Raw genomic sequence first — 427,815 nt, 5'->3', positions numbered from 1 at the left:
CGTTTTGCACCATTTTCTAAAATAATATTTGAGAAATACTTTATCATTTACCATAAAAAATGAAGTTTTTGGAATTGAGCTTGTATTATCTAAAATAGTATTGAATCGAATAGCGGTTATATTGCCCATAAAAATGAATATGGAAAAACTGCTTTTCAGTTTGTTTGGTTGAGGGTTAAATTTTAATAATAGAAAGAAAATAAATTTATATTAGCAAAACCAAAATCAACCTAAAAGTAAACCTTGTACTAAATAGATTTAAAACTTGACTTAAAAATTGCCTTAAAATATTCATTATTTTCTTTTGTTGTATTTCATTATTGATCCCATTCATCTTCATTTTACTTTAGCAGATACGTACGATCCCAAACCTGGAACTGTTTTTATGTTTACTATTTGTATCGTTATTTTTTTATGGAGTAATTATTATGGGTTAATTAGAATATATAAAAAAATTGAAGAAGAAAACAGTTATTATTCTAAACTTGCACTCGGAACGGCGTTATTGCCTACTGTTTTTTATGGTAAAATAAGTTTTAATAAAAATAAGAACTGTCTCAAATCCAATTTAAAATTTTCAGTTATAATTTAAACTACTATTATGATATTAGCTTTTGATACGTATTATTTTGATGGGAAGGCAAAAACTGTCTGCCTTGAATTTATAGAATGGAACCAAAGTAAAAACTTTAAAATTCACACCGAAATAATCGATAATGTCGAAGAGTATATTCCGGGAGAATTCTATAAAAGAGAGTTGCCTTGTATTATCAGTTTGCTAAATCAATTCGATTTAAAGAATATCGAAGCTATTATTGTAGATGGTTTTGTGTATTTAGATGATGAAAAGAGATATGGATTGGGCGGACATTTATATGAGAAGTTAAACAAGGAAATTCCGATAATTGGGGTGGCTAAAACAAATTTTGCTTCAATTGAAAAAGATAAAAAAAGTTTGTTTAGAGGCGAAAGTGTAAAACCTTTGTATGTTACAGCAATTGGAATTGAATTAGAAAATGCTTTTCAGAAAATAGAAAGTATGGCGGGCGAATTTAGAATTCCAACGTTGCTGAAAGAAATGGATCGTTTGACGAAGGAAATATAATTAAGGATATAGTGATTTTAATCTCAAATAAAATTATTATTTATTATATTTATTCAACTAAAAAACTAAAATTATGGAAGAACCAAAAAATCAAACAAACAATTCAAATCCGCCTGTTGAGCCAAAAGTAACAGGAATTGGAGGTGTTTTCTTTTTTTCAGATAATTTACAAGAAACAAAAAACTGGTATGCTAAAAATTTAGGATTTGAAATTAGTGACTGGGGTTCGTCGAGTTTTGAATCAAGAAATATTGACAGACCCGAAGAAATAAATTCTCTTCAGTGGTGTCCTTTCAAAAAAGGAGATGAATATTTTTCTCCGTCTAAAAAAGATTTTATGATTAATTACCGAGTTCAAAATATGGAAGGACTTTTAATCAAACTCAAAGAAAACGGAGTAACCATATTAGACGACATTGCAACTTATGACTATGGAAAATTTGTTCATATTATGGATGCAGAAGGTAATAAAATTGAACTTTGGGAGCCTAAATAAAAAAGAATGATATTTTGTCTTAAATTGTTGCAACTTAATAACAGGTAAATTGTAATTAAGCCCAGCTCAGAATAAGTTAAAAAGAACAAGTGAAAAAAGTGCACAAGAAAGAAAACTGGACTATTTGTTTAGAATGTAATGGACGCGGAAAAAAAAGCAGAGGACTTAGCGATAAAACGCGACGTGAATATCAGAAAGCACTTGATCAATTTGAAAAAATAAAAGGTGGAGGTACAGCTCCAATTCGTCCTAAAGGTCATCAATATACTTGTTTAAACTGTAGCGGATCTGGACTAATTCATTCAGCAATTTCTCCCTTGGCGGACACAGAAAACTATCCAAATGTTGCCATTATTGGTGGTGGAATAGGAGGAGTGGCCTTGGCTGTGGCTTGTCTGCACCGTAAAATCCCGTTTACTCTTTATGAGCGCGATATTAATTTCGAAGCTCGTTCTCAAGGTTATGGGCTTACCTTACAGCAAGCAAGTAAAGCGATTGAGGGATTGGGTATTTTCTCGTTAGAAGAAGGAGTAGTTTCAACAAGGCATATAGTTCACACTATAGAAGGAAAAGTGATTGGTGAATGGGGAATTAGAAAGTGGCTGGAGTCTGATGGAAAAACTTCCCAGAAACGTACAAATATTCATATTGCACGACAATCTCTGCGATTAGCATTGCTTGAACAACTGGGCGGGCAGGATGCTTTAAAGTGGGGACATCAGTTATTGGATTTTAAAGAAAGTGAAGAAGGAAGTCTTGATCTGAATTTTCAGGTGGGCAATGAGATTAAAACCTTTAAAGCAGATCTTGTTGTTGGCGCGGACGGTATTCGAAGTTCGGTTCGAAGATTCATTATTGGTGAAGATATTACTCCTTTGCGTTATCTAGATTGTATTGTAATTTTAGGTATTTGTCCTTTGAGTGATTTTGAAAGTCTTAATAATTCGTTATTAGACTCTGCTACGGTATTTCAAACTGCAAATGGCAATGAGCGTATCTATATGATGCCTTATACTTCAGACTCCATAATGTGGCAACTTAGCTTTCCTATGAGAGAAGATGAGGCTAAAGAATTAAGCGCTAAAGGTTCTAACGCACTTAAAGAAGAAGCATGTCGCAGAACTCAGTGGCACGATCCTATTCCGCAAATTATAGAGGCAACTCAAGCAGCTCAAATTTCTGGTTATCCCGTTTATGATAGAGAATTACTTCGTTCAGAATTATTGCAGAAAGCTGGACAAGTAACTCTAATCGGAGATGCTGCTCATCCCATGAGTCCATTTAAGGGGCAAGGAGCAAATCAGGCATTGCTGGATGCACTCATGCTGGCTAGAGGAATCTTAAAAGGATGCAGACCTTCATCTCAATGGAGAAAAATTGGATTAAGAGAAAGTGTTTTAAATGAGTTTGAATCGGAAATGTTAGAAAGAAGTGCTGTAAAAGTGAAAGATTCTGCCGATGCAGCTGCGTTTTTGCATTCTGAAATCGTACTTCATGAAGGTGATGAGCCAAGAGGAAGGTGTTTAAAGAAAAAAGGATATTAAATATTTTTAAATAAAGCTCTATTATTTCTAATAGAGCTTTATTTATTTTCAGAAACTCTGGGTAATGTTTTATATAATTATCTAACGAAATTTAAAATGAGAGAAAATTTGCCAATGAAATTTATGAAACATTCTTGAAAAGTTACGAAACCAGATAAAATACTCCTTAAGAAATAAGGAGTTGTTGAGATTATTCTATATTGCAAAAAATATTGTATAAATCACAAGCATGACAAAAAAGGAAGAATCTATTAAAGAGTATTACTTTAGGATCAATAAAAGTATAGATTACATTAAAGAAAATCTTAACGAAGAGCTATCTTTAGAAAAACTGGCTTCTCTTTCTAATTTTTCAAAATTTCATTTTCATCGTATTTTTAAGTCGGTTACAGGAACTACAATTAATGATTTTATTAAAAATGCAAAAATAGAAAGATCTCTTTTTTTCCTAATGAACAATCCTTCAAAAACGATTAATGAAATTGCTTCTGATTCTGGATTTTTGAGCATTTCATCTTTTTCAAGAAGTTTTCGCGAAGCTAAAGATATAACACCAAGCGAATGGCGCAAGCTTTACAAAAATAGCAAGATTGGTATAATAGATAGCAATATCGGACAAATGCAGTCCAGAATTGAAGGTTACCTTGCGCTCAAATTAGATAATTTAAAAAAGAATCAAATGAGTGAAATAGTAAATCTTGATTTTAAAATCAAAAAACTTGAAGAATTTAATGTCGTTTACATTAGAAATCTAAATATTCACAATCATGATAGTGAAACATTTAGTAAGATGTTTGAACAGCTGTTTAGTTGGGCTACTCCAAGAAATTTAGTTAATTTTCCTGAAACCAAAGCATTGACTGTTTATCGAAGCAATCCAAATTTATCAGGAATGGTTCAAGCTGATGTTTGTTTGTCTGTACCAGATAAAATTGTTGGAGAAGGATTAATAGGCAACACCATAATAAGTGGCGGATTATATGCTGTTTTTCATAAAGAAGCGCCAATGTCTGAATGCTTTAAAACTTGGAATTACATTTATGATGTATGGTTTGAAGAAAATGGTTATCAGCCCGATAATCGAAATTTCTTTTTAAGTCATTTAAATGATCCTAAAACGCATCCTGAAAACCTTCATATAATAGATATTTATATACCTATAAAATTACTTTGATAATATATTTCATCAATAAAAAAAACAACTAAATTCCAATTTAATGAAATTATCATTTTTGATCTTATTTTCTTTGACAGCTAAAGGATTGCTGTTTAATTTTCGAATTAAATATTCTTAGAAAATTCAAAAGCAAAAAAAAACTCCTTAATTTTTTAAGGAGTTTTTTGTGGGCGATGAGGGGTTCGAACCCCCGACCCCCTCGGTGTAAACGAGGTGCTCTGAACCAGCTGAGCTAATCGCCCTATTTTTACTAGGTTGCTATCATTTTGTGATTGCGAGTGCAAATATACGCTAGTTTTCGAGTTCTGCAAAGAAAATCTTCGAAATATTTTAACTTTTTTTAAGAACTGATATATCTTGCTGGCATTGAATTTATTATAAAATCAATTTTTTGAACTTTTTTGTGCAAATGCACTTTTAGTTATTACAAAGGTAATTCTGCAACAACAAAAGTGCTTCCGCCAATGTAAATAAAATCATTTTCTTTGGCGTTTTTCTTCGCAGCAGAGAATGCACTTTCGACCGAATTGTATTTTTCTCCTGTCAAATCATATTTTTTTGCAGTTTCTTTTAGTATTTCGGTTTCTAAGCCTCTGGCAGAATTTGGCCTGCAAAAATAATATTGTGCTTTTTTAGGAAAGAGCGGTAAAATCGAATCCAAGTCTTTATCATTTACGACTCCTAGAACAATATGCAGATTTTCAAAAGTTTCTTTCTGAATCTGATTCATAACAACTGCCAGTCCATGTTTGTTGTGTGCAGTGTCACAAATAATCTTAGGGTTTTCACCAAGTTGTTGCCATCTTCCCTGCAAACCGGTATTTTTTACCACTTTTAACAAACCCGTTTTTAGATTTTTATCAGAGACTTTAAATTCAGTTTTTGCATTCAAAACTGCAATCGTTTGCTGCACTGTTTTTTTATTATGAAATTGATAATCTCCAATTAGATCTGATGGGTAAACTTCTGAAATTAAATCCGAAGCAAAATAGATAGGAGCTTTGTTTTCCTCGGCTTTAGCCAAAAAAACAGGCTGTGTTTCAGTTGTATATTCGCCAATAACAACTGGAACATTAGGTTTAATAATTCCGGCTTTTTCGCCTGCAATTGCTGTGGGCGTATTTCCTAAAAACTGCGTATGATCCAAATCGATGTTTGTAATAACAGAAACCAAAGGAGTAATAATATTGGTAGCATCTAATCTTCCCCCTAAACCTACTTCAATAATGGCGATGTCTACTTTTTCTGAAACAAAATAATCAAAAGCCAAACCCACAGACATTTCGAAGAAACTCATATCATTTGCTTCAAAAAAACTTTTGTGTTTTGCTACAAATTCAATAACAAAATCTTCTGAAATTTCTTCTCCGTTAATTTTAATTCGTTCTCTAAAATCTTTTAAATGTGGAGAAGTGTACAAGCCAACTTTATATCCTGATTCCTGCAAAACCGAAGCCAGCATATGCGAAGTAGAACCCTTTCCGTTTGTGCCCGCGACGTGTATGCATTTTAGCTTATTTTGCGGATTATCAAGATGTGCCGCCAATATTTTAATATTGGTTAAATCTTCTTTGTAAGCAGAGGCTCCTTGAAGCTGATACATTGGAAGTTGATTAAACATCCAATTTGTAGTTTCTTGATAGTTCATTTATTTTGGATAAAATAGTTGTAGATTGAAATAATTTCCGATTTTTTTAGTTTTATATTACAGCGAAAATTATCTTTATTGCAAATTTCAAATATTTTTTAGAATTAATTATTAAAAACCAGAATTAATATATGTTTAGTTTTATTCAATTACAAACAGACACCATCGCAAAGGCTGCATCTAACGTAGTTATCGAAAAAATTGCACCAAATACTGAAATCTCAGTTTTAGATTTTATCTTAAAGGGAGGTTTTTTTCTTATCCCAATCGCACTTTTGCTCTTTTATACTATTTATGTAATTTTTGAACGTTATTTATATATTAAAACTGCTTCGAAAATTGATCCTAGATTGATAAAAGATGTTGGAGATAAATTAAATTCTGGAAATATAGAATTGGCAAGAACAATTGTAGAAAGAAGTGATACTGCAGCTGGAAATATTTTGAAAGAAGGGGTTTTGGTAATTGGAAGACCAATTGCAGAAATTGAATCAAACATGGACCGCGCAGCTGATATTGAAATTGGCGAAATGGAAAGACGCTTAGGTCATCTCGGACTTATTGCAGGTATTGCACCAACTTTAGGTTTCATCGGAACTATTTCTGGGGTTATTAAGATTTTTTACAGCATTTCGGTTACCGAGAATATTAGTATCGGAAATATTTCGGGAGGTTTGTATGAAAAAATGATCAGTTCCGGTTCTGGACTTATTGTAGGTATTATTGCTTATAGTGCGTACCACTTATTAAACGGAAAAATAGATGATTTTGCTTTAAAAATTCAGAAACAAATATTAGAATTTGTTAATATAATTCAAAGATCTTAAGGTATGTCTATCAAGAGAAAAAGAAGGTTTCATGCCGAAGTAGCGACTTCATCGTTAAGTGATATTATGTTTTTCTTGCTGTTGTTTTTCCTTATTATTTCAACGCTTGCAAATCCTAATGTTATAAAAATGACTTTGCCGAAAGCGAAATCAAATGAAAAAACAAACAAACAGCTGATCAGTTTATCAGTTACCGAAGATAAAAAATTCTATATCGACAAAGAGCCAGTTGAGTTCGAAAATTTAGAAACTAGCTTGATGGCTAAAATAGGGGCAGACAAAGAACAAACCGTTGTAGTTCGAATTCCGTTTAATTTGCAAGTACAAGATTTAGTCGATGTACTGCAAATAGGAGTAAAGAACAACCTGAAATTTGTAATTGCCACGAGCCCGAAGTAAACGATCATTAGGGCGTGACCACAATAAAAAAATGGGCCAATCAGCATAACGTTGATTCGCCCATTTTTTTATTTCGGTCGGGCTATCCGCGCTACTTCGGTAGCCAGCTCCTATCCCTCACGCATATAACACGATCTTACTCAATCATTGCAAAACGAAGCAAATCTCACAACAAAAAGCAAACTATGCTTGAAATAGTAGGTAATCTTGCCATTTCGACCGAAGAGAGAAATCACACCAAAGACTCACAAACAAAAGTTAATCCTCTATTGCTTCTCTAGTGTGATTTCTCTCTTCGGTCGAAATGACAAACTAAACGAAATAAAATAAAAAAAAGGCTTTCTAATATATTTCAAAAAGCCTTTTTTTAATTTGTGAAAATCTGTGAAATTCGTGTTTTTAATCCAAACTAAAATTATAAATAATTTTCCCCACTTGTTTGGCAGCAGCATTTGCATCTGCCGACCATTTTGTATTTAATGCGGCAATTTTGGCTTGTTCTAATAAACAACTTGCAGTATTGGTTGTTCCTTTTACACCAGCAGTAGCGCTTATAGTTTTTCCGTTTTGGTCAACGGTTACTTCAACAACTACTTTTCCTTCTTCGTTGCAGGTATATTTTGGTGCAGGTTTAGATAATGCTTTTCTGTTTCCTAATAAATATCCTGATCCACCGCCAGAACTGCCACCGCTTCCGGCGCCGTAACCGCTTCCTGTACCAATGCCATTTCCGGTTCCGTTTCCTCCGCTTGTTCCACCACCAGAACCACCACTGCCGTAATAGCCATTTGATCCTAAACTTCCGTTCGCTTTTCCTTTATTTCCTGCCGCTTTATCATCTCCGTCTCCGCCTTTGTTAGATCCTTTTAAAATGCTCGATAAAGCGTCATTTGTAGAATTCGAAACTTTTGGTTTTTGAGGAACTGGTTTTGCTTCCGGTTTTACAACTGGAGTTGTTTTTTTAGGTTTTTCTTTTACAGGAATAATTACATCTTCTTCAGTAGGTGTCGAATTTTCTTGTGTAATTGTAGCTTCTTCTGGAGTTGCTTTTGCAGGAGCTTGCTTAGTTTCGTTTTTTATTTCTAAAACTTCACTTTTGTAATTGGCTCCAGAACCTAAGTCGCTGTCTCCAAAATTTACTGTTACACCGCCGCCACCGCCGCCACCGTCAGCAAGAGCAACATTGTTTTCTGGATTGTATGGTGGCCAAAAACGGATGAAAAACATTAATAAAATTAGTAAGCCACAAATAATGGTCGACATTATAAGAGATTTCTTTTTGTCAGAAAGCGAAGAATTTAATATAGGGGCAAAAAGCAATCCGAAAAAAAGAAGTATAAGACGACTATTGTTTTTTAATGGCGAACTCATTATTGTATAAATTTATTATATGATTTAAACGTTTAAAAGTAGTAAAAATTGTTTAGAATGAAAGAGAGAATTTAATCGCAAAGTTCGAAGGTTTAAACAAGTTACGCTAAATTATTTCTTGCAAAGTAGCAGAGCCACAAAATTTTTCTTTATAACGCGATTTGCAGTTCGAAAGGAACATATTATAATGCGGGACTTTAGTCCAACTTACTTGTAGCGATCTTAAAGCTATAGGAAATTTTACATAAACCTTTGTTAACTTTTAAGGTTAAATGAAAAAAGCGAGCTAAAAATTAGCCCGCTTAGAAATGAAAGTATAAAAAAAATTATACTAATTGTTTCAATGCAATTTCAAATGCAGTTGCACTGATATTTGTTTTTGATGGATTTAAAGCGTGAGCCTTAACAATCGCATTTTTTATAATTTCTGAAGTATCATTAAAAATAGCCTCATCTGTCATTTGAACTTTTTTCTCCATGAAATAAGCAAAAACTCTTGCCATTCCGCAGTTCGAAATAAAATCAGGAATCAAACTTACTTTATGATCTATTTCTTCCATAATTGGACCGAAGAAAATTGCAGCATCAGCAAAAGGAACATTCGCTCCGCATGAAATTACTTCTAATCCATTTGAAATTAAACTGTCAATTTGATTTTTAGTTACCAGTCTTGAAGCCGCGCAAGGTGTAAATATTTCAGCACCAATTGTCCAAATTTTAGAATTGATTTCCTCAAACGGAATCATATTATCGGCAACTAATTTGTTTCCGTCTTTGTTTAAAAACAAGGTTCTGATTTCTTCAAAAGAAAAACCTTCTTCCTTTATTAGTCCTCCGTCACGATCAATAATTCCGATTATTTTTGCACCCATTTCAGCTAAATAAAAAGCTGCTGCAGATCCTACATTTCCAAAACCTTGAACGATTGCTTTTTTACCTTTTATGTCGCCGCCATAAGTTGCATAAAAATGACGAACAGCTTCTGCAACGCCATAACCAGTAATCATGTCGGCAACAGTATATTTTCTGGTTACATCTGGTGAAAATTTTGGGTTTTCGATAACTTTAATTACACCTTGACGTAATTGACCAATTCTGTTGATTTTATCCGCTTCAGTTGGTTTAAAGTGTCCGTTGAAAACTCCTTCTTGCGGATGCCAAACACCACATTCTTCTGTCATCGGAATAACTTCATGAATTTCATCAACATTTAAATCACCGCCAGTTCCATAGTAACTTTTTAATAAAGGCGAAACGGCTTTGTACCAACGCTGTAAAACTCCTTTTTTACGAGGATCGTTTGGGTCAAAGTTAATTCCAGATTTAGCACCTCCAATAGCAGGACCAGAAACTGAAAATTTTACTTCCATTGTTTTTGCCAGAGATAAAACTTCGTTCATGTCTAAGCCTTTTCTCATTCGGGTTCCACCTCCTGCAGCTCCTCCGCGAAGTGAATTAATCACTGTCCATCCTTCAGCTTCAGTTTCAGAATCTTTCCAGTTAAAAACAATTTCAGGTTCTTTATTTTCAAATTGCTGTAATAAATCTTTCATTTTGTTGAGATATGTTTAGTTTGTGTAAAAGTATAAAATAGAATAATGCGAATAATGTATTTTGTATCAATTTTATTAAAGAAAAAAAGAAAGCCGAAAACTTTACGCTTTCGGCTTTGCTATATATGATTTATTTGAAGAAATTATATTCCTAATAAATGTTTTTTCAAAGTTTCATCAACTGGTTTGTCAGAAAGCCAGATTCCAAATAATGCTTGTTTGAAATCAAATCCAGGGATTTTTCCTTTTACAACATCATTTTTAATAACGTTTACAGTTTGGTCAAATGGATTATACCATAAAATAAATACATCTTTCTCTGTAATTACATCGCTTAGTAAATTTTTAAACTGCTCAATTCTTGGTCTTAATTGCTCAAGATTGCTTCCTGCAGATTTTTCAAAACCAGCATTCATTGCTTTCGTTAATTTGTTCGAAGAAACCATAGAAGAGGTAATTTCAATTCTAATAGCCATTTCAGTATCACTGTCAATAATAAATTTTGGATCTTGGCTTAATTGCGATAAATATAATGCCTGAACGTAAACTTCTAACCACATTTTAGATCTTCCGCCAGCACCATTAAGTTGCATTGTTTTATTTTGAACTTCAATTTTTCTTGGCACAGTTACACCGTTTACCTCTAGTTGTGCTTGTGCAGAAACTGTCGAAAATTGCAGACTAAAAAGGAATGTAAGTAATAGTAAAATCTTTTTCATATTCTATCGATATTATAATTTTTGAGCAAAAATAATGTTAATTTCTTAATTTTAAGTTGTTATTGGCGATGTTTTTTTCTTCGCTTTTGTGATTTTTTTTTATTGTATTCGTTTCATAATCAAATTAGTAGGAGTTATTTTACGTAGTTTTACGTGTTTTAAACTCTAATTCTCTTTTTTTATACCATAATTTACTAAAACTTTTTAGTAATTGCCCTTTTTATGCTTAGCTATATTCTTAAATTTTAAAGAAATCATTGCAGGATTGATGTCTGTTAGTCTAAATTTCAGAATTATAACGAAAACGTTATCGTAATCTTTGCTGATCTATTAATTTTATATGCATGCATTGTTAATTTAAGTTTTAAAAATTATCTTTGAAAGCCGTTTAAAAGAACAAAAACAATAAAAAAATATAAAACCATCTCTATTAACGAAGTTTTTTGGATTTTGGTTTTTAAGAAAACAATAAAACTAAACAAGACTATGGATTTCAATCTTACCGAAGAGCATTTAATGATTCAACAAGCCGCTAGAGATTTTGCTCAAAACGAATTGTTAGCAGGAGTTATTGAACGCGACGAAAAACAAATTTTTCCGACAGAGCAAGTAAAAAAAATGGGACAATTAGGATTCATGGGAATGATGGTTGATCCTAAATATGGAGGAAGTGGCCTAGATACCATTTCATACGTAATTGCAATGGAGGAAATTTCTAAAGTAGATGCTTCGGCTTCTGTAGTAATGTCAGTTAACAATTCGTTAGTTTGCTGGGGTTTGCAGGAATTTGGAACTGAAGAACAAAAACAAAAATATTTACCAGGCTTAGCTTCAGGTGAAATTCATGGAGCATTTTGTTTAAGCGAACCAGAAGCAGGAAGTGATGCCACTTCTCAAAAAACAACTGCGGTTGATATGGGGGACCATTATATTGTAAACGGAACTAAAAACTGGATTACAAATGGAAATACAGCTTCTGTTTATTTGGTAATTGCTCAAACACACCCGGAGAAAAAGCATAAAGGAATCAATGCTTTGATCATGACGAAAGACATGCCAGGTTTTTCTGTTGGCCCAAAAGAACAAAAAATGGGAATACGTGGTTCTGATACGCACTCTTTAATGTTTAGTGATGTAAAAGTTCCAAAAGAAAATAGAATTGGCGAGGATGGTTTCGGGTTTAAATTTGCCATGAAAACACTTGCTGGAGGCCGTATCGGAATCGCGTCTCAAGCATTAGGAATTGCATCTGGAGCTTATGAACTAGCTTTGAAATATTCTAAAGAACGAAAAGCTTTTGGAACAGAAATCTGCAATCACCAAGCCATTGCTTTTAAATTAGCAGATATGGCTGTTAATATCGAAGCAGCACGTCATTTGTGTATGAAAGCAGCTTGGGACAAAGACCAGCATAAAAATTATGATGTAAGCGGTGCAATGGCAAAATTATTTGCTTCGCAAGTAGCTATGGATACTGCTGTAGAAGCCGTTCAAATTCATGGTGGAAACGGTTATGTAAAAGAATATCACGTAGAACGTTTTATGCGCGATGCTAAAATTACTCAGATTTATGAAGGAACATCTGAAATTCAGAAAATTGTAATTTCAAGATCTGTTATTGCAGGATAATTCGATTTCAATTAATATCAAAAACCCTTTCAGCCATTTTAGGTGCGAAAGGGTTTTTTTATGGAATATTTTTTTTACTTTTCAGAAGTATTGCCTTAAATCAGTTACTTAATTCTTCAAAATATAAATTCAATCCTATTATTATGAAAAAACTTTACTTTCTTCTTTTGCCACTAATAGTAGTAAGCTGTAAATCAAACCCATCGGCAGTTACTGAAAAAACTTCGAGCTCAAGTTCGAAATCTGTAGAGATAGCTTATAAAGTAAAAGAATCTGAGGTTTCAGATTTCTTAAAATATCTTTCTTCAGATGAGCTGGAAGGACGCGAAACTGGCACAAAGGGAATTGAAAAAGCAGCTGTTTTTTTAGAAGATTTTTTTAAAAAGAACAATATAAAGCCTTATTTCTCCTCATATCGTGACACACTTACTAATTTTAAATCGCCTGCTTTTAATATCGTTGGAGTTTTAGAAGGAACTGATCCTGAATTGAAAAAAGAATTTGTGGTTTTAAGTGCGCATTACGATCATATTGGCGTAGAGAAAAATAAACAAGGAGATGTAATTAATAACGGAGCCAATGATGATGCTTCAGGACTAACGGCGGTTGCTCAAATGGCAAAATATTTTGCTGAAACAAAATCGAATAAACGCAGTATTGTTTTTGTGTTTTTTGCTGGAGAAGAAAAAGGTTTATTAGGATCTAAAAGTTTGGTTCAGAAATTGAAAAAGAAAGATTTCAATCTCTACACCCAGTTGAATATCGAAATGATCGGAGTGCCAATGAAACGCGATTATCTGGCTTATATTACAGGTTTTGACAAATCAAATATGGCCGAAAAGATAAATGAATATACAGGAAAAAAGACTATTGGTTTTTTACCGAAAGAAGCAGAATATAAATTGTTTTATAGATCAGATAATTATTCTTTTTTTGAAGCTTTCGGTAAGCCTTGCCAATCCTTAAGTACTTTTGATTTTGAGAATTTTGAATTTTATCATCATGTTTCAGATGAATTTAAAGTGATGGATATTGCACATATGACTTCTTTTATTCAAGAATTATTGCCTGCTGTAACTCAAATAAGTGTTTCGCCAACAGAAGAAATTACCATGAATAAATAAACCTTCTTTTTATTGGATTTGCTTATTTTTGCTTCATGAAAAATATTATTGTTACCGGAACGAGCAGAGGAATTGGTTACGAATTGGCATTGCAGTTTGCAAATGCAGGCCATCAGGTTTTAGCCATTTCTAGAAAAACACCTCAAACACTTTTAGAACATCAAAATGTAACTTGTCTTTCAGTTGATTTGGCGGATGAAACGGCTTTGCAGGAAGTAGACCGTTTTCTTTCTTCGACTTGGAAAAAAGTAGATGCAGTAGTTCATAACGCTGGAGCTTTGTTATTAAAACCTTTTGCAGAAACCACTCAAGCTGATTTTGAAAGTATTTATAAAGTGAATGTTTTTGCAGTAGCAAATCTTACCAGAATTTGTTTACCGTATTTAGAAATTGGCAGTCACGTTGTTACAATAAGTTCAATTGGAGGCGTGAGAGGAAGTCTTAAGTTTGCCGGATTAGCAGCGTACAGTTCTAGCAAAGGTGCTGTTATTACGTTGACTGAATTATTAGCTGAGGAATATAAAGAACGTGGTATCTCCTTTAATGTTCTAGCTTTGGGTTCTGTGCAGACTGAAATGTTACAAGAAGCTTTTCCAGGTTATCAGGCGCCAATTTCTGCTGAAGGAATGGCAACTTATATTTATGATTTTACACTTAATGGGAATAAATATTTTAACGGAAAGGTTTTGGAGGTTTCGTCGACAAATCCGTAGATTAAATTCCAAAAAATAAATTCCAAATTCCAATTTTAAACTTTTTACTTTTAACAAATAACATTTCACTTAAAAATTGAACGAAACTCTAGCAAGATATATACCCGAACATGCTGTAAAGCCTGTTTTTGAATTGATTGTTGCCAATCAGGTTCATCTTAAAATCGTAAATGAACGCCAAACGCGTCATGGGGATTATAGAAGAGGACCAAGTGGTAAACATGAAATTACGGTAAATGCGAGTTTAAATAAATACCGTTTTTTGATTACGCTGATTCATGAAATCTCCCATTTAGTAGCCTTTGAAAAGTTTGGACGGAATATAAAACCTCATGGGAGTGAATGGAAATATACATTTCAGAGAATGATGGTTCCTTTTATTCGCCCGGAGATTTTTCCCGGAAATATATTGCCTTTATTGGCGCGCCATTTTAAAAATCCTTCTGCCAGCAGTGATACAGACACAACTTTGTCTTTAGCATTAAAACAATATGACGCAGGCAATGATAAAAATTATGTTTTTGAAATTCCGTACGGAAGTGTTTTCAGAATCAAAAACGGTAAAATATTCAAGAAATTAGCCGTCAGGACAAAACGTTTTGAATGTATTGAAATAAGTTCAGGTAAAACATACCTCTTCAATCCAAATGCGGAAGTTGAGTTGATAAATATTCAATAAATAAATCCCAAATCCCAATTTATTAAAATGGAATTTGGGATTTTCTTTGTTTATAATTTACCTAAATATAACATGCGATTTGTCTTATATTTATAAAATACTAGGATCTTTATAAATAAGTTAATAAATGATTATGATAAAAAATCTACTTAGAATTTTGCTCGTTTTACTTTTTTCAAACTCTATACAGGCTCAAGAAGTTGAAGATTCCGCGGTAAAAGAAAAATCAAATCCAATTGTATATGCTGAAGCATTTGGAGGATTTGCTGTTGTTCATACTACTGGTGTTGCAGGCGGTGCAGAATTAAATTATCAAGCAGGAAAAAATCTTTTTAGTTTTAGATATACAAATGCAGTTGGTTACACAAAAAAAGAAGAAACCTATATTATTCCAGCATTTGACAAAACAGAAGATAACAATGAATTTGCTTTATTGTTTGGCAGAAGATGGTTAAAAGAAAGTCATTCTTATAGTATTTCGGCGGGAATAAATTATAATAGCTTCGAGCTTATAAAAAGAGATGAGGAAGGCAATCGATATTCTAGGAATAAATATTTTTACGGTGTTCCTTTTGAAGCAAATTATAAGTGGTTTTACTCAAAAAGAAGATCAAATTTAGTATTTAATACAATGATTCCAAGTGTCGGAATTAAGCTCTTTGGTTCAATAGCTAAAAATACTTTTGTTGGAGTAGGGATAACGTTGGGATTTGGACTTCATAAAGAATATAAATAGTGAATAAAAAAATCCAAATCCCAATTTTTATAGATTGGAATTTGGATTTTTTATTTGGAATTTGAAAAAGATTCTAACCTTTTAAATACGCTTCACGTACTTTTTTGAATAAGTTCGAAGAATAAACAAATTTCACAATGTCTTTATTGTCAGTTCTAAAGATTTCTTCTTTAGTTCCTTGCCAAGCTTTTATTCCTTTTTTTAAGAATACGATATTTTCGCCAATTTCCATTACCGAGTTCATATCGTGCGTATTAATTACGGTTGTGATATTGTATTCTTTAGTGATTTCCTGGATCAAATTATCAATCAAAGTCGAAGTATTTGGATCTAGACCAGAGTTTGGTTCATCACAAAATAAGTACTTTGGGTTGTTTACAATCGCACGGGCAATTGCAACACGTTTCTGCATACCTCCAGAAATCTCTGATGGCAATTTTTTATGTGCCTCAACTAGGTTAACTCTTTCTAAAACAAAATCAACACGTTCTTTAATTTTAGCCTTGTTGTCATTTGTAAACATTTTTAAAGGGAAAGCAACATTTTCTGCAACAGTCATTGAGTCAAACAAAGCACTTCCTTGAAAAACCATTCCGATTTCAGTTCTCAGTTCTCTTTTTTCATCCGGATTTAGTTCAGAATAAACTCTACCGTCAAATTCTATTGTTCCTGATTCAGGTGTATGAATTCCTAATAAACTTTTTAATAAAACAGTTTTTCCAGATCCACTTTGTCCAATAATCAAATTGGTTTTTCCAGTTTCAAAAACGGTCGAAACGCCTTTTAAAACCTTGCTGTCACCAAATGATTTTTCTACATTTTTTACTTCTATCATGATCCTAGTAACAATTGTGTTAGTATATAATTAAACAGAATGATCGAAACAGCTGTCCAAACAAACGCGACTGTACTTGCTTTACCAACTTCTAAAGCCCCGCCTTTCATATAATAACCGTGAAATGATGGTATTGTTGCCAATAACATTGCGAAAATTAAGGTTTTGATGAAAGCGTATACGATGTGAAACGGAATAAAATCCATTTGTGCACCATCTATAAAAGCGGCACTGGTTGTAAATCCTCCATAAACACCTGCAAGCCATCCTCCAAAAATCCCTAAAAACATACTGATTCCAATAACAAAAGGATACAATAGCAAAGCAATTATTTTAGGAAATACCAAATAGTTAAGTGAATTAACTCCCATAACTTCTAATGCATCTATTTGCTCTGTTACACGCATTGTACCAATACTAGAGGTAATAAAGGATCCCATTTTTCCGGCCATAATAACTGAAATAAAAGTAGGAGCAAACTCCAGAATTACAGATTGGCGCGTTGCAAAACCAATTAAATATTTTGGAATTAAAGGGTTTGTTAAATTTAAGGCTGTCTGAATAGCAACAACACCTCCAACGAAGAAAGAAATGAAGCAAACGATGCCAAGTGAGTCGATAATTAAATCGTCGATTTCTTTGAAAATTAAATTTCTCATAACAGGCCATTTCGTCTGTTTATTGAAAATTTCTTTCAGCATTAAAAAATATCTTCCGATTTGAGATAAATAACGAATAAGCATCATAGTTTTACAAATATTGGCTAAGGTAAAAAGAAGTTATGAGTTTTGGGTTATGAGTTCAAGTTTTTCGGTTGTTTAACCAATCAAATTAACTTTTGTTTCATTTTTTGAAAACGATAATTTCTAATAAATTTAGCTTGTTCAGGGGTAACTAATAAAGGAGTTTTGGCTTTTTTAGCTTTCCAAAATCCTCTAATATAATCAAAAAAGAGAAAAGGCTTTTTTTTCATTATTGCCAACTTTGCAGATGCAATTGCTGTAATCCAGAAACCGTATCCCAAAGTAAAAAAGGCTTCTCCTTGTTTATAACGTGCTGTTTTATTGTAGTTTGCGCCAGTTGGCTTTAGGTGTTTTACATGTAAAGAAGAATCTGTAACGATCTTCCAGTCGTAATATTTACAAAGCAATTCATCTACAGTGTCCCAGCCCATAGCCGGTTTTAAACCTCCAATCTGCTGAAAAGTTTCCTTTCTGTATGCTTTCAGTGCGCCGCGAATATGATCCTTATCGGTTAGATTTTCTAAAACCCATTCGCCGTTTTTATCAATATAACAAAATCCGCCCGCCATTCCAATTTTCGAATCAGATTCAAAATGTTTGATTATGGTTTCGAAATAATTGGGAGGAAAAATTAAATCTCCGTCTATTTTAACAATAATATCGTAATCAGAATCTAAAGTTTCAAAACCTTTTTGAAAAGCCTGAATTACTTTGCTTCCCGGCATATGAATCGCATCTGAAGTCTTGTTTACAACAGAAATAAACGGATTTTCTTTTGCAAATCCCAATACAATTTCTTCTGTTTTATCAGTAGAATTGTCATTTACAACTACAACTTTTGAAGGCAAAACAGTTTGCGAGACCAGAGATTGCAAAGTCAAGCCAATTAAATCTTGCTCGTTGTGCGCGGGAATGACGATGTAATATTTCATTTGAAAAATTTTAGATTTTAGATTTTAAATTTTAGATTGTTTTACATGATCTAAAATCTAAAATCTAAAATCATTAATCTAAAATTAAATTTTCTCAGCGTAAACAATATAGTATCTATTAGTAAAACTGCGTAAAAATGGTCTTAAACCAAATTTCTTTACTGGATTTGTCCACTTTTGCCTGTCGACGATTTTCCAGCCGGTTTTTTCTAAAAGCCAGTCTAACTGCCAATCTTCAAATTCATGGTAATGTCTGTCCCACATATCTGTTTTAGAACGATATGCCGGAGAAAACCATAAACGCATCGGAATTGAAATTAATAGTTTGTCTGATTTAATTTCGCTTAAAATTGTAAACGGATTTAATAAATGCTCGAAAATTTCGAATGCAGTTACAACATTTTGAGTGTCATTTTTGAAAACACTTTGGTCTAAATCTAAATCTTCGCCAGTTGTATTTTTTACTGAATATCCAGCTTCTTTCATGATTTTTGAAAACGGATTTTCAACTCCTAAATCAAGAATAGTTTCAGACGTTTTGATATGTTTTTGTAAAAATTCTAAAGTAAGTTTGAATCTTTTATTGGGAAACGTTTTTTCGTACATTTTATAGTTTTTAACGGCAAAGGCGCAAATATACTAAAAAGTCCGCATTTTAAGATGCGGACTTTTTTAAGTTTTTAGTTTACAGTCGCAGTTTACAGTTTGTCGAACTGATTGCTGCGACTGTAAACTGTGACTGATTACTAGTATCTATATACAAAAGCATTAACGTTCATTCCCGCTCCAACCGAAGCAAAAATTACAACATCGCCTTTGTTGATTTCATGATTTTCGATTTTACCCTGAATCAATAAATCGTACAAAGTTGGTACGGTTGCAACACTGCTGTTTCCTAAGTCATGAATGCTCATTGGCATAATATCTTTAGGTGCAGTTTTATCATATAATTTATAGAAACGATCAATAATTGCTTCGTCCATTTTTTCATTAGCTTGATGAATCAAGATTTTTTTCACTTCGTCAATACCAATACCGCTTTTGTCAAGACAGTTTTTCATGGCACATGGAACTTGGCTTAAAGCAAATTCGTAAATTTTTCGCCCGTACATTTTGATGTATTTAATATCTGGATCTAAATCTTGATTGTATGATTTTCCGAAGTATAAAAAGTTGGCTTCATCATTAGCAAAAGTAGCACTTTCGTAAGCTAATAAACCAGCTTCATCTTCTGAGGCTTCTAAGATAGAAGCTCCCGCACCATCAGAATAAATCATCGAATCACGGTCGTGATCGTCAACAACTCTTGACAACGTTTCTGCTCCAATTACTAAAACACGCTTTGCCATTCCAGACTTAATAAATGCGTTCGCTTGCAAAACGCCCTCAATCCAGCCCGGACACCCAAAAAGAATATCATAAGCTACACATTTTGGATTTTTAATTGCCAATTTGTTTTTAACACGAGTTGCCAAACTTGGCAAAATATCCGTTTGATGCGTTCCAGATTTTACATCGCCAAAGTTATGAGCGAAAATAATGTAGTCTAGAGTTTCAGCATCAATTCCTGCGTTTGCAATTGCTCTTTCAGCTGCAAAAAAGGCTAAATCAGATGCGTTATGTTGAGTTTCGGCATAACGGCGATTTTCAATTCCGGTAATACCTTTAAATTTTTTAATTACCACTTCGTTTGGGTAGCCAAAAGGAGTTCCGTCTTCATTTAAAAAAACATGCTTGTCAAAGTCAGTGTTGCTTACTTCTTTATTAGGAATATAACTTCCTATACCTATTATTTTTATTTTCATTATTCCTCGATTATCCGGTAAATTTATTGCTAAAGTATAAATAAAATCATGATAACTATCATAAAAAATACTATGCATGCATATAATTATCAAATAACAATTTTTTATTGAATTTATTGTTTATTTTTTAATGATTTTTTAATTTTTTCGAGATTTCAAACGTTTGAAATAAAGATGGAGTTTGAAAAAAAGTTTCAGGTTTCAAGTTTCAAGTTACCCAGAACCTGAAACCTTGAAACCTGAACAAAAAAACAAAACCCGACAAGTTATAAAAATTGTCGGGTTTTGATATTTATAAGAAACTATTTTTTTAGTTTTCCATGTAAGCTTCAATAGGAGCACAGCTGCAAACTAAATTTCTGTCACCGTATGCATCATCCACACGACGAACAGATGGCCAGAATTTATTTTCAGCAATATATTCTAATGGGTACGCTGCTTTTTCTCTAGTATAAGGGAAACTCCAAGTATCTGTAGTTAACATTGCCAATGTATGAGGTGCATTTTTCAATACGTTATTTTTATCATCAGCTGTTGCGGCTTCAATCTCTTTTCTGATTGAAATAAGAGCGTCACAAAAACGATCTAACTCTGCTAAATCTTCAGATTCAGTAGGTTCGATCATTAAAGTTCCTGCTACAGGGAAAGAAACCGTAGGAGCGTGGAAACCGTAATCCATTAAACGTTTCGCGATATCACCAACTTCAATTCCGTTTTCTTTAAATGAACGACAATCCAAAATCATTTCGTGAGCCGCTCTTCCACATTCTCCAGTATAAAGAATTGGGTAATGACCTTCAAAACGAGCTTTCATATAGTTAGCATTCAAAATCGCATGCTCTGTAGCACTTTTTAATCCTTCAGCACCCATCATTGTTATGTAACCGTAAGAAATTAAACAAACTAAAGCAGATCCGTAAGGTGCAGATGAAATAGCTGTAATAGCTTGATCACCGCCTACTTTTAAGATAGGATTTGTTGGTAAAAATGGAACCAGTTTTTCGTTTACACAAATTGGTCCAACTCCAGGTCCACCGCCACCGTGAGGAATAGCGAATGTTTTGTGTAAGTTTAAGTGACAAACGTCAGCGCCAATTGTAGCAGGATTTGTTAATCCAACTTGAGCATTCATATTAGCACCATCCATATATACTAATCCGCCATTGTCGTGGATTAATTTTGTGATTTCAATAATTGAAGATTCGAAAACTCCATGAGTAGAAGGATACGTTACCATTAAACAAGATAAATCATCTTTATGCTCAATTGCTTTTTCTCTTAAATCTTCTACATCAATATTTCCTTCTGGAGTCGTTTTAGTCACAATGATTTTCATTCCGGCCATTGCTGCAGAAGCAGGATTGGTTCCGTGCGCAGATGATGGAATTAAACATACATTACGGTGACCTTCGTTTCTTGATAAATGGTAAGCACGAATCGCCATTAAACCTGCATATTCTCCTTGAGCTCCAGAGTTAGGCTGTAAAGTTGTTCCAGCAAATCCAGTAATTACATTTAATTGCTCTTCTAATTTTTTAAGCATCGTAATATAACCTTCAGCTTGCTCAACTGGTGCAAACGGGTGAATGCTGTTCCAATTTGGCATTGATAAAGGCAACATTTCAGAAGCTGCGTTTAATTTCATCGTACAAGAACCTAATGAAATCATCGAATGATTCAATGATAAATCTTTACGTTCTAATTTTTTGATGTAACGCATGATCTGACTTTCTGAATGATGATTGTTGAAAACATCATGCGTTAAGAAAGAAGATGTTCTTTCTAATGAAGCAGGTAATTGACTTGCAGTCGCTAATTCAGAAACTGTAAAAGCTTCTTTTACTAAAGCTTCAGCAAAAATGGCAATAATTTGGTTAATGTCTGCAATTGAAGTCGTTTCGTTTAATGAAATCGAAATAGTATCAGCATCAACATAAAAGAAGTTTACTTCGTTTTTCTCCGCAACAACTTTTACTTTTTGAGCATCAGCTTTTACCAAAATAGTATCAAAGAAAGCTGTGTTCGTTTGGAAAACGCCTAATTTATTTAAAGCTTCAGCAGTAGTAACCGCCGATGCGTGAACTTTGTTTGCAATATATTGTAATCCTTTTGGTCCGTGGTAAACCGCATACATTCCAGCCATAACCGCTAATAAAACCTGAGCGGTACATATATTTGAAGTTGCTTTTTCACGTTTAATGTGCTGCTCACGAGTTCCTAAAGCCATACGTAAAGCACGGTTCCCGTTTACATCAATAGAAACTCCAATGATACGGCCTGGCATAGATCTTTTGTACTCATCTTTCGTTGCAAAAAAAGCAGCGTGAGGACCACCGTAACCCATTGGGACACCAAAACGCTGTGAAGTTCCAACAACTACTGCAGCTCCCATTTCTCCCGGAGAAGTTAAAGCGGCCAATGATAAAATATCAGCAGCAAAAGCTACTTTAATTTCGTTTTCTTTTGCTTTAGCAACAAAAGCGCTGTAATCGTTTACCTGACCATATTTTCCCGGGTATTGTAAAATAGCTCCAAAATACTCATTTGAAAAATCAAAAGTTTCGTGGTTTCCAACTACTAATTCAATTCCAATTGGAGTTGAGCGTGTTTGCAGTACTGATAAAGTCTGTGGTAAAATTTCTTCAGAAACGAAGAATTTATTGGTATTATTTTTCTTTTGATCACGGGTACGAACATCAAATAACAAAGCCATCGCTTCTGCAGCAGCAGTACCTTCATCTAATAAAGATGCATTGGCAATTTCCATTCCAGTTAACTCAATAACAGTAGTTTGGAAATTTAAAATTGCTTCTAAACGACCTTGAGCAATTTCTGCCTGATAAGGTGTGTAAGCAGTGTACCATCCTGGATTTTCGAAGATATTTCTCTGAATTGGAGCAGGAACAATAGTTGGATGATAACCCAAACCAATGTACGATTTGAATACTTTATTTTTCTTTCCTAATTCCTGAATATGATTTGCGAATTCGTATTCCGTCATCGCTGGCTCTAAATTTAAAGGTGCTTTTAAACGAATGTCATCTGGAAGGGTTTCGTAAACAAGTTGTTCGATCGATTCAACTCCAATTGTCTGTAACATGTGTTGAAGATCTGTTTCTCTTGGACCAATGTGTCTTAAAGCAAAAGCATCTGTTTTCATATAGTTGTAATAGTGTTGTTTTTTTGTCGCGCAAAATTAAGTATTATTAATAATTTAACGGCCATTTTTAACTTCAATTTTTATGAAATTTACAACTAAAGAGTTGATTTGTTAATAATTGATTAGATTTGAGTAATGAAACTTTTAAAGCAGATATTAGATTTTTACCTGAATAGCAGTATTCATGTGGCTTTATCGTGTTACGCGTTGGTGCGTATTACTTTTTATTTCTTTCATCTTCAATATGATGAGTCAATGGCGTTGTTTGTTTTTTTCGGAACAATTGTGGGGTATAATTTTGTTAAATATGATGCTTTGGTTCGATTAAAGAAAAAACCAATCGGAAATCAGTTAAAAATTATTGCTGCTTTGAGTTTTATTTCGCTGCTTTTAGTCGGCTATTATTTTTTTCATTTAAAACGGATTACTCAAATCGTTTCGGTTGGAATTTTTGCGATAACCGCACTTTATACTCTGCCATTTTTTCCAAATCGAAAAAATGCCAGAAATTGGGCTGGAGTAAAAATTTATATTGTAGCACTTTGCTGGGTAGGAGCAACTTTGGTGTTGCCTTATATAAATGCCGAAATTCCGTTTACAGCTAACTTTTTTATCAAATGTATTCAACGTTTTGTGTTGGTTTTTGTACTGATTCTGGTTTTTGAAATTTTAGATTTAGCCAATGACGATCCGCATTTAAAAACCGTTCCGCAGACAATAGGCGTAAAGCGAACTAAGATTTTAGGATTTTCACTTTTAGTTCCGTTTTGGGTTTTAGGAATCTTAACTTTTACGCTTCACGATCTTATTATCAATCTAATAATGGTTGTCACTTTAATGTTGTTTATTCTGTTCGCCAATACAAACCGCTCCAAATATTACACTTCCTTTTGGGTCGAAAGTGTACCCATTTTTTGGTGGCTTATGATTGCTTTTTTATAAATAATGGTATTTGCGTCTTTAATTTGGGCGTGCCCCTCCGGGTCGGGCTATCCGCTCCAAGTCCTCGCACTTCCTTCGTCAGGCTGTGGGCTATCCGCTTCTATCCCTCACGCAAACCGAAAAACAAGAAAATTCAATTCCAAAAGAAAACAATTAAAACCATTGAATAAGTTTAACTTTTGAATTGCCTCCAGCTTTAGCTGTAGGTTAAAGTGTCTCTAAATCTGGCTTTAGCCCAATGAAAAGTTTGGCTAAAGCCAGCAGTATTCAACCTTATTTCTCCTCCAGCTAAAGCTGGAGGCAAGTCACTAGATTCAAAAATCTGCTAAATCTGCCAAATCTACGTGAAAAATAACCCTTGCTAATGTTTTAAATCCAACTAATCCATTTTATTTTTGCTCAGCAAAAGCTTTATTTTTAATTCTGTTTTTCAGAGCTTTGTTTCAGAATTTTATTTCTTTCTAAAAGAAAATTCGTTAAGTGCTTTTTCAGAAATAAAACATCAAATAATTTCCCGAAAATGCCAAACGGAGTTTCATATTGCATTTTATCTTTCATGATCGTAATTCCATTTTCTTCTTCAAAAAAATGTTCATGTTTGAAAGATTTGAATTTGCCTTGCTCCATTTCATCCACAAAATAATCATAAAAATTCATTGCAGTAATTCTGCTTTTATGAGTCAAGTAAAATCCGAAATGTTTGCCACGCCACGTTACCGTTTCATTTAAATTGATCAAACCAGAAGTCACGCCGGCAATTGCTTTTTCGTTTGTAGGACTAGCAGATTGTTGATGAATATCGATATTTCTTGAGGCATCAAAAACGATTTGTTTGGGTGCGTTTATTTTGGTAATTAAGTTTATAGTTGTCATATTGATTAATTTTGTTTTATGGCAATCTTGTCATTTCGATCCCGAGGCTTCGGGAGAGAAATCACAAGAGTAATTCCTCAAAGAGAATCGCCAATCTTTGTCGAGTTCCTAGTGTGATTTCTCTCCCGAAGCCTCGGGATCGAAATGACAAATAGTGCTTAAATTAAATCTTTAAAAGCTTCATCAACATCTCCAAACTTAAACTGAAACCCATTTTCCAAAAGTCGTTTCGGAATCACATTTCTACTTTTCAAAACCAATTCAGTTTCCGTTCGAATAAAGAAAGAGCCAATTTCCAGAAAAAATTTACTCGTCGGAATTCCGAAAGGAAAACCAACTGCTTTTCTAAGTCTCTGCATAAAATCAGCATTTCTAATTGGCTTTGGTGAAACGATATTGATGATTCCGCCAAGTTCTTTTTCCATAATAAAATCAATTGCATTGGCAAAATCATCTTCATGAATCCAGCTTATAAATTGATTTCCTTTTCCCTGTTTTCCTCCAAAACCAATTTTTGCCAAAGTCTTTAACGGAATAAAAGCACCGCCATCTTTCCCTAAAACAATTGAAGTTCGCAAAGCCGTTTTTACGGTTTTTGGAGTTTCGATTTTAAAGAAAGCTTTTTCCCAAGAAAGTGCCACATTTATAGAAAAATCATTTCCAATTTCGCCGTCAATTTCATCCATTTGTTTGTCTAATGAAAAACGATAAATAGTTGCCGTTGATGAATTCAGCCAATGTTTCGGCGGATTTTGGCAATTTAAAATAGCTTTGTTTAAAATTTTGGTACTTTCAATTCGAGATAAAAGAATCTCTTTTTTATTTTCTTTAGTATAACGACAATCAACAGATTTTCCGGCAAGATTTATTAAAACCGTTGCGTTCTCCAATTCCTTTTCCCAGCCCGAAAAAGTTCTGGCATTCCAGTTTACATATTTAATTCCGTCAATTATCTGCGATTTTCCACGGGTCAGAATTACAATTTCTTCAAATTTATTTTTGAAATGATGGATTAAAACTTGTCCTAAAAATCCAGTTCCGGCGGCAATGATAAGTTTACTCATTTTGATAGTTTTTCAGGTTAAACCTAACAGGTTTTAAAAACCTGTTAGGTTTCTGTAGAAATTAATTTAAAATAAAAAGCAAAGCAAGAATTCGATATAAAATCCAGGTGTAAGATAAATAAAAGGGAAGTTTTAAAACTTTTACCCTTCTAAAATGTTCTGCACACATAATGAAAACCGTAATTCCAACCCAGCCTAAAATAAACATTTCTGGAAGATTAATAAACTGATTCAGAATCAAAATCGGAACTAAAATCAAAGATCCCATTAAAGAAACGGTCATTAAATTTCCTGCATAATTGATTATGGTTTTTTTATCGAATTTTAAAAGAAACAGACTTTGAAAAACAATTTGTCCAAAAGCCAAAATAATTTCTCTCGTAATATTTGATTTTGGTAAAATCAGAATCAGATTAGAATATCCAAATAAAACCAAACTCGTAATAGTTAAAGCAAATCCAATAAAAAGGAATCTGTATTTGTAATTGAAATCAGGCGTGCATTCTAATTTGTTTTCTTCTTTTACAGTTCCCGGAATGATTACTTTTCGGTTATAAGAAACAAAAGAATACATTTTTTTCAAGATAAAATGAATCGGTTTTAGAGTTGCGATTTTTTCAATTATTGGAAAAGAAAATCCAATCACTTTTATCAAACTGTCAACTCCGTACGTGACAGTTTTTGTTTTATTATTAATCAACGCAATTTCATTTGGCGCTCGTTTTAAGTCTACAAAACTTTGTTCTTCATCAGAAAGTTGACAATAAGATTTTCTTCCGTTTTCGTCAAGCATGCCGCTTTTTACAAAGCCGGTTGTGTATAAACTGCAAAGCGGACAATCTTCGTCATAAAGTAAGGTTTGGTTTTCGAGCGTTTTCATGATTTTTGGTTTTTAAGGTTAATAATTTGATCAATACATTTCTTCTAAAACAGGAATTGATTGCAGTTTTCTTTTATTCTTAACTGTAATTTTTGAACCTTTTGCTAAGAAAACTGAAGTTGGTTTTGCATCTTGAAGAAATCTAAAATCGTTTCCATAAATTTTTTCGAAATCAATTTCAATATTGTGATTTAAAACTTCCAATTGTTCCCATCTCGGATGTTGAACTTCATATTCAAAAGTAGTCTCTTCATCGATTTTGGTATATCCAAAATAATGTTCCGTAATGAATTCAGCTTCAGAATCGACTTCAATTTCTTTTAAAACATTTGTAGTTTCCAGTTGAATAGTATTCCACTTTTTATCATTTTTCCATTGGTAAATAAAAGTATTAGTGTTTTTATTCTCAATGATTTCATGTCTCATTTTCTGAGTTTCATAATGTTCCTGATACAAAGTATTCGCAATAAATGTGATCGCTTTTTTAGGGACAATTTCTTTAATGAAAACTACACCGCGTTTCCATTCGCCATTTTCAAAACGTTTTACGTAGAATCTCAAATTGACTTCTTCAAAATCGACATGAAATGGCACTTTCAATCCTAAGACTTTGGTGTTTTTAAACATAAAACCAACTAAGCTTACGTAACATTTGTTGTTCCAAATGTCAATTTCGGTTCCTGCGGGAAGATATTTTTCTAAGATTTCAGCATCAACTTCATAATTGAAAAGTGCTAAGTTTTTCCATTCTGCTTTTAAGAAGTTCATAAGAGTTGTTTTTTAAATTTTTAAACTTTCAGAAAAAAATGAAAGTTTTGATCAAATTTTTTTATTTCATTATTTTTAAAACCAGCTTACCAAGCCAGTTTTCGTTGAATTCGGTCATTTTGTCCAACATATTATCTGCTTTTAAAACGAAATCATACAATTTGGTAGTTTGATCTACAAAGTGTTTTTCTTCTGCAGAATCTTTTGCTTCGATAGTAGAAACTTCTTTTAAGATTTTAAGCGCAGGTTTGATTTCTCTTTTGCTTCGTTCCCTTGAAATTTTTACAGCTAATTCGTCTAAATCTTTTTCGGCAGTAAAAAATTCTCTTCTTTCTCCAGCTTTATATTCTTTATAGACAATTCCCCAATCCATTAAAGCTCTTAGGTTCATGCTGGCGTTTCCGCGGGAAATTTGTAATTCTTCCATAATATCTTCCATAGAAACAGCATCGTTTGAGACCATTAATAAAGCGTGGATCTGTGCCATCGTTTTATTAATTCCCCATTGAGAACCTAATGCTCCCCAGGTTTGTACAAACTTATTTTTTGCTTCTTTGAATTCCATAAACCAAATGTAAGTAAAAGTTTTTAAACTTTCAAAAATAAATGAAAGTTTATTTTTTGAAGCTTTTAGTTTGATTTTAAAGAACTGTATAATTAAAAGATAACTTTTGCTTTGTAAGTTTTGGTAGATTTTTTACAACAAATAGATTAAGAAAAATCTTATGACTTATTTAATCGCTTTCATGCCATCTTATATTGATCTTGTGACATTTTCTTACATTAAAAAGAATGGTTCGTCTAGCTTTGATTAGGTAAAGATATAAACCATGATCTAGTATGCTGACCCCAAACAGTATTAAACATCCTTTTTGAGATTAATTCGATGCTAATTTTAGCAGCTTCCAAATGTTTTTCTGTTTTGCATTTCTCTTTCTGAGTCCGTCTTTATTTAATGTAATAAAATATTATTTAAAGATTTTAAACAATGAAGGAAAAAAGAACTTTTGATTTAAACGAATATTATTCTGACTCAAAATTTTTAAAGGAAGTTGATGCTATTATGCAAGAAAAAAAACAGATTCTTCTTTTGGAGTTTCACAGCTGGCTGATCAATTAAAAATCAGCAAAGCACAGCTTAATCGTAAAATGCAAAATCAAATGAGTTTTTCACCAGGAAAACTCATTTTGTATTATAAGATGGAGCTGGCAAAGCATATTTTGAATTTAAATAAATACTCTATTGAAGAAACTGCTGTTTATTGTGGCTTTAGCGGAGTGGCCAATTTCAGTCGTAAATTCAAACAAGAGTTTGGTCTTTCTCCTTCAGCATATCGTGAAAATGGTTTGATTACTGGGTTTAAGCCAGAAGATTGGAAAATTCCCTTAAGCAATGAATGCTTTAATAAGCTCATTCAATTAATAAGTGAATATAAATGGCTGGCAAAACTGCTGGTCATCATTATTGATAATCTTGACAACGAAGCTTTCTCTATTGAGATTTTGTCAAATAAACTTTTTATGAGCCCATCAAATCTTAATCGAAAGGCAAAAGCTTTATTTGGTTTTCCTGCGATTCGATTATTGCGGGATATAAGACTTCAATACGCTGCAGAACTCTTGATGTTAGAAAAGAAATCAATTACTGAAGCAGCCTCACTTGCAGGTTTTTTTGATATTTCTCATCTCTCGCGTGTTTTCAAACAAAATTTTAACTGTTCTCCAAGTAAATACAAGGATTACAACAACGTATTCCCGTTTGTTGATTTATTAAGAAAAGAGCTATGATTCAAATTGATAAAAAGCAGCTCATTCTATACAAATTAAAGAAAGAATAAACTGATAATTTTGACTTGTTAGAATTTACGATTGCGCAATTAAATATCTAAAAAAATAATTATTAACCCTATTAAATAAAAAATTATGAGTGTACAAGTTACAAATAAAGACGTCGTTCTTTTAGGTCACGGCAGTTATTCAGGCGGAGTAAATAATACAACACTTCCTGCAAATATTGATTTATATCTTTTACCGCCGGTTGGGTATATTTTAATGACTGATTTAGCGGCGGCTTTAATTAGCCAAACAAAAATTGACAAAATCAAGTTAAATCATGATGGCGGAAGCCCAGAGATTGTAGATGCTCCTTTCGCTATATATCGAGGAGGAGGAGCTGCTCCCAATCTTACATTATATAATTTGGGAGATCTAGCCCCATGGGGAGAAAAAACCATTGGTGATAAAAAGAATGTTGTTACTGTGAGTAAAACTACTTTACTGTCGGAATTAATTCAATCTGACCCTAAAATCTTAGCGGCTTTAAAAATCTTACCAAAAGGTGAAAAACTAAAATTATTCTGGTCGGCATGCGCTAGCCAAGTAGATGGTAATACAGCTAGTCTTATATAGATAAAGATTAGAAATAAGTAAAAAATCATGAACTGATACTGCAGATTAGAAACATGAGAAAAGCCATGAGTATTTTAAAACACAATTCAACGCAACACTGTAAATGAGATTTTTATCTCAACTAAAACTAAAAGTACATTTTGATTGATAATGAATTGCAGGATAAACTATTTAAGGCAAATTAAAAATGAAAATCATTTTAGTGGAAGATTTTAACCACTTCAAAAACAAACTGTTCGCATTCAGGAAATAATGTGAGGCGGAACCTGAAAAGCTTATGAGTAGGGAAAAATAACCAAAATATATAAATTATGGCAACTTTTAAAACAACAATCAATATTAGCCCAGACGATGTAGCAAAATTAAAAAGTCTAGGATACTCTTTATACGGATTTAAATCAGTAGCAGCTTCTGCAGGTGGTTCGCCAACCGTTTGGTTTCATTTGCCAAAGGAAAAATTATTAGGACAAACTGAAATTACTTGGGAAGAAGAGTTTCAAGCATACAATTCAACTACTACAATTGCTCCTAAAGTTACAATTAAAGCAAGTAATACAATAGAAACTGATTTAGGGGAATTAGTAACTATAGAAAAAGATTCAGGTAATATAGGCTCTACGACAGGTGGTGTTGATGGTGCTGTATCTTTTCTTAATCAAGATACGCAGGGATTTACAGTTGGAATTAATCAAGTAGTAAATGGAAAATCAAACATTTTGTGTGCATTTCCAATTTTGGGAGCCGGGTCTTCAAGAGTTATTACGCCAATTACTAAAATAGCATTGATTTTTTCTACAGATGAAATCCAAACTGCAACTGTTATTACTAAAGCAATGTCTGCGGGTGCATTTATTGACCTTACTTCCGTAAGTTCACGAGAAGTTAATTATGATACAAACACTGGCTGGAGCGCAGATAAGGGGACATGGTTGAAAAACTTTGATGCTTTTGCAGATTTACAGGCAATGTTGATTGAAAGTACAAGTACAGAAGAAAAAGCGCTTACTGAAAAACATGCATAATAAAATTATGTAGTTTGAATTACTCTTCATTAATTTTTTGATGAAGAGTAATTCTTTATTAATAGATGGAATTCTGAAATTCATATTAGTCAATATGCAGTCAATTAAAAAATAAACGAATGAAGAATTCAGTAATAATTAACTTTTCTCCAGAGACTGTAGAAGTATTAAATAAAGGAAATTATAGCTTATGTTGTTTTCTTTCCTCTAAAACTGATAATGCTTCGCTATTTACACCTTTATGCTGGAGTGTAATAAAAGGATTTTTGCAATCTGTTTTGATCGAATGGGAAGATAACCTTTGCGCCTATTTGTCTACAAGTGATATAATAGAAAATCAAGTCATATATATTCCTCAAGCTGTTTCTGCACAAAATCAGGCTGCATCCAAAAAAGCCAAAACAGGCTCAAGTTATAAAATCGATTTAAACGAAAGAATGTTAATAGAGAATTATGGCAAAGTGACCATTGATGGTAATAATGACCTTAATAATGTACTAATTCAAAATAATTCAAATAATCCATATTCAACGGGACTTTGTATTTATAATACCACTGATGAGCAATATTACGGTAATTGTGTTTTTAATACTTATGGCGGGAATACTATTAAAGTTAGTCCCGTTAATAAAGCATTTTTAATGTTTAGCAGTAAAGATATTGAAAACAACACGGTAATTCTTAATGCTGAAAATTCAGGAATACTGGTTGATTTAACTGCAAGTGAAGATAATTCTAGAACAGTTTCCTATGATATAAATAACGGATGGAGCTCAGATAAACAGGTTTGGGGAAAACAATATCCAGCGGGTACAGATTTAAAAGCTTTGTTGCTTACTTAATATTTTAGAAGCTGCAAAATAATTTTACTTCAAATTTTTCTTTTATCGTTTATCTTCTTTCGAATAGTTAGAACGACCATTTATATTAATTTCATTTCCTAAAAAACGTGGTTCCCGATTTCGTAAGACATCAAAAAAGGATTTAAAGATGGAACCATACTCTCTAAAAGTGACATATTGATAACTTAAATATTCTCCTGAGTTCGCAGAATATCCAACCGATTTAATTCCGAGTTTTTGCCCTATATAAATTGCCCGGTTCAAGTGATATTCTTGAGAGATTAATGTTGCTTTTTTAATTTTGAAAATATGCTTTGCGCGATACATTGTCGAGTACGTATCGAAGCCAGCGTAGTCGATAAATATTTTAGTAGTGTCAACTCCGTGATTAAAGCAATAATTTTTCATTACTGTTAATTCATCATATTCTTCACGTCCGTTATCTCCAGAAAGTAAAATTTTGTTAATGCGTTTCGCTTTCCATAAAAAAATCCCAGCATCCAGACGGTCTTTTAAATATTTACTTGGCTGATTTCCTTTGATTCCAGCACCAAAAATAATTCCAACATCATTTTTAGGGAATCTTTTAAGTGAATAATGAATGTATTTCTTGGTCGAAGATTTTACGTAATAATTTACAGAAACAATTGCAACTAATCCAATAATGGCAAGATAAAGGAGGATTTTAAAATATTTTTTCAAAATTATTTTTTGTAAGATTAGATTTAATCTACGAATATAGCCAATTTTATTTTCAGACAAAATCAAACAAAAAAACCGAAACAGAAATGCTTCGGTTTTGTCTAATATTCTAAGAAGTCTAAAAATCTAAGAAAGTCTACAAAAGACCCGCTCTCTTCAATAAAGCTTCTGGTTTCGGTTCTTGCCCTCTAAAACGTTTGTACAAAGTCATTGGATGTTCAGTTCCTCCTTTTGAAAGCACATTGTCCTTGAATTTTGTCGCTACTTCATGATCGAAAATACCTTTTTCCTGAAAATATTCAAAAGCATCAGCATCTAGAACCTCAGCCCATTTGTAACTGTAATATCCAGAAGAATAACCGCCTTGGAAGATATGCGAAAAAGCCGTACTCATTGCATTTTCTTTTACGTCTGGATACAATTGTGTGTTGGCAAATTGTTCGATTTCGAAAGCTTTTAAATCCGTAATGTTTGTTGGATCTTGTCCGTGCCAAGCCATATCTAAAAGTCCAAAACTTAACTGGCGCAATGTTGCCAAACCTTCTTGAAAACTTGCACTTTCTTTAATTTTCTGTACATATTCAATCGGAATAATTTCTCCCGTTTCATAATGATTTGCAAACAAAGCCAAAGCTTCTGGCTCGTAACACCAGTTTTCCATAATCTGACTCGGTAATTCTACAAAATCCCAATAAACGGAAGTTCCAGATAAACTTGGATAAACTGTATTCGCCAGCATTCCGTGTAGACCATGTCCAAATTCATGGAATAAAGTCGTTACTTCATTAAAAGTCAATAATGATGGTTTTGTTTCCGTTGGTTTTGTAAAATTGCAGACATTTGAAATGTGTGGTCTTTCGTTTACACCGTCTTTTTTATATTGATGTTTGAATGAAGTCATCCAAGCGCCATTTCTTTTTCCTTTTCTTGGGAAGAAATCGGCGTAGAAAATAGCCACTAAATTGTTCTCAGAATCCGTTACTTCGTAAGTGGTAACTTCTTCATGATATTTATCGATATCAAAAACTTTAGTAAAAGTTAATCCGTATAATTTTTTCGCAACTGTAAATGCGCCATCTAAAACTTTTTCCAATTGAAAATAAGGTTTTAGTTTTTCGTCGTCTAAATTAAAAAGCTGTTGTTTTAATTTCTCAGAATAATAAGCGCCGTCCCATTTTTCTAATTGTTCAATTCCGTCTAGTTCTTTCGCGAAAGCAGTTAATTCAGCAAATTCTTTTTGAGCTGCCGGTTTTGCTTTTGCAAGCAAATCATTCAAGAAAGAGAAAACTTTATCTGGACTTTGTGCCATTCTTTCTTCTAAAACAAAATGTGCATGTGTTTTGTAGCCCAATAAATTTGCTCTTTCAAAACGAAGTTTAGCAATTTTCAACACATTTTCCTGATTGTCGAATTCGTTATTCTGAAACGATCTTGCTCCAAAAGCAATTGCCATTTTTTTTCTTAATTCGCGATTGTCAGCATAAGTTAAAAACGGAACATAACTTGGATGATCTAAAGTAAAAATCCAGCCTTCTTTTTCTTGGTTTTTCGCCAATAATCTTGCAGCTTCAATTGTTCCTTCCGGTAATCCTGATAAATCCTTTTCGTCAGTTAAATGCAATTCGAAGGCATTTGTTTCTGCTAAAATATTTTCTTCAAATTGTAATTTTAATTTAGATAATTCTTTGTCGATTTCACGTAGTTTATCTTTTTTGTCTTCTGGCAAATTGGCTCCATTTCTAGAAAAACTTTTGTATTTTTTGTCTAAAAGCGTTGTTTGCTCCAGATTCAGATTTAATGTATCTTTTTGATCGTAAACCGTTTTTATTTTCTCAAACAAAGCGGCATTTAATGTAATGTCATTTCCAAATTCTGAAAGTAAAGGCGAAACTTCCTGAGCGATTTTTTGCATTTCGTCATTGGTTTCAGCCGAATTTAAATTGAAGAAAATACTCGAAAGACGATCTAAAATATCTCCTGAAAAATCCATTGCTACAACCGTATTTTCAAAAGTTGGAGCTTCTGTATTGTTTACGATTGTATCGATTTCAGCTTTTGCCAAAGCAATTCCTTCCTTAAAAGCAGGAATATAATCTTCGATCTTGATTTGAGAAAAAGGTGCTGTATTATGTTTAGTTATAAATTTTGAAAGTAAGACACTCATTATGATATAAATTTTTTTATTAATTGAAGTCGAAATTATTGAATTCCAAAGATAGCAATTTATAAAAATTTAATCATCTAAACAAAATCGATTCTCAGCATAAAATCCTCTTAAATTGTGTTATAGATATGTTATTTATTACTGAGGGCAATTTTAAAAGCGTAAATTGAGAAAATAGAATTTAGCAATATAAAATGCTGATCATAATTATAAAATAAAAAAGATGAATTATAAAGTTGTAATAAAGAATATAGATACGATAAATGAATTAGAAGGATATTGGTCTGATGAAGATTTTGTTCAGTTATTAGGGAAATTCAATTATCCGGATGGAGCAACAGCAGAGAAAAGCAGTTTGCCGGAATTATTAGAAATGGCTATTTCTGATTACGAGCCTAACGAAGCAGCTCAGATCGTTTTAGGATATAAACTAGGAGATCAATTGAGTGAAGGTCAGATTGAACAAATATCGAACAATATGTTGATTGATAAAGTGTGTGAAGAATACCCAGAAATACACATGCAAGGGACTTTATTTCATGTCAATCAATTGCTTTTTAAAGCCTACAATGGGAAATTTCCAAATGCAAAAGCGTCAGTTGTTCATTTTTCGATGACGCCAACTGATATTGAACCGCAAAAGCTGACTGCCGAAAATGTCCTTAAATTATTGAACAACGGTTTGTCTGATAGAAACCTTATTAAGAGATTATTCGAAAATCAAATATCTCAAAATATCCCTTTTCCTGAAGCCGAAGGTATTATTTGGGAATTGACAACAGAAGATAACGTAAATTACAATTTGGTTACTTCGGAAAATTGGATCAATAAAGATGATATAGAGGAATCTGAATTTGAATCTGTTTTGGAGGAAGTTGAAGATGTAGCATAATTTAAGTTATTAGTCGCGGTTTTCAGTCACAGTTTATACTGAAAACTGTGACTGAAAACTGCAAACTATTTCAGACCTTCAGCCGCTTTATTAACAGCTGCTTTCAATTCTTCTTTATAAGAAATAATGGTATCAAGTACTTTTTTATCATGACTTCCGATGATTTGTGCTGCTAAGATTCCGGCATTTTTTGCTCCGTTCAAAGCAACTGTTGCAACCGGAACGCCGCCCGGCATTTGAAGAATCGATAATACCGAATCCCATCCATCAATAGAATTACTAGATTTTACAGGAACTCCAATTACAGGAAGCGGTGACATTGAAGCTACCATTCCAGGTAAATGTGCAGCGCCTCCAGCTCCGGCAATAATTACCGAAATTCCGCGTGTATGTGCATTTTTACTGAAATCGAATAATTTCTCCGGCGTTCTGTGTGCCGAAACGATATCAACCTCAACTTCGATATTGAATTGTTTTAGTATGTCGATGGCATCCTGCATGACTGGCATGTCTGAGATGCTTCCCATTATAATGGCTACTTTGCTCATTTGTGTTTTTGTTTTGTTATATTTTGTTTCAGGTTTCAGGTTTCAGGTTTCAAGTTTCAAGTTTCAAGTTTCGAAAACTGAAAACTGTGACTGCAACTGAAAACTATTGAGAAATCACTTTAATAGTATTCTTAACCTGCTCCGCGATTCGTCTGGCTTCCTGCATATTTTCGTTTACAATCGTAACGTGACCCATTTTTCTGAAAGGACGGGTTTGTTTTTTACCGTAAATATGAGGTGTAACGCCATCCCATCCTAAAATAGTTTCGATGTTTTCGTAAACTACATCTCCAGAAAAACCTTCGGCGCCCACTAAATTTACCATAACTCCGGCAACTTTACTTTCGGTATTTCCTAACGGAAGATCTAAAATAGCGCGCAAATGATTTTCGAATTGAGAAGTAAAACTGGCTTCAATAGAATAATGTCCAGAATTATGCGGGCGAGGAGCAACCTCATTTACCAAAATTTCATCTTCTTGGGTTTGGAACATTTCAACAGCCAAAAGTCCAACGTGATTGAATTTTTCAGAAACATTCAAAGCAATTGCTCTGGCTTTTTCGGCTACTTTTTCGTCGATTCTTGCAGGGCAGATTACGTATTCTACTTGATTGGCTTCTGGATGAAATTCCATTTCTACAACCGGATAGGTTTTTATTTCTCCAGATGGATTTCTTACCACTATTACAGCCAATTCATTTTTGAAGGGAACCATCGTTTCTGCAATGCATTCAACATGTGGCAAATCTTCCATATCAGAAATTTGGCGAATAACTTTTACGCCATTTCCGTCATAGCCAAATTCAGTGCATTTCCATACAAACGGAATTGTGATTTCATTATTTCCAACTGATTTTTGCAAATGCAGCGGACTTTCAAATCGTAAATATGCAGCGGTCGGAATATTGCTTTCCGTATAAAAATCTTTTTGAGTTCCTTTATTCTGAATTCCTTTTAAGGTTTTTGGAGATGGGTACACTTTTACGCCTTCATTTTCTAATTGCGTCAAAGCTTCAAGATTTACCAATTCGATTTCAAAAGTCAAAACATCGACTTGTTTTCCAAAATTGTAAACCGTTTCATAATCCATCAAATCGCCCTGAAAGAATTTATTGCAGGCAATTTTGCTCGGAGCTTTATCACTCGGATCTAAAACATAAGTTTGTATGTCAAATTTTCTGGTGTCAGACAAAAGCATTTTACCCAATTGTCCGCCGCCTAATATTCCTAATTTAAAATCAGAAGAAAAATAATTCATTTTGTGTTGTGTTTTTGCAAAGATACTTGATAAAATAGAAATGCCAATTTATTGTGTATTGAATTGCTTTTATTTCTGAATTTTCAATTATTTGAAACTATAAGTTAAATGTTAAATTATTGGTTATTAAATTTTGATTGATAGCCGCAAAATGTGTAGGTTTGATACTTGATTTTCAACTATTACAGAATTTGTAAGTACATGACCACAAACAATTGGGCCAACCATATTCAGAAATATCTTTTTCTTTTAAAAGATGATTTTTTCGAACTTCCTTATCTATCAAATTCGCCTCAGGTCATGCTAGACAGCTTGATTAAACTGCCTATTGCGAAACATAATCCGGTAAAGCAAATCATTATTACAGATAATGCTTTTTGGAGGGGAACGATGCGTTACAGAACTATTGAAGATGGTTTTTGGATTTTGGAAAGCAATTTGGAAGTTAATGAAAATATTCTTGCCAAAGCCACTTATACACAAGATCATAGCAAGGATTATTATATTTTGTCGTTTTCAGTTTTTGAGTATCGATTTCCTGTAAAAGATTCTGAGGATATAGTCCTGCTGAGTACATGTTGGACATTTTATAAACCCGATACTGAAGTTGCAACTTATTTTTATAAAGGAACAAAAGGTAAGTTTTTTAATATTGCCATGAATAAAGAGTGGGTAGAGAAAAATATTAAATCGGATAAATTTTGTAAAAAAAGCGTTTTAGAGAATTTTTTTAATTCACAAAAAGGATTTTATACTTGGCTGGACATCGCTCCAAAGGCGCATGTCTTGTCTAAAAAAATATCAAAGATTTTAGAGTCTGATGATCAAATCGAACTTACAACGCCAGAATTAAGGAAAAACTGCCTGAAATTAATTGCAGCTTTTTTTGATAATTCTTTTGAAGACAGCCGTATTGAAGATAACATCTCACTGACTAATTTAGATTATGCAAATGTCGCCAAAGCAGAGAAAATGATTCTCCATAATTTACATGTTTCTTTTTTAGGTATTGATAAAATAGCCGATGCAGTAAATACTTCTGCTACGAAATTAAAAAATAACTTTAAAACTGTTTTTGGATTTTCGATGCTGCAATATCATAAAGAAAAAAATATGCTTTTGGCCAAACAATTGATTCAAAATTCCGAAATCGAAATTCAAATTATTGCTGCAATTACTGGTTTTGAAAGTGCAAGCAAGTTTACTGCTGCATTTAAAAAGAGATTTGGAGCATTGCCTTCGGTTTTTAGAGAGAATTAAATTTGATACTAGTATATGCACGTAGGAAAATGGGTTAAATTCATAAAAGAGAATATCAATTTTTATAGAGACGGCTTTTTTGAATTGCCATATTTATCTAATTCTCCGCAAGTTATTGTTAAAAGTATTGTAAATTCTCCTTCAGTAAATCATGTTGAAGAAGAACAGGCAGTTTACAGAAATAATCCCTTTTCTAAAGGCGTGATGCGCTATCGCGAAATCGAAGAAGGCTTCTGGATTATTGTTACGAGTATTACTTTTAAGAAAAATGTAATGCTAAAAGCAGTTTATGATGAAGATTTTCCGAGCGATTATTATACCCTTACCTTTTCGGTTTTTGAAAGCGAAGTGAAACTGCAAAATACATTTGCAGATAAAACACCTTTTTCAAGTAAATATTGGGGTTTTAAAAAGCCAGGAACACCAGTTGGTGCTTACTTTTATAAAGAATCGATTTGCGAATTTTACTTGTTTGCTTTTAGCAAAGATTGGGCAGAACGCAACTTTTCTTTCGAAACGCTTCCAGCAGATAATCATATTAAGAAATTCCTAAATTCAGATAACGGATTTATTACGTATCAGAATATTGTGCCGAATGCTGCAGAATTATCAAAAGAAATCTTGACCAATTTAGAAAACAATAAGCATGATTTTTTTAGTAAATCAATTTTAAAGACGAATGCCTTTCAGTTGGTTTCTACTTTTTTTAAAAATGCGTTTCTAGCGCAGCGCGAAGGAAATTATCTGCCAATTGATACTCCAGATTATCGCAAAATTGCAAAAGCTGAGAAACTGCTTCTCGATACCATAACAGATTCTTTTTTAGGAATAGAATTTATTGCGCAAAAGGTTGATATGTCGCCAACAAAACTCAAATTAACTTTCAAATCTGTTCATGGTGTTTCGATGATGCAATACCATAAAGAAAAGAAATTGCTTTTGGCTATGCACATGATTCAAAATACAGATCTGCAGATAAAAAATATTGCCTTAGCGACCGGTTATAAAAGTTCTAGCAAGTTTACAGCAAATTTTAAAAAGCGTTTTGGAAAAATGCCTTCAGAAATACGGCTTTAATCGCTGTAAAATTCTTTCTTTTCTTGATTTTTTCAATCCTAAATCACATTTTTTTTGGTGACTTTATAAACACCGTATTTATACCTGTTTTTGTTTTTAAGTTGTTGTTTTTTAATGGTTTAGTTATGTGTTTTAACAAGTTTTGCACAGCCTTTTTTATATCGTGAATATTGTTGGTCGTTTCGGGCTATCGATGTGTCCGAATGGGCTATTCGAGGTTTGGATTTCGATATAATTTTGTTCGGTAATCTTAAACCAACCAATATGATAATAAAACTACTTTACTTCGCGAATGTATTTCGCAACTTTCAAAAAACTCCTTATTCGAATTTGCATATTAGATAGTGCAAAAAGATATTTCCAGCAGTTTTTAATTTTCCTTCCAGTTAAAAAAAATTGTCGAAAGACGATTAAATGTCCATTGTTACTGACAAATTGGACAGGATTTTTATTGCTGTTTATCAACAGCTAGGGATAAGGTAATACTAATTAATAACCAAACAATTAATGAAAAAAAAGACAAATTATTGGTCAAAGATTTCTATAGAAAATTTGCCAATAAAAAAATATATGATACTTGCGATGTTAGCGTTGCTATTTCCGTTAGTATCTTTTTCGCAAACAGTTTATACATTTACAAGTGCTGGAGCAACCGGACGTTTTGGTCCAACACAGTCTCAAGTTACTACTGCTTATACAGCAACGACACTTGCCGGAGCAGTTACTGTTAACACTCAGGGGTATCAAGAATGGGTTGTACCTGTTACTGGAAAGTACTCCATTCAAGCAGTTGGTGCTTCTGGAGGACAACAGAGCACTAATGAGTTTGGTACAGGAGCAGATATATACGGTGAGTTTTCATTGACGGCAGGCACAGTCTTGAAAATTGCTGTAGGACAATACGGATTAAATGGAACCGATTGGGAAGGGTCTGGAGGAGGAGGAGGTTCATTTGTAGTTCTCCTTACGGGGAATAGTCCTTTGTTAGTTGCTGCAGGTGGAGCAGGAAGTGACGGAGCTGGAAACTATAATGTGAGATTACACCCTGGGGGAACATCAATATTTGGTGACCCTTCAATTCAAGGAACTACTACAGCAAATGGAGCTATAGCAAGCAGTGCTGGCGGTGGATTTAATCTAAATGGCGAGGATGGGAATGTTAGCACTGGTGGGCAGTCTTTTTTAAATGGAGCTATTGGAGGTGATTGCAGGTATGGCCAGTTATTGTCACACGGTGGATTTGGCGGCGGTGGCGCAGGAGATTATTACACATGTGGTGGCGCAGGAGGTGGTTATCAAGGCGGTAATACTTTTGGTTCGTATGATGCATCGACAGGGCCACAAGCGGCGTATAGTTACAATTCTGGTTCTAATCAGATAAATAATTCAGGAATTGATGGAGCCACTGACACTGCTTTGAAAATGAATGGTCAAGTAATAATAACATCTCTTTACTCAGCATCCATATCTCAAACTGCAAATGTTTTATGTAGTGGTGATTTAACAGGAGCACTTTCTGTTGCTGTAGATGGAAGTACTGGGCCTTATACATATGCGTGGTCACCAAATGTTAGTACGACTGATACTGCTTCAAATCTTGGAGTTGGAACATACAATGTAACAATAACGGATGCAAATAGTATTCCTACAACAGCTTCGTTTACAATTATTGCTACTGATAATGTAAAACCAACTGCAATTGCAAAAAATATAACAGTTCAATTAGATGTTAATGGAAGTGTAACCGTAAACGCAACTCAACTAAATAATGGAAGTACAGACAATTGCGGAATTAGCAGTTATGCAATTGCTTCTGGATCTGTAGGAACAGTTTGCGATATGGTTAACGAAGGAAGCGATTTAACGCTTACAGCAGCATCATCTAGTGTTTTTACTAAGGTTGATTTTGCCAGTTATGGAACGCCATCAGGAAGCTGTGGTAATTACGCTTTGGGTTTTTGTAACTCTTTCTACAGTGTACCTAACGCTGAAAGTTTTTTGTTAGGACAATCTAGTGCTACTATTACCGCAGATAATCTTACTTTTCTAGATCCTTGTGGTGGAACTCCAAAAAGATTGGCTATTCAAGCTAGTTATGGACCGGTATCCGGATCTGAAACAAGTTCTATAACCTATTCTTGTACTGATTTAGGTACGCATAATGTTGTTTTATTTGTTACGGATAATAACGGAAATGTATCGACTGTAAATGCAACAATAACAGTTGAAGATATCGAAATTCCTGTAATTGCTTCAAACGGAGATCAAAATGTAAATGTTGATGCCAATTCTTGCGGAGCAACTGTAGTTGTTTCAGCATCTGCTACAGATAATTGTACAGTTGGAACGCCAACAGGAGCAAGAAACGATGCAAAATTGCTTACAGATGTTTATCCAGTTGGTACTACAACAATCACTTGGGATGTAACAGATGCTAATGGAAATGCAGCAGCTCCAGTAACTCAAATCATAACGGTAACAGATAATGAAATTCCAGTAATTGCTTCAAACGGAGATCAAAATGTAAATGTTGATGCCAATTCTTGCGGAGCAACTGTAGTTGTTTCAGCATCTGCTACAGATAATTGTACAGTTGGAACTCCAACAGGAGCAAGAAATGATGCAAAATTGCTTACAGATGTTTATCCAGTTGGTACTACAACAATCACTTGGGATGTAACAGATGCTAATGGAAATGCAGCAGCTCCAGTAACTCAAACCATAACGGTAACAGATAATGAAATTCCGGTAATTGCTTCAAACGGAGATCAAACAGTAAATACTGATTCAGGCAACTGCGGTGCAATGGTTTCAGTTTCTGCAACAGCGACTGATAATTGTACAGTTGCAACGCCAACAGGAGCAAGAAACGATGCAAAATTGCTTACAGATGTTTATCCAGTTGGTACTACAACAATCACTTGGGATGTAACAGATGCTAATGGAAATGCAGCAGTTCCAGTAACTCAAACCATAACGGTAACAGATAATGAAATTCCAGTAATTGCTTCAAACGGAGATCAAACAGTAAATACTGATGCAGGAAACTGTGGTGCAATGGTTTCAGTTTCTGCAACAGCGACTGATAATTGTACAGTTGCAACGCCCACAGGAGCAAGAAACGATGCAAAATTGCTTACAGATGTTTATCCAGTTGGTACTACAACAATCACTTGGGATGTAACAGATGCTAATGGAAATGCAGCAGTTCCAGTAACACAAACCATAACGGTAACAGATAATGAAATTCCAGTAATTGCTTCAAACGGAGATCAAAATGTAAATGTTGATGCCAATTCTTGCGGAGCAACTGTAGTTGTTTCAGCAACAGCAACAGATAATTGTACAGTTGGAACACCAAGCGGAGTAAGAAACGATGCAAAATTACTTACAGATGTTTATCCAGTTGGTACTACAACAATCACTTGGGATGTTACAGATGCTAATGGAAATGCAGCAGCTCAAGTAACGCAAACTATAACGGTAACAGATAATGAAGTTCCAGTAATTGTTTCAAACGGAGATCAAAGTGTAAATATTGATGCCAATTCTTGCGGAGCAACTGTAGTTGTTTCAGCATCTGCTACAGATAATTGTACAGTTGGAACTCCAGCAGGAGCAAGAAACGATGCAAAATTGCTTACAGATGTTTATCCAGTTGGTACTACAACAATCACTTGGGATGTTACAGATGCTAATGGAAATGCAGCAGCTCCAGTAACGCAAACCATAACGGTAATAGATAATGAAATTCCAGTAATTGCTTCAAACGGAGATCAAACTGTAAATTCTGATGCAGGTATCTGCGGTGCAGTGGTTTCAGTTTCTGCAACAGCTACAGATAATTGTACAGTTGGAAATCCAACAGGAGCAAGAAACGATGCAAAATTACTTACAGATGTTTATCCTCTAGGAACTACGACTATTACTTGGAATGTAACTGATGCTAACGGAAATGCAGCAGCTCCAGTAACGCAAACAGTAACTGTGACAGATAATGTGTTGCCAACCGTAATAGCAAAAGATTTTACAGCGCAGCTTGATACAACAGGAAATGCAACAATTTTGGTTTCAAATATTGATAATGGTTCAACAGACAATTGTGGAATTAATACAATTGAATTAGATAAAACTTCATTTACTTGTGCCAATGTTGGAGCCAATACAGTTACTTTAAAAGTGACAGATATTCATGGAAATGTTGCTTCAGCGCAAGCTACAGTAACTGTTGAAGATAAGATTGCGCCAGCAGTTTTAACAAAAGACATTATAGTGCAGCTTAATGCATCTGGAAATGTTTCAATTTTAGCTTCTGATGTAAATAACAATTCATCTGATAATTGTGCAATAACAACTTTAACTGTTTCTCCAAATACTTTCACTTGTGCAAACATTGGAAATAATACAGTGACTTTAACAGCTACAGATGCTAGTGGAAACACTTCATCTGCAACAGCAATAGTAAATGTTGAAAACAAAATTGCACCGACAGTTTTAGTAAAAAATGCTTCAGTGCAGCTTAATGCTTCAGGAAGCGTAACCATTACAGCTTCTGATGTTGACAATAGTTCTACAGCTTCTTGCGGTACTTTAACTTTATCGGTTTCTCCATCAACATTTACTTGTGCGAATGTTGGAGCTAATACAGTTACCCTAACGGCTACAGATGCAAACGGAAATACTTCTTCTCGTACATCAACAGTAACGGTTCAGGATAAAGTTTTACCAACTGTTTTAACTAAAAATCTAACAGTTCAGCTTGATGCAGCAGGAAATGTTTCCATCACTGCCGCTCAAATTAACAACGGAAGTTCAGATAATTGCGGAATTGCAACTGTAACAGTTATTCCAAGCACTTTTAGCTGTAACAATGTAGGAGCAAATCAGGTTACTCTTAGAGTTACAGATGTTAACGGAAATATAGCTACTGGAACTGCAACAGTAACAGTTCAAGATATTATTCTTCCGACAGTTAAAACAAACAACATTAGCGTTGAGCTGGATGATGCAGGAAATGCTTCTATCACAGCGAACCAAATTAACAATGGAAGTTCTGATAACTGTGGTATTGCAACGGTTACTCTTAGTAAGCTTTCTTTTAATTGTACAAATACTGGAGTTAATACAGTGGTTTTAACCGTTACAGATAAAAACGGTAATAAAGCAACTGCTAGCGCAACAGTAACGGTTAAAAATAGTTTCGGTGATAATGATAATGACGGAATTTTAGACAATTGTGATGTTGATGATGACAATGACGGAATTTTAGATACTTCTGATAACTGTCCAATTACTGCAAATCCTTATCAAGAAGATCGTAATAATAATGGTCTTGGAGATGCTTGTGATAAAGATCAAATGAATATTTCTGAAGCCTTTACTCCAAATGGAGATGGTATTAATGATACTTGGGTTATTTCTAATATCGAAAATTATCCTAGTTCTGTAGTCCGTGTTTTCAACCGTTGGGGAGCTGAGGTATTTACTGCCAGAAATTACCAAAATGATTGGGATGGACATTCAAAAGGAAGTAATAGTACTTTACCTGCAGCAAGTTCATATTTCTATCAAATTGATTTAGATGGAAATGGATCGATCGACAAACAAGGTTGGATATACATTAACAGGTAATTGTAAAAAATAAAATTTTAGAAATGAAAATAATTAAAAATATATTGGCTGGAGCATTACTACTTTTTAGTAGTATGCTTTTTGCCCAGCAAGAAACGATGCTTACAACATACCGATACCAAATGAATGTTGTAAATCCAGCTTATGCAGGTGTAGATGGCGAAACACTTTTGTCAACTACTTTCCGCAAGCAATGGACAGGAATTGAAAATGCTCCAGAAACGCAAGCTGTGTCTTTCGGAACATCTGTAGGAAGTAATTTAGGATTAGGTGTTTCTATGGTTTACGATAAAACTTTTATCGAAAAACAAACGCAAGTAGGAATTGATCTTTCATACAAACTACAAGTAGGAGCACTTACTAATTTGTATTTAGGTATAAAAGCTGGCGGAAATTTTTACAACGTAAATACTTCTGGTTTGCAGACTTATGTGCCACAGTCGGATCCTGCTTTGGCAAATATCAATCAATTTAATCCAAACGTAGGAGTTGGAGCTTTATTGAAAAATGATAAATATTTTGTATCCCTTTCTGTCCCAAGAATATTAAATACAGAACGTGCAAAAAACAAAGACGGTTACGCAGCGGTTGCAACAGACAGACCTCACGTTTATTTAAGCAGTGGTTACGATTTCGATTTTGAAACAACAACACCGTTAGTTTTAAAACCATCATTTATGATGAGATACGTGAATGGCGCGCCACTTTCTGTAGATCTGAATGTGATGCTTCAAATTGATGAATTTTTTGAAATTGGAGGAAGTTACAGAATCGACAATGCTTATGCAGGAATCGCAGGTTTAACAATCAGCAAGCATTTAACTTTTGGATATGCTTATGAAGCCAATACTGGTAAAGTATTAGCAAGCTCCAAAAACTCGAACGAATTTTTTCTTCGCTTCAAATTTTAATAACCCCCATTATAAGAATTTAAGTGAAGCTTAGTTTTATTTTTTGAGTAGTGAAAAGAGGACATCTGCCTACAGATGTCCTTTTTTGATTTTATAACTATTCTATTTTCTTCAAAACTTCTTTTGCAACTGCTTTGTACGCGGCTGAATGATGTGCATAATCTTTGTTTAAAATAACTTGCAGTTCTGGATGAATCCAATCGAAATGATTTCCTAAAATATATAAAGTTCTGATTGAATAGGCTTTTGTAGCCACTTTTACATCGTTTATCAGCCAGTCAAAAGAGGCTTCAATACAATCTTGAAGGTTTTTTTCAGATAGTAAAATACTGTTTTCGTCTTTTCTATAGTGTGATTTTACTAAAAGCTGTATCACTTTTGCAATGGGTCTTATGGCACTTTCATCTTTCAAAATTTTTAAATTAGAACAGAAAAAATCAAGATGAGGTTGGAACCAAGAAAGCTCTTCATAGGATATAAATTCTAAAATCCAACACGCTCTATGATGGTTTTTATTCGACGGAGAAAAAGAAATTAATACTAATTCATTAAATAGAGACGAATCGTCTAAAACATCTTCTGCTGCCTTTAGCCGGCTTTCTCTACAAGCATTAACGTAATCCAATTTTTTGTCCAATTCCGAAAGCATTTTTTTTGAATTTAATTTAATTACGAATCTAAAATAAGTAATTTAATGAAACGCTTCCGTAATAATTTATAGGAAGTCCAGGATAGTAATATCTAGGAGATACATTTCCAACCGCAACGGCATTGGGTAAAATTAAAGAAGCATATTTTTCATCTGTAACATTGTTAATGCCGAAAGCAAATTGAGAGTTTAGATTTGGCATAATTTCAAAACGATAACCTGTTTTAAGATTTAAGATTTTATAAGAATCTGAAAATGCTGTATTTGCATCGTTCATCGGAATTTTATCTACAAACTGAAAATCGGCAGAAAAATAAAGTCCTAAAGTTGTATTTAAAATCAAACCTGCATTGACTTTGTTTGCAGGAACACCAGTTAATTTATTTCCAGAATAATCATTTCCGCTATCAACAAATTCTTTAAATTCATATTTTCCTAGAGAAGTTGCGATGTAAGAGCTTAATGAAAGAATTCTATTAATGAACCAATTGTGTTTTAAAGTTATTTCAATTCCTTCATGAAAAGTTGTACCGGCATTTACACCTTCGTATTGATCGTCGCCAATTCTTTTCGCCACCAATAAATCTTTAATTTCCATTCTGTAAACTGCAGCTTCAGCATATACGTTTTTGTTGAAAAAATAGAATTTTCCGCCAAGTTCAAAATTATAACCGTTTTCAGGTTTTATATCTGGATTGATGGTTCCGTTGCTGGTTAAAGTTTCTTCTGTTGCAGGCAATGAAAATCCTCTGCTTGCCGAAAAGTAAATCGTCTGTTCTTGATTTGGTTTAAAAAGCAAAGAAAGCTGTGGCGAAAAAATACCGTCATAACTGTATTTTTCAGTAGTCGTAATTGAATTCGGAAGAAAATTGGTCAGTTCAAAAGAAGTCTCATTATAATTCAATCCGGCTTGAAACTCAAATTGTTTCGAAATAGAAGTTCTCAGCTGCGCAAAGACATTATAGAAATGTCTTTTTTGATCCGTTTCTGTAAGCTGATTTCCTTGAAGGCTTCCTTGGCCGTTGTTTTGTTTGTATAAATTCTCAAAAGTATTTCCGTTATAATTGTCTCTGAAATATTCAACTCCAGCAACAAATTGATTTGCCATTTTCCCGATTTTAAAATTTCCCGAAAATTGCGTTCTAGCTCCAGCTGCAAAAGTATATTGTCGCAGAATATCAAAAGGACGTGGTTCATTACTGTCTTTATAATTAATAAAAACCGAAGTTGAATTGCTTAAATTATCATTGATTTTAAAATCATAAGCTAATCCAGCTAAAGTCGATTTATATTCTTTATATCCTTTTGATGCTACCCATGTCGGCGCGCCAGCTTTCGGATTGTTATCATATACTTCTTTGCTGATCGAACTCGGAATAAAAGCATTTAAATACGTATAGTTCGAAAAATAAGTCAGTTTGCTTTTTTCTCTTCTAAATAATTCTCCTGCAAGCGTAATTCCTTCACGTTTATAAGCGCTGTTTTCTCGCCAGCCATCCGTTTCAAGTTTATGGTAACTTAAATTCAGGCTAGCGCTTTTTTCATTCAAACTGTAATTTAAAGTATTTTTTAATAATCCATACGAACCAAAAACCGTACTTATTCCTGCATTTTGTCCTTGTGTTTTTGAAAGTTGAGGTGAAATTAAAATCGCACCGCCCAAACCCGCGCCATAAACACTCGAAAGCGGTCCTTTGATAATTTCAATTTGGTTGAGGTTTTCCAAATCAATATCGTCAATAACCGTTTCACTGTTTCCAGAAGTCAATGGGATACTGCCGTAAAAAGCACGTATTTTATTGGTTCCATAAGGTGTTCTTGCTCCAATACCACGAATCGAAATTCGGGTTGTAGTCAAGTTAGAAGATTGCATAAAAACGCCGGGAATTGTATTAATTAAAGTAGTGATATCCGTCGCGTTATTTTGCTGTAAATCTTTTTTTGATAAAAGACCTATAGAAGCTGGGGCATTTTGCAAACTGTCGTTAATATGAAAGGAGCTGATAACAACTTCCTCTAATTTTTCTGGTTTGACAGGATCAATAGATTTGCCTTTTTGTTCTTGTGCTAAAATGTTTTGAGAAATAAAAAGCACAAAAAGAAAAAGGCAATATTTTTTTAGAGCCATAAATAAGTTGCGTTAAAAGTGCCATTTTTTAAACACATAGGAACATAGATTTAAATACTGAAAAAAGGCGTTTCACTATACATCAATTCACATAGCTATGTGTTTTTAGACAAGTGAAACGCCTTTTCAACACAAAGTCACTATGTTCCTATGTGTTTAAAAATATGCGTATAGTTGAAATTTGGAATTTAAAAAATTTGAATTTATTTAGCAGTAACCTTCCAAACTGTATTCCCGCTGTCGTCATTTACCAAAAGCGATCCGTCATTCATAACGGTAACCGCAACTGGACGTCCGTAAACTTCAGCTTTATTTTCATCAGAAATAAATCCGGTTAAAAAATCTTCTGGTTTTCCTGAAGGTTTTCCGTTTGCAAAAGGAACAAAAACTACTTTATAGCCAGATATGTTTGCGCGGTTCCATGATCCGTGCTGACCAACAAAAGCGCCATTTTTGTATTTTGCAGGAAAAGCACCTTTTGTGTAAAATGCTAATCCTAACGATGCCGTATGAGCACCAACTGAAACATCTGGAACAATTGCTTTTGCTGCCAAATCTTTGCGTTCACCTTTCATTCTCGGATCTAAGATGTTTCCATAATAAGAATAAGGCCATCCGTAAAATCCATCTTTTTTCACACTTGTAATATAATCAGGAACTAAATCGTCTCCTAATTCGTCACGCTCGTTTACCGCTGTCCAAAGCTCTTTGTTTACAGGATTCCAATCCATTCCAACCGGATTTCTAAGTCCAGATGCATAGATTTTTTCGCCAGTTCCGTCAGGATTAATTTCTAAAATTGCCGCTCGGCGAATTTCTTTGTCCATTCCGTTTTCACCAACATTACTTCCAGAACCAACAGAAACATAAATTTTAGTTCCATCAGCATTTGCAATTAAATTTCTAGTCCAATGATTGTTGTAGCCTCCAGCCGGAAGTTCAAGAATTTTTACACCTTTGGTTTCTAGTTTCAAAGGATTATTTTTATACGGATATTTATAAAGCCCATCTGTATTGGCAATGTAAAAAAAGTCTTTTAGAACCAGCATTCCAAAAGGTTTGTTTAAACCTTTTATGAATACTTCACGGGTTTCAAATTTTCCATCTTTGTCTTTATCACGCAAAACTGTAATCTGATTTTTACTCGTTCTTGTACCGCTTTCAACAACAAAAATATCGTTGTTTGGCGCAATATAAGTCCAGCGCGGGTTTTCAAATCCGTCAGCAAATTTTGTTACTGTAAAACCTTCTGGCGCTTTTGGCGTTTTTCCTTCCGGCCATCCAATTACTTTACTGTTATTGGTTTTCGATTCTGTTGCATAAGGCGGAGGTAAAGTAATATCTCCAACTGCAGTTTTTACAATAGTGCTGGGTTGTTTTGCTAAAGCTTCTTTTTCTTCTTTTTTTACTTGCCCGTTGCAGGCTGTCATTAAAGTCAGTAAGGATATAGAAAGTAACTGTATCGTTGTTCTCATTTTTTTTGGATTAAATATTTATCAAACAACAATTTAATGAAATTAAAAATATCATTAAGAAATGATTTGTAGAAATTAACTGATATTTAACATTAACAAAAAAATGGAAAACCTCGCTATATTTTGATACTTGCATTTGGTTGTAATTCTGTATCTTTGCCCATTATTTTAAATTTAAAAAATAATGATACAACTTCACGATAAACAATTTGTTCCGTTTATTTCGGCTAAAGAAATTGATTTTGCTTTAACTAAAATAGTGGCTCAGGTAGAAGATGATTTTGGAGATGATACGCCAATTTTCATTGGAGTTTTGAATGGCGCATTTATGGTTGTTGCCGATTTCTTGAAAAAATATAAAAGTCCTTGCGAAGTTTCATTTATAAAAATGGCTTCTTATGAAGGAACTGAAAGTACAAATACCGTTAAGGAATTAATTGGAATTAATCAGGATTTGTCTGGCAGAACCGTAATTATTATTGAAGATATTATCGATACAGGAAACACGATCGAAGAACTAAAACATATGCTTAAACAGCAAAACGTAAAGCATTTTAAAATTGCGACTTTGTTTTTTAAACCAGATGCATATAAAAAAGATATAAAAATAGATTATATCGGAATCAGAATTCCGAATAAATTTATTGTAGGTTACGGATTAGACTATGACGGTTTAGGAAGAAACCTTGAAGAAGTCTATAAATTAGCAGAATAGATTTAAGCATTTTAAGATTAAAAATTAAAAAATAACATAACTACATTAACAACACGATTAGAGAAATTTAAATATTTAAGATTGTCTAAATCTTGCATTTTTAAATCTTTCAATCATTAAATTACTTTTATGATTAACATTGTTTTATTTGGAAAGCCAGGAGCAGGAAAAGGAACTCAGGCAGAATTTTTAAAAGAAAAATACAAATTAACGCATCTTTCAACAGGAGATATTTTTCGTTTTAATTTAAAAAATGACACAGATTTAGGTAAAAAAGCAAGAGTTTTTATGGACAATGGAGAATTGGTTCCTTGCGAAGTTACAACTGCAATGTTAATAGATGAAGTAAATAAACACCCTGACACTGAAGGTTTCTTGTTCGACGGATATCCAAGAACTTTAGATCAAGCAGTAGCCTTAGATAAATTTTTGCCAACAATTGGTTCAAGTGTTACGGCAACAATCGCCTTAGAAGCTGATGATGAAATTTTGGTAGCGCGTTTGCTTGAAAGAGGGAAAACAAGCGGGAGAGTAGATGATCAAGACGAAGAAAAAATTCGTGTAAGATATCAGGAATATAATGAGAAAACAGCTCCACTTATTGGGTATTATAAAGAACAAGGTAAGTTTCATGCCGTAAACGGAATTGGAACTATAGAAGAAATTACAGAGCGATTAACGTCAGTTATAGATAATTTGTAGAAGCATTTCCGGCTGTACGAAAAATCCAGATAACTCTGGGCTTTTCTCTTTAATGTGGGCTAAAAAACAATAATCAGGAATACAATAAAAACGAACCAAACAAATAACGAATCTACTAAACATTGGAAATACTAATAATATTTTTTCTAATACTATTAAACGGAGTTTTCTCGATGTCAGAGATTGCATTGATTTCGGCTAGAAAAAACAGACTGGAAACAGCAGCAAAAAAAGGAAATAAGAGCGCCAAGATTGCACTTGATTTGGCTAATTCTCCAAACAAGTTTTTATCTACCGTACAAATCGGAATTACGCTAATCGGAATTTTAACTGGTATTTATAGTGGAGACAAAATCACAATGGATGTTGAGATTTTTGTCAGCGGATTTGCAGTTTTAAAACCTTATGCACATTCAGTTGCAGTTGGAATTGTGGTGGTAGTTTTAACGTTTTTCTCTTTAGTTTTAGGAGAGTTATTGCCAAAACGAATCGGATTGAATTATCCAGAATCAATAGCAAAAATGGTGGCTCTGCCAATGAAAATTGTTTCAATAGTAACAGCGCCGTTTATTTGGTTATTAACATCTTCAACAGATTTCTTGTTGAATGTGCTGCAGATTAAACCTTCTGCAGACGGAAAAGTTACCGAAGAAGAAATTAAAGCCATTATAAAAGAAGGAACCGAAGGCGGAGAAGTTCAAGAAATCGAACAAGATATCGTAGAACGCGTTTTTCATATTGGCGACAGAAAAGTTAATTCGTTAATGACGCACAGAAAATCCGTAGATATGTTGCCTTTTAATGCGGATAAATCTAAAATAAAAGAATTGGTTTTGCAGGATCTGCATACTGTATATCCAGTTTATAGAGACAATTACGATGATATTGTCGGAATTGTAACTTTGAAAAATATATTTGCCAACATCGAAAGTGATCATTTTGATTTGGCAGCAATAATGACAGATCCTCCTTATTTAATGGAACAGACTACAGCTTATAAAGCTCTAGAAAATTTCAAAAAAACAGGAGTTCATTATGCCTTAGTTTCTGATGAATACGGTGTTTTTCAAGGAATTATAACTTTAAACGACATTCTGGAAGCTTTAGTTGGAGATGCATCTGATTTTTATAAAGATGAATTTCAACTGATCGAAAGGGAAGATGGTTCATGGCTGGTTGACGGGCATTATTCATTGCACGATTTTCTAACGTATTTTGAGTTGGATGAATTGACAAATGACTATGAAGTAAATACAGTAAGCGGTATGATTATGACCGAGCTTTCTCATATTCCAAAAGAAGGAGAGAAATTAGTTTGGCAAAAATTTGTGCTAGAAGTCATCGATATGGATGGCGTAAAGATTGATAAAGTACTTGTAAAAGCGCTTAAAGAGTAAAGAGAATTTGTTTCAAGTTTTATTTTGTTTCAGGTTTCAAGTTAAGTGCGATGCGCCAACTTGAAACCTGAAACTTTAAACTTTAAACTATACATAAACAAAAAGAAAATGACAGAAGGAAATTTTGTAGATTACGTTAAGATATATGTTTCTTCCGGAAAAGGAGGAAAAGGATCTACGCATTTACATAGAGAGAAATTTATTGAAAAAGGAGGCCCGGACGGTGGTGATGGTGGTCGCGGTGGACACGTATATTTAGTTGGAAATAAAGGTTTATGGACATTATTTCATTTAAAATTCGCTCGTCATATTAAAGCTGGTCATGGTGGAGACGGTGGAGGAGATAGAAGTACTGGTGCAGACGGAGAAGATAAGTTTATTGAAGTGCCACTAGGAACAGTTGTAAAAGACAAAGAAACAGGCGAAACGTTATTTGAAATTACCGAAGACGGTGAAAAACAAATTCTTTCAAGAGGAGGAAAAGGTGGTTTAGGAAACTGGCATTTTAGAAGTTCAACTAACCAAACGCCTCGTTACGCACAGCCAGGTTTGCCAGGCGTAGAGATGGATGTGATTTTAGAACTTAAAGTTTTGGCTGATGTTGGTTTGGTAGGCTTTCCTAATGCTGGAAAATCAACGTTACTTTCTGTATTGACTTCTGCAAAACCAAAAATTGCTGATTATCCTTTTACGACTTTAAAACCAAACCTTGGAATTGTAGCATATCGAGATTATCAATCTTTTGTAATAGCAGATATTCCTGGAATTATTGAAGGTGCTGCTGAAGGTAAAGGATTGGGCCATTATTTCTTGCGTCATATTGAACGTAACTCAACTTTGTTATTTTTAGTTCCGGTTGATACGCCTGATATTAAAGCAGAATATGATATTTTGGTAAATGAATTAACCAAATACAATCCGGAAATGCTAGACAAAGAGCGTCTTCTTGTAATTTCAAAATGCGATATGCTGGATGACGAACTTAAAGCAGAATTGAAAGTAGAATTAGATGTAGCTTTCAAAGATATTCCGTATATGTTTATTTCATCTGTTGCCCAACAGGGTTTGACGGATTTGAAAGATAAGCTTTGGAAAATGCTGAACGATTAATTTATAGTATTAAAAAATCCAGCAAATTAAAATCTGCTGGATTAGTACTAATTAAAATATTTTATAGAAGAGACTTATTATGAGTCTCTTTTTTTATAACTGAAAGTTTTTAGAAATTCCGATTTTTACAGTTTTTCCGAAATCAAAACCAAAACGCTCTTGTTTTGGATAATCTGTACCTTCAAGATTATCATAGTTAATTCCTCCAATAGAAAAATTTAAACCAAAACCTCTTTTCATATTAATAAATAGTGCTGGAGTAAGATTTGCATAAATTCCATTTATATTATTTGATGAAGCACTTTGTGAGCCAACACCTAAATCTGTATAGAATGAAAATAAGTCTGACAACGGAGCTGTGTAACGCATAAAACCTCCGATTTTATATTTTTGAGTATTGCCAGAAATTTTGATATCGTTTTGTATCATATCATAATCACTGCTAATAATAGAAGCTTCAGCTCCAATTGTCCATCTTTCGGCAAATTGATAACCAACTTTTGGAGAAAATTCAAAATTGGTTGTTTTAGAGTCATCAATTTTTTCTGAAGAAAACCCAATGTTTCCACCAACTAGTAATGAGTTTTTTTGTGCATGCGATATTGTTGCAACAAATAGCGCAACTCCTAATAATAATTTTTTCATCTTGTTTAATAAATTAATTTTGGCAAATTTACACATCAATATTTTGTAAGAAATAATTTATGATGTTAATTTTTTTATGAAAGTAAATTTTTACAATTATATTAAAATATTAAATTTTTTAATTGTGATTATTTTAAATTTTAAGTACTTATTAAAAATAAATTCGAAGAAATTAAAAGATCATTCTTTATAATTAAATTATGAATTTCATAAAATAGATAGTTATGTCATTTGTTATATTTTGTTTTTCCCATTATATGAATGATATAATAGGAAAAGTGAGTTATATTCGCATTACTTAAACAAAATAACATGAAAAAAATAGTTTTATTCTTAACCATGTGCCTTATGGCTTTTCCTGCAAAAGCCGATGAAGGAATGTGGTTTTTGATGTTTATCGAAAGATTGAACCATAGAGATATGGAAAAATTGGGCTTGCAATTAACAGCCGAAGAAATTTACAGTATTAACCACCACAGTTTAAAAGATGCTATTGTACAATTTAACGGAGGCTGTACTGCAGAAATTGTTTCTAAAGACGGGTTAGTTTTAACGAATCACCATTGTGGCTACAATGCGATTGCTGAACTTTCTACAGCAGAACAAAACTATTTGAAAGATGGTTTTTGGGCAAAAGAAAGAAGTGCTGAAATGAAACCAAAATCATTGTACGTTCGTTTCTTTGTTCGTATGGATGATGTTTCAAAAAGGATTTTATCGAAAGTAAATGATACAATGACCGAAACAGAAAGAAATAAAATCATTCAGCAAGAAATTTCTTTAATTGAAAAAGAAAACAATGAAGGTGGAAAATATACCGTTTCTGTTCGTCCTTTCTTTCAAGGAAATGAATATTACTATTTCGTTTATCAAGATTATACAGACGTTCGTTTAGTTGGAACTCCACCAGAAAGTGTTGGTAAATTTGGAGGTGATACAGACAACTGGGAGTGGCCTCGCCAAACAGGAGATTTCTCTATGTTTAGAGTTTATGCTGATAAAGCTGGAAATCCTGCCGCGTATTCTAAAGACAATGTGCCTTTACAGCCAAAACATTATTTGCCCGTAAGTATCAAAGGTGTAAAAGAAAATGATTTTGCGATGATTTTAGGATATCCTGGAAGAACAAACCGCTGGATGCCAGCTGGAGGAATAGAGCAAAATATAAAATTTGCTTATCCTGCTTGGGTTGAAGGTGCAAAAACCGGAATGGATGTCATGAAAAAGTATATGGATAAAGATGCAACAGTTCGCTTGCAATATGCGTCTAAATATGCTTCGACAGCAAATTACTGGAAAAACCGTCAAGGTATGATCGATGCTTTAACAAAAGCAGGAACTGTTGACGTTAAAACGTTGCAAGAAGATAAGTTTTATGAGTGGGCAACTAAGCCAGCTAATAAGGAAAAGTACGAAAATGTAATTCCGACTATCAACGATTATTACAGAGAAACAAACTTAAAAGCGCGTCACGATAATTATTTATCACAGCTTTTACGTACGTCAAGTTATGCAGGCGGACCTGCAAATTTAGGAAATGCATTGATTGCTTACTATAAAGAAAATGATGCTAAAAAAGCTGAAATGCTGCCAAAAATCAACGCAATGGTTGAAAGCATTTATGGTGAATTTTACGCTCCATTAGAAAAAGATGTTTTAACAGCGCAATTAAATTTATACGCTTCTAAGGCTGCTGAATACGGACTTGCTCCAGAAGTTGCAAAAATGAAAACTGCAAATAATGGTGATTTTACTGCAGATGTAGCAAAAGCCACAGAAATCAGTTATTTTACAACTAAGGAAAAAGTACTGGCATTTTTAGCTGATCCAAAACCATTGGCAATTGTACACGATCCTTTGTATATTATTTCTAATGATTTATTGACGAAATACCGTTCTAAAACAGATGATCAAGCAAAAGCGGATGATGGTTTTGCAACTGCCTACCGCGAATTAGTTGAAGGTTTGAGAGAATCAAAATTAAATACAATTCAATATCCTGATGCAAACTCTACATTAAGATTGACTTACGGAAAAGTTCGTGCTTTGCCGGCAGATCCAAGAAACGATGCTGTTATCAACAATTATACAACCATGGAAAGTATGGTGAAAAAGTATAAAGCAGGAGATCAGGAATTTGATTTGCCAAAACGTTTATTAGAATTAAACAAAGCAAAAGATTACGGACAATATGCTGATAAAGCAGGATATATGCCAATAAATTTCTTGACTGATAACGATATTACAGGAGGAAATTCTGGTTCGCCAGTTCTTAATGGAAAAGGAGAATTAATCGGAATTGCTTTTGATGGAAACATCGAAGCGATGGCTGGAGATGTAATCTTTGATCCAAAATTACAAAGAACTATAAACGTTGATATTCGTTACGTACTTTGGATTATTGACAAATACGCTGGTGCAAAAAACATTATTGACGAATTGACGATTGTGAAATAATCTGATTTTTATTATAAAATAAAACCCGATAAGTCTCAGAGAAACTTATCGGGTTTTTTGTTGTTTTTATTTTGGAAAATGTGTGAGGCTGAGATTTTGAATTTGGAATTTTCATATTATAATTTTGAGAAGTGTTGTTAATCAACTTTCACTCGAATTCCTTTTGTATGACTTGCAAATTCTGGCGCGTACATACTTTCAATTGTTGTAATTCCGTTTGAGAATTCGCCACTGTTGTTTACTTGAATATCATATTCTAAAACATACGTTCCTTTGTTGATTTGATCAAAGAAGAAATGCGTTGCAGCATCTTTTGTACTCATATAATATCCTAATCGATCTTTGTATTGATATTCTGAAAGTACATTTACAGGTTCAAAACAAGAAGCTCTCATATCTTTTAAATGAACATATTCGGTGTCTTCTTTAGATGTTATAATCAATCGTACTGTAACTAAATTGCCGATTTTTAAAGGATTTTTAGATGTTATTTTTTCTAATTCATCACCTTTAACAGAACTCTTTTTTAAATATAATTCTTTTGAAACTGATAATATCGCTTCAGAATTGTTTTTAATTTTATCCAAATCTTCAAAATACTGCCAATAAATACCACCAAAGCCTGGAACTTTAGATTTGTTTTCAATTTTTATAGTGGCCATTTCTTTTTTTACTTCATCAGATTTCCAGTTTAGTTTGATGTAACCGGTTTCTGCTTCTTTTTCATTTTCTGATAATTTCTTGGTCGTGATTTTTTCATCTCCAAGTTTAATGACTGTGTTGTCTTTTACAGAAAGCCAATCACTTCCTTGCATTAATAAAGCATAAATTGCTTCTGTAGTTGCTTTTGTAGTTGGCCAGTTTTTCGTCTGTTTGTTTTTTAATAACCAGACTTTCATAGCATCTACCGATTTGGTGTCGTGAGTTACTTCGGCGAAAGCCTCAATCAATAAAGCCTGAGTTTCTATCGGCGCTTGGTACCAATACCAGCCAGCTTTATTGGCTATCCAATACATTCCCCAATCTTCATTGTTGGAAGAAGTTTCTTTTAGGCTTTCTATAATTTTTTTAGCACTTTCTTTTTCTCCAAAACGATTTAAAGTTAAAGAAGCTAATCCTTTTTCATAAAGTGAATACGACAACCAATCTTTTTTAATGGCCTCTATATACAATTTTGTCGCTTTTTTTAAAGTGTCAGATAATTTGTAATCGTCTAAATAAAAACTTCTAGTATAGAGATAATGCAAATCAGAATTTGGATTGATCCAAATTAATTTGTCGTTTGTTTTTAAATTTTTGGTTCTGATTTTATACGATTCTAAAAATTTGGTGTCTAAAAACGAAATGCCACTTTTGGCAATTGCTTCAATTTTATCTTCATTATCGCCACTTTTATTCAATTTAGATAAATGGCCTAAACCTGCCAGGATATGTCTTGTAATGTATTCGTTTTCATAGCCACCTTCAAACCAAGAAAATCCTCCAGACGAATGTTGTTTTTGTTTTAATTTTTCAAAAGTTGCTTCTTGAGAAGTTTTCATTTTCTCCAAATCAAATAAAAGGGCTAGATTTTTTTTCTTTTCATCTTCGCTTCGAGCGTCATTTAGCCAAGGTGTTTCGGCTAGAATAATCGATTTTAATTCGTCGTTTTCTTCTAATTTCACATTCAGTTTTCCGTTTTTTCTCCAGTTTTCAAAAACAGTTGCAATTTTAGTATTGCTTGCAATGATTTCTGAAGCCAAAGAATTGGCATAAAAACGAGCAAAAGTCTGTTCAGCACATTCGTGTTCATATTCCATTAAATACGGTAGAGCCTGAATCGCGATCCACGACGGATTTGAGGTATATTCTAATGTAAATTGATGATTTCTTAAAGTCGTTGAATTGTTGTTTTTTAAGTTCTCAAACGTATATTCTTTTTTAGAATTTTCGCGAACCCAAATCGGCATACTTTCTGTCACCAGCATATTGTTAGTCAAAACCGGAAGTATGTTTTCTTCACCATCAGAAAAATTCTCTGCTTTGGCTAAAATCTTATACTGAACACCTTGTAAACCTTCCGGAATTGAAACTGTCCAAGTTGCGGTTGTATTTCCAAAAGCGCTAACATTAAAATTGCGAATGTTTTTTACGTTCATCATTTTAGCATCAATTGGCTGCATTGTTGTCGCATTAAAAAACTGCAGGATTGCGATTCCGCTTTTAGCTTTATCTGTGACATTCGAAATTTTAGCAGAAATAACAATGGTGTCTTTTTCTCTAAAGAATCGAGGGAAATTTGGTAAAATCATTAATTCTTTTTGCGTGATTACACTTTTTTCTAAATAGCCAGAAACAGCATCTTTGTTATGTGCCAATAAACGAAGTTTCCAAGCGGTTAAAGCTTCAGGAGAAGTAAAATTGAAACTCACTTTTCCGTTCGAATCAGTTTTTAAATTGGGCAAAAAGAAAGCGGTTTCAGATAAATTTTTTCTGGCTTTTACTTGTGTTAAAGCTTCGAGCGCTTTTTTAGTTGTAATGATTATTACGCCGTTTGCGGCTTTGGTTCCGTAAAGGGATGTTGCTTCATTTCCTTTTAAAACATTTATAGAAACAACATCTGATGAATTCAAATTTTTAACATCCTCTGCGCTGGAAATTTTTCCATCTATAACATATAAAGGATTCGAAGCATCATTAATAGATACATCGCTGCGAATAACTAATTTAGCCGACGGAATTTGCATAACTGCTACGCCAGCTACTTTTCCTGATAACACGCTGTCAGTTTCATAGACGTTATTGTCTTCCTCAACTTGTACACCATTTCTAACAGCTTTCATTTTTGTTATTGATCCGGTTAAGTTCTTTTTTTTGGAAATTCCATAACCAACAATAACAACTTCTTCTAATTGGTTAGTGTTTTCGGCTAAAACTAAATCAATTGATTTATTATTTGCTACAATACTAGATTGGTCTTTAAAACCAATATAAGAAAAAACGATTTCTTCATTAGCCGTCGCTTCAATTTCATAATAACCATCAAAATCAGTTTGAGTTCTTCGTTGAGTTCCTTTAATGAGAACAGAAACACCGGGTAGAGGCAGTCCTGAACTATCAGTAACAATTCCCGAAATTAGTTTAGCATCTAATGGTTTTTTAATTTTTTTGCTTAGTTGTCTCTGGTATTCTCTTTGCAGATAAAGTGTATTATTGCTATTGTTAAAATCGAAACCAAACCAAATTAATTTTGTGCTTTCATTTTTTAATTCGATTCGTTTTGATGGTATGTTTAAGTTAGGAATTGAAACATACATTTTCTCAAATCCTAAAAGAGATTTCGTATTGCCACCAGTAGTGTATTGAACAAAATTTAAACTATTCCATTCTTTAATGGTAAATTGATCTAATGAACTGTCATACATTGATGCCAAAACCTCTGCTTCTTTTTTTGTTGCAATTCCATTTAATTTAAAAGACCAGTTTTCAGTACTTCCGGGTTGTATTTTGTTTCTAAATGTTTCTACATTAAATTTTAATTCTGGATTTACAGTTTTTAAAAATACATAAGTGCTGTAATTGAATCTTTCATTTTCAAATATGCTTTCAAAACTTATATTTACGGCGCCATGAAATTCTTTGTTTAATGGAATTTTAATCAAAGTTTCGTTGTTTTGAAGATGGTATGTTTCCTCATGAAAAGCAACACTATCATAGTTTCCGGTTGCTGTAATGTAAAGCTCAGGAATAACAGATGAAAGTTTTAACAATACAAAGCCATCTTTTTTTGCATCAGAATTCATTTGCTGTACCGAGAATAAGCGGCTGGCGTCTAATTTGTCTTTGCTTTGTGTAAGTTTAAAATTTGAAATAGTTTCAATTTTATTTTCAAAACGGTCTTTTGCTGTAAAAACTATTTTATAATTTCCAGATTTGTAATTAGAAATGAAATCTAACGGAATAACTTTGTCTTTTTGAGTGTCAATATTTTGCGAAAAAACTAAAGTTTCATCTGTTTTTGGAGTTTGGTTGATTTCGTACGGAAATAATTTTCCAAAATCTTCACTAGAAATATTTTCAATATCTGGCTGAGGAAAAACTCTTTGTTTAAATTTCCTTGAGAATGGGCTTATTAAATAAATTTTAATTTCACCTTTAACAGCTAAAAATTCATCGTTTAAGTTTGTGCTTGTAAGTTTGATTTCATTTTTATTTTTCGTTTCAATTTCATTAGGAATTGCAGTTTGTAAAACCAAATCATGATATCCAACTTTTACAATCGTTGTTGCTTCGTGCGTTTCGCCGTTTATATCTGTTACAGCAACTTTTATACTATAATTAAAAATTGGTAATTCTTCTTTTTTACTATTTTTCGGTGGCAAAGCAACAAATTCAATATTAAATTTTCCAGAAGCATCAGTTTTAGTTTCTCCCGTTGCTAAATTTTCGTTTTGTTGCTGCGAATAATAATCTCTAAAATAACTTGTATAGCGACTGACAGTGTAAGTTACTTTTGCATCAGAAATAGTACTTCCCGCAAAAGCTTTTGCATTTCCTTTTACTTTGATCGATTGATTAATTTGAAAGCTTTCTTTTTTAGGTTCGAAGGTCACTTCAAATTTTGGGCGTTTATATTCTTCAACGCTAAATTCTGTTTCAGAATTTTCAAAATGAACTTTTTCCCAAAATGGGTGTTCGCTTTCTTTTTTGTCGTATACAATATCATTCTCATAAGTTGTTGGTTCTCCGGCTGTAATTTTAAAAGAACCTGTAAGACCTGTTTTCGGAATAATAAATTCACCAGAAAAAGATCCAAACTCGTTTGTTGTTACGTCAAAATCTTTAAAATCGTTGCTGTCAGGATCTTCAACGACAATGTTAAATGTTGTGAAAGGAACTACTGAAGTTTTATCTCCTGATTTTTGAACAGCAATTCCTTTGTAATACACAGTTTGCCCTGGACGGTAAATGGCGCGATCTAAGTAAAATTCAACTTTACCTTGTAAAGCTTCTTTCTCATTTTCGGTGTATACGCTATTGTAATACAAATAATTTTTTTGAATAGAAATAGTGTCATTTGCTGTGTATAAATTTAAAACTCCATAATTTGAATTCTGGTTTGTTTTATTAAAAACTGCAATGCCGTTTTTATTTGTTTTTAAGGTGAAATCGCTTGATTTTAAAGTCACATTTTCTAATGGTTTTCCTGTTTTTCGGTCTAAAACCTGATAGCTTTCGGAGTTATAGTTTTGAGAAGCCAAAACTGTAAGGTTTGAAATTGTAATGGTTTCAAAAGCAAAAGCTTTTTTGTCTTTTGAATCTGATTCGCTTTCAAAATATATTAAATATGTACCTGTCTTTAATTGCGGAAGAAGTACTTCTGTAGAATATTCGAGATAATCTTTTTTATTTTTGAGTGAATAAGATTTGACCACAACGGGCTGTGTTTTATGAATAATAAAATCTCGAATACTATCCTTTGTAATGTAAAATTGTTTTAATTGAACAGCTTGAACCTGATTAATTTTAAAGAATGAGATTTTTAAATTCTCAACATTTTTGTATTGGATAAATGCTCGAGTATTCTCATCACTATAATTGTATTTTTGAAGCTGGGCACTTAAAGTTTTGTAACCTATATTTTCTTTTTTTTCAAGTGCCAATTTATAGGCATTTGATCTATTATTTACACTTAGTATACTATCTAATATAGAAACTGCCCTAATGTTATAATCTGGGTGCGTTTCTTTTGATGCCTTTTCTGAAAAATAAGAAGCTTTTTCTAATTGAATTTTTTGAATTAGAAATACATCCTTTGTGTTTTTTTGAAGATAAATTAGTGCCTCAAAATAATCCTCATCAGAATCTATTAAATACTGTTTGCAAAACTGAATTCGTTCCCATAAATTTTCCGTGTTTGGATTGTTAGTTTCTTGCTTTTGGTATAGCTCTAAAGCCAATTTCAAATTTTCATTTGTTACGAAATCGAAATTGATTTTTAAAAAATCACTCGATTTTCCTAACAAATCTTTTTTATAAAATGCAAAGTCACTTTTTTCGAATCCCCATCGATGCATTTTCTTTGTGTAAAGTTCAATGTTTTCGGATATTACATAATCTAATACATGGAGCGTTTTGAATTTTTCTACAGTTGAATAGTCGAAAATAGGTTCATATTTTATTAAAGATGTTTCCTTTAAAATAGATTCGTTATCCAAAGATTTTTTTTGAGCCAGATTGATTTGATCCGTAAAAATATTTGTGGTCCAAGTTAAAAAATCCTCACTCAAGGAATCGGTATTGGTTCTTCTTCTAATGCTATAATCATTTCGTGTATAATAATCATTCAAACACCTCGCATAAACCAAATTTAAAATGGCCTTTGATGGAATAGAAACGCGGTTTATATCTGTCTTTAAATTATTTAAAATTTTGGTTTTTGCATTTTCATCAACCACCTGTAAATATTTAGACTGATAAAAAAAGCATTTTATCATTTGTACTTCATCTTTTTCAGCAATTGATTTTTTATAGATTTTTTCAACTATTTCATTCGCTGATTTTATTTTGCCTTCGTTTTCTAAGTCAATTATTTTATTCCATTTTTTATCTGTTTGTTGTGCAAATAAGGTTGTAGAAATCAATAAGAAAGCAAATAATATATTTTTCATACTTCTGTTTTAGTATATAGAGAGCGATTTTTAAAGAAAGGTTGGGGCCAACTTTAAAATAATTTCGTACAAATTACTAATTTATCTCTAAAAGCAAATTATCGATGCGATATTTCGTTATTTTTGAGATATGAAAAAACTACTACTCTTTTTTTTATTTGTGCCCATATGTATTTGGTCGCAATCTAATTTTGAAAAAGCAGAAAAGTTATTTCATGCCAAAAAGTATGACGAAGCACAATTGCTGTTCGAAGGAATTTTAAAAACGAAACCTTCTGACATAAAAACAATTGAGTATTTAGGCGATATCGAAGCGTATAAAAAATCATGGGTTGACGCTGGAAAATATTTCAAGAAACTAACAGAGTTAAAACCAAACGAAGCGAATTATTTTTTTAAGTATGGCGGCGCCTTAGCCATGCGTGCGATGGAAGTAAATAAATTTAAAGCTTTAGGAATGGTCGATGATATGAAATCGGCGTTTGAAAAAGCAATTGCTCTAAATCCAAAACATATTCAGGCAAGATGGGCATTAATAGAATTGTATTTGCAATTGCCTGGGATTGTTGGCGGAAGCGAGTCGAAAGCACTAGCGTATTCGAATGAATTAGCACAATTTTCGCCCGTTGATGGTTATATGTCGAGAGGAAGAATTGATGAATATTTTAAAAGATATGCATCAGCAGAAAAAAATTATATCAAAGCAAATGAAATTGGTAAATCAAAAATTACATTTCAAAAATTATATAATTTATATTTGAACAAATTAAAAGACCCAAAAAAAGCACAAGAATTGAAACGAAAATTTGACGCTTAAAGGTCGATTCAAAGATAAATTTCAATTGAAAGATTGGAATTTAGAACTTAAAAATTAGAATTTTAATGAAAACACATTTCATCGCCATCGGCGGAAGTGCCATGCACAATTTAGCATTAGCATTGCATAATAAAGGGTATCAGGTTACAGGTAGTGATGATGCTATTTTTGAACCATCAAAATCAAGATTAGAGAAAAAGGGAATTTTGCCAGCTGAATTAGGTTGGTTTCCGGAAAAAATAACATCAGATATTGAAGCTGTAATTTTAGGAATGCACGCAAAAGCAGATAATCCTGAACTGCTGAAAGCACAAGAATTAGGTTTGAAAATCTATTCTTATCCAGAATTTTTATACGAGCAATCTAAAAATAAAACTCGCGTTGTAATTGGAGGTTCTCACGGAAAAACGACTATTACTTCGATGATTTTGCACGTAATGCATTATCATAATATTGAAGTTGATTATATGGTTGGAGCGCAGTTAGAAGGTTTTGATACCATGGTGCATCTTACTGAAGAAAATGATTTTATGGTTCTGGAAGGTGATGAATATTTGTCTTCGCCGATTGACAGACGTCCTAAATTTCACTTATATCAGCCTAATATTGCTTTAATTTCCGGAATCGCCTGGGATCATATCAATGTTTTTCCAACATATGAAAATTATGTAGAGCAGTTCGAAATTTTTATTAGTAAAATCACAAACGGAGGAATTTTAGTTTACAACGAAAATGATCCAGAAGTAAAACGCGTTGCAGAAGCTGCGACAAACCCAATTCGCAAACTAGCTTATTCTACACCAAAATATACTGTTAGCGATGGCGTAACTTTATTAGAAACTCCAGAAGGCGATATGCCAATTGAAGTTTTTGGCGCGCACAACTTAAATAATTTGGCGGGAGCAAAATGGATTTGCCAAAACATGGGCGTTGACGAAGCTGATTTTTACGAAGCAATCGCCAGTTTTAAAGGAGCTTCTAAAAGATTAGAAAAAATTGCCGAAGGAAAAGGTAAAGTAGCGTATAAAGATTTTGCGCATTCGCCAAGTAAAGTAGCTGCAACAACTAAAGCAGTAAAAGAGCAATATCCAAACAGAACTTTAGTAGCTTGTTTAGAACTGCATACGTATAGCAGTTTAAATGCTGAATTTTTGAAAGAATACGAAGGCGCACTTGAATATGCAGATGTTGCCGTTGTTTTCTATTCTCCAGATGCTGTAAAAATTAAGCAGTTAGAAGAAGTTACCTATGAGCAGATTGCGTCTTCATTTAATCGTGAAGATTTAATTATTTACACCAATCCGGCTGAATTCAAAGAATATTTATTCAATTTAAATCTTGAAAATTCTGCACTTTTATTAATGAGTTCAGGAAATTACGGAGGCTTGAATTTTGATGAAGTAAAAGAATTGATTAATTAAAATAATTCGCCATTTGAAAATTAGATAATATGCCAATCGTAGACTCGATTGGCATTTTTGTTTTACTTTTTATGAATGATTTTTCTTATTTTTCAATATATTCGCCATTTAAGATATTACAAGATGAACCAAAATATAAAAGTTGTAAAAACAACAAGCGAGAATCCTGATTTTATTTCTTTGATCGAAACATTCGATACTTTTTTGTGGGAACGTTATCCAGAATTAAAAAAGGATTATTGGGGAAATAATTTAATCGAATTTAACCCGAATGTAATTGTTGTTTATTTAGATAAAAAACCAGTTGGCTGTGGCTGTTTTAAAAAATATAATAAAAATACCGCAGAGTTAAAAAGAATGTTTGTTTCGCCAGAAGCTCGAGGTTTGGGTTTGGCACAATTAATAATTTTAGAATTAGAAAAAGAGGCAAGAAACAATGGTTTTGAAATTTTTATTTTAGAAACTTTATACAAACAGGTCGAAGCAATTAGTCTTTACCAAAAAGTAGGATTTAAGATTGTTGACAATTATGAGCCATATGTTGGCTTAGCTAATAGTGTTTGCATGAGTAAAACCATTAATTAAATTAATATGGAAGCAACTCATTTTCCTATTACTAATTGGTCAGAAGATGATAGGCCACGTGAAAAATTAATGCTTAAAGGTAAAAGTGTTTTAAGCGATGCCGAATTAATTGCGATTTTAATTGGTTCAGGAAGCCGTAACGAGTCGGCTGTAGATTTAAGCAAAAGAATTTTGGCAAGTGCAGATAATCTTAACGTTTTAGGCAAGATGTCTATTTCGCAATTAATGAATTTTAAAGGAATAGGAGAGGCAAAGGCCATCACAATTATTGCGGCGCTAGAACTTGGCCGACGCCGAAGAGCCGAAGATGCAGTCGAACTTATAAAAATTACTTCAAGCAAATTGGTATTCGAAATTATGCAGCCTATAATAGGAGAACTGCCACATGAAGAATTTTGGGTGCTTTTTCTTAATAATTCAAACAAAGTAATTTCGAAATCACAATTGAGCAAAGGTGGTATTGCGGGCACGATTGTCGATGTTCGGCTGGTTTTTAAATTGGCCTTAGAAAATGGAGCTACGGGCTTGATTTTGTGTCACAATCATCCTTCGGGAAATTTACAGCCAAGCGATGCCGACAAACAAATTACAAAAAGATTGAGGCAGGCAGGAGATAGTCTAGATGTTAAAGTTTTAGACCATTTGATTATTACTGAAACAAAATATTATAGTTTTGTAGATGAAGGAATTTTTTAGATTATGAACACCAATATTACCGACGTTTTTTTCGATTTAGATCATACCCTTTGGGATTTTGATAAAAATTCTGAAATGGCTTTTGATCGCATTTTTAAGAGTAAATATCCCGAAATTAAAACTCAGGATTTTATCGAAAAATATGCTCCAATTAATCAGGCTTGCTGGAAGTTATATCAGAATGATGAAATAACGCATGTAGAACTGCGTTACAATAGATTAAAGTTTTCTTTTGATGCTTTAAATCTCGAAATTTCAGATGAAACCATTAACGAAATTGCAAATGATTATATTGAGTTTTTAACAGATAATAATTATCTTTTTGAAGGAGCAATTGAAGTTCTTGAATATTTAAAACCAAAGTATAGATTGCATATTATAACGAATGGTTTTGCAACTGTTCAGGAAAAAAAAATAAAGAATGCATTGCTTGCCGGGTATTTTAATACGATTACAAATTCAGAATTAGCAGGTGTAAAAAAACCAAATAGTATTATCTTTGATTATGCTGTCAATTTGGCTCAAGCCTCAAAAGAAAACAGTATTATGATTGGCGATTGTCTTGATGCAGATGTTAATGGGGCATTAAATGCAGGTTTAGATGCTATTTTTTTTAATGAAAAAAGAGTTGATGTTCCTCAAAATATTAAACAAATAAACAATTTATTAGAACTTAAAAAATATTTATAATGATGAGAATTAAATTTTTATTGGTTGCACTTGTTATTTCCGCTATTGGATTTGCACAATCTGTTAATGATTACAAAGCAGTTATTGTGCCTTTGAAGTACGATTTTCTTAAAACTGAAAATCAATATAGAATGGCTACTACTAGCAAAGCAAATTTAATAAAGGCAGGTTTTCAGGCTTTTTATGCAAATGAAGAACTTTCTCCTGAATTTGCAGATCGTTGTCAGCTTTTATACATGGATGTGAAAAAAGACAACGGATTCTTAATTACAAAACTTTTCGTGGAGTTTAAAGATTGTTACGGAAAAGTAATCTACACTTCAGAAATAGGTAAAAGTAAGGAGAAAGATTATGAAGCAGCATATAGAGAAAGTCTTAATTTAGCTTTTATGTCTATAAATGATTTACATTATAAATATAGCGGCAAAACTATAAGTGCAAATACCAGAGCAGTGGTAACAGCGGCACCAGTTACGGTTGCAGCAACTGTTACACCAGCAACTTCTGTGGCAGCTCCTGTGGCAGATGTTTCGGATCCAAATTTACTTTACGCACAGCCAACAGAAAACGGATATCAATTGATTGATAAAACGCCAAAAGTGGTTATGAAATTATTGAAAACATCTCGTCCAGATTCATTCATTGCAATAAAAGACGGTATTCAAGGCTCATTAAATGCAAAAGACAATCAATGGTTTTTTGAATATTATCAAAATGATAAATTGATTTCTGAAAAAGTTTCAGTTAAATTTTAAATATAAAATTTGGTTCTAGTAACCATATTTATCTTTCCAGCGGTTCTTTAAAAATTCGCGGTTACTGTTCTCTCGAGAATTGTTTCCCGGATTGTAAAGAACCGTTTGTTTTATAGCATCTGGTAAAAATTCCTGCTCGGCAAAATTATTGGCATAATCATGAGCATATTTATAATCGTCGCCATACCCCAATTCTTTCATAAGTTTGGTTGGAGCATTTCGTAAGTGAATAGGAACGGGCAAATCACCTGTTTGTTTTACTAATTGCTGTGCAGTTCCAATTGCCATATAAGAGGCGTTGCTTTTAGGTGATGTTGCTAAATAAATGGCGCATTGGCTTAAAATAATGCGGCTTTCAGGATATCCAATAGTTGCTACTGCCTGAAAAGTATTGTTTGCCATAATAAAAGCAGTAGGATTTGCATTTCCAATATCTTCGCTTGATAATATAAGCATTCGTCTGGCAATGAATTTTACATCTTCTCCGCCTTCAATCATTCTGGCCAGCCAATAAACAGCTCCATTAGGATCGCTCCCGCGAATCGATTTAATAAAAGCCGAAACAATATCGTAATGCTGTTCACCGCTTTTGTCATACAAAACTGTATTTTGCTGTACCAATTCGAAAACACGATCGTTAGTGATCAAAACTTCATCATTTGCGGAAGCGTTTACAACTAATTCAAAAATGTTTAATAATTTTCGGCCATCTCCGCCAGAAAGTCTTAATAAAGCTTCGGTTTCTTTTAAAGTAATCTTTTTTGAAGCCATTTCCTTGTCTATTTTCATGGCGCGATGCAATAAAGCTTCTAAATCAGCTTTTGTAAATGCGTTTAATATATAAACCTGACAGCGAGACAATAATGCGGGAATCACTTCAAAACTCGGGTTTTCTGTAGTGGCACCAATAAGAGTTATCCAGCCTTTTTCAACCGCGGCCAAAAGCGAATCTTGTTGCGATTTACTGAACCGGTGAATCTCATCAATAAATAAAATTGGATTTTTAGCTGTAAATAAACCACCGCTTTGTTTTGCTTTTTCGATAACATCGCGAATATCTTTAACTCCAGAATTTATGGCGCTCAATATATAAAACGGACGTTTTGATTCCTGCGCAATAATTTGTGCTAAAGTAGTTTTACCAGTTCCAGGAGGCCCCCAAAATATTAAAGACGGAATAATTCCTTTCGAAATTTGTTGCGTCAAAGAACCATTAGGTCCAACTAAATGACTTTGACTGATGTAATCTTCTAATTTCTGTGGGCGAATACGCTCTGCTAAAGGTGCTTCCATTTTGTAAAATTACTATTTTCAATTTTAATTTTAGAATTTTCAACTGCTATTAACGTCTTAAATTCGTTAGCTGACAAATTATCAGGTAATTTTATTTGGATAGTTTTTTGATGTTAACAATAACAGATTTCTAAAAATATGAATGATAATCACTTTAAATTTTCGAATGCTGTAATTGGGCTACCATTATTTTTTGTCCTTTTTTTATGGATTGTATATTGGTTTCAAATTCGCTTTGATTTTGATTTTTATCAAAACGGAATTTATCCTCGAGATTTTTCAGGTCTGCAAGGGGTTTTGTTTAGCCCTTTTATTCATGAAAATCTTGGGCATTTGTATAATAATTCAATTCCGCTTTTGGTTTTATTGGCAGCTTTGCAATTTTTTTATCCAAAACAAACAATTCCAGTTATTGCGTATGGGATTTTATTTTCAGGTTTAATAACTTGGGTTATTGGCAGAGAAAATTATCATATTGGTGCCAGCGGTTTAATTTATGTTTTAGTAAGTTTTATTTTTTTCAAAGGAATTCAAACGAGATATTATCGCTTAGTTGCGCTTTCTCTTTCAGTAATCTTATTATATGGGGGAATGATTTGGTATGTTTTTCCAGATGTTGATGCGACAATTTCTTGGGAAGGGCATTTGGCTGGTTTTATTACAGGTTTTGTTTTATCACTATTTTACAAAACACCAGAATATGCAAAACCTATTGTTTATGATTGGCAAAAACCTGATTTTAATCCGGAGGATGATGCTTTTATGAAACACTTTGATGAAAACGGAAATTTTGTCAACACTGAAATTCCTGAAGAAGAATCAGAATCTATATCTACTTATTTTAATTCTGATGTTTCTGTTTTTTATACCGTAACGAAATCAGAATCAGATGATAAAATCTAAATGCTGAGAATTTTTGCTCTAAAAAGCGTATTTTTGTTAGAGACATTCTAATTTCATTTATTTATTATGAAAAAGATCAGCTTTGTTGTTTTACTTTTATTCGTTTTATTCACCTCAAAAGTGCTTGCTCAATGTGATATAAAAAATAAAGTTATGGCTGATGGTACCATGATGTATTATTTTGACCCCGCGGTTTTTTATACAACAAAGTCAAAATCGTTAAAAATTAATATTGTAACAGATAAAGAGCATTATTTTATCTCCTTGCAGCCTACGCCTTTTCCTCCTAGAAAAGAAGGCAAAAAAATTAAAGATGATTTGCTTTTACATTTAGCAGATCATAATGTATATAAATTAACACACTACGATACTCAATACAGGCAAAACGACTCAATTATGCAGGTTTTGTATTTGATAGATGCTAAAGATCTTGAGTCTTTTTCTAAGTTTGAAGCTCTTGTTGCTGAAATTAGAATGGAGGGAACTGAATTTGTTCGCGATTATAATTTTAAATTGCATAAAGATGCAATTGTAAAACAGTTAGCCTGTTTTTTGAATAAGGAGGAGGAGTGAAAGCTACTCATCATTTGAGGTTTCATTTTTGTGCAATATCTTTTCATTTAGGTTTTTAAAAAGATTATTGAATGTAATGGTCAACGATGCTGCATTTACAATTTGATTGCCGCTATTTCTTGGGAGATATTCATTTGCATAAGTTAGTTCAATCTGAATATCATCTGTAAACAGGTAACCTGCTCCAATATTAAATCTGTTTCGGTCAAAAAAACTCTCTCCAGTAACCTTAGCTCCAGTTTTGATGTATAATTCATCTGATGTTACGGCATAAACAACACCTTCTCTAAGAACTTTGCTGTTAATAGGTTTTAAATATTTTATTTGTTGGCGATATCTAAGTACATTTTCCCAGCTTTCATCCTGATTTCTCATATGTCTGAGTTCAATTCTCATTCTAGTGCTTAAGGTATAGCCAGTTTTATGAAAATAATAAATTCCTTGTGTAGCAAATCTCCATTCAGGTGATTTAAATTGCCCAATTTCTGGCACATCTTTATTGTAATTGTAAGCTAAAAAGGCAGAAAGTTTCCAACGAGGAGATAAATAATAATGTCCCCAGCCTCTTATTGAGCGCTGCGTATTTTCTTCAAAAATATTAGGTGAAGATTCTGTACTGCTATATACTGCTCCAAGATTTAATTCAGCAGACCATTTTTCATTGATAGTCCTGTTAAATTGAAATTCATTCCAAAATTGATTGTAAGTCGTAGTTTGAGCATAACCAATACTTGTAATCAAAATAACTACAAGTATTGAAATGTTTTTTTTGAGTAATATGTTAGGAGCATTTTTTGAAGACATTAATTTGATATTTAGTTGTCATCTTAACTCTCTCAATATTATTTAGTTTCTTTGACGTACAGCTTCATATAAAAATGCACCACAGGCAACAGAAACGTTTAGTGACCCAATGGATCCAAACATTGGCAGTTTTGCTTTTTCATCAACAATTTTAAGCACAGATGGATTGATTCCTCTGTCTTCAGATCCCATAATAATGGCTACAGGTTCATTCAATGCTATATCATAAATATTTTGATCTGTTTTTTCAGTTGCAGCAACAGTTTTAATTCCTGATCCTTGAAGATAAAAAATGGCATCTTTAATGTGCTCAACTTTACAGATTGGAACATTAAATACCGCTCCAGCAGAAGTTTTTACAGTATCTCCATTAACAGGGGCAGAACCTGCTTTTTGAACTATAATTCCGTTTACTCCAGTGCATTCTGCAGTTCTGATAATGGCTCCAAAATTTCTTGCATCAGAAATCTGATCTAATATTAAAAATAAAGGTTTCGATCCAGATTCTATAGTAGATTCGACTAAATGTTCTAATTCAATAAAACCAATCGGTGATATTGTTGCAACTGCACCTTGGTGATTATTTGGTGTTAATCGATTAAGTTTTTCTACAGGAACATACGAGAAATTGATGTTAGCGCGTTTCATCACTTTCATTAAATCTTTCATTAATTCTCCAGAAATTTCCTTTTGTATAAATACTTTGTCAACTTCTTTTCCTGCTTGAATTGCTTCTATAATGGCTCTAATTCCAAATATTTGATGTTCTTTTTCCATAGGACAAATATAGGTATAATGTTTATATAAAAAAAAGCCACTCTGAATGAACAGAGTGGCTTTGGTATTAATTTTGGTCTAAAATTATAATTTATCCCAGAAAATTTTATTTGCAAGTTTATCACCACCTATAGCAGTAGAAGCAGCAGTCCAATTTGCATTGTTAACTGTTTGCTCGTTGATAGGGTATGTTAATCTTTTTGGAACTACTCCCTCAGCAGCGGCACTAGCAGTAGCAGGTGCAACTAAAACAGGGTAATCTAACCTTCTGTAAGTAGTCCAAGATTCAAATCCTCTATTGAATAAACCGATCCATGCTTGACGTCCGATTTTTTCTTTGAAAGTCCCAGGAGCCGTAGCATAAGCTACACCTGGTGTAAGAAGATAAGCATCAACACCAGCAACACCCCAATTTTCAAATGAAGCTCTAATTGCATTATTATAGTAAGTTTCTACAGTTCCGCCAACAGATAATCCTCTAGCAGCTGCTTCAGCTAAGTAGAAGTTTACCTCAGTAGCTTCAAATAATAGAGCTGGGAAATCAGCTGCTGCAATTTTAGCACTAATGTGTGAGAAGTTAGCATATGCATTTGCTGTTCCGTACACACCACCTTTGTAAACACCGTTGTATAATGTGAAATATGCGTCTCTACGTGGATCAGCCAATGTATTCATAGCATCAATAATGTTACTAGTAGGAACAAAATCATTACGTCCAGATGCAACTAAGTTTGCATAAAGTGTACTGTAATTTGGAGCAGCAGTAGTATACTTAAATGAAGCATTATTAGCATTTGTAGTAATAACTCCAGCAGTATAAGCGCTTTCAATAGTAGATTTTGCCAATGCAGGATTAGCGTCTACCAAATTAATTCCTATTTTAACCTTCAAAGAGTTAGCAAAAAGTTTCCATTTTGCCATATTACCTGAGTAAATAACATCACCAGCAGAAAAAGATGATGTAGAAGCATCAATTGATGCGATTGTTGCATCAAGCTTAGTAATTAACGACGAATATACAGTTGCAGCATCATCATATTTTGGTAAAACAATACCAGTTGTTACAGCTTCACTATATGGAATATTTCCAAAAGTATCTACTAATACTTGAAAAGTATACAATTGCAGAATGTCAGCAATAGCTGTTTTGTTTTTTTGTATTCTATCAAAATCAGCTTGAGATTGAGAAGAAGGTTTAACTTCTTTTGCAATAGCATCCTTTGTAGACTGAAGGTTACCAATTACACTAGCATATAGAACTCTCCAATGAACATCTGATACTTTTCTAGTAATGAAAAAATATCTTGATTCATCAGTATATTGAGTTGCTGCCCATGTTTGAGATAAATATCTGAATGGCCCACTGTTAACACTTGGTGTAGTCATTTGATCAGCTAATGCTTTTTCAGCATTAGTTAATAAAGTCTGACTAGGAACGTCATAAGGCTTGTCTTTGTTGTCATTAAAATCAGCCTCATCATTTACGCAACCTGTCATGAATAGGGACAGAATTGCTACTGAAAATATTATCTTTTTCATCTTAGAATTTTAATTTTACATTGAATGAATACATTTTTACAGATGGCATTACACCTGATTGATAACCTTGAACGTTACCTGCAGATGTTCCAGCTTCAGGATCTGCATATGGAAGGTTTTTGTGAAGAATCCATACGTTGTTTCCAAGTAAACTAAAAGTAAGGTCTTTAATATTCTTGTTTAAGAATTTTGATGGTAAAGTATATGAGAATCCTACCTCTCTTAATTTAATATAAGAAGCATCATAAACAAATGCTTTTGCAGGATTAGCAGAAATACCATAACCTAGACCTGCATATTCACTTGAATTCTCAGCATCAACTCTTGTTGTATTTGCTACATATCCACCGTTACCGTCTGACATTACTCCAGGATTGATATATCCACCTCCATTAGCTAAAGAATTTCTAACAGGATTTCCTAAGTCATTAGTTCCTGCAGTTTCTGGATAAAGACCTGTGTCTTGTCCGTAAGCTTGGTCAAGAGAGAAAACATCACCACCTTTTTTCCAGTCAAGCAAGAAATTAAACGATACGTTTTTGTAAGTAAATCTGTTTGAAAGACCACCAACCCAGTCAGCTTGAACGTTACCAATAACTTTATCAGCTGTTGTTAAATAGTTACCGTCATCTCCAACGATTCTATTTCCATTGGCATCGTAATCGTAATCAGTTCCTCTAAATGTTCCGTAAGGCTGACCAGCTGTTGCGTTTAATGATACACCACTTTGGAAAGCTGCCAATTGAAGATTATCTCTTCCTTGGTTTAATGAAATTACATCATTTTTGTTTTTAGACCAGTTAACCCCAACTTGCCATTGGAAGTTTTCAGTTTTAACAGGAGATCCTGTTAAAGCAACCTCGATACCTTTGTTTTGAATTTCTCCAGCATTAATTTGTGCGAAGCTATATCCAGTAGAAGGAGATTGTGGAACGCTAAAAATTTGATCTACAGTGTTCGTTTTGTATACAGAAACGTCAAAACTTAATCTGTTTTTAAACATTGCAGCCTCTAAACCAAACTCAACACTTTTTTGTCTTTCTGGTTTTAGATTGCTGAAATCAACAGCTACTGAGCTGTTTGAAAACATTGGGTTTCCGCTAAGGATACCATTATTTACTCTTGCTCCCAGTGTACCTGCAGCTGGGTCATTACCAACTTCAGCGTAGTTAGCTCTTAATTTTCCTAATGACAACCAATCAGCTTTAATTAATTCAGAAAAGATAAAACTTGTTCCGATTGAGTAGTAGTCGTAAGCATTGTTATTTGTTGGCAATGCAGTTGATTGATCACGTCTGTAAGATCCCTCTAAATATACAAGTTTGTTGTAATCCAAAGAAGCTTGTGCGTACACACCTGATTTTTCGTAGTGAATTTCACTTTCAATTGGAGCTACAAAACTTTTTGAATTAGCAATTGTGTAGAATCCAGGAATAACTAAACCACCTGTTGTAGATGCTTCATATTCGTCAGCATCAGATTTGATTAATGTAGCACCACCTAATACTTTAGCGCTAATTGCATCACCTAATTTGAAGTCATAAGTAGCAATGAAGTCGTAAGTTTGTTGCAAGAAAGCTCTTGTATATAAATCATATCCTGAACCTTCTGTAATTTGGCTAACACCAAATTCTTCTGGGTGACTTCCAACAGCCATTCTAGTTTCTTGTCTGTCGTTTGAGTTATCAATTGTAACACGTCCTAAAAGGTTGAAGTTTTTAGTTACATCATAGCTAATGTTAGCACCAGCAAGAATTCTTCTTCTTCCGTCATTTTCGTAATTTTGATAACGGTCAAAGTAAGGGTTGTTCCAGTAAGCAGGACTAATATCTCCACCTAATGGGTTGTTCATGTTCCAAGTAACGTTGTTATGATCTCTTTGGTATTCTCTCTCTAACTCTTTTACATCAACGTTAGTTTGCCACCATTGTCTGAAACCTCCAATAAAGTTGTTTCCGTATCCAACACTATTTCTACCTATAACGTTTTGATCACTAAATGTGAAAAAAGCACCAACTGTTAGGTTGTCTAAGACTGCTCTTGAGAAATTACCACTGATGATATTTCTTTTTAATGAACTGTTTGGTAAAACACCTTTTTCATCGTTGTTAGTGTAGCTGAAGCTAAATGTGTTTTTGTCATCACCACCAGTAATGTTGATGTTGTTTACAGTATTTAATGCTTTTTCAAAAAATTCAGATGGATCATTTACTGCAGCTGACCAAGGTGTAGCTTTTCCAAAGTTAGGATTACCTGGAGCAAATGCGTTCCATTGGTAAGCAGGTTGACCGTCAAATTTATTACCATAAGATATATCATATCCTGTGTTAACTAATCTGTCTTGAACGCCGTCACCATTTACATCTGTATAGACGAAGTCATCTTGTCCGCCATAACCACCACCACCATATTGTTTTTGGTATCTTGCAAATGTTGATCTGTCAATAGTACCAACAGAAACTGTACTGCTGAAAGAAACTCCTAAAGCTTGGTTTTTCTTTCCTTTTTTAGTTGTAATCATGATCGCTCCATTCGCAGCTTGACTACCGTATAATGCTGTTGCAGCAGCACCTTTCAAAACGTTGATAGATTCGATATTGTTTGGATCGATGTCTGAAGCAGAGTTTCCAAAGTCAAATCCATCTCTTGCATTAGCTGCATCTGCCTTGTTAAGGTTAGCATTCGCCATTGGTACACCATCAACAACCATTAAAGCTTGGTTGTTTCCTGTCATACTCTTAGTTCCTCTAAGTACAATGTTAGTAGAACCGCCAAAGTTAGAGTTTGATTTTACTTCTAAACCGGCAACTTTACCAGCTAAGTTGTTTAAGAAGTTGTTGGTTGGTTGAGAGTTAACTACTGCGCCATCTAATTTTTGAGAAGAGTAGTTAAGTGATTTTTTCTCTCTTTTAATACCTAAAGCTGTTGTTACCACAACTGCTTCAAGTTCGTTTGCATCTGCATTTAATTTAACATTAAGTACAGAAGAACTTGCAGCTATTTCTTGAGATTTCATCCCAATGTAGCTAAAAACCAAGACTTGGCTCGGCGATGCTTTGATAGAAAATTTACCATCAAAATCAGTTTGCGTTCCAGATTTTGTTCCTTTAATTAATACACTCACACCTGGTAATGGCATTCCTGTATTATCGGAAACAGTCCCTGAAACAGATCTTTCTTGCGCAAAAGTTAGTTGCGCCACTAGTACTAATAAAAGCACTAAGAATCCATTGAACTTTAGTTTCATTTTTAAATATTTTGAATTAGTATCGCAAAACTCTTAATAATTTGTTAACTATCCTAATATTAATTTAAACTTTTTTCAGTTACCGCTAAAATTTAACATTATAACATAAGTTTATGATAGTGTTATATAATTGTAATTCTTGTGTAGTAGCACCTCCATTTGTCAGAGTAATCTTTAATAATCCGTTTGGTGTTTGTATCACAGATCCAATTCCGACTCCTATTAAATTTTTTATTTTATTTGGATTTATAGATGATGTTAAGTCTTGATATAGACCAAAATCGGCTATTGTGTTTATGTAAATATTTTGCGAAAATTTATATCTGTATTCTGTAAGAATTAAAGTGTTGAAATTAGATTGAAGGCTGTTCTCTAAAAAGCCTCTTATGGAGTTAATTCCGCCAAATCGAAATAATTCATTAAAAATGTAATTTTTACTGTTAAGATAAAAATTTTGTGAATTTATGTTAATGTAATTTTTCTCGTTAAGTTCAAAATTATAGGATACATTTAGGTTCGCGTAAAATTGTTGACTAGGTTTTGCTGTTGAAGAATCGTTATTGGTGTTTCTTTTTCCGTATCCGATAATCCAGTTTAACCACGCTTTTTTGGGAATAAGACTATTAGCATAATCTATCTTTTTGAATTCGTAAGTTGAAGTAATATATGAATTTTTAAAATCGCTGATTGTTGTATTATTTGTGTTTTGGATATCGCTTGATTCTGTTGATTGATATCCTAAATATATTTTTGAATTGTAATTGATATAATAGCCTAAGTCGATTGCTGTTTTGGTATTTTGAAATGTACTGTCTTGCTTAAAAATATTTAGTTGTGCTTTTAGTCCTAAAGAAGATTTGAATATATATGGAATTTCTAGTTTAGTATTGAAAGTTTTTTGTTGATTGCCGTCACTTTTCCAATATAGTGCAAATTGCTCTCCTGCACGAAGTATGTTTAATAGTGTTATATCTAAATATCCATTTAGGTTTAATTTTTCCTTTTCGTCGTTTGAAAATCCAACATATCCATCAAAAGTATTGGCTTTTCTTTTTTCAATATAAGCGTAAATTTTTGTTGAATCCTTGGTGAATAATATTTCGGGATATTTTGTTTGATTGATGAATTCAAAACTGTTTATATCATCGTAAAGTTGCTTTACAATTTCTTGATTAAATGTCTTGTTTAAATATTTTTTATTAAGTTGTTTTAAGTGCCCCTTTGGAAAAAAGTCGTTGCTCTTGGAATTTGTGTAATTTAGAATAATGGAATTTATACTGCGTTTTTTTTCGGATTTAAAATTTAAGTCGGCATAAATTATTAAATTCTTTTTTCGAATGTTTTCTAATTTAATTTTGCTGAGGGCAAATCCCAGTTTTTCGGCATCAATTATTTTTTGATTTAGATATGTTTCTAGTTCGCTGTAGGGAATAATTATGGTGTCGTTTTTTGATTCTTCAGATTTAAAGAAAGAATTATTTATACCTATATATATATGTATGTTTTTTATTTTTTCTTTTAGTGTGATAATAGAAGTGTAAGTGCTGTCATTTATTGTTTTGGTTTCTAAGATTTTGTTGTTTAGATAACCAATTTTTGAAAGTCTTTGAGAAGTGATTTTTACTTCGTCAAACAGTGATTTTACGTTAGTATGCTTTGTAGAATAATTTATTGAATCTATAGTTTTATTTTCGATTTCATTTGTTCCGTTTATTTTTAAATAAAAATTTTGCGCATAACAAGAAATGCTCATGAAGCAAAAAAGAGATAGTGATAATAACTGTTTCAAAAGCAATTGTTTCATATATTAAATGTATTGCAAATATCTATTGTTTGTTTGTAAAATCATAAGCTTAAATAATGTTATTGAAAATTAATGGATTAACGTTTGTATAGTGAAAAATATTTTATACATTTGCAACCCCGTAAAAAGCGGGAATTTAATATACATAATAAATTTTTAGTATTAATTATGCCAACAATTCAACAATTAGTAAGAACAGGAAGAACTCAGATAACTAAGAAGAGTAAATCGGTTGCTTTAGATTCTTGTCCTCAAAGAAGAGGGGTTTGTACGCGTGTTTACACTACTACACCAAAAAAACCAAACTCTGCAATGCGTAAAGTTGCGCGTGTACGTTTGACAAATGGTAATGAAGTAAATGCTTACATCCCTGGAGAAGGACACAATTTACAAGAGCACTCGATAGTATTAGTTAGAGGCGGAAGGGTAAAAGATTTACCAGGTGTTAGATATCATATCGTTCGTGGAGCGCTTGACACGTCAGGAGTTGCAGGAAGAACGCAAAGAAGATCTAAGTACGGTGCTAAACGCCCAAAAGAAGCAAAAAAGTAATTTAAAACTTTTAAGAAAAAGACATGAGAAAAAGAGCGGCAAAGAAAAGACCACTTTTACCAGATCCGAGGTTTAACGACCAATTGGTAACGCGTTTTGTAAACAACTTAATGTGGGACGGTAAGAAATCTACAGCTTTCAAAGTATTTTATGATGCAATTGACATCATTGAATCTAAAAAGCAAGATTCAGAAAAATCTTCATTAGAAATTTGGAAAGATGCTTTAACAAACGTTATGCCTCACGTAGAAGTACGTAGTCGTAGAGTTGGTGGAGCTACATTTCAAATTCCAATGCAAATTAGACCAGACAGAAAAATTTCTATGGCAATGAAGTGGTTAATACTTTATTCTAGAAGAAGAAATGAAAAATCTATGGCACAACGTTTAGCGTCAGAATGTTTAGCTGCTGCTAAAGAAGAAGGTGCTGCGGTTAAGAAAAGAATGGATACTCACAAGATGGCAGAAGCTAATAAAGCTTTCTCTCACTTTAGATTTTAATTCGTAAGAAATGGCTAGAGATTTAAAATATACAAGAAATATCGGAATTGCTGCTCATATTGATGCTGGTAAAACAACGACAACTGAGCGTATCCTTTTTTATACTGGAAAATCACACAAAATTGGTGAAGTGCACGATGGTGCTGCAACAATGGACTGGATGGCTCAGGAGCAAGAAAGAGGTATTACAATTACTTCAGCTGCAACAACTTGTGAGTGGAATTTTCCAACTGAGCAAGGTAAAATTTTGCCTGAATCTTTGCCATACCACTTTAATATTATTGATACTCCAGGACACGTTGACTTTACTGTAGAGGTAAACCGTTCTTTACGTGTGCTTGATGGTTTGGTTTTCTTGTTTAGTGCTGTTGATGGTGTTGAGCCTCAATCAGAAACTAACTGGAGACTTGCAGATCAATATAGAGTTCCTCGTATGGGATTCGTTAATAAAATGGACCGTCAAGGATCTAACTTTTTGGCAGTTTGTCAACAAGTTCGCGATATGTTAAAATCAAATGCTGTTGCGATCACTTTGCCAATCGGTGAAGAAAATGATTTCAAAGGTGTTGTAGATTTAGTAAAAAACCAAGCTATCATTTGGCACGATGCTACTCAAGGGGCGACTTTTGATATAGTTGAAATTCCTGCTGATATGGTTGCAGAGGTTAAAGAGTACAGATCTATTCTTATTGAAGCAGTTGCTGATTACGATGAAAATCTTTTAGAGAAATTCATGGAAGATGAAAACTCTATTACAGAGGAAGAAATCAACAACGCTTTAAGGGCTGCTACTATGGATATGGCTATCATCCCGATGATTGCTGGTTCTTCTTTCAAAAATAAAGGAGTTCAGTTCATGTTAGATGCGGTTTGTAAATATTTACCTTCTCCAATGGACAAGGAAGGTATTGAAGGGATTCACCCTGATGACGCTGAATTGTTAGAAGAAGATCAAACTAAAATCTTGCGTAAGCCAGATGTAAAAGAGCCGTTCGCTGCTCTAGCATTTAAAATTGCTACTGACCCATTCGTAGGTCGTTTAGCTTTCTTCCGTGCTTACTCTGGACGTCTTGATGCTGGTTCTTATGTTTTGAACACTCGTTCAGGAAGTAAAGAAAGAATTTCTCGTATCTACCAAATGCATGCTAATAAACAAAATCCAATCGAATATATTGAGGCTGGAGATATTGGAGCTGCTGTTGGATTTAAAGATATCAAAACTGGAGATACATTGTGTGATGAAAAACACCCAATCATTCTTGAGTCTATGAAATTCCCTGCACCGGTAATTGGTATTGCAATTGAGCCTAAAACTAAAGCTGACGTTGATAAAATGGGTATGGCTTTGGCAAAATTAGCTGAAGAAGATCCAACATTTACTGTTAGAACTGATGAGGCTTCAGGGCAAACTATTATTTCAGGTATGGGTGAGCTTCACTTAGATATCTTGGTAGATCGTATGAAACGTGAATTTAAAGTTGAAGTAAACCAAGGTGAGCCTCAAGTTGAATATAAAGAAGCGTTTACAAGAACTGCAACACATAGAGAGACTTACAAGAAACAATCAGGGGGTCGTGGTAAATTCGGTGATATCGTATTTACACTTGAACCGGCTGACGAAGTTGATGGTAAAGTTCCTGTAGGATTACAGTTTATTAATGCAGTAAAAGGTGGTAACGTTCCTAAGGAATATATTCCATCTGTAGAAAAAGGTTTCCGTGAAGCTATGAAAACTGGTCCTTTGGCTGGTTATCAAGTGGATAGTTTGAAAGTAACTTTGACAGACGGATCTTTCCATCCTGTCGATTCTGATGCACTTTCTTTTGAATTAGCAGCTAGAATGGGTTATAGAGAAGTAGCTAAAGCTGCTGGAGCAATTATTCTTGAGCCAATCATGAAAATGGAAGTTATTACACCGGAAGAAAACATGGGGGATATCGTAGGTGATATTAACCGTCGTAGAGGTCAGGTTAATGACATGGGTGATAGAAATGGTGCTAAAACTATTAAAGCTGATGTTCCTTTGTCAGAGATGTTTGGTTATGTAACAACATTAAGAACATTGTCTTCTGGTAGAGCTACTTCAACAATGGAGTTTTCACATTATGCAGAAACACCTTCTAATATTTCAGAAGCTGTAATTAAAAAAGCAAAAGGTAACGCTTAATTCTTAAGAAAATGAGTCAAAAAATCAGAATAAAACTAAAATCTTACGATCACATGTTAGTGGATAAATCTGCTGAAAAGATCGTAAAAACAGTAAAAACTACTGGAGCAGTGGTAACAGGTCCAATTCCGTTGCCAACTCACAAAAAACTTTTCACTGTGTTGCGTTCTCCGCACGTTAACAAAAAAGCGAGAGAGCAATTTGAAGTAATGTCATACAAGAGATTGATTGATATTTATTCATCTTCATCTAAAACTATTGATGCTTTAATGAAACTTGAATTGCCAAGTGGAGTTGAAGTAGAGATAAAAGTATAATTTTTATTATATTTTATATTATAAAAGCGAGACAGAAATGTCTCGCTTTTTTTTGTTGTTTAGATTTGGCTTGATGTTTTTTTTATATATAAGTTTTTTTATTTGATGAGAGACTTAAATGTGAAATGTCTTTTATTTAGGCTGTTGCCAAGGTTTTTTCTTTGATTGATTAAGTAATTGTTAACGATAGTGTCATTATAGGTTAAGCTTTGAAAATTTATTTTTTTTGAATTAGTGAATGTTGTGGTGGGTGTGTTTGGTGCTTGGATTTTGATTATGAGCAATTTAATTTTTGTAACTGTTTGGTATATTCGATTTTAATGTATACTTTTGCACTCCCTGTTTGGAAATTTCTGTTATTTTCAAATTGAAGGGAATTTTAGTAATTAATAATTAATATTTATGTCTGGGTTAATTGGTAAAAAAATCGGCATGACTAGCATTTTTGATGAAAACGGGAAAAACATTCCTTGTACAGTAATCGAGGCTGGGCCGTGTGTTGTTACCCAAGTCAGAACCAAAGGTGTTGACGGGTACGAAGCGTTGCAACTTGGTTTCGATGACAAAAACGAGAAACATTCCACTAAAGCGGCTGTAGGTCACTTTAAGAAAGCTGGAACTGTTGCTAAGAAAAAAGTCGTTGAATTTCAAGATTTTGCAACTGAACAAAAATTAGGAGATCTTATTGATGTTTCTATTTTTGCTGAAGGAGAATTTGTAGATGTACAAGGTGTATCTAAAGGTAAAGGTTTTCAAGGGGTTGTTAAACGTCACGGATTTGGTGGTGTTGGACAAGCAACTCACGGTCAACACAACCGTTTAAGAGCGCCAGGTTCTGTAGGAGCTTCTTCATATCCATCTAGAGTATTCAAAGGAATGCGTATGGCTGGAAGAATGGGAGGAGATAATGTAAAAGTTCAAAACCTTAGAGTTTTAAAAGTAGTAGCTGAAAAGAACCTACTTGTTATTAAAGGATGTGTTCCTGGACATAAAAACTCTTATGTAATCATTCAGAAGTAATGGAAGTAAAAGTATTAGATTTCAACGGAAAAGATACTGGAAGAAAAGTTCAACTTTCTGATTCAGTATTCGCAATTGAACCAAACAATCACGCTGTATACCTTGATGTTAAGCAATATCTTGCTAATCAAAGACAAGGAACTCACAAAGCTAAAGAAAGAGCTGAAGTGACAGGAAGTACACGTAAGATTAAAAAACAAAAAGGAACTGGTACTGCTCGTGCGGGAAGTATTAAGAATCCATTGTTTAAAGGTGGTGGAACAGTTTTCGGACCAAGACCAAGAAGTTATTCATTCAAATTGAATAAAAGCTTGAAAAGATTGGCTAGAAAATCAGCTTTCTCAATCAAAGCAAAAGAGTCGAATATCATCGTTCTTGAAGACTTTAATTTTGAAGCGCCAAACACTAAAAATTTCATTAACGTTTTGAAAGCTTTAGGGTTAGAAAATAAAAAATCTCTATTTGTGTTGGGAGAGTCAAATAAAAATGTATATTTGTCGTCACGCAATTTAAAGGCTTCTAATGTCGTAACTAGCTCAGAATTAAGCACTTACGCTATTTTAAACACTAATAATTTAGTGCTTTTAGAAGGTTCTTTGGAGTTAATCGAAGAAAATTTAAGCAAATAATAGGAATATGAGTATCATAATTAGACCTATAGTAACAGAAAAAGTAACCAAAGAAAGTGAAGTTTTAAACCGCTTCGGATTCGTTGTTGACAAAAAAGCAAACAAAGTTCAAATTAAGAAAGCTGTTGAAGCTGCTTATGGAGTGACTATCGTTTCAGTTAACACGATGAACGTAAGACCGGATAGAACTACAAAATACACTAAAAGTGGTTTGATCAGTGGAAAGACAAATGCAATTAAGAAAGCGATTGTTCAAGTACAAGAAGGAGAAACAATTGATTTTTACAACAATATCTAAGATAGAAAAATGTCAGTAAGAAAATTAAAACCTATTACCCCAGGTCAGCGATTTAGAGTTGTGAATGGTTATGACGCCATTACAACTGATAAGCCGGAACGCTCTTTGATAGCGCCGATAAAAAACTCTGGAGGTAGAAATAGTCAAGGAAAGATGACCATGCGTTATACGGGTGGTGGTCACAAGCAGAGATATCGTATTATTGATTTCAAAAGAACTAAAGACGGAATTCCGGCTACAGTGAAATCAATCGAATATGATCCAAATCGTACTGCATTTATCGCTTTATTAGCTTATGCTGATGGAGAGAAAACATACGTTATTGCTCAAAACGGATTGAAAGTTGGTCAGAAATTAGTTTCTGGTCCAGAATCTCAACCTGAAATTGGTAATACATTGCCTTTAAGCAGAATTCCTTTAGGAACTGTAATCTCTTGTATTGAGTTACGTCCAGGTCAGGGAGCGGTTATCGCTCGTTCAGCTGGAACATTTGCTCAGTTAATGGCAAGAGATGGAAAATATGCTACAATTAAAATGCCATCTGGTGAAACAAGATTAATCTTGTTAACTTGTTCGGCTACAATTGGAGCTGTTTCTAATTCAGACCACCAATTAGTTGTATCTGGTAAAGCAGGTAGAACAAGATGGTTAGGAAGAAGACCTAGAACAAGACCTGTTGCAATGAACCCTGTTGATCACCCAATGGGTGGTGGAGAAGGACGTTCTTCTGGTGGACATCCACGTTCAAGAAATGGAATACCAGCAAAAGGTTATAGAACTCGTTCTAAGAAAAACCCGAGTAACAAGTATATCGTAGAACGTAGAAAGAAATAATAAGATATGGCACGTTCATTAAAAAAAGGACCTTTCGTTCATTATAAGTTAGACAAGAAAGTTCAGGAAAACGTAGAAAGTGGTAAAAATAGTGTAGTTAAGACTTGGTCTAGAGCTTCTATGATTACTCCAGATTTCGTTGGACAAACAATCGCAGTTCATAACGGTCGTCAATTTGTACCAGTTTACGTAACAGAAAACATGGTAGGTCACAAATTAGGAGAGTTTTCACCAACTAGATCTTTTAGAGGTCATGCTGGAGCAAAAAATAAAGGTAAAAAATAAGAAGCAATGGGAGTTCGTAAAAGAGAAACAGCAGATGCGAGAAAAGAGGCTAATAAGTCTATTGCTTTCGCAAAATTGAATAACTGCCCTACTTCACCTAGAAAAATGCGCTTAGTAGCGGACTTGGTAAGAGGTCAGAAGGTAGAAAGAGCACTTAACATCTTAAGATTCAGTTCTAAAGAGGCTTCAAGAAAATTAGAGAAACTATTATTATCTGCAATCAACAACTGGGAGCAAAAAAATAGTGAAGGTAATTTAGAAGAAGCTGGATTATTTGTTAAAGAGATCAGAGTAGATGGTGGAATGATGTTGAAAAGACTTCGTCCAGCTCCACAAGGTCGTGCACACAGAATAAGAAAACGTTCTAATCACGTAACAATCGTGCTTGGAGCTATCAATAACACACAAAGCAATTCTTAAGCAGCATGGGACAAAAGACAAATCCAATTGGAAATAGACTTGGTATCATCAGAGGGTGGGACTCAAACTGGTATGGTGGAAATGATTACGGTGATAAACTTGCCGAAGATCATAAAATCAGAAAGTATATCCACGCTCGTTTATCAAAAGCTAGTGTATCAAAAGTAATCATCGAGAGAACTTTGAAACTTGTAACCGTTACTATCACTACTGCTAGACCTGGTATCATTATCGGAAAAGGTGGGCAAGAGGTAGACAAGTTAAAAGAAGAACTTAAGAAAGTTACTGACAAAGAGGTTCAAATCAACATCTTTGAAATTAAAAGACCTGAGTTAGATGCTTATCTTGTGGCGACAAGTATCGCTCGTCAAATCGAAAGCCGTATTTCTTACAGACGTGCAATCAAAATGGCTATTGCTGCTTCTATGCGTATGAACGCTGAAGGTATCAAAGTTTTGATTTCTGGTCGTTTGAATGGTGCTGAGATGGCGCGTTCAGAAGGTTTCAAAGAAGGTAGAATTCCTCTATCAACTTTCAGAGCTGACATTGATTATGCTTTGGCTGAAGCTCATACTACTTATGGTAGAATGGGTATCAAAGTATGGATCATGAAAGGTGAAGTTTATGGAAAGAGAGATCTTTCTCCACTTGCAGGAATGGATAAAAAACAATCTGGAACTGGTGGTGGTAAAGGTGGAGATTCTCCGAGAGGAGACAGAAAACCTTTTAATAAAGGTGGAAAACCAGACGCTCGCAAAAGAAAGTAAATTTTTAAACTAAAGAAAAATGTTACAGCCTAAAAGAACAAAATACCGTAAGGTACAGAAAGGTAAAATGAAAGGTAACTCTCAAAGAGGGCATGAACTTTCTAATGGAATGTTTGGTATTAAATCTGTACATGAAGATGGAATGTTCTTAACGTCTCGTCAAATCGAAGCTGCGCGTATTGCTGCAACTCGTTTCATGAAGAGAGAAGGACAATTATGGATCAAAATATTTCCAGACAAACCAATTACTAAGAAACCTCTTGAGGTACGTATGGGTAAAGGTAAAGGTGCCGTTGAATATTGGGCTGCCGTTGTTAAACCCGGAAGAATTATGTTTGAAGTTGGAGGAGTTCCTTTATCAGTTGCAAAAGAGGCTTTACGTCTTGCAGCTCAAAAGCTTCCAGTAAAAACTAAGTTCGTCGTTGCTAGAGATTTCGAAGCATAATTTATATTATATTATGAAACAATCAGAAATAAAAGATCTTTCTGCAGCGGAGTTGCAAGAAAAACTTAGTCAAACTAAGAAGATATATGCTGACCTAAAAATGGCCCACGCTATTTCTCCAATTGAGAATCCACTTCAAATTAGAAGTGTAAGAAGAACAGTTGCAAGATTGGCTACAGAGCTAACTAAAAGAGAGTTACAATAATTGTATTCTGCTGAAAGATGGAAGAAAAAAGAAATTTAAGAAAAGAAAGAATAGGTGTTGTTACTTCAAATAAAATGGATAAATCTATTGTTATTGCTGAAGTAAGAAAAGTAAAACACCCATTATACGGTAAGTTCGTGTTGAAAACAAAGAAATACGTTGCACACGACGAAACAAACGACTGTAACATTGGAGATACTGTAAGAATTAGCGAAACGCGTCCTTTGAGTAAAACAAAATGTTGGAGATTAGTTGAAATCTTAGAAAGAGCTAAATAATTATGGTACAACAGGAATCAAGACTAAAAGTAGCAGATAATACGGGAGCAAAAGAAGTTTTAACTATCCGTGTTTTAGGAGGTACCAAAAGAAGGTATGCCTCTGTTGGTGACAAGATTGTAGTATCTATTAAAGATGCAACTCCTAACGGTAACGTTAAAAAAGGAGCTGTTTCAACTGCAGTTGTTGTACGTACCAAAAAAGAAGTGAGAAGAGCTGATGGTTCTTATATCCGTTTCGATGACAATGCATGTGTTCTTTTGAACGCAGCGGGGGAAATGAGAGGAACTCGTGTTTTTGGTCCGGTAGCAAGAGAACTTCGTGAAAAACAATTCATGAAAATTGTATCATTAGCACCAGAAGTGCTTTAATTCGTTTTAAGATGATAAAGCTAAAAATAAAATCAGGAGATATCGTAAGAGTTATTGCTGGAGACCATAAAGGTGCTGAAGGTAAAGTTTTACGTGTTTACCGTGAGAAAAATAAAGCGATAGTTGAAGGTGTAAACATGGTTTCGAAACATACAAAACCAAGTGCTAAAAACCCTCAAGGTGGTATCGTTAAGAAAGAAGCTTCTATACAAATATCTAACATTTCACTAATTGATCCTAAAACTAAGGAAACAACTAGAGTTGGTATTAGAGTAGAAGGAGATAAGAAAGTAAGATTTTCAAAAAAATCTAATCAAGTACTATAGTAATGGCATATACACCTAGACTAAAAGAAGAATATAAGAGTAGAGTAATCTCTGCTCTTAAAGAGGAATTCGGATATACAAACGTAATGCAAGTTCCAAAACTTGAAAAAATCGTTTTGAGCCGTGGAGTTGGTGCAGCTGTATCTGATAAAAAACTTATTGACTATGCAGTTGATGAGTTGACAAAGATCACTGGACAAAAAGCAGTATCTACAATTTCAAAGAAAGACGTTGCGTCATTCAAATTGAGAAAAGGGATGCCTATTGGAGCAAAAGTTACTTTACGTGGTGAAAGAATGTATGAGTTTTTAGATAGACTTATTACTTCTGCTTTACCACGCGTTAGAGATTTTAGTGGTATCAAAGCTACTGGTTTTGACGGAAGAGGTAATTACAACCTTGGAGTTTTAGAGCAAATCATTTTCCCAGAAATTGATATTGACAAAGTAAACAAAATTTCAGGAATGGATATTACATTTGTTACTACTGCAAAAACAGACAAGGAAGCAAAGTCATTATTGGCTGAATTAGGATTACCTTTTAAAAAGAATTAAGACATGGCTAAAGAATCAATGAAAGCCCGTGAGGTGAAAAGAGAGAAAACGGTAGCTAAGTATGCTGAGAAAAGAAAAGCTTTGAAAGAAGCTGGAGATTTTGAAGGATTACAAAAATTACCTAAAAATGCTTCACCAGTTCGTTTACACAATCGTTGTAAATTAACAGGTAGACCAAGAGGTTATATCCGTCAATTTGGTATTTCGCGTGTAACTTTCCGTGAGATGGCTAATAATGGATTAATTCCTGGAGTTAAAAAGGCATCTTGGTAATCTGGCAATAAGTTATTACTTTTGCAAACCAAAAAATAATTTTAATTGATTAAAGGTTCGGGAGATGAGTATCTCCCGAAAACCATAATCGCAATCAAATACATATGTATACAGATCCTATTGCAGATTATTTGACTAGAGTTCGTAACGCTGTGGCTGCAAACCATAAAGTTGTTGAAATTCCAGCTTCTAATCTTAAAAAAGAAATAACTAAGATCTTATTTGATCAAGGTTATATCTTAAGTTACAAATTTGAAACGAATACCGTTCAAGGTTCGATCAAAATCGCTTTAAAGTATGATAAAGATACTAAAGAGCCTGTAATTAAAGATATCCAAAGAATTAGTAAACCTGGTTTACGTAAATACGCAGGTGCTGCCAAATTACCAAGAATCCTTAACGGATTAGGAATTGCTATTGTTTCTACATCAAAAGGTTTGATGACTGGAAAACAAGCTAAGCAATTAAATGTAGGTGGTGAAGTAATTTGTTACGTATACTAATTTTAAAGACTAAATAAGATGTCAAGAATAGGTAAAAGCCCAGTTGTAGTCCCTGCCGGTGTAACTATAGAAGTTAAAGACGGTATCATTACAGTAAAAGGAAAAAAAGGTCAACTAACTCAGGAGTTCTCGGACATTACTGTAAAAGTTGAAGGCGATCAAGTTCTATTAGAGAGATCGTCTGATCATAAAGACCAAAGAGCAAAACACGGATTATACAGATCATTAATCAATAATATGATCATTGGTGTATCTGAAGGTTTTACAAAAGAACTTGAATTAGTTGGAGTTGGTTATAGAGCTTCAAACCAAGGTCAAAAATTAGATTTAGCTCTTGGATATTCTCACAATATTGTTTTAGAAATTGCTCCAGAAGTAGCTTTAGAAACAATATCTGAAAAAGGTAAAAACCCAATCGTAAAATTAACATCATTTGATAAACAACTTTTAGGTCAAGTTGCTGCGAAAATCAGAGGTTTCCGTAAGCCTGAGCCATACAAAGGAAAAGGTGTTAAATTTGTGGGTGAAGTATTAAGAAGAAAAGCAGGTAAATCAGCTTAAAAAATAAGATTATGTCATTAACAAAATCTGATAGAAGACAGAGAATTAGATTCAGAATTAGAAAATCGATTAGTGGTACTGCTGCTAACCCAAGACTATCTGTATTTAGAAGTAACAAAGAAATTTACGCTCAACTTATTGATGATGTAAATGGAGTTACTATATTAGCTGCATCTTCAAGAGAAAAAGAAATAGGAAAAGGTACTAACGTTGAAATTGCTACTGCTGTTGGAAAACTAGTTGCAGAGAAAGCGTTAAAAGCTGGGATTGATACCATCACTTTCGATAGAGGAGGTTATTTATATCACGGTCGTATTAAATCATTAGCAGAAGGCGCAAGAGCGGCTGGACTTAAATTCTAATATATTATGTCTAAATACAAAAATGTAGAATTGGTAAAACCAAGTGGTCTTGAACTTAAAGACCGTCTGGTAAGTGTTAATCGTGTTACTAAAGTTACAAAAGGTGGTAGAGCTTTCGGTTTTTCTGCTATTGTAGTTGTAGGTGATGAAAATGGAGTAGTTGGTCACGGATTAGGAAAATCTAAAGACGTTTCTGAAGCAATTGCGAAAGCAGTAGAAGATGCTAAGAAAAATTTAGTGAAAATTCCTTTGAACGGACAATCTGTTCCTCACGAACAAAAAGGTAAATTTGGTGGTGCACGTGTATTCTTAATTCCTGCTTCTCATGGTACAGGAGTTATTGCTGGTGGAGCTGTTCGTTCAGTTCTTGAATCAGTAGGTATTCACGATGTATTATCTAAATCTCAAGGATCATCAAATCCTCATAACGTAGTAAAAGCAACTTTTGATGCTTTATTGCAAATGAGAAGCGCTCATACTGTTGCAAAACAAAGAGGTGTTTCTTTAGAAAAAGTTTTTAAAGGTTAATTCAAGGAAATTATGGCTAAATTATTAGTAAAACAAGTAAGAAGCAAAATCAACTGTCCTCTTTCTCAAAAGAGAGGTTTAGAAGCTTTGGGTCTACGTAAAATGGGACAAGTTGTAGAGCATGATTCAAACCCTGCTATCCTTGGGATGATAAACAAAGTTAAACACTTAGTTTCTGTCGAAGAAGCTAAATAACAAATACTGTTATGAATTTAAGTAACTTACAACCAGCTGAAGGGTCAACACACAATCAAAACAAAAGATTAGGTAGAGGAGAAGGTTCTGGAAAAGGTGGCACTGCTGCAAGAGGTCACAAAGGAGCAAAATCTCGTTCTGGTTATTCTAAAAAGATTGGTTTTGAAGGAGGGCAAATGCCACTTCAAAGACGTGTACCTAAGTTTGGTTTCACAAACATCAACCGTAAAGAATACGAAGGTGTTAATTTAGATACGCTTCAATTATTAGTAGACAATGGTGTGATTACTGATTCTGTTTCAATGACAGATTTCGTAGCAAATCGTCTAGCTACCAAAAATGAAATCGTTAAGATTTTAGGTAGAGGAGAATTGAAAGCAAAATTAAAAGTAACTGCTCACAAATTTACTGCTACTGCAAAAGCTGCTATTGAAGCTGCTGGTGGAGAGGCTGTAACAATATAATTTTTCTATTGTATGAAGAAATTTATTGAATCAATAAGCAATGTTTGGAAAATCGAAGAACTGAAAAATAGAATCCTAATTACTTTAGGATTACTTTTAGTATATCGTTTTGGAGCACACGTTACGCTTCCTGGAATTGACGCAACTCAATTGATGGGGTTAGCAGGACAAACTAAAAATGGTCTAGGATCTATTCTAGACATGTTCACCGGAGGTGCTTTCTCTAAAGCTTCAGTTTTTGCTTTAGGAATTATGCCTTATATTTCTGCATCTATTGTGGTTCAGTTAATGGGAATTGCTATTCCTTATTTACAAAAACTTCAAAATGATGGAGAAAGTGGTAGAAAAAAGATTAATCAAATTACACGTTGGTTAACTATTGCTATTACATTGGTTCAAGGTCCAACTTATATCTACAATTTATACAGAACGTTACCTGGAAGTGCATTCTTACTAGGCTTTAATTCTCCGGAGTTCTTGTTTTCGTCTGTTATTATCTTAGTTACGGGTACAATTTTTGCTATGTGGCTTGGAGAAAAGATTACTGATAAAGGTATTGGAAATGGAATTTCATTATTGATTATGGTCGGTATTTTAGCTCGTTTACCACAAGCTTTTATGCAAGAATTTAAGTCTGTTGTTACTAATAATACTGGAGGCTTAATGTTAATGGCTATTGAAATTATTGTATGGTTATTAGTAATTATTTCTTGTGTATTGCTTACAATGGCAGTACGTAGGATTCCAGTTCAGTATGCTCGTCGTACAACAACTGGTGACTATGAGCAAGATTTGGCAGGTGGTAATAGACAATGGATTCCTCTTAAGCTTAATGCTTCTGGGGTTATGCCAATCATTTTTGCTCAGGCAATTATGTTTATACCTGCAGCTGTAGCTGGATTGTCTAAATCAGATACATCACAATCTATTGTTGGCGCTTTTAGTAATATGTTTGGTTTTTGGTATAACTTTGTATTTGCAACTTTAATTATTGTATTTACATTTTTCTATACTGCGATCACTGTACCTACTAACAAAATGGCTGATGATTTAAAAAGAAGTGGTGGTTTTATCCCTGGCGTTCGTCCAGGTGCTGAAACTTCAGATTTCTTAGATAAAGTGATGTCTTTAATAACTTTCCCAGGATCTTTATTCCTTGCTTTGATTGCTGTGTTCCCAGCTATTGTTGTAAGTATTATGGATGTACAACAATCTTGGGCGATGTTTTTTGGAGGTACCTCATTAATAATTATGGTTGGAGTTGCGATAGATACTATCCAGCAAATCAATTCATACTTATTAAACAAACATTATGATGGTTTAATGAAGACTGGTAAAAATAGAAAAGCAGTAGCTTAATATATTTATGGCAAAACAATCAGCAATAGAACAAGACGGATCAATCATTGAAGCATTGTCAAATGCGATGTTCCGTGTAGAGTTAGAAAATGGACATATTGTAATTGCTCATATTTCTGGTAAAATGCGTATGCATTACATCAAATTATTACCTGGTGATAAAGTGAAACTAGAAATGAGTCCTTATGATTTGTCAAAAGCAAGAATTACTTATCGATATTAAAGGATATTCACTATGAAAGTTAGAGCATCAGTAAAAAAGAGAAGTCCCGAGTGCATCATTGTGCGTAGAAAAGGGAGATTGTACGTAATAAACAAAAAGAATCCTAGATTTAAACAAAGACAAGGATAATTATGGCAAGAATAGCAGGGGTAGATATCCCAAAAAATAAGAGAGGTGTTATAGCACTTACCTATATCTTCGGATTAGGAAGAAGTAGAGCTATTGAGATTTTAGAGAAAGCTCAAGTTAGCCAAGATAAAAAAGTTCAAGATTGGAATGATGATGAGATCGGAGCGATTCGTGATGCAGTTTCATTTTACAAAATTGAAGGTGAATTACGTTCTGAAGTTTCTTTAAACATCAAACGTTTAATGGATATTGGTTGTTACAGAGGTATCCGTCATAGATCTGGTCTTCCGTTAAGAGGACAAAGAACTAAAAACAACTCTAGAACAAGAAAAGGTAAAAGAAAAACTGTTGCTAACAAGAAAAAAGCAACTAAATAATAAGTAATATGGCTAAAGCAACTGCAAAAAAACGTAAAGTTATCGTTGAATCAACGGGTGAAGCTCATATTTCTGCCACTTTCAACAACATTATCATTTCTTTGACTAATAAGAAAGGTGAAGTTATTTCTTGGTCTTCAGCTGGTAAAATGGGTTTCAGAGGTTCTAAAAAGAATACTCCGTACGCAGCTCAAATGGCAGCAGAAGATTGTAGTAAAGTAGCTCTTGAGGCGGGACTTAAAAAAGTTAAAGTTTATGTAAAAGGACCAGGAAACGGGCGTGAGTCTGCTATCCGTTCTATTCATAACGGTGGAATTGAAGTTACTGAGATTATCGATGTTACTCCAATGCCTCACAACGGATGTCGTCCTCCAAAAAGACGTAGAGTTTAATACTCAAAATTTATAGTATAACCTAGATTGAAAATAGATTATCGAAGGATAAGACCTGAATTCATAATCTCAATCTTAAACAATTTAAAATGGCAAGATATACTGGTCCTAGTACAAGAATCGCTCGTAAATTTGGCGAAGCAATCTTCGGAGATGATAAATCTTTCGAGAAAAGAAATTACCCACCTGGACAACACGGGATGGCTAAAAAAAGAGGAAAAAAATCTGAGTATGCTGTTCAGTTAATGGAAAAGCAAAAAGCTAAATATTCTTATGGAATTTTAGAAAAACAATTCAGAAATTTATTCGAAAAAGCATCAGCAACTAAAGGAGTAACTGGTGAGGTTTTATTACAATTATGTGAAGCAAGATTAGATAATGTTGTTTTTAGAATGGGGATTGCTCCATCTAGAAGAGGTGCTCGTCAAATAGTATCTCACAGACACATTACTGTAAATGGAGAAGTTGTAAATATTCCTTCTTACCACCTTAAGCCTGGTGATAAAGTTGCAGTTCGTGAAAAATCTAAATCTTTAGAAGCTATCGAACGTTCTTTATCAAATTCAAGTCATGTTTATGAATGGATTACTTGGAACAATGATCTTAAAGAAGGAACTTTCGTTTCTGTACCTGCAAGACTTCAAATTCCAGAAAACATTAAAGAACAATTAATCGTAGAGTTGTACAACAAATAATAATTGACTTAGTCGAAATTTATGGCAATATTTAATTTTCAAAAGCCCGATAAAGTTATCATGATCGATTCAACCGATTTTGAAGGTAAATTCGAATTTAGACCTTTAGAACCTGGTTATGGATTGACAGTTGGTAATGCACTTAGAAGAGTTTTGCTTTCAGCATTAGAAGGTTATGCAATTACATCTGTTCGTATCGAAGGTGTAGATCATGAGTTTTCTACTATTTCAGGTGTTGTTGAAGATGTTACCGAAATTATCCTTAATCTAAAACAAGTACGTTTCAAACGTCAAATTGAAGATATCGATAATGAAGCAGTTACTATTTCTGTTTCTGGAAAAGATCAATTAACAGCAGGTGATTTTCAAAAATTTATATCAGGTTTCCAGGTTCTGAATCCAGACCTTGTTATCTGTAATTTAGATTCAAAAATCAAATTGAACTTCGATTTAACAATCGAAAAAGGTAGAGGATACGTTCCTGCTGAGGAGAACAAAAAACAGAATGCTGCAATTGGAACAATTTTTACAGACTCTATTTTTACTCCGGTAAAAAATGTAAAATATGCAATTGAAAACTTCCGTGTAGAACAAAAAACAGATTATGAAAAATTAGTTTTTGAAATTAAAACTGATGGTTCTATTAATCCAAAAGATGCTCTTACTGAGGCTGCTAAAGTTTTAATTCACCATTTCATGTTGTTTTCTGACGAAAGAATTACACTTGAGGCTGACGAAATTGCACAAACAGAATCGTATGATGAAGAGTCATTGCATATGAGACAATTGCTTAAAACTAAGCTTGTTGATATGGATTTATCTGTGAGAGCATTAAATTGCTTGAAAGCGGCTGAAGTTGATACACTTGGTGATTTAGTATCGTTCAATAAAAATGACCTAATGAAATTCCGTAATTTTGGTAAAAAATCTTTAACTGAACTTGATGAACTTGTTGCAGTTAAAAATTTAACTTTCGGAATGGACTTAGCTAAATACAAACTAGATAAAGAATAATTCAATCCCGCTTGCGGGGTTAAATTTAAAATAGCAATGAGACACGGAAAAAAATTCAATCACTTAAGCAGACAGACTGGACATAGAAAAGCTATGTTAGCTAATATGGCTTGTTCTCTTATTGAGCACAAACGTATTAACACTACTGTTGCTAAAGCTAAAGCGCTTAAACAATTCGTTGAGCCTTTAATCACAAAATCAAAAGAAGATACGACTCACAACCGTCGTATTGTTTTTGCTTACTTACGTAGCAAATATGCTGTAACTGACTTGTTCAGAGACGTAGCTGCTAAAGTTGGAGACCGTCCAGGTGGATACACTCGTATCATTAAAGTTGGAAATCGTTTGGGAGATAATGCTGATATGGCAATGATCGAACTTGTAGATTTCAATGAACTTTACAATGGTGGTAAAAAAGAAGTTAAAAAAGCAAAAAGCCGTCGTGGTGGTAAAGCTAAAAAAGCTGAGGAGACTACTCCAGAAGCTCCTGCTGCTGAATCAGAATCGACTACTGAAGCTTCTGAATAATTATGAAAGTAATGATTCTATAGAAATCAAGGATAAACTAATTTTTAGTTTATCCTTTTTTTTTGATTTTTTTTGAAAAAGAAAATTAAAATTTAACTTATTTGAATGTGTAGGTTTTATTTTTATCAATGAAATTTTTAAAAAATCTTGGAAGCACTCTTTTAAAGAAGTAAATTTGCACAATATCTAATTACAATTGAAACGGGCTTTGCCAGTTTTGAATGACGATCAAAAACAATACAATTAAATAATGAAATACACGACACGACAAAGCGCCATTTTATTACTAAGTGATGGAACTATCTTTCACGGAAAATCTATCGGAATTAGCGGTAAAACTTTCGGTGAAGTTTGTTTTAATACTGGAATGACCGGATACCAAGAGATTTTTACAGACCCTTCTTATTTCGGACAAATTATGGTTACTACTAATCCCCATATTGGTAATTATGGTGTAAATGATTTAGAAATTGAATCAGAAAGCGTTAAAATTGCTGGTTTGGTTTGTAAAAACTTTAGTTTTAATTATTCTAGAGAAGATGCTTCTGGAAGCTTAGAAGATTATTTCAAGAAACAAAACCTTATTTGTATTTCAGATGTTGATACAAGAGCACTTGTTAGCTACATTCGTGATAACGGGGCTATGAATGCTGTGATCTGTACAGATGGCACTTCAGTTGAAGATTTAAAGAAAGAACTGGCTAATGTGCCAAATATGGAAGGTTTAGAGTTGGCTTCAAAAGTCTCAACTACTGAGCCTTATTTTTTTGGTAGCGAAAATGCTGCTTATAAAATATCAGCTTTAGATCTTGGAATAAAGAAAAACATCTTAAGAAATCTTGCTAAGAGAGATTGCTATATTAAGGTTTTTCCATATGATTCTACTTATGAAGATTTGGAAGCTTTTAATCCTGACGGCTACTTCTTGTCAAATGGTCCTGGAGATCCAGACCCTCTTTACGGAGCGATAGAAGTTGCGAAAAGAATTATTGCAGATGACAGACCGTTATTTGGAATTTGTTTAGGACATCAAATTATTGCTTTGGCAAATGGGGTTCCAACCTACAAAATGTTTGGTGGGCACAGAGGAATTAATCATCCTGTAAAAAATCTTATAACAGGTAAAGGTGAAATTACTTCTCAAAATCATGGTTTTGCTGTGAAAAGAGAATCTTTAGAAGGACATCCGGAATTAGAGCTTACGCACATACATTTGAATGATGATACTGTTGCAGGTATGCGAATGAAGAATAAGAATTGTTTTTCAGTACAATACCATCCTGAAGCTAGTCCTGGACCTCACGATTCTTCTTATTTATTCGATCAATTTGTTGAGAACATTAAACTAGCTACTGCTAAAACGATATAGTTAATAAATAAAGGCGTTTAATAGCAAGAATGCATTTTTACTATTAAATATTTTTATAATTTCGAAAAAAAATATAATTTATTAATAAAAAACAAAAATAATGAGTATTATAATTAAAGTTCACGCAAGACAAATTCTTGATTCTAGAGGTAATCCTACTATTGAAGTTGATGTAGTAACTGAAAATGGAGTTTTAGGTAGAGCAGCTGTTCCATCTGGAGCATCAACTGGAGAGCACGAAGCTGTTGAATTACGTGATGGAGGTAAAGCTTATCTTGGAAAAGGAGTTTTGAACGCAGTGAATAATGTAAATACTGTTATTGCTGAAGAGTTAGTTGGAACTTCTGTTTTCGAACAAAACACTATCGATCAGTTAATGATTGATTTAGACGGAACTCCAAATAAATCTAAATTAGGAGCTAATGCAATTTTAGGAGTTTCTTTGGCTGCTGCAAAAGCTGCTGCTAATGAACTTGGATTGCCATTGTACAGATATGTTGGTGGAGTTTCTGCTAACACATTGCCTGTTCCGATGATGAATATCATCAATGGTGGTTCTCATTCTGATGCGCCTATTGCATTTCAAGAATTTATGATTTTCCCTGTAAAAGCGACTTCATTTACACACGCTATGCAAATGGGAACTGAAATTTTCCATAGTTTGAAAAAAGTATTACATGACAGAGGTTTAAGTACTGCAGTTGGTGATGAAGGAGGTTTTGCTCCAAACTTAGCTGGAGGTACTGAAGATGCTTTAGATACTATCAAATTAGCAGTTGAAAAAGCTGGATATACTTTCGGTGACGAAATTATGATTGCTCTTGACTGCGCTGCTTCTGAGTTTTATGTAAACGGTAAATACGATTATACTAAATTTGAAGGTGAAACTGGTAAAATCAGAACTTCTGAAGAGCAAGCTGATTATTTAGCTGAACTTGCTGCTAAATATCCAATTATTTCTATCGAAGACGGTATGTACGAAAATGACTGGGATGGATGGAAATACTTAACAGATAAAATTGGTGATAAAGTACAATTAGTAGGTGATGATTTATTTGTTACTAACGTTGAGCGTTTGTCTACTGGGATCGAAAAAGGAATTGCAAATTCAATTTTAGTTAAAGTAAACCAAATTGGAACTTTAACTGAAACTATTGCTGCTGTAAACATGGCTAAAAATGCTGGTTATACTTCAGTAATGTCTCACCGTTCTGGAGAAACTGAAGATACTACAATTGCTGATTTAGCTGTTGCTTTGAACTGTGGTCAAATTAAAACAGGTTCAGCTTCTCGTTCTGATCGTATGGCAAAATACAATCAATTATTAAGAATTGAAGAAGAATTAGGGAGTACTGCTTATTTCCCAGGATTAAACGCTTTCAAAATCAAATAATTGTAAGAGTTATATATTAAATTTAAACCATTCGTTTTTGCGGATGGTTTTTTTTTGGAGTTTTAACAAATTCATAGCAGGATTCTTTTTTTAATTAGTCTTAAATTCCTTAGATTTGATAAATTATTATTTTAAAGATTTATTTCCGATATATTATGTCAAAAATAGCTACATTAGAAGTAGATGGTCAAAAAATTGAACTTCCGGTTATTACGGGGAGCGAAAATGAATCAGCTATCGATATCAACAAATTACGTGATTTAACTGGGATTATTACAATTGATCCAGGATACAAAAATTCTGGTTCTTGCAAAAGTGAAATCACTTTCTTAGACGGAGAATTAGGAATTTTGCGTTACAGAGGGTACTCAATTGAAGATTTAGCTGAAAAAGCTAATTTTTTAGAAGTATCTTATCTTTTAATTTTTGGTGAATTACCAACAGCTCAAGAATTAGAGCAGTTTGAAAATGGTATTAAAAAACATACTTTGGTAAACGAAGAGATGAAAAATATCATTGACGGATTCCCAAAAACAGCACATCCAATGGGCGTTTTATCTGCTTTAACTAGTGCTTTAACAGCATTTAATCCTAAAGCAGTAAATGTTGATAATGAAAAAGAAATGTATGAAGCCATTTGCAAAACAATGGGTAAATTTCTTGTAATTGCAACTTGGACTTATAGAAAATCTATGGGTTATCCATTAAATTACTACGATAACACAACAGGTTACGTTGATAATTTTATGCAATTAATGTTTAAATTGCCTACAGGACCTTACGCAGCAAATCCTGTTGTTGTTGCAGCATTGGATAAATTATTTATTCTTCATGCAGATCACGAGCAAAACTGTTCTACTTCAACTGTAAGAATGGTGGGTTCATCTCATGCTGGTTTATTTGCTTCTATTTCTGCTGGAGTTTCTGCACTTTGGGGACCTCTTCATGGAGGCGCAAATCAGGCAGTACTTGAAATGTTGGAAGAAATCAATAAAGATGGTGGAGACACTGATAAATTTTTAGCGAAAGCAAAAGACAAAAATGATCCTTTCCGTTTAATGGGATTTGGTCATAGAGTTTATAAAAACTTTGATCCAAGAGCAAAGATCATCAAAAAAGCAGCTAAAGAGGTTTTAGAAACTTTAGGTGTTGAAGATCCAATTTTAGAAATTGCTAAAAAATTAGAAGCAGCAGCTCTTGAAGATGATTACTTCAAATCTAGAAACTTATATCCAAACGTTGACTTTTACTCTGGAATTATATACAGAGCTTTGGGAATTCCAACTGATATGTTTACAGTTATGTTTGCTATTGGTAGATTGCCAGGTTGGATTGCGCAATGGAAAGAAATGCGTGAAAACAAAGAGCCAATTGGCAGACCAAGACAAATTTACACTGGTCATCCGCTGAGAGAGTTTAAGTCTAACAAATAAAATAACTTTAAAAGCTTCACTTAACTGTGAAGCTTTTTTTATATTTGCCCAAAATATAATAAAGTTATGTTGCAATTAAATGTTAAGAACGAAACATCAAGATTACGTGCTGTAGTTTTGGGTTCTGCTGTTCATAATGGGCCAACACCATCTTTGGATGAAGCCTATGATCCTAAATCATTGGAACATATAAAAGCAGGAACTTATCCTCTTGAAAAAGACATGGTTCTTGAAATGGATGCTTTTAATGCTGTTTTTCAAAAATATGATGTAAAAGTTTATCGTCCGGAAATGATTGAAAATTACAATCAGATTTTTGCTAGAGATATTGGTTTTGTAATTGATGATGTATTTGTAAAATCTAATATACTGCCAGATAGAGAACGAGAATTGGATGCAATTCAATACGTAATAGATCAAATAAATCCGCTGAAAGTAGTTCGTCCTCCAGAAGAAGTTCATATAGAAGGCGGCGATGTTATGCTTTGGAATGATCATATTTTTATTGGAACTTATAAAGGAAGTGATTATAAAGATTATATCACTGCAAGAACCAATATGCAGGGCGTTAATTATATTAAGGAATTATTTCCGAATAAAATTGTCAAAGAATTTGATTTAGTAAAATCTAAATTAGAAGCACGCGACAATGCACTTCACTTAGATTGTTGTTTTCAGCCAGTTGGCAAAAACAAAGGAATTATTTACAAAAGGGGTTTTCGCGAAGAAGCTGATTATTTGTATTTAGTAAATCTTTTTGGGAAAGAAAATTTATTTCATATCGAAAGAAACGAAATGTATCATATGTTTTCGAATGTATTTTCGATTGATGAAAATGTAGTAGTTTCAGAAAAGAACTTTACAAGATTAAATAACTGGCTTCGTTCAAATGGATTTATTGTTGAAGAAATTCCATACGCTGAAATCGCAAAACAAGAAGGGTTACTAAGATGTTCAACCTTACCGTTAATTAGAGATTAAATATTGTTTCAAGTTTAAGGTTTCAAGTCTTTTGCAACGTGAAGCCTGACCTGAAACTTGGAACAAATAAAACATAAAAAATGAAACAAACAACAAATGCAATCGTAATGATTCGGCCAGTTGCATTCAGAATGAATGAACAAACTGCCGTAAATAATTATTACCAAAAAGTATTAGACGGACTTTTACCAAGTACAGTAAATGCTAAAGCACAGCAAGAATTTGATGTTTTTGTTGAAAAACTAAGAGCGGTAGGAGTTGATGTTACAGTTATAGAGGATACGTTAGAAACGGATACTCCAGATAGTATTTTTCCAAATAATTGGGTTTCATTTCATGAAAATGGAGATGTAGCATTGTATCCAATGTTTGCTGAAAATCGTCGTCAAGAACGTCGTGAAGATATTTTAGATACCCTTGAAGAAAAAGGTTTTGAGATTTCTAATATCATGGATTACACATCGGCAGAAGAAGATGGTTTTTTTCTGGAAGGTACAGGAAGTCTGCTTTTAGACAGAGCAAATGCAAAAGCTTACTGTGCTTTGTCACCTCGCGCTGATGAAGAATTATTTATTGAGTTTTGTGAAGATTTTGATTATGCTCCCGTAATTTTTGAAGCTTTTCAAACTGTAGATGGAGAACGTAAGTTGATCTATCATACGAACGTAATGATGTGCTTAGGCGAAACATTTGCTGTTATTTGTGCTGATTGTATTGATGATAAAAAAGAGCGTAAAATGGTTCTTGAAAATCTAAAAGCCGACAAAAAAGAAATTATTTTGATTACTGAAGCGCAGGTAAATAATTTTGCAGGTAATATGTTAGAAGTTAGAGGCACAAATGATAAAAAATATATTGTTATGAGCGCTTCTGCTCATCAGAGCTTAACTCCAAAACAAATTGCTCAATTAGAAAATCATGCTGAAATTTTGAGTTCAAGCCTAGATACAATCGAAGCTTGTGGAGGCGGAAGCGCCAGATGCATGATGGCTGAAGTGTTTTTGCCGAGAAACTAAAGGTATTTTTAAATATAAAAAGAGGGATAGAACAAGATGTTTTATCCCTCTTTTTGGTTTTAAAAGAAAGCAATCTACATTAAATTTCCTTTTATAATATTAATGATAGAACTCACTATGTATTGAATTCCGATAGAAATTACGATAAAACCGACAATTCTAGAGATGGCAACAATTCCTGAAGCACCAAGTATTCTTGCTAAGTAATGTGCGCTTTTTAGAATAGCAAAAATAGCAACTGCAATGGCTAAAATAGCTAATGTCGAAATGATGATTTCTTCCATTCCGTGATGCTCTTGGTAAAAAGCGATTAATAGCGAAATTGATCCAGGACCAGCTAACATTGGAATTGCTAATGGAGTTAGTGCGATATCATTTCGTTGTTGTGCTTCATTTTCAATCTTTTTATTGATTCCTCTTGTTTTGTTGAACTTTCCAGAAAGTAATGAAAAACCAGAATTTACAATTACGATTCCGCCAGCAATTCGCAGAGCATCAATACTAATTCCGAAAAAAGTTAAAACATACTGTCCAATAAAATAAGAAACAATCAAAATAATAAAAACGTTTATGGCAGTCCACAATGAAATTCTAGAACGTTCTTTTTGAGAATCATGTTGTGTTAGTCCAACAAAAATAGGAACGGTTCCGATTGGATTTAAAACTGAAAAAAGAGCAGCAAATAGGTAAACGAATAAATCCATATAATTGGGGTTAGTAAAGTAAAAATAGTCAATTTTTAATATTTCAAAGCAAATTCGTGTTAGGATATTGTTTTTATTACTGTTAATTCTAAATAAATTACCTTAATTAAGCTCATTCTTTTTGATTACTTTTGCATTATATTTTAAAATGATGAAAAATAAAAAAACTTTAGTTCTTGGTGCTACTACAAAACCAGAACGTTATGCTTTTAGAGCAATAAATATGTTGGTAGATAAAGGGCACTCTGTTTTGGCAATTGGTCAAAAAGCGGGTGAAGTGGCAGGTGTAAAAATTCACACTAAAGCCATTCCTGTTAAGAATATAGATACTGTTACTTTATATTTGAATCCTACTCGTCAGCGTGATTACTATAATTACATTATAGAAGCACAGCCCAAAAGAGTCGTTTTTAATCCAGGAACTGAAAATCCAGAATTATACCAATTGTTAGAATTGAATAATATTAAGGCTGAAGTTGCTTGTACATTGGTTTTATTGGCTACTAATCAATATTGATTTTAGTGGCTTCAAAGCCTTGTAAATCATTAAAAGTATTACTTTTGTCCCATGGAATTTTCATCAAAATTAATAGAAAAAGCAGTCAACGAAATGTCTCAATTGCCTGGAATTGGCAAAAGAACAGCTTTGCGATTGGTTCTCCATTTATTAAAACAGCCTAAAGAACAGACCGGTTTTTTATCGCAGGCATTATTAAATATGCGTGAGGATATTAAATTTTGCGAAAGCTGTAATAATATTTCAGATACAAAGGTTTGTGAAATTTGTGCAAATCAGGCAAGAAATCATCAGACTATTTGTGTAGTTGAGGATATTAGAGATGTAATGGCAATTGAAAATACAGGTCAATATAAAGGAATTTATCATGTTCTTGGAGGTAAAATTTCTCCAATTGAAGGTGTAGGTCCTAGTCAGTTAAATATTTCAAGTTTAGTTGAGAAAGTTAAATCTGGAAAAGTTATAGAGATTATTTTTGCGCTCAGTTCAACTATGGAGGGTGATACCACAAATTTCTATATTTACAAGCAAATTGCAGAAGCGGAAATTGTGATTTCTACCATAGCAAGAGGAATTTCTGTAGGAGATGAGTTGGAATATGCAGATGAAATTACACTCGGAAGAAGTATTTTGCATCGTGTTCCGTTTGAAAAAACTTTCAAAAACAATTAAATAAACCTAAATAAAGCATAGATTTTCTGAAGATTAAAGGAAAAACTATATTTGCGATAAATTTTCAATAATGACAAAAAAGAGCTTTTATTTATTACTATTGATCAGTACATTTTTTACATCTTGCATTCCAATAAAAGACTTGGTGTATTTGCAGGATAAAAATACTTCTGGAGAACAAAATACAATTGCTGCAGTTGAATCTAAGCCTTATAGATTGCAGGTAAATGATGTATTAAGTGTTTCTATAAAAGCGATTGATCCCAAATTAGTGTCTATTTTTAGCACTACTGGAGGAGGAGCTCCTCAATCAGAATCTGGTTTGTATTTTGATGGTTTTACAGTCGATGATCATGGTAACATCCGTATGCCAATTCTAGGAGAAATTAACGTTATAGGTTTTACCTTGGAAGAGGTAAGAATTAAAATTGAGAAAAAATTACTTGATGAATATTTTAAGAGCGAAGCCAATGTTTTTGTTACAGTTAAATTGGCTGGTTTTAGATATACTATAAATGGAGAGGTTGGAAGCACTGGAACAAAAACATTGTTTCAAGAGCATGTAAACATCATGGAAGCCATTGCAAATTCTGGTGATATTACAACTGTAGGAAATAGAAAAGCTGTAATGGTAATTCGCCAGACTCCTACAGGTGTACAAATGAATGAAATTGATCTTACAGATGTTAATGTAATGAAATCACCATATTATTATTTACAGCCAAACGACTATATTTACGTAAAACCATTGAGACAGAAAACGTGGGGAACGGGACAAACAGGTATACAATCTATAGGCACCATTATTACGCTATTATCATTGGCAACGACTGTTTATCTGATTATCAAAAATTAAAACTAAATTCAAAAGATGTTAGATATAAAAGATTTTTCGATTTTTGAAAATCATTCAAATTTTGATTTTAAAGGGTTTTTATTAAAAATTCTCAGTTACTGGAAATTATTCTTAATTAGTTTAATAATAGCTTTTTCGATAGCATATCACGTAAATATTCGTAAAGAAAAAATTTATGGAATGCAGACGATGGTTTCTATTAAAGAAGAAAGAAATCCTTTTTTTACATCAAACACTAGTTTAGTTTTTAATTGGGCCGGAATTTCAGATCAAGTAAATGGAATTTCTACAGTATTACAATCTAGATCTCACAATGAGTTGGTTGTAAGTAAATTACAGTTCTATATTGATTATCTTACACAAGGAGAATATAATTTGGTGGACTCCTACGGAGCAGTGCCTTTTTATGTAGATATTGATAAATCAAAAGGCCAGCTTGCAAATACATTAATTCGTATCAAATTTTTAAGTGCAAACGAGTATGAAATTCGTATTCCATTTGAAAGTCCTTCGGTTTCATTAATTACTTATTCTAATAATACTTATTCTAACACTGCTGTTCAGCCTGTCGAATTTGTGAAAAGATTTAAAGTTGGCGAACAGGTTTCTTTGCCCTTTTTAAATTTGAAATTGCAAATAAATGACAATCCAGGTTTGTATACAGGAAATGAGTATTTTATAAGGTTTAATGATTTTGACGGTACTGTGGCTAGCTATAGAGGAATAAGCGTTAACTCTGATGATAAGGGAGGTTCGATATTAACGTTAGGTCTTCAGGGTGCCAATAAAGCCAGAATGGTAGAATATTTGAATGCAACTGTAAAAATGTTGATCAAAATTCAGCTTGACGGTAAAAACCAATTTGCAACAAATACAATTGCATTTATTGACAGTACGCTTGTTGCAATGGAATCAGAATTAAAACAGACCGGCAATGAGCTGAAATCTTTTACAAAAAATAAAAACATATACGAAATTGAAGGCGGAGGAGCTAAGGTTTCTGATAAAATAATGGACTTTGATCTGGAAAAAGATCAGGTTTCTAGAAAAATTGCTTATTATAATTCTCTAAAAGCCTATTTAAATAATAGTGTAGACTATTCACGATTGCCGGCTCCATCTGTTGCAGGAATTGAAGATCCAAATATAATTGCAAGTATTTCGAAACTTATTGCTCTTTCTACTCAAAGATCAGAAATGGCATATGCTGTAAAAAGTGATAAGATTTTTAAAGATTTTGATAATCAAATTCAGGCTGTCAAAAATGTTTTACAAGAAAATATTGCTTCGGCCAAAGCTTCATTGCTGTATGATTTGTCCATGGTAAACGCTAAGATTGGCCAGGCAGAAAGTACTGTTAAAAGACTTCCCGAAGAACAGCAGGAATTATTAAAAATTAAAAGAAAATACGACTTAAACGATAATATTTATACTGAATTTTTGCAAAAAAGAAATGAAGCTGAGATTGTAAAAGCTTCTAACTTGTCAGATATTCATTTTATTGATCCCGCAAAAGATATTGGAGGAGGGCTTATTGGACCTAAGACTTCTGTAAATTATATATTGGCTTTGTTTCTTGGTTTTTTGATTCCATTATTATTTGTTTTTGGAATTTTCTTCATCAATAATTCAATTCAAAATGCAGATGATATCAGTAAGTTGACTCAAATACCTTTAATTGGCGTAATTGGGGTTAATAAAGGCGGGGTTAATTTAGCTGTTTTTGATAAGCCAAAGTCCGCGCTCTCTGAAGCTTTCAGAACCATTCGTTCTTCATTACAGTTTTTATATAAAAAACAGCAGGTCAGCGGTTCGAAAACTTTAATGATAACTTCTTCAATTAGTGGAGAAGGAAAAACATTTTGTTCTATAAATATTGCGACGGTTTTTGCATTAAGTGAAAAGAAGACAGTAATTATTGGGTTAGATCTTAGAAAACCAAGATTGGCAGATGAATTTAATCTTATAAATCATAAAGGCGTTGTAAATTATTTAATTAAGCAAAATACTTTAGCTGAAATTACAAATTCAACACCAATTCCAAATCTTGATGTTATACTTTCTGGGCCAATACCTCCAAATCCATCTGAATTGATTTTAAGTGATGCAATGAAAGAATTAATAGATGAGTTAAAAGAGAAGTATGATTATATTATTTTAGATACACCTCCGGTTGGTCTAGTTTCTGATGCTTTAGAATTAGCACAATATGCAGATGTAACGCTCTATATTGTCAGACAGAATTATACTAAAAAAGAAATGATAACGTTGCTGAATACAAGAATTAAGCGAGGTGAACTAAGCAATGCGAGTATTGTCTTAAATGGTTACGAGAACAAGGCTAAATACGGATCTGCTTACGGATACGGATATGGTTATGGAGCATATGCAAACGGATATCATGAAGAAGATAAGAAAACAGGATTTTTAGAATCTATTCTTAATAAATTCAATAGAAAATAATTGAAGTAATGAAAACATCAACTCAAAAAACAGTTTTAGTTACAGGTGGAGCTGGTTTTATTGGATCTAATTTATGTGAGTATTTTTTAAAAGCTGACTATAAAGTTATTTGCCTCGATAATTTTTCAACAGGTCATCGCCATAATTTGAAAGATTTTATAGAGAATATTAATTTTAAATTAATCGAAGGAGATATCCGAAATATTGCCGATTGTGTTTCAGCAGTTCAAGGAGTTGATTATGTTTTGCATCAAGCCGCTTTAGGATCTGTTCCAAGGTCTATAAATGATCCAATTACGACAAACGATGTTAATGTTTCTGGATTTTTAAACATGCTTACAGCTTCCCGTGATGCAAAAGTAAAACGTTTTATTTATGCGGCTAGTTCTTCAACTTATGGAGATTCAGTAGGATTGCCAAAAGTTGAAGATGTGATTGGAAAGCCATTATCACCATATGCCATTACAAAATATGTAAACGAATTATATGCTGAAATTTTCAGTAAAACATATGGTTTAGAAACTATTGGATTGCGTTATTTTAATGTTTTTGGAAGAAAACAAGATCCAAAAGGAGCGTATGCGGCCGTAATTCCGAAGTTTGTTATGCAATTGATGAATCATGAAAGTCCAGTTATAAATGGAGACGGAAATTATTCTCGCGATTTTACATATATTGATAATGTAATTCAAATGAATGAATTAGCAATGACAAGTCAAAATACAGAGGCGGTAAATACAGTTTACAATACAGCATTTGGCGATCGAAATACACTCAATGATTTGCTTGGATATTTAAAAAAATATTTATCTGAATTTGATTCGGAAATTGCTAATGTGAAGATCATTTATGGCGAAAATCGTGCAGGTGATATTCCGCATTCATTGGCAAGTATTGACAAAGCGAAAACAATGTTGGGTTATAATCCTAAATATTCATTACAGGAAGGTTTGAAAGAAGCAGTAAGTTGGTATTGGGAAAATTTGAAATAAGTCGAAGATTAAGATAATAGTAAATTAAATGAAAATTACAAAAATTTGTTGCATTGGCGCAGGTTATGTTGGAGGTCCAACAATGGCAGTAATTGCACAAAAATGTCCACATATTCAAGTCACTGTTGTCGATTTGAACGAACAAAGAATTAAAGATTGGAATGATCCCAATACAGATAACATTCCGATTTACGAACCGGGTTTATCAGAGATCGTAGCAGAGGCAAGAGATAGAAATCTTTTCTTTTCAACAGAAGTTGAGAAAGCAATTGATGAAGCTCAAGTAATTTTTATATCAGTAAATACCCCAACTAAAACCTATGGAAAAGGAAAAGGTATGGCGGCTGATTTAAAATATATCGAATTATGTGCAAGGCAAATTGCAAAAGTTGCGAAGCAAAATAAAATAGTTGTTGAAAAATCAACTTTGCCAGTTCGAACTGCTGAAGCAATAAAAAGTATTTTAGATAATACAGGAAATGGAGTTCAGTTTCAAATTTTATCAAATCCTGAATTTTTAGCAGAAGGAACAGCGGTTACAGATTTACTGAATCCGGACCGAATTTTAATTGGTGGAGATACAACTCCTGAAGGGCAAAATGCAATTAATGCGTTGGTCGATGTTTATGCAAACTGGGTCGAAAAAGATAAAATTTTAACTACGAATGTTTGGTCGTCAGAATTGTCTAAGCTTACGGCTAATGCATTTTTGGCACAGCGTATTTCTTCTATAAATGCAATGTCAGAATTGTGTGAAAAAACCGGTGCAGATGTAACTGAAGTAGCAAGAGCAATCGGTATGGATAGCAGAATTGGTTCTAAGTTTCTTAAAGCTTCTGTTGGTTTTGGAGGTTCTTGTTTTCAGAAAGATATTTTAAACTTAGTCTATATTGCAAAATCATATGGATTAAATGAAGTTGCAGATTATTGGGAGCAAGTAATCATAATGAATGATCATCAAAAAAGAAGATTTTCTAATAAAATTGTTCAGACTTTATATAATACAGTTGCAGATAAGAAAATAACATTTTTAGGTTGGGCTTTCAAAAAAGACACAAACGACACACGTGAGTCTGCGGCTATTTATGTTGCAGATGATTTAATAAACGAACAGGCTAAAATCTCAGTTTACGATCCTAAGGTTTCAAGAAATAAAATGTTGAGTGATTTGGATTATTTGCATACAAGATCAAATGAAGATAATAGCAATTCATTAGCAATATTCGACAATGCTTATGAAGCTTGCAAAGGATCGCACGCTATTGCTGTTTTAACAGAATGGGATGAGTTTGCAACTTACGATTGGAAAAAAATCTATGATTCGATGCACAAGCCAGCATTTCTTTTTGACGGCCGAAATATTTTGAATGCAAAAGAAGTTGAAGCAATTGGATTTATTTATAAAGGAATAGGTTCTTAGTTGAAGATAATATTGAAATAAATAATATGAAATGAATAGGGAAGAAGTTTAGAAATTTATTTCAATAAAGAGAAAAATTATGACTTGGTATGTTTTGTATACAAAGCCTAAATGGGAGAAAAAAGTTGCGGAGAAGCTTACGCAAAATGGGATTGAGTGCTACTGTCCATTAATAACTCAAGTGAAACAATGGTCAGATAGAAAGAAAAAGATTGAAGTGCCGCTTTTCAATTCTTATGTTTTTGTACAATTATCAGATTCAGAACGAAATTCAGTATTTACGGTTCCGGGTGTTGTTCGATATTTATTTTGGCTTGGAAAGCCAGCCATTGTAAGAGATGAGGAAATAAATGTTATCAAAACAAGTCTGAAGAGTTTAAATATTAGTGATATATCAGTAAGATCAATTCAGGTTGGCGATAGAATAAAATTGGATTCAGGAGCATTCAATAACCAAGATGCAATTGTTCAGGAAATTTCTAATACACAGTATATTTTAGTACTGGAATCTTTAGGGTGTGTGTTAAAAATAAAATATAAGTAAAATTTAACTTTAAATTTTTAACTTATTTTTAAATGAAAAGAAGATAAAATCTCTCTGATTTGAGGTTTTATCTTCTTTTTTTTTAGCTATTCTACTTTTTATATGCTGATAGATAGTAGTTTGATTATTTTTTGTTTTTTTTAACCAGTAGATTTTTGATGTTTACGGGAAACCGTATTGAATAAATTGACTTAATATGTTATATTTGCCGCAAATGATTTTAGAATACCTGTGTCAATTTTTTGTGACTCAGGATGGCGAAGCCGTGAATTGTAATGAGTGAATTGAATAAAAAAGACTACAAAATTGAATCAAAATATTAAAATAGCTGTTATAGGTTTAGGTTATGTTGGTCTTCCTTTGGCTAGGCTATTTGGTACAAAATATTCTGTTGTAGGTTTTGATATAAACGAATTAAGAGTGGCTTCTTTAAAATCAGGAACAGATTCTACACTAGAAGTTGATGATGTAACCTTGCAGAAGGTACTAATTAATAGTCCAAATGATGAAAAAGGATTGTATTGTACCACTTCTTTAAATGATATAGCAGATTGTAACTATTTTATAATAACAGTTCCAACCCCTGTTGATAAAAATAATCGTCCAGATTTAACTCCTTTATATAAATCGAGCGAATCAGTCGGAAAAGTTTTAAAAAAGGGTGATATCGTAATTTATGAATCTACCGTTTATCCAGGAGTTACAGAAGAACAATGTGTGCCTGTTTTAGAAAAAATTTCAGGACTTAAATTTAATCAAGATTTTTTTGCAGGATATTCTCCAGAACGAATTAATCCAGGTGATAAAGAGCATACTGTAGAGAAGATTTTGAAAGTAACTTCAGGTTCAACTCCTGAAATAGGATTAAAAGTTGATAAATTATATAAATCCGTTATTACAGCGGGAACTCATTTAGCTCCTTCGATAAAAGTTGCAGAAGCGGCAAAGGTTATAGAGAATTCTCAAAGAGATATTAATATTGCTTTTGTAAATGAATTGGCTAAAATATTCAATTTAATGAATATTGATACTCAGGAAGTATTAGCAGCTGCATCTACAAAATGGAATTTCCTTCCTTTTAAACCAGGTTTAGTGGGAGGACATTGTATAGGAGTTGATCCCTATTATTTAGCACAAAGAGCACAAGAATTTGGCTACCATCCTGAAATAATTTTAGCAGGACGACGTTTAAATGACAGTATGGGTGAATACATTGCGTCTCAAGTTGTTAAGTTGATGATAAAAAAAGGTATTTCTGTTAATGGAGCAGAGCTATTAATGCTTGGAATTACTTTTAAAGAAAATTGCCCAGACGTTAGAAATACTAAAATTGTTGATGTAGTAAAAGCATTAACAGAATACGGAATCTCGGTCACCATATATGATCCGCTAGCTAATGCAAATGATGTAAAAAAAGAGTATAATTTAGTAACAATTAACTCTGTTCCGAATAATAAATTTGACGCAATTGTTCTAGGAGTTGCTCATGCAGAATTTTTAGAATTAAATTTTAATGAATTGCAAAAAACAAATAGTTTATTATACGATGTAAAAGGAGTTTTAGGAGCTATAGCTGATAACAGATTATAGTAACTATAAACCCTTTTTTTATTTACAGAAAAAAATGGAGAAAAATAATTCAATTATACATGTAATTTTAACGGGAGGCGTAGGTAGCAGGTTATGGCCTCTTTCTCGTAAAAGTCAACCCAAACAATATTTGGAAATATTTGAAGGTAAGTCATTGTTTGAAATGACAGTAGATCGTAATAGCAGTCTTGCTGATAATGTAATGGTTGTTGGTAACGTTGATAATCATCACTTAAGTGAAAAAGTGATGAATAAGTCTAAGACATCATATGTAAATATTGTTGAATCTACACCTAGAAATACGGCGGCGGCTATCGCTTTCGCCGCATTTGCATCTAACCCAGAAGACATATTAATTGTAACACCTTCAGATCATATTATTGATAAGATCGAAGATTACAATACTTCAATAAATGAGGCCATTTTAAAAGCTCAGGAAGGGTTTATTGTTACTTTTGGGATTATTCCGACTAAACCAGAAACTGGTTATGGCTATATTGAATCAAAAGGAGACAAAGTTATTTCTTTTCGAGAAAAACCTAATAAAACAACTGCTAAAGAATTTATTTCTCGAGGTAATTTTTTATGGAATAGTGGAATGTTTTGTTTTAAAGCGGGTGTTCTTTTAGAAGAACTTAAACAATTTCAGCCTGATATTTATGAAAAATCGAAGTCAGTATGGGAATCTTCTAAAGATGGTTTTTTAGATTTAGACTTATCACTTGAGATACCTTCTTTAAGTATAGATTATGCTGTAATGGAGCGCAGTAAAAAAATTAAAGTAGTTCCTGCCTCTTTTTCTTGGTCAGATTTAGGATCATTTGAATCAGTTTATGACTATTTAGTTTCTAAAGGACATACAGTTGATAAAAATGGGAATATGGTTATAGGAAGTGAAAAACATACTGTGTTTTTAGGATTAAAAAATACTATTTTTGTGTATACAGATACAGCTAACTTAATTTTACAAAAGGAAAATTCACAGGATGTAAAGGATATTTATAGTGAATTGGAAAAGCTGAATTCAGATTTATTAAATTAATTTTAAAATTTTAAATGAAAAAAATTCTTATAACAGGAGGTGCTGGTTTTATTGGATCACACGTAGTAAGACGATTTGTAAATAAATATCCAGACTATCAAATATTCAATTTGGATGCCTTGACATATGCTGGAAATTTAGAGAATATTAAAGATATTGAAAATCAGTCTAATTATCATTTTGTAAAAGGAGATATAGTCAATGAAGCTTTTATTAATGAACTTTTTTTAACATATAATTTTGATGGTATACTGCACCTAGCTGCAGAATCTCATGTTGACCGCTCAATTGAAGATCCTTTAGCTTTTGTAAAAACAAATGTTATCGGCACTATGAATTTGCTTAATGCAGCAAAAAATCAATGGAAAGATAATTTTGAAGGCAAAAGATTTTACCATATTAGCACTGATGAAGTATATGGTTCACTAGGAACAGAAGGGCTTTTTACAGAAACAACTCCTTATGACCCAAATTCACCATATTCAGCTTCTAAAGCAAGTTCGGATCATTTTGTTAGAGCTTACGGTGAAACATATGGATTGCCTTATGTGTTAACTAATTGTTCTAATAATTATGGTTCATACCATTTTCCTGAAAAATTAATTCCACTTTTTATAAATAATATTATTAATAATAAGCCACTTCCTGTTTATGGAGATGGTAATTATACTCGCGATTGGCTGTTTGTGGAAGATCATGCGATTGCTATAGATTTAGTTTTTCATGAGGGAAAAAACCATGATACTTATAATATTGGCGGTTTCAATGAATGGAAAAATATTGATTTGGTTAAATTATTGTGCCAAATTATGGATCAAAAATTAGGAAGAAGCGAGGGGACTTCTGAAAAGTTAATTACTTATGTAAAAGATAGACCAGGACATGATTTACGTTATGCGATAGATGCTTCAAAAATTAATAAAGAGCTTGGATGGAAGCCTTCTGTCACTTTTGAAGAAGGATTAGAGAAAACTATAAATTGGTATTTGAATAATGAAGAGTGGCTGCAAAATGTAACATCAGGTTCATATAAAGATTATTACCAAAAACAATATTCGTAAAAAAAACAATTTAAATTAAGACTTTATTTAACGGTTAAAGTTATAAATCGACATGAAAAAAATCACGTACGTTCTTACCCTATTTTTAATTTTATTGTTGTCTTATAATGCAAATGCACAAGATATACTTAAATCTAAAGATTTAAGTACTGTAAAAGTAGATTATTTATCAGATGATGACTTAGCTAAAATTAGTGCACAATTAAAAAGCAATAATACAACTATAGATCAAGTTGAACCTTTAGTACTCTCTAAGGGAATGAGTCAAGTAGAATTTGATAAATTAAGAATCAAACTAAATGAGTTCTCTAAAAAGAACGCTAGAGGGAATGATCAAAAACTAAAAGTTCAGGAAGGTCAAAATGGATCAGGAAGAAAACAAGAGGTAATCATTAATGAAAAAGTAAAAGACTCAACCAATGCATTAATTTTTGGTTCAGAATTATTTGACAACCCTACATTGAACTTTGAACCAGACTTAAAGCTGGCTACTCCAATGAATTATATTTTAGGGCCAGGTGATGAACTACAGGTTAGTGTTTATGGAGTTCAAGAATATAATGCAAGTATACCAGTTAGTGTTGAAGGTAAAATAACGATTGATTACGTAGGGCAAATTTCTGTTTCAGGGATGTCCATAGAAGCAGCAACTCAAAAAATAAAGGCATCGATTGCAAGGGTATACAGTACAGTCAACTCTGGGCAATCTCAAGTAAGTGTAAGCTTAAGTCGAATTCGTACAATTAAAGTTACTATTGTAGGAGGTAAGCAGCCGGGTAATTATTCAATTTCGTCTTTGGCAACAGTTTACAATGCCCTGCATTTAGCAGGTGGCCCCGGTAAAAATGGAAGTTATAGAAATATTGAATTAATCAGGAATAACAAAGTTTATAGAAATGTTGATATCTATAAGTTTTTAGTTAAAGGAGATCAATCAGATAATGTTAGCTTAAAAGATAATGATGTAATTAGAATTCCAGCATATAGTCAAAGAGTAACAGTTGAAGGAGAAGTGAAACGTCCAGGAATTTTTGAAATGAAAAAAGGAGAAACATTCACCGATTTATTAAATTTTGCATCAGGCTTCAATGAATTTGCGTATACAGCATCTGTTAATGTAGTGCAAAAAACAGGTAAAGAATTTAAAGTTCACGATATTAATGAGAGTGAATACAATTCTTATTCGCCACAATCGGGAGATGTTTTTAGGGTTACTAAAATTTTAAATCGATTTGAAAATCGAATTAAAATTGAAGGAGCAGTTTTTCGTCCGGATTATTATTCATACAGTGAAGGAATGCGAATCTCTGATCTTGTCACAAGAGCTGAAGGGCTTAAAGAAGATGCTTACACTAAAAGAGCAAGGATAATTCGATTAAAAACAGATTTAACTACAGAAATAGTAAATATAGATTTAAGCGCAGCTTTATCAGGAGATTTAAATGCTGATATTGAATTAAGAAGAGAGGATATTGTAACTGTTTATTCTATATTAGATTTTAGAGAAGAATATAAAGTAACAATTGATGGTGAAGTTAAAAATCCAGGAGAATATGAATACTTTGAAAATTTAACTTTAAATGATTTAGTAGTACAAGTAGGAGGTTTAACTGGTTCGGCATCAAAGAGAGTTGAGATTGCCCGAATGGTCAAATCTGATATAATAGACGATGCAGATCCTAAAAGAGTTGAATTAATTGAGCTTGAAATAACAGCTGATAATAATGAGCAAATTAAAAATTTCGTTCTAAAACCTTTTGATGTTATTAATATACGAAGGATTGCTGTATATGAAAAACCGCAAATGGTTACTGTTGCTGGAGCTGTTGGATATCCAGGCAAATATGTGCTAGCAAATAAAAAAGAAACAGTCTATAATATTGTGATGAGAGCTGGGGGATTAACTTCTATAGCAAATTTAGAAGGAATGAAAATTAAAAGACCAATTAAGCAAGAACAGATTGATAAAATAGAAAGTGTTGACTTAAATTTGTCGAAAAATGATACATTAAAAGACAAATTAACGAAAAAACTTAAGGAAGAATTAAAATATGCTACTATTCCAGTTAATTGGGAAAAAATTGTAAAAGACAAAAACCACTATTCTAATGTTACATTATTTCCTGGGGACGAAATTGAAGTAGCAGTTTATAATGAAGGTGTAAAAGTTACTGGTAACGTCTTATTGACTTCTGAAATTCCATTTAGAAGCGGAAAAGGATTTAAATATTACATTAATGCCGTTGGAGGTGTAGATAGTAAGGGATGGAAGAGAAAAGCATATATCATTTATCCTAATGGAAAGGCCTCTGTAACATCATCATTTCTGTTTTTTAGGTCTTATCCAAAAGTTGAACCAGATTCACAAATTGTAGTGCCAGAAAAACCAGAAACAAAGAAAATGACAGCGGGAGAATGGGTAAGTATAGGTAGTATTCTGACTACTTTAGCGGTATTAATAGTTACAACTTTTAAATAATTTTTAATGCAAAATGAAACTATTGAAAGCGATGAAATATCGCTAAAAGAATTAATTAAAAAAGCAAGAGAATGGTCTAGCTATTTATATGCAAAGTGGAAAATTATTTTATTAGCAGTAATTATTGGAGCATGTTTAGGACTATCTTACTCTTTGATTAAAAAACCTATATATACTGCTAGTTTGTCATTTGCTTTAGAAGATGAAAGAGGAGGATCTGGTGGTATAGGTGGAGCTTTAGGATTAGCCAGTTCGTTTGGATTAGATATAGGAGGAAGCGGAGGTGGAATTTTTAGTAGTTCTAATTTGGTAGAATTATTTAAATCAAGAACAATGGTTGAAAAAACATTATTATCTCCGGTAAACATAAATGGTAAAATATTTTCTTTAGCTGAAATGTATATCCAGAATAATAAATGGAGAGATAAATGGGATAAAAATCCAAAACTTGCCTCTGTAAAATTTTTACCAAATAGCGACAGAACTTTGTTTACTAGGATACAAGATAGTATCATAGGAGTAATGTATCAGAATTTATCGAAGAAGGGCTTGTTAGTTGGGCAAAAAGATAAAAAAGTGTCAATAATAAATATTGATGTTTCCTCTACAAATGAATTGTTTTCCAAATATTTTTGTGAAGCTTTAGCTAAGCAGGTAGGGACATTTTATGTTGAAACAAAAAGCAAAAAAGCGAGATTGAATATGGCTATTTTAGAACGCCAAGTTGATTCTATTCGTGGAGAACTTAATGGCGCAATTACTGGAGTAGCAGTAGCGAATGATAATACTTTTAATTTAAATCCAGCTCTAAATGTTCGACGAGCTCCCTCAGCCAGAAGACAAGTTGATGTTCAGGCCAATACAGCTATACTTACAGAATTAGTTAAGCAAGCGGAGCTAGCTAAAGTTACTCTACGAAAAGAAACACCTTTAATTCAGGTTATCGACAGGCCAATTTTGCCTTTGCCTAAAGAACGTTTTGGAGAAGTAAAAGGATTGATTTTAGGAGGTTTTTTAGCAGGATTTATTGCTGTTATCTTTTTAATTTTTAAAAGGCTATTTACATATTTGTCGTAAATAATTTACTTGATTAAAATGAAAAATTATACTTTAAAAGTTCAAGAAGTTAGAAAGGAAACTGACGATACTGTTACTATCTGTTTTAAACAGCCAGGATTAAAGAAAATAAAATATTTCGCGGGTCAGTATTTAACTCTTCAATTTAGAATAAACGGAAGAAGGTATATTCGGCCTTATTCTTTTTCATCTTCTCCTTTAATTGATTCATCACTGAATGTTACAATAAAGAGAGTTCCAAGAGGTATTGTCTCTAATTATATTAATGACCATATAAAAGTTGATGATGTAATTGAGGTGCAAGAGCCACTAGGTGATTTTATATTTCATGATGATAATGATTTATTAAAATCAGTAATGTTTTGGGGTGTAGGTAGTGGAATTACACCTCTTTTTTCAATGATAAAAGAGCTATTAATTGTTCATGCAACAATTAATATTTTTTTGGTTTATGGAAATAAATCAAAAAAATCAGTAATTTTTTACAATGAGCTAGAAAAACTTAGATTAACTTACTCAGATCGTTTTAAAATATATTATTTCTACTCAAAAGAAGAATTTTTTGATGACGAATCACACAATTTTAGAGGACGAATTAATTCTAATTTTGTTAGTGATTTAGTCAAAAAAAATATTGAACCAACTAGACACTATGTATGTGGGCCAATTGGATTAAAAAACATAATTAAAGAATCATTATTAAATCTATCAGGAAATTTAGATAATTTATTTAGTGAAGACTTTGAAATTATTAAAAACCCAGAAGATTTCAAGGCAATACTTGATCAAGAAATTACATTAAGTTTTCAAGGGAATCAAAATAAAATTGTAATAAATAAAGGTAATTCGATATTAGAGGAAGCATTAGAAGCGGGCCTTGAACTACCCTATTCATGTCAAACAGGAAATTGCAGTACATGTAAAGCGACTCTTAAATCAGGAGAGTTGAAAATGATTGGATTGAGCAAGCCTAGAACAGATTTGAATGAAAATGAATATTTATTATGTTGTAGTTATCCTGTGACTAACAATGTTTGTGTTGAAATATAATAACCATAAATAACAATATATAATAATGAAAGTAGTAATTTTTGCAGGTGGTTTTGGAACACGCCTTATGGAAGAAACCGAAGCCAGACCAAAACCGATGGTAGAGATTGGTGGGAAACCTATTTTATGGCATATTTTAAAAATGTACGAGCAACATGGTTATAATGAGTTCGTCATCTGTTTAGGATATAAGGCAACTTTTATTAAGGAATATTTCTATAATTATTATTTGCACAATTCTGACGTAACAATTGAATTAGCCAATAATAATATAAATGTTCACTATTCAGAAACCGAATCTTTCAAGGTAACATTGATAGATACAGGTTTAAATACCAATACTGCAGGAAGATTAAAACGGATTCAAAAATATGTAAAGGATGAAACTTTTATGCTTACTTATGGAGATGGTGTAGCAGATGTTAATTTGTCTGAATTACTTAAGTTTCATAAGTCACATGGGAGATTAGCTACGCTGACAAGTGTACAGGTTCCAGGTCGATTTGGTAATTTAGAAATCGGTACTGAAGGGGAGGTTGATAGTTTTATAGAAAAACCAGCTGGTGATGGAATGTGGATTAATGGTGGTTTTTTTGTTTTAGAACCTGGTATATTTAAATATCTTGAAGATGATGTTGAAGATATACAATGGGAAAAAGAACCACTGGGAGCTATTGCTAAAGATCAGCAATTGGCTGCTTACAAGCACGATGGTTTTTGGAAATGTATGGATGCATTAAGAGATAGGGTAGAACTTGAAGCGATGTGGAGTTCCGGAAATGCAAAATGGAAAACATGGTAAATTCATTATTTGAAACATTAAGAGAATCTTATAATGGAAAAAAGGTTTTTTTAACAGGACATACCGGTTTTAAAGGGGCTTGGATGTTAAAGACATTATCTTTATTAGGAGCTGAAGTAAAAGGTTATGCTTTAGAACCTCAAACTAAAGATGATTTATTTAATCTTATTGAAGGTGAAAATATATGCGATTCAATAATCGCAGACTTGAGAGATAAAATAAGGTTAGAGAAAGAATTAGTTGATTTTCAACCGGATTTTGTTTTCCATTTAGCAGCGCAACCGTTAGTTCGTCTATCTTATGAAATACCAGCAGAAACTTTTGAAGTAAATGTTATAGGTACAGCTAATGTTTTAGATGCAGTTAGGGTTTTAGAAAAAAAATGTGGTGTAATATTAATAACTACTGATAAAGTTTACCATAATAATGAATGGCTTTATCCTTATCGTGAGAATGATAGACTAGGAGGATACGATCCATACAGTGCAAGTAAAGCTTGTGCTGAATTAGTAATAGACTCCTACAGAAGTTCGTTTTTTAATAGCAAAACATACAATCTGCACCAAAAAGCGATTGCTGTAGCAAGAGCTGGTAACGTCATTGGTGGGGGAGATTGGTCAAAGGATCGCTTGATACCGGATATTGCAAAAGCTTTTGCAACTGACAAACCGGTTATTATTAGAAACCCTAAATCAGTAAGGCCTTGGCAACATGTATTGGAGCCCATAATTGGTTACTTATTATTAGGAGCTAAATTATACTCAGAACCGTTGCAATTTAATCAGGCTTATAATTTTGGACCTCATGTATCTGATGCACTTCCGGTAGAAGACATGCTTAAATTAGCAATTAAAAGTTGGGGAAAAGGAGAGTTTATAGTAGAAATAAATGAAAATCACCCTCACGAGGCAGGATTGTTGAAACTTGATATTAGCAAAGCTTTAAATGAATTAAATTGGGAACCAAAATTAAATGCAGCTAAGGCTGTTAATATGACTATGGATTGGTATAATCAATTTTCGGAAAAAAAAGAGGAAATTAATTTATTTACAGAATCTCAAATTAAAGTATTTCTAAATGCGTAATGTTTTAATTACTGGAATTACTGGTTTTTTAGGTTCTCATATAGCTGAAAATTTAATTTCTAATAATATTAATGTAGTTGGTTTAAAGCGTGAAAATTCTGACTTATGGAGGTGTGACGAAATTAAAGATAAAGTTGTTTGGGTAGATATTCCCAAGAACGGATCTTTAAAATCGCTAACGAATTATTCTTTTGATACAATTATTCATGCTGCTTGGATTGGTGTTGAATCAAATGATAGGGATAACTGGATTGAGCAAAGTAAAAACGTTACCTTTTTTGTAGAGTTGTTAGAGATTGCTAAAGTTTTACAAGTAAAAAAAATAATATTTTTAGGTTCACAAGCTGAATACGGTATTATAAATAGTAAAATATATGAAGATTTTGAAACAAATGCTTTAAACGCATATGCTGCTACTAAATTGGCCTGTTTGGAAATTTTAAAAAGTTTTTCGTCAATAAATAATATAAATTGGATTTGGCTTAGGTTATTTTCGGTATTTGGTGAAAAAGAAAATTCAAATTGGTTAATCCCATCTTTGGTAAATTCAATGCTAAATAAAAATGAGATGGATTTTACTTTAGGAGAGCAGAAATACGCTTACTTATATGTCAAGGATTTTGCTGAGATAATCAATCGAATCGTAGTAAAAGACATTGAGTCTGGAGTATATAATATTTCTTCTAGTGAAACTAGAACTATAAGGTCTTTAATTGAAGATATAAAAAACCTTATTAATCCAGAGTTTGTTTTAAATTTTGGAGTTTTAAATTATAGATCCGGGCAATCAATGCATATGGAAGGTAATATGCAGAAATTGAGCGCCCAAATTGGAAAAATTCAATTTTCTAATTATAATATTGCTTTACAAAATACTTTAAATTATTATTTAAAAAAATAAAATTATGAAAGCATCTGACTTTATTGCAGAGTTTTTAGAAAAAAAAGGAATTAAAAGTGTTTTCGAATTATCAGGCGGAATGATAACTCATATTCTAGACTCTTTAAATCAAAAAACAAGTATTAATATTATTACAATGCATCACGAACAAGCTGCTGCATTTGCTGCTGAAGGTTATGCCCGAATTACCGGCTTACCGGGTGTAGCCCTTGCTACGTCCGGACCAGGTGCAACTAATTTATTAACTGGTATTGGAAGTTGTTTCTTTGATTCAACGCCTGCAATTTTTATAACTGGTCAGGTAAACAGACATGAATTAAAAGGAAATAGAGAGATTAGACAATTGGGTTTTCAAGAAACTGATATTGTTTCTATGGCTAAGCCTATCACAAAAGCCTGCTTTCATGTTAATGAACCTAATGATATTCCAAATATTTTTGAAAATGCTTTTAAAATTGCATTAGAAGGAAGACCAGGTCCAGTTCTTATTGATATTCCAATGGATGTTCAGCGAGTTCAAATCGATGATAATTTTATTGGTTCTGATTCTTTAGAAATTTCAAAAATTGGTTTTAATATTTTAAATAGCTTAATTGAGGATATAAAAAAGGCAAAAAAACCACTTATACTATCAGGAAGAGGGATTAAGGCAAGTAAAAGCCAGGAATTATTTGATGAGTTTATTTTAAAAACTCAACTACCTGTAATTACGACTCTTTTAGGGTTTGATACAATAAAATATGATAATTCTCAACGTGCTGGATTTATTGGAAGTTATGGTAATAGATGGGCTAATATAGCTTTCGGAGAATGTGACTTACTAATCGTTTTAGGAAGTCGCCTAGATATTAGACAAACTGGCGCTGATACTAAATTTATTGAAAATCGAAAAATCTATCATGTTGATTGTGAAAAAGGTGAGATTAACAATCGCGTAAAAGGTTGTGAATCTATTGTAGCAGATTTAAAATCATTTTTTAATGAATTTGAAAAAAACACAATTGATTATTCTTTTGGTATTAAACAGGATTGGTTTAATCAAATCAATGATTTGAAGAAAACTTGGCCAGATACAAAAGAGTTAGATCCAAATGGTATAAATCCAAATGTTTTTATGCATTTACTTTCTAATAAATCTAAAAAAGCAAAAGCTTATTTAGCAGATGTAGGAAGCCATCAAATGTGGGCAGCACAATCTTTGGAGCTTTACAACGATCAACACTTTTTGACTTCAGGCGGTATGGGTGCAATGGGTTTTTCTCTACCAGCAGGCATAGGAGCGAGTATTGGACTTAATAAAGAACCAGTTGTTGTTTTAATAGGAGATGGATGTATGCAGATTAATATTCAGGAACTGCAAACAATTGTTAGAAATAAACTTCCTGTGAAAATTGTTGTTTTAAATAACAAAACATTAGGCATGATTAGACAATTTCAAGATAGTTATTTTGATTCTCGCTATCAGTCTACTTATTGGGGATATGATGCTCCTGATTTTGCTAAGGTTGCAATTGCTTATGGGATAGAAGCAAAAACAATTGAAAATTCAAATGAAATAGAAAACGCAGTAGATTGGCTTTGGAATAATGAAAATGAAGATAAGCCACAATTATTGCAAGTAATGATTGATCCTCATACCAATACTTATCCAAAAATTGCTTTTGGCAGACCAATAACAGAAATGGAACCATTTGCAAAACCAATAGCTATGGAAGCTACATAAATTATTAAAAATTACTGTTAAAGATAAACTTATATGTTACAAAATTTAAAAGAAGAGTCTCTATTAAATAGTTTAAGAGAAATTGCAAAAAAGAAATCAACGCAAGTTATTATTGCTGGAGAAAACTATATTCCTGTTACAGGAAAGGTACTAGACGAAGAAGATATTTTAATGGGAGTTGATGCAGCTCTTGATGGTTGGTTAACAGCTGGTCGTTTTGCAAATAAATTTGAAGCAGATTTTGCAGCTTATTTTGGAGCTCATAGATCACTTTTGGTAAATTCTGGTTCTTCTGCAAACTTAGTGGCATTTTATGCATTAACTTCTCCAAAATTAGGAGAACGAGCGATCAAGCCTGGCGACGAGGTTATTACTGTAGCCGCAGGTTTTCCAACAACTATTAATCCAATTATACAATTTGGAGCTATTCCCGTTTTTATTGATGTAGATATTGCTACACACAATGTGAAAGCAGATATGATTGAGGCAGCTGTGAGTCCAAAAACAAAAGCAATCATGATTGCCCATTCTCTAGGTAATCCTTTTGATTTAGACGAGGTAATGCGTGTTGCGAAAAAGTATAACCTTTGGGTAGTAGAAGATGATTGTGATTCCTTAGGAGCTACTTATAATGGGAAGAAAACAGGGACATTTGGAGATATTTCTACTTTTTCATTTTATCCAGCACATCATATTACAATGGGTGAAGGTGGAGCTGTTTTAATCAATAATCCAATTTTATCAAAATTAGCGGAAAGTTTCCGTGACTGGGGGCGCGATTGCTATTGCGAACCGGGTAAAGACGATACTTGTGGATGTCGTTTTGGTCAACAATTAGGAACATTACCTTATGGTTATGATCATAAATATACTTATTCTCATATTGGTTTTAACTTAAAAGTTACTGATATGCAGGCTGCATTTGGGGTTTCACAAATCAAGAAAATAGATCAGTTTGTACAACGTCGTAAGGAAAATTATGCTGCTTTGTATGAACGTATGAAAGAATTTGAAGAAGTTTTTATTCTTCCAGAACCAACACCTAATTCTGAACCATCTTGGTTTGGGTTTTTGCTGACATTAAGAGAAGGAGATGCAAATGACCGCCATATGTTAGTACAGCATTTAGAAAAAAATAAAATTGGGACACGTTTGCTATTTGGAGGCAATTTATTAAGACAGCCTGCATATGCTGATATTGAGCATAGAGTTGTAGGTGATTTGTCTAATACTGATATAATTATGAATCAATCGTTTTGGCTCGGAGTGTGGCCTGGTTTAAATGAATCACATTACGATTATATAGCTGATGTTATTAGAGATTATTTGAATTCATAATGCTTAAATTTATAAAAAAAAATTCTGATAGGATAGGAATTGATGGTGCGATAGCTTATACCGTTTTGTCAAGAATTATTCAGGCTGGCGGAGGAGTAATTACTTTATTATTTGTAGCTAGATGCCTATCGAAAGTGGAACAAGGATATTATTACACTTTTGGGAGTATTTTAGCAATCCAGATTTTTTTTGAATTAGGACTGTCTAATATTATAACACAATTTGTTGCACATGAAAATGCGAGTCTGGTATGGAACAATAAAATTAGTTTTTCTGGCCCACAAGAAGCAATTTCGAGGATATCTTCCCTCCTTAGATTCACAATAAAATGGTTTGGTATAATTGCAATTTTATTATTTTTTGGATTACTTATTGCAGGACACTTTTTTTTTAGTGAGTATGGTAAAAGTAATGTAATTGTTGAGTGGAAGATTCCTTGGTTAATTCTTTCCGTTACAACATCACTTTCTTTGATGTTATCTCCTATTTTAGCATTTTTAGAAGGATTAGGGCGAATTAAAGAGGTTGCTAAAGTAAGATTTATGCAACAGATTGTGCAACTGCTATTTGTTTTAATTTTCTTTTCATTAGGATTTAAACTTTTTTCTAGTCCTTTAGCAGCAATACTTTCATTTGGGATTGTGCCTTTATGGATTTTCTTTAGCGAAAAAAAAAAATTGCTAAATTTTATATGGAAAAAAATAGATGTATATACAGTAAATTACAGACGGGAAATATTTCCATTTCAATGGAAGATAGCTTTAAGTTGGATCAGTGGCTATTTTATTTTTCAGCTATTTAATCCCGTTCTTTTTGCTACAGAAGGACCAGTTGTCGCAGGACAAATGGGAATGACATTGGCTATTTTAAATGCAATTTTAATGTTTAGCTTAAGCTGGGTTACTACAAAAATACCTATCTTTTCAGATTTAATTGCTAAAAAGAAATATAAGGAATTAGATGTGTTGTTCAATAAAACTTTAATCCAATCTTCTGCTTTAAATGCATTTGCTTTAACTTTATTTTATCTTTTAATTTTTCTATTAAGATATTTTGAAATTAAGATTAGCGGTAAAGTTCTTGGGAATCGTTTGTTACCACCTTTACCAATGTTATTTATGATGATTCCAGTTTTATTGAATCATGTTATTGCTGCATTAGCAACCTATTTGCGATGTCATAAAAAAGAGCCTATGCTTGTGCAGAGTGTTGTAATGGGGGTTTTTTGTTGTGTTTCAACAATTATTTTAGGTAATTATTTTGGTGTAATAGGAATGACGTGTGGATATATGATTTTGATTTTTATAAGTAGCATATGGACTTATTTGATATTTAGAAACAAAAAGCAAGAATGGCATAAATGAGAATAGAAGATAAATTAGAAATAGTCATAATTACATATAACAGATGTAAATTACTAGATAATACTTTGGTTCAATTTTTAGGATCTCCTTTTGTGAATTGCAAAATAACTATTCTTGATAATTGTTCTACTGATGATACTGTTGCAGTATGTAGTAATTATTTAAAAAAATTTTCAAATTTTCACATTATTTCTAATAAGTTTAACATTGGAGCTAATGCAAATATTTTGCGGGCAGTGGAAACCGTTAATTCAGATTTTATATGGATTGTTTGTGATGATGATAATTATGACTTTTCTTATTGTGATGATGTGATTGATTGTATTTTAAATAATAAAGTTAATATAATAAATTTAGGAGCTCATCCTCAAGATGAATGGAGATTTGGTGGCCAGTTAAAAAATGCTAAAGATTTGCTGGATGACGGTTATCCTTTTTTTAAAGCGGCTTCTTTCGTTCCTAATAATCTTTTTAGAGTAAGTGAATTTTTGCCATACAACATTTCAGGCTACAATAATATTATAAATATGTATCCGCATATGCCCTATCTATTATCCAATTTTTCACAAAATAATTCGGTTTATATTTCAAAAAACAGGATAGTAACTGCGGGTATTGGAGAGCAGATTTATAATTCTAAAGATTGGATAGAAGGTTGGATGAATACCTCATATCTATTGAATAAAAAAAGAGATATAAAGAAATGCTTCTATAGTCAACTAAACATTGGTTTTTTTAATGAAATAAAATCCTGTCTCATAATATTGTTTGGGGCTATTAACGGGACTATGTATTATAAAACTGTATTTAGAGCTTTTTCTCTGCTTTCATTTTTTCAAAAAATAATTTTCATCATGCTCGTGATTCCATATATTTTTTATAGATTTTTTAATAAAATCCTTAAATAAATATTGGTAATTAGAGTATTTCTTTGCTGTAGTACAATTAAACTTGGAATAAGTTTATAATTTATAGCAAAAACAAGCTTCTTTGGCTGAGAGTTTTTTATTAAAAAAATTAGAAATATTGAAATAAATTTATGACCGCAGATAAAAATAAAGTAAGTGTTGTATTGTGTACTTATAACGGAAGTTCATATTTGAAAAAACAATTAAATTCAATACTTGAACAAACGTATGATATAGATGAAATTGTTATAGTTGATGATTGTTCAACAGATTCTACTAGAGATATTTTAAGAGAATATCAAAAGGATAATAATAAGATCAAACTTTTCTTTAATGAAAAAAATTTAGGATCCAACAGTTCATTTAGATATGCAATTTCTCTTGCAAGCAATAATTATTTAGCATTGTGTGATCAAGATGATATTTGGTATAAGAATAAAATTGAAATTCAAATGAATTCTGTTTTTTCCTCCGGTTTTGAACATGATAATAAACCATTACTTGTTTTTCATGATTTATGTCTGATTGATCAAAACGATAATATAACAAATAAATCATTTTGGAAATTGCGTAAGTTTATTCCTGAAACGTTTACATTTAAAAGGCTTCTTTTTTTAAATATTGTTACTGGTTGTACGTGTTTGATAAATAATAGTTTGAAAGAAGAGATGCTTAAGTCTGATATGCAAGATATCATTATGCATGATTATTTAATAGCCTTGATTGGTTATGGTTTTGGTAATGCAATTTATATAAATGAACCATTAATGTATTACCGAAGCCATCAAGGTACAGTTACAGAAAAAGAAAATATTACATTTACTAATAGAATTAAAATTTTCATTTCCAGTATTAAAGAAAAGAGTTATTTAAAACCGAATATTTTACAGATTCAACAATTTAATTTTCTATACGGTGATAAACTTGATCTACCAAATAAGAAACTTGTTCAATATTTTGAATCGTTAAAGAATAAAAGTATAGTTAGAAGAATTATTTATAAGTGGCTCATTAATTAGCATTTAATAATTGTTGTTTTTATCTAAAGAGACCAGATCAATATTAAAGTAAAAAATAATGGATTTTCGAGGAAAAAAGATTTTATTTATAGGTCCTAAATTTCATAATTATGAAAATATGATTAAAGCTCAGCTTGAGCAACAAGGAGCATCAGTAGATTTTTTTGCTGAAAGATCATATGACTTTGATTTTAATATTGTTAATAATTTTTTTGAATCTTACATGAGTAATTTTCAAAGGAAACATTATAATAAAATTTCTAAATCTGTAAAAAGTAATAGATATGACTTTCTTTTTGTTATTAGGGGGTATATGATGCCTACTTCTTTTTTGAAGACATTTAAAAAAAATAACCCAGAAAGTAAAACCATAATGTATCAATGGGATTCAGAGAGGACAAACCCATTTAGTCATCTCATAAGTTTGTTTGATGCTGTTAAAAGTTTTGATTTTCAAGATTGTGAAGATTTTAATATAAAGTACATTCCTTTGTTTTACACAAATGATGTTGAGCATTATCGTGTACAACCTAAAGTTTATGAATATGACTTCTTTTTTATGGGTTTTTTCTTTGAAGAAAGATATGAAGCTGTACTTAAATTTAAGAAATATTGCCTTGAGAAAGGTTTCAAATTAAAACCTTTTTTATACATGCCTTTTACAACAAGAGTTAAATACTATTTTAAAAGAAAAACTCTTGACCGATCAATTGTGTCATTTAAACATATGGACAGAACACAGTATTTAGATATACTTTCTAAAAGTCATATAATGGTAGATGTAAGTAATCCAAGACAAACGGGTTTGGCTATGAGGGTTATTGAATCACTGGCATGTAATACCAAAGTGGCCACAAATAATGTTTTTTTTAAAAAAGATGATATTGTTAAAAATTCTGGTATGGTTGCCTTATTTGATTTGAATAACATTTATATTGATAATGACTTTTTAAAACTAGAATTTAATAAGGACGAAAAATTAGCACTACCTTTAGAAAAATGGTTAAAGTGTATTTTCTCTGATAATAATTAAAGAATGAAGCATAAAATCCTATATCTTCCTTCTTTTGTTTATGCAGTTTCTTTTGCATCAATCTTATTGCTATACAAAATAGGATGGTCAGATTTATACCCAGAGTTGAATGGGTTTCTAATGTATTTTTTAATTGGTACAATTATTTTATCATTTGTTTTATCATTAATTCAAAAGCGCATAATGCAAGTTAAAATTAATGATATTGAACTCAAATCTTCATTTATAAAAAGATCAATGTATTTTATTATAATTGGCTATTCTTTAGAATTTTTATATGAATCTAGTATACCAATTGTAAGTACAGTATTGAATCCATCTTACGGTTATGATGATTTTAACGGAATACCCACTTTTCACGTAATATTAGGAACTTTTAATATTTTTTTTTCAATCTTAATGTTTACTTATTATCTGACAGATAAAAAAAGAAAAAAGCTATTTCATTTCATTATAACATTAGTTCCATATATACTAATTTTAAATCGTGGTGCCTTTATGATTGTTTTTTCAGCAATGATTTTTTTATTTTTAATGAGAATGAAATCGATCAATCTAAAAACAATTCTCTTACCTATAGTTACACTTTTAATTGTCTTATATTTCTTTGGTGTTATTGGGAACATAAGACAAGAGCAAACTAAAGATGACAAGGAGTATCTATTGAGAGTAGCTGGCGCTACTGATTCTTTTATAAATAGTGACGTTCCAAGCGAGTTTTATTGGAGTTATATCTATCTCATTTCTCCCTTAGGTAATCTTCAGAATTTAACCGACGAAAAAGAGGATGAATTCAATATAAATAATGTAGGAATATTTGCTTCAACTCAGTTATTTCCTGATTTTATGAGTAAAAGACTGGTCTCTATTTTTGGATATGATGAAATTAGTTTAAGGGCCAATTTTTCTTATTATTTTGTAACTCCATTATTAAATGCACCTACTGTTTTTTTTGTAGCATATTTTTTATTAGGATCTACAGGTATGTTAATCATGTACGTAATGATGATGTTAAGTGCCTTCATTTATCCATATTTAGTAAAGAGAAACAGTAATTATTATTTAGCAGCAATAGCATCATTGAATTCAATTTTGTTATTAAGTACTTTTAATAATATGTGGTATGCAACAGGAACAGTCCTTTTATGGCCAATTATTTTTTGCCAAATAGAGAGAATAAAATTTAGATAAAATATGAGCAAAGAGATTTGTCAGATAAGTATTATTGTGCCATTTTATAATGTTGAACTTTATTTTAGGCAATTTTTAGACAGTTTATTGCCTTTAGGTAAAAATTGCGAAATTATATTAGTTGATGATGGATCTAGAGATTTGTCACTTATAATTGCTACAGAATTTGTTGAGCGCTTTGATAATGTAAAATTATTGATTAAAGAAAATGGGGGATTAAGTTCAGCTAGAAATTATGGATTTCAATTTGCAAAAGGGGATTACGTTATCTTTTTTGATAGTGATGATTACATTGAGGACAAAACTGTAATTATTAAAATGTTCGAAGAAGGAATTAAAAACAATTCGGATATTGTAGTGGCTCCCTATTACGAATTTATTTATTTAGATAAAAAAAAACTTAGGTTAGATAGAAGCAATTTTCACTTAGATCTGATCTCATTAGAAGATAAAATGGATAAATTATTGGAAAATGATATATCTTTTGCTGTCTGGAATAAAATGTTTAAGGTTGATTTTTTAAAAGAGAATGATTTAAAATTTAAAGAAGGCATTTGGTTTGAAGATTTAGATTTCATTTTTAAAGCCTTTTTTTATTCTAATAAAATCTCAAAGATTGATGATATTTTAATTGGTTATAGACAGAGAGAAGGATCAATTATGAAAACCATATCGACAAAAATTTTGGATAAAATTTACGTCTTAGATGATTTATATATTTTTCTTAAAAATAATAAGCAACTAGATCTCTTTTATGAAAAATTTAAAATACTATACATTAGAATGGTTTTTTCAGTCTTACACAGCGTTATAACTAATAAAGGTGAAAAGAAAATAAAGCAAAATATATTTAATGAAATTTTTAGTTTTAATTTTTTTAATAAAATTTTTAAAGAGGATATGTTATTTAAAAATAAATTATCTAAATCGGAGAAAGTTTTATTTTATTTAATTAAAAATAAAATTTTAAACAAAAGAAATATAATCTACACCAGTTACTTTAATCAATTTAGAAAGTTTTGAGAAATTATAGTTTTCTTGGGTTATTAAAAATGTTCGTGTTTTTAATAAGAACGAAGCTTGTCTTTCGTAACGCAAGGCTTATTCGATTTCCAATAGATATTAGGGGAAGGCAGTTTATTCAAGTTAAAAAAGGATTTACAACAGGTTATGGATGTAGGTTAGAGGCGTATCCGATAAATAAAAGTAAAGTTTTAATTATCGGGGAAAATTTTCAAATGAACGATTATGTCCATATTACTGCCATGGAAAGTGTTAAAATCGGTAATAACGTCCTTTTGGCCAGTAAAATTTATATATCAGATTGCTCGCATGGAAGTTACTCGGGGAATGCATTAGATAGTCATCCTGATTCAATACCAAAAGAAAGAAAAATGTTTTCTAAACCTGTAATGATAGAGGATAATGTTTGGCTTGGTGAATTTGTTTCAGTGTTACCAGGCGTTACAATTGGGAAAGGTACTATTGTTGGTGCAAATTCTGTTGTTTCAAAAAGTTTACCACCATATATAATAGCTGTTGGTATACCGGCAAAACCAATAAAAAAATTCAATTTTGAAACTCAAAAATGGGAATTAATATAAATTTAAATAAAGTGTTAAATATACTAATACAAGAAGTAATGTGTTAGTTTACTTCAGTTACAATGATAGAATTTATAAATTGGATAAAAGTTTTACAGATGATAGCAGGGTAAAAATTTTAGTTATAGGAAATAGTTTTGCAAGAGATTGGGCTAACATTTTATTAGAATCTAAATACAGAAATGAAATAGAAATATCTTATGTTTTTGATATCTATAAATGTGAGGATATTAAATCAAGGTTAAATAAGGCTAGCTATATTTATCTGGCAGAATCAAACGAAGTTCCTTCTAATATAAATTTAAGAGAAGTAATAACTCACTTTAATATAGATATGAAAAGAACATGGATTATCGGAACAAAAAATTTTGGTAGAAATAATGGCGTTATTTATAATAGCAAGCATATACCAAACTATTGTGAGCAAAGAATATATATGCGAGAAGGCTATCTTGAAGAGAATTATAAAATGAAAGAAAAGTGGAAAGATAGATATATTGATCTTATTGATTTAATAATTGATAAAAATGGTAAGATTCCTGTTTTTACTCCCGATTGTAAATTTATAAGTCAAGATTGTGCACATTTAACTCATGCAGGTGCTAAATATTTTGCAAAATTAACTGAGAACAAATTAAAATTTGATTAGTATCTAAGTATGGCAGTTATACTCACATTTAGAATGTGAATTTTAGATGTAATTGAAACTAAAAATGAATTTTAGTAGAATCAAAAAAACAATGCAATATTTGAATTTTATTGATTCTTCAAACGATAAAGAAAAAATCAAGAATTAAAAGATTAAAATAATTTCAAAAATGAAAAACATATTAATTACTGGAGGAGCAGGATTTATAGGAAGTAACCTTGCATTAAAACTTATAGAAAAGGGGCATAAAATTACAGTTTTGGACAATCTTTCAAAACAAATACATGGTGAAAATCCTGAAATTACATCTCCATTATTCAAAAGCATTAAAGATAAAGTTACATTTATAAACGGAACAGTTACATCAAGAGAAGACTGGACTAATGCGATCAAAAATCAAAATGTTATAGTTCATTTTGCTGCCGAAACAGGGACTGGACAATCAATGTATTGTATTGAAAAGTATACTGAAGTAAATATTCAAGGTACTGCAATTATGCTAGATATTTTAGCTAATAATGAGCATTGTGTAGAAAAAATTGTAATAGCTTCTTCTAGATCTATTTATGGTGAAGGAAAATATAAACACCCCGAATTAGGAATAGTTTATCCATCGCATCGAAACGAAGAAAATATGTTAGCCGGAAAATTTGAGTTGACATATAAAGATGGTCAGATTTTGGAGCTATTGGCAACGGATGAAGAATCTAAAATTCATCCTTCTTCTGTTTATGGCATTACAAAACAGAATCAGGAACAGATGATTATGACAGTATGTCCAACTTTAGGAATTGCCCCTGTCGGTTTTAGATATCAAAATGTGTATGGTCCAGGACAGTCATTATCAAATCCATATACAGGAATTTTGTCTATTTTTTCCACTCAAATTAGAAACAATAATCCAATTCAAATTTTTGAAGACGGTAAAGAAACCAGAGATTTTGTTTTCATTGATGATGTAGTAGCTGCAACAATTCTTGGAATTGAAAAAGAAGAGGCAAATGGACATGTCTTTAATGTAGGGACAGGTGTAGCGACAGACGTTCTTGAAGTTGCAAACTCTTTAATTAGAGCTTATGAAATTAATGTTCCAGTTACAGTAACAGGTAAATTTAGACTAGGAGATATAAGACATAATTATGCTGACTTGACTAAAATTAAAACGAGTTTAGGATTTGAGCCAAAAGTTTTTTTTAAGGAAGGGATTGAAAAATTTTCTGCATGGGTATTACAACAGGAAATACAAGAAGACAAGTTAAGTAAATCTTTAGAAGAAATGAAAAAGAAAGGTCTTTTGAAGTAATGGAAAGTAAAAGTTTTCGAGATAAGAAAATACTTTTCCTTTCGGTCAAATTATTTAATTATGAAAATATTATAGCTGACAAATTGCGGTCATTAGGTGCTGTAGTAGATTATTATGATGAAAGGCCAAGTAATTCGATCTTTACAAAAGGAATAATTCGATTAAAGAGAAGTCTTTACAACATTAAAATATCAAATTATTATAATGATATTTTAAAAAATATTGAAAATGAAAAATATGATTACTTTTTTCTAATTAAGGGAGAAGTTGTTCCTCAATATTTTATAGATAAAGTTAAAAGCCTGAGTCCGAACATTGTTTTGTTATATTATACTTTTGATTCATTTGAGAATAATCCAAATGGAATCAATATTTTAAAAAATTTTGATCGAAAATACACTTTTGATCCTAAGGATTCAAAAGTGTATGATCTAAGTTTTAGACCCTTGTTTTTTTCAGATGATTATTATATGTTGGGTAAAGAAAGTAAGGCGAAATATGATTTACTTTTTATAGGCACTGCGCACTCGGATAGATATATTATTAGTGAAACAGCTAGTAAATGGTGCGAAGAAAATAAGCTTAAAAATTTTGCATTTTATTATTCCCCTAGTCGAATTGTTTTTTTGTTTTTCAAATTATTTGATTCGTCTTTTAAAAAATTTAAATACAGCAAGATTTCTTTCTTTAGCTTGAAACATGAACAGATTATTGAATTGTATAAGCAATCAAGAGTTATTTTGGATATAAATCATCCAAATCAGCGAGGATTGACAATGCGCGTTTTTGAAGCTTTGGGAAGTGGTAAAAAATTAATAACTACAAATGTTGATATAAAAAGATATCCTTTTTATAATGAAAACAATATTTACATCATTGATAGAAATAATATTAACTTAAATCATACGTTTTTTGATTTGCCTTTCATTGAGATAAATGAAAAGTTATATCATAAAATGTCTATTTCAGGATGGCTTGAAGAATTATTTTTTGACCATCAATCATTTGATTGGTTAAAGGAGTATGATAATATTTAAATATTAAAATTTTGATGAATATACTTTTGACGGGTTCAAATGGTTTTTTAGGTTCAATTATCAAAAAAGAATTATCTAATGGCAATAATCTTACGACTTTGTCAAGAAGTAATTCCGATTATATAATTTCACTAGAAAAAGAAGTACCTCTTTTTAAAGAAAGTTTTGACCTAGTAATTCATGCTGCAGGTAAAGCACATAGTTTGCCAAAAACAGAAAGTGAAAAAAAGCAATTTTACGAAGTAAATTTTTTAGGAACAGAAAATCTCTTAAAAGGATTAGAGAAATCTTTCTTGCCAAAAGAATTTGTTTTTATAAGTTCAGTTTCAGTTTATGGCTTGGAAACTGGAGTTAATATTAATGAAGATCATACCTTATTAGCCCAAGATCCGTACGGACTTAGTAAGTTAAATGCAGAAAAACTAATTATTAATTGGTGTAAAGAAAACAAAGTTGTTTGTACCATTTTGCGTTTGCCGCTGTTAGTAGGGAAAAATCCGCCTGGTAACTTAGGGGCCATGGTTAATGCTATTAGCAAAGGTTATTATTTTAATATTGGCAAAGGCCAGGCTAGAAAAAGTATGGTTTTAGGTATTGACGTAGCTTCACTAATTCCTTCTGTTTGCTCTATTGGAGGCATTTATAATCTTACCGATGGATTTCATCCTAGTTTTTATGAATTGAGTTTGGCTATTTCTAAAAACAAAAAAAGATATTTTAATCTTCCAGTTTTTTGGGCAAAAAATCTTGGTAAAATTGGAGATTTGTTGGGAGAAAATTCTCCAATAAATTCATTAAAAGTAAAAAAGATGACTTCAGATTTAATTTTTGATGATTCAAAGGCAAGAAAAATTCTAAATTGGAATCCTGAGATAGTTTTAGAATATCTCAAAAGAGAGACATTAGACTAACTTTTATAATCACAAGTCAATAAATTATATAATGCAATACACAATTTTAGGAATTCTCTTGATGATTTTAATGCTACTTTATTTTAGAGTTGCAGATCGTTTTAATATTATCGATAAACCAAACCAAAGAAGTTCGCATACTGAAATAACATTGAGAGGCGGTGGAATCATTTTTTGGTTTTCAGCCTTAATTTATTTTTTGCAACATATAGACAATAATTATTTTTTCTTTATTGGAATTACTTTAGTAAGTCTGGTTAGTTTTTGGGATGATATTCAAAGTCTTTCAAATAAAATCCGAATTTCAGTTCACTTTTTATCTATTTCTTTGATATTTTACGATTTAGGATTGTTTAATTTGGTTCCAATTTGGGGAATATTAATCGCTTATATTTTAGCAATAGGATTAATTAATGCCTACAATTTCATGGATGGCATAAACGGTATAACTGGTCTTTACACTTTAGTCGTTCTTGGTGCATTGCTATACATAAACACCAAGTTGCAATTATTTACTGATGGCAATTTTATCAAATACGGAATGATTGCCAGCCTTGTTTTTTTATTTTTTAATTATAGAAAAAAGGCTAAATGTTTTGCCGGAGATGTTGGAAGTATAGCTATTGCATTTTGGATAATTTATTTGGTTTTAAAACTTATTTTAGTAACTAATTCTGTTATCTGGTTATTATTTCTAGCTATTTATGGTATCGATGCGGTTTGTACTATTATTCATCGACTTTACTTAAAAGAGAATATTTTTGAAGCACATCGTCTGCATTTATATCAAGTTTTAAGTAATGAATATAAAATACAACACCGTTTGGTGTCTTTATATTATGCAATTGCTCAAGCTGGAGTATCAGCCATAGTTATATTTTTATATGAAAAGGTTAATGATATAATACTATTTGTAATTGTGTTAACACCTTTACTTTTATTATATAGCTTAAAGTTTTATTTGTTGAATAAAATCAATTTAAAATTAAAGGCATGATTCCAAAAATAATTCAAGGAGGTAATTTCTCAGATCACCGCGGAACGATTTCTTACGTAAATGACTTTTCATTTAAAGACATAGAAAGATTTTACATCATCAGCAATTCTGATGAAAATCCAATTCGTGCCTGGCAAGGTCATAAATTAGATGCTAAAAATTTTTATTGTTTAAGTGGATCTTTTAAAATTCATTTTGTAAAAGTTGATAATTGGGAAAATCCTTCAAAAGATTTAATTGTTGAAACTGTTTTGGTATCTCATACAGATAGCAAAATGGTTCATATTCCAGCAGGATATGCAAATGCAATAGAATCATTGGAAAGTAATTCAAAATTAATTTCATTTTCAACATTGCCTTTGTCAAATGTGAGCGAAGATGATGTTCGATATGAGTCTGGTTATTGGAGATTAAATGAGTAGTAAAAGAATTTTTCTTTCTTTATCACAGCAAAGTGGTTTTGAACAAGAGTTTGTTCAGAAAGCTTTAGATACAAATTGGATAACTTCTGGCGGTCCTAATGTGGATGAGTTTGAGAATTCTTTGCAAAATTATTTTGCAGATCAATCATTTGTTACTGCTTTAAATTCTGGAACTTCGGCAATTCATTTAGCATTAATTTTGTTGGGGATAAAAGAGAATGATGAAGTTATTTGCCAAAGCATGACTTTTTCAGCATCAGCGAACCCTATTTTATATCAGGGAGCAACTCCTATTTTTGTAGATAGCGAAGAAGATACTTGGAATATTTGTCCAGATTTTCTTGAAATTGCTATCCAGGATAGAATCAAAAAAGGAAAAAAGCCTAAAGCAATTATTACGGTTCATTTGTATGGCAATCCATACAAAGTTGATGAAATTCACGCCATTGCTGACCGTTATGACATTCCAATAATTGAAGATAGCGCAGAGGCTTTAGGAAGTTCTTATAAAGGTAAAAAATGTGGTACTTTCGGAACTTTTGGAGTTTTATCATTTAATGGCAATAAAATTATCACAACCTCTAGTGGAGGCGCATTACTTACAAACTCCAAAAAAGTAAAAGAAAAAGCTATTTTTTACGCTACTCAATCTAAAGATAATGCAATTCATTATCAACATAGTGAAATTGGCTATAATTATAGAATGAGCAATATATGCGCTGGAGTTGGTTTAGGACAAATAAAAATTTTAGATCAAAATGTGAAAAGCAGACGAGAGAATCATAAATTTTATAAGGAGATTTTCAGTAACATCGATGGTGTTGAGATTTTTGAAGTTGTAAATGAAGATCATTTTTCAAATTATTGGTTAAGTACTATTTTAATTGAAACAAATATTCAGAAAAATAAAGACGATCTAAGACTTGCGCTTGAGGAAGCGAATATCGAAAGTAGGCCTCTTTGGAAACCAATGCATTTACAGCCAGTTTTTGAGAAATATCCATATTATGGAAATAAGGTAGCAGAAAAATTATTTGAAAAAGGATTGTGTTTGCCATCTGGTTCCAATATTACAGAAAAAGATAAAAATAGAATAAAAGAAGTCATTGTGGATTTTTTTAAACTTAAGAATTAAATTATAAATATGAAAATTGAAAAGACATTTATAGAAGATTTAGTAGTAGTAGAGCCAACTGTTTTTGGTGACGATAGAGGTTATTTTTTTGAGTCATACAGTAAAACTAAATTTGAAGATTTAGGTATTAATATAGAATTTGTTCAAGATAATCAATCCTTTTCAAAAAAAGGAACTTTAAGAGGTTTGCATTATCAAAACCCACCATTTGCACAAACTAAATTGGTTCGTGTTTTAGAAGGTGAAATTATTGATGTTGCAGTAGACTTAAGAAAAGATTCGCCTACTTATGGAAGAACTTTTAGCGTTCTATTATCAGCAGATAATAAAAAACAACTTTTGGTACCACAAGGTTTTGCCCATGGTTTTTCTGTTATAAGTGAGACGGCATCAGTGATGTATAAATGTGATCAGTTTTATAATAAAGCTTCTGAGGGAGGTATAAGATATGATGATCCGTCACTTAATATTGATTGGGGAATGAGTTTAGAAGAAGCAATTGTTTCAGAAAAAGATCAAATTCTTCCTTTTATTGACAATTGTAATAGTTTATTTTAATGGAAAGAATTCTTGTAACGGGGGCAAACGGTCAATTAGGATCTGAGTTAAGTGTAATTGCTGAAAAAGACTCACATTACGAGTGGGTTTTTGCTGATAGAACTAAAATTACTTTGGATGATTTGAATTTGCTTCAAACTCAATTAGAAGAAATCAAGCCAAATATAATTTTTAATTGTGGAGCTTACACTGCTGTTGATAAAGCCGAAACAGAAAATGAGATTGCTTTTAAAGTAAATCATTTGGCTGTTGAATTAATTGCAAAATATGCCTCAAAGAATAATATTAAATTAATTCATATATCTACGGATTATGTTTTTGATGGATCATCTTCTATTGCATTGAATGAAGAAGCAATAACAAATCCTATCAATGTTTATGGTGAAAGTAAAAGAGCTGGAGAAATTTCATGTTTAAAAGAAAATCCAAATTCAATAATTATAAGAACCTCTTGGGTATATAGCAAATTTGGAAATAATTTTGTTAAAACCATGCAGCGCCTAATGCAGGAAAGAGATGCAATTAATGTTGTAAATGATCAAATTGGTTCACCAACTTATGCAACTGACCTAGCGCAGGCAATGGTCGATATTTTAGAATCTGAAAATTGGATTCCAGGTATTTACAATTATTCTAATGAAGGAGAAATAAGTTGGTATGAATTTGCGTTGAGTATAAAAGATTTGGGAGGTTATAATTGCAAAGTAGGAGGAATTCCATCGGAATCTTATCCAACTCCTGCAAAACGTCCAGAATTTTCATTATTAGATAAAAAAAAAATAAAGTCTATTTATAATTTAAGTATACCAAATTATAAAGAAAGTTTAAAAAATATGTTTATATAAAAATCTGAAGATTTGATTTTAAATTTCATTTATAGAAATCCAAAATCTAAAAATCTAAAAATCTAAAAACAAGATTTATGAAAGGAATTATTTTAGCAGGAGGTTCTGGCACACGTTTACACCCTTTAACACTTGCAATGAGCAAGCAAATGATGCCTGTTTATGACAAGCCAATGATTTATTATCCATTGTCTACTCTTATGATGGCTGGAATCAATGAAATATTAATTATTTCAACACCTCATGACTTGCCAAATTTCAAAAAATTATTGGGAGACGGTTCTTCTTTAGGCTGTAAATTTAGTTATGCTGAACAAGCGATTCCAAATGGTTTGGCTCAGGCTTTTGTAATAGGAGAAGAATTTATAGGTAACGATGATGTAGCATTAATCTTGGGAGATAATATTTTTTTTGGATCTAACATGCAAGAACTTTTAAAATCAAATACAAAGCCAGAAGGTGGGGTTGTTTTTGCATATCACGTTTCAGATCCAGAGCGATATGGCGTTGTTGAATTTGATGAAAATTTAAAAGCAATTTCGATAGAAGAAAAACCTATAGAACCAAAATCTAGTTTTGCAGTTCCAGGATTATATTTTTATGATAATTCAGTTGTTGAAATTGCAAAAAATATTAAACCAAGTCCTCGTGGTGAATATGAGATTACAGACGTAAATAAAGTTTATTTAGAAAGAGAAGCTCTAAAAGTTGGTATTTTAAGTAGAGGAACGGCTTGGCTTGATACAGGAACTTTTAATAGTTTAATGCAGGCAGGTCAGTTCGTTCAAGTTCTTGAAGAAAGACAAGGTTTAAAAGTAGGATGTATTGAAGAGATTGCTTGGAGACAGGGATTTATAAATGATTTGCAGCTTGAAGAATTGGCATTACCTTTGGTAAAGTCAGGTTATGGAGCTTATTTAATTGAATTCCTTAAGCAGAAGAAAAAAGGTGTTAAAATTTAATTTATCTTCATAAATAATTTTTTAAAACCATTAATTTGTATTTTTGTAATCCATACAAAGCTTGCAGAATTAAACTAAACAAAATTGAACACAGATAAACAAACCAAATTAGCCTCACTATTGCTTAATTCTTTTTCTCCTAGAAACCTAAGGGCACACATCAACAACCTTAGTTATTTGCCTAGGTGGATAATTGTTTCAATAGATGTAATGGTGCTAGTGTTTTCATTTACGTTCACTTACATGTTATTTGAAGGAACAGCATTAGGTTATATTATCACGTCCCATCACTTTTATTTTGTTGGAAGTTTATTATTGGTAAACGTATTTTTCTTTTGGTTGTTTAGAACATACTCTGGTATTATTAGACACTCTTCTTACATTGATGCTATAAAGCTGTTGTTTTCGCAAATGTCAGTTCTGGTGTTTTTCTTATTTTTTAATTTGGTTTTTGAATTATATGCAGGACACAAAGCTTTTCTAAATACAGCACTTTTTATCAATTTAGTTTTATCTTTTTGCGGGCTTTTTTTATATCGAGTAATAGTAAAGCAAACTTTTGAATTATATTTTTCAGAAAAAACTAATTCAAAACTTATTAGAACCGTAATTTATGGAACAGATGCAAATGCTATTTCCGTAGCAAATGCATTGAAATTTGAAACGCCTTCTCGATTTAAAATTGTTGGTTTTGTAGATAAGAATAATCAAAATGCATCTAAGCGAATGTTAGATTTGCCTATTTTGATTTTAAGAAAAAAATTACCAGCCTTAATGCGTTCTGTAGCTGCAGAAGGCGTAATTATTGCAGATAAAAGTTTGTCTAAAGAAGAACAATTGATTATTGTAGATCAGTGCTTAGAATTTAACTACAGAGTTTATACAGTTCCATTAATTTCAGATTGGGAAAATCAAAAAGAGATTTCTCAGAAAGTAAAGAATATTCAAATTGAAGATTTATTAGAAAGAAAACCTATTGTTTTAGACAGTAAGTCAATTTCTAAACAGTTAAAGGAAAAAACAATTCTGATTACAGGTGCTGCCGGATCTATCGGAAGTGAGATAGTTAGACAAGTTTTAGGATTTAATCCAAAAATGGTCATTATTTTAGACCATGCAGAAACACCACTTCATAATTTATGCTTAGAAACTTTAGCAATGAATTCTGGAACAAAAATAGTGGCAGTAATTGCAGATGTTAGAAGTAAAAAAGCATTAGAAAAAGTATTTAAAAGTTACAATCCACACGTTGTTTTTCATGCAGCAGCATATAAGCATGTTCCTTTGATGGAAGAAAATCCTTCGCAAGCGATTTTAACCAATATTAAAGGAACTAAAAATTTAGCTGACCTTTCGTGCAAATACCATGTTAGAAAATTTGTAATGGTTTCTACAGATAAAGCTGTTAATCCTAGTAACGTGATGGGAGCCAGCAAGCGTATAGCAGAGAAATATGTTCAGTCTTTGTTCCTAAAAAATCAAAAAGAAAATGTTGAAGGAGTAACAAAATTTATTACCACCCGTTTTGGAAATGTTTTAGGTTCAAACGGATCGGTTGTTCCTTTATTTACAAAACAAATTGCCGAAGGAGGTCCTGTAACAATAACACATCAAGACATTATTCGTTATTTTATGACCATTCCAGAAGCTTGTCAGCTTGTCCTAGAAGCCGGAGCCATGGGTAATGGAGGAGAGATTTATATTTTTGATATGGGCAAACCAGTCAAAATAATTGATTTGGCAAAAAAAATGATTAAGTTGGCAGGTTTTATTCCAGATAAAGAAATCAAAATAAAAATTGTTGGATTAAGACCGGGTGAAAAGCTATATGAAGAATTATTAAATGATACTTCTAAAACGTTGCCAACATATCATAATAAAATCATGATTGCACAGGAAATTCAAGATGAATATGAAAATCTTCATATAGAAATTGATGAACTGATTGGAATTGCAGATTTTTATGACAATGATGATATTGTTACTAAGATGAAAAAAATTGTTCCTGAATTTAAAAGTATGAATTCTGCTTTTGAAGTTTTAGATAAATAAACTTATAAACAGAACGATTTTAATTCAAATAATTAAATTATAAAAGGTGTTTTTTTTAAAACGCCTTTTTGCTTTTTATATGATTTATTAGCGACTAAAAATCTTGTTAATTCAATAAAATAATGCTGTCAGTAAAATTATGAGTACAAAAGCAAAAAAAACATCTCTTTAATTATAAATATATTATTACAATTCAATTTGTAAGCAATTATGAACACAACAAATAATTCAAATGATTGGCTGTTTGAAATAACACCCAAAAATAAATTCTTCTCATTAAACCTCAAAGAAGTTTGGCAATATCGTGATTTGCTTTTTCTCTTTGTTAAAAGAGATGTTATTACGGTTTATAAACAGACTGTTTTAGGTCCGCTATGGTATTTAATTCAGCCTTTATTTACTTCAATAACTTTTACCATAATATTTAACAATGTAGCCGGTATCAGTACTGGTAATGTTCCTCCATTCCTGTTTAATTTAGCTGGGATAACAGTTTGGAATTACTTTACATCTTGCTTAAATGGAACTTCAGATACCTTTAAAGGTAATGCAGGAGTTTTTGGTAAAGTTTACTTTCCTAGGATTATTACACCTTTATCTGTTGTTATTTCTAATTTGATAAAATTCGGAATACAATTTTTTATATTTATAGCTTTTTATTGCTTTTATTATATACAAGGCCGTGAGCTAACTTTAAATAGCTTAGTTGTATTTTTTCCTGTTTTGATCGTTATTATGGGAATTCTTGGATTAGGTTTAGGAATGTTAATTTCATCAATGGTTACCAAATACCGTGATTTTAGTAATTTGATTGGATTTGGTATACAGCTTTTAATGTATCTTTCCGCAGTAATGTATCCTATGGAATTAATTAAGGAAAAAATACCAGAATATGGTTGGCTTGTTGATTACAATCCTTTGGCATACATTATACAAACTTCGCGCTATATGCTATTAAATGTTGGTCAGATTTCGTTTTTAGGATTGGGTTATACGTTACTATTTACAATAGTTGTATTTTTTATTGGACTTTTAGTTTTTAATAAAACTGAAAAAAGTTTTATTGATACAGTTTAAATATTTGAGATGCTAAAAAAATTAAAATATTCATAATATTTAAGATTCAAATTGAAAAAAGATATAATATTAAAAGCAGAAAATATTTCTAAACAATATCGTTTAGGACAGGTGGGAACAGGTACTTTAACCCATGATATAAATCGTTGGTGGCATGAAATAAGAGGTAAGGAAAACCCGTATATAAAATTGGGAGACATCAATGACCGCTCGACTAAAGCAACTTCAGATTATGTTTGGGCTTTGCAGGATATTAATTTTGAAGTAGAGAGAGGAGAGGTTTTAGGTATTATTGGTAAAAATGGAGCAGGAAAATCTACACTTTTAAAAATTCTCTCAAAAGTTACGGCTCCAACCACTGGAAGTATAAAATATCGTGGTCGAATAGCATCTCTTCTTGAGGTAGGAACTGGTTTTCATGGTGAAATGACCGGAAGGGAAAATATTTTTTTAAATGGAGCTATTCTTGGTATGACCAAAAAAGAAATTGCATCAAAATTGGATGAAATTATCGAATTTTCGGGCTGTCAACGTTATATAGATACTCCAGTAAAACGATATAGCAGCGGAATGACCGTTCGGCTGGCCTTTGCTGTTGCCGCTTTTCTCGAACCTGAAATTTTGATAATTGATGAGGTATTGGCTGTTGGCGATGCAGAGTTTCAGAAAAAAGCTATTGGCAAAATGCAGGACATCTCGAGAGGAGAAGGAAGAACAGTTTTGTTTGTGAGTCATGATCTTAGTGCAATTAGTACATTAGCCACAAGAACTGTTGTTTTAGCTAATGGTAAAGTAGTTGCAATTGAAGAAACAAATAAAGCAATCTCGATATACTCTGCAATGGAGCAATTTGAGAGCTATTTTGAACAGAATGCAAATCTTGATCAACCAACAGTAACAAAAGTTCAGATTATAACTTCTGAAGGAGGAACTTTACAAGGATATAAAAAACCTTTTACTATTGATTTTGAAATTACAATGCCACATGATAATATGCAAAATTTAGCATTATCATTTCAGATTTTAAATCATTTAGGAACACCAATCTTGTATGATTATATTTTTGATATTAATAAAGAAATATGTAGAGTAAAAGGGCTAAATCATTTATCATTTACTTATGATCAACTGTCTCTTTATAAAGGTAATTATACTTTAAAGGTTCATTTAGCAGAAACTAAAAACAAGACCAAATTTCAAGAATTTGATTGTTGTGCCTTTTCTTTAGAGCTAATAAACGAAAAAGAACCTGAATGGGGATGGCAAAAAAATGTTTGTCAGTATTTTGAAAATGGTTCTTGGAAATCTAATGATTTTAATTAAAAATGGTTTTTTATTGTGTCCATTATATAAAAAAAGAATAATGAAAAATAGTATTGAAAATTATATCAATGATTGGTTTATAGATTTAAGACCTAAAGTAATGCTTCCTTCATTTTATATTATTAGAAGAACTTTGCTTTCTGCAGTTTCAGAATTAAAACCAAAATTGAAAGGAGTAGTAGTTGATTTAGGCTGTGGCGTGATGCCATATAAAAATTTTTTGATGTCTGAAGCTATTACACAATATATAGGGATAGATTTAGAACCAACAGAGTATCATCATGATGTCAAACCAGACTTGTTTTGGAATGGAAATGAAATTCCTCTTAAAGATTCAACAGTTGATTTTTTAATTGCTACTGAATTTTTAGAGCATTATTTTGACACCACCCATATCCTTAAAGAAATAAAAAGAGTTCTTAAGCCCGATGGTGTTTTCTTTTTTACTGTACCAAGTGTTTGGCCATTGCACGAAGTTCCGTATGACTATCATAGATTTACTCCATTTGCTTTAGAAAATTATTTTAAGAATTCAGAATTTACTTCATGGGATATAAAACCTTTAGGAGGATTTCATTCTAATTTAGCTTTATCTTTAGCATTATGGAATGACTATAGATTACCCAAAAAAAAGCAGAAATTTTTTAAACCTATTTTAAATTTCGTTGTTAGACAATTAATTAAAAGAGATAAGAAAGAGCTTGATTTTAAAAATAATCAAATGTACTCTGGATTATATGGTTTTGTTGTAAAGTAGATTAAAATCTGGTTTTTACTAAATTAGAAATATGAATAAGAGAATAAGTATAATTATCCCATGCTATAATTCTAAGTCTACATTAGAAGCTACACTGCAATCAGTTATTGAACAGGACTCTATTGATTGGGAAGCAATTATTGTTAATGATGGTTCAACAGACAATACTGAAGAAATTGCTCTAAAATGGGTTGGAAAGGATAAGCGATTCAAATACTATTCAAAACAAAATGAAGGATTAGGAAAAACCAGAAACTTTGGAATAAACAAAGCAACCGGAACTTATATTTTACCTCTTGATTCAGATAATCTTATTGAAAAAGATTTTGGAAAAACTGCTTTAAAGGTATTTGAAAACAATTTAGAAATTGATGTTGTACATGGTTACGCAGAATATTTTGGAGAAAAAGAAGGAATTTGGAAAATTGATGATTTCAATTTGCAAAAGATGCTTGTTCATAATTATATAGATGCCTGTGCCATTTATAAAAAAGAGCTTTGGCAAAAAGTTGGAGGTTATGATGAAGATATGCCTTTTCAAGGTCATGAAGACTGGGAGTTTTGGCTAGCATTGAGCACCGTTAATGCTAGATTTTATAATTTGAATAAAATTACATTTAAGTATTTTGTATCGAGTAGCTCTATGATACGGTCATTTAATATTGATATGATATTTTTAAATCAAGATTATATCGTTAAAAAATATTCTAAACTTTATTATGATAATTATTGTAGAGAAATTTCTCAGTCAAATAAAATTGATAAAAAATATTTAAAAAGTAGAAAAATTGTAATTGATTTATTTTGCAAAACTTTTTTTGGTTTTTCGATTTTTAAAACAAACACAGAAATACTAGAATAATTCAAAATAATGGCAAATAGTAATTTTCCTTTAGTTTCTGTAATTGTTCCTAACTACAATCATGAAAAATATTTAACTGAGCGTTTGAATTCAGTGTACAATCAAACTTACCATAATTTCGAGGTAATTCTATTAGACGATTGCAGTACAGATAATAGCAGAGAAATTTTATCTCATTATGCAGGAAATCAGAAAACGGCCCATTGTATTTTTAATAAAATAAATACTGGGAATACTTTTAAACAATGGAATAAAGGAATTAGTTTAGCCAAAGGTGACTTAATATGGATCGCAGAGTCCGATGACTTTTGTGACAATTATTTCCTAGAAAAATTAACAATACCATTCCAAGATTCAGAAATAGTTTTGTCTTACTGCCAATCAAATAGAGTTAATGAATTTGGCGATGTTACAGGAACTTGGATCACACATACAGATAATTTGAACGAGACTTTGTTTTTGAATAATTTTAGTATGAATGGTAATGAGTTTATTAGAAATTATTTAATTTTTAAAAATGTAATTCCAAATGCCAGTGCCGTTATCTTTAGAAAGGAAAATGCAATTCAAATTGGAGATTTGGATCTTGATCCCATACTAAAGACATCTGGAGATTGGCTTTTTTATGTGAAACTTTTAGCAAATAGCAAGATTGCATTTAATCACGAGCAACTAAATAGTTTTAGATATCATTCAAATAGCGTTATTTCAAATTTTTTAAAAAAAGATGAAAGAAGTTTAATTATTGAAATAGAATTAAAAACCAGAAAAAAGATAATTAAATTTCTGTCAGACAGTAAATTATATAATTTCCCTGATATTCTAAATATAAATCGTCAAATTACTAAAGATTTAAAATACGAAATGGGATTATTGTTTATTGGGAATAATAAAAAAGTAAAAGGATTTTTACTATTAAGTACAATTTTAAGATTTTCTGTGAAAAAGTTTAACTTTAGCAAAAAACTTAAAATGAAAATATTTAAAATTTTTAAATAATGATTTCAGTTATTGTTTGTTCTCGAAATCAAAATCTTAAAAATAGTTTCATAGAGAATATTAAAAATTCAATAGGCTGTGAGTTCGAGTTGATTATTATTGATAATTCTAAAAATGATTATTCCATCTTTGAAGCTTATAATTTAGGAATTCAAAAAAGTATATTTAAGTTCTTATGCTTTATTCATGATGATATTTTCATCCATACCGAAAATTGGGGAAATGTTTTGATAGATATTTTTAATAGAGATCAGAAAATAGGTTTAGTTGGAGTAGCGGGTGCTAAAGTAAAAACAAAGATGCCATCGCCATGGTGGAATTGTGCTCAAAATAATAGAGTTGTTAATATACTGCAAAGTTATCCTGAAAAAGATTCTGAAAAAATGCTGTCAGGATTCGATCCAGGTTCTGATGCTGAAGTTGTAGTAATAGATGGTGTTTTTATGGCAGCACGAAAGATTGATAAAATTTTGTTTGACAGCAGTAGTAAAGGCTTCCATAATTATGATTTAAATATTTCATTTGAATACAAGAAGTATAACTATAAAATTATTGTAACAGATCAAATTTTTATCGAACATTACTCTACAGGAAAACTTAGTCGAGAGTGGGTGATATCTACTTATAAAATTCATAAAAAGTATAAAAATGTATTGCCTCTACAATGCCAGTCAAGTATTGTAAACAAAGAAAATGAAGTTTTAAATGCTGTAAATTTTATTGAAGAAAGTATCTTATACAAAGCCTACATAATTTCTTTTTTAACCTGGTGCCAACTGTTTTTTCTACAGAATAATTTAAAATGGCACATCAAATTCTTTAAAAGAATATTTTTTAAGACATGATGGTGCTAGCAATTATAATTCCATATTACAAGCTTAGTTTTTTTGAAGAAACATTAAAATCACTTGCAAATCAAACAGATAAAAGGTTTAAAGTTTATATTGGAGACGATGCCAGTCCAGAAAATCCTTTAACATTATTAAACCAATTTCATGGGAAATTTGAGTTTGTTTATCATCGATTTGAAGAAAATCTGGGAGCAAACTCGTTACCAAAGCAATGGGAAAGATGCATTAATCTTAGTAAGGAAGAAGAATGGCTTATGATTCTTGGAGATGATGATTTTATTGATGAAAAGCTGGTTGAATTATGGTACAGCAATTTTGAATCATTTAATCAAAAAACAGCCGTTATCCGATTTGCATCAAAATTAATTTTTGAAGAAACAAATACAATAAGTGAGATTTATTCTCATCCAATTTGGGAAAATGCAACAGATTCATTTTATAGAAAATTTAAACATTTAACAAGGAGTTCCCTCTCAGAATATATTTTTTCAAGAAAGTCTTTTCTTAAATATCGGTTTTATGATTATCCGTTGGCATGGAATAGTGATGATAGAGCCTGGCTTGATTTTTCTGAAAATAAACCCATTTATACAATAAATGACAGTGTAGTTTATGTAAGACTTTCAGATATAAATATTTCGGGAAAGCAGGATAATAATCTAGCAAAAAGCTTATCTGTTATTTCATTTTTTAAATTTTTGATTAAACAAAAATTAAGTTTTTATAAAAATGAAGAAAGAGAAAAAATAGTGAGATTCTATGAAAATGAAATAAATAAAAAAAGAAATTTAAAAATTTCAGAATGGCTTTTTTTATTGTTTTTTTATTTAAAATATTTAGATTTTTATTCGATTAAAAAGTTTGTTAAAAGATTTTTAAAATGCATTTTAAAAAGAAATGAATAAAAAAGTATCCATAATTGTTCCGTGTTATAATCAAGCACAATATCTTGATGAAGCTTTAGAATCTGTATTCAACCAAACATATACTGATTGGGAATGTATTATTATAAATGATGGAAGTCCGGATAATACTGAAGAGAAAGCGCAATTATGGTGCTCGAGAGACAAACGGTTTAAATATATTTTTCAGAAAAATCAAGGATTGAGCAGTGCCAGAAATTTTGGAATTTCAGAGGCTGAAGGAGAAATAATTTTACCTTTGGATGCAGATGATAAAATAGCGCCAAATTATACCAAATTCGCAGTCGAAGCTTTTGAACAAGATCAAACTTTAAAAGTTGTCTATTGTAGGGCAGAAAAATTTGAAGACGAAACTGGAGAGTGGAAATTGCCTTCATTTTCTCTTTTTAATCTGAGCAGAAATAATTTAATTTTTTGCTCCGCCTTTTTCAAAAAACAAGATTGGAAAGCTGTAGGTGGTTATGATATAAAAATGAAATCGGGTTGGGAAGATTGGGAATTTTGGATTTCTCTCCTAAAAGATGGAGGAAATGTAAAATGCCTCGAAGAAATTGGTTTTTACTATAGAATAAAAGCAACTTCGATGCTTAGAACAATTCAAAGAGAGAAAGAAACTGAAAATCTAAATTATCTTAGTGTCAAGCATGCCGATTTCTTTGTAAAACAATACGGATCTTTTAAAGCAATGGAACACCAATTAATCGCTTTAGAAAGAAAAAATGATGAAAATCTGAAAAGTGAAAAATTTATAATTGATGTTTTTTGCAAAAGATTTTTCGGATTCACAATATTTGGCAAATACAAACAAAACTGAATATTGAAATTTATAGTTTAGTTGAAACAGAAGCCCTAAAATGTCTGAAAATAAAATAAAATTTCTTGCTTATTATCTTCCACAATATCATCCAATCCCAGAAAATGATGAATGGTGGGGTAAAGGTTTTACTGAATGGACAAACGTAGTTAAAGCTAAACCCTTATTTAAAGGACATTATCAGCCTATTTTGCCTGCAGAATTAGGTTTTTATGATTTACGATCTTCAGAAATTCAAGAAAAGCAAGCACAATTAGCAAGAGAATACAGTATTGACGGTTTTATATATTATCAATATTGGTTTGGAAATAACAAAATGTTACTAGAAAAACCTGCCGAAGCAATGCTCTTAAATAAAAATATTGATCTTCCTTTTTGTTTTTGCTGGGCAAATGAAACTTGGAAAGGTATTTGGCACGGTCTGGATAATCCGAATGTTTTAATTGAACAGACTTATGATGGAGAAAAAGGATTTAAAATTTATTTTGATTACTTATTGCCTTTTTTTAAGGATGACCGTTATATCAAAATAAATAACAAGCCGATGTTTCATGTTTATAGGTTTGATGATATTCCAGATTGTGAGCTGTTTTTAAACGTGTTTAATAAATTAGCCATCGCAAATGGTTTTGCAGGAATTCATTTTATAGCAACAATTGCATCGGATGAAATTGTGAAAAACAGTAAAATATTCGGAAAAGTTGGAAGTGAAGTATTTCAGAAAATGAGATATAAAAAAGGGTTTTTGTTTGAAGATATTAGATATTTAGGATGGCTTGAAAGGAAAATAAAAGTTAAACTCGGATTTACAAATGAAATCGGCAAAAGGCTAAAACCTTTAATTTATGATTATACTAAAGCGGTATCTCATTTTAATATAACGTTTCCTGACGAAAAATACATTCCATGTGTTTTTCCTAATTGGGACAATTCAGCACGAAGCGGAAAAAAATCGCTGATTTTTATAAATGCAAATCCCATTTCATGGAAAAAACATTTAGAAAAAGCAATAAAAGAATTGTTGAAGAATCCAAAAAATCCTCAGTTCGTAATTATAAAATCATGGAATGAATGGGCTGAAGGAAACCATCTAGAACCAGATTTGAAATTTGGATTACAATGGCTCGAAGCTGTAAAGGAAGTGAAAAAACAGTATACAAATGAGTGAGTTAAATAATGCATTAGTAAGTATTGTACTTCCTGTTTATAATGGAGAAATGTATGTTGCATTATCTATTGAAAGCTGTTTAAAACAAACACATGAAAATATTGAATTAATAATTGTAAATGATTGTTCTACTGATGCTACATTATCAATCTTAAAGCAATACGCTCAAAAGGACAGCAGAATTAAAATTATAAATAACGCTGAAAATAAAAAGCTGCCGGCAAGTTTAAATATAGGTCATCAAGAAGCTAAAGGGGATTTTATAACCTGGACAAGCCATGATAATTTCTATGAGCTAAATGCATTGGAGACAATGTTAAACGAAATCGAAGAAAAAAAAGCAGCTATTGTTTATAGTAATTTTTTCTTAATTGATAATAATGGTCATAAAATAAGAGAAGTTAAACTTCTTGGAATAGAAAACTTAATTTTCGGCAATTTTGTGAGTTGCTGTTTCCTTTACAAAAAAGAAGTTTTTACAAGAAATAAAGCGTACGACGAAAATCTTTTTTTAGCTGAAGATTATGATTTTTGGCTACGAGCGCTTTTGCACAGCCGTTATTCCCAAATAGAAAAAGCATTATATTATTATAGAAAACATCCGGACAGTCTAACAAACCAGATTGCTGTGAATAAGGAAAGAAAAGCACTTTGGGAAAAAGGCATTTCTGCAATGTATGCTGATTTTTGTAAAGAAGTTTTGGTGACTGACAGCGAAGAAATTTCAAGTTTTCTAGTTAAATGCCTTTCAAATCAAAAAATAAATTTTGAATGGCTAATAAATATTTATCCTAAAATTGAAAATTTCAAAGAAATTTTAAAAAGAAACCAAAATTTTTTAAACGGCAAATTAATAGATAAAGTTTTTTTAAAGAAGACAATAGAATTAATGGTATTAGACAAAGGTTTAAAGAGTAATTTTTCTAAATCATTGTTTATTCTAAAAAGATACCCTTTTGTTGTAGACAAAAATGCTTTGAAAACCTTAATTAAATACTCGTTTTTTAAATAGTTAAAATAAAATCTAAATGACTGAAAAACAAGCCGTTTTGATTACTGCCTATAAAAATTATAATCATCTTGAAGAAATAATTAATTCTTTTGATGTTAATTTTGAATTGTTTATTCACATCGATAAAAAAAGCAATATTTCAGATATTGAATTAGCGAACTTAAGAAAATATGAGATCGTAAAATTGGTAGAACAAAAATATAAAGTTAATTGGGGAGGATTCAATCATCTGAAGAGCATTTTATATCTGACACAAGAAGCTTTTAAAAACAAGGAAATGGCTTATTTTCATCTCATAAGCGGACATGATTTTCCAATAAAAAAAAGTGACTATTTTTTAGACTTTTTTAAAAATACGGATGTTGAATATATAACTTATGGCAATGTTCCAACTATTGGCGCCGCTGATAACGGCAATATGGATCGCATAGAATATTATAATTTTTACGATTTGCTCAATGCAAAAAACAGCAAGGAAAATGCAAAAATTAGACGTCTAGTCAGAATTCAAAAACGACTTGGCATAAAAAGAAAAATTGCGTCAACAATGCCTAAACTATATTGTGGTTCTACCTGGTGGAGTCTGAGCAGAGATTGTGTGAGCTATGTAATTGATTTTACAAAAAACAATAAGTCTGTCTTAAATCGATTTAAACATACATTGTGTTCAGAGGAGTTTTATTTTCAAACGGTCATAATGAATTCACCTTTTGCAAAAAAGGCTGCTAATAATAATTTAAGACACATTGACTGGATCGCTAGAAACGGCAATAATCCCGCTGTATTAGATGAAACTGATTATGATAAATTAGTACAGACAGATGCTTTTTTTGCAAGAAAATTTGAATATCCAATGTCAATTGGATTATTAGAAAAAATTAAACCTTTACTAAAATGACAGGGCCTAAAGTGACCATTATTATGGCAACCTACAACAGAGCTCATTTTATTGCAGAAACATTATCTTCGATACAAAAGCAAACGTATTTAAATTGGGAATGCTTAATAATTGATGATGGAGGAACTGATAATACTATTGAAATTATTTCACCGATTCTGGAACAAGATTCTAGGTTTAAATACTTAAAGCGACCTGAAGGTTATAAAAAAGGATTGCCTGGATGCAGAAATTATGGTTTGGATCTGGCAAAAGGAGATTTTATAATTTTCTTTGACGACGACGATATCGTGCATCCGCAAAATTTAGAATTGTGTGTGAATGAATTAAATCAAAATCAAGTTTCATTTTGCAGATATAAAAGAGAAGTTTTTTTTAATGACTTTGATTATAATTTTAATTACACAAAAGAATATTCTTCTTTTACAATAGATGTCAACCGTATTGCAGACATGTTGACAAATAAACTGCCTTTTAATTCTTGCGCAGTAATGTGGAAAAAAGAATGTTTTACGAATAATCGTTTCGTAGAGCATTTAATGTATGCAGAAGAATGGGAATTATATTCTAGAATCTTATCTTCAAAAGTTCAAGGTATTTCTATCAATAAAACGTTATTTTATGGCAGAAAGCATTCAAATTCTAATACGGGAGAATTTTTTGACCATAACCCTGTTAGAAGAGAATCTCATGTAAACGCTGTTCTTTTAATTATTCAAAATCTAAAAGAAAAACAATTGCTGACACCTTCGTTAATTCGATATTTTATTACAATTTCCGTTGGTTTTAAAGAATATAATCTTTTTAATAAAATTATAGAAATCTTAGATCCAAGTGTTTTAAAGAGATTGCAATGGAGTTTTTTTTACAGGTCTTATCCATTACGAATTTTAGTTTATAAAATAAAAAAAAGTCTTAAGTAATGAAAATTCTTCTTTGTTTTGGTACTCGTCCAGAAGCCATAAAAATGGCTCCCTTATATCATGAACTCAAAAATAATAATTTTGAGGTAATCGTATGTGTTACTGCACAACACAGAGAAATGCTAGATCAGGTTTTAGATTTTTTTGATATTAAACCTGACTATGATTTAGATTTAATGCAATCTAATCAATCTTTAAATAGCCTGAGTTCACTTATTTTAGCTAAAATAGATTCTGTTTTTAGAGAAACAAACCCAGATTTAGTTTTAGTTCACGGAGATACAACTACTTCGTCAATGGTAGCTTTGGCGGCATTTCATTTAGGTATAAAAGTGGGGCACATTGAAGCTGGTCTTCGTACGTATAATAAAAAAGCACCTTTTCCCGAAGAAATTAACAGGCAGCTGACCAGTAGAATTGTAGATCTTCATTTTACACCAACGACTGAAGCAACGCAAAATTTATTAAACGAAAATATTCTTCAAAAAGATATTCTTCAAACAGGCAATACTGTTATTGATGCTTTACTTTGGACAGTTGATAAAATTGGGAAATCAGATTATATTCATCCTGAAATTGAAAAACTAAAAAAAGAAATTTCTCGAGATAAAAAGATAGTTTTGGTAACAGGACATCGTAGAGAGAATTTCGAGTCTGGCCTAAAAAATCTTTGTGAAGCACTTTTAGAAATTTCAGAAAGAAAAGATGTAATTGTTATATATCCCGTACATTTAAATCCAAATGTCAAGAAAACGGTTTATGAGTTATTATCCGGAAAAGAAAATATTTATTTAATTCCGCCTGTTTCGTATCCTGTATTTGTTTGGTTAATGCAGCAATCTTTTTTAATCGTAACAGATTCTGGCGGAATTCAGGAAGAAGCACCATCATTAGGAAAACCTGTTTTAGTGACAAGAGATGTTTCTGAAAGACCTGAAGGAGTTACTGCAGGGTTTTCAACTTTGGTCGGAACGGATAAAAATAAAATTATAAGTACAATACAGACAATATTGGATAATTTTCAAGGCTTTAAAGAGCCACAAAACCCTTATGGAAATGGCGATGCCTCTAGAAAAATAGCTCGTTTTTTAAAGCAGTAAATTATTATTTTATAAAGAAAACATTTTGCATGACAATAAAATCAGTTATTTTAAAAATAATAAAATATCTACCTTTTAACTCTTTTAAAGTATTTTTACTGAAGAAGGTGTTGCATTATGAAATTGGTAAAAATGTAAAAATTGGAAGAACGCTGATCAATTGCAAAAGAGTAGTAATAGGAGATAATGTTTACATTGCTGATAACAATAGTATATGCTGTAATGAATTGCATATTGGTTCAAACACCTCAATTCATTCTGGGAATGTAATTTTGGGAGGTGCAAATTTTTCTATTGGAACTAATTCGAGAATTATAAATAATCATTACTTTGATTTGTGGCACAATATTCAAATAGGTAATAATAGCTGGATTGCAGGTAAAAACAGTCAATTTTGGACACATGGTTCTATTCATACAAAATTAAAAAACAAGGATCTTTCAATTGTAATTAAAAATGATGTTTATGTTGGTTCAGCCTGCTGTTTTGCACCAGGAGTACAGATTGAAAGTGAAAATTTAATAGGATTGGGAAGTGTCGTCACAAAAAGTTTTTTAGAAAGCAAAACTATTATTGCTGGTAATCCGGCACTAGTAGTAAAGCAAGGTATAGACTGGAGAATAAACTGGTAAAATGGTAAAAAAAATACTCGTAGTAGTAGATTCTATAAATATAGAAGACAGCAGTGGCTCTAAAGCAAACGTAGCTTTGATCAATAATCTTGATGAAGCTGGTTTTGAAGTTTTGGTTTATCATTATACTCGAAAAGACATTCAATTAAAAAATATAAAAACGTTTTCTGTCCCAGAAATAAAATCGAGTTTTAATTATTTTTTGAGCAGGTTTTTTAGAGTCGTAAATCGAAATTTTAAAATAAATTTTACTCCATTTTTTGAAAAGAGATTCGGATTTTCTTTTACTTTTTTTAATGATGTACAAAGTATTATCAAAGCCTTAAAAAAACAGTCTTTTGAGCCTGATTTAGTTTTGACTTTAAGTAAAGGAGCTAGTTTCAGACCACATTACGCGGTTCTTAAATTACCTCATTTACATGATAAATGGATGGCCTATGTACATGATCCTTTTCCATTTCATTATTATCCAAGACCTTATAATTGGATAGAACCTGGATATGATAAAAAAGAAATTTTTTTTAGAGAAATTTCAGAAAAAGCAAAATACAGTGCTTTTCCAAGTCAATTGTTAAAAGAATGGATGAGCAGTTATTTTTCTAATTTTGAAAAAACGGGAATTATTATTCCACATCAAAATGCAAAATATGAAATTCAAAATAATAATTTCCCAACTTATTTTAACGCTGCGAAATTCAATATACTGCACGCCGGAAATTTAATGAAACAGCGTCCGCCTAAAGGTTTGTTAGAAGGATTTAATACATTTTTGAAAAAAAATCCTGAAGCCCGAAGTAATTCTAGTCTTATCTTGTTAGGAAATGCTGGCGATCATACTGAAGTGCTTGATTTTTTTCAAAAAGAAATACCAGAATTATATGCTTATAATGGTAATAAAACATTTGATGAAGTTTTTCTTATACAAAAAAATGCTTCCGTAAATGTTATTTTAGAATCAAAATCAGAGGTCAGCCCATTCCTTCCAGCTAAATTTGCACATTGCGTAGAGGCAAATAAAGTTATACTTTCTCTAGCTCCTTATTATAGCGAAACGAGGCGCCTTTTAGGAAATGATTATCCTTATTGGTCTGAAGTTGACCAAGCAGAGAAGATCGCTGAGATCATTGAAGATCTATATCAATTATGGAAAAAGAACCCTCTTAGCTTGAACTTGAATAGGAGGGATTTGGAGGATTATTTGTCTTCAGATTATTTGAAAAAAGTAATTAATAAAGATTATTTTAAAGATGCAATATAAATTTACAATCGTTATTCCGACAAAAAATCGATTAGAAGATTTAAAAATTACTTTAGAGAAACTAAAATTTTTGTTTAACAGGAGAGATGTTCATTTCTTAATTTGTGATGATGGTTCTACGGATGGCACTTTTGACTATATAACAACACATTTTCCGAAAATTGAAATCTTTTCCAATAAGGTTTCTAAAGGAATTCATTACACTAGAAATCGAATGATGGAGCGAGTTAAATCTCCCTATGCGATAAATATAGATGATGATATTCATTTTATAACCCAGAACCCTATCGAAATAATCGAAGAATATTTCGATTTAAATCCAAATTGTGCTATTCTGGGGTTTAGGATTTTTTGGAGTAAATTACCGCCTCATTCAATAGAGACGAATGAAATAGCACACAGGATGAAGAGCTTTTGTGCTGGCGCAAGTGTTTGGCGAATGTCGGCTTGGAATGCAATCACAAATTATCCGGAATGGTTTTTTTTTTACGGAGAAGAAGATTTTGCTTCTTACCATTTATTTAAAAAAGATTGGGAAATATATTATTTACCTAATGTTTTAGTTAATCATAGAGTAAACATACAGGAGAGAAAAAAAGATCAAGATTATAGTTTACGTTTACAACGATCATTGCGTTCTGGCTGGTATTTGTACTTTTTGTTTTATCCAATTCGTGTTATCCCAAAAAAAATGGCTTACTCTATTGGTATGCAATTCAAGTCAAAAGTTTTTAAAGGCGATTTTAAAGCTTTAAAAGCAATTTTGCTGGCACTGTTTAATTTGATATTTTCAATTCCTAAAATCATTAAAAACTCAAATAGACTATCTGTAGAAGAATATAATGCTTATCAGAAATTAGAAGACACAAAGCTGTATTGGAAACCAGAAGATAAATAAATTTGTTTTATGAAAACGATTGCTATTATTCCGGCTCGAGGAGGATCTAAACGATTGCCTCAAAAAAACATAAAACAGTTAGGTGAAATTCCCTTGCTTGTGCACAGTATTTTGTACGCTAAAGCGAATAGAAAAATAATTGACGAAATTTATGTTTCGACAGATGATCAAGTAATCAAAAAAATTGCCCTAGAATATGGCGCAAAAGTGATAGATCGTCCTGAGCATATTTCTGGAGATTTAGAGCCAACAGTTTCAGCTTTAAAAAATGTTCTCGAACAAATTTCAGATGAGGTAGAGAATATTATTCTTTTACAGCCAACAAACCCGTTGAGGCCAGAAAATTTATTGATAGAAGCATTTGATATTTACGAAAAAGAAAAGTTTAATAGTTTGTTTACAGTTTCTCGGAATCATCAGAAATTTGGAAAAATTATTGACAATAAATTCATTCCATACAATTATAAAATTGGCCAGCGAAGCCAGGATTTAGAACCTCTTTTTTTTGAAAATGGATTGCTTTATATCACAAAAGCATCTTTAATTTTTGATGATATAATTATTGGGGAAAATTCATTTCCTTTCGAAATAGATCATATTTTTGCCAATGTTGATATCGATACAAAAGAAGACTTCGATTACGCCGAATATTTATACCAAAAACATTTAAATTCTAATTCATAACCTATTTTTATGAATCCATATATTGAAATTGCAGGAAGAAAAATTGGACCAGACTTTCCACCATTAGTTATTGCCGAGATCGGAATCAATCATGAAGGCTCATTAACAGTAGCTAAAGAAATGGTAGACGCAGCTTATAGAGCAGGTGTTGAAGTTGTAAAACATCAAACTCATATTGTAGAAGACGAAATGAGCGGTGCTGCTAAAAAGGTAATTCCAGGCAATGCAGATATTTCTATTTATGAAATTATGGAACGCTGTTCATTAAATGAACAAGACGAATTAGAACTTAAAAACTATGTCGAAAGCAAAGGAATGATTTTTATTTCTACGCCATTTTCCCGTGCTGCCGCAGAAAGATTAAAGAGGTTTGATATTCCGGCTTATAAAATTGGTTCGGGAGAATGTAATAATTATCCCTTATTAGAACATATTGCTTCTTTTGGCAAACCTGTTATTCTGAGTACAGGTATGAATACAATTGAAAGTATTCAGAAAGCAGTTGCTATCTTTGATAAGCACAATATTCCTGTGGCTTTATTACATACTACCAATTTATACCCAACACCAATTCATTTAGTGCGTTTCGGTGCTATGATAGAATTGCACGAAGCTTTTCCTGATAAAGTTTTTGGTTTAAGCGATCACACTCTTAATAACAATGCTTGTTTAGGAGCTGTCGCACTTGGCGCGAGTGTTCTAGAAAGACATTTTACGGATCATATGCAGCGTGTTGGTCCGGATATTATTTGCAGTATGGATGAAAAAGCCTGTCAGGAACTTATTGTTTCAAGTGCAGAAATGGCTTTAATGCGCGGCGGAACAAAAAAACCGGCACTAGAAGAAAAAGTAACAATTGATTTTGCATTTGCTACTGTTTGTGCAATCGCACCTATTAAAAAAGGAGAAGTTTTCACCAAACAAAATATTTGGGTTAAACGTCCTGGAACGGGAAAAATACTAGCAGAGCATTTTAATGACTTAATCGGGAAAACAGCAACAAGAGATATTGATAATGATGAACAATTGATCTGGGAAGATATTAATGAATGAAAGATTTTGTACAATTTTTATTGACTAAGGTATATCAGTTTAAAGCAATTGATGAAAATTATATTCAAACTGCTTTTGAATTGACCGTTGTTGATGTTAATTATCATTTTCCTGACCTTACAAGACAAGAAATCAAACATAGAATAACAACAAATTCAAATGAGTTGGGTGTTTTTCTATTTCGTTTAGGAAGTGTTTTGCATAAAAATGATCAGGAAAACCTAAAGCCCCAAATACATTGGCTATTAAAGGAATTATGCAGTTGTGAAATTTATTTTAATAATGAAATAAGCGAAGGATTTTATATTATACATGGCGAAGGAACTGTGATTGGAAGCAGAAACAAAATCGGTACAGGATTTAAAATTCATCATGGCTGTACTATTGGACATAAAAAAAATGGAGGAGGCAATGGAAGTATACTAGGTAATAATGTTACAATGTACTGTAATTCTTCAATTATTGGCGAATTAACAATAGGTAATAATGTCATTATCGGCGGACACACAATGGTTGTTAAAAATATTCCTGATAATAGTTTAATTACTCAAAAAGGAGAGCTGTTAATTCGCCAAATTTAAGATAAAATGAAAAAAATACTGTTTCTTACTGGAACTCGTGCTGATTTTGGAAAGATAAAATCATTGATTTCAATTTTGGAGGAACAGCAGCAGTTTGAAGTTTTTGTATTTGTAACAGGTATGCATCTACAGGAGGAATACGGATATACTTTAATTGAAATTGAAAGATGTAAATTTAAAAATATTCATACTTTCAAAAATCATACTCACGAAACCACAATGGATTTAACTCTTGCTAAAACTATTGAAGGTTTGTCTCATTATTGCAAAGAGGTAAGTCCGGATATGATTGTAGTGCATGGTGACAGAGTTGAAACTTTAGCTGGTGCAATTGTAGGATCTCTTAATAATATTTTAGTTTCACATATAGAGGGCGGAGAAGTTTCAGGAACTGTAGATGAATTGATAAGGCATAGTGTTAGCAAACTGAGTCACATTCATTTTGTATCAAATAATGAAGCAAAGAAGAGATTGATTCAAATGGGCGAAATCAACGAGTCTATTTTTACAATTGGCTCTCCAGATATCGACATTATGTTCTCTGATCAACTGCCACAATTAGCAATTGCAAAAGCATATTATAAAATTGAGTTCGAGAAATACGCCATTGTAATGTTTCATCCCGTTACTACTGAAATTAAGGAAATGCAAAAATATGCAGATACCTTTGTCGATGCTTTACTTCAAGACAATCATAACTATGTAGTTATCTTTCCAAATAATGATTTAGGAAGTCAGTTTATTATCCAAGCTTACGAAAAACTAAAAGAAAATTCAAGATTCAGAGTTTATCCATCGCTTCGTTTTGAATACTTTTTGACGTTATTAAAAAACAGTCAATTTATTATAGGCAATAGCAGTGCCGGAATTAGAGAAGCGCCTTATTATGGAATTCCTATTATTAACATTGGCACACGTCAGCAAAATCGAGCTGTTCACGCCGATATTATCAATACAGATTATTCTCAAGAAGGTATTAAAGAGGCACTTTCGATTATTGACTCACATACGGTAAAAATTGTTTCAGATGATTTTGGCAAGGGCAATAGTGATGAACTATTTCTTCAATGTCTTAAAAATGATGATATTTGGCAGCTTAATCATCAAAAACAATTTAGAGATTTATCTAATTAATGAAAAGTAAACTCAAAAAGATATATTATAAATTACTAAAATTAAAAAACAGGATATTACATGGCAGACCTGTTTTAGTAACCATGTATCACAGAGTTAGTGATGTTGTTGGAGATAAATTAACCCACCTCACCGTAAGTGTTGCTAATTTTGAGAATCAATTAGTTTACTATAAAGAAAACTATCAGATTCTTAGATTAGATGAAGATTGGAATTCTTTAAAAAAAACGGGACTAGTAATTACTTTTGATGATGGATATGCAGATAATATTATAAACGCTCTTCCATTATTAGAAAAATACCAGATACCAGCCACTATTTTTATAACTACATTAAACATCAATACAAAAAATGAATTTTGGTGGGATAGACTTGTTTTTGATTATGCTAATTGTGACGAATTGTTCGATCTTCCAGATGTGAAAAATAAAGTTTCAAAATCAAATACTGTTTATAATGATATTATAGATAAATTGAATAAATTATCGAATCCAGATAAGGAAAATTGGCTTGTTGAATTTGAAAAAATGAATCAAATACCTTTCTTTCCGAGAGAAGAATATCGTTCGTTAACAAATGCTGAATTAAAATTTTTATCCGATCATCCTTTAATCACATTAGGAATTCATTCACACAACCATTATTCTTTAGGAAATTTGAGTTATAAAGAACAAAAACAAGAATTAATAATATCTCTAAAAAAGTTAAACGAATTAACGAATAGAAATATTAAATATCTGGCATTGCCTCATGGTTCTTATAATTTGGACACTATTAAAATAGCACAAGAATTAGGCTTCTTAGGAGTTTTATTAGCAAATAATTATTATTCAAATAAAGAAAACAAGGCTAGCAGAAAAATGAATAGAATTTTAATGCCAAATATTAAAGATGAGGTTTTATTACACTATTTAAAAAAATACGATTTCAGAACTTGGTGATTCTTACTATAAATGAGCTGTTGAAATCTCAAAAAAATCAGATTAAAAGTACTTATAAATAAATGAAAAAATTAGGAATAGTAATAACCGATGGAGTTGGTTTTAGAAATTTTATCATGAGTGATTTTCTTGCGGAAGCGACAGATCAATTTGATGAAATTATAATTTATTCTGGTTTGCCTGAAAGCTGTTATCCAAAATTAAATAACCCAAAACTTGAAATAAAAGAACTTACCGTTTTTAAAGAAGGAAAAACAACTTGGGCTTTTAGAAAATGGAAAGAAATTGCGCATTTGCAAAAATACAAATCATTTTATGGAATGAAAGACAATCTACTTGTGGGTTATCCGAAAACTAATTCGCTTCGTTCTTTATTTGTTAAAAGCATTTATTTCTTTACGAAATTTATCAATTCTAATTCAAGTATTTTATTGGCTGAGAAACTTCAATTTTTATCTTTTTCAAAAAATAAAATAACAAAAGAATATGTTGAAATTCTTAAAAAAGATCAACCATCGCATTTGTTTTTTACGCACCAGCGACCTCCATATTTAGCTCCTTTTTTATATGCAGCAATTCAGTCAAAAATTCCAACGAGTACTTTTATTTTCAGCTGGGATAATTTGGCTTCAAAAGGAAGAATGCTAGGGCGTTTTGACCATTTTTTAGTTTGGAGTAGATTGATGAAAGAGGAACTTCTTTATTTTTATCCAAATGTAAAAAGCGAAAATGTAAAAGTTGTTGGAACACCACAATTTGAGCCTTATGTCCTTGATAAATACAAAACGACAAAAGAAAATTTCATTGCAAAATTTGGATTAAACCGCGATAAAAAAATAATTTGCTACAGTTGTGCCGATGTTTCAATTGGGCCAAATGATCCAATTGTGATTAAAGCTATTGCTGAAGCTATTAGAAATAATGAAATAGAATTTCCTTCGCAACTTTTAGTAAGAACTTCCCCAGCCGAAGATGATCGTAGATTTAAAGCTATTCGTGATGAATTTCCGGAAATTATATGGAATGTCCCAAAATGGATTTTGACTAGAGAAAATCACCAGGAAAGCTGGTCACAAAGAATTCCGAGTCATGAAGATATTGTTGATTTGCGTTCGTTACTCGAAAACTCAGATTTAAGTGTTAATATGTGCTCTACAATGAGCCTTGATTTTATGCTTTTTGATAAACCGGTAATTAATACAGTTTTCGGAAATCCGCAAAACGGACTTTACGACGATCAAAGATTTTTGAATTACAATCACTATAAAAAAGTAATTGATGGGAATGCGGTATTAATTGCAAAAGATAAAAAGCAATTGATTGAGCAGATTAATCAGACTTTAAATAATCCGAGCGAAAGAAAAAAAGACAGAGAAGCCATGATCGATTTACAAATAGGTCAAAATTTGGAAGGAACAAGCGCACGAATTGCATCAACTTTAGCCGCATTTCATGACTAATAAAAAAATAGCCGTAATCTGCAACTATAGATTACTTCCAGAAAGAGTTGGAGGTATGGATTATTTTTTCTGGGATTTTGACAAAAAATGTAAAGAAAATGGAATCGAAATAGATTGGTTTTTTCCAAATAGTTCCGATCACGGAAATTATTCTAATTTGACAATTTACACAAGCAAATCTGAAAATGTAGAAAGTCATTTTCTTGATTTTTGCAAGCAAAATAAAACAGGTTACTCGCACGTTATTACGCATTTTGTAGAATTATGCACGCCATTATTTTATAAAATAAAGAAATTGACCAATGCTGTAATAATTGCAGTTGATCATAATCCTAGGCCTTTAAACGGATATTCATTTAAAAAGAAATTAAATAAAAAGCTGAAAGGAATTTTATTTTCAAGATACATCGATGTTTTTATTGGAGTGTCAAATTATACAGTAAATGAAATTTTAAAAGATTTTGGATCTCATCTTAAATCTAAAACACAAACCATTTACAACGGAGTTATTTTAGATTCTATTTTAGTTCGAAATCATCGAAATGAAAAAAAACCAACATTTTTAGTAGCATCGCATTTAAGAGAATCAAAAGGAATCCAAGATTTGATCAAAGCGGTAAATCTCCTTCCTTTAGAAATAAAAACTGAGATTAAGATCGATATTTATGGTGATGGACCTTATAAAGAACAATTGGCAAATGAAATTGAAAAGTATTCTCTTCAAAATTCTTTTGCTTTTATGGGCAGCAAATCAAACTTAAATGAGGTTTTTTGCCGATACGATTATATGCTGCAACCTACACATATGGAGTGTTTCAGTTTGTCAATTTTAGAAAGTCTTGCTGCAAATGTTCCTGTAATAACAACAAATGTTGGAGGAAATACGGAAGCTATTGCGAATAACAAAAATGGCTATATATTTGAAGCAAAAAATATTCAGGCTCTAACCGAAATTTTAGAAAATGTGTATTTAGGAAACAAAAAGATATCAGGTAATACAAGAGAATTAATTGCCAATTCCTTTTCTTTGCCGAAAATGGTAGAAAATCATTTCAAACTATTTACAGAGAAAACATATTAATCTTAAAATTTATAAATACCAAGGATGTTTTTTAACTCATTAGCTTTTGCTATTTTCTTGCCAATCGTTTTTTTCTTGTATTGGTTTGTCTTTAATAAAACTAAAAGCACTCAAAATGCTTTATTAATCGTTGCAAGTTATTATTTCTATTCTTGTTGGGATTGGAGATTCTTGTTTTTATTAGTATTCTCTACTTTCTTAGATTATTACACCGGAATTCAAATTGAAAAAGGAAAGTCTGAAAGAAGCCGTAAATTTTGGTTTTGGCTTAGTATTTTAGTCAATTTAGGTTTCTTAGGAATTTTTAAATACTATAACTTTTTTGCTGCTTCATTCGCTGAATTATTGAATTCGGCTGGATTTAAAGCAAGTCCAATTTTATTAAATGTTATTCTTCCAGTCGGAATTTCTTTCTATACTTTCCACGGATTATCATATGTAATAGATATATATTATAAAAGAATAAAAGCTGAATATAACTTTGTAGATTACTCATTATTTGTGAGTTATTTTCCGCTTCTAGTTGCGGGTCCAATTGAAAGAGCTACCCATTTATTACCAGAAATAAAAATAAAACGAGAATTTGATCTAGAAAAAGCCAAAGAAGGTATTTGTCAAATTGTATGGGGATTGGTAAAAAAAGTGGTCATTGCAGATACTTGCGCAAGTTATGCTAATGCCATTTTTGACAATTATACTGCTATGAATTCTTTTTCATTAATTCTGGGAGCAATCTACTTTGCATTTCAAATTTATGGAGACTTTTCAGGTTATTCTGATATTGCATTGGGAGTTTCTAAATTGTTTGGATTGGATTTATTGCGAAATTTCAATTATCCTTATTTTTCAAGAGATATTGCCGAGTTTTGGCGCCGTTGGCATATTTCTCTTTCGTCTTGGTTTCGCGACTATTTATACATTCCACTAGGCGGCAGCAAAGGCGGAATCTGGATGAAAATCAGAAACACTTTTATCATTTTTATTGTCAGCGGGTTTTGGCACGGAGCCAATTGGACATATGTGGTTTGGGGATTCATTAACGCCGTTTACTTTTTGCCATTGCTTTTATCAAACAGCAACCGCAATAATATGGATGCCATTAAGCTAAAATTTGATTTTGATTCGGCCAAAGTAGTAATGAGTATTTTATATACTTTTTCACTTACTTGTATAGCATGGATATTCTTTAGAGCCAAAACTATAACAGATGCAGTTTTATATTTAAAACGCATTTTTTCGAATCTAGAATTCAAAATTCAGTATTTGGCAAATGAAAGAAGCAATTACGAATTGATAGTTATGATAATGTTATTTGTTTTTGTTGAATGGAACAATCGTAACAAAATCGAACCTCTTTCAGGAAAAAAAAGTATGTTGAAATTAGCTTTGGCAATTACAGCAATTATGGCTTTCGGAACCTTTTCAGATTATAAAGAATTTATTTATTTTCAGTTTTAATGAAACAGTTTTTAATATATACAGCAAAGATTTTACTTGTGATAATTATAGTCGCAGTTATACTCGACGGAATATATACAGCAATTTTTATGCAGTCTGAAAACAGAGGGAAAGTAGAAACTGTTTTTAACTCAAAAAATCAAAAATATGATGTTGTTTTTTTAGGAACATCTCGAGCAAATAATCATTTTGTAGCACAGATGTTTGAAGATAAAGGACTCAGAACATTTAATTACGGAATGAGTGGAGGCCATTTATTTGAAACTTCCTTATTGCTTAAATTAATGATTGAAAGAAAATATAAAATCAAAAATATTATTCTCGAAGCAGATTTAAGTCTTGCAAATGATCAAGAATCCGAAGGAATTTCAGCTAAATTTTTGCCTTACATTCACAATTCGGAAGTTATTAAAGATCATTTTTCTAAAGAAGAAAATTTTAATGAGTTATATTATATTCCGTTTTATAGATATATTAAATATGAAACCAAAATTGGTTTTAGAGAAGCTTTTTACACTGCCGTTCATAAAAATATAAATGCTTTAGATAATTTAGGATATTATCCACTGCAAAAACATAAAGATGGCAATATGAAAAATAATATTGTCGATCTAAATCCGTTGCCACATAACAAATACTACGAAGAAATCAAGAATATTTGCAAAGCAAATAATATCAATCTTATCACAATCATGACACCTATGTGCGAAAATGTGGTAGGAATGAATTATTTTGATAAAGTAAAGAAAGCTTATCCAGAAATTCTTAACTATGAAAATGTAGTAATAGAAAATAAATATTTTGCTTCTTGCGGGCACATGAATGATGCGGGTGCAAAAATATTTACAGCTAGAATTCTGAAAGATTTTTTTAATAAATAAAAAATGAAAATAGCCTTTTTAACACCAGAATATCCACATTTTAAAACAGGCAATTCTGGCGGTATAGGTACGAGTATTAAAAACTTGTCAATCGGACTTTTAGCACAGGATGTTTCGGTTAGAATTTTGGTATACGGTCAAAAAGAAGATGCCGTTTTTGATGATAATGGAATTTTAATTCAACAGATAAAAAATGTCAAATTAAAAGGATTATCATGGTTTCTGACAAGAAAAAAAATTGAGCGAATAATTAATCAATTATATTCAAATAAAGATATTGATTTAGTAGAAGCTCCAGATTGGACAGGAATCACCTCATTTATAAATCCTGATAAATGTCCCGTTATAATTCGATTACATGGCTCAGATACTTATTTTTGCCATTTGGATCATCGCCCAGTAAAATGGATAAATAAGTTTCATGAAAAAAGAGCTTTAAAAAATGCTGATGCATTGTTATCTGTAAGCCAGTTTGCAGCTGATAAAACTAATTTTGTTTTTGAATTAAATAAAGAATTTACTATAATTCCAAATCTTATTGATTCTAGTTTATTTAAACCAGATAATTCAAAATATGATTTAGATAAAAGCATTTTGTATTTTGGAAGTCTTATCCGCAAGAAAGGACTTTTAGAGATACCTTTAATTTTTAATAAAGTAATCGAAAGCGATCCTGAAGCTAAATTAATTTTAATAGGTAAAGATGTTCCTGATATTATTTCAGGAAATGCTTCGACTTGGCAAATGATGCAAAAACTGTTTTCAGTTGAGGCAATTAAAAATGTCGAATATCTTGGCAGTGTTTCCTATGAAGCTATAAGAGAAAAAATTCAAAAGTCAAAAATATGTATCTTTCCATCTTTTGCAGAAGCTTTTCCTGTTTCTTGGCTTGAAGCTATGGCATTAGAAAAACCAATTGTCGCTTCAAATATTGGCTGGGCAAATGAAATGATTGAGGACAAAGAAAACGGCTTTTTAGTTGATCCTAAAAATCATGAATTTTATGCCAAAAGGATAAAAAATTTTCTAAAAGATGAAGATTTGTGTAAAAAAGCAGGACAATCAGCCAGAAAGAAAGTTGAAACCTTTTTTGATATAAAAATCCTAGCAAAGAAAAATATTGAATTCTATAATAAGATAATAAATCCAAAGTAAAGAAATGAAACTAAACGAATTTGTAACTTCAACAGGAGAAATTATTTTATACAACGGGAAACCTAATTTTGATAAATTAGAGATTCTGGCAACTGGCGCTGGAGATATTTGGCATAGTTCTTTTGAACAGGGATACAAAAATGCTTTTCCAGAATTGGTTTATCAAACCGCTGTCTTTTTTATTTACATTAATGACTTTGATAATCTTGATGAATGTTTGAGCTGGAGAATCAATCCAAATCAATTTGCGGTAAGAAAATCGATTTGGGAAACGCTAAAAGGTTTTGATTCTGAATATAAAAATGTTCAAATGCAGGCTTTAGATTTTGGATACAATGCTTTGCGAAATTCAGCAGCAATTCCTCTTTATAGTAAAGGACTTTTTGAAGAATCCGTTGTTGAGAAAATCAATATAACTGCTAAAGACAGATATGTTTTCTTCAGAAAAAATTTTAAAATTGACCATTCTATTTTTATGCTTTACAGGAAAGGATTCTGGAAATGGAAAGAATGGGATGCTTTTTTTTATGCAAAGAAAAATTTTAAGCAAACAACCAATAGACCTATCGTTAGGCCCCGTGAATTATTAAATATAGAAGGAAATCCTTCTGTAAGTTATATTATTCCGACGATGATGCGTCAGGATTTTACGCTCCAATTGTTAGAAGATTTAGCAGTTCAGACTTATCCTGTTTCTCAAGTAGTCATTGTCGATGCCACTCCTGAAGATTTAAGAGATGAAAAATTATATCAAAAACAGTTTCCTTTTGAACTCATTGTAAAGTGGCAGCAAACCAAAGGAAGCTGCAGAGCTCGTAATGAAGCTATAGAATTGTGTACTGGCGACTATATTGTTTTTGGAGATGATGATGTTCGTGTACAGCCCAATTTTATCGAAAATCATATCAGGATATTACAAACCTATAAAGTAAATGCCTGTAACGGATTAGATATTCGTGCAGATAACCAACAGCAAGACTTGACTGATTTGGCAGAGAAACTGGAGAAACTCGATGAAAAAAGATGGAGTGTTGGTGCAAATCCTGGTTTTAGTAATGCAAATTCGTGTGTAAAAACAGCATATGTTAGAAAATTAGTAGGTAACGATATTAATTTCGACGGAGGTTATGGTGAGGATAGTGATTTTGGAATTTCGTTAGTGAAATTAGGGCAAATTGTAATTCTTAATCCATTTTCTCCTAATTTGCATTTAAAACCGCCTGTTGGCGGGTATCGTTTCTGGGGAAATCAAGCTAAGATTTTAGGAAAAAAGAGGAAAGCGCAGCCTTGGGAGCTGGATACTCCAGTGAAAAATATTCGTCCTGTACCAAGTCCAACAATAATGTATGGTATTGTAAAACATTTTACGCCACAGCAAGTGGTTGAGTATAAATACAAACACTTTTTTTTATACCTTTTTAAAGGTTCAAAAAAAGGTATTTTATATCGTTTTTTAAGAATTCCGTATAAAAACCTTCAGTTTAAAAAATCACTTTTTTATGCTAAAAAGCTAAATGATTTAGGAATTAGACATAAATAAAACATGAAATTTTCATTAATCGTTTGTACTTATATGCGCCCCGAACCTTTGCTGAAGTTATTGCAATCGGTTAAGGAGCAAACACTCTATCCAGATGAGATTTTAATTATTGATGGCTCTTTGAATTATGAAACTGAAGTTGCTTTAAATGAAAATCAATTCGAAAACTTAAAATATTTTTTTGTTGATAACGACAACCGAGGACTTACCAAACAAAGAAATTTTGGAATTAAAAATGTAAGCGAAGACATTGAAATTGTTTGTTTTTTAGATGATGATACGGTGCTAGAACAAAATTATTTCGAAAGTTTATTGAGTACTTACGAAGTTTATCCTGAAGCTTTGGGAGTAGGTGGTTACATTTGTAATGAAATAAAATGGGATAAAGTTTCAAATAATTACGTTCCAAAAATGAATGAGTTTTATTTTGACGGATGGAAACGTAAAGACGGAAGCCGTTTTATATTGCGTAAGAAATTGAATTTAGATAGTGATTGTCCACCTGGTTTTTCTCCTTCTTTCTCTCACGGACGAAGTGTTGGTTTTTTACCTCCAAGTGATAAAACTTACAGGGTAGAACAATTAATGGGAGGTGTTTCTTCATTTAGAAAATCAGTTTTTGAGAAATTTTCTTTCTCTACTTATTTCGAAGGTTATGGTTTATACGAAGATGCTGATTTTACTTTGCGAGTTGCAAAAACAGGAAAATTATATCTAAATACAAATGCAAAATTAGAACACTTTCATGCTGCATCTGGAAGACCAAATCAATACAAATACGGAAAAATGGTCGTAAGAAATGGTTGGTACGTCTGGAGAGTTAAAAACCCAAATCCTAAATTAGTATCGCGTTTTAAATGGAATTCAATTACAATTTTGCTAACCTTAATTCGATTTAGCAACGTTCTGACGGATAGTAATAAAAAAGTGGCACTAACAGAGGCTTTAGGAAGAACGGTTGGCTGGTGGAGTCTGTTTTTCGATAAACCAAAGGAAGCAAAATGAAGACAAAAATTTATATTTACGGACTTTGTAATGTGTTTTATGATGGTTATTATATTCAAGGTTTAAAAGAAGTTTATAATGATTTCGAGTTTAATGTTTCTAAATTTCCTAAATTCAATGAAGGAACTTTTGCTGTTATTTTAGAAAACGATATTTCTTCAAAGAAAATAATCGTAGACTCTAGAGATTCCAGTCAAATAGATGAAAATCAATTAGAATGGTGTGATGTGTACGGAAAAGTAAATTACAATTCGGCAAATTTGCCAGCTCAACATCAACAAAAGATAGTTGCTATAGGACCAAGTTTTGGAATTAAAATTTGGAATTTATTTGAAACGTTATATTATTTGGCTATAAATTATATCAGATTTAAAAATACAATTTCAAATAAAAGAGAATTTGTTGCGAATTATTGGAGGCAATATAAAAGACTCCGTCTAAAAAAATACAATACATCTCAATCGTCAAATAATGATGTTTTTTTTATAAATAGTATTTGGAAGCAAGAAGCTGAAACGAATAGTAATCGCGCTTTATTTATCGAAAGCTGTAAAATGAATTCCAATGTTAATTTTGAAGGCGGTTTTGCAGCAAGAAGCAACGGCGATAATTTAGGATTTGATGATTTAGTTTATTCAGATAAAATCCCTTTTAAAGTTTATTTGAAGAAAACTAAAAATTCAGCCTTTGTATTTAATACGCCAGCAGTACTTTCTTGTCATGGTTGGAAATTAGCAGAATTCTTAGCCTTAGGAAAAGCAATTATTTCAACTTCACATTACAATAAATTACCTGTAAATTTATTAAATAATGAGCATCTTATTTATGCAGATAATAGTGATGATATTGCAAATGCAATTAAAAAATTACTGACTGACATTAATTTTAAAAGGAAATTAGAATTTGAAGGCAGAAGATATTTTGAGGAATATTTAGCACCAAAAAAAGTTATTACCAGGTTGATACAAAATATATAAATGAAATTTGCAATAATCACTCATGTAGTTCATTTACAGGAAAATGATCAGTACTTAGGTTATGCTCCATATGTGCGTGAAATGAATATTTGGCTTAAATATGCCGATGAAGTTATTGTTGTAGCCCCGTTATCAATACAGAAAGCAACAGCTATTGATATGGCTTATAGTCATCGTAAAATTGATTTCAGAAAAATACCAAATGTTAATTTTACAAGTCTTAAAAGCATTTTTAGATCCATTTTTATGATGCCAATTATTTTTTGGAAAATATTTTTGGCGGTGAAAACTGCAGATCATATACATTTGCGTTGCCCAGGAAATATTGGGTTGTTAGGATGTTTGGTTCAAATATTATTTCCAAACAAAATTAAGACAGCAAAATATGCAGGAAATTGGGATCCTAAAAGTAAACAGCCGTGGACGTATCGTTTACAAAAATATATTTTGAGCAATACATTTCTAACAAGAAATATGCAAGTCTTGGTTTATGGAAATTGGGAAAGACAATCTAAAAATGTCAAACCCTTTTTTACAGCCACATACTTGGATACTGAAAAAGAAATTATTGAAAAAGAAAACTTTGATTTAGTTATCGAATTTGTTTTTGTTGGAGCCTTAGTTCCGGGTAAAAATCCATTATATGCTATAAAGATTGTTGAGCAATTAATTAAAAAAGGAAAAAATGCAGTTCTAAATTTATATGGTGAAGGTATTGAGAGAGATAATTTAGAGCAATATATTCAGAATAATCGACTTGAGAATTCTATTTTTTTAAAAGGAAATCAAAATCACGAAACTCTTAAAAAAGCGTATCAAAAAAGCCATTTTATAGTATTGCCTTCTAAAAGTGAAGGATGGCCAAAAGCTATTGCAGAAGGGATGTTTTGGGGCTGTATTCCTTTAGCAACTTCCGTTTCATGCGTTCCTGATATGCTCGATTTTGGAAAAAGAGGTATTTTGTTAGAAATGAATTTAAGTAGAGATTTAGCTGAAATAGAAGATATATTAGACGATAAAGGCAGATTTTTTGCAACAAATAAATTGGCTCTGGAATGGTCGCAAAAATACACAACAGATATTTTTGAAGCTGAAATTAAAAACTTAGCGATAAAATGAGAATTGCACAAATCATAGATTCTTTAGAAGCTGGAGGAGCAGAGCGTATGGCTGTAAATTATGCCAATGCCTTGTCATCCAGAATAACATTTTCTGGGCTGATAGCAACAAGAAAAGAAGGCATTTTAAAAAATCAAATTGATCAAAAAGTATCGTATTTGTTTTTAAAAAAAAGTAAAACTATTGATTTTAGCGCTATTTTACGTTTAAGGAAATATATCAAAAAAAATAAGATTGATATATTGCATGCACACAGTTCTTCATTTTTTATAGCCGTTTTAGTAAAGCTGACTTTGCCTAAAATAAAAATTATTTGGCATGATCATTACGGAACAAGAATTAAAGAAACGAAGAAGGAAAACAAAGTTTTGATTTTTTTGTCTGGTTTCTTTTCTTCTATTTTTGTTGTTAACCCTCAATTGGAAGAATGGAGCAAAAAAAATATGAAATGTTCAAAAGTTACTTTTATTCCTAATTTTACAAGCTCTCAAAATGAGACTAAAGCTGTAACAAATTTAAAAGGAACAGCGGGCAAAAGAATTGTTTTTGTAGCAAATTTAAAAAAACCTAAAAACCATCTTTTGATTATAAAAGCTTTTTCTGATTTGAAATTAAACGAATTAGGCTGGAGTTTGCATTTAATTGGAAAAGATTATTTTGATTCTTATTCAGATGCAATTAAGCATTTTATTAAGTCTCATTCATTAGATAATCATATACATTTGTACGGAGCAAAAAATGATATTAAATATATAATATCTCAATCTACGATTGGAATTTTAGCTTCAACGGAAGAAGGGTTTCCTGTAACATTATTAGAATATGCTTTAGGAAATCTAGCTGTCGTTTCAACAAATGTGGGATATTGCTCTTCAGTAATTTGCAATGATTATAATGGTTTGTTATTTGATCCTTTTTCTGATTCTGATGTAAGGACTCAACTATTGAAATTGGTTAATAGTGAATTACTTATAAAACAATTTGGAGATAATTTTAAAGAATCAGTTTTGGAAAAATATTCAGAAGAGATAGTACTTAATAAATTGATTTTAGCATACAAAGAAAATATAGAATGAAAGGCACTCGATTATCATACATATCTTTGATTTTACTTCACTGCTTAATTGCTCTGTCTGTCTTTATAGTGCCATTGCTTTCTAAATTATACGCACTTTTAATTCCAATTGTTGGCTTTTATATTGTTTACAGGACTAAAAATAGAAATAACGAAGTTATTTTAATTTCTGCTTATTTGGTTGGTGTTGAGGTTTTTCTTAGAATGACAGGGGGGAATTTAAATAATGAATACGTCAAGTTTAATGTTATTTTCTTTATGCTCGTCGGAATGATCTATAGCAATTTTTCAATAAATGCTTTTGTCTACTGGTTTTTTATGATTTTATTAGTGCCTGGTATTATCATAACTTCAACTCAAATTGACTTTGATGTTGACATAAAAAAAGCTTTAGTTTTTAACCTCTCAGGGCCAGTTTGTTTAGGGATTTGTTCAATCTATATGTTCAAAAGGAAAATTTTATTTTCTCAGCTCCAAAATATTGTTGTAGCCATAGGATTGCCCATTATTACAACTGCATCTTATTTGTTTTTTTACAATCCGAGTGTTAAGGATGTAGTCACAGGAACGCAATCCAACTTTGAAACTTCTGGCGGTTTTGGGCCTAATCAGGTATCTACTATTTTAGGATTGGGAATTTTTGTTTTTTTTACTCAGATGATATTGTTTTCAAAATCAAAAAAAGCAATGATTATTAATGGAGTGCTATTACTTTTTGTTAGTTATAGGGCTGTTGTAACTTTTTCTAGAGGAGGTGTTATAACTGGCGTGGTAATGATTTCTTGCCTGTTGCTTTTATTGTACGCTTTTTCAAGTGCAAAAGTAAAAGGAAAGTTTGTTGTGGTTTTTGTTTTGACTGCATTAATGGGAATTGGAATCTGGACTTACAGCTCGATACAGACTAGTGGCTTAATTGAGAAAAGATATGCTAATGAGGACGGAAAAGGAAGAGCAAAAAAAGATCGTCTGGGAGGAAGGGAACAAATCATAGATTCTGAAATAAAACTTTTTTTTGAAAACCCAATTACTGGTGTTGGAGCAGGAATGGGTAAAGAGTATAGACGGGAATCTTTTGGATTGGAAGTTGCATCACACAATGAAATAACAAGAATGCTTGCTGAACATGGCTTTTTCGGAATTTTAGGTCTTCTATTACTTTTTATAACACCTTTTATTCTCTATATTAATAATCGACAGCATTTATATTTTTTATCATTCTTTATGTTTTGGCTGTTGACCATAAATCACGCAGCTATGAGAACTGCGGCGCCGGCATTTGTGTATGCTTTAACACTTCTTTCCGTACATATTAAAATTCCTCAAAAAGCAGAAAATTCGGTAGATTAATTTATGTTTTTTATGATACATTTGTCTTAGATTAAAGCCCTTAAATCTACAAGCATATGATGCGTTCAAAAAATAAAATGCATTTTGAGATATCAGAACGAAAAGTACTCCTTTTTGCTTTTGATGCTGTCTTCGTATTCTCTGCCTTGTATGTTCTAAATTTATTTTTAGATTATCACTATTTTACATTTGGAATTAAAACAATATATCGACCAATAATACTGGTTGGGTATTTATATGTTTTTGGGACAATTTTTGAAATGTATAATCTACAAGTGGCAAGCAACCAGCTTCAGATACTTAGAAGTGTAGTTCTTTCTGTCTCCACCACAATTTTAGTTTACCTGCTTACACCTGTTTTATCACCAGAACTGCCAAAACACCGATTGGTAATCTTGATTTTTTATTTTACAGTATTAATTGTAATACTTCTTTGGCGTTTCTTCTATGCTTTATTTTTGGCATCTCAGCGTTTTTCTCAAAATGTAGTTTTAATATGCGATCAGGATCAGGTGGAAGAATTAGTTCTTGGACTTGAAAGTGTAGATCCGCATTATAAAATTATTGGCTTTGTAAACTCAGATTCAATTTCTGAAGAAAAGGCCGGTTTTCATTATGTGAAAGAGATTAGTAAGGATGATTTAGAAACTTTTGTATCCCATAATAATGTTTCTGAAATCGTAATTGCCTCACAAAATACGGATGGAATTACAGCTGATTTATATCAGCAGCTGCTTCATCTATTAGAATCTGGAAATGTTATTCGAGAGTATACACAGGTTTACGAAAGTAAAACACAGCGTATCCCAGTGCATTATATAGCGCGTGACTTTTATCGCTTTTTTCCTTTTAGCCGTAGTAATAATAATAAATTATACCTGTTTTTGATACGATTTATAGAGTGTGTTTTTTCTATTATCGGACTTCTTTTTTGTGTTGTTTTTATTCCATTAATTTTTATCGGAAACCTTATTGCTAATAAAGGGAGTTTGTTTTATACACAGGAACGCGTGGGTAAAAATGGAATTATTTTTAAGATATATAAGTTTAGAACAATGGTCAAAAACTCAGATGTTAATGGTGCATTTGCAACTTCAAATGATCAGAGAGTAACTCCATTTGGAAGATTTATGCGTAAATCAAGAATAGACGAATTGCCTCAGTTTTTTAATGTTTTAATAGGCGATATGGCGGTTATTGGACCAAGACCTGAACGTCCATTTTTTGTTAAAGAAATTGCACAAATAATGCCTTTCTACGAAACAAGACATGTTATTAAGCCAGGACTTACGGGCTGGGCGCAGGTTAACTATTCGTATGGAGAATCTATAGATGAGAGTTTGATGAAACTTCAGTACGACTTATATTACATCAAACATCGAAGTGTTTTTCTAGATTTAAGTATTACTTTCAAAACGATTACTACTGTTTTATTTTATCGCGGACAGTAATTTTTATATAATAATCGGAATACGTTTTTTGTTTCTAATCGCTACTCTTACTAAAACAAATCCGCTTGTAATGATCATTGGCAACATAATCAAGAAATGTGCCTTGTTAAGGATGAAAAGTGCATAAACTACCAGAAAAATTAAATGTAAAACGGCAAATCTATAGGTCCATCTTTTATTTTTAGCGATTGATAGAAAAATCAATATCAACAAAAGCGGACTAAATAAAAGCACGTTATAATTCATCGCCAGTTCATGGTGAAATGAATAAAACCCAACTACAACAAAAAATATTCCCATTAAAGACAAAATTAAAAGATAGATTTTGTCGACTACTTTGTTGTGCGCTAAAACAACAAATCCCAGTATAAAAATATAAGTGTAAACGTTATTCCACCACGAAGTAGGTGTTTCTTTTGCAAAACTTAATAATGTTTTGCTTTCAGCAACTAAAGGATGATTTTGAAAAGTAGTTTTTTCTAAGCTGTTTTTCAATTCAAAAGGCAGGAATATCTTGGTACCCAATTGATCTACTTTAGTTCCAAAAATAATGCTTGTTCCCAATTTATCATAAAAATGCCCATCAAAATAAGGAAATAAAATCGATCGATACGTGATATCAGTGTCACCTTTTTTAGTAATTACATTTCCGCCCAACGTTTTATTGATAATATCAACGACCATCGACGTGCAATTTTTATCAATAAATTTATAAGTATAGAAACGATCTTCAGAAAGGAGAGTAGTATTTAAATTGTCAAAAAGTTTTTGTTTTGATTCTTGCGGAATAAGTAATTCTTGTTCAAAAACACTTCTTTTTTCATAATTATATTCATTCATAAAATCACCAAATGGATGTACGACTACAAAATACTGCAAATCGCCTTTTGCAAATTTTGCTACAAAATTTGGCGTTGAAAAGTCAAAAGCGCCATAATTGTAAACAAGATCAATATTATTTGCTGAATCTGAAACTCGAATCGCTGTGTGGCCAAAATAAGAATAGGTTTCATTACCAAGTCCGCAAGTAATAACACTTATTTTTGAATCTTTTGACAAAGGTACGCTTTGGCTAAAACCAATAAAACTTAGTAATAATAGTAAACTAAAAAGTGTTTTTTTGAAAATGACATTTTTCATGATTTAAAATTTTAAGAAGTTGAATGGTTGTAAATTTTATCTAAAGATACCTAAATCTACTTTTAAAGAAAAAATATTAGAGTATAAAGCTGTACTTTGATTTCCTAAGTCAGTCAAAGCATAATCTACCTGAATGCCTTTGTACTTAAAACCTAATCCAATATTGGGTTGGAAATTGATCTTTTCAGTATTGTCAAGCTGTGTTACATTCTGAAAATTTCCCGCGCCGGCTCTCAAGAAAACAAGATCCGTATAGCCAAATTCAAAACCTACTGCAGGATCGATACTCACCACTTTTGATGAAACAATATCATTGGTCTGTTCAAAACGCATATTTAAATTTGTAGCGACTAAAAGACTGTAATCATTATGAAAATCAAATTTTTTAGAAACTCCTAATTGTGCTTTTGGCAAAGTGATTTCGGTACTTTCAGGCAATTCGTTATTTTCTCCTGGAATGGCATTGGCAATTTTCGCATATTCTGCTTCATCAATATTCCAGACATTATAAGTCGTTGTAATGTCGCGAAGCATTAAGCCAAATTTCCAGTCGTTTCGCTCAAACTGCAATCCAACATCAAAACCAAAACCCCAAGAATTCGCAAATTTACCTATAATTCGGCGGATAATTTTTGCATTTACTCCATATTGAAATCCTTCAACAGGCAGTTTTCTAGCATAAGAAAATGTAAAACCATAATCTGCAGTTGAAAAAAGACTGATTCGGTTATAATCAATATTGCCTTGGCTGTCGATTAATTGCGTGGTATCCATAATATCATCGACTCCAAATCGAATCATCGAAATTCCCCAAGCACTTCGATCGTCAATCGGACTTGCATATCCAATATAATCGTACTGCGCAATATTAGCAAAATAATTGGCGTGCATTAAGGAAATTTGGTGGTCTTCAAGATGAGTTAAACCCGCTGGATTCCAGTAAACTGCGTTGACATCATTAGTCGAAGCGACAACTGCACTCGACATTCCTAATGCGGCAGCGTCAACCCCAATATTCATAAACTCATTCGAATATTTTCGAACAGTTTGTGCATATTGTAGTGTGCAGCTCCAAAATAATAAAAACGCAAGGATTTTCTTCAACGGATATTTTTTTGCAGAACAAAGTCTGTTTTAATTTTTATCAAAAATATAATATTTTACGCATCTAATTTATTCCTTTTGAGAAATATTGCGAAACTCAAAATTTCAAATAAAAAACTCTTATAAAAACGCCTTTTGCTTAAGGTTATTATGCTAAATTTGTTCCTTATCATTATCAAAATTTATAAAAGATGAATATTAAAAAGCACATTCCTAATTTAATCACATTAATTAATCTTTTTTGTGGATGTATTGCCATTGTTTTTATTTCTGAAGCCAAATATGAAATGGCCTTTTATATGGTTTGTTTAGGAATCTTTTTTGATTTTTTTGATGGATTTTTTGCTCGATTATTCAAAGTTTCAAGTCCGCTTGGGCTGCAATTGGATTCTTTAGCAGATATGGTAACCAGCGGTGTTGCACCAGGTTATGTCATGTACAGTATGTTTGCAAATAGCGGTCATCAGTTAGGCACAAGTCCGTTAATTCCTTTTTTAGGTTTTATAATTACTATAGGATCTTGTTACAGACTGGCTAATTTTAATATTGATACACGCCAAACCGATTCATTTATTGGATTGCCAACTCCTGCAAATGCCCTTTTTATTATTAGCTTGCAGTTAGTACTGGATATGTATTCAGAGTCGTCGCTTTTTATTCTTGAACTATTTACCAATCAATGGGTTTTACTGGTTATCACGCTGTTCAGTGCTTATATTTTGAATGCTGAAATTCCTTTATTTTCTTTAAAATTCAAAAAATTTAATTTTAAAGATAATATGATACAAATCGTATTTTTGATTCTGTCCCTTGGTTTGATTGTGTTGTTTCAATTTGGTGCAGTTCCTTTAATTATCATTTTTTACGTTTTGTTGTCTGTTGTAAATAATATGTTTTTGAAAAAGTAGTTTTATTCGAATGGCAAGAAAAACGACACGACGAACTTCTTATTCTCGAAAATCGCAACCCGCTAAATCGGCTTTCAGTAAAGTGGTTCGCTTTATTGTATATTCTTTTTTAGTACTGCTTTTATTTGGAACAATTTATCATTATCGTGCAGGTTTAGCATATTATCTCGGATTTAAATCTGACAAAGTTTTAGAAGAAGATGAGGTTGATAAACACCTTTCTGATGTTCGAAATATTCAAGTTTTAGAAAACCATAAAGGAAAAGTAATTGGAATTGACGTGTCTGAATTTCAAGGAAACGTTGATTGGGAAGATATTGAAATTTTAGAGGAAAAATATCCCGTGCAATTTGTCTTTATACGCGCAACAGCAGGAAACGATCGTGTTGACAGACAATTTAAGCAAAATTGGAAAGGCGCTAAAGAAAATAAAATCATGCGCGGGGCTTACCATTATTACCGCCCGAACGAGAATTCTATCGAACAGGCCAATCTTTTTATTAAAACCGTAAAATTACAAAAAGGCGATTTGCCTCCAGTTTTAGATATTGAAAGATTGCCGAAAAATCAGCCTTTAGATAGTTTAAAGAAAGGTTTGAAACGCTGGCTGAACAAAGTCGAAGAACATTATAAAGTTCGTCCGATAATTTATACAGGCGAACGCTATTATGGCGATTTTCTAAAAGAAGAATTTTCAGAATATTTATTTTGGATTGCCAACTACAATTTCTACAGAGAAAAAATTGAAGACGATTGGCTTTTTTGGCAATTTACAGAAAAAGCTTCTTTACCCGGAATTAAACACAGAGTTGATGTGAATATCTACAACGGCGATTTAGAACAGCTGCAGTTTATTACGGTTGAGTGAGTTTTTAGTATTCAGTCTCGGTTTTCAGTTTACAGTTTTTTACTGAGACTGAAAACCGAGACTGAAAACTTTTCCTTAAAACTCCAATTTCTTCTTACGAAGTTCAAAGTTTTGCCCAAGATAAACACGGCGAACCATTTCATCTTCTACCAATTCTTCTGGAACTCCAGCTTTCAGGATTCCTCCTTCAAACATTAAATAGGTTTTATCGGTAATGGCTAAGGTTTCCTGAACGTTGTGATCCGTAATTAGAATTCCGATATTTTTATTTTTTAACTGAGCAACAATTCTCTGAATATCTTCAACCGCAACCGGGTCAACTCCAGCAAAAGGCTCATCTAATAAAATAAATTTAGGATCTGTTGCCAATGCGCGTGCGATTTCAGTACGACGGCGTTCTCCTCCGGAAAGCAAATCGCCTCGATTCGTGCGAATATGTTCTAAGCTGAACTCTTCAATTAAGCTTTCCATTTTTGCAATCTGTTCTTCTTTAGAAAGTTTAGTCAATTGCAAAACGCTTAAAATATTATCTTCAATGCTTAATTTTCTAAAAACCGAAGCTTCCTGTGCCAAATAACCAATTCCTTGTTGAGCACGTTTGTACATCGGATAATCAGTAATATTCAAATCATCAAGATAAATGTTTCCTTGATTTGGTTTTACTAATCCAACAATCATGTAAAAAGAAGTTGTTTTTCCTGCACCATTTGGTCCCAAAAGCCCAACAATTTCTCCTTGATTTACTTCAACAGAAATTCCTTTTACAACACTGCGTCCTTTGTATGTTTTGATTAAATTATCGGCTCGTAGCTTCATTTTTTAATTAGATAATATGTTTAATTAAGATAATGTGTCAATTTGATAATTAGAAAATGTTCTGTATAGTGAATCATAGAACTTATCTTATATCTTTAGAAGGGCAAAATAAGTTAAAATAAGTCAATCAATTAAAGGAATTAACATATCCTATTGAAATTATCTAATTGACTAATTATCTCATTCTCTAATTAGAAGCTTCCTCTTCAAGAGCTTCCCAGAATTCGTAAGCTCTTCTTAAATGTGGTACTACAATTGTTCCGCCTACAAGAGTTGCGATTCCCATTGCTTCCATCATTTCTTCTTTTGTAACGCCTTCTTTGTGGCTGGTTTCCAAGTGGTATTTTACGCAGTCATCACAACGTAAAACTGCAGAAGCTACCAATCCTAAAAGTTCTTTTGTTTTAACATCAAGAGCTCCAGCTGCGTATGCGTTTGTGTCAAGATTAAAAATTCGCTTTACAATTTTATTATTGTCAGCTAATAATTTTTCGTTCATTTTAGAACGGTAGTCGTTAAATTCTTTTACAATATCAGACATTTTCTTTCAATTTATTTTTATAAACAACCCTTGAGATAAGGATACTCACTTCGTAGATAATCAGCATTGGTATTGCTACAATTGTCTGGCTTACTACATCTGGAGGAGTTACGATTGCGGCAATAATTAGAATAATTATTACGGCATATTTCCAATATTTTCTTAAGAAAACAGGTGTTACTAATCCTAGTTTAGTTAAGAAATAAATGATGATTGGCAATTCAAAAAACAGTCCGCTGGCCAAGATACTTGTTTTAACCATTCCCATATAAGAATCTAATGTGAATTGATTTTTTACAACATCACTGACAGAGAAAGTTGCGACGAAATTTACAGACATCGGAATTACAACATAATAGCCAAATAAAACACCTAAGAAGAATAAAAGAGAAGAAGTGAAAATAAAAACTTTTGCATTTTTTCTTTCTTTCTCATATAAAGCAGGGCTGATAAACTTCCAAAGTTCCCATAAAATATAAGGAAAACTCAAGATAAAACCAGCTAAAAGGCACATCCAAACGAAGATATTTACCTGACCTTCCATTTCTGTATTCTGAATAATAAAATTCAATTCAGTAATACAAATACTTTCAGCGAAACCCAATTGATGTGATAGGTCGCAAAACCAAACATAAGTAAAAAAAGTAGGCCGTGTTGGGCCTAAAATCACTTCATCAAATAAATAATCACTAATAAAATAAGTAACAAATGCCATAATGCATATTGCAATTGTACTTCTAACTAACAACCATCTTAATTCTTCAAGATGGTCTAAAAATGACATCTCGCCAAGGTTTTTTTTTGCCATTATACGATTCCTTCTTTTAAAATGTCATGTAAATGTAATACTCCTTTGTACTCGCCGTTGTCAGCCACAATAAGCTGTGTTATTGAAAAATCTTCTAAAATATTTAAGGCATCAACCGCCATAGTTTCAGAAGATACTAATTTAGGATTTTTTGACATAATATCTTTTGCAGTTAAGTTCGCAATAGTATCTACGTCGTTTAGCATTCTTCGGATGTCTCCGTCTGTAATAATTCCGATAATTTTATTGTCTTCGATTACGGCTGTTACGCCCAATCTTTTTTCTGATATCTCAAAAATAGCTTTTTTGATTGAAGTATCCGGCGTAACCATTGGTTTTAACGAATGTTCAATCATATCTTTTACGCGAAGTAATAGTTTTTTTCCTAAAGCACCGCCCGGATGATAAACTGCAAAATCTTCGGGTTTAAAATCACGCATTTCCATCAAACAAACTGCAAGAGCATCACCCATAACAAGTTGCGCTGTTGTACTGTTTGTTGGAGCTAAATTTATAGGGCAGGCTTCCATGTCAACAGTAGTGTTCAAAACGTAATCTGAACCTTTAGCTAAAGAGGAAGTTATATTTCCTGTAATGGCAATTAAAATGTTTCCAAAACGTTTTAATAACGGAACTAAAACTTTGATTTCAGGACTGTTGCCGCTTTTTGAAATACAGATAATGATGTCTTCTTTTTGAATCATTCCTAAGTCGCCATGAATGGCTTCTGAGGCGTGCAAAAACATGGATGGTGTGCCTGTTGAGTTAAAAGTGGCTACCATTTTTTGAGCAATGATCGCGCTTTTTCCGATGCCGGTAACGATCAAACGACCTTTGGTTTCGTAAATGCGCTGGGTTGCTTCGTAGAAATTTTCGTCCAGAAAATCAATTAGTTTTGTAATTGCTTCACTTTCAGATAGTATGGTTTTTTTGGCGATCGCCAATATATTTTCTTTTGTGATCAAAACAGAATATTTAAAATTTGTATGTATAAAAGAAAGTTGTATCTTTATGTGTTGCAAATTTATACAAAATATCCATTAATATAAAGAATGAATTCAAACGAAATTGAAATACACAAGGAATTAAAGAAGTATTTCGGCTTTAGCCAATTTAAGGGCTTGCAAGAACAAGTCATTACGAGTATCTTAGGTAAGGGGAATACTTTTGTAATTATGCCAACTGGCGGTGGAAAGTCTCTTTGTTATCAATTGCCCGCTTTAATTCAGGACGGAACAGCTATTGTTGTTTCTCCGCTGATTGCTTTGATGAAAAATCAGGTCGATGCAATTCGAAGCCTTTCTTCAGAAAACGGAATTGCACATGTTTTAAATTCCTCTCTTACAAAAACAGAAATTGCCCAAGTAAAAAAAGATATTACTTCTGGTTTGACTAAACTTTTATATGTGGCGCCAGAATCTTTAACAAAAGAAGAATACGTTGCTTTTTTGCAAAGCGTGCCAATCTCTTTTGTGGCTATTGATGAAGCGCATTGTATTTCAGAATGGGGGCATGATTTTAGGCCGGAGTATAGAAATCTGAAAAATATTATAAAACAATTAGGTAAAGTACCAATTATTGGACTTACCGCAACTGCAACCCCAAAAGTTCAGGAAGATATTCTGAAAAATCTAGATATGTCTGATGCAAATACTTTTAAAGCATCATTCAACAGACCGAACTTGTACTACGAAGTTCGCACAAAAACGAAAAATATTGAGTCGGATATCATTCGATTTATCAAACAACATAAAGGCAAATCTGGAATTATTTATTGCTTAAGCCGTAAAAAAGTAGAGTCAATTGCCGAAGTTTTACAAGTTAACGGAATTAGCGCTGTTCCTTATCACGCAGGTTTAGATGCCAAAACGCGCGCCAAACATCAGGATATGTTTTTGATGGAAGATGTAGATGTTGTGGTCGCAACAATCGCCTTTGGAATGGGAATTGACAAGCCAGATGTTCGTTTTGTAATTCACCATGATATTCCAAAATCACTAGAAAGCTATTATCAAGAAACGGGTCGTGCCGGACGTGATGGAGGAGAAGGACATTGCCTTGCTTATTACTCTTATAAAGATGTAGAAAAGCTGGAAAAATTTATGTCTGGAAAACCAGTGGCTGAACAGGAAATTGGTTTTGCTCTTTTGCAGGAAGTTGTGGCTTACGCCGAAACCTCAATGTCGCGCAGAAAGTTCTTATTGCATTATTTTGGTGAAGAATTTGACAGCGAAACGGGCGAAGGTGCTGATATGGATGATAATGTTCGTAATCCTAAAAATAAGGTTGAAGCGCAGGATCAAGTTGTGAAATTGCTCGAAATTGTTCGCGATACCAAACATATTTACAAATCAAAAGAAATTGTGTTTACTTTAATAGGTCGTGTAAATGCAGTTATTAAAGCGCACAAAACAGATACACAATCGTTTTTTGGATCAGGTTCAGATCATGACGAAAAGTATTGGATGGCTTTGCTTCGACAAGTTCTTGTGGCAGGTTATCTATCTAAAGATATTGAAACGTATGGAGTTGTAAAAATCACGAAAGAAGGTTTGGACTTTATTAAAAATCCAGTTTCATTTACAATGTCTGAAGATCATGAATACAATGAATCTGAAGATGAGGCAATTGTAACAGCATCAAAATCATCAGGAACTGCTGATGAAGTTTTAATGGGAATGTTACGTGAACTTCGTAAAAAAGTAGCTAAAAAACTCGGAGTTCCTCCGTTTGTAGTTTTTCAAGATCCTTCTCTTGAAGACATGGCTTTAAAATATCCGATTACCTTAACGGAATTATTTAATATTCATGGTGTTGGTGAAGGAAAAGCTAAAAAATACGGTGGAGAATTTGTAGAATTAATCAATCGTTACGTAGAAGATAATGATATTATCCGCCCAGATGATTTAGTAGTAAAATCTACTGGAGTAAACTCTGCCAATAAACTTTATATTATTCAGAATATTGATAGAAAACTTCCTCTAAGTGATATCGCTTCGGCAAAAGGTCTTACGATGGATGCTTTGATTAAAGAAATGGAACAGATTGTTTACGCTGGAACCAAATTGAATATCAAATATTGGGTTGATGATATGCTCGATGATGATCAGCAAGAAGAAATTCACGATTATTTCATGGAATCAGAATCAGATAAAATCGAAGATGCTCTTAAAGAATTCGATGGCGATTATGATATTGATGAATTGCGATTGATGAGAATTAAATTTATTAGTGAAGTAGCTAACTAGTTATAAGTTAAATGTGAGATGTAAAATGTATTTTTCGATACATACATCTCACATTTTCATTTCACATCTTACTCAGAATAAACTTCCCCTCGATGCGGTTTCAAAGCATCTCTTACCTGAATCATATTTTCATCGGTAACCACCATAAAAGCAATTGCCTGCATGTCGTTTATGATGTTAAAACCCGTAATATTCAACGGAAGTTTTTTTATGACGATATATTCTTTCAAATGAATTTCATGATGCTCCGCAGTTTTTGCCGAAGCCGGACCACGAAAATCCCAAATCAGTTTTATTTTTCTAGACATTTTTTTTTCTAAAGATTCTAAGGTTCTAAGTTGCAAAGGTACAAAGTCTCTTTTGAAAATGGATTTTATATTATTTATTCGTCTAACTGTTCTTTAAACGAAATCTTTAATCTAAATAATCTGTGGTTAAATAGATAAAAGTTGCTACATAATTAACCGCAAAGTGCGCTAAGATTTAATTTTACCTTACGTATAGAAAATACAAAGCACGCAAAGCTTTTGTTGATTTAACCTTGCGAACTTTATGTTTTAATAAAACCATAACTTAAAAAATCTTTGCGCACTTTGCGGTTAATTATATAAAGTCATTTCAAAATAGTATTTTTGCATGTTCTTTTCATAGAAAGAAAAGCTAATTGAATAAATAAAATAAAATGCCAAGAGAACTTTTACTTCAGGTAACGCCAGAAATAGCGGCAAACGAATTGTTGCTTAAAGATTATTTGTCTAAACAAATTAAAGTTTCTCTACAGGAAATACAACATATTTCTATTTTAAAACGATCTATTGATGCGCGTCAAAAAGCGATAAAAATCAATTTGAAAGTTATTATATATTTAAAAGGAGAACAATTTCAGGAAAATAAAATAGAACTTCCTAATTATAAAGATGTTTCTTCGTCTCAGGAAGTGATTGTGGTTGGTGCAGGACCAGCCGGACTTTTTGCAGCTTTACAATTAATCGAATTAGGCTTAAAGCCAATTGTAATTGAACGCGGAAAAGACGTTCGCGGGCGCCGACGTGACTTAAAAGCGATCAACGTTGATCATTTAGTAAACGAAGATTCTAATTATTGTTTTGGAGAAGGCGGAGCAGGAACCTATTCTGACGGAAAATTATATACGCGTTCTAAAAAACGTGGCGATGTAACTCGAATTTTAGAACTTTTAGTTGCTTTTGGTGCTTCAGAAGATATTTTGATTGAAGCGCATCCGCACATCGGAACAAATAAACTGCCAAAAATCATTGAAGATATTCGAAATAAAATCATCGAATTTGGCGGTCAGGTTTTGTTTGATACACGCGTGACTGATATTTTAGTTAAGAATAATGAAGTCGAAGGAATCGTTACTCAAAACGGAGACAAGATTCTTTCTAATAAATTGATATTAGCAACGGGACATTCTGCTCGTGATATTTTTGAATTATTAGATAAAAAGAAAATTTTTATTGAAGCGAAACCTTTTGCTTTGGGCGTTCGTGCAGAGCATTCACAAGAACTGATCGACAGTATTCAATACAGTTGTGATTATCGTGGCGAACATTTGCCACCAGCGCCATATTCTATTGTAAAACAAGTTAATGGCCGCGGAATGTATTCGTTTTGTATGTGTCCGGGTGGTGTAATCGCGCCTTGTGCAACAAGTCCGGGCGAAGTAGTTACAAACGGCTGGTCACCATCAAAAAGAGATCAGGCAACCGCAAATTCTGGAATTGTGATCGAATTGAAATTGGAAGATTTTAAACCTTTTGCAAAATTTGGTGCCTTGGCCGGAATGGAATTACAAAAAAGTATTGAACAAAAAGCATGGCATTTAGCGGGACAAACTCAAAAAGTTCCGGCACAACGAATGATCGATTTTACCCAGAATAAAGTATCAGCAGATATTCCAAAAACTTCGTATGTTCCGGGAACAACTTCGGTTGAAATGGGGCAGGTTTTTCCTGGATTTTTATCTCAGATTTTACGCGAAGGTTTTAAAGAATTCGGAAAATCAATGCGCGGTTATTTAACTAACGAAGCGATTTTACACGCTCCGGAAAGCAGAACTTCATCTCCAGTTAGAATTCCGAGAGATCCTATCACTTATGAGCATTTACAAATAAAAGGTTTATATCCGTGTGGAGAAGGAGCGGGTTACGCCGGTGGAATCATTTCTGCGGCAATCGATGGTGAAAAATGCGCTTTGATGATTGCTGAGACTTTGAAATAATCTAAAATCGCAACTTTTTATTAATTGGAATATGTTATATTTAATTTAAAAAATTAATCCGGTAATATACTCCAATGGCAAACTTCTTTTCTAATTTATTTGGCAGAAACAATGATCCAAAATCCATTATTTCTTTTGATATTATAGATTCAATTTATTCCCATTTGTATAATGTGCAGGGAAGTCTTGAATTTAAGGTGAAAGGCATTTACGACAATGTTGTAGTTAATCTTTTTTACTTTCCAGGCTCTTTTGATCATGAAGAAGGCAAAGCCGAAATTGAAAAAGCAGGTTTTAAAAATTCCTACGAAGTTTTAAACGAACTTTATAAAAAGATTGATATTGGTATTCTTTCTGAAGAAATAATGCAGGAAGGTCTGGAGTATGATTTTATTCATATTCAGTTTTATTCAGAGCCAAGTGCTGAAATGAAAAAGTATTTTAACCGTGTTTTAAATAATTTCATTATAATATTTTGCTGTACCAATAGTTTAGAAACAAACGATTTTAAAATTTTATATTCAAGCAGTCATTTTATAGATTATACTAAAGGATTGTTAGATACCCAATTGCTTGATATAAATAAGCCTAAAAATGAAACACAGGAAATTGGAATCAAGGATTTTAAAATTGTATTACAGGGAATCTGCCAATATATAAACATAGAAATTCCAGAAACTATTGAACTTCCTTCATCAGAAAATTTAATAGAAAATGAAGAAGTTACGATAGAAACTTTTGAGGAGTTTATAAAATTGGTTTCGAGAGGAAATATCGAAGAAAAAGAACTTAAAAAACAATCGAAAAAGCTTTTTAAAGATTTTAAAAAAGAGACAAAAGACTACTATGAAAAAGTCGAAGGTCATTTTGATTTCTTCGAAAGCATCGATGCTTGGAACAGCGACTGGAAATTTGATCCCGAAGATGCTGAATATTTTATTTCTGAAATGGTAGGCGCGGATTTAAACTTTGACTATCCAGAAGAAACGTATAGTCATGATTTGTTCCCTTACATTCAATCGGCTTTAGAAAAACAAAATCTCGAATTAATGACCTATGATACGCACGGAGATAATTATTTATTCTTTGTTGCTAATAAAGATGATGTCAAAAGAATTTTAGAATTATCTGAATTGACTAAGATTGAGATAAATCAATTGTAGTTGATGTTTTGTCATCCTGACGAAGGAAGGATCACACAAGTAATTCGACAAAGATTGAAGATATTCATTGCGGAGCTTCTGGTGTGATCCTTCCTTCGTCATGATGACAAGATTGTGCTGAAAACTGAAACCTACAATTACGGAATCAAAATAATCTTCCCTGTACTTTTTCTGCTTTCCAGATAATCATGCGCCAATTTTCCTTCTGATAATTTGAAAGAAGTGGGTTCTGAAAGTTTTATTTTTCCCTCAATAATCCAATTAAATAATTGATTTGATCTTTTGATTCTTTCTTCTTTTGAATTTAAATAACTCCATAAATCGCCTCCGGTTAAAGTTTTAGAACCGTCCATCAGCATTCTCGGATCTACAGGTGAAGGATCACCGCCCGCCATTCCGAAGAAAACAACTTGACCGCATTCTTTTGTAACTTCAAAACTTTCCATCAAAGTACTTCCTATGCTGTCGTAAACGACATCAACGCCATTTTTATTAATTTTAAAAACTTCTGATTTCCAATCATCATTATACAAAAATACATGATCAGCACCTTGTTCGTAAGCGACTTTTGCTTTGTCTGACGATGAGGTTAAACCAATAATGTTGGCTCCTAAAAGTTTGCTAATTTGTGTTAGAATCTGACCAACGCCGCCGGCAACGGCATGAATTAATATTGTTTCGCCTTCTTTAGTTTTGTGACTGTCAGTGGCTAAATAATGAGCTGTTAAGCCTTGTAATAAAATAGAGGCTCCAGTCTCGAAAGAAATGGCATCTGGTAAAGGCAAGACGTGATTTGTATTGACTGCAACTAATTCTGCATTGGCGAAAGGAACATCGGCAAAAGCCACTCGGTCACCCACTTTGTATTCAGAATGATTATTGGCATCGACTACAATTCCAGCGCCCTCGTAACCGGCAATAAAAGGCGGATTTCCTTTTAAATGATAATTTCCTTTTCGTCTGTATACATCTGCAAAATTTAATCCGATGGCTTTCATCTCGACTAAAATTTCATCTTTTTTTAATTGCGGATTAGGGATTTCTATATATTCTAAAACATTTGAATCTCCAAAAGAAGAGAAGGTAAGTGCTTTCATTTTTCAGTATTTTTAAGAAAGCAAAGTTCGTGAAAAATTATTTGCAGTTTGAAAAGCTTTTGCTAAAACTGCCTAAAAAAACCTCGATTCTAATAGAAGCGAGGTTTGTGTTTTTTTGCCACAGATTAAAAGATTAAAAAGATTTTTTTAGAAATTTAGTAATAGAATCTGCAGAAAACCTTTTAATCTTTGGTAAAAAGGGCAATTATATTTTAGGGAATTTCATGTCGTTGAAAGTACTTTTTTGTTTGGCTAAAGCTTCAATATCTTGCCATTTTCTTGGAGATTCTGCAGAAAGATTTTCGTATGAATCTTTTTTAATGGCAATATCATCCTCAATACGAACGCCAATATTCCACCATTTTTTATCACATTTACTGTTTGCCGGAATGTAGATTCCTGGCTCCACTGTCAAGATCATATTTTCTTTTAATGTACCCATGTAATTTCCTTTGTCATGAACATCTAAACCAAGAAAATGCGAACAGCCGTGCGGATAATAAATTCTCGCATCTTTAGGATCTGTAATGATTCCGAGTTTGATTAAGCCCGCAGCAATAACTTCTCTTGATCTTTTATTCAAATCTTGAATGGGAGTTCCTTCTTTACAGATTTTAAAAACTTCTTCCTGAGCTTCATAAACCAATTGATAAATTGCCTTTTGCTCTTCAGTAAATTTTCCGTTTGCTGGAATTGTTCTGGTAACATCCGCAGAGTAACCGTGATATTCAGATCCAACATCCATTAATAATAACTGATTGTCCATTTTTGTAGCGCTGTTTTCTCCGTAATGTAAAATACAGCCATTCGCTCCAGCTCCAACAATCGGAGGATAACCTTCGTCTTCAGCACCGTATTTTCTGTGAATGTAAGCGTGAATTCCGTCAGCTTCGTTTTCACTCATATCAGGACCAACCGCTTTCATAACTTCATTATGTGCAACACACGAAAGTTTAACAGTTTTACGCATTAAGTCCATTTCTTCAGGCGTTTTTATTTCGCGAAGAGAATTGGTAATATTTGTAAATAAATCTATAGATGCTTCATTTTCTGTAGTAATTCCGGCTTTGCTTTTGAAACTTTGAAGCAATCCAAAAAGATCAAAACCACTTTTATTTCCTTCAAGATCTGTTGGAATTTTGTCGTAAATGATTTTGTTAAATTTTTTAAAATCGATGGCAAAAGCATTAAAATCATTACCATTGTAAACGGTAGAAAAACCAAGTTTAGATTTAGCACCTTCGACTCCTAAACGCCTTCCTGTCCACATTTCTTTTCCTGCATTTCGTTCTCTCACAAAAAGCACTTCATTATATTTTTCAGTACCCTGTGCTTCTTTAAAAAGCAATAAAACAGCATCTGCTTCTTTGTATCCAGTTAAGTAAAATATATCGGGATTTTGATGATAATTGTAATTGATGTCTTTTGAGAAAACTCGCTCCGGATATGAAAAAATTACAGCTACAGAATTAGCAGGCATTAAATTTCTAAAAGCTTCTCTTCGGCCTTTGTGAAATTCTTTTGAAAGATAATCTGTAGGCAAATTTTCTTGAGAATGAACTTGAGAAACAGTAATTAAGAAGGCAAATAATAAAAGAAATTGCTTCATTTTTTGTGGTTTTTTATTGATTATTTTAGTTTTTTGATCATCGCAAATTACAAAAAATATGAATTGCTAATTTTAGAAAAAAAAGTTCGCAGGAATTGTATAAAAAAAACCGTCCATAAAAATGGACGGCAAGAGTAATTGACAATTAATATTAACCACTATTTCTTTTTGAGTTTGTCTTTAAAGACTTTCTCGAATTTTTCTAATTTAGGCTGAATTACCATTTTGCAATACGGCTGGCTTTTATTGTTTGCATAATAATTCTGATGATAATCTTCGGCTTTATAGAATACTTTAAAAGGTTCAACTTTTGTAACTATTGGATTATTGTAGACCTTTGCTTTGTTAAGTTCGGCAATAATGCTTTCGGCTGCTTTTTTCTGTTCTTCATTTTTATAAAAAATTACAGAACGATATTGTGTGCCAACATCCGCCCCTTGTCTGTTTAAGGTTGTTGGGTCGTGAACAGTAAAAAATACTTGAAATATTTCATTAATATCGGTTACGTTTTTATCGTACGTTATTTGAACAACTTCGGCGTGTCCGGTTGTTCCTGTGCAAACTTCTTCGTAAGTTGGGTTTGCAACTTTTCCTCCAGAGAAACCTGAAACAACAGATTTTACGCCGTTTAAATTTTCATACACAGCTTCAACGCACCAATAACAGCCTCCTCCAACTGTTATTGTTTCTAAATTTGGCGCTTTTTTATTTTGAGAAAATCCGTTTAAGGATAAAGTTAAAAAACAGATTAAAAGTATATTTTTCATTTGTAAATTATTTTTGAGAATCAGGAATAAAATCTAGAGCAATCGAGTTCATGCAGTAACGTTTTCCGGTTGGCTCCGGACCGTCGTCGAACAAATGTCCTAAATGTCCGCCACAACGTCCGCAAAGCGCTTCAATTCTTTCCATTCCGAGTGAATTATCATTTTTATAAACTACGCTTTTTTTATTGTCTTGTTCAAAAAAACTTGGCCATCCGCAGCTGCTTGAGAATTTAGCTCCAGATCTAAAAAGTTTGTTTCCGCAAGAAGCGCAATAGTAGGTTCCTTTTTCGTCAGTGTTCCAATATTTTCCTGTAAAAGGTCTTTCGGTATCAGCTTCGCGCATCACCGCGTAAACATCCTCCGGCAATACTTTTTTCCATTCTGCATCGCTTACATTTAGTTTCGTTGTATCAGTGTTAGAATAATAAGGATTTCCGGGTTTATTGATTTTGTTTTCCATCACAATTGTTTTGGTTTGTTCTTTTTTAGGGTTTTGTCCGCATGCCTGCAAAATAAAAAGCGGGATTAAAAAGCAAAGGCTGAAAATTTTGTTTTTTGTTTTCATGATTTTATTAGGCTTTAATTCTGAATATCAAAGATACAACGAGAGTTGGTCTATTGGTAGAGTATAATTTACAATTCAGATTTTTTTAAGTATGATTTAACGTTTTCTTATTTACGTAAAAGAGATAGGTTTAGTTTTTAAGCCTTGTTTTTAAAGGTTTTTATAAATAAAACTAGGATTAACTTTTTGAATATAAGTAGTTTATGATCTTTGAATCTCGTTAAACTTTTCACAATCTTTTCTAGGATTTTCAAGCCATTTCTTTTTTCGTATTTTTGTTTGTTCAATAAGCCTTATGATAGAAGAAAACGTAATATTAGTTAATCAAAAAGATGAGCAAATTGGCCTGATGCCAAAATTAGAAGCACATGAAAAAGCACTTTTGCATCGCGCTTTTTCAGTCTTCATATTAAATAGTAAAAACGAAATCATGCTCCAGCAGCGTGCACATCAAAAATATCATTCGCCTTTGCTTTGGACGAATACTTGTTGCAGCCACCAGCGAGAAGGAGAAACAAATATTGAAGCAGGAAGCCGAAGATTGTTTGAAGAAATGGGTTTTAAAACTGAATTGAAAGAACTTTTTCATTTTATTTATAAAGCACCTTTTGATAACGGTTTGACAGAGCACGAACTTGATCATGTTATGATTGGATATTACAATGAGAATCCGAACATAAATTTAGATGAAGTAGAAGCTTGGAAATGGATGAAGATTGAAGATGTAAAAAAAGATATTGATAAACAGCCCGAAATTTATACTGTGTGGTTCAAAATAATATTTGATGAATTCTATCATTATTTAGAAGACCATAAGATTTAAAACCTACTAACCAAAAACCTAAATGAAAGTAACCATATCAAGAAAAGCACATTTTAATGCTGCACATCGACTGCACAGGAAGGATTGGACATTTGAAAAAAACGATGCTGTTTTTGGAAAATGCAACAATCCTAATTTTCACGGTCATAATTATGGTTTAACAGTAAGTGTTACAGGAAAAATTGACCCAGAAACTGGTTTTGTTTTAGATGTGAAAGTATTAGCGGATATTATACGTGAAGAAGTAGAAGTACCGTTTGATCACAAAAATCTGAATCTGGATGTTCCGGAATTTCAAGATTTAAATCCGACAGCTGAAAATATTGCCGTTGTGATATGGAATAAAATTAAAAAAAGAATTCATCCCGATTTTAACTTAGAAATCGTACTGAATGAAACGGACCGCAATTTTGTAACTTATAAAGGAGAAGAATAAATGTCATTAAAAATAGGAGATATAGTTCCGAATTTTACTGCTAAAGATAGTCACGGAGAAATTTTTGAAAGCAAAAGTGTTTTAGGTCGAAAGCCTCTAGTGATTTATTTTTACCCAAAAGACAATACCCCTGGCTGTACTACTGAAGCCTGCAGTTTTCGTGATCAATACGAAGACTTTAAAGATTTAGGAGCAGAAGTCATCGGGATTAGCAGTGACAGTGTCAAATCGCACAATAAATTTGCCAATAAACATAAACTGCCTTTCATTTTATTATCAGATCAAGATAAAAGATTAAGACACCTTTTTGGAGTCCGCGATACTTTATTTGGACTTTTGCCAGGAAGAGTAACATATGTTATTGATAAAAATGGCGTCGTGATTTATATTTTTGACAGTATGAATGCTGCAAAACATATTTCGAAAGCACTTGAAACAATTAAAGAATTGGTACTGTAAATTAAAGAAATAGTAGTACCTTTTTGTTTATTAAATTAAAATATTAGCCTAAACTTAAAATATGAAACCAAATTTATACCCGTTACAATTTGATCCCATCCTTAAAGAAAGAATCTGGGGAGGAGAAAAACTTAAAACAATTTTAAACAAACCTATTACGTCTAAAATTACAGGCGAAAGCTGGGAATTATCTACTGTCGAAGGAGATGTAAGTACCGTTGCAAACGGAGTTTTGAAAGGAAAATCATTGATGGAACTTATTGATGAAACACCAAATGAAATTCTAGGAACTGAAGTTTACAAACGTTTCGGAAAGCAATTTCCGTTGCTTTTTAAATATTTAGATGCCCGCGAAGATCTTTCTATACAAGTTCACCCGAATGATAAACTAGCAAAAGAACGTCATAATTCTTTTGGTAAGACTGAAATGTGGTATGTGATGCAAGCTGATGCTGATTCTAGAATTATTGTTGGTTTTAAAGAAAATTCGAGTAAAGAAGAATATTTAAAACATTTACATGATAATACACTTGTTTCGATTTTAGATGATGTGAAAGCAAAATCAGGTGACGTTTTCTTTTTAGAAACAGGAACTGTTCATGCTATTGGTGCAGGTTTAGTTGTTGCTGAAATTCAGCAGACATCTGATATTACATATCGTTTATACGATTTTGACAGAGTAGATGCTCAAGGAAATAAAAGAGAACTGCATGTTGATTTGGCACTTGATGCAATTAATTATAATAAAGTACATACTCAAAAAAAATACGAAACAAAAACGAATACTTCAAATGCAGTAGTTGATTGTCCTTATTTTACAACGAATTTTATTCCGTTAGAAGGAAAGGACGAAGTTTCTAAATCTGGAGAAACGTTTACAGTTTATATGTGTATTGAAGGAAGTTTTGAAATTGAATTTGACGGATTCAAACAAACCTATAGTAAAGGTGATACTGTTTTGGTTCCAGCTGCGATAAATGCATTTATTTTAAGCGGAAAAGCTTCAATTTTAGAAATTTACATTTCATAGCGCGTAATCTAAAGATTATGTGTACTTTTGCAGACGCAAATTAAAATTAAAATAAAATGGCAAACGTTAAAAATTTAAAAAAAGACATCAACTTCGTATTAGGAGATATTATTGAGGCAATTTACTTATTCGAAATGTCTACAACAGGAAATCCTACTCCAGAAACGAATGCTTTGATCGATCAAGCTATTGCTGCATTTGATACTTTGATCACAAAAGTGAATGCTAAAAACGTTGAAAACAAAAAAGCACACTTCAAACAAATCAATGTTGAATTGGAAGAAACTGCTAATCAATTGATTGCTAAAATCAACGAATTGTAAGCGAAAAAAAGTATAAAAAAGTGCAAATTTATTTTGGTAAAACGAAAAACCGCTTTATATTTGCACCCGTAATGAGTCGCCAGCGTAGCTCAGTTGGCTAGAGCAGCTGATTTGTAATCAGCAGGTCGTGGGTTCGAGTCCCTCCGCCGGCTCAACATAAAACCATCACTTTTAGTGGTGGTTTTTTTATTTGAAATAAGAGGTAAATTTATTTTGGAAAATACAAAAAACCATTTTATATTTGCACCCGTAATGAGTCGCCAGCGTAGCTCAGTTGGCTAGAGCAGCTGATTTGTAATCAGCAGGTCGTGGGTTCGAGTCCCTCCGCCGGCTCAACGTAAAACCATCACTTTTTAGTGGTGGTTTTTTTTTTGGAATAATTAAAAAAAACATAAAAAAAATCCCTGAAGTATTCAGGGATTTTTTTTATGTGATAGGAAAACTATTTCTGTTCTTGCTTTTTAATGTCAGCAACATACTTTGTTAGTTTCTTTCCGTAAAGGGATTGCGCTACTTTTGGAGTCATCGATTTTTGAATAGTATCTAAAAATTTGATATTAATATCGTAAATCTCTGCTAAAGCAATATAAGGTGCAATTTCGTGGTCTTTATTGTTTAATGCAAAGTTTGTAGCGAACAAATATTTTCTTTTGATATTAGCCTCCTCTTTTGCGACGATGCTGTCAACTGCTTTTTGATCTTGTCTTTTGATCGCCTTAAATTTTGGTTCTACCAAAGAAAGGTTTTCATCATTAAAACGAGTATTTATTTTTTTAAATTGCTCATATAATTCTTGATTTTTAGATCCTGTAATTTTGGCACCATAGATAAAGTTATCTAGATTGGTTTCAATAGTAATATTTCCAGGTTCAGCGAAGAATAAAATATTATTGTCTAAAGAATTGCTCACACCGCGGTCTAGAAATAAATAAAGCATTTCTGGAGATTCTAATTTAATATCGCGCTCAAACGTAGAGTTTCCGTCGATTTTAATACTGTCAATAGCAACAAGTGCTGTATCAACAATTCTTTGAATATATAAAGTTCCGTTTTTTAATCCTTTTATATTTCCGGTAATGTGCAAATTGTCAGCAGATTCTTTTTTGCTGCAAGAAGCTAATAGTGCAAGTGCAACAAAGGCAATAATTGATTTTTTCATTGGTTTTTAGATTTTGGTGCAAAATAAAGAAAATAGTTTGAATGTAGTAAGCGGTGGATTTAAATTTTAATAAAAAATAAATCCCAATCTATTTCTACATTGGGATTTGTTTATTTTTATAAAAATGAGCTTTTTACATTGATAAATTATAGCTAACACCGCTTTCGTGTGTGTAGGTAAAATTACTGTCGCAATCGCCGTTTCCGTAGTCAATAACTCCTTTAAGAAATCCGCCTTCAATTTTTAGTTTTCCTTTAGAAACATATAAGCAAGAATATTTTTTAACTAGTGTTTCTTGCACAGTAAGCGTTAACGTTGCACCTTTTTCTGTAGTCACTGTGTGAGTTCCTTCTGTCATTTCGTAAACATTATCTTCTAATACATATGGAGTGTCTACGCCTGCAGTTTGTTTTACAGTGTGAGATCCAGAATTTGTGTAAACTCTTCCCTGCAAATCAGTAAATTTTCCGTTAGTTACTTTTCTGCTCCATTGTGGTACGGTTGCTACAGTTGTAGTATTTGTGTATTCAATAGTTCCTTCTAATTTTATTCCGTTTATAGAATAATCAATTCTTTCAATAGTCAATTTGCTTCCTGTGTTGATAATTGGTCCTGAAAGTGTAATTTTTAATTTTCCTTTTCTCGTCAGTTGATTGTCTGCACATCCAGCTGTTCCGTAATCAACCAAAAATACTTTTGGATAAGATTGTCCTGTGGGAGTCGTAACAGTAATAGTTGCACAAGTCCCTGCAGCAGGTTTTGCAGTTGCACCAGTGTTTGTTACCAGCAGTCCTGTGTTAATGTCCATTTCGTTAGCTGCGTCTATGGCTACTGATGCTCCAACGGCTGTAGTATCCGTTTGATTTGCAACTTCATCTTTAGAGCATGAAACATAAGTTAGTGCAGATGCACAGATAGTTAAAAATAAAAAAATGGTTTTTTTCATCGTGTTATTTGTTAAGGTTAGATTAAATAGGCGTTTCAAATGTAATAAAAAAAATGAATTGCAATAAAAAAATCCTGTAAGTTCAATTACAGGATTTTTAAAATAATTTAATGAAATTCTTATTTAATCATTTCAAAACTTCTTTTTACAAAAGCAGTCAAAGCTTCACCTTTTAATAGGTTTTGCGATAATTTTGCTAAGTCTAAAGCTTGTTTTACTAGGTGCTCTTGGTGTGTTTTGTCTTCTGTATTTAAAATACTTGAAGCTAAATCAGAATTTGTGTTTACAACCAAATTGTACATTTCTGGCATATTTCCCATTCCGAACATTCCACCGCCTCCAGACTGACTCATTTCTTTCATTCTGCGCATAAATTCTGGTTGCGTGATGATAAACGGAGCAGCTTGACTGTCCATAGCTTCTAATTGAACACTGTATGCTTTTGGAATGTAAGCTTCTAATGAAGTTTTTAAAGTTTCTTTTTCTTCGTCAGATAATTTCGAAATCGTGTTTTCGTCTTTTTTGATTAAATTATCAATATGGTCAGAATCTACACGAACGAAAGTTAAACCGCTGTTATCACCTTCAATTTTTTGAATTAAATGTGAAATAATCGGAGAATCTAAAAGTAATACTTCGTATCCTTTTGCTTTTGCTGTTTCAATATAAGAGTGTTGTGCTTCTTTATTTCCAGCATACAGAACGACAAGTTTTCCATCTTTATCTGTTTGATTGTCTTTTAGTTTCTCTTTTAATTCTTCAAGAGTAAAATAAGTGTCATCTACAGTTGGGTATAATACAAATGCACCAGCCTTTTCGTAGAATTTATCTTCAGACAGCATTCCGTATTCTAGAACAATCTTAATGTCGTTCCATTTTGATTCAAAATCAGCACGGTTTTCGTTAAATAAAGCTTTTAATTTATCAGCTACTTTACGAGTAATGTAGTTAGAGATTTTCTTAACAGCTCCGTCAGCTTGCAAGCCAGAACGAGAAACATTTAACGGGATGTCCGGAGAGTCAATAACTCCTTTTAGCATTGTCAAAAATTCAGGTACAATTCCTTCTACGTTATCTGTAACATAAACCTGGTTTTGGTACAATTGAATTTTATCTTTCTGAATTTGTAAGTCAGAACCCAATTTAGGGAAATACAAAATTCCAGTTAAGTTAAACGGATAGTCTACATTTAAATGAATGTTGAATAAAGGTTCTTCGAACTGCATTGGATACAGTTCTCTGTAAAAGTTTTTATAATCTTCATCAGATAATTCAGTTGGCTGTTTTGTCCAAGCTGGATTTGGATTATTAATAATGTTGTCGATTTCAACTGTTTCGTTGATGTAATCTTCAGGAGCATCTTCCGGTTTTGGAAGTGTTTCTGTTTTTGTTCCGAATTTAATTGGAATAGGCATAAACTTATTATACTTATTCAATAATCCAGCGATTTTAGAATCTTCTAAAAATTCAAGAGAATCTTCAGCGACGTGCAAGATAATTTCTGTACCGCGTGAAGTTTTGTCAGCTGGCTCTAAAGTAAATTCAGGGCTTCCGTCACATGTCCAGTGTGCTGCTGGCTCATCTTTATATGATTTTGTAATGATTTCTACTTTTTCTGCAACCATAAAGGCAGAGTAAAAACCAAGACCAAAGTGACCAATAATTCCAGAATCTTTAGCAGAATCTTTGTATTTGTCTAAGAATTCTTCAGCTCCAGAAAAAGCAACTTGGTTAATGTATTTTTCTACTTCATCAGCAGTCATACCTAAACCTTGGTCGATAATGTGGATTTTTTTACCTTCTTTGTCAACTTTAATTTCAATAACCGGATTTCCGTATTCAACTTTAGCTTCGCCAATACTAATTAGGTGTTTTAATTTTAAAGTAGCATCGGTTCCGTTTGAAACAAGCTCACGCAAGAAAATTTCGTGATCGCTATACAAGAACTTTTTGATTAAAGGAAAGATGTTTTCTACTGAAACATTAATTTTACCTGTTGTCATATTTTTATATTTTTTAATTTAATGTTATGATTCTCATTCCTTCAAATAGAATACCAATTGTTTTTGGGGTGACAAAATGTCTTAAGTGTTAATTCTGAAAGAAAAAAATCAGATTTTGGAACTGTTAATCTTTATACGAATCGTATATTTGTGGTATAATAATTGTTAAACGTGTAAGTATTAACTTAAAAAAATTACAAAATGAAGAAAATTATTTTCATTTGCTTGATGGCCACGGTTTTATTTGCGTGTAAATCAGCTTCGTCCACTACAGCTTCTACAGAAGCACCAGCACTTTCGACTAAACTTGACAAATCTACTCAAGTAGCTATTAAAGGAAATTGGGTTTTAACCAATGTTTCTTATCCAGGTTCAGACTATATTAAAGTAAATTCATTTGATCTTGCCGATTCAAAATGTTTTATTGGCAGCACTTGGAACTTTATTTCAAATAATAATAAAGGTACAATGACGCTTACAGCACCAAGCTGTACTGCATTTACATCTCCAATCGTTTGGAGTATTAATAATCAAGGGCTTTTTGTTCTTAAAATTGTAGATCCTGGTACAAAATCTAAAAATGTAAAATCAGGTTATTTACTAAAAGTTGCAGGTCTGAGTGATAACTCATTTCAGTTAATTGACAACATCAATGTTGGTGGTCAAACTAAGGATGTAACGTACCAATTTCAAAGAGCTAATTAAAAAGAGCCAATTAATATAAAATTTATACACATGAAAAAGATAACAGTTTTAGGGTTAAGCAGTTTACTTGTATTAACTAGTTTTTTTGCAAGCTGTGATTCAGTAAAGAATGCAAATAATACACAAAAAGGAGCCGGAATTGGAGTAGTTGCCGGTGGTCTTATTGGTGGAATTTTAGGTAATAACTTAGGACACGGTGGAAATGCCGCGCTAGGTGCTGCCATTGGTGCTGCCGTAGGTGGAGGAACTGGAGCCTTGATTGGAAATAAAATGGACAAGCAAGCTCGTGAAATTGATCAAGCGCTTCCGGGTGCTGACGTAGAAAGAGTTGGTGAAGGAATTCACTTAACTTTGAACGAAAATGCTGTTCGTTTTGATACTAACAAATCAACTTTGACTTCAACAGCTAAAGCAAATTTAGATAAATTGGTTCCTGTATTCAACGATTACGGAGATACTGATATTCAAATTTTTGGTTATACTGATAATACAGGAAAACCAGAATATAACTTAACACTTTCAGGACAAAGAGCAGCTTCTGTGCAGGCATATTTAGTTTCAAAAGGATTAAAATCGAGCCGTTTCAAAACTTCAGGGTTAGGAATTGTAGATCCGATTGCAACAAATGATACGCCAGAAGGAAGAGCGCAAAACCGTCGTGTAGAGTTTTCTATCACAGCAAATGATAAAATGGTAAATGATGCTAAAGCTGAGGCTGGAAAATAATTTACTGCAATAAAAAATCTTAAAAGCTGTTTCTTAATTGAAGCAGCTTTTTTTTTGACTTTAGAAATTAAACATTGTAAATTTGGACTTTCAAATACAACCCATGCTCGATATTCAGAATATTTCTTTTTCGTATACAGATAAACCCGTTATCAAAAACGTTTCTTTCACTATAAACAAAGGTGAAAATATTGCTATTATTGGCGAAAGCGGCTGCGGAAAAAGTACGCTTCTTAAACTGATGTATGGTTTATATGATTTAGATGAAGGGAAGATTTTTTATGGAGATACACCTATTTTGGGGCCAAAATATAATTTGATTCCAGGAATGCCTTACATGAAATATCTGGCGCAGGACTTTGATTTGTCTCCCTTTGAAACAGTTGCTGAAAATGTTGGAAAATTTCTGTCTAACGGTTTTGCCAATATGAAAAAACTCCGCGTTCAGGAATTGCTGGAAATGGTTGAAATGGAACAGTTTTCGAATGTAAAAGCTAAATTTTTAAGTGGAGGTCAACAGCAAAGAGTAGCTTTGGTTAGAGTTTTAGCTTTAGAACCAGAAGTAATTTTGCTAGATGAACCTTTCAGTCAAATTGATGCTTTTAGGAAAAATGCTTTACGCCGAAATTTGTTTCGTTACCTAAAACAAAAAGGAATTACCTGTATTATAGCAACACACGACAGTACAGATGCGTTGTCGTTTGCAGATGAAGCAATCGTTATGCGAAATGGAGAAATTATCGTAAAAGATAATCCGACAAAAATATACGAAGATCCAGAAACTAAATATGTAGCGTCATTGTTTGGTGAAGTTAACGAAGTTCCGACTCATCTATTGCTTTCTTACGAAGATGAAACGCATAAAACTTTGGTTTATCCGCACCAGTTTAAAATGGTGCCCGAATCAAAATTGCCGGTAAAAATCAGAAGAACTTATTTTAGAGGAAATCATTATTTGATCGAAACCGTTTATAAAAGACAATTGATCTTTTTTGAAAGTGAAATTGACTTGCCTCTTGAGCAGGAAATTTTCTTAGGATTGAATTATCTGTAATTAGAAAATTTGTCAATGTAAAAATTAAATAATTTTTTCTGACTAAAAATAGCAACCCCGACAGTCCTGAAGCGCAGAGATTGCCGGGGTTGTTTTTATTTTATGATTTGGATTAATCTAGTTTTTTAAATATTTTTCTAAAAACTGATCTTGTTCCCAAAGCAAGTGCAAAATATTTTCTTTGGCTACATAACTGTGCGCTTCTTTTGGTAAAATCACCATTCTTGCATTTGCTCCTAAACCTTTTAAAGCTTGAAAATAACGTTCTGTCTGCAAAGTAAAAGTTCCAGGATTATTATCGGCTTCACCGTGAACTAGTAAAATTGGTGTTTTCATTTTGTCAGCATTCATAAAAGGCGACATTGTATTGTAAACTTCTGGAACTTCCCAATAGTTGCGTTGTTCAGTTTGAAATCCGAAAGGAGTTAAAGTTCTGTTGTAAGCACCGCTTCGAGCTATTCCACATGCAAAAAGATTAGAATGTGTTAATAAGTTTGCTGTCATAAATGCACCATAAGAATGTCCGCCAACAGCAACTTTTTTGCGATTAATGTAACCTAAAGCATCAACAGCATCAATTGCAGCTGCAGCATTATCTACCAATTGAGAAATAAAGTTGTCATTAGGTTCTGTAGTTCCTTCTCCAATAATTGGGAAAGCAGCATCATCTAAAACCACATATCCTTTCGTTACCCAATACACAAAAGATCCGTAATATGGAAAAGTAAATTCATTTGAGTTTTGAGTAGATTGACTAGCACTGTTTCTGTCTTTATATTCTGCTGGATACGCCCAGATTAACAGCGGCAATTTCTCTTTTTTTGTTTTATCATAACCAGCAGGCAAATATAAAGTTCCAGACAATTCAAGTCCGTCTTTACGTTTGTATTTGATTACTTCTTTACTCACATCTTTAATACTTTCAAAAGGATTTTTAAAAGCAGTAATTGGAGTTAAGCTGTTTTGTTTTTTAATATTTCTGAAATAATAATTTGGCGGTTCATTTTTAGACTGAATCTGAACCAAAACTTTACCGGATTTAAAATCTTCAATTTCCATCAAATCTTCTTTTTTATCTTTATAAGAAGAAGTATAAATACGTTTTGATTTTAATGTTTTTAAATTGAATTCGTCTATAAAAGGAAATTGGCCCGTTTTAGTATATCCTTCGCCAATACGAAAAGCATTGTCATTTTCGATCGCTAATACATATTTGTTGTATTCGTTTTTCTTAGTTTCAAATTTTCCTGGATCTGAATAAACATCTTGCGAATTTCTGTCTGAAATCAGTTTTGGCTGTTCGCTTGGTTTTGATGGATTTATTAAATAGGTTTTGGTATTTCTTGTGTCATACCATTCATCATAAATAACAGCAATATTATCATTACCCCAAATTACATCGCTAAAACGTTGAGGTGTTTTTACTAATGAAGTTGCTTCGTTTGTAAAGGGAGCTTCCCAAAGAAAAACTTCATCTCTAAAATCTACTTTGTTCGCAGGATCTCCTTCGTCTAAAGCAACTGTGTAAGATAATGTAGCAGGTTTATCTGTTCTCCAGCTCATATCTCTTTTTCCTTTTCTAGTAGCCATAAAACCTTTTGGCATTACTTCATTTAAGGGCACTTCGTTTACTATTTTGATTTCTTTTCCTCTTGAATCGTAAACAACTGTTTTAGAAGGAAATCTGCTTAGCGGAACGACATATGAAAATGGCTTTTGAATCGTAGTAAGCATAATGAAATTTCCATCAGGAGAGATTCTTTCTCCAGCGTACATTGCTGCCTCTTTAAACAAAACTGCATTTCCGCTTAGATTTACTTTGTATAATTCAGATGTAATGATGTTCTCGAAATTAATTTCATCATTTGTGTTTTTCAACATATCTGGATACGTTCTGTTTGAAGATTTTTGTCCAGAAGTATTTGAAATAATTGGTCCGGTTGGCAAATCTTTTTTAGAATCTAATAAAGGCTGTCTGTTTTTTGGAAGCATTTTTACCAAAATAGTTTCGTTGTCTAAAAGCCAGTTAAACGGATTTCCAAGATTTGCATTAACAGTAGCATCTGTGAGTTTGACAGCTGCAGCAGTCGCAACATCTAAAACCCAAAGCTCAACGCCTATAGCGGTAGTGTGCGAAAACAATATTTTTTTATCGTTTGGCGACCATTGAATGTTGCTTATTTTAGGATTAGCTGGCAAGCCTGTAACTTGTACTTCTGCAGTGCCGTTTATTTTACGAACTTTTAAATTGTTTAAATACGTAACAGTACTTGAAATGTTCGTAATAGGATTAATTCTTAATCCGCCCAAACGAAGTTCTTCTTGGTTTAAATCATCTAATGTTTTGTATGTACTTCTATACATTAATAACATGTATTCTTTTTTAGTATCCATAGATACTGTCGGAGCTCTTTCGTAATCTGCTAAATCTAATATAGATTTTGATGGTTTTTGGTAGGTTAAGCTTTCTTGGGCAAAAGCTATAAAACCAATGTTTAGAAATAAGAGTAGTGTGACCTTTAATTTCATAATTTGAATTTTTGGAGTTTAAAAATGGTATTCGTAATGTTTGACTAAAGTACTTCTATCTTGTTACATTTTAAACGTTAATTTTCAGACTTTTCATTGTTTTTGAGCAAAAACTGTTTTTTCAAAAGAGAATTAGTTTTAATTGGCTTTATAATTAAAGTATATTAAATTGCTAATAACGAAAAAAACACTAATTTGTACGCTTATGTTTTAAAGTATACGTAAATTTGCAATCCAATTTTTTAACAAATAATAAAAGAATATGTATCATTCAAAAATAGCGGGCTTAGGATATTATGTTCCTTCTAATGTTGTGACCAACGATGATTTGTCTAAGATTATGGAGACTAATGACGAATGGATTCAAGAAAGAACAGGAATTCAGGAGCGTAGACATATTATTCGTGGAGAAGATACCACAACTTCAATGGGAGTAAAAGCAGCTAAAATTGCAATAGAACGTTCTGGCGTAGCCAAAGAAGATATTGATTTTGTAGTTTTTGCTACATTAAGTCCAGATTACTATTTTCCAGGACCTGGAGTTTTAGTACAACGTGATTTAGGATTGCGTACAGTTGGAGCACTAGATGTAAGAAACCAATGTTCTGGTTTCGTTTATGCAATTTCTGTTGCAGATCAGTACATTAAAACCGGAATGTATAAAAATATTTTGGTAATTGGCTCAGAAGTGCATTCAACTGGATTGGATATGACAACACGCGGGCGTGGCGTTTCGGTAATTTTTGGAGATGGAGCAGGAGCGGCAGTTTTAAGCCGTGAAGAAGATTTGTCTAAAGGAATTTTATCAACGCATTTACATTCTGAAGGACAGCATGCTGAAGAATTAGCTTTACAGGCTCCTGGAATGGGCGCACGCTGGGTAACTGATATTTTAGCAGATAATGACCCAAATGACGAAAGTTATTATCCGTATATGAACGGCCAGTTCGTATTTAAAAATGCAGTTGTTCGTTTTGCCGAAGTAATTAACGAAGGCTTAGAAGCAAATGGCCTGCAAGTTTCAGATATTGATATGCTGATTCCTCATCAAGCGAATTTGAGAATTTCCCAATACATTCAAAATAAATTCAAATTGACAGACGATCAAGTGCATAATAATATTCAAAAATACGGAAATACAACTGCAGCATCTATTCCAATTGCTTTGACAGAAGCTTGGGAACAAGGAAAAATCAAATCTGGTGATACAGTAGTTTTAGCCGCTTTCGGAAGTGGATTCACTTGGGCGAGCGCTATTATTAAATGGTAACTTAATTCATCTTGTATTATATTTAAAACCTGCTCTTTTTGGAGCAGGTTTTTTTATAAATTTGTTTGTGTCAGCGCGGAATGACAAACTAGAAGAAATAGCTTTAAAATAATGAAAAAAAATCAACTAGAAATAGCCTGCTTCAATTACGATTCAGCAATAATAGCGCAAGAAAGCGGCGCTGACAGAATTGAATTATGTGACAATATGAACCTTGGCGGTACAACTCCAAATTCTATATTAGCGGTAAGAGTGCGAGAGAAATTATCCATAAAAATGCATGTGATAATAAGACCGCGTGGGGGAGATTTTGTTTATACTGATGAAGAGTTTGTTGAAATGAAACAAGATATCAAACAGTTTAAAAAACTTGGAGTTGATGGTTTTGTATTCGGAATTTTAAATTCTGATGGAACTGTAAATAAGAAACAGAATCGAGAGTTGGTAAACCTGTCTAGTCCGTTATCTTGCACTTTTCATCGCGCTTTTGATTATGTTCCTGATTTTGAAAAATCGCTGGAAGATGTAATTGATTGTGGATTTAAGACCATTCTAACTTCCGGACACGGAAAAAATGTAGAAGAAGGGATTTTCGATCTAGAATTGATTCAAAAATTAGCCAAAGACAGAATTGAGATTATGCCCGGCGGAGGACTAAGATCTTCAAATATTAAATTATTACAAGATAAACTCGAGCCAACATTTTTTCATTCTTCAGCCATTACAGATAATACGGAAACAGCAAATCCTGAAGAAATAAAAGAATTAAAAAACTTTTTATAAATAAGAAAGTAAAAAAGGCCTGGAGTTGGCATACTCCAGGCCTTTTTTTCTACAAGAAATTATTCAAAAATATTAAAACTTACTATTATAAGATGGGATTAAAACATTCCACCGCCACCTTTATTAGTGTTGTCTTCTCTTTGTTTACGCTGTAAATTCTTGATTTTTGCGCCTCCAAAGTTATATGTCAGACCTAGATAAACCGTTTGGCTTTCCCAAGTAAACTGTCCAGTTTGGGGATAAGGATAGATTCCATCAAATGCATATCTCATTGTATTGAAAACATCATTGAAACGTACACTTATATTCATTTTGTTGTCTAACAATGTATAGCGTGAACCGATGTCCATTTTGTACATTTCTTTTCTTTGTTGTTGTATTTCATTAACCGGTCCTCTGTAAAAACCAAACAATAAAAAGCTTAAACGTTTTGTAGGCTTAAAGTTTGAGTTCATACGAGCATTAAAAGCTGAAGTTGTGACACTGCGTTGAAGCGGTGAACTTGTGCTTGTTGCAGGATCAAATACGAATACAACTCCTTCTTGTTTTATGCTTGAGAAATCAATAGATGGTTGGATATCCCACCATTTTGTGATTTTATAGTTAAGAGAAACATCAAAACCATAAGCGCTATTATTATCATAATTTGTAAAGCTTAAGATCTGCTTGTATCCTGAAGCATCATTAGGATCAGGGCTTAAAGTTCTGCTAATTTGATCGTTAATGCTTCTTACGAAAATACCGGCAGTGATACTTCCTTTTTCAAGAGTTTTAGTATAATTTACTTCTACAGAGTTTGTAAACTGAGGTCTTAATTCAGGATTTCCGTATGAAGTTACTAAAGGAGTAGAAAATTCACGAATAGGTTTTGTCTGCTCTAAACTCGGACGGTCGACACGACGGCTGTAGCTTAATTGCAAAACGTTTTTCTCATTTAAATTGTAAGTCAAGTAAGCTGATGGATATAATGTAATATAATCATCATCAAATTTAGTTGCACCATGGTTTAAATTAGCGGCAACTTTATAACTTTCAAAACGAGTACCTAATTGGTAGCTGAATTTTTTAAATTTTTGTCCAAAAGTTACATACGCTGAATAAATATCAGTATCATAAGTATAATTAGAAATTTGATTTGCTGCAGGAACCGAAGGATTTCCAGTATTGTAATCATTATTAGTTCTTGTTACTCTTGCCTCAGCACCAGCTTCTAATGTTGTTTTATCGTTTAGCGGATTTACATAATCAACATTTATAGTGCTTAATTTTCTTTGATCACCAATCACATCGCTATAAATAACATTGTTTGCTGTATTGTCAGGTCTTGTTGTTTGAGTATCAAAACTTGCGTTTTGAGTTACTTTAGTATCGCTGTAGTTTCCTTCAAAATCTAAAGTGTGTCCTTCTTTCTTAAAGATATGTTTGTATGCCAAGTTATAAGTTCCAGTTTTATTTGGACCTTGATATCTCGATTTTTGGTAAATATTCATAATGTCTGGATCACCATTGTTGTAGTCAATATCCGTAATTACATTTCCTTCTCCGGTTGATTTATTTTGATTGGTATAAAATGATAAAGTATTGTGATCATTTATTAAATAATCCATACCAACTTTATACAAATAATTATCATTTTCATTCGAAATATTTAATTTTTGATTAACGTCTTGATCTAATCTTGTAATTCTACCGTCATTAAAATACGTTCCAAAATTTTGACCTGCATTTCCAAAAAAGTTTACTTTTCCAGTTTTGTAATTCAAATCTAAAGATTGATTGTATTTAGCAGTTTCTCCAAAAGTAATTCCTCCACTATAACTTCCGTTAAAACCAGTATTTGCATTTTTGTGTAAAATAATATTGATGATTCCAGACATTCCTTCTGGATTGTATTTTGCACTTGGGTTTGTAATCAACTCAATTTTTTTGATAGAAGTTGATGGAATTTGTTTTAGCAATTGAGCCGGATCAATATTAGATGGTCGTCCGTCAATTAATACACGTACATTGTCGTTTCCACGAAGTGAAAGTTTTCCATCTTGATCTACATTTACAGAAGGAATATTACTCATAATGTCAGATGCTGAAGCTCCGGCAGTAGTTAAATCTTTCCCTACTGTAATTACTTTTCGGTCAATTTTTTGTTCCATTGTTGAGCGTTCGGCAACAATATTTACGCCTTTAAGCTGTGTTGCTTCTTCTTCAAGACCAACATTAACAGTAGCTGTTTTTTTGTTTTCACTTAAAATTGCAGATCCAATATATTTTCTAAATCCGATATATTGAATTTCGATTGTGTAGCTTTTTAAAGCTAAATTTTTAATAGTAAAATCACCATTATCATCTGTATTAACTCCTGAAACTACTTTACCGTTGTCCTTGATTGATACCGTAGCATAAGAAATAGGTGCGTTATTCGATTTTTCAGTGATTTTTCCAGAAATTGTCCCTGAATTCTGGGCTTGTGCTGTTGCCATTACTCCCAGTAATGCTAACAGAAAGAATTTTAATTTCATAATTGTAATAAATTGATTATTTTGATTTGATTGATGATGATGATTTTTTTATTTTTTGTTTTGTTAGATTTTTTCGCCTTAAACGAATTCAAAGCTCCTATTAAGACTCTTTTATCATCGATATGTTACAGATAAAAGTCAAAAAAAATATTTTTTTTATGTGTTAACCCTGTTTTATAAGAGATTAGTGTTTTAATTTTTTGATAATTTTAACATTCGAAACAAACTTCTTTTTAAGAAATTCTAATTGTTTTGTGTGATTTTATATCTTTTTCATTTTCTGTAATTGATGAATAAGCAGTATCTTTGCTCACTTTAAAAATAAGTTTACATGTCATTATCACAAATTCTTACACCTTCTATACAAAAAGCAATTCAGGCATTATTTGATGTTACTGTTGATAAAATCGAATTTCAGACTACTAGAAAAGAGTTTGAAGGCGATATAACAATGGTAATTTTTCCATTACTAAAAGTGATTAAAAGCAATCCAGCCGAATTAGGGAATAAAATTGGAAATTATTTAGTTGAAAATGTTTCTGAAGTAGCTCGTTTTAATGTGGTTTCTGGTTTTTTGAATATTGTAATTTCAGATAGTTATTATTTGAATTTCTTTAATGAAATCAAGGATAATAATAAGTTTGGATATGTAACACCAAACCCAGAGGATAAAGCTATTATGGTCGAATATTCTTCACCAAATACAAATAAGCCACTGCATTTAGGTCACGTTCGTAACAATTTGTTAGGATATTCGGTTGCTGAAATTATTAAAGCTTCTGGTAAAAAAGTTTACAAAACACAGATTATCAACGATCGTGGAATCCATATTTGTAAGTCGATGCTGGCTTGGGAGAAATTTGGAAATGGAGAAACTCCAGAAAGCTCAAATTTAAAAGGAGATAAGTTAGTTGGGAAATATTATGTTGAATTTGATAAAGCTTATAAAGCAGAAATCAATCAATTAATAGAAACTGGTAAAACCGAAGAAGAAGCAAAGAAACAAGCGCCAATTATTATTGAAGCACAAGAAATGCTTAAAAAATGGGAAGCGGGTGACGATCAAGTTATTTCACTTTGGAAAAAAATGAATGAATGGGTTTATGAAGGTTTCGCAACTACTTATAAAAATCTTGGCGTTAATTTTGATAAATATTACTACGAAAGCAATACCTATTTGTTAGGAAAAGATGTGGTTCAGGTTGGTCTTGATAAAGGTGTTTTCGAAAAAGATCCCGATGGTTCAGTTTGGATTGATTTGACAGATGAAGGTTTAGATCGTAAAATTGTTTTGCGTTCTGATGGAACTGCGGTTTACATGACACAAGATATCGGAACAGCAATTCAGCGTGTAAAAGATATGCCAGATGTTGGCGGGATGGTTTACACAGTTGGTAATGAGCAAGACTATCACTTTAAAGTTTTGTTTTTAATTCTAAAAAAATTAGGTTTTGATTGGGCTTCAAGTCTTTATCACTTATCATACGGGATGGTAGATTTGCCATCTGGAAAAATGAAAAGCCGTGAAGGAACTGTTGTAGATGCTGATGATTTGATGCAAGACATGACAGATACGGCAAAACAAATCTCAGAAGATTTAGGAAAACTAGACAGTTATTCTGCCGAAGAGAAAGCCAAATTGTACAATACAATCGGTCTTGGTGCTTTGAAATATTATATTTTAAAAGTAGATCCTAAAAAACGTATTTTATTTAATCCAGAAGAATCGGTTGATTTCGCAGGAAATACGGGTCCCTTTATTCAATATACTTATGCCAGAATTCAATCTATAATTCGTAAAGCCGATTTCGATTTTGCGTCAAAAACAAATACTAAAGAGCTTCACGAAAAAGAAAAAGAACTGGTAAAACAAATCGAACTTTTTCCAGAAGTAATTCAGAATGCTGCACAAAATCACAGTCCAGCGTTGATAGCAAATTATACTTATGATTTGGTGAAAGAATACAATTCGTTCTATCAGTCAGTACATATTTTAGGAGAAGTAGATTTAACAAAAAAGATTTTCAGAGTCCAGCTTTCTCAAAAAGTAGCTGAGGTTATTAAGTCAGCATTTACTTTGTTAGGAATTGAAGTTCCGGAGAGAATGTAAGACTTCTTACAGCATATTTAAAAAAGGCCGATAGTTTTAAAACTATCGGCCTTTTTTGTTTTTAAATGCCTTCCATCATCGTTAATCCTAATTATCTGAAATTCTTTATGTTATTTTGATTAACACTCAATTATTTTATTTTGTAATAAAATATTTATAATTTTTAATGTTAAAAGAAGCTTAAATCTTGTTAAAATTATATCTTTTTAATAGGTTTGCGCCACTTAACTCAAAAAAATAAATAATGAAACAAAAAATCAAAGTTTTTATAATGATGTTTTTCATGCTTAGCTCTCAATTGTTTTTTGCGCAGGAAAGAACAGTTTCAGGAACTGTTTTAGACAACGCAGGAATGCCATTGCCAGGTGCTAGTGTTTTAGTAAAAGGAACAAAATCTGGGACACAAACAGATATGGATGGTAAATATTCTATCAAAGCATCATCTGGTCAAATTTTGGTATTCACTTATATCGGAATGAAAACCCAAGAACAGGCAGCAAGTTCTGCAGTAATTAATATCAAATTAAAAGATGATTCTGTCGAGCTTGAAGGTTTAGTGGTCACAGCTTTAGGAATTAAAAGGTCTGAAAAAACTTTGGGATATGCAGTATCAAAAGTGAGTTCTGAAGAAATAACAAAATCTGGAGAACAAAATGTTTTACAGGCATTAGCAGGAAAAGCTGCGGGTGTTCAAGTTATTGGTACGGGTGGAACTCCAGGTGCTTCAAGTAAGATTATTATCAGAGGTGTAAATACAATTACGGGAAGTTCTGATCCTCTAATTGTGGTTGATGGTGTCCCTATAGATAATACTACCAGTCAAACCAGCGCAGGAGATAATCCTTTTAATGCAAATTTATCAGGCATTAACAATTCAAACCGAGCTTTAGATATTAATCCAGATGACATAGAGAGTGTATCAGTACTAAAAGGCCCTGCGGCAGCAGCTTTATATGGAGAAAGAGCGGGTAATGGGGTTATTATTTATACGACTAAAAAAGGAAAGACAGGAAAAAGTTTAGGAATAGATTATTCTACTTCATTAGCAATTGATAAAGTAAGTCAACTGCCAGCAAGACAAAATAAATATGTTCAGGGAACTAATCCAGCTGCGAATAGTATAAACAAGAATACACCTCAAAGCTGGGGACCAAGTGCTGAATCTTTAGGTGTGCCAATGTATGACAATGTTGGTAATTTCTTTAAAGAAGGATTGACATTTACCAATAATATATCATTTTATGGCGGAAATGAGAAAGCTACTTATAGAGCTTCTTACGGAAATGTTACACAAACAGGTATGATTCCAGAAACTGGATTAAAAAGAAATACCTTAAGAGTTGTTGGAGATTTAAAATTAAGTGATAAATGGAAGACAGGCGGGAGCTTACAATATACTCATACCACAAATACATTATCTCAAAATGGAAGTAATGCTTCTGCTGTAATGTTTAGTTTACTACGGTCGGTTGGTAATTATGATTTAAGAAATTATAAAGATGCTGAAGGAAATAATCAAAATTACTATGCGACTTATGATAATCCGTATTTTACTGTAAATGAAAACCCTGCGACAAGTGATGTGAATCGTGTTTTTGGGAATATGTATTTAACTTATTCTCCAAGTTCATGGTTATCATTAACTGCAAAAGGTGGTATTGATGCCTATTCTGATTATCGAAAACAGGTTTATGCTATTTCGTCTAATGGGGATAATCTTGCAGGAATGGGAGAAGTCGCTTTTAATAATATTAACAATAAGCAATTTTATGGAGATTTTATCGCAAGCGGTTTATTTCCAGTGAAATCTGAGTGGCTGAAAATTAATTACACAGCAGGTTTAAATTTGCGTTCTTCTCAAAACACCGATGTCTTTTCGAGAGGCAAAGAACTTGCTGTAAGAGGAGTTTATAATTTGTCAAATGCCACACAATTGTATGCATCAAATGACGAGACTAATATTATGTCAAGAGCATTATTTGGACAATTGGAATTTGATGTAAAAAATCAGCTTTTTATAACAGGATCCGTTAGAAAAGAATGGTCTTCTACTTATGGGACTGATGCCAACAGCGCTATATTTCCTGCTGCTTCAGCTTCTTGGATCTTATCAAGTACATTTGATTTTCCGGAATGGACAAATTTTGTAAAATTGACTTATGGTTATGGAGAAGTAGGAATTGCGCCCAAAGCATATAAAACAATAAGTACATATGCACAACCATTTATGACTGACGGTTTTACCGATGGTTTAAGTTTTCCATATAATGGTATAAACGGTATGGCTGTTTCTGGCAGTTTAGGAAACCAACAATTAAAACCTGAAAGAGTTTTAGGTCATGAACTTGGTTTAAATACAAAATTTTTAGAAAACCGTTTAACATTTGATGTAAATCTATATTATAAAACCTCTAAAGATTTATTAATTGAATTACCGTTACCACAATCAAGCGGATTTGGTACTGTATATCAAAATGCAGCTGAATTAGTGAATAAGGGAGTTGAAGTTGAATTGGGCTATGATATTTTCAAAAAAGGCAAACCATTTCAATGGAACGTAAACTTAAATTGGGCTAAAAATGAAAACAAGGTTACTGATATTTCAGGAAATCTAAATGAGATATCGATAGAATCTGCTTTTGGCTCAATAGGATATTATGCAGTTAAAGGACAGCCTTTGGGAAGTTTTTATGGTACCAAATGGCAGCGTGATGCAAATGGTCAAAAAATTATTGGATCTGATGGATTGCCTCTAATTCAAAATGAAACAGGAAATTTAGGAAATTCTGCGCCAAAATGGACAGGTGGAATAAGAAATACATTTACTTATAAAAGAGTTACCTTATCTGGCTTATTAGACTTTAGACATGGCGGAGCTGTTTACAATGGAACATTAGCAAGATTGCATAATTTTGGAATTTCTGAAGCTTCTTCAGATAGAGAACATACTTATATTATAGAAGGCATTAAAGCTGATGGTACTCCAAATAATATTGCAATTAGTGCTAAAAATTATTTCCAAAAATATTTAGGTGATGGAGGAGGAGCCGCCGAAGAAGCAATTACGAATGTAAACTGGATCAGGCTTAGAGATGTTACATTAAGCTATGACTTCAATATGAAAAAATTTACTGCTATTCATTCGGCTCAACTGTCATTTACCGGTAGAAATTTATGGTTGAATACCAATTACAAAGGTGTTGATCCAGAAACTAGCTTGACCGGTGCAGGTTCGAAAATTAATGGATTAGATTACTTTAATAATCCTGGCAGTAAATCATTTATAATGACTCTTAAAGTCGGTTTCTAAATTTAAATTCTACAAAATGAAAAAATATATAAAAAGTATAATTCTTACAGTTACTAGTGTTAGTTTGCTGCTAAGTTGTCAATCGGAATTAGATCACTTTAATGAAAATCCAAATTCTCCTATTTCAACAACTCCGACTTTGTTGTTGTCTGCGATGGAAGTTTCTACTTTTTCAACTCATACAACGGGATTGATTAGAACATCAAATATTTTTGATCAGCATTTAGCAGGAACAAGTGTTGGGCAATTAGGTGATATTCAACGTTATATTGTTACTGAACAAGATGTTAATAATGAATGGAATACATTGTATGGGACAACTTTAATGAATGGTTATATTTTAAATCGTGATTTTGCGATGCGATATCCATATTACAATGGTATTGGGCAGGTATTAACAGCTATTAATCTTGGGTACGCAACTGATCTTTGGGGAGATATTCCTTATGATGAGGCATTTAGAGCCGACGAAGGAAATAAAATGCCTAAATATAACACACAGCAAGAAATTTATCAAAGATTGCAGACTATTCTTGATGATGCAATCATAAATTTTAAAAAACCGGCTTCCAGTAATATTTCAGTTCCCGGAAGTGACGATTACATTTTTAATGGTGATACTCAAAAATGGATTCAAATTGCATATGTCTTAAAGGCGAGGTACGCTTTGAGATTATCTCAAGTTGATACAGATGCTTCACAAAAAGCTCTAGAGTATATTTTAGCTTCTGGAATAAGTTCAAATGCAGATGATGCCAATACTTTTTTTACAGGCACTTCAAACGGATTAAATCAATGGTATGCTTTTAATAAAAGCCGTGAAAATTATTTGAAGGCAGGAGCATATTTTGTTAATTCTTTAAAAAACAATAGTGATCCAAGATTATCATTTGCAGTAGCTAAAGATAAAAATGGAAATTATACAGGGAATGCGGCAAATGACTTAGACACTGCTACATCTTCTTATATAGGTTCATCTTTTGCTAGTGCTGCTTCTTCAATTGGGCTCGTAACATATGCTGAAGCTAAATTTATCGAAGCCGAAGCTAAATTTAGATTGGGACAAGATGCTAAACCTGCATTGGAAGATGCTGTTGCTGCTTCTGTTTTAAAAATCACTGGAACTGTTGTTACTTCAGATTTTTTAAATTCTATAACTGCACATATTGATTTAGAAGCTATTATTCAACAAAAATATATTGCTCTATTTTTGACTATGGAACCTTACAACGATTACAGGAGAACTGGTTTTCCTGTTTTAGTTCCAAACCAATCATCAAATACAAAATTGATTCCAGTGAGATTGCCAACTCCCTCAGATGAAAGACAATATAATTTAAACGCTACTGTAGTGAGTAATGTAACTACAAATGTTTGGTGGGATAAAAATTAACTCAATTGAATTTTAAAATTAATTTATTCTTAATATCAACCCTTTATTCATTTTTAACTATTTTGAATTAGTAAACCTTTTAGTAAAAATAATATTGGGAAAACCGTCCAATTTTGGTCGGTTTTTTATTTTATAAAAAAAAGCCGATAATACTAAAATTACCGGCTTTTTTACAACTAACACAAACATTTTTATTTTAAGAATTTGTTGATTATAGCATCAGTCTCTGCTTTTGTAGCGTCTGGTTTTAAATCAAACAAAAGAGAATAAAGTGCTTTTCTGTCAACTTTAGCTTCTAAGTTTAAGTCTTGGCGTCTGTCAAAAACAGTTTGCCATTTTTCACGAACATTTTTCCAAAGTGAGTTATTTGCAACCCACCATTTTTGAGCCGCCGCACATTTGCTGTCTGGAACTTTTGTGTAAACATCCATTCCTTTTTCTTGGGCTAACAATACATCTTTTCCACTGTCATCTCTAACCAATTTGTCATTGTCTTGCTCGTGATTCCAGCCTGTAGCAGTGATTTCGTGAATGTTTCTTCTTTTCAAAACATTATAATCGTTACGTTTTGTTTGTTCTCTTCTTGGAAGTGGAGCATCAGCAACGTTTGCCCAATAGTCTTTTCCGTCAACATGTACCCAAGTTGATGATCCTTCATATCGAGGACTATCATCTACTTGATATACTTTTTGAGTCCATTGTCCTTTTACAGCTTTCTTGTCTAATTTTTTGTATTTCCAAGAGGTGCCTTTGTCAAATGAATATAAGTCTGTGTTTTCGTAAAGCCAGTCTTGCCTCCAGTGTTTGATGATCATGTCGTCACTTACAATTAATAAATGCTGCATTGAAATTTTATTTTGAGTGTCTTCTACTAATTCTACCCATTCTAATCCCGATTCGTGTTTAGTTTCAGATGGTTTATAAGTAAGAGAGTCTTTGGGATATTGAAAAGTTTCAGTAAAATTAAATTTCACTTCATAACAACCACACATTGATTTGATTGATTTGATGTCTTGTTGTTTTTTGTCCTGACTGAAACCAAGGCTACAAGTCAAAGCCATTAAGGCTGAAAAATAGAGGCTTTTTGTAATCATAACTTATTTTTTGTTTTAAAATTTTTTTGCAAATATATAAATTTTATTTAGAACAAATAAAAATAGTTGTTATATTTGCGTCATTATTAAGACTGAATAAAAATAATGAAAATTAAAATTACTCTTTTTGCAGCGTTCCTTTTTTGTCAAATTTTCTTTGGTCAAGAAAAGGATTCAACTGCTGTAAATAAACTTTCCGAGGTTGTTATAACCGGTCAGTTTGAGCCTCAATCGATTAAAAAATCTGTATTTAATGTTCGTATTATTTCAAATAATGATATTCAAAATTTAGCGGCTAATAATTTGGCAGATGTTTTAAATCAATATTTAAACATAACTGTTAGTCCAAGCGGAACAAGTGGACGTTCAACAGTTTCTTTATTTGGTTTAGATGCACAATATTTTAAAATTTTGGTTGATAATGTACCCTTAATTAATGAAGCCGGTTTGGGCAATAATATAGATTTATCTCAAATTAATCTAAATGATGTTGATCACATTGAGATTGTTGAAGGTTCGATGGGTGTAAGTTATGGAGCAAACGCGGTAAGTGGAGTTTTAAATATTATTACAAAGAAATCTTCAAAATACAAATGGGAAATTACAGCCTCAGTTCAAGAGGAAACTGTCAATAATGAATATTCTATTTTTGAGGAAGGCCGTCATATTCAGTCTTTAAAGGTTTCTCATACATTCAATAAAAACTGGTTTGTTTCAGTTGGCGCTAATCGTAACGATTTTCAAGGATTTCTAAGCGACAAAAATGGAGTTAATTACAGCGAAAATGACGGAACCCGCGGTTATAGATGGCTGCCAAAAGACCAATTGAACGGAACAGCATTAATAGCGTATCAAAAAAATAATTTCAGAATTTTCTATAAGTTTGAATTCTTAGATGAAAATGTTGATTATTACAATAGTACAGTGCAATCTGGTTTTAATAGCACACTAGGATCATACCGTTATGCAAGCGATAAAAGATATTTGACAAACAGATATTTTCATAATTTAAATGCGACCGGAAAAATGTTTTCGCAATTGAATTATAATGTTTCGCTTTCACATCAAAAACAAGAACGTAATGTAGAGGATTTTAGATATTATTTGGCGACAAAAACGGAAGCAAATAATGTTACTGTAAAAGATCAGTCTATGGAGGTTCTTTATTCTACAGGTACTGTGAATAACTTTTTCTCAGACAAAACAATTGATCTTCAGTTAGGATATGAGTTTGTTAATAACAAAGGATATTCATTGGTTCAGGAAGCAAACAATATTCTGACTCCTGTTCGCAAGACACTTGAAAATTATGATTTCTTTGCTTCGTCTGAAATTATGGCTACAGAAAGATTTTCTGTTCGACCAGGATTAAGATTTTCTGCTCAATCTCAATTTACAAATCAATACGCATCATCTTTAGGATTAAGATATTTATTTGATAAAGGAATTGAACTTCGCGGTTCTTACGGCAATTCTTTTAGAACTCCAACTTTTGATGAATTATATTCGAAACAAATTTTTGATGGACACTTTTTTACAGGAAATGAAAATCTAATTCCTGAAACCAGTACTTCTTATGAAGCGAGCCTTAAAAAATCAACTTTGTCTGGCTCCGGTTTACAGCTTTCAAATACACTGGCAGGGAGTTATTTAAATGTCGATGACAGAATTGGTATGGCATTAATTCGATTTAATCCGGACACTGGAAATCCGGAATATCAATATGTCAATATCAGCAAATATAGAATGTGGAATTTTTCTACGATGAATCAATTGAAAAAAGATAATCTGACATTCAATTTTGGGGCTGCACTTATTGGAATTTCTCAAGAAATAAAAAATCAAGTTTTTACTTCAGATGATAGGTTTCTGTATTCATTTAATTTAAATGCAAGCTTTTCATATACAATTCCAAAATGGAAAACGATTGTTTCAGGATATTATAAATACAACGGAAAAACACAGCAATTTATAGAAGGAGCATCTTCTTATATACTGTCTGAAGTTTCGCCAAGTAATTGGCTTGATGCCTCTATTAGGCAAAATTTCTTCAAAGATCATTTCGAAGTAACACTTGGTGCTAGAAATATTCTTGATGTAACGAATGTACTGCAAACCGGAACAGGCAGTGCAGCAGGTCATGCAGGAACAGGCGAGGTAATGCTTGCTTACGGTCGTTCTTACTTCTTAAAATTAGCATATAACCTTAATCTTTAATATAAAAACAGAATACAATGAAAAAGTTATTATTTTTATCAATCGCGTTATTGTCTCTAGTATCATGTTCAAGTGACGACGATACTCCAGTTGAAATCCCAACTGTTGGAGCAACTATACAGCCTACAGTAGGTGGTCCAAATCAGCCTAATCAGGTTTACCTTGATTTAAGTTCTACAGAATCTAAAGCTGTAAACAGAGAATCTTGGGATTTCGGATTTTCTACAGGTTCAGATTTTAGAGTAGTTATTAATGGTTCTCTTAAAATGGCCGTTAAAAAATCAGCTACTTCAGATATTACTTTACCTCAAGAAAGCGATACAAATGTAGCAGTTGGTGGTGGGACTACTGCAGCTTCAAACGGTTTTGTTGATAATCCAACAGGTGTTTTAGCTGGAGCTGGAGCAGGAATTGGAACTGCAATTGCAGAAATTTCAGCTACAGATGCAGATAACAAAGTTTATTTAGTAAATCTTGGATTTAAAGTTTCTGCAACTACACCTGCTGTTGGTTCAGTAAGTGTTGATGGAGATGCAAGAGGATGGAAAAAAGTTAGAATTTTAAGAAGCGGAAATGGATATAAAATTCAATATGCTGATTTAACTTCTGCAACTTTTTCAGAAAAAACAATTTCAAAAGACGCTGCTTTTAATTTTTCTTTCTTTAGCTTAACATCAGGAAATACTGTTGCGGTTGAGCCAGAAAAAGCAAAATGGGATCTAAACTTTACAGTTTTTACTAACTATTTAGCTTCAGGTGGTCAAGATGTTACTTATGGATATTCTGATTTCATTACTACAAACTTAAAAGGAGGAACACAAGCTTACCAAGTTTTAGTTGCTGATGGAGTAACTTATGCGGATTTTACAAAAGCTAAAGTTATTGAAGCTAACTTTACAGCTTCTGCTGCAGACCAAAGAATCATTGGAGCTAACTGGAGAAGCGGTGGTGGACCAACTACTTTGCCAAGTGTTAGAACAGATCGTTTTTATATTGTAAAAGATGCTGCTGGAAATTACTATAAAGTTAAATTCCTTGCTATGACAAATGACGCAGGACTAAGAGGTTACCCAACTTTAGAATATGCTATCTTGAACTAAATTTTTAAGATATAAAAATTATAAAAATTAAAAATTGTTTTATACTGATTTTAATATAATGCAGGTTTTATTTTTGATTATTTTGTAACAATTGATTTAGTTTTTAAACTTAGTAATCACTGTTATATAATCGTATCGCATTAAATTTTAGTGAATCATTAGCTTTGTTTTTTTTTATTTTTTTTGATAAAGAGGTTAGATTCGTCTAATCTCTTTTTTTGTTTTAGTTTATTGTTAAAAAGAATCATTAATTAATGTTTAATTCTATCTTTGCACATATTTTTTTTATAAGGAATTAGTAGGAATTTGCATTTTAATTTTTGTAAATCCTTTCTTCAAATTTAAAATTACAAGTGAATACAAAATCTTATTTTTTTCAGTCTTTTGCAATTGTAGCATTGGCATTCATTGCTTTCATTGGCTTTAAACAAATCTTGCCGGATAAAATTTTTTCGGAAAGTAAAATGAATTCAAAAAATGTGCTCATAGACAGCTTGCTTTTGGAGGCCGTAGCAAAGGATTCCTTAAATGAAACAACGGATAGCATTGATGCTATTGACGATGCTCAAGGAAAAGAGAAAATCACTTTTGATGCCACTGAAGGCATCGAATTTCCAGCTGAAACTTTTGATAATTATAAAGGATATCAATACCTGATTTCTTTCTATGAAAAATTATATCAATTAGAAAAAAATCCAGAATCTCATGTTAGAATTGCTTATTACGGTGATTCTATGACCGATGGCGATTTGATTGTGCAGGACGTCCGTTCTAACTATCAAGAACGTTTTGGCGGAAACGGAGTTGGTTTTGTCTCGATAACATCAGAATCTGCGGCGTCTAGAGGTTCTATAAAATCAGTTTATTCTAAAAACTGGAAAACACAGTCGTATTTAAATGTAAAAAAACCAATAAGCCCTTTTGGTGTAAACGGACATGTATTTTTTGCCAATGATATAAAAAACACCACTTGGGTGCAATATGAAGCGGGAACTGCTAAAAATGTTGCGACTTTAGATAATCCGACTTTATTTTATGGAAGAGCATCTAAAAAAGGAAAAGTAAATTTTATTATTGGAAAAGATACTATTCATAAAAATCTTGTTCCGAATAATTTGATCAATACCTTAAAAGTAAGTTCAGGAAGTTTAAAAGCGTTTAAAGCTAATTTCGTAAATGCGGACTCAATTCCGATTTACGGATTTAATTTTGATAACGGAAAAGGGGTTCATGTCGATAACTTCTCTCAAAGAGGAAATTCAGGATTGCCAATTTCGATGTTTAATGCGAATGTAATGCAGAGTTTTAATAACAGTCTGAAGTATGATTTGATTATCTTGCACTATGGAACAAATGTATTAAATTACGGAACCAAAAATTATTCTTGGTACGAAAGAGGAATGACAAAAGCGGTAGACAAGATAAAAGAATCTTTTCCGGGAGTTTCTATTTTGATTATTTCTACGGCAGACAAATCGACCAAATATGATTTAGAAATGAAAAGTGATTCGGCTGTTGTACCCTTAATGAAAGCGCAAAAAAAATACGCTCTGGACACAGAATCTGGATTTGTAAATTTATACACTTTAATGGGTGGCGACGGTTCGATGGTAAAATGGGTTGATGAAACGCCGGCAAGAGCAAATAAGGATTATACGCATTTTAATCAGCGTGGTGCAAAGGCAATAGGCAAATTAGTATACGATCAATTAAATAAAGGATACGAAGAATATAAGAAATTACGTGAAAAACGAGAAGTTGCTTCAACTAAACAGCGGGCAGCGCGAAAAATAAACACAGACTCTGTTTCTGTAAAAAATGATACTGTAAATGAATAAACTTATTATTTTCTTTTGCTGTCTTTTTTTCTCAGCAAACCACAAAACGCCAAATTCAGTCTCACTTCCAACAACTAAAAATATGAGCAGTAAAATCGAAAGTGCAGCGATTGAGCCTTATGCTGGAAATCACATTTACAATGCAAAAGTATTAGAAAATGTTTTTAAGAAATTGCAGGAAAATGAAAGTCAAAGCAATCAGAAAATAAAAATTGTGCATATTGGAGATTCTCATATTCAAGGGGATTTAATGACCAATGAAATTAGAAAGAATCTACAGAAGAAATTTGGAAATGCAGGTCGAGGTTTAGTTTTTCCGTATCAGCTTGCTAAAACAAATGGGTCTTATAATGAACGATTCTCTTCTAACAAAACTTGGCAAAGCTATCGTAATATTTATCCAACAAAAAATAATCCAGTTGGTTTAAGCGGTATTGGACTATGGAGAGATGATGCTGGTTTTGCAGTGCAAATGAACATAAAAGATGCTGCGTATAAGTTTAACTCAATTCATATTATTACGCCTCAAAACCAAAACATGTTTGATCTGGCAATATCATCTCAAACAAATATTATTCAAGGAACGGAGCGAAAAGTAGTTACACATAAAATAAAAAAGGGAGAGGTAATTTCGACAATTGCGGATAAATACAATATCTCTGTGGCTGAAATTAAAAGAGCAAATCAATTAAAATCAGATAATATTCGTGCAGGAAGAACATTAAAGATTCCAACAAACGAAACAAAACCTAGAAATTTTAAAAGTTCAGAATTTGTTCCCTTAAATTTAGAATCTGATTCATTTTCACATTATTATAAATCTGAAAAACCATTAGATAAAATTTATTTGATTCCGAATAAAAATGCGTCAAAATACGAACTTAACGGAATTGTTTTAGAAAGAGATGCTTCAGGAGTAACCTATAGCGGCATTGGCGTAAACGGCGCTAAGTTTTCAGATTATAATAAATATCCATTGTTTTTTGAGCAGTTAAAAGCTTTACATCCGGACTTGTTTGTTTTTTCGTTAGGGACAAATGAAAGTTATGATCATATGGAAGCTTCAGGATATATCAAGCAACTGCGTCAGTTTATAAAAAATATCAAAGAACAAAATGGCAATATTTCTATAATTGTTATGACTCCGCCGCCTTCTTTGCTTAAAGCTAGAAAACCTAATATATATGTTCAGGATTATGCAAAAAGTATTATTGAAATCGCCGAAACAGATGGTTTTGCAGTTTGGGATTTATACGATGAATTTGGAGGCATGAATGGTATTCAAAATCTAAAGACCGAAAAATTAATTGGTCCAGATTGGGTTCATTATTCTAAAAAAGGATACGAGAAACAAGGAAATTTGTTTACAGAGGCGTTTTTAAAAGCATACGATAATTTTAAATTAAGAAAGTAAGTTGATTACAATTGATAGCATTAATAATTGGTTTGTTCAAAATTTCGGTACAGTTACCTTAGAACAAGCTAAAAGTTGGTTTATATACAATCCAGAAGAAAAATTATTATTTAATACAGGTTTATTTTTAGGATTGTTTTTGGTTTTTTATTTTGTGTACGCCTTTTTACGCAAGACATTTTATTTGAGATTAACGTATGTTATTCTGTTTTCGCTTTTCTTTTACTATAAGTCTAGCGGGATTTACTTTTTGTTATTGCTTCTTTCGTCAGTTGTAGATTATGGGCTGAGCCAAATTATTTACAAAGAAGCAAAAGACAGCCGAAAGAAAATATATCTCGTAATAAGTGTAATTCTGAATTTAGGATTGCTGGGATATTTTAAATACATGAACTTCATGATTGTGACGTTCAATGATATGTTTCAAGGCAATTATAAGCTTCATGATATTTTTCTTCCTGTGGGAATTTCCTTTTATACGTTTCAGTCGATGAGTTATATTATTGAAATTTATAGAGAAGAAATTAAGCCGACAAAAAACTATATTGAATATTTGTTTTTCGTTTCATTTTTCCCACAGCTGGTTGCAGGGCCAATCGTTCGCGCAAAAGATTTCCTTCCTCAGATTTATCAAAAATTAAACTTAACGAGGCAAGATGTAAACAACGCTTTGTTTTTGATTATTGGCGGATTAATTAAAAAAACAGTAATCTCGAATTATATCTCCATAAACTTCGTCGATCGTGTTTTTGATACGCCGATGAATTACACTTCATTTGAAAATTTAATGGCTTCTTATGGATACGCTATTCAAATTTATTGTGACTTTTCAGGATATTCAGATATGGCAATCGGAATCGCTTTATTGCTTGGATTTAAATTGCCGGCCAACTTTAGAACGCCTTATAAATCGACTTCGATTACCGATTTCTGGAGAAGATGGCATATTTCATTATCAACTTGGCTGAAAGATTTCTTATATATTTCTATCGGAGGAAATAGAGAAGGCTCATTTGCTGGATTTTTATTCCCGAGTTTATTCTTCTTCGGATTATTATTGTGGGGAATCACGAGTTATAATACAAGTGTAATTCCGTTGATAATAGCAGTTGGCGGAATTGGAATTTTCTGTTTATCATTTTTACTTTCGAATAAAAGAAAACAGACTTTGGTAACCAATTTCAATTTATTCACAACAATGCTTTTAGGCGGTTTGTGGCACGGTGCAGGAGCGCAATTTATTGTTTGGGGAGCATTACACGGATTAGCATTGGCAGTTCATAAAATATTTACAGAATTCTTTCCTTCCAAAAAAGAAGGCAAAGGACCGAATTTTTTATGGAGATTCTTTTCAATCGTAATCACATTCCATTTTGTAGTTTTCTGTTGGATCTTTTTCCGCGCCAGAGATTTCGATACTGCCTTGCAAGTCATCAATAATATTGGCCAGTTAACTTTCGAACCAGAACAATGGCAAGTAATTGTATTAGGGTATAAAAATGTATTTTTATTAATGTTGTTTGGATACGTTTGGCATTTCTTGCCAGAAGTGGTTACAAACAAAATGAAATGGGTTTTTGATCATACACCATTATTATTAAAAGCAGTAATATTAGGTTTTGTGTATTGGATTGTTTACGCAACAGCCGTAGCTGGTTCACAGCCTTTTATTTACTTTCAGTTTTAATTTTAAAAGTACAAAGGTTCATAGCCTCAAAGGCACAAAGGCGCAAAGGTTTTATTCTTTGCGCTTTTTTTTGTTTCACGCAGATTCGGCAGATTTTTTTTAAATAGAAATCATTACAATCTTCTAAATCTGCGAGAGAGAAAAATAATTCGGGAAATTAGTGCAATTCGTGCAAAAATAACGTTACACCTCAGCGTCTTTGCGAGATTTTTATCTTAATTAAATCTTTAAAAGAAAAACTTTGCGCCTTTGTGTCTTTGTGGCTATGAACCTTAAAAATAAATTGCCTGAAATATCTAATTAGATTATCTTTGCACTTCAAATAAAGAAAATAGTATGTTTGATAATTTAAGTGATAAGTTAGATAAAGCGTTCCATATATTAAAAGGACACGGTAAAATTACAGAAGTAAACGTTGCCGACACCTTAAAAGAAGTTCGTCGTGCCTTACTAGATGCCGACGTTAACTTTAAAATTGCAAAAGATTTTACAACAAAAGTAAAAGAAAAAGCAATTGGTCAAGACGTTTTAACAACGCTTCAGCCAGGACAATTATTGGTGAAGTTGGTAAAAGATGAACTGACAGAATTAATGGGTGGTGATGTTGCAGGAATTAATCTTTCTGGAAATCCTTCAGTTATTTTAATGTCAGGATTGCAAGGTTCTGGTAAAACTACTTTCTCAGGAAAGTTAGCCAACTTTTTAAAGACAAAGAAAAATAAAAAACCACTTCTTGTAGCGTGTGATATATACCGTCCTGCGGCGATTAACCAGTTGCATGTTGTGGGAGATCAAATTGGTGTTGAGGTTTACTCAGAGCCTGAAAATAAAAATCCTGTTGAAATTGCTCAAAATGCAATTAAACATGCAAAAGCAAACGGCTTTAATGTTGTAATTGTCGATACAGCTGGTCGTTTGGCAGTAGATCAAGAAATGATGGATGAAATTGCACGTGTTCACAAAGCAATTCAGCCACAGGAAACATTGTTCGTTGTGGATGCCATGACAGGACAAGATGCTGTAAACACAGCAAAAGCATTCAACGATATCTTGAATTTTGATGGAGTTATCTTAACGAAATTAGACGGTGATACTCGTGGTGGAGCTGCAATCTCAATTAAATCGGTTGTAAACAAACCAATCAAATTTGTGGGTACAGGCGAGAAGATGGAAGCAATTGATGTTTTCTATCCAGATCGTATGGCTGAGCGTATCTTAGGTATGGGTGACGTTGTGTCGCTTGTAGAAAGAGCTCAAGAACAATTTGATGAAGAAGAAGCAAGAAAACTTCAAAAGAAAATCGCTAAAAACGAATTTGGTTTTGATGATTTCTTAACGCAAATCCAGCAAGTAAAGAAAATGGGTAATATGAAAGACTTGGTAGGAATGATACCAGGAGCTTCAAAAGCCATGAAAGATGTAGAGATCGAAGATGATGCTTTTAAACATATCGAAGCGATTATCCACTCGATGACGCCAATCGAAAGAAGCAAACCTGCCATTATCGATGTAAAGAGGAAAGCCAGAATCGCAAAAGGTTCCGGAACCAAAATCGAGCAAGTAAATCAGTTGATGAAGCAGTTTGACCAAATGAGCAAGATGATGAAAATGATGCAGGGGCCAGGCGGAAAAAATCTGATGAAAATGATGGGAGGCATGAAAGGAATGCCAGGCGGAATGCCGAGATAATAAATTAAAAGTTTCAAGTTTCAGGTTTCAGGTTTTGAGACTGAAATTTGAAACTTTTTTCATTATAATAAATAGTAAGTTTCTTTTAACCTGAAACTTTAAACCTGAAACAAAAATAACAAAACACAATGCAACTACTAGACGGTAAAAAAACATCTGAAGACATTAAAAACGAAATTGCAGCCGAAGTTCAATCTATAAAAGACGCTGGAGGAAAAGTGCCTCATTTAGCAGCCGTTATTGTGGGAACAAATGGAGCAAGTTTAACTTACGTAGGAAGTAAAGTAAAATCTTGTCAGCAAATTGGCTTCGATTCAACTTTAGTAAGTTTACCAGAGGAAATTACCGAAGAAGAGCTTCTTGCAAAAATTAAAGAACTAAACGAAGATGATAACCTTGATGGATATATCGTGCAGTTGCCTTTGCCAAAACACATCGACGAGCAAAAAATCTTATTGGCAATCGATCCAGATAAAGATGTTGACGGATTCCACCCAACAAACTTTGGAAGAATGGCGCTTGAAATGGAAAGCTTTATTCCGGCAACACCGTTCGGAATTATGGAATTGTTAGAGCGTTACAAAGTAGAAACTGCAGGAAAACATACCGTTGTAATTGGAAGAAGCCACATCGTAGGACGCCCAATGAGTATATTGATGAGTCGTAAAGGAAATCCGGGAGATTCTACAGTAACTTTGACTCATAGCCGTACTAAAAACTTAGCAGAATTCACTAAAAATGCAGATATCATTATTACCGCTTTAGGAGTTCCTGAATTCTTAAAAGCTGATATGGTAAAAGACGGTGTAACGGTTATTGATGTTGGAATTACACGTGTAGATGACGCATCAAACCCAAAAGGATACGTTATAAAAGGTGACGTTGATTTTGACGGAGTAAGCAAAAAAGCATCGTTCATTACGCCAGTTCCTGGTGGAGTAGGACCAATGACAATTGCAATGTTGCTTAAAAACACACTTTTAGCACGCAAAATGAGAAGCGCAAAAAACAAATAATTTGTTTTCAATTATACAAACAAAGCCTATTCGCAAGAGTAGGCTTTCTTGTTTTAATATTTAATTAATAGTTTAAAGTTTTGGTTCTAAAAAATAAAAGATACTTTTGCACCACTTAAAAAACACTTCTCCAAATGGACGATTATTATTCGTTAGTATTTAATTAAAAGCAGCTTTTGAAAATTTCAAAATGCTGCGATAACACCCTGTATTTTGAAATGAAAGTCTTTTACACAAACAACAACGGATTACTAGAAATACCACAATGGATTCCAAACTGCTGGATTAACATTGAAGATCCATCAGAAACAGAAAAAAAATATTTACTCGAAGAACTTCAGATTCCCGAAGCTTTTTACAATGATATTGAAGATATCGATGAAAGACCCCGTATAGAAATCGAAGACGGCTGGACTTTGATCATTATGCGCGTTCCCGTAAAAAGCAACGACATAAAACTTCCTTTCCAGACTATTCCGCTAGGTGTGATTTTTAAAGGTGATATTTGCGTAACAATCACTTTTTACAAAACAGAAATCATACATGATTTTATGTTGTATTCACGACGCAAAAATATTCAGGTTAAAGATAATTTAGATTGGGTATTAAGATTGCTTTTGTCATCAAGCGTTTGGTATTTAAAATATCTAAAGCAAGTCAATCAGAAAATAAAATTAGCCGAAGATAATTTAGAAAAATCAATTAAAAACGAAGAGTTGCAGGCATTGCTTCAAATCGAAAAATGTTTGGTCTTCTTCATTACTTCTCTAAAAGCAAATGATGTTTTGTTTCAACGCATAAAAAATCTAAAAGCGCATAAAGCAGATTATGACTTAGATTTGCTCGAAGACGTCGAAATCGAATTAAGTCAGGCTCAGGATACAGCCAACATTTACAGCAATATCCTAACCGGAATGATGGATGCCTACGCCTCTGTAATATCAAACAACATGAATAATATCATGAAGCAAATGACTTCAATCTCTATAATTCTGATGATTCCAACCTTAATCGCCAGTTTATACGGAATGAACGTGCCAAACGGTCTTGAAGAAAGTAAATATGGAATCTGGATTCTCCTTTTTGTATCGGTAATATTATCTGCTTTCGGCGTATTTTTATTTAAGCGCAGAAGATGGTTTTAACTAATTAGTAGACAAATAAACAACAAGCTCGTTCAATAGAATGAGCTTTGTTGTTTTATATATTGGGCGTGACCTTATCCCGACAAGAGGGCAAACATACTTTGCGGTTATTCGCCCTCTTGTCGGGAAAAGGTCGGGCTATCCGCGCTACTTCGGTAGCAAGCTCCTATGCCTCACGCAAGCAGCAGTTCTAAACCGCTATGTTCCTGCAATTCCAAAACTTCGGAACAAAATTTTGCAGCTCTATTTTCAGCATCAAAAATAAATGCATTTTTTATTTGCCAATTCAAAATAAAACATAACTTTGCATTACAAAGTACTTTATTTATGAATCAGAAGCACCAAGAAGATTTAGCACATATTCGTTCCATGATGGAGCGCTCTTCAAGATTTATATCCTTAAGCGGACTCTCAGGAGTTTTTGCCGGACTTTCTGCTTTAATTGGCGGACTGTATGTCTATCAATTATTTAAAGTAAACGGAATCGAATATTTAGGTGAAGACCAAATTGTAATTCCTGCTAGCTTAGTATCAGAATTGTTTATAACTGGAGTTGTCATTTTAGCTTTTGCTTTTATTTTTGGAGTTGCTTTTACCATCAGAAAAAGCAGAAAATACAATTTGCCTATTTGGACATCGGCTACAAAAAAAATGCTTTTTAATTTAGCCATTCCTCTTTTTGTTGGAGGTGTATTCTGTTTGTCGCTTTTGTACCATCAATATTATGGTTTAGTTGCACCAGCTACTTTAATCTTTTATGGTTTAGCAGTTATAAATGCTGAGAAATATACTTTTTCTGACATCAAATATTTGGGTTACTGTCAATTGTTTTTAGGACTTATTTCTCTTTTTTATATTGGATATGGTTTGATTTTTTGGATAATTGGATTTGGTATTTTGCATATCTTGTACGGACTAGTGATGTTCAAAAAATATAAATAAACCAATGGGTATTATTGATAAATTAAATAAAGATTTTGAAAGCCGTGTCAGATTGGGGATTATGTCCATTCTGATGGTGAATGAGTGGGTTGATTTTACCGAAATGAAAACTCTTCTAGATATTACTGATGGTAATTTAGCAAGTCATTCCTCTGCACTTGAAAAATCTGAATATATAGAAGTGAAAAAGGAATTTGTGGGTAAAAAACCAAGAACATCCTATAGAGTAACTGATCGAGGCCGTTTAGCCTTCAAAGAACACTTGTCTTACCTTGAAAAATTAATGAAATCCTAATAACCAAAATTTTTTGTCTAATTACTTTGAAAAACAAAGTACTTTTAATTTAATAATCATGAAAAAACATCACATTATTTTAGCATGCAGTTTGATCTTTATACTGCTTTTTTACAAAGAAGAGCCAGGCGTTAATTTGTCTATTTTTGCACTAGTGTTAACAGGTTTTATTTGTTATTTTTTTCAAGATCGGTTTTCTGAAAGATCACATTTGATCTTAGTGGTAACATCGGTTTTGTCTTGTCTGGCTTTTGCTTGGTACGGAGATTTTCCTTCTTTTTTAGCATTGGCAATGTCTGTTCTTTTTTTACAGTTTAAAACACAAGATGTTAAGCTTAAAATAGTACAAATTTTTCCGCTCGTATTTTTAAACGGACTTACTTCTCTAGGCCGAGTTTTTATGTTTCAGCAATGGATTCCTGAGAAGAAAATTCAAAATAATTCTGCTAAAAAATTTATAGCGTTTTTTGTTATTCCAGCTATTTTTCTTGGGTTGTTTTTTATAGTATATTCTTTCGGAAGTACACATTTTTCTTCTTTATTTACAGATTATACTTTAGATATTGACATTGTAAATTTGATTCTAATTGCCATTTTGGGTTTCTATATTTCTTTCAGTTTCTGGAACTATTGGGTGCCAGAAGTTTGCTATGAAAAAAATGAACTTCTAGACAATGATTTCAATAATAGTACTGAAATCAAGAATCAAAATACATTTTCGTTTCTAGATATTGATTTTGAAAGAAAAAGCGGTGAAATCACCTTAGTATTGTTGAATTTAATGCTTTTAGTTTTTCTCGTAACTTATAATTACGAACAGTTTTTTGAAGTAATCGAAAAAGCAAACCTAAGCGCAGATACTCATGAAAGAGTAAACTCAGTAATCTTTTCAATTATTATGGCGGTTGGGGTAATCATGTTTTATTTTAAAGGTGGTTTCAATTTTGATAATAAAGCAGTTTGGCTTAAAAAGTTAGCAAAAATCTGGATCGTCTTAAATGGACTTTTAATCGTAAGTGCAATGCTTAAAAATTCAGAATACATTTCAGTTTTCGGATTAACTTATAAACGATTAGGTGTTTATGCATTTTTGATTCTAGCAATTATAGGCTTAGTTTTTGTTTTTATAAAAATTACAAAACAAAAAACAAACGCTTACTTAGTAAATCAAATGTTGTGGTATTTTTACGGAACAGTATTATTATGCAGTTTTGTAAACTGGGGAAATCTGATTACAAATTATAATATCGCGACAAATAAATGTGTAGAACCTGTATTCTTGACTAATTTGAATTTTAATGATGATGCACGCCGGGAATATTTCACGAAGAATAATTTATACGGGGGACCTGATGAAATTCAGAGAGAAGAAATGATTGATCATTATCAAAATGCGACCTTTTTGTCAAAAGCTTTGTATTATGATTTTTTGAATAGTAAATAATAATCATAAAAAAATCCCATCAGTTAGCTGATGGGATTTTGATATTTAATAATCTCCTTTTTTCTTAAATCGGGGATCATGTTTCGAAATAAATTCTGTTCTTCGTTTTGGAGCTTCCGCTTTTGGCAAACTTGCTTCTTCTGTTTTGCTCGAAGGTTCAATTAAATGGTTTAATTCTTTAATTTCATCATCGGTCAAATCACGGTAACGTCCTACCGGAATATCCAAAGAAATATTAATAATTCGGATACGTTTCAAAGCTGTTACATCATAACCTAAATATTCGCACATTCTACGAATCTGACGATTTAAACCTTGCGTCAAAATGATTTTGAAAGTGTATTTGCTGATTTGTTCTACTTTACATTTTCGGGTAACCGTATCCAAAATCGGAACACCATTTCCCATTCGCTCTATAAAACGATCGGTAATAGGCCTGTTTACCGTAACAGTATATTCTTTTTCGTGATTGTTTCTGGCGCGTAAAATCTTATTTACGATATCACCGTCGTTAGTCATAAAAATCAATCCTTCACTGGCTTTATCCAATCTTCCAATCGGAAAAATACGTTTTGGGTAATTAATATAATCAACAATATTATTTCGAACTTCTAAGTTTGTTGTGCATTCAATTCCAACCGGTTTATTAAAAGCCAGATAAACCAATTTTTCGTGCTTTTCCACAATCAATTTCCCGTCTATGCGTACTTCATCATCCGTAGAAACTTTCGTTCCCATTTCAGGTACAACACCATTTATCGTTACGCGTCCTTCCTCAATTAATTTATCAGCTTCACGACGAGAACAATAGCCGGTTTCTCCAATAAATTTATTCAGACGTTTTAAATTCTCTTCCATACTGCAAAAGTAGGTAAAATTTAGACTTCTTAGATATTAGATTTTTAGACTTCTTAGATTGTTAGATTATTGGATTGTTAGATTTTTAGACTTCTTAGATTATTAGATTTTAGATTTTAGATTTTAATTTTTGGCAGAAACTCAGAACCTGAGAGAAAAATCCTTTGTCCCTCTGAACCTAAGCAACTTTGAACCTTTACTCATCATGAAAACTAAAACTATCCTTTGGAGTTTCTTTCCGATCAAACATTCCGTAATCGCGAACAACATGAGCAATTCTCAAATGATACTCTTTAAAAATTTCATTTCGGCCTTTTTCCTGCGCATGTCGGTGCATTTCTAAGTTTCGCCATTGCTGAATACTGGCTTCATCTTTCCAAAAAGACAAAGACAAAACTTTTTCAGGATCACTAAAACTCTGAAAACGTTCGATCGAAATAAATCCTTCGATATGATCTAATTCCGGACGCAAACTTGCCGCGATATCCAGATATTCTTCTTTTTTTCCTTGATTCGGAATAACTTCAAAAATTACAGCTATCATATTATTGTTTTTTATATAATGAAATCCAGATTGTTTTCGGTAATCTGGCGTTAATCATTGGTTCGTATTGAATTTTGTTTGCTAGAAGTTTTATCGTTTTATATTGATCAAATAAAAACCACAAAGCTTCTGTCGCTAAATGAATCGAGAAATGTTTTGCCACACACATATGACCGCCAGTTCCAAAAGTTAAATTTTCAATATTATTGTTTCTTTCAATATCAAAATCAAATGCATTTTCAAACTTTTTAGAATCACGATTTGCAGAGGCAAGTACAATTAAAATGGAATCATTTTTTTTAATCAGGCTTTCGCCGATGAGGAAATCTTCACTAGCAATTCTTCTGGTATTATGAATCGGCGGATCAAATCGCAATGTTTCTATAATTGATTTTTGTACTTCAATTTTATTCGAAAAAGTTTTATGACTAAGAAGCTGCAATAAAGAATTGCTTAAAATCCCCCGGCCGGCATCAAAACTCTGAACAAACAAACCGATTAAATTACTAACGCAAATTGTTTTGATTTCGTCAGGCGAAAGAGAATTTGATTCGGATATTTTTTTCAATAAAGATTCATAAAAGCTTAAAGAAGAAAGTTGCTTTTCAACGATTAAAAATATTTTTTCTGAGATTTCATTAATCGCTTTTACTTGTTCTCCTGTCTTTTTCGGAAGCATAATTTTAGAGAAAGATTCTATGTTTTCCGAAATAAAATCACAATCCTTCTCTTCAAAACCAAAACTGTTTAAAACAGTAAGAACCGGCAATTTTTTGCAAACCGAATTTACCCAATCAATTTTCTCTTCAACCAAATCATTTTCTATTAATTGAAAAATGATTGAATTGATATTTATAGATTTCATGTTTGAGAACAACTGCATTGCAACTTCTCTTGCAACTTCATGCTGAACTCCATTTGATAATCGAGTCAAATGAGTCAAAATATCTAAAGCATATTTATTTAATCTTTGCTCATTATCTGAATTCACAATCGGAATTGCCACTTTCGTATTTTTTAAAATCGAAACACAATCTTCATAAGAATAAATAGCCCAAATTTTAGCTGCTTCATCCCAATAAGCAGGATGCTTTTCCAGCATCGTTTTATATATCGAATAAGGGTCAGTAACGTCAGACTGAAGAAATAAAGTAGAAGGCATATCGAGTTGTTTTTTAACAAAGTTATTTAACTTTACAAAGCAATACTTCATTCTGCACTTAACTATGAATATCGTGATGGAAGATCAATTTATAAAAACAGCGTCGTTAATTGGCGACCCAACGCGCGCTTTAATTTTATGGACTCTGCTCGACGGAAGAGCTTTTACTGCAACAGAATTAGCTGTTTCTGCAAATACATCTCCGCAAAATATAAGCATGCATCTGGGAAAACTTCTGGATGCCGATTTGCTGTGTGTAGAAAAACAAGGCCGTCATAAATATTATAGATTTTCAAATAAAGAAGTCGCCTACGCGCTCGAAGCCATGGCAAGTTTAGTTCCGAAGCCAAAAGTTTCAGTAGAAAACAAAACTGAAAATTATCCTCCAATAAAATTCTGCAGAACCTGTTACGATCATCTAGCAGGAAAAATTGGAGTTGCTTTAACCGACAGTTTATTGGAACAAAAAATAATTGTAGAAAAAAATAATGCTTTTGAAATTAGTTTTGAAGGAGAAAAATGGTTTTCTAATTTCGGAATTAATTTAGAAGAAGCTCAAAAACAAAAAAGAATATTCCTGAAACCTTGCCTGGATTGGAGCGAAAGAAGAAATCATCTTGCCGGTTCGGTAGGAGCGTTGCTTTTGAATAAAATGATAAGTGAAGACTGGCTCAGAAAAACCAAAAATTCTAGAGCAATTATTGTCACGGCAAAAGGCGAAAAGGAATTATTGAGACACTTTAAAATTGTTGTTTAAATAATTTAGACAACTTAGACTTCTTAGATTGTTAGACTTCTTAGATAGTTAGACTTTTAGAATTTTAGATTTTTCCGCAATCTTGTCATCCTGAGGAACGAAGGATCACACTAGAAGCTCCGTACAGTATTTCGCCAATATTTGTCGAGGACGAGTGTGATCCTTCGTTCCTCAGGATGACAAAACTAACACAAGACAAAAACGTAATGGCTAGTATAAAAACCTAACCTTCAGCAAACAAAAACGCAATCACTTTCTCATACAATTCATCATCGTGCATTCCGTGGCCTAAGCCTTTGGTTTCGATAAATTGACTGTTTTTCCAGTTGCTGGCTATTTTTTTTCCTTCTTCAAAAGCCACAATAGTATCAGTTGTGTCATGAACTATTAACCCCGGAATATTAAATTCTGATGCAAATTTTTGTCCGGAGAAATCTTCTATTTTAAAATTAAATCGATCACTGAATTTACTTTCTAAAAGAGAAAACATTTTGGTATTCAAACTCAGCATTGAAATATAATTATCAATCAGCGTTTTCAGATCGGATGGCGCTCCAAGAATTACCATTTTATTGATGCTGGTATTCGGAAATAAATATTGATGGTAAACACAGGCCGCACCGCCAATAGAATGTCCAATAATAATTTCTGGTTTATATTTCTCTACAGCTTTATTAATAAATTCTGCATAAAGCGGCACATTAAATTCTTTTCCGCTGCTTTGCCCGTGTGCTGGAGCATCAATAGCAATAATAGTGCTTCCTGATTTTTGAAGATGTGGCAACGTTTTTTTCCAGCGAGAAGCGTTGCTTTCCCAGCCGTGAACAAGCAGAATTTTGGTTTCATTTCCTTTCCAGATATAAGTCTGAAAATGATGTTCGTTATGATGAAATATTTCGGTTTCGGTATTCTTTAAAATTTTCGGCAGTTTTTCTTTTTGCAGTCTTCCAATTCTGGGTTGACTAAAAAGCGCGTAAGAAAGTGCTACAGCTTTTTGCGGACGAACGTAACTTAAGAAGTTGATATATTGTCCGACCGATTTTAATGTAATAAAACGAATTCCTTTTTTAATTCCCAAAACTTAAATTTTTTCTAAAGGTAAAAAATATGATTTTAAACTTACTGAAAAAATAAGGCCAAAAAAAAAGTCCCGATTAAATCGGGACAATGTTTATTTAGAATTTAGAGAACAATTGCTCCATTTTTTCTTTTTCTTCTTCAGCTAATGCGCTGTCAACTAAAATTCTTCCAGAGTGCTCATCAGTAATGATTTTCTTTCTAGAAGCAATCTCTACTTGAGTTTGTGGTGGAATTGTAAAGAATGATCCTGCAGAAGCTCCTCTTTCGATAGAAACTACAGCTAAACCATTACGAACACTGTTTCTGATTCTGTTGTAAGCAGCTAATAATCTTTCTTCAATTTGACCTGAAAACTCAGCAGATTTCTCAGACAAGAAGATTTCTTCTTTTTGAGTTTCAGCCATAATAGCATCAAGTTCAGATTTTTTATGTTTTAAATGCGAACTTTTAGCGTCAAGTTTTTCTTTTAAATTAGAAATAACTTCTTTTTTATGCTCGATAGAAGCTTTCATTTCTTTGATTTGCTTTTCAGCCAATTGAATTTCTAATTCCTGAAATTCAACCTCTTTTGTCAAAGAATTAAATTCTCTGTTATTACGAACTGATTCTTGTTGTTTTGTGTATTTTTTGATAACCTCTTTGTGCTCATCAATCGCATTTTTTTTCGATTTGATAAGATCTTCAATAACCTCAAGTTCACTTTTCAGTTTCTCTGAACGCGTGCTTAAACCTGCAACTTCATCTTCTAAATCTTCCACTTCTAAAGGAAGTTCACCTCTCACGTTTCTGATTTCGTCAATTCTAGAGTCAATAAGCTGTAAATCGTATATTGCTCTTAACTTGTCCTCAACACTTAATTCTTTCGTATTCGCCATATTCTATAAGTACTTAACTGGATTTGTATTTTCTTCTGATAAAATGATGGCAAAATTAAGGATTTTTTTTCGAAGATAATCAACAATATAGTTTTTTGTATACCGTTCGCTCTCAAAATGACCAATATCGGCCAAAAGTAGTCGATTTTCAGCCTCATAGAACTGATGGTATTTCAAATCGGCGGTCAAAAAAGCATCGGCTCCAGCCTGAATTGCATTTTTAATGGCAAAACTTCCTGAACCTCCCAAAACGGCAACTTTCTTTATTTTTTTTCCAAGAAAGGCAGAATGACGAATTCCATTGGCGACCATTTTATCCTTCACGAAAGTGAGAAAATCTTTTTCATCCATTTCCGTTTCAAATTCGCCAATCATTCCCAAACCAATATTTTGATGTGAGTTTTGTAAATCATAAACTTCATAAGCCACTTCTTCATAAATATGATGGGCAAAAAGTGCTTTTAGAATTTTAGATTGTAAATGTTTTTCAAAAATAACCTCAATTTTTATTTCGGTTCCAGTGTGCAATTTTCCTCTTTCGCCAATTACAGGATTGCTGTCTTCGTTGCCTTTAAAAGTAAAAAAGCCTTCGGTATTAAAACTGCAATCGTCATAATTGCCAATAGTTCCTGCACCTGCCTGAAACATAGCATTTCGAACTTTGTCAGCATTATCCGGAGTAGTATAAGTGACTAGTTTTTGAATGAAATTCTGTTTCGGAATCAAAACTTTTGTGTTAATTAAACCTAAAGCATCACAGAAAATTTTATTCACTCCGGCCGAATGATTATCCAAAGCGGTATGAACTGCATAAATGGCAATGTCATTTTTAATTGCTTTTAGAATGGCGCGTTCTACATAATTTTTGCCTGTTATTTTTTTAATTCCAGAGAATAAAATAGGATGGAAGCAAACCACCAGATTGCAATTTTTAGCGATAGCTTCGTCGATAACATTTTCTAAGGCATCGTGGCAAACTAAAACTCCGGTGCTTTCCGTTTCAGAATTTCCGACTAAAAGGCCAACATTGTCAAAATCTTCGGCGTAAGCCAAAGGAGCCATTTCTTCAAGAACTGCTAATATATCTTTGATTTTCATTTTTACTTTTCATTTCAGTTTTCAAGTTGTTATGTCTTGAAATTTTAAAACAAATTAACGAAAATATTGTTATATGATAGTCAATTATTACTTGAGAACACTGTTATCAATTGTTAATTGTTCCTTGGTAATGTGGTTGTTTTTGTATATTTGTATTTAAAAATTAGTTAGTATGACTACAGTAACAATAAAAATTAACGAACGAACCAAGGCAGGAAAAGCCTTTATGGCGCTTTTGTCTGAGGCATTCACTAAAGGTACTGATGGTGTAGAGATTGTAGAAACAGATTCAAAAAAACTAAAAAAAGAAGATTCCTATAATCCTGAGTTTGTGAAAATGGTATTAGAATCAGCGAAAAGAGGTGATTATACAGAAGTTGATCCAAAAGATGTATGGGGAAGTTTAGGCTTAAAATAGAAAAATTAGCAGAGTCACATTTAAAAAAACACTTTAAAGCAGGTAATCAGGCAAGTATTAAAAAGATCACTCAAATACTAGATGAACTTAGTGAAACACCCTATGAAGGTGTTGGAAAACCAGAAGCATTAAAACACGGACTTAGTGGGTTTTGGTCGAGAGAAATAAATTCTAAAGACAGAATAATATATAAAGTAGAGGAGGATATTGTTACTGTTTTTGTAATTTCTGCAATGGGACATTATTCTGATAAATAATTCTATGAAAATACTTCGAAAAATACTTTTCCCGTTCTCTATTTTATATGGTTTTATTACTTCAATCAGGAATTTTCTTTTTGATAAAGGAATTTTAAAATCGACTTCATTTGATCTTCCGGTAATTGCTGTTGGTAACTTGAGCGTTGGCGGAACCGGTAAAACTCCTCAAATTGAATATCTGATTCGTTTATTGTCCGATAAATATAAAGTGGCAACTTTAAGCCGTGGTTACAAAAGAAAATCTGAGGGTTTTGTTTTGGGAAGTGCAACTTCAGATGCTGAAATTTTGGGCGATGAACCTTTTCAATTTTATCAAAAATTTCCAAATATTTACGTTGCTGTCGATGCAGACAGAAGAAACGGAATTACACAATTACTTTCGCAAACAGAAAAACCTCAATTAATTTTATTAGATGACGCTTATCAACACCGAAAAGTAAAAGCGGGGTTTTATATTTTATTGAGTTCGTACGGAGATTTATATGCAGATGATTTTATGCTGCCAACAGGAAATCTTCGCGAAAGCAGAAGCGGAGCGAACAGAGCTAACATTATTGTTATAACAAAATGTCCAAAACAGTTATCTGAAACAGAACAAGCAGAAATTCGTTTGAAATTGAAACTGACTTGCTCGCAACAAATCTATTTTACTTTTATCGATTACGATGATTTTATTTATGGAGGAAATGAAAAAATTGCCGTAAACGAAATTAAATCTGAACCAAAATTACTTTTGGCCGGAATTGCAAAACCAAGTCCGTTTTTTGATTATTTAAAAAATGACAATGATATATGTCTGACTTTTCCGGATCATCATAATTTCTCCGATTCAGATTTAGAAGAAATAGAAAGTAAAGCTGGAAATAAAAGAATTATTACAACAGAGAAAGATTATGTACGTTTAAAAGATTCTAAATTGGCGTTGCAATTGTACTATCTTCCAATAAAAAGTACATTCATCAACCATCAGCAAAATTTTGATGCGACAATTTTAGAATACATAAAAACAAACTTAGAAACTTAGTTTCTAAGTTAATCAAAAAACTTTGCAATTATGCTGTAAAACTCGTCCGGAACAAAGGGTTTTGTAATCACATCATTCATTCCGAAAGACAAAAGCATATCTCTGTTTTCGTCAAGCGAAATTGCCGTTAAAGCAATAATTGGTGTTGATTTGTCAAACTCTCTTATTAATTTGGTAGCAGTAGTTCCGTTGATTCCAGGTAAATGAACATCCATTAGAATCATATCGAAACGTTTTACTTTTAAGATTTCAACTGCTTCTTCGCCATTATCAATAATATCGCATAAAATAGCTTTGTTTTCAAGCATTTTTCGCGTAATCATTTGATTAATTTTGTTGTCTTCAATCAGTAAAATCGATTTGTGTTTTAACTGTTTGTCGCTATAAGGTTTTGCTTCTTCAATAATTTCTAAAGGCTCTCTGTTAATTTTGAAATTCAATTTAAAAGTAAAAGTAGATCCTTTGCCGACTTCACTTTTCAGTTTTATTTCACCGCCTAAAAGTTCGATTAATTTTTTTACAATGGTAAGTCCTAAGCCGGTGCCGCCATATTTTCGATTTACTTCGATAGAGCCTTGTGAGAAACTTTCGAAAACGGTTTGCAGTTTATCTTCTGGAATTCCAATTCCTGTATCTACAATTTCAAAATAAATAGTTGCATTCTCTTCTTCTGAGGCATATAATTTTGCAATTACATTTACATGTCCGTTTTGCGTAAATTTTAAAGCATTGTTTATTAAATTCAGTATGATCTGAGATAATTTGGTTGGGTCGCCAATTAAATTATCTGGTATTGATTCGTCTATTTCTAAATTAAAGTAGTTTTTATTCGCTGCAGCTAATTCTTTTAGAGAACTTTGAATATTAAATAAAAGCTCTTTTAGATTAAAACTGATGTGATCTACTTCAACTTTAGTAGAATCTATTTTATTGATTTCGAGAATTTCATTGATAAAAGTAGTCAAGTAATTTCCTGAAAATTTTAGAGATTCTAAATACTTTAATTGATTTTTTTTAGGATTGTCTTCTAATAATAAATGCGTAATTCCGTTAATCGCATTTAGCGGCGTCCGGAGTTCATGACTCACTGTAGATAAAAATTCAGATCTTGCTTTTGATGCTTTTTCGGCTTTATTTTTAGCTAGAATTAATTCCTTATTTTTTTCTCTTAAAAGTAAATTATTCTGATTTCGGATAATATTGTTTTTGTATAATGCTAGACTCAAAAGAGACAAAATCGAAATTAAGGCAATAGCCAGAATACTGACCAGCTTAGAATAACGATATGTTTTTAGTTGAATTTTTTCGTCGCTTTCGCGTTTAAGCGTATTATTTAAGGATTGGTTTTTTTTGAATTTTTCAAACTCATTTAGATCAAGTTTGGCATTTTTAAGTTTTACAATATAATTTTCAATTTGATAATGTTCATCAAGATAAGAGTAGGCGAGATCAAAGTTTCTGTTTTTTTTGTAATACTGACTTATCCCGAGAATGATCTTTGATTTCTGAATTAAATTATTGCTTTTTTTGCTGTAATCTAATGCGTTGTCAAAGTAAACTAACGCAGAATCGTTTCGTTTAAGCTTTGTCTCAATTAAGCCAAGCTGATAATATGAATCTGTTTTGGTTTTTAGAATTTTAGGATTATCGGGTTTTTGTATTATTTTTTTGAAAGTCTCTGCTGCCATTGGCAAATTCTTGCTGGCTTTTAATGCCATTGCTTTTTGATAATCTAAAACTTCAGCATGGTCAACAAGTTTTAGCTCTTTTAAAAGATCATCTGCTTTTTTGTAATAGATATTGGCAATTTCGTAGTTTCCTTTTGCAGTATTTGTGACGCCAATATAATGTAAAGCCAAAATTTTGGTACAGGTTGGTTTTAGTTTATCAAATAAAGAAACACTTTTGTGGAAGTTTTTTAAAGCTTCTTCGTATCGTTGCTGATTGTAGTAGATTTTTCCGAGCTTAAAAGTTTGATTGGCTAAGCTTTCTGGTTTATTAGCTGTCTCGCAAAAATCGATTGATTTTTTAGTAAAAAAAACCGCTTGATTATATTTTTTCTCAGTTAGATTCGAGTTGGCTAATTTGTTATAATAGGAAACGCTATCTGTACTCTGTTTAGATTGAGAATACAAAAATGAATTAAAAAAACAAACAAGAATAAGAAGGTGGTATTTCATGTATGGCTATGCTTTTACAATGAATTCTATTTTTTTCTTATCAGTAAAATCAAATCTATTAATCTTGATGAATAACCAATTTCGTTATCGTACCAGCCCACAACTTTTACCATTTTATCAATAACAGATGTTAGTTGTGCGTCAAATAAGCACGAATGCGTATTGCCAATTACATCAACAGAAACGATAGGATCTTCTGTGTAATCTAATATTCCTTTTAAATTTGTTTTTGAGGCTTTTTCAAATGCTTTATTAATTTCTTCAATGCTAACAGCACGCTTTACATTAAACGTGATATCTGTCAATGAACCATCGGGAACAGGAACACGAATGCCACAACCTCCTATTTTTTCATGCAATTTAGGAAAAATTTTTGTTAATGCCTTCGCTGCACCTGTAGTTGTTGGAACAATTGACTGGCTTGCGCCTCTCGCCCTGCGTAAATCCTTATGTGGCTGGTCATGAAGGCTTTGATCAGTTGTGTAAGAATGTATTGTTGTAATGTAGGCTTGCTCAATACCGCATAATTCTTCGATGATTTTTATCATCGGAGCCGCGTTATTTGTCGTACAGCTTGCATTCGAAATTATATCTTCACTTCCGTCTAAAATTTCTTCATTTACTCCTAAAACTACTGTTTTTATGGTGTCAACTTCTGATGGAGCTGAAAGAATTACTTTTTTTGCTCCAGCATCAAGATGTGCATTTAACTCTTCGTGGGTTTTATATTTTCCGGTTGATTCAACTACAAAATCGATATTATGGCTTTTCCAGTCTAAATTAGAAATTCTTTTCTCATGAAAAAATAAAAAATGCTTACCGTCAACAATAATTCCTTCTTCATTATGACTAACCGCAAAAGGCAAAACACCATGAATACTATCGTATTTTATTAAGTGTGCCATAGTTTTGTTGTCAGCAATATCGTTGATAGCAACAACTTCAATTTCAGGATGGTTTAAAAGCAAGCGGAATAAATTTCTTCCAATTCTCCCAAAACCATTAATAGCAATTCGAGTTTTCAATACCGTGTTGATTCGTTAACTGTTCAATTGTTTAATCGGTTTGACAATTAAACGATTAAAATAATTAAACCTTTATTATAAAATGTGTTTTTGTGCTTTGTATGAAGAACGAACAAGAGGTCCGCTTTCGACATGACGGAAACCTAACTCAAGACCAAATTTTTCATATTTAGCAAATTGATCTGGGGTTATAAATTCCTTTACAGGTAAATGTTTTTTACTTGGCTGTAGGTATTGGCCAATTGTGACAACATCAACATTTGCATTGCGCAAATCAGTCATCGTTTGAAAAACTTCTTCTTCAGTTTCACCAAGTCCAAGCATAATACCAGATTTGGTTCTGTTAATTCCTTTTTCTTTTAAATAACGCAAAACTTCTAAACTGCGATCGTATTTTGCCTGTATACGTACTTCACGAGTTAGGCGGCGTACAGTCTCAACATTATGCGAAACTACTTCCGGGTTTGCTTCAACAATGCGGTCAAGATTTCTTTCAATTCCTTGAAAATCTGGAATCAAAGTTTCAAGAGTCGTATTTGGGTTCATTCTTCGGATTGCTTTTACAGTTTCAATCCAGATAATAGAACCGCCATCTTTCAAATCATCTCTGTCAACACTTGTAATTACAGCGTGTTTAATGTTCATTATTTTTATCGAACGTGCTACTTTCTCTGGTTCGTCCCAATCTACTGTTTCTGGCCTTCCGGTTTTTACACCGCAAAAGCCGCAAGAACGAGTACAAACATTGCCTAAAATCATAAAAGTAGCTGTCCCTTCGCCCCAGCATTCTCCCATATTCGGGCAACTTCCTGAGGTGCAAATAGTGTTTAAGCTGTATTTATCAACCAAACCGCGCAGTTCAGTATATTTTTGTCCAATTGGAAGTTTAACCTTTAACCATTTAGGTTTTCCAGTTGGTATATTTTCAATGACTGTTTCCATATATCAAAATTCAAAGCACAAAGATAAGCAATGTAGTTTATTTGGAGATGTTAATTTGCTTTTCGTTTGCTTTTCATTTTTAGTGATGTTATTGAGGATTATTTAGTTCAAAAGTTAATAGTTTGTTTTTAAATGCATTTTCATTTTAGTTTTTTAATTCATGCTTAAGAATCTGATATTTAGCTTGACTTTTCTAAAATTTTAAATTCCACCTTAATCTATTACAAATTTGGCTCGCTCGGACAGCGCAGGATTTGTGCTGTACTAATTTTGCTGTTAATTTAATTTGAAAAATATGAAGAAGAGATTTATTGTATTAGGGATTTTATTCGCAGTTTTTGGTTTTACTAAAATGAATGCACAAATACTTTCAGATAGAACCATGGGCGCTTTAGGAAAAGGTGTCGCGGGTTTTACTTTTAGTGATGCAGATGCAGCTGCAGTAGCTAAGGAATCGATCGCTGAGCTGGATGCAAATAATCCTACTGCCGGACCAACAGACGGTTACTCAATTCGATTAAACCGCGTATTTGGAAAACATACTTCTAGCGAGGGAGTTACTTTAAATTATAAAGTTTATTTAGTAAAAGATATTAATGCTTTTGCTTCGGCAGACGGGAGTGTTCGTGTATTCGCTGGATTAATGGATATTATGGATGACAATGAATTGCTTGCTGTTATCGGACATGAAATTGGTCACGTTGTTAATCATGATACAAGAGATGCAATTAAGGCAGCTTATAAAAAAGAAGCTTTATTAGATGCAGCATCATCACAGTCAGGAAAAATTGAGACTATTACAAAATCTCAATTAGGAAAATTAGGAAGTGCAATGATTGACAGTAAGCACAGTAGAAAACAGGAATCTGAAGCAGATACGTTCTCCTATGATTTTATGAAAAAATATGGCTATGATGTTAACGCGGTAGAATCAGCTTTTAGAATTCTGCAAAATTTAAGTGAAGGAGCAGAGTCCTCTTTTCTAACCAAAATGATGAGTTCACATCCTGATTCTGGCAAAAGAGCGGATGACGCTAAAAAAAGAGCAGTAAAAGATGGCTTGTATAAAGCATATGTACAGCAGAAAATTGTAAATACTGTACCTGCAAAAGCATCAGCTAAAACAACAGCTAAAAAGACAACAACGAAAAAGAAGTAATCTTGTAAAACAAAAAAAAGCTGGTAAATTCTTTAGAAGTTACCGGCTTTTTTATTGCTTATTATTTCAGTAACAGTTATATAACTCATTTAAAATTCATATATTTATTTGTTCAAAAAACAAGCTTTTGGGTGAAATGAAATAGCATTTTGTTATTTACATTTGTTGTTAAATTGTAATAATATAAACATGAAAAAGAAATTAATAGTTTTAGGAGTTTTATTTGCCACATTTGGCATTACTAAAATGAATGCGCAAATTAATTTAGGTGATAAAGCGATGGGAGCAATTCAAAAAGGAGTAACTAGTTTTACACTTAGTAATGCCGATGCTGCTGCATTATCTAAAGAAGCTGTTGCTAAATTAGATGCTGAACATGAAGTAGCTGGACCAACTGATCCGTATACTTTAAGATTAAACAGAGTTTTTGGAAAACACACTGCAGGAGAAGGATATACTTTAAATTATAAAGTTTATAAACTAAAAGAAGTAAATGCATTTGCAACTGCAGACGGAAGCGTTCGTGTATATTCTGGATTAATGGATATTATGGATGATAATGAACTTCTTGCGGTAATTGGCCATGAAATAGGTCACGTTGCAAATAATGATTCTAGAGATGCTATGCGTGCAGCTTATCAAAAAGAAGCTGTAATTGATGGTGTTTCATCTCAATCTACAAAAGTTGCAGCTGTTACAGACAGTCAGTTAGGAAAAATAGGAAGTGCTTTGATAGATAGTAAACACAGCCGTAAACAAGAATCTGAAGCTGATTTATTTGCTTACAATTTCATGAAAAAAAACGGTTACAATGTAAATGCAGAAGAATCTGCTTTTAGAATCTTAGCTAAAATGAGCGAAGGATCTCAATCTTCATTCATCGATCAGATGATGAGTTCACATCCAGATTCAACTCAAAGAGCTGACGATGCTAAAAAAAGAGCTGAAAAAGACGGCTTGTACAAAGCATATGTACAACAAAAAATTGTAAACACAGCGCCGGCGCCAGTAAAGAAAACAACAACTAAAAAAACAACTGCAAAAAAGAAATAATAATTTCTGCTTGTAAAAAATAAAAACCGACAAACTTCTATGAGCTTGTCGGTTTTTTTATTTCTTTAAATTAACCTAAAACGTGGTGTGCTAATACTTTTTGAACTTCATACACATTTACAGATTTTGTAAATTGTTTTACAATGCTTGGCTGTAATTCGCTAGCAACCCAAATTTTTAATTCGGCATCTAAATCAAAAGTTCCGGCAGTTTCTACGCTAAATCTTGTGATACTTTTGTAAGCAATAGATTTATATTCAGTTTTGCTTCCTGTAATTCCTTGAACATCTACTAAAATCAATCTTTTATTGGTAAAGATAAACGTGTCACGAATTAGTTTAAAACCCATTTCGATTGACTCGTTATCAGTTAAAAGCTGTCCGTAATTTTTAATTAAATCCTCTTGGCTTACAGAACCTGCATTGCCAAGTAAAGCTGAAAATATTCCCATTTGTTCGTTTTTAATTTTAATAAAATTGTTTTGCTTTTTAAGAAATGTAAAAGTAATTGATTTTGCTAAATTTTTGGATTGACCTTTGATTTTATTATAAATGGAATTAAAATTAGTGAAATCATAAAAGCTGAGAGTACAGAAACGATTATGTTTCCATAAGCTTTTAAGTTAAATGAAATAAAAAATCGTATTGCTGAAATTACTATTGTTAAAATAATAATTGCGATCCAATATTTAATATTAATGCATGATTGAGAAAGATTCTTTTTAGGAAGTTTAAAGAATGCAACAGTAATAATAATGCCTCCAATAAAAGTACTTGAATGCTGTATTGTTTTCCAAATCGGAATTTGATTTCCAAAGAAATTAAATGTATATCTAAGTTCTGAAAGGTGATTTACAAAATAACCATGATTATGAGTAAACGCATCCCAGAAAATGTGAGAAGTAATTCCGATTAAAATTGAAATTAATACTATAAGCCAATTTTCTTTGAAATACTTATTCCAATTAAATTTTGTAAAAATTAATATTCGTGATTCAATTCCAATTGGAAAGTTGTTAAATAAATCATCTCGAATTAAATTATGAAAAATAAATGCAAGTGCAATTGCTAGAGGCAAATCAAACCAAAATATTCCGCTTAAAGTATGGCTATAAACACTCTGAACTTTCATTCGCAGAAAATATTCAAAATCTGGTGTTAAACTTCCAATAATAAGCCCTGTCAATGAAAACCATTTCCGAGGAAGATATTGAAGAGGTAAAATTATAGCGGGATGCGAAAATGTAAAAGGCATTAATGTAAAGTAAGATTTTTGAATTAAAAGTAGTGTTTAAAAGTTAATCCAAAAAAAAAGCAGAACCTAAATTCTGCTTTTTGTTTTATTATTCCATTTCCGTTTTTATCGTAATCGGAAGATTATATGCTGTACGTACTGGCTTTCCAGCGATCATTCCCGGAATCCATTTTGTTTTTAAAGATTTTAAAACTCTAACGGCTTCTTTGCCCATTCCGTAACCTGGATCATTTTTAACCATAATATCGGTTATAGAACCATCTTTTTCAATTACAAATGAAACATAAACTCGCAACGTTTTTTCAGCATCTAATTCCGGTTTGTTGAAATTGTTTCCCACGTAAGAATAGAATTTACTCATTCCGCCTGGAAAATCTGGCATTTTGTCTAAAGTAGCTGGATTAACAGGATCTGTAATTGTTGGACCAGAAGGAAGCGTTCCTTCACCACCGTTAGTTGCTGGTAAAACATTTGTACTTGTTCCTGCGCCAGAATTATTGTCTATAACTGCTGTTGAATTGCTTGTATTAGGAGCAATTTCTGGAGTTGCTTGAGCTACCGGCACAATAACAGGATGTGTCAATTGTGCTCCGATTGCTGGAGCAGCTGGAGCTTGCTGTGGAGGAGCAATTGGTTTAGGAGCTACAGGCTCAACAGGAATTGGTGCTAAATCTACAGGTGTTATCGGGTCATAAATATCAGGCTCTGTTGCTTCAACAGGATCGACGACCCTAAATTTATTAATCAACATCGATACACTTCCAATACCGGCTAATAATAGCAGTCCCATAAATAGGGCTGTAATTGTAGTTTTTGAATTTTCTTGTCGTAATTGATACGCGCCATACTCTTTGTTTTTGTTTTCGAAAACAAGATTGGTCCAATTGGTTTCGTAGATGTTTGATTTAGACATGATTTTTGGATTTTAAGGTTAAGTAACTTTAAATCATAAGCGGGAAGAGTTTGGTTTTAGCTAACAACGTATAAGTTGTTGTTTTAGTATGTGAATATTTTATTTTTTTAAGAAAAAACATGACTATATCTTATTCTTTACCTAAAGATAATAAATTATCTATTACGTTCGATGATTTCAGCTAATAATTTTTTAGCGCGAAGTAATTTTACTTTTACATTGCTTAGAGGCTCATTTATTTTGAGTGCAATTTCCTGATACGTCATTTCTTGAAAGTAACGCAATTGAATAACTTCTTGATAATGGGGTTTTAATTCTTTAATGCATAGTAGCAAACGAGATAAGTTTTGCTCTTTAATTAATGCATCTTCAGCAGAGGGAGTAGGATCAGCAATGTTGTATGCCTGTTGGTCTTCATTATCTGTAATTTCGATAAAAAGATTCGTTTTCTTTTTTCGAAGCAAATCAATGTAAACGTTTTTTGCTATGCTGATAAGCCAGGTATTGAATTGAAATTCTGAGTTATAAGTAGCAATTTTGTCGAAAGCTTTTGAGAAAGTTTCTATGGTAATATCTTCGGCGGTAGTTTCATTTTCAGTGCGTTTGAGCATAAAACCGTACACTTCATTCCAATAAAAATCTAATAAAAAAGTAAAGGCAATCTGGTCGCCTTTTTTTGCTTTTTCTATTTTAGAATTTATTTCCAATGTACAGGTTTTGAAAAGAGATTAGTTATAAAGATATTAATTTGTGTGAATATAAGCACTATCTCTACAACAGGAAACCATATTTTAATATCATTTTCTTTTAATTTTCCAGCCGAAAAACCTATTACAGTCCATACAATAGTGTAGCGAGTTCCTAAAATTGCCAAAACAGCGATCCACTGAAATTGAAAAGCCAATAATATAATAACTAATAAAAAGAAAAATAATTGCGAACTGAAAAATAAGCCCAATTGCATTTTGTCAAAAAACTTATAATGTTCTGCAGTTGAAATATGTCTTCTTTTTTGAGTAAACCAATCTTTATAAGATCTTTTAGGTTTTGAATAAGTAAAACTTTCTGGATTATAACAAATAGCCGTATTGCTTTTATTTGCCGCTTGGTTTATGAATAAATCATCATCGCCAGAACGAACCTGAATATGATCAATAAAACCATTTACATTAAAAAACTCTTCTTTTTTGTAAGCTAAATTACGACCAACACCCATATAAGGAAGTCCTGCTTTTGCCCATGAAAAATATTGTACCGCTGTTAAAACAGTTTCAAAACGAATAACTTTATTCAATAAAGAATTTTCTACTTTTTCGTAGCCTCCATATCCAAGAACGATGGTTTTGTTCATTGTAAACTGCGAAGTCATAGCTGTAATCCAATCTTTTGAAGTTGGGTAACAATCTGCATCTGTAAATAATAGATATTCTTTTTTTGAAGCTTTGATTCCTAATGTCAAAGCATATTTTTTATTTCCCCAAAATGCTTCGTTGTTTTCAACTTTAACTAACCGGATATTCGAGTATTGTTGTTCAAATTCTTCAAAAGCTTCTACAGTTTCATCACTTGAAGCATCATCAATTAAAACAATTTCAAAATCAGGATAATTTTGTTCTGCCAATAGCGGAATGTATTTCTTTACGTTCTCTTCTTCATTTTTAGCACATACGATTACAGAAACGGGAATGTTTTTTTGTGTAAAATCCTGTGGTTTACCAAAAGCAAATTTTCCAAAAATTCCTAAGTAGTAGAAAATTTGAATAAAAACAACAGCAATAAAGAAGTAAAATAAAGTTATAAGCATATGGTTTAATGTCTTTTAATTTCTGAATCTTGCGAGTGCAAATGTACTTATGAATTCCTAATTTTCAATGGTTAAAACCAATTTACTTTCGGCATTTCGACATTTCTTTTGCAACAGCAATAGCATGAGGGTCTTCAGTTTTTTCTAATTCCGAAATTATGTTTCTATAATTGTGATCATCTCTGTTTTGAGACAACTTTTTTGTGGCTTGAATCTCATCTATTTCAATCTCGAAACCAAAAATTCCTCTTGCTTCGCGCATTGTTTTTTCGGACAGGTCTTCAACTCGAACAGGATCCGCTGAATTGGCTTCATATTTATCAACTAATTTTTTAAGCTGTTCTACTGTAGCATTATAATCTACAATCTTAATTCGGCCATAAACATGTACGGCTATATAATTCCATGTTGGTACATTTTCATGATCGTACCAAGAAGAAGAAATGTAGCTGTGCGGACCAGAAAAGACAGCCAAAACCTGATCATTTTCTGCAAAACCCTCTGCCTGCGGATTTAATTTTGAAATATGCCCTTGCAGTATTTCTTTTCCATCGGCATTTACTTCAAGTTCTATCGGAATGTGCGTAGCGCATAATTTTCCTTTAGTTTGATTAATCAAAATACCAAAACTATTTTCTTTCAAAAAAACTCTGATCGATTCCGGATCTTCATTTTTATATAAATCTGGTGTGTACATTTTTATAAATTTTGATTCAAAGATTTTTCAAAACAAATAGCTTCCGGTCGATCTGTGTATTTTCCGTAATTCGGAATTACTTTATAATTTTGATTTAGATAAAATTTAGTGGCCTCTTGATTTTTTACTCGTGTTTCTAAAACCAGTTTTGTGTAGCCAATTTCAATTGCCTGCTGTTCTAAAAATGATAAAATAGTTTGTCCAATTCTCTTTCGAGGATATTTCGAATACATTCGTTTAACTTCTCCAATATTTTCTTTGATTGGCCTGATTGCACCACAGCCGACAATTTCATTATTTATTTCGGCTACAACAAATACAAATTTCGGATTATTGTGTTCCCAATCGGCGAAAGAATTTCTTCCATCGCTTCCAAAACGAAGATAAAGATTTGCCGACAATTCTTCGATAATTGCTGCAACTTTTTCGTTATTTGGATTGGTTATTTTTATGGAAATGTTTTCTGTCACTATTTTAAATTTCAAAGGTTTTTCTGAAATTAAATATGTTTAAATTATAACTTAAATATAAAAGAATAAATCCAATACAACTAAAAGTTGTTCCTCCAATTAAATATATTGTTTTAGAGTTATTAGAAAAAAGTAATCCAAAATCATTAAAACTGATCGAAAGCAGAGGCTCAAGTAAAAAGAAAAAAAACAAACATGTAAATAGAGTGCTTAAAAAGGTATTTAGAATTGAGATTTTGTTTTTCCAATTAATTAAAGCAATTAATAATACTCCAATTATTAGCCCGTAATATTTCCAAAAAAACACACTAGATAAAAAATCAAACACATTTTCTTTACCAGCATATAATTCAAGCCAACATTGTGATTTTTGTCTCTGATATGAAAGATATTCATGGGCACAATTGTATTTCTCAAAAACAGAAAAAATTTTAATTTGAAAAAAGCCATTTAGAAGGAAAATTATTCCAAACACTTGTATTAAAATTATGGTGATATTAAATTTTTTCATTTATGAATTTAAATAAGATCAGTAAAGTTTCTGTTTTAAATCACATTCACTTCAGCCTCAATATGAATTCCAAAAGTTTCAAAAACAGTTTTTTGAACATCTTTCGAAACAGCTAAAATTTCCTGGCCGGTTGCATTTCCGTAATTCACTAAAACCAAAGCTTGATTTTTATGAACACCAGCGTCGCCAAAACGTTTTCCTTTAAAACCAGCTTGTTCTATTAGCCATCCAGCCGGAACTTTTACTTCGGTTTCTGAAACTTCATAATATTTCATTTCCGGAAACTTTTGATGAATTTTTTCGAAATCAGATTTTAAAAGAATCGGGTTTTTAAAGAAACTGCCACTATTTCCTAGTTCTTTCGGATCTGGGAGTTTGCTTTGTCTGATGGCGATTACAGCATTGCTGACATCTTTTAAAGTTGGAATTGCAACATTATTTTTCGCTAATTCAGCTGTAATATCTCCATAAGAGGTATTTATTTTATGATTGCGTTTCGTTAATTTATAAACTACAGAAGTTATAATGTATTGATCTTTAACTTCATTTTTAAAAATACTCTCACGATATCCAAAATTACATTCGGCATTTACAAAAGTTTTTATTTCTTGAGTTTGAATATTTATAGCTTCGCACGAAACGAAAGTGTCTTTTATTTCAGTTCCGTAAGCACCAATATTTTGAACGGGAGTTGTACCAACATTTCCTGGAATTAAAGACATGTTTTCTAATCCGCCAAAATTATTTTCAATAGTATAAAGTACGAAATCGTGCCAAGTTTCGCCGGCCTGGCTTTCGACCCAAACAAAATCATCGTCTTCTTTAATGATTTTTTTGCCTTTTAAATCGATATGAATTACCAAAGCATCAATATCTTGGGTTAAAAGCATATTGCTTCCGCCGCCAAGAATAAATTTTTTCTCGTTTTTATTATTTTCTAAAATAGTTTTCAGTTCATCAACAGTATGAACTGCAACAAATTGTTTTGCTTTGGCTTCAATGCCAAAAGTATTGTAGTTTTTTAAAGAAAAATTGGATTGGATTTCCATATAAAAGGCTTTTTTAATCTGAGTTCAAAAGTAAGGATTATAATTTTTGGTTTTACTGCAAAGGCACAAAGTTTGCGCAAAGTTCGTTAAGTTTTTTGCCACAGATTAACACAGATTAGAAGAATTTCTTGAAATCTGTTAAATCCTAATATCTGTGTTTGAATTTTAGGTTAGCCGTTTCGTGAATCTAGTAGCTCATGATATTTATCTGCAATAATCTTCATATTAATGTCATAATTAGCATTTTCCTCCACAAATTTTCTATTTCGAATAATAGCCTGATTTCTGGATTCAGTATTTTCAAAAGACCATATTAATTCTTCTGTCAGCATTTCAATATTGTCAATTTCAATTAATTGACCGTTTTCGCGATGTTTAATCCAGCTTTGATTTCCTGCAATATCTGAAACCACAGGATAACAGCCACAAGCCATAGCTTCGAATAAAGATGCAGAGACGCCTTCGGTAATGGGCATGCTAATATAAACGTTGGATTGTTGTAATAATTTTGGAAGCTCGGTATTTGGAATTCTTCCTGTAAAAATCACTTTATTTTCGATTTGTAAATCTTTGGCTAAATCTTTTAAAAATTGCAGTCTGGTTCCGTCGCCAACAATTGTCAATGAAAAATCTATTCCTTTTTGATACAAAATTGCAAAAGCCTTTAAAATAGAATCGTGACGATATTCGGGCTGCAGAGAACGCGTAACAATCGCTTCAATTTTATTTGAATTAGTAATGGAATAATAGAAAAGCGATAAATCAATTCCTTTTGGCAGAACTAAAACTTTGGTCATATCAACTCCAATTTCTCTCATCGAAATTGTCATTACAGGTCCCCAAGCATGAATTAAATCAGCTTTTTTGAAAGCGTGTTTTTGAATGATTTTTTTAAAAGGCAATAAAACAGAACCTTCTGGCCACAAATCAGTTCGGCCTTGCTGTGCAATTGCAACTGGATGCATGCCTGAAATTCCTGCAAGAAAACCGTAACTGGTTGTTCTTTCGGCAATAATCATATCTGGTTTTTGTTGGAGAATTATTTTTCGGATCGAAATAGGAGCGAAGACATATTCTAAAATACGCTTGAAACGATTCATTTTTGAATTATTTGGCGTTTGAAGTTCCCAGGTTGTAATTTCAAAATTGCCAAATTCTTTAAGGCCTTTCATCCACGTAATCGCATCAGCGCGATACGATTCTCCCAGAAAAAGTATTTTTCTTTTCATTTGATAAATGAATTTTGTCGCCGCGAATTCACAAATTAGTAGTGAAAATTTGTGAATTCGTGGCGATTTGTCTTTTTTATTCTTCCGTTTCTAAAGCGCGGTTTATGAATTCGTTCAAAGGTTTTAAAGCGATTAATTTCTTGCTCATTTTAGCAACAAAATCTTTTTGAGTCACTTCGGCAATGTCATATTTTTGAGTTGCCGTGAAACTTTTTAATTTTAAAAACTCAATTGCAGGATGGTCTTTTTCATAACCTCTTGGTGGATTTTTAAGCGAATTGTTTTCGTTTATATCTAAATTTCCAAATTCTTTTTTGAAGTTTTTATCGGTTAAAATCGCTTCTAAATCATCATGGAAATAAGCAATTTCTTTACGGACTTTTTTTAAATCTTCTGCCTCTGGCGAATAAAATCCACCGGCAATAAAACTCGCTCCTTTTTCGATATGTACATAATATCCGGAGCGGTTAGCCCCTTTTGCTCCGGCAGACATCCAAACGCCCAAATGTGCTTTGTAAGGTGATTTATCTTTAGAAAAACGAATATCGCGGTTAATTCTAAAGGTACAATTTTTAACCTCCAACAATTCTAATGAAGGATCAAGCGGTTTCATGACGTCTAGAAAATCGCTCACCAATTGATGATAATCTTTTTTGAAGATCTCGTATCGTTTTTTATTGTCCTGAAACCAATCTCTATTATTATTCTTTTTTAAATCGTCTAAAAATTGCAATGATTCTTTCGTTAACATATTTGGTATTTATTGCAGTTGTTTTTTTAAGTTTTCTTCAGAGGTTAAACCTATTATTTTGTTTTGGACAGCTTTGTTTTCGTATATTAAAATAGTAGGAAGCTGATTAATTTTAAGCGTTTCGGCTAAAGTTTTGTTTTTATCGACATCAATTCGAACCACAACAACTTTGTCTGTCATTTCTTTTTGCATTCTTAAAATAGATGGTTCCATTTGTTTGCATGGTCCGCACCATTCGGCATAAAAATCAACTAAAACTTTTTTATCTGTATTTAATAAATCATTAAAGTCATTCATTGTCATTCCAATTGGCGCTGTCGACGGACTGGATAATCCTTCTTCATTCCAGCCTAGTATGCCACCATCTAATTCGTAAACATTTGTAAACCCTAATTCGCTTAATTTTTTAGAAGCTTTTTTGCTTCTTCCTCCGCTTAAGCAATATACAAAAACAGGTTTCGATTTGTCGTAAGCTAGAGTTGCATTTTCTGCAAAATTTTCGTTGTTCCAGTTTATGTTTCTGGCATTTTCAATATGTTCAGATTCAAATTCATCAGGAGTTCGAACATCTAAAATCTGAGGATTTTTGGTTGTTTTTATTTTTGCTGCAAATTCTTTTGGCGCTAGTGTTTCAAAAGTTTTTGCTTTCTGGTTATGGCATGCAAATAACAAAGACAGCATTATCACGAATAAAATTTGGGGGAATTTCATAATTGTGGATTTTAAAAATAGTACAGCTAATGTAATGATTTTTCATTTTTGAATTCCGATTATAATGATAAATCTATAGATTGAATATCTTATAACTTTGATGTGTAGATTTTACAATCGCTTCAGTACGTTCCGGATGTGTGTCTGAAATAAAAAGCTGCCCGAAAGTTTCGCTGTTAACCATTTCGATAATTTTGGCAACTCGACTTTCATCTAATTTGTCAAAAATATCATCAAAAAGAAGCAGTGGTTTTACGCCGCTTTGTTTTTTCAGAAATTCAAATTGAGCCAATTTCAAAGCAATCAGAAATGATTTTTGCTGTCCTTGTGATCCAAATTTCTTTATTGGGTGTGAATCTATCTCAAAAGACAAATCGTCTTTATGAATTCCAACGCTTGTGTAATGAAGCGCACGATCTTTATTAATGTTTTCCTGTAAAAGCTTCAATAAGTCTTTTTCGTATAAATGACTTTCGTAAACCAACTGCACCGTTTCTTCAGATCCGGTTATAGCTTGATGATGTATATTAAATATAGGTATAAACTGTTCCAGAAAATCTTTTCGCTTTTCAAAAATAGATTTTCCAAAACTATTTAGCTGCTCATTATATATAGATAAGGTATCGTTGTCAAAAGTATGATTGAGTGCAAAATACTTTAAAAGAGCATTTCGCTGTACAATTACTTTTTGATATTGAATAAGCTGATGTAAATAAGCCGAATCTAATTGTGAAATCACACTGTCCATAAATTTACGGCGCGTTTCGCTTCCTTCCACAATTAAATCGCGGTCGGCTGGAGAAATAATAACTAACGGAATAAAACCAATATGATCTGAGAATTTATCGTAAGCCTTGCCATTTCTTTTTAAAACTTTCTTTTGCCCTTTTTTTAAACTGCAGACAATTTGCTCTGCTCTTTCATTTTTTTCTAATTCGGCATCAATTACAAAAAATTCTTCGCCATGCTTGATATTTTGTACAGCAAGCGGATTAAAATAGCTTTTTCCGTAAGCCAAATGATAAATTGCATCGAGCACATTGGTTTTGCCAATTCCGTTTTTGCCGACAAAACAATTAATCTTGCGGTCGAAATCAAAACTGACTTCGGAGAAATTTTTATAATTGAATAAAGAAATTTTGTTTAAATGCATTTTTTACGAGACTCTAAAGATAAAATTTGATGTTAAAGGTTGATTTTTATGCCGCAGATTGAATGATTTTAAACGATTTCTTTTGAAATATAGGTTTAATCAGTGTTGATCTGTGAAATATGTGGCTAAAATTGTAGTTCTAGCCTAGAAAAGTCAAGTTTTAAACAGCAAAAATTTGAGGGTGCAAATTATCGAAAATTATCGATATAAAAGGCTTTTAGCGCGTTTCTACATGAATTATTTTACTGCTGAAGCGAAAGCAGTTATGACTATTGAAATTATTTTTTCTAAAATAGATATAAAATTGATTTTTTTTACTTCAGTTTCAATAAAAATTTTATTTTTGCCGTTCACTAAATTAATTTTAAATGGCTACTTACAATAAAAGAGGATATAAGACACCAAAGGAAAAGGAAGTTAAAGAAGTAAATGAAGAACAACAGGTAGTAATTGATGAAAAAGACAGTACAACAGCTGGTGTTTTTTCTAAATTAGATGAAACTGCTTCAAGAACTGAGGATTGGGTGGCTAAAAATCAAAAAATCATTATTGGTTTAGTTGCTGGTATTGCAATTGCTACTATTGGATATTTGGCTTACCAAAAATTTATAGAAGCTCCTAAGCAAGACGAAGCTGCAAACGAAATGTTTGTTGCTCAACAAAACTTTCAAAAAGCTACTGATGGTGTAGCTAGCGATTCATTATACAAATTAGCATTAAATGGTTCAGAAGGAAAATTCGGATTCGTAAAAATTGCTGAAGAATATTCTGGAACTGACGCTGGAAATCTAGCAAACTACTATGCTGGTATGGCATATTTGAATACAGGTAAATTTGATGATGCAATTAAATATCTAGGTGAATTTAAATCTGACGATTTAATCTTAAGTGCTTTGGCAAAAGGTGCTATCGGAGATGCTTATTCTCAAAAAAATCAGCAAAAAGAAGCTTTAGACTATTATGTAAAAGCAGCTGAATCTAACAAAAACGATTTTACAACACCTCGTTTCTTATTAAAAGCTGGAAAAACGGCGCTGGCTTTAGGTCAAAAAGAAGATGCTTTGAAATATTTAACAGATATTAAAGAAAACTACGACGCAACTCCAGAAGCAGCTTCTGTTGATGCATTGATTGGATTAGCGCAATAAAAATTTTAGTTCCGACGCTTCGGAATAGATTTAGTACCGAAATTTCGGGATAGATTTGTATTTTTACAATCTGAATGTAAAATCAAAAATCTAAAATAGTACAGATGGCTACCGAAAATAAAAATTTATCAGAATACGATAAAAACACGATCCCAAATGCGAAAGACTTTCGATTTGGGATTGTTGTTTCTGAATGGAATGAAAATATAACAGAAGGACTTTACAATGGCGCTTTTGATGCCTTAATTGATTGTGATGTTCCAGCTCAGCAAATTATTCGCTGGAATGTTCCAGGGAGTTTTGAACTGATTTATGGGGCAAAAAAAATGTTGCAGACGCAAAATGTAGATGCAGTTATTGTAATTGGATGCGTTATCCAAGGAGAAACTAAACATTTTGATTTTGTTTGTGAAGGCGTTACACAAGGAATTAAAGATTTGAACGTTCAGACTGATATTCCGGTTATTTTTTGTGTGCTGACAGATAATACGATGCAGCAGTCAATTGACAGAAGTGGAGGAATTCACGGAAACAAAGGAACTGAAGCAGCAATTGCGGCAATCAAAATGGCTTATATTCGTCAGCAGGCTTCAATGTCGCATCCGTTTAATCAGCCTTTATTGGCTTCAGGAGCAATTCAGATTGAGGAAACACCAAGAAAGATTGAGAAAGAATAAAACAACATTTGTTTTAAAAATACTAAGAACCTGTACTTTGCAAAATAGTACAGGTTTTTTGTTTTTTTTATGATGACAGTTATTCAAAAACCCAAGAGAAATTCATTAAATTTGTACACCTTGGTTTTAAAAAACCAGAAATGAATGAATAAATAAACCAGAGATTTTTACAGATTTTTTCTGTTTAGAATTGAAGGGCAACCCTTAACCCAAATTTTTTAATGTCGAGTATTATTCAATTACTTCCTGATCACGTTGCTAATCAAATTGCCGCTGGAGAAGTGGTTCAAAGACCTGCTTCGGTTGTGAAAGAGCTTTTAGAAAATGCTGTTGATGCAAAAGCAACCGACATTAAATTGATTATTAAAGATGCCGGAAAATCATTAGTTCAGGTTATTGATAATGGTATGGGAATGAGTGTGACAGATGCGCGTTTGTGTTTTGAGCGTCATGCGACTTCAAAAATCCGCCAGGCTGAAGATTTATTTTCATTATGTACCAAAGGTTTTCGAGGAGAAGCTTTGGCATCTATTGCGGCAATTGCCCATATGGAAATGAAAACCAAGCAAGATCAAGAAGAACTCGGAACTCACATTATAATCGAAGGAAGTAAATTTGTTTCTCAAGAAGTTGCTGTTTTGCCAAAAGGAACTTCATTTGCAGTTAAAAACTTGTTTTTTAATATTCCGGCTAGACGTAATTTTTTAAAATCAGATACAGTTGAATTTCGACATGTAATGGATGAATTCCAGCGTGTTGCTTTGGCGCATCCTAACATTCATTTTACATTTTATCATAACGGAAGCGAAATGTATAATTTGCCTGCTGCAGGTTATCGTCAGCGAGTTGTAGGGATGTTTGCCGGCAAGACAAATGAAAAATTAGTTCCGGTTAATGAAGATACTGAGATTATAAATGTTCAAGGATTTGTGTGCAAACCTGAATTCGCTAAGAAAAACAGAGGAGAGCAGTTCTTTTTTGTAAACGACCGTTTTATTAAAAGCGGTTATCTGCATCATGCTGTTATGGCAGCATATGACGGACTTTTAAAAGATGGTTCGCAGCCAAGTTATTTTTTATACCTGCAAGTACCGCCAAATACTATTGATATTAATATTCATCCGACTAAAACAGAAATTAAGTTTGATGATGAACAAGCTTTGTATGCTATTTTAAGAGCTTCGATCAAGCATAGTTTGGGTCAGTTTAATGTTGCACCTGTTCTAGATTTTGATCGTGATGCAAATTTAGACACACCATATCATTATAAAGATTTAGAAGCTGAAACACCAACAATCCAAGTTGACGGAACATTTAATCCGTTTACAGACGACAAAACAAATCAGCATTATTCTAAAGCAAGTTCAGGATCTGGTTTTAGTTCTGGATCAAATTCCTATTCAGGTTATTCGAAAAGAGTAGAACCTACAGCAAGCTGGGAAAGTTTGTACGTTGGTTTGGATACAGAAAATATCGAAAGTTCACCTTTTACTTTTGAAAATGAAGAAGTAACTTCGTCCTTATTCAATGATAATGAAGTTGAACAAGCAAGTCAGGGAACGTATCAAATTCATAAAAAATATATTGTTTCGCCTATAAAATCAGGAATGGTTATTGTTGATCAGCAACGTGCGCATCAGCGTATTCTATACGAGCAGTTTTTGCTGAATATGACTGTAAATCAAGCTTCAAGCCAGCAATTGCTGTTTCCTCTGAATTTATTTTACTCTTCAGATGAAATGACATTGATTGAAGAATTAAAACCTTCATTAGAAACAACAGGTTTTGTTTTTGAAGAAGCTCAGACAGATCATATTGTCATTTCAGGAATTCCTGTAAATATTACTGAAAGTGAAGTTTCAATGGTAATCGAACAGTTATTGAGTGATTTGCAAGACGGAATTCCGGCAAGCAGTTACAGCCAGAATGATACAATTGCCAAATCGATGGCAAAAAGTTTAGCGGTTAAAACAGGCTCTTATTTAACCGAAAAAGAACAAGATAATTTAGTAAACGGATTGTTTGCCTGTAAAGATCCAAATATTTCACCTTTTCAAAAACCTACCTTCATCACGATGCGTGTTGAAGATATAGATAAAAAGTTTGCCATATGATGAACATGACTCCCGTAGTAAAACAATTATTGATAATTAATATTATATTTTTTATTGGCTCACAATTAGTGCCGGTATCTTATGAATATTTGGCTATGTTTTTTCCTGAAAACCCAAATTTCAGAGCTTGGCAGCCAATAACACACATGTTTATGCATGGCGGTATTATGCATATTGCCTTCAATATGATTGCTATGGTTTCTTTTGGATCAGCATTAGAACATTTCTGGGGCGGTAAAAAATTCTTGTTTTTTTACATTTCTTGTGGGTTGGGTTCTGCCTTATTGCATACAGCGGTGAATTATTATTCTTTTCAGGATACATTAAGTACTTTGATGGCTAATGGATATCAAAAAGATGAGATTTTAAAACTTTTAAGTGAAGGAAAAATAGATACAAGATGGCAGGAACTAGTTTCTGTTTCGCAATTTAATAGTTTTACAGATGCTTATATTGGCACAGTTGTCGGAGCTTCTGGAGCTATCTATGGATTATTAACCGCATTTGCTTTTATGTTCCCTAATGCAGAATTGGCGTTAATGTTTATTCCGATTCCTATTAAAGCTAAATATTTTGTTCCCGGTATTTTAGCTGTTGATCTTTTTTTAGGATTTAAAGGAAGCTCGTTATTTGGAAGCGGAGGTACTGGTATTGCACATTTTGCTCACATTGGCGGAGCATTAACAGGTTTTTTAATTATGTGGTACTGGAAAAAAAATCAGTTTAATAGTAATCGTTGGAATTAATTTTTAATTTTATTATCTGAACAACAAAAACCAAAAAAGCTTTTATGAATATTCTTGACGATTTAAAATTACAATATAAGTTAGGAGGTATAGCAATGCGTGTCATTTACTGGAACATTGCGTGTTTCCTGATTGCATTAGTTTTTTTCTATCAATATTCTGGCGGTGGTTTCGATTATCCAAGCTGGCTGTCTTTGTCTTCAGATCCAAATGTATTTTTATTTAAGCCTTGGACATTTTTAACCTATGCATTTTTTCATTCGTCATTTTTGCATTTGTTTTTTAATATGATGGTTTTGAATTTTGCAAGTAATTTATTTCTAACTTTTTTTACTCAAAAACAATATTTAGGATTGTATATCTTGGGAGCCATTTTTTCAGGAGTTACCTTTGCATTGAGTTATTATTTTTTAAATATTTCTGCTCCTATAGTTGGAGCTTCTGCTGCAATTATGGCCATTTTAGCAGCAGTAACTACCTATCAGCCTTTAATGGATGTGCGTTTGATCTTTCTAGGAAATGTTAAGCTTTGGCACATTACAGCTGTAATTTTAATTTTAGATTTAATGCAGCTTCGCTTAGATAATACAGGCGGGCATATTTCGCATTTGGCTGGAGCCTTGTTTGGATTTATTTATATGAAATCACTTCAAAACGGAACTGATTTGAGTATTGTAATCTCCAGAACGTTAGATTTCTTTGCTAATCTATTTAAAAAATCCCCTTCGACCCCATTCACAAAAGTTCATAAGAATTACAAAAAACCTACTGAAAGAGTTGCATCAAGAATTGTTACGAAAGATAAAACGCAACAGCAAATTGATGAGATTTTAGACAAAATAAGCCAGTCTGGCTATGATTGTTTAACAAAAGAAGAAAAAGAGTTTTTATTTAAAGCTGGAAAATAATCCTTTTAGCAAAAAAATATGAAAAACCTTTCGTGGTTTAATAAGATAATGTTCTTTTTGAATATAGTGCTTACTGTACTGACATTTAGTATCTATATTTTGCCCTTCCTAGCACCTAAGAGCTTTCCGCTTTTATCGGTGCTTACGCTGTTTATGCCTGCTTTTTTTGTGCTAAATGGCTTGTTTTTTGTCTACTGGGCTATTCAGTTTAAAAAGCGTCTTATTTTATCTGGATTAGTATTGCTGACTGGAATTACGTTTATCAGCAAGTTTTATAAATTTTCGGCTAAAGAATATGTTAAAGACGAAAAAGATTTCTCAATCATGAGTTATAACGTGCGTCTTTTTAATGTTTTCAAATGGTTGGATCGTGATGATATTCCGTCTAATATTAAAGCTTTTATAGACGAAAAAGATCCTGATATTTTATGTATTCAAGAATATTCAAACTCGGCGCATATTGATTTAAAAGTATATCCGCACCGCTATATTTTTATTGATGGAAACAAGATTAAAACCGGCCAGGCTATTTTTTCAAAATTTCCTATTTTATATGAAGGAAATATCATTTTCCCAAATTCGGATAACAATGTAATTTACGCTGATATAAAACGCGGAAAAGACATCATTCGTGTTTATAATATGCACTTGCAGTCTATAAAGATTTCACCTGATGTAAATGAAATTTCTGATGATATTGACAATGTAAATCAGCGTAAGTCACAGCTTATCTATACCCGAATAAGCAAAGGATTTAGGCAACAGCAAGAGCAGGCTGAAATATTTAAGGAAAACATAAAAGAATGCAAAAATCCTATTATAATTTGTGGAGACATGAATAACAGTCCGTTTTCATATGTTTACCGAAATATAAAAGGAAAACTAAAAGATACTTTTGAAGAAGCAGGAGAAGGTTTTGGAGCAACGTATAAATTCCGCTATTATCCAGCGCGAATTGATTATATTTTTTCGGATAGTAAAATGAAAGTAAAACAATTTGAAAGTTTTTCAGATTTCGAAAATTCAGATCATTATCCAATTATGACAAGGCTTTCAATGGAGTAAATTTAATTGGAATTCCAATAATGGAAATCTAAATTCCCAAAATAATTTATACTATTTTCTGCGCTTTTAAATAATCCATTGCAAATTTACCTTCATTAAAAAGTAAGTCTAAGACGCTTAAATTGTTTATAAATCCATGTTTGTCATCAAATACCTGAGTGTATTTTTCGAATGTATTAGGATCTTTTTTTCCATTTGCCAAACTTCTAAAATCGGTCATTTTTTGAGCATCTGCGAAGTATTCTGTTGTTTTGCTGAATTCTAATTTCATTCTTAAGCATTTTGTAACAATGTCTAAGACTTCCATATTTAAATCCATTAAGAAAGTGTGTTTTTTTTCGAAAACAGGTCGAATATCATCTTCAAAAAATTCAAAGAAAGGAGAGCTCCTATAGCCTGCTTCTAAGGATTTGAAGTGTTGTTTTTGCCAATCAAATTCATTTTCAATCAAAACGTCTTTTGTTTTCTGATGCGTCGCTTTTGAATGTTTAACCGGAATATTTAATAATTGAATCCCATTCGGACTATAGATGTAAGTACGGTTTCTATTGGTCTGTTTCTGAAAATTATCTTCCATTTCAAAAGTTATATTTTCAGATTGCGCCATAACTGCAAAGTGACTAATCGATGGAAAATAAGTAGGAAGTAATAGGGAGTTCATGATTTTATTTTTGTTTAAAAGTTTCAGGTTTCAAGTTTCAAGTTTTTACAAAACCTGAAACTTGAAACCTGAAACAAAAATAACTTATTTTATTTATGCTTTATTTTCTTTTCTTTTTTTCCAGAAATACTCACCAACAAAATAAGCGGCAAGCAGAATTAAGAAGTATTTAAAGTAAGATTGAGGTTGACCTTCGCCATCAACAGTAGTAAAAACTCTATCCCAACGAACTTTGTTAATGCCTTTTCCGTTTGTATCCCAGCTCATCCAAATAAAAACGGGCTTTCCTACAATGTGGTTTTCAGGAACGTAACCCCAGTAACGGCTGTCTTCAGAGTTATGACGGTTGTCTCCCATCATCCAATAGTAATTTTGTTTGAAGGTGTAAGTAGTTGTTGGTTTTCCATTGATTAAAAATTTAGAACCTTGCAACTCTAATGTATTTCCTTCATAATTGGTAATGATTTCTTTATAGAAAGGCAAAGATTCATTTGTCAAAGCTACCGTTTTTCCTGCTTCAGGAATATAAATAGGACCCATGTTGTCTTGGCTCCATTTATTGATATGAGGGTAAATTGCATTGTCGTTTCCTTTATCAATTTTTCTGATTACTGCAGTAACGCCAGGAGTATTTTTAAATCTTTCAGCTCCAGCTTCAGTTAATGCTCCTAAATAAAGTGTATCTCTTTTTTGGATTGTGTTTCCTGCAGCATCCATTTCAGTTCTGAAACCTGCACGATCAGTAATGTCTAATTCTTTGAAAATTGTTTCAAAATCAATTGGCGTTTTTTCGTCTAAAGCAACAGTATAAGAATACTGAGGTTTAGCTCTTTCTGGCAAAACTAATTTTTTTCCATTGATAAAAACATAACCATCTTTAATTGATAAGCTGTCTCCAGGAATACCAACACATCTTTTTACGTAATTTGATCTTTTGTCAATTGGTTTTATAACACCTGGTCTTCCTTTTGGCTCATAGAAATAATGAACAGTATCTGCTGGCCAGTTAAAAACAACAATGTCGCAACGTTTTATTTTTTCTAGTGCTGGCAATCTAAAATAGGGCAATTGTGGCCAGCTTAAGTATGATTTTCTTTTTGTTAATGGTATAGAGTCATGAACCATTGGTAATGCAACAGTAGTCATAGGAACTCTTGGTCCGTAATTTACTTTGCTCACGAATAAAAAGTCACCAATTAATAGTGATTTTTCTAACGAAGATGTCGGAATTGTATAAGGCTGTACTATGTATGTATGTACTAAAGTTGCTACGATAATCGCAAAAAGCAACGAACTTATGGTGTCTGCAGTTTTATTTTCTGGAGTCAGTTTTCGGTTTGCGTTGTATTCTAATTTCTGAGTATAATTTACATAATAGATATAAAATCCTAAAGTAAAAATTCCAAGGAAAGTATCTAAAGTTGATTTTTTGCCAAAAGTTCTTAAAGTTTCTACCCAAACAACCGGAAACATTATTAGATTGATAATCGGAATAAAAAGCAATAAAGTCCACCAAGTTGGTCGGCCAATTATTTTCATTAAAACTATTGAGTTATATACAGGAATCGCTGCTTCCCAGCTTTTTCTTCCTGCTGCTTGGTACAATTTCCAAGTTCCGATAAAATGAATTACCTGAACGGCTAAGAAAAAAACAAACCAAAGATATAGTGTCATAATATGTTGTTTAAAGTTTCAGGTTTCAGGTTATTTGATTTTTAAAATAAGCCTAAACCTTAATCTGATTATTTTAAGTTTAATACATCTTTCATGCTGTAAATACCTGTTTTTCCAACAAGCCATTCAGCGGCAATAACAGCTCCAAGAGCAAATCCTTCACGATTGTGTGCAGTGTGTTTTAATTCAATACTGTCTACAGCAGAATCGTAAGTTACAGTGTGTGTTCCTGGAACGTCGCCGATTCTTTTTGCTTCAATATAAATTTGCTTCGTCTGTTCGCTATCGCTCTGGTCATTTGCTGCAGCTTGATCTAATGTCCAATTTGTATAGTTGCTGTTTTCGATAACGCCTTTTGCCAAAGAAATTGCAGTTCCGCTTGGAGCATCTAGTTTTTGAGTATGATGAATTTCTTCCATCGTTACTTTATATGAATCGAATTGTGCCATTATCTTAGCTAAATATTCATTCAATTCAAAGAAAATATTAACTCCTAAACTAAAATTTGAACTAGAAATGAATCCTCCCTTTTTTTCGTTGCAAAGTGCAACCATTTCATCAAAATGCTCTAACCATCCAGTTGTTCCGGAAACTACAGGAACATTTGCGTGAAAACAGTTAGAAATATTGTCAACGGCGGCAGTAGGAACGCTAAAATCAATTGCTACATCAGCTGTCGAAAGTCCTTCATAAGTGTTAGATTCGTCTTTTTTTAAGACAATTTCATGACCTCTTTCTAAAGCAATTCGTTCAATCACTTTCCCCATTTTTCCATATCCTAAAAGCGCAATTTTCATTTTGTATTTTTTTTGAATTTTAAATAGCATGAAAAGCTATTTAAAAAGTGTAATTAAAAGTTAGTCCAACATTTGGTTTAAACGTTACATCGTTGGGATAAATTTCTGGACGAAGTGATAATCTTTCGTTTACGTTAAATTGAATCAAAGCGGCATCAACATTGGCGTCTATGATGTTTAAAGCGTAAAACCCTACGACGAATAAGGCTGATAAATCCCTGTTTCTTTGATAAAATTTTTGACCGGCAATAAGTCGGCTATCATCTAGAAACTCGTATTTATCATCATTGTAGCCTTCTAATCTGCGTTTGTAAGCGTCTCGATAATCGTGGTATTTTTTGTTATTATCGATGTAAAAATAAAGACTGGTTCCGATTGCTCCGTAAACTAGCGGGATTTTCCAGTATTTTTTATTGTATGCTTGGCCCAGACCTGGCAAAATTGCAGAATAGAATGCTGCTTTTGCTGGTGTAAGCGGGTCTATTTCTTCCATCTTAGTGGTGTCTTTAGCGACCAAAACCGCGTCTGTTTTTGCCTGAGCAAAAAGAGAAACGGTTCCTATGAGAAAGAACAATAGACTTATGGGGACAATCTTATTCACTATCCGTTTATTAATTTTATAATTCTATTAAAGTCGGCTTCAGAATTAAAAGGAATTGTAATTTTTCCTTTTCCGTTGCCTGCGACTTTTACATCAACTTTCGCACCAAAATAATCGTTGAAAGTGTTCTTTTGCGTTTCTTTAACCACAAATGAAGAATCAGCTTTTGGCTTTCCTTCTGTTTTTGGTTTTAAGCTTTCATGATAATTTTTAACTAAGGTCTCTGTTTCACGCACAGATAAATTTTGACTTACGATTTTTTGATAGATATCGGTTTGAATGTCTAAATCTTCAATATTGATGATTGCTCTACCGTGGCCCATACTGATAAAACCGTCACGAATTCCAGTTTGAATAATCGGATCTAGTTTTAATAGACGTAAATAGTTAGCAATTGTAGAACGCTTTTTTCCAACGCGCTCACTCATTTGTTCTTGAGTTAATTGAATTTCATCAATTAAACGCTGGTACGAAAGTGCAATTTCTATAGGGTCTAAGTCATGACGCTGAATATTTTCAACCAAAGCCATAACCAACGACTCATTGTCATTTGCAATACGAATATAAGCAGGAACATGAGTTAAGCCAACTAAAGTAGAAGCGCGCAAACGGCGCTCTCCAGAAATTAACTGGTATTTGTTGAAATCTAATTTACGAACAGTAATAGGCTGGATCACACCAAGTTCTTTAATAGAAGTAGCTAACTCGCGTAATGATTCTTCATTAAAATTGCTTCTAGGCTGAAACGGATTTATTTCTATAGCACTTATTTCAAGCTCAATGATATTTCCAACAACCTTGTCAGCATTTTTGTCTTCTACTGATGTAATGTCGTTTTCCGGATCTTTTAATAATGCCGATAATCCTCTTCCTAAGGCTTGTTTTTTAATTGCTTTTGTCATAAAAACTATTTACTGTTTTTCTTTATAATTTCTTGAGCTAAGTTAATGTAATTAACTGCTCCTTTGCTGGTTGCGTCATAATTAATGATGCTTTCGCCAAAACTTGGAGCCTCGCTTAATTTTACATTTCGCTGAATAACGGTATCAAAAACCATATCGTTAAAGTGTTTTTGAACCTCTTCGACAACCTGATTTGACAAACGTAATCTAGAATCGTACATTGTAAGTAATAATCCTTCAATGTCAAGATCTGGGTTGTGTATTTTTTGAATACTTTTTATGGTGTTCAATAATTTTCCTAATCCTTCAAGAGCGAAATATTCGCATTGAATAGGAATAACTACAGAATCAGCCGCTGTTAAAGCATTTAAGGTTAATAAACCAAGAGAAGGAGCACAGTCGATGATGATATAATCATATTCATCTTTTACGCTTTCTAATGCTTTTTTAAGCATATATTCTCTGTTTTCTTTATCAACCAATTCGATTTCGATGGCAACAAGGTCAATGTGAGCAGGTATCACATCAACATTTGGAGCTGAACACTGAACAATAGTTTCTTTTGGGGTGTGACTATGTTCAAGTATTTGGTAAGTACCGATTTCAACAGATTCTACGTCAATCCCAAGACCAGACGTAGCATTTGCCTGAGGATCAGCATCAATCAATAATACTTTCTTTTCTAAAACACCTAATGAGGCTGCAAGATTTACCGATGTAGTAGTTTTTCCAACGCCTCCTTTTTGATTAGCAATCGCAATGATTTTGCCCATTTATTTTCTGAATTTTGAACCGTAAAAATACAATTATTTATGGTTTCTGAAAATCTATTTTGTTAACATTTGCTAAACTTTGGGAAGCCGTTGTTTTGTGCGTGTTTTATTGATTTTTATTTTTGTTATTTCAAAAAATACCAGCAAATTTTTGTTGTGTTTAATCTTAAATTTATGAAAAAAAAGAGCCATTTTAGAATTTGAATCTGCTAATGCGAATTTTAAATCCTGTCCTTTCTTTTGGCATTAATTTTTTGGCTGAAATAAAAATATTTCTTATTTCTTAAATTGTTTTGGATAAGCAAAAAATAGTTATATATTTGCACCCGCTTTCGGGGTGTAGCGTAGCCCGGTTATCGCGCCTGCTTTGGGAGCAGGAGGCCGCAGGTTCGAATCCTGCCACCCCGACAAAAGTCTTTTCATTTAGTTGAAAAGACTTTTTTTATTTTAGACTGTTTGATATTCTTTATCTTTAAATGATCAACAGAATAATAGTTAGACAAAAAACACCTGTTTTTCTTTTTTGGCTTATTTGCTATTCTCTATTTTAGAATAGCAAAAACTGATTAACGGAGTTCTTTTTTCCAACAATAAAAACTTACTTTTGCACCATCAAATTATTAATATAACTATATTATGTCAGATACAATCGAAAAAATTAAATGCCTTATTATAGGTTCTGGTCCTGCAGGTTATACTGCAGCAATTTATGCAGCCAGAGCAAACATGAATCCAGTATTATATCAAGGAATGCAGCCTGGTGGTCAATTGACTACAACTAACGAAGTAGAAAATTTTCCGGGTTATGTTGATGGCGTTACAGGACCTGAAATGATGGTTCAGTTACAGGAGCAAGCAAAACGTTTTGGTGCTGATATTCGTGACGGCTGGGCTACAAAAGTTGATTTTTCAGGAGATATTCATAAAGTTTGGATTAACGATTCAATCGAATTACACTGCGAAACTGTTATCATTTCGACAGGTGCTTCGGCTAAATATTTAGGCTTGCCTTCAGAACAGCATTATCTGCAAATGGGCGGAGGAGTTTCTGCTTGTGCTGTTTGCGACGGATTTTTCTACCGCAATCAAGAAGTTGTAATTGTTGGTGCAGGAGATTCTGCTTGTGAAGAGGCACATTACTTATCTAAACTTTGTAAAAAAGTAACGATGCTGGTAAGAAGCGAAAAATTCAGAGCTTCTAAAATTATGGAAGAACGCGTTCGCAAAACTGAAAATATTGAGATTTTAATGAATCACGATACTGTTGAAGTTTTAGGTGATAATCAAGTTGTGCACGCTATTAAAGCATTAAATAAAACTACAGGAACAGTTATCGAAATTCCAGCAACTGGATTTTTTGTTGCGATTGGCCACAAACCAAATACAGATATTTTTAAAGATTACATCACTCTTGATGAAACTGGTTATATCATAAATACTCCAGGAAGATCTAATACAAATGTTGATGGCGTTTTTGTAGCTGGTGATGCTGCTGATCATGTATATCGTCAAGCTATTACTGCTGCAGGGACAGGATGTATGGCGGCGCTTGATGCTGAACGTTATTTAGCTTCTAAAGAATAATAATTGTTTTAAGGTTTCAGGTTTTGTTAAGAGCTGAACTTTGAACGTTATAAAAGTAAAAAGTCCTATTCTTATTTGAATAGGACTTTTTTATTTGTACATCTTTAAGTGCTATATTCTTATAAAGTTGTTGTCGCCGTTTTTGTTTTCATTCCTCCTGGTTTCTTGATCAATTTTGCTTCTTCGCTAAAACGCGTCAGTTCAATTTTTGGATCACCAAACAATGAAAGCTCTGCTTTGTCTCCAACAGCGATTGAAATAGAAGTTTCGCCTAAAATGACAGCCGTTGCAGCACCTTCAGCAGTAACATTTGCCTCTTTCAAAGTAAATTTTGTTCCAGTGAAAACCGAATTATTATCTAAACGAATAGTTGCTTTCTCTGCAATTCCCTCTAAAGTCGCATTGGATTTTTGATACAAATCGCATTTGAATTTTATGGCAGAAACTAATGATTTGATAGTCGCATTTTTGCTCAATTGCAAAGCAGCTTCGTCAGCTTTTAAGTTGATTTCGGATTTTGATTTGTCATCTGCAATTAAACTGAATTTTTTTGAATTAACATTCAGATATAATTTTGAGTAATCAACACTGTTAAAAGTAATATCATCTAGCTTTAGTTCCTGAATGGCATAAATAACAGCGTCATTTTTTGCAATTACTTTGTTTAGTGAACCTGTATAAGTAACATGTACAGCCAATTTTTTGAAAATTGTACTTTCTTTTGAAGTATAAAGGCGAAGTGTTTTTTCTCTTAAATCCATCCCGATTATCTCATGAAGATTGTCATCTGCTTCAATTTTAATTTCATTTTTTTCTCCAAGTTCTAAGTAAACTTCTAAATTATCATCGACTTCGATGGCATCAAAACTTCCGACTTCTTTTATAGAAGTTGTTACAATTTTAGTTCCTTTTACTTTTTCTCTTTTTTGTGCAAAAGTTAATGTGGTAACTAATAATAGGAGTAAGGCAATACTATTTTTCATTAATTCTAGATTTGATTTTGACAAATATAAAAAAATCATCCACTTTTGATGAATGATTTTCTTTATATTTAACAGATATGTTTGTTATTCTTGGCTGATGGTTCCTCCTGAATTTGAAGTTTTTTCAATTGTTTTAGGAGTTGTATCATAATTGATGTTTCCGCCGCTTGATGCTTCTGCTTTCAAACTTACAATAGGATGCACATTTACGCTTCCGCCGCTTGATGCTTCTGCATGTACATCATTTGCAAGTAATTTTTGTGCATTAATGCTTGCGCCACTAGAGGCTGAAGTTTTGATTTTTAATGCTTTTCCTTCAATATTAATTGAGCTTCCACTTCCAGAATCAGCAGTAATATTATCCGATTCTATATTTACATCCATTGTAGCTGCGCTTGAAGTTTCTAGATCTATATCTTGTCCTTGAAGTACATTTTTGCTTTGTAAAGATGCTGCGCTTGACGCTTCTAATTTATCAATAATAGGCATTTTTACAGTCACCTTTTTCTTTGTAACATCTCTAAAAGAACTGAATTTGCATTTAATGATCAAAGTTCCGTTTTCTACTTTTGTTATAATCTCTTTTTGTAGATTATCATCCGCTTCAACAATAATTTCAGTCGAATCAGATTGGATGATTTCAACCTCGATTGCATTGCTTACGGATACATTTTTAAAGTCACCTTCAACAATTCTTTTTTCAGTTGTAACATTGCCGCTGCCTTTAATTGAGTTCACGTTAAAATTACATGAGGCAAACAATAATGCGATAACAGTTGCAATAATAAATTTCGTAATATGAATAATTATTTTAATCATGGCTTTAGTTTTTAGTTGATTTTGATTATAACTCCGTTTTTATCAGTGGTTAGCTTTCCTTTAGTTTTTTTTCCGTTTAAAACTTCTTTTCCGTTGATTTTAATCGAAACTTCTTTGACAGTATCATTGTCAATTGTGTTAACTTCAGTATCATCGCTGTCATAGTCTACATCTCCATGATCATCTTCATCTGCTGGACAATTCAAGCATTTTATTTTAGAACCTTCTACTTTATAGTTGTAATCACCGCTAAAGTGCAGGTTGAAAAAATCATTATCAGAGTCATCGTAATCTTGTACAGATGCATCTGGTTTAAATAATTGGCCTTCTGGCAAGTACAAATATACATCAACTTCTTGACCTCTAAACTTATTTTTTACATCTGTTAAAAAATAATTATCAAGTACTAAATGATTTCCATTGATCTGAAATTTATAGTCTATTTTTTCAGCTCTTTGTTTTGCAGCTATAAAAGAATTTCCTCTTGCTGTTTTCTCAATCTGCAAATAAGGAGTCTTTTCATCAGTATGCAATACATGCAAACGAACGTCGTTTGAGTAGATTAATTGATGATTTGCTGAATCCTGAACAAATTCAAATTCTCTATGATGATCCAAGTCTTTTGCATAATAATCATTGTATCTAAATTTTACATACAAAGTGTCTTTTGCAGTAATCCCTATTGCTTTTTTCTCGATCGTTTTGTTGTCGTATGAAATTTCAGTTGCTTGTTTGATTCCAATACTGATCGCAATTGCAACTGCTATAATCCAAATAGCCAACAAAGTATATTTTGTAATATTCCCGATAGATTTTAAGTTTGGAGATAATAATTTGAAACCTAAAAGCGTTAAAAAGAAGAACGGAATTCCAACTACAAGGAACATTAATAAACCAAATGACCAAATAGGATATTGTGTAAAGTTTCCGGCTTCAATAAAATTCTGCCAAGGAAAATCAATAAAGATATTTGTTCCTAAAGTAAACACTCCAATTAATAATAAAATCAAAGTAGAGATACCGCTCATGATTAAAATTACGCCTAAAAATTTAGCGAAGATTTTAAAAACCGTCATGATAAAGTCTCCAAATGAACTACTTATTCTCTCAGCTCCCGACTTTACTTGGTTTCCCATTGCATCATAATCTGCATTTTTAAATTTATCAGATAATGACTCAAGTTCTTCACGAACCTTTTTTTCAATATTCGAAATTGTTACTGGTTCCCCTGTCATTTCTAGTTTTTCAGAAGTTGTGACAGCTTCTGGAGTAACAATCCAAAGAACGAAATAAGCTAAAATTCCAGTTCCAAAACCTGCGAACACAAATACTAAGAATACGATTTTTATCCAAACAGCGTCGATTCCAAAATAATGTCCTAAACCAGTTGCAACACCACCAATCATTCCTTTCTCTTTATCACGGTATAATTTTTTGTGTTTTCTTGCACCGTAATCATTAAAAGACTGATTTGTTTTTTCCTCGTCTTCAATAATGTAGTCTTCTGGTTGTCCCATCACTGCAATCACTTCGTCAACGTCTTTCAGTCCAACAACATGTTTTTCGCTTTTTTGTTTTTCTGTTAATAATTCAGAAACGCGCATTTCGATATCTTTAATGATTTCATCTTGTCCAGATGAACTGTTAAGTGATCGTTTTATGGCGTCAAAATAGCGCGTTAATTTTAAGTATGCATCTTCATCGATGTGAAAAAACATGCCTCCTAAGTTTATATTTACTGTTTTGTTCATGACTATTGATTTTGATTGGTGATTAGTTTTACAGCGTCAGACAATTCTGTCCAAGTGCCGCTAAGTTCGTTTAAAAATGTTTGTCCTATTTCGGTTAATCCATAATATTTTCGTGGTGGTCCTGAAGTCGATTCTTCCCAGCGATAATTCAGTAAACCGTCGTTTTTCAATCGGGTTAAGAGCGGATAAACGGTGCCCTCAACAACTAATAATTTTGCGTTTTTTAAAGTGTCTAATATTTCTGAGGTGTACGCGTCTTTTTCTTTCAATACAGATAAGATGCAAAACTCAAGAACACCTTTGCGCATCTGTGCTTTTGTGTTTTCAATGTTCATAATTTCATTTTGTTTTTTTTAGATTGAACAATTCGTTTTTTGATTGATGATGATGATTGATGATTGATTCGAAACTATACTGATGATGGTCAGGTTTTGTTCGTATATAACTTTTAATTTTAACTGATTACTTTATAAAAGGAATCGTAAGCGGATATTTATATAATTCTCCGTTTGACGCTTTTATAGAAGCATAAATCACTAAAAAGAATTCAACAAATTTCAGCAATCCAAAAAGTAAAACCGCTGTCAGGCCAATACTTATTAATCCAATATTTCCTTGAAAATCAAAATTTCTGATAACGAAATTTTCGTCGTTAAAAACAGCTTCCATCGGAATGTTCTGTAAAAAAACAGTTAAGAAAATCGGTATTGCGATTAAAGCCAAAACTAAAGTGTAAAGCAATAAGCTCAATTGAAAATTCAATGTCTGTTTTCCGTGGTGATTTACAAATTCTGATTTGTCTTTGTAGCTCGTCCAGATTAATATTGGAAAAATATAATTTCCAAAAGGAATGATGTATTGAGTTAATGTACTCAAATGCGTGAACGTTGCAGTGTTCTTTTCTGATGTTGTTTCCATGATGAGTGGTGTTGATGTTTCCATGATTAAAAGTATATAGTAATTTCTTATGCAAATATATATCCAAAAGACAGTATCTTGTTTTACATAGTACCAAATATTAACAAAATTTTAACAATGTTAAAGTTTTGATTGCTATTATAATTAGCTGAAAATCATTCTGAATAGCTGATTTTATTGAGTCTTTTGTAAAAACAAATCAATTTATTGTGCGTGCATAGTTTTTTTGTATTTTTACATAAAAAATTAAATCACATGGCAGTTTCAGTTTCTAAACTCAATAAATTTGTATTATTCAAATTACCATCTGCATACATTTGCGGGGTGCGCGTAAAAGCAATCGACAAAGATAGATGTGTAGTAAGTGTAAAACACAGATGGATAAATCAGAATCCGTTTAACTCAATGTATTTTGCCGTTCAGGCCATGGCGGCTGAATTAACAACTGGTGCATTGGTGATTTCGCAAATTCAGGAAAGCGGCAGAAAAATTTCTATGCTAGTAGCGAATAATAAAGGAAACTTTACCAAAAAAGCAACAGGAAGGATAACTTTTGTTTGTAATGACGGGCATTTAATTGCTGATGCTATAAAGAAAACAATTGAAACAGGCGAGGGACAGACCTTCTGGATGAAATCTATAGGAACGGATGAAAAGGGCGTTCAAGTTTCTGAAATGGATTTTGAATGGAGTGTTCGTGTGAAATAATTATCTGATTCAGAATTTTAAATATAAAAAAAGACCTCAAATTATTTGAGGTCTTTTTTGTTGAAATAAATCTAATTATGCTTTTGCACAACAGCTTACTTTACCTTTTCTAGGAACATCCATATTGCATGTTTTCCCGGCTGCTTTACATTTTGCTTTACACTTTTCGATATCCGCAGCGGTCATTTTTTTAGCTTCGGTTGCTTTTTTAGAACAGCAAGACTCTTTTTTTGCGGCTTCTTTTTTTACAACTTTTGCATCTTGTGCGTTAACTCCAATTGAAAATAATGCAATTGTTAGAATTGTGATTATTTTTGTCATTTTGTATGTTTTACTCTTTGTTTTTTGTTTGAAAAATCTTTTGATAGTTCAAATATAATAACATTTAAAAGAGCTGAATATTGTCTGCTAGTTAATGTTTTTATAATAATTTTGATTGCTAATTTTTTGATTAGCTACAGATTAAAAATATTCTTACAGATTTAATACGTGTAATATGGTTTCGTTTAATAACTCAAATTCATACCAAAACCAATCCCCATGTCGCTGTCATAATGTGTAGTAATTCCAAAATTTCTTCCGACTATATATTTTACACCAGCCATATATTCTTTGTCTGTATTCCACATTAAATTCATTCGTAGACGTTTGGAAAGCGGAATGTCTTTTCTTTCAAATTGAAGTCGCACATTTCCATCCGTATAAACTTCAACTTGCGCTTTTACAAGCATTGGCAGCATATACTCAACACCAGCGCTAAAAACAGAACGATTGTCCTTAGTATTTGTTTGTCCAAATAGATTTTGTTCCTGTTCATCCATTCCCATTTTTCTGTAACGCCAGTCAAAACCTATAAAAGGCATAAGCCATTGATTTTTTCCAATGTAACGGCCAACATGCGTTTCCGTTTCATAACCGTGCATGTCATTATACCCCAATCTCCATTCTGTTCCAATGCTCCAACGTGTGTTGCTGTACATGGCTTCTCCGTCGTTTCCGTTTGAGGCAAAATCATTTTCGCCCATAAAATGAAACATTCGATCATCCATTTTTAGCATTTTGTAGGCCATTTCAGGATGATGAATCAACGGATTTGGAGCTGAATTTTCATAACTAAAAATACGGCCCATGCCTGCCATCATGTGATATAAAATGTGACAATGAAAAAACCAATCGCCATCTGCATTTGCTTGAAACTCGATCGTGTCGGTTTCCATTGGCATAATATCGATGACATTTTTTAATGGAGCATAATCGCCGTGCTCATTAATAATTCTGAAATCATGTCCGTGCAAATGCATGGGGTGGCGCATCATAGATCCGTTATACAATACGATACGAACGTTCTCGCCTTTTTTGATTAAGATTTTATCCGTTTCAGAAACTACTTTATTGTCTAAGCTCCAAACATAACGATTCATATTTCCGGATAATTCAAATCGTAATTCTTTTACGGGCGTATCTTTTGGAAGCGTTGTTATGTTTGGAGATTTTAGCATTCCGTAATTCAGCGTCGTAATCTCGGCAGTTTCTGTAGTATCGCTTGACATTTCCATGCCTTCCATTTTATGATCAGAATGGTTTTCTGTTTTTTCAGATGTGTCTTCTTCAGAAATTTCAGGATACATTACGGCATTCATATCCATTTTATTGAGGGACATTTTCATGCCCATATCATTCATTTCGCCGTTCATTCTCATCATATCGTTCATCATTTTCATGCCTTCAAAATATTTTAATTTTGGAAGATGAGAAACGGGCTGTTTAATTCCATTTCCTAAAAACAAAGAAGCTGATCCTGTTCTGTCTTCGGCTGTAGCCAAAAAAGCATAAGATTTATTGTCTTCCGGAATCGTAACCACAACATCATAAGTTTCAGAAACAGCAATGATTAATCGATCGACTTCTACAGGTTCAACATCATTGCCATCGCTGGCCACAACCGTTATTTTTCCACCGCCGTAAGTCAGCCAGAAATAACTTGAAGCACCTCCGTTTGCAATTCGCAATCTGACTTTTTCGCCAGGTTTAAATTGCGAAAGCTGTGCTTCATTTTTTCCATTAATTAAAAACTTCTCATAATAAACATCACTGACATCCATCGCGTTCATGCGTTTCCATTCGTTGGTGACTTTTGTTGAGAATTGTCCTTTTTTAATAGCTTCAGCATAACTTTGAGTAGTTCCTTTTTTTATGGCAAACCAATCGTTGGCATTGTGAAGCATTCGCTGGATATTCTCTGGCTTGAGATCCGTCCATTCGCTTAAAATCAAAGGAACTGTTGGTAAATCGTCAATGCCTTTTCTAAAAGTTGGATCATCTTTCTTTTTGTTGATGATAAAAAGTCCATACAAACCAATTTGTTCCTGCAATCCAGAATGGCTGTGATACCAATAGGTTCCGTTTTGAATAATCGGGAAAGTATATTTATGAATTGTACCGGGCTTAATTGGCATTTGGGTCAGATACGGAACTCCATCTTCTTTGTTTGGAAGAAATAGGCCATGCCAATGCAGTGCTGTATCTTCGTTTTTTAAATCGTTGTGGACATAAATTTCAGCAATATCACCTTCTGTAAAAGTTAAGGTCGGCATCGGAATTTTTCCATTAACAGTAAGAGCATGTTTTTGTTTTCCGGAGAAATTCGCAATCGTATCGCGAACGTGTAAATCGTAACGAACAATTTTTTGTGCTTTTGCTGTCATGGCGATCAAAAAGGCAATATATATAATATGTAATTTCATTTTTAATTTTTAAAGGTTTAGATTTCTTAACCGCAAAGCATTTGCAATTACCGAAACCGAACTTAAGCTCATTGCTAAAGCAGCTAACATTGGAGAAAGTAAAATCCCGAATGCAGGATATAAAATTCCTGCCGCAATTGGAATTCCCAGAATATTATATACAAAAGCAAAAAATAGATTTTGTTTTATGTTTCTCATTACTGCATAACTCAATTTCTTTGCTTTTACAATTCCGGCTAAGTCGCCTTTTACCAGAGTTATTTTTGCACTTTGTATGGCAACATCAGTTCCGGTTCCCATGGCTATTCCAATATCGGCTTGTGCTAAAGCCGGAGCATCATTAATTCCGTCACCGGCCATTGCTACAATTTTACCCTCAGACTGCAAGCGCTGAATTTCTTTTAGCTTGTCTTCTGGAAGGCAATCCGCTTTGAAAGAACTTAAATGCAGTTGATCCGCAACAGCTTTGCCTGTATTTTTATTATCTCCAGTCAGCATAATTACCTCAACACCTTGATCAATTAAATCTTTAATGGCTTTGATACTGCTTTTTTTAATAGCATCTGTAATGGTAATATACCCTGTAATACTATTGTTTATTGCGATGTATGAAACCGTTTTTCCTAAATTTTGCTCGGCTGTAATTTTGCTTTCAAAATCATCAGATATCGAAGCGTTGATCTGAATCATTAGTTTTTTATTTCCTAATGCTATTTTTACATTATTAACTGTTCCTAAAACTCCTTTTCCGGCAACAGCTTCAAAATCAGGAACTTCGAACAAAGATTGTTTTTTTTCTTTAGCATAATTTACAACCGCCTGTGCCAAAGGATGTTCGCTGTTTTGATTTAGCGAAGCAATGTTTTGCAACAGAATATCTTCGTTGTTATCGATTGCATAAATTTTTTCTACAGTTGGTTTTCCTTCTGTAATTGTTCCGGTTTTATCTGTAATTAAAACATCAATTTTACTCATGTTTTCTAGTGCTTCGGCATTTTTTATCAAAATTCCGTGCTGTGCGCCTTTTCCAACGCCAACCATAACAGACATTGGTGTTGCCAATCCTAAAGCACAAGGGCAGGCAATAATTAAAACAGCGATTGCATTTATTAATCCGTAAATGTAAGAAGGCTCTGGACCAAATTTAGCCCAAAGAATAAAAGTCAATACAGAAATAGCAACAACTGTTGGAACGAAATATTTTGCTACACGGTCTGCTAATTTCTGTATAGGAGCTCTAGAACGGCTGGCATCATTTACCATTTTAATAATCTGTGAAAGCAATGTTTCAGATCCTACTTTTTCGGCAATCATAACAAATGATTTTGTTCCATTTATCGTTCCTGAAATTACATTGTCTCCAATTTTTTTGTCGACCGGAATTGGTTCGCCAGTGATCATTGCTTCATCAATACTACTTTCGCCAGATGTAATTTTTCCGTCAACCGGAATTTTTTCACCTGGTTTTACTCTCAGCAAATCATCTTTTTTAATATCGTGAATTGAAATTGTTTTGTCATTTCCGTTTTCTACCAACGTCGCTTCGGTTGGAGCCAATTTTAGTAATTCTTTTATTGCTCCGTTTGTTTGTCCGTGAGCTTTGGCTTCCAATAATTGACCTAGCAAAACCAGTGTTATGATAACTGATGCTGCTTCAAAATAAAGATGAATAGTTCCGTGATGCGATTTAAATTCTGATGGAAAGAGATCTGGAAAGAACATTCCGGCAACGCTGAATAAAAAAGCAACGCTTGTTCCTAATCCTATTAAGGTAAACATGTTTAAATTCCAGCTAATAATTGATTTCCAGGCACGAATAAAAAACATCCAGCCAGCATAAAAAAGCACTGGAATTGAAAATAAAAACTGAACCCAATTCCATTTTTCTATCGACATTATAGAAAAAAGGGGATTATTAGGGATCATTTCCGACATTGAAATAATAAAGATTGGAATCGTAAATAGAATTGCAATCTTCATTTTTTTTAATAAGTCGGTATAGGTTTTATTTTCTTCAGATTCAGAAGCCTGAACGGCAACCAAATCCATTCCGCAAATTGGGCATTCACCAGGTTTATCAGAAATGATTTCAGGATGCATAGGACAGGTAAATTGTGTTCCAATTTCGATTTGAGGCACTAAATCCATTCCGCAAACAGGACAATCTCCTGGCTTGTTATAGGTTTTATTTCCTTCACAATGCATTGGGCAATAAAATACTCCCGTAGTACTATGATGCGTTAGAATTGTTTTATGTTCATGAATTTCAGCAATATCCTTTTTTTGACTTGAGCAACAAGATTTAATAGGTACTGCTGCTGTATTTTTAGGAGAAGTCATTTCAATAATATACTTTCCCGCTTCTGATAATGCTTTTTGCAGTTTTTCAGTCGAAATATGGTTCTCCATTTTTATGGTTGCCAACGGGGGATTTAAAGTCACCTCGGCTTGAATTCCTTCAACAGTATTCAGCGTTTTTTCAACTTTTTTACGACAGCCATCACATGACATTCCTGAAATTATATATTGGTGAGTCATTGTTTTATTTTTTAGGATTACAATGCAAATTTGCGAACTAAGCCTGAGTTCGGTTTGTATAATTTTGGGAATGATTTGCAAGATTTACAAATTTTTTAACCGTAAAGATTTACGCAAGACATACAAGTAAAAAACAAGAAATCTTAGCGTCCCGAGGCTTCGGGATTGCGTTTAAATACCACAGCTAAATCTACAAATTCTCAATCTGAATTCGTTTTTTATCCTTCAATTGTTTGAAATAAGTAGGAGTAAAACCAGTGATTTTTTTGAATTGGTTGCTCAAATGTGCCACATTGCTGTAATTTAAAATATCAGCAATTTCGCTTAGCGAGAGTTCATTATAAATTAAAAGCTCTTTTACCTTCTCTATTTTTTGGCTTATAAAATACTTTTCTATAGTTGTATTTTCTATTTCCGAAAATAAATTACTTAAAGTATTATAATCCTGATGGAGGTTTTCTGCCAAATAATCAGATAGATTGATTTTGAGTTCATTGTTTTTATGATGAACCAAATCAATAATCAAAGTTTTTATTTTTTCGATTGTTTTGCTTTTTTTGTCATCAATCAAATCAAAACCCAAAGCATGGAGATGTGTTAAAAGTATACTTTTTTGATCTTCGGTAATCGAATCCTGCAGTTCAACTTCGCCTAGTTCCACAGAAATAGTGTGAAGTCCGAGTTTTTCGAACTCAGACTTCACAACCATTTTACATCGACTACACACCATGTTTTTGATGTATAGCTTCATGGTTATTTGATGGTTTCTACAACATTTCCACAAGTCAACATTGAAGATCCGTAGTATGGATTCTTAACTGCTTTTTCTTTGCTCAACCAATCTGCATCTGCCATTGGACAATATTGTTTATAGACAACCTGATTAGATTTTGAAACTTTAATTAAGTCGTAAGTACTTTTTGAAAGTGATTTGAAAGTATCGCGTTGTTTTTTAAGATCTGAAGTTGCTGAAATACTTTTAGCATCTGCAGTTAGTTTTTTTACAACCTTCATCCAGGCAGTATGTTCATCTGCTTTTAATTTATCCATTTTTACGGCAGTAATGGCAGTCAATAAATCTTTGGCTTTCGCCGAAGTTAATTTGGCATCGCTTTTTATCAATGCGTCTTTTACTGTAAAATAAGCATCATAAATAGTTTGTAACTGACTTGAATCAACGACGTCATTTGTTATTTCTGATTGTTTCGAATTTGCCTGAATGTTATTTGCAGAGAATAATAATATGATTGCTATTGCTATAGTTGCTATTGAATTTTTCATTTTGATAATTTTATATAGTTTAAATAATTTTTCTTAGAGTCTTAGTGCCTTTTTTGGCAATTACTAGACCCACTTATGGCTGTCAAAAATGCAATTACTTTATTTTTGGCGGCGCCCAAATAGAAGTAAAACCATCAGAAATGCTGTCGGTTTTATGATATGAAATAGATTTATTTAAAGAGAAATTAAATAGATTGTTATGGAAATCAAATTCATTTATGGTAATCAGGCTAAATTGTAAAGCTGTTGAGGTACAACTAGAATGATCACACTTTCCGTTACAGCCATGCTGATCTTTTTTAGAATCTTGTTTTTTCTGACAACAATCTTTTTTACAGGAATTTTGAGCTTCTCCTTTTGAATTTACTTTCTTTTCGCAAGAAGATTTTTCAGAAGTTCGACCACACGCATAACCAGAAGTTGGCATTACGAATAAACCAATCGTTATGATTAATAATAATATGTGGATTTTTTTCGCCAATGTAAATGCTTTTGAATTACAAATTTAGATATTTTTTATTGGAGTAACTACTTATTTAAGATTTCTATAATCAAGTTTTCTTAAAATCTGTAGGTTTCATGTTTTTTCTCTTTTTAAAATAGTTAGACAAATGACTTTCATCTGTAAAACCAAACTCATAAGCAATTTGTTTAATCGGTAGTTGATTGTTATGAATACGTTTTTCGATTAAAGTAGTTCTCAAATTATGAATATAATCCCGATAACTAATTGCGAACGTTCTTTTGAAATAAGCACTAAAATAAGTTTCCGCAATATTAAAATGATTTGCAATAACTTTAATCTGTACCATTTTAGGGTTGTAAATATTCTGATGAATATAAGAAGTGATTTGTTCGTTATCAATAGAATTTCCCTTAACTACAACATTCATCCCACGCAAAGTTTCCTTTATTAATCCAAAAATTGAAAGAATCTGATAAAAAACAATAGGCGAGGTAGAAACATCTGTTTTGCAATTATAGGCGGCAATGTTTTCGATAGTATTTTTTAATATTGTTTTGCAGGGATCATCTAATTTTAAAACCCTTTCTTTTAGTGTTTTATCGCGCATGAAACTCTCTGGAGTATGAATTAAAAACTCATCGCAAGTAAGGTTCTGCTTCGAGTTGAAATAGTTATCAGTAAATTTAATATAGAAAAATCGAGTGCTTTTTTTAATATCAAAATAGTGTTCATCTTCTGGTGAAATTACAAACAAATCTCCCGTTTTATAAGGCAATAAGTTGTTATTCAAATGATGAACTCCGTTTCCTTTTTTAATATAGATGATTTCGTAGTAAGTATGCGTATGTGGAGGAAGGTGAAATTTCTCATCTTCAAATTCATCTATGACCAGAGTTTTAAATTGATTTAATATCGGCATAACTTAAATTTACAAGTTTATATCGCAAATATACAACTTATTTTAAGGTAAGCGGAGGTAAATTTGCAGTATAGAAAGTCTAATACTTTCTTGTAAAATCAAATGAAAAAAAGTCTTATTGCACTCTCATTAGGAGGTTTGACAATCGGTATTACCGAGTTTGTTATGATGGGTTTGTTGCCAGATATTGCCTCAGATATGAAAGTTTCGATTCCGGTAGCTGGATATTTAATTTCTGCTTATGCTTTGGGAGTTGTAATTGGTGCTCCATTATTGGTTATTCTTGGAAGAAATTTTGCTCCAAAAAAAATGCTTTTAATTTTAGCATTAATGTTAACGGTTTTTAATGCGCTTTCGATTATTGCGCCAACTTATAACTTTTTATTTGCTTCCAGATTTCTTTCCGGATTACCGCACGGCGCTTTCTTTGGTGTTGGAGCTGTAGTCGCAAGCCGTTTGGCAGATAAAGGCAAAGAAGCACAAGCCATTGCTATTATGTTTTCAGGATTAACATTGGCAAACTTAATAGGTGTGCCAATTGGTACTTATATAGGACATCATTTTATTTGGCGTTATACCTTTATATTAATAGCAATTGTAGGTTTGCTTACATTTTTATTTATTTCTTTATGGATGCCAAAATTAGATAAAGGAGAAACTGTCAATATGAAAACACAGTTGTTGTTTTTTAAAAAGACAGAAGCTTGGCTCATTATCGGTATTACAGCAATTGGATTTGGAGGATTATTTGCCTGGATTAGCTATATCGCTCCTTTATTAATTAATGTGTCTAAATTTTCTGCAGAAGATGTTTCTTATATTTTAATATTAGCTGGACTCGGAATGGTTGTCGGAAACTTTGCCGGAGGAAAACTAGCCGATAAATTTTCGCCAGCACCAACCACATTAGCTTTGTTGTTTGTAATGTCTATCGATTTAATTTTAGTTTACTTTTTCTCATTTAACCAATACGCTTCTTTATTGCTGACATTTTTGACTGGCGCAATTTCATTTTCAGTTATTGCACCAATACAAATGCTAATGATTAGAACTGCAACAGGCGCAGAGATGATTGCCTCGGCTTCGCTTCAAGGAAGTTTTAATATAGGTAACGCCTTAGGTGCTTTTTTAGGCGGATTACCTTTAGCGGCAGGTTATAGTTTTGCTTCGCCAAATCTTATTGGTGTTGGCATGTCGGTTATCGGAATGATCATTACTTTGGTTTTAATGCGAAAACACAAAGCTAACTTGCAGTTGCAGAGCGCTTAAAAAATCAACTTTTAAAAAATATAAACCCTTAAACATAAAGTTTAAGGTTTTTTTGTGCCTTTCCGAAACCTAAATTAATTCTAAAAAATTTAATCTGTAAGAATTGATTGGTTTATTTCTTTTTGTAGTACAGTTGCTTTTCTTTTTAAAATAAAACGTACTGGCTGATAATACAATAATTATTTTTCATGTAATCGATTGTTTTTTTAATAAAAATGAAACAAATCAATATTTAGGAATAATATATTTAATATTTTTTCATAATATAAATTACATATGTCGTATAAAAAACAACCTTTATTTTTGATATATAATTTTTTTTAGCAAATTTTTATGAATTTTAATTTTTTATATGAAAAAAATATTTATGTTTGTGTAATCGATTACAAGATTGGCTGCAATGTTAAAATAAAAAATTTAAATTTTAACGAAATCGATTGAAAAACCGTACTGCTGTTGATGTAAGAAAGTTTTAAACTGTAAGAAATTAAAAAATTAGAATAAAAAAAACCACTAAAAAACCATAAAACCAATTAATAACTTAAACAATAAACCATGAATTTTAAAGATTTATTTAATAAAGGAGCAAACTATTGTTTTGTTTTCTTGTTGTGCTTATTGATGAGCAATCGAATGAGTGCGCAGAATGTAACACTAGAAGGTACCGTTAAGGATGCTCAAGGTTTAGGCCTTCCGGGTGTTAATGTACTTGAGAAAGGAACAAAGAATGGGACTTCTACAGATTTTGACGGGCACTATAGATTAAAGCTTACAAATACCAAAGGAGTAATCTCTTTTTCATTTATAGGTTTTAAAACAAAAGAAGTTCCTGCAACTGGAAAAACTAAAATTGATGTTGTTTTGTCTGAAGACTCTAATAACTTAAATGAAGTTGTGGTTGTTGGATATTCTAGTGTTAAAAAACAAGATTTAACAGGTGCAGTTTCTGTAGTTTCTGGGAATGACTTAAGAAAAAATCCCGTAGCTAATTTAGCAGAAGCGCTTACTGGGCGTGTTGCCGGAGTTCAGGTAACGTCTTCTGAAGGTTCTCCAGATTCTGAAATCAAAATTAGAATTCGTGGCGGCGGATCATTAACACAAGACAGTGCGCCGCTTATTTTAGTAGACGGATTTCCTGTAAATAGTATGAACGACGTTCCGGCTGCTGATGTAGAATCTCAAACTATTTTGAAAGACGCCTCGTCAACTGCAATTTATGGTTCTAGAGGAGCAAATGGAGTAATTTTGATTACTACAAAAAGAGGTAAAAACGGAACAATATCGGTAAACTATAATATGTTCTATGGTATGAAAACCATGGCAAAACAAATTGATGTTCTTGATCCGCAAGATTTTGTAAAATGGCAATATGAATATGCATTATTAGATAATGACATTCCATCGTACGAAAAATATTTTGGAAGCTACCAAGACAGAGATTTATATAATGGTGTAAAAGGTGATAATTGGCAGAAACAAATTTACGGGCGTACTGGAGAAGTTCAAAGCCGTGATTTAGGAATACGTGGTGGTTCTGATAAAATCAACTTTAATTTTAATTATGCTCATTACGATGAAAAAGCGATCATGATTGGTTCAGATTTTAAAAGAAATAACCTTTCGCTGGCTTTAAACAGCAAAGCTTCTGGTAAAATCGATCTTGCTTTTACAATGCGTTACGCAGATACAGAAATAAACGGAGGCGGACTTAACGAACAAAAAGAAGTTTCTTCTGCAGATGCTCGTTTGCGTCATGCGGTTGGTTATTCTCCAATTCCATTGCCTGGATTAACAACAGATAACACAGATGAAGCTGTTTCTAGCTATCTTGTAAATCCTTTTGTTGCAACAGCAGATACAGATCGCCAGCAAAACAGAAAAGTATTTAATATGCTTGGAAGTTTTTCTTGGAAAATAATTAAAGATCTTCAGTTTAAATCAGAATTCGGATTAGATAATTTCTATTATCAAGATTATCGTTTTTACGGAAGAAGCACATATTATGTAAATAACGTTCCTGCATCTGAAAACCAAGGTATGCCGGCACTTACTATCGGAGATCGTAAAGATTACAGATTTAGAAATGCAAACACGCTTACTTACGATTTTAGTAAGTTTCTTGGAGAAAATCATCATTTGAAAGTTCTTGCAGGAGAAGAGATGATCAATTCTACTTCAAATCAAGTAATGACTGTACTTCATGGTTTTCCAAAGTTTTTTGATTTTGATCAATCAAAAAAATTAACAACGCAAGGAAAACCAAATTCTGTTGATAATTACTATAGTCCAGATGATAAATTGCTTTCGTTTTTTGGAAGTATGAATTATGACTACAAAGATCGCTACTTGTTTACAGCAACTTACCGTGCGGATGGTTCTAGCAGATTCTTAGGCGATAATCGTTGGGGATATTTTCCGGCAGCTGCTGTAGCTTGGAAAATTTCTTCTGAGAATTTCTTGAAAGATGTATCTTGGATCAACTTGCTTAAACTTAGATTAAGTTATGGAGAAGCTGGAAACAATAATATTCCGGTAGGACAAACAGTTCAAAATTTTGAATCTTCTACTACAACATGGATCAATGGTGTTGGAAGTTATTGGGCAGCATCAAAAACATTGGCTAATCCTGATTTGAAATGGGAAACGACAGTAACTCAAAACTTAGGTCTTGATTTTGATTTCTTTAAAGGCCGTGTAACGGGATCGCTAGAAGCTTATAAAAATGTTACTAAAGATCTTTTAATCAATTTTCCAGTTCCAGGAACAGGTTATGATTTTCAATACAGAAATATGGGGGAAACTCAAAACAAAGGTTTTGAGGCTACTGTAAATCTTGCGATAATAGAAAAACCTAATTACGGATTAAGCTTTTCTTTTAATATTGGTGTAAATGAAAATAAAATCAATTCACTTGGTGTAATGAGCAACTTTGGTGCCAATACAAACTGGGCATCTACTCAAATTGGAAATGATTTCGCAGTAAACGTTGGTTCTCCAATTGGTTTAATGTATGGTTATAAAAACGATGGCCGTTATGAAGTTTCTGACTTCGATTATAACGGAACAGCTTATACTTTGAAAGCTGGAGTTGCAAATGCTTCAACTGTAGTTGGAAATGTGCAGCCAGGTTATATGAAATTAAAAGATCTAAATGGTGATGGTGTTGTTAATAACAGTGATCAAACTGTGATTGGAAATGCTAATCCAAAAAGTTCTGGAGGTTTTGCAATCAATGCTAATGCTTACGGATTTGATCTTTCGGCTGGTTTTAACTACAGCATTGGAAATGACATCTACAACGCAAACAAAATTGAGTTTACAACTTCTAACCAAAACGGACAATACAGAAACTTAAGTTCAGAAATGGCAGATGGAAAAAGATGGACAAATCTTAATGTTGAAACAGGCCAATTAGTAACAGATCCTACTGCTTTAGCAGCATTAAATGCTAACACAACAATGTGGTCACCGTATATGAATCGATTTGTTTTTAGTGACTGGGCTGTTGAAGATGGTTCTTTCTTAAGACTTAATACTTTAACATTAGGTTATACTGCACCAAATTCATTTATTAATGCAGTGGGCGCAACTAAATTGAGATTTTACCTGACAGCTACAAACGTTTTTGTTATTACAAACTATTCAGGTCCAGATCCAGAGGTTTCTACAAGAAGAAATACGCCTCTTACGCCAGGTGTTGATTATTCAGCTTATCCGCGCAGCAGACAATTGGTTTTTGGTTTAAACCTAAGTTTTTAATTAAATAATTATCAAGATGAAACATAAAATAATAATAGCAGGTCTAATCATAACAAGTCTTTTTACTTCTTGTCAAGAAGATTATTTAGATGCACCAGCACAATCAACACTAGACGAGTCAGTAATTTTTTCTACAGCAGGACTAGCTGAAGGCGCAGTAAACGGAATAAAAGTACCGTTTGCTGAGACAAACTCTTACAGAGGCCGTTTTCTTCCTTTTTACGGATTAAATACAGATGTTGAATGGTACAACACATCTCAAACAGCTGGTGATGCAGCAGATTTATGCGTATACGATGCAAAACCTATAAATTCACAAATGAATACAACCAACAATGCTTGGGCTATGATGTATTCAGGAATTGAACGTGCTAATATCTGTATTCGCGGTTTGCGTCAATATGGCGATCCTAGACCAGGAACAGATCTTGGTTATTTATTAGGAGAAGCATTAACATTGAGAGCTATTTATTACGCTGATTTAATTAAAGCTTGGGGCGATGTTCCAGCTCGTTTTGAACCAATTAATTCGGCAACGATTTATTTGGCTAAATCAAGTCGTGATGTGGTTTACAAACAAATTATTGCAGATTTAGGAGAAGCTTCTGCTTTGGTTCCATGGCCAAATGAAACAGCTAAAACAAGTACAGTAGAAAGAATCAATAAAGCTTTTGTAAAAGGATTTCGCGCTCGTTTAGCTTTGGCAGCAAGTGGTTTTCAGCAATATCCTGACGGAATTAGAAGAAGCACAGATCCTGAACTTTCTGTTGGAAATATGTACAGATTGGCTTTAGATGAATCTCGTTCTGTAATTTCTAGCGGAAAAGCCAGTTTAGAATCTTCATTCGAAACTTTTTGGAGAAAATACAATCAAGAAAATACTACAGCAGGAGGAGAATCTCTTTGGGAACTTCCTTTTGCAGATGGTAGAGGAAGAATGTTGTTCAGTTTTGCTGTTCGTCATACAACTAATGACCAGTTTCATGCTAATGGCGCTAACCGCGGAGGAACTGCAGGACCGCTTCCGTTTGTATTTTATGATTATGATCAAGCCGATTCTCGCCGCAATGTAACTTGCGTTCCTTACAAATGGGGTACAGCTGTAAACAATGTTGCTAAACAAGAATTAGGAGCGTTAAATACTTGGTATTTTGGAAAGTATCGTTATGAGTGGATGACTCGTTTCGTTACCTCAACAAATGATGATGGTGTAAATAAAATCTATATGCGCTACGCTGAGGTACTGCTTATCGCTGCTGAAGCAGCAAATGAATTAGAAGGACCAGGCGCAGCGGCACCGTATTTAAAAGAAATTCGCAGAAGAGCTTTTGCGCCAGCAGTTCAAGCTGTAAAAGTAGATGCTTATGTAAATGCCTTAACAAGCAAAGAGGCAATGTTTAACGCCCTTGTTGAAGAAAATAAATTTGAATTTACTGGCGAAATGGAGCGTAAGCAAGCACTTATTCGTTGGAATTTGCTTAAAGCAAAATTAGATCAGGCAAAACAAAAAATGACAAATTTAGCAGCACATACAGGAGAGTATGCTGATGTTCCAGCAACTTTATATTATAAATTTAAAGCAGACAACGTAACTCTTGATATCTATGGATTAAACAGAGGCGAAACAACAAATCCAGGAACAGATTACACTTCAGTAGCTTGGAATAATTTAATTGATACTAAGATAAATTCACTGTATAAAACAGGTGTTAATCCTGACAACAGACAGTTCTGGCCAATCTGGCAAGTATTTCTTGACGGAAGCAACGGGAAATTAGTTAATGATTACGGTTATTAAGAATCTTAGAAAAAATTAATTATAAATTATAATTGTTATGAAAACAAAATATATAGTAAAAGGATTAATAGCCACATTCTTGCTCGCTTTTGCAGTTTCAAGCTGCGAAAGTTATACAGATGAATTGTTAGATGGTTTAGGAAATACAAGAGAATTTTCTCCTATATCACTTACGGCAAAAGTAAAAAATCAAACTATTGTTGAACTTAATTGGACAGTAAACGAAGCTGCAGATCATTATGTAGTAGAGTTTAGCGCAGATGATGCTGAGTTTAAAACAATTTATAAAACAGTTGAAGTTACTGCAGCACAATTACCGGTATCTGTTGCCTTAGAAGGTGAAACTGTTTATTCTATCAGAGTAAAAGCAATTACAACTGGATTAGCAGATTCAAAATGGTCTGTAATAACAGCAACTACTTTATCTGAACAGCTTTTCTTGCCGGTACAGCCAATAGATATCGAAGCAAAACAAGTTACTTTAAGATGGACGCCTAATAGCAATGTTACTCAAATTACAGTTGCGCCAGGCGGTATTGCACACACTATTACGGCTGCAGAAAAAACAGCAGGAGTTGCAGTAATAACTGGACTTACAGGAGAAACTGCTTATACGGCTACATTGCTTAACGGAGCAAAAAAGAGAGGCACAGCCACTTTTACAACTGGAATCGACATCGGAACTGGTATTTTAGTTAAACCTACAGATGACTTGAATGCAGCAATTTCGGCAGCAAACCCAGGTGCAGTATTAGTTTTGATGCCAGGTGATTATACCGTTTTTACAGCGGAGTATATTTTAACAAAACCAATTACGATTAGAGGTTTGAGAAGTTATGATAAGCCATTAATTCATGGTAAATTCACTCTTAATGCTGGAGCAACTTCGCTAAGTTTAATTGATTTAGATATTAATGGAGATAAAACACAGACAGATGTTGTAAAATACAATGAAGTAAGTGCTGGATATGGAGCTCTTTTAATTAGTGGTTGTAATATTCATGATTTTGCAAAATCATTGATATCACAATCTGTTACAGGAAGCACTAAAATTGCTTCTGCTACAATCGAAAACTCTATTGTTACAAATGTATTGACTACTGGTGGAGATTTTATCGATTTTAGAACTTCAAATTTAGCTTCTTTAACACTTAAAAACAGTACTTTCAATAATTGTGCTGTAGCCCGTGATTTTATCCGTATCGATAACGCAGCTGGTCTAACAGGAACTGGTTTAACAACTAATGTATTGATTGATGCTTGTACGATTTCTAATAAAGGTATGACAGCAACAAATAGAATTTTATATGTTCGTTTTAATGCTAATGCATCTATAGTAAGAAATACAATATTTGCTGATACTCCTGGAATCTATTCAAACCAAAATGGTACTGCAACAGCAACAACACCGCCAACGTTTACAGCTAATAATTACTTCAATTCAAGTTTATTATACACAGTTGGTGCCGCTGCCATTACAGTTGATAAATCAACAACCTATACGACATTGAATCCACAATTTACAAATGCAGCTGCTGGAGACTTTACAATAAGTAATCAAGCGTTAAAAGATGCTAAAGTGGGAGATCCACGTTGGATTAAATAATATTTTTACAGTTAGTTTAGTAAAAAGGGATGCAGTTTTGCATCCCTTTTTTATTTTTATATAGCGTGTGGTTTAAATCCGTCTACTCCGCGTACCATTAACACCAACAATTTATTCAATATCCAAATCAAATTTTTCTAGTAATCCTGCCAGTGCAGCATGCGACACTCTAGTTCTTTTGATTTTGTTTTCAGAAGGATCAAAAGCGTAATTCCTTGAACTTCTAAAGTCTGTTTTTTCCAAGATGCATTCCACGAAAGTGGCATTAGACAAATCGCAGTTTTTAAAGATTGCCAGAGACAAATCGGTATTCGAGAAATCAACATCTTTTAAGGAACAATCAATGAATTGGGTTTTCTTTAATTTTTTATAAATAAAAGTCGAATAATCTAAAAGACAATCATGAAAATTCATCGAAAATAAAAAACTGTTGCTTGAGCTGAAGTCTAATCCCATTAATTTACAGCCAATAAATGTGATGTTTTTTAAACCTGTATTTTTAAGAACGGCCAACGAAAGATTACAGTTTTTAAACGTACAATCTAAAAAGTCAATCGAACTGAAATCGCTTTTTGAGAAGTTGCAATTGATGAACTCGCAATTTACAAATTCGTTATCCGTTAGTTTTTGATCCGAATAATCAATCGTGTCAAAAGTTTTGTTTTGATGCAGTGCAGCTTCCATAAATAATTAAGTTGAGGTTGAAGAGGATTTGGCTAAGCCGATTTATTCTAATTCGATACAGTCAAAAATGTTGTTTTGAAGAAGTAATTCCGAAATTTCGATTTCGCTGTCGATTCTTAAAATGTTATCACAATCTTCAAGATCAAAATTCCACGAAGCATCTGGCAGCAATTCCTGAAGAACTGTTGCTGCTAACTCTAATTTGGATTTTGTATCAACTGAAGTTTTAAAAACATAAATCATAATCTGCTCTTTTTTTATGGTGCAAATTTCAATAAATGCTTTTTGAGTTGATAGGATTCTGTAATCAATAATTAGGATTTATCAATCAATTTTCGGTATTGAATAGGAGTAAGATCTTCGTGTTTTTTAAAGAAACGGCTAAAATAAGATTGATCTTCATGACCAACATGCATTGCTATTTCGCTAACCGAAAGCGTAGTTTGATATAATAAATATTTGGCTTCAAGCAATATGGTTTCATCAATCCATTTTGTGGCCGACTTGCCGGTTGCAGTTTTAACTGATTTGTTAAGATGATTCGGCGAAACATTCAGCAATGAAGCATAAAACTTTACCTGATGATTGATTTTAAGATTGGCGTAAATGAGTTCTTTAAACTTAGCCGAAAGCGCCATTGCAGCTGTTCCGTTTTTAGAAGTTTTTACAGCATTTTTATTCATTTCACAAAACAACGCCATTAAATAAGACTGAACAAGTTCTAAATTAGAAATACCATTTTCAACATATTCAACTTGTAATCGATGAAATAAATTGAAAATAAAGAACGCATTTGTTTCTGAAAAAGCAATATTTGGAGTACCGCCAATTTTTAGAAAATCAAAATCGTGGATCATTTCGCCGTTGGCATATTTTCCAATTAAAACATCAGGATGAAACTGACATATATAACCAACATGCTTACTGTTAATGTGTTCTATTGAGAAAATCTGCCCAGCCGGAACCACAATAATTTCGTTTGGATTTGTTAAATATTCTTCAAAGCCAATTTTAATTACATGAACGCCCGAAGTTATGAAAATAATGGTATGACAACTGTGTTTAGAAGGCGGAACAGGATGCTGCAATTGCATTGTTTCTTCCATCTTCAAGCAAAAAAAACGTTCTGAATTTGATGTAAAAAGCTGATTCGCCGGATTATCTAAACCAAGAAATTTTTCTCTAAATCCCTTCGCTCCGTACGTTTTTACTTTTTCAGCTGTTTTGTCTTTCATTTATCAGGCGAAGATCCGCTCTTGTTTAATTTTCAGAATCAATATCAAATTTAAAGAAATCAAATAAACCGAAAAGAATTAACCAAGCAGCAAAAATGTATACCAGCACTTTTTTATAATCAAATTTATTGTAGTTCATCGCACGAAGCCACTCGTCTTCGGGTTCAGATAATTTATAGTACACAATAAACAGCCCCAAGCCTAATGCGGCAAGCCCTGCAACATACTTAAGAATCATGTTAGGTTTAGATTTTTTGATTTCTCCATAAAAAATGATAGAGGAAACAATTACAAATAAAAGCAACAACAGATCTGTATTTATAAAATTATGATAATGTATACATATTCTCCAAAGATCTGCTAGACCAACAATAATTAAAAGGGCTCTGGAAGTGACCCAAAAAGGATAGGAAGAAGCATAAAGTTGTTTCATATAAATGGGTTGGTTAGTTTAAATTAATTGGTTTATTTTTTGTCAATAATACAATCTAAAATCGAGTAATTGGCACAAAGCATAATGTTTTTGGTACAATTCTTCAACAACTTCCACAAGATCGTCATTGTCTTGATACAGGCTAAAAAAAGCTTTGTCGATTGTACTTGAACTAGCTATTTTATTGTAAGTAGATCCGTAGCCCGAAATCGCGCGCGCACCAGTAATGTCAAGAAAATATTGGGCTTCTTCTTCGTTTAAATCTAATATTTTCTTATTCGCAAAATGAATGATTTTCCCTTTCATTTTTCCTTCAAAAAGTTCTGCAATTTCTTCAAGGCTGTAATAATAATCGTGAAGACAGATATTGTTAGGTTCTCCTGGCATTACGAGATAAATAATTTCATAATCCTTAAAATTATGATCTTCGTAAAGCAGTACATTCAAACTTTCTTCTAAGCCTTCGATGGTATCGCAGGTTTTATAAATACTCGCAATGCCTTGATCGATAGCAATTTCCTCTAAGTTTCGAACCACTTGAGTTTCTAAATAAGTATCTACATCAGGAACGCCTTCCAGACAGAAAATAAATTTATCATTATCCATAAGAGTACACTTTCAGGTTGGAATTAGTGATGAAAGACTCACTTTGTTTTGGTTCTAACAAAAGTATTTTTTTATGTGGAAAAAGCGTTATAGGATTAACATTTTAACTTGTTTTTTTGAATGGTTGAGCGTTTTTAAATTTTTAGCAGAAAGAAGTAACCGCGCTAAAATGAAAATAATTATAATGAAATGATATAAAATATTTTAAAAATATTGCATCAATTTGATACAATTTGGAACAACTATTACATCGCCGTTTACGCACCAAATCACTAGTTTTGAATTACTGAATATACATTTCAAAAGCAATAAAAAAAAGTCAAAATGGTGAACGAGAGAGTGATGGAGAAGTTAGGCATATTAGCAGATGCTGCAAAATATGATGTTTCGTGCGCGTCTAGTGGCAGCAAGCGAGAGAATAAAAACAAAGGAATTGGAGATGCTAAAGGCTACGGAATTTGTCATGCTTTTACAGAAGACGGACGCTGTGTTTCCCTGCTCAAAATTTTACTTACAAACCACTGCATTTTTGACTGTGCCTATTGCGTCAGCAGAAAAAGCAATGATATTAAACGCGCTGCTTTTACCGTTCAGGAAGTGGTAGATCTTACTATTGGTTTTTATAGAAGAAATTATATTGAAGGTTTATTTTTAAGCTCCGGTATTTTTGATAATGCAGATTATACAATGGAACGTTTGGTTCGAATTGCCAAGAAATTGCGTTTAGAAGAAAATTTTAACGGCTATATTCACTTAAAAGCAATTCCAGGCGCAAGTGACGAATTGATGAAAGAAGCCGGAATTTACGCTGACCGTTTAAGTGTAAATGTAGAAATGCCAACAGAGCAAAGTCTTAAATTACTAGCGCCGGATAAAAATCATATTGATGTGATTAAGCCAATGGAATATTTTAAAAATGAAATTATCGGTTACAAAGAAGAAAAGAAACTCAACTATAAAGCGCCGTCTTTTGCTCCGGCAGGTCAAAGCACACAAATGGTAATTGGCGCAACAAAAGAAAGCGATCTTGAAATTCTTGGTATGGCCGACTATTTTTATCAGCAAATGAATATGCGACGCGTTTATTATTCTGGATATGTCCCAATTAGTAACGATAACCGCCTTCCTGCTATTGGAACACCAGTGCCGATTATACGTGAAAACCGTTTGTATCAAGCCGACTGGCTGATTCGTTTTTACGGATTCAATGTAAATGAAATCGTTGGTTTTAATCAGCCAAATCTTGATTTGGATATTGATCCAAAATTGGGATGGGCTTTGCGTAATTTAGATCAGTTTCCGGTTGATATTAATACCGCCGATTTAGAACTTATAAAACGAATTCCGGGAATTGGTTATTTAAGCGCTAAAAAGATTGTTGCTGCAAGACAGTTCAAAAAACTTGTTCCGTATGATTTAAAGAAGTTAGGAATAGCATATACGCGAGCTAAATATTTTTTAGCTTTTGCAACGCCATTTCAAATGCAAAGAGATTTTACTTCGATACAAATCAAAGATCAGATTTTAAATATTCAAAAAAGTAAATACAAAAACGATTTCTCGAACCAGCTTGCCTTATTTTAATAAAATGACACAGATAATTTATGACGGAACTTACGAAGGCTGGCTTACTGCCGTATTCGAAATTTATGAATATAAATTAGAAGATATTGTTTTTGCAAAAAATGAAGCTTCTGCTGCTTTGCTTTTTTCTACTTCTCATCATGTTATAACTGATGAGTCAAAAGCAAACCGTGTTTTAAGCGGCCTGAAAAAACGCCTTTCGGCAGAAGGATTTGCAGCTCTTTATAAAGCATTTTTATCTGATGTAAACGAAATTGAAGAAATAATGCTTCGGTTTGCAAAACATGTTTTATCAAGTTCAAAAAATGTGGAAGAAGATTTTAGCAACAATGCCGTTTGGGATCTCAGAAAAGCAACCCGATTGACCAGAAAAGAAGCACATAGAATGGAAGCTTTTGTTCGTTTTAAGCTCACGAAAGATGAATTATATTATGCTATAATTGAGCCCGACTGCGATGTTTTGCCACTCATAGAAAATCATTTTAAAAAACGCTACGCAGATCAGCGCTGGTTAATTTATGATACAAAACGTAAATACGGAATTTATTATGATCTTGAAAATACTTCAACAATACAGCTGCAGTTTAATCCGGGAGCGAGTTCATCTAAATTTTTAACTGAGATATGCGATGAACAGGAAGAGTTTTTTCAGGAGCTGTGGCGACACTATTTTACCCATGTAAATATTGAATCGCGAAAAAATATGAAAGTTCATTTGCAGCATATGCCAAAACGTTATTGGAAATATTTGACAGAGAAAATTCCGAATATAAAGAAAGAGGCTCGTTAAGGCCTCTTTCTTTATTCTAATTAATTATTTTCAACCAGTTCAATATCCATTGTTTTGATCAATCCATCTTTAAAAGTATAGATATGTTTTACTAATCCGTCAAACATTAATCCGCCTTGCAAATCTTTTACATTTTGATGCACCTTAACTTCTAAGCTTCCGTTTTCTCTTTCATTAAAACCAACAGGCTCAACTTTCGGGTTTATTTCAGTCCATTGTCTGGTCCAATATTCCTTAATTTCATTATGTCCGCTAATATAACCGCCCTCCCAAGCTTTAGACCATTGCACATCTTCCTGCATTGTCGATAATGCGTTATCAATGTTTCTTTCATTAAAAGAATTATAGGCTTTCTTGATGGTATCTTCAAATTGATTTTTCATTACTTTTTAAATTGAATTAATAAAAGTTGTTTTACAGATTAAGCTAATGTACAATCTTTTTAGTTTCTGTTTTGAAGAAATTTTTCTGAAATTATAATGCTTCTAGCTGCCAAGATCCGGAATATAAAATTTTGCTATTTCTTCAATTATGTCCTGTGGAGCACTTCCGGTAAGATTTGTAAAAAGTAGTATGGTGAGATTATCTTTAGTATAAATTACAAAAGCGGCACGGCCTCCACCAATAGGAGCAACTGCAGGATGTTTTTTCCTATTTATCACTGGCCAGCCCAATGCGTAGGCATTTAAAATTCCTCCAAAGCCATCAAAGGTTCCATTGTTTAATTTTACAGGGTTCCAGATTTCATTTATCTTTTCTTTGTCTTTTAGAAGTTTTCCCGACTGTAAAGCAAGAATCCATTTTGTCATTTCTTCGGCTGTTGTAAAAGCACCAGCATCAGCTTTCATTTTTGTCGGAAATTCTTCGTGTGTCTCTACTAACTTATTGGTTTTACTATATTCATTTGTTATTTTGTCTTGAAAATAATACGAATAAGTAGGACTTTTGTTTTTAATGACATCATAGGAATTTGCATAATATATTGAAGTCATTCCAGCCAAATCAAATTGATTTTTACGAACAAAAGTTTCAAAATCTAGTCCGCTGCATTTTTCAATAATATGCTGTAAAATGAAATAATTTGTGGCATTGTAATAGAATTTTTCTCCTGCATTAGATAGTAAAGGCAGTTTTTTGACTTTAAACCAAGCCGAATCCTGACCCTTTCCTCCAATTAAATCTCTTTCATCTTCAATATCAGGAAGGCCAGAAGTATGACTCAGTAATTGCTTGATTGTGATTTTATTCCAAGATGCTGGAATCGAATCTATGTAAAGAGAAATAGAATCCTGAATATTAAGTTTATTTTGTTCTTCTAATTGCATTATGGCTACGCTGGTAAAAACTTTTGCAATAGAATTTATTGAAAAAATGGTATTGGTTTTTACAGGTATTGAAAAGGATACGTTTGCAATACCAAATGCTTTTGAAAGAAGAATTTTTTTATCTTTAATAATTACTAACTGACAGCCAGGAATTTTTTGTTTTTTCATTTCGGCTCCTAGATAATTTATCACTTTAATCGTTTTATCTTGTGCTGAAATATAATTTTGACTAACAAAAAACATACAAAATATTAAAAATCTTATTTTCATAACAGAGTGGTATTTTTTTGAGTTTACATTCCCGGCCAATAAAGAAAATTGAATTTATGACCGTCTGGATCTGCAAAACCAAATGTATATCCTTTTTCGAATTTTTCTGGTTCAGAATAAATTTTTCCTCCAGCTTCTTTAACTTTAACATACCATTGATCTACTTCTTCTATGCTTTTGGCAGAAATTGAAAAAATTATTTCAGTTTCGTTTTCAAGATTGGCAGCTTTGCTTCTCGCACTTTCTTCAAATCTAGTTTTTATAAAGAAATTAATAACAAATTTACCTTTGCTAAATAAAATACTAGATAATTCATGCGTACGATTTCCGTTGGTTTTAAAACCCAAATCGGTGTAAAATTTGGTTGTTCTGTCTAAATCATTCGAGGCAAGATTTGCCCATATCATTTCAGGTTCCATAAGCGTAAATTTTAGATTATTTGCGGTAACTAAGTTATGAATTAATGTTTTTCTATAGTTTTATATTGTATGTATTTGCTTTTCTTTCAAAATGATAAAATCATATCATTTTGATAAGGAAACTGGTAAGTCTAAACGATGCTTTTTCTGATTAAGTGTTTGTTTGTGAGTATTTTGTGTTTTTGTAAAGTTTTGTTGATACCGTTGGTATATAATTTGGATAGAAGGATTTTATACTTTCAAATTTACTAATAAATAGTAAGTACACTAAAATATGAAAACGCAAAAACGTACTATAGATTTTTTGAGCAAAGATCTTCTATCGGGTAAACCAATTCAAAAAAAAACAACCATATTACTCAACAGTCAAACGACTGAAGAATTTTTAGATTTCACGATTGACGTTGCTAATTCTGAACATGTTTTTTGGGTAAAAGAGATTTGCGAAGTTACATTGTCATCTGCGTTAGCTCGCGGAACAGGCATTTCAGGTCGGTCAGCAGCATCGCTTGAGGAAAAAATGAAAAAAGGCGAAGCTGTTATTGCTTTTGCATCAAATGGCAAATGGGCAGGATTCTCGTTTATCTCTTCTTGGGAAAATGGGCGATATGTTTCTAATTCCGGATTGATAGTTGCGCCTGAATTCAGACATACAGGTTTGGCAAAAAACATTAAAAGAAAAATTTTTGAGCTGAGCCGTCAAAAATATCCAGAAGCTAGCATATTCAGTCTGACAACAGGCTCGGCAGTAATGAAAATGAATCATGAGCTCGGTTTTGAGCCGGTTACTTACGCAGACTTAACTGCCGATGAACTTTTTTGGGAAGGATGTAAATCTTGTGTCAATTGCCCTATATTAATGAACAAAGAAAGGAAAAACTGTTTGTGTACAGCAATGCTGTATAATCCAAAACAGAATAATCGTAATGTTTAAATTAGATTTTCAATCAGTTGAATTTGAACGTCAATAACTTGCTGTTATTCCTGTTCTAAATTATCAACAGCAGAAATCTGATCCAATATATTGGTTTGGTTTGGCGAAATGTAATTTTTTATTTCAGGAGTAGTTTCCTTCTTAAAAAGAATGTCTAATGCATTATAAAGTCGTAATAAAACCTCTCTATCCTCTTTTTCAATCTCTAAAGCCGTGTTGAAATTAAAAACATAATTATTCGAATTGCGTACTTCTACTTTTATCGTTTTAGATGTGATTTTGAATTTGACGATATCCATATTGTTATAAATTTATTAGTTTGCAAAAATGCTATTTTAATGGCAGTTACTGCGGCTATTTTTGTGTTTTTTTTATTTGAATAAAAATTTGTCTTTGAATAATCAAAGCATTTATAATATTTGCGGGAATCTGTAATCAAACTTAAAATAATTCCAGCTGATTATTGGGATTAATGGGTTTGTTTTTTGGAGGCTTTGCATCGCCAAAAATAGTTCGTCCGCCGTATTGGTGTGATTCGTCTCTTTCTCTTTGAATCAGTGCATCAAAGTTAGCATTAGGCGTAAAGCTTTCTTCAGCTTTTCTTGAGATTTCAGATAACTTTTGAATCGCTTGAATTTTGTCATTGTTGCCTATTTTGGCACGATTAATTGCTCTTTGTAAAGTATCAATGGTCTCATCATAAATTTTTACCGGAACAGGAAATGGATGCCCGTCTTTTCCACCGTGAGCAAAAGAAAAACGCGCTGGATCTTCAAATCGGGTAGGAGTGCCGTAAATTATTTCACTTACCAATGCTAATGATTGCAGTGCTCTTGGTCCCATTCCTTTTAAAAGCAAAAGTTCTTCAAAATCTTCTGGTTTATTTTCGTGAGTTGCCCAAAGCATTGCCCCCAGTCTTTTCATATTAACATCTTCCATCCTGACATCGTGATGTGCGGGCATAGAAAGGTATTGCATCTCTTTCATAATTTTTGTGGGAGACTCTTTTGATAATTCTAAAATTCCTTCTCTCGATTTTGTTGCTGCCTGAGCGGTAAGATTTAAAATAGAACCTTGATTTTCACCATAAATAAAAGTATGCGGCTCATTTATAAAAGATTTTAAATCTTGTGAATGCCAATGATATCGTCGGGCAGTTTTAGAATTGGGATTCATGCCTTGCTGAATAACAGCCCATTGTCCTTTATTGTCAACGATAAAATTATGCTGGTACAATTGAAATCCGTCTTGAATTGCTGCATTGTCAACTTTAGCAGTAAGTTTGCTGCAATTCGCAAGATTGTTGCCGTCAAGACCTGTTTTTTCGCCTACAGCTAAAAGTTCTTGTGGAGTTAACATTGAATGTTTGCCTTTTCCTCCGCAGATATATATGCCAAGTTCTTTTGAATGCGGGTTTACTGATTTTTTTAATGCTCCAAGTACAGAAGTTGTAATTCCAGATGAATGCCAGTCCATTCCCATCACAGCGCCAAAACTCTGAAACCAGAAAGGATTACTAAGCTTGCTTATCACTTCAGAGGTTGAAAACTCCAAAGCAATCGTTTCTACAATAGCGAAACCAAGCTTAGACATTCGTTCGGCAAGCCATAATGGAACATGTCCATAATGTAAAGGAAGATCTGCTGTGCCGGAACGTTTCATTTGTTAGATTTGTATTTACACAAAAATACGTAAAATACTTTTAAATGCTTTTTAGGATAATATTTTTACTTTTCAAGTTTTTATACGGATGAAAAATAACTTTAAGCCTAATTGATTTAAATTTCCTGCCGGATTAGAAGTGAATTTTAAAAACAAACCCTTAAAAATTTCTGTTTAAGGGTTTGTTTTTTGTAGCGAGGATGTGAGTTGAACCATTAACCCGCTCCGCTAAGAGTTCCTTTTGAAAAGCTGCGCAAATATCTTTGACTTTGCGAAATTTTTAGTTCTGTTTTTTTATATAGAATCAACAAACTGTATTTTATAATTATATTAATTTTGGTTTAAAGTCAGAGGCATTTGCGCAACATTGCTGATGAAGACTTTGCTTTTGATAGAATTAAAAAGTGGAATATAGATTTTACAATGGATTAATCAATTACAATACTGTCAATTGCATTTTCCATCGCAGTTTCTTTTATTCCCGGAACTTTTAGTCCTTCAGCTCGAATCGCTGTTAAATCACTCATGCCCAAAAAGCCAAGAAAGGCTTGTAAATACGGAACTACAAAATCATTGGCTTTGCCGGGACCTTCTGAATAGACACCACCAGAGGTCATAGCAACATATACTTTTTTATCTGTAACCATTCCAATAGGTCGCCCGTCTTCACCATATCCAAAAGTTACTCCGGGTCTGGTAATATGATCAATCCAGGCTTTTAAAGTTGAAGGTATTGTAAAATTGTAAAGAGGAGCTCCAATAACAATGATGTCTGCATTAAATAATTGTTTTAATAAATCATCAGAAAAGCGGATAGATTCTTTTTGTTCTTCGTTTAATAAATTAGGAGGAGAAAATAAGCTGCGAAGAGAATCAGGATTAAGATGTGGAATTTCATTTTCTGCCAGATTAAGTTCTTCAACCGTGCTGCCGGGATACTTTTTCTGAATTTTTTCTACAATAAGCTGTCCAAGCTTAATACTATAAGATTGATTTCCTTGAATGCTTGACATTAAGTGAAGAATGTGTTTCATAATTTAGAGATATAAAATTTAAAAATTAAAACCTGAATGTGTCAAAATCGTATGTTCATTTTGACTTAAAAGCCTGACTTTGTTTTAAGGTTTACTTAAGGCAAAGCTAAGAGTATCAGGTATGCAAAAGATAGCAGTTACCTAAAGGAAATCAGTTACTTTTAGGAAAGTTTGTATCTTTACAGCTATGAAAACAATTGAAAAAGAAGTACTTCCAACACAAGATGAATGTGCAGGATCGCTTAAAAACATACTGGATGCACTGTATGTTTTAAATGGCAAATGGAAAATTGCTTTGATTCTAAGTCTTGTACAGTCTCCTAAACGGTTTAATGAAATTCGTAAAGAAATTACAGTAATCTCTCCCAAAATACTGGCGAAAGAACTCAAAGATTTGGAACTAAATGATTTTATTAAACGTACTGTTTATCCAACAACCCCAGTAAGTATTATTTATGAAGCAACAGATTACAGCCGAACTTTAAAAAGTGTAATTCGTGAACTCAGTGCGTGGGGTGAGCAGCACAGAGAAAAGGTGAAAGAAAGTATGAGAAAATAATAAATTGATTCTATTTCCACGCTCCGGGAAGAGTTCCTTTTGAAAAGCTGTGCAAATGTCTCTGACTTTGCGCAATTTTTTTGCTTGTTAGAAATTGTAAACGTTATAAAAGTCTTGGCGATGAAGACTTTGTGGAATGGGGGGATCGTTTTGCTTTTCAAGTTTTTATGCAGATGAAAAACAATTTTAAGCTTAACTAATTCAAATTTCCTGCTAGATAAGAAGTAAATTCCAATAAAAAACCCTTAAACATTTCTGTTTAAGGGTTTTGCCTTTTGTAGCGAGGACGGGAGTTGAACCCGTGACCTCAGGGTTATGAATCCTGCGCTCTAACCAACTGAGCTACCTCGCCTGGACTGCTATCAATGAATTCCTGATTGCGGGTGCAAAGATAGAAATAATATTAAAGCTTACAAGAATAAAATGAAGAAAAAAAAATATTTTTAAAAACGCATTGTTTTTGGACATATATTCTTATATTTCGAAAAAATTTAAAGTAGCACATGGATCCAAAAATACGTTACGAAATCGAGTTTCCTATAAATTCTTCGCCACAATTATTATATCAATATATATCAACGCCGTCAGGTTTGTCAGAATGGTTTGCAGACAATGTAAACTCAAGAGGCGAATTTTTTACTTTCATCTGGAATGACTCGCAAGAAAAAGCGCGTTTGGCTTCTAAAAAAACGGGAGAAAAAGTTAAATTTAAATGGGTTGACGAAAGCAGTAAGGATACTGAATATTTTTTTGAACTTCATATCTTAGTCGATGAATTGACGAAAGATGTGTCGTTGATGGTTGTCGATTTCGCTGAAAAAGAAGAAGTAGGAGAGGCTAAACAATTGTGGGAGAATCAGATCTCTGACCTGAAACATCTTATAGGATCTGTTTAGTAAATCTCTATTTTATACCTTATATTTGCCCTGAACAAAATTCAGGGTTTTTTTATGATCAATTTTAACGGAAACATAGCTGCGCAGGAAGAGAATATATTAACTCAAAATCGTGCTTTTTTGTATGGAGATGGGGTTTTTGAAACACTAAAAATAATCAACAGCAAAATATTGTTTCTCGAAGATCATTATTTTAGGCTAATGGCTTCAATGCGTGTTGTCAGAATGGAAATCCCCATGAACTTTACCATGGAATTCTTTGAAGAACAAGTTTTAAATCTTGTAAAACAAAACGGAATTTCGGACTCAGCAAGAGCAAGGATTACCGTTTTTAGAAATGATGGCGGTTTGTATCTTCCTACAACAAATGAAGTTTCGTATTTAATTCACGCAACTGCTCTTGAAAACGCTTCTTACGGTTTAAATACGGCTGAATATGAAGTTGATTTGTACAAAGATTTCTATATAACCAAACAATTATTATCGTCGATTAAAACGACAAATAAAATGATAAACGTAACCGGAAGCATTTTTGCTCACGAAAACGGTTTGGCTAACTGCCTTTTAGTAAATGATACTAAAAATGTTGTTGAAGGCTTACAAGGCAATCTATTTATGCTGACAGGCAAAAAATTAATTACACCTCCAATTTCTGAAGGCTGTCTAAACGGAATTATGCGTAAGCAGATTCTAGCCATAGCTAAAAAAGTAGAAGGCATAGAAGTAGCTGAAGAAGTAATTTCGCCTTTTGATCTTCAAAAAGCAGACGAATTATTCTTGACAAATGTAATCACAGGGATACAGCCGATAAGTAAATATCGAAAAAAGGAGTTTACAAGCAATCTGGCTCATTTATTAGTGCAGAAACTAAATGAATCCATTTCTGAAAATTAATTCAGATATGGATTTTCAGGTGCATTAGACCAAATAAGATAATCGCCACCGAGCTCAATAATTTGCTCTTTCCAAAAATGAGTGGTCGATTTGCCGATAATCTTGTTTTTGTAATTATTATCAGCAATGATCCAGGAGTTTCCCTGCATTTCACTTTCAAGCTGGTTTTCGTCCCAACCGGTATATCCTAAGAAAAAACGAATGTTATTTTTACTGATAGATCCGTCGTTAATTAAGTCTTTAGTTGATTCAAAATCACCTCCCCAATAAATCCCATTAGAAATCTCTACGCTATTCGGGATTAATTCAGGAATATTGTGAATGAAATATAGATTGTCCTGTTCCACAGGGCCTCCATTATATATCTTAAACGAAGCATCGATCTCAGGTATCAAATCATTAATAGTGTACTTTAATGGCTTATTAATGATAAAACCTATTGATCCTTCTTTGTTGTGGTCTGCTAATAAAATTACCGATCTATTAAATGATAAATCTCCAATTATCGAAGGCTCGGCAATAAGCAGGTGTCCTTTTTTTAATTTTTCTGAAATCATACGGCTACAATTTTTATTAAATTTAATCATAAAATTTTTAAAAACCCAAATAAAATCGTTAAACCGCACAAAAAAACCCTCCATAAGGAGGGTTTTGATTATATTATAAGTTTAGAGAACTTTCTTACTTAGTTCACTGCACCTTCTAACTCAGCTCCAGCTTTGAATTTTACAACATTCTTAGCAGCGATTTGAATAGTTTTTCCTGTTTGAGGGTTTCTACCGTCTCTAGCAGCTCTAGCAGATACTGACCAAGATCCAAAACCTACTAATGAAACTCTACCACCTTTTTTCAAAGTAGCTCCTACGTTTCCTAAAAATGATTCTAAAGCCAATTTTGCCGCAGCTTTTGTGATTCCTGCATCAGCAGCGATAGCATCGATTAATTCTGATTTGTTCATAATAATTAGTTATTAATTGTTGGTTAAAAAAAATTGTTAATACACAAATTTAGTAGGAAATCCGTTCCTTGCAAGTGTTTTCTTTATTTTTAGTAAAAATTGTTAATAACTTGCTTTTTTTGTTCATAACGCAGGTTGTTCGTCGATCAAAAAACAGGTAGAAACCCCTGTTTTACTGACCTTAATAGACCTTTGCCGTATCAGAAAAAGTTATCCCATTTAGCAATTCTGCAACCTGCATTCTCTTTTTTCCAGGTAATTGCAAACTTAAAAGCTGTAAAAAGCCATCTTGAACTGCAACTTTGATTTCTTTTTTGCTGCAAATCAAGCTTCCAGTCTCAAAAGAATGCGATTCTAAAACGAGTTTTGCTTCATAAATTTTGATGTTTTGTTCTTCATTCTTGTCTTTTAAAAAGCACCAAGAAGCCGGATAGGGACTTAAGCCCCGAATCAAATTATTGATTTCTGCTCCAGATTTTGACCAATCGATCTTACAATTTTCCTTGTTGAGTTTGTATGCCGTTTTAATTTCAGCATCATCTTCTTGAATTGTTGTAGTTACGTTTCTGTTTTCAATTACTTTTAAGGTATCAATTACAGTTTTACTTCCCAATAACATTAATCTGTCATGCAATTGTCCAGCATTTTCTTCCGGTTCAATAGCAATTTCCGAATTTAAGATCATGGCTCCAGTATCAATTTTATCATCAATAAAGAAAGTAGTAACTCCAGTTTTGGTTTCACCATTAATGATGGCCCAATTTATTGGTGCCGCACCGCGATAATTTGGCAATAAAGAAGCATGAAGATTAAAAGTTCCTAAACTTGGCATTTCCCAAACAACTTTTGGCAGCATTCTAAACGCAACGACAATTTGCAAATTTGCATTCAAAGCTTTTAATTCGGCTAAAAAACTTTCGTCTTTTAAATTGGTTGGCTGTAATAGAGTAAGATTGTTTGCAAGCGCATATTCTTTTACTGCCGAATATTTTATTTTTTGTCCGCGCCCAGCTGGTTTATCTGCAGCTGTAATAATGCCAACAACATCGTAATTGTTTTTAATAATGGTATCCAAAATGCCGACAGCAAATTCTGGGGTTCCCATAAAAATAATTCTCAATTTTTCCATTATGATTTTAAAGTGTATTTATTATTCGCTTGTATGATGATATAATTGTTCTCTAATAATTCCTGAAGTGCCAATATAACATCATTGGTGTCCAGCTTTATTTTGGTCTGAATTTCTCTGGAAGTTAAAGCAGCTGTTTTTAATAAGGAGAGAATTTTATCTGCAATAGAATCAGCTTCGGTAATTTTTCCTTTTTGTGTAATACAATAAGAGCAGACACCGCAATTAGAAGTGGTTTCTTCTCCAAAATAATCCAAAATTAGTCGGTTCTTGCAGGTTTTTTTATCCTTTATATAATGTAGTACAGATAAAAGCTGGTCTTTTTTAAGCTGATTTTGTTTTTCAAGATATTTTGAAACTCTATTTATAGTTCGGTCATCTTCACGAACTTCATTAAATAATATTGTAGCGTCGTTATTTTTAGCTTTATAATCGATGATTTCCTTTTCTCTTAATTTTTCTAAAACTGCCGAAACTTGCTCTTCGGTATGATTTGATTTTTTTGCAATCAGTGAAATATTAAAAGGTGTTTTCATTTCATAAACTCCAGGATAAGTTCTCAAAATGGCCAAAATAATTTCTTCGTCATTCGGATTTAAACTCATATACCGAATCACTTCTTTCGACTCAATTAAAAACTGCATCGTAATTTTTTCTGAGAATTCCTGCGACATTGTAATGATTCCCTGCTGGTTTAAAAACTGCAAAGCATTATATGTTTTAAGAGTAGGAAAATCGTATTTCTGGCAAAAATGATTCAGTTTAAAAGAAAATGAATCGTCTAAGCCTTCGCCATAAGCAATCTGAAAATAGTTGCAAAGCTTGACGTACATAGTATTCAGAAACTTTTTATCTGGCAGAATACTTAAAAATTGCTGTTCAGATTGATTGCTGTCTGAAGAATTCGTCAAAACAACAGAAAAAGATTTTTCACCATTTCGTCCCGCTCTTCCAGATTCCTGATAATAATTTTCGATGTTTTCAGGAAGCTGTGTATGAATAACTGTTTTTACATTGTCTTTGTCAATTCCCATTCCGAATGCATTTGTGGCTACAATAACCTGCGCTTGTTCAGACATCCACAATTGCATGTTTTTGTCTTTTTCTTTAGCCGAAAGTCCACCGTGATAATACGTTGCACTAAAACCTAATGATTGCAATTGCGTCGACATGTTCAGGCACGATTTTCTATTTCGGACATATATAATAGAAGGCTGTGGGTTTTTCTTTAAAATTTGCTCAACTCGGTACAATTTATCTTCGACTTCAAAAACCATGTAGGCAATATTTTTTCTTTCGAATGATTGCTGAAAAAACGTTGGATCTTTTAATCCCACTTCTGTTTTAATATCTTCAATAACTCTTGGAGTTGCCGTAGCGGTCAAAGCTAGAAACGGAATTTTAGGGAAGTATTTTTTTAGTTCTGAAATTTTCAAATAAGCCGGACGAAAATCGTGTCCCCATTGCGAGACACAATGCGCTTCATCGATAGCAATTAAGTTGATAGGAAGATTTTTGATGCGTTCTAAAATCCAGTCAGATTGAAGTCGTTCAGGAGATAGATATAGAAACTTGTAATTTCCGTATTGGCAATTGTCTAGCAGATCAATAATTTCTTCAGTATGAATTCCTCCTGTAAGTGCAATGGCTTTAATTTCTCGCTTTTGCAAATTGGCAACCTGATCTTTCATTAAAGCAATTAAAGGCGAAATTACTAAGCAAATTCCATCCTTCATCATGGCAGGAACCTGAAAACAAATCGACTTTCCGCCACCAGTAGGAAGCAGGGCAAAAGTATCCTGACCATCCAAAACCGAGTCAATAATCTCCTTTTGCAACGGTCTAAAACTGTCGTGTTTCCAGTATTTTAAAAGAATTTCTTGCGCTTCTGGCATTGGTGTCGTTTTAAAGTTAAAAAATTTAGAAAGCAGTTTCTAGTTTTGCAACTTTAAACAAACGCCTAAATTTTATCTAAGATATAAAGAATTCTGTTCTCAACCGTATCTTTAGGTACTTCAATTAAGTCGTAGCCGTATTTCTTATAGGTTTCGATAAGATGTTTCTGAATAGTTTCTGCCTGTTCGAAATTTTCGTAGCGTTCAGTATCGCTTTCGTAAATTTCTTCCCAAGGCGGTAAAATAAAAGTTTTAGAATATTTAAAATCTACGCAGGCTTTTGTAAAATGTTCTGGATAATCATCACCAATATAATCCATATAAGCTACAACATCTGGAATACCGCGATCAATAAAAACTACATTTTCAGGCTCTTCAAGTGCATCTTCAAATTGTTTAATGCGTCCCTGCAGCAACATTTCGCTAAACAATAAAGGCTGTTCTAAAAACAATTGATCGATACCGCGCTGTTGTGCTTCGAGTGTAACTTGTCTTGAAATTTCAGGGTAACAGCAATAGCCACGAGCGACTAATTCGTTGATAAGAGTAGATTTTCCCGTTCCCGGGCCACCAATGAGAACTATGATTTCTTTTTGCACTTTCGTAAAATAAAGCGCAAATTTACCTAAAGTTATTGTATTTAAAAAGATTATTTTGCCTTGAGCGAATGATTTCGCAATTTTAGGAGATTTGGGTTCGTGCTTTCGGCTATATCTTTTGGCTCCCGATAGCTATCGAGACCGCCAAAAAAGGATATCACCTCAATCAGGGCTATAGAAACATGATTTTGGTTTTGGAATTATTTTAAAGCAACGATTTCCTTAAAGGTTTCAAAAACGTTGTAGGTTTGTTGACAAATATACATAGCTAAAGTTCAAATAAAAACATTGAAACTCTAATAAATATTGATGCAACTTTACTAAGAGCCAGCGCTGCAAAATAGATTGTCTCTCCGGAACTAAAAATGACAAAGAGTTGTAGACTTAATTTTTTTAAATTTCGGCTTTAGTAAATATTATTACTCACAAAATAAATACTTTCCAGAATCTTTACCTTTTTTATCAGAAGGAATAATAATATGCGATTCAAACTTTTTTCCTTTCAAAACATCATTCACAAAATCTAAAACATATTGCTGTCCTTGATGAAAAAGATAACCCGAGAATTCATGTCCGCCACCGCAAAAGGTAATCAGTTCAACATCTTTGTGTAAATCGGTCATATGATTGTAAACAGCATAAGATCCGAAAAGAATTAGCCAGCCCGAGGCATTTGTTGGGCAAGAACGATGCGAGCCAGCGTTGTACGGAACCGTTTCGTCACTATTTCCGTGCGACAATAACATTGGCATTGCTTTTTCTTTAGTAATTAAATTTATATCTTGAATTGCGCCAGAACCTCCGATAAAACCTTTGTATTTAAAATTTTCAGGAAGATTATTTTTGTACAAATTCATCAGTTTATAATCCCAAAACGAAGCTTGAAAACCAATTTCGGCACCAGCACTTATTCCAGAAATAAATACTTTTGAAGCGTCTAGATTGTATTTATTTGCATTTTCGATTAAAAACGAAGTCGCTTGCCACATATCGCTCACGCCAATCTGAATTGCTTTTATTTTTTCGGTTAAAGTTCCTTTGCATCCAAAATCTTTTCCTTTCATATAAAGGCTGTATGAAATGCTCGCAACTGCATATCCGTTTTTCGCCATAAATATTCCGAAGTCTTTTTCGCTTGTGCGTTCTCCGCCAGAAAATCCTCCACCAAAAGCAAAAATAATTAACGGAATTTTTTCATTCATTTTTTTCTGAGGCAAATACAAATCTAAATCCAGTTTTAGTGTGTCGTTCTGGAAATAAGTTAGCGTTTTAACTTCTTGGGCATTCGTAACGGTGAAAGAAATAGTAAAGAGAAGTAAAAAAAAGATTTTTTTCATTGCAGTATGTTTTAATCTCGCAAAGTCGCGAAGGTGCAAAGTTTTTAAGCTTAATGAATTTTCTTTGCGGCTCTGCGACTTTTCGCGAGATTTCCGCAGATTATTTTCTCAAATATAAGAGGAAATTTTACAAAGAAATAATCTTCTATTGCTTTTTTCTCTGCATCTTTGCTCAGAAGCGTCGCGATTGTAACTTTGTGCCTTTTTTCTAAAAGAAAAAATCTAAAAAATCTGAAATCAAAACCGTATATTTGCCTTTATTTTTAATTACGAATGGAGAACGATAAAGAAAAAAACACCGCCGAATTTTACGAAAGATTAAAGGTTGAGTTAGATAATTCAAACACTTGGCCAGCAGAATATTTGTATAAATTTATTGTGCCAACGGTAGCTGACAATGTGGATCGTGTAGAGAAAGCTTTTGACAGTATGGGTGCGGTTATCAAAACAACAAAATCGAAAACGGGTAAATTTACCAGTGTTTCTATAGATGTTACAATGAATAGTGCTGACGAAGTAATCAGCAAATACAAAGAAGTTTCTACTATAGAAGGTATAGTTTCATTATAACTTATGAACGAAAAATATAAAAAAGAAGTCGCGAATGACGTTGTTTTTAATTTAGAATATAATTCTGAAAGACAACGTTTGCTTATTCCGGAATACGGTCGTCATTTGCAAAAACTGATCGATCAGGCCACTATTATTGAAGATGCTGAAACGCGTAATAAAGCCGCGAAATACATTATTCAGGTTATGGGAAGCTTAAACCCGCATTTGCGTGATGTGCCCGATTTTCAGCATAAATTATGGGATCAGCTTTTTATTATGTCTGATTTTAAATTAGATGTAGAATCACCATATCCAATTCCGTCTCGCGATGTATTGCAGTTAAAACCAGATGTTTTGCAATATCCGCAAAACTTTCCAAAATATAGATTTTATGGTAACAACATCAAATATATGATTGATGTTGCCAATAAATGGGAAGAAGGCGAAATGAAAAATGCGTTGGTTTTAGTGATCGCAAATCACATGAAAAAATCGTATTTGAGCTGGAATAAAGACACAGTAAAAGACGATGTGATATTTGAACATTTATTTGAATTGTCTGGAGGAAAAATCAATTTATTGCAAAGCACAGAAGAGCTTTTAAATACAACTGATTTATTGCGTACCAACAAACGTATGTCAAATAAAATTACGCCGCCGGGACAGCCTAAAATTCAAAGTAATAAAAATAATAAAGGACCAGGAAAACCAAAGCCTTTTCAAAAAAACAATAATCAGAAATAAGAAAGGGGCTAAGATCCTAAGGAGCTAAGATGCTAAGACCTTTAGCTTAGAGCCGCAGAATCTCAGAACCTTAGAACCTAAACAAGATCTATGGGAATTTTTAAAATCGAAGGAGGAACTCCTTTAAAAGGAGAAATCACTCCGCAAGGAGCAAAAAATGAGGCATTACAAATTTTATGTGCCGTGCTTCTAACGGGGGATAAAGTAAAAATTAATAATATTCCCGATATTATTGACATCAATAAATTAATCACTTTACTGGGTAATTTAGGTGTAAAAATTCAACGCAATGAACCGGGTTCGATTACGTTTCAGGCAGATGAGGTTAATGTTGGATATTTAGAAACAGAAGCTTTTAAAAAAGAAGGTGGAGCACTTCGTGGTTCTATTATGATTGTTGGACCGCTTTTGGCTCGTTTCGGAAAAGGATACATCCCAAAACCAGGAGGAGATAAAATTGGCCGTCGAAGATTAGATACTCACTTTGAAGGTTTTATTAACCTGGGAGCAAAATTTAGATACAACAGAGAAGATCATTTTTACGGAGTAGAATCTCCCGAAGAAGGACTTAAAGGAACAGATATGCTGCTTGATGAAGCTTCTGTAACTGGAACTGCAAATATTGTAATGGCTGCTGTTTTGGCAAAAGGAAAAACTACAGTTTATAACGCTGCTTGTGAGCCTTACTTGCAACAATTGTGTAAAATGTTGAACTCAATGGGAGCAAACATTACAGGCGTTGGATCTAACTTGTTGACTATCGAAGGTGTTGAAAGCCTTGGAGGATGTGAGCACAGAATTCTTCCTGATATGATCGAAATTGGTTCTTGGATTGGTCTTGCGGCTATGACAAAAAGTGAAATTACGATCAAAAATGTAAGCTGGGAAAATTTAGGTTTGATTCCGAATACATTCAGAAAACTTGGAATTACAATCGAAAAACGCAACGACGATATTTACATTCCTGCTCACAAAGATGGTTACGAAGTAAAAACAGATATTGACGGTTCTATTTTAACCATTGCAGATGCGCCATGGCCGGGATTTACACCAGATTTATTAAGCATCGTTTTGGTTGTGGCAACACAAGCAAAAGGTGATGTTTTAATTCACCAAAAAATGTTCGAAAGCCGTTTGTTTTTCGTTGACAAATTAATCGATATGGGAGCAAAAATTATGTTATGCGATCCGCACAGAGCGGTAGTTATGGGGCATAATTTTGAATCTCAATTAAAAGCGACAACAATGTCATCTCCAGATATTCGTGCTGGAATTTCATTATTGATTGCTGCGCTTTCAGCGAAGGGAACAAGTACAATTCAAAATATCGAACAAATTGACCGTGGATACGAGCGCATCGACGAGCGTTTAAGAGCAATTGGAGCAAAAATCGTGAGAGCGTAAAAAAAGTCAGCCACCAATTCCCGAATTATTTTTGATAATCTTTGAAGATTTAAATTCGTGAATTTGTGGCAAAAAAAACAGTCTAAATGACAGATGAACAAAAAGCTGTAAAAGCTACTATATTTAGTATAGTTGGAAACACCTGCCTAGCCTTAGTAAAAGGTCTGGCAGGTTTTTTTGGCAATTCATATGCCTTAATTGCAGATGCGATAGAATCAACAGCGGATATATTTTCGTCTTTTCTGGTTTTATTCGGAATCAAATATTCTAATAAACCGCCTGATGAAAATCATCCTTACGGACATGGCCGTGCAGAACCTTTAATCACTTTTTTGGTCGTTGGTTTTTTAATTACTTCAGCAACGATTATTGGTTACGAAAGTATTTCTAATATTCAGACTTCTCACGGTTTGCCAAAATCATGGACTCTGTATATTTTGGGAGCTATAATTATATGGAAAGAATATTCTTTTCGTTTGGTAATGAAACGAAGCAAAGAAACAAACAGTTCTTCTCTTGCCGCCGATGCGTGGCACCATCGCAGTGATGCCTTAACCTCTATTGCAGCATTTATTGGAATTTCGATTGCGCTGATAATGGGAAAAGGCTACGAATCTGCAGATGATTGGGCGGCACTTTTTGCTGCTTTTTTTATCTTATACAACAGCTATAAGATTTTCAGGCCCGCACTAGGCGAAATTATGGATGAAAATCTAAACGACGACTTAGTCGAAGAAATTAGAATTCAATCCCTAACAGTGAGTGGTATTTTGGGAACTGAAAAATGTTTCATTCGTAAAGCCGGAATGAAATATCATGTTGATCTTCATGCCATTGTTTCAGCAGCAATTTCAGTTAAAGAAGGACACGATTTGTCTCATAGACTGCAAGATACTTTAAAAGAAAAAATACCTCAATTAGGCAATGTTCTGATTCATATTGAGCCAGATGATTATCACTGTTAAAGGGTTCAAAAGTAGAGGTTCAAAGGGACAAAGGTTTTTGTATAAATCTTTGTTCCTTTGAACCTTTTTTCTCTCTGTATCTTAATCTAATACATTCAAAATCTTTAAGCCAAACACAACACCGTTTTGCTCAGTTCCTCCTTGATAAGAATGAACATAATCTAATCGAAAAACTTTAAATTTTCCAAATCCAAGGTTGTCTAAACCAACCGTAAATTCAGAATAAGGTTTTCTGTCTGGAATTGCCAAAGAATGAAAACCTAAATTCATTGTTGATTTTAATAAATTCAATAACGGAATTTTATTCATAATAAATCCAGTGTCATTATATTCTGAATGTATTTCAAGATAACTGTCGTTTGTGCTGTTGTCGTAATACGGCATTAAGTTAAAGACGTTCAAATAACGATCGCTTGTTCCTATATGGGTTTGATTTCCGTTAAAATGTCTGTAATCTATGAAGGATATATTTTCTGCATTAAAGAATTTTCCAGCTCTAAAATTCATCCCTAAAAGTCCTTTATTGTCTAATGATAAATCATATTGTACAGAAGCACCAATTCTTTCAAATTCATATTTCTTTTCGCTCGCGGCAAAAGCTTTTTCAAATGCTAGAAGTATGGTGGGATACTTTTCATTTTTAACATTATATCTCCCGTCAGGTCTGGAAATGTATTTGTTTCCAAAGTTAATTCGCGCGCTCAAAGATGTTTTAAATAAATGATGCGGTGTAAAAGCAGGAGTCGTAAAATCGTCTGCAGCCAAAGGATTATTTGACGAATAAAGATCATCTCTTTTAAAGAAAGAATAGTCAGTTGTATTAAAAAGCGGTTTTCGTTGCTCATAACCTAATTTAGCATTCAAATTTATCCCATTTAAAATGTCTTGAGAATAGCTGATTTGAGCAAATTCTAAATTATAAAGCTTCATATAATTGTCTTTAAAAAACAATGAACTGATCGAATTGACAATTTTGCTTATCGGTTCTGCGCCATTAAATTGAGCTGTTTTTGTACCTCCTGAAACCCAAATTGTGGCGTAGTTGATGTTGTTAAATCGATGGCTGAATTCACCAGTAGCACGAAAACGCTGATCTGAAAAACCATAATTAAAAGTGGTACTTATCGAAGTGTTTTTTCCTTCCTCTTCATTCCATTTTCTAAATGAAAAACCCGAATCAAAATTAAAACCTTGAACAGTATTGAAACTTAATGAAGTTAGATTTAGTAAACCTTTATAATCAAAAGAATATTTTTTGAAAGTGTTTTTGTAATCATAACCCATTAAAATATCCCATACTTTAAACTTATTATTTTTGGTATCTATTGAATCGGTATATTTTTGAGATTTTCGAATCGTCTGAAGACTGTCTTTTTTAGTATAATCAGTACTTTCTTCAATTGTTAACGGAATTGGGCGAATCTGATTCCAAAAAGCATCATCTTTTTTATTGGAATTCGCTTCAAAAGCTACAATTTCATTTCCGAAAGTTTTCTTTTCAAAAGAAGCTGGAAACTCGTAATTAGAATATACGTAATTGAACTTTCCAGAGAATTTAATTCCAAAAATGCCGGCATTGAAAGAAAGCGTCTGCGCATTTTTAGTCCAGATTTTATTTTTAGAATTATAACTGAAACTCTGTTTTAGATTCATAACCTCAGTAAATTCATTTTTCATTCGATAACCTTTTATGTCTAAATCAATGGCATAAATAGCAAAGCTGTCATCAATAATATAAATATAACCTTCAAAAACAGGTTCTTTATCACGTTTTGGTATTACCTTAATTTTATTGATTTGCTGATTGTTATCATCAAAAAAAGTACCTTCAAGTTTATATTTATAATAATTGAAAGCATTGTCAGCGATAGGTGAGATGAGTTTAATGTCAAAGTCTAATGTGTTATCGTAAAAATCATAAGTCGACAAAGACGCTGTATTGTAGCTGTAGCCTTTATTGTTTCCGGAGATTTTAGAAGCAATGATTTTCTCTTTTAGTTTATTAGGTTTTTCAAAAGTAATCTTCGAAATTGTTTCAGATAAATATAAGATACCAGTTCCGGTCGAATCTAAATTAGATGACATGTCTTCGCCAAGATCGACTTTTTGTCCCAGAATTTTTTTAGGCAAATCTTTGACTTTAAACATTCCTTTCGAATAGAAATCAGCGGTATATCGTGCTGTTTTATCTGAATTTTCTTTTTTATTTGCAATGGCGCTCCTAATAATAGCGTTCGCTGGATTGTTTTTAGGATCGATAACCACTTCGTTTAATGCAAAGCTTTCTTCTAGCATTACAACATCTAGAGTAACCGATTTTGAATCTCGAGAAACAACTATTTTTTGAGTTTTAAATCCTAAATACTGAAAAATAATTTTGTTTTTGCCAACCTCTTTTACGTTAAGCTGATAATTACCCTGCTCATTTGAGGTTGTGCTGCTATAAGTGTTTTCTTCGAGAACAGAAACGAATGGCAAAGGATTTCCTTTTTCATCAGTAATTGTTCCTTTGATTTGAGCAAAGTTTGAAATTGAAAAAAATAAAAAGGCAAGTAAAGTATAGTTTTTCATGAAGGCAGTTTCTCTTACAAAAATAGAATAAGTTAAAAGTCAGCCTATTAATAATTTGTTAAATTCTATGTTAAGCTAAGCGAACTCGAAGCCTTTTATTAAAATATCTATCTTGATATTAATTATAAAAATGACTGAATCGCCAACTCATAGCTTTTAAGTCCAAATCCTAAAATAACACCTTTTGCGTTTCCAGATAAATACGATTGATGTCTAAAGCTTTCGCGCGCATACGTATTCGAAATATGAACTTCGATAACCGGAGTTGTAATTGCTTTTATGGCATCACCCAAACCAATCGAAGTATGTGTATAAGCGCCTGCATTTAAAATAATTCCGTCATATGTAAAACCAACTTCCTGAATTTTTCCAATCAATTCGCCTTCAATATTACTTTGATAATAGGATAGTTCAACATTTTGAAATTTTTGCTTCAACGTTTCAAAATAATCTTCAAAAGTTTGGCTTCCATAAACTTCAGGTTCTCTTTTTCCTAAAAGATTTAAATTAGGCCCGTTGATAATGCAGATTTTCATGTGTTAGGTTTATTAAGATTTAAATAGTTTATTCAATTAAGGTACTTGATTTTGCAATTGAACATTGTAAAAATAAAAAAACCGTTCTAATTATTAGAACGGTTTTTAGAAAACTATGTGATATTATCTTAGAACATGAATCCAGCAGAAAGTTGGAATACAGAGTTCTTAAGATCTGCGTGAGAAGAAACTTCAGTTAAACCAAATCCATAACGGCCTTGGATAAAGATTCCTTCAGTAATTTTTAATCCCAGACCTGCATTAATAGCAAAGTCAAAAGTTTTAGGATCTTGCGCATCAAATTCTTCCTTATTGCTTAATAAAAATGAAGCTTGTGGTCCAACCTCTAAACTCAACGACTTAGTTACATAAATTTTAGCCATTACAGGGATAGATAAATATCCTAATTCATTTTTAAATTCTTCAACAGCATTTTTGTAAGTAGCACCCTGAGTAGAGTATAAAAGCTCAGGCTGAATAGAGAATTTTTCTAAAAGTTTAATTTCAGCGACTAAACCTGCGTGATAGCTAGTAATTCCATCTTTGCTGTAATCTATTCCATCAAAACTAGCATCTCCAGTTTGATTTGCAAAGTTAACCCCAGCTTTAACCCCGATTTTTAATAATTGTGCTTGTATTGTAGCTGATGTTGCAAGGAACAATACAGCTGCTAAAAGTATTTTTTTCATAAAATTGTTTTTAAAAATTGGTATTATTTAATGTTATCTATAAGTCAAAACTACAGAATTATGATTTTATTGTTTTCTATTTTAGATTAAATAATTAATAATTTTCCCATGTTTTTTTGTTTTGATCTTTTAAAATGCTCTATTTAAAGCCGTTATTTCTTGTTTGTTTGCGTTTTCGAATTCACTATTTAATAAGAATTAGATTTCAAATTAATTTTCATTACGTAAAAATTTAATAAGGTTATTATTATATTGTGTTTCAATTTTTTAAGGACAACTTAATTGAAATGTTTAACGAGATCCTGATATTGACTAAATTTTTTTGTCTTATTTTGATATTCAACAAACTTATATTGAATTTTTTAGTAAGAAAAGACTTTAATTTTGTTGCTCTAACAAAATTTAAATTAAATGAAAAAGATTTTTTTAACTGCTATTGCAGTATTAGGTTTCACATTTGCTAACGCGCAAACAACTGGATTTACTAAAGGAGACACATTTATTTCTGGAGCTTTTAACATAGGTTCTGAAAAAACAGGCGATGCAAAATCTAGTGGATTTGAAATTGAGCCAAGTGTTGGGTACTTCGTATCTGAAAACATTGCACTTGGAGGAAAATTAGGTTTTGGTTCAGTTAAAGTTGGTGATAATAAAGCAAATTCATTTACAGCCGGAGCTTTTGGTAGATACTATTTTACTCCTGCTTCTCAATTTTCAGTATACGGTCAGGCTGGACTTGATTTTACTAACAGTAAATCTGGGGATTTTAAAACAAATGAATATGGTGTAAATGTTGGATTAGGTTTAAGCTATTTCTTATCTAACCATTTCGCTATCGAAGCTACTTGGGCTGGTTTAGGATACAGTGTAAATAACAATGGTGGTCATGGTGCTGATAAAACAAATTCTTTCGGTATTGGTACTGACTTAAGAAACGTAAGTTTTGGAGTAGTATATAAGTTTAAATAAAATTATTAGTTAGTTTTTTTTTGGCCTTCCTAAATTGTAGGGGAGGCCTTTTTTGTATATAATCTTACTGCTAATTTATTTCTCTATCTGAGATTGATTTCTATTGAAATGCTGTTTTGGCTTATTTTAATAGTATAATTTCTTTTGGAGATAATTTTTTTTTGACAATTAAGTTTGTTTTGCGCTTATAAATAAAATATTATGAAGAAAAATATTGTAGTTGCCTTAGCAGTAATAACATTTGGTTTTGCAAATGCACAAAATGTTAAGTTTGGATTAAAAGGAGGATTTAACTTATCTAGTTTAAAAGGAAATATTGAAAATGAAACGCCAAAGTTTGGTTTTCAATTAGGAGGTCTTGCGGAATTTAAGCTTACAGATAAATTTTATATCCAGCCAGAACTTTTGTTTTCTACTCAGGGTGGAAAATATCAACAGTCTGGAGTTGATTATTTGTATAAACAGGAATTAAATTCGAGTTATCTGAATATTCCAATTATGGCTAAGTATTATGTTATAGATAAATTGAGTCTTGAGGCAGGGCCACAAGTTGGTTTTTTACTATCGGCTAAAGGCAAATATGAAGTAAGAAACGGAACAGAATTTCTTTCTGGAAGCGGGAATGCTAAAGATATCTATCAAAAACAAAATATTGGCTTAAATATTGGAGCTGGTTATGATTTAACAAAAAATATAACAGCCGGAATGAGATATCATTTTGGTATGTCCAATGAAATAAGATACTATCCAAGTATAAATAATGTTTTTGAAGGCGAAAGACAAATAAGAATGCGTAATGATGTTCTTTCGATATCTGTTGGATATAAATTTTAAAATTAAAGTTCAATGTTTTTATAAAGCCTTCTTCATTTAGAGAAGGCTTTTCTATTTTATAATATTATCGGTAATTAACATTTTCTCTTTAAATTGTTTGTTTTGGTAAGATTTTGGCTTTAATTACTATTTTATTTATTAAAATGCAAATAATTTTTTAATAAGTATATATTTATATTTACTCAATTAATTTTTAACCAAAACAAATTAAAAATGAAAAGAATTATTTTAACTGTACTTGCAATTATGGCATTTGGATTTGCGAATGCACAGCAAACAAGATTTGGAGTAAAAGGAGGTCTTAACGTAACTACTTTTGCTGGAGGAAATTATTGGGATGCTAAATCTTTAGTGGGTTTTCAACTTGGAGGTTTTGCTGAAATTAAAATTATTGAAAGATTATCTATTCAGCCAGAGGTTTTGTTTTCGACTCAAGGTGCTAAATTGGAAGATTCTTTTGGTGAATTTGATACTAAATTAAATTATATAAATGTTCCTGTTTTAGCTAAGTTTTATATCACAAAACAATTTACAGTTGAGGCTGGTCCGCAATTAGGATTTTTAGTGTCAGCTAAACAAGAAGGAAATGATGTTAAGGACAGCTTTAAATCTGTAGATACAGGATTTAATTTTGGAGCCGGTTATAACTTTACAGACAATGTTTCTGTTGGTCTTCGTTATACTGTTGGTTTGTCAAATATCGCAGATTACGATGTTAATGATACAGAAGAATATTTTGATAGTCCGAAAAATAGTGTTTTAGCTTTGACTTTAGCTTATAAATTCTAATATTTTATAAATAAAACAAACTAAACCTTTCTAATTCAGGAAGGTTTTTTTATGCTTAAAAATTCCTTACTTTGTAGCTATGAATTGGAGCAAGTATATAAAAGATTTTCAGTCGTATTTACGAATCGAGAGAGGTTTGTCTAAAAACACGATTGAAAATTATAGTTTTGATATTGAGCGCTTGTGCCTTTTTTTGGAAACTAATAATATTGAAATTTCACCAGTAAAAATTACGGATGAAATTTTACAGCAATTTATTTACGATGTTTCCAAACAAGTAAATCCGCGTTCGCAGGCTCGGATAATTTCTGGCTTGAAAAGTTTTTTTTCTTATTTAGTTTTTGAAGATTATAGAAATGATAGTCCGCTCGAATTAATTGAAACACCAAAAACAGGACGAAAGCTTCCTGATACTTTAGCGGTTCAGGAAATAGATGCTCTAATTGCTGCAATAGATTTAAGCAGTAATGAAGGAGAGCGTAATCGCGCAATGCTGGAAACTCTGTACGGTTGTGGTCTTCGTGTTTCAGAATTGGTTTCTCTTAAAATATCGGATCTGTTTTTTGATGAAGGTTTTATTAAAATAACCGGAAAAGGAAATAAAGAACGCTTCGTTCCAATTGGAAAATTAACGCAAAAATATATTAAGATTTATCAAAACAATGTGCGTGTAAATCTTACCATAAAAAAAGGTTTTGAAGATACTTTGTTTTTAAACCGAAGAGGAAATCAATTAACGCGTGCGATGATTTTTACGATTATAAAAGATCTGGCAGTAAAAATTAATTTAAACAAAAATATTAGTCCGCATACACTGCGTCATTCCTTCGCTACACACCTGCTAGAGAATGGTGCCGACTTAAGATCTATTCAATTAATGTTGGGTCACGAATCAATAACTACTACAGAGATTTATGTGCATTTGGATAGAAGTTTTTTAAAAGAAGTTATGCATTCTTTTCATCCTAGGAAATGATTTTTTTGCTTGATACTGCGTGTTTTATCTTTAAAAGTAATATATTGTATTATGTTTTCTGTTAAAGGTAAATAAAATCGATGAATGACGTTTTTTTTGCTTTTAATGTTATTTTGATCATTCAATTTGCGTAAATAATGTAGTTATATGGTTTTTGATTTATACGGAAATGAAGATTGTTTAGAAGTGAATAATTTTTACAAAAAATTATTGGCAGAAATGCCCAGTTTGCTTTTTCAGTTTGTCATTGATGAAGACAATAATTACTCTTTTCCTCTGGTAAGTAAATCAGTCGAAGATGTTTTTGAGCTTTCAGTTTCAGATTTTAAAAATGATATATTCCCCATTATATACAACCGAATTTTTCCTCAAGATCAAGAACTATTTTTTCAATCCTTAGTCAAAGCACGCAGAGAAATAAAACCTTGGGAAATTGAGTTTAGAGCCATTTTGCCTAAAAAAGGATTACGGTGGTTTAAAGTTTGCTGTAAAACCGAATTATCTCCAAAAGGCTCTGTCAGCTTTTTTGGCCATGTTTCTGATATTACCCATTTAAAAGAGAAAGAAGAAAAACTGCAAATTTCTGAAGAGCGCTTTCAGTTTGCGCTGGATGCCTCTACAGTTGGTATTTGGGATTGGGATATGGTTACAAATCGTGTTTTTTATTCTTCATTGTCACTTAAAATTTTAGAAGTAGAATCAACAGATATTTTTGATGATCCGGAGCGTTGGGATAAAATTGTTCATCCTGATGATCTTCCTAAATATTATTCAGATATTCATGAACATTTCGATAATAAGATTCCGTATTACGAAAATTACCATCGTGTAATGACTTCCAGCGGTAATTATAAATGGATACTCGATCGGGGAAAAGTGATCAAAAGAGATGAAAGAGGCAAACCATTGCGTGTCATAGGAACGCATACGGATGTTTCTTTGCAGAAAGAAAAAGAATTAGAATTAATGAAAACAATGAAATTGTACAGTGAGCAAAATAGCCGATTACTGAACTTTTCTCATATTGTTTCCCATAACTTAAATACTCAGGCGGGCAATATTAAATCGATTTTAGATTTTATTGACGCCGATATCGATAAAACAACTATCAGCGAAATGCTGGAGCACTTAAGAACCGTTTCTAACGATCTTAATGATACAATTTCAAATCTAACGCAAATTGTTAAAACGCAAAGCAATCTTAATATTGCAGTTGTTCCTTTAAAGCTTTGCGAATATATCGAAAAAACAATTTCGACCATCAAAGGATATGATAAGCGCAAGAATGTTAAGATAATAAATAACGTACCAAATTATCTAACGATTAATTTTAATCCTGCCTATCTTGAAAGTGTTTTGCTGAATTTTACAACAAATGCAATAAAATATGCGCATCCAAATCGTGATCCGTTGATTGTATTCGATTTTGCAATTGAACCCGAAGGACATAAGTCATTAAAGATTAGCGATAACGGTTTAGGCATCGATTTGGCTATTCATGGCGATCTTTTATTCGGAATGTATAAAACCTTTCACAAACACGAAGAAGCACGTGGAATTGGCTTGTATATTACAAGAAATCAAATAGAAGCGATGAAGGGAAGTATTTGTGTAGAAAGCCAAGTAGGAGTAGGAACAAGTTTTAAAATTATCTTTGGTGATATTTAAGAAATAAAATTTTAAATTGATATATAAAAACAACAAAGGCTATCTTTTCGGATAGCCTTTGTTGTTATTTAAATAGAGGGATTACTTAGCGATATTAACCGCTCTTGTTTCTCTAATTACAGTTACTTTTACTTGACCTGGGTAGGTCATTTCAGTTTGAATTTTTTGTGAAATTTCAAAAGATAAATTCGCAGCATTATCATCAGAAACTTTTTCGCTTTCAACAATAACACGAAGTTCTCTACCAGCTTGGATTGCATAAGCATTTTTCACGCCAGAAAATCCGTAAGCTACTTCTTCAAGATCTTTTAAACGCTGAATGTATGAATCTAAAACCTGACGTCTAGCGCCTGGTCTAGCGCCTGAAATAGCATCACAAACCTGAATGATAGGTGATAATAATGACTTCATTTCGATCTCGTCGTGGTGAGCTCCAATTGCATTGCAAACTTCTTCTTTTTCACCATATTTCTCAGCCCATTGCATACCTAACAATGCGTGAGGCAAGTCGCTTTCAGTATCTGGAACTTTACCAATATCGTGAAGTAAACCAGCTCGTTTAGCTAATTTTACATTTAAGCCTAATTCGGCAGCCATGATACCACAAAGTTTAGACACTTCTCTCGAGTGCTGTAATAAGTTTTGTCCGTAAGAAGAACGGTATTTCATTCTACCCACAACTTTAATTAACTCTGGATGTAAACCGTGAATTCCTAAGTCAATAACAGTACGTTTACCAACCTCGATAATTTCATCATCAATTTGTTTTGCTGTTTTAGCAACAACTTCTTCAATTCTCGCTGGGTGAATACGTCCGTCAGTTACTAATTTGTGCAATGACAAACGAGCAATTTCTCTACGAACAGGGTCAAAACAAGAAAGAATGATTGCTTCTGGTGTATCATCAACAATGATTTCAACTCCAGTTGCCGCTTCAAGAGCTCTAATGTTACGTCCTTCACGGCCAATAATTCTACCTTTTACATCATCAGATTCGATATTGAAAACGGATACACAGTTTTCGACCGCTTCTTCTGTTCCAACTCTTTGAATAGTGTTGATGATAATTTTCTTAGCTTCTTGCTGTGCAGTAAGTTTAGCCTCTTCAATAGTGTCTTGAATGTGCGACATCGCTTTGCTTTTAGCTTCAGCTTTTAAGCCTTCAACCAATTGCTCTTTTGCTTCTTCTGCAGAAAGTCCTGAAATTACTTCTAATTGTTGTAACTGGCTTTTGTGCAGTTTGTCAACTTCACTTTGTTTTTTGTCTAAAACCTCAATTTTATTAGCGTATTCTTGTGTTTTAGCTTCAAAATCATCGTTTACTTTTTTAGCTTTAGAAAGCTCATTTGAGATTTGTGATTCTTTATCGCGTACTCTTTTTTCTACTTCAGCTACTTTTTTGTCCCTAGCTAAAATAACTTGTTCGTGTTCTGATTTTAATTCTATAAAACGTTCTTTTGCTTGAAGAATTTTATCTTTTTTAATATTTTCAGCTTCCAAATTAGCATCTTTTAAAATTGAAGCTGCTTCTTTTTTTGCATTTTTGATTAGATTAGAAATATTGCTTTTTTCGATAATTTTAGCTATTCCAAAACCTGCTGCAATACCTATAATACCTGAAATAATGATCGTTATTATGTCCATGTTTGTTAAAATTTATATATAAAAAAAGCCTACATTAATTGCTTGAATAAACTCGTAAAGACAAGTTTTGAGCTAACTCACTGTTCAAGTTTTCCCAATAAAATTGGGACGTACTATAGTAGCGACGATTCACTCACTTTAATTTGTTAGTGTTGAGTTTACCAATTGTGAACTAATGTAGGCAGTATCTTAGTTTCTGTAAAGAACGTTTAATTTTCGAGATATTGATCTAATAGCGAATTTAATCTTTTAATCCTTTCGATGGTATCTTCGCCATCAATTGCGTTATCAATTTGTTTTTGTTCGACCTGTGATGCAAATTGCAATGCGCACATCGCCAATACATCTTGTTTGTCACGAACCGCGTAATTTTCTTCGAATTGCTTAATCATAGCATCAATTTTTTTAGAAGCACTTCTAAGGCCTTCTTCCTGAGCAGGTTCAACCGTTAACGGATAAACGCGGTCTGCAATCGATATTTTGATTCTAAGCTTTCCGTCCATATTTTACTAGTCTGATAGTTGTGCTATACAGTAATCAATTTCGCGAATTAATGAATTTATTTTAAGCTTTGTCTCTCTCTTGTTATTGTCGCTGCCGAGCAACGAATTGGCTATTTTAAGTGTATCATATTGCTTCTTCAAAGCTTCAATTTCTTCAGATTGTTTCTGGATAATTTGCACAGCTTTGGCTAATTCTAATCGTAAAACCTGATTGTTTTTCTCCAACCCTTTTGATTTCTCAAAAAGCTTGTCGACTTTATATTCAAGAGTATCAATTATTTCGGCAATTACACTCATTATAAATCCTATTCATTACTTAATCATACAAAGTTAGTATTCCTTTTTATTAATGCAATTTTTTATCGATTTTTTTGCATTAAAAATAGACAAATAAATGAATTTCAATCAATTGTATTTTTGTAGCTTTTTACTCGTTTTTGGCGTCATATTTTTTTATCTTAGCAAAAATGTTGCTTATGAGATTTTCAATACTTACCTTGTTTTTTTGTCATTTTGTTTTTGCCCAAACTCAATATCCTACAGATTATTTTCGTTCTCCGCTTGATATTCCAATGCAGCTTTCGGGTAATTTTGGCGAGTTGAGACCGAATCATTTTCATGCAGGTTTCGATTTAAAAACGAATCAAAGAGAAGGTTTAAATGTTTACGCAGTTGCAGATGGTTACGTTTCGAGAATAAAGATTTCGACTTTTGGAAATGGCAAATGCATCTATATAACGCATCCTAATGGTTACACTTCTGTATATGGACATTTGCAAACCACAATTGGCCCAATTCAAGATTATGTCTTAAAAACACATTATAAAGAAAAAGCATATGAAATTGAAATGTTCCTAAAACCTGGAGAATTGCCCGTAACAAAAGGACAGCTAATTGCCCTTTCTGGAAATACTGGGTCTTCTGAAGGTCCGCATTTGCATTTTGAATTTCGTGATACCAAAACAGAATTTGTGATCAATCCGATCTTTTTTGGATTTGATAAAAATATAAAAGATACTAAAAAGCCTACGATTTCTAGCGTTTTTGTTTATCCTTTAGATGGTACAACTGCGAATCAATCCAAACAGCCTTTATTATTGAATCTTGCACTTCAAAAAGACGGAACTTATTTAGCAAGCAAGGTAAAAGCAAATGGAAAAATTGGTTTTGGAATTAATGCAGTTGACTTTGATGACGTTTCAGGAAATAAAAACGGAGTCTTTAATGTTTCTACTTTTTTAAACGGAAATCAAAATTACAATTACCAATTTAATACCTATTCATTCGATGAAATGCGATTTATAAATGCTTTGATCGATTATCCTCGATATAAAAAGTCAGGTCAGCGTGTGCAAAAGCTTTTTATGAAAACGCCTTATGCGCTGAGTATTATTAAAACAGATTCACTTCGCGGTATTGTGCCGGTCGATCCAAATTTAGCTTCGACTTACCGAATCGAAGTTTCTGATTTTTTTGGAAATTTGAGCTCGATTACAGTTCCCATTGAATACGATGCAGCGGCGCCAGTTGTAAGCGAAGAACCTGTAACTTCAAAGTATTTTATTAAAGTGAATAAAGATTCTAATTTCGAAAAAGATAATATGTCTGTATTTTTTCCGGCAGGTACTTTTTACGATGATTTTAATTTGAATTTTGATGTAAAAAATAACCGAATTTATATTCACGACGATGTTGTTCCAGTGCATTCAAATTTCACCATAACGATTAAAGACAGTAGTTATTCTGAAAGTTTGAGAGATAAGCTTTTCATTGGAAGAATCAGCGGAAAAAGCAGCAGTTATAATGGCACAACTCGAAAAGGAGATATTTTTACTGCCAAATCTAAAACGTTAGGCCAATTCGGATTGGTGCTTGATACTATTCCGCCCGTAATTACAGTAATAAAACCTATTCAAGATAAAGTGATTGATGATATGAAAAAAATTCAATTTACAATTGGAGATTCTTTATCGGGAATTAAATCTTACAATGGATATCTAAACGGAAATTGGATTTTATTGGAGTACGATAATAAAACTCGAAAAATTACACATAATTTCGATGATGGAGTAGTAGCAGAAGGTCCAAATGATTTAAAAATTGAAGTGGTTGATAATGTTGGCAATGTTGCTATCTTTGAAACTCATTTTTTTAGAAGTCAACAAAAATAAAATCAAAACGTTTGAATAATAGTAAGTTAATATTCGTTTTTCTTTTTTTATGCATTGGTTATTTTTCATTTGCTCAAAATGCTCATGTTAAAGGTGTTATTTTAGATAACGAAAATCGCCCTGTTGCAGATGTAAATATTGCTTGTTTGGGTATTGTAACTCAATCAAACTCTGATGGTTTTTTTGAAATTGATGTTCCTTCAAATAAAAAAGTTTCCTTAATTTTTACCCATATTTCTTTAAAAATGATGAGCCTTTCGGTAAGCTTAAAATCGAATGAAGTTTTCATTTTTAATCCGAGAATGAACAACTCTGAAGAACAAATGGGAGAAGTTTTTGTTTCTTCTAAAAACAGAAAACGCGTTCAGGGCATTGTAACAGTTGATGCCGCAACAATTAAAAAGATTCCGGGTGCAAATGCGGGGATAGAAAATATTCTGAAAACATTGCCCGGTGTAAATTCAAACAATGAATTAAGCACACAATATGCAGTTCGAGGAGGAAATTATGATGAAAATTTAGTGTATGTAAATGAAGTCGAAGTTTATCGCCCATTTTTAATTCGTTCCGGACAACAAGAAGGTTTAAGTTTTACCAATACAGATTTAGTTCAAAATGTTGATTTTTCAGCTGGAGGATTTCAGGCTAAATTTGGAGATAAATTATCATCTGTACTAGATATTACCTATCGAAAACCAACTGAATTCGGTGCTGCTTTTGAAGCAAGTTTATTAGGTGGCAGTGCCGCTGTCGATCTCGTTTCTAAAAATAAAAAATGGTCTGCAGTAACTGGAGTTCGCTATAGAAATAATAGTTTGCTGGTAAATAGCCAAGATACAGAAACGAATTATACGCCAACTTTTGCAGATGTTCAAACCAATATCAATTATGATATATCTGAAAAATGGCAAATTAGCTTTTTAGGAAATGTTTCTCAAAATAAATATTTGTACCAGCCTTTGACGCGTCAGACAAAATTTGGAACGATTGATCAGCCAATGGCGCTTGCAGTGTATTACGAAGGTCAGGAAAAAGATAAATATGATACTTATTTTGGAGCGTTAAAAACAACTTATAAAGTCTCTCCAGATTTTACTTTAAAATTAATCGGTTCATTATTTCATACTACAGAACAGGAACATTTTGACATTTTAGCGCAATATCGATTAGGAAATGTAAATGATGAAGAATCAACAACGGCTGATAATATTGATTTTACGCGAGGAATTGGTTCTCAGCTTAATCACGCGCGAAATGATTTAGATGCCTTAATTGCAAATATTGAAATTAAAGGAATCAAAGAATGGAAAAACGACAGTCAGTTAGAATTTGCTTTAAAATATACCAGAGAATCAATTCGGGATCGTGTAGTAGAATGGGAAGCAATTGATTCAGCTGGATTTTCTATTAATCCGCCAATCGTTATTTTGCCAACGAATACTCAGCCGTATCAGCCTTATACTGGTCCGCTATTGCCGTATCAAGATGTTCGCGCAACAAATTATAATACGATAAACAGGTTTTCTGGGTATACTCAATTTAATAAAAAAACAGAGCTTGGCTCGAGTCAGGTCTGGTATCATCTTGGAGCGCGGTTTCAGAGTTGGAATGTCTCTGGAGCAACGGTTGAGGGCAAAGATCAAATCGTCGTTAGTCCGCGTGCTCAATTTGCCATTCAGCCTGATTGGGATATAGATATGGTTTTTCGAATTTCTGGAGGATTGTATCATCAGCCTCCTTTTTATAGAGAACTTCGTGATTTGAATGGAGTAGTGAATCCGAATGTCAAAGCTCAGGAATCGGTTCATATAGTTCTGGGAAATGATTATAATTTTAAAATGTGGAATCGTCCTTTTAAATGGGTTACAGAAATTTATTATAAATCACTTTCAGACGTTAATGTATATTCGATTGATAATGTCCGAATTCGTTATGTTGCTAATAACAATGCAAAAGCGTATGCCCAAGGTATTGATTTTAGATTGAATGGAGAATTTGTGCCAGGAACTGAATCATGGGTGAGTTTTGGTTATTTGAAAACCGAAGAAAACTATGAAAATAAAGGTTACATCGCCAGACCAACAGATCAGCGTTTGAAATTTGCCATGCTTTTTCAAGATTATATGCCAAATATTCCGAGTGTGAAATTGTATCTGAATTTAGTTTATAATACAGGTTTGCCAGGCGGTGCACCAGCTTATTCTGATCCGTATGTATATCAAAACAGATTGAATGATTACCGCAGAGTAGATGTTGGTTTTGCAAAAGTTTTTGTAGACAGCAGTACTAAGATTGCGAAAACAAACTGGCTAAAAAATTTCAAAGAATTATCTGTAGGACTAGAGATTTTTAATCTTTTCAATAATCAAAATGCAATAACCAATACTTGGGTTCGCGATGTGTATTCTAAAAATGAATATGCGATTCCCAATTATATGACTTCAAGAGTTTTTAATGTAAAAATTAACGCAAGGCTTTAAATCGATGCTTTACTAAAATTCAATAAAATCAAAAAATACAATCAAAAATACTATATTTGATATTCTAATTTAATTAGCATACATGAAAAATTCCTTAAAATATATAGCCTTAGTAATCATCGGAACATTAGCAAGTTGTAAAGATGAAGCTCAAAAACCCAAAGTAATTTATGATGCTTCAAATAAAACAAATGTTGTTTCGAAGACTGATTCTACGCAGATTGAAGTTGCTGATTTGCCAATTCAGATGGAAGGAACAAATTATTTAATTCATCCGGTTGGAGATTTACGTGTTTTTGAAAAAGGAACTAAGTCACGTTACGGTTCTTCGAGCGTGAACGATGTGAGTTTTACGATTTCGAATTTAGGAGAATATGAAATTACAGGTTACCTGCAAAATTTGAAATTCCAAAAAGTAGATTCAGATTCAATTCGACCTTTGACAGATAAACCAGCTTTGATTTTAACGGCGACTTATTTAAAACCGGTTGCAGACAAAACTCAAAATCAAATTATGGTGTACACTTTAGCGGATGCAGACACCAATAAAGATGGTAAGATCGATACCAGCGATATTAAAACTTTGTATTTGAGTAATATCAGCGGAGAAAACTTTACTAAAGTTTCTGAAGATTTTCAGGAATTAGTAGATTGGAGCTTAATCGAATCTAAAAACAGATTATACTTTAGAACTATTGAAGATACTAATCAAAATGGTCAATTCGATAAAAACGATGTTTTGCATTATAACTACATTGATTTGATTGCTAAAAAATGGGAAGTTAAAAGTTATAAGCCTATTTAGTTTTTTTAAGTTTCTAAGGTTCTGAGGTGCTAAGATTCTAAGGTTTTTTTAGATTGTACAGAGAAAAAAATAAAATCCCTTTAAAAATTAACTGAAATTAATTTTTAAAGGGCTTTTTATAAAATTTTAGAATCTTATTACCTCAGAACCTTAGCAACTTTTAAAAGAAAAACTCTAAATCAAAATATCGCTTTCTAGATCTGATTTTTCTATTTCAAAACCAAATCCAAGTCGCTCTACCAATTGAATTACCAGTTTTTTATACCAGTTTTCTGATTTTGGATGAATGTATATTTTTTCAATCAATTGCGTAATATCAACATTGATTTTTAATCCATCATTAAGTTTAATAGTGCTTTTTGAAGTGTCTGTAATGATACGGACTTCGCGTTCGTACTGAAAACTTTTTCTTTTAAACAAAAAAGGAAAGAACAAATCATCAAACGGAATATATTCTTTCTTGTAATCAATGTAATTTACTTCACCTATATATTGATCAAAATTGTTTTCTGGATTCAGGGCTTTCTGTAATCTGCCAACTGTGGATTGAATGGCTAATCCTTCGCTGTTTTGAGTAAAAATTTGCCACATAGCAAACGATTCATATTCGTTAATATGCCAGCTGCTTATGGCAACTTGTTCGCGTTGTGTTTTATAGTATTTTAAAAAGTCAGGATTGTCGATCGCAAGCTTCTTTATCTCTTCAAAAGTGGGTTCGCTAAAAGTACCTTCGTACTGATCTTCAAATTTATCAGAACGAGACATAAAGAGTTTCTTTGATAGTAATAAATCAAGAAACTTAGATAGGTCTAAGTATTTCCAAACAATTGTATCTGGATCATCTGGAAGCTTTATGTTCGGATTGTTGAGATACATTTTTTCTTTTTTTAAGATTCAAAGATTCAAAGATTCAAAGTTACAAAGGTTCTGCACTTGGTAAATTACGACTCAAAAGATTGCATTGATACCAACTTATTGTAAGTGCCATTATGAGCAATTAATTCGTCGTGTGTTCCTTTTTCAACGATTTTTCCTTTTTGCATTACCACAATTACATCTGCTTTTTGAATAGTCGAAAGACGGTGTGCAATTACAATTGAAGTCCTGTTTTGCATCATGTTTTCTAGTGCAACCTGAACAAATTTTTCACTTTCGGTATCCAATGCTGATGTTGCTTCATCTAAAATCATAATTGGAGGATTTTTCAATACGGCGCGAGCAATAGATAAACGTTGTTTTTGGCCTCCAGAAAGTTTGTTTCCGCTGTCACCAATATTTGTGTAAATTCCTAAAGGCAATTCTTTTACAAATTCAAAAGCATTGGCAATTTTAAGTGCGTCAATAATTTCATCGTCGGTAGCATCTAATTTTCCTAAAGCAATATTGGCTTTTATTGTGTCATTAAATAAAATACTGTCCTGAGTAACGAGTCCCATCAAACTGCGAAGCGATTGCAGATTCATGTCTTTAATGTTGATTCCGTCAATAGAAATTGTTCCGTCGTTAACATCGTAAAAACGAGTCAATAAGTTGGCAATTGTACTTTTTCCGCTTCCAGATTGTCCAACAAGTGCAACAGTTTGGCCTTTTTTGATTTCAAGAGAAAAGTCTTTTAAAACCGTTTCGTCTTCATATTTAAAGTTTATATTTTGTACAGTTATATTGTTGTCAAAAGTTGTTTTTTCGATTGCATTTTCTTTAGAAGTAATCGTGTTTTCCTGTTCTAAAATTTCAAGAACACGTTCTGCAGCGGCGTTTCCTCTTTTAACTCCGTAAGAGGCCTTCGAAATCGCTTTTGCGGGAGTAAGAATGTTATACGCTAAACCCATATAAGCTATAAATGAAGCTCCTGCCAAGGTTTTGTCAATCAGAACCATCTGACCACCGTACCAAAGCAAAATTGCAATTACAGTGATTCCCATAAATTCACTCGCAGGCGAAGCTAAGTTCTGACGATTCCCGATACTATTTGATAATTTGAAAAAACGTTCGGTCGAATTTTTAAAAACATTATTAAAGTAATTCTCAGAATTATAACCCTTTACCACTTTTAGTCCGCCAATAGTTTCTTCAATAGTGGATAGAAACAAACCTTGTTCCTGCTGTGCTTTTGAAGATTGTTTTTTAAGCTGTTTTCCAATCAATGAAATTAAATATCCCGAAATCGGAATAAAAATGAAAACAAACAGTGTCAATTTTGCACTGATCGCAAACATAGTAGCAATTGTAAAAATAATAGTTAATGGTTCTTTTACGATAAGCTCTAAAATGGCTAAAAATGAAGTTTGAACCTCATTAACATCGGCAGAAATTCTTGAAATAACATCACCTTTTCTTTTTTCAGAATAAAAAGCTAAGGGCAATTCTAAGGTTTTTTTGTACATCGCATTTCGCATGTCTCTTAAAATTCCGTTTCTCAGAAAATTAATAAAAAACATTGCCATATAATCGGCTACGTTTTTCAATAAAAAAATAGCGATAATACCACCAACCATTATAGATAAAGTATATCCAACGCCAAAAGTATCTGTAGTATGGGTAATAAAATAGCTTAAATAATTTTCTGCATATGTTTTAACCTCCCAAATTCCGGTGTAAACTGGTTTAATTGTATTTCTTTTGGTTTGATCAAATAAAACCTGAATCATCGGAATTAACGAAACAAAAGAAAGTGTGCTGAAAAGTGCATACAAAACATTAAAAAAGATGTTTAAGTAGGCATATTTTTTATACGGATATATAAAAGGAACTATTTTTTTGAAATTACTCATTATGGGTTGTTATTTTTACCATTAAAACCCGGCAATTTATTTTAAAAATTGCCGGGTTTATAAAAAGGTATTTTAATTCTGTTTATTTCAACTGCATTCCTGCAATGATATTTTGTATTTTTTCGTCTAAGAAACTTTCCGCGGCGTCAAAATTTTCAACTGAATCTAATGCTGCATTAACACTAATATAGAATTTGATTTTTGGTTCAGTTCCGCTTGGTCTTGCACAAATTTTAGAGCCGTCTTCTGTATAATAAATCAATACATTCGATTTCGGAATATCCATTGCAGATTCTTCACCAGTCAATAAATTCAAAGCAATTGATGATTGATAATCTTCAACCATAATTACGCGTTGTCCGTTGATTTCTTTTAAAGGATTTTGACGTAAATTAACCATCATCTGATTGATTTCTTCTAAACCTTCCATTCCTTTTTTAGTCAATGAAACTAAAAATTCTTTATAAAAACCATTTTCAACATAAAGCTGCAAAAGTTCTTTGTAAACACTGCTTCCTGCTGCTTTTGCCTGAGCTGCCACTTCGCATATTAATAAAGTTGCTGCAACAGCATCTTTGTCTCTAACGGCATCACCAACCATAAAACCAAAACTTTCTTCTCCGCCGCCAATGAATTGAAGTTCTGGAAAATCTTTAATCATTTTGGCAATCCATTTAAAGCCGGTCAAACCAACTTTGCATTCTACGCCATAACTTGTCGCTAGTTCCATTATCATTGGAGTTGAAACAATTGTAGAACCCACAAATTGTTTTCCGTTAATTTTGCCTGCTTTTTTCCATTGTTTCAATAAGAAAGAAGTCATCAAAACCATAGTTTGGTTTCCGTTAAGCAAAATCATTTTGCCATCGTTGTTTCTAACGGCAACACCAAGACGGTCGCAATCAGGATCAGTTCCGACTACAATATCCGAGTTTGTTTTATCGGCCAATGCCAATGCCATAGTCAAAGCTTCAGGTTCTTCTGGATTTGGAGATTTTACAGTTGGAAAATCTCCATTTGGTTCAGCTTGTTCTGGTACAATATGTACATTTTTATAACCTGCTTGTGATAAAGTATCAGGAATCGATTTTATAGACGTACCGTGCAATGAAGTAAAAACGATTTGTAAGTTATCTTTCGCTTCAGCCGGCGTATTAAAACTAGCATTTTCGATAGATGATTTTATGAAAGCCTTATCGATTTCGGTATCGATATATTCAATCTGACTTTCGTTTGCATCAAATTTAATTTTATCGTATCCTAAGTTTTCGATTACTTTAATAATAGCAGCATCTTCTGGCGGTACAATTTGTCCTCCGTCTTGCCAATACACTTTATAACCGTTGTATTCCGGCGGATTATGTGAAGCTGTAAGAACAATTCCGCATTGGCAGCCTAAAAATTTAAGAGCAAAAGATAATTCTGGAGTTGGTCGTAAATCAGAAAACAAATAAACATGGATTCCGTTTGCAGAAAAAACATCTGCAACAACTTTTGCTAAAGTATTACTGTTATGACGGCAATCATAAGCAATAACTACTTTTAGAGGTTGATTAGGAAAAACTTCGTGTAAGTAATCAGATAATCCCTGAGTATTTTTTCCTAGTGTATATTTGTTGATTCTGTTGTTTCCAACGCCCATAACACCGCGCATTCCCCCAGTTCCAAATTCAAGATTTTTATAAAAACTTTCTTCAAGTTCTTTTGGCGAAGTTGTCATTAATTCTTTAACTGCCGCTTGTGTTTCTTTGTCAAATGTTGGTGTTAACCATTCGTTTACAGCATTCAAAATATTAGGTGCTATATTCATGTAAATGTCTTTTTAATGTTTTAAATTAAAGATAAGGTTTTTTCAGGACTTAATCCAATATGCTAGTAATTATTGGACACTATATCTTTTGCGTTCCAATCCCGAAGCTTCGGGATCGAGACCACCATAAAATGTGTCTTTTTATAAAGACTGATCTTAATGTTAAAAATTAACTTCGCGGGCTACTTTATAACGTGCTTCATTGTTTTTAGTTCTCAAAATAATCTCACCAAGAAAGCCTGCCAAGAATAATTGAGTACCTAAAATCATAGTTGTCAAAGCAATGAAAAACCATGGATTGCTGGTAATTAAGCTATATTTCATTCCGTTATACATATGGTATAGCTTCGAAATTCCGATATAACCCGCCAATAAAAATCCGATAATAAACATTAACGAACCCATTGCTCCAAATAAATGCATTGGTCTTTTGCCGAAACGAGATAAAAACCAAATTGTAATCAAGTCTAGGAAACCGTTTATAAAACGTTCCATTCCAAATTTGGTTTCACCATATTTACGAGCTTGGTGAATTACAACTTTTTCCCCAATTTTATTAAAACCGGCATTTTTTGCCAAAACCGGAATGTATCTGTGCATTTCTCCAGATACTTCGATGTTTTTTACAACTGTATTTTTGTATGCTTTTAACCCGCAGTTAAAATCATTCAATTCAACTCCAGAAGTTTTTCTTGCAGCCCAGTTAAATAATTTAGAAGGCAGGTTTTTTGCCACAACAGAGTCATAGCGTTTCTTTTTCCAGCCTGAAACCAAATCAAATTTTTGGGCTGTAATCATTTCATACAATCCCGGAATTTCATCTGGACTGTCTTGTAAATCAGCATCCATAGTAATGATAACATCACCTTTTGCTTTTGCAAAACCAGCATGCAAAGCCTGCGATTTTCCAAAATTTTTCATGAAACGAATTCCTTTTACATTTGGATTTTCATTCGAAAAACTTTCAATAATATTCCAAGAATCATCTGTACTTCCATCATCTACAAAAATGATTTCATAAGAGTAATTGTTAGATTGCATCACTTTAATAATCCACGAATAGAGTTCTTTAAGCGATTCCTCCTCGTTTAGAAGCGGTATAAGTATAGATAAATTCATTTATTTTTTTATTCTTGAGTAGTTCTGCTTTTAAAAAACGCTGCGAAAATTAATCCAAAAACTGCACTGATTACAATTGCAAAAACAGATCCTTTTAATAATTCTACAGTAGAATAAGGATTACTAAGTTTCATTTTTTCAATAGTTTCATTAATAACTGAAGCAGGTGATCCGAATTTTTGCAACATTCCAACCGTATATTTGATCATTAATTCGCTTAAAGTATCTTTTGCGCTTGGATCAATAACATTAAATAAAAGAATGTTGAAAAAAGTAGAAATTAATATTCCGATTACTGCAGCAATAAAGTAAGTAGTAAATGCATCTTTAAATGAAAAAACACCATTTAATTCTTTTTTCGTTTTAGAAAGTAAAATGATGCTTATAGTAAGACTTATTGCTATACCTATTAAGCCCATCCACCAAGCAGTGAATAAATTTAAATCAACCGCATATATTGTAGCGGTAATTAAAGCAGATGCAATTCCTATCATTACACCATAAGTAATACCATTCTTTTTTATAATTTCATTGATCATATCTATATATGTTTAGAATTAATCCACAAATATAGCAATTCCCAATATAATCGGAGATAAAAAAAGCTTTTTGAATTTAACTAAAAAAAAGTGTGCTAAATATTTGTATATTAAAAAAGAATTGTAAATTTGCAAACTCAAAATAATTAAAAGTTTAAACAAAAAAGAGTATCCTTTGTTTACACCTTTTTCTAACCATGAAAAAGCTTCAAAATAAAAATGCTCTAAACAATAAATAAAAAGAAAAGATGAAAAAAGGAATTCACCCAGAAAATTACAGATTAGTTGCATTTAAAGACATGTCTAATGACGAAGTTTTTATCACTAAATCTACTGCAGATACAAAAGAAACAATTGAAGTTGACGGAGTTGAGTATCCAGTTGTAAAAATGGAGATTTCTAGAACATCTCACCCTTTTTATACTGGTAAATCTAAACTTATCGATACTGCAGGACGTATTGATAAATTCAAAACTAAATATGCAAAACACGTTAAAAACTAATAACTGTTTTTATTCATATAAAAGCCTTCCAATTCGGAAGGCTTTTTTTATGCTTTGTAAATTTAACCGCAAAGTGCGCAAAGATATTACTATGAGGTTTTTATAATAACACAAAGTTCGCAAAGCTTTTGTGTAGATTTAGCTTTGCGAACTTTGTGTTTTCTAAACATACTGCAGAATAAAAATCTTTGCGCACTTTGCGGTTAAATAATTTATGAATATAAGATCATGTTCTTGCACTATTTAATATTTCTGTAAAAAAGAATTATTTTCTTAATTTGAATAAAAGCCTATTTAATCGAACACATAAATATTTGTAACTTTGGTCTCGGTAACCAAACAAATTTTAACAATATTAAATCTATTTTATGAACTACATTCTTTTTGACGGTCCCGTCCGGAATGCTTTATTGCCTTTTACATTTACAAGACCAGTCGCAGATATTTTAATCGGGATTATGACGATTCGTCAAAAATGGGAAGCGCGTTTAGGTTCTACTATAACAACAATTACCGAAGATTATTTGTCTGTCAAATTTCCGATGGTAGAAATGGAAGAAAATGTCATGATCAACGCCGCGTATTTGCCAAATGATACGCTTGCTGAAATGGTTTCTGATTTAAAAGAAAATCAGGCAATCTTTAAAGGTGATGATGTAATTGCTTTTTTTACAACGGAAAATCAAGAAGAAGTCGATTTTGATTCGTATGAAATTATTCAGTACAATGATGAATGTTTGACAATAGAACATACCTGGGATATTTTCTCAAAAAATGATGCTGCAATTCGTGACGATTTTGCGTATTTGACTGAAGACAGAAAATCACAGCCAATTCCGAAAAGTGTTAATACAATTGCGCCTGAAAATATTTTTATTGAAGAAGGAGCAAAACTTGAATTTGTTACACTAAATGCTTCTAGCGGTCCTATATATATTGGTAAAAATACTGAAATTATGGAAGGAACCGTAATCCGTGGACCTTTTGCCTTATGTGAAAATGCCATGGTAAAAATGTCGGCTAAAGTGTACGGAGCGACAACCGTTGGTCCGGGATCACGAATAGGAGGTGAGGTTAAAAATTCAGTTCTTTTTGCAAATTCAAATAAAGGTCATGAAGGGTTTCTTGGAGATTCGGTTTTAGGAGAATGGTGTAATATTGGAGCAGATTCTAATAACTCAAACTTAAAAAATAATTACGAAGAAGTAAAATTGTGGAGCTACGAAACAGAAGGTTTTGCTAAAACTGGACTTCAGTTTTGCGGTTTAATGATGGGAGATCACAGTAAGTGTGGTATCAATACCATGTTTAATACTGGAACTGTAGTAGGCGTGAGTGCTAATATTTTTGGAAGTGGTTTTCCTCGTAATTTTGTTCCGAGCTTTTCTTGGGGCGGTGCAGCCGGATTTACAACTTATGTTACTAAAAAAGCTTTTGAAACGGCAAGATTGGTTTTGTCAAGAAGAAATATAGATTTTGATGAAACAGAACAAGCGATTCTGGAGCATGTTTTTGAAGAAACTAAAAAGTGGAGAAAAGACTGATTTAATTAGATAATTAGTCAATTTGATAATGAGATAATTTTTTTTAGCAAACCCGACAGGTTTTTGAAACCTGCCGGGTTTGGCTTTTACATGTCTTTACATATTAAACGGACTAAAGTCAAGTTAAAAAACAGAATAAAAACATTTTTTTGCATAGAATTTTAAAATTATCTCATTATCAAATTGCCACATTTGCTAATTAAGAAAATTATTTAGTTGTCAAATTGGCACATTTACTAATTAAACAAATTATCAAATTGCCACATTTTCTAATTACCTAATTAAAATCTATCTTTGCAGCTTCAAAAAAATACTTGCTTTGAAATGTAAAAATCTAAGCAGTCTAAAAATCTAAAATCTAAATGATTACAGTTAACGATATTTCGGTTCAGTTTGGTGGAACTACATTATTTAGCGATGTTTCTTTTGCTATAAATGAAAATGATAAAATTGCCCTTATGGGTAAAAATGGTGCGGGAAAATCGACACTTTTAAAAATAATTGCGGGTCAAAGCAAACCTTCTACCGGAAGTATCTCAACTCCAAAAGATGCTGTTGTGGCTTATTTGCCTCAGCATTTATTAACCAAAGATGGTTCGACTGTAATGGAAGAAGCATCAAAAGCATTTGGTGAAATCTTCAAAATGAAAGCTGAAATCGATGAAATCAACGAACAATTAACCGTTCGTACAGATTACGAAAGTGATGCTTATATGAAATTAATCGAAAGAGTTTCTGACTTAAGCGAAAAATTCTATGCAATTGAAGAAGTAAATTACGAAGCCGAAGTCGAGAAAATCTTAATTGGTTTAGGTTTTGAGCGCGAGGATTTTACGCGTCAGACTTCTGAATTTTCTGGAGGATGGAGAATGCGTATTGAACTTGCTAAAATCTTACTGCAAAAACCAGATTTAATTTTATTGGATGAGCCAACCAACCACATGGATATCGAAAGTATTCAGTGGTTAGAGGAATTTTTGCTGACTTCAGCAAAAGCGGTTGTGGTAATTTCGCACGATAGAGCGTTTGTAGATAATATTACAAACCGTACAATCGAAGTTACAATGGGAAGAATTTACGATTACAAAGCAAAATATTCTCATTATTTAGAACTTAGAAAAGATCGTCGTGTACACCAACAAAAAGCATACGATGAACAACAAAAAATGATTGCTGACAACAGAGCATTTATTGATCGTTTTAAAGGAACTTTTTCTAAAACAGATGCGGTTCAGTCTCGTGTAAAAATGCTTGAGAAACTTGTAATTGTACAAGTTGATGAAGTTGATAACTCAGCATTAAAATTAAAATTTCCGCCTGCCGCACGTTCGGGTCAATATCCTGTTGTGGTTAAAGATCTTTCTAAATCATACGGAGATCATGTTGTTTTTAAAGATGCTAATATCGTGATCGAAAGAGGACAAAAAGTTGCTTTCGTTGGTAAAAATGGTGAAGGTAAATCTACGATGATTAAAGCCATTATGAAAGAAATTGGCATTGATGAAGGAAGTGTAGAGATTGGTCATAATTCCCAAATTGGATATTTTGCTCAAAATCAGGCTTCTTTATTAGATGAAAATGCTACCATTTTTGAAACAATTGACAATATTGCGGTTGGAGATGTCAGAACTCAAATTAAAAATATTTTAGGAGCATTTATGTTTCATGGTGATGATATTACCAAAAAAGTAAAAGTGCTTTCAGGTGGAGAAAAAACCCGTTTGGCAATGATTAAATTATTGCTAGAACCTGTTAATTTGCTGATTCTGGATGAGCCTTCAAATCACCTTGACATGAAAACTAAAGATATTATTAAAGATGCCTTGCGTGATTTCGACGGAACTTTGATCTTAGTTTCTCACGATCGTGATTTCCTTGACGGATTAGCAACTAAGGTTTTTGAATTTGGAAACAAACGTGTGAAAGAACATTTTGAAGATGTTGCAGGTTTCCTTGCACACAAAAAAATGGATTCTATGAGAGAGATCGAAAAGTAATTTTTATCTTAAATAACTAAAAAGGCACAAGTTATAATTCTTGTGCCTTTTTTATTTTAGATTAGTAAAAATTAAATTCTAATTCCCGGCGGAAGCAATTCTTTGTACTTTGGATTTTTTTTGATGAACAGCACAATTTTTGGGTGAATCGGCATTAATCTAAATTTTTTCTCAACAATAATTTCCATTATGCTTTTAAGTAGTGTGTCAATTACAGCTTGATTTTCAAAACCTTCGGGCACATTAATTTTAGTTAGGAAAATTTTCTTCTCTTGAAATGAATATTCAACAGAAATCAATCCTTCAGGGACTATGGTTTCAAACTGTCTTGCAAACGTGTTGTCTTTGATCTCCATAGTAGTAGTTTCAATAGGTTCCATAATTTGTCATGTTTTAGTAGGTTGAACGTATAATATAGATTGAGGGGCTAAATACTCGCTCTAAAAACTCCTTAAAGAATATCTAAACACGAGTAATTGGTTTTACAAAGTTAATCATTTGATTCTCAATATAAAATTATTTTTTAAAGATGTATTCTACGGCTGGTAGTGCGGTCTTTTTGTAATTTTATTTGTTTTAATATAGAATTAAGGTGTAAGATTTGCTGTGCCTATTCGTAAATGAAGTAATTTTAGCTTGAAAAATTGAAAACTGTAATTAAAATTCCTTTTCTAACAAATGAGTAAAATTCCTGTTTATTTTATGCCTGGTTTGGCAGCAAGTCCAACCATTTTTGAAAGAATCAAATTAGATGAAACTATTTTTGAGATGTGTCTGCTGGAATGGGAAATTCCAAAACCTAAGGAATCACTATCTGATTATGCACTTCGAATCACAAAAAATATAAAACATGAAAATCCTGTTTTAATTGGAGTTTCCTTTGGTGGAATTCTGGTTCAGGAAATGTCAAAACATATTAAGACCCGAAAAGTAATTATTATTTCGAGTGTGAAAAGCAATGCGGAGTTTCCTAGAAGAATGAAAATAGGGAAGAGCACAAAAGCATATAAATTAATTCCGATGAAATTAATTTTGAATATCGAAAATCTTGCAAAATATTCTTTTGGACAAAAAATCAACAAACGTATTCAGTTATATGAGAAGTTCCTGGCGGTTCGCGATCTCAATTATTTGCAATGGGCAGTAGAATCTGTTATTTTATGGGATAGGAGCCAAATTGACGAAAATGTAATTCATATTCACGGCGATCAGGATGAAGTTTTTCCTATAAAGTATATTGATAAGTGTATTGTGGTAAAGGGCGGTACTCATATTATGATTCTGAATAAGTACAAATGGCTGAATGAGAATTTGCCTTCTATAATATTGGAGGATTAAATTTTGTAAATCCCAATTTTTTAAAAATCCCAAATTCCAAATGGTTTGTTTGTAAGATGGATCATTATGAGGAACAAAGCCATTCACTAATATGATTAAGTAGGTGTTGTTATGAATTACGTTTTTATGAAAACAAAAAATATTTTAAAAATTGGGATGTTTATATTGCTGCTAACTTTGGGAGCTCTTGTATTCTTATTTTTTGTTCAACCAAAAATAAATATTGTTAGGGCTGAATTTAATAAGGATCACAATAATTTATATCCACCAAATTGTTACGTGTTTTTTCAAAATAAAAAATATTTAATTAGAGAAGTTTATAAGTATGAAAATGGAATTCTAAATGAATATTGGTTTTTAGGCAGTGAAGGTTTTGCCGTCGAAAAATTAGGGATAAATGGCAATTCATATAGTAAAGAACAGAAAGAATACGAGTTTTTGAATTTAGAAAAAGCAAAAGATTATGTGGTTTTTAATTCTGAAAAGTATAAAATTGACTATATTAACGAAGATACAATTATATCTAAAATTGATTTAAATAATATTATTGTTTTTATTAATAAGAATAATTTGCTTGCATACTAGATGTAATTATTTCCGTTCCTCGCAATTATAAAAAAAAATCCCAAATTCCAATTTTAAAACGGAATTTGGGATTTTAAATATTAAAATTTAAAGAAATTTAGATTTTCTTCATTTGATCTTTCATCATCGTGATTTGCTCTTTCAGCATGCCTTGTTTGTCTAATTTCTTCGCTTCGTTCAATAAATTAGTAGCTTCAAGCTTTCTTCTGCGTGACATTGCAACTCCAGCAAGGTTTAATTTAGCAACTGCTAAATCCATATCCATTGATAGTCCAAGTTCGATTGCTTTTTTAAAATGTTTCTCAGCTTGGTTGATATTTGTTTGCGATAACATAATTCCGTGTAGGTAATTAAAGTATCCTTGTTGTTTTCTTACTAATGCCGTTTCAGGATTTTTAATGTATGCCAGCCATTTTTTAGCACCTTCGAAGTCTTGTTTTCTTAATTTAAGGAAAGCCAAAAGGATAAATTCATTTTTAAAGTAAAGAAAAATTGGAATTGCAGTCAGTAATATAAGGAAAATACCATTCCCGATATTACTCTCTGTAAATTGATAAATGCCTGCAACTACAAGAAGTCCGGCCAAAATAAGTTTAATATTTTTATGAAACATAATAGATGTATATTTGTGATTGCAAATATAGTAAAATGAATTAAAAATATTTTTATTAAAGTACTTGCCAGAAAAAAAAGTCTTTGTATATTTGCACTCGGTTTTAGAATAACGATATTCAAAAACAGAAAAGAGATATTAGATACCATTTTAAAGATAAAAAGCAATGAGCAAAAGAACATTTCAACCATCGAAAAGAAAAAGAAGAAATAAGCACGGATTTATGGACAGAATGGCTTCTGCGAATGGAAGAAAAGTTCTAGCGCGTAGAAGAGCAAAAGGAAGACATAAATTAACTGTTTCTAGCGAGCCTAGACACAAAAAATAATGTTTGTATAAACATAAATAAGGCGTTACTTTTTTTAGTATCGCCTTTTTTTATACCTTGTCGGTAAAAAATTCTCAACATTCTAGTTTAGAATACACTAGAATGTTTTTTAAAGCACTTATATAACTACACAATACAAATAAAATGCCTAAAGACACATCAATAAAATCAGTTTTAATAATAGGTTCAGGACCTATTGTTATTGGTCAAGCTTGCGAATTCGATTATGCAGGATCTCAATCTGCACGCTCGATTCGTGAAGAAGGAATTGAAGTTATTTTGATAAACTCAAATCCAGCAACTATTATGACCGACCCAACTATGGCCGATCATGTATATTTGAAACCATTAACTACAAAATCGATTATTGAAATTCTAAAAGCGCATCCACAAATTGATGCTGTTTTGCCTACAATGGGAGGACAGACAGCTTTGAACTTGTGCTTAGAAGCTGAAGAAAAAGGAATATGGCAAGATTTTGGAGTAAAATTAATTGGAGTTGATGTAAACGCAATTAATATTACCGAAGACAGAGAGCAGTTTAAACAGCTTTTAGAAAGAATAAATGTGCCAACTGCACCGGCAAAAACAGCTACTTCTTACTTAGAAGGAAAAGAAATTGCTCAAGAATTTGGTTTCCCTCTTGTAATTCGTCCTTCATTTACACTTGGAGGAACTGGAGCAGCAATTGTTTACAAAAAAGAAGATTTTGATGAGCTTTTAACACGCGGACTTGAAGCTTCTCCAATTCACGAAGTTTTAATTGATAAAGCTTTGATGGGATGGAAAGAGTACGAGTTAGAACTTTTAAGAGATAAAAATGATAATGTAGTGATCATTTGTTCGATCGAAAATATGGATCCAATGGGAATTCATACCGGAGATTCGATCACGGTTGCACCTGCAATGACATTATCTGATTCAACTTTCCAAAAATTACGTGACTACGCCATCTTGATGATGCGCAGTATCGGAAATTTTGCGGGAGGATGTAACGTACAATTCGCAGTTTCGCCAGACGAAAAAGAAGATATCGTAGCGATCGAGATTAATCCTCGTGTATCTCGTTCATCTGCTTTAGCATCAAAAGCAACGGGTTATCCAATTGCTAAAATTGCTTCTAAGCTGGCTTTAGGATATAATCTTGATGAATTGCAAAACCAAATTACAAAATCGACTTCGGCTCTTTTTGAACCGACTTTGGATTATGTAATCGTGAAAATACCACGTTGGAACTTCGATAAATTTGAAGGTGCTGACAGAACTTTAGGACTTCAAATGAAATCTGTTGGTGAAGTAATGGGAATTGGACGTTCGTTCCAAGAAGCTTTACACAAAGCAACTCAATCTTTAGAAATTAAAAGAAACGGTTTAGGAGCTGACGGAAAAGGATATAAAAACTACGAACAAATTATCGAGAAACTAACTTTTGCAAGCTGGGATCGTGTTTTCGTAATTTATGATGCAATTGCAATGGGAATTCCGTTGAGCCGTATTCATGAAATTACAAAAATTGATATGTGGTTCTTAAAACAATACGAAGAACTTTATACTTTAGAGAAAGAAATTTCGAACTATAAAATATCTAATCTTCCAAAAGAACTTTTGCTTGAAGCGAAACAAAAAGGTTTTGCCGACAGACAAATTGCTCACATGATGAATTGCTTAGAAAGTGAAGTACACACTTTACGTATGGATCAAAACATAAATCGTGTGTTTAAATTGGTTGACACTTGTGCTGCGGAGTTTAAAGCAAAAACGCCTTATTACTACTCCACTTTTGAAGCTGAAATCGAAAAAGCAAACGGCGAACGTTATGTAGATAACGAAAGCATTGTAACAGATAAAAAGAAAATCATTGTTCTAGGTTCTGGACCAAACAGAATTGGACAAGGAATTGAATTCGATTATTCTTGTGTACACGGAGTTTTGGCAGCAAAAGAATGTGGTTACGAAACGATCATGATCAACTGTAACCCTGAAACGGTTTCGACAGATTTTGATACAGCTGATAAATTATACTTCGAGCCGGTTTTCTGGGAGCATATTTACGACATCATTCAGCATGAAAAACCAGAAGGTGTTATTGTTCAGTTAGGTGGACAAACAGCTTTAAAATTAGCTGAAAAATTATCTAAATACGGAGTAAAAATCATCGGAACTAGTTTTGATGCACTTGACTTGGCAGAAGACAGAGGTCGTTTCTCAGATTTATTAAGAGAACTTCATATTCCTTTCCCACAATTCGGAATTGCTGAAACCGCTGATGAAGCTTCTGCACTTGCAGATACTTTAGATTTTCCATTACTGATTCGTCCTTCTTATGTATTAGGAGGTCAGGGAATGAAAATTGTAATCAACAAAAAAGAATTAGAAGAACACGTTATCAATTTATTGAAAACGATTCCAGGAAATAAATTGCTTTTAGATCATTATTTAGCCGGAGCAATCGAAGCAGAAGCAGATGCCATTTGTGATGCTGATGGTAATGTTTACATCATCGGGATTATGGAGCATATCGAACCTTGCGGAGTTCACTCTGGAGATAGCAACGCTACTTTGCCTCCTTTTAACTTAGGAGAATTCGTAATGCAGCAGATAAAAGATCATACTTATAAAATTGCGAGAGCCCTTAAAACAGTTGGTTTGATTAACATTCAGTTTGCGATAAAAGATGATACAGTTTATATTATCGAAGCAAATCCTAGAGCTTCTAGAACGGTTCCGTTTATTGCAAAAGCTTACGGAGAGCCATATGTAAACTACGCTACGAAAGTAATGTTAGGTCACAATAAAGTAACTGATTTTGATTTTAACCCGCAATTGAAAGGTTATGCGATTAAACAACCGGTTTTCTCTTTCAGCAAATTCCATAATGTAAATAAAGCATTAGGACCAGAAATGAAATCGACAGGAGAAAGCATCTTGTTTATTGATGATTTAAAAGACGATCAATTTTACGAATTGTACTCTAGAAGAAAAATGTATTTGAGTAAATAATCTCAAATTCTAACATAAAAAAAGCTCCAATTAATTGGAGCTTTTTTAGTTTAATCAATTTGGAAGTTATTCTTGTTTATTATAATTTTAATGTATTAATTTATTTGTATTTAGAAAAAATTCCTGAATCAGTAGCTGTCCAAAAACAGCATTTTTGTCCGCTTGCTTTTAGGCCGCTGTTGGCCCAGCTATTACAAGTATGAAATAAACTGTAACTTCCATTAGCTTCATAAAAAGCATCTGTTTTTCCGTAGACGGCATCTGTTTTTACGTTTAAAAAATTACCTGAAGCATCTTTTTGAAAACTTTCATTTATGTATTGTATCAGACGATTGTACTGGTCCTTGCTGATCATCATTTTTTTGCAGTCTTCGCCTTCTCTTAAACTTTTGTAGTAAGTTGCATGAATCGCTGTTGTGCTTAAACCAGACGCAGCTTTAAAAGCGACCGAAGCTTTTAAGTCAGACCATTCAGGTGTTTCTAAATAAAAACCTTTATCGCCCCAACCCATTGCAATATATTTATAAGTAGAATCGGCTGTTTTTGTGTTTTCGAATTTTACTTTCTGGCTCCAGTCAATTTGGTCGTTTTTGGTTGGCATTACAATATCGGTATGAACGCCATTTGTTAGAATGTATAGTTCAATTTCAGGTTTCGTATTGGGTTCTTGATCAATTGTGATTTTAGAAAGGGAGAATGCTGCAGCTAGGTAAATTAAAATAAATCCAATGAAGATTAGAACTATTTTAAGCGCAATTTTTAATGCTTTTTTCAATGATTGTAATTTTAGGTTTTTCGGGTTAATAGCGTATCAAATTTTAAATTTCAATAAAAAAGTTTATTTGATTCTTTACAAATATAATTAAATTCGGTTCAGATCAAAATAAATATGAATATCTGTTATTCAGTAAAATCTTTCAATTGATTATAAGAAAAAAGCCCCAAATATTGGGGCTTTTTCTTTTTAAAGTAAGCAAAGATGTATTATTTAACCAATTGTTGCAATGGCTTTAATTGTTCCATGTCTATTTTAGATTGCTTTAAAACAGTTATTAACGTCATAATGTTATTGGGATTCATGTTTTTCCCTAAAACGCGAACAACTGCAAAACCGTTTTCTTTTCTGTTGGCAAAAACTACAAACTCTTCGATGTTTTCATCAGTGCCAACATAACTTATCGAGGCGCCGTCTTTTCCAGAACCAACTTTCATTAATTCCTGATATTTTGGATCTTTTAATATTGCTTTGACTTTTGCGCGTTCTGTTTCAAATTGAGCCTGATTTTTATCGTCTGCTTTAAAAGCCAGAATGTTCATTTTGTCAAATGATTTCAATGCTTCATTTTGCTCTGCTGACAGTTTTGCTTTATCTAAATTTAAAATATCAGACGAAACATCAAGTGCAATAAAATCCTTTTTTTCGGTATTTTCTACAAAATACTTTTGCAATGAAGGTTCAGAATTACAACTAACTAAAGTTAGTAATACTATAATGGCTGAGGTAAAAACGTTTGCTTTCATGTTATCTTTTGCCTTTTGAGGCTTTTTTTAGGTCAGTACCGCCAGGAAGCTGCATTTTGTCTGTAAGTACTGAAATTTCATTTAAATCAAAATTACCAGTTAGAGAAAGCAAAACGGTTTCGTCGTTTTTTGCACCTTCAACAAACATCAGTAATTCTTTTATTTGTGTATCTGTAGCGCCTGATTTTACTAATATTTTTACATTTTTGCCACCATCGTTTACTCGCATTAATTCTTCTAAACCTGCTGTTTTAATGTATTTTTCAGCAGAAGCTTTCATGTCAGCTTCGATTTTGGCATTCTTAGTTGTAAATACTTTTAAGTAATCTAATTTTTTAATAAGATTGATGTATTGCTGCGTTTCTTTATCCGAAGCATCAACTTTTACTTTGCTCATTAAATCGAACATTTTTTTGTTTACAATTACTGATGTTACGTCATCTTGACCATCAAATTTGTCAAACGCACCTTGTGCATAAAATGAATGTGTGAAAAAGGCGAAAACTAATGTTATGATGAAATTTTTCATTTTTGATTGAATTTAATTACTGTTTAAAAATTTTGTTTTTTGATTGTTCATATTCTTGAATGTATTGTACACTTTCAATACCTACATTCACATTGTTTGACAATAGAGCCAAAGCTTTTTGCGTTGCTGCAAGGGCTTCTTCAGGATTGTCATAGGTTCCTAATTCTGATTGCGCTACAGGCTGAGCTGCAGGTTTTTCGCTAGCAAAGAAATAAGTTCCAATTCCGAGTAAAACAACTATTGAAGCTGCAATCGATAACCACGCCACATTTCGTTTCTTGTCCCGAGACTTCGGGAGTGGGATTTCCTGCATCGATTTTTGTTGTTTTACTTGAGAGAAATAACCAAACATTGGTTTGTATTGCTCTAAATGCTGCGCAACATTTGATGAAGAAAAGTATTCTTTTAATTGGTCTTCTTCTGCAATAGTAGTTTCTCCCTGAAAGTATTTTTCTAATATATTTTCTATTTTATCTAATTCCATAACTATGTGTATTAACCATTGATTCTCTTATTTTTTTTCTCGCTCTCGAAAGTGCTACCCGAATAGCAGTTTCATTCATGTTGACAATTTTCGCAATTTCATCAAATTCATATTGCTCAACATCTCGAAGCTGAATTAATATTTGAAGCTGTTCGGGCAACTGACTTATAATTTTTTCTACCCAATCAAGACTATCAGCATCTTCTAATTTTTTATCTAATTGCGGTTCGCGGTCGGTATAATTATTATGAACTATTTTTAGATTTCCGGCTCTTTTCGATTTTAACTGATCCAGACAATAATTTTTGGTCATTGTCATTGCTACTGCTTCAATATTATTATAAGCGTCTAAATTGTCTTTTTTGTTCCATAATTTTACCATTACTTCCTGAGTGGCATCTTCTGCTTCCTCAGTACTTGTGAGTAATCGTTTTGCAAGACGAAAAACTTTGTCTTTAAAAGGATTAATCAATTCTATAAACACAACTTGATTCATAATTGGTTATTTGTTGGTTTTTGGTTGGTTATAAGTTTTTCCTAATTATTATGATCAATGTTTTTAAGAACATTTTACGGTTCTTTTTATTTTTAAATCAAAATGTATAAGTGAGCTTATATAATCAAGACGAGGCACTATTATTTTTGTTACAAGCAATTTAAAAGTTTTTTTAGAAAAATTTCTATAAACTTACAGCAGTTAAAACTAAAGGTGTTATTTTTACGTTAATACTTATACTGAAACCTACATATATGAAAACAATATTAAAGAGTTTATTACTAATTTTCCTGCTGGCTTTTTCTTTGCAGTCATGTGAAGATCAGGATGATGTTGAATCTCCATCAGATTTGCAGGTAAATGATTTTATCTGGAAAGGATTAAATCAGTTTTATTTATGGCAGCCGGATGTTGCTAATTTAGCTGATAACCGTTTTGCAACACAAGATGCACTTAATTCTTTTTTAAGAGGATATTCTAAACCAGAAGATTTATTTCAGGATTTATTAAATAAACCGATCAGTAAATTTCCTAAAGGACAAGCTGTTGATCGTTTTAGCTGGATTGTTGACGATTATACGGTTTTAGAACAAGAACTTCAAGGTACAAGCAAAAACGACGGAGTTGACTTTAGATTGAGTTATAAGCCAGGAAGTACAACAGATCTGGTTGGTTTTGTACGTTATATTATTCCGAATTCTGATGCATCAACAAAAGATATCAAGCGCGGAGATTTATTTACAGGAGTAAACGGTACACAGCTTACAGTTTCTAACTATCAATCACTTTTAAATGCCGATAGTTATACCTTAAATATGGCTACTTATAACGGAAGTACTGTTGCCACAAATGGCAAAACAGTTGCTTTAGTGAAAACAACTTTAGATGAAAATCCAATTCTAATTAATAAAGTGATAGTTTCTGGAGGTCATAAAATTGGTTATTTAATGTATAACGGATTTTATCCAAATTATGATGCACAATTAAATAGCGCTTTTGGAGCATTAAAAGCAGAAGGAATTACTGATTTTGTTTTGGATTTAAGATATAATGGCGGAGGTTCTATACAAACATCAGCGCGATTGGCCAGTATGATTACAGGTCAATTTACAGATAAGATTTTTGCAAAAGAAAAATGGAATCCAAAAGTAAATGAATATTATGAAAGTGAAGATCCAGAATCATTAAAAGTTAAATTTGTAGACAAAATTGATGGCGCTGCAATCAATAGTTTAAATTTAACTAAAATATATATTCTTACTACAGACGGAACTGCATCTGCAAGTGAATTGGTTATCAACGGACTTGCTCCTTATATTAGCGTAGTTCAAATAGGAGAGACGACCGTTGGAAAAAATGTAGGTTCAGTTACTTTATATGATTCTCCGTCTTTTGGAAAAACAAATAGAAATCCGAATCATAAATATGCGATGCAGCCATTAGTTTTAAAAATTGTTAATGCATCAGATTTTGGTGAATATACTGATGGATTAAAGCCAACTTATGAGCAATTGGAGTATATTACAAATATGGGTGTTTTAGGTGATGCTTCAGAACCGCTATTGAATCTTGCGATTTCAAAAATTACAGGAGCAACAGCCAAAAAAATACAACAAGACAGAAAAGAAGCTTTGACAACTTTTACAAATGCTAAAGCGATCAACGGAATAAGAAATCAAATGTATCTTGAAAAAGCGCCGGAAGGACTTTTAAAGGCATTAAAATAATAACGATAAAAAATAAAAAAGGCTTTCAGAAATGAAAGCCTTTTTTTAAATTCCAAAAACTAATTTAAAAATGGGTAATAATATTAATTGAAATAAAAACCGTTTGGACCCACGCCAACAGTTAATTCTTTTTGTAATGTTCCGCTTAAGTTATAGATGTACGCTTTGCTGTTTGAACCAAAATCACCTCCGTCAGCAATAAAAATTTTATCTTTGTTTACTGCAAAACCATAAATAGATCCATCTGCAGAAAGGGCAGCAGTTAAAATAGGTGTTGTTGAGGCAGCAGTTGCAGTAGTGCTGATTGCATAAACTGATTTATCAACTGTGTAATATGCCTTGTCATTATAAATATCTAAATATCCAGCTCCGTCTAAAGCTTCTGGAAAAGTAATTTTAGTAGTCGATTTATCAGAAAGTTTCACTTTTACAATTTCACTTCTCTCTCCATAAGTCGATCTTAAAATATATAAAAGACCATCTTTCACTTCCATAGTGTTAGCTCCATAACCAAGAGTTAGTGGTGTCTCTAGTGCTTTTGTTGCCGGATTTACTATTAATAATTTATCGTTGTTATATTGCTCCGTAATATATAATTTGCCATTTTCCAAAAGGATTCTGTCACCAGTCGCATTCAATGCAATTTTAGATTCTACTGTATTTGTAGCCAAGTCAATAACTGCAATATAATCATCAGTATTTCCAGTTGCTGGGTTGATATAATAATAGGTATTTGCATTTGTTACATATGCTTTTCCGTCTTTTACAACTCCGTATCTTGGGTTTGCTAATCCAGTTTCTACTTTTGCAATTAATTTAAAAGTATATCTGTCTACAACGTTGATTACATTTGATCCTCCAGCAATGATATATGCTTTATCTCCATCAAAAAAGATGTTTTGAAGATATACACCAGCAAAATCACCAGCGTTTGCAGTTTTATAAATATCTGCTGTGAAATTTGCTAGATCATCACTTGCAAAAGAAACTGACCCGCCATCAGAATTCCCTTCGTTTAAAATGAAAAATCCATTATCATAAACTCCTTTAGGATCATTATCATCATCATTAGAACAAGAAACAAAAAGCGATACGCTTAGTGCTAATAAAAATAATCTAGTTAACTTCATTATATTAAAATTTAAGGTTTAAGTACATATTAAAATTTCTTCCAGGCATTGGTCTGTTTTCCAAGCTTTCATAATTTTCGTTCCAAAGATTTAAAACCTGAAAGCCTAATTTGAAAGAGCTTAAAAATTTAAAATCATAATCGATTCCGATGTTTGAGACCGTATAAGCGTTTACAATTTTGTTTGGGTCGTTATCTGATTGTGTATAAACAAAACCATTATATAAAAATTGATAATAAGCCGAAATTCTATTTCTAGAATACGAAATGGCAGCGGTCGCTTTATGAAACGGAACAAAGAAAAGCTGTTTTCCTGTTTCAATATCTTTAGAAACCGTGTAGGCGTAAGTTGCATTAGCTGCAAAATAATTTTTTCCGTATTGTTTTTTCCAGCTTAATAAAGTTTCAGTTCCGTAAGTATTGACCTTATCTGTATTTTGAGGAGTCCAGATTCCGTTACTTCCAGAAACCCATCTTAATAAATCATTAATTTTAATGTAGTAAAAAGTCTGAGTAAGAGAGATATTGCTAAAAGTAAAAACGTTTCCAATTTCTGCCTGATATGAACTTTCAGGTTTTAAATCCGGATTACCGCCTTCTTCCCAATACAAATCATTGAAGGTTGGAATTCTGAAATTTCGAGACAAATTCAATTTTAAATTGTATAATTTCCCGAATTGATAAGAAGATCCCAAAGAAAATAAAACTGGTGATTTATAATTGTCTGTGAATTCTTTTCTAACACCAAATTCATTTTTCCAATCGGCAGAAAAATCTTGTTTTACTAGTAAGGCAGCAGAACTGATTTCTCTGGTATTATTTCCAAAACCGCTTCCATAGCCTTTTGTTTTGTTGTAATCTACAATTCCGTTTATTTGAGTCGATTTAAAAAGCGTATATCCTAAATCTGCTTTTGTAATAAGACTTTCAGTTTTTCCGTAAGTATATTGATTGGTCGAATTATCCGCGTAATATTGGTAATTTTCGAAGATATAAGCGGTTTTGAAATTAGCAGTAAGTTTGCCGAAATTTCCATCATATTCTAATAGGTTTCTATTAAAACCGTTGATGTATTTGCTTTTGGTTTCTGTTTCCGTAATTAAAGACGTATTTCGGTCTGTGTTTGATGTTTGACTGTATAATTTCACACTGTTTTTTGCATCAAATTTATAACCCACATTCGCACTCATCGTAATAACATCGTATTGACCGTTTTGGTTCCAGCGCTGTTCGCCCTTCCAAGTATATCGGTTTAAGTATTTATAATCGTTGGTCGAACTGTTTTTTGAAAAACCAATTTGTGCGCTCCATTTTTCATTCGAAATATTGGTCTTGTAATTAATTCCGATTGTGTTGAAACTTCCGTAATCCAGTTTTAAATTATTCTCGAAACGATTATAAAACGCCAAATCGTTATTTAAATGAACAGTTCCTCCAATTGCACCGCTTCCATAAATTATACCTCCTCCACCGGCTTTTACACTTACAGAATTGTAGTCAGTACTTGAAATAGTATTAAAATCAGTACTTCCGTTCATTTGAGAATTAATGTTGATTCCGTTCCAGATTACGGCAGTCTGTGAAGAAGTTGTTCCCCTAAAAGCAACCGTAGAAAGCATGCCTCGGCCGTATTCTTTAAAATAAATAGTAGAATTGAAGTTTAGCAAATCAGTTAATAAAGCCTCGTTTTTATTGATTATCGAATCATTGAGTTTTAAAACCGATTGTGAATTGGAGTATTTTTTTAGATTTTTATCAGAAACGACAACTTCTTTAAGACTGGTAATAGAGTCGTTCTGCGCCGATATAATCTGGCACAATAACAGCAAACAAAAAGCAAAGCGTTTTTTTAAAGTCATAATTTCTACACTCTTTTTCCCGAGAGTTCGATATTTGTTATAAAGGCAGGTCTCCTGGCTCGCGTTTTGTTGTTTACCTTCCCATTCGCCGGAGCGGACAGTGGTTTGTAGCTAACAACAAACATTCTTTTCAGAACTAAGCTTACAGTTGCGGGTACAGCTCAAGATTTTACTTGATTCCCTTTTAATGTATTTTAAAATTAAAACACAACCTTAATTGGCTGCAAAGATAAAGTTAAAATTACCAAATTTTCAAATTTGTTTTATTTTTTCAATCAAATTCTAAACAAAATAGCTGTTAGATCTCTATTTTTATGACCTGACCAAAATCTACTTTATTTTTAAAAGCGTCTTTTAATGGCAATAAACTTTGATGGCATAAGATACTTCTGACAACGCCGGCATGCGCAACAATAATAATTGGCTTTGTTTCTTCTTTTGAAATTTGTTTGGATAGAAAATCTCCAGTTCTTTGATGTAAGTCTACGAATGATTCTCCATTAGAAACTTGAATATTGACAAAATCTTCCATCCACGGATTTAGCTGCTCGGGCGGAATATCGTTCCAGTTTTTCATTTCCCAATCTCCAAAATTCATTTCCATTAAGCGTTTATCTTCCTGATAAGAAATGATTTTTATTTTGTTTTGAATATGTTTCGCTAAAATTGTACATCGTTTTAAGGGACTTGAAAAAAGAATAGCTTCTGAAGGTAATTGCGAAATAATATTTTGAAAAACTGATTCAAATGGTTCGGCCAGATTTACATCTGATTGTCCGTAGCAAATTCCCTTTTCGCAAATCGTTTCGGTGTGCCGAACTAAATAAATTTCCATATAAAAAGAAAGCTTAAATAATAAACAACTTCGCAGACTTGCTGGGTTGCGCCTAAACAGTCTCCGGTATAGCCGTCAATCCATTTCTGGAAATAACGTGCCAAAAAATAACGGGTTACAAAAACCGGAATTAAGAGAAACAAGAATTTGTATTGAAAATAAGAAAGAGCTAAGACAGGCAATAATCCAAAGAAAAAAGCACCCAAAACTTCTTTCCAACTATGCTTTTTAGCAATTGGTTTGCTTTTGCTAGTCGCATCATCACGAGAATATTCATGTGTAAAAACAATAGAAATTGCTGCCAGACGGCTCAAAGCATGGGCTGAAATAAATAAAAGAAATATCTTAACAAGTCCGCTATAGCTTTCGATTTGAAAAATAGAAATCGATTCTGAAAGCAATTTGAATTTCAATAAAAACAGCAAAACTAATCCAATTGCTCCGTACGCACCAATTGCGCTGTCTTTCATAATTATTAATATTTTTTCTTTGGTCCAGCCTCCGCCAAAACCATCGCAGACATCGGCAAAACCATCTTCATGAAAAGCACCTGTTGTTAGGATAGAAGCAATTATAGCTAAAATAACAGCAATTTCAACAGATAAAAATTGAGCAAAAATGTAAAAAGCCAAAAAAGAAATACTCCCCACAATCCAGCCAATTAAAGGGAAATAACGTGTCGCTTTATTTAAATAATCAGGATTGTGATCGATGTTTTTTGGACATGGAATTCGAGTGTAAAACATTAGGCAAGTGAAGAAAATATGTAGTTCTTTTTTCATTATAACTTTGATTGTATTATTTGGCTAAAGCCATTTTATTGTAAATTTATTTTCCAACATCTAAAGATGTTGCCTATTCAAATTTCAAGAGCGTATAATTGTGGAATATAATAATAACGTTTTTTTGAATAGCCCCCAGATTTATCTGGGGTTTAAAATTATGATTAGAATTGGCTTTAGCCAAATTCTATTAATTTTTTTGAAACCCAAATTTTTTAATAATCTCATCATACTCTTCCTGAAAAGCTTTTTTCTTATGATGAATTTCTTGGTTTTTAATATAATCTCTAACTTTATCTACCAGCGATTCTGAAACTGAAACCGCAAAATATTCATCTTGCCATCCAAATTTTTCTTTTGTCATTTTATTTTTATTAATCCAAAATGAAGATTCGCCTTTAATTAATTTTATAATTGTTTTTATATTTTGATCTACACTTAGAGAGATTAAACAATGGCAATGATCAGAATATCCATTTATAAAATCAATATAAATTTCTTTTTGTTTTGCATTTTCTTTTATATGATTCCAAACTTTTTGACGTAATTCAAAAGTGTCTAAAAAAGGAAATCTGTTCTTTGTACTCCAAACAAAATGAATGTATATTTTTACGAACGGCATATTTATGGTCTTTTTCTTACTTAACGAAGAAAGAACACTTTAATTATTTATTACTAACCCCAGCGCTTTCAAAACTCGCCATTTCATTCAAAAAGGCTTCAGCCGATTTTAAAATCGGAAAAGCAATTGCACAGCCCGTTCCTTCGCCCAAACGCAAATCGAGATTCAAAATTGGTTTTGCATTTAAATAATCTAATAATTTTTGATGTGCCTTTTCAGCAGAACAATGGCAAAAAACAGCATTTTTTATGATATTGGGATTAATTTTTGACGCAATTAAAAAAGCCACTGAACAAATAAAACCATCAACTAAAATAATCATTTTATGATCGAAAGCTGTCAGCATACCGCTGGCCATTTGTATGATTTCGAAACCGCCAAAATTGGCGAGCAGTTGTTTTAATTCGGCTTGGCCGGAATAATTTTCAATTGCTTTTTTCAGAAGATTTTGCTTTTGAATTAATTTTTCATCTGCAACTCCTGTTCCTTTTCCGATACATTCTTCTATAGGAAAACCTGTCAGCAAACTCATCAATACAGAGGCTGTTGAAGTGTTTCCGATTCCCATTTCTCCAAAACCAATACAATTTGAGCCTTTTTCAGCAATAGATGAAACAATCGATTTTCCTTTTTCAAAAGACAATTGCAATTCGGTTTCAGTCATTGCGGGTGCATGCAAAAACGATTGTGTTCCTTTGGCAATTTTAGCATGAATCAATTTTGTATTTGTTGGAAAATCATAATTCACACCTGAATCGACAATAGATAAAGTAATGTTATTTTGATTGCAAAAAACATTTATTGCCGCGCCGCCTTCGAGGAAATTCCCAACCATTTGTCGCGTAACATCTTGCGGATATGCACTTACACCGTGATTTGCAATTCCGTGATCTGCTGCGAAAACTATAATATTAGGATTTGTTATTTTTGGATTTAAAGTTTCAAAAACAGTTGCCATTTGAAAAGCCAAAGTTTCTAAAGTTCCTAAGGCGCCAATAGGTTTTGTTTTAGAATCTATTTTTTCTTGTAAAAGGGCATTAAATTCAGACCGACTTTCCTGTTTTCTTGATTGGTTTTGTACAAATTCAGAAACAGTAGATTCGGTTATATTTTGGATTTCTGTGCAAACGGGAGCTTCAGATTTTTGTTTCCAATGCAGTTGTTGGAGCATAGGTTGATTGCCGTAATTTGTTGCTGGTTTTCCTATACAGAAATAACCCAAAGGTTCCATGTTTTCAGGTAAATCGAGGATTTTTTTAAATTGATGATAATTCAAAATCGAAACCCAGCCCATTCCGTAACCTTGCTCTGTCAGCGAAAGCCAAATATTTTGCGCAGCGCAAACTGAACTAAATTTTACTGCTTCGTTGCTTCCCACAGTTCCAATGGTAAATTGATTAAGAACCGATCGATCGTATGCAATAATAAGTCCGATAGGTGCTTCTTCAATCGCTTCTAATTTCAAAGATTTATAATGCTCTTTCTGTTCCGGATTATCGGTAAGTTCCTCGGCTTTTTTGTTATAATCAATAAATAGATTTTTAACTGCGGTTTTAACTTCTTTAGATTTAATGATATAATATCTCGTCGCATCTGTAAGTCCAACAGATGGTGCCCAATGTCCTGCCAGCAAAGCTTTTTCGATTACTTCGTCAGGAACTTCATCGGCAGTAAAATGTCTAGTGTCGCGGCGCGATTTTAATATATCCTCTAAATTCATTTAAATTCCTATTATTTTAAATTTCAAATTCCAACCATTAACAATTATAAAATCAATTTCAATAAAGATTTGAAAGTTTAAAAATTTAAGTAAAGATAAAGTATAGCTTTGGAATTTGGGATTTAAAAAATTGGAATTTATTTTATCTTGACCGGAATTCCAGAAACCATTAAAACCACTTCGTCAGCATTTGAAGCCAAAAATTGATTCATCCAGCCTTGCAGTTCGACAAATTTTCTGCCGATATGAGTTTCAGCATGAACTCCCATTCCGATTTCATTGGTCACAATAATAAATGTTGCATTTTCTTGATTTGCAATCAAGAGAAATTCCTTTTTAGCTTCTTCTAAGCTTAAATTCACATCGTTTTTAGTATCAATAAAAAAATTAGTGAGCCAAAGTGTTACACAGTCAATCAAAACTACTTTGCCTGAAAAATCTATTTCGCTTAAATATTTTTCTTTTTCAATGTTAGTCCAGCGTTCATCACGTTCTGATTGATGGCGATCTATTCTATTCTGAAAATCTTGATCCCATTTTCTGGCTGTTGCCACATAAATAGGAGAATCTGAAAGCTGTAAAGCTAAATTTTGAGCATAACTGCTTTTTCCTGATCGTTCTCCGCCGGTAATTAAGTAAAACATTTTTTTTGAGTTATGAGTTGTGAATTATGAGTTGTGAGTTATAAGTTGGTTTCGTTGTTCTAAAGATGCAAGTGAAATAGAGAAGTTGAAAATTCTGTATTTCAACTCGTAACTCATAACTATTTATAAGGACAATGACGGCAGTCATTTCCGCAACAGCTTCCTCTTTTTAAGTGAAACCAAGCTTTAAAAACATAATTACCATTTTCTATGTAATAGTCAATCCCTTCCAGCAGTTTATCATTTTTGGGTAAAGATATCGCTTTATTTTTAAGAGCAGTTTTAGGGGTGATGGTTTCAACGTATGCCTCTATTTTGTCTTCGCAAGCTTCTTTAAAACATACCGGACAAAGACAATCTGCTCCATCTGAAAGATTAAAAATAGGCGGGTAATCATTGCACCAGCATTTTTTTTCAAACGAAATATCTCCACAGCTGAAAGTAGATTCACAGCTAGAGCAAATTTTTGTTTTTGTGGTATTCATAGTGTAAAGATACTATTTGTTGAATTTTGTAAGAATAAAAGTAAACAAAAAAATTAGAAAATGCTTTACCTTTGTCCCTATCCAAAACGTTAAATATGAAACTTTATTTACCTAAATTAACTTTTCTTCTTACTTTTTTTATTGTTGTAGGTTGTAAAAAATCTGAAAATGAAACTGTTGCAAAGTCTGAAATTGCAAAAAACAGTATCGAATTTGCTTCAGGACTTTCGATTGTAAAATATGAAGGATATTCTGTAGTAACGGTTTCAAATCCTTGGCCAAATGCTAATAAGAACTTCAAATATATTTTAAAAGAAAAAGACGCTAAAGTTCCGGATAGTTTAAATTCGTATACAACAATAAAAGTGCCTTTAGAATCTGTTGTGGTAACATCGACTACTACTATTCCGTTTTTAGAAATGCTTGAAGTTGAAGATAAATTGGTGGGTTTTCCGCATACGGATTATATTTCTTCTGAAAAAACGAGAGCTCTGATAGACAAAGGTTTGGTTAAAAATGTAGGTCAAAATGAAAAATTAAATATTGAACAGTTAATAGAATTATCACCAGAACTGATTGTTACTTTTGGAGTTGACAACAACAACCCTATGTTGGATAATTTGAAAAAAAGCGGACTAAATGTTTTAATTCAAGCCGATTGGATGGAACAATCTCCTCTTGGGAAAGCAGAATGGCTTAAACTTTACGGAGCATTATTTGGGAAAGAAGATAAAGCAAAAGAATTGTTTGATAAAATTGTGACAAGTTACAATCAGGCAAAAAAATTAGTTGCCGAAAAACCAGCAACTTCAACGGTTTTATATGGTTCTATGTATGAAGACGTTTGGTATGTAGCGAAAGGGAATAGCTGGGTAGCGCAGTTTATGAAAGATGCTCAGGCAAATTATTTGTGGGCAGATTTAAAAGGTACAGGAAGCCAAGGTTTGTCTTTTGAAAAAGTATTAGACAAAGCGAAAACGGCAAATGTTTGGATCGCTTCAGGTTCGTTTAAATCTTTAGACGAATTGCAGAAAGCAAATCCGCACTACAGTGAATTTGATGCCTTTAAAAATAAAACGATCTATACCTTAGAAAGTAAATTTGGAGCAACTGGCGGAACAGTTTATTATGAATTGTCTCCAAGCCGTCCAGATTTGGTTTTGAAAGATTATATCAAAATTTTTCATCCGGATTTACTGGAAAGCTATGAGTTTACTTTTGCATCTAAATTAAATTAAATTGGCAAATAAAAAACGAAATACCATTTTGTTTATCGTTTTGGCTTTGAGTCTTTTGCTGATGTTTTTTATAAGCATTAGCTTGGGTTCTGTGACAATTCCGTTTAAAGATGTTTATACGAGTTTAACTGGAGGCCACGCCACTAAATCGACTTGGGAATACATCATTATTAATTATCGTTTACCCAAAGCAATAACAGCAGTTTTAGTGGGAACCGGACTTTCGATCAGTGGTTTGCTCATGCAGACATTATTTAGAAATCCGCTTGCCGGACCGTATGTTTTAGGATTGAGCTCTGGTGCAAGTTTAGGTGTTGCTTTTGTAATTTTAGGAGCTGGATTTTTACCTTCATTTTTAAGTGTAATCGCATTGTCGTCATACGGAATTGTACTTGCATCCACATTAGGAAGCACGATGGTTTTATTGTTGGTTTTAGTTGTTTCGCAAAGATTGCGAGATACAATGGCTATTTTAATAGTCGGTTTAATGTTTGGTAGTTTTACAACGGCAATTGTCAGTATTTTAACGTATTTCAGTACAGCAGAACAATTGCAGAAATTTACTTTTTGGTCAATGGGAAGTTTAGGGAATCTCTCTTGGTCAACTCTTATAATTTTAGCAGTATGTGTGGGCATAGGATTGGTTTTAAGCGCTGCCAGTATCAAACCGTTAAATGCATTACTATTAGGCGAAAATTATGCTAAAAGTATGGGATTGAATTTTAAAAAAGCAAGATTGATCATCATATTTGCAACGAGTATTTTAGCAGGGAGTATAACCGCTTTTGCTGGTCCAATTGCTTTTGTTGGTTTAGCGGTTCCACATATCGCAAAACTTACTTTTCAAACCAGTAATCATACGGTTTTGTTTTGGAGCACATTGTTTTTTGGGGCTATCATTATGTTGTTTTGTGATGTCGTTTCGCAAATGCCAGGCTTTGATGTTACGCTGCCTATAAATGCGATTACGTCTATAATTGGTGCGCCAGTTGTCATTTGGTTATTGGTTAAAAAAAGAAATTTTAAGTAAAAAGTTAGAATTAATTGTCTCAATATTTTTAAAGAAGGTCAAAGAACATTTGTTAATGAACATTATAAATTACTGCCAAAGTTTTAAGCCAAGCCTATGTGTTAATTTACAAGTAAATTTTTAAAACAACTTTTTAGTACAGAGAAATCTATGTTTCTATGTGTTTAAAAAATAATCGCAATGAAAACAAGTATCTTAAATACATCAAATTTAAACATTGGATATAAATCTAAAAAAGGGTTTGTGACTATTGCTGAAAATCTGAATCTGAATTTAAACTCAGGAAAACTTATTTCATTAATTGGGGCAAACGGAATTGGGAAATCGACATTGTTGCGAACTATTACAGGAATTCAGCATCCTCTTGCGGGGAATGTTTTTTTGAATGATAAAAATATTTCCGATTATAAACCTTTAGACTTAGCTCAGAATTTAAGTTTGGTTTTGACTGAAAAATTGCCGCCAAGTAATCTTTCGGTTTTCGAATTGGTTGCATTAGGTCGTCAGCCCTATACGAATTGGGTCGGAACTTTAACAGATACTGATATTGAGAAAGTGCAGGAAGCAATGCAATTGACTCAAATCGAACATTTGGCTCAAAAAAAGCATTTTGAAATCAGTGACGGACAATTGCAAAAAGTATTGATTGCAAGAGCTTTGGCACAAGATACTCCGTTGATTATTTTAGATGAACCCACAACTCACCTTGATTTATTGCATAAAGTTTCGCTTTTTAAATTGCTTAAAAAACTAACTCAAGAAACTCAAAAATGTATTTTGTTTTCAACGCACGATATCGATTTGGCGATTCAATTGAGTGACGAAATGATTATTATGACGCCCGAAACTGTAGTTCAGGATCAGCCTTGCAATTTAATTTCGAATGGAAGCTTTGCTGCGTTATTCAAAGATGAACATATTGTTTTTGATGCAGAAAAAGGGAAGTTTATTGTGACTTGATTCGCTTTCCTGCAAGGTTTTCTAAATCTTTTACGTTTTTATTTATTATCAGCTTTATGCTTTATACCTAAAAGCAAAATCAAGATTGTCTTTTCAATCCAATTTGTCTTTTAGCCTCGCCAACAACAAATGCTACAGAATTAGCAATATTAAAACTTCGGATTAATTTTGACATTGGAATAGTTAAATGATTCTCAAAACGAGCCAAAACTTCTTTGCTCAAGCCAACGCTTTCTTTGCCAAAAACCAGCCAGTCTCCATCTTGAAACTCGGTTTCTAAATATGATTTTTCGGCATGAGAACTCATCAAAAATACGCGTGATTGATCTGGAATTTGTTTGACCCACTCATCTATATTTTGATATTCGGTCACTTCGAGATGAACCCAATAATCCAGACCCGAACGTTTTAGGTTTTTGTCATTAATCACAAATCCGAATGGATGAATTAAATGCAGTCTGCTTTCTGTGCCTACACATAATCTTCCAATATTTCCAGTATTATTTGGTATTTCAGGTTCTACAAGAACAACGTTTAGCATTTTTTTGAGTTATGAATTTTGAGTTTTCAAAAATTATTTAATTTTCTAATTGCCACATTATCTAATTAGTTCTCTAATTTAAAATCTGGAACTTCTATAACTTCTCCAGCTTTTAGGTTTTGCAAATATACATTTCCTATTCGTACACGCACAAGTCTGAGAGTAGGAAAACCGACTGCAGCGGTCATTTTTCGAACTTGGCGAAACTTTCCTTCATTTACTGTAATTGAAGCCCAAGAAGTTGGTCCGTGGCGTTCGTCTCTGATTTTTTTAGCTCGTGGTCCAAAATCAGGAATTTCGGTAACTATAAAAGCAGAGCAGGGTTTTGTTTTGTATTTTCCTCCATCAAAACCAATTTCAACGCCTTTTTGAAGTTGTTCTATAGCTTCTGGAGTAATTATGCCATCTACCTGAACATAATATTCCTTATCCACTTTTTTGCTTCTTATCTGTTCGCTAACTTTTCCGTCTGTTGTCAGCAAAAGCAAACCTTCAGAATCTTCGTCTAGACGACCAATAGCCATTGTGCCTTCAGGGAAATTATATAATTCGCCCAAAAGTTTCTTCTTTCTTTTTAATTCATATATAAATTGGCTTAGATAGCCGTAAGGTTTAAAAAGAATAAAGTGATGGTGCATATTGATTTTTTAGACTGCAAAGATAGTTTTGTTTGATATGCTTCAAAATAATAATCCTTTAATAAACCAAAAGCTATGTTAAAGAACTTACTTTTCAGGCTAAGATTTCGTAATATTATAATACTAACCCTTAAAAATAATATCATGGAATCTAATAATTTAGGATCAAAAAAGATAAATGGAGTACAAAAAGACATCGATGAATCGAAAGGAAAAAATGTTTCTCACGATGGCAAAGCGGATGACGCAAATTTGAAAAAAGAAGTCATTACAGATAAAAGCGGCAACAAAGAAGTTGTAGAAAGAGCCAGAAATGAAAACGAAGATATTAAGAAAGTGAAAGGCGATGTGAATCCAAAAAATGCAAATGCCAATAGAGGAGTTTCATCTGAAGAAGAAGCTGAGAAAACAGTCGAAAACAAAGACCGAAATTCAGATATAACACCAAACCGATATCCAAACTCAAATCCTGAAAGTCATAAAGACAGAGGGAATATGAAATTGGATGAAGATAAATAAGCAATTTTTTTTTGATTTTAGCAATTTTAATATCAAATAACATTTGATTGTGATAAAGTATTAAACTTATTTTAAACTTTTATTTTGCTATGGCTAAAGGTTTTTATGTTTGTAAATTTAGAGTACAAATTTAAATCTTAAGAATATGTCACTTTTAGAAAATAAAGTGGCTTTTGTATCAGGCGGAGGTTCAGGAATTGGACGCGCAGTTGCAGAAGCTTACGCTCGCGAAGGAGCAAAAGTAGTTGTTTCAGATATTAATGTTGAACACGGTGAAGAAACCGTTAAATTTATAAAAGATGCTGGAGGAGAAGCCTTTTTTGTAAAAGGCGATTCGTCAAGCGCAAGCGACAACAAACACATGGTTGAGGTTACAGTTTCAAAGTATGGCCGACTTGATATTGCGTGTAACAATGCAGGAATGGGCGGGCCGGCAAAACCAACCGGAGAATACGAACCTGAAGCCTGGGATAAAGTAATTGCTTTAAATTTAAGCGGTGTTTTTTATGCTTGCCGCTACCAATTAGAACAAATGGAGAAAAACGGTGGAGGAAGCATTGTTAATATCGCTTCCATTCACGGTCAGGTTGCAGCGCCTTTAAGTCCTGCTTATACAGCCTCTAAACATGGAGTTGTGGGATTGACAAAAAATATTGCGGCAGAATACGGTCAGAAAAATATTCGTTGTAATGCAGTTGGACCCGGTTATATTGAAACTGCTTTGCTGAAAGACAATTTAAACAAAGATATGATGACTGCTATTGCTGCAAAAGCGCCCATGAATCGTTTAGGAACTTCAGAAGAAATTGCAGAACTTGTTTTGTTTTTAAGTTCTGAAAAATCCTCTTTTACTACAGGAAGTTATATAATTGCAGATGGTGGTTATACTGCAGTTTAACTCTACATAAAATAAATAGCAAAAAGCTGTCCTTTTGGGCGGTTTTTTTTTATGTGTTTTATTTTTATTTCTTAAGTTTAAACTTGTTAAATTTTATATGTTAAGAAGTTTTTTACAAAAACATATAACACTGCGATATGTTGTTATTGTTGAGAATAATTGAAATTATGTCTAAATAAAATTAAGTATGATAGAAGATGTTTATAAATTGAGAAACAATAAATTTATATTTTAACAATATTCTCTTAACTTTAAAGACCATAACTTTAGCCTCTAAAACTCTATTTTAAACATATGAAAAAGAATTACACTGTACGCCACTTCATGGCTTTTCTAAGTTTTTTTTGCTGTTTGGCACTTAGTGCACAGACAATGCCGTCACCGCGGACTCTACCATATTCACAGAATTTTGACGGATTAGACGCTTCTGCTATTGCTTATCCAATAGGATTTCAAGGATGGACAGCTGCAACTTCAAATCCTACGGGTGCAAGCCAGTATGCTGTTTCAGGTACTTTTGGTGCTGATAGAGCATTAGTTGCTAATAGTACGGCTGCTACAACTAGTGGTAATTTCCATAATTATAATGGAAAAATAGGTTTTTTAAATACTAGTGGATTAGATTTAACTATTGGTTTTGCATTCATAACAACAGGCCAATCAGCCATTCAGGTTCAATACGAAGTTATGACAATTCGTAATCCTTATGACGGAACAAACAATACTCGTATTAATGAAATGATCTTGCAATATAGAGTGGGCACTACGGCAGATTTTACATCGATACCAGAAACTGCATATGTAAATAATACTACTACACAAACGGGGTCCGGAATTACAACACCACAAAATCCGCAGACTATAAAAATCACCTTGCCATCAAATTGTGATAATCAGCCTGTAGTACAGATTAGATGGATTTCTAAACAAAATTCAGGAGGAGGTTCAAGACCTTCGTTTGCAATTGATAATATAAAAATTGGAAGTGATATAACACCTCCGGTAAACGAATCAGGTTATCCAAAAGCTGTTGAAGTATTATCTGAGGGTTTTGACTTTTTCAATAAAATAAATGAAATTGGTAAAACGTATTATGTACTAGTAGCGGCAGGCATTGCAGAACCAACGCCTGCACAGGTTAAAGCGGGTTTAAATGCCAGCGGAAACGCACCTTTACAAGCAGGTTCTCTTACTATAACAAATAAAGATCAGGAATATTCAAAGGTAATTTCAGGTTTAAGTTTGGGAACTTCTTATATTGTTTATTCTGTATCTGAAGATGCTTCTGAGAATCTTCAAGTTACAGTTAACAAGCTAGATGTCACTACAGCGAGTGTTTTAGTGCCTTCTTTACGAACTACAGCCTCAGTGCTTAATTTTGGGAAATCTGATCAAAATATTGATTCATCAAGTTTGAGTTATCAAATCAGTGGAACAAACATACAGAATACCGTTACTGTTACCGCACCAGCCAATTTCAGTGTTTCAAAAGACAACATAACTTTCCAATCTTCTATTGTTTATGATGCCTCCGATTTTGCTGCAAATGCTACACCAACGGTGTATGTTCGTTTTAAACCTAACACAACTGGCGTTTTTTCAGGAACATTAACTAATGAAACAACGGGAGCTTTAAGCAAAACAGTCTCTTTGTCTGGAATTGGAATAAATCCTTACATACAAGGTTTTAATGATGCTGATGTTTTAACAAACAGCGGTTGGACACAATATAATGTTGCCGGTGCTTTAAATAAATGGAGTTATACAACAGTTGCAAGAAATATAAATTCTGGAAATGGAGCAGTTTTAGTAAACGGATTTACCGATACTGGAGCTAGCAAAGACTGGCTGATTTCTCCAAAATTACATTTGGATACTTTTACTCAATTTGCACTATTGTCTTTTTACTCACGTAAATTTTATGACGGGCCAAGTTTAAAATTAGTAGTTTCTACAAATTATGACGGAGTAAGCAGTCCTGAAACTGCAGCTTGGACAGAAATAGACGGGAAATTTCCTACCGTAACAGGAACTTATGCGCAATCACAATATATAGATTTAAGCGCATTTAAAACACCTAATACGTATGTAGCATGGGTTTATGAAACCACTGCTGGCGGAAATACTTTGGCAGCAGAATGGTGTTTAGATGATGTTGCGATAACAAATGAGTCAGGATTCGTTGCGTCAAATCCTGTTTTAGATTTTGACGATGTTGCTGTAAATACAAATTCTGCGAGTCAGTCTTTTGTTTTTAAAGCGAATGGTTATAATGATATTACAATTAAAGCTCCTGCAGGTTATCAGATCTCTTTAGATAATACTGTATTTCAGTCAGAAGTTTTTGTCAGCGCTGCTGATGCATCCGCAGGCAAAACGGTTTATGTGCGATTTACTCCATCTGTAAAAGCATTAAGTATTCCTGGAGCTTTAACGGTAACAGGAACTGCCTTAAACAAACAAATCGGATCTTTAAATGGTTCATCTCTGCCAAAAGCAGATACCTACGATATTGTTAGTTATAATTTAGAATTCTTTGGCTCTGATGTTAAAGGTTCAGATGGAGTTGAGTTTGGTCCAACTGATGATGCGCTGCAAATAGAAAATGTTGCTAAAGTGATGAATAAATTAAATGCAGATGTTTATGTCGTTCAAGAAGTTTCTGATGATCCATCTTTAGATCTTTTAATTCAGAAAATCAATATTAATGGAAAAACATTTGATAAATCAATTTCGACTTCTTGGTCTTATTCGTTTAATGCCCCAGAAGCTGATTTTCCTCCACAAAAATTAGTGGTTCTTTATAATACGCAGACTACAACTGTTAAAAGCACAAAAGTATTGTTTAAAGATTTATATGATCAAGTTCGTGCTGGAACTGTAGTATTGCCTGATTATCCTGGTACAGGTACTCCTCAAGTTAATGATGATAGTTTTTTCTCATCAGGACGTCTGCCATATTTAGTTCAGGTAGAAACAAATATTGGCGGTGTCAAAAAAGAACTTAATCTTATTGATCTTCACGCCCGTGCCAATAGCGGAACCGATATAATGAAATACAATCAGCGTAAATATGATGTGGAATATCTGAAACAAGCGTTAGATGCTGAGTATCCGAATTCAAATCTTGTTCTTTTAGGAGATTTTAATGATGATGTAAAAGCATGGGTTGGAAATGCCAATACGCCATCATCTTACCAAAAATTTGTAGAAGATAAAACAAATTACAATGCTTTAACATTCGATATTAGCCAAGCAGGAGCTTTTAGTTTTTTAAGTTCTGGCGGATTTTTAGATCATATTATAATTTCTAATGAATTAACAGATCAATATATTCCGAATTCAATTGCCGTATATGATCCACGTGCAGACATTACAAGTTATACGTCTACAACTTCTGATCACGGTCCTGTAATTGCTCGATTTGAATTAAAACAAGACGTTTTGTCGACGATAGATTTTGGTGCAAATAAATATGGTGTAGCATCCTATCCTAATCCAGCAAATGATGTTTTGAATGTTGTTGTAAAAACCAATAATGCTAAAGATCTCAAATTAAGACTGTATGATATTTCAGGGCATTTAATTGGAAAACCAATTGAAATAAACGGAACTCAAGAAACCACGATAATTCCGGTATCGCATTTGCAATCAGGAATCTATATCTATACGTTAACAGAAAACAATAAAATTGTTTTTAAAAATAAGATTATCAAGAAATAAGAATAAAACTAAAACAAAAGGCCGTTCGATTGAACGGTTTTTTATATGTTTAAATTGAATGTACTCCAATCAAATTTTTAAAATTCTTTAAATCTAAATTTGGGCTTATTTCATAAAAATAATGTAATTGCCACTGCTGTGTTTTTTGTGCTTGTTTACTAGTTGTGACATCCCACGGCGGATAAACTCTCGTTGCTCGTATTCCTTCTTTTGTTTCTGTAGAAAAAATTCCTTTTTGAAGCAAAATATTTTTCGGAAAGATGAATTGGCCTAAAAGAGTCTCTTTTCTAACGCTTACAATTACAAAATCAATTTCATCTGAAAAATCAAAAGGTTCGATAATTCCTGATTTATTTCGTTTCCATAAAGTGACAAACTGCCCTGTTTTTGTTGGTGTTATTTTAGCTTCTCTATAACAAATGTTTTTTTTATTAAAAGAAAAACGATAAGCACTGTACTCTTTGCTTTCAGCTTCCGGTTGAGGTTGCGTGCAATCAAATTCAAAGGAATCAAAAATGAATTGTTTTAAAAGAAGCAAATCTTTTGAAATTTGCAGTTCATTCCAATTGTTTTGAATAGTCATTTGTAAGATTATTTTTGAGTTGAGATTTGTAAAAGTAACTCAAAAACTATTTTAAAATGAAACATTCAATCCAAAATTCAATCCCCACTGAAATTGGTTGAAAGACTGACTGTTCAGCGGATTTACATAATAATTCATAGCTGGCTCAACAAATACATTTGTCTTTTTGTATACGCGATATTGTACTGTACTGCTCAAAGTCGATCCGTAAACAAAATCATTAGCATTTACATTTTGTCCAATGTTATTGCCATCTAAAGCTACGTTGTTCGAAATCAATTTACCAACAAATCCTCCTGTGTTTAAAGTGATATTGGCTTTGTTTTTAGAAAAAACAGAATAGGAAACTTCTAATGGCATTTCGATATATCGTAAGCTTTGATCTAAATTTCCACTCTGAATATTATCGCTTGATATCGCCGTTTTAGTTGTGCTTGATAAAAGTACAACACCAGAAGCATTATTGCTGGCTATTTGAGGAACTGAAGAATTTTGAGCAAGGTAATCGCCCGTCCCTAAAAAAGCATTGTTTTTTGTGCTTATATAAGAAACATTCGCAACGCTTTGTCCTAATTCATTGATTTTGAAACCAGAACCAACAGCCCATTTTTTATTGATTTTATATTTTGTTTTAACTCCGTACGTATTGCTTTGTTTTGAATCGTTTACGTTTCCTAAAGTTTTTTCGTTTTTGGTATTTTCAGAATTTGCAATACCTGCAAAAACTTCAAGAGCCCATTTGTCAGAATTTGACAGAGCTTTAGGATCTTTTTCTTTTCCTTTTTTGACTTCGGGAGTTATAATTCCTTTTTCTAAATTTTGAAGTTCTGCCAACTGAACTGAATCTTGTTTGCTTAAAATAACATCCTTAAATTTCGAGTTGCTTTTTGGTGTATTTTCTGCAATTGCTTTATCTGTTTTGACAATCTCATTCGAAGCATTTTTCTCGCTTTCAACAGCTCCATTTTGTTTGTTGCCTAAAGATGAATTTGAAGCATTAAAAGCAACATTATTTGAATTCGAATTTAATTTGTCTTCAAATATAGAAGCAGGTGTCTGATTTTTTGGAGAATTAAAGGCATTCTTTTTCTTCGTTACAAATGTTTTTTCGGCTAAAATCTTGTCGGCATTTCTTTTTTCAGGATTTGAAAACTGATTTTTTGAAGCTGTATTAAATGAATTTTGTTTTCCGTAAACGAAAGTTTTTTCGGCTACAGCCTGATTTGCATTTGCTTTCTCTGAATTCAATTTCTGATTTCTAGAGAAAGAATTCAATTGATTTTGTTTTTCAGCAACAGTATTTTTTTCGGCTAGAGCCTGATTTATATTGTTTTTTGCTCTATTTGATTTTGAATTTAAATTTTTAGAAGAATTAATTTTGCTTGAAGCCTCTGTACTGGCTACTGCTGTTTCTTCAGTTTGATTTCCTTCAGAGTTGTCAGTTTGAACTGAATTACTTTCTACAATTGAATTAGTAGTATCATCTGATTGTTGATTACTATTATTTTGTTCTGATTTAATTGGAGTTTTGTCATTTTGCTCCTTTTTATTTTCATCTAAAACAACTTTATTATTTTCAATACCACTGCCGTTTATAGTTTTAATTCCAGAATTTGAAGTAAAATATAAAACAGAAGGAAGCAACAGTCCTAATAACAAGGATGCCGCAGCCGACCACCAAATAATAGCCCTTTTTTTCTTTTTAGGTTTATCCAGTTTTTCCTCAATGTTAGCCCATAGCTCGGGTGGCGGAACACTCGAAAAGTTTTCCATTGATGAAAAAATATCTTCTATATTTTGCTTTTTCATGCTATCTTAAAATTTTTTTTTATGCTCAAAATCCTTTTTTGCAAAATTCCCTTCGCTCTGTTTAAATTTGATTTTGATGTTCCTTCTGATATTTTTAGTAATTCGGCGATCTCTTTGTGTTTCATTTTTTCAAAAACATAGAGGTTAAAAACCGTCCGGTATTGATCAGGCAAATCCCGTATATATTCTAATAATTTTTCTTGTTCTATCGGAATTGTTTCTAATTCCTCCTCTTCAATAAAATCAGTATCAGGGTCAAAAACATCTAGAAAGAAACTCTCTTTTTTCTTTTTATTTAAAGTTTCGATGAGTTTATTGATGAAAATCCGTTTTAGCCAGCCTTCAAAGCTTCCTTCAAATTTATATTGGCTTATTTTCTGAAAAACAATTACAAATGCTTCTTGGAAAACATCCTTGGCATCATCTTCGTTTTTCATATACTTCAGGCAGATACCATACAAAACAGGAGAAAACAGCTGATATATTTTCAGCTGTCCTTCGCGCTCACTCTGCATGCATTGCCTAATGTATTTTTCTAAATCGTCTTTCAAAAATGTGGTATTGTTTGGTTTTGCAAAAATAGTTCTTATAAACTTAAAAAACTATCTTTTAAAAATAGTACGTGCTGCATCTTGACAGTTGCTTACGATTGTTAGGTTTTGATTATCAAGGTTTTCTATAATATAAGTTTTGCCTTCAAAGGTAATAAGGTCGTGTTCTGCCTTATCAGAAAAACCAATTCCTTTTCCTATTTCATACGCACTATTTCTAATTTCAACATCATTTTTATACGTGATTACTCTTCCGTCAGGAGTAAAAACTACCTTTTTTGTAAAGCCAATAGTTTTAGGAGTGGCGGTATAAGGATTACTTGCTCCTCCAATAGATTTTTCCCAAATCCAAGTGTTCACAATAGAACCAGAATTTAAGGTTGTCGATTCTAAAGAGTAAGCTGTTGAGAAAAGTCCAAAGACGATAAGGATTAAAATTTGTTTTTTCATGGTTATGATTATTTTAAACTTGTGATTTTGTCTTGAATCGCTTTTTTGAAAAGTTTAATTTCTGCACTTTGATCTGCAGTATCATTAGTATCTATAAATACTTTTGTAGCAATTGGTCCCTGATGAAGTTCAAAATAAATACCGCCTTGATCTGCAGCATCTGGCGAACCGTACGTTTTTGTTTGTCCTTTTAAATTTAAAATTTCTGCCGGCACACTTTTTAAGAACAAAGTATAGTCGCCTCTTTTACCAGCAGCCATATATTTATATTGCTCAAAATTGTAGTTTCCTGAAGCTACATTCTGAAATTTCATAATATTAAAATCGTTTATCTGAAAGAATTTTTGACAATCAGAACTGGCGCATTCTCCAAAGTAAGTTCCAATTACAATATTGTCTGGAGTTTCTGTTACTGGGTTGAAAAGAATAGTTTTAGATGTTCTTGGAATCAAAATAAAATCTGATGGATATGTTGCAGCTTGTGTAATAGCTTCTCCAGCTAAAGGTGCTTTTTCATAAAAACTGATGATAACTTCGCAGTTATTTTCGACAATCGAAGTCATTTTTATAGCGTAGCCGCTTGTTGGTTTTTCTCCAGCAAAAATTCCTACCAGCATATTTTTAGTAAAATCTATTGTAGGATCGCTTGCAGCGGTACAAGTATTTTCGTGTTTTGTAAAGTTAGAATCCATTTTTTCTTGCGAGGCGACAAGAATGGCAGCTGGTTTTACAGGTAAAGTTTTGATGCTGTAATTGCATAATAGTGGAAACCCTGTAAAAGCTAAATCTGTATTTGCGCCACAGTCAACATTTATGTCGTCGCCAAGGGAGCAAGCACTGAATCCAAAAGCTATAAACAAGCTTAACATTAATTTTTTCATGATATTATTTAATAGGTTATATCTAGTAGATGATTCTTTTTGAAAAGGTTGCGTAAAAGATTTTTTTTTCTTGGAAATTTTTAAAATTCTCGTTTAATTTAGAATGTCTCCTAATTCGTGAAATTTTGATTTTAAAGATTAAGCACTACGTATTATTGCGTACTTTTACTTAAATAAAAATTTAATTATGTTTGATTTTCTTCCACTTATACTGGCGTTTGTTGTTGCTTTATTCTTAGGGATTTACTTAGGAAAATTGCTCTTTTCGGCAAGATCACAATCTGAAAAAGTGAGTTTAGAAGAGAGATTAAATGCAAATGCAAATCAGCTTGAATTGCAAAAAGAACAATTCGAAAATGAAAGAAACAATTTTCAGAAACAGCTTCAATTAACCAATGCTGAAAAAGAAAATATAAGAACCGAAAAAGACAGTTTGGCGATTCAGCTTTCTAAAAAAGAAGTCGATTTTGAAAATTTATGGGAGCGCCACAGAGAACAAAAAAGTGAAATAACAGAGCTTCAGGAAAAATTCACGAAAGAATTCGAAAATTTGGCGAATAAAATTCTCGAAGAAAAATCGGCTAAATTCACGGAACAGAACAGCGAAAACATGAAAAATATACTTTTGCCTTTGCAGGATAAAATTCATGGTTTCGAACAAAAAGTAGAACAAACACATAAGGAAAGTATTGATTATCATGCCGCTTTGCGCCAGCAAATTGTAGGTTTAAGCGAAATGAATGCTCAAATGAGCAAAGAAACCCTAAACTTGACGAAAGCCTTAAAGGGCGACAGTAAAATGCAGGGAAATTGGGGCGAACTCGTTTTAGAACGTGTTTTAGAAAAATCGGGTCTAGAAAAAGGTCGTGAATACGAAGTACAGCAGAGTTTTACTAACAATGAAGGAAATCGCGTTTTTCCGGATGTGGTGATTAATTTGCCAGACGGTAAAAAAATGATTGTCGACTCGAAAGTTTCTTTGGTTGCTTATGAAAAATGGATCAATGAAGAATCAGAAATTCTAAAAGTTGAATATTTAAAAGAGCATGTAAGTTCTATAAGAAGACATGTTGAGCAACTCGGAAATAAAAATTACCACGATTTGTATCAAATAGAAAGCCCAGATTTTGTTTTGCTTTTTATTCCGATAGAACCCGCTTTTGCAATTGCTTTAAACGAAGATTCTGCTTTATACAACAAAGCTTTTGACCGTAATATTGTAATCGTTACGCCAAGTACATTATTAGCGACTTTAAGAACTATTGACAGCATGTGGGCCAACCAGAAACAACAGGAAAATGCTTTTGAAATTGCCAGACAAGCCGGAGCCTTATACGATAAATTTGAAGGTTTTGTAACCGATTTGGTTAAAATTGGAAATAAAATTAAAGATACTAAAAGTGAATACGATAACGCAATGAATAAATTGGTAGACGGAAAAGGAAACTTGATCTCAAGCGTTGAAAAGTTGAAGAAAATGGGAGCAAAGGCTAAAAAAGCTTTGCCAGAAAATATTATTGCGAGAGCCTCAAATACAGACGAAAATCAATCTTTAAATTAAGATCTTATGAAAAGAATTTTAATAATAATTGCAGCAATTGGTGTTTTAATTTTTACGATTTATTTTACCTTTATTTATTATATTCCTTACAGTGAAGGATATCGTTCTGGCGAATTGATCAGAATGAGTCATAAAGGCGTAATGATGAAAACTTGGGAAGGCGAAATAAGTCAAGGCGTTTCTGGATCACAAATATTTAGATTTTCAGTTTTAGACAGCGATCAAAAAGTAATTGATCAATTAAACGATCTGCAAGGTCAATATGTAAAACTGACTTACGTAGAACGCTATAGAACATTTAGCTGGTGGGGAGATTCTCATTTTTTTGTCACAGCTGTTCAAAAAGAAAGTTCCCCATTTAAATATAAATAAACATGACAGATTTTAAACCCGTTTCTTCATCAAAAATTAGTATTTCAGAATTAATGCTTCCGTCGCATACCAATTTTAGCGGCAAAATTCACGGAGGATATATTTTGCAATTGCTGGATCAGATTGCTTTTGCTTCGGCATCAAAATTTTGCGGTAATTATTGTGTAACAGCTTCGGTTGATACAGTGAACTTTTTAAAACCTATTGAAGTAGGCGAATTAGTAACCATGAAAGCATCTGTAAATTATGTTGGAAGAAGCTCGATGATTGTAGGCATTCGAGTTGAGGCTGAAAATATTCAGACAGGAGCAGTTAAACACTGTAATTCGTCTTATTTTACGATGGTTGCCAAAGATAAAGATGGGAAAAGCGTTCAAGTACCAGGACTTATTTTATCTAATTTAGATGAGGTTCGACGCTTTAGAAAATGCATCAAACAAATTGAGTCTAAAAAAGAAGTCGAAGAACATGCCAAAATTACAAATGTAAATTCGATTGAAGATTTAGCAAGTTTAGACAAATATAATGTACTTTTAGAATTAGCATAATTTATTAAATCACTTAATTTAAAACAAAATGGTAAAGTTTGGATATACAATTTTATATGTAGAAGATGTAGAAAAGTCGCTTTCATTTTATGAAAATGCATTCGGATTTTCAAGAAAATTTATAACACCAGATCATGATTATGGCGAATTAATTACGGGAGAAACGACACTTTCGTTTGCTTCAAAAAATTTAGCCAGCCAAAACTTAAAAGAGGGTTTTGTTCAAAGTAATTTAGAAGGCAAGCCTTTTGGAATTGAAATTGGTTTTATAACAGACGAAGTTGGCGAATTAGTGCAAAAAGCAACTTCTTTAGGAGCAATCTTAGTTGTAGAACCAACAAAAAAACCTTGGGGACAGGTTGTAGCATATGTACGAGATTTAGATGGCTTTTTAATTGAGATTTGTACGGAAATGAAATAATGTAAATTTCACAAATATTTGGCAAAAATATGAAACCGGCTCTCCTGTAAAAATCGTAAATTTAAGGTATAGAATCAATCTTAAAATTATATTTCAAGGAGTATTGCCATTCGATTTTTTATCGGTTTAATTAAGTTCAGTTTTTGTCTTCTTATCATTAAATTATCGATTGACATAATTGTTTAAATATTTGACGATTATGAAAAAAATTACATTATTTATTTTACTATTTACCGCTTATTCCGTTGTTGCTCAAGATAAATTTTTCACCAATTCGGGAACAATTAATTTTGAAGCCTCAATTCCTCTTTTTGAAGAAATAAAAGCCGTAAACAGACAGGTTGCAATTGTTTTAGAACCTAAAACAAGTACATTTATTTGTACTGTTGTTATCAAAGATTTTCGTTTTAAATTAGACTTGATGCAAGAACATTTTAACGAAAATTACATGCAGAGCGAGCGTTATCCTAAAGCAGTTTTTAAAGGCAAAATCGAGAAATTTGATTTGAAGGACATTACTGAAGAAGAAAAAATGTATCAAATAAAAGGAAAATTGGTCGTACGAGGAAAAACTAAACAAATTATGGTAGATGCCTTAATTAAAAAAGTGGGCGACGGAATTCAAATTATATCTGACTTTCCTATTTTGGTTTCTGATTTTGATATTCAAATTCCAGATGAAATAGCTTCCAGAATTTCTAAAACTGCTAATACAGAATTAATTGGAGTTATGAGAACTAATGATCAAGTTTATCTGACTTTAAAATAAAGCTAATGCAAACAGCTTACGAGTGTTTTTTCTAAATCTGTAAACTGAAATTCAAAACCCATTTTCTGAATTTTTTCAGAAGAAACTCTTTGGCCTTCTAAAACTGCATCGCTCATTTCGCCTAAAACTATTTTTAAGAGAAATGGCGGCACTTTTGGAAGCCATATTGAGTAACCAAATAACTTGGCCAGTTCTTTAGAAAATCTTGAGTTTGTAGTATTGTCGGTGATACAGGCATTGTAGGGACCTATCATTTCTTGGTCTAAAATTGCCTTCAAGTAAATTTGGCATAAATCTTCGACATGAATCCAAGGTAAATATTGTTTTCCTGTGCCTAAAACTGCTCCAAAACCAGATTTGAAACTCGGAACAAGTTTTTTAAGAAAACCTTCATTTTTACCAAAAACAATTCCGGTTCTGACTTTTACAGTCCGAATTCCCAATGAATTTATTTTATCAACACTACTTTCCCATTCTTGGCAAGTTGTGCCTAGAAAATCATTTGCTGGCGGTGTATTTTCATCACATATTTTATGACTCGTTATAGCACCGTAAATTCCAATCGCTGAAGCCGAAACAAATGCGTCTAAAGTTTTATTGTTTTCTTTTAAGACAGAAAAGATAAGTTCAATTGGTTGTATGCGGCTTTCTAAAATAACTTTTTTACGATTTTTAGTCCATCTTTTTTCTACAATTCCTTCGCCCGCTAAATGGATAATATAATCGGCATTTAAAATGGCATTTTTCTCAATGTAATTCTTTTTTAAATCCCATTTATAATAGGTAACCAAAGGAGTATTTTCTCTATCAGATCGGCTCAAAATAGATACCGAAAAACCATTTTCAATAAGTATATCTGTGAGATGTTTTCCAATGAATCCAGTACCTCCGGTTAGTAAAACATTTTTAGCCATGATAGTTTATAATATATTTAACAGTGCATCTTGTTTAAGCATAAGTAAAGATACTTAAACATTGCTTACCTTTAAGGCAAATTCTAAATTTTAATGAAATGGCAACTAAAAAAAAGATGATCACAAGAGATGATATTGTTTCAAAATATATGGATTACGTTTTAGAAAAAGGAGAAAAGCCAAAATCAGTTTATCATTTTGTCAAAGAAAATGATTTTACTGAAGCTGAATTTTATACTTTTTTTGGAACGCTTGAAGGTTTAGAAAAAGAAATATTCAGACTGTTTTTTGTAAATACTGTTGATCTGCTTCACAAAAACAGTGAGTATGAGGCATACAATATGAAAAACAAAATGCTGAGTTTTTATTTTACTTTCTTCGAGATGTTGACTGCCAACAGAAGTTATGTTTTGCAATCGCTAAAACTGGATCGAAATCCGCTTAAAAATTTAGTACAGCTTACTTCGCTTCGTGAAGTATTTAAAGAATATGTTTCTGAAATCTTGACAGACGACTATAGATTGGAACAACAAAAACTTCAAAAATTTCAAGAAAAGGCAATTCAGGAAAGTGCTTGGCTGCAATTGATGATGACGATAAAATTCTGGATTGACGATTCGTCTCCGGCTTTTGAAAAAACAGATATTTTTATCGAAAAATCAGTTAATGCTTCGTTTGAATTAATGAATGTCGCGCCAATAAATCATTTGATAGATTTCGGAAAATTTCTATTCAAAGAAAAAATATACAGCAAACAATGAAAACAATAGATTATATACCAACGTCAAAAATAGAAAGAGCCAGCAAATTAGTTCAGACAGGTGCAAAAGTGGGAGTAAACTACATTAAGCATTATGCTGAAAAAATGGTAAATTCTGATTTGACACGTGATAAATTAAATGAAAACAATGCCGAAGATATTTATGACGGACTAAAAAGCTTAAAAGGAAGCGCGTTAAAAGTAGCTCAAATGCTGAGTATGGATAAGAACTTCTTGCCTCAGGCTTATGTCGAGAAATTTTCTTTGTCGCAATTTTCTGTTCCGCCTTTATCGGCACCTTTAGTCTTAAAAACATTCAAAGCAAATTTCGGAAAAACACCTTATGAAATTTTTGACGAATTCAATGCAAATTCTGTAAATGCGGCAAGTATTGGTCAGGTTCATTTGGCTAAGAAAAATGATAAAAAACTGGCTGTTAAAATTCAATATCCTGGAGTTGCAAACAGTATTTCGTCTGATTTGGCTTTGGTTAAACCAATTGCAATTAGAATGTTTAACCTGCAAGGAAAAGATTCTGACAAATATTTCAAGGAAGTTGAAGATAAACTTATTGAAGAAACAAACTATTTATTAGAATTAAAACAAAGTCAGGAAGTTGTTGATGCGTGTAATAAAATCGAAAATATACTTTTTCCGAATTACTATCCAGAGTTTTCATCAGAGAAAATCATCACAATGGATTGGATGACAGGAATTCATCTTTCTGAATTTACGGCTAAAAATGCTGATCAGGAAGTTGGCGACAAAATAGGTCAGGCGCTTTGGGACTTTTATATGTACCAAGTTCACGTTTTACGAAAAGTTCACGCAGATCCGCATCCAGGTAATTTTTTAATTAATGATCAAAATCAGCTAATTGCTTTGGATTTTGGTTGTATGAAACAGATTCCCCAGGAATTTTACTCACCATATTTTGAATTGATTAATAAAGCAGTTTTAAATGATTTGGAAAATTTTAATAAAAAATTATTAGAGTTAGAAGTTCTTAGATCTGATGATTCTAAAGAGGAGATCGAATATTTTACAAATATGTTTTTTGATTTGTTATCACTTTTTACCAAGCCTTTTCAAAATGAAACCTTCGATTTTGCAGATGAAACTTTTTTTAATGCAATCGCCGAATTAGGAAAGCGTTTCTCGGAAGATACAAATCTTAAAAAAATGAATGGAAATCGTGGTTCTAAGCACTTTATTTACATGAACCGTACTTTCTTCGGACTTTATAATTTAATGTTCGATTTGAAAGCAAAGATTGTGGTTGATAATTATTTGAAATATTAAGTTTTTGTTTCAAGTTTCAGGTTTCAAGTTGGCTGAACTTTACATATAGAACTTTGTCAAAGTTTAAAACTTTGACAAAGTTTTTTTTGTCTTGTTTGTCATCCTGACGAAGGAAGGATCACACTCGTAAATCGATAAAGATTGGCGGCTTTCTGTGCGGAATTTCTTGTGTGATTCTTCCTTCGTCAGGATGACAAGATTACGAACAATTGGAATTTGGAATTTAAAATTTTGGAATTTATTTCAAAATTCCAGCCTTATAAGTAGCAATAGCGCGATCTCTTGCAAAGGCATGGTCGATCATTGGTTCATTATATCCTAAATCAAATTCTGGAATCCATTTGCGGATGTAGATTCCTTTTTGGTCAAATTTCTTTAGTTGAATTTCAGGATTAAAAACTCTGAAATAGGGCGCAGCATCACAACCCGTTCCAGCTGCCCATTGCCAGTTTCCTACGTTTGAGGCCAATTCAAAATCTAGTAATTTTTCTGCAAAATACGCTTCGCCCCATTGCCAGTTAATTAGCAAATGTTTGCATAAAAAACTTGCTACTACCATTCGCACGCGATTGTGCATGTATCCGGTTTCATTGAGCTGACGCATTCCGGCATCGACCATTGGGTAACCTGTTGTGCCAGAACACCATCGTTTAAAATCGTCTTCGTTATTTCGCCATTGGATGCCGTCGTAAGCTGATTTAAAATTGTGATTAACACAATTTGGAAAACTGAAAAGAATCTGAATAAAAAATTCTCTCCAAATCAATTCGCTTAAAAAAGTTTGATTTTTCTTGTTCGCCCAATTGACTAATTTTCGGATACTGACAGTTCCGAAACGCAAATGAGGAGACAGATAAGAAGTGCTGTCTAAAGCTGGAAAATCTCTCGTTTCTTTATAATTTGAAATGTGAGTTAAGTTGTGTGGAAGCACTTTTATTAAACTTCTTTCAAAACCAATTTCAACTAATTCGGGAAATCTAAATTGATTTTTTGCAAAATTTGCAAAGTAAGGTTTGGTATCATATTCTGGAGCTTGTTCAGAGAAATGATATTTCTCGAGCCATTTGTTTTTATATGGTGTGTAAATCGTGTAAGGCAGTCCGTCTGCTTTTGTGATTTCTTTTTCTTCAAAAATTACATGATCTTTAAATGAAAAAGTTTCAATATTATTTTTTTTTACTAAAGAAGAAATTGCTAAATCGCGTTCAATAGCATATGGTTCGTAATCCTTATTGAAGAAGATTTTCTGAATATCAAATTCTTCTAATAGCGATTTCCAAACATCAATTGTTTTTCCTTTTTTAATTAAAAGAGAAGAGTCAATTCCAACAAGTTCAGTATTTATTTTTTGAAGGGAATCATAAATAAAACTTACCCGTGCATCGTTTTTAGGAAGGTTTTCTAGAATATCTTCATCAAAAATGAATAATGGAACTACAGGAAATTCAGAGTTTAAGGCATGAAATAATCCAGTATTATCTTCTAAACGCAAATCACGTCTAAACCAGAAAAAAGTAACTTTTTGTTTTGTCATTATATTAATTTCTGCTTTTGAAATTTTGTTGTGTTGCCAGAGATTTCTATTAGAATAAAAACGTTTAATGATTTGTATTAAGCTGTGAAATCTTTAGCAGAACTTATTTCAAATTGAATAATTCTTCAATCTTATTGTGGCGATATTCAAAAATGGCTTTTAATTTTCTTTTTACAATTAAAGCATTCATAAGTCGGCCTAAATACCAAAAAGGCAAAGCATAATGCACAATATCTACCATTTTTGTTCCGTTTGCGACAGGCTCAAAAAAATGTTTATGATGCCATAAAGCGTAAGGACCAAAACGCTGCTCATCTATAAAGTATTGATTTTCTTTTGAAACAGTTATGATCGTTACCCAGTTTATTTTTATTCCTAAAAGAGGTTTTAATGTGTATGTAATAATTTGACCAGGATACATGCGCTTGCCGTCAAAATCTTGAATCTCAAAACTCATATTGTCAAGAGTTATGGTTTGAAGGTTATTTGGGCTTGAAAAAAAATCCCAGCATTCTTCAATACTGGCATTGATATGCTGTACAGCTTCTATTTTATATACTTTCATAAAGTAAATTTACATTTTGTAATATTTGAAAGGAACAAATAACATTCCGAAGCATTCTCCATGCTCTTTTCCTAAATGTTTGTGGTGAATTTTATGTGCTTTTCGCAACCCAATAAGGTATTTGTTTTTAGTGTTTTTAAACCATTTAAAACGCTGATGAATCAAAACGTCATGAATTAAAAAGTAGCATATTCCGTAAGTTGTTATGCCACAAGCAACAAAAAACCAATAATTAAATCCGCCTTGAACTCCAAAATAAAACAGCACGATGCTCGGAACCGCAAAGATTACAAAGAAAACGTCGTTGCGCTCAAAAGTATGCTCGTACTTAGGCTGATGATGATCAGCGTGAAAATACCACATAAGCCCGTGCATAATGTATTTGTGCGTGAGCCATGTAACACATTCCATGAACAGAAAAACACCTAAAAAGATTAAGAAAGAAATCATTTTTTTTTATTTGTTGAAATATTAAAATTATTATTTAAAATATGATGAGCTTACCTTTAAATTATAAAAGATTGACTCAAAAAAGTATTTAGTATTTAGAGCTAAAGAATTAGGAAATCTAAACCAGCTTCAATTTGTAAGTTACAAAAGATTGCGCTAAAAGTCCTGCTTTAGTATAATTTGAAACTCTGATTCTAGAAGTTCCAATTTCGTAATAAGGTGTATTTTTTAGCTTTTTCAGTAATTTTTTATAATAAACAAAAGCAGTATAAACGCCAAATTTAGCTTCGATAGGAAGTTTTACAATTCCTTGATATGCAATTCTAAAATCTTCTTCGATTTCATTGATAATGGCTGTTTTTGCATTTTCATCAAAAGAATTCAAATCGACTCCTGGAAAATAATTTCGGTTTAAAACCAAATTATCATCTTTTAAATCTCTTAAAAAATTCACTTTCTGAAAAGCAGATCCTAGACGCATTGCTTCGTTTTTAAGCTGTTCGTATTTATGATCTTTTCCTGAAACGAAAACTTTCAAGCACATCAAGCCAACAACATCTGCAGAACCGTAGATATAATCTTCATATTCAGTTTGTGTATTATAAGTTGATTTTATAAGATCGAGTTTCATACTTTTTAAAAAAGCCTGAATCATATCATCTGTAATATTGTATTCTTTTACAGTGTGCTGAAAAGAGTTCAGAATCGGATTAAGGCTGATTCCAAGTTCCATCGCTTTATAAAACTCTTTTTCAAAATCGTTTATGAGACTTTCTTTGTCGTATTCATGAAACGAATCTACAATTTCATCTGCAAAGCGGACAAAACCATATATGCTGTAAATAGCATCGCGAATACTTGGCGACAACATCTTTACTGCTAGCGAAAATGAGGTGCTGTAGTGCTGTGTAACAAGCTTACTGCATTTAGAAGAAACGGCGTCGAATAGTGATTTCATTTTTTTAAGATCTAAGATTTTTGAATTAACTCAGCAACCAATTTTCCCGAAATTAAAGCAGGCGGAACCCCTGGTCCAGGAACGGTTAGTTGCCCTGTGAAGTATAAATTCTTTACTTTTTTGCTTTTTAATTTCGGTCTTAAAAAAGCAGTTTGTAATAAGGTATTTGCCATTCCGTAGGCATTTCCTTTGTACGCGTTATAATCGGATACAAAATCATTTTTACAGAATGATCTATTAAATATAATACTATTTTTAATTTTTTGTTGTGTAAGTGCTTCAAAACGAGTGATAATTTTTTCGAAATATTCTTCTCGAAGCGATTCACTGTCTGTTATTCCCGGTGCTAACGGAATCAAAAAGAAACCGCTTTCCATACCTTCCGGCGCAGCAGTTATGTCTGTTTTAGAGGGAAAATTGGCGTAAAATAACGGAGACTCTGGCCATTTTGGTTTATCATAAATATCTGCTGCATGCTGATTAAAATCAACATCGAAAAACAGTGCATGATGCGTTATGTTTTCTATTTTTTTATTAAAGCCCACGAAAAATAGGAGAGAAGAAGGTGCAAAAACACGGCTATCCCAATATTTTTCAGAGTAAGCTCTGTCTGATTTTTCAAGTAAAGTTTCTGTATGATGATAATCAGCACCGCTTAAGATAATATCTGCACTGATGATTTTTCCGTTGATAACAATTCCAGTTGCCGTTTTGTTTTCGACAATTATTTTTTCTATTGCCGAATTGGTTTCAATTGAAACGCCTAATTCACGAGCTAGTTTTTCCATACCGCGAACAACATCAAACATACCGGTTTTAGGATGCCAAGTGCCTAAGCCAAAATCGGCATAATTCATAAAATTGTAAAATGAAGGTGTTTTGGTAGGTTTTGCTCCCAAAAATAAGACTGGAAATTCAAGAATCTGAATCAGTTTTTCATTTTTGAACTTCTTGCGGATATCAGTACTTACGTTGCTAAAAAATTGACCAAGTTTTAAAGTAGTTTCGAGAGTGACTAATTCTAGCGCCGAAACCCCAGGGCGATAAACTAAATCTTTGATCGCAATATCATAATTGCTTTTGGCTTGATTGATAAAGGTTTCTAACTGTTTACCGCTTCCTTCTTCAATACTTTCAAAAGTAGACTTGATTTCCTCTAAATTGTCGTAAATGTTAATGAAATCGTCAACGCCAAAATAAACCCGATAGGCTGGATTCAATTTTACGAGTTCATAATAATCGGATGTTTTTTTGTTAAAATCCTGAAAAAAACGTTCAAAAACATCGGGCATCCAATACCAGCTTGGTCCCATGTCAAATGTAAATCCGTCTTTTTTAAATTGTCTGGCTCTACCGCCAATACTATCATTTTTTTCATAGATAGTCACCTTGTTGCCTTGCTGAGCCAAGTAACATGAAGCGGCTAAAGCTGAGAAGCCTGATCCTATTATTGCTATTGTTTTTGTTTTTGTCATCTGTTTAACAAATGTACAAAAACTTTAAACAAAAATATTAGATTTGTTCTATTGTTTCTTCCATAGAATCAAAAATTCGTATTCTGTCTGGCAAATTAGCTTGATCAATATGTTCTACCATGTTGCCCATAAGCCAAATTTCGTTGTTTTTTAGAAGTAATTTTTGTGCCATAGTCTTAACGTATTGATTGATAACACTACGATCTGGCTGTACAGTCATAAAAGAAACGAAAGTAATGTTCTCAAAATGACGCGTAAGATCCTGTAAATTTTCTATCGGCATACTTTCGCCTAAATAGATGGTTTTGTATCCTTTAGATAAAATTTCGTATTGCAGATATAATAATCCAATTTGATGAATTTCATTTAATGGCAAGGAAAGTACAAATAATCGATCTGTTTTAGTTGGCTTTAATATTTGAAGGCTTTCGGTATAAATTAAAATCTTCTGCTTGATCAAATGGCTCATGAAGTGCTCATTTGCAGGAGTTATCGTTTCAGATTGCCACAATAATCCTAACTCTTTTAATAACGGCAAAAAGTGATCTTTGAAAACTTCTTTAAAGCTTTTTTCAGAAATCAGCCAATCAAAAGTGGTGAAAAACAATTCTTGGTCAAAATTCATCATTGCCATCTTAAATGAAGTAATGGCGTAGTTTTGAGAATTTTTCTTCGAGATAATTTCTCTAACTAATTGCGGAATTTTATCATCAGGATAAGTAGCTATTTTAGATATTTTATAACCGTATTCGTGTAATAATGTTATGTTTAAAAGCTTTTGTAAGTTTTGTAAATTATAGAGTCTGATATTAGTATCAGTTCGCATGGGCTCAAGAATATTATATCTTTTTTCCCATATTCTGATTGTATGAGCTTTTATGCCAGATAAGTTTTCAAGATCTTTAATGCTAAAGACCGTTTTTATATTGTTCACCATTTGTTATTATTGAATAAACAAAAATAAAATAAAATCTGAAATAACCCTTAAAACTTACTAAAAATGGTCGATTATTCGAGGTTTGTAGTATCATACTGATTTAATTTATCTAAATACAAAATCGTTTTAGTGCCATCCTTGCTTCTATTGTACATTGTTACGAATTTTGCGCCATAAATAATCTCACTAAAAGTATAAGAAGTTCGGGCTGCAACAGTGTTGCTATACAAATCATCAAAAGTGGTAATGAAAACTAAAATTTCGCCATGTATTTTTTTAAAGTCTTCTTCAGTAAAATTGTATAAAGGACTTTGTTCTGTTATAGGATGAACTAGTGTCCAGCTTAAAGAAAGTGCATTAATTCGATCTAATTCGAGTTCTAAATTGTAGAATTTGTTTGTTCTTACGCCGTTTTCTTCAACACTCATTCCTAATGTAACTTTTGCTTTTGCATCTGTAAAATTGGTATTTTTAAAAGGAACAAGACGTATCATTAGGCCTTTATTTTCTCCGTAAGGCGAGATTAAGGCATTGTGCGAAAACTTCAGGAAAGCGGTTGGCTTGCTGAATCTTCCAAAAAATAAACCTGTTGCAATAGCAAAGCTCAATAAACCAATTAAGGCTTCCGCCGAAGACAAAGCGCTTGTTAAAAATCCGGTTGGACTTATATGGCCGTAACCAACAGTTGTAAAAGTTTGTGCACTAAAAAAATAAGCTTGCCCAAATTGAGTCAATACACTTTGCGATTGTGCGATTCCGTCGAGATGTTGAATTCCGATTGCATAGTAAATAACAGCGAAAATAAAATTGATTACGATGTAAAAAGTAAAAAGTATCAACATGAATTTCCAATTAGGCATATCGATCATGGTATGATACCAGCTAATGCGTCGAAGTATATTCATACCTCTTTTTTCGATATTTGGGGTTCCGTTTTTATTTACGAATCTCCCGCCATAACTGCCTGCATTTGTCCCGAATCCAGAGTTTTTATCGGTTTGAGCGTTGTTGTTTATTTTTTTAAGAAGTGCCATCGAAATTAAATTTGAATGACAAATGTAAGGATATCTTTAATAGGAAATTGTGGTTGGGTTTTTAATAAAAAAGCAACCTGTAAACAGCTAGTTTAAAGATTGCTTTTTAGTTATTTTTAATTGTAAAATCAGTTTATTTGCAAAAAGTAGCCCTGTTTTTAATCGCACTCTGACTTCCTAATTCGATTGCTTTAGAGAAATCGCTGCAGGCATTTTTTTTGTCTCCAATTTTATTATATGCCAAAGCTCTAAGATTGTAGGCAATATAATCTTTCGGATTTAAACCTAATGAAGCAGTGCAGTCTTCGATAGTTTCTTTAAAGTTCATCAATTTGTAATTTACGTTTGCTCTTCCCGTAAAGGCATCTGCATTCATGTCGTCTAATTCGATGGTTTTGCTAAAATCTGCCAACGCACCTTTTAAGTCGTTGATTTTAAATTTTGCAACACCTCTGTTTTGGTAGGCTTCAACAAATTTTGAATTCATGCCGATGGCTTTAGTATAATCAGCGATGGCGCCTTTTGTGTTGCCGGCTTCGGCTTTTTTCATGGCTTTGTCAAAATAAGCCGTTGCAGATTGCGCCCAGGTAGAGCAGGTAATCATAATAAATGATGCTAATAGTAGGTGTTTCATAAACTAATTTGGGATTAGGTTGATGTGTTAATTAATTCTGAAACGAATTTAGCAAAGTTTTATTTGTAAGAGAAGTTCTTTTTGTGAAATAATCTTGATTAATTTTAAATATAATATAAATTATTTGCCCAAATTCAAATAAAATTAAACTCTTAAAGAACCGCGAAATCCCCTTGCAGCATAATAAGATTCTGCTCCATTATGATATACAAAAACAGTGTCGTAACGAAAATCTGAAAACAGCGCGCCTCCTAATTTTCGAATGTTAGAAGGTGTGGCAATCCAGCTCGAGGTTTTAGTATCAAAATTTCCCAGTTGCTGTAATTCGCGATATTGTTCTTCTGTCAAGATTTCAATTCCCATTTCTTCAGCCAAATCAATTGCACTGTTTTTGGGTTTGTTTTCTTTTCTTGAATCAAGCGCTTTTCGATCATAACAAAGACTTCTTCTTGCTTTTGGACTTTCGGCCACGCAATCAAAAAAAATGTATTCATCTTTTTTTTCATCATATCCAACCACATCAGGCTCGCCTTCCGTTTTTTCCATTTGAAGCAATGACCAAAGTTTCTCTGTATGAGATTGCAGTTTTTTTTCTACTTTAGACCATTCAATACCTTTATGACGGCTCATGTTTTTTTCAAAACGAGCTTTCAAAATACTGATGATTTCTTCCTGCTCTTCTTGTGTCAACTTGTTTTTTATGAAGCTCATGTTGTTTGCTTTTTTTAGAGGGGTGAATTAAAATTAATCATTTAATCCTTTTCCGTCAAGAATTAGCGGGATATATTTCTCGACTCTTGATTCTCTCGTTTTAGATTGTTTAGGCTGCGAAAAATGAAGCAAGTAAGCTCTTTGACGTCCTGGCGTTAGACTTTCAAAAGCTTTTTTTAATTTAAAATCTTCATCAAGTTTCTTTTGAAATTCTTCAGAAACTGCAAATTCTGTTGTCTTTTTTAAATCGACTTTTAAGCCTGCTTTTTCAATTTCGATCGCTTCATAGATATACCTTTTTAAAACGTCTTTTAATTCAATAATTTCTTTAACGTCGGTAAATCTAATTTGTCTAGCAGCTTGCACATTTTCTGTTTGCTGAATCATAATTCCATTTGTGTCTTTTAGTAGCGCACCTTTAAAAAATAAAAAGGCACAATACTCTTTAAAGGCATGAATTAAAACAATATTGCCTTTTTGATACATGTAGCAAGGATTTCCCCATTTTAATTCTTCTGTTAACTGGCAATCAAGAGCGATGGTTCTTAATTGCTCCAATTCTTCTTGCCACTTTTGGTCTTTGTTAAAATAAAAATCAACTTTAGGATTCATTGTAACTATTTTTAAAGTTAAACCGAAATTGTTTTTCTATTTTCAGGTCTAAAATACCATGAAAGTACAGTAAGAATTAGCAATAAAGTGGGCCCAAAATATTCTTTTACTCCATCGCCAATTGCAAAGTGCGAAAATATAGCGCCAGACATAGCAAAAAAGAAACCTGCATAGGCCCATTCTTTCAATAAGGGAAATTTTGGAATAAGAACTGCGATTACGCCAAGAATTTTCCAAACGCCTAATATTGTTAGAAAGTAAAGTGGATAACCCAAATGTGCCATCATTTCTTTTTCTTCCTTTAGTTGTAGTAATTGTACAATTCCGGTTGACAGCATTCCTAATGAAAGCCAAGCGGTTGCAATCCAATAGATAATTTTGTTTCTCTTTGTCATGATTCTTATTTTAGTTTACTAACGATATCTTGTAGGCGATTGTGAGCCATATTTATGCCTTGAGCAAATGGTAATTGCAGCATTTGATCTCTAAGAGCAATTGATTTGTATACCACATGCATTTTGAGTCTGCTGGTGTTTTCTGTTAATGTTTCAAATTCTAAAAATTCTAACTGAACAGCAAATGGAGAATTTTCCATTTCAAATGTTCGTGTGATTTTTTGGTTTGGAATATATTCATGAATAACACCGTTCGCCTGAAATACCACATTTCCTTTAGGATCGCTTGTTTCAAATTGATAGCCTCCGTGTTTCTTGTTTTCAAGTTTGAGTACTTTTGTTCCCATCCATTGTTCAACTATGCTTGGTTCAATGTATGCTTTAAAAAGTAAGGCTGCCGGAAGATCAAAATCTCTTGTAATTACAATTTCTTGCTTCCCATTTTCTGCGTCTATTTTTGTCTTTTGTTCCATTTTGATTTAGTTTTCGGGTTTGTAGTTTTTCATAATTGATTCAAGTTTGTTAAATCGGTCGTCCCACATTTTTCTGAAAGGCTCAATAAAATCAGCTACTTCTCTCATTTTTTTAGCATTGATATTGTAGTGAACCTCTCTGCCATTCTGTGTTTGTTGTAACAATTCGCACTCGGTTAATATTTTCAAATGCTTGGACACAGTTGGTCGCGCCGTGTCAAAGTTAGATGCAATAGCACCTGCGGTCATAGATTGCGAAGTTACCAGCAATAATATAGCTCTTCTTGTTGGATCTGCTATGGCTTGAAATACATCTCTTCTTAAATTCATTGTGAAGTTATTTGGCTACAAATTTATATGTAGTTATTTAACTACACAAATTTTTTTACTATATTTTTTAAAAATATCTAAAAGGCTGTAATAAAAAATGGTACAAAGAATTGTTTATTCTTTGTACCATAAGGCTTGAGTATAGAAGTTTTTTTAAATTATTTTTTTGACTCCAGGAATTAATACCAGCATTGATCCAAATAAAAAACTGCCTAAAATTGCCAAAGGAGCTGCAATTAAAAGTTTTATTGCAGAATCAACTTCCCAGTTTCTTAAAGCTAATGTAAAAGCAACAATTGCCAGCGGATGAAAAATATATACTGCAAAACTAGAACGGGATAGTTTGCAAAGTAATGTTGATGAAGTATTCCATTTTCTTTTTCCTTTAACTAATAAAGCTGTTAGGATAGAAAGACCAATCCATTGTTCCCAGACCGCGTATAATAAAGATTGCCAGTGAAAACCGCCACAATACCAAGAAACTGGCATGTTTAATTTCTGTTTGATTATAAAAAATAGAGGAAAAAATAATAAACATAACCAAGCTGATAAAGTCAGTTGTTTTCCTGTACGCTCTGTTAGTTTGTCGAACCAGTTGTTCTTTTTTGCAATAAGGCCAATTATAAACAGTGAAATGTATTGCGGAAAATGCCCAAATTGAAAACCAATTGGTTTGAGCACCCATCCAACAGGAAATACAATTCGCACAACAAAACTAATAATCCCCAATAATACTGCAAATAATAATATACTGCTGGTTTTTGGTACAGCTAAGGAACTTTTGTAATTAATTTTAAAAAGACTTTTCATTGTGGCATAAATTAACGCGAACAGCAATAATGCGGCGATAAACCATGTTACGCCAGTTTCGTAATCATTGTAACCAGAAAGATATTGTAGAAATGTGATGTGTTCTTCTTTTGCAAAGTAATTTACCAAATAGCTTAAAAACGGAGAAAGAATAAAAGAATAGAAGAGAAGCGGAATGCCTAATCTGATGAGACGATCCTTAATAAATTTCGCAGCTCCTTTTCTATCATAAGATGCGTCTGTAAAATAAGCGGATAGCAAAAAGAAAAAGCCCATAAAAAAAGACTGATTAATGCTTATTAATATTGTCATCGGAATTCTGGCGCCTTCAATGTTTGTTTTTTCACAATAGTACCAGCCTTCAGAAGAATTATAAGCGATAAAAATGTGATGAAGTATTACTAATATTGTTAAGAGGATTTTAATATTATCTATGTAAAATAATTTGTTTGAAGTACCCGAATCCTGATTCGCGGTAAAAGTTGCAGTTGTCATAATAAATTGGTTTAGCGTTATTGATGACAAACGTACAACAAGAAGAACCCTTTGTTTTAAGGCTTGTTACTGATAACTAGCTTTTGTGATGAACAACAAGTTTAAGCGATATATTTCGTGCGAAGCTCTTGGTAATAGTTATTAAAGCTATCGATTTGTTTTCTGGAAACGGGAATTTTTATGTTGGTTTCATTAAAAGATAAAAGATAGCCTTGTGAATTTCCGGTTACCTTTTCTACTTTAAACATGTTTACTAAATAGGTTCTGTGGCATCTAAAAAAGTGTGGATAATCTTTTATTTGAGTTTCAAATTGAGTTAAAGATATTCTCTTTACTTCTGTGTTAATTTGATTGCCGTTTGATTTTGTTAACTCTATATAATTACCATCTGCTTTTGCGAAAAGTAATTGATCAATATCCAGACTAAAATCGTCTTGTTTTACCTGTGTACTAATAAAGAGATTGGACTTAAAAGTTGTTTTTTCAGGCTCAACCGCAAGTGGAATAAATTGAAGAACAAATGGTTCACCTTTTTTGGATTCAAAATAAAAGCTGGATAATCTGAGAAAGAAATAGAAAAATATTCCTGCCACAAAGCAATTTCTGATTTCTTCAAAAAAATATTTCCAAGACCAGTTGTTTGGATTATCATAAAGTAAATCTCGTAATAAAAAACTCGATACACCTATTAGAAATAAAAGAACCCCAATATGAATGTATTCTTTAAGTAAAGTCCAATTGCTTCGATTTTGTATTTTCCTGAAATAATTTAATATTTTAAAATAAGAACCTAAAATCAATGCTGGAACAAAGCCATGAAAAAAGCAGATCAATAAATAATGCATTTTGAGTTCGGGATCATAAACTCCAAAAGGTCTGAATAGCAAAAGAAAAGTTATAATAATAAGAAAAACCACAACCGAACTTTTTATTAGATTTTGAGACTGATATCTTGTAGGATATTCAATTTCCTTTGTCAAATGTTCTGTGTTGATGTAAAATCTCATGATTAAAATTTGTTCGGGAATAAAAATACAAAAAATAGTGAGGCTGCCGTTTTGTTTAAAGATTATTTGGAGGTACGGAATTCTGCACTCTTACTAAAGAGTTAAACATTATAAATGAGTTTTGTTATTATATATCTATTCAACACTTTAGAACCAAATAATTTATCTTTTAATATGGTTATATTAGCCGTTTTGTAATTAAGTGATATTTAACAAAACTCCAAATGAATAAACAAATTCTATTAGCATTACTTTTTGTGAATATATGTTGTACAAAACAAATTATTTATGCACAGGAAAAAAATAATGAAATCGCTGCTCAAGAATCTATTCAACTCGAAACGGATAAAATTTTCGATAAGCTCGTTCAAATTAGAAGAGACTTTCATGAAAAACCAGAACTTGCCGGAAAAGAAAAAAGGACACAAGAATTAATAAAAAAATATTTACTGGATTTAGGCCTTCAAGTTGAAACTAATATTTACGGTTATGGTGTCGTTGGTATATTAGAAGGTACTAAAAAAGGTAAAAAAATTGGCTGGAGAGCCGATATGGATGCTTTGCCAAATGACTTTCCTGATAAATCTGATTTTAAATCCAAGATAAAAGGTGTTCAGCATGGTTGCGGACATGATATACATATGGCAATTGCGCTAGGAATTGCAGAAGTTCTAGCAAAAAAACAAAAAGACATTGCACGGTACTGTTTATTTTATTTTTCAGCCAGAAGAAGAAACATTTAAAGGAGCAAAAGGAATTATTGAGAATAAAATATTTGTCAAATATAAACTTGATGAGATTTACGGACTTCATATAACGGCATTGCCGGCTGGACAAATAATGGTAAAGCCTAATGAAATGTTTGCCTACCAAAAAGAAATAGAAATAGAATTTAAAAACAGATTGTCAGGAGAAGAAGTAAAAGAACTCACGTCAAAAATTCGAAATTCTTTAGTTAGGTCGAATAACGGCAGCAAGCCATGGGAAATCCAATCTATTATAGATTCTAAAATTGGATTGATGAATCCGAACACAATATTTAAAGACTATTTAATTGTTGACGAAAATTTTAGAACCTATTCTAAAAATAATGTGTTCTATTTAAATACAGAACTATATGAAACAGATGCTGCTCGATTGAAAAATATTATTCCGACCGTTGAGCAGGTAATTAGAGATAATAATTACGCTTCTCAAGTACTTTCTGTTAAGTATATAAAAGAAAATCCAACAGTTTTAAACCATCCAAATTTAACATCCATTTCTATAAATACACTTGACGATATGTATGGAAAAGGATTTGTAACAATTGATTACGGACAGGTTCCTTATTTTAATGATGATTTTGCCTATTTTCAGCAAAAAATACCAGGAGTTTATTTCTTGCTAGGAGGTTCTAATTTCGAAAAAGGAATTGTAGCAATGAATCATGCTCCTAATTTTGAAGTTGATGAAGAATGTATCAGAACTGGTGTAAAAGCATTTTCTTCGTTGCTGTTTCAAAGAGGTGGATGAAATAAAAAATTAATTAAAAGTAGTTCGCAAGAGTTCTAATGTGAATTCTGCGGATAGAAAAGAAAAAAACCTATTTCATTTTGAAATAGGTTTTTTTCTTATGTGACCACGGTGGGATTTGAACCCACACGCCCTTACGAGCACCACCCCCTCAAGATGGCAAGTCTACCGTTTCTCCACGTGGCCCAAACAAAAAAAAGGTCAAGTAAATTAATACTCGACCTTTTTGTGACCCGACTGGGGCTCGAACCCAGGACCCCATCATTAAAAGTGATGTGCTCTACCGACTGAGCTATCGAGTCATTGCTTTCAAGAAACTTGTATTGTGAATCACAATTTGTGACCCGACTGGGGCTCGAACCCAGGACCCCATCATTAAAAGTGATGTGCTCTACCAACTGAGCTATCGAGTCATATTCGTTTCTTGAATGCGGGTGCAAATATAAGGAGTTATTTTTGATATTTGCAAGCTTATTTATTATAAATTTGTCTTTTTTTAATCAAAATTTACAACGCCTTAGTTTATAGGGTATTATTAAAATGAAAAAAATCATATTATTAGGATATATGGGTTGCGGAAAGTCAACTATTGCCCAAAACCTTTCAAAAATTACAAATATTCCGTTTTTAGATTTAGACAAATGCATAGAAAAAAGAGCAAATTTGTCCATAAATGAAATTTTCGAACAGCACGGAGAAATCTATTTCCGTAAATTAGAACACCAAATGTTCTTAGAATTACTTCAATCTTCAGAAAAAAGCATAATAGGTTTGGGTGGTGGTACACCATGTTATGCCAATAATCATGAATTATTAAAAAGAGATGATGTTATCTCGATTTATTTAAAAGCTTCAATTGAGACTTTATATAATAGATTAGTGCATAACAAAAGCAAACGCCCTTTGATCGCTAATATGGAGGAGGAAGAAATGAAAGAGTTTATCGCAAAACATTTATTCGACAGAAGCTTTTATTACAACCATGCACAGCAAAAAGTTTCGGTAGATAATAAAACGGTTGATGAAACAGTTCAGGATATTTTAGAAATCTTAGCTTAAAAAAGCATAATCATCACCATTTTCATTAAAAACAACTTGTACATGTTCTAATAAAGATGTAGAAAGAGATATTCCTTTAAAATCGGCCTTTACAGGGTATTTTTTATGATTTCTGTCTACAAGTACCGCTGTTTTGAATTTCTTTAGCGGTACGTCTAAGAAATGACGAACAGCATAAATCAAAGTTGTGCCTGAGTTCAACACGTCATCAACTAAAACCAATCCTTTGTTTTGGTACTCTTCTTTAGTTAAAGAAGTTTGAATTGGCAATTGTGGATTCTGTTTGTCGACTTTTACTTCGCAAAGAGAAACTTTAAGTGTTGAGATATTGCTTAACGCTAAAGCAATTTTTTCGGCAAAAACAGATCCATTAGAAGCAATTCCAGCAATTACAACTTCTTCTTCGTCAACAAAGGTTTCGTAAATTTGATAGGCAATACGTTTTATTTTGTGTTCGATTTCCTGATTGGTTAAGATGATGTTTTTGCTCATGATTTATTTTTTTTGCTAAAATACAATTAGAATTTTAGATTTCAGATTTTAGATTTCAGATTTTTTGAGTTTGAATTTGGAATTTAATTTTCCTCGTCTTCATCAAAAATTTCATTTCCATATTCATCAATATCTCTTCTATCTTTTTTAGTAGGTCTTCCTGTGCCGCTTTTGCGATAGTGCTCTTTAGACAGTTTTAAAAGTTCTAAATGAGCGTAAGCTTCTGCGGGGGTTTCATTTTTTCTGTAAATATCAACTAGTTTTGCTCCCACGCGACTTTCTGGAATGTCGAGTACGGTAATAATCTGCGTAATTTGATCTTTCCTAAAAGTAATTCGGTCAGTAGGAAAAACTTCTTTAGAAGGTTTGGCAACCTGCCCATTTACAGTAACGTGGTTTTTTTTGCAAGCCTCTGTTACCATGTTTCTGGTCTTGTAATAACGCACGCACCACAAGTATTTATCGATTCTCATAATTTTTCTAAAATCAAAGTTAAATTCTTTACAAAAATAAATCAATATTGTATCTTGCGCACCTAAAAAATTAACAATAATGAATAAATTTAAATATTATTTTATTTTAGTACTGGCAAGTATTGCTATAGTATCATGTAATAAAGATAATGATGATCCAGTAGTGGTTCCTGTTCATGACTATGCAGAACAATATAAAGCAGATAATGATTCTATTGTAAAATATTTAAATACTAATTATATTACGGTTACGAATAGTCCGGGTACTCCAGAGGATCAGGATGTTGTTATAAGTAAAATTACAAATCCTGCAACTCAGCCTTCTATTATGTCTTATCTTAATAGTGCTACTTTTCCCAAGTTGTTGACCAGAGATGTTTATAATGATGATATTACTTATAAAGTTTATTATTTGGTTCTAAGAGAAGGATCTGGAGAAGCTCCAACTAATACCGATAGAATTTCTGCTTCTTATTCAGGAAATCTTTTAAACGGAACAGTTTTCGATACTTCATACGGTATCGGGCGTACTTTTGATTTATTTGTATATGCAGAATCTCCTGTAATAGATGGCTGGGGAGAGATTTTTCCTAAGTTTAGAACCGGTATAGCAAGTGATCCTTCACCTACTGGTGAAATCACGTATTCTGATTTTGGTGCAGGTGTAATGTTTTTACCCTCAGGATTAGGTTATTATGCAAATACAAAAGATAAAATTCCTGCTTATTCGCCTTTAGTTTTTAGTTTTAAGCTCTTGGGGCTTCAAAGATTAGATCACGATATCCAAATTGTAAACGGACAAGCGACTTCGGCTCCAGATGGTATTCCTGATTATTTTGAAGACATCAATCATGATGGTTATCTGTATGATGCAAGAGATACAGCACGTTACCCAAATCTTCCTGCAGCTTTAGTCGATGATACAGATAAAGATGGTTTGGCTGATTTCTTAGATTTTGATGATGATGGTGACGGATATACAACTAGATTTGAAATTACAAAACCAACTGGAGCTCCAAAGACTGGAATAAGTTTATATTATCCTTATAACCCTGTCTCTGACAATCCAAAAACACCAAATGTAGATGAGACTGAAACTTACGGAATTCCTGCTTTTGGAGGCGATTATACTACTCCTGACAGATTAAGACTGCATATTGATAAAGATCATCATGCTGTTAAATAATGATAAATAAAAATTAGACATAAAAAAACCTCGAAAGTGATTTCGAGGTTTTTTTATAAAGTAAGAAAATCAAAAATTATTTTCTTTTGATAACTCTTTCTACAGCTTCAACAATTGCTTGATTGTTTAGTTTGTATTTTTCCATTAATTGCTCTGGAGTTCCAGATTCACCAAAACTATCATTTACAGCTACAAATTCTTGCGGAGCAGGAGTATTTAAAGCTAATACTCTAGAGATGCTTTCTCCAAGACCTCCAAGAATATTATGCTCTTCTGCCGTTACCACACATTTAGTTTTAGCCAATGATTTAAGAATTGCTTCTTCGTCAAGTGGTTTAATAGTGTGAATGTTAATTACTTCAGCAGAAATTCCTTTTGCTTCTAAAGCTTCAGCGGCGATAAGAGCTTCCCAAACTAAGTGTCCTGTTGCAACAATTGTTACATCAGTTCCTTCGTTTAATAAAATTGCTTTTCCAATTACGAAAGGCTCGTCAGCAGGAGTAAAGTTAGGTACAACCGGACGACCAAAACGCAAATAAGCTGGACCATGATGATCAGCTAAAGCTAAAGTTGCAGCCTTAGTCTGGTTGTAATCGCAAGTATTGATTACAGTCATTCCTGGCAACATTTTCATTAATCCGATATCTTCTAAAATTTGGTGAGTTGCTCCATCTTCTCCTAATGTTAAACCAGCGTGAGAAGCGCAGATTTTTACGTTTTTATCAGAATAGGCAACAGATTGACGAATTTGATCGTAAACTCTTCCTGTAGAGAAATTAGCGAAAGTTCCTGTAAATGGAATTTTTCCTCCAATTGTTAAACCTGCAGCGATACCAATCATGTTAGCTTCTGCGATTCCAATTTGGAAGAAACGCTCTGGGTGATTTTTTTTGAAATCATCAAATTTTAATGATCCAATTAAATCAGCACAAAGTGCTACTACTTTTTCATTTTTTTGACCTAATTCAGTCATTCCCGCTCCAAAACCAGAACGAGTGTCTTTACTTCCTGTATTTGTATATTTTTTCATTTTTGTCTTTTTGCTGTACGCAATAGGCTGTAGGCAATAGGCGTAAAACTTACTGCTTAAGGCTTATAGCTTTTTTTAATAGTCGATTTGATCTGCAGAATAGTTTTGAGCCAAAGCACTTGCCAACTGATCGTTGTTTGGTGCTTTTCCGTGCCAAGCATGAGTGTGCATCATAAAATCAACACCGTTACCCATTTCAGTATGTAGTAAAATACAAACTGGTTTTCCTTTTCCGGTTCTTGATTTAGCATCTGTTAAACCAGCGATAATTGCATCGATATTATTTCCTTCAGCAATTTCTAAAACATCCCAGTCAAAAGCTTCGAATTTTGCACGAAGGCTTCCCATTGCAAGAACTTCGTCAGTTGTTCCGTCAATTTGTTTTCCGTTAACGTCTACAGTTGCAATAAGATTGTCTACTTTTTTAGCAGAAGCATACATAATAGCTTCCCAGTTTTGACCTTCTTGTAGCTCACCATCACCGTGCAAAGTGTAAATTAAATGATTGTCGCCATTTAGTTTTTTAGCTTGAGCTGCTCCAAGAGCAACAGATAAACCTTGTCCTAATGAACCAGAAGCCATACGAACTCCAGGTAAGCCTTCGTGAGTTGTTGGGTGTCCTTGTAAACGAGAATTTAACAATCTGAAAGTTGCAAGTTCTGAAACAGGGAAATAACCGCTACGTGCTAAAACGCTATAAAATACTGGAGAGATGTGTCCGTTAGAAAGGAAGAAGATATCTTCTCCAATTCCGTCCATATCAAAACCTTCTTTGCGGTCCATAATGTTTTGGTAAAGTGTTACCAAAAATTCAGTACAACCTAAAGAACCACCTGGGTGGCCTGAGTTGACAGCATGTACCATTCGAAGAATATCTCTTCTTACTTGGATAGTTAAATCGCTTAATTGTTGTGTGTTAGGCTTCATTTTATTTGTAAAAGTTAAACTGGTGCAAAAGTAATTTTTATTTTGCGGGCTGACAAATGATTTTTTGCTTTAGTTTGCTGGAATTGTTAAATTATAGTTCTTTTTTTATTAATCTCGAAAAAAAGCCTGAAATCTTGTAGATAGTACATAAAAAGTTTGCCACAGGTTAAGCAACATAGATTTTTAAATCTTTTTAATGCTTAACCTGTGGCAAAAATAAACTTGAGAAATTATTTAATCAAATTTGGGGTAAAAAAGGTGGTAACGTAAATGAGGGCAAATTAATCATTCCCTCTGCTGTAAAAATTGTTTTCTTCATCCTCAGAACCAATATCTTCCTGTTCGTCATCAAGTTCAGAACCTGGAACGTCTAAGTCGTTTCCGAGTTTGTCGCTGTTTTGTTTCCACTCGTGATTATTGTCTTGATTAATGATTCTTTCTCCTGAAATTCCTTCCGGATCAATATCTTCTAACTTGTCTTCCTGATTGTAAATATCTTCGTTAGCTGGATAATCTAAATTTTCTAAATTTCTTTCAATTTGATCGTCCTTAATTTGATCTAAATCAACAGGATTTTTTTCTTCTGAATTTATCATGATTTCTAATAATTTAATTGACACTAATTTAGTTTTTCACTAATAATAAAATTAAGAATTAGATGCCGTTTGATGTTACACTTTACGATTGTGATTGTTGTAAATTTTACATTTATGAGATAGTTAAGAATTATAATTTATTAAAGATTAAATCATAATGGTTTTGCTTCAATTTTTACGTTATCGTCTGGACTGCTTGCCATTTTCTCATTATCAAACTGCCATGTTTTCTAATTATCTAATTTTCTAAATTGACAAATTATCTAATTAATTAAATTTTCCTCAAATTAACCTATCTTTGCCGTCCCGAACAATCGGGAGAAAAAAGAAACAGATGAAGTTTGATTTATTACAAAAAGATCCGCAATCAAAAGCAAGAGCGGGAAGCATTACTACAGATCACGGCGTAATTGAAACGCCTATTTTTATGCCTGTTGGGACAGTTGCATCTGTAAAAGGTGTACATCAGCGCGAACTTAAAGACGATATTAATCCGGATATTATTCTTGGAAATACTTACCATTTATATTTGCGTCCGCAGACAGAAATTCTTGAAAAAGCTGGCGGATTGCATAAATTCATGAATTGGGATCGTAATATTTTGACAGATTCTGGAGGATATCAGGTATATTCTCTTTCAAATAATAGAAAAATCAAGGAAGAAGGAGTGAAGTTTAAATCGCACATTGACGGTTCATATCACTTTTTTACGCCAGAAAATGTAATGGAAATTCAGCGTACCATTGGGGCTGATATAATTATGGCTTTTGATGAATGTACGCCTTATCCATGCGATTACAGATACGCACAGCGCTCTATGCACATGACGCACCGCTGGTTGGATCGTTGCATCAGTCACTTAGATAAAGTTCCGTATAAATACGGATATGAGCAAACTTTTTTCCCGATTGTGCAAGGAAGTACTTATAAAGACTTACGTCGTCAATCAGCAGAATATATTGCCAATTCTGGTCAGCAAGGAAATGCAATTGGTGGATTATCAGTTGGAGAACCTGCAGAAGAAATGTACGCGATGACCGAAGTGGTTTGCGAAATTTTGCCAGAAGACAAACCACGTTATTTAATGGGAGTTGGAACGCCAATTAATATTTTAGAAAATATTGCATTGGGAATTGATATGTTTGACTGCGTAATGCCAACCCGTAATGCAAGAAACGGTATGTTGTTTACAGCAAACGGAACAATCAATATTAAAAATAAAAAATGGGAAGCTGATTTTTCTCCAATTGATGAAATGGCCCATACTTTTGTAGATACCGAATACACAAAAGCTTATTTGCGTCATTTATTCGCAGCTAATGAATATTTAGGAAAACAAATCGCGACTATACATAATCTTGGTTTCTATATGTGGTTGGTTCGTGAAGCTAGAAAACATATCTTAGCAGGAGATTTTAGACCATGGAAAGAAATGATGGTTAAAAATATGAGTCAAAGACTTTAAAAAGTTTCAAGTTTTTTAGTTTTGAGTTTCAAGTTCTATACTGAACGTGAAATCTGAAATATAAAACCTGAGCATTAAATTGAAACGAAAAATCTATGCTGACAATAATAGATAAGTATATTTTAAAAAGATATTTAGCCACTTTTTCGGTGATGATTCTCTTGTTTATTCCAATTGGGATTGTAATTGATGTCTCTGAAAAGGTGAATAAGATGTTAGAAAACAAGATTCCATTTACTCAAATTGCAATCTATTATTACAACTTTACTATTTATTTTGCGAACTCTCTTTTTCCGATATTTTTATTTTTATCGGTAATTTGGTTTACCTCAAAATTGGCAAATAACACAGAGATTATCGCTATTTTAAGTTCTGGAATCTCATTTACGAGGTTTTTGCGTCCTTATATTATCGGAGCTTCAATCGTTTCAGTTTTCGTACTTCTAATGGGATTTTTCATTGTTCCAGCTGCCAGTGAAGGGTTCAATAACTTTAGGTATACTTATTTAAAGGGAAATGGAAAAGAGCTCATGCGTGGCGAAAACACCAATGTTTACCGCCAGCTTAACGATAATGATTTTATTTTTGTAAATAGTTTTAATGAAGAATCAAAAACAGCTTTTAATTTTACACTGGAGCATTTCGAAAAAGACAAACTGACTTATAAAATTAGTGCCAGCCGTATTAAATGGGATCCTAAAAAGAAAACGTATATTCTTTATGATTACACCAAAAGAACTGTTGGCGAATTGAATGATGTTATAGAGAAAATTCCCGAAAAAGAAGTGAAATTTAAGTTTGAACTGGCCGATTTAACTCCGGTAGTGTATATTGCAGAAACACTTTCGTTAGGAAAATTGATCGATTTTATCGAAAAAGAAAGAAAAAGAGGCTCAGGAAATATCAATACATATTTAGTAGTACTGTATAAAAAATATAGTGTACCAGTATCTGCTTTTATATTAACCATTATTGCTGTTGCTGTTTCGGCTATGAAACGTCGTGGCGGAATGGGAACGAATTTGGCAATCGGAATTGCAATTGCTTTTTCATTTGTCTTTTTTGATAAAATATTTGGTACTCTTGCCGAAAAATCTACTTTCTCACCTTTATTAGCTGTTTGGTTCCCGAATATTGTTTTCGGAATTTTGGCAGTTTATCTATTACGAAATGCGAAACGATAATTTAAAAAGTTATTTAAATCTTCATTTAATTGTTTTTATCTGGGGATTCACTGCTATTTTAGGTGCATTAATTACTATTGATGCCGAAAATTTAGTTTGGTTCAGAATGCTTCTTGCAGGAATTTTTCTTGCCGGATTTATTGTGTATAAAAAACAATCTTTTGTCATATCAGCTCAATCTTTAGCCAAATTAATTTTTGTCGGATTATTAATTGCGATGCATTGGATTTTCTTTTTTCGAGCCATTCATGTTTCTAATGTCTCGATCACTCTATCAATATTTTCATTAGGAGCATTTTTTGCATCTTTATTGGAACCGCTTTTTTACGGCAGAAAAATATTATGGTACGAAGTTTTCTTTGGATTAATTATCATTGCAGGTCTTTGTTTGATTATGCAAGTTGAGGTAAAGTACTTGCACGGCATGTATTATGCCTTGGCTTCGATCATTTTAGGCGTATTATTTACTTTAATGAATGGGAAATTAATCTCAGATCATGAACCTTCAGTTATTACATTTTATGAATTTGGAGCTGGCGTTTTCTTTATTTCAATTTATTTTTTGGTGCAAGGAAAATTTAATGCTGATTTTTTTACAATGTCATTAAATAATTGGGTTTTATTGCTGATTTTAGCTTCGGTTTGTACCGCTTATGCGTTTACGGCTTCAGTAAAAGTAATGCAGCGATTAACTCCTTATACGGTAATGCTAACGACTAATTTAGAGCCCGTTTACGGAATTATGCTGGCTTATTTTATTCTTGGCGGAAAAGAAAAAATGAGTGCAGAATTTTATATTGGCGCACTGATAATTGTAATTACAGTTATTTTAAACGGGGTTTTTAAACATTATAAAAACAGGAAAGAACTGTAATAATTTCCTTATCTTTAAATTACATTTTTATATTTTAAATACGATTTAACCATACCAATGATATAATATTTTTATATTTGCGGTTCGATTTACAAACAAAATTCAAAAATCCATGGAATATTTAGATTTTGAGCTTCCAATCAAAGAACTTGAAGAACAGTTACAAAAGTGTGTTATAATTGGAAAAGAATCTGATGTTGATGTAACACCAACCTGCAAGGAAATCAACAAAAAATTAGAGCAAACTAAAAAAGATATATACAAAAACCTTACGGCTTGGCAAAGAGTCCAGTTGTCAAGACATCCAAATAGACCTTATACTTTAGATTATATCAGAGCAATTTGCGGTGATACTTTCTTAGAACTTCATGGAGACAGAGGCTTTAAAGATGATAAGGCAATGGTTGGCGGACTAGGAAAAGTAAACGGACAGTCGTTTATGATTGTAGGACAGCAAAAAGGTTTTAATACAAAAACCCGTCAATACCGTAATTTTGGTATGGCAAATCCTGAAGGATACCGTAAAGCTTTGCGTTTGATGAAAATGGCAGAGAAATTTGGAATTCCGGTTTTAACTTTAGTAGATACTCCAGGTGCATACCCAGGACTAGAAGCTGAAGAAAGAGGACAAGGTGAAGCAATTGCAAGAAATATTTTTGAAATGGTTCGTCTTCAAGTGCCAATTATCACGATTATTGTTGGTGAAGGAGCTTCAGGTGGAGCATTGGGAATTGGTGTAGGAGATAAAGTATATATGTTAGAAAATACTTGGTATTCTGTAATCTCTCCAGAATCATGTTCTTCAATTTTATGGAAAAGCTGGGAGTACAAAGAACGTGCAGCCGACGCTTTAAAATTGACTTCATCAGATATGAAAAAACAAAAATTAGTTGATGATGTTATTCCAGAACCATTAGGAGGAGCACACTATGATCGCGAAACTACCTTCAAAACTGTTGCTGAATATATTACGAAAGGATATAACGAATTGAAAGACTTATCAACAGCCGACTTAATTGCCCAAAGAATGGACAAATACAGTAATATGGGTGAATATAAGGAGTAAATTCTTACAAGAATATTAAAAATCCGAAGCCTTACAGTTTCGGATTTTTTTTTGGTTATGAACAAAAAAAACTTATTTATAAACAATTAATAGTTATAACTCGATAGCAATTTTTTTTTAAATTTTGTTACTTTCGCTATATGGAAAATTTCAAAAATGTAAACCCTATAAAGGTAGATAAAACCACGATTATCAATTTAGAAAAAGGAAAACTGCCACCACAAGTACTTGATTTAGAAGAAGCTGTGCTTGGAGCGATGATGATTGATAAAAAAGGGGTAGATGATGTAATTGATATTTTGCAGCCAGATGCTTTTTATAAAGATGCACACAAATTTATTTTTGAAGCAATTGTGCAGCTTTTTACAGAAACACAGCCAATTGACTTATTAACTGTTTCGACTCAGCTGAAAAAAAACGGAAAATTAGAGTTAGCGGGAGGTGATTTTTATTTAATTCAGCTTACTCAAAAAATTGCCTCTTCGGCACACATTGAATTTCACTCTAGAATCATTCTTCAGAAATACATTCAAAGAAGTTTGATTAGAATTTCTTCTGAGATTATAGAAGAATCTTATGACGAAACTACCGATGTATTTGATTTGCTGGATAAAGCCGAGTCAAAACTATACGAAGTTACGCAGGGAAACATCAAGCGAAGTTCTGAAACTGCACAAAGTTTAGTATTACAGGCAAAAAAACGTATTGAAGAAATTGCAGGAAAAGAAGGTTTGAGTGGAGTTGCAACTGGTTTTGAAAAACTAGATCAAGTAACTTCAGGATGGCAGCCTTCGGATTTAATTATTATCGCGGCGCGTCCAGGTATGGGTAAAACCGCGTTTGTACTTTCGATGGCAAGAAATATTGCTATCGATTTTGGACATCCGGTTGCAGTTTTCTCTTTAGAGATGGCATCAGTGCAGTTAATTACAAGGCTTATTTCATCAGAAACTGGTTTGTCTTCTGAGAAATTGAGAACAGGAAAATTAGAAAAACACGAATGGGAACAGCTGAGTACTAAAGTAAAAGACTTAGAAAAAGCACCATTATTTATTGATGATTCGCCTTCGCTTTCTATTTTTGACTTACGTGCAAAATGCCGTCGTTTGGCATCACAGCACGGTATAAAATTAATTATTGTCGATTATTTGCAGTTGATGACCGCCGGAGGAAGTGGAAAAGGGGGAGGAAATCGTGAGCAGGAGATCTCGACAATTTCTCGAAACTTAAAGGCTTTGGCAAAAGAGCTAAACGTTCCGGTAATTGCACTTTCGCAGTTATCGCGTGCCGTTGAAACGCGTGGATCTAGCAAACGACCGTTGCTTTCGGATCTTCGTGAATCTGGAGCTATTGAGCAGGATGCCGATATTGTATCGTTTATTTACCGTCCTGAATATTACAAAATTGAAGAATGGGACGATGATGAACAATCTCCAACTGCTGGTCAAGCCGAGTTTATTATAGCAAAACACCGTAATGGTGGTCTTGAAAATATTCGTTTAAAATTCTTGGGGCATTTGGGTAAGTTTGATAATCTGGAAGATTTTACGGGAGGTTACGATGATTTGCCTTCTAAAATGAATCATGATGATAATCCATTTATCACAAAAAATCTGCCTTCGGCAAATGAAGCGTTCGGAAGCAATTTGAATGATGACGATGATGATAGCGATGTTCCATTTTAATATATCAAAAAGCCTTTTTTACAAGGCTTTTTTTTATGAACAAATGTTAAAATTATTAATTTAATTCTGTAGATTAGCACAGCAATTGCTGAAAATCAATTGTATATTAACATAACCAAAAACAAATTTAAATTATGGCAAACAACATCAAATTACCAGAAAAAGACACGGAAATCCCTTTGAAACTTGCTCAGACTTGGGTAGCAAAATGGAAAAAACAAACTGATGAAGAGGTTCTAAGGAAAAAAGTCGATTCGTATTTAATTCCTAAATACAATTTAGAAAAAGTTTTAGCAGAAGGAATTGATGCTGCAAGAGCGTATATTGGAGTTAATGAACAAGGTTTGCAAACTTTGATGATTGTGGGAACCCGATATGATGACAAAACTGGTATTTATGTTGATGTACTGCCCGGTTATGGAGTTGAATGTACAGAAGATGGTGGTGGTATTTACGATTTTAGCGAACCAAGCCCACCAGCAACTGCAGATCCAAATAGCCCAATGAATCAATAAATATGCATTCATTTCTTGTAAACTTAGGATATGTTTTATTGGCACTTAATTTTATTTTATATGCAGTAAAATTTCCTAAAAAAGATCCGGCTTATAAAATTTTTACAGTATATATACTAGTAATGATAGGTGTACAGCTTAGCGCTAAAATATGTATGCTAATGCATGCCAGCAATTTGTTTCTGTCTCATTTATATTTTATAGGTCAATTTATAATGCTTAGTTTCTTTTATTTAAAACTAGTGAAAGATCAGTTTCAAAAAAAAGCGATTAAAATTGGTTTTGTGCTGGTTTTGCTGACGTTAGCTATTCAATATGGAATAAAGCCTGAATTGTTTTTAAAATTTAATCTTTATGAAATATTTATTACTTCGTTTTTACTGATTATTTATGCAACTTTTCATTTCTACAATATGTTAGAGGAAAGAAGAACATTTTATTTTATCAATATGGGAATTTTGCTTTATCTGTTTGGAAGCACAATTCTTTTTTTAGTCGGAAATTTGACGGTCAAATTCAGTAAGGATTTCAATATGGTCACATGGTTGTTAAATGCAATTTTGTATGTAATTTATCAACTGTTTATATTATATGAATGGAAAGTAAGTTTCTATAAAAACAAGAAAGAAGAATTCATAAATTAAAAACATATAACCTTTGGCATTATTTTTTATTTTGCCAAAGGTTTTTTACTGAAACAATACTAATTTAATTAAAAATAGATGAGTTTAAAGGCAATTCCAGAATCAGAAATAGTTGCAACAGTCATATTCAGTTGTGTGTCTTTTTTATTAATGGGAATTGTTTTGGTATTGTTTTTTTATTTCTCAAGAAAAAAAATCATTCAAAAAGAATTAGAAAAAAAAGATTTAGAGATTCATCTTCAAAAAGAACAATTACATGCTATAATTATTACGCAGGAAGAAGAACGAAAAAGAATTGCTCAAGATTTGCATGACGATATTAGTTCTAAACTTAATATAGTGTCACTGAATACGCATTTGCTTTCGGCGCCAAATTTAACAGAAAGCGAAACTAGAGAAATTACAGAAAATATTATTAATCTTACTGCGAAGGCGTTAGAGAATTCTAGAAAAATTGCACATAATTTGTTGCCTCCGGTTTTTGAAAAATTTGGGCTTAATGCCGGCATCGAAGAGTTGTGCGAAGAATTTGAAACAAGTAAAGCTGTAAAAGTTCATTATACCAATAAAATTGATTTTGATGATAATGAAATGGATCGCCAGCTGCATGTTTTTAGAATTCTTCAGGAATTAATGAATAATTCATTGCGTCATGGAAAAGCAAGTGAGATTTGGATTTCTTTTAAAAAAAATAATGCAATTTCAACCTGCGATTATGAGGATAACGGAGTTGGCTTCGACAGTAAAAATGCTGAAAATCAAAAAGGGCTTGGAATGAAAAATATCGACAGCCGAATTTCATTTTTAAACGGAACAATAAAAATTTCTTCAGAATTGAATAAAGGTTTTACAGTAACTTTTACATTTTAAGTTAAAATAAAAGAATAATCTATCTTTCTAGTCAATAAAATGGGCTTTTTCAACTGTTTTTTAATACATATTTTGTAATTTCGACGAGCCAAACGACCAAAAACCGAATAAAAATGAGTGCCGCTATTAAAATTGCTTTAGTTGATGACGAAGTTTTATTTCGAAAAGGGATTTCTTTTTTATTGCAGCGCGAAGATAATATTGAAATTATTTTTGAAGCATCAAACGGAGAAGAACTTCTTTCAAATCTGGAAGAGAATGAAATTAAACCAGATATTATCGTAATGGATCTGAAAATGCCAGTTCTAAATGGTGTTGAGGCCACAAAAATTATTCGAAAATCTTATCCCGAGATAAAAATAATTGCCTTGACAAGTTACGATTCTAAATCATTTATTGCCAATATGATTCAGGTTGGTGCTGTTGCTTATCTTATAAAGAATACAACTCCAAAGGATTTGATTCATACTATTAATGAAGTGGCGCAAAAAGGATTTTATTACAATGAAAATGTTTTAAAGACAATTCAAGAAACTATTGTATCATCAAAAAATTCAAAAGTACATTTAGAAACGAGCTTTCTGTCGCCACGCGAAATAGAAATTCTTCAACTTATATGTCAGCAGAGAACGACTTCAGAAATTGCTGAGCATCTTTTTTTAAGTCCAAGAACTGTAGAAGGTCATCGCAATAATTTATTGCTTAAAACAGAATCAAGAAATATTGCCGGCTTAGTGGTTTACGCTATTCAAAATGAAATTGCTGTTATAACAATTTAATAGTTAACTGGTTAAAAATTGAATAGACAGGACGTAGTAAAAAACAATTGTGACTACAAGTACACAAAGACCTATTTTTTGCATTACGCTTAATCCTTTTGGTTGGTTATTTTCGTTAAATTTCATTGTTTCTCGTTTCATTGATTAATATCTCAATGATTTGGGTTTCCAAATGTAATTAGAAAATAGTTTTTTGAAATACGTGTTTTTACCTGTTTTTGTGTTAAAAGTTTAAATTTAAAATGAAAATTTTTAACGTTTCCATCTCTTATAAAACAAAGATATCTAGTGTGTTTTTTGAGGCTTCCTTTATATCTTTACTAAAATAATTTTCTAATGAAGAAGTGTTTACTTTTTATTTTCATATTGTTGCTTTCATTAAGTGCAAAAGCTTCGTTTATCTTACTTCCGATGGACGAAACAACCCAGCAAAATCACTTAAAAGCGTACGGAATTACATATTGGTGTTTAAGCAAAGATTATAAAGCAAGCTGGCTACTTAATTATCGCGGTGGCTCTTTTTTATTGCCTGATGCAGATGAAATTAGAAAAGAATGCAAAATACGTGGCGTTAGTTTTGAAATACTTTCTGATAGCGAAGAAGCATCAATCTTGAATGAAATTTCAAGTCCTTCTCAAAATATGGAGTCAGTTGTTCTTGAAAAAGCACCAAAAATTGCCGTTTATACGCCAAAAGGAAAACAGCCTTGGGATGATGCTGTAACTTTGGTTTTGACTTATGCCGAAATTCCTTTTACACCAATTTATGATGAAGAAGTTTTGAGTGATCAATTACTCTTATATGATTGGCTGCACTTGCATCATGAAGATTTTACAGGGCAATATGGAAAATTTTATGCAGCTTATAAAAATACACCATGGTACATCGATCAGAAAAAAGATGCTGAAGCTTTGGCAACAAAATTAGGTTATGCTAAAGTATCTCAGGAAAAAGGTGCAGTTGCAAAAAAAATTAGAGATTTTGTTATTGGAGGAGGATTCATGTTTGCTATGTGCTCTGCAACAGACAGTTTTGATATTGCTCTCGCAGCAGATGGAGTAGATATTTGCGAAGCCATGTTTGATGGTGACGCTAGTGATTCTAACTATCAGGCAAAATTAAATTTTGGAAATTCATTTGCATTTAAAAATTTTACTTTAGAAAGAAGACCAGAACAATATGAATTTTCAGATATTGATATGACTTTGAAAAGAAAAATTCCTGTTGAAAAAGATTATTTTACTTTAATGGAATTTTCTGCAAAGTGGGATCCAATTCCGAGTATGTTGTGCCAAAATCATACACAGCTAGTCAAAGGTTTTATGGGACAAACTACTTCGTTTGATACAGCATTAATAAAATCGAATGTTTTGATAATGGGAACTTGCGAACTCAACGGTGAATCAAGATATATTCATGGTGAAAAAGGAAAAGGAATGTTTACTTTTTTTGGAGGCCATGATCCTGAAGATTTTCAGCATCAGGTTGGAGATCCGCCAACGGTTCTCGATTTACACCCAAATTCGCCAGGTTACAGATTAATTCTTAACAACGTTTTGTTTCCTGCAGCAAAAAAGAAAAAACTTAAAACATAATTTAATTCAATGAAAATTCAAACCAAATAGGAATATGATCTGATATTTTTCGGGCTTCCTGCAGAGAATTGAATTTTTTATAAAATGAAACTACCCCAGAATTAATATAATTTACTGTATTTGATTTGAAAAACATATTGTCAAATTCTGATGCGACACAAATATTATCTTTACATTTTTGTTTCAAAGAAGTTTTTTGATTTTGTAAAATAGGAGCGTAGCCCATTTTCTTTAAAGGATTAAAAACAGTATGTGATTGAGGACAATTAAAATCTCCCATAAAAATCAAATTTAAGCTGGGATATTCTGCTGGCAAAAATTTGAAATATTTGATTTCGGTTTCAGGCTGTCTGTTTTTCGTTATAGCATGAAAATTAGCGAGTGTAAATGTTTTTTTGCCACTTTCAAAAGTAGCAAAATAAGGTTCTCTGTCAATTTCTAAACCGTATTTTTTCTCGAGCCAGGGCTTTCCTTTCAGTTTGACTTTACTCTTTTTCCAAATAAAAGCATAACGTTCTGTTTTATAACTGCTGCTGCTTGTCGGATCACTTATCACATAATCCCAGTTTGTACCTTTTTCATTTAATAGTACAGCAAGTTTTGCTACAGCTTGAGCACCCCCATAACCGGCAACAACTTCCTGAATAGCAACAATGTCATACTCAAGAAGAGTAGAGGTAATAAAATTTAATTCAGATTCAGATTTTGATTTTCCAAAATTTTCTATGTTCCAAGATAAAATCTTAGTTTGAGAAAAAGAAAAGAGTGTAAGAAATAACAGAACAAGGCTAAGACTATTTTTCATGCAGTATTAAAAAATCAAATATAAGCATTTCAAAATTTTACAATAATAGTCTTAGTGTTTTTTATATCTGTTTTTTAAGGCAGTTCCAATAATAATAATTTGAAGTACTAATAAAGCTGGAATGAAAACTAATTTCCAATCAACTTCAAACCATCCTGTTCTATCTGACACGAAGGCAAAACTTATTGATAAAAAGATACAAAGCAACATTGTTTTCATAACAATTTTATTATTGGTTGTATTAATTTTTAAGATCAATCTCTCAGAAAAATTTTTCTCTAAATTAATTTTATTATTCGGTTTCATGGTTGGTTAATCGATTACACAAACTTAAATCTATATAAAATCATTTCCTTACGGAAACCCGTAAAAGGCAGTAATTTTTACACTAAACCAAAGTCCTTTGCAATTGCAATTAAATGCACATTGTTATTTGCTTTAAAATATATTTTCAATTTGTTGATTCTCTTTTCAATACTGCTGGTTCCGTTTGGAGTGATAGCAGAAGACTTAAATTCGTTAGAGATATTCTCTAGAATGTAACCCTGAGCCAAAAGTTTTAATATAGAAATATCATAGGATTCAATTTCAATTAAAGCTTTATCATTAAAACTAAACGATAAATCTGATGATATTATTTTTTCTTCATTTCTAAAAGTTCCTTCGATTGCTTTTCTAAGTTCCTCCATGCTGTTTCTTCCTTTAGAAACATAGGCATTTACTCCTAAATCATTAAAAAGAGTCTTTACTCTATATGATTTGTCTTCTATCGAAAAAACTATTTTTTTTAGTTTTGGCTGTACTTCATTGATTGCTTCGATAAGCTCATCGCCACAAGTAAGAGTTGTCTTGCGATGATCTGATTTAAATGATAAATCAGTTATTAGTAAATCATAAGGTTCTTTTTCAACCAGCGCTTTTTTAACTTTTAAAAGACCGTCATCACAGTATTTTACATGATGAATGGTTGGTACTTTTAAGTCTTCAAGTACTTGAACCACTGCTATGCTAATACTATCTAAATCTTCGGCAACTAAAACTTTTTTAAACATATTATTATTTTATAAAGGAAAAGTGAAACTGAATTTAAAACCTATTTCAGAATTATTGTCAAAAATAATAGTTCCATTTATAGTTTTAATACGGTTTTCCACATTTGACAGTCCATTTTTCAAAATTAAAGTCTTATTCGCTATTCCAATGCCGTTATCGCTGTATGTTACAGAAATATTTTTATCAATAATTTTAAATGTTATACTGACAAGAGTCGCTTTACTGTGTTTTTTCATGTTCAGAAAAAGCTCTTGAAGTATTCTAAAGATTATTATTTTTTTGTTTTCATTAATTTTATTCCACTGAATTGTATCAAAACCATTAATTAAAATGTTTAAATCTGCAGTTTTAAAACCTGAAATCATTTCTTTAAGGATAAAAGGAAAATCCTTATCAGTTTTAATGACACTGTTTTCTTTCGAGATATTTCTTGTTTTGACATAAATACTATCGATACTTTTTAGAAATTGTTCTTTATTTTCTGCTGTTTCAAGATCTTTATTTTGTGCGAAACTTATAGTTTGAAAAACATCTTTAGCGAGTTCATCGTGCAGTTTTCTTGATATCCGAAATTCACTTTTTAAAATTGCCTCTTTTTTTTCTTTTTTACTTTTTGAGGATAAATAAAAAATCAGAAATAAAATTGCTCCAATAACAACAGCCAGAATAGCATATAAAATTATAGTACGATTTTTTTGTCTTTCTATTTGAAGATCATTTTCAGCTTTCTGAATTTTGAGATGTAAATTTTCAGCTTTGTCTATGCTAGCATCATATTTAATTCTAGAAAATTGATTTCTAGCTTTTTGTCTGCCTTTAGTAATACTGTCAATAAGTTTGATATAATCTAAAGAATATTTCTTCAGATTATTTCCGTTATAGCTTTTAATTAATTGTGCCAGACTATTCGCTTTATTTGCGGCTGAATTTACTTTACAAGCATTCATGTAAGACTTTTTAGCATACATTTCTGATAGTGTAGAATTCCTGTTTTGATAATACATCGAAAGAAACTTATAGGTAGCTATACTGCTATAGTCATCTTTTTGTTCAAGCTTTATCTCTAAACTTTTCCTTAAGTAATCTACTGCTTTGGGATTTCCAAGTTTAAAATAACAGAATCCTAAATTGTCTAGTATTAAGGAATACTGATACTCCGTTTGCAAAGGTTTTGTCTTATGTTTAATTTTTTTTACTGCTAATGGATATAACAAATCGACAGCTTCTTTATATTTTTTTTGTTCAATGTAAACTACTGCTATATCATTTAATATTATTGACTTTTTGAAAAGATCATCAGCAAATTTTAATGCTTTTCTGTGATATAAAATGGCACTCCTATAATCATAATTATTATAGTAATTATAAGCCATGAGCGTATATACATATCGGGCATATTTTGGTTCTTTTATTTTTTTTAAATGAGGAAGAGTTTTTGTAAGTGTTGCTTCGGCAGCTATAAGATCACTGTTATTTTGCTGAATATTAGCAATTGATGCAACAATAAACACGTATTCTTCATGATTTATTTTTGGATTACAAAGGATCAGTGCTTTGTTATAATAAAATAACGCACTATCATATTCACTTTTATCAAATTGAATATCTCCTTTATCAAAAAGTATTTTAATTGCGGCAGTATTATCTTTTGCCTTCTCTTTTAATGGTGCTTCTGTTTTGTATAACTGTTTTAAAAATATAATGCTAACAAGCAGCATGCTTAAAATAACTAAAAAAGATTTTAAGACCACTTTATTTTTAAATGCGCTATAAAGGTTTTTCATTTACAAAGGAAAATTAAAAGAAACTTTAAAACCCCTGTCTGGAGCTGAATCTATCTTAATGTCACCTTTTATGTTATGAATTCTAGATTCAATATTGTGGAGTCCGCTCTTAAATGAAATTGTGTCTATGTTAGTACCAGTTCCATTATCATTATAAATAACAGTAATGTTTTTGTGCATTTTTTTTAAGTTTATACCAACTAATGATGCATTGCTGTGTGTTTTCATGTTTGTTAGCAATTCCTGAAGTACTCTATAAAGGGTTATTTTTTTGTTTTTATCTACTTCATTCCAGTCAATGGTATCAAAACCATTTAATAAAATATTCAAATCTTGAGTTTTAAATCCTGAAATCATTTCTTTCAATACAAGATCGTAACTTTTATCTGTTTTGATTGTACTGTTCTCTTTTGAAATTTTTCTTGTTTTTGAGTATAAAAGGTCTAAATTATTCAGGAGTTCTTCTTTGTTTTCCTCTAATTCCAAATTCCTGCTTTCAGCAAAAACTAATGTTTGGTAGACATTATTGGCAAGTTCATCGTGTAATTTTTTTGAAATTCTAATTTCACTTGTGTAAATAGCATCATTTTTTTCTTTTTTTCCTTTAGAGGTTAAATGAAAAAAGAGATAAAGCAGCATTGTGCCAGTAAATAAAATAATAATATAAGAAATTTTAGTTCTATTATTTTGCCTTTCTATTTGAAGTACATTTTCAATTTTTTGAGTTTTAAGAAATAAATTTTCAGCCTTATCTAAATCAGAATCGTATTTAATTCTCGCAAATTGATTTTTAGCCTTTTCTCGGGCAACAGTAAAACTGTCAGCAAGTTTAATAAAGTCTAACGAATATTTTTTTAGTTCATCTCCATCACTTTTTTGTATCAGCATAGCCAAACCATTTGCTTTATAAATTGCTGAATTTGCTTTACACGCACTGCTATATGCTTTTTCGGCATACATTTTCGACAAGTTTGCGTCAGTTTTCGAGTAATAGGTTGAAAGTGTATTGTAAGTTCCTATTAAACCGTGGTTATCATTTTGTTCTAGTTTTATTTTCAAGCTTTTATTCAGACAATCTAACGCTTTAGGATTTCCAATTTTATAATAGCAATATCCTAGATTGTCCAGTAAAAGAGAATAATTAAAGTCGGTTTTATTTTGATCGCTTTCGTGTTTGATTTTTTTTGCAACCAATGGTATTAATAATTCAGCAGCTTCCTTATATTTCTCTTGTGTTAGATAAACCAGTACAATGTCGTTTAAGATAACAGACTTTTTAAACGGTGTTTTAGCTAATTTTAAAGCTTTTAGATGGTATGATATGGCACTTTTATAATCAAAGCTATAGTAATAATTGTATGCTATTAAAGTATAAACATTGTAAGTGAATTTTGGATTTTTGAGATATTTTAAATAAGGCAGCGTTTTGGTTAGACTTTCCTCTGATGCAATATAATCACTGCTGTTTTGTTGGATGTTTGCCATACAAGTTAGTGCAAATACATAGTCCTCTGCATGATCTTTTTTGGGTTCACAAAGAGATATGGCTTTATTAAAATAAAGATATGCACTATCATTTTTTACTCTGTCAAAAAAATAATTGCCTTTTTCAATCAGCTTTTTAATCTCGGCTGAGTGGTTTTGTTTGATAAGTTTCTTTTCTGTTTTTCTTTCACAAGATTGTACAAAAAACAAACTACCAATAATAAAGTAAATGATGTTTATGCGAAGCCGATTTTTAAAATGGTTTTTATAAGAAATTAAAGTCTTTTTCATTATTTATAAGGAAATTTAAAAAAGACTTTAAAGCCTTTGTCTGGAGCAGAATCAATATCTATTTCGCCTTTTATACTTAAAATCCTGCTTTCAACATTATGTAATCCATTTTTAAATGCCATTTTAGTAACATCGACACCTTTTCCGTTATCTGTATAATTTACAATGATACTTTTATCTGTAACTTTAAAACTAATTTCGATTAAAGTGGCATTGCTGTGTTTTTTCATATTTACAAGCAATTCTTGAAGCACTCTATAAACAGCAATCTTTTTATTTCTTTGAATATTATTCCAAGGAACTGAATCTACGCCATTCAAAATAAGATCAATATTTGGGGTATTAAACCTCGATATCATTTCTTTTAAATAAAAAGGGTAGTTCTCATTAGTTATTATCGGGCTGTTTTCCTTAGAAATGTCTCTAGTTCGAGAATAAATGGCATCTAAATTATTTAATAATTGCGTCTTGTTTTCTTCAATTGAAAGATTTCTGTTTTCAGCAAAGGCCATTGTATGATAAATATCGTTTGCAAGTTCATCATGTAATTTTTTTGATATTCTTGTTTCACTTTTGTAGGTAGCTTCGATTTTGTCTTTATTTCCTTTAGAAGTCAAATAGAAGTAAAGCACCAAAATTAGACTTAGGCTTAACATAATTATGATATAAGAGTAGATATTTCTGTTTTTTTGTCTTTCTATTTGAAGTTCATTTTGTGCCTTTTGTACTCGCAATTTCAGATTTTCATTCTTTTCTTTTTTTGAATCATATTTAATTCTCGCATATTCATTTTTAGCTCTTTGTCTGGCCTCAAAAATACTGTCAACGAGTCCAATATATAGTATAGAATTTTTTTTCAATTCGGCATCATTGCTATTTTTGATTATTAATTCTAATGCATTAAGCCGATCCTCTATACAGTTTGCTTTTGTATATTTCTCATAGCTTATCTGAGCATATTTTTTAGCGAGTTCAGGATTGCTCTTATCATGAAATTTTGATAAATGCATATAACTCATGCCTAAGCCTAAATTATTATCTAACTTTAATCTAATTTCTAAACCTTTATGCAGAAAATCTACTGCCAGAGGATTCTCAACTAATGTATAACAAGAACCCAAATTATCTAATACCTTAGAAAAAAGCAACGGATTGTTCTTAATCTCTTTTTCATTTAAGAGCGTTTCAAATATTTGTATGGCTTTATTGTATTTTTTTTGTTCGCGATAAACCAGAGCAATATTGTTTTTCATTGCTATTTTTCGCTTTTTATCAGTTTTTAATTGATAGGCTTTCTGATAATAAAGAATAGAGTTTTCAAAGTTATAAATGCAGAAATAATCGATACCTAATACTCTGTATATTCTCCAGGTATAATCTGTTTCATTAGCATTATTTAAATATTTAAGAGCTTCTTTTGCTGTTGTTTCACTCCCAATGTAATCGCCATTTTCTTGTTGAATTTCAGCCATTTTCAAAAGAGAATATGTAATTTTTTTGAAATCTGCTTTTGGATCTGCAACCGATTTTGCTTTATTAAAATAGAAAAAGGCGCTGTCAGTTTTATTAGTGGCTTTATATTTATCAGCTATCAAAACAAGTTTTGAAACTTCTTGAGAAGCATTTGGTTTTGGAGTAATGATTGTCTTTTTTTGGCAGGAAAAAAGAACAAGAAAAATTAAATAAATATATAAGGATATTTGTTTGCTTTTTGGTATCATGCGCCAAAAATAAAGAATTTTTTTTCTTATGAAAGCGTATAAATACGGTATTTTTAAAAATCTAAAAAATTGTAATTATCTGATTCTCATTTACAAGCAAATACAAACAAACCCTCAGTCGTGAGGGTTTGTCTTTGTTGAAAAGTTGTAAAAATTATCTTTATAAAATTATACAGTACGCATTCCAGTAGTAATTGCCATTCTGTTCCATGCGTTTATTGTAATGATCGCTAAAAGGATTTCAGCAAGGTATTTTTCATCAAATAAATTGGCAGCATTTTGGTAAACTTCATCAGAAACATGATTACTGATTAAAGTTACTTGTTCAGTAAGAGCAAGAATTGCTTTTTCTTCTTCAGAATAAACATCCGCTTCACGCCAAGCACTAAGTAAGTATATACGCTGCTCTGATATGCCATGCTTTCTTGCATCTGCTGTATGCATATTAATACAAAAAGCACAGCCATTTATTTGTGATGCACGAATTTTGATTAATTCTTTATGAATGGGTGTCAGTGAAGTAGTAGAAATATATTTTTCTAAATTCATTAATGCTTGATAAGCTTCTGGTGCAACTGTTGGCAGAGTGATTCTTGTTTTCATTTTATGTATTTTTAAAAGTTTGATACAAAGGTCAGAGATATCTCCTTTTAAAAACTTGAACTACTTCAAGAAATGAAATCAGACCTTTCCAGCTCTAATTTTGCTCATGAACTCTGCAGAAAAATCTAAATAGGAGGCAAGCATGTATTGAGGAACTCGTTGAACAAATTTTGGATTCAAATTGTTAAAATGATGATACCTTTCCTCTGCAGACATTGTAAATAAGAATTTAATGCGCATTTGCGCTGCACCAAACGATTTTTGGGATACGATTCTGAAGTAACGTTCTAATTGTGGCATTTGAATTAAAATTGATTCTAAAACTGATTTCTCAATTGCTATAACACTTGTATTCTCTACTGCTTGAATATAAAAATGTGAGGGTATGTGATTATGATAACTCAGATAATCTGTTATCCACCAATTCTCGATGCCAAATTGAAGTGTTTGCTCAGCACCTCGTGAATTGATTATATATTGTCGCATACATCCTTTGACTATAAAATACATCGTATTGCAAACCTGGCCTTCTTTTAAAACATGTTCTTTCTTTTTTATTTGAGAAAGATTCAAACATGATTCTAGAATATCAATATCTGAAGGCTCTAAGGTTGTAAACTTTTGGATATGTTGAAAAAGCGAGTCGTACATATAGAGGTTTTAGTTATTACAAAAGTACTTCTAAATTTAATACATTGCAGATGTAGTTTTGTAAACTCGTATAAAGCAAAAAACCATTCCGTTTAATCGGAATGGTTTTTCTATGATAAGTAAGTAATCTAAATTGAGTTTATAAAACGTTTATTTTACTTTATTAAGTATTGCTTTGAAAGCTTCAGGGTGGTTCATCGCTAAATCTGCAAGAACTTTACGGTTCAATTCGATTCCGTTAGCTTTTACTTTCCCCATGAATTGAGAATAAGACATTCCTTCCAATCTAGCTCCAGCGTTGATACGTTGAATCCATAATGCACGGAAATTTCTTTTGTTTTGTTTTCTATCGCGGTAAGCGTAGCACATTGCTTTCTCTACTGCATTCTTAGCAACTGTCCAAACGTTTTTACGTCTACCAAAGAAACCTTTGGCTTGCTTCATTATTTTTTTTCTTCTTGCTCTTTTAGCAACTGAATTTACCGATCTTGGCATAATTTTAATGTGTTTTTGTAGCAGGCGTCCTGAATTAAATCAAAGGAACTTAAAAGCCATACTCCAAGGTTATATAAATAATTTTTTAACCTAAAGAAAATCTTTAGTCAAAGGTTTAAAAGTCAAATGTCAAAAGTTTAAACTTGCAACTTTAAGACTTTACAACTTAGACTTATATTAGATAATTCTTAATTGTTGTTTGATGCTTTTCATATCTGTAGAGTGAACTAGCGCTGAGTGTGTCAAAGCTAATTTACGTTTTTTAGATTTTTTAGTCAAGATGTGACTTTTAAAAGCATGCTTTCTTTTAATCTTTCCAGAACCAGTAACTTTGAAACGTTTCTTGGCGCTAGATTTTGTTTTCATTTTAGGCATTTTTCCTAGTGTTTTAATTTATTCTTACTTACTTATATCTTGGTCTGAAAGTTTAAAAGTTAAAGTCAAAAGTCAGATTATGACTTTCGACTTTAAGACTTTCTACTTTAAGACTTATTTTTTCTTCTTAGGAGCAATGAACATAATCATTCTCTTACCTTCTAAAACTGGCATAGCTTCCACTTTACCATGTTCTTCTAAATCTGTAGCCAAACGTAATAATAAAATCTGCCCTTGATCTTTATAGATGATTGAACGTCCTTTAAAGAATACAAATGCTTTTAATTTAGCTCCTTCTTTTAAGAACTTCTCAGCATTCTTTCTTTTAAATTCATAATCATGCTCATCTGTCTGAGGACCAAAACGAATTTCTTTTACTACAACTTGCGTAGACTTAGCTTTTAACACCTTATCACGTTTCTTTTGTTCGTAAACGAATTTTTTATAATCCATTATTTTACAAACCGGTGGCTCAGCGTTTGGCGAAATTTCAACTAAATCCAATTCAAATTGATCTGCTAAACGTAAAGCTTCTGCAAGCTTAAATACACCTGGTTCGATGTTCTCGCCTACTAGTCTTACTTCTTGTACACCACGAATATTATTGTTTATTCTGTGTGCATCTTTTTTTTCTACTCGAGGTTGATAACCTCTGTTGCTTCTTATTGCTATGACTTTATAATTTAAGTTAAACTGTAAAAACTTTTAATGTCTTTTTTATTTCTTCGTTTACAATAGCGACAAAATCATCAATTGTAACTGTAATATTCCCTTTTCCTTCTTGCCCGTGACGACGGATCGAAATAGTTCCGTTTTTCTCCTCTTCCTCACCTACAATAAGCATAAACGGTATTTTTTGCATTTCAGCATCTCTAATTTTCTTACCAATAGTCTCGCTTCGGTTGTCAATTAGGGCGCGAATTTCGTGATTTTCTAGCAAATCTAAAACTTTTTTAGCATATATTTCGTATTTCTCGCTCAAAGACAAGATTATAGCTTGTTCCGGCATTAGCCAAAGTGGGAAATTTCCCGCAGTATGCTCTAGTAAAATTGCGATAAAACGTTCCATAGATCCAAAAGGAGCTCTGTGAATCATAACAGGGCGATGTAATTCATTATCAGCACCTTTGTAAGTCAATTCAAAACGCTCAGGAAGGTTATAATCAACCTGAATAGTTCCTAATTGCCATTGTCTTCCTAAAGCATCTTTAACCATAAAGTCAAGCTTCGGACCATAAAAAGCAGCCTCGCCATATTCTACAACAGTATTCAGTCCTTTGTCAGCTGCAGCATTGATAATCGCATTTTCAGCTTTTTCCCAGTTTTCGTCTGAACCAATATACTTCTCTCTGTTTTCTTGATCTCTCAATGAAATCTGAGCAGTAAAGTTTTCAAAGCCTAACGAACCAAATACATAAAGTACAAGGTCAATTACTTTTTTGAATTCTTCATCTAATTGCTCCGGAGTACAAAAAATATGCGCATCATCCTGAGTAAACCCTCTAACGCGAGTTAAACCGTGTAACTCGCCAGATTGCTCATATCTATATACCGTACCAAATTCAGCATAACGTTTTGGTAAATCTTTATATGACCAAGGTCTTACATTATAAATTTCACAGTGGTGAGGACAGTTCATCGGTTTCAATAAAAACTCTTCGCCTTCAGCAGGAGTATTTATTGGCTGAAAACTATCAGCACCATATTTTGCATAGTGACCAGAAGTTACATAAAGTTCTTTCTGTCCAATATGTGGAGTTACTACTTGCTCGTAACCGGCTTTCTTCTGAGCTTTCTTTAAAAATTGCTCCAAACGATCTCTAAGTGCAGCACCTTTAGGTAACCATAAAGGTAAACCTTGTCCAACTTTTTGAGAAAAAGCAAACAATTCAAGTTCCTTGCCTAATTTACGGTGATCACGACGTTTAGCTTCTTCAAGTAGTTCAAGATATTCAGTTAAATCCTTTTGCTTAGGGAAAGAAGTTCCGTAAACACGAGTCAATTGCTTGTTTTTTTCATCACCTCTCCAGTAAGCACCCGCAACACTCATGATTTTAAAAGCTTTGATGATTCCGGTATTCGGAATATGTCCACCGCGGCATAAATCAGTAAAAGTTGCATGATCACAAAATGTAATAGTACCATCTTCAAGATTCGAAATCAATTCAGTCTTGTAAACGTTATCTTTATACATTGCCAAAGCGTCAGCTTTACTAACCGGACGCATCTTAAACTCATGCTTTTCTCTTGAAATTTCAAGAACACGATCTTCAATCTTTTTAAAGTCAGCTTCAACAATTTTCTGATCTTCAAAATCAACATCATAATAGAATCCATTAGAAATTGCAGGTCCAAGAGTTAACTTAATTCCAGGATACAATTCTTCAAGAGCTTGCGCCATTACGTGCGAAGTCGAATGCCAGAAAGCTTTTTTACCTTCTGCATCATTCCAAGTATATAAAATAAGACTACCGTCGGTCGTCAATGGAGTTTCGGTTTCTATTGTTGTACCATTAAAAGAAGCAGAAATCACATTTCTTGCAAATCCTTCACTAATGCTTTTAGCAACCTCCATCGGAGTTACGCCCGAAGCAAACTCTCTAATTGACCCATCGGGTAAAGTAATCTTAATCATTGTTTATAATTTTGTGAATGCAAATATAAAGCATTACAAAAACACATACAATATATATGTACATGTTTATACGATAATATATAAGAGTATATTTAATAATTCTCTCCATCGTCATTTCCAGGTACTATATAATAAAGGTATATCGGCAATTCAATCATTGAGTTTTTAGAATATATAACATCTTATTCTCTCTTATGTATAAGTACAATTTAACGATACTATATAGGGACAAGTTTCTACTATAATATATAAGAGTGATTTCTTCGCGAACGAACCCGATAGGTTTTCAAAACCTTTCGGGTTTACTGCATAAAGTATATAAGATCATTTTTTGTCCAGTTGAGCGAAGTCGAAGCCTTAAGAGTTTGGGATTTAAAAAAATGGGATTTAAATTAAGAATTAGGAGCTATTTCCTGTTATCCGTTCCAATCTTTTGTGCCGGTCCCGAAGCTTCGGGACCGGCACAAAAGGATTTCCTTCCGAATCGTCGGGAGGACTATCGGGGCTAGGGCAGAGGTTTTCATAACGAGTGAGAGGGAATAAAGAGAAAAACTTAGCGACTCTGAACCTTTGTGCGATTGAAACGCCACAAAAGCTTTTAGGACTATGTTTTACAATCTAAATCCTTGAAAAATGTACAAACTTGATAAAATTGCCATACTAAAAAGGTCTTGAAATGCCAAAAACACAGTAAGTCGAGGAAAAAACTCACAATGTATCAAAAAAGATTAAAATGTAAAGATGACGTTATCAGAGTGTTAAGAAAAGTTTTGAAAAAACAGGAAAAATATATAATAAAAGGCTTGCAGATGTAAATAAAGGTGGTACTTTTGCACCCGCAACAACGACAGACGTTCACCGAAATACTGACAAGTTATTTAAACTAAACGAAAAAATATTTTCAAAAAAAGTTAAAAAAAGCTTGCGAGATTTGAAAACAGATGTTACATTTGCACCCCGCAAAACACGGAAAGTTCATTGACAGACTGGCAGACAAGGAGAAGAAAAAGGGAATGAAAATTTCTGAAAAAAAACTTCAAAAAACATTTGCCGGTTAGAAATAAGTTTTCTACTTTTGCACCCGCTTTGAGACACAGGCGAAACAAGATTGAAACACGTTCGTAGACATATTGAATTGACAGCCGCTTTAACAGAGATGTTAGAGCAAAAGAATAAGAGTAATAGAATCGAGAGATTCGAAAAGAACCGATAGAGAAAACGTCGCATAATAATTAGTTCTGATTTATTTAGAACAA

At 32.6% G+C, this 427,815-nt stretch carries 410 protein-coding genes, 8 tRNA genes, 1 pseudogene and 1 riboswitch; of the genes and pseudogenes, 243 read left to right on the top strand and 176 right to left on the bottom strand.

Annotated elements, in window-relative coordinates; translation table 11 throughout:
* Nucleotides 1–601 precede the first annotated feature (601 nt).
* From IR010_RS10775 to IR010_RS10760, 4 genes are all read left to right on the top strand, one after another.
* Entirely contained in the window at nucleotides 602–1,105 is a 504-nt protein-coding gene (locus IR010_RS10775) for an endonuclease V (protein ID WP_194603687.1), read from the top strand.
* Nucleotides 1,106–1,178: 73 nt separating this feature from the next.
* Nucleotides 1,179–1,601 (top strand): VOC family protein, encoded by a 423-nt coding sequence (locus IR010_RS10770; RefSeq protein ID WP_194603684.1) that lies wholly within the window; start codon nucleotides 1,179–1,181, stop codon nucleotides 1,599–1,601.
* Nucleotides 1,602–1,690: 89 nt separating this feature from the next.
* Nucleotides 1,691–3,145 (top strand): FAD-dependent oxidoreductase, encoded by a 1,455-nt coding sequence (locus IR010_RS10765; RefSeq protein ID WP_194603682.1) that lies wholly within the window; start codon nucleotides 1,691–1,693, stop codon nucleotides 3,143–3,145.
* A gap of 229 nt (nucleotides 3,146–3,374) precedes the next feature.
* Complete coding sequence (locus tag IR010_RS10760) at nucleotides 3,375–4,319, top strand: GyrI-like domain-containing protein (RefSeq protein WP_194568858.1); 945 nt, start codon at nucleotides 3,375–3,377, stop codon at nucleotides 4,317–4,319.
* 170 nt (nucleotides 4,320–4,489) lie between these two features.
* On the opposite strand, the gene IR010_RS10755 is transcribed toward IR010_RS10760, so the two are convergent.
* Together IR010_RS10755 and IR010_RS10750 are read right to left on the bottom strand one after the other, a co-directional pair.
* Nucleotides 4,490–4,564: transfer RNA gene (locus tag IR010_RS10755), tRNA-Val, on the bottom strand.
* A 182-nt stretch (nucleotides 4,565–4,746) separates the two neighbouring features.
* Nucleotides 4,747–5,970 carry a bifunctional folylpolyglutamate synthase/dihydrofolate synthase gene (locus IR010_RS10750; RefSeq protein ID WP_194603679.1) on the bottom strand — a complete coding sequence of 408 codons (1,224 nt, stop codon included), beginning with the start codon at nucleotides 5,968–5,970 and terminating at the stop codon, nucleotides 4,747–4,749.
* Nucleotides 5,971–6,101: 131 nt separating this feature from the next.
* Between IR010_RS10750 and IR010_RS10745 the strand changes: the two genes are divergently transcribed.
* Both IR010_RS10745 and IR010_RS10740 read left to right on the top strand, forming a co-directional pair.
* Entirely contained in the window at nucleotides 6,102–6,797 is a 696-nt protein-coding gene (locus IR010_RS10745) for a MotA/TolQ/ExbB proton channel family protein (protein WP_029271987.1), read from the top strand.
* A gap of 3 nt (nucleotides 6,798–6,800) precedes the next feature.
* Complete coding sequence (locus IR010_RS10740) at nucleotides 6,801–7,196, top strand: ExbD/TolR family protein (protein ID WP_029271988.1); 396 nt, start codon at nucleotides 6,801–6,803, stop codon at nucleotides 7,194–7,196.
* 399 nt (nucleotides 7,197–7,595) lie between these two features.
* Here IR010_RS10740 and IR010_RS10735 read toward each other — a convergent pair whose 3' ends face one another.
* The 3 genes from IR010_RS10735 to IR010_RS10725 form a co-directional block, all read right to left on the bottom strand.
* Nucleotides 7,596–8,459, bottom strand: a complete 864-nt coding sequence (locus tag IR010_RS10735) for an energy transducer TonB (protein ID WP_194603676.1) — start codon at nucleotides 8,457–8,459, stop codon at nucleotides 7,596–7,598.
* A 434-nt stretch (nucleotides 8,460–8,893) separates the two neighbouring features.
* Nucleotides 8,894–10,120: a Glu/Leu/Phe/Val dehydrogenase dimerization domain-containing protein gene (locus IR010_RS10730; protein ID WP_194568852.1), complete on the bottom strand. Its 1,227-nt coding sequence runs from the start codon at nucleotides 10,118–10,120 to the stop codon at nucleotides 8,894–8,896.
* Nucleotides 10,121–10,263: 143 nt separating this feature from the next.
* Complete coding sequence (locus IR010_RS10725; RefSeq protein ID WP_029271991.1) at nucleotides 10,264–10,839, bottom strand: chalcone isomerase family protein; 576 nt, start codon at nucleotides 10,837–10,839, stop codon at nucleotides 10,264–10,266.
* Between the two features lie 486 nt (nucleotides 10,840–11,325).
* Between IR010_RS10725 and IR010_RS10720 the strand changes: the two genes are divergently transcribed.
* The 5 genes from IR010_RS10720 to IR010_RS10700 all read left to right on the top strand — a co-directional run bounded on the left by IR010_RS10720 (nucleotide 11,326) and on the right by IR010_RS10700 (nucleotide 15,720).
* On the top strand, nucleotides 11,326–12,468 hold the full coding sequence (locus tag IR010_RS10720) for an acyl-CoA dehydrogenase (RefSeq protein ID WP_029271992.1): 1,143 nt from the start codon (nucleotides 11,326–11,328) through the stop codon (nucleotides 12,466–12,468).
* A gap of 143 nt (nucleotides 12,469–12,611) precedes the next feature.
* On the top strand, nucleotides 12,612–13,592 hold the full coding sequence (locus IR010_RS10715; RefSeq protein ID WP_194603674.1) for a M20/M25/M40 family metallo-hydrolase: 981 nt from the start codon (nucleotides 12,612–12,614) through the stop codon (nucleotides 13,590–13,592).
* A gap of 35 nt (nucleotides 13,593–13,627) precedes the next feature.
* Nucleotides 13,628–14,305: an SDR family NAD(P)-dependent oxidoreductase gene (locus IR010_RS10710; protein WP_194603671.1), complete on the top strand. Its 678-nt coding sequence runs from the start codon at nucleotides 13,628–13,630 to the stop codon at nucleotides 14,303–14,305.
* A gap of 76 nt (nucleotides 14,306–14,381) precedes the next feature.
* Nucleotides 14,382–14,984: a SprT-like domain-containing protein gene (locus tag IR010_RS10705; protein WP_194603668.1), complete on the top strand. Its 603-nt coding sequence runs from the start codon at nucleotides 14,382–14,384 to the stop codon at nucleotides 14,982–14,984.
* Nucleotides 14,985–15,117: 133 nt separating this feature from the next.
* Nucleotides 15,118–15,720, top strand: a complete 603-nt coding sequence (locus IR010_RS10700) for a hypothetical protein (RefSeq protein WP_194603665.1) — start codon at nucleotides 15,118–15,120, stop codon at nucleotides 15,718–15,720.
* Nucleotides 15,721–15,793: 73 nt separating this feature from the next.
* On the opposite strand, the gene IR010_RS10695 is transcribed toward IR010_RS10700, so the two are convergent.
* From IR010_RS10695 to gcvP, 6 genes are all read right to left on the bottom strand, one after another.
* Nucleotides 15,794–16,555 (bottom strand): ABC transporter ATP-binding protein, encoded by a 762-nt coding sequence (locus tag IR010_RS10695; protein WP_194568844.1) that lies wholly within the window; start codon nucleotides 16,553–16,555, stop codon nucleotides 15,794–15,796.
* Entirely contained in the window at nucleotides 16,552–17,301 is a 750-nt protein-coding gene (locus IR010_RS10690; protein WP_029271998.1) for an MlaE family ABC transporter permease, read from the bottom strand. Before IR010_RS10690 ends, IR010_RS10695 begins: the two co-directional genes overlap by 4 nt.
* Nucleotides 17,302–17,381: 80 nt before the next feature.
* Complete coding sequence (locus IR010_RS10685; protein WP_194603662.1) at nucleotides 17,382–18,230, bottom strand: glycosyltransferase; 849 nt, start codon at nucleotides 18,228–18,230, stop codon at nucleotides 17,382–17,384.
* An 84-nt stretch (nucleotides 18,231–18,314) separates the two neighbouring features.
* On the bottom strand, nucleotides 18,315–18,836 hold the full coding sequence (locus IR010_RS10680; RefSeq protein ID WP_029272000.1) for a methyltransferase: 522 nt from the start codon (nucleotides 18,834–18,836) through the stop codon (nucleotides 18,315–18,317).
* A 140-nt stretch (nucleotides 18,837–18,976) separates the two neighbouring features.
* Nucleotides 18,977–20,035, bottom strand: a complete 1,059-nt coding sequence (locus IR010_RS10675) for a 3-oxoacyl-ACP synthase III family protein (RefSeq protein ID WP_194603659.1) — start codon at nucleotides 20,033–20,035, stop codon at nucleotides 18,977–18,979.
* A 310-nt stretch (nucleotides 20,036–20,345) separates the two neighbouring features.
* Entirely contained in the window at nucleotides 20,346–23,195 is a 2,850-nt protein-coding gene (gcvP, locus tag IR010_RS10670) for an aminomethyl-transferring glycine dehydrogenase (RefSeq protein ID WP_194603656.1), read from the bottom strand.
* 135 nt (nucleotides 23,196–23,330) lie between these two features.
* Between gcvP and IR010_RS10665 the strand changes: the two genes are divergently transcribed.
* Nucleotides 23,331–24,137, top strand: coding sequence for a hypothetical protein (locus tag IR010_RS10665; RefSeq protein WP_194603653.1), 807 nt, complete (start codon nucleotides 23,331–23,333; stop codon nucleotides 24,135–24,137).
* 417 nt (nucleotides 24,138–24,554) lie between these two features.
* Here the strand turns inward: IR010_RS10665 and IR010_RS10660 are convergent, their stop codons facing one another.
* The 5 genes from IR010_RS10660 to IR010_RS10640 form a co-directional block, all read right to left on the bottom strand.
* Nucleotides 24,555–25,010: an SRPBCC family protein gene (locus IR010_RS10660; protein ID WP_194603650.1), complete on the bottom strand. Its 456-nt coding sequence runs from the start codon at nucleotides 25,008–25,010 to the stop codon at nucleotides 24,555–24,557.
* 158 nt (nucleotides 25,011–25,168) lie between these two features.
* Entirely contained in the window at nucleotides 25,169–26,074 is a 906-nt protein-coding gene (locus IR010_RS10655; RefSeq protein WP_194568830.1) for a TIGR01777 family oxidoreductase, read from the bottom strand.
* Nucleotides 26,075–26,135: 61 nt separating this feature from the next.
* Complete coding sequence (locus tag IR010_RS10650; protein ID WP_194568828.1) at nucleotides 26,136–26,954, bottom strand: hypothetical protein; 819 nt, start codon at nucleotides 26,952–26,954, stop codon at nucleotides 26,136–26,138.
* 30 nt (nucleotides 26,955–26,984) lie between these two features.
* Entirely contained in the window at nucleotides 26,985–27,722 is a 738-nt protein-coding gene (locus tag IR010_RS10645) for a YqjF family protein (RefSeq protein WP_194603647.1), read from the bottom strand.
* 61 nt (nucleotides 27,723–27,783) lie between these two features.
* Entirely contained in the window at nucleotides 27,784–28,287 is a 504-nt protein-coding gene (locus IR010_RS10640; RefSeq protein ID WP_029272008.1) for a GbsR/MarR family transcriptional regulator, read from the bottom strand.
* Between the two features lie 423 nt (nucleotides 28,288–28,710).
* On the opposite strand from IR010_RS10640, the gene IR010_RS20220 reads away from it, so the two are divergent.
* The 5 genes from IR010_RS20220 to IR010_RS10620 all read left to right on the top strand — a co-directional run bounded on the left by IR010_RS20220 (nucleotide 28,711) and on the right by IR010_RS10620 (nucleotide 31,995).
* Complete coding sequence (locus tag IR010_RS20220) at nucleotides 28,711–28,842, top strand: hypothetical protein (RefSeq protein ID WP_255350757.1); 132 nt, start codon at nucleotides 28,711–28,713, stop codon at nucleotides 28,840–28,842.
* Nucleotides 28,843–28,883: 41 nt separating this feature from the next.
* Nucleotides 28,884–29,510, top strand: a complete 627-nt coding sequence (locus IR010_RS10635) for a helix-turn-helix transcriptional regulator (RefSeq protein WP_255526338.1) — start codon at nucleotides 28,884–28,886, stop codon at nucleotides 29,508–29,510.
* A 135-nt stretch (nucleotides 29,511–29,645) separates the two neighbouring features.
* Nucleotides 29,646–30,131: a putative adhesin gene (locus IR010_RS10630; protein ID WP_194603643.1), complete on the top strand. Its 486-nt coding sequence runs from the start codon at nucleotides 29,646–29,648 to the stop codon at nucleotides 30,129–30,131.
* A gap of 311 nt (nucleotides 30,132–30,442) precedes the next feature.
* Entirely contained in the window at nucleotides 30,443–31,153 is a 711-nt protein-coding gene (locus tag IR010_RS10625; protein ID WP_194568820.1) for a hypothetical protein, read from the top strand.
* A 119-nt stretch (nucleotides 31,154–31,272) separates the two neighbouring features.
* Nucleotides 31,273–31,995, top strand: coding sequence for a hypothetical protein (locus tag IR010_RS10620; RefSeq protein ID WP_194603641.1), 723 nt, complete (start codon nucleotides 31,273–31,275; stop codon nucleotides 31,993–31,995).
* Nucleotides 31,996–32,037: 42 nt separating this feature from the next.
* Here IR010_RS10620 and IR010_RS10615 read toward each other — a convergent pair whose 3' ends face one another.
* Entirely contained in the window at nucleotides 32,038–32,697 is a 660-nt protein-coding gene (locus IR010_RS10615) for a vancomycin high temperature exclusion protein (protein WP_194603640.1), read from the bottom strand.
* Nucleotides 32,698–32,833: 136 nt separating this feature from the next.
* The gene (locus tag IR010_RS10610) at nucleotides 32,834–34,861 is read right to left on the bottom strand and encodes a M3 family metallopeptidase (protein WP_194603637.1); all 2,028 of its coding nucleotides are present in this window, start codon (nucleotides 34,859–34,861) and stop codon (nucleotides 32,834–32,836) included.
* 223 nt (nucleotides 34,862–35,084) lie between these two features.
* On the opposite strand from IR010_RS10610, the gene IR010_RS10605 reads away from it, so the two are divergent.
* On the top strand, nucleotides 35,085–35,753 hold the full coding sequence (locus IR010_RS10605; RefSeq protein WP_194603635.1) for a hypothetical protein: 669 nt from the start codon (nucleotides 35,085–35,087) through the stop codon (nucleotides 35,751–35,753).
* Nucleotides 35,754–35,818: 65 nt separating this feature from the next.
* On the opposite strand, the gene purE is transcribed toward IR010_RS10605, so the two are convergent.
* Both purE and IR010_RS10595 read right to left on the bottom strand, forming a co-directional pair.
* Nucleotides 35,819–36,301, bottom strand: a complete 483-nt coding sequence (purE, locus tag IR010_RS10600) for a 5-(carboxyamino)imidazole ribonucleotide mutase (protein WP_192187054.1) — start codon at nucleotides 36,299–36,301, stop codon at nucleotides 35,819–35,821.
* 103 nt (nucleotides 36,302–36,404) lie between these two features.
* Entirely contained in the window at nucleotides 36,405–37,559 is a 1,155-nt protein-coding gene (locus tag IR010_RS10595; protein ID WP_194603632.1) for a 5-(carboxyamino)imidazole ribonucleotide synthase, read from the bottom strand.
* Nucleotides 37,560–37,760: 201 nt separating this feature from the next.
* Here IR010_RS10595 and IR010_RS10590 point away from each other — a divergent pair, with 201 nt between their 5' ends.
* From IR010_RS10590 to IR010_RS10575, 4 genes are all read left to right on the top strand, one after another.
* Nucleotides 37,761–38,819, top strand: coding sequence for a helix-turn-helix domain-containing protein (locus IR010_RS10590; protein ID WP_194568807.1), 1,059 nt, complete (start codon nucleotides 37,761–37,763; stop codon nucleotides 38,817–38,819).
* Between the two features lie 15 nt (nucleotides 38,820–38,834).
* Nucleotides 38,835–39,896, top strand: a complete 1,062-nt coding sequence (locus IR010_RS10585; RefSeq protein WP_194603629.1) for a helix-turn-helix domain-containing protein — start codon at nucleotides 38,835–38,837, stop codon at nucleotides 39,894–39,896.
* Nucleotides 39,897–40,403: 507 nt separating this feature from the next.
* Nucleotides 40,404–45,527 (top strand): gliding motility-associated C-terminal domain-containing protein, encoded by a 5,124-nt coding sequence (locus IR010_RS10580; RefSeq protein ID WP_194603626.1) that lies wholly within the window; start codon nucleotides 40,404–40,406, stop codon nucleotides 45,525–45,527.
* A gap of 23 nt (nucleotides 45,528–45,550) precedes the next feature.
* The gene (locus tag IR010_RS10575) at nucleotides 45,551–46,438 is read left to right on the top strand and encodes a type IX secretion system membrane protein PorP/SprF (protein ID WP_194568801.1); all 888 of its coding nucleotides are present in this window, start codon (nucleotides 45,551–45,553) and stop codon (nucleotides 46,436–46,438) included.
* 97 nt (nucleotides 46,439–46,535) lie between these two features.
* On the opposite strand, the gene IR010_RS10570 is transcribed toward IR010_RS10575, so the two are convergent.
* The 3 genes from IR010_RS10570 to IR010_RS10560 all read right to left on the bottom strand — a co-directional run bounded on the left by IR010_RS10570 (nucleotide 46,536) and on the right by IR010_RS10560 (nucleotide 50,690).
* A complete protein-coding gene (locus tag IR010_RS10570; protein WP_194603623.1) occupies nucleotides 46,536–47,087 on the bottom strand; it encodes a hypothetical protein in 552 nt (183 codons plus the stop codon).
* A 28-nt stretch (nucleotides 47,088–47,115) separates the two neighbouring features.
* On the bottom strand, nucleotides 47,116–49,215 hold the full coding sequence (locus IR010_RS10565; protein ID WP_194603621.1) for a TonB-dependent receptor: 2,100 nt from the start codon (nucleotides 49,213–49,215) through the stop codon (nucleotides 47,116–47,118).
* A gap of 203 nt (nucleotides 49,216–49,418) precedes the next feature.
* Entirely contained in the window at nucleotides 49,419–50,690 is a 1,272-nt protein-coding gene (locus IR010_RS10560) for a PQQ-dependent sugar dehydrogenase (RefSeq protein ID WP_194603618.1), read from the bottom strand.
* Between the two features lie 184 nt (nucleotides 50,691–50,874).
* On the opposite strand from IR010_RS10560, the gene hpt reads away from it, so the two are divergent.
* The 4 genes from hpt to obgE all read left to right on the top strand — a co-directional run bounded on the left by hpt (nucleotide 50,875) and on the right by obgE (nucleotide 54,614).
* On the top strand, nucleotides 50,875–51,405 hold the full coding sequence (gene hpt, locus IR010_RS10555; protein ID WP_194603615.1) for a hypoxanthine phosphoribosyltransferase: 531 nt from the start codon (nucleotides 50,875–50,877) through the stop codon (nucleotides 51,403–51,405).
* A 129-nt stretch (nucleotides 51,406–51,534) separates the two neighbouring features.
* Nucleotides 51,535–52,107 (top strand): adenylate kinase, encoded by a 573-nt coding sequence (locus IR010_RS10550; RefSeq protein WP_029272026.1) that lies wholly within the window; start codon nucleotides 51,535–51,537, stop codon nucleotides 52,105–52,107.
* Nucleotides 52,108–52,229: 122 nt separating this feature from the next.
* The gene (locus tag IR010_RS10545) at nucleotides 52,230–53,504 is read left to right on the top strand and encodes a hemolysin family protein (protein WP_082447160.1); all 1,275 of its coding nucleotides are present in this window, start codon (nucleotides 52,230–52,232) and stop codon (nucleotides 53,502–53,504) included.
* A gap of 108 nt (nucleotides 53,505–53,612) precedes the next feature.
* Nucleotides 53,613–54,614 (top strand): GTPase ObgE, encoded by a 1,002-nt coding sequence (gene obgE, locus IR010_RS10540; RefSeq protein ID WP_029272028.1) that lies wholly within the window; start codon nucleotides 53,613–53,615, stop codon nucleotides 54,612–54,614.
* A gap of 93 nt (nucleotides 54,615–54,707) precedes the next feature.
* Here obgE and IR010_RS10535 read toward each other — a convergent pair whose 3' ends face one another.
* Nucleotides 54,708–55,259: an outer membrane beta-barrel protein gene (locus IR010_RS10535; RefSeq protein ID WP_194568795.1), complete on the bottom strand. Its 552-nt coding sequence runs from the start codon at nucleotides 55,257–55,259 to the stop codon at nucleotides 54,708–54,710.
* A gap of 312 nt (nucleotides 55,260–55,571) precedes the next feature.
* On the opposite strand from IR010_RS10535, the gene IR010_RS10530 reads away from it, so the two are divergent.
* Complete coding sequence (locus IR010_RS10530; RefSeq protein WP_029272030.1) at nucleotides 55,572–57,716, top strand: S46 family peptidase; 2,145 nt, start codon at nucleotides 55,572–55,574, stop codon at nucleotides 57,714–57,716.
* A 137-nt stretch (nucleotides 57,717–57,853) separates the two neighbouring features.
* Here IR010_RS10530 and IR010_RS10525 read toward each other — a convergent pair whose 3' ends face one another.
* Entirely contained in the window at nucleotides 57,854–64,366 is a 6,513-nt protein-coding gene (locus IR010_RS10525; RefSeq protein WP_194603612.1) for a carboxypeptidase-like regulatory domain-containing protein, read from the bottom strand.
* 130 nt (nucleotides 64,367–64,496) lie between these two features.
* Between IR010_RS10525 and IR010_RS10520 the strand changes: the two genes are divergently transcribed.
* From IR010_RS10520 to IR010_RS10495, 6 genes are all read left to right on the top strand, one after another.
* Nucleotides 64,497–65,183 carry a tetratricopeptide repeat protein gene (locus tag IR010_RS10520; protein WP_194603609.1) on the top strand — a complete coding sequence of 229 codons (687 nt, stop codon included), beginning with the start codon at nucleotides 64,497–64,499 and terminating at the stop codon, nucleotides 65,181–65,183.
* 65 nt (nucleotides 65,184–65,248) lie between these two features.
* A complete protein-coding gene (locus IR010_RS10515; RefSeq protein ID WP_194603605.1) occupies nucleotides 65,249–66,604 on the top strand; it encodes a UDP-N-acetylmuramate--L-alanine ligase in 1,356 nt (451 codons plus the stop codon).
* 123 nt (nucleotides 66,605–66,727) lie between these two features.
* A complete protein-coding gene (locus IR010_RS10510; RefSeq protein ID WP_194603602.1) occupies nucleotides 66,728–67,189 on the top strand; it encodes a GNAT family N-acetyltransferase in 462 nt (153 codons plus the stop codon).
* Between the two features lie 6 nt (nucleotides 67,190–67,195).
* Nucleotides 67,196–67,885 (top strand): RadC family protein, encoded by a 690-nt coding sequence (gene radC / locus IR010_RS10505; RefSeq protein ID WP_029272036.1) that lies wholly within the window; start codon nucleotides 67,196–67,198, stop codon nucleotides 67,883–67,885.
* A 3-nt stretch (nucleotides 67,886–67,888) separates the two neighbouring features.
* Complete coding sequence (locus IR010_RS10500; RefSeq protein ID WP_194568783.1) at nucleotides 67,889–68,575, top strand: YjjG family noncanonical pyrimidine nucleotidase; 687 nt, start codon at nucleotides 67,889–67,891, stop codon at nucleotides 68,573–68,575.
* Between the two features lie 2 nt (nucleotides 68,576–68,577).
* Complete coding sequence (locus tag IR010_RS10495; RefSeq protein ID WP_194603709.1) at nucleotides 68,578–69,330, top strand: hypothetical protein; 753 nt, start codon at nucleotides 68,578–68,580, stop codon at nucleotides 69,328–69,330.
* 15 nt (nucleotides 69,331–69,345) lie between these two features.
* On the opposite strand, the gene IR010_RS10490 is transcribed toward IR010_RS10495, so the two are convergent.
* A complete protein-coding gene (locus IR010_RS10490) occupies nucleotides 69,346–70,623 on the bottom strand; it encodes a replication-associated recombination protein A (RefSeq protein ID WP_029272039.1) in 1,278 nt (425 codons plus the stop codon).
* A gap of 138 nt (nucleotides 70,624–70,761) precedes the next feature.
* Between IR010_RS10490 and IR010_RS10485 the strand changes: the two genes are divergently transcribed.
* Entirely contained in the window at nucleotides 70,762–71,526 is a 765-nt protein-coding gene (locus tag IR010_RS10485; protein ID WP_194603599.1) for a rhomboid family intramembrane serine protease, read from the top strand.
* A 66-nt stretch (nucleotides 71,527–71,592) separates the two neighbouring features.
* A complete protein-coding gene (locus tag IR010_RS10480) occupies nucleotides 71,593–72,099 on the top strand; it encodes a hypothetical protein (RefSeq protein ID WP_194603596.1) in 507 nt (168 codons plus the stop codon).
* Nucleotides 72,100–72,102: 3 nt separating this feature from the next.
* Here IR010_RS10480 and IR010_RS10475 read toward each other — a convergent pair whose 3' ends face one another.
* From IR010_RS10475 to IR010_RS10455, 5 genes are all read right to left on the bottom strand, one after another.
* A complete protein-coding gene (locus tag IR010_RS10475) occupies nucleotides 72,103–72,903 on the bottom strand; it encodes a DUF2490 domain-containing protein (RefSeq protein ID WP_194603593.1) in 801 nt (266 codons plus the stop codon).
* Between the two features lie 42 nt (nucleotides 72,904–72,945).
* A complete protein-coding gene (rlmB, locus tag IR010_RS10470; RefSeq protein ID WP_029272043.1) occupies nucleotides 72,946–73,680 on the bottom strand; it encodes a 23S rRNA (guanosine(2251)-2'-O)-methyltransferase RlmB in 735 nt (244 codons plus the stop codon).
* Nucleotides 73,681–73,764: 84 nt separating this feature from the next.
* Nucleotides 73,765–75,219, bottom strand: a complete 1,455-nt coding sequence (locus IR010_RS10465; protein WP_194603590.1) for a SusD/RagB family nutrient-binding outer membrane lipoprotein — start codon at nucleotides 75,217–75,219, stop codon at nucleotides 73,765–73,767.
* Nucleotide 75,220: 1 nt separating this feature from the next.
* The gene (locus IR010_RS10460; RefSeq protein WP_194603587.1) at nucleotides 75,221–78,466 is read right to left on the bottom strand and encodes a SusC/RagA family TonB-linked outer membrane protein; all 3,246 of its coding nucleotides are present in this window, start codon (nucleotides 78,464–78,466) and stop codon (nucleotides 75,221–75,223) included.
* Nucleotides 78,467–78,551: 85 nt separating this feature from the next.
* Nucleotides 78,552–80,219 carry a hypothetical protein gene (locus IR010_RS10455; protein ID WP_228515139.1) on the bottom strand — a complete coding sequence of 556 codons (1,668 nt, stop codon included), beginning with the start codon at nucleotides 80,217–80,219 and terminating at the stop codon, nucleotides 78,552–78,554.
* Nucleotides 80,220–80,438: 219 nt separating this feature from the next.
* On the opposite strand from IR010_RS10455, the gene rpsL reads away from it, so the two are divergent.
* The 37 genes from rpsL to ctlX all read left to right on the top strand — a co-directional run bounded on the left by rpsL (nucleotide 80,439) and on the right by ctlX (nucleotide 104,033).
* Nucleotides 80,439–80,822, top strand: a complete 384-nt coding sequence (gene rpsL, locus IR010_RS10450; RefSeq protein WP_007136570.1) for a 30S ribosomal protein S12 — start codon at nucleotides 80,439–80,441, stop codon at nucleotides 80,820–80,822.
* Between the two features lie 23 nt (nucleotides 80,823–80,845).
* Nucleotides 80,846–81,322 carry a 30S ribosomal protein S7 gene (gene rpsG / locus IR010_RS10445; protein ID WP_007803600.1) on the top strand — a complete coding sequence of 159 codons (477 nt, stop codon included), beginning with the start codon at nucleotides 80,846–80,848 and terminating at the stop codon, nucleotides 81,320–81,322.
* A gap of 10 nt (nucleotides 81,323–81,332) precedes the next feature.
* On the top strand, nucleotides 81,333–83,489 hold the full coding sequence (fusA, locus tag IR010_RS10440) for an elongation factor G (RefSeq protein ID WP_029272048.1): 2,157 nt from the start codon (nucleotides 81,333–81,335) through the stop codon (nucleotides 83,487–83,489).
* A gap of 11 nt (nucleotides 83,490–83,500) precedes the next feature.
* Nucleotides 83,501–83,806 (top strand): 30S ribosomal protein S10, encoded by a 306-nt coding sequence (gene rpsJ / locus IR010_RS10435; protein WP_007803605.1) that lies wholly within the window; start codon nucleotides 83,501–83,503, stop codon nucleotides 83,804–83,806.
* Nucleotides 83,807–84,208: 402 nt separating this feature from the next.
* Entirely contained in the window at nucleotides 84,209–84,826 is a 618-nt protein-coding gene (gene rplC / locus IR010_RS10430) for a 50S ribosomal protein L3 (protein WP_026982958.1), read from the top strand.
* On the top strand, nucleotides 84,826–85,455 hold the full coding sequence (rplD, locus tag IR010_RS10425) for a 50S ribosomal protein L4 (protein WP_029272050.1): 630 nt from the start codon (nucleotides 84,826–84,828) through the stop codon (nucleotides 85,453–85,455). Before rplC ends, rplD begins: the two co-directional genes overlap by 1 nt.
* A 7-nt stretch (nucleotides 85,456–85,462) precedes the next feature.
* Complete coding sequence (gene rplW / locus IR010_RS10420) at nucleotides 85,463–85,753, top strand: 50S ribosomal protein L23 (protein WP_017495018.1); 291 nt, start codon at nucleotides 85,463–85,465, stop codon at nucleotides 85,751–85,753.
* 9 nt (nucleotides 85,754–85,762) lie between these two features.
* Nucleotides 85,763–86,587, top strand: coding sequence for a 50S ribosomal protein L2 (gene rplB, locus IR010_RS10415; RefSeq protein WP_007803623.1), 825 nt, complete (start codon nucleotides 85,763–85,765; stop codon nucleotides 86,585–86,587).
* A gap of 6 nt (nucleotides 86,588–86,593) precedes the next feature.
* On the top strand, nucleotides 86,594–86,872 hold the full coding sequence (gene rpsS / locus IR010_RS10410) for a 30S ribosomal protein S19 (RefSeq protein ID WP_012022488.1): 279 nt from the start codon (nucleotides 86,594–86,596) through the stop codon (nucleotides 86,870–86,872).
* 6 nt (nucleotides 86,873–86,878) lie between these two features.
* The gene (gene rplV / locus IR010_RS10405) at nucleotides 86,879–87,292 is read left to right on the top strand and encodes a 50S ribosomal protein L22 (protein ID WP_007803631.1); all 414 of its coding nucleotides are present in this window, start codon (nucleotides 86,879–86,881) and stop codon (nucleotides 87,290–87,292) included.
* Nucleotides 87,293–87,297: 5 nt separating this feature from the next.
* A complete protein-coding gene (gene rpsC, locus IR010_RS10400) occupies nucleotides 87,298–88,059 on the top strand; it encodes a 30S ribosomal protein S3 (RefSeq protein ID WP_007803635.1) in 762 nt (253 codons plus the stop codon).
* Between the two features lie 19 nt (nucleotides 88,060–88,078).
* Entirely contained in the window at nucleotides 88,079–88,504 is a 426-nt protein-coding gene (gene rplP / locus IR010_RS10395) for a 50S ribosomal protein L16 (protein WP_007803637.1), read from the top strand.
* A gap of 13 nt (nucleotides 88,505–88,517) precedes the next feature.
* Entirely contained in the window at nucleotides 88,518–88,709 is a 192-nt protein-coding gene (gene rpmC / locus IR010_RS10390; RefSeq protein ID WP_007803639.1) for a 50S ribosomal protein L29, read from the top strand.
* A 17-nt stretch (nucleotides 88,710–88,726) separates the two neighbouring features.
* Nucleotides 88,727–88,987, top strand: coding sequence for a 30S ribosomal protein S17 (gene rpsQ / locus IR010_RS10385; protein WP_007803646.1), 261 nt, complete (start codon nucleotides 88,727–88,729; stop codon nucleotides 88,985–88,987).
* Between the two features lie 2 nt (nucleotides 88,988–88,989).
* Nucleotides 88,990–89,358, top strand: coding sequence for a 50S ribosomal protein L14 (gene rplN / locus IR010_RS10380; RefSeq protein ID WP_007803649.1), 369 nt, complete (start codon nucleotides 88,990–88,992; stop codon nucleotides 89,356–89,358).
* A gap of 11 nt (nucleotides 89,359–89,369) precedes the next feature.
* The gene (rplX, locus tag IR010_RS10375) at nucleotides 89,370–89,684 is read left to right on the top strand and encodes a 50S ribosomal protein L24 (protein ID WP_007803650.1); all 315 of its coding nucleotides are present in this window, start codon (nucleotides 89,370–89,372) and stop codon (nucleotides 89,682–89,684) included.
* 2 nt (nucleotides 89,685–89,686) lie between these two features.
* Complete coding sequence (rplE, locus tag IR010_RS10370) at nucleotides 89,687–90,238, top strand: 50S ribosomal protein L5 (protein ID WP_017495015.1); 552 nt, start codon at nucleotides 89,687–89,689, stop codon at nucleotides 90,236–90,238.
* 3 nt (nucleotides 90,239–90,241) lie between these two features.
* Nucleotides 90,242–90,511, top strand: coding sequence for a 30S ribosomal protein S14 (gene rpsN, locus IR010_RS10365; RefSeq protein ID WP_007803655.1), 270 nt, complete (start codon nucleotides 90,242–90,244; stop codon nucleotides 90,509–90,511).
* 104 nt (nucleotides 90,512–90,615) lie between these two features.
* The gene (gene rpsH, locus IR010_RS10360) at nucleotides 90,616–91,014 is read left to right on the top strand and encodes a 30S ribosomal protein S8 (RefSeq protein WP_029272051.1); all 399 of its coding nucleotides are present in this window, start codon (nucleotides 90,616–90,618) and stop codon (nucleotides 91,012–91,014) included.
* Between the two features lie 18 nt (nucleotides 91,015–91,032).
* Entirely contained in the window at nucleotides 91,033–91,575 is a 543-nt protein-coding gene (gene rplF, locus IR010_RS10355; RefSeq protein ID WP_029272052.1) for a 50S ribosomal protein L6, read from the top strand.
* 11 nt (nucleotides 91,576–91,586) lie between these two features.
* On the top strand, nucleotides 91,587–91,937 hold the full coding sequence (gene rplR / locus IR010_RS10350; protein WP_029272053.1) for a 50S ribosomal protein L18: 351 nt from the start codon (nucleotides 91,587–91,589) through the stop codon (nucleotides 91,935–91,937).
* 3 nt (nucleotides 91,938–91,940) lie between these two features.
* A complete protein-coding gene (rpsE, locus tag IR010_RS10345; protein ID WP_085950926.1) occupies nucleotides 91,941–92,465 on the top strand; it encodes a 30S ribosomal protein S5 in 525 nt (174 codons plus the stop codon).
* 12 nt (nucleotides 92,466–92,477) lie between these two features.
* Nucleotides 92,478–92,660, top strand: a complete 183-nt coding sequence (rpmD, locus tag IR010_RS10340) for a 50S ribosomal protein L30 (RefSeq protein ID WP_017495010.1) — start codon at nucleotides 92,478–92,480, stop codon at nucleotides 92,658–92,660.
* Nucleotides 92,661–92,671: 11 nt separating this feature from the next.
* On the top strand, nucleotides 92,672–93,124 hold the full coding sequence (gene rplO / locus IR010_RS10335; protein ID WP_026982954.1) for a 50S ribosomal protein L15: 453 nt from the start codon (nucleotides 92,672–92,674) through the stop codon (nucleotides 93,122–93,124).
* A 12-nt stretch (nucleotides 93,125–93,136) separates the two neighbouring features.
* Entirely contained in the window at nucleotides 93,137–94,483 is a 1,347-nt protein-coding gene (secY, locus tag IR010_RS10330) for a preprotein translocase subunit SecY (protein ID WP_029272054.1), read from the top strand.
* 7 nt (nucleotides 94,484–94,490) lie between these two features.
* Entirely contained in the window at nucleotides 94,491–94,706 is a 216-nt protein-coding gene (gene infA, locus IR010_RS10325; RefSeq protein ID WP_007136545.1) for a translation initiation factor IF-1, read from the top strand.
* Nucleotides 94,707–94,718: 12 nt separating this feature from the next.
* Entirely contained in the window at nucleotides 94,719–94,835 is a 117-nt protein-coding gene (gene ykgO, locus IR010_RS10320) for a type B 50S ribosomal protein L36 (protein ID WP_072945378.1), read from the top strand.
* A gap of 2 nt (nucleotides 94,836–94,837) precedes the next feature.
* Nucleotides 94,838–95,212, top strand: a complete 375-nt coding sequence (rpsM, locus tag IR010_RS10315; RefSeq protein WP_007803675.1) for a 30S ribosomal protein S13 — start codon at nucleotides 94,838–94,840, stop codon at nucleotides 95,210–95,212.
* A gap of 8 nt (nucleotides 95,213–95,220) precedes the next feature.
* Complete coding sequence (gene rpsK, locus IR010_RS10310; RefSeq protein WP_007803677.1) at nucleotides 95,221–95,604, top strand: 30S ribosomal protein S11; 384 nt, start codon at nucleotides 95,221–95,223, stop codon at nucleotides 95,602–95,604.
* Between the two features lie 89 nt (nucleotides 95,605–95,693).
* Nucleotides 95,694–96,299 (top strand): 30S ribosomal protein S4, encoded by a 606-nt coding sequence (gene rpsD, locus IR010_RS10305; RefSeq protein ID WP_029272055.1) that lies wholly within the window; start codon nucleotides 95,694–95,696, stop codon nucleotides 96,297–96,299.
* 21 nt (nucleotides 96,300–96,320) lie between these two features.
* Nucleotides 96,321–97,313 carry a DNA-directed RNA polymerase subunit alpha gene (locus tag IR010_RS10300; protein WP_026109818.1) on the top strand — a complete coding sequence of 331 codons (993 nt, stop codon included), beginning with the start codon at nucleotides 96,321–96,323 and terminating at the stop codon, nucleotides 97,311–97,313.
* Nucleotides 97,314–97,349: 36 nt separating this feature from the next.
* Nucleotides 97,350–97,841, top strand: a complete 492-nt coding sequence (rplQ, locus tag IR010_RS10295) for a 50S ribosomal protein L17 (protein ID WP_029272056.1) — start codon at nucleotides 97,350–97,352, stop codon at nucleotides 97,839–97,841.
* A gap of 250 nt (nucleotides 97,842–98,091) precedes the next feature.
* Nucleotides 98,092–99,210, top strand: coding sequence for a glutamine-hydrolyzing carbamoyl-phosphate synthase small subunit (carA, locus tag IR010_RS10290; RefSeq protein ID WP_194568764.1), 1,119 nt, complete (start codon nucleotides 98,092–98,094; stop codon nucleotides 99,208–99,210).
* 100 nt (nucleotides 99,211–99,310) lie between these two features.
* Nucleotides 99,311–100,603: a phosphopyruvate hydratase gene (gene eno / locus IR010_RS10285; RefSeq protein ID WP_029272058.1), complete on the top strand. Its 1,293-nt coding sequence runs from the start codon at nucleotides 99,311–99,313 to the stop codon at nucleotides 100,601–100,603.
* 155 nt (nucleotides 100,604–100,758) lie between these two features.
* Nucleotides 100,759–102,036, top strand: coding sequence for a citrate synthase (locus IR010_RS10280; protein ID WP_029272059.1), 1,278 nt, complete (start codon nucleotides 100,759–100,761; stop codon nucleotides 102,034–102,036).
* Nucleotides 102,037–102,102: 66 nt separating this feature from the next.
* Nucleotides 102,103–103,017: a dimethylarginine dimethylaminohydrolase family protein gene (locus tag IR010_RS10275; protein ID WP_194568753.1), complete on the top strand. Its 915-nt coding sequence runs from the start codon at nucleotides 102,103–102,105 to the stop codon at nucleotides 103,015–103,017.
* A gap of 80 nt (nucleotides 103,018–103,097) precedes the next feature.
* Nucleotides 103,098–104,033, top strand: coding sequence for a citrulline utilization hydrolase CtlX (gene ctlX / locus IR010_RS10270; protein WP_194568751.1), 936 nt, complete (start codon nucleotides 103,098–103,100; stop codon nucleotides 104,031–104,033).
* A 74-nt stretch (nucleotides 104,034–104,107) separates the two neighbouring features.
* Here ctlX and IR010_RS10265 read toward each other — a convergent pair whose 3' ends face one another.
* Nucleotides 104,108–104,737, bottom strand: coding sequence for a MarC family NAAT transporter (locus IR010_RS10265; RefSeq protein WP_029272063.1), 630 nt, complete (start codon nucleotides 104,735–104,737; stop codon nucleotides 104,108–104,110).
* 151 nt (nucleotides 104,738–104,888) lie between these two features.
* Between IR010_RS10265 and IR010_RS10260 the strand changes: the two genes are divergently transcribed.
* The 69 genes from IR010_RS10260 (at nucleotide 104,889) to IR010_RS09920 (ending at nucleotide 178,776) form a co-directional block, all read left to right on the top strand.
* Nucleotides 104,889–105,254: a CoA-binding protein gene (locus IR010_RS10260; RefSeq protein ID WP_194568748.1), complete on the top strand. Its 366-nt coding sequence runs from the start codon at nucleotides 104,889–104,891 to the stop codon at nucleotides 105,252–105,254.
* Nucleotides 105,255–105,305: 51 nt separating this feature from the next.
* The gene (gene recR / locus IR010_RS10255) at nucleotides 105,306–105,926 is read left to right on the top strand and encodes a recombination mediator RecR (protein ID WP_029272065.1); all 621 of its coding nucleotides are present in this window, start codon (nucleotides 105,306–105,308) and stop codon (nucleotides 105,924–105,926) included.
* A gap of 70 nt (nucleotides 105,927–105,996) precedes the next feature.
* Nucleotides 105,997–106,782: a polysaccharide biosynthesis/export family protein gene (locus tag IR010_RS10250; RefSeq protein ID WP_029272066.1), complete on the top strand. Its 786-nt coding sequence runs from the start codon at nucleotides 105,997–105,999 to the stop codon at nucleotides 106,780–106,782.
* Nucleotides 106,783–106,797: 15 nt separating this feature from the next.
* On the top strand, nucleotides 106,798–109,245 hold the full coding sequence (locus IR010_RS10245) for a polysaccharide biosynthesis tyrosine autokinase (protein WP_194603581.1): 2,448 nt from the start codon (nucleotides 106,798–106,800) through the stop codon (nucleotides 109,243–109,245).
* Between the two features lie 8 nt (nucleotides 109,246–109,253).
* A complete protein-coding gene (locus tag IR010_RS10240; protein WP_194603577.1) occupies nucleotides 109,254–110,237 on the top strand; it encodes an SDR family oxidoreductase in 984 nt (327 codons plus the stop codon).
* A 28-nt stretch (nucleotides 110,238–110,265) separates the two neighbouring features.
* Nucleotides 110,266–111,657: a UDP-glucose 6-dehydrogenase gene (locus tag IR010_RS10235; protein WP_194603574.1), complete on the top strand. Its 1,392-nt coding sequence runs from the start codon at nucleotides 110,266–110,268 to the stop codon at nucleotides 111,655–111,657.
* Between the two features lie 79 nt (nucleotides 111,658–111,736).
* Complete coding sequence (locus IR010_RS10230) at nucleotides 111,737–112,201, top strand: UpxY family transcription antiterminator (RefSeq protein ID WP_194603571.1); 465 nt, start codon at nucleotides 111,737–111,739, stop codon at nucleotides 112,199–112,201.
* 306 nt (nucleotides 112,202–112,507) lie between these two features.
* Nucleotides 112,508–113,791: a nucleotide sugar dehydrogenase gene (locus tag IR010_RS10225; protein ID WP_194603568.1), complete on the top strand. Its 1,284-nt coding sequence runs from the start codon at nucleotides 112,508–112,510 to the stop codon at nucleotides 113,789–113,791.
* Between the two features lie 34 nt (nucleotides 113,792–113,825).
* Nucleotides 113,826–114,833 carry a mannose-1-phosphate guanylyltransferase gene (locus IR010_RS10220; RefSeq protein WP_194603565.1) on the top strand — a complete coding sequence of 336 codons (1,008 nt, stop codon included), beginning with the start codon at nucleotides 113,826–113,828 and terminating at the stop codon, nucleotides 114,831–114,833.
* 14 nt (nucleotides 114,834–114,847) lie between these two features.
* Entirely contained in the window at nucleotides 114,848–115,894 is a 1,047-nt protein-coding gene (gene rfbB, locus IR010_RS10215) for a dTDP-glucose 4,6-dehydratase (protein WP_194603563.1), read from the top strand.
* A gap of 52 nt (nucleotides 115,895–115,946) precedes the next feature.
* Nucleotides 115,947–118,373: an SLBB domain-containing protein gene (locus tag IR010_RS10210; RefSeq protein WP_194603560.1), complete on the top strand. Its 2,427-nt coding sequence runs from the start codon at nucleotides 115,947–115,949 to the stop codon at nucleotides 118,371–118,373.
* A 6-nt stretch (nucleotides 118,374–118,379) separates the two neighbouring features.
* Nucleotides 118,380–119,450, top strand: a complete 1,071-nt coding sequence (locus IR010_RS10205; RefSeq protein WP_194603557.1) for a Wzz/FepE/Etk N-terminal domain-containing protein — start codon at nucleotides 118,380–118,382, stop codon at nucleotides 119,448–119,450.
* An 18-nt stretch (nucleotides 119,451–119,468) separates the two neighbouring features.
* Complete coding sequence (locus tag IR010_RS10200) at nucleotides 119,469–120,500, top strand: flavin reductase family protein (protein ID WP_194603554.1); 1,032 nt, start codon at nucleotides 119,469–119,471, stop codon at nucleotides 120,498–120,500.
* A 25-nt stretch (nucleotides 120,501–120,525) separates the two neighbouring features.
* On the top strand, nucleotides 120,526–121,302 hold the full coding sequence (gene rfbF, locus IR010_RS10195) for a glucose-1-phosphate cytidylyltransferase (protein WP_194603551.1): 777 nt from the start codon (nucleotides 120,526–120,528) through the stop codon (nucleotides 121,300–121,302).
* The gene (gene rfbG / locus IR010_RS10190) at nucleotides 121,296–122,387 is read left to right on the top strand and encodes a CDP-glucose 4,6-dehydratase (RefSeq protein WP_228515138.1); all 1,092 of its coding nucleotides are present in this window, start codon (nucleotides 121,296–121,298) and stop codon (nucleotides 122,385–122,387) included. Before rfbF ends, rfbG begins: the two co-directional genes overlap by 7 nt.
* Nucleotides 122,380–123,288, top strand: coding sequence for an NAD-dependent epimerase/dehydratase family protein (locus IR010_RS10185; protein WP_194603545.1), 909 nt, complete (start codon nucleotides 122,380–122,382; stop codon nucleotides 123,286–123,288). Before rfbG ends, IR010_RS10185 begins: the two co-directional genes overlap by 8 nt.
* Nucleotides 123,289–123,292: 4 nt before the next feature.
* Nucleotides 123,293–125,011: a thiamine pyrophosphate-binding protein gene (locus IR010_RS10180; protein ID WP_194603542.1), complete on the top strand. Its 1,719-nt coding sequence runs from the start codon at nucleotides 123,293–123,295 to the stop codon at nucleotides 125,009–125,011.
* Between the two features lie 33 nt (nucleotides 125,012–125,044).
* Nucleotides 125,045–126,349, top strand: coding sequence for a lipopolysaccharide biosynthesis protein RfbH (rfbH, locus tag IR010_RS10175; RefSeq protein WP_194603539.1), 1,305 nt, complete (start codon nucleotides 125,045–125,047; stop codon nucleotides 126,347–126,349).
* Complete coding sequence (locus IR010_RS10170; protein WP_194603536.1) at nucleotides 126,349–127,713, top strand: lipopolysaccharide biosynthesis protein; 1,365 nt, start codon at nucleotides 126,349–126,351, stop codon at nucleotides 127,711–127,713. Before rfbH ends, IR010_RS10170 begins: the two co-directional genes overlap by 1 nt.
* Nucleotides 127,710–128,621, top strand: a complete 912-nt coding sequence (locus IR010_RS10165) for a glycosyltransferase family 2 protein (protein WP_194603534.1) — start codon at nucleotides 127,710–127,712, stop codon at nucleotides 128,619–128,621. Before IR010_RS10170 ends, IR010_RS10165 begins: the two co-directional genes overlap by 4 nt.
* A 131-nt stretch (nucleotides 128,622–128,752) precedes the next feature.
* The gene (locus IR010_RS10160; RefSeq protein ID WP_194603531.1) at nucleotides 128,753–129,640 is read left to right on the top strand and encodes a glycosyltransferase family 2 protein; all 888 of its coding nucleotides are present in this window, start codon (nucleotides 128,753–128,755) and stop codon (nucleotides 129,638–129,640) included.
* 58 nt (nucleotides 129,641–129,698) lie between these two features.
* Nucleotides 129,699–130,673, top strand: a complete 975-nt coding sequence (locus tag IR010_RS10155) for a hypothetical protein (protein WP_194603528.1) — start codon at nucleotides 129,699–129,701, stop codon at nucleotides 130,671–130,673.
* 3 nt (nucleotides 130,674–130,676) lie between these two features.
* Nucleotides 130,677–131,864, top strand: a complete 1,188-nt coding sequence (locus tag IR010_RS10150; RefSeq protein WP_194603525.1) for an O-antigen polymerase — start codon at nucleotides 130,677–130,679, stop codon at nucleotides 131,862–131,864.
* Between the two features lie 3 nt (nucleotides 131,865–131,867).
* Nucleotides 131,868–132,887: a glycosyltransferase family 2 protein gene (locus IR010_RS10145; RefSeq protein WP_194603521.1), complete on the top strand. Its 1,020-nt coding sequence runs from the start codon at nucleotides 131,868–131,870 to the stop codon at nucleotides 132,885–132,887.
* Nucleotides 132,884–133,468, top strand: coding sequence for a DapH/DapD/GlmU-related protein (locus tag IR010_RS10140; protein WP_228515137.1), 585 nt, complete (start codon nucleotides 132,884–132,886; stop codon nucleotides 133,466–133,468). Before IR010_RS10145 ends, IR010_RS10140 begins: the two co-directional genes overlap by 4 nt.
* Before the next feature lie 79 nt (nucleotides 133,469–133,547).
* Entirely contained in the window at nucleotides 133,548–134,117 is a 570-nt protein-coding gene (locus tag IR010_RS10135) for a hypothetical protein (protein ID WP_194603518.1), read from the top strand.
* 169 nt (nucleotides 134,118–134,286) lie between these two features.
* On the top strand, nucleotides 134,287–135,420 hold the full coding sequence (locus tag IR010_RS10130) for an NAD-dependent epimerase/dehydratase family protein (RefSeq protein WP_194603515.1): 1,134 nt from the start codon (nucleotides 134,287–134,289) through the stop codon (nucleotides 135,418–135,420).
* A complete protein-coding gene (locus IR010_RS10125) occupies nucleotides 135,420–136,457 on the top strand; it encodes a lipopolysaccharide biosynthesis protein (RefSeq protein ID WP_194603510.1) in 1,038 nt (345 codons plus the stop codon). Before IR010_RS10130 ends, IR010_RS10125 begins: the two co-directional genes overlap by 1 nt.
* 14 nt (nucleotides 136,458–136,471) lie before the next feature.
* The gene (locus tag IR010_RS10120) at nucleotides 136,472–137,368 is read left to right on the top strand and encodes an NAD-dependent epimerase/dehydratase family protein (protein WP_194603701.1); all 897 of its coding nucleotides are present in this window, start codon (nucleotides 136,472–136,474) and stop codon (nucleotides 137,366–137,368) included.
* A gap of 31 nt (nucleotides 137,369–137,399) precedes the next feature.
* The gene (locus IR010_RS10115) at nucleotides 137,400–138,365 is read left to right on the top strand and encodes an MraY family glycosyltransferase (protein WP_194603507.1); all 966 of its coding nucleotides are present in this window, start codon (nucleotides 137,400–137,402) and stop codon (nucleotides 138,363–138,365) included.
* Nucleotides 138,362–138,787 carry a WxcM-like domain-containing protein gene (locus IR010_RS10110; RefSeq protein WP_194603504.1) on the top strand — a complete coding sequence of 142 codons (426 nt, stop codon included), beginning with the start codon at nucleotides 138,362–138,364 and terminating at the stop codon, nucleotides 138,785–138,787. Before IR010_RS10115 ends, IR010_RS10110 begins: the two co-directional genes overlap by 4 nt.
* A complete protein-coding gene (locus IR010_RS10105; RefSeq protein WP_194603501.1) occupies nucleotides 138,780–139,922 on the top strand; it encodes a DegT/DnrJ/EryC1/StrS family aminotransferase in 1,143 nt (380 codons plus the stop codon). Before IR010_RS10110 ends, IR010_RS10105 begins: the two co-directional genes overlap by 8 nt.
* Before the next feature lie 9 nt (nucleotides 139,923–139,931).
* Complete coding sequence (gene rfbC, locus IR010_RS10100) at nucleotides 139,932–140,480, top strand: dTDP-4-dehydrorhamnose 3,5-epimerase (RefSeq protein WP_194603498.1); 549 nt, start codon at nucleotides 139,932–139,934, stop codon at nucleotides 140,478–140,480.
* Nucleotides 140,480–141,325, top strand: a complete 846-nt coding sequence (gene rfbD / locus IR010_RS10095; RefSeq protein WP_194603495.1) for a dTDP-4-dehydrorhamnose reductase — start codon at nucleotides 140,480–140,482, stop codon at nucleotides 141,323–141,325. Before rfbC ends, rfbD begins: the two co-directional genes overlap by 1 nt.
* 77 nt (nucleotides 141,326–141,402) lie before the next feature.
* Complete coding sequence (rfbA, locus tag IR010_RS10090) at nucleotides 141,403–142,287, top strand: glucose-1-phosphate thymidylyltransferase RfbA (RefSeq protein ID WP_194603492.1); 885 nt, start codon at nucleotides 141,403–141,405, stop codon at nucleotides 142,285–142,287.
* An 84-nt stretch (nucleotides 142,288–142,371) separates the two neighbouring features.
* A complete protein-coding gene (locus IR010_RS10085; protein ID WP_194603489.1) occupies nucleotides 142,372–144,339 on the top strand; it encodes a polysaccharide biosynthesis protein in 1,968 nt (655 codons plus the stop codon).
* Between the two features lie 210 nt (nucleotides 144,340–144,549).
* Complete coding sequence (locus IR010_RS10080; RefSeq protein WP_194603486.1) at nucleotides 144,550–145,416, top strand: ABC transporter permease; 867 nt, start codon at nucleotides 144,550–144,552, stop codon at nucleotides 145,414–145,416.
* 51 nt (nucleotides 145,417–145,467) lie between these two features.
* The gene (locus IR010_RS10075) at nucleotides 145,468–146,739 is read left to right on the top strand and encodes an ABC transporter ATP-binding protein (protein ID WP_194603483.1); all 1,272 of its coding nucleotides are present in this window, start codon (nucleotides 145,468–145,470) and stop codon (nucleotides 146,737–146,739) included.
* Between the two features lie 40 nt (nucleotides 146,740–146,779).
* A complete protein-coding gene (locus IR010_RS10070) occupies nucleotides 146,780–147,496 on the top strand; it encodes a methyltransferase domain-containing protein (RefSeq protein WP_194603480.1) in 717 nt (238 codons plus the stop codon).
* 31 nt (nucleotides 147,497–147,527) lie between these two features.
* A complete protein-coding gene (locus IR010_RS10065; protein WP_194603477.1) occupies nucleotides 147,528–148,358 on the top strand; it encodes a glycosyltransferase family 2 protein in 831 nt (276 codons plus the stop codon).
* 9 nt (nucleotides 148,359–148,367) lie between these two features.
* Nucleotides 148,368–149,357, top strand: coding sequence for a glycosyltransferase family 2 protein (locus IR010_RS10060; RefSeq protein WP_194603474.1), 990 nt, complete (start codon nucleotides 148,368–148,370; stop codon nucleotides 149,355–149,357).
* Nucleotides 149,357–150,202 carry a glycosyltransferase gene (locus IR010_RS10055; protein WP_194603472.1) on the top strand — a complete coding sequence of 282 codons (846 nt, stop codon included), beginning with the start codon at nucleotides 149,357–149,359 and terminating at the stop codon, nucleotides 150,200–150,202. The genes IR010_RS10060 and IR010_RS10055 overlap by 1 nt, the downstream gene beginning before the upstream one ends.
* Nucleotides 150,199–151,113 (top strand): glycosyltransferase family 2 protein, encoded by a 915-nt coding sequence (locus tag IR010_RS10050; RefSeq protein WP_194603469.1) that lies wholly within the window; start codon nucleotides 150,199–150,201, stop codon nucleotides 151,111–151,113. The genes IR010_RS10055 and IR010_RS10050 overlap by 4 nt, the downstream gene beginning before the upstream one ends.
* Nucleotides 151,106–151,945, top strand: coding sequence for a glycosyltransferase family 2 protein (locus IR010_RS10045; protein WP_194603466.1), 840 nt, complete (start codon nucleotides 151,106–151,108; stop codon nucleotides 151,943–151,945). The genes IR010_RS10050 and IR010_RS10045 overlap by 8 nt, the downstream gene beginning before the upstream one ends.
* Nucleotides 151,946–151,985: 40 nt before the next feature.
* Nucleotides 151,986–153,113 (top strand): glycoside hydrolase family 99-like domain-containing protein, encoded by a 1,128-nt coding sequence (locus IR010_RS10040; RefSeq protein WP_194603463.1) that lies wholly within the window; start codon nucleotides 151,986–151,988, stop codon nucleotides 153,111–153,113.
* Entirely contained in the window at nucleotides 153,106–154,125 is a 1,020-nt protein-coding gene (locus tag IR010_RS10035; RefSeq protein ID WP_194603459.1) for a glycosyltransferase family 2 protein, read from the top strand. Before IR010_RS10040 ends, IR010_RS10035 begins: the two co-directional genes overlap by 8 nt.
* 16 nt (nucleotides 154,126–154,141) lie before the next feature.
* On the top strand, nucleotides 154,142–155,023 hold the full coding sequence (locus IR010_RS10030; RefSeq protein WP_194603456.1) for a beta-1,6-N-acetylglucosaminyltransferase: 882 nt from the start codon (nucleotides 154,142–154,144) through the stop codon (nucleotides 155,021–155,023).
* Complete coding sequence (locus IR010_RS10025; protein ID WP_194603453.1) at nucleotides 155,020–155,946, top strand: glycosyltransferase family 2 protein; 927 nt, start codon at nucleotides 155,020–155,022, stop codon at nucleotides 155,944–155,946. Before IR010_RS10030 ends, IR010_RS10025 begins: the two co-directional genes overlap by 4 nt.
* Complete coding sequence (wecB, locus tag IR010_RS10020) at nucleotides 155,946–157,046, top strand: non-hydrolyzing UDP-N-acetylglucosamine 2-epimerase (RefSeq protein WP_194603451.1); 1,101 nt, start codon at nucleotides 155,946–155,948, stop codon at nucleotides 157,044–157,046. Before IR010_RS10025 ends, wecB begins: the two co-directional genes overlap by 1 nt.
* 29 nt (nucleotides 157,047–157,075) lie before the next feature.
* On the top strand, nucleotides 157,076–157,678 hold the full coding sequence (locus tag IR010_RS10015) for an acyltransferase (protein ID WP_194603447.1): 603 nt from the start codon (nucleotides 157,076–157,078) through the stop codon (nucleotides 157,676–157,678).
* Nucleotide 157,679: 1 nt separating this feature from the next.
* Nucleotides 157,680–158,936: a glycosyltransferase gene (locus tag IR010_RS10010; protein WP_194603444.1), complete on the top strand. Its 1,257-nt coding sequence runs from the start codon at nucleotides 157,680–157,682 to the stop codon at nucleotides 158,934–158,936.
* Nucleotides 158,926–159,834, top strand: a complete 909-nt coding sequence (locus IR010_RS10005; RefSeq protein WP_194603441.1) for a glycosyltransferase family 2 protein — start codon at nucleotides 158,926–158,928, stop codon at nucleotides 159,832–159,834. Before IR010_RS10010 ends, IR010_RS10005 begins: the two co-directional genes overlap by 11 nt.
* A 9-nt stretch (nucleotides 159,835–159,843) precedes the next feature.
* Complete coding sequence (locus IR010_RS10000; RefSeq protein ID WP_194603438.1) at nucleotides 159,844–160,518, top strand: cytidylyltransferase domain-containing protein; 675 nt, start codon at nucleotides 159,844–159,846, stop codon at nucleotides 160,516–160,518.
* Nucleotides 160,519–160,527: 9 nt separating this feature from the next.
* Entirely contained in the window at nucleotides 160,528–161,571 is a 1,044-nt protein-coding gene (locus IR010_RS09995) for an N-acetylneuraminate synthase family protein (RefSeq protein WP_194603434.1), read from the top strand.
* Nucleotides 161,568–162,152, top strand: a complete 585-nt coding sequence (locus tag IR010_RS09990) for a hypothetical protein (RefSeq protein ID WP_194603431.1) — start codon at nucleotides 161,568–161,570, stop codon at nucleotides 162,150–162,152. Before IR010_RS09995 ends, IR010_RS09990 begins: the two co-directional genes overlap by 4 nt.
* Before the next feature lie 6 nt (nucleotides 162,153–162,158).
* Entirely contained in the window at nucleotides 162,159–163,286 is a 1,128-nt protein-coding gene (gene neuC, locus IR010_RS09985; RefSeq protein ID WP_194603427.1) for a UDP-N-acetylglucosamine 2-epimerase, read from the top strand.
* The gene (locus IR010_RS09980; RefSeq protein ID WP_194603423.1) at nucleotides 163,286–164,227 is read left to right on the top strand and encodes a polysaccharide deacetylase family protein; all 942 of its coding nucleotides are present in this window, start codon (nucleotides 163,286–163,288) and stop codon (nucleotides 164,225–164,227) included. Before neuC ends, IR010_RS09980 begins: the two co-directional genes overlap by 1 nt.
* 62 nt (nucleotides 164,228–164,289) lie before the next feature.
* On the top strand, nucleotides 164,290–165,687 hold the full coding sequence (locus IR010_RS09975; protein WP_194568624.1) for a hypothetical protein: 1,398 nt from the start codon (nucleotides 164,290–164,292) through the stop codon (nucleotides 165,685–165,687).
* Complete coding sequence (locus IR010_RS09970; protein ID WP_194603420.1) at nucleotides 165,680–166,768, top strand: glycosyltransferase family 4 protein; 1,089 nt, start codon at nucleotides 165,680–165,682, stop codon at nucleotides 166,766–166,768. Before IR010_RS09975 ends, IR010_RS09970 begins: the two co-directional genes overlap by 8 nt.
* Nucleotides 166,769–166,792: 24 nt before the next feature.
* On the top strand, nucleotides 166,793–168,226 hold the full coding sequence (locus IR010_RS09965) for an MBOAT family O-acyltransferase (protein ID WP_194603417.1): 1,434 nt from the start codon (nucleotides 166,793–166,795) through the stop codon (nucleotides 168,224–168,226).
* The gene (locus IR010_RS09960; protein ID WP_194603413.1) at nucleotides 168,226–169,107 is read left to right on the top strand and encodes a hypothetical protein; all 882 of its coding nucleotides are present in this window, start codon (nucleotides 168,226–168,228) and stop codon (nucleotides 169,105–169,107) included. The genes IR010_RS09965 and IR010_RS09960 overlap by 1 nt, the downstream gene beginning before the upstream one ends.
* Before the next feature lie 3 nt (nucleotides 169,108–169,110).
* On the top strand, nucleotides 169,111–170,262 hold the full coding sequence (locus IR010_RS09955; RefSeq protein ID WP_194603410.1) for a glycosyltransferase family 4 protein: 1,152 nt from the start codon (nucleotides 169,111–169,113) through the stop codon (nucleotides 170,260–170,262).
* A 4-nt stretch (nucleotides 170,263–170,266) separates the two neighbouring features.
* Nucleotides 170,267–171,802 (top strand): glycosyltransferase family 2 protein, encoded by a 1,536-nt coding sequence (locus tag IR010_RS09950; RefSeq protein WP_194603407.1) that lies wholly within the window; start codon nucleotides 170,267–170,269, stop codon nucleotides 171,800–171,802.
* 3 nt (nucleotides 171,803–171,805) lie between these two features.
* Nucleotides 171,806–172,807 (top strand): glycosyltransferase family 2 protein, encoded by a 1,002-nt coding sequence (locus IR010_RS09945; RefSeq protein ID WP_194603404.1) that lies wholly within the window; start codon nucleotides 171,806–171,808, stop codon nucleotides 172,805–172,807.
* Entirely contained in the window at nucleotides 172,804–173,784 is a 981-nt protein-coding gene (locus IR010_RS09940) for a glycosyltransferase (RefSeq protein ID WP_194603401.1), read from the top strand. Before IR010_RS09945 ends, IR010_RS09940 begins: the two co-directional genes overlap by 4 nt.
* A complete protein-coding gene (locus tag IR010_RS09935; protein WP_194603398.1) occupies nucleotides 173,785–174,903 on the top strand; it encodes a glycosyltransferase in 1,119 nt (372 codons plus the stop codon). It abuts the gene before it with no gap.
* Nucleotides 174,900–175,979 (top strand): glycosyltransferase, encoded by a 1,080-nt coding sequence (locus IR010_RS09930; protein WP_194603395.1) that lies wholly within the window; start codon nucleotides 174,900–174,902, stop codon nucleotides 175,977–175,979. Before IR010_RS09935 ends, IR010_RS09930 begins: the two co-directional genes overlap by 4 nt.
* On the top strand, nucleotides 175,976–177,325 hold the full coding sequence (locus tag IR010_RS09925) for an O-antigen ligase family protein (RefSeq protein WP_194603391.1): 1,350 nt from the start codon (nucleotides 175,976–175,978) through the stop codon (nucleotides 177,323–177,325). The genes IR010_RS09930 and IR010_RS09925 overlap by 4 nt, the downstream gene beginning before the upstream one ends.
* Before the next feature lie 59 nt (nucleotides 177,326–177,384).
* On the top strand, nucleotides 177,385–178,776 hold the full coding sequence (locus IR010_RS09920) for a sugar transferase (protein ID WP_194603699.1): 1,392 nt from the start codon (nucleotides 177,385–177,387) through the stop codon (nucleotides 178,774–178,776).
* Nucleotides 178,777–178,779: 3 nt separating this feature from the next.
* On the opposite strand, the gene IR010_RS09915 is transcribed toward IR010_RS09920, so the two are convergent.
* Together IR010_RS09915 and IR010_RS09910 are read right to left on the bottom strand one after the other, a co-directional pair.
* Nucleotides 178,780–179,916, bottom strand: a complete 1,137-nt coding sequence (locus IR010_RS09915; RefSeq protein ID WP_194603388.1) for a DUF4105 domain-containing protein — start codon at nucleotides 179,914–179,916, stop codon at nucleotides 178,780–178,782.
* 36 nt (nucleotides 179,917–179,952) lie between these two features.
* On the bottom strand, nucleotides 179,953–180,936 hold the full coding sequence (locus tag IR010_RS09910; protein ID WP_029272151.1) for a PorV/PorQ family protein: 984 nt from the start codon (nucleotides 180,934–180,936) through the stop codon (nucleotides 179,953–179,955).
* Nucleotides 180,937–181,211: 275 nt separating this feature from the next.
* Between IR010_RS09910 and IR010_RS09905 the strand changes: the two genes are divergently transcribed.
* Together IR010_RS09905 and IR010_RS09900 are read left to right on the top strand one after the other, a co-directional pair.
* Complete coding sequence (locus IR010_RS09905) at nucleotides 181,212–181,928, top strand: CDP-alcohol phosphatidyltransferase family protein (RefSeq protein WP_194603385.1); 717 nt, start codon at nucleotides 181,212–181,214, stop codon at nucleotides 181,926–181,928.
* A 10-nt stretch (nucleotides 181,929–181,938) separates the two neighbouring features.
* Nucleotides 181,939–182,796: a glycoside hydrolase family 25 protein gene (locus IR010_RS09900; protein ID WP_029272153.1), complete on the top strand. Its 858-nt coding sequence runs from the start codon at nucleotides 181,939–181,941 to the stop codon at nucleotides 182,794–182,796.
* A 75-nt stretch (nucleotides 182,797–182,871) separates the two neighbouring features.
* Here IR010_RS09900 and lptB read toward each other — a convergent pair whose 3' ends face one another.
* The 4 genes from lptB to IR010_RS09880 all read right to left on the bottom strand — a co-directional run bounded on the left by lptB (nucleotide 182,872) and on the right by IR010_RS09880 (nucleotide 185,926).
* A complete protein-coding gene (gene lptB, locus IR010_RS09895) occupies nucleotides 182,872–183,612 on the bottom strand; it encodes an LPS export ABC transporter ATP-binding protein (RefSeq protein WP_029272155.1) in 741 nt (246 codons plus the stop codon).
* Nucleotides 183,613–183,799: 187 nt separating this feature from the next.
* Nucleotides 183,800–184,153 carry a carboxymuconolactone decarboxylase family protein gene (locus tag IR010_RS09890; RefSeq protein ID WP_029272156.1) on the bottom strand — a complete coding sequence of 118 codons (354 nt, stop codon included), beginning with the start codon at nucleotides 184,151–184,153 and terminating at the stop codon, nucleotides 183,800–183,802.
* On the bottom strand, nucleotides 184,146–184,961 hold the full coding sequence (gene tatC, locus IR010_RS09885) for a twin-arginine translocase subunit TatC (RefSeq protein WP_029272157.1): 816 nt from the start codon (nucleotides 184,959–184,961) through the stop codon (nucleotides 184,146–184,148). The genes IR010_RS09890 and tatC overlap by 8 nt, the downstream gene beginning before the upstream one ends.
* Nucleotides 184,961–185,926, bottom strand: coding sequence for an SIS domain-containing protein (locus tag IR010_RS09880; RefSeq protein WP_194568600.1), 966 nt, complete (start codon nucleotides 185,924–185,926; stop codon nucleotides 184,961–184,963). The genes tatC and IR010_RS09880 overlap by 1 nt, the downstream gene beginning before the upstream one ends.
* An 87-nt stretch (nucleotides 185,927–186,013) precedes the next feature.
* Here IR010_RS09880 and recQ point away from each other — a divergent pair, with 87 nt between their 5' ends.
* Complete coding sequence (gene recQ, locus IR010_RS09875) at nucleotides 186,014–188,209, top strand: DNA helicase RecQ (protein WP_029272159.1); 2,196 nt, start codon at nucleotides 186,014–186,016, stop codon at nucleotides 188,207–188,209.
* Nucleotides 188,210–188,277: 68 nt separating this feature from the next.
* Here recQ and IR010_RS09870 read toward each other — a convergent pair whose 3' ends face one another.
* Complete coding sequence (locus IR010_RS09870) at nucleotides 188,278–188,517, bottom strand: hypothetical protein (RefSeq protein ID WP_194603382.1); 240 nt, start codon at nucleotides 188,515–188,517, stop codon at nucleotides 188,278–188,280.
* 374 nt (nucleotides 188,518–188,891) lie between these two features.
* Between IR010_RS09870 and IR010_RS09865 the strand changes: the two genes are divergently transcribed.
* Entirely contained in the window at nucleotides 188,892–190,451 is a 1,560-nt protein-coding gene (locus IR010_RS09865) for an NAD(P)/FAD-dependent oxidoreductase (protein ID WP_194603379.1), read from the top strand.
* Nucleotides 190,452–190,525: 74 nt separating this feature from the next.
* Nucleotides 190,526–191,614 carry a hypothetical protein gene (locus IR010_RS09860; protein WP_194603376.1) on the top strand — a complete coding sequence of 363 codons (1,089 nt, stop codon included), beginning with the start codon at nucleotides 190,526–190,528 and terminating at the stop codon, nucleotides 191,612–191,614.
* 137 nt (nucleotides 191,615–191,751) lie between these two features.
* Here the strand turns inward: IR010_RS09860 and IR010_RS09855 are convergent, their stop codons facing one another.
* The 4 genes from IR010_RS09855 to msrB form a co-directional block, all read right to left on the bottom strand.
* Nucleotides 191,752–192,711 (bottom strand): quinone oxidoreductase family protein, encoded by a 960-nt coding sequence (locus IR010_RS09855; RefSeq protein ID WP_194568592.1) that lies wholly within the window; start codon nucleotides 192,709–192,711, stop codon nucleotides 191,752–191,754.
* 205 nt (nucleotides 192,712–192,916) lie between these two features.
* Nucleotides 192,917–194,320, bottom strand: coding sequence for an aminopeptidase P N-terminal domain-containing protein (locus tag IR010_RS09850; protein ID WP_194603372.1), 1,404 nt, complete (start codon nucleotides 194,318–194,320; stop codon nucleotides 192,917–192,919).
* Between the two features lie 158 nt (nucleotides 194,321–194,478).
* Nucleotides 194,479–195,087 (bottom strand): peptide-methionine (S)-S-oxide reductase MsrA, encoded by a 609-nt coding sequence (gene msrA / locus IR010_RS09845; protein ID WP_194603369.1) that lies wholly within the window; start codon nucleotides 195,085–195,087, stop codon nucleotides 194,479–194,481.
* Nucleotides 195,088–195,094: 7 nt separating this feature from the next.
* Entirely contained in the window at nucleotides 195,095–195,652 is a 558-nt protein-coding gene (gene msrB, locus IR010_RS09840; protein ID WP_029272167.1) for a peptide-methionine (R)-S-oxide reductase MsrB, read from the bottom strand.
* A 295-nt stretch (nucleotides 195,653–195,947) separates the two neighbouring features.
* Here msrB and idi point away from each other — a divergent pair, with 295 nt between their 5' ends.
* The 7 genes from idi (at nucleotide 195,948) to IR010_RS09805 (ending at nucleotide 199,056) form a co-directional block, all read left to right on the top strand.
* Nucleotides 195,948–196,475: an isopentenyl-diphosphate Delta-isomerase gene (idi, locus tag IR010_RS09835; protein WP_029272168.1), complete on the top strand. Its 528-nt coding sequence runs from the start codon at nucleotides 195,948–195,950 to the stop codon at nucleotides 196,473–196,475.
* Between the two features lie 22 nt (nucleotides 196,476–196,497).
* Nucleotides 196,498–196,911, top strand: coding sequence for a 6-pyruvoyl trahydropterin synthase family protein (locus IR010_RS09830; protein ID WP_029272169.1), 414 nt, complete (start codon nucleotides 196,498–196,500; stop codon nucleotides 196,909–196,911).
* Nucleotides 196,912–197,370, top strand: coding sequence for a peroxiredoxin (locus IR010_RS09825; protein ID WP_029272170.1), 459 nt, complete (start codon nucleotides 196,912–196,914; stop codon nucleotides 197,368–197,370). It begins immediately after the preceding gene.
* Between the two features lie 61 nt (nucleotides 197,371–197,431).
* A complete protein-coding gene (locus IR010_RS09820) occupies nucleotides 197,432–198,400 on the top strand; it encodes a type I phosphomannose isomerase catalytic subunit (RefSeq protein ID WP_194568584.1) in 969 nt (322 codons plus the stop codon).
* Between the two features lie 56 nt (nucleotides 198,401–198,456).
* Nucleotides 198,457–198,723 (top strand): hypothetical protein, encoded by a 267-nt coding sequence (locus IR010_RS09815; protein WP_026982865.1) that lies wholly within the window; start codon nucleotides 198,457–198,459, stop codon nucleotides 198,721–198,723.
* 78 nt (nucleotides 198,724–198,801) lie between these two features.
* Nucleotides 198,802–198,875, top strand: a tRNA-Thr gene (locus tag IR010_RS09810).
* Between the two features lie 107 nt (nucleotides 198,876–198,982).
* Nucleotides 198,983–199,056, top strand: a tRNA-Thr gene (locus IR010_RS09805).
* Nucleotides 199,057–199,165: 109 nt separating this feature from the next.
* Here IR010_RS09805 and IR010_RS09800 read toward each other — a convergent pair.
* The 3 genes from IR010_RS09800 to htpG form a co-directional block, all read right to left on the bottom strand.
* Nucleotides 199,166–199,882, bottom strand: coding sequence for a DUF4369 domain-containing protein (locus tag IR010_RS09800; RefSeq protein WP_029272172.1), 717 nt, complete (start codon nucleotides 199,880–199,882; stop codon nucleotides 199,166–199,168).
* A 133-nt stretch (nucleotides 199,883–200,015) separates the two neighbouring features.
* A complete protein-coding gene (locus IR010_RS09795) occupies nucleotides 200,016–200,828 on the bottom strand; it encodes a hypothetical protein (protein ID WP_194603366.1) in 813 nt (270 codons plus the stop codon).
* A 119-nt stretch (nucleotides 200,829–200,947) separates the two neighbouring features.
* Entirely contained in the window at nucleotides 200,948–202,831 is a 1,884-nt protein-coding gene (htpG, locus tag IR010_RS09790) for a molecular chaperone HtpG (protein ID WP_194568580.1), read from the bottom strand.
* 201 nt (nucleotides 202,832–203,032) lie between these two features.
* On the opposite strand from htpG, the gene IR010_RS09785 reads away from it, so the two are divergent.
* From IR010_RS09785 to IR010_RS09775, 3 genes are all read left to right on the top strand, one after another.
* Nucleotides 203,033–203,536 carry a lipocalin family protein gene (locus IR010_RS09785; protein ID WP_029272175.1) on the top strand — a complete coding sequence of 168 codons (504 nt, stop codon included), beginning with the start codon at nucleotides 203,033–203,035 and terminating at the stop codon, nucleotides 203,534–203,536.
* 30 nt (nucleotides 203,537–203,566) lie between these two features.
* On the top strand, nucleotides 203,567–204,262 hold the full coding sequence (locus IR010_RS09780; RefSeq protein WP_029272176.1) for an OmpA family protein: 696 nt from the start codon (nucleotides 203,567–203,569) through the stop codon (nucleotides 204,260–204,262).
* 103 nt (nucleotides 204,263–204,365) lie between these two features.
* On the top strand, nucleotides 204,366–205,316 hold the full coding sequence (locus IR010_RS09775) for an ABC transporter ATP-binding protein (RefSeq protein WP_194568868.1): 951 nt from the start codon (nucleotides 204,366–204,368) through the stop codon (nucleotides 205,314–205,316).
* A 117-nt stretch (nucleotides 205,317–205,433) separates the two neighbouring features.
* Here the strand turns inward: IR010_RS09775 and IR010_RS09770 are convergent, their stop codons facing one another.
* Complete coding sequence (locus IR010_RS09770) at nucleotides 205,434–207,845, bottom strand: prolyl oligopeptidase family serine peptidase (RefSeq protein ID WP_194568578.1); 2,412 nt, start codon at nucleotides 207,843–207,845, stop codon at nucleotides 205,434–205,436.
* Nucleotides 207,846–208,107: 262 nt separating this feature from the next.
* On the opposite strand from IR010_RS09770, the gene IR010_RS09765 reads away from it, so the two are divergent.
* Nucleotides 208,108–209,115, top strand: coding sequence for a 3-oxoacyl-ACP synthase III family protein (locus IR010_RS09765; protein ID WP_194568576.1), 1,008 nt, complete (start codon nucleotides 208,108–208,110; stop codon nucleotides 209,113–209,115).
* A gap of 111 nt (nucleotides 209,116–209,226) precedes the next feature.
* The gene (locus IR010_RS09760; protein ID WP_029272180.1) at nucleotides 209,227–209,898 is read left to right on the top strand and encodes a copper homeostasis protein CutC; all 672 of its coding nucleotides are present in this window, start codon (nucleotides 209,227–209,229) and stop codon (nucleotides 209,896–209,898) included.
* Between the two features lie 98 nt (nucleotides 209,899–209,996).
* Here the strand turns inward: IR010_RS09760 and IR010_RS09755 are convergent, their stop codons facing one another.
* A complete protein-coding gene (locus IR010_RS09755) occupies nucleotides 209,997–212,414 on the bottom strand; it encodes a TonB-dependent receptor domain-containing protein (protein ID WP_194568574.1) in 2,418 nt (805 codons plus the stop codon).
* A 331-nt stretch (nucleotides 212,415–212,745) separates the two neighbouring features.
* Here IR010_RS09755 and argS point away from each other — a divergent pair, with 331 nt between their 5' ends.
* The 3 genes from argS to IR010_RS09740 all read left to right on the top strand — a co-directional run bounded on the left by argS (nucleotide 212,746) and on the right by IR010_RS09740 (nucleotide 219,227).
* Nucleotides 212,746–214,524, top strand: coding sequence for an arginine--tRNA ligase (gene argS, locus IR010_RS09750; protein ID WP_194568572.1), 1,779 nt, complete (start codon nucleotides 212,746–212,748; stop codon nucleotides 214,522–214,524).
* Between the two features lie 244 nt (nucleotides 214,525–214,768).
* Entirely contained in the window at nucleotides 214,769–217,834 is a 3,066-nt protein-coding gene (locus tag IR010_RS09745) for a SusC/RagA family TonB-linked outer membrane protein (RefSeq protein WP_194603364.1), read from the top strand.
* A gap of 16 nt (nucleotides 217,835–217,850) precedes the next feature.
* On the top strand, nucleotides 217,851–219,227 hold the full coding sequence (locus IR010_RS09740; protein ID WP_194603361.1) for a SusD/RagB family nutrient-binding outer membrane lipoprotein: 1,377 nt from the start codon (nucleotides 217,851–217,853) through the stop codon (nucleotides 219,225–219,227).
* A gap of 191 nt (nucleotides 219,228–219,418) precedes the next feature.
* On the opposite strand, the gene IR010_RS09735 is transcribed toward IR010_RS09740, so the two are convergent.
* On the bottom strand, nucleotides 219,419–220,321 hold the full coding sequence (locus IR010_RS09735; RefSeq protein WP_194603358.1) for a DUF6607 family protein: 903 nt from the start codon (nucleotides 220,319–220,321) through the stop codon (nucleotides 219,419–219,421).
* A gap of 105 nt (nucleotides 220,322–220,426) precedes the next feature.
* Here IR010_RS09735 and IR010_RS09730 point away from each other — a divergent pair, with 105 nt between their 5' ends.
* From IR010_RS09730 to IR010_RS09680, 11 genes are all read left to right on the top strand, one after another.
* Nucleotides 220,427–222,538, top strand: coding sequence for a TonB-dependent receptor plug domain-containing protein (locus IR010_RS09730; protein ID WP_194603355.1), 2,112 nt, complete (start codon nucleotides 220,427–220,429; stop codon nucleotides 222,536–222,538).
* Between the two features lie 17 nt (nucleotides 222,539–222,555).
* Nucleotides 222,556–223,638, top strand: a complete 1,083-nt coding sequence (locus IR010_RS09725) for an HmuY family protein (RefSeq protein ID WP_194603351.1) — start codon at nucleotides 222,556–222,558, stop codon at nucleotides 223,636–223,638.
* Between the two features lie 353 nt (nucleotides 223,639–223,991).
* The gene (locus IR010_RS09720; protein ID WP_194568559.1) at nucleotides 223,992–225,476 is read left to right on the top strand and encodes an SGNH/GDSL hydrolase family protein; all 1,485 of its coding nucleotides are present in this window, start codon (nucleotides 223,992–223,994) and stop codon (nucleotides 225,474–225,476) included.
* Between the two features lie 82 nt (nucleotides 225,477–225,558).
* Nucleotides 225,559–226,890, top strand: a complete 1,332-nt coding sequence (locus IR010_RS09715) for a LysM peptidoglycan-binding domain-containing protein (protein WP_228515135.1) — start codon at nucleotides 225,559–225,561, stop codon at nucleotides 226,888–226,890.
* A 1-nt stretch (nucleotide 226,891) separates the two neighbouring features.
* The gene (locus tag IR010_RS09710) at nucleotides 226,892–228,577 is read left to right on the top strand and encodes an MBOAT family O-acyltransferase (RefSeq protein ID WP_194568555.1); all 1,686 of its coding nucleotides are present in this window, start codon (nucleotides 226,892–226,894) and stop codon (nucleotides 228,575–228,577) included.
* A 336-nt stretch (nucleotides 228,578–228,913) separates the two neighbouring features.
* On the top strand, nucleotides 228,914–230,266 hold the full coding sequence (gene ffh, locus IR010_RS09705) for a signal recognition particle protein (protein WP_194568553.1): 1,353 nt from the start codon (nucleotides 228,914–228,916) through the stop codon (nucleotides 230,264–230,266).
* Nucleotides 230,267–230,394: 128 nt separating this feature from the next.
* The gene (locus IR010_RS09700; RefSeq protein WP_029272192.1) at nucleotides 230,395–231,282 is read left to right on the top strand and encodes a bifunctional 5,10-methylenetetrahydrofolate dehydrogenase/5,10-methenyltetrahydrofolate cyclohydrolase; all 888 of its coding nucleotides are present in this window, start codon (nucleotides 230,395–230,397) and stop codon (nucleotides 231,280–231,282) included.
* A gap of 218 nt (nucleotides 231,283–231,500) precedes the next feature.
* Entirely contained in the window at nucleotides 231,501–232,427 is a 927-nt protein-coding gene (locus IR010_RS09695; RefSeq protein ID WP_194568551.1) for a magnesium transporter CorA family protein, read from the top strand.
* Nucleotides 232,428–232,754: 327 nt separating this feature from the next.
* Nucleotides 232,755–233,369: a hypothetical protein gene (locus IR010_RS09690; protein WP_029272195.1), complete on the top strand. Its 615-nt coding sequence runs from the start codon at nucleotides 232,755–232,757 to the stop codon at nucleotides 233,367–233,369.
* A 4-nt stretch (nucleotides 233,370–233,373) separates the two neighbouring features.
* Complete coding sequence (locus IR010_RS09685) at nucleotides 233,374–233,664, top strand: winged helix-turn-helix domain-containing protein (RefSeq protein ID WP_029272196.1); 291 nt, start codon at nucleotides 233,374–233,376, stop codon at nucleotides 233,662–233,664.
* Nucleotides 233,665–233,722: 58 nt separating this feature from the next.
* The gene (locus IR010_RS09680) at nucleotides 233,723–235,108 is read left to right on the top strand and encodes a DUF4173 domain-containing protein (RefSeq protein WP_194603345.1); all 1,386 of its coding nucleotides are present in this window, start codon (nucleotides 233,723–233,725) and stop codon (nucleotides 235,106–235,108) included.
* Between the two features lie 45 nt (nucleotides 235,109–235,153).
* Here IR010_RS09680 and rluF read toward each other — a convergent pair whose 3' ends face one another.
* The 3 genes from rluF to IR010_RS09665 form a co-directional block, all read right to left on the bottom strand.
* Nucleotides 235,154–235,966 carry a 23S rRNA pseudouridine(2604) synthase RluF gene (rluF, locus tag IR010_RS09675; protein WP_194603342.1) on the bottom strand — a complete coding sequence of 271 codons (813 nt, stop codon included), beginning with the start codon at nucleotides 235,964–235,966 and terminating at the stop codon, nucleotides 235,154–235,156.
* Between the two features lie 196 nt (nucleotides 235,967–236,162).
* A complete protein-coding gene (locus tag IR010_RS09670; protein WP_194568541.1) occupies nucleotides 236,163–236,510 on the bottom strand; it encodes an antibiotic biosynthesis monooxygenase family protein in 348 nt (115 codons plus the stop codon).
* A gap of 1 nt (nucleotide 236,511) precedes the next feature.
* Nucleotides 236,512–237,672 (bottom strand): cytochrome P450, encoded by a 1,161-nt coding sequence (locus IR010_RS09665; RefSeq protein WP_194603339.1) that lies wholly within the window; start codon nucleotides 237,670–237,672, stop codon nucleotides 236,512–236,514.
* Nucleotides 237,673–237,736: 64 nt separating this feature from the next.
* Here IR010_RS09665 and IR010_RS09660 point away from each other — a divergent pair, with 64 nt between their 5' ends.
* On the top strand, nucleotides 237,737–238,429 hold the full coding sequence (locus IR010_RS09660) for an ArsR/SmtB family transcription factor (protein WP_228515134.1): 693 nt from the start codon (nucleotides 237,737–237,739) through the stop codon (nucleotides 238,427–238,429).
* 223 nt (nucleotides 238,430–238,652) lie between these two features.
* Here IR010_RS09660 and IR010_RS09655 read toward each other — a convergent pair whose 3' ends face one another.
* From IR010_RS09655 to IR010_RS09645, 3 genes are all read right to left on the bottom strand, one after another.
* Nucleotides 238,653–239,507 (bottom strand): alpha/beta fold hydrolase, encoded by an 855-nt coding sequence (locus IR010_RS09655; protein ID WP_194603336.1) that lies wholly within the window; start codon nucleotides 239,505–239,507, stop codon nucleotides 238,653–238,655.
* A 97-nt stretch (nucleotides 239,508–239,604) separates the two neighbouring features.
* Nucleotides 239,605–240,384, bottom strand: a complete 780-nt coding sequence (locus IR010_RS09650; protein WP_029272203.1) for a zinc ribbon domain-containing protein — start codon at nucleotides 240,382–240,384, stop codon at nucleotides 239,605–239,607.
* A 3-nt stretch (nucleotides 240,385–240,387) separates the two neighbouring features.
* A complete protein-coding gene (locus tag IR010_RS09645) occupies nucleotides 240,388–241,482 on the bottom strand; it encodes a Nif3-like dinuclear metal center hexameric protein (RefSeq protein WP_194603333.1) in 1,095 nt (364 codons plus the stop codon).
* 172 nt (nucleotides 241,483–241,654) lie between these two features.
* On the opposite strand from IR010_RS09645, the gene IR010_RS09640 reads away from it, so the two are divergent.
* The 3 genes from IR010_RS09640 to lpxK are packed head-to-tail and all read left to right on the top strand — an operon-like array spanning nucleotide 241,655 to nucleotide 243,184.
* The gene (locus IR010_RS09640; RefSeq protein WP_029272205.1) at nucleotides 241,655–241,900 is read left to right on the top strand and encodes a DUF2683 family protein; all 246 of its coding nucleotides are present in this window, start codon (nucleotides 241,655–241,657) and stop codon (nucleotides 241,898–241,900) included.
* On the top strand, nucleotides 241,876–242,157 hold the full coding sequence (locus IR010_RS09635; RefSeq protein ID WP_194603329.1) for a Txe/YoeB family addiction module toxin: 282 nt from the start codon (nucleotides 241,876–241,878) through the stop codon (nucleotides 242,155–242,157). Before IR010_RS09640 ends, IR010_RS09635 begins: the two co-directional genes overlap by 25 nt.
* A 4-nt stretch (nucleotides 242,158–242,161) precedes the next feature.
* The gene (lpxK, locus tag IR010_RS09630; protein WP_194603327.1) at nucleotides 242,162–243,184 is read left to right on the top strand and encodes a tetraacyldisaccharide 4'-kinase; all 1,023 of its coding nucleotides are present in this window, start codon (nucleotides 242,162–242,164) and stop codon (nucleotides 243,182–243,184) included.
* 8 nt (nucleotides 243,185–243,192) lie between these two features.
* Here lpxK and IR010_RS09625 read toward each other — a convergent pair whose 3' ends face one another.
* The 3 genes from IR010_RS09625 to lipA form a co-directional block, all read right to left on the bottom strand.
* Nucleotides 243,193–245,364: an ATP-binding protein gene (locus IR010_RS09625; RefSeq protein WP_194603324.1), complete on the bottom strand. Its 2,172-nt coding sequence runs from the start codon at nucleotides 245,362–245,364 to the stop codon at nucleotides 243,193–243,195.
* Nucleotides 245,365–245,390: 26 nt separating this feature from the next.
* Entirely contained in the window at nucleotides 245,391–246,389 is a 999-nt protein-coding gene (gap, locus tag IR010_RS09620) for a type I glyceraldehyde-3-phosphate dehydrogenase (protein WP_029272209.1), read from the bottom strand.
* A gap of 75 nt (nucleotides 246,390–246,464) precedes the next feature.
* Complete coding sequence (lipA, locus tag IR010_RS09615) at nucleotides 246,465–247,331, bottom strand: lipoyl synthase (RefSeq protein WP_029272210.1); 867 nt, start codon at nucleotides 247,329–247,331, stop codon at nucleotides 246,465–246,467.
* Between the two features lie 295 nt (nucleotides 247,332–247,626).
* Here lipA and IR010_RS09610 point away from each other — a divergent pair, with 295 nt between their 5' ends.
* Together IR010_RS09610 and IR010_RS09605 are read left to right on the top strand one after the other, a co-directional pair.
* Nucleotides 247,627–248,490: a M48 family metalloprotease gene (locus IR010_RS09610; RefSeq protein WP_194603321.1), complete on the top strand. Its 864-nt coding sequence runs from the start codon at nucleotides 247,627–247,629 to the stop codon at nucleotides 248,488–248,490.
* A 189-nt stretch (nucleotides 248,491–248,679) separates the two neighbouring features.
* The gene (locus IR010_RS09605; RefSeq protein WP_194603317.1) at nucleotides 248,680–249,543 is read left to right on the top strand and encodes a M48 family metalloprotease; all 864 of its coding nucleotides are present in this window, start codon (nucleotides 248,680–248,682) and stop codon (nucleotides 249,541–249,543) included.
* Between the two features lie 70 nt (nucleotides 249,544–249,613).
* Here the strand turns inward: IR010_RS09605 and IR010_RS09600 are convergent, their stop codons facing one another.
* The 13 genes from IR010_RS09600 to recF form a co-directional block, all read right to left on the bottom strand.
* Entirely contained in the window at nucleotides 249,614–249,994 is a 381-nt protein-coding gene (locus tag IR010_RS09600; RefSeq protein WP_029272213.1) for a PH domain-containing protein, read from the bottom strand.
* Between the two features lie 65 nt (nucleotides 249,995–250,059).
* Complete coding sequence (locus IR010_RS09595; RefSeq protein ID WP_194603315.1) at nucleotides 250,060–250,797, bottom strand: DUF4184 family protein; 738 nt, start codon at nucleotides 250,795–250,797, stop codon at nucleotides 250,060–250,062.
* Nucleotides 250,798–250,885: 88 nt separating this feature from the next.
* Nucleotides 250,886–251,710: an energy transducer TonB gene (locus IR010_RS09590; protein ID WP_194568508.1), complete on the bottom strand. Its 825-nt coding sequence runs from the start codon at nucleotides 251,708–251,710 to the stop codon at nucleotides 250,886–250,888.
* A 155-nt stretch (nucleotides 251,711–251,865) separates the two neighbouring features.
* A complete protein-coding gene (locus IR010_RS09585; RefSeq protein ID WP_029272215.1) occupies nucleotides 251,866–252,417 on the bottom strand; it encodes an RNA polymerase sigma factor in 552 nt (183 codons plus the stop codon).
* Nucleotides 252,408–253,514, bottom strand: coding sequence for a glycosyltransferase (locus IR010_RS09580; protein WP_194568507.1), 1,107 nt, complete (start codon nucleotides 253,512–253,514; stop codon nucleotides 252,408–252,410). Before IR010_RS09580 ends, IR010_RS09585 begins: the two co-directional genes overlap by 10 nt.
* An 82-nt stretch (nucleotides 253,515–253,596) precedes the next feature.
* On the bottom strand, nucleotides 253,597–254,211 hold the full coding sequence (locus tag IR010_RS09575) for an FMN-binding negative transcriptional regulator (RefSeq protein WP_029272217.1): 615 nt from the start codon (nucleotides 254,209–254,211) through the stop codon (nucleotides 253,597–253,599).
* A gap of 2 nt (nucleotides 254,212–254,213) precedes the next feature.
* Nucleotides 254,214–254,681, bottom strand: coding sequence for a GNAT family N-acetyltransferase (locus IR010_RS09570; protein WP_194603313.1), 468 nt, complete (start codon nucleotides 254,679–254,681; stop codon nucleotides 254,214–254,216).
* Between the two features lie 4 nt (nucleotides 254,682–254,685).
* Nucleotides 254,686–255,192 (bottom strand): hypothetical protein, encoded by a 507-nt coding sequence (locus IR010_RS09565; RefSeq protein ID WP_194603310.1) that lies wholly within the window; start codon nucleotides 255,190–255,192, stop codon nucleotides 254,686–254,688.
* 35 nt (nucleotides 255,193–255,227) lie between these two features.
* Nucleotides 255,228–256,241, bottom strand: a complete 1,014-nt coding sequence (murB, locus tag IR010_RS09560; protein WP_194568505.1) for a UDP-N-acetylmuramate dehydrogenase — start codon at nucleotides 256,239–256,241, stop codon at nucleotides 255,228–255,230.
* A 170-nt stretch (nucleotides 256,242–256,411) separates the two neighbouring features.
* Nucleotides 256,412–257,470, bottom strand: coding sequence for a glycosyltransferase (locus IR010_RS09555; protein ID WP_194603307.1), 1,059 nt, complete (start codon nucleotides 257,468–257,470; stop codon nucleotides 256,412–256,414).
* Nucleotides 257,471–257,546: 76 nt separating this feature from the next.
* Nucleotides 257,547–258,221, bottom strand: coding sequence for a DUF2461 domain-containing protein (locus IR010_RS09550; protein WP_029272222.1), 675 nt, complete (start codon nucleotides 258,219–258,221; stop codon nucleotides 257,547–257,549).
* Nucleotides 258,222–258,230: 9 nt separating this feature from the next.
* The gene (locus tag IR010_RS09545; protein WP_194603304.1) at nucleotides 258,231–258,932 is read right to left on the bottom strand and encodes a thioredoxin domain-containing protein; all 702 of its coding nucleotides are present in this window, start codon (nucleotides 258,930–258,932) and stop codon (nucleotides 258,231–258,233) included.
* A 73-nt stretch (nucleotides 258,933–259,005) separates the two neighbouring features.
* Complete coding sequence (gene recF / locus IR010_RS09540) at nucleotides 259,006–260,085, bottom strand: DNA replication/repair protein RecF (RefSeq protein ID WP_194603301.1); 1,080 nt, start codon at nucleotides 260,083–260,085, stop codon at nucleotides 259,006–259,008.
* A 368-nt stretch (nucleotides 260,086–260,453) separates the two neighbouring features.
* Between recF and IR010_RS09535 the strand changes: the two genes are divergently transcribed.
* The 6 genes from IR010_RS09535 (at nucleotide 260,454) to IR010_RS09510 (ending at nucleotide 266,743) form a co-directional block, all read left to right on the top strand.
* Nucleotides 260,454–261,233: a tetratricopeptide repeat protein gene (locus IR010_RS09535; RefSeq protein ID WP_194568500.1), complete on the top strand. Its 780-nt coding sequence runs from the start codon at nucleotides 260,454–260,456 to the stop codon at nucleotides 261,231–261,233.
* A 104-nt stretch (nucleotides 261,234–261,337) separates the two neighbouring features.
* A complete protein-coding gene (gene ribH, locus IR010_RS09530; protein WP_029272226.1) occupies nucleotides 261,338–261,910 on the top strand; it encodes a 6,7-dimethyl-8-ribityllumazine synthase in 573 nt (190 codons plus the stop codon).
* A gap of 221 nt (nucleotides 261,911–262,131) precedes the next feature.
* Nucleotides 262,132–264,024 (top strand): DNA mismatch repair endonuclease MutL, encoded by a 1,893-nt coding sequence (gene mutL, locus IR010_RS09525; RefSeq protein WP_029272227.1) that lies wholly within the window; start codon nucleotides 262,132–262,134, stop codon nucleotides 264,022–264,024.
* On the top strand, nucleotides 264,021–264,770 hold the full coding sequence (locus IR010_RS09520; protein WP_029272228.1) for a rhomboid family intramembrane serine protease: 750 nt from the start codon (nucleotides 264,021–264,023) through the stop codon (nucleotides 264,768–264,770). Before mutL ends, IR010_RS09520 begins: the two co-directional genes overlap by 4 nt.
* Before the next feature lie 44 nt (nucleotides 264,771–264,814).
* Nucleotides 264,815–265,678: a rhomboid family protein gene (locus IR010_RS09515; RefSeq protein WP_194603298.1), complete on the top strand. Its 864-nt coding sequence runs from the start codon at nucleotides 264,815–264,817 to the stop codon at nucleotides 265,676–265,678.
* A gap of 18 nt (nucleotides 265,679–265,696) precedes the next feature.
* Complete coding sequence (locus IR010_RS09510) at nucleotides 265,697–266,743, top strand: endonuclease/exonuclease/phosphatase family protein (RefSeq protein WP_029272230.1); 1,047 nt, start codon at nucleotides 265,697–265,699, stop codon at nucleotides 266,741–266,743.
* A gap of 46 nt (nucleotides 266,744–266,789) precedes the next feature.
* On the opposite strand, the gene IR010_RS09505 is transcribed toward IR010_RS09510, so the two are convergent.
* From IR010_RS09505 to IR010_RS09480, 6 genes are all read right to left on the bottom strand, one after another.
* Complete coding sequence (locus IR010_RS09505; RefSeq protein ID WP_194603295.1) at nucleotides 266,790–267,404, bottom strand: WbqC family protein; 615 nt, start codon at nucleotides 267,402–267,404, stop codon at nucleotides 266,790–266,792.
* 93 nt (nucleotides 267,405–267,497) lie between these two features.
* Nucleotides 267,498–269,078: a signal peptidase I gene (gene lepB, locus IR010_RS09500; protein ID WP_029272232.1), complete on the bottom strand. Its 1,581-nt coding sequence runs from the start codon at nucleotides 269,076–269,078 to the stop codon at nucleotides 267,498–267,500.
* A gap of 68 nt (nucleotides 269,079–269,146) precedes the next feature.
* Entirely contained in the window at nucleotides 269,147–269,875 is a 729-nt protein-coding gene (gene dapB, locus IR010_RS09495) for a 4-hydroxy-tetrahydrodipicolinate reductase (protein WP_194603292.1), read from the bottom strand.
* Nucleotides 269,876–269,915: 40 nt separating this feature from the next.
* Nucleotides 269,916–270,476 (bottom strand): DUF5683 domain-containing protein, encoded by a 561-nt coding sequence (locus IR010_RS09490; RefSeq protein ID WP_051662742.1) that lies wholly within the window; start codon nucleotides 270,474–270,476, stop codon nucleotides 269,916–269,918.
* On the bottom strand, nucleotides 270,476–271,378 hold the full coding sequence (locus tag IR010_RS09485; protein WP_029272235.1) for a ParB/RepB/Spo0J family partition protein: 903 nt from the start codon (nucleotides 271,376–271,378) through the stop codon (nucleotides 270,476–270,478). The genes IR010_RS09490 and IR010_RS09485 overlap by 1 nt, the downstream gene beginning before the upstream one ends.
* A 5-nt stretch (nucleotides 271,379–271,383) precedes the next feature.
* Entirely contained in the window at nucleotides 271,384–272,151 is a 768-nt protein-coding gene (locus IR010_RS09480; RefSeq protein WP_029272236.1) for a ParA family protein, read from the bottom strand.
* A 333-nt stretch (nucleotides 272,152–272,484) separates the two neighbouring features.
* On the opposite strand from IR010_RS09480, the gene IR010_RS09475 reads away from it, so the two are divergent.
* A tRNA-Pro gene (locus tag IR010_RS09475) sits at nucleotides 272,485–272,559 on the top strand.
* Between the two features lie 228 nt (nucleotides 272,560–272,787).
* Nucleotides 272,788–273,735, top strand: coding sequence for a thioredoxin-disulfide reductase (gene trxB / locus IR010_RS09470; protein WP_029272237.1), 948 nt, complete (start codon nucleotides 272,788–272,790; stop codon nucleotides 273,733–273,735).
* Nucleotides 273,736–273,854: 119 nt separating this feature from the next.
* On the opposite strand, the gene IR010_RS09465 is transcribed toward trxB, so the two are convergent.
* The 5 genes from IR010_RS09465 to IR010_RS09445 all read right to left on the bottom strand — a co-directional run bounded on the left by IR010_RS09465 (nucleotide 273,855) and on the right by IR010_RS09445 (nucleotide 278,206).
* Nucleotides 273,855–274,718, bottom strand: a complete 864-nt coding sequence (locus IR010_RS09465; RefSeq protein WP_317174446.1) for a GIN domain-containing protein — start codon at nucleotides 274,716–274,718, stop codon at nucleotides 273,855–273,857.
* Nucleotides 274,719–274,802: 84 nt separating this feature from the next.
* Entirely contained in the window at nucleotides 274,803–275,537 is a 735-nt protein-coding gene (locus IR010_RS09460; RefSeq protein ID WP_194603286.1) for a head GIN domain-containing protein, read from the bottom strand.
* A gap of 11 nt (nucleotides 275,538–275,548) precedes the next feature.
* Nucleotides 275,549–277,288, bottom strand: coding sequence for a PspC domain-containing protein (locus IR010_RS09455; protein ID WP_029272240.1), 1,740 nt, complete (start codon nucleotides 277,286–277,288; stop codon nucleotides 275,549–275,551).
* Nucleotides 277,289–277,290: 2 nt separating this feature from the next.
* Complete coding sequence (locus tag IR010_RS09450) at nucleotides 277,291–277,623, bottom strand: PadR family transcriptional regulator (RefSeq protein WP_017498072.1); 333 nt, start codon at nucleotides 277,621–277,623, stop codon at nucleotides 277,291–277,293.
* 127 nt (nucleotides 277,624–277,750) lie between these two features.
* Entirely contained in the window at nucleotides 277,751–278,206 is a 456-nt protein-coding gene (locus tag IR010_RS09445; protein WP_194568493.1) for a DUF4870 domain-containing protein, read from the bottom strand.
* Nucleotides 278,207–278,461: 255 nt separating this feature from the next.
* Here IR010_RS09445 and IR010_RS09440 point away from each other — a divergent pair, with 255 nt between their 5' ends.
* Entirely contained in the window at nucleotides 278,462–278,914 is a 453-nt protein-coding gene (locus tag IR010_RS09440; RefSeq protein ID WP_194568491.1) for a DUF4442 domain-containing protein, read from the top strand.
* 75 nt (nucleotides 278,915–278,989) lie between these two features.
* Here IR010_RS09440 and IR010_RS09435 read toward each other — a convergent pair whose 3' ends face one another.
* The 7 genes from IR010_RS09435 to IR010_RS09405 all read right to left on the bottom strand — a co-directional run bounded on the left by IR010_RS09435 (nucleotide 278,990) and on the right by IR010_RS09405 (nucleotide 286,862).
* Nucleotides 278,990–279,235 carry a hypothetical protein gene (locus IR010_RS09435; protein ID WP_194603283.1) on the bottom strand — a complete coding sequence of 82 codons (246 nt, stop codon included), beginning with the start codon at nucleotides 279,233–279,235 and terminating at the stop codon, nucleotides 278,990–278,992.
* A 185-nt stretch (nucleotides 279,236–279,420) separates the two neighbouring features.
* On the bottom strand, nucleotides 279,421–281,658 hold the full coding sequence (locus tag IR010_RS09430; RefSeq protein ID WP_194603281.1) for a multicopper oxidase domain-containing protein: 2,238 nt from the start codon (nucleotides 281,656–281,658) through the stop codon (nucleotides 279,421–279,423).
* Between the two features lie 9 nt (nucleotides 281,659–281,667).
* Entirely contained in the window at nucleotides 281,668–284,196 is a 2,529-nt protein-coding gene (locus IR010_RS09425; protein ID WP_194603278.1) for a heavy metal translocating P-type ATPase, read from the bottom strand.
* A gap of 190 nt (nucleotides 284,197–284,386) precedes the next feature.
* Nucleotides 284,387–284,947, bottom strand: a complete 561-nt coding sequence (locus IR010_RS09420) for a helix-turn-helix domain-containing protein (protein WP_194568478.1) — start codon at nucleotides 284,945–284,947, stop codon at nucleotides 284,387–284,389.
* 2 nt (nucleotides 284,948–284,949) lie between these two features.
* A complete protein-coding gene (locus IR010_RS09415; protein ID WP_029272247.1) occupies nucleotides 284,950–285,477 on the bottom strand; it encodes a DUF3347 domain-containing protein in 528 nt (175 codons plus the stop codon).
* A gap of 94 nt (nucleotides 285,478–285,571) precedes the next feature.
* Nucleotides 285,572–285,958 (bottom strand): hypothetical protein, encoded by a 387-nt coding sequence (locus IR010_RS09410; protein WP_228515133.1) that lies wholly within the window; start codon nucleotides 285,956–285,958, stop codon nucleotides 285,572–285,574.
* A gap of 70 nt (nucleotides 285,959–286,028) precedes the next feature.
* On the bottom strand, nucleotides 286,029–286,862 hold the full coding sequence (locus IR010_RS09405; RefSeq protein ID WP_029272249.1) for an AraC family transcriptional regulator: 834 nt from the start codon (nucleotides 286,860–286,862) through the stop codon (nucleotides 286,029–286,031).
* Nucleotides 286,863–286,964: 102 nt separating this feature from the next.
* On the opposite strand from IR010_RS09405, the gene IR010_RS09400 reads away from it, so the two are divergent.
* The 4 genes from IR010_RS09400 (at nucleotide 286,965) to IR010_RS09385 (ending at nucleotide 295,294) form a co-directional block, all read left to right on the top strand.
* Nucleotides 286,965–288,131, top strand: coding sequence for an MFS transporter (locus IR010_RS09400; protein ID WP_194603275.1), 1,167 nt, complete (start codon nucleotides 286,965–286,967; stop codon nucleotides 288,129–288,131).
* Between the two features lie 555 nt (nucleotides 288,132–288,686).
* Nucleotides 288,687–291,890, top strand: a complete 3,204-nt coding sequence (locus IR010_RS09395) for a SusC/RagA family TonB-linked outer membrane protein (RefSeq protein ID WP_194603272.1) — start codon at nucleotides 288,687–288,689, stop codon at nucleotides 291,888–291,890.
* 16 nt (nucleotides 291,891–291,906) lie between these two features.
* A complete protein-coding gene (locus tag IR010_RS09390) occupies nucleotides 291,907–293,688 on the top strand; it encodes a RagB/SusD family nutrient uptake outer membrane protein (RefSeq protein ID WP_029272252.1) in 1,782 nt (593 codons plus the stop codon).
* 37 nt (nucleotides 293,689–293,725) lie between these two features.
* On the top strand, nucleotides 293,726–295,294 hold the full coding sequence (locus IR010_RS09385) for a DUF4957 domain-containing protein (RefSeq protein WP_194603269.1): 1,569 nt from the start codon (nucleotides 293,726–293,728) through the stop codon (nucleotides 295,292–295,294).
* A gap of 111 nt (nucleotides 295,295–295,405) precedes the next feature.
* Here IR010_RS09385 and IR010_RS09380 read toward each other — a convergent pair whose 3' ends face one another.
* The 5 genes from IR010_RS09380 to IR010_RS09360 all read right to left on the bottom strand — a co-directional run bounded on the left by IR010_RS09380 (nucleotide 295,406) and on the right by IR010_RS09360 (nucleotide 298,252).
* Entirely contained in the window at nucleotides 295,406–295,978 is a 573-nt protein-coding gene (locus IR010_RS09380; RefSeq protein ID WP_194603266.1) for a pentapeptide repeat-containing protein, read from the bottom strand.
* 42 nt (nucleotides 295,979–296,020) lie between these two features.
* Nucleotides 296,021–296,221 (bottom strand): hypothetical protein, encoded by a 201-nt coding sequence (locus IR010_RS09375; protein ID WP_194603263.1) that lies wholly within the window; start codon nucleotides 296,219–296,221, stop codon nucleotides 296,021–296,023.
* A 71-nt stretch (nucleotides 296,222–296,292) separates the two neighbouring features.
* Entirely contained in the window at nucleotides 296,293–297,213 is a 921-nt protein-coding gene (locus IR010_RS09370; protein ID WP_194568462.1) for a helix-turn-helix domain-containing protein, read from the bottom strand.
* Between the two features lie 25 nt (nucleotides 297,214–297,238).
* Nucleotides 297,239–297,646: a hypothetical protein gene (locus IR010_RS09365; protein ID WP_194603260.1), complete on the bottom strand. Its 408-nt coding sequence runs from the start codon at nucleotides 297,644–297,646 to the stop codon at nucleotides 297,239–297,241.
* 42 nt (nucleotides 297,647–297,688) lie between these two features.
* Nucleotides 297,689–298,252: a DUF6642 family protein gene (locus tag IR010_RS09360; protein WP_194568458.1), complete on the bottom strand. Its 564-nt coding sequence runs from the start codon at nucleotides 298,250–298,252 to the stop codon at nucleotides 297,689–297,691.
* A 324-nt stretch (nucleotides 298,253–298,576) separates the two neighbouring features.
* On the opposite strand from IR010_RS09360, the gene IR010_RS09355 reads away from it, so the two are divergent.
* Complete coding sequence (locus tag IR010_RS09355; protein WP_194603257.1) at nucleotides 298,577–299,836, top strand: putative DNA modification/repair radical SAM protein; 1,260 nt, start codon at nucleotides 298,577–298,579, stop codon at nucleotides 299,834–299,836.
* Nucleotides 299,837–299,840: 4 nt separating this feature from the next.
* Nucleotides 299,841–300,626, top strand: coding sequence for a TIGR03915 family putative DNA repair protein (locus IR010_RS09350; RefSeq protein ID WP_194603254.1), 786 nt, complete (start codon nucleotides 299,841–299,843; stop codon nucleotides 300,624–300,626).
* A gap of 20 nt (nucleotides 300,627–300,646) precedes the next feature.
* Here IR010_RS09350 and IR010_RS09345 read toward each other — a convergent pair whose 3' ends face one another.
* The 3 genes from IR010_RS09345 to IR010_RS09335 form a co-directional block, all read right to left on the bottom strand.
* Nucleotides 300,647–301,009, bottom strand: a complete 363-nt coding sequence (locus IR010_RS09345) for a nuclear transport factor 2 family protein (RefSeq protein WP_029272261.1) — start codon at nucleotides 301,007–301,009, stop codon at nucleotides 300,647–300,649.
* Between the two features lie 102 nt (nucleotides 301,010–301,111).
* Complete coding sequence (locus IR010_RS09340) at nucleotides 301,112–302,194, bottom strand: serine hydrolase domain-containing protein (RefSeq protein WP_228515132.1); 1,083 nt, start codon at nucleotides 302,192–302,194, stop codon at nucleotides 301,112–301,114.
* A gap of 50 nt (nucleotides 302,195–302,244) precedes the next feature.
* Nucleotides 302,245–302,640 carry a VOC family protein gene (locus tag IR010_RS09335; protein WP_194603247.1) on the bottom strand — a complete coding sequence of 132 codons (396 nt, stop codon included), beginning with the start codon at nucleotides 302,638–302,640 and terminating at the stop codon, nucleotides 302,245–302,247.
* A 274-nt stretch (nucleotides 302,641–302,914) separates the two neighbouring features.
* On the opposite strand from IR010_RS09335, the gene IR010_RS09330 reads away from it, so the two are divergent.
* The gene (locus IR010_RS09330; protein ID WP_228515131.1) at nucleotides 302,915–303,574 is read left to right on the top strand and encodes a GNAT family N-acetyltransferase; all 660 of its coding nucleotides are present in this window, start codon (nucleotides 302,915–302,917) and stop codon (nucleotides 303,572–303,574) included.
* 44 nt (nucleotides 303,575–303,618) lie between these two features.
* Here the strand turns inward: IR010_RS09330 and IR010_RS09325 are convergent, their stop codons facing one another.
* The 3 genes from IR010_RS09325 to IR010_RS09315 all read right to left on the bottom strand — a co-directional run bounded on the left by IR010_RS09325 (nucleotide 303,619) and on the right by IR010_RS09315 (nucleotide 306,270).
* A complete protein-coding gene (locus IR010_RS09325) occupies nucleotides 303,619–303,873 on the bottom strand; it encodes a hypothetical protein (RefSeq protein WP_029272265.1) in 255 nt (84 codons plus the stop codon).
* Between the two features lie 142 nt (nucleotides 303,874–304,015).
* Nucleotides 304,016–305,236 (bottom strand): DUF763 domain-containing protein, encoded by a 1,221-nt coding sequence (locus IR010_RS09320; protein WP_194603244.1) that lies wholly within the window; start codon nucleotides 305,234–305,236, stop codon nucleotides 304,016–304,018.
* Between the two features lie 428 nt (nucleotides 305,237–305,664).
* Nucleotides 305,665–306,270 (bottom strand): FMN-dependent NADH-azoreductase, encoded by a 606-nt coding sequence (locus IR010_RS09315; RefSeq protein ID WP_194603241.1) that lies wholly within the window; start codon nucleotides 306,268–306,270, stop codon nucleotides 305,665–305,667.
* A 187-nt stretch (nucleotides 306,271–306,457) separates the two neighbouring features.
* Here IR010_RS09315 and IR010_RS09310 point away from each other — a divergent pair, with 187 nt between their 5' ends.
* Nucleotides 306,458–306,829, top strand: coding sequence for a winged helix-turn-helix transcriptional regulator (locus IR010_RS09310; protein WP_194603238.1), 372 nt, complete (start codon nucleotides 306,458–306,460; stop codon nucleotides 306,827–306,829).
* Between the two features lie 278 nt (nucleotides 306,830–307,107).
* Here IR010_RS09310 and IR010_RS09305 read toward each other — a convergent pair.
* A tRNA-Met gene (locus tag IR010_RS09305) sits at nucleotides 307,108–307,181 on the bottom strand.
* A 151-nt stretch (nucleotides 307,182–307,332) separates the two neighbouring features.
* Here IR010_RS09305 and IR010_RS09300 point away from each other — a divergent pair.
* Both IR010_RS09300 and IR010_RS09295 read left to right on the top strand, forming a co-directional pair.
* Nucleotides 307,333–307,725 carry an START-like domain-containing protein gene (locus IR010_RS09300; RefSeq protein WP_026984135.1) on the top strand — a complete coding sequence of 131 codons (393 nt, stop codon included), beginning with the start codon at nucleotides 307,333–307,335 and terminating at the stop codon, nucleotides 307,723–307,725.
* A gap of 54 nt (nucleotides 307,726–307,779) precedes the next feature.
* Nucleotides 307,780–308,619, top strand: a complete 840-nt coding sequence (locus IR010_RS09295; protein WP_194603234.1) for an aminotransferase class IV — start codon at nucleotides 307,780–307,782, stop codon at nucleotides 308,617–308,619.
* Here the strand turns inward: IR010_RS09295 and IR010_RS09290 are convergent.
* The 6 genes from IR010_RS09290 to IR010_RS09265 form a co-directional block, all read right to left on the bottom strand.
* On the bottom strand, nucleotides 308,616–309,176 hold the full coding sequence (locus tag IR010_RS09290; protein ID WP_029272278.1) for a YqgE/AlgH family protein: 561 nt from the start codon (nucleotides 309,174–309,176) through the stop codon (nucleotides 308,616–308,618). The two genes, IR010_RS09295 and IR010_RS09290, sit on opposite strands and share 4 nt — an antisense overlap.
* A 128-nt stretch (nucleotides 309,177–309,304) precedes the next feature.
* Nucleotides 309,305–309,577, bottom strand: coding sequence for an HU family DNA-binding protein (locus IR010_RS09285; RefSeq protein ID WP_017498096.1), 273 nt, complete (start codon nucleotides 309,575–309,577; stop codon nucleotides 309,305–309,307).
* A gap of 181 nt (nucleotides 309,578–309,758) precedes the next feature.
* Nucleotides 309,759–310,706 carry a methionyl-tRNA formyltransferase gene (gene fmt, locus IR010_RS09280; protein WP_194603230.1) on the bottom strand — a complete coding sequence of 316 codons (948 nt, stop codon included), beginning with the start codon at nucleotides 310,704–310,706 and terminating at the stop codon, nucleotides 309,759–309,761.
* Nucleotides 310,706–312,601 carry an ATP-dependent DNA helicase RecQ gene (locus IR010_RS09275; protein ID WP_194568443.1) on the bottom strand — a complete coding sequence of 632 codons (1,896 nt, stop codon included), beginning with the start codon at nucleotides 312,599–312,601 and terminating at the stop codon, nucleotides 310,706–310,708. The genes fmt and IR010_RS09275 overlap by 1 nt, the downstream gene beginning before the upstream one ends.
* Nucleotides 312,602–312,666: 65 nt before the next feature.
* The gene (locus IR010_RS09270) at nucleotides 312,667–313,200 is read right to left on the bottom strand and encodes an AAA family ATPase (protein WP_029272281.1); all 534 of its coding nucleotides are present in this window, start codon (nucleotides 313,198–313,200) and stop codon (nucleotides 312,667–312,669) included.
* 419 nt (nucleotides 313,201–313,619) lie between these two features.
* On the bottom strand, nucleotides 313,620–314,537 hold the full coding sequence (locus tag IR010_RS09265) for an alpha/beta hydrolase family protein (RefSeq protein ID WP_194603227.1): 918 nt from the start codon (nucleotides 314,535–314,537) through the stop codon (nucleotides 313,620–313,622).
* A gap of 273 nt (nucleotides 314,538–314,810) precedes the next feature.
* Between IR010_RS09265 and IR010_RS09260 the strand changes: the two genes are divergently transcribed.
* From IR010_RS09260 to IR010_RS09245, 4 genes are all read left to right on the top strand, one after another.
* Complete coding sequence (locus IR010_RS09260) at nucleotides 314,811–315,107, top strand: DUF493 family protein (RefSeq protein ID WP_029272283.1); 297 nt, start codon at nucleotides 314,811–314,813, stop codon at nucleotides 315,105–315,107.
* Between the two features lie 3 nt (nucleotides 315,108–315,110).
* Nucleotides 315,111–315,833: a DUF4290 domain-containing protein gene (locus tag IR010_RS09255; RefSeq protein WP_029272284.1), complete on the top strand. Its 723-nt coding sequence runs from the start codon at nucleotides 315,111–315,113 to the stop codon at nucleotides 315,831–315,833.
* 90 nt (nucleotides 315,834–315,923) lie between these two features.
* Nucleotides 315,924–317,237 carry a UDP-N-acetylglucosamine 1-carboxyvinyltransferase gene (murA, locus tag IR010_RS09250; RefSeq protein ID WP_029272285.1) on the top strand — a complete coding sequence of 438 codons (1,314 nt, stop codon included), beginning with the start codon at nucleotides 315,924–315,926 and terminating at the stop codon, nucleotides 317,235–317,237.
* An 86-nt stretch (nucleotides 317,238–317,323) separates the two neighbouring features.
* Nucleotides 317,324–318,202 (top strand): cation diffusion facilitator family transporter, encoded by an 879-nt coding sequence (locus tag IR010_RS09245; protein WP_029272286.1) that lies wholly within the window; start codon nucleotides 317,324–317,326, stop codon nucleotides 318,200–318,202.
* Between the two features lie 81 nt (nucleotides 318,203–318,283).
* Here the strand turns inward: IR010_RS09245 and IR010_RS09240 are convergent, their stop codons facing one another.
* The 3 genes from IR010_RS09240 to IR010_RS09230 all read right to left on the bottom strand — a co-directional run bounded on the left by IR010_RS09240 (nucleotide 318,284) and on the right by IR010_RS09230 (nucleotide 321,998).
* Nucleotides 318,284–320,773 carry a DUF5686 and carboxypeptidase regulatory-like domain-containing protein gene (locus IR010_RS09240; RefSeq protein WP_194603224.1) on the bottom strand — a complete coding sequence of 830 codons (2,490 nt, stop codon included), beginning with the start codon at nucleotides 320,771–320,773 and terminating at the stop codon, nucleotides 318,284–318,286.
* A gap of 122 nt (nucleotides 320,774–320,895) precedes the next feature.
* Nucleotides 320,896–321,309 (bottom strand): type II 3-dehydroquinate dehydratase, encoded by a 414-nt coding sequence (gene aroQ, locus IR010_RS09235; protein ID WP_029272288.1) that lies wholly within the window; start codon nucleotides 321,307–321,309, stop codon nucleotides 320,896–320,898.
* Between the two features lie 128 nt (nucleotides 321,310–321,437).
* Nucleotides 321,438–321,998 carry a porin family protein gene (locus IR010_RS09230; protein ID WP_029272289.1) on the bottom strand — a complete coding sequence of 187 codons (561 nt, stop codon included), beginning with the start codon at nucleotides 321,996–321,998 and terminating at the stop codon, nucleotides 321,438–321,440.
* 411 nt (nucleotides 321,999–322,409) lie between these two features.
* On the opposite strand from IR010_RS09230, the gene IR010_RS09225 reads away from it, so the two are divergent.
* The 5 genes from IR010_RS09225 to IR010_RS09205 all read left to right on the top strand — a co-directional run bounded on the left by IR010_RS09225 (nucleotide 322,410) and on the right by IR010_RS09205 (nucleotide 327,234).
* Nucleotides 322,410–322,967: an outer membrane beta-barrel protein gene (locus tag IR010_RS09225; RefSeq protein WP_194603221.1), complete on the top strand. Its 558-nt coding sequence runs from the start codon at nucleotides 322,410–322,412 to the stop codon at nucleotides 322,965–322,967.
* Between the two features lie 201 nt (nucleotides 322,968–323,168).
* Nucleotides 323,169–323,801 (top strand): porin family protein, encoded by a 633-nt coding sequence (locus IR010_RS09220; RefSeq protein ID WP_194568437.1) that lies wholly within the window; start codon nucleotides 323,169–323,171, stop codon nucleotides 323,799–323,801.
* 213 nt (nucleotides 323,802–324,014) lie between these two features.
* Complete coding sequence (locus IR010_RS09215; RefSeq protein WP_194568435.1) at nucleotides 324,015–324,590, top strand: porin family protein; 576 nt, start codon at nucleotides 324,015–324,017, stop codon at nucleotides 324,588–324,590.
* A gap of 79 nt (nucleotides 324,591–324,669) precedes the next feature.
* Entirely contained in the window at nucleotides 324,670–325,566 is an 897-nt protein-coding gene (xerD, locus tag IR010_RS09210) for a site-specific tyrosine recombinase XerD (protein ID WP_029272293.1), read from the top strand.
* A 147-nt stretch (nucleotides 325,567–325,713) separates the two neighbouring features.
* The gene (locus IR010_RS09205; RefSeq protein WP_194603218.1) at nucleotides 325,714–327,234 is read left to right on the top strand and encodes a PAS domain-containing protein; all 1,521 of its coding nucleotides are present in this window, start codon (nucleotides 325,714–325,716) and stop codon (nucleotides 327,232–327,234) included.
* 81 nt (nucleotides 327,235–327,315) lie between these two features.
* Here the strand turns inward: IR010_RS09205 and rny are convergent, their stop codons facing one another.
* From rny to IR010_RS09190, 3 genes are all read right to left on the bottom strand, one after another.
* The gene (rny, locus tag IR010_RS09200) at nucleotides 327,316–328,878 is read right to left on the bottom strand and encodes a ribonuclease Y (RefSeq protein WP_194568431.1); all 1,563 of its coding nucleotides are present in this window, start codon (nucleotides 328,876–328,878) and stop codon (nucleotides 327,316–327,318) included.
* Nucleotides 328,879–329,087: 209 nt separating this feature from the next.
* Complete coding sequence (locus IR010_RS09195) at nucleotides 329,088–329,381, bottom strand: cell division protein ZapA (RefSeq protein ID WP_029272296.1); 294 nt, start codon at nucleotides 329,379–329,381, stop codon at nucleotides 329,088–329,090.
* A gap of 6 nt (nucleotides 329,382–329,387) precedes the next feature.
* A complete protein-coding gene (locus IR010_RS09190) occupies nucleotides 329,388–329,678 on the bottom strand; it encodes a hypothetical protein (RefSeq protein WP_194568429.1) in 291 nt (96 codons plus the stop codon).
* A gap of 179 nt (nucleotides 329,679–329,857) precedes the next feature.
* Here IR010_RS09190 and IR010_RS09185 point away from each other — a divergent pair, with 179 nt between their 5' ends.
* The 3 genes from IR010_RS09185 (at nucleotide 329,858) to IR010_RS09175 (ending at nucleotide 334,837) form a co-directional block, all read left to right on the top strand.
* On the top strand, nucleotides 329,858–331,552 hold the full coding sequence (locus IR010_RS09185; protein ID WP_194603215.1) for a M23 family metallopeptidase: 1,695 nt from the start codon (nucleotides 329,858–329,860) through the stop codon (nucleotides 331,550–331,552).
* Nucleotides 331,553–331,563: 11 nt separating this feature from the next.
* A complete protein-coding gene (locus tag IR010_RS09180) occupies nucleotides 331,564–334,032 on the top strand; it encodes a carboxypeptidase-like regulatory domain-containing protein (RefSeq protein WP_194603212.1) in 2,469 nt (822 codons plus the stop codon).
* Nucleotides 334,033–334,114: 82 nt separating this feature from the next.
* A complete protein-coding gene (locus IR010_RS09175; protein WP_029272300.1) occupies nucleotides 334,115–334,837 on the top strand; it encodes a hypothetical protein in 723 nt (240 codons plus the stop codon).
* A 174-nt stretch (nucleotides 334,838–335,011) separates the two neighbouring features.
* Here IR010_RS09175 and IR010_RS09170 read toward each other — a convergent pair whose 3' ends face one another.
* The 5 genes from IR010_RS09170 to IR010_RS09150 form a co-directional block, all read right to left on the bottom strand.
* Complete coding sequence (locus IR010_RS09170) at nucleotides 335,012–335,713, bottom strand: DUF2971 domain-containing protein (RefSeq protein ID WP_029272301.1); 702 nt, start codon at nucleotides 335,711–335,713, stop codon at nucleotides 335,012–335,014.
* Nucleotides 335,714–335,778: 65 nt separating this feature from the next.
* Nucleotides 335,779–337,608, bottom strand: a complete 1,830-nt coding sequence (locus tag IR010_RS09165; protein ID WP_194568423.1) for an ABC transporter ATP-binding protein — start codon at nucleotides 337,606–337,608, stop codon at nucleotides 335,779–335,781.
* Between the two features lie 82 nt (nucleotides 337,609–337,690).
* Nucleotides 337,691–339,418, bottom strand: coding sequence for a phospho-sugar mutase (locus tag IR010_RS09160; RefSeq protein ID WP_194603209.1), 1,728 nt, complete (start codon nucleotides 339,416–339,418; stop codon nucleotides 337,691–337,693).
* A 162-nt stretch (nucleotides 339,419–339,580) separates the two neighbouring features.
* Nucleotides 339,581–340,537 (bottom strand): glycosyltransferase family 2 protein, encoded by a 957-nt coding sequence (locus tag IR010_RS09155; RefSeq protein WP_029272304.1) that lies wholly within the window; start codon nucleotides 340,535–340,537, stop codon nucleotides 339,581–339,583.
* Between the two features lie 8 nt (nucleotides 340,538–340,545).
* The gene (locus IR010_RS09150) at nucleotides 340,546–341,076 is read right to left on the bottom strand and encodes a DUF4199 domain-containing protein (protein ID WP_194603206.1); all 531 of its coding nucleotides are present in this window, start codon (nucleotides 341,074–341,076) and stop codon (nucleotides 340,546–340,548) included.
* A 248-nt stretch (nucleotides 341,077–341,324) separates the two neighbouring features.
* Between IR010_RS09150 and IR010_RS09145 the strand changes: the two genes are divergently transcribed.
* From IR010_RS09145 to IR010_RS09135, 3 genes are all read left to right on the top strand, one after another.
* Nucleotides 341,325–341,579: a type B 50S ribosomal protein L31 gene (locus IR010_RS09145; protein ID WP_029272307.1), complete on the top strand. Its 255-nt coding sequence runs from the start codon at nucleotides 341,325–341,327 to the stop codon at nucleotides 341,577–341,579.
* 368 nt (nucleotides 341,580–341,947) lie between these two features.
* Nucleotides 341,948–343,123, top strand: coding sequence for a GlmU family protein (locus IR010_RS09140; RefSeq protein WP_194568411.1), 1,176 nt, complete (start codon nucleotides 341,948–341,950; stop codon nucleotides 343,121–343,123).
* Nucleotides 343,124–343,485: 362 nt separating this feature from the next.
* The gene (locus tag IR010_RS09135) at nucleotides 343,486–345,120 is read left to right on the top strand and encodes an ABC-F family ATP-binding cassette domain-containing protein (protein WP_029272309.1); all 1,635 of its coding nucleotides are present in this window, start codon (nucleotides 343,486–343,488) and stop codon (nucleotides 345,118–345,120) included.
* 71 nt (nucleotides 345,121–345,191) lie between these two features.
* Here the strand turns inward: IR010_RS09135 and IR010_RS09130 are convergent, their stop codons facing one another.
* Complete coding sequence (locus IR010_RS09130; RefSeq protein ID WP_029272310.1) at nucleotides 345,192–345,476, bottom strand: GNAT family N-acetyltransferase; 285 nt, start codon at nucleotides 345,474–345,476, stop codon at nucleotides 345,192–345,194.
* 322 nt (nucleotides 345,477–345,798) lie between these two features.
* Here IR010_RS09130 and IR010_RS09125 point away from each other — a divergent pair, with 322 nt between their 5' ends.
* Nucleotides 345,799–346,458 carry a YqiA/YcfP family alpha/beta fold hydrolase gene (locus IR010_RS09125; protein ID WP_194603203.1) on the top strand — a complete coding sequence of 220 codons (660 nt, stop codon included), beginning with the start codon at nucleotides 345,799–345,801 and terminating at the stop codon, nucleotides 346,456–346,458.
* 126 nt (nucleotides 346,459–346,584) lie between these two features.
* The gene (locus IR010_RS09120) at nucleotides 346,585–347,043 is read left to right on the top strand and encodes a hypothetical protein (protein ID WP_194603200.1); all 459 of its coding nucleotides are present in this window, start codon (nucleotides 346,585–346,587) and stop codon (nucleotides 347,041–347,043) included.
* A 97-nt stretch (nucleotides 347,044–347,140) separates the two neighbouring features.
* On the opposite strand, the gene IR010_RS09115 is transcribed toward IR010_RS09120, so the two are convergent.
* Entirely contained in the window at nucleotides 347,141–347,656 is a 516-nt protein-coding gene (locus IR010_RS09115; RefSeq protein WP_029272313.1) for a hypothetical protein, read from the bottom strand.
* A 166-nt stretch (nucleotides 347,657–347,822) separates the two neighbouring features.
* On the opposite strand from IR010_RS09115, the gene rpmH reads away from it, so the two are divergent.
* Both rpmH and carB read left to right on the top strand, forming a co-directional pair.
* Complete coding sequence (gene rpmH / locus IR010_RS09110; protein WP_008464848.1) at nucleotides 347,823–347,984, top strand: 50S ribosomal protein L34; 162 nt, start codon at nucleotides 347,823–347,825, stop codon at nucleotides 347,982–347,984.
* Between the two features lie 144 nt (nucleotides 347,985–348,128).
* Nucleotides 348,129–350,984: a carbamoyl-phosphate synthase large subunit gene (carB, locus tag IR010_RS09105; protein WP_029272314.1), complete on the top strand. Its 2,856-nt coding sequence runs from the start codon at nucleotides 348,129–348,131 to the stop codon at nucleotides 350,982–350,984.
* 100 nt (nucleotides 350,985–351,084) lie between these two features.
* On the opposite strand, the gene IR010_RS09100 is transcribed toward carB, so the two are convergent.
* From IR010_RS09100 to IR010_RS09080, 5 genes are all read right to left on the bottom strand, one after another.
* Complete coding sequence (locus IR010_RS09100) at nucleotides 351,085–351,759, bottom strand: TIGR02117 family protein (protein WP_194603197.1); 675 nt, start codon at nucleotides 351,757–351,759, stop codon at nucleotides 351,085–351,087.
* A gap of 209 nt (nucleotides 351,760–351,968) precedes the next feature.
* Complete coding sequence (locus IR010_RS09095; RefSeq protein ID WP_194603194.1) at nucleotides 351,969–352,505, bottom strand: DUF4252 domain-containing protein; 537 nt, start codon at nucleotides 352,503–352,505, stop codon at nucleotides 351,969–351,971.
* A 1-nt stretch (nucleotide 352,506) separates the two neighbouring features.
* Nucleotides 352,507–353,034 (bottom strand): DUF4252 domain-containing protein, encoded by a 528-nt coding sequence (locus tag IR010_RS09090; protein ID WP_029272317.1) that lies wholly within the window; start codon nucleotides 353,032–353,034, stop codon nucleotides 352,507–352,509.
* Nucleotides 353,035–353,050: 16 nt separating this feature from the next.
* Complete coding sequence (locus IR010_RS09085) at nucleotides 353,051–353,518, bottom strand: hypothetical protein (protein WP_194603191.1); 468 nt, start codon at nucleotides 353,516–353,518, stop codon at nucleotides 353,051–353,053.
* Nucleotides 353,505–354,014 (bottom strand): RNA polymerase sigma factor, encoded by a 510-nt coding sequence (locus tag IR010_RS09080; RefSeq protein ID WP_029272319.1) that lies wholly within the window; start codon nucleotides 354,012–354,014, stop codon nucleotides 353,505–353,507. Before IR010_RS09080 ends, IR010_RS09085 begins: the two co-directional genes overlap by 14 nt.
* Nucleotides 354,015–354,268: 254 nt before the next feature.
* On the opposite strand from IR010_RS09080, the gene IR010_RS09075 reads away from it, so the two are divergent.
* Complete coding sequence (locus IR010_RS09075; RefSeq protein WP_029272320.1) at nucleotides 354,269–355,741, top strand: S41 family peptidase; 1,473 nt, start codon at nucleotides 354,269–354,271, stop codon at nucleotides 355,739–355,741.
* A gap of 83 nt (nucleotides 355,742–355,824) precedes the next feature.
* Here the strand turns inward: IR010_RS09075 and IR010_RS09070 are convergent, their stop codons facing one another.
* The 8 genes from IR010_RS09070 to IR010_RS09035 form a co-directional block, all read right to left on the bottom strand.
* Nucleotides 355,825–356,871, bottom strand: a complete 1,047-nt coding sequence (locus tag IR010_RS09070) for a YncE family protein (RefSeq protein WP_194568399.1) — start codon at nucleotides 356,869–356,871, stop codon at nucleotides 355,825–355,827.
* A gap of 4 nt (nucleotides 356,872–356,875) precedes the next feature.
* Nucleotides 356,876–358,729: a TonB-dependent receptor plug domain-containing protein gene (locus IR010_RS09065; protein ID WP_194603188.1), complete on the bottom strand. Its 1,854-nt coding sequence runs from the start codon at nucleotides 358,727–358,729 to the stop codon at nucleotides 356,876–356,878.
* Nucleotides 358,730–358,755: 26 nt separating this feature from the next.
* Nucleotides 358,756–358,960, bottom strand: a riboswitch (cobalamin riboswitch).
* A 67-nt stretch (nucleotides 358,961–359,027) separates the two neighbouring features.
* Nucleotides 359,028–359,564, bottom strand: a complete 537-nt coding sequence (cobC, locus tag IR010_RS09060) for an alpha-ribazole phosphatase (protein ID WP_194603185.1) — start codon at nucleotides 359,562–359,564, stop codon at nucleotides 359,028–359,030.
* On the bottom strand, nucleotides 359,549–360,346 hold the full coding sequence (locus IR010_RS09055) for an adenosylcobinamide-GDP ribazoletransferase (protein WP_194568393.1): 798 nt from the start codon (nucleotides 360,344–360,346) through the stop codon (nucleotides 359,549–359,551). The genes cobC and IR010_RS09055 overlap by 16 nt, the downstream gene beginning before the upstream one ends.
* A 190-nt stretch (nucleotides 360,347–360,536) precedes the next feature.
* Entirely contained in the window at nucleotides 360,537–360,968 is a 432-nt protein-coding gene (tnpA, locus tag IR010_RS09050; protein ID WP_194568391.1) for an IS200/IS605 family transposase, read from the bottom strand.
* A gap of 43 nt (nucleotides 360,969–361,011) precedes the next feature.
* A complete protein-coding gene (gene cobT, locus IR010_RS09045; protein ID WP_194603182.1) occupies nucleotides 361,012–362,688 on the bottom strand; it encodes a nicotinate-nucleotide--dimethylbenzimidazole phosphoribosyltransferase in 1,677 nt (558 codons plus the stop codon).
* A gap of 137 nt (nucleotides 362,689–362,825) precedes the next feature.
* The gene (gene cobU / locus IR010_RS09040; protein ID WP_194603179.1) at nucleotides 362,826–363,332 is read right to left on the bottom strand and encodes a bifunctional adenosylcobinamide kinase/adenosylcobinamide-phosphate guanylyltransferase; all 507 of its coding nucleotides are present in this window, start codon (nucleotides 363,330–363,332) and stop codon (nucleotides 362,826–362,828) included.
* A gap of 119 nt (nucleotides 363,333–363,451) precedes the next feature.
* Nucleotides 363,452–363,817, bottom strand: coding sequence for a DUF5522 domain-containing protein (locus IR010_RS09035; RefSeq protein WP_194603176.1), 366 nt, complete (start codon nucleotides 363,815–363,817; stop codon nucleotides 363,452–363,454).
* A gap of 95 nt (nucleotides 363,818–363,912) precedes the next feature.
* Here IR010_RS09035 and IR010_RS09030 point away from each other — a divergent pair, with 95 nt between their 5' ends.
* From IR010_RS09030 to IR010_RS09020, 3 genes are all read left to right on the top strand, one after another.
* On the top strand, nucleotides 363,913–365,055 hold the full coding sequence (locus IR010_RS09030) for an ABC transporter substrate-binding protein (protein ID WP_194568383.1): 1,143 nt from the start codon (nucleotides 363,913–363,915) through the stop codon (nucleotides 365,053–365,055).
* Between the two features lies 1 nt (nucleotide 365,056).
* Nucleotides 365,057–366,085 (top strand): FecCD family ABC transporter permease, encoded by a 1,029-nt coding sequence (locus IR010_RS09025; protein ID WP_410505244.1) that lies wholly within the window; start codon nucleotides 365,057–365,059, stop codon nucleotides 366,083–366,085.
* Nucleotides 366,086–366,265: 180 nt separating this feature from the next.
* A complete protein-coding gene (locus IR010_RS09020; protein WP_194603173.1) occupies nucleotides 366,266–367,045 on the top strand; it encodes an ABC transporter ATP-binding protein in 780 nt (259 codons plus the stop codon).
* 79 nt (nucleotides 367,046–367,124) lie between these two features.
* Here IR010_RS09020 and IR010_RS09015 read toward each other — a convergent pair whose 3' ends face one another.
* Entirely contained in the window at nucleotides 367,125–367,586 is a 462-nt protein-coding gene (locus IR010_RS09015) for a tRNA (cytidine(34)-2'-O)-methyltransferase (RefSeq protein ID WP_194568379.1), read from the bottom strand.
* 65 nt (nucleotides 367,587–367,651) lie between these two features.
* On the bottom strand, nucleotides 367,652–368,224 hold the full coding sequence (locus IR010_RS09010) for a pseudouridine synthase (RefSeq protein ID WP_029272332.1): 573 nt from the start codon (nucleotides 368,222–368,224) through the stop codon (nucleotides 367,652–367,654).
* 144 nt (nucleotides 368,225–368,368) lie between these two features.
* Between IR010_RS09010 and IR010_RS09005 the strand changes: the two genes are divergently transcribed.
* The 3 genes from IR010_RS09005 (at nucleotide 368,369) to IR010_RS08995 (ending at nucleotide 373,364) form a co-directional block, all read left to right on the top strand.
* The gene (locus tag IR010_RS09005; protein WP_194603170.1) at nucleotides 368,369–368,743 is read left to right on the top strand and encodes a hypothetical protein; all 375 of its coding nucleotides are present in this window, start codon (nucleotides 368,369–368,371) and stop codon (nucleotides 368,741–368,743) included.
* 145 nt (nucleotides 368,744–368,888) lie between these two features.
* Nucleotides 368,889–369,641, top strand: coding sequence for an SDR family NAD(P)-dependent oxidoreductase (locus IR010_RS09000; protein WP_029272334.1), 753 nt, complete (start codon nucleotides 368,889–368,891; stop codon nucleotides 369,639–369,641).
* A gap of 294 nt (nucleotides 369,642–369,935) precedes the next feature.
* The gene (locus IR010_RS08995; protein WP_194603167.1) at nucleotides 369,936–373,364 is read left to right on the top strand and encodes a T9SS-dependent choice-of-anchor J family protein; all 3,429 of its coding nucleotides are present in this window, start codon (nucleotides 369,936–369,938) and stop codon (nucleotides 373,362–373,364) included.
* 49 nt (nucleotides 373,365–373,413) lie between these two features.
* Here IR010_RS08995 and IR010_RS08990 read toward each other — a convergent pair whose 3' ends face one another.
* Genes IR010_RS08990 through IR010_RS08970 form a run of 5 tightly spaced genes read right to left on the bottom strand, consistent with a single transcriptional unit; the run spans nucleotide 373,414 to nucleotide 377,638 of the window.
* Nucleotides 373,414–373,947 carry a MepB family protein gene (locus tag IR010_RS08990; RefSeq protein ID WP_194603165.1) on the bottom strand — a complete coding sequence of 178 codons (534 nt, stop codon included), beginning with the start codon at nucleotides 373,945–373,947 and terminating at the stop codon, nucleotides 373,414–373,416.
* Nucleotides 373,948–373,998: 51 nt separating this feature from the next.
* Nucleotides 373,999–375,756 (bottom strand): hypothetical protein, encoded by a 1,758-nt coding sequence (locus IR010_RS08985; RefSeq protein WP_194603162.1) that lies wholly within the window; start codon nucleotides 375,754–375,756, stop codon nucleotides 373,999–374,001.
* Nucleotides 375,753–376,307, bottom strand: coding sequence for an RNA polymerase sigma factor (locus IR010_RS08980; protein WP_194603159.1), 555 nt, complete (start codon nucleotides 376,305–376,307; stop codon nucleotides 375,753–375,755). The genes IR010_RS08985 and IR010_RS08980 overlap by 4 nt, the downstream gene beginning before the upstream one ends.
* A gap of 51 nt (nucleotides 376,308–376,358) precedes the next feature.
* On the bottom strand, nucleotides 376,359–376,757 hold the full coding sequence (locus IR010_RS08975; protein WP_029272339.1) for a hypothetical protein: 399 nt from the start codon (nucleotides 376,755–376,757) through the stop codon (nucleotides 376,359–376,361).
* Nucleotides 376,758–376,765: 8 nt separating this feature from the next.
* Nucleotides 376,766–377,638: a protease complex subunit PrcB family protein gene (locus IR010_RS08970; RefSeq protein ID WP_194603156.1), complete on the bottom strand. Its 873-nt coding sequence runs from the start codon at nucleotides 377,636–377,638 to the stop codon at nucleotides 376,766–376,768.
* A gap of 187 nt (nucleotides 377,639–377,825) precedes the next feature.
* Between IR010_RS08970 and rmuC the strand changes: the two genes are divergently transcribed.
* From rmuC to IR010_RS08945, 5 genes are all read left to right on the top strand, one after another.
* A complete protein-coding gene (rmuC, locus tag IR010_RS08965; RefSeq protein ID WP_194568365.1) occupies nucleotides 377,826–379,199 on the top strand; it encodes a DNA recombination protein RmuC in 1,374 nt (457 codons plus the stop codon).
* A gap of 6 nt (nucleotides 379,200–379,205) precedes the next feature.
* Entirely contained in the window at nucleotides 379,206–379,571 is a 366-nt protein-coding gene (locus IR010_RS08960) for a 6-phosphogluconate dehydrogenase (RefSeq protein WP_194603152.1), read from the top strand.
* A 2-nt stretch (nucleotides 379,572–379,573) separates the two neighbouring features.
* Entirely contained in the window at nucleotides 379,574–380,119 is a 546-nt protein-coding gene (locus IR010_RS08955) for an acyl-CoA thioesterase (protein ID WP_029272343.1), read from the top strand.
* A 28-nt stretch (nucleotides 380,120–380,147) separates the two neighbouring features.
* Complete coding sequence (locus tag IR010_RS08950; protein WP_029272344.1) at nucleotides 380,148–380,540, top strand: VOC family protein; 393 nt, start codon at nucleotides 380,148–380,150, stop codon at nucleotides 380,538–380,540.
* Between the two features lie 199 nt (nucleotides 380,541–380,739).
* Nucleotides 380,740–381,309 (top strand): YceI family protein, encoded by a 570-nt coding sequence (locus IR010_RS08945; RefSeq protein WP_029272345.1) that lies wholly within the window; start codon nucleotides 380,740–380,742, stop codon nucleotides 381,307–381,309.
* Between the two features lie 2 nt (nucleotides 381,310–381,311).
* On the opposite strand, the gene IR010_RS08940 is transcribed toward IR010_RS08945, so the two are convergent.
* Entirely contained in the window at nucleotides 381,312–382,223 is a 912-nt protein-coding gene (locus tag IR010_RS08940) for a TIGR01777 family oxidoreductase (protein WP_194603149.1), read from the bottom strand.
* Nucleotides 382,224–382,321: 98 nt separating this feature from the next.
* On the opposite strand from IR010_RS08940, the gene IR010_RS08935 reads away from it, so the two are divergent.
* Both IR010_RS08935 and IR010_RS08930 read left to right on the top strand, forming a co-directional pair.
* On the top strand, nucleotides 382,322–382,984 hold the full coding sequence (locus IR010_RS08935; RefSeq protein ID WP_194603147.1) for a TetR family transcriptional regulator C-terminal domain-containing protein: 663 nt from the start codon (nucleotides 382,322–382,324) through the stop codon (nucleotides 382,982–382,984).
* Entirely contained in the window at nucleotides 382,981–384,285 is a 1,305-nt protein-coding gene (locus tag IR010_RS08930) for an ABC1 kinase family protein (RefSeq protein WP_194603144.1), read from the top strand. The genes IR010_RS08935 and IR010_RS08930 overlap by 4 nt, the downstream gene beginning before the upstream one ends.
* A gap of 238 nt (nucleotides 384,286–384,523) precedes the next feature.
* Here IR010_RS08930 and IR010_RS08925 read toward each other — a convergent pair whose 3' ends face one another.
* The 15 genes from IR010_RS08925 to IR010_RS08855 form a co-directional block, all read right to left on the bottom strand.
* Nucleotides 384,524–385,819: a cryptochrome/photolyase family protein gene (locus IR010_RS08925; RefSeq protein ID WP_194603141.1), complete on the bottom strand. Its 1,296-nt coding sequence runs from the start codon at nucleotides 385,817–385,819 to the stop codon at nucleotides 384,524–384,526.
* Nucleotides 385,820–385,922: 103 nt separating this feature from the next.
* Entirely contained in the window at nucleotides 385,923–386,384 is a 462-nt protein-coding gene (locus IR010_RS08920; protein WP_194568356.1) for an SRPBCC family protein, read from the bottom strand.
* Nucleotides 386,385–386,393: 9 nt separating this feature from the next.
* Nucleotides 386,394–386,834 (bottom strand): sterol desaturase family protein, encoded by a 441-nt coding sequence (locus IR010_RS08915; protein WP_194568354.1) that lies wholly within the window; start codon nucleotides 386,832–386,834, stop codon nucleotides 386,394–386,396.
* A gap of 118 nt (nucleotides 386,835–386,952) precedes the next feature.
* Nucleotides 386,953–387,792, bottom strand: a complete 840-nt coding sequence (locus IR010_RS08910) for a phytoene/squalene synthase family protein (protein ID WP_194568345.1) — start codon at nucleotides 387,790–387,792, stop codon at nucleotides 386,953–386,955.
* A gap of 11 nt (nucleotides 387,793–387,803) precedes the next feature.
* A complete protein-coding gene (locus tag IR010_RS08905) occupies nucleotides 387,804–389,267 on the bottom strand; it encodes a phytoene desaturase family protein (RefSeq protein WP_194568343.1) in 1,464 nt (487 codons plus the stop codon).
* Between the two features lie 37 nt (nucleotides 389,268–389,304).
* Complete coding sequence (locus tag IR010_RS08900; RefSeq protein ID WP_029272354.1) at nucleotides 389,305–390,204, bottom strand: MerR family transcriptional regulator; 900 nt, start codon at nucleotides 390,202–390,204, stop codon at nucleotides 389,305–389,307.
* Between the two features lie 71 nt (nucleotides 390,205–390,275).
* Nucleotides 390,276–391,238 carry an ion channel gene (locus tag IR010_RS08895; protein WP_029272355.1) on the bottom strand — a complete coding sequence of 321 codons (963 nt, stop codon included), beginning with the start codon at nucleotides 391,236–391,238 and terminating at the stop codon, nucleotides 390,276–390,278.
* Nucleotides 391,239–391,371: 133 nt separating this feature from the next.
* Entirely contained in the window at nucleotides 391,372–391,872 is a 501-nt protein-coding gene (locus IR010_RS08890) for a tetratricopeptide repeat protein (RefSeq protein WP_029272356.1), read from the bottom strand.
* 144 nt (nucleotides 391,873–392,016) lie between these two features.
* Nucleotides 392,017–392,583, bottom strand: a complete 567-nt coding sequence (locus tag IR010_RS08885) for a DUF4256 domain-containing protein (RefSeq protein WP_029272357.1) — start codon at nucleotides 392,581–392,583, stop codon at nucleotides 392,017–392,019.
* Between the two features lie 33 nt (nucleotides 392,584–392,616).
* The gene (locus IR010_RS08880) at nucleotides 392,617–393,195 is read right to left on the bottom strand and encodes a YdeI/OmpD-associated family protein (protein WP_194603138.1); all 579 of its coding nucleotides are present in this window, start codon (nucleotides 393,193–393,195) and stop codon (nucleotides 392,617–392,619) included.
* A gap of 17 nt (nucleotides 393,196–393,212) precedes the next feature.
* Nucleotides 393,213–393,590, bottom strand: coding sequence for a DoxX family protein (locus IR010_RS08875; protein WP_194603135.1), 378 nt, complete (start codon nucleotides 393,588–393,590; stop codon nucleotides 393,213–393,215).
* Between the two features lie 5 nt (nucleotides 393,591–393,595).
* Complete coding sequence (locus tag IR010_RS08870; protein ID WP_194568335.1) at nucleotides 393,596–394,063, bottom strand: SRPBCC domain-containing protein; 468 nt, start codon at nucleotides 394,061–394,063, stop codon at nucleotides 393,596–393,598.
* Nucleotides 394,064–394,069: 6 nt separating this feature from the next.
* Nucleotides 394,070–394,393 carry an ArsR/SmtB family transcription factor gene (locus IR010_RS08865; protein ID WP_194568333.1) on the bottom strand — a complete coding sequence of 108 codons (324 nt, stop codon included), beginning with the start codon at nucleotides 394,391–394,393 and terminating at the stop codon, nucleotides 394,070–394,072.
* Nucleotides 394,394–394,546: 153 nt separating this feature from the next.
* Complete coding sequence (locus tag IR010_RS08860; RefSeq protein ID WP_194603132.1) at nucleotides 394,547–395,698, bottom strand: acyltransferase family protein; 1,152 nt, start codon at nucleotides 395,696–395,698, stop codon at nucleotides 394,547–394,549.
* A 101-nt stretch (nucleotides 395,699–395,799) separates the two neighbouring features.
* Nucleotides 395,800–396,705, bottom strand: a complete 906-nt coding sequence (locus tag IR010_RS08855; RefSeq protein WP_194568329.1) for a LytTR family transcriptional regulator DNA-binding domain-containing protein — start codon at nucleotides 396,703–396,705, stop codon at nucleotides 395,800–395,802.
* A 224-nt stretch (nucleotides 396,706–396,929) separates the two neighbouring features.
* Here IR010_RS08855 and IR010_RS08850 point away from each other — a divergent pair.
* Nucleotides 396,930–398,220: pseudogene (locus IR010_RS08850) on the top strand (M20 metallopeptidase family protein).
* Nucleotides 398,221–398,323: 103 nt separating this feature from the next.
* On the opposite strand, the gene IR010_RS08845 reads toward IR010_RS08850, so the two are convergent.
* The 3 genes from IR010_RS08845 to IR010_RS08835 all read right to left on the bottom strand — a co-directional run bounded on the left by IR010_RS08845 (nucleotide 398,324) and on the right by IR010_RS08835 (nucleotide 398,633).
* A tRNA-Leu gene (locus IR010_RS08845) sits at nucleotides 398,324–398,406 on the bottom strand.
* 43 nt (nucleotides 398,407–398,449) lie between these two features.
* Nucleotides 398,450–398,522 (bottom strand) — tRNA-Lys (locus IR010_RS08840).
* A 38-nt stretch (nucleotides 398,523–398,560) separates the two neighbouring features.
* Nucleotides 398,561–398,633, bottom strand: a tRNA-Lys gene (locus tag IR010_RS08835).
* A gap of 127 nt (nucleotides 398,634–398,760) precedes the next feature.
* Between IR010_RS08835 and IR010_RS08830 the strand changes: the two genes are divergently transcribed.
* On the top strand, nucleotides 398,761–399,279 hold the full coding sequence (locus IR010_RS08830; RefSeq protein ID WP_194568325.1) for a shikimate kinase: 519 nt from the start codon (nucleotides 398,761–398,763) through the stop codon (nucleotides 399,277–399,279).
* On the opposite strand, the gene IR010_RS08825 is transcribed toward IR010_RS08830, so the two are convergent.
* Both IR010_RS08825 and IR010_RS08820 read right to left on the bottom strand, forming a co-directional pair.
* On the bottom strand, nucleotides 399,271–399,771 hold the full coding sequence (locus tag IR010_RS08825; RefSeq protein WP_029272366.1) for a phosphoribosyltransferase domain-containing protein: 501 nt from the start codon (nucleotides 399,769–399,771) through the stop codon (nucleotides 399,271–399,273). The two genes, IR010_RS08830 and IR010_RS08825, sit on opposite strands and share 9 nt — an antisense overlap.
* A gap of 83 nt (nucleotides 399,772–399,854) precedes the next feature.
* Nucleotides 399,855–400,244 carry an RNA-binding S4 domain-containing protein gene (locus tag IR010_RS08820; protein ID WP_029272367.1) on the bottom strand — a complete coding sequence of 130 codons (390 nt, stop codon included), beginning with the start codon at nucleotides 400,242–400,244 and terminating at the stop codon, nucleotides 399,855–399,857.
* A 79-nt stretch (nucleotides 400,245–400,323) separates the two neighbouring features.
* On the opposite strand from IR010_RS08820, the gene IR010_RS08815 reads away from it, so the two are divergent.
* On the top strand, nucleotides 400,324–401,430 hold the full coding sequence (locus IR010_RS08815) for an FKBP-type peptidyl-prolyl cis-trans isomerase (RefSeq protein ID WP_194603130.1): 1,107 nt from the start codon (nucleotides 400,324–400,326) through the stop codon (nucleotides 401,428–401,430).
* Between the two features lie 76 nt (nucleotides 401,431–401,506).
* Here the strand turns inward: IR010_RS08815 and IR010_RS08810 are convergent, their stop codons facing one another.
* The 3 genes from IR010_RS08810 to IR010_RS08800 all read right to left on the bottom strand — a co-directional run bounded on the left by IR010_RS08810 (nucleotide 401,507) and on the right by IR010_RS08800 (nucleotide 403,983).
* The gene (locus IR010_RS08810) at nucleotides 401,507–402,460 is read right to left on the bottom strand and encodes a transketolase family protein (RefSeq protein ID WP_029272369.1); all 954 of its coding nucleotides are present in this window, start codon (nucleotides 402,458–402,460) and stop codon (nucleotides 401,507–401,509) included.
* A gap of 75 nt (nucleotides 402,461–402,535) precedes the next feature.
* Nucleotides 402,536–403,387 carry a transketolase gene (locus tag IR010_RS08805; protein WP_029272370.1) on the bottom strand — a complete coding sequence of 284 codons (852 nt, stop codon included), beginning with the start codon at nucleotides 403,385–403,387 and terminating at the stop codon, nucleotides 402,536–402,538.
* A 281-nt stretch (nucleotides 403,388–403,668) separates the two neighbouring features.
* Entirely contained in the window at nucleotides 403,669–403,983 is a 315-nt protein-coding gene (locus IR010_RS08800) for a hypothetical protein (protein WP_194568321.1), read from the bottom strand.
* Nucleotides 403,984–404,317: 334 nt separating this feature from the next.
* Between IR010_RS08800 and tgt the strand changes: the two genes are divergently transcribed.
* The 10 genes from tgt (at nucleotide 404,318) to IR010_RS08750 (ending at nucleotide 414,661) form a co-directional block, all read left to right on the top strand.
* Nucleotides 404,318–405,448 (top strand): tRNA guanosine(34) transglycosylase Tgt, encoded by a 1,131-nt coding sequence (gene tgt / locus IR010_RS08795; protein ID WP_029272372.1) that lies wholly within the window; start codon nucleotides 404,318–404,320, stop codon nucleotides 405,446–405,448.
* A 95-nt stretch (nucleotides 405,449–405,543) separates the two neighbouring features.
* Nucleotides 405,544–406,632 carry an LptF/LptG family permease gene (locus tag IR010_RS08790; RefSeq protein ID WP_029272373.1) on the top strand — a complete coding sequence of 363 codons (1,089 nt, stop codon included), beginning with the start codon at nucleotides 405,544–405,546 and terminating at the stop codon, nucleotides 406,630–406,632.
* Nucleotides 406,619–407,506 carry a DMT family transporter gene (locus IR010_RS08785; protein ID WP_194603128.1) on the top strand — a complete coding sequence of 296 codons (888 nt, stop codon included), beginning with the start codon at nucleotides 406,619–406,621 and terminating at the stop codon, nucleotides 407,504–407,506. Before IR010_RS08790 ends, IR010_RS08785 begins: the two co-directional genes overlap by 14 nt.
* Nucleotides 407,507–407,618: 112 nt before the next feature.
* Nucleotides 407,619–408,572: an acetyl-CoA carboxylase carboxyltransferase subunit alpha gene (locus IR010_RS08780; RefSeq protein ID WP_029272375.1), complete on the top strand. Its 954-nt coding sequence runs from the start codon at nucleotides 407,619–407,621 to the stop codon at nucleotides 408,570–408,572.
* A 140-nt stretch (nucleotides 408,573–408,712) separates the two neighbouring features.
* Entirely contained in the window at nucleotides 408,713–410,257 is a 1,545-nt protein-coding gene (gene dnaB, locus IR010_RS08775; protein WP_029272376.1) for a replicative DNA helicase, read from the top strand.
* 134 nt (nucleotides 410,258–410,391) lie between these two features.
* Nucleotides 410,392–410,772, top strand: a complete 381-nt coding sequence (locus IR010_RS08770) for a hypothetical protein (RefSeq protein ID WP_051662746.1) — start codon at nucleotides 410,392–410,394, stop codon at nucleotides 410,770–410,772.
* Between the two features lie 2 nt (nucleotides 410,773–410,774).
* The gene (locus IR010_RS08765) at nucleotides 410,775–411,416 is read left to right on the top strand and encodes a hypothetical protein (protein ID WP_194603126.1); all 642 of its coding nucleotides are present in this window, start codon (nucleotides 410,775–410,777) and stop codon (nucleotides 411,414–411,416) included.
* 78 nt (nucleotides 411,417–411,494) lie between these two features.
* Nucleotides 411,495–412,286 carry a sensor histidine kinase gene (locus tag IR010_RS08760; protein ID WP_194603124.1) on the top strand — a complete coding sequence of 264 codons (792 nt, stop codon included), beginning with the start codon at nucleotides 411,495–411,497 and terminating at the stop codon, nucleotides 412,284–412,286.
* A 113-nt stretch (nucleotides 412,287–412,399) separates the two neighbouring features.
* Nucleotides 412,400–413,065 (top strand): response regulator transcription factor, encoded by a 666-nt coding sequence (locus tag IR010_RS08755; RefSeq protein WP_194568314.1) that lies wholly within the window; start codon nucleotides 412,400–412,402, stop codon nucleotides 413,063–413,065.
* A 336-nt stretch (nucleotides 413,066–413,401) separates the two neighbouring features.
* On the top strand, nucleotides 413,402–414,661 hold the full coding sequence (locus IR010_RS08750; RefSeq protein ID WP_029272381.1) for a hypothetical protein: 1,260 nt from the start codon (nucleotides 413,402–413,404) through the stop codon (nucleotides 414,659–414,661).
* A 1-nt stretch (nucleotide 414,662) separates the two neighbouring features.
* On the opposite strand, the gene IR010_RS08745 is transcribed toward IR010_RS08750, so the two are convergent.
* The 12 genes from IR010_RS08745 to thrS all read right to left on the bottom strand — a co-directional run bounded on the left by IR010_RS08745 (nucleotide 414,663) and on the right by thrS (nucleotide 426,559).
* Nucleotides 414,663–415,466, bottom strand: coding sequence for an endonuclease/exonuclease/phosphatase family protein (locus IR010_RS08745; protein ID WP_194603122.1), 804 nt, complete (start codon nucleotides 415,464–415,466; stop codon nucleotides 414,663–414,665).
* A gap of 51 nt (nucleotides 415,467–415,517) precedes the next feature.
* A complete protein-coding gene (locus IR010_RS08740; RefSeq protein ID WP_029272383.1) occupies nucleotides 415,518–415,772 on the bottom strand; it encodes a hypothetical protein in 255 nt (84 codons plus the stop codon).
* A gap of 77 nt (nucleotides 415,773–415,849) precedes the next feature.
* Nucleotides 415,850–416,518 carry a response regulator transcription factor gene (locus IR010_RS08735; RefSeq protein WP_029272384.1) on the bottom strand — a complete coding sequence of 223 codons (669 nt, stop codon included), beginning with the start codon at nucleotides 416,516–416,518 and terminating at the stop codon, nucleotides 415,850–415,852.
* 9 nt (nucleotides 416,519–416,527) lie between these two features.
* Entirely contained in the window at nucleotides 416,528–418,303 is a 1,776-nt protein-coding gene (locus tag IR010_RS08730) for a tetratricopeptide repeat-containing sensor histidine kinase (RefSeq protein ID WP_194603120.1), read from the bottom strand.
* Nucleotides 418,304–420,079: a tetratricopeptide repeat-containing sensor histidine kinase gene (locus tag IR010_RS08725; protein ID WP_194603118.1), complete on the bottom strand. Its 1,776-nt coding sequence runs from the start codon at nucleotides 420,077–420,079 to the stop codon at nucleotides 418,304–418,306. It lies immediately after the preceding gene.
* Nucleotides 420,079–421,551, bottom strand: coding sequence for a tetratricopeptide repeat-containing sensor histidine kinase (locus IR010_RS08720; RefSeq protein ID WP_228515140.1), 1,473 nt, complete (start codon nucleotides 421,549–421,551; stop codon nucleotides 420,079–420,081). The genes IR010_RS08725 and IR010_RS08720 overlap by 1 nt, the downstream gene beginning before the upstream one ends.
* A 417-nt stretch (nucleotides 421,552–421,968) precedes the next feature.
* Nucleotides 421,969–422,403 carry a carboxymuconolactone decarboxylase family protein gene (locus IR010_RS08715; RefSeq protein WP_194603114.1) on the bottom strand — a complete coding sequence of 145 codons (435 nt, stop codon included), beginning with the start codon at nucleotides 422,401–422,403 and terminating at the stop codon, nucleotides 421,969–421,971.
* Between the two features lie 78 nt (nucleotides 422,404–422,481).
* Nucleotides 422,482–423,054, bottom strand: coding sequence for a Crp/Fnr family transcriptional regulator (locus IR010_RS08710; RefSeq protein ID WP_194568306.1), 573 nt, complete (start codon nucleotides 423,052–423,054; stop codon nucleotides 422,482–422,484).
* A gap of 150 nt (nucleotides 423,055–423,204) precedes the next feature.
* A complete protein-coding gene (gene rplT / locus IR010_RS08705; protein WP_007810721.1) occupies nucleotides 423,205–423,549 on the bottom strand; it encodes a 50S ribosomal protein L20 in 345 nt (114 codons plus the stop codon).
* 177 nt (nucleotides 423,550–423,726) lie between these two features.
* On the bottom strand, nucleotides 423,727–423,924 hold the full coding sequence (gene rpmI / locus IR010_RS08700) for a 50S ribosomal protein L35 (RefSeq protein WP_007810722.1): 198 nt from the start codon (nucleotides 423,922–423,924) through the stop codon (nucleotides 423,727–423,729).
* Nucleotides 423,925–424,038: 114 nt separating this feature from the next.
* On the bottom strand, nucleotides 424,039–424,590 hold the full coding sequence (gene infC / locus IR010_RS08695; protein WP_072974136.1) for a translation initiation factor IF-3: 552 nt from the start codon (nucleotides 424,588–424,590) through the stop codon (nucleotides 424,039–424,041).
* A gap of 22 nt (nucleotides 424,591–424,612) precedes the next feature.
* Nucleotides 424,613–426,559, bottom strand: coding sequence for a threonine--tRNA ligase (gene thrS / locus IR010_RS08690; RefSeq protein WP_194603112.1), 1,947 nt, complete (start codon nucleotides 426,557–426,559; stop codon nucleotides 424,613–424,615).
* Nucleotides 426,560–427,815 lie beyond the last annotated feature (1,256 nt).

Source organism: Flavobacterium sp. MR2016-29, from assembly GCF_015350695.1.
Taxonomy (GTDB): Bacteria; Bacteroidota; Bacteroidia; order Flavobacteriales; family Flavobacteriaceae; genus Flavobacterium.
The sequence above is the reverse complement of the archived record's forward strand: the minus strand, read 5'-3'. Positions and strand labels throughout refer to the sequence as shown.

Excerpts from the sequence above, each read along its gene's own strand:
- IR010_RS09645 (WP_194603333.1), bottom strand. The coding sequence starts at position 241,482 with ATGAAAATCAAAGATATATTAGCAGTTCTTGAAGAAATGGCTCCTTTG.
- trxB (WP_029272237.1), top strand. The coding sequence starts at position 272,788 with ATGTCAGATACAATCGAAAAAATTAAATGCCTTATTATAGGTTCTGGT.
- IR010_RS08825 (WP_029272366.1), bottom strand. The coding sequence starts at position 399,771 with ATGAGCAAAAACATCATCTTAACCAATCAGGAAATCGAACACAAAATA.
- IR010_RS09320 (WP_194603244.1), bottom strand. The coding sequence starts at position 305,236 with ATGAAACGTTCCGGCACAGCAGATCTTCCTTTACATTATGGACATGTT.
- IR010_RS09375 (WP_194603263.1), bottom strand. The coding sequence starts at position 296,221 with ATGATTTATGTTTTTAAAACTTCAGTTGATACAAAATCCAAATTAGAG.
- IR010_RS09215 (WP_194568435.1), top strand. The coding sequence starts at position 324,015 with ATGAAAAGAATTATTTTAACTGTACTTGCAATTATGGCATTTGGATTT.
- IR010_RS09190 (WP_194568429.1), bottom strand. The coding sequence starts at position 329,678 with ATGAGTGTAATTGCCGAAATAATTGATACTCTTGAATATAAAGTCGAC.
- IR010_RS09145 (WP_029272307.1), top strand. The coding sequence starts at position 341,325 with ATGAAAAAAGGAATTCACCCAGAAAATTACAGATTAGTTGCATTTAAA.
- IR010_RS08810 (WP_029272369.1), bottom strand. The coding sequence starts at position 402,460 with ATGAAAAAATATACAAATACAGGAAGTAAAGACACTCGTTCTGGTTTT.
- IR010_RS08975 (WP_029272339.1), bottom strand. The coding sequence starts at position 376,757 with ATGAAAAAACAAATTTTAATCCTTATCGTCTTTGGACTTTTCTCAACA.
- IR010_RS10235 (WP_194603574.1), top strand. The coding sequence starts at position 110,266 with ATGAAAATTACAAAAATTTGTTGCATTGGCGCAGGTTATGTTGGAGGT.
- IR010_RS08760 (WP_194603124.1), top strand. The coding sequence starts at position 411,495 with ATGAGTTTAAAGGCAATTCCAGAATCAGAAATAGTTGCAACAGTCATA.
- IR010_RS09465 (WP_317174446.1), bottom strand. The coding sequence starts at position 274,718 with ATGAAAAATAGTATTGCCTTACTCCTATTATTAGTTACCACATTAACT.
- IR010_RS09325 (WP_029272265.1), bottom strand. The coding sequence starts at position 303,873 with ATGGATATCGTCAAATTCAAAATCACATCTAAAACGATAAAAGTAGAA.
- IR010_RS09930 (WP_194603395.1), top strand. The coding sequence starts at position 174,900 with ATGAGAATTGCACAAATCATAGATTCTTTAGAAGCTGGAGGAGCAGAG.
- IR010_RS09955 (WP_194603410.1), top strand. The coding sequence starts at position 169,111 with ATGAAAATAGCCTTTTTAACACCAGAATATCCACATTTTAAAACAGGC.
- lpxK (WP_194603327.1), top strand. The coding sequence starts at position 242,162 with ATGAAAATACTTCGAAAAATACTTTTCCCGTTCTCTATTTTATATGGT.
- IR010_RS10050 (WP_194603469.1), top strand. The coding sequence starts at position 150,199 with ATGATGGTGCTAGCAATTATAATTCCATATTACAAGCTTAGTTTTTTT.
- IR010_RS09245 (WP_029272286.1), top strand. The coding sequence starts at position 317,324 with ATGACAGATGAACAAAAAGCTGTAAAAGCTACTATATTTAGTATAGTT.
- lptB (WP_029272155.1), bottom strand. The coding sequence starts at position 183,612 with ATGAAGCTACGAGCCGATAATTTAATCAAAACATACAAAGGACGCAGT.
- IR010_RS08755 (WP_194568314.1), top strand. The coding sequence starts at position 412,400 with ATGAGTGCCGCTATTAAAATTGCTTTAGTTGATGACGAAGTTTTATTT.
- IR010_RS09430 (WP_194603281.1), bottom strand. The coding sequence starts at position 281,658 with ATGAAATTACATATTATATATATTGCCTTTTTGATCGCCATGACAGCA.
- IR010_RS09300 (WP_026984135.1), top strand. The coding sequence starts at position 307,333 with ATGGATCCAAAAATACGTTACGAAATCGAGTTTCCTATAAATTCTTCG.
- IR010_RS09685 (WP_029272196.1), top strand. The coding sequence starts at position 233,374 with ATGGGTATTATTGATAAATTAAATAAAGATTTTGAAAGCCGTGTCAGA.
- IR010_RS09515 (WP_194603298.1), top strand. The coding sequence starts at position 264,815 with ATGAATATTCTTGACGATTTAAAATTACAATATAAGTTAGGAGGTATA.
- IR010_RS10045 (WP_194603466.1), top strand. The coding sequence starts at position 151,106 with ATGAATAAAAAAGTATCCATAATTGTTCCGTGTTATAATCAAGCACAA.
- IR010_RS08735 (WP_029272384.1), bottom strand. The coding sequence starts at position 416,518 with ATGTTTAAAAAAGTTTTAGTTGCCGAAGATTTAGATAGTATTAGCATA.
- IR010_RS10680 (WP_029272000.1), bottom strand. The coding sequence starts at position 18,836 with ATGTACGAAAAAACGTTTCCCAATAAAAGATTCAAACTTACTTTAGAA.
- IR010_RS08875 (WP_194603135.1), bottom strand. The coding sequence starts at position 393,590 with ATGACAAAGAGAAACAAAATTATCTATTGGATTGCAACCGCTTGGCTT.
- IR010_RS09255 (WP_029272284.1), top strand. The coding sequence starts at position 315,111 with ATGAACGAAAAATATAAAAAAGAAGTCGCGAATGACGTTGTTTTTAAT.
- IR010_RS10715 (WP_194603674.1), top strand. The coding sequence starts at position 12,612 with ATGAAAAAACTTTACTTTCTTCTTTTGCCACTAATAGTAGTAAGCTGT.
- IR010_RS09435 (WP_194603283.1), bottom strand. The coding sequence starts at position 279,235 with ATGACAAAAATAATCACAATTCTAACAATTGCATTATTTTCAATTGGA.
- rplN (WP_007803649.1), top strand. The coding sequence starts at position 88,990 with ATGGTACAACAGGAATCAAGACTAAAAGTAGCAGATAATACGGGAGCA.
- rfbB (WP_194603563.1), top strand. The coding sequence starts at position 114,848 with ATGAAAAAAATTCTTATAACAGGAGGTGCTGGTTTTATTGGATCACAC.
- IR010_RS09405 (WP_029272249.1), bottom strand. The coding sequence starts at position 286,862 with ATGCCGATATTAAATCAATTTAAAACTCTGGTCATAGATGAATTTGAA.
- IR010_RS10145 (WP_194603521.1), top strand. The coding sequence starts at position 131,868 with ATGAGCAAAGAGATTTGTCAGATAAGTATTATTGTGCCATTTTATAAT.
- xerD (WP_029272293.1), top strand. The coding sequence starts at position 324,670 with ATGAATTGGAGCAAGTATATAAAAGATTTTCAGTCGTATTTACGAATC.
- IR010_RS09285 (WP_017498096.1), bottom strand. The coding sequence starts at position 309,577 with ATGAACAAATCAGAATTAATCGATGCTATCGCTGCTGATGCAGGAATC.
- IR010_RS09135 (WP_029272309.1), top strand. The coding sequence starts at position 343,486 with ATGATTACAGTTAACGATATTTCGGTTCAGTTTGGTGGAACTACATTA.
- IR010_RS08995 (WP_194603167.1), top strand. The coding sequence starts at position 369,936 with ATGAAAAAGAATTACACTGTACGCCACTTCATGGCTTTTCTAAGTTTT.
- IR010_RS10165 (WP_194603534.1), top strand. The coding sequence starts at position 127,710 with ATGAGAATAGAAGATAAATTAGAAATAGTCATAATTACATATAACAGA.
- IR010_RS09935 (WP_194603398.1), top strand. The coding sequence starts at position 173,785 with ATGAAATTTGCAATAATCACTCATGTAGTTCATTTACAGGAAAATGAT.
- IR010_RS10775 (WP_194603687.1), top strand. The coding sequence starts at position 602 with ATGATATTAGCTTTTGATACGTATTATTTTGATGGGAAGGCAAAAACT.
- IR010_RS10125 (WP_194603510.1), top strand. The coding sequence starts at position 135,420 with ATGGAAAGTAAAAGTTTTCGAGATAAGAAAATACTTTTCCTTTCGGTC.
- neuC (WP_194603427.1), top strand. The coding sequence starts at position 162,159 with ATGAAAAAAATACTGTTTCTTACTGGAACTCGTGCTGATTTTGGAAAG.
- IR010_RS09055 (WP_194568393.1), bottom strand. The coding sequence starts at position 360,346 with ATGAAAAAAGAACTACATATTTTCTTCACTTGCCTAATGTTTTACACT.
- IR010_RS09555 (WP_194603307.1), bottom strand. The coding sequence starts at position 257,470 with ATGAAAAGAAAAATACTTTTTCTGGGAGAATCGTATCGCGCTGATGCG.
- mutL (WP_029272227.1), top strand. The coding sequence starts at position 262,132 with ATGTCGAGTATTATTCAATTACTTCCTGATCACGTTGCTAATCAAATT.
- IR010_RS09815 (WP_026982865.1), top strand. The coding sequence starts at position 198,457 with ATGGCAAACGTTAAAAATTTAAAAAAAGACATCAACTTCGTATTAGGA.
- IR010_RS10210 (WP_194603560.1), top strand. The coding sequence starts at position 115,947 with ATGAAAAAAATCACGTACGTTCTTACCCTATTTTTAATTTTATTGTTG.
- IR010_RS08815 (WP_194603130.1), top strand. The coding sequence starts at position 400,324 with ATGAATAAATTTAAATATTATTTTATTTTAGTACTGGCAAGTATTGCT.
- IR010_RS10655 (WP_194568830.1), bottom strand. The coding sequence starts at position 26,074 with ATGAGTAAACTTATCATTGCCGCCGGAACTGGATTTTTAGGACAAGTT.
- IR010_RS09945 (WP_194603404.1), top strand. The coding sequence starts at position 171,806 with ATGAAATTTTCATTAATCGTTTGTACTTATATGCGCCCCGAACCTTTG.
- IR010_RS09485 (WP_029272235.1), bottom strand. The coding sequence starts at position 271,378 with ATGACAAAAGCAATTAAAAAACAAGCCTTAGGAAGAGGATTATCGGCA.
- IR010_RS09160 (WP_194603209.1), bottom strand. The coding sequence starts at position 339,418 with ATGAATATAGCACCTAATATTTTGAATGCTGTAAACGAATGGTTAACA.
- IR010_RS09970 (WP_194603420.1), top strand. The coding sequence starts at position 165,680 with ATGACTAATAAAAAAATAGCCGTAATCTGCAACTATAGATTACTTCCA.
- IR010_RS10745 (WP_029271987.1), top strand. The coding sequence starts at position 6,102 with ATGTTTAGTTTTATTCAATTACAAACAGACACCATCGCAAAGGCTGCA.
- rplT (WP_007810721.1), bottom strand. The coding sequence starts at position 423,549 with ATGCCAAGATCGGTAAATTCAGTTGCTAAAAGAGCAAGAAGAAAAAAA.
- ykgO (WP_072945378.1), top strand. The coding sequence starts at position 94,719 with ATGAAAGTTAGAGCATCAGTAAAAAAGAGAAGTCCCGAGTGCATCATT.
- IR010_RS10580 (WP_194603626.1), top strand. The coding sequence starts at position 40,404 with ATGAAAAAAAAGACAAATTATTGGTCAAAGATTTCTATAGAAAATTTG.
- IR010_RS09395 (WP_194603272.1), top strand. The coding sequence starts at position 288,687 with ATGAATTTTAAAGATTTATTTAATAAAGGAGCAAACTATTGTTTTGTT.
- IR010_RS09605 (WP_194603317.1), top strand. The coding sequence starts at position 248,680 with ATGAAAAAGAAATTAATAGTTTTAGGAGTTTTATTTGCCACATTTGGC.
- IR010_RS10710 (WP_194603671.1), top strand. The coding sequence starts at position 13,628 with ATGAAAAATATTATTGTTACCGGAACGAGCAGAGGAATTGGTTACGAA.
- dapB (WP_194603292.1), bottom strand. The coding sequence starts at position 269,875 with ATGAAAATTGCGCTTTTAGGATATGGAAAAATGGGGAAAGTGATTGAA.
- IR010_RS10280 (WP_029272059.1), top strand. The coding sequence starts at position 100,759 with ATGTCAAAAATAGCTACATTAGAAGTAGATGGTCAAAAAATTGAACTT.
- IR010_RS09420 (WP_194568478.1), bottom strand. The coding sequence starts at position 284,947 with ATGAAGCTATACATCAAAAACATGGTGTGTAGTCGATGTAAAATGGTT.
- IR010_RS09905 (WP_194603385.1), top strand. The coding sequence starts at position 181,212 with ATGAATATTAAAAAGCACATTCCTAATTTAATCACATTAATTAATCTT.
- IR010_RS10660 (WP_194603650.1), bottom strand. The coding sequence starts at position 25,010 with ATGACAACTATAAACTTAATTACCAAAATAAACGCACCCAAACAAATC.
- IR010_RS08880 (WP_194603138.1), bottom strand. The coding sequence starts at position 393,195 with ATGAATCCTAAAGTTGATTTTTATTTTAACAAAGACCAAAAGTGGCAA.
- IR010_RS08905 (WP_194568343.1), bottom strand. The coding sequence starts at position 389,267 with ATGACAAAAACAAAAACAATAGCAATAATAGGATCAGGCTTCTCAGCT.
- IR010_RS09125 (WP_194603203.1), top strand. The coding sequence starts at position 345,799 with ATGAGTAAAATTCCTGTTTATTTTATGCCTGGTTTGGCAGCAAGTCCA.
- IR010_RS10300 (WP_026109818.1), top strand. The coding sequence starts at position 96,321 with ATGGCAATATTTAATTTTCAAAAGCCCGATAAAGTTATCATGATCGAT.
- rlmB (WP_029272043.1), bottom strand. The coding sequence starts at position 73,680 with ATGGAAAAAGAACATCAAATATTTGGAATTAGAGCCATTATAGAAGCA.
- IR010_RS10725 (WP_029271991.1), bottom strand. The coding sequence starts at position 10,839 with ATGAAAAAGATTTTACTATTACTTACATTCCTTTTTAGTCTGCAATTT.
- IR010_RS10460 (WP_194603587.1), bottom strand. The coding sequence starts at position 78,466 with ATGAAACTAAAGTTCAATGGATTCTTAGTGCTTTTATTAGTACTAGTG.
- IR010_RS10585 (WP_194603629.1), top strand. The coding sequence starts at position 38,835 with ATGCACGTAGGAAAATGGGTTAAATTCATAAAAGAGAATATCAATTTT.
- aroQ (WP_029272288.1), bottom strand. The coding sequence starts at position 321,309 with ATGAAAATCTGCATTATCAACGGGCCTAATTTAAATCTTTTAGGAAAA.
- IR010_RS09670 (WP_194568541.1), bottom strand. The coding sequence starts at position 236,510 with ATGATAGCTGTAATTTTTGAAGTTATTCCGAATCAAGGAAAAAAAGAA.
- IR010_RS09700 (WP_029272192.1), top strand. The coding sequence starts at position 230,395 with ATGCAACTACTAGACGGTAAAAAAACATCTGAAGACATTAAAAACGAA.
- IR010_RS09035 (WP_194603176.1), bottom strand. The coding sequence starts at position 363,817 with ATGAATACCACAAAAACAAAAATTTGCTCTAGCTGTGAATCTACTTTC.
- IR010_RS10480 (WP_194603596.1), top strand. The coding sequence starts at position 71,593 with ATGAAAAAGATCAGCTTTGTTGTTTTACTTTTATTCGTTTTATTCACC.
- rplF (WP_029272052.1), top strand. The coding sequence starts at position 91,033 with ATGTCAAGAATAGGTAAAAGCCCAGTTGTAGTCCCTGCCGGTGTAACT.
- IR010_RS09085 (WP_194603191.1), bottom strand. The coding sequence starts at position 353,518 with ATGGAATTAGATAAAATAGAAAATATATTAGAAAAATACTTTCAGGGA.
- IR010_RS09510 (WP_029272230.1), top strand. The coding sequence starts at position 265,697 with ATGAAAAACCTTTCGTGGTTTAATAAGATAATGTTCTTTTTGAATATA.
- IR010_RS10595 (WP_194603632.1), bottom strand. The coding sequence starts at position 37,559 with ATGAATTATTTTTCTTCTGATTTTAAATTAGGAATATTAGGCGGCGGA.
- IR010_RS09425 (WP_194603278.1), bottom strand. The coding sequence starts at position 284,196 with ATGACTCACCAATATATAATTTCAGGAATGTCATGTGATGGCTGTCGT.
- rpsS (WP_012022488.1), top strand. The coding sequence starts at position 86,594 with ATGGCACGTTCATTAAAAAAAGGACCTTTCGTTCATTATAAGTTAGAC.
- argS (WP_194568572.1), top strand. The coding sequence starts at position 212,746 with ATGTCATTATCACAAATTCTTACACCTTCTATACAAAAAGCAATTCAG.
- rfbF (WP_194603551.1), top strand. The coding sequence starts at position 120,526 with ATGAAAGTAGTAATTTTTGCAGGTGGTTTTGGAACACGCCTTATGGAA.
- IR010_RS08920 (WP_194568356.1), bottom strand. The coding sequence starts at position 386,384 with ATGAAAGTATATAAAATAGAAGCTGTACAGCATATCAATGCCAGTATT.
- IR010_RS10265 (WP_029272063.1), bottom strand. The coding sequence starts at position 104,737 with ATGGATTTATTCGTTTACCTATTTGCTGCTCTTTTTTCAGTTTTAAAT.
- IR010_RS09920 (WP_194603699.1), top strand. The coding sequence starts at position 177,385 with ATGCGTTCAAAAAATAAAATGCATTTTGAGATATCAGAACGAAAAGTA.
- IR010_RS10070 (WP_194603480.1), top strand. The coding sequence starts at position 146,780 with ATGAAAAATAGTATTGAAAATTATATCAATGATTGGTTTATAGATTTA.
- IR010_RS08985 (WP_194603162.1), bottom strand. The coding sequence starts at position 375,756 with ATGAAAAAGCAAAATATAGAAGATATTTTTTCATCAATGGAAAACTTT.
- IR010_RS09275 (WP_194568443.1), bottom strand. The coding sequence starts at position 312,601 with ATGCCAGAAGCGCAAGAAATTCTTTTAAAATACTGGAAACACGACAGT.
- carB (WP_029272314.1), top strand. The coding sequence starts at position 348,129 with ATGCCTAAAGACACATCAATAAAATCAGTTTTAATAATAGGTTCAGGA.
- IR010_RS09240 (WP_194603224.1), bottom strand. The coding sequence starts at position 320,773 with ATGAAAAACTATACTTTACTTGCCTTTTTATTTTTTTCAATTTCAAAC.
- IR010_RS10110 (WP_194603504.1), top strand. The coding sequence starts at position 138,362 with ATGATTCCAAAAATAATTCAAGGAGGTAATTTCTCAGATCACCGCGGA.
- IR010_RS09175 (WP_029272300.1), top strand. The coding sequence starts at position 334,115 with ATGAAAAATTCCTTAAAATATATAGCCTTAGTAATCATCGGAACATTA.
- IR010_RS09535 (WP_194568500.1), top strand. The coding sequence starts at position 260,454 with ATGGCTACTTACAATAAAAGAGGATATAAGACACCAAAGGAAAAGGAA.
- IR010_RS10150 (WP_194603525.1), top strand. The coding sequence starts at position 130,677 with ATGAAGCATAAAATCCTATATCTTCCTTCTTTTGTTTATGCAGTTTCT.
- rplV (WP_007803631.1), top strand. The coding sequence starts at position 86,879 with ATGGGAGTTCGTAAAAGAGAAACAGCAGATGCGAGAAAAGAGGCTAAT.
- IR010_RS08950 (WP_029272344.1), top strand. The coding sequence starts at position 380,148 with ATGGTAAAGTTTGGATATACAATTTTATATGTAGAAGATGTAGAAAAG.
- IR010_RS10700 (WP_194603665.1), top strand. The coding sequence starts at position 15,118 with ATGATAAAAAATCTACTTAGAATTTTGCTCGTTTTACTTTTTTCAAAC.
- IR010_RS08915 (WP_194568354.1), bottom strand. The coding sequence starts at position 386,834 with ATGATTTCTTTCTTAATCTTTTTAGGTGTTTTTCTGTTCATGGAATGT.
- IR010_RS09080 (WP_029272319.1), bottom strand. The coding sequence starts at position 354,014 with ATGAATCAAGTTGTGTTTATAGAATTGATTAATCCTTTTAAAGACAAA.
- IR010_RS09460 (WP_194603286.1), bottom strand. The coding sequence starts at position 275,537 with ATGATTAAAATAATTATTCATATTACGAAATTTATTATTGCAACTGTT.
- IR010_RS08955 (WP_029272343.1), top strand. The coding sequence starts at position 379,574 with ATGACAGATTTTAAACCCGTTTCTTCATCAAAAATTAGTATTTCAGAA.
- rmuC (WP_194568365.1), top strand. The coding sequence starts at position 377,826 with ATGTTTGATTTTCTTCCACTTATACTGGCGTTTGTTGTTGCTTTATTC.
- IR010_RS10130 (WP_194603515.1), top strand. The coding sequence starts at position 134,287 with ATGAAAAACATATTAATTACTGGAGGAGCAGGATTTATAGGAAGTAAC.
- IR010_RS09965 (WP_194603417.1), top strand. The coding sequence starts at position 166,793 with ATGTTTTTTAACTCATTAGCTTTTGCTATTTTCTTGCCAATCGTTTTT.
- IR010_RS08930 (WP_194603144.1), top strand. The coding sequence starts at position 382,981 with ATGAAAACAATAGATTATATACCAACGTCAAAAATAGAAAGAGCCAGC.
- IR010_RS10525 (WP_194603612.1), bottom strand. The coding sequence starts at position 64,366 with ATGAAAAATATATTATTTGCTTTCTTATTGATTTCTACAACCTTATTT.
- IR010_RS09310 (WP_194603238.1), top strand. The coding sequence starts at position 306,458 with ATGAAAACAATTGAAAAAGAAGTACTTCCAACACAAGATGAATGTGCA.
- IR010_RS08940 (WP_194603149.1), bottom strand. The coding sequence starts at position 382,223 with ATGGCTAAAAATGTTTTACTAACCGGAGGTACTGGATTCATTGGAAAA.
- IR010_RS09660 (WP_228515134.1), top strand. The coding sequence starts at position 237,737 with ATGAATATCGTGATGGAAGATCAATTTATAAAAACAGCGTCGTTAATT.
- IR010_RS09455 (WP_029272240.1), bottom strand. The coding sequence starts at position 277,288 with ATGAACAAAACAGTAAATATAAACTTAGGAGGCATGTTTTTTCACATC.
- rpmC (WP_007803639.1), top strand. The coding sequence starts at position 88,518 with ATGAAACAATCAGAAATAAAAGATCTTTCTGCAGCGGAGTTGCAAGAA.
- IR010_RS09505 (WP_194603295.1), bottom strand. The coding sequence starts at position 267,404 with ATGAACTCCCTATTACTTCCTACTTATTTTCCATCGATTAGTCACTTT.
- lipA (WP_029272210.1), bottom strand. The coding sequence starts at position 247,331 with ATGGAAACAGTCATTGAAAATATACCAACTGGAAAACCTAAATGGTTA.
- IR010_RS09765 (WP_194568576.1), top strand. The coding sequence starts at position 208,108 with ATGTATCATTCAAAAATAGCGGGCTTAGGATATTATGTTCCTTCTAAT.
- IR010_RS10520 (WP_194603609.1), top strand. The coding sequence starts at position 64,497 with ATGAAAAAACTACTACTCTTTTTTTTATTTGTGCCCATATGTATTTGG.
- IR010_RS09205 (WP_194603218.1), top strand. The coding sequence starts at position 325,714 with ATGGTTTTTGATTTATACGGAAATGAAGATTGTTTAGAAGTGAATAAT.
- IR010_RS10515 (WP_194603605.1), top strand. The coding sequence starts at position 65,249 with ATGAAAACACATTTCATCGCCATCGGCGGAAGTGCCATGCACAATTTA.
- IR010_RS08800 (WP_194568321.1), bottom strand. The coding sequence starts at position 403,983 with ATGATAAATTCAGAAGAAAAAAATCCTGTTGATTTAGATCAAATTAAG.
- IR010_RS08870 (WP_194568335.1), bottom strand. The coding sequence starts at position 394,063 with ATGGAACAAAAGACAAAAATAGACGCAGAAAATGGGAAGCAAGAAATT.
- IR010_RS10170 (WP_194603536.1), top strand. The coding sequence starts at position 126,349 with ATGCTTAAATTTATAAAAAAAAATTCTGATAGGATAGGAATTGATGGT.
- rpsK (WP_007803677.1), top strand. The coding sequence starts at position 95,221 with ATGGCTAAAGCAACTGCAAAAAAACGTAAAGTTATCGTTGAATCAACG.
- IR010_RS09565 (WP_194603310.1), bottom strand. The coding sequence starts at position 255,192 with ATGAAAAAATTTAATATCACCATAATTTTAATACAAGTGTTTGGAATA.
- IR010_RS10040 (WP_194603463.1), top strand. The coding sequence starts at position 151,986 with ATGTCTGAAAATAAAATAAAATTTCTTGCTTATTATCTTCCACAATAT.
- IR010_RS09760 (WP_029272180.1), top strand. The coding sequence starts at position 209,227 with ATGAAAAAAAATCAACTAGAAATAGCCTGCTTCAATTACGATTCAGCA.
- IR010_RS09890 (WP_029272156.1), bottom strand. The coding sequence starts at position 184,153 with ATGTCTGATATTGTAAAAGAATTTAACGACTACCGTTCTAAAATGAAC.
- IR010_RS09600 (WP_029272213.1), bottom strand. The coding sequence starts at position 249,994 with ATGGGAATATTTTCAGCTTTACTTGGCAATGCAGGTTCTGTAAGCCAA.
- IR010_RS10720 (WP_029271992.1), top strand. The coding sequence starts at position 11,326 with ATGGATTTCAATCTTACCGAAGAGCATTTAATGATTCAACAAGCCGCT.
- IR010_RS08750 (WP_029272381.1), top strand. The coding sequence starts at position 413,402 with ATGAAGAAGTGTTTACTTTTTATTTTCATATTGTTGCTTTCATTAAGT.
- IR010_RS20220 (WP_255350757.1), top strand. The coding sequence starts at position 28,711 with ATGAAGGAAAAAAGAACTTTTGATTTAAACGAATATTATTCTGACTCA.
- thrS (WP_194603112.1), bottom strand. The coding sequence starts at position 426,559 with ATGATTAAGATTACTTTACCCGATGGGTCAATTAGAGAGTTTGCTTCG.
- IR010_RS09170 (WP_029272301.1), bottom strand. The coding sequence starts at position 335,713 with ATGTATCTCAACAATCCGAACATAAAGCTTCCAGATGATCCAGATACA.
- secY (WP_029272054.1), top strand. The coding sequence starts at position 93,137 with ATGAAGAAATTTATTGAATCAATAAGCAATGTTTGGAAAATCGAAGAA.
- idi (WP_029272168.1), top strand. The coding sequence starts at position 195,948 with ATGATAGAAGAAAACGTAATATTAGTTAATCAAAAAGATGAGCAAATT.
- IR010_RS09650 (WP_029272203.1), bottom strand. The coding sequence starts at position 240,384 with ATGGCGAATACGAAAGAATTAAGTGTTGAGGACAAGTTAAGAGCAATA.
- IR010_RS09830 (WP_029272169.1), top strand. The coding sequence starts at position 196,498 with ATGAAAGTAACCATATCAAGAAAAGCACATTTTAATGCTGCACATCGA.
- IR010_RS09770 (WP_194568578.1), bottom strand. The coding sequence starts at position 207,845 with ATGAAATTAAAGGTCACACTACTCTTATTTCTAAACATTGGTTTTATA.
- tgt (WP_029272372.1), top strand. The coding sequence starts at position 404,318 with ATGAAGTTTGATTTATTACAAAAAGATCCGCAATCAAAAGCAAGAGCG.
- IR010_RS10055 (WP_194603472.1), top strand. The coding sequence starts at position 149,357 with ATGATTTCAGTTATTGTTTGTTCTCGAAATCAAAATCTTAAAAATAGT.
- IR010_RS09385 (WP_194603269.1), top strand. The coding sequence starts at position 293,726 with ATGAAAACAAAATATATAGTAAAAGGATTAATAGCCACATTCTTGCTC.
- IR010_RS09150 (WP_194603206.1), bottom strand. The coding sequence starts at position 341,076 with ATGATCAATGAAATTATAAAAAAGAATGGTATTACTTATGGTGTAATG.
- IR010_RS09290 (WP_029272278.1), bottom strand. The coding sequence starts at position 309,176 with ATGATTTCAGAAAAATTAAAAAAAGGACACCTGCTTATTGCCGAGCCT.
- IR010_RS08960 (WP_194603152.1), top strand. The coding sequence starts at position 379,206 with ATGAAAAGAATTTTAATAATAATTGCAGCAATTGGTGTTTTAATTTTT.
- IR010_RS09610 (WP_194603321.1), top strand. The coding sequence starts at position 247,627 with ATGAAGAAGAGATTTATTGTATTAGGGATTTTATTCGCAGTTTTTGGT.
- IR010_RS10570 (WP_194603623.1), bottom strand. The coding sequence starts at position 47,087 with ATGCTTTCGGAATTGGACAAAAAATTGGATTACGTTAATGCTTGTAGA.
- IR010_RS09980 (WP_194603423.1), top strand. The coding sequence starts at position 163,286 with ATGAAAAGTAAACTCAAAAAGATATATTATAAATTACTAAAATTAAAA.
- IR010_RS09295 (WP_194603234.1), top strand. The coding sequence starts at position 307,780 with ATGATCAATTTTAACGGAAACATAGCTGCGCAGGAAGAGAATATATTA.
- IR010_RS08970 (WP_194603156.1), bottom strand. The coding sequence starts at position 377,638 with ATGAAAAAATTAATGTTAAGCTTGTTTATAGCTTTTGGATTCAGTGCT.
- IR010_RS10015 (WP_194603447.1), top strand. The coding sequence starts at position 157,076 with ATGACAATAAAATCAGTTATTTTAAAAATAATAAAATATCTACCTTTT.
- rpsJ (WP_007803605.1), top strand. The coding sequence starts at position 83,501 with ATGAGTCAAAAAATCAGAATAAAACTAAAATCTTACGATCACATGTTA.
- IR010_RS10475 (WP_194603593.1), bottom strand. The coding sequence starts at position 72,903 with ATGTCTTCAAAAAATGCTCCTAACATATTACTCAAAAAAAACATTTCA.
- purE (WP_192187054.1), bottom strand. The coding sequence starts at position 36,301 with ATGAGCAAAGTAGCCATTATAATGGGAAGCATCTCAGACATGCCAGTC.
- IR010_RS09450 (WP_017498072.1), bottom strand. The coding sequence starts at position 277,623 with ATGAACATTGAAAACACAAAAGCACAGATGCGCAAAGGTGTTCTTGAG.
- IR010_RS10105 (WP_194603501.1), top strand. The coding sequence starts at position 138,780 with ATGAGTAGTAAAAGAATTTTTCTTTCTTTATCACAGCAAAGTGGTTTT.
- IR010_RS09640 (WP_029272205.1), top strand. The coding sequence starts at position 241,655 with ATGACTACAGTAACAATAAAAATTAACGAACGAACCAAGGCAGGAAAA.
- IR010_RS10530 (WP_029272030.1), top strand. The coding sequence starts at position 55,572 with ATGAAAAAAATAGTTTTATTCTTAACCATGTGCCTTATGGCTTTTCCT.
- IR010_RS09995 (WP_194603434.1), top strand. The coding sequence starts at position 160,528 with ATGAATCCATATATTGAAATTGCAGGAAGAAAAATTGGACCAGACTTT.
- IR010_RS08780 (WP_029272375.1), top strand. The coding sequence starts at position 407,619 with ATGGAATATTTAGATTTTGAGCTTCCAATCAAAGAACTTGAAGAACAG.
- msrB (WP_029272167.1), bottom strand. The coding sequence starts at position 195,652 with ATGAAAACAAAAAACAAAATTTTCAGCCTTTGCTTTTTAATCCCGCTT.
- IR010_RS08770 (WP_051662746.1), top strand. The coding sequence starts at position 410,392 with ATGGCAAACAACATCAAATTACCAGAAAAAGACACGGAAATCCCTTTG.
- lepB (WP_029272232.1), bottom strand. The coding sequence starts at position 269,078 with ATGACACTATATCTTTGGTTTGTTTTTTTCTTAGCCGTTCAGGTAATT.
- IR010_RS10640 (WP_029272008.1), bottom strand. The coding sequence starts at position 28,287 with ATGGAATTCAAAGAAGCAAAAAATAAGTTTGTACAAACCTGGGGAGCA.
- rfbD (WP_194603495.1), top strand. The coding sequence starts at position 140,480 with ATGGAAAGAATTCTTGTAACGGGGGCAAACGGTCAATTAGGATCTGAG.
- IR010_RS09800 (WP_029272172.1), bottom strand. The coding sequence starts at position 199,882 with ATGAAAAAATCAATTATTGCCTTTGTTGCACTTGCACTATTAGCTTCT.
- IR010_RS10240 (WP_194603577.1), top strand. The coding sequence starts at position 109,254 with ATGAAAACATCAACTCAAAAAACAGTTTTAGTTACAGGTGGAGCTGGT.
- IR010_RS10535 (WP_194568795.1), bottom strand. The coding sequence starts at position 55,259 with ATGAAAAAATTATTATTAGGAGTTGCGCTATTTGTTGCAACAATATCG.
- IR010_RS10510 (WP_194603602.1), top strand. The coding sequence starts at position 66,728 with ATGAACCAAAATATAAAAGTTGTAAAAACAACAAGCGAGAATCCTGAT.
- rpsC (WP_007803635.1), top strand. The coding sequence starts at position 87,298 with ATGGGACAAAAGACAAATCCAATTGGAAATAGACTTGGTATCATCAGA.
- rpsQ (WP_007803646.1), top strand. The coding sequence starts at position 88,727 with ATGGAAGAAAAAAGAAATTTAAGAAAAGAAAGAATAGGTGTTGTTACT.
- fusA (WP_029272048.1), top strand. The coding sequence starts at position 81,333 with ATGGCTAGAGATTTAAAATATACAAGAAATATCGGAATTGCTGCTCAT.
- IR010_RS08900 (WP_029272354.1), bottom strand. The coding sequence starts at position 390,204 with ATGGTGAACAATATAAAAACGGTCTTTAGCATTAAAGATCTTGAAAAC.
- IR010_RS10685 (WP_194603662.1), bottom strand. The coding sequence starts at position 18,230 with ATGAAATATTACATCGTCATTCCCGCGCACAACGAGCAAGATTTAATT.
- IR010_RS10250 (WP_029272066.1), top strand. The coding sequence starts at position 105,997 with ATGACAAAAAAGAGCTTTTATTTATTACTATTGATCAGTACATTTTTT.
- IR010_RS10495 (WP_194603709.1), top strand. The coding sequence starts at position 68,578 with ATGAGAATTAAATTTTTATTGGTTGCACTTGTTATTTCCGCTATTGGA.
- IR010_RS09740 (WP_194603361.1), top strand. The coding sequence starts at position 217,851 with ATGAAAAAATATATAAAAAGTATAATTCTTACAGTTACTAGTGTTAGT.
- IR010_RS09335 (WP_194603247.1), bottom strand. The coding sequence starts at position 302,640 with ATGGAACCTGAAATGATATGGGCAAATCTTGCCTCGAATGATTTAGAC.
- IR010_RS09795 (WP_194603366.1), bottom strand. The coding sequence starts at position 200,828 with ATGAAAAAAACCATTTTTTTATTTTTAACTATCTGTGCATCTGCACTA.
- obgE (WP_029272028.1), top strand. The coding sequence starts at position 53,613 with ATGACAGAAGGAAATTTTGTAGATTACGTTAAGATATATGTTTCTTCC.
- rpsD (WP_029272055.1), top strand. The coding sequence starts at position 95,694 with ATGGCAAGATATACTGGTCCTAGTACAAGAATCGCTCGTAAATTTGGC.
- rplW (WP_017495018.1), top strand. The coding sequence starts at position 85,463 with ATGAGTATCATAATTAGACCTATAGTAACAGAAAAAGTAACCAAAGAA.
- IR010_RS08720 (WP_228515140.1), bottom strand. The coding sequence starts at position 421,551 with ATGGCTGAAATTCAACAAGAAAATGGCGATTACATTGGGAGTGAAACA.
- rplX (WP_007803650.1), top strand. The coding sequence starts at position 89,370 with ATGATAAAGCTAAAAATAAAATCAGGAGATATCGTAAGAGTTATTGCT.
- rpsN (WP_007803655.1), top strand. The coding sequence starts at position 90,242 with ATGGCTAAAGAATCAATGAAAGCCCGTGAGGTGAAAAGAGAGAAAACG.
- murB (WP_194568505.1), bottom strand. The coding sequence starts at position 256,241 with ATGGAAATCCAATCCAATTTTTCTTTAAAAAACTACAATACTTTTGGC.
- IR010_RS09780 (WP_029272176.1), top strand. The coding sequence starts at position 203,567 with ATGAAAAAGATAACAGTTTTAGGGTTAAGCAGTTTACTTGTATTAACT.
- IR010_RS09990 (WP_194603431.1), top strand. The coding sequence starts at position 161,568 with ATGAAAGATTTTGTACAATTTTTATTGACTAAGGTATATCAGTTTAAA.
- IR010_RS10735 (WP_194603676.1), bottom strand. The coding sequence starts at position 8,459 with ATGTCGACCATTATTTGTGGCTTACTAATTTTATTAATGTTTTTCATC.
- carA (WP_194568764.1), top strand. The coding sequence starts at position 98,092 with ATGAAATACACGACACGACAAAGCGCCATTTTATTACTAAGTGATGGA.
- rpsH (WP_029272051.1), top strand. The coding sequence starts at position 90,616 with ATGTATACAGATCCTATTGCAGATTATTTGACTAGAGTTCGTAACGCT.
- IR010_RS09365 (WP_194603260.1), bottom strand. The coding sequence starts at position 297,646 with ATGAAACAACTTTATGCTTCTTCCTATCCTTTTTGGGTCACTTCCAGA.
- IR010_RS10230 (WP_194603571.1), top strand. The coding sequence starts at position 111,737 with ATGACTTGGTATGTTTTGTATACAAAGCCTAAATGGGAGAAAAAAGTT.
- IR010_RS09265 (WP_194603227.1), bottom strand. The coding sequence starts at position 314,537 with ATGAAAAAAATCTTTTTTTTACTTCTCTTTACTATTTCTTTCACCGTT.
- IR010_RS10770 (WP_194603684.1), top strand. The coding sequence starts at position 1,179 with ATGGAAGAACCAAAAAATCAAACAAACAATTCAAATCCGCCTGTTGAG.
- htpG (WP_194568580.1), bottom strand. The coding sequence starts at position 202,831 with ATGACAACAGGTAAAATTAATGTTTCAGTAGAAAACATCTTTCCTTTA.
- IR010_RS09070 (WP_194568399.1), bottom strand. The coding sequence starts at position 356,871 with ATGAAGTTAACTAGATTATTTTTATTAGCACTAAGCGTATCGCTTTTT.
- IR010_RS09950 (WP_194603407.1), top strand. The coding sequence starts at position 170,267 with ATGAAACTAAACGAATTTGTAACTTCAACAGGAGAAATTATTTTATAC.
- IR010_RS08935 (WP_194603147.1), top strand. The coding sequence starts at position 382,322 with ATGGCAACTAAAAAAAAGATGATCACAAGAGATGATATTGTTTCAAAA.
- IR010_RS09445 (WP_194568493.1), bottom strand. The coding sequence starts at position 278,206 with ATGGAAACAACATCAGAAAAGAACACTGCAACGTTCACGCATTTGAGT.
- IR010_RS09030 (WP_194568383.1), top strand. The coding sequence starts at position 363,913 with ATGAAACTTTATTTACCTAAATTAACTTTTCTTCTTACTTTTTTTATT.
- IR010_RS09115 (WP_029272313.1), bottom strand. The coding sequence starts at position 347,656 with ATGTTTCATAAAAATATTAAACTTATTTTGGCCGGACTTCTTGTAGTT.
- IR010_RS10620 (WP_194603641.1), top strand. The coding sequence starts at position 31,273 with ATGAAGAATTCAGTAATAATTAACTTTTCTCCAGAGACTGTAGAAGTA.
- IR010_RS09520 (WP_029272228.1), top strand. The coding sequence starts at position 264,021 with ATGATGAACATGACTCCCGTAGTAAAACAATTATTGATAATTAATATT.
- rfbH (WP_194603539.1), top strand. The coding sequence starts at position 125,045 with ATGTTACAAAATTTAAAAGAAGAGTCTCTATTAAATAGTTTAAGAGAA.
- IR010_RS09165 (WP_194568423.1), bottom strand. The coding sequence starts at position 337,608 with ATGAGTAATTTCAAAAAAATAGTTCCTTTTATATATCCGTATAAAAAA.
- rplP (WP_007803637.1), top strand. The coding sequence starts at position 88,079 with ATGTTACAGCCTAAAAGAACAAAATACCGTAAGGTACAGAAAGGTAAA.
- IR010_RS10750 (WP_194603679.1), bottom strand. The coding sequence starts at position 5,970 with ATGAACTATCAAGAAACTACAAATTGGATGTTTAATCAACTTCCAATG.
- IR010_RS09545 (WP_194603304.1), bottom strand. The coding sequence starts at position 258,932 with ATGAAATTCCCCCAAATTTTATTCGTGATAATGCTGTCTTTGTTATTT.
- IR010_RS09910 (WP_029272151.1), bottom strand. The coding sequence starts at position 180,936 with ATGAATATTGGGGTTGACGCTGCCGCATTAGGAATGTCGAGTGCAGTT.
- IR010_RS09380 (WP_194603266.1), bottom strand. The coding sequence starts at position 295,978 with ATGGAAGCTGCACTGCATCAAAACAAAACTTTTGACACGATTGATTAT.
- IR010_RS08790 (WP_029272373.1), top strand. The coding sequence starts at position 405,544 with ATGCTGACAATAATAGATAAGTATATTTTAAAAAGATATTTAGCCACT.
- IR010_RS09900 (WP_029272153.1), top strand. The coding sequence starts at position 181,939 with ATGGCAAGAAAAACGACACGACGAACTTCTTATTCTCGAAAATCGCAA.
- IR010_RS10025 (WP_194603453.1), top strand. The coding sequence starts at position 155,020 with ATGACAGGGCCTAAAGTGACCATTATTATGGCAACCTACAACAGAGCT.
- rny (WP_194568431.1), bottom strand. The coding sequence starts at position 328,878 with ATGGACATAATAACGATCATTATTTCAGGTATTATAGGTATTGCAGCA.
- IR010_RS09690 (WP_029272195.1), top strand. The coding sequence starts at position 232,755 with ATGAATCAGAAGCACCAAGAAGATTTAGCACATATTCGTTCCATGATG.
- recF (WP_194603301.1), bottom strand. The coding sequence starts at position 260,085 with ATGCATTTAAACAAAATTTCTTTATTCAATTATAAAAATTTCTCCGAA.
- infA (WP_007136545.1), top strand. The coding sequence starts at position 94,491 with ATGGCAAAACAATCAGCAATAGAACAAGACGGATCAATCATTGAAGCA.
- IR010_RS10565 (WP_194603621.1), bottom strand. The coding sequence starts at position 49,215 with ATGGCTCTAAAAAAATATTGCCTTTTTCTTTTTGTGCTTTTTATTTCT.
- IR010_RS09850 (WP_194603372.1), bottom strand. The coding sequence starts at position 194,320 with ATGAAGCAATTTCTTTTATTATTTGCCTTCTTAATTACTGTTTCTCAA.
- IR010_RS10455 (WP_228515139.1), bottom strand. The coding sequence starts at position 80,219 with ATGAGCATTTCTTGTTATGCGCAAAATTTTTATTTAAAAATAAACGGA.
- IR010_RS10030 (WP_194603456.1), top strand. The coding sequence starts at position 154,142 with ATGACTGAAAAACAAGCCGTTTTGATTACTGCCTATAAAAATTATAAT.
- rpsG (WP_007803600.1), top strand. The coding sequence starts at position 80,846 with ATGAGAAAAAGAGCGGCAAAGAAAAGACCACTTTTACCAGATCCGAGG.
- IR010_RS09355 (WP_194603257.1), top strand. The coding sequence starts at position 298,577 with ATGGTGAACGAGAGAGTGATGGAGAAGTTAGGCATATTAGCAGATGCT.
- IR010_RS10275 (WP_194568753.1), top strand. The coding sequence starts at position 102,103 with ATGTTGCAATTAAATGTTAAGAACGAAACATCAAGATTACGTGCTGTA.
- IR010_RS10115 (WP_194603507.1), top strand. The coding sequence starts at position 137,400 with ATGCAATACACAATTTTAGGAATTCTCTTGATGATTTTAATGCTACTT.
- IR010_RS10605 (WP_194603635.1), top strand. The coding sequence starts at position 35,085 with ATGAATTATAAAGTTGTAATAAAGAATATAGATACGATAAATGAATTA.
- IR010_RS09550 (WP_029272222.1), bottom strand. The coding sequence starts at position 258,221 with ATGTTAACGAAAGAATCATTGCAATTTTTAGACGATTTAAAAAAGAAT.
- IR010_RS09580 (WP_194568507.1), bottom strand. The coding sequence starts at position 253,514 with ATGCTTATAACTTTATTTTACTTCTTTATTGCTGTTGTTTTTATTCAA.
- IR010_RS08890 (WP_029272356.1), bottom strand. The coding sequence starts at position 391,872 with ATGAAACACCTACTATTAGCATCATTTATTATGATTACCTGCTCTACC.
- IR010_RS09755 (WP_194568574.1), bottom strand. The coding sequence starts at position 212,414 with ATGAAATTAAAATTCTTTCTGTTAGCATTACTGGGAGTAATGGCAACA.
- rpmD (WP_017495010.1), top strand. The coding sequence starts at position 92,478 with ATGGCTAAATTATTAGTAAAACAAGTAAGAAGCAAAATCAACTGTCCT.
- IR010_RS09095 (WP_194603194.1), bottom strand. The coding sequence starts at position 352,505 with ATGAAAGCAAACGTTTTTACCTCAGCCATTATAGTATTACTAACTTTA.
- IR010_RS09350 (WP_194603254.1), top strand. The coding sequence starts at position 299,841 with ATGACACAGATAATTTATGACGGAACTTACGAAGGCTGGCTTACTGCC.
- IR010_RS10260 (WP_194568748.1), top strand. The coding sequence starts at position 104,889 with ATGAAAAATAAAAAAACTTTAGTTCTTGGTGCTACTACAAAACCAGAA.
- IR010_RS10000 (WP_194603438.1), top strand. The coding sequence starts at position 159,844 with ATGAAAACGATTGCTATTATTCCGGCTCGAGGAGGATCTAAACGATTG.
- wecB (WP_194603451.1), top strand. The coding sequence starts at position 155,946 with ATGAAAATTCTTCTTTGTTTTGGTACTCGTCCAGAAGCCATAAAAATG.
- IR010_RS09155 (WP_029272304.1), bottom strand. The coding sequence starts at position 340,537 with ATGAATTTATCTATACTTATACCGCTTCTAAACGAGGAGGAATCGCTT.
- IR010_RS09590 (WP_194568508.1), bottom strand. The coding sequence starts at position 251,710 with ATGTCTAAATCAAACATCTACGAAACCAATTGGACCAATCTTGTTTTC.
- IR010_RS09225 (WP_194603221.1), top strand. The coding sequence starts at position 322,410 with ATGAAAAAGATTTTTTTAACTGCTATTGCAGTATTAGGTTTCACATTT.
- rplQ (WP_029272056.1), top strand. The coding sequence starts at position 97,350 with ATGAGACACGGAAAAAAATTCAATCACTTAAGCAGACAGACTGGACAT.
- IR010_RS09315 (WP_194603241.1), bottom strand. The coding sequence starts at position 306,270 with ATGAAACACATTCTTCACTTAATGTCAAGCATTCAAGGAAATCAATCT.
- cobU (WP_194603179.1), bottom strand. The coding sequence starts at position 363,332 with ATGTTTTACTTAATTACCGGCGGAGAACGATCAGGAAAAAGCAGTTAT.
- IR010_RS09260 (WP_029272283.1), top strand. The coding sequence starts at position 314,811 with ATGGAGAACGATAAAGAAAAAAACACCGCCGAATTTTACGAAAGATTA.
- IR010_RS10630 (WP_194603643.1), top strand. The coding sequence starts at position 29,646 with ATGAGTGTACAAGTTACAAATAAAGACGTCGTTCTTTTAGGTCACGGC.
- IR010_RS09820 (WP_194568584.1), top strand. The coding sequence starts at position 197,432 with ATGAAACCAAATTTATACCCGTTACAATTTGATCCCATCCTTAAAGAA.
- IR010_RS08855 (WP_194568329.1), bottom strand. The coding sequence starts at position 396,705 with ATGAGATTTTACATCAACACAGAACATTTGACAAAGGAAATTGAATAT.
- fmt (WP_194603230.1), bottom strand. The coding sequence starts at position 310,706 with ATGGAAAAATTGAGAATTATTTTTATGGGAACCCCAGAATTTGCTGTC.
- IR010_RS10590 (WP_194568807.1), top strand. The coding sequence starts at position 37,761 with ATGACCACAAACAATTGGGCCAACCATATTCAGAAATATCTTTTTCTT.
- rplE (WP_017495015.1), top strand. The coding sequence starts at position 89,687 with ATGGCATATACACCTAGACTAAAAGAAGAATATAAGAGTAGAGTAATC.
- cobC (WP_194603185.1), bottom strand. The coding sequence starts at position 359,564 with ATGGAAATTTATTTAGTTCGGCACACCGAAACGATTTGCGAAAAGGGA.
- IR010_RS10665 (WP_194603653.1), top strand. The coding sequence starts at position 23,331 with ATGAAACTTTTAAAGCAGATATTAGATTTTTACCTGAATAGCAGTATT.
- rfbA (WP_194603492.1), top strand. The coding sequence starts at position 141,403 with ATGAAAGGAATTATTTTAGCAGGAGGTTCTGGCACACGTTTACACCCT.
- hpt (WP_194603615.1), top strand. The coding sequence starts at position 50,875 with ATGATACAACTTCACGATAAACAATTTGTTCCGTTTATTTCGGCTAAA.
- IR010_RS10650 (WP_194568828.1), bottom strand. The coding sequence starts at position 26,954 with ATGAAAACGCTCGAAAACCAAACCTTACTTTATGACGAAGATTGTCCG.
- ffh (WP_194568553.1), top strand. The coding sequence starts at position 228,914 with ATGTTTGATAATTTAAGTGATAAGTTAGATAAAGCGTTCCATATATTA.
- IR010_RS10760 (WP_194568858.1), top strand. The coding sequence starts at position 3,375 with ATGACAAAAAAGGAAGAATCTATTAAAGAGTATTACTTTAGGATCAAT.
- IR010_RS09440 (WP_194568491.1), top strand. The coding sequence starts at position 278,462 with ATGGCAGTTTCAGTTTCTAAACTCAATAAATTTGTATTATTCAAATTA.
- IR010_RS09915 (WP_194603388.1), bottom strand. The coding sequence starts at position 179,916 with ATGAAAAATGTCATTTTCAAAAAAACACTTTTTAGTTTACTATTATTA.
- tnpA (WP_194568391.1), bottom strand. The coding sequence starts at position 360,968 with ATGCCGTTCGTAAAAATATACATTCATTTTGTTTGGAGTACAAAGAAC.
- IR010_RS09340 (WP_228515132.1), bottom strand. The coding sequence starts at position 302,194 with ATGTTTTTTGTTAGTCAAAATTATATTTCAGCACAAGATAAAACGATT.
- IR010_RS10740 (WP_029271988.1), top strand. The coding sequence starts at position 6,801 with ATGTCTATCAAGAGAAAAAGAAGGTTTCATGCCGAAGTAGCGACTTCA.
- IR010_RS10080 (WP_194603486.1), top strand. The coding sequence starts at position 144,550 with ATGAACACAACAAATAATTCAAATGATTGGCTGTTTGAAATAACACCC.
- IR010_RS08725 (WP_194603118.1), bottom strand. The coding sequence starts at position 420,079 with ATGAAAAAGACTTTAATTTCTTATAAAAACCATTTTAAAAATCGGCTT.
- IR010_RS10205 (WP_194603557.1), top strand. The coding sequence starts at position 118,380 with ATGCAAAATGAAACTATTGAAAGCGATGAAATATCGCTAAAAGAATTA.
- IR010_RS08945 (WP_029272345.1), top strand. The coding sequence starts at position 380,740 with ATGAAAAAAATTACATTATTTATTTTACTATTTACCGCTTATTCCGTT.
- IR010_RS09075 (WP_029272320.1), top strand. The coding sequence starts at position 354,269 with ATGAAAACAATATTAAAGAGTTTATTACTAATTTTCCTGCTGGCTTTT.
- ctlX (WP_194568751.1), top strand. The coding sequence starts at position 103,098 with ATGAAACAAACAACAAATGCAATCGTAATGATTCGGCCAGTTGCATTC.
- IR010_RS10645 (WP_194603647.1), bottom strand. The coding sequence starts at position 27,722 with ATGAACTTCTTAAAAGCAGAATGGAAAAACTTAGCACTTTTCAATTAT.
- IR010_RS08910 (WP_194568345.1), bottom strand. The coding sequence starts at position 387,792 with ATGAAATCACTATTCGACGCCGTTTCTTCTAAATGCAGTAAGCTTGTT.
- IR010_RS10155 (WP_194603528.1), top strand. The coding sequence starts at position 129,699 with ATGGATTTTCGAGGAAAAAAGATTTTATTTATAGGTCCTAAATTTCAT.
- IR010_RS09195 (WP_029272296.1), bottom strand. The coding sequence starts at position 329,381 with ATGGACGGAAAGCTTAGAATCAAAATATCGATTGCAGACCGCGTTTAT.
- IR010_RS09695 (WP_194568551.1), top strand. The coding sequence starts at position 231,501 with ATGAAAGTCTTTTACACAAACAACAACGGATTACTAGAAATACCACAA.
- IR010_RS09220 (WP_194568437.1), top strand. The coding sequence starts at position 323,169 with ATGAAGAAAAATATTGTAGTTGCCTTAGCAGTAATAACATTTGGTTTT.
- IR010_RS09015 (WP_194568379.1), bottom strand. The coding sequence starts at position 367,586 with ATGCTAAACGTTGTTCTTGTAGAACCTGAAATACCAAATAATACTGGA.
- IR010_RS09000 (WP_029272334.1), top strand. The coding sequence starts at position 368,889 with ATGTCACTTTTAGAAAATAAAGTGGCTTTTGTATCAGGCGGAGGTTCA.
- recR (WP_029272065.1), top strand. The coding sequence starts at position 105,306 with ATGGAATTTTCATCAAAATTAATAGAAAAAGCAGTCAACGAAATGTCT.
- msrA (WP_194603369.1), bottom strand. The coding sequence starts at position 195,087 with ATGAAAAATATACTTTTAATCTGTTTTTTAACTTTATCCTTAAACGGA.
- rplC (WP_026982958.1), top strand. The coding sequence starts at position 84,209 with ATGTCTGGGTTAATTGGTAAAAAAATCGGCATGACTAGCATTTTTGAT.
- IR010_RS10730 (WP_194568852.1), bottom strand. The coding sequence starts at position 10,120 with ATGAAAGATTTATTACAGCAATTTGAAAATAAAGAACCTGAAATTGTT.
- IR010_RS10465 (WP_194603590.1), bottom strand. The coding sequence starts at position 75,219 with ATGAAAAAGATAATATTTTCAGTAGCAATTCTGTCCCTATTCATGACA.
- dnaB (WP_029272376.1), top strand. The coding sequence starts at position 408,713 with ATGGAAAATTTCAAAAATGTAAACCCTATAAAGGTAGATAAAACCACG.
- IR010_RS08710 (WP_194568306.1), bottom strand. The coding sequence starts at position 423,054 with ATGTACGACTCGCTTTTTCAACATATCCAAAAGTTTACAACCTTAGAG.
- IR010_RS09665 (WP_194603339.1), bottom strand. The coding sequence starts at position 237,672 with ATGCCTTCTACTTTATTTCTTCAGTCTGACGTTACTGACCCTTATTCG.
- IR010_RS10690 (WP_029271998.1), bottom strand. The coding sequence starts at position 17,301 with ATGATGCTTATTCGTTATTTATCTCAAATCGGAAGATATTTTTTAATG.
- IR010_RS09725 (WP_194603351.1), top strand. The coding sequence starts at position 222,556 with ATGAAAAAGTTATTATTTTTATCAATCGCGTTATTGTCTCTAGTATCA.
- IR010_RS08730 (WP_194603120.1), bottom strand. The coding sequence starts at position 418,303 with ATGAAAAACCTTTATAGCGCATTTAAAAATAAAGTGGTCTTAAAATCT.
- IR010_RS09960 (WP_194603413.1), top strand. The coding sequence starts at position 168,226 with ATGAAACAGTTTTTAATATATACAGCAAAGATTTTACTTGTGATAATT.
- IR010_RS10500 (WP_194568783.1), top strand. The coding sequence starts at position 67,889 with ATGAACACCAATATTACCGACGTTTTTTTCGATTTAGATCATACCCTT.
- ribH (WP_029272226.1), top strand. The coding sequence starts at position 261,338 with ATGGCTACCGAAAATAAAAATTTATCAGAATACGATAAAAACACGATC.
- IR010_RS10575 (WP_194568801.1), top strand. The coding sequence starts at position 45,551 with ATGAAAATAATTAAAAATATATTGGCTGGAGCATTACTACTTTTTAGT.
- IR010_RS09730 (WP_194603355.1), top strand. The coding sequence starts at position 220,427 with ATGAAAATTAAAATTACTCTTTTTGCAGCGTTCCTTTTTTGTCAAATT.
- IR010_RS08925 (WP_194603141.1), bottom strand. The coding sequence starts at position 385,819 with ATGACAAAACAAAAAGTTACTTTTTTCTGGTTTAGACGTGATTTGCGT.
- IR010_RS10550 (WP_029272026.1), top strand. The coding sequence starts at position 51,535 with ATGATTAACATTGTTTTATTTGGAAAGCCAGGAGCAGGAAAAGGAACT.
- IR010_RS08830 (WP_194568325.1), top strand. The coding sequence starts at position 398,761 with ATGAAAAAAATCATATTATTAGGATATATGGGTTGCGGAAAGTCAACT.
- IR010_RS08785 (WP_194603128.1), top strand. The coding sequence starts at position 406,619 with ATGCGAAACGATAATTTAAAAAGTTATTTAAATCTTCATTTAATTGTT.
- IR010_RS09625 (WP_194603324.1), bottom strand. The coding sequence starts at position 245,364 with ATGAAATACCACCTTCTTATTCTTGTTTGTTTTTTTAATTCATTTTTG.
- IR010_RS10560 (WP_194603618.1), bottom strand. The coding sequence starts at position 50,690 with ATGAGAACAACGATACAGTTACTTTCTATATCCTTACTGACTTTAATG.
- IR010_RS08865 (WP_194568333.1), bottom strand. The coding sequence starts at position 394,393 with ATGAATTTAAGAAGAGATGTATTTCAAGCCATAGCAGATCCAACAAGA.
- IR010_RS09400 (WP_194603275.1), top strand. The coding sequence starts at position 286,965 with ATGAAAAAAAGTCTTATTGCACTCTCATTAGGAGGTTTGACAATCGGT.
- cobT (WP_194603182.1), bottom strand. The coding sequence starts at position 362,688 with ATGAATTTAGAGGATATATTAAAATCGCGCCGCGACACTAGACATTTT.
- IR010_RS09370 (WP_194568462.1), bottom strand. The coding sequence starts at position 297,213 with ATGAAAGACAAAACAGCTGAAAAAGTAAAAACGTACGGAGCGAAGGGA.
- IR010_RS10060 (WP_194603474.1), top strand. The coding sequence starts at position 148,368 with ATGGCAAATAGTAATTTTCCTTTAGTTTCTGTAATTGTTCCTAACTAC.
- IR010_RS10180 (WP_194603542.1), top strand. The coding sequence starts at position 123,293 with ATGAAAGCATCTGACTTTATTGCAGAGTTTTTAGAAAAAAAAGGAATT.
- IR010_RS10635 (WP_255526338.1), top strand. The coding sequence starts at position 28,884 with ATGAGTTTTTCACCAGGAAAACTCATTTTGTATTATAAGATGGAGCTG.
- IR010_RS08895 (WP_029272355.1), bottom strand. The coding sequence starts at position 391,238 with ATGGCACTTCTTAAAAAAATAAACAACAACGCTCAAACCGATAAAAAC.
- IR010_RS08885 (WP_029272357.1), bottom strand. The coding sequence starts at position 392,583 with ATGAGCTTCATAAAAAACAAGTTGACACAAGAAGAGCAGGAAGAAATC.
- IR010_RS08765 (WP_194603126.1), top strand. The coding sequence starts at position 410,775 with ATGCATTCATTTCTTGTAAACTTAGGATATGTTTTATTGGCACTTAAT.
- IR010_RS09870 (WP_194603382.1), bottom strand. The coding sequence starts at position 188,517 with ATGTCTAGAAAAATAAAACTGATTTGGGATTTTCGTGGTCCGGCTTCG.
- tatC (WP_029272157.1), bottom strand. The coding sequence starts at position 184,961 with ATGGCAAAAAAAAACCTTGGCGAGATGTCATTTTTAGACCATCTTGAA.
- IR010_RS09975 (WP_194568624.1), top strand. The coding sequence starts at position 164,290 with ATGAAAAAATTAGGAATAGTAATAACCGATGGAGTTGGTTTTAGAAAT.
- IR010_RS09635 (WP_194603329.1), top strand. The coding sequence starts at position 241,876 with ATGGGGAAGTTTAGGCTTAAAATAGAAAAATTAGCAGAGTCACATTTA.
- rplB (WP_007803623.1), top strand. The coding sequence starts at position 85,763 with ATGTCAGTAAGAAAATTAAAACCTATTACCCCAGGTCAGCGATTTAGA.
- IR010_RS09775 (WP_194568868.1), top strand. The coding sequence starts at position 204,366 with ATGCTCGATATTCAGAATATTTCTTTTTCGTATACAGATAAACCCGTT.
- murA (WP_029272285.1), top strand. The coding sequence starts at position 315,924 with ATGGGAATTTTTAAAATCGAAGGAGGAACTCCTTTAAAAGGAGAAATC.
- rplO (WP_026982954.1), top strand. The coding sequence starts at position 92,672 with ATGAATTTAAGTAACTTACAACCAGCTGAAGGGTCAACACACAATCAA.
- rplR (WP_029272053.1), top strand. The coding sequence starts at position 91,587 with ATGTCATTAACAAAATCTGATAGAAGACAGAGAATTAGATTCAGAATT.
- IR010_RS10610 (WP_194603637.1), bottom strand. The coding sequence starts at position 34,861 with ATGAGTGTCTTACTTTCAAAATTTATAACTAAACATAATACAGCACCT.
- IR010_RS10675 (WP_194603659.1), bottom strand. The coding sequence starts at position 20,035 with ATGAAAATAAAAATAATAGGTATAGGAAGTTATATTCCTAATAAAGAA.
- IR010_RS09745 (WP_194603364.1), top strand. The coding sequence starts at position 214,769 with ATGAAACAAAAAATCAAAGTTTTTATAATGATGTTTTTCATGCTTAGC.
- IR010_RS09860 (WP_194603376.1), top strand. The coding sequence starts at position 190,526 with ATGGCAAACTTCTTTTCTAATTTATTTGGCAGAAACAATGATCCAAAA.
- radC (WP_029272036.1), top strand. The coding sequence starts at position 67,196 with ATGGAAGCAACTCATTTTCCTATTACTAATTGGTCAGAAGATGATAGG.
- IR010_RS10010 (WP_194603444.1), top strand. The coding sequence starts at position 157,680 with ATGGTAAAAAAAATACTCGTAGTAGTAGATTCTATAAATATAGAAGAC.
- IR010_RS08740 (WP_029272383.1), bottom strand. The coding sequence starts at position 415,772 with ATGAAACCGAATAATAAAATTAATTTAGAGAAAAATTTTTCTGAGAGA.
- IR010_RS09855 (WP_194568592.1), bottom strand. The coding sequence starts at position 192,711 with ATGAAAGCACTTACCTTCTCTTCTTTTGGAGATTCAAATGTTTTAGAA.
- IR010_RS09415 (WP_029272247.1), bottom strand. The coding sequence starts at position 285,477 with ATGAAAAATTCAATAGCAACTATAGCAATAGCAATCATATTATTATTC.
- IR010_RS09360 (WP_194568458.1), bottom strand. The coding sequence starts at position 298,252 with ATGGATAATGATAAATTTATTTTCTGTCTGGAAGGCGTTCCTGATGTA.
- recQ (WP_029272159.1), top strand. The coding sequence starts at position 186,014 with ATGAATTCAAACGAAATTGAAATACACAAGGAATTAAAGAAGTATTTC.
- IR010_RS09825 (WP_029272170.1), top strand. The coding sequence starts at position 196,912 with ATGTCATTAAAAATAGGAGATATAGTTCCGAATTTTACTGCTAAAGAT.
- IR010_RS09230 (WP_029272289.1), bottom strand. The coding sequence starts at position 321,998 with ATGAAAAAAATACTTTTAGCAGCTGTATTGTTCCTTGCAACATCAGCT.
- IR010_RS10005 (WP_194603441.1), top strand. The coding sequence starts at position 158,926 with ATGCAATATAAATTTACAATCGTTATTCCGACAAAAAATCGATTAGAA.
- IR010_RS10625 (WP_194568820.1), top strand. The coding sequence starts at position 30,443 with ATGGCAACTTTTAAAACAACAATCAATATTAGCCCAGACGATGTAGCA.
- IR010_RS10245 (WP_194603581.1), top strand. The coding sequence starts at position 106,798 with ATGTTAGATATAAAAGATTTTTCGATTTTTGAAAATCATTCAAATTTT.
- rluF (WP_194603342.1), bottom strand. The coding sequence starts at position 235,966 with ATGGAAGAGAATTTAAAACGTCTGAATAAATTTATTGGAGAAACCGGC.
- IR010_RS10160 (WP_194603531.1), top strand. The coding sequence starts at position 128,753 with ATGACCGCAGATAAAAATAAAGTAAGTGTTGTATTGTGTACTTATAAC.
- IR010_RS09020 (WP_194603173.1), top strand. The coding sequence starts at position 366,266 with ATGAAAACAAGTATCTTAAATACATCAAATTTAAACATTGGATATAAA.
- IR010_RS08805 (WP_029272370.1), bottom strand. The coding sequence starts at position 403,387 with ATGAAGCCTAACACACAACAATTAAGCGATTTAACTATCCAAGTAAGA.
- IR010_RS10695 (WP_194568844.1), bottom strand. The coding sequence starts at position 16,555 with ATGATAGAAGTAAAAAATGTAGAAAAATCATTTGGTGACAGCAAGGTT.
- IR010_RS09575 (WP_029272217.1), bottom strand. The coding sequence starts at position 254,211 with ATGTACACACCAGATTTATATAAAAATGAAGATCCGGAATCGATCAGA.
- rfbG (WP_228515138.1), top strand. The coding sequence starts at position 121,296 with ATGGTAAATTCATTATTTGAAACATTAAGAGAATCTTATAATGGAAAA.
- IR010_RS09345 (WP_029272261.1), bottom strand. The coding sequence starts at position 301,009 with ATGAAAAATCAATTTGAAGATACCATCAAGAAAGCCTATAATTCTTTT.
- IR010_RS08745 (WP_194603122.1), bottom strand. The coding sequence starts at position 415,466 with ATGAAAAATAGTCTTAGCCTTGTTCTGTTATTTCTTACACTCTTTTCT.
- IR010_RS10220 (WP_194603565.1), top strand. The coding sequence starts at position 113,826 with ATGGAGAAAAATAATTCAATTATACATGTAATTTTAACGGGAGGCGTA.
- eno (WP_029272058.1), top strand. The coding sequence starts at position 99,311 with ATGAGTATTATAATTAAAGTTCACGCAAGACAAATTCTTGATTCTAGA.
- IR010_RS10065 (WP_194603477.1), top strand. The coding sequence starts at position 147,528 with ATGAATAAGAGAATAAGTATAATTATCCCATGCTATAATTCTAAGTCT.
- IR010_RS09940 (WP_194603401.1), top strand. The coding sequence starts at position 172,804 with ATGAAGACAAAAATTTATATTTACGGACTTTGTAATGTGTTTTATGAT.
- IR010_RS09140 (WP_194568411.1), top strand. The coding sequence starts at position 341,948 with ATGAACTACATTCTTTTTGACGGTCCCGTCCGGAATGCTTTATTGCCT.
- IR010_RS09005 (WP_194603170.1), top strand. The coding sequence starts at position 368,369 with ATGGAATCTAATAATTTAGGATCAAAAAAGATAAATGGAGTACAAAAA.
- IR010_RS09330 (WP_228515131.1), top strand. The coding sequence starts at position 302,915 with ATGAAAACGCAAAAACGTACTATAGATTTTTTGAGCAAAGATCTTCTA.
- IR010_RS09065 (WP_194603188.1), bottom strand. The coding sequence starts at position 358,729 with ATGACTTTAAAAAAACGCTTTGCTTTTTGTTTGCTGTTATTGTGCCAG.
- IR010_RS09390 (WP_029272252.1), top strand. The coding sequence starts at position 291,907 with ATGAAACATAAAATAATAATAGCAGGTCTAATCATAACAAGTCTTTTT.
- IR010_RS08715 (WP_194603114.1), bottom strand. The coding sequence starts at position 422,403 with ATGAAAACAAGAATCACTCTGCCAACAGTTGCACCAGAAGCTTATCAA.
- IR010_RS09090 (WP_029272317.1), bottom strand. The coding sequence starts at position 353,034 with ATGAAAAATTTCATCATAACATTAGTTTTCGCCTTTTTCACACATTCA.
- IR010_RS09925 (WP_194603391.1), top strand. The coding sequence starts at position 175,976 with ATGAAAGGCACTCGATTATCATACATATCTTTGATTTTACTTCACTGC.
- IR010_RS09680 (WP_194603345.1), top strand. The coding sequence starts at position 233,723 with ATGAAAAAACATCACATTATTTTAGCATGCAGTTTGATCTTTATACTG.
- rplD (WP_029272050.1), top strand. The coding sequence starts at position 84,826 with ATGGAAGTAAAAGTATTAGATTTCAACGGAAAAGATACTGGAAGAAAA.
- rpsL (WP_007136570.1), top strand. The coding sequence starts at position 80,439 with ATGCCAACAATTCAACAATTAGTAAGAACAGGAAGAACTCAGATAACT.
- IR010_RS10485 (WP_194603599.1), top strand. The coding sequence starts at position 70,762 with ATGAATGATAATCACTTTAAATTTTCGAATGCTGTAATTGGGCTACCA.
- rfbC (WP_194603498.1), top strand. The coding sequence starts at position 139,932 with ATGAAAATTGAAAAGACATTTATAGAAGATTTAGTAGTAGTAGAGCCA.
- IR010_RS09010 (WP_029272332.1), bottom strand. The coding sequence starts at position 368,224 with ATGCACCATCACTTTATTCTTTTTAAACCTTACGGCTATCTAAGCCAA.
- IR010_RS10490 (WP_029272039.1), bottom strand. The coding sequence starts at position 70,623 with ATGGAAGCACCTTTAGCAGAGCGTATTCGCCCACAGAAATTAGAAGAT.
- IR010_RS10120 (WP_194603701.1), top strand. The coding sequence starts at position 136,472 with ATGAATATACTTTTGACGGGTTCAAATGGTTTTTTAGGTTCAATTATC.
- IR010_RS08990 (WP_194603165.1), bottom strand. The coding sequence starts at position 373,947 with ATGACTATTCAAAACAATTGGAATGAACTGCAAATTTCAAAAGATTTG.
- IR010_RS09715 (WP_228515135.1), top strand. The coding sequence starts at position 225,559 with ATGAGCAGTAAAATCGAAAGTGCAGCGATTGAGCCTTATGCTGGAAAT.
- IR010_RS08860 (WP_194603132.1), bottom strand. The coding sequence starts at position 395,698 with ATGACAACTGCAACTTTTACCGCGAATCAGGATTCGGGTACTTCAAAC.
- rpmH (WP_008464848.1), top strand. The coding sequence starts at position 347,823 with ATGAGCAAAAGAACATTTCAACCATCGAAAAGAAAAAGAAGAAATAAG.
- rpsM (WP_007803675.1), top strand. The coding sequence starts at position 94,838 with ATGGCAAGAATAGCAGGGGTAGATATCCCAAAAAATAAGAGAGGTGTT.
- rpmI (WP_007810722.1), bottom strand. The coding sequence starts at position 423,924 with ATGCCTAAAATGAAAACAAAATCTAGCGCCAAGAAACGTTTCAAAGTT.
- IR010_RS09480 (WP_029272236.1), bottom strand. The coding sequence starts at position 272,151 with ATGGGCAAAATCATTGCGATTGCTAATCAAAAAGGAGGCGTTGGAAAA.
- IR010_RS10200 (WP_194603554.1), top strand. The coding sequence starts at position 119,469 with ATGAAAAATTATACTTTAAAAGTTCAAGAAGTTAGAAAGGAAACTGAC.
- gcvP (WP_194603656.1), bottom strand. The coding sequence starts at position 23,195 with ATGAAAACAGATGCTTTTGCTTTAAGACACATTGGTCCAAGAGAAACA.
- IR010_RS09785 (WP_029272175.1), top strand. The coding sequence starts at position 203,033 with ATGAAGAAAATTATTTTCATTTGCTTGATGGCCACGGTTTTATTTGCG.
- IR010_RS09595 (WP_194603315.1), bottom strand. The coding sequence starts at position 250,797 with ATGCCTTTTACATTTTCGCATCCCGCTATAATTTTACCTCTTCAATAT.
- IR010_RS09130 (WP_029272310.1), bottom strand. The coding sequence starts at position 345,476 with ATGGAGATCAAAGACAACACGTTTGCAAGACAGTTTGAAACCATAGTC.
- IR010_RS09120 (WP_194603200.1), top strand. The coding sequence starts at position 346,585 with ATGAAAACAAAAAATATTTTAAAAATTGGGATGTTTATATTGCTGCTA.
- IR010_RS09735 (WP_194603358.1), bottom strand. The coding sequence starts at position 220,321 with ATGATTACAAAAAGCCTCTATTTTTCAGCCTTAATGGCTTTGACTTGT.
- IR010_RS08820 (WP_029272367.1), bottom strand. The coding sequence starts at position 400,244 with ATGAGAATCGATAAATACTTGTGGTGCGTGCGTTATTACAAGACCAGA.
- IR010_RS09185 (WP_194603215.1), top strand. The coding sequence starts at position 329,858 with ATGAGATTTTCAATACTTACCTTGTTTTTTTGTCATTTTGTTTTTGCC.
- IR010_RS10185 (WP_194603545.1), top strand. The coding sequence starts at position 122,380 with ATGCGTAATGTTTTAATTACTGGAATTACTGGTTTTTTAGGTTCTCAT.
- IR010_RS09865 (WP_194603379.1), top strand. The coding sequence starts at position 188,892 with ATGCCAAGAGAACTTTTACTTCAGGTAACGCCAGAAATAGCGGCAAAC.
- IR010_RS10035 (WP_194603459.1), top strand. The coding sequence starts at position 153,106 with ATGAGTGAGTTAAATAATGCATTAGTAAGTATTGTACTTCCTGTTTAT.